General features: G+C 48.6%; 421 protein-coding genes, 1 tRNA gene and 9 pseudogenes (2 of these 431 cut by a window edge). 208 read left to right on the forward strand and 223 right to left on the reverse strand.

Going from position 1 to position 461,373, the window contains the following annotated elements; genetic code table 11:
* Window positions 1-787 carry the 3' portion of a WecB/TagA/CpsF family glycosyltransferase gene (locus AC1S5B_RS12965; protein ID WP_482036086.1) on the forward strand. 5 nt of this gene lie to the left of the window's left edge, so only the last 787 of its 792 coding nucleotides appear in the window; its start codon lies off the left edge, out of view; it ends in the stop codon at window positions 785-787.
* Between the two features lie 21 nt (window positions 788-808).
* Window positions 809-1,738: a cation diffusion facilitator family transporter gene (locus tag AC1S5B_RS12970; protein ID WP_482036087.1), complete on the forward strand. Its 930-nt coding sequence runs from the start codon at window positions 809-811 to the stop codon at window positions 1,736-1,738.
* Between the two features lie 7 nt (window positions 1,739-1,745).
* On the opposite strand, the gene AC1S5B_RS12975 is transcribed toward AC1S5B_RS12970, so the two are convergent.
* The 9 genes from AC1S5B_RS12975 to AC1S5B_RS13015 all read right to left on the reverse strand — a co-directional run bounded on the left by AC1S5B_RS12975 (window position 1,746) and on the right by AC1S5B_RS13015 (window position 9,428).
* Window positions 1,746-2,069: a hypothetical protein gene (locus AC1S5B_RS12975; protein ID WP_482036088.1), complete on the reverse strand. Its 324-nt coding sequence runs from the start codon at window positions 2,067-2,069 to the stop codon at window positions 1,746-1,748.
* A 20-nt stretch (window positions 2,070-2,089) separates the two neighbouring features.
* Window positions 2,090-2,773 carry a glycerol-3-phosphate 1-O-acyltransferase PlsY gene (plsY, locus tag AC1S5B_RS12980; protein WP_482036089.1) on the reverse strand — a complete coding sequence of 228 codons (684 nt, stop codon included), beginning with the start codon at window positions 2,771-2,773 and terminating at the stop codon, window positions 2,090-2,092.
* 145 nt (window positions 2,774-2,918) lie between these two features.
* Window positions 2,919-3,491, reverse strand: coding sequence for a hypothetical protein (locus tag AC1S5B_RS12985; protein ID WP_482036090.1), 573 nt, complete (start codon window positions 3,489-3,491; stop codon window positions 2,919-2,921).
* 84 nt (window positions 3,492-3,575) lie between these two features.
* Entirely contained in the window at window positions 3,576-3,800 is a 225-nt protein-coding gene (locus AC1S5B_RS12990; RefSeq protein ID WP_482036091.1) for a hypothetical protein, read from the reverse strand.
* 141 nt (window positions 3,801-3,941) lie between these two features.
* Window positions 3,942-5,093, reverse strand: coding sequence for a DUF3086 domain-containing protein (locus tag AC1S5B_RS12995; RefSeq protein WP_482036092.1), 1,152 nt, complete (start codon window positions 5,091-5,093; stop codon window positions 3,942-3,944).
* Window positions 5,094-5,141: 48 nt separating this feature from the next.
* A complete protein-coding gene (locus AC1S5B_RS13000) occupies window positions 5,142-5,531 on the reverse strand; it encodes a DUF3119 family protein (RefSeq protein ID WP_482036093.1) in 390 nt (129 codons plus the stop codon).
* A gap of 74 nt (window positions 5,532-5,605) precedes the next feature.
* Window positions 5,606-6,403: an MlaE family lipid ABC transporter permease subunit gene (locus AC1S5B_RS13005; protein WP_482036094.1), complete on the reverse strand. Its 798-nt coding sequence runs from the start codon at window positions 6,401-6,403 to the stop codon at window positions 5,606-5,608.
* Between the two features lie 101 nt (window positions 6,404-6,504).
* Window positions 6,505-7,809: a dicarboxylate/amino acid:cation symporter gene (locus tag AC1S5B_RS13010; protein ID WP_482036095.1), complete on the reverse strand. Its 1,305-nt coding sequence runs from the start codon at window positions 7,807-7,809 to the stop codon at window positions 6,505-6,507.
* Between the two features lie 206 nt (window positions 7,810-8,015).
* Window positions 8,016-9,428, reverse strand: coding sequence for an amidase (locus tag AC1S5B_RS13015; protein ID WP_482036096.1), 1,413 nt, complete (start codon window positions 9,426-9,428; stop codon window positions 8,016-8,018).
* A gap of 327 nt (window positions 9,429-9,755) precedes the next feature.
* Between AC1S5B_RS13015 and AC1S5B_RS13020 the strand changes: the two genes are divergently transcribed.
* Window positions 9,756-10,439 (forward strand): hypothetical protein, encoded by a 684-nt coding sequence (locus AC1S5B_RS13020; protein ID WP_482036097.1) that lies wholly within the window; start codon window positions 9,756-9,758, stop codon window positions 10,437-10,439.
* Between the two features lie 78 nt (window positions 10,440-10,517).
* Here AC1S5B_RS13020 and AC1S5B_RS13025 read toward each other — a convergent pair whose 3' ends face one another.
* From AC1S5B_RS13025 to AC1S5B_RS13045, 5 genes are read right to left on the reverse strand one after another with little or no spacing between them, the layout of a single operon-like run.
* Window positions 10,518-10,910 (reverse strand): S-adenosylmethionine decarboxylase family protein, encoded by a 393-nt coding sequence (locus AC1S5B_RS13025; protein ID WP_482036098.1) that lies wholly within the window; start codon window positions 10,908-10,910, stop codon window positions 10,518-10,520.
* A complete protein-coding gene (locus tag AC1S5B_RS13030) occupies window positions 10,903-11,496 on the reverse strand; it encodes a DUF4178 domain-containing protein (RefSeq protein ID WP_482036099.1) in 594 nt (197 codons plus the stop codon). The genes AC1S5B_RS13025 and AC1S5B_RS13030 overlap by 8 nt, the downstream gene beginning before the upstream one ends.
* A 55-nt stretch (window positions 11,497-11,551) precedes the next feature.
* Complete coding sequence (locus AC1S5B_RS13035; RefSeq protein WP_482036100.1) at window positions 11,552-13,231, reverse strand: spermidine synthase; 1,680 nt, start codon at window positions 13,229-13,231, stop codon at window positions 11,552-11,554.
* Window positions 13,232-13,271: 40 nt separating this feature from the next.
* Entirely contained in the window at window positions 13,272-13,499 is a 228-nt protein-coding gene (locus AC1S5B_RS13040; RefSeq protein ID WP_482036101.1) for a hypothetical protein, read from the reverse strand.
* Between the two features lie 10 nt (window positions 13,500-13,509).
* Window positions 13,510-14,505: a hypothetical protein gene (locus AC1S5B_RS13045; RefSeq protein ID WP_482036102.1), complete on the reverse strand. Its 996-nt coding sequence runs from the start codon at window positions 14,503-14,505 to the stop codon at window positions 13,510-13,512.
* A gap of 211 nt (window positions 14,506-14,716) precedes the next feature.
* Between AC1S5B_RS13045 and AC1S5B_RS13050 the strand changes: the two genes are divergently transcribed.
* Window positions 14,717-14,935, forward strand: coding sequence for a DUF350 domain-containing protein (locus AC1S5B_RS13050; protein ID WP_482036103.1), 219 nt, complete (start codon window positions 14,717-14,719; stop codon window positions 14,933-14,935).
* A 121-nt stretch (window positions 14,936-15,056) separates the two neighbouring features.
* Here the strand turns inward: AC1S5B_RS13050 and hpf are convergent, their stop codons facing one another.
* On the reverse strand, window positions 15,057-15,728 hold the full coding sequence (gene hpf, locus AC1S5B_RS13055) for a ribosome hibernation-promoting factor, HPF/YfiA family (protein WP_482036104.1): 672 nt from the start codon (window positions 15,726-15,728) through the stop codon (window positions 15,057-15,059).
* A 280-nt stretch (window positions 15,729-16,008) separates the two neighbouring features.
* On the opposite strand from hpf, the gene lipB reads away from it, so the two are divergent.
* A complete protein-coding gene (gene lipB, locus AC1S5B_RS13060; RefSeq protein WP_482036105.1) occupies window positions 16,009-16,674 on the forward strand; it encodes a lipoyl(octanoyl) transferase LipB in 666 nt (221 codons plus the stop codon).
* A 188-nt stretch (window positions 16,675-16,862) separates the two neighbouring features.
* Window positions 16,863-17,900 (forward strand): Rieske 2Fe-2S domain-containing protein, encoded by a 1,038-nt coding sequence (locus AC1S5B_RS13065; RefSeq protein WP_482036106.1) that lies wholly within the window; start codon window positions 16,863-16,865, stop codon window positions 17,898-17,900.
* A gap of 88 nt (window positions 17,901-17,988) precedes the next feature.
* Here AC1S5B_RS13065 and msrA read toward each other — a convergent pair whose 3' ends face one another.
* From msrA to AC1S5B_RS13085, 4 genes are all read right to left on the reverse strand, one after another.
* Window positions 17,989-18,711 carry a peptide-methionine (S)-S-oxide reductase MsrA gene (gene msrA / locus AC1S5B_RS13070; RefSeq protein ID WP_482036107.1) on the reverse strand — a complete coding sequence of 241 codons (723 nt, stop codon included), beginning with the start codon at window positions 18,709-18,711 and terminating at the stop codon, window positions 17,989-17,991.
* A 204-nt stretch (window positions 18,712-18,915) separates the two neighbouring features.
* A complete protein-coding gene (locus AC1S5B_RS13075; protein WP_482036108.1) occupies window positions 18,916-19,521 on the reverse strand; it encodes a hypothetical protein in 606 nt (201 codons plus the stop codon).
* A 72-nt stretch (window positions 19,522-19,593) separates the two neighbouring features.
* Complete coding sequence (gene hisA / locus AC1S5B_RS13080; RefSeq protein ID WP_482036109.1) at window positions 19,594-20,367, reverse strand: 1-(5-phosphoribosyl)-5-[(5-phosphoribosylamino)methylideneamino]imidazole-4-carboxamide isomerase; 774 nt, start codon at window positions 20,365-20,367, stop codon at window positions 19,594-19,596.
* 117 nt (window positions 20,368-20,484) lie between these two features.
* Window positions 20,485-22,125: a transglutaminase domain-containing protein gene (locus AC1S5B_RS13085; protein ID WP_482036110.1), complete on the reverse strand. Its 1,641-nt coding sequence runs from the start codon at window positions 22,123-22,125 to the stop codon at window positions 20,485-20,487.
* A gap of 524 nt (window positions 22,126-22,649) precedes the next feature.
* On the opposite strand from AC1S5B_RS13085, the gene AC1S5B_RS13090 reads away from it, so the two are divergent.
* Both AC1S5B_RS13090 and AC1S5B_RS13095 read left to right on the forward strand, forming a co-directional pair.
* A complete protein-coding gene (locus AC1S5B_RS13090) occupies window positions 22,650-23,843 on the forward strand; it encodes an ATP-grasp domain-containing protein (RefSeq protein ID WP_482036111.1) in 1,194 nt (397 codons plus the stop codon).
* Between the two features lie 202 nt (window positions 23,844-24,045).
* Window positions 24,046-24,957 (forward strand): succinate--CoA ligase subunit alpha, encoded by a 912-nt coding sequence (locus AC1S5B_RS13095; RefSeq protein WP_482036112.1) that lies wholly within the window; start codon window positions 24,046-24,048, stop codon window positions 24,955-24,957.
* Between the two features lie 58 nt (window positions 24,958-25,015).
* Here the strand turns inward: AC1S5B_RS13095 and AC1S5B_RS13100 are convergent, their stop codons facing one another.
* From AC1S5B_RS13100 to AC1S5B_RS13150, 11 genes are all read right to left on the reverse strand, one after another.
* Window positions 25,016-26,428 carry a UDP-glucose dehydrogenase family protein gene (locus AC1S5B_RS13100; protein WP_482036113.1) on the reverse strand — a complete coding sequence of 471 codons (1,413 nt, stop codon included), beginning with the start codon at window positions 26,426-26,428 and terminating at the stop codon, window positions 25,016-25,018.
* A gap of 65 nt (window positions 26,429-26,493) precedes the next feature.
* Window positions 26,494-27,462 carry a UDP-glucuronic acid decarboxylase family protein gene (locus AC1S5B_RS13105; protein ID WP_482036114.1) on the reverse strand — a complete coding sequence of 323 codons (969 nt, stop codon included), beginning with the start codon at window positions 27,460-27,462 and terminating at the stop codon, window positions 26,494-26,496.
* A 633-nt stretch (window positions 27,463-28,095) separates the two neighbouring features.
* Window positions 28,096-28,518, reverse strand: coding sequence for a hypothetical protein (locus AC1S5B_RS13110; RefSeq protein ID WP_482036115.1), 423 nt, complete (start codon window positions 28,516-28,518; stop codon window positions 28,096-28,098).
* A 30-nt stretch (window positions 28,519-28,548) separates the two neighbouring features.
* Window positions 28,549-29,532: a protein translocase subunit SecF gene (gene secF, locus AC1S5B_RS13115; protein ID WP_482036116.1), complete on the reverse strand. Its 984-nt coding sequence runs from the start codon at window positions 29,530-29,532 to the stop codon at window positions 28,549-28,551.
* Window positions 29,529-30,953, reverse strand: coding sequence for a protein translocase subunit SecD (gene secD / locus AC1S5B_RS13120; protein WP_482036117.1), 1,425 nt, complete (start codon window positions 30,951-30,953; stop codon window positions 29,529-29,531). The genes secF and secD overlap by 4 nt, the downstream gene beginning before the upstream one ends.
* Before the next feature lie 153 nt (window positions 30,954-31,106).
* Window positions 31,107-32,492 (reverse strand): tetratricopeptide repeat protein, encoded by a 1,386-nt coding sequence (locus AC1S5B_RS13125; protein WP_482036118.1) that lies wholly within the window; start codon window positions 32,490-32,492, stop codon window positions 31,107-31,109.
* Between the two features lie 104 nt (window positions 32,493-32,596).
* Window positions 32,597-33,781 (reverse strand): homocysteine biosynthesis protein, encoded by a 1,185-nt coding sequence (locus AC1S5B_RS13130; RefSeq protein WP_482036119.1) that lies wholly within the window; start codon window positions 33,779-33,781, stop codon window positions 32,597-32,599.
* A 117-nt stretch (window positions 33,782-33,898) separates the two neighbouring features.
* On the reverse strand, window positions 33,899-35,077 hold the full coding sequence (locus tag AC1S5B_RS13135; protein ID WP_482036120.1) for a transaldolase: 1,179 nt from the start codon (window positions 35,075-35,077) through the stop codon (window positions 33,899-33,901).
* A gap of 104 nt (window positions 35,078-35,181) precedes the next feature.
* Window positions 35,182-36,204 (reverse strand): type I glyceraldehyde-3-phosphate dehydrogenase, encoded by a 1,023-nt coding sequence (gene gap, locus AC1S5B_RS13140; protein ID WP_482036121.1) that lies wholly within the window; start codon window positions 36,202-36,204, stop codon window positions 35,182-35,184.
* Between the two features lie 72 nt (window positions 36,205-36,276).
* Complete coding sequence (locus tag AC1S5B_RS13145) at window positions 36,277-37,911, reverse strand: alpha-D-glucose phosphate-specific phosphoglucomutase (protein ID WP_482036122.1); 1,635 nt, start codon at window positions 37,909-37,911, stop codon at window positions 36,277-36,279.
* A complete protein-coding gene (locus AC1S5B_RS13150; RefSeq protein WP_482036123.1) occupies window positions 37,908-38,786 on the reverse strand; it encodes a polyphosphate kinase 2 family protein in 879 nt (292 codons plus the stop codon). Before AC1S5B_RS13150 ends, AC1S5B_RS13145 begins: the two co-directional genes overlap by 4 nt.
* A 274-nt stretch (window positions 38,787-39,060) precedes the next feature.
* Between AC1S5B_RS13150 and AC1S5B_RS13155 the strand changes: the two genes are divergently transcribed.
* Window positions 39,061-39,471, forward strand: coding sequence for a type III secretion system chaperone family protein (locus AC1S5B_RS13155; RefSeq protein WP_482036124.1), 411 nt, complete (start codon window positions 39,061-39,063; stop codon window positions 39,469-39,471).
* A gap of 39 nt (window positions 39,472-39,510) precedes the next feature.
* Here AC1S5B_RS13155 and AC1S5B_RS13160 read toward each other — a convergent pair whose 3' ends face one another.
* The 4 genes from AC1S5B_RS13160 to AC1S5B_RS13175 form a co-directional block, all read right to left on the reverse strand.
* Window positions 39,511-40,491 (reverse strand): glycosyltransferase family 2 protein, encoded by a 981-nt coding sequence (locus AC1S5B_RS13160; RefSeq protein ID WP_482036125.1) that lies wholly within the window; start codon window positions 40,489-40,491, stop codon window positions 39,511-39,513.
* Between the two features lie 146 nt (window positions 40,492-40,637).
* Window positions 40,638-42,284 carry a B12-binding domain-containing radical SAM protein gene (locus AC1S5B_RS13165; protein WP_482036126.1) on the reverse strand — a complete coding sequence of 549 codons (1,647 nt, stop codon included), beginning with the start codon at window positions 42,282-42,284 and terminating at the stop codon, window positions 40,638-40,640.
* Between the two features lie 263 nt (window positions 42,285-42,547).
* Window positions 42,548-43,390, reverse strand: coding sequence for an SWIM zinc finger family protein (locus AC1S5B_RS13170; RefSeq protein WP_482036127.1), 843 nt, complete (start codon window positions 43,388-43,390; stop codon window positions 42,548-42,550).
* Between the two features lie 7 nt (window positions 43,391-43,397).
* Window positions 43,398-46,673, reverse strand: a complete 3,276-nt coding sequence (locus AC1S5B_RS13175; RefSeq protein ID WP_482036128.1) for a DEAD/DEAH box helicase — start codon at window positions 46,671-46,673, stop codon at window positions 43,398-43,400.
* Between the two features lie 278 nt (window positions 46,674-46,951).
* On the opposite strand from AC1S5B_RS13175, the gene AC1S5B_RS13180 reads away from it, so the two are divergent.
* From AC1S5B_RS13180 to AC1S5B_RS13195, 4 genes are all read left to right on the forward strand, one after another.
* The gene (locus AC1S5B_RS13180; RefSeq protein ID WP_458649553.1) at window positions 46,952-47,443 is read left to right on the forward strand and encodes a YajQ family cyclic di-GMP-binding protein; all 492 of its coding nucleotides are present in this window, start codon (window positions 46,952-46,954) and stop codon (window positions 47,441-47,443) included.
* 181 nt (window positions 47,444-47,624) lie between these two features.
* Window positions 47,625-49,274 carry a sensor histidine kinase gene (locus AC1S5B_RS13185; protein ID WP_482036129.1) on the forward strand — a complete coding sequence of 550 codons (1,650 nt, stop codon included), beginning with the start codon at window positions 47,625-47,627 and terminating at the stop codon, window positions 49,272-49,274.
* A gap of 90 nt (window positions 49,275-49,364) precedes the next feature.
* The gene (locus AC1S5B_RS13190) at window positions 49,365-50,024 is read left to right on the forward strand and encodes a sigma-70 family RNA polymerase sigma factor (protein ID WP_482036130.1); all 660 of its coding nucleotides are present in this window, start codon (window positions 49,365-49,367) and stop codon (window positions 50,022-50,024) included.
* A gap of 183 nt (window positions 50,025-50,207) precedes the next feature.
* Window positions 50,208-50,759 (forward strand): anti-sigma factor family protein, encoded by a 552-nt coding sequence (locus AC1S5B_RS13195; RefSeq protein ID WP_482036131.1) that lies wholly within the window; start codon window positions 50,208-50,210, stop codon window positions 50,757-50,759.
* Window positions 50,760-50,796: 37 nt separating this feature from the next.
* Here the strand turns inward: AC1S5B_RS13195 and AC1S5B_RS13200 are convergent, their stop codons facing one another.
* Window positions 50,797-51,222, reverse strand: a complete 426-nt coding sequence (locus tag AC1S5B_RS13200; RefSeq protein ID WP_482036132.1) for a gamma-glutamylcyclotransferase family protein — start codon at window positions 51,220-51,222, stop codon at window positions 50,797-50,799.
* A 97-nt stretch (window positions 51,223-51,319) separates the two neighbouring features.
* Between AC1S5B_RS13200 and AC1S5B_RS13205 the strand changes: the two genes are divergently transcribed.
* From AC1S5B_RS13205 to AC1S5B_RS13230, 6 genes are all read left to right on the forward strand, one after another.
* Entirely contained in the window at window positions 51,320-52,237 is a 918-nt protein-coding gene (locus tag AC1S5B_RS13205) for a M23 family metallopeptidase (RefSeq protein ID WP_482036133.1), read from the forward strand.
* Window positions 52,238-52,354: 117 nt separating this feature from the next.
* Window positions 52,355-52,906, forward strand: a complete 552-nt coding sequence (locus tag AC1S5B_RS13210; protein WP_482036134.1) for a late competence development ComFB family protein — start codon at window positions 52,355-52,357, stop codon at window positions 52,904-52,906.
* Window positions 52,907-53,062: 156 nt separating this feature from the next.
* On the forward strand, window positions 53,063-53,653 hold the full coding sequence (locus tag AC1S5B_RS13215; protein WP_482036135.1) for a DUF4340 domain-containing protein: 591 nt from the start codon (window positions 53,063-53,065) through the stop codon (window positions 53,651-53,653).
* Window positions 53,650-54,528: a formyltetrahydrofolate deformylase gene (gene purU, locus AC1S5B_RS13220; RefSeq protein ID WP_482036136.1), complete on the forward strand. Its 879-nt coding sequence runs from the start codon at window positions 53,650-53,652 to the stop codon at window positions 54,526-54,528. The genes AC1S5B_RS13215 and purU overlap by 4 nt, the downstream gene beginning before the upstream one ends.
* 274 nt (window positions 54,529-54,802) lie before the next feature.
* On the forward strand, window positions 54,803-55,000 hold the full coding sequence (locus AC1S5B_RS13225; RefSeq protein WP_482036137.1) for a hypothetical protein: 198 nt from the start codon (window positions 54,803-54,805) through the stop codon (window positions 54,998-55,000).
* A 165-nt stretch (window positions 55,001-55,165) separates the two neighbouring features.
* On the forward strand, window positions 55,166-56,380 hold the full coding sequence (locus tag AC1S5B_RS13230; protein ID WP_482036138.1) for a class I SAM-dependent methyltransferase: 1,215 nt from the start codon (window positions 55,166-55,168) through the stop codon (window positions 56,378-56,380).
* A 142-nt stretch (window positions 56,381-56,522) separates the two neighbouring features.
* Here the strand turns inward: AC1S5B_RS13230 and AC1S5B_RS13235 are convergent, their stop codons facing one another.
* On the reverse strand, window positions 56,523-57,785 hold the full coding sequence (locus AC1S5B_RS13235; RefSeq protein WP_482036139.1) for a septal ring lytic transglycosylase RlpA family protein: 1,263 nt from the start codon (window positions 57,783-57,785) through the stop codon (window positions 56,523-56,525).
* A 421-nt stretch (window positions 57,786-58,206) separates the two neighbouring features.
* Here AC1S5B_RS13235 and purM point away from each other — a divergent pair, with 421 nt between their 5' ends.
* From purM to AC1S5B_RS13255, 4 genes are read left to right on the forward strand one after another with little or no spacing between them, the layout of a single operon-like run.
* The gene (gene purM / locus AC1S5B_RS13240; protein WP_482036140.1) at window positions 58,207-59,235 is read left to right on the forward strand and encodes a phosphoribosylformylglycinamidine cyclo-ligase; all 1,029 of its coding nucleotides are present in this window, start codon (window positions 58,207-58,209) and stop codon (window positions 59,233-59,235) included.
* 4 nt (window positions 59,236-59,239) lie between these two features.
* Window positions 59,240-60,076 (forward strand): 16S rRNA (adenine(1518)-N(6)/adenine(1519)-N(6))-dimethyltransferase RsmA, encoded by an 837-nt coding sequence (rsmA, locus tag AC1S5B_RS13245; RefSeq protein ID WP_482036141.1) that lies wholly within the window; start codon window positions 59,240-59,242, stop codon window positions 60,074-60,076.
* A 29-nt stretch (window positions 60,077-60,105) separates the two neighbouring features.
* Window positions 60,106-61,047, forward strand: coding sequence for a 4-(cytidine 5'-diphospho)-2-C-methyl-D-erythritol kinase (gene ispE / locus AC1S5B_RS13250; protein ID WP_482036142.1), 942 nt, complete (start codon window positions 60,106-60,108; stop codon window positions 61,045-61,047).
* Window positions 61,048-61,081: 34 nt separating this feature from the next.
* The gene (locus AC1S5B_RS13255) at window positions 61,082-61,441 is read left to right on the forward strand and encodes a DUF3082 domain-containing protein (RefSeq protein WP_482036143.1); all 360 of its coding nucleotides are present in this window, start codon (window positions 61,082-61,084) and stop codon (window positions 61,439-61,441) included.
* A gap of 9 nt (window positions 61,442-61,450) precedes the next feature.
* Here AC1S5B_RS13255 and ppk1 read toward each other — a convergent pair whose 3' ends face one another.
* Window positions 61,451-63,607, reverse strand: a complete 2,157-nt coding sequence (gene ppk1, locus AC1S5B_RS13260) for a polyphosphate kinase 1 (RefSeq protein ID WP_482036144.1) — start codon at window positions 63,605-63,607, stop codon at window positions 61,451-61,453.
* A gap of 446 nt (window positions 63,608-64,053) precedes the next feature.
* Between ppk1 and AC1S5B_RS13265 the strand changes: the two genes are divergently transcribed.
* The 3 genes from AC1S5B_RS13265 to AC1S5B_RS13275 all read left to right on the forward strand — a co-directional run bounded on the left by AC1S5B_RS13265 (window position 64,054) and on the right by AC1S5B_RS13275 (window position 67,032).
* Window positions 64,054-64,638 carry a hypothetical protein gene (locus tag AC1S5B_RS13265; protein ID WP_482036145.1) on the forward strand — a complete coding sequence of 195 codons (585 nt, stop codon included), beginning with the start codon at window positions 64,054-64,056 and terminating at the stop codon, window positions 64,636-64,638.
* Between the two features lie 260 nt (window positions 64,639-64,898).
* On the forward strand, window positions 64,899-65,906 hold the full coding sequence (trpS, locus tag AC1S5B_RS13270) for a tryptophan--tRNA ligase (protein WP_482036146.1): 1,008 nt from the start codon (window positions 64,899-64,901) through the stop codon (window positions 65,904-65,906).
* Between the two features lie 115 nt (window positions 65,907-66,021).
* Window positions 66,022-67,032 carry a patatin-like phospholipase family protein gene (locus AC1S5B_RS13275; RefSeq protein WP_482036147.1) on the forward strand — a complete coding sequence of 337 codons (1,011 nt, stop codon included), beginning with the start codon at window positions 66,022-66,024 and terminating at the stop codon, window positions 67,030-67,032.
* Window positions 67,033-67,085: 53 nt separating this feature from the next.
* On the opposite strand, the gene larB is transcribed toward AC1S5B_RS13275, so the two are convergent.
* Window positions 67,086-67,886, reverse strand: coding sequence for a nickel pincer cofactor biosynthesis protein LarB (larB, locus tag AC1S5B_RS13280; protein ID WP_482036148.1), 801 nt, complete (start codon window positions 67,884-67,886; stop codon window positions 67,086-67,088).
* A gap of 263 nt (window positions 67,887-68,149) precedes the next feature.
* Between larB and AC1S5B_RS13285 the strand changes: the two genes are divergently transcribed.
* The 4 genes from AC1S5B_RS13285 to AC1S5B_RS13300 all read left to right on the forward strand — a co-directional run bounded on the left by AC1S5B_RS13285 (window position 68,150) and on the right by AC1S5B_RS13300 (window position 73,309).
* The gene (locus AC1S5B_RS13285; protein ID WP_482036149.1) at window positions 68,150-69,745 is read left to right on the forward strand and encodes a DEAD/DEAH box helicase; all 1,596 of its coding nucleotides are present in this window, start codon (window positions 68,150-68,152) and stop codon (window positions 69,743-69,745) included.
* Between the two features lie 386 nt (window positions 69,746-70,131).
* Complete coding sequence (locus AC1S5B_RS13290; protein ID WP_482036150.1) at window positions 70,132-70,329, forward strand: hypothetical protein; 198 nt, start codon at window positions 70,132-70,134, stop codon at window positions 70,327-70,329.
* A 483-nt stretch (window positions 70,330-70,812) separates the two neighbouring features.
* On the forward strand, window positions 70,813-71,040 hold the full coding sequence (locus AC1S5B_RS13295) for a hypothetical protein (RefSeq protein ID WP_482036151.1): 228 nt from the start codon (window positions 70,813-70,815) through the stop codon (window positions 71,038-71,040).
* A 130-nt stretch (window positions 71,041-71,170) separates the two neighbouring features.
* Complete coding sequence (locus tag AC1S5B_RS13300; protein ID WP_482036152.1) at window positions 71,171-73,309, forward strand: peptidase domain-containing ABC transporter; 2,139 nt, start codon at window positions 71,171-71,173, stop codon at window positions 73,307-73,309.
* 110 nt (window positions 73,310-73,419) lie between these two features.
* On the opposite strand, the gene AC1S5B_RS13305 is transcribed toward AC1S5B_RS13300, so the two are convergent.
* The 7 genes from AC1S5B_RS13305 to AC1S5B_RS13335 all read right to left on the reverse strand — a co-directional run bounded on the left by AC1S5B_RS13305 (window position 73,420) and on the right by AC1S5B_RS13335 (window position 80,130).
* Window positions 73,420-73,740 carry a hypothetical protein gene (locus AC1S5B_RS13305; protein ID WP_482036153.1) on the reverse strand — a complete coding sequence of 107 codons (321 nt, stop codon included), beginning with the start codon at window positions 73,738-73,740 and terminating at the stop codon, window positions 73,420-73,422.
* 110 nt (window positions 73,741-73,850) lie between these two features.
* Window positions 73,851-74,471 carry a helix-turn-helix domain-containing protein gene (locus AC1S5B_RS13310; protein WP_482036154.1) on the reverse strand — a complete coding sequence of 207 codons (621 nt, stop codon included), beginning with the start codon at window positions 74,469-74,471 and terminating at the stop codon, window positions 73,851-73,853.
* Between the two features lie 677 nt (window positions 74,472-75,148).
* On the reverse strand, window positions 75,149-76,057 hold the full coding sequence (locus tag AC1S5B_RS13315; RefSeq protein WP_482036155.1) for an RluA family pseudouridine synthase: 909 nt from the start codon (window positions 76,055-76,057) through the stop codon (window positions 75,149-75,151).
* An 11-nt stretch (window positions 76,058-76,068) separates the two neighbouring features.
* On the reverse strand, window positions 76,069-77,109 hold the full coding sequence (locus AC1S5B_RS13320; protein ID WP_482036156.1) for a C39 family peptidase: 1,041 nt from the start codon (window positions 77,107-77,109) through the stop codon (window positions 76,069-76,071).
* Between the two features lie 124 nt (window positions 77,110-77,233).
* A complete protein-coding gene (gene kaiC, locus AC1S5B_RS13325) occupies window positions 77,234-78,784 on the reverse strand; it encodes a circadian clock protein KaiC (protein WP_482036157.1) in 1,551 nt (516 codons plus the stop codon).
* A gap of 90 nt (window positions 78,785-78,874) precedes the next feature.
* Window positions 78,875-79,195: a circadian clock protein KaiB gene (gene kaiB, locus AC1S5B_RS13330; RefSeq protein ID WP_482036158.1), complete on the reverse strand. Its 321-nt coding sequence runs from the start codon at window positions 79,193-79,195 to the stop codon at window positions 78,875-78,877.
* Between the two features lie 44 nt (window positions 79,196-79,239).
* Window positions 79,240-80,130 carry a circadian clock protein KaiA gene (locus AC1S5B_RS13335; protein WP_482036159.1) on the reverse strand — a complete coding sequence of 297 codons (891 nt, stop codon included), beginning with the start codon at window positions 80,128-80,130 and terminating at the stop codon, window positions 79,240-79,242.
* 505 nt (window positions 80,131-80,635) lie between these two features.
* Between AC1S5B_RS13335 and AC1S5B_RS13340 the strand changes: the two genes are divergently transcribed.
* Entirely contained in the window at window positions 80,636-84,139 is a 3,504-nt protein-coding gene (locus tag AC1S5B_RS13340; RefSeq protein WP_482036160.1) for an ATP-binding response regulator, read from the forward strand.
* 160 nt (window positions 84,140-84,299) lie between these two features.
* Complete coding sequence (locus AC1S5B_RS13345) at window positions 84,300-84,821, forward strand: DUF4330 domain-containing protein (RefSeq protein WP_482036161.1); 522 nt, start codon at window positions 84,300-84,302, stop codon at window positions 84,819-84,821.
* 14 nt (window positions 84,822-84,835) lie between these two features.
* Here AC1S5B_RS13345 and AC1S5B_RS13350 read toward each other — a convergent pair whose 3' ends face one another.
* The 4 genes from AC1S5B_RS13350 to AC1S5B_RS13365 form a co-directional block, all read right to left on the reverse strand.
* On the reverse strand, window positions 84,836-85,732 hold the full coding sequence (locus tag AC1S5B_RS13350) for an alpha/beta fold hydrolase (protein WP_482036162.1): 897 nt from the start codon (window positions 85,730-85,732) through the stop codon (window positions 84,836-84,838).
* 10 nt (window positions 85,733-85,742) lie between these two features.
* Window positions 85,743-86,066, reverse strand: a complete 324-nt coding sequence (locus tag AC1S5B_RS13355) for a phasin family protein (protein ID WP_171573727.1) — start codon at window positions 86,064-86,066, stop codon at window positions 85,743-85,745.
* 252 nt (window positions 86,067-86,318) lie between these two features.
* Window positions 86,319-86,498: a hypothetical protein gene (locus AC1S5B_RS13360; protein WP_482036163.1), complete on the reverse strand. Its 180-nt coding sequence runs from the start codon at window positions 86,496-86,498 to the stop codon at window positions 86,319-86,321.
* A 7-nt stretch (window positions 86,499-86,505) separates the two neighbouring features.
* Window positions 86,506-86,892 (reverse strand): hypothetical protein, encoded by a 387-nt coding sequence (locus tag AC1S5B_RS13365; protein ID WP_482036164.1) that lies wholly within the window; start codon window positions 86,890-86,892, stop codon window positions 86,506-86,508.
* A gap of 586 nt (window positions 86,893-87,478) precedes the next feature.
* Between AC1S5B_RS13365 and AC1S5B_RS13370 the strand changes: the two genes are divergently transcribed.
* The 3 genes from AC1S5B_RS13370 to AC1S5B_RS13380 all read left to right on the forward strand — a co-directional run bounded on the left by AC1S5B_RS13370 (window position 87,479) and on the right by AC1S5B_RS13380 (window position 90,245).
* Window positions 87,479-87,883: a type IV pilin-like G/H family protein gene (locus AC1S5B_RS13370; protein ID WP_482036165.1), complete on the forward strand. Its 405-nt coding sequence runs from the start codon at window positions 87,479-87,481 to the stop codon at window positions 87,881-87,883.
* Window positions 87,884-88,051: 168 nt separating this feature from the next.
* The gene (locus AC1S5B_RS13375; protein ID WP_482036166.1) at window positions 88,052-88,705 is read left to right on the forward strand and encodes a hypothetical protein; all 654 of its coding nucleotides are present in this window, start codon (window positions 88,052-88,054) and stop codon (window positions 88,703-88,705) included.
* 97 nt (window positions 88,706-88,802) lie between these two features.
* Window positions 88,803-90,245, forward strand: coding sequence for a hemolysin family protein (locus AC1S5B_RS13380; RefSeq protein ID WP_482036167.1), 1,443 nt, complete (start codon window positions 88,803-88,805; stop codon window positions 90,243-90,245).
* A gap of 54 nt (window positions 90,246-90,299) precedes the next feature.
* Here the strand turns inward: AC1S5B_RS13380 and AC1S5B_RS13385 are convergent, their stop codons facing one another.
* A complete protein-coding gene (locus AC1S5B_RS13385) occupies window positions 90,300-90,563 on the reverse strand; it encodes a TIGR02450 family Trp-rich protein (protein ID WP_482036168.1) in 264 nt (87 codons plus the stop codon).
* Between the two features lie 172 nt (window positions 90,564-90,735).
* Between AC1S5B_RS13385 and AC1S5B_RS13390 the strand changes: the two genes are divergently transcribed.
* The gene (locus AC1S5B_RS13390) at window positions 90,736-91,530 is read left to right on the forward strand and encodes a pentapeptide repeat-containing protein (RefSeq protein ID WP_482036169.1); all 795 of its coding nucleotides are present in this window, start codon (window positions 90,736-90,738) and stop codon (window positions 91,528-91,530) included.
* Here AC1S5B_RS13390 and AC1S5B_RS13395 read toward each other — a convergent pair.
* Together AC1S5B_RS13395 and AC1S5B_RS13400 are read right to left on the reverse strand one after the other, a co-directional pair.
* Window positions 91,487-92,587, reverse strand: a complete 1,101-nt coding sequence (locus AC1S5B_RS13395) for a hypothetical protein (protein ID WP_482036170.1) — start codon at window positions 92,585-92,587, stop codon at window positions 91,487-91,489. The two genes, AC1S5B_RS13390 and AC1S5B_RS13395, sit on opposite strands and share 44 nt — an antisense overlap.
* Window positions 92,588-92,698: 111 nt before the next feature.
* Window positions 92,699-93,136, reverse strand: a complete 438-nt coding sequence (locus AC1S5B_RS13400; RefSeq protein ID WP_482036171.1) for a pre-16S rRNA-processing nuclease YqgF — start codon at window positions 93,134-93,136, stop codon at window positions 92,699-92,701.
* Between the two features lie 323 nt (window positions 93,137-93,459).
* Between AC1S5B_RS13400 and AC1S5B_RS13405 the strand changes: the two genes are divergently transcribed.
* The 5 genes from AC1S5B_RS13405 to AC1S5B_RS13425 all read left to right on the forward strand — a co-directional run bounded on the left by AC1S5B_RS13405 (window position 93,460) and on the right by AC1S5B_RS13425 (window position 96,510).
* Window positions 93,460-94,668, forward strand: a complete 1,209-nt coding sequence (locus AC1S5B_RS13405) for a 4-hydroxy-3-methylbut-2-enyl diphosphate reductase (protein WP_482036172.1) — start codon at window positions 93,460-93,462, stop codon at window positions 94,666-94,668.
* A 34-nt stretch (window positions 94,669-94,702) separates the two neighbouring features.
* Window positions 94,703-95,632: a hypothetical protein gene (locus tag AC1S5B_RS13410; RefSeq protein ID WP_482036173.1), complete on the forward strand. Its 930-nt coding sequence runs from the start codon at window positions 94,703-94,705 to the stop codon at window positions 95,630-95,632.
* 112 nt (window positions 95,633-95,744) lie between these two features.
* The gene (locus tag AC1S5B_RS13415; protein WP_482036174.1) at window positions 95,745-95,912 is read left to right on the forward strand and encodes a hypothetical protein; all 168 of its coding nucleotides are present in this window, start codon (window positions 95,745-95,747) and stop codon (window positions 95,910-95,912) included.
* A 33-nt stretch (window positions 95,913-95,945) separates the two neighbouring features.
* A complete protein-coding gene (locus AC1S5B_RS13420) occupies window positions 95,946-96,182 on the forward strand; it encodes a hypothetical protein (protein ID WP_482036175.1) in 237 nt (78 codons plus the stop codon).
* Window positions 96,154-96,510 (forward strand): type II toxin-antitoxin system PemK/MazF family toxin, encoded by a 357-nt coding sequence (locus tag AC1S5B_RS13425; RefSeq protein ID WP_482036176.1) that lies wholly within the window; start codon window positions 96,154-96,156, stop codon window positions 96,508-96,510. The genes AC1S5B_RS13420 and AC1S5B_RS13425 overlap by 29 nt, the downstream gene beginning before the upstream one ends.
* On the opposite strand, the gene AC1S5B_RS13430 is transcribed toward AC1S5B_RS13425, so the two are convergent.
* Window positions 96,496-96,624, reverse strand: a complete 129-nt coding sequence (locus AC1S5B_RS13430) for a hypothetical protein (protein WP_482036177.1) — start codon at window positions 96,622-96,624, stop codon at window positions 96,496-96,498. The genes AC1S5B_RS13425 and AC1S5B_RS13430 overlap by 15 nt on opposite strands.
* 84 nt (window positions 96,625-96,708) lie before the next feature.
* Here AC1S5B_RS13430 and AC1S5B_RS13435 point away from each other — a divergent pair, with 84 nt between their 5' ends.
* Complete coding sequence (locus AC1S5B_RS13435) at window positions 96,709-97,518, forward strand: alpha/beta fold hydrolase (protein WP_482036178.1); 810 nt, start codon at window positions 96,709-96,711, stop codon at window positions 97,516-97,518.
* An 81-nt stretch (window positions 97,519-97,599) separates the two neighbouring features.
* On the opposite strand, the gene AC1S5B_RS13440 is transcribed toward AC1S5B_RS13435, so the two are convergent.
* The 4 genes from AC1S5B_RS13440 to AC1S5B_RS13455 form a co-directional block, all read right to left on the reverse strand.
* On the reverse strand, window positions 97,600-99,087 hold the full coding sequence (locus AC1S5B_RS13440) for an MBOAT family O-acyltransferase (RefSeq protein WP_482036179.1): 1,488 nt from the start codon (window positions 99,085-99,087) through the stop codon (window positions 97,600-97,602).
* Between the two features lie 97 nt (window positions 99,088-99,184).
* A complete protein-coding gene (locus AC1S5B_RS13445; RefSeq protein WP_482036180.1) occupies window positions 99,185-99,820 on the reverse strand; it encodes a TIGR04282 family arsenosugar biosynthesis glycosyltransferase in 636 nt (211 codons plus the stop codon).
* The gene (locus AC1S5B_RS13450; RefSeq protein ID WP_482036181.1) at window positions 99,799-99,975 is read right to left on the reverse strand and encodes a hypothetical protein; all 177 of its coding nucleotides are present in this window, start codon (window positions 99,973-99,975) and stop codon (window positions 99,799-99,801) included. Before AC1S5B_RS13450 ends, AC1S5B_RS13445 begins: the two co-directional genes overlap by 22 nt.
* 169 nt (window positions 99,976-100,144) lie before the next feature.
* Window positions 100,145-100,561, reverse strand: a complete 417-nt coding sequence (locus tag AC1S5B_RS13455; RefSeq protein ID WP_482036182.1) for a DUF6335 family protein — start codon at window positions 100,559-100,561, stop codon at window positions 100,145-100,147.
* 521 nt (window positions 100,562-101,082) lie between these two features.
* On the opposite strand from AC1S5B_RS13455, the gene AC1S5B_RS13460 reads away from it, so the two are divergent.
* The 3 genes from AC1S5B_RS13460 (at window position 101,083) to AC1S5B_RS13470 (ending at window position 103,537) form a co-directional block, all read left to right on the forward strand.
* Window positions 101,083-101,841, forward strand: a complete 759-nt coding sequence (locus AC1S5B_RS13460) for a hypothetical protein (RefSeq protein WP_482036183.1) — start codon at window positions 101,083-101,085, stop codon at window positions 101,839-101,841.
* A 347-nt stretch (window positions 101,842-102,188) separates the two neighbouring features.
* Window positions 102,189-102,737, forward strand: coding sequence for a rhodanese-like domain-containing protein (locus AC1S5B_RS13465; RefSeq protein WP_482036184.1), 549 nt, complete (start codon window positions 102,189-102,191; stop codon window positions 102,735-102,737).
* A gap of 221 nt (window positions 102,738-102,958) precedes the next feature.
* Window positions 102,959-103,537 (forward strand): DUF2267 domain-containing protein, encoded by a 579-nt coding sequence (locus AC1S5B_RS13470; RefSeq protein WP_482036185.1) that lies wholly within the window; start codon window positions 102,959-102,961, stop codon window positions 103,535-103,537.
* Window positions 103,538-103,595: 58 nt separating this feature from the next.
* Here the strand turns inward: AC1S5B_RS13470 and AC1S5B_RS13475 are convergent, their stop codons facing one another.
* Window positions 103,596-104,336, reverse strand: a complete 741-nt coding sequence (locus AC1S5B_RS13475) for an LmeA family phospholipid-binding protein (RefSeq protein WP_482036186.1) — start codon at window positions 104,334-104,336, stop codon at window positions 103,596-103,598.
* Between the two features lie 311 nt (window positions 104,337-104,647).
* Here AC1S5B_RS13475 and AC1S5B_RS13480 point away from each other — a divergent pair, with 311 nt between their 5' ends.
* Window positions 104,648-104,857: a hypothetical protein gene (locus tag AC1S5B_RS13480; protein ID WP_482036187.1), complete on the forward strand. Its 210-nt coding sequence runs from the start codon at window positions 104,648-104,650 to the stop codon at window positions 104,855-104,857.
* A 171-nt stretch (window positions 104,858-105,028) separates the two neighbouring features.
* Window positions 105,029-105,205, forward strand: a pseudogene (locus tag AC1S5B_RS13485) (helix-turn-helix domain-containing protein); the annotation flags it as partial.
* Between the two features lie 36 nt (window positions 105,206-105,241).
* Here AC1S5B_RS13485 and AC1S5B_RS13490 read toward each other — a convergent pair.
* Window positions 105,242-105,448, reverse strand: coding sequence for a hypothetical protein (locus AC1S5B_RS13490; RefSeq protein ID WP_482036188.1), 207 nt, complete (start codon window positions 105,446-105,448; stop codon window positions 105,242-105,244).
* A gap of 394 nt (window positions 105,449-105,842) precedes the next feature.
* Between AC1S5B_RS13490 and truB the strand changes: the two genes are divergently transcribed.
* Entirely contained in the window at window positions 105,843-106,754 is a 912-nt protein-coding gene (gene truB, locus AC1S5B_RS13495; RefSeq protein WP_482036189.1) for a tRNA pseudouridine(55) synthase TruB, read from the forward strand.
* A gap of 64 nt (window positions 106,755-106,818) precedes the next feature.
* Here truB and ebsA read toward each other — a convergent pair whose 3' ends face one another.
* Entirely contained in the window at window positions 106,819-107,196 is a 378-nt protein-coding gene (gene ebsA, locus AC1S5B_RS13500; protein ID WP_482036190.1) for a type IV pilus biogenesis protein EbsA, read from the reverse strand.
* 496 nt (window positions 107,197-107,692) lie between these two features.
* On the opposite strand from ebsA, the gene AC1S5B_RS13505 reads away from it, so the two are divergent.
* Window positions 107,693-108,772 (forward strand): ISAs1 family transposase, encoded by a 1,080-nt coding sequence (locus AC1S5B_RS13505; protein ID WP_482033858.1) that lies wholly within the window; start codon window positions 107,693-107,695, stop codon window positions 108,770-108,772.
* 140 nt (window positions 108,773-108,912) lie between these two features.
* Here AC1S5B_RS13505 and AC1S5B_RS13510 read toward each other — a convergent pair whose 3' ends face one another.
* A complete protein-coding gene (locus tag AC1S5B_RS13510) occupies window positions 108,913-109,623 on the reverse strand; it encodes a queuosine precursor transporter (protein WP_482036191.1) in 711 nt (236 codons plus the stop codon).
* 94 nt (window positions 109,624-109,717) lie between these two features.
* On the opposite strand from AC1S5B_RS13510, the gene AC1S5B_RS13515 reads away from it, so the two are divergent.
* Window positions 109,718-110,509, forward strand: coding sequence for an HAD family hydrolase (locus tag AC1S5B_RS13515; RefSeq protein ID WP_482036192.1), 792 nt, complete (start codon window positions 109,718-109,720; stop codon window positions 110,507-110,509).
* Window positions 110,510-110,576: 67 nt separating this feature from the next.
* Here the strand turns inward: AC1S5B_RS13515 and AC1S5B_RS13520 are convergent, their stop codons facing one another.
* Window positions 110,577-113,510 carry a sensor histidine kinase gene (locus AC1S5B_RS13520; protein WP_482036193.1) on the reverse strand — a complete coding sequence of 978 codons (2,934 nt, stop codon included), beginning with the start codon at window positions 113,508-113,510 and terminating at the stop codon, window positions 110,577-110,579.
* 228 nt (window positions 113,511-113,738) lie between these two features.
* Window positions 113,739-114,947 (reverse strand): M20 family metallopeptidase, encoded by a 1,209-nt coding sequence (locus tag AC1S5B_RS13525; RefSeq protein WP_482036194.1) that lies wholly within the window; start codon window positions 114,945-114,947, stop codon window positions 113,739-113,741.
* Window positions 114,948-115,154: 207 nt separating this feature from the next.
* On the opposite strand from AC1S5B_RS13525, the gene AC1S5B_RS13530 reads away from it, so the two are divergent.
* Entirely contained in the window at window positions 115,155-116,105 is a 951-nt protein-coding gene (locus AC1S5B_RS13530) for a bestrophin family protein (protein ID WP_482036195.1), read from the forward strand.
* 11 nt (window positions 116,106-116,116) lie between these two features.
* Here the strand turns inward: AC1S5B_RS13530 and AC1S5B_RS13535 are convergent, their stop codons facing one another.
* Together AC1S5B_RS13535 and AC1S5B_RS13540 are read right to left on the reverse strand one after the other, a co-directional pair.
* Window positions 116,117-116,773: a (2Fe-2S) ferredoxin domain-containing protein gene (locus AC1S5B_RS13535; protein ID WP_482036196.1), complete on the reverse strand. Its 657-nt coding sequence runs from the start codon at window positions 116,771-116,773 to the stop codon at window positions 116,117-116,119.
* Between the two features lie 48 nt (window positions 116,774-116,821).
* The gene (locus tag AC1S5B_RS13540; RefSeq protein ID WP_482036197.1) at window positions 116,822-117,070 is read right to left on the reverse strand and encodes an Asr1405/Asl0597 family protein; all 249 of its coding nucleotides are present in this window, start codon (window positions 117,068-117,070) and stop codon (window positions 116,822-116,824) included.
* A 386-nt stretch (window positions 117,071-117,456) separates the two neighbouring features.
* Here AC1S5B_RS13540 and AC1S5B_RS13545 point away from each other — a divergent pair, with 386 nt between their 5' ends.
* From AC1S5B_RS13545 to AC1S5B_RS13585, 9 genes are all read left to right on the forward strand, one after another.
* On the forward strand, window positions 117,457-117,873 hold the full coding sequence (locus AC1S5B_RS13545; protein WP_482036198.1) for a DUF1824 family protein: 417 nt from the start codon (window positions 117,457-117,459) through the stop codon (window positions 117,871-117,873).
* Complete coding sequence (locus tag AC1S5B_RS13550) at window positions 117,870-118,607, forward strand: VanW family protein (RefSeq protein ID WP_482036199.1); 738 nt, start codon at window positions 117,870-117,872, stop codon at window positions 118,605-118,607. The genes AC1S5B_RS13545 and AC1S5B_RS13550 overlap by 4 nt, the downstream gene beginning before the upstream one ends.
* 49 nt (window positions 118,608-118,656) lie before the next feature.
* Complete coding sequence (locus AC1S5B_RS13555; RefSeq protein WP_482036200.1) at window positions 118,657-120,891, forward strand: ATP-dependent helicase; 2,235 nt, start codon at window positions 118,657-118,659, stop codon at window positions 120,889-120,891.
* A 538-nt stretch (window positions 120,892-121,429) separates the two neighbouring features.
* The gene (locus tag AC1S5B_RS13560) at window positions 121,430-122,443 is read left to right on the forward strand and encodes an ABC transporter substrate-binding protein (RefSeq protein WP_482036201.1); all 1,014 of its coding nucleotides are present in this window, start codon (window positions 121,430-121,432) and stop codon (window positions 122,441-122,443) included.
* 10 nt (window positions 122,444-122,453) lie between these two features.
* On the forward strand, window positions 122,454-124,007 hold the full coding sequence (locus AC1S5B_RS13565; protein ID WP_482036202.1) for a sugar ABC transporter ATP-binding protein: 1,554 nt from the start codon (window positions 122,454-122,456) through the stop codon (window positions 124,005-124,007).
* Window positions 124,004-125,002 (forward strand): ABC transporter permease subunit, encoded by a 999-nt coding sequence (locus tag AC1S5B_RS13570; protein ID WP_482036203.1) that lies wholly within the window; start codon window positions 124,004-124,006, stop codon window positions 125,000-125,002. Before AC1S5B_RS13565 ends, AC1S5B_RS13570 begins: the two co-directional genes overlap by 4 nt.
* Before the next feature lie 604 nt (window positions 125,003-125,606).
* Complete coding sequence (locus AC1S5B_RS13575) at window positions 125,607-125,843, forward strand: sensor histidine kinase (protein WP_482036204.1); 237 nt, start codon at window positions 125,607-125,609, stop codon at window positions 125,841-125,843.
* Between the two features lie 74 nt (window positions 125,844-125,917).
* Window positions 125,918-126,757, forward strand: coding sequence for a carbohydrate ABC transporter permease (locus AC1S5B_RS13580; RefSeq protein ID WP_482036205.1), 840 nt, complete (start codon window positions 125,918-125,920; stop codon window positions 126,755-126,757).
* Between the two features lie 2 nt (window positions 126,758-126,759).
* Window positions 126,760-127,836 carry an ABC transporter ATP-binding protein gene (locus tag AC1S5B_RS13585; RefSeq protein ID WP_482036206.1) on the forward strand — a complete coding sequence of 359 codons (1,077 nt, stop codon included), beginning with the start codon at window positions 126,760-126,762 and terminating at the stop codon, window positions 127,834-127,836.
* 20 nt (window positions 127,837-127,856) lie between these two features.
* On the opposite strand, the gene AC1S5B_RS13590 is transcribed toward AC1S5B_RS13585, so the two are convergent.
* Window positions 127,857-129,290: a glycoside hydrolase family 13 protein gene (locus AC1S5B_RS13590; protein ID WP_482036207.1), complete on the reverse strand. Its 1,434-nt coding sequence runs from the start codon at window positions 129,288-129,290 to the stop codon at window positions 127,857-127,859.
* 138 nt (window positions 129,291-129,428) lie between these two features.
* Window positions 129,429-129,794 carry a winged helix-turn-helix transcriptional regulator gene (locus AC1S5B_RS13595; RefSeq protein WP_482036208.1) on the reverse strand — a complete coding sequence of 122 codons (366 nt, stop codon included), beginning with the start codon at window positions 129,792-129,794 and terminating at the stop codon, window positions 129,429-129,431.
* A 111-nt stretch (window positions 129,795-129,905) separates the two neighbouring features.
* Between AC1S5B_RS13595 and AC1S5B_RS13600 the strand changes: the two genes are divergently transcribed.
* Window positions 129,906-130,496: a flavodoxin family protein gene (locus tag AC1S5B_RS13600; protein WP_482036209.1), complete on the forward strand. Its 591-nt coding sequence runs from the start codon at window positions 129,906-129,908 to the stop codon at window positions 130,494-130,496.
* 63 nt (window positions 130,497-130,559) lie between these two features.
* Here AC1S5B_RS13600 and AC1S5B_RS13605 read toward each other — a convergent pair whose 3' ends face one another.
* Window positions 130,560-132,041 (reverse strand): alpha-amylase, encoded by a 1,482-nt coding sequence (locus AC1S5B_RS13605; protein ID WP_482036210.1) that lies wholly within the window; start codon window positions 132,039-132,041, stop codon window positions 130,560-130,562.
* A 150-nt stretch (window positions 132,042-132,191) separates the two neighbouring features.
* Entirely contained in the window at window positions 132,192-132,794 is a 603-nt protein-coding gene (locus AC1S5B_RS13610) for a DUF1003 domain-containing protein (RefSeq protein ID WP_482036211.1), read from the reverse strand.
* Here AC1S5B_RS13610 and AC1S5B_RS13615 point away from each other — a divergent pair.
* Together AC1S5B_RS13615 and AC1S5B_RS13620 are read left to right on the forward strand one after the other, a co-directional pair.
* Window positions 132,786-133,904 carry a S66 peptidase family protein gene (locus AC1S5B_RS13615; protein WP_482036212.1) on the forward strand — a complete coding sequence of 373 codons (1,119 nt, stop codon included), beginning with the start codon at window positions 132,786-132,788 and terminating at the stop codon, window positions 133,902-133,904. The two genes, AC1S5B_RS13610 and AC1S5B_RS13615, sit on opposite strands and share 9 nt — an antisense overlap.
* 101 nt (window positions 133,905-134,005) lie before the next feature.
* A complete protein-coding gene (locus AC1S5B_RS13620; protein WP_482036213.1) occupies window positions 134,006-137,293 on the forward strand; it encodes an alpha-mannosidase in 3,288 nt (1,095 codons plus the stop codon).
* Here the strand turns inward: AC1S5B_RS13620 and psbN are convergent.
* Complete coding sequence (psbN, locus tag AC1S5B_RS13625) at window positions 137,290-137,421, reverse strand: photosystem II reaction center protein PsbN (protein WP_171573419.1); 132 nt, start codon at window positions 137,419-137,421, stop codon at window positions 137,290-137,292. The two genes, AC1S5B_RS13620 and psbN, sit on opposite strands and share 4 nt — an antisense overlap.
* An 82-nt stretch (window positions 137,422-137,503) precedes the next feature.
* Between psbN and psbH the strand changes: the two genes are divergently transcribed.
* Window positions 137,504-137,692: a photosystem II reaction center phosphoprotein PsbH gene (gene psbH, locus AC1S5B_RS13630; protein ID WP_482036214.1), complete on the forward strand. Its 189-nt coding sequence runs from the start codon at window positions 137,504-137,506 to the stop codon at window positions 137,690-137,692.
* A 185-nt stretch (window positions 137,693-137,877) separates the two neighbouring features.
* Here the strand turns inward: psbH and pntB are convergent, their stop codons facing one another.
* Together pntB and pntA are read right to left on the reverse strand one after the other, a co-directional pair.
* Window positions 137,878-139,281 carry a Re/Si-specific NAD(P)(+) transhydrogenase subunit beta gene (gene pntB, locus AC1S5B_RS13635; RefSeq protein WP_482036215.1) on the reverse strand — a complete coding sequence of 468 codons (1,404 nt, stop codon included), beginning with the start codon at window positions 139,279-139,281 and terminating at the stop codon, window positions 137,878-137,880.
* Between the two features lie 76 nt (window positions 139,282-139,357).
* On the reverse strand, window positions 139,358-140,974 hold the full coding sequence (gene pntA, locus AC1S5B_RS13640; RefSeq protein WP_482036216.1) for a Re/Si-specific NAD(P)(+) transhydrogenase subunit alpha: 1,617 nt from the start codon (window positions 140,972-140,974) through the stop codon (window positions 139,358-139,360).
* Between the two features lie 330 nt (window positions 140,975-141,304).
* On the opposite strand from pntA, the gene AC1S5B_RS13645 reads away from it, so the two are divergent.
* The 8 genes from AC1S5B_RS13645 to AC1S5B_RS13680 all read left to right on the forward strand — a co-directional run bounded on the left by AC1S5B_RS13645 (window position 141,305) and on the right by AC1S5B_RS13680 (window position 146,861).
* Complete coding sequence (locus AC1S5B_RS13645) at window positions 141,305-141,838, forward strand: DUF2808 domain-containing protein (RefSeq protein WP_482036217.1); 534 nt, start codon at window positions 141,305-141,307, stop codon at window positions 141,836-141,838.
* A 133-nt stretch (window positions 141,839-141,971) separates the two neighbouring features.
* Window positions 141,972-142,112 (forward strand): 50S ribosomal protein L34, encoded by a 141-nt coding sequence (gene rpmH / locus AC1S5B_RS13650; RefSeq protein WP_458648863.1) that lies wholly within the window; start codon window positions 141,972-141,974, stop codon window positions 142,110-142,112.
* A gap of 15 nt (window positions 142,113-142,127) precedes the next feature.
* Window positions 142,128-142,544 (forward strand): ribonuclease P protein component, encoded by a 417-nt coding sequence (gene rnpA, locus AC1S5B_RS13655; protein WP_482036218.1) that lies wholly within the window; start codon window positions 142,128-142,130, stop codon window positions 142,542-142,544.
* A complete protein-coding gene (locus tag AC1S5B_RS13660; RefSeq protein WP_482036219.1) occupies window positions 142,534-142,932 on the forward strand; it encodes a PH domain-containing protein in 399 nt (132 codons plus the stop codon). The genes rnpA and AC1S5B_RS13660 overlap by 11 nt, the downstream gene beginning before the upstream one ends.
* Before the next feature lie 121 nt (window positions 142,933-143,053).
* Complete coding sequence (yidC, locus tag AC1S5B_RS13665) at window positions 143,054-144,208, forward strand: membrane protein insertase YidC (RefSeq protein ID WP_482036220.1); 1,155 nt, start codon at window positions 143,054-143,056, stop codon at window positions 144,206-144,208.
* Between the two features lie 2 nt (window positions 144,209-144,210).
* Window positions 144,211-144,705 (forward strand): Jag family protein, encoded by a 495-nt coding sequence (locus tag AC1S5B_RS13670; RefSeq protein ID WP_482036221.1) that lies wholly within the window; start codon window positions 144,211-144,213, stop codon window positions 144,703-144,705.
* 38 nt (window positions 144,706-144,743) lie between these two features.
* Window positions 144,744-145,265 carry a YceD family protein gene (locus AC1S5B_RS13675; protein WP_482036222.1) on the forward strand — a complete coding sequence of 174 codons (522 nt, stop codon included), beginning with the start codon at window positions 144,744-144,746 and terminating at the stop codon, window positions 145,263-145,265.
* Between the two features lie 69 nt (window positions 145,266-145,334).
* Complete coding sequence (locus tag AC1S5B_RS13680) at window positions 145,335-146,861, forward strand: AAA family ATPase (RefSeq protein WP_482036223.1); 1,527 nt, start codon at window positions 145,335-145,337, stop codon at window positions 146,859-146,861.
* A 32-nt stretch (window positions 146,862-146,893) separates the two neighbouring features.
* Here the strand turns inward: AC1S5B_RS13680 and AC1S5B_RS13685 are convergent, their stop codons facing one another.
* The 5 genes from AC1S5B_RS13685 to kdpA form a co-directional block, all read right to left on the reverse strand.
* Window positions 146,894-148,012 (reverse strand): sensor protein KdpD, encoded by a 1,119-nt coding sequence (locus AC1S5B_RS13685; protein WP_482036224.1) that lies wholly within the window; start codon window positions 148,010-148,012, stop codon window positions 146,894-146,896.
* 45 nt (window positions 148,013-148,057) lie between these two features.
* Window positions 148,058-148,702, reverse strand: a complete 645-nt coding sequence (kdpC, locus tag AC1S5B_RS13690; RefSeq protein ID WP_482036225.1) for a K(+)-transporting ATPase subunit C — start codon at window positions 148,700-148,702, stop codon at window positions 148,058-148,060.
* Window positions 148,702-148,971 carry a K(+)-transporting ATPase subunit F gene (gene kdpF / locus AC1S5B_RS13695; protein ID WP_482036226.1) on the reverse strand — a complete coding sequence of 90 codons (270 nt, stop codon included), beginning with the start codon at window positions 148,969-148,971 and terminating at the stop codon, window positions 148,702-148,704. The genes kdpC and kdpF overlap by 1 nt, the downstream gene beginning before the upstream one ends.
* 82 nt (window positions 148,972-149,053) lie before the next feature.
* Window positions 149,054-151,156 (reverse strand): potassium-transporting ATPase subunit KdpB, encoded by a 2,103-nt coding sequence (kdpB, locus tag AC1S5B_RS13700; protein WP_482036227.1) that lies wholly within the window; start codon window positions 151,154-151,156, stop codon window positions 149,054-149,056.
* 90 nt (window positions 151,157-151,246) lie between these two features.
* Entirely contained in the window at window positions 151,247-152,953 is a 1,707-nt protein-coding gene (gene kdpA / locus AC1S5B_RS13705; protein WP_482036228.1) for a potassium-transporting ATPase subunit KdpA, read from the reverse strand.
* Window positions 152,954-153,132: 179 nt separating this feature from the next.
* Between kdpA and AC1S5B_RS13710 the strand changes: the two genes are divergently transcribed.
* Together AC1S5B_RS13710 and AC1S5B_RS13715 are read left to right on the forward strand one after the other, a co-directional pair.
* Window positions 153,133-154,245 (forward strand): sensor histidine kinase, encoded by a 1,113-nt coding sequence (locus tag AC1S5B_RS13710; protein ID WP_482036229.1) that lies wholly within the window; start codon window positions 153,133-153,135, stop codon window positions 154,243-154,245.
* An 11-nt stretch (window positions 154,246-154,256) separates the two neighbouring features.
* On the forward strand, window positions 154,257-154,928 hold the full coding sequence (locus AC1S5B_RS13715) for a response regulator transcription factor (protein ID WP_482036230.1): 672 nt from the start codon (window positions 154,257-154,259) through the stop codon (window positions 154,926-154,928).
* A gap of 53 nt (window positions 154,929-154,981) precedes the next feature.
* On the opposite strand, the gene AC1S5B_RS13720 is transcribed toward AC1S5B_RS13715, so the two are convergent.
* From AC1S5B_RS13720 to AC1S5B_RS13760, 9 genes are all read right to left on the reverse strand, one after another.
* On the reverse strand, window positions 154,982-155,326 hold the full coding sequence (locus AC1S5B_RS13720) for a hypothetical protein (RefSeq protein ID WP_482036231.1): 345 nt from the start codon (window positions 155,324-155,326) through the stop codon (window positions 154,982-154,984).
* Between the two features lie 215 nt (window positions 155,327-155,541).
* Window positions 155,542-156,900, reverse strand: a complete 1,359-nt coding sequence (locus AC1S5B_RS13725) for a chloride channel protein (RefSeq protein ID WP_482036232.1) — start codon at window positions 156,898-156,900, stop codon at window positions 155,542-155,544.
* A gap of 528 nt (window positions 156,901-157,428) precedes the next feature.
* Window positions 157,429-158,220 (reverse strand): ABC transporter ATP-binding protein, encoded by a 792-nt coding sequence (locus AC1S5B_RS13730; protein WP_482036233.1) that lies wholly within the window; start codon window positions 158,218-158,220, stop codon window positions 157,429-157,431.
* 182 nt (window positions 158,221-158,402) lie between these two features.
* The gene (locus AC1S5B_RS13735; RefSeq protein ID WP_482036234.1) at window positions 158,403-159,398 is read right to left on the reverse strand and encodes a FecCD family ABC transporter permease; all 996 of its coding nucleotides are present in this window, start codon (window positions 159,396-159,398) and stop codon (window positions 158,403-158,405) included.
* Window positions 159,398-160,069, reverse strand: coding sequence for a Fe2+-dependent dioxygenase (locus AC1S5B_RS13740; RefSeq protein WP_482036235.1), 672 nt, complete (start codon window positions 160,067-160,069; stop codon window positions 159,398-159,400). The genes AC1S5B_RS13735 and AC1S5B_RS13740 overlap by 1 nt, the downstream gene beginning before the upstream one ends.
* A 26-nt stretch (window positions 160,070-160,095) precedes the next feature.
* Complete coding sequence (locus AC1S5B_RS13745) at window positions 160,096-160,872, reverse strand: histidine phosphatase family protein (protein WP_482036236.1); 777 nt, start codon at window positions 160,870-160,872, stop codon at window positions 160,096-160,098.
* Window positions 160,873-161,045: 173 nt separating this feature from the next.
* Window positions 161,046-162,263 (reverse strand): energy transducer TonB family protein, encoded by a 1,218-nt coding sequence (locus AC1S5B_RS13750; RefSeq protein ID WP_482036237.1) that lies wholly within the window; start codon window positions 162,261-162,263, stop codon window positions 161,046-161,048.
* A 114-nt stretch (window positions 162,264-162,377) separates the two neighbouring features.
* A complete protein-coding gene (locus AC1S5B_RS13755; protein WP_482036238.1) occupies window positions 162,378-162,800 on the reverse strand; it encodes an ExbD/TolR family protein in 423 nt (140 codons plus the stop codon).
* On the reverse strand, window positions 162,793-163,431 hold the full coding sequence (locus tag AC1S5B_RS13760) for a MotA/TolQ/ExbB proton channel family protein (RefSeq protein WP_482036239.1): 639 nt from the start codon (window positions 163,429-163,431) through the stop codon (window positions 162,793-162,795). Before AC1S5B_RS13760 ends, AC1S5B_RS13755 begins: the two co-directional genes overlap by 8 nt.
* 529 nt (window positions 163,432-163,960) lie before the next feature.
* Here AC1S5B_RS13760 and AC1S5B_RS13765 point away from each other — a divergent pair.
* The 6 genes and pseudogenes from AC1S5B_RS13765 (at window position 163,961) to AC1S5B_RS13790 (ending at window position 173,336) form a co-directional block, all read left to right on the forward strand.
* A complete protein-coding gene (locus tag AC1S5B_RS13765) occupies window positions 163,961-166,102 on the forward strand; it encodes a TonB-dependent receptor plug domain-containing protein (protein WP_482036240.1) in 2,142 nt (713 codons plus the stop codon).
* Window positions 166,103-166,726: 624 nt separating this feature from the next.
* Complete coding sequence (locus AC1S5B_RS13770) at window positions 166,727-167,842, forward strand: PepSY-associated TM helix domain-containing protein (RefSeq protein ID WP_482036241.1); 1,116 nt, start codon at window positions 166,727-166,729, stop codon at window positions 167,840-167,842.
* A 40-nt stretch (window positions 167,843-167,882) separates the two neighbouring features.
* On the forward strand, window positions 167,883-170,408 hold the full coding sequence (locus AC1S5B_RS13775; RefSeq protein ID WP_482036242.1) for a TonB-dependent siderophore receptor: 2,526 nt from the start codon (window positions 167,883-167,885) through the stop codon (window positions 170,406-170,408).
* 132 nt (window positions 170,409-170,540) lie between these two features.
* Window positions 170,541-171,278, forward strand: a complete 738-nt coding sequence (locus AC1S5B_RS13780; protein ID WP_482036243.1) for a hypothetical protein — start codon at window positions 170,541-170,543, stop codon at window positions 171,276-171,278.
* Window positions 171,278-171,982: an O-methyltransferase gene (locus AC1S5B_RS13785; RefSeq protein WP_482036244.1), complete on the forward strand. Its 705-nt coding sequence runs from the start codon at window positions 171,278-171,280 to the stop codon at window positions 171,980-171,982. The genes AC1S5B_RS13780 and AC1S5B_RS13785 overlap by 1 nt, the downstream gene beginning before the upstream one ends.
* Window positions 171,983-172,023: 41 nt before the next feature.
* A pseudogene (locus AC1S5B_RS13790) lies at window positions 172,024-173,336 on the forward strand (IS701 family transposase).
* Here the strand turns inward: AC1S5B_RS13790 and AC1S5B_RS13795 are convergent.
* Window positions 173,260-173,589 (reverse strand): annotated as a pseudogene (locus tag AC1S5B_RS13795) (IS1 family transposase); the annotation flags it as partial. The pseudogenes AC1S5B_RS13790 and AC1S5B_RS13795 overlap by 77 nt on opposite strands.
* 57 nt (window positions 173,590-173,646) lie before the next feature.
* On the opposite strand from AC1S5B_RS13795, the gene AC1S5B_RS13800 reads away from it, so the two are divergent.
* Window positions 173,647-173,883 carry a hypothetical protein gene (locus tag AC1S5B_RS13800; RefSeq protein ID WP_482036245.1) on the forward strand — a complete coding sequence of 79 codons (237 nt, stop codon included), beginning with the start codon at window positions 173,647-173,649 and terminating at the stop codon, window positions 173,881-173,883.
* 234 nt (window positions 173,884-174,117) lie between these two features.
* Here the strand turns inward: AC1S5B_RS13800 and AC1S5B_RS13805 are convergent, their stop codons facing one another.
* From AC1S5B_RS13805 to AC1S5B_RS13815, 3 genes are all read right to left on the reverse strand, one after another.
* The gene (locus tag AC1S5B_RS13805) at window positions 174,118-174,327 is read right to left on the reverse strand and encodes a hypothetical protein (RefSeq protein WP_482036246.1); all 210 of its coding nucleotides are present in this window, start codon (window positions 174,325-174,327) and stop codon (window positions 174,118-174,120) included.
* A gap of 66 nt (window positions 174,328-174,393) precedes the next feature.
* Complete coding sequence (ndhD1, locus tag AC1S5B_RS13810) at window positions 174,394-176,025, reverse strand: photosynthetic/respiratory NAD(P)H-quinone oxidoreductase subunit D1 (protein WP_482036247.1); 1,632 nt, start codon at window positions 176,023-176,025, stop codon at window positions 174,394-174,396.
* A 193-nt stretch (window positions 176,026-176,218) separates the two neighbouring features.
* Entirely contained in the window at window positions 176,219-178,318 is a 2,100-nt protein-coding gene (locus AC1S5B_RS13815) for an NAD(P)H-quinone oxidoreductase subunit 5 (RefSeq protein ID WP_482036248.1), read from the reverse strand.
* 334 nt (window positions 178,319-178,652) lie between these two features.
* On the opposite strand from AC1S5B_RS13815, the pseudogene AC1S5B_RS13820 reads away from it, so the two are divergent.
* Window positions 178,653-179,006, forward strand: a pseudogene (locus tag AC1S5B_RS13820) (IS1 family transposase); the annotation flags it as partial.
* A 40-nt stretch (window positions 179,007-179,046) separates the two neighbouring features.
* On the opposite strand, the gene AC1S5B_RS13825 reads toward AC1S5B_RS13820, so the two are convergent.
* A complete protein-coding gene (locus tag AC1S5B_RS13825) occupies window positions 179,047-179,439 on the reverse strand; it encodes an ArsR/SmtB family transcription factor (RefSeq protein WP_482036249.1) in 393 nt (130 codons plus the stop codon).
* A 144-nt stretch (window positions 179,440-179,583) separates the two neighbouring features.
* Between AC1S5B_RS13825 and AC1S5B_RS13830 the strand changes: the two genes are divergently transcribed.
* The 6 genes from AC1S5B_RS13830 (at window position 179,584) to AC1S5B_RS13855 (ending at window position 187,571) form a co-directional block, all read left to right on the forward strand.
* On the forward strand, window positions 179,584-181,767 hold the full coding sequence (locus AC1S5B_RS13830) for a heavy metal translocating P-type ATPase (protein WP_482036250.1): 2,184 nt from the start codon (window positions 179,584-179,586) through the stop codon (window positions 181,765-181,767).
* A 128-nt stretch (window positions 181,768-181,895) separates the two neighbouring features.
* Entirely contained in the window at window positions 181,896-183,599 is a 1,704-nt protein-coding gene (locus AC1S5B_RS13835; RefSeq protein ID WP_482036251.1) for an ATP-binding protein, read from the forward strand.
* A gap of 42 nt (window positions 183,600-183,641) precedes the next feature.
* Window positions 183,642-184,622, forward strand: a complete 981-nt coding sequence (locus tag AC1S5B_RS13840; protein WP_482036252.1) for an alpha/beta fold hydrolase — start codon at window positions 183,642-183,644, stop codon at window positions 184,620-184,622.
* 70 nt (window positions 184,623-184,692) lie between these two features.
* Window positions 184,693-184,971 (forward strand): hypothetical protein, encoded by a 279-nt coding sequence (locus AC1S5B_RS13845; protein ID WP_482036253.1) that lies wholly within the window; start codon window positions 184,693-184,695, stop codon window positions 184,969-184,971.
* Between the two features lie 82 nt (window positions 184,972-185,053).
* Window positions 185,054-185,458 carry a hypothetical protein gene (locus tag AC1S5B_RS13850; protein WP_482036254.1) on the forward strand — a complete coding sequence of 135 codons (405 nt, stop codon included), beginning with the start codon at window positions 185,054-185,056 and terminating at the stop codon, window positions 185,456-185,458.
* A 442-nt stretch (window positions 185,459-185,900) separates the two neighbouring features.
* A complete protein-coding gene (locus tag AC1S5B_RS13855; protein WP_482036255.1) occupies window positions 185,901-187,571 on the forward strand; it encodes an MHYT domain-containing protein in 1,671 nt (556 codons plus the stop codon).
* A 19-nt stretch (window positions 187,572-187,590) separates the two neighbouring features.
* Here the strand turns inward: AC1S5B_RS13855 and AC1S5B_RS13860 are convergent, their stop codons facing one another.
* Entirely contained in the window at window positions 187,591-188,244 is a 654-nt protein-coding gene (locus AC1S5B_RS13860) for a TetR/AcrR family transcriptional regulator (RefSeq protein ID WP_482036256.1), read from the reverse strand.
* Between the two features lie 122 nt (window positions 188,245-188,366).
* Here AC1S5B_RS13860 and AC1S5B_RS13865 point away from each other — a divergent pair, with 122 nt between their 5' ends.
* Window positions 188,367-189,449: an alkene reductase gene (locus AC1S5B_RS13865; protein ID WP_482036257.1), complete on the forward strand. Its 1,083-nt coding sequence runs from the start codon at window positions 188,367-188,369 to the stop codon at window positions 189,447-189,449.
* Between the two features lie 118 nt (window positions 189,450-189,567).
* On the opposite strand, the gene AC1S5B_RS13870 is transcribed toward AC1S5B_RS13865, so the two are convergent.
* From AC1S5B_RS13870 to AC1S5B_RS13885, 4 genes are all read right to left on the reverse strand, one after another.
* Complete coding sequence (locus tag AC1S5B_RS13870; RefSeq protein WP_482036258.1) at window positions 189,568-191,142, reverse strand: bifunctional aminoglycoside phosphotransferase/ATP-binding protein; 1,575 nt, start codon at window positions 191,140-191,142, stop codon at window positions 189,568-189,570.
* A gap of 179 nt (window positions 191,143-191,321) precedes the next feature.
* Window positions 191,322-191,792 carry a DUF4079 domain-containing protein gene (locus tag AC1S5B_RS13875; RefSeq protein WP_482036259.1) on the reverse strand — a complete coding sequence of 157 codons (471 nt, stop codon included), beginning with the start codon at window positions 191,790-191,792 and terminating at the stop codon, window positions 191,322-191,324.
* Window positions 191,793-191,876: 84 nt separating this feature from the next.
* Window positions 191,877-192,272 (reverse strand): RidA family protein, encoded by a 396-nt coding sequence (locus AC1S5B_RS13880; protein ID WP_482036260.1) that lies wholly within the window; start codon window positions 192,270-192,272, stop codon window positions 191,877-191,879.
* A gap of 65 nt (window positions 192,273-192,337) precedes the next feature.
* The gene (locus tag AC1S5B_RS13885) at window positions 192,338-192,766 is read right to left on the reverse strand and encodes an NUDIX domain-containing protein (protein WP_482036261.1); all 429 of its coding nucleotides are present in this window, start codon (window positions 192,764-192,766) and stop codon (window positions 192,338-192,340) included.
* 291 nt (window positions 192,767-193,057) lie between these two features.
* Between AC1S5B_RS13885 and malQ the strand changes: the two genes are divergently transcribed.
* The 5 genes from malQ (at window position 193,058) to AC1S5B_RS13910 (ending at window position 200,430) form a co-directional block, all read left to right on the forward strand.
* The gene (gene malQ, locus AC1S5B_RS13890; RefSeq protein ID WP_482036262.1) at window positions 193,058-194,596 is read left to right on the forward strand and encodes a 4-alpha-glucanotransferase; all 1,539 of its coding nucleotides are present in this window, start codon (window positions 193,058-193,060) and stop codon (window positions 194,594-194,596) included.
* Window positions 194,597-194,730: 134 nt separating this feature from the next.
* Complete coding sequence (locus AC1S5B_RS13895; protein ID WP_482036263.1) at window positions 194,731-196,437, forward strand: iron uptake porin; 1,707 nt, start codon at window positions 194,731-194,733, stop codon at window positions 196,435-196,437.
* A 151-nt stretch (window positions 196,438-196,588) separates the two neighbouring features.
* Window positions 196,589-199,153, forward strand: a complete 2,565-nt coding sequence (locus AC1S5B_RS13900; protein ID WP_482036264.1) for a heavy metal translocating P-type ATPase — start codon at window positions 196,589-196,591, stop codon at window positions 199,151-199,153.
* Window positions 199,154-199,290: 137 nt separating this feature from the next.
* Window positions 199,291-199,755, forward strand: a complete 465-nt coding sequence (locus AC1S5B_RS13905) for an FHA domain-containing protein (protein WP_482036265.1) — start codon at window positions 199,291-199,293, stop codon at window positions 199,753-199,755.
* A gap of 213 nt (window positions 199,756-199,968) precedes the next feature.
* Window positions 199,969-200,430 carry a hypothetical protein gene (locus AC1S5B_RS13910; protein WP_482036266.1) on the forward strand — a complete coding sequence of 154 codons (462 nt, stop codon included), beginning with the start codon at window positions 199,969-199,971 and terminating at the stop codon, window positions 200,428-200,430.
* On the opposite strand, the gene AC1S5B_RS13915 is transcribed toward AC1S5B_RS13910, so the two are convergent.
* Together AC1S5B_RS13915 and ylqF are read right to left on the reverse strand one after the other, a co-directional pair.
* Window positions 200,350-201,081, reverse strand: a complete 732-nt coding sequence (locus tag AC1S5B_RS13915) for a thermonuclease family protein (protein ID WP_482036267.1) — start codon at window positions 201,079-201,081, stop codon at window positions 200,350-200,352. The genes AC1S5B_RS13910 and AC1S5B_RS13915 overlap by 81 nt on opposite strands.
* Before the next feature lie 25 nt (window positions 201,082-201,106).
* Window positions 201,107-201,976: a ribosome biogenesis GTPase YlqF gene (gene ylqF / locus AC1S5B_RS13920; protein ID WP_482036268.1), complete on the reverse strand. Its 870-nt coding sequence runs from the start codon at window positions 201,974-201,976 to the stop codon at window positions 201,107-201,109.
* 199 nt (window positions 201,977-202,175) lie between these two features.
* Between ylqF and AC1S5B_RS13925 the strand changes: the two genes are divergently transcribed.
* The 8 genes from AC1S5B_RS13925 to AC1S5B_RS13960 all read left to right on the forward strand — a co-directional run bounded on the left by AC1S5B_RS13925 (window position 202,176) and on the right by AC1S5B_RS13960 (window position 208,342).
* On the forward strand, window positions 202,176-202,730 hold the full coding sequence (locus AC1S5B_RS13925; protein ID WP_482036269.1) for a P-loop NTPase family protein: 555 nt from the start codon (window positions 202,176-202,178) through the stop codon (window positions 202,728-202,730).
* 83 nt (window positions 202,731-202,813) lie between these two features.
* Complete coding sequence (gene dcd, locus AC1S5B_RS13930; protein ID WP_482036270.1) at window positions 202,814-203,395, forward strand: dCTP deaminase; 582 nt, start codon at window positions 202,814-202,816, stop codon at window positions 203,393-203,395.
* A gap of 268 nt (window positions 203,396-203,663) precedes the next feature.
* Window positions 203,664-204,842 (forward strand): class I SAM-dependent rRNA methyltransferase, encoded by a 1,179-nt coding sequence (locus AC1S5B_RS13935; RefSeq protein WP_482036271.1) that lies wholly within the window; start codon window positions 203,664-203,666, stop codon window positions 204,840-204,842.
* A gap of 18 nt (window positions 204,843-204,860) precedes the next feature.
* Entirely contained in the window at window positions 204,861-205,436 is a 576-nt protein-coding gene (locus AC1S5B_RS13940) for a TMEM175 family protein (RefSeq protein ID WP_482036272.1), read from the forward strand.
* Between the two features lie 151 nt (window positions 205,437-205,587).
* The gene (locus AC1S5B_RS13945) at window positions 205,588-206,256 is read left to right on the forward strand and encodes an HAD-IA family hydrolase (protein WP_482036273.1); all 669 of its coding nucleotides are present in this window, start codon (window positions 205,588-205,590) and stop codon (window positions 206,254-206,256) included.
* Window positions 206,257-206,295: 39 nt separating this feature from the next.
* On the forward strand, window positions 206,296-207,093 hold the full coding sequence (locus tag AC1S5B_RS13950) for a TauD/TfdA dioxygenase family protein (protein ID WP_482036274.1): 798 nt from the start codon (window positions 206,296-206,298) through the stop codon (window positions 207,091-207,093).
* Window positions 207,094-207,360: 267 nt separating this feature from the next.
* On the forward strand, window positions 207,361-207,483 hold the full coding sequence (locus tag AC1S5B_RS13955; RefSeq protein WP_482036275.1) for a hypothetical protein: 123 nt from the start codon (window positions 207,361-207,363) through the stop codon (window positions 207,481-207,483).
* Between the two features lie 163 nt (window positions 207,484-207,646).
* Window positions 207,647-208,342, forward strand: coding sequence for a hypothetical protein (locus AC1S5B_RS13960; RefSeq protein WP_482036276.1), 696 nt, complete (start codon window positions 207,647-207,649; stop codon window positions 208,340-208,342).
* Between the two features lie 96 nt (window positions 208,343-208,438).
* On the opposite strand, the gene AC1S5B_RS13965 is transcribed toward AC1S5B_RS13960, so the two are convergent.
* Together AC1S5B_RS13965 and AC1S5B_RS13970 are read right to left on the reverse strand one after the other, a co-directional pair.
* Window positions 208,439-210,598 (reverse strand): cellulase family glycosylhydrolase, encoded by a 2,160-nt coding sequence (locus AC1S5B_RS13965; protein ID WP_482036277.1) that lies wholly within the window; start codon window positions 210,596-210,598, stop codon window positions 208,439-208,441.
* A 578-nt stretch (window positions 210,599-211,176) separates the two neighbouring features.
* Window positions 211,177-212,514 carry an ABC transporter ATP-binding protein gene (locus AC1S5B_RS13970; protein WP_482036278.1) on the reverse strand — a complete coding sequence of 446 codons (1,338 nt, stop codon included), beginning with the start codon at window positions 212,512-212,514 and terminating at the stop codon, window positions 211,177-211,179.
* Window positions 212,515-212,695: 181 nt separating this feature from the next.
* Here AC1S5B_RS13970 and AC1S5B_RS13975 point away from each other — a divergent pair, with 181 nt between their 5' ends.
* Complete coding sequence (locus tag AC1S5B_RS13975) at window positions 212,696-213,316, forward strand: DUF3172 domain-containing protein (protein ID WP_482036279.1); 621 nt, start codon at window positions 212,696-212,698, stop codon at window positions 213,314-213,316.
* A 104-nt stretch (window positions 213,317-213,420) separates the two neighbouring features.
* Here AC1S5B_RS13975 and AC1S5B_RS13980 read toward each other — a convergent pair whose 3' ends face one another.
* The 3 genes from AC1S5B_RS13980 to AC1S5B_RS13990 all read right to left on the reverse strand — a co-directional run bounded on the left by AC1S5B_RS13980 (window position 213,421) and on the right by AC1S5B_RS13990 (window position 218,068).
* The gene (locus AC1S5B_RS13980) at window positions 213,421-216,066 is read right to left on the reverse strand and encodes an AMIN domain-containing protein (RefSeq protein ID WP_482036280.1); all 2,646 of its coding nucleotides are present in this window, start codon (window positions 216,064-216,066) and stop codon (window positions 213,421-213,423) included.
* A gap of 243 nt (window positions 216,067-216,309) precedes the next feature.
* A complete protein-coding gene (locus tag AC1S5B_RS13985) occupies window positions 216,310-216,870 on the reverse strand; it encodes a DUF1802 family protein (protein ID WP_482036281.1) in 561 nt (186 codons plus the stop codon).
* A 247-nt stretch (window positions 216,871-217,117) separates the two neighbouring features.
* Window positions 217,118-218,068, reverse strand: coding sequence for an isopenicillin N synthase family dioxygenase (locus AC1S5B_RS13990; protein ID WP_482036282.1), 951 nt, complete (start codon window positions 218,066-218,068; stop codon window positions 217,118-217,120).
* Window positions 218,069-218,163: 95 nt separating this feature from the next.
* Between AC1S5B_RS13990 and AC1S5B_RS13995 the strand changes: the two genes are divergently transcribed.
* The 7 genes from AC1S5B_RS13995 (at window position 218,164) to AC1S5B_RS14025 (ending at window position 226,182) form a co-directional block, all read left to right on the forward strand.
* Window positions 218,164-219,246: a glycerate kinase gene (locus AC1S5B_RS13995; RefSeq protein ID WP_482036283.1), complete on the forward strand. Its 1,083-nt coding sequence runs from the start codon at window positions 218,164-218,166 to the stop codon at window positions 219,244-219,246.
* Between the two features lie 10 nt (window positions 219,247-219,256).
* Window positions 219,257-221,161 (forward strand): mechanosensitive ion channel family protein, encoded by a 1,905-nt coding sequence (locus AC1S5B_RS14000; RefSeq protein ID WP_482036284.1) that lies wholly within the window; start codon window positions 219,257-219,259, stop codon window positions 221,159-221,161.
* A gap of 185 nt (window positions 221,162-221,346) precedes the next feature.
* On the forward strand, window positions 221,347-222,084 hold the full coding sequence (locus AC1S5B_RS14005; protein WP_482036285.1) for a MotA/TolQ/ExbB proton channel family protein: 738 nt from the start codon (window positions 221,347-221,349) through the stop codon (window positions 222,082-222,084).
* Window positions 222,085-222,106: 22 nt separating this feature from the next.
* Window positions 222,107-222,718 (forward strand): ExbD/TolR family protein, encoded by a 612-nt coding sequence (locus AC1S5B_RS14010; protein WP_482036286.1) that lies wholly within the window; start codon window positions 222,107-222,109, stop codon window positions 222,716-222,718.
* A gap of 45 nt (window positions 222,719-222,763) precedes the next feature.
* The gene (locus tag AC1S5B_RS14015; protein WP_482036287.1) at window positions 222,764-224,650 is read left to right on the forward strand and encodes an ABC transporter substrate-binding protein; all 1,887 of its coding nucleotides are present in this window, start codon (window positions 222,764-222,766) and stop codon (window positions 224,648-224,650) included.
* Between the two features lie 203 nt (window positions 224,651-224,853).
* A complete protein-coding gene (locus tag AC1S5B_RS14020) occupies window positions 224,854-225,879 on the forward strand; it encodes a M48 family metalloprotease (protein ID WP_482036288.1) in 1,026 nt (341 codons plus the stop codon).
* 114 nt (window positions 225,880-225,993) lie between these two features.
* On the forward strand, window positions 225,994-226,182 hold the full coding sequence (locus AC1S5B_RS14025) for a hypothetical protein (RefSeq protein ID WP_482036289.1): 189 nt from the start codon (window positions 225,994-225,996) through the stop codon (window positions 226,180-226,182).
* Here the strand turns inward: AC1S5B_RS14025 and AC1S5B_RS14030 are convergent.
* Window positions 226,172-227,002: a DUF4230 domain-containing protein gene (locus AC1S5B_RS14030; RefSeq protein WP_482036290.1), complete on the reverse strand. Its 831-nt coding sequence runs from the start codon at window positions 227,000-227,002 to the stop codon at window positions 226,172-226,174. The two genes, AC1S5B_RS14025 and AC1S5B_RS14030, sit on opposite strands and share 11 nt — an antisense overlap.
* A gap of 272 nt (window positions 227,003-227,274) precedes the next feature.
* On the opposite strand from AC1S5B_RS14030, the gene mtnA reads away from it, so the two are divergent.
* The 3 genes from mtnA (at window position 227,275) to AC1S5B_RS14045 (ending at window position 230,382) form a co-directional block, all read left to right on the forward strand.
* A complete protein-coding gene (mtnA, locus tag AC1S5B_RS14035; RefSeq protein ID WP_482036291.1) occupies window positions 227,275-228,342 on the forward strand; it encodes an S-methyl-5-thioribose-1-phosphate isomerase in 1,068 nt (355 codons plus the stop codon).
* Between the two features lie 32 nt (window positions 228,343-228,374).
* Window positions 228,375-229,589, forward strand: coding sequence for a glutathione S-transferase family protein (locus AC1S5B_RS14040; protein ID WP_482036292.1), 1,215 nt, complete (start codon window positions 228,375-228,377; stop codon window positions 229,587-229,589).
* Between the two features lie 391 nt (window positions 229,590-229,980).
* Window positions 229,981-230,382: a fasciclin domain-containing protein gene (locus AC1S5B_RS14045; protein WP_482036293.1), complete on the forward strand. Its 402-nt coding sequence runs from the start codon at window positions 229,981-229,983 to the stop codon at window positions 230,380-230,382.
* Between the two features lie 323 nt (window positions 230,383-230,705).
* On the opposite strand, the gene AC1S5B_RS14050 is transcribed toward AC1S5B_RS14045, so the two are convergent.
* Window positions 230,706-230,912, reverse strand: coding sequence for an NblA/ycf18 family protein (locus AC1S5B_RS14050; RefSeq protein WP_482036294.1), 207 nt, complete (start codon window positions 230,910-230,912; stop codon window positions 230,706-230,708).
* A gap of 301 nt (window positions 230,913-231,213) precedes the next feature.
* Here AC1S5B_RS14050 and AC1S5B_RS14055 point away from each other — a divergent pair, with 301 nt between their 5' ends.
* Window positions 231,214-231,507, forward strand: a complete 294-nt coding sequence (locus AC1S5B_RS14055) for a hypothetical protein (RefSeq protein ID WP_482036295.1) — start codon at window positions 231,214-231,216, stop codon at window positions 231,505-231,507.
* 139 nt (window positions 231,508-231,646) lie between these two features.
* Here the strand turns inward: AC1S5B_RS14055 and AC1S5B_RS14060 are convergent, their stop codons facing one another.
* From AC1S5B_RS14060 to AC1S5B_RS14090, 7 genes are all read right to left on the reverse strand, one after another.
* Complete coding sequence (locus AC1S5B_RS14060; RefSeq protein WP_482036296.1) at window positions 231,647-232,252, reverse strand: hypothetical protein; 606 nt, start codon at window positions 232,250-232,252, stop codon at window positions 231,647-231,649.
* Window positions 232,253-232,340: 88 nt separating this feature from the next.
* Window positions 232,341-232,880, reverse strand: coding sequence for an acetolactate synthase small subunit (ilvN, locus tag AC1S5B_RS14065; protein WP_482036297.1), 540 nt, complete (start codon window positions 232,878-232,880; stop codon window positions 232,341-232,343).
* 232 nt (window positions 232,881-233,112) lie between these two features.
* Entirely contained in the window at window positions 233,113-233,298 is a 186-nt protein-coding gene (rpsU, locus tag AC1S5B_RS14070; RefSeq protein WP_458649845.1) for a 30S ribosomal protein S21, read from the reverse strand.
* Between the two features lie 194 nt (window positions 233,299-233,492).
* Entirely contained in the window at window positions 233,493-233,792 is a 300-nt protein-coding gene (locus AC1S5B_RS14075; RefSeq protein ID WP_482036298.1) for an RNA recognition motif domain-containing protein, read from the reverse strand.
* A gap of 173 nt (window positions 233,793-233,965) precedes the next feature.
* Window positions 233,966-235,324 carry an FAD-binding oxidoreductase gene (locus AC1S5B_RS14080; RefSeq protein ID WP_482036299.1) on the reverse strand — a complete coding sequence of 453 codons (1,359 nt, stop codon included), beginning with the start codon at window positions 235,322-235,324 and terminating at the stop codon, window positions 233,966-233,968.
* A 414-nt stretch (window positions 235,325-235,738) separates the two neighbouring features.
* Window positions 235,739-238,885 carry a GAF domain-containing protein gene (locus tag AC1S5B_RS14085; RefSeq protein ID WP_482036300.1) on the reverse strand — a complete coding sequence of 1,049 codons (3,147 nt, stop codon included), beginning with the start codon at window positions 238,883-238,885 and terminating at the stop codon, window positions 235,739-235,741.
* Window positions 238,882-240,840: a response regulator gene (locus tag AC1S5B_RS14090; RefSeq protein WP_482036301.1), complete on the reverse strand. Its 1,959-nt coding sequence runs from the start codon at window positions 240,838-240,840 to the stop codon at window positions 238,882-238,884. The genes AC1S5B_RS14085 and AC1S5B_RS14090 overlap by 4 nt, the downstream gene beginning before the upstream one ends.
* A 181-nt stretch (window positions 240,841-241,021) precedes the next feature.
* On the opposite strand from AC1S5B_RS14090, the gene AC1S5B_RS14095 reads away from it, so the two are divergent.
* From AC1S5B_RS14095 to AC1S5B_RS14115, 5 genes are all read left to right on the forward strand, one after another.
* On the forward strand, window positions 241,022-241,495 hold the full coding sequence (locus AC1S5B_RS14095) for a globin family protein (protein ID WP_482036302.1): 474 nt from the start codon (window positions 241,022-241,024) through the stop codon (window positions 241,493-241,495).
* Window positions 241,496-241,566: 71 nt separating this feature from the next.
* Window positions 241,567-242,277, forward strand: a complete 711-nt coding sequence (locus AC1S5B_RS14100; protein ID WP_482036303.1) for a phycobilisome rod-core linker polypeptide — start codon at window positions 241,567-241,569, stop codon at window positions 242,275-242,277.
* Window positions 242,278-242,457: 180 nt separating this feature from the next.
* Window positions 242,458-242,781: a hypothetical protein gene (locus AC1S5B_RS14105; protein ID WP_482036304.1), complete on the forward strand. Its 324-nt coding sequence runs from the start codon at window positions 242,458-242,460 to the stop codon at window positions 242,779-242,781.
* Between the two features lie 21 nt (window positions 242,782-242,802).
* Entirely contained in the window at window positions 242,803-244,080 is a 1,278-nt protein-coding gene (locus tag AC1S5B_RS14110; RefSeq protein WP_482036305.1) for an FGGY-family carbohydrate kinase, read from the forward strand.
* A gap of 203 nt (window positions 244,081-244,283) precedes the next feature.
* On the forward strand, window positions 244,284-245,450 hold the full coding sequence (locus AC1S5B_RS14115) for a hypothetical protein (protein WP_482036306.1): 1,167 nt from the start codon (window positions 244,284-244,286) through the stop codon (window positions 245,448-245,450).
* 214 nt (window positions 245,451-245,664) lie between these two features.
* Here AC1S5B_RS14115 and AC1S5B_RS14120 read toward each other — a convergent pair whose 3' ends face one another.
* Window positions 245,665-246,141, reverse strand: coding sequence for a hypothetical protein (locus AC1S5B_RS14120; protein WP_482036307.1), 477 nt, complete (start codon window positions 246,139-246,141; stop codon window positions 245,665-245,667).
* A gap of 203 nt (window positions 246,142-246,344) precedes the next feature.
* Between AC1S5B_RS14120 and AC1S5B_RS14125 the strand changes: the two genes are divergently transcribed.
* Window positions 246,345-247,103: a hypothetical protein gene (locus tag AC1S5B_RS14125; RefSeq protein ID WP_482036308.1), complete on the forward strand. Its 759-nt coding sequence runs from the start codon at window positions 246,345-246,347 to the stop codon at window positions 247,101-247,103.
* A gap of 128 nt (window positions 247,104-247,231) precedes the next feature.
* Here AC1S5B_RS14125 and AC1S5B_RS14130 read toward each other — a convergent pair whose 3' ends face one another.
* Window positions 247,232-247,558: a DUF5615 family PIN-like protein gene (locus tag AC1S5B_RS14130; RefSeq protein ID WP_482036309.1), complete on the reverse strand. Its 327-nt coding sequence runs from the start codon at window positions 247,556-247,558 to the stop codon at window positions 247,232-247,234.
* A 2-nt stretch (window positions 247,559-247,560) separates the two neighbouring features.
* Window positions 247,561-247,788 carry a DUF433 domain-containing protein gene (locus tag AC1S5B_RS14135; RefSeq protein WP_482036310.1) on the reverse strand — a complete coding sequence of 76 codons (228 nt, stop codon included), beginning with the start codon at window positions 247,786-247,788 and terminating at the stop codon, window positions 247,561-247,563.
* A gap of 22 nt (window positions 247,789-247,810) precedes the next feature.
* Here AC1S5B_RS14135 and AC1S5B_RS14140 point away from each other — a divergent pair, with 22 nt between their 5' ends.
* The 4 genes from AC1S5B_RS14140 (at window position 247,811) to purF (ending at window position 252,547) form a co-directional block, all read left to right on the forward strand.
* Entirely contained in the window at window positions 247,811-248,017 is a 207-nt protein-coding gene (locus AC1S5B_RS14140) for a hypothetical protein (protein WP_482036311.1), read from the forward strand.
* Window positions 248,018-248,021: 4 nt separating this feature from the next.
* Window positions 248,022-248,216 carry a hypothetical protein gene (locus tag AC1S5B_RS14145; protein ID WP_482036312.1) on the forward strand — a complete coding sequence of 65 codons (195 nt, stop codon included), beginning with the start codon at window positions 248,022-248,024 and terminating at the stop codon, window positions 248,214-248,216.
* 287 nt (window positions 248,217-248,503) lie between these two features.
* Entirely contained in the window at window positions 248,504-250,840 is a 2,337-nt protein-coding gene (gene purL, locus AC1S5B_RS14150; RefSeq protein WP_482036313.1) for a phosphoribosylformylglycinamidine synthase subunit PurL, read from the forward strand.
* Between the two features lie 165 nt (window positions 250,841-251,005).
* Window positions 251,006-252,547 (forward strand): amidophosphoribosyltransferase, encoded by a 1,542-nt coding sequence (gene purF / locus AC1S5B_RS14155; protein WP_482036314.1) that lies wholly within the window; start codon window positions 251,006-251,008, stop codon window positions 252,545-252,547.
* A 90-nt stretch (window positions 252,548-252,637) separates the two neighbouring features.
* Here the strand turns inward: purF and AC1S5B_RS14160 are convergent, their stop codons facing one another.
* Window positions 252,638-252,835 carry a hypothetical protein gene (locus AC1S5B_RS14160; protein ID WP_482036315.1) on the reverse strand — a complete coding sequence of 66 codons (198 nt, stop codon included), beginning with the start codon at window positions 252,833-252,835 and terminating at the stop codon, window positions 252,638-252,640.
* 300 nt (window positions 252,836-253,135) lie between these two features.
* On the opposite strand from AC1S5B_RS14160, the gene glyA reads away from it, so the two are divergent.
* The 9 genes from glyA (at window position 253,136) to AC1S5B_RS14205 (ending at window position 261,734) form a co-directional block, all read left to right on the forward strand.
* Window positions 253,136-254,419: a serine hydroxymethyltransferase gene (gene glyA / locus AC1S5B_RS14165; protein ID WP_482036316.1), complete on the forward strand. Its 1,284-nt coding sequence runs from the start codon at window positions 253,136-253,138 to the stop codon at window positions 254,417-254,419.
* Window positions 254,420-254,718: 299 nt separating this feature from the next.
* Window positions 254,719-255,768 carry a glycosyltransferase family 4 protein gene (locus AC1S5B_RS14170; RefSeq protein ID WP_482036317.1) on the forward strand — a complete coding sequence of 350 codons (1,050 nt, stop codon included), beginning with the start codon at window positions 254,719-254,721 and terminating at the stop codon, window positions 255,766-255,768.
* Window positions 255,769-255,852: 84 nt separating this feature from the next.
* Window positions 255,853-257,112, forward strand: a complete 1,260-nt coding sequence (locus tag AC1S5B_RS14175; protein WP_482036318.1) for a competence/damage-inducible protein A — start codon at window positions 255,853-255,855, stop codon at window positions 257,110-257,112.
* Window positions 257,113-257,381: 269 nt separating this feature from the next.
* A complete protein-coding gene (locus tag AC1S5B_RS14180; RefSeq protein ID WP_482036319.1) occupies window positions 257,382-257,510 on the forward strand; it encodes a hypothetical protein in 129 nt (42 codons plus the stop codon).
* A 46-nt stretch (window positions 257,511-257,556) separates the two neighbouring features.
* On the forward strand, window positions 257,557-257,982 hold the full coding sequence (gene aroQ, locus AC1S5B_RS14185; RefSeq protein WP_482036621.1) for a type II 3-dehydroquinate dehydratase: 426 nt from the start codon (window positions 257,557-257,559) through the stop codon (window positions 257,980-257,982).
* 132 nt (window positions 257,983-258,114) lie between these two features.
* Entirely contained in the window at window positions 258,115-258,522 is a 408-nt protein-coding gene (locus AC1S5B_RS14190) for an allophanate hydrolase-related protein (RefSeq protein WP_482036320.1), read from the forward strand.
* Between the two features lie 31 nt (window positions 258,523-258,553).
* The gene (locus tag AC1S5B_RS14195; RefSeq protein ID WP_482036321.1) at window positions 258,554-258,742 is read left to right on the forward strand and encodes a DUF4089 domain-containing protein; all 189 of its coding nucleotides are present in this window, start codon (window positions 258,554-258,556) and stop codon (window positions 258,740-258,742) included.
* Window positions 258,743-258,758: 16 nt separating this feature from the next.
* Window positions 258,759-260,144, forward strand: coding sequence for an AtzE family amidohydrolase (locus tag AC1S5B_RS14200; protein WP_482036322.1), 1,386 nt, complete (start codon window positions 258,759-258,761; stop codon window positions 260,142-260,144).
* 780 nt (window positions 260,145-260,924) lie between these two features.
* Window positions 260,925-261,734, forward strand: coding sequence for a DNA adenine methylase (locus tag AC1S5B_RS14205; protein WP_482036323.1), 810 nt, complete (start codon window positions 260,925-260,927; stop codon window positions 261,732-261,734).
* An 11-nt stretch (window positions 261,735-261,745) separates the two neighbouring features.
* Here the strand turns inward: AC1S5B_RS14205 and AC1S5B_RS14210 are convergent, their stop codons facing one another.
* The 4 genes from AC1S5B_RS14210 to AC1S5B_RS14225 form a co-directional block, all read right to left on the reverse strand.
* On the reverse strand, window positions 261,746-262,216 hold the full coding sequence (locus AC1S5B_RS14210; protein ID WP_482036324.1) for a hypothetical protein: 471 nt from the start codon (window positions 262,214-262,216) through the stop codon (window positions 261,746-261,748).
* A gap of 100 nt (window positions 262,217-262,316) precedes the next feature.
* On the reverse strand, window positions 262,317-262,994 hold the full coding sequence (locus tag AC1S5B_RS14215; RefSeq protein WP_482036325.1) for a TIGR04283 family arsenosugar biosynthesis glycosyltransferase: 678 nt from the start codon (window positions 262,992-262,994) through the stop codon (window positions 262,317-262,319).
* A gap of 64 nt (window positions 262,995-263,058) precedes the next feature.
* Window positions 263,059-263,616, reverse strand: coding sequence for a glutathione S-transferase family protein (locus tag AC1S5B_RS14220; RefSeq protein WP_482036326.1), 558 nt, complete (start codon window positions 263,614-263,616; stop codon window positions 263,059-263,061).
* A 96-nt stretch (window positions 263,617-263,712) separates the two neighbouring features.
* Window positions 263,713-264,177 carry a hypothetical protein gene (locus tag AC1S5B_RS14225; RefSeq protein WP_482036327.1) on the reverse strand — a complete coding sequence of 155 codons (465 nt, stop codon included), beginning with the start codon at window positions 264,175-264,177 and terminating at the stop codon, window positions 263,713-263,715.
* A 387-nt stretch (window positions 264,178-264,564) separates the two neighbouring features.
* Here AC1S5B_RS14225 and AC1S5B_RS14230 point away from each other — a divergent pair, with 387 nt between their 5' ends.
* Window positions 264,565-265,410, forward strand: a complete 846-nt coding sequence (locus tag AC1S5B_RS14230) for a tetratricopeptide repeat protein (RefSeq protein ID WP_482036328.1) — start codon at window positions 264,565-264,567, stop codon at window positions 265,408-265,410.
* 98 nt (window positions 265,411-265,508) lie between these two features.
* On the opposite strand, the gene AC1S5B_RS14235 is transcribed toward AC1S5B_RS14230, so the two are convergent.
* Together AC1S5B_RS14235 and psaM are read right to left on the reverse strand one after the other, a co-directional pair.
* On the reverse strand, window positions 265,509-265,946 hold the full coding sequence (locus AC1S5B_RS14235; protein WP_482036329.1) for a slr1601 family putative cell division protein: 438 nt from the start codon (window positions 265,944-265,946) through the stop codon (window positions 265,509-265,511).
* Window positions 265,947-266,265: 319 nt separating this feature from the next.
* Window positions 266,266-266,361 (reverse strand): photosystem I reaction center subunit XII, encoded by a 96-nt coding sequence (psaM, locus tag AC1S5B_RS14240; protein ID WP_482036330.1) that lies wholly within the window; start codon window positions 266,359-266,361, stop codon window positions 266,266-266,268.
* 283 nt (window positions 266,362-266,644) lie between these two features.
* On the opposite strand from psaM, the gene AC1S5B_RS14245 reads away from it, so the two are divergent.
* Window positions 266,645-267,436: a TerC family protein gene (locus tag AC1S5B_RS14245; RefSeq protein WP_482036331.1), complete on the forward strand. Its 792-nt coding sequence runs from the start codon at window positions 266,645-266,647 to the stop codon at window positions 267,434-267,436.
* Between the two features lie 10 nt (window positions 267,437-267,446).
* Here AC1S5B_RS14245 and ndk read toward each other — a convergent pair whose 3' ends face one another.
* The gene (gene ndk, locus AC1S5B_RS14250; protein WP_482036332.1) at window positions 267,447-267,896 is read right to left on the reverse strand and encodes a nucleoside-diphosphate kinase; all 450 of its coding nucleotides are present in this window, start codon (window positions 267,894-267,896) and stop codon (window positions 267,447-267,449) included.
* A gap of 101 nt (window positions 267,897-267,997) precedes the next feature.
* Between ndk and AC1S5B_RS14255 the strand changes: the two genes are divergently transcribed.
* Window positions 267,998-268,363, forward strand: coding sequence for a hypothetical protein (locus tag AC1S5B_RS14255; protein ID WP_482036333.1), 366 nt, complete (start codon window positions 267,998-268,000; stop codon window positions 268,361-268,363).
* Here the strand turns inward: AC1S5B_RS14255 and AC1S5B_RS14260 are convergent.
* The 3 genes from AC1S5B_RS14260 to AC1S5B_RS14270 all read right to left on the reverse strand — a co-directional run bounded on the left by AC1S5B_RS14260 (window position 268,355) and on the right by AC1S5B_RS14270 (window position 271,821).
* Entirely contained in the window at window positions 268,355-269,830 is a 1,476-nt protein-coding gene (locus AC1S5B_RS14260) for an MptA/MptB family glycosyltransferase (RefSeq protein WP_482036334.1), read from the reverse strand. The genes AC1S5B_RS14255 and AC1S5B_RS14260 overlap by 9 nt on opposite strands.
* A 127-nt stretch (window positions 269,831-269,957) precedes the next feature.
* Entirely contained in the window at window positions 269,958-270,905 is a 948-nt protein-coding gene (gene cofG, locus AC1S5B_RS14265; protein WP_482036335.1) for a 7,8-didemethyl-8-hydroxy-5-deazariboflavin synthase subunit CofG, read from the reverse strand.
* A gap of 85 nt (window positions 270,906-270,990) precedes the next feature.
* Window positions 270,991-271,821: a helix-turn-helix transcriptional regulator gene (locus tag AC1S5B_RS14270; RefSeq protein ID WP_482036336.1), complete on the reverse strand. Its 831-nt coding sequence runs from the start codon at window positions 271,819-271,821 to the stop codon at window positions 270,991-270,993.
* Window positions 271,822-272,316: 495 nt separating this feature from the next.
* Here AC1S5B_RS14270 and AC1S5B_RS14275 point away from each other — a divergent pair, with 495 nt between their 5' ends.
* The 6 genes and pseudogenes from AC1S5B_RS14275 (at window position 272,317) to AC1S5B_RS14300 (ending at window position 276,080) form a co-directional block, all read left to right on the forward strand.
* Window positions 272,317-273,300 carry a hypothetical protein gene (locus tag AC1S5B_RS14275; RefSeq protein ID WP_482036337.1) on the forward strand — a complete coding sequence of 328 codons (984 nt, stop codon included), beginning with the start codon at window positions 272,317-272,319 and terminating at the stop codon, window positions 273,298-273,300.
* Between the two features lie 144 nt (window positions 273,301-273,444).
* Window positions 273,445-274,659 (forward strand): annotated as a pseudogene (locus AC1S5B_RS14280) (ISNCY family transposase); the annotation flags it as partial.
* A 159-nt stretch (window positions 274,660-274,818) separates the two neighbouring features.
* Window positions 274,819-274,998, forward strand: a complete 180-nt coding sequence (locus AC1S5B_RS14285; protein WP_482036338.1) for a hypothetical protein — start codon at window positions 274,819-274,821, stop codon at window positions 274,996-274,998.
* 41 nt (window positions 274,999-275,039) lie between these two features.
* The gene (locus AC1S5B_RS14290) at window positions 275,040-275,282 is read left to right on the forward strand and encodes a hypothetical protein (protein WP_482036339.1); all 243 of its coding nucleotides are present in this window, start codon (window positions 275,040-275,042) and stop codon (window positions 275,280-275,282) included.
* Between the two features lie 148 nt (window positions 275,283-275,430).
* The gene (locus AC1S5B_RS14295; protein WP_482036340.1) at window positions 275,431-275,724 is read left to right on the forward strand and encodes a DUF433 domain-containing protein; all 294 of its coding nucleotides are present in this window, start codon (window positions 275,431-275,433) and stop codon (window positions 275,722-275,724) included.
* The gene (locus AC1S5B_RS14300; RefSeq protein WP_482036341.1) at window positions 275,721-276,080 is read left to right on the forward strand and encodes a DUF5615 family PIN-like protein; all 360 of its coding nucleotides are present in this window, start codon (window positions 275,721-275,723) and stop codon (window positions 276,078-276,080) included. Before AC1S5B_RS14295 ends, AC1S5B_RS14300 begins: the two co-directional genes overlap by 4 nt.
* Window positions 276,081-276,167: 87 nt before the next feature.
* Here AC1S5B_RS14300 and AC1S5B_RS14305 read toward each other — a convergent pair whose 3' ends face one another.
* From AC1S5B_RS14305 to AC1S5B_RS14315, 3 genes are all read right to left on the reverse strand, one after another.
* Complete coding sequence (locus AC1S5B_RS14305; RefSeq protein ID WP_482036342.1) at window positions 276,168-277,586, reverse strand: glycoside hydrolase 100 family protein; 1,419 nt, start codon at window positions 277,584-277,586, stop codon at window positions 276,168-276,170.
* 772 nt (window positions 277,587-278,358) lie between these two features.
* Window positions 278,359-280,626, reverse strand: coding sequence for an FdhF/YdeP family oxidoreductase (locus AC1S5B_RS14310; RefSeq protein ID WP_482036343.1), 2,268 nt, complete (start codon window positions 280,624-280,626; stop codon window positions 278,359-278,361).
* 159 nt (window positions 280,627-280,785) lie between these two features.
* A complete protein-coding gene (locus AC1S5B_RS14315; protein ID WP_482036344.1) occupies window positions 280,786-281,130 on the reverse strand; it encodes a DMT family protein in 345 nt (114 codons plus the stop codon).
* A gap of 117 nt (window positions 281,131-281,247) precedes the next feature.
* On the opposite strand from AC1S5B_RS14315, the gene AC1S5B_RS14320 reads away from it, so the two are divergent.
* Both AC1S5B_RS14320 and AC1S5B_RS14325 read left to right on the forward strand, forming a co-directional pair.
* A complete protein-coding gene (locus AC1S5B_RS14320; RefSeq protein WP_482036345.1) occupies window positions 281,248-281,688 on the forward strand; it encodes a heavy metal-responsive transcriptional regulator in 441 nt (146 codons plus the stop codon).
* A 120-nt stretch (window positions 281,689-281,808) separates the two neighbouring features.
* Window positions 281,809-282,750 (forward strand): cation diffusion facilitator family transporter, encoded by a 942-nt coding sequence (locus AC1S5B_RS14325; RefSeq protein WP_482036346.1) that lies wholly within the window; start codon window positions 281,809-281,811, stop codon window positions 282,748-282,750.
* On the opposite strand, the gene AC1S5B_RS14330 is transcribed toward AC1S5B_RS14325, so the two are convergent.
* The 3 genes from AC1S5B_RS14330 to AC1S5B_RS14340 all read right to left on the reverse strand — a co-directional run bounded on the left by AC1S5B_RS14330 (window position 282,747) and on the right by AC1S5B_RS14340 (window position 284,814).
* Window positions 282,747-283,220, reverse strand: coding sequence for a globin family protein (locus AC1S5B_RS14330; RefSeq protein WP_482036347.1), 474 nt, complete (start codon window positions 283,218-283,220; stop codon window positions 282,747-282,749). The two genes, AC1S5B_RS14325 and AC1S5B_RS14330, sit on opposite strands and share 4 nt — an antisense overlap.
* 74 nt (window positions 283,221-283,294) lie before the next feature.
* Window positions 283,295-283,780: a 2Fe-2S iron-sulfur cluster-binding protein gene (locus tag AC1S5B_RS14335; RefSeq protein ID WP_482036348.1), complete on the reverse strand. Its 486-nt coding sequence runs from the start codon at window positions 283,778-283,780 to the stop codon at window positions 283,295-283,297.
* 146 nt (window positions 283,781-283,926) lie between these two features.
* On the reverse strand, window positions 283,927-284,814 hold the full coding sequence (locus tag AC1S5B_RS14340; protein WP_482036349.1) for a hypothetical protein: 888 nt from the start codon (window positions 284,812-284,814) through the stop codon (window positions 283,927-283,929).
* A gap of 198 nt (window positions 284,815-285,012) precedes the next feature.
* Between AC1S5B_RS14340 and AC1S5B_RS14345 the strand changes: the two genes are divergently transcribed.
* The 6 genes from AC1S5B_RS14345 to AC1S5B_RS14370 all read left to right on the forward strand — a co-directional run bounded on the left by AC1S5B_RS14345 (window position 285,013) and on the right by AC1S5B_RS14370 (window position 296,104).
* Entirely contained in the window at window positions 285,013-286,038 is a 1,026-nt protein-coding gene (locus AC1S5B_RS14345) for a LysR substrate-binding domain-containing protein (protein WP_482036350.1), read from the forward strand.
* Between the two features lie 5 nt (window positions 286,039-286,043).
* Complete coding sequence (locus AC1S5B_RS14350) at window positions 286,044-287,546, forward strand: protein kinase domain-containing protein (RefSeq protein ID WP_482036351.1); 1,503 nt, start codon at window positions 286,044-286,046, stop codon at window positions 287,544-287,546.
* A gap of 175 nt (window positions 287,547-287,721) precedes the next feature.
* Window positions 287,722-292,314 carry a glutamate synthase large subunit gene (gltB, locus tag AC1S5B_RS14355; protein ID WP_482036352.1) on the forward strand — a complete coding sequence of 1,531 codons (4,593 nt, stop codon included), beginning with the start codon at window positions 287,722-287,724 and terminating at the stop codon, window positions 292,312-292,314.
* A 103-nt stretch (window positions 292,315-292,417) separates the two neighbouring features.
* A complete protein-coding gene (locus AC1S5B_RS14360; RefSeq protein WP_482036353.1) occupies window positions 292,418-293,290 on the forward strand; it encodes a GIY-YIG nuclease family protein in 873 nt (290 codons plus the stop codon).
* A gap of 52 nt (window positions 293,291-293,342) precedes the next feature.
* On the forward strand, window positions 293,343-294,824 hold the full coding sequence (locus AC1S5B_RS14365; RefSeq protein WP_482036354.1) for a glutamate synthase subunit beta: 1,482 nt from the start codon (window positions 293,343-293,345) through the stop codon (window positions 294,822-294,824).
* 68 nt (window positions 294,825-294,892) lie between these two features.
* Window positions 294,893-296,104: a family 10 glycosylhydrolase gene (locus tag AC1S5B_RS14370; protein WP_482036355.1), complete on the forward strand. Its 1,212-nt coding sequence runs from the start codon at window positions 294,893-294,895 to the stop codon at window positions 296,102-296,104.
* 30 nt (window positions 296,105-296,134) lie between these two features.
* Here the strand turns inward: AC1S5B_RS14370 and AC1S5B_RS14375 are convergent, their stop codons facing one another.
* Both AC1S5B_RS14375 and psbA read right to left on the reverse strand, forming a co-directional pair.
* The gene (locus AC1S5B_RS14375) at window positions 296,135-296,602 is read right to left on the reverse strand and encodes a hypothetical protein (RefSeq protein WP_482036356.1); all 468 of its coding nucleotides are present in this window, start codon (window positions 296,600-296,602) and stop codon (window positions 296,135-296,137) included.
* Window positions 296,603-296,912: 310 nt separating this feature from the next.
* Window positions 296,913-297,993 (reverse strand): annotated as a pseudogene (gene psbA / locus AC1S5B_RS14380) (photosystem II q(b) protein).
* A 368-nt stretch (window positions 297,994-298,361) separates the two neighbouring features.
* Here psbA and AC1S5B_RS14385 point away from each other — a divergent pair.
* Entirely contained in the window at window positions 298,362-298,871 is a 510-nt protein-coding gene (locus AC1S5B_RS14385; protein ID WP_482036357.1) for a DUF6653 family protein, read from the forward strand.
* Window positions 298,872-299,076: 205 nt separating this feature from the next.
* Here the strand turns inward: AC1S5B_RS14385 and AC1S5B_RS14390 are convergent.
* The 5 genes and pseudogenes from AC1S5B_RS14390 to AC1S5B_RS14410 all read right to left on the reverse strand — a co-directional run.
* Window positions 299,077-300,291: pseudogene (locus AC1S5B_RS14390) on the reverse strand (ISNCY family transposase); the annotation flags it as partial.
* Window positions 300,292-300,374: 83 nt separating this feature from the next.
* Window positions 300,375-301,028 carry a TaqI-like C-terminal specificity domain-containing protein gene (locus tag AC1S5B_RS14395; RefSeq protein WP_482036358.1) on the reverse strand — a complete coding sequence of 218 codons (654 nt, stop codon included), beginning with the start codon at window positions 301,026-301,028 and terminating at the stop codon, window positions 300,375-300,377.
* Window positions 301,029-301,253: 225 nt separating this feature from the next.
* Window positions 301,254-301,916: a transposase gene (locus AC1S5B_RS14400; RefSeq protein WP_482036359.1), complete on the reverse strand. Its 663-nt coding sequence runs from the start codon at window positions 301,914-301,916 to the stop codon at window positions 301,254-301,256.
* Window positions 301,808-302,197, reverse strand: a complete 390-nt coding sequence (locus tag AC1S5B_RS14405) for a helix-turn-helix domain-containing protein (RefSeq protein WP_482036360.1) — start codon at window positions 302,195-302,197, stop codon at window positions 301,808-301,810. Before AC1S5B_RS14405 ends, AC1S5B_RS14400 begins: the two co-directional genes overlap by 109 nt.
* The gene (locus AC1S5B_RS14410) at window positions 302,148-304,205 is read right to left on the reverse strand and encodes an Eco57I restriction-modification methylase domain-containing protein (RefSeq protein ID WP_482036361.1); all 2,058 of its coding nucleotides are present in this window, start codon (window positions 304,203-304,205) and stop codon (window positions 302,148-302,150) included. The genes AC1S5B_RS14405 and AC1S5B_RS14410 overlap by 50 nt, the downstream gene beginning before the upstream one ends.
* Before the next feature lie 147 nt (window positions 304,206-304,352).
* Between AC1S5B_RS14410 and AC1S5B_RS14415 the strand changes: the two genes are divergently transcribed.
* Window positions 304,353-304,553: a type II toxin-antitoxin system HicB family antitoxin gene (locus AC1S5B_RS14415; protein WP_482036362.1), complete on the forward strand. Its 201-nt coding sequence runs from the start codon at window positions 304,353-304,355 to the stop codon at window positions 304,551-304,553.
* On the forward strand, window positions 304,550-304,711 hold the full coding sequence (locus AC1S5B_RS14420) for a type II toxin-antitoxin system HicA family toxin (protein WP_482036363.1): 162 nt from the start codon (window positions 304,550-304,552) through the stop codon (window positions 304,709-304,711). Before AC1S5B_RS14415 ends, AC1S5B_RS14420 begins: the two co-directional genes overlap by 4 nt.
* 181 nt (window positions 304,712-304,892) lie before the next feature.
* Here AC1S5B_RS14420 and AC1S5B_RS14425 read toward each other — a convergent pair whose 3' ends face one another.
* From AC1S5B_RS14425 to AC1S5B_RS14435, 3 genes are all read right to left on the reverse strand, one after another.
* Window positions 304,893-306,341 (reverse strand): adenylate/guanylate cyclase domain-containing protein, encoded by a 1,449-nt coding sequence (locus AC1S5B_RS14425; RefSeq protein ID WP_482036364.1) that lies wholly within the window; start codon window positions 306,339-306,341, stop codon window positions 304,893-304,895.
* Between the two features lie 703 nt (window positions 306,342-307,044).
* Window positions 307,045-308,301: a tryptophan synthase subunit beta gene (gene trpB, locus AC1S5B_RS14430; RefSeq protein ID WP_482036365.1), complete on the reverse strand. Its 1,257-nt coding sequence runs from the start codon at window positions 308,299-308,301 to the stop codon at window positions 307,045-307,047.
* 27 nt (window positions 308,302-308,328) lie between these two features.
* The gene (locus AC1S5B_RS14435; protein ID WP_482036366.1) at window positions 308,329-308,478 is read right to left on the reverse strand and encodes a hypothetical protein; all 150 of its coding nucleotides are present in this window, start codon (window positions 308,476-308,478) and stop codon (window positions 308,329-308,331) included.
* 1 nt (window position 308,479) lies between these two features.
* Between AC1S5B_RS14435 and AC1S5B_RS14440 the strand changes: the two genes are divergently transcribed.
* Entirely contained in the window at window positions 308,480-308,857 is a 378-nt protein-coding gene (locus AC1S5B_RS14440) for a DUF4189 domain-containing protein (protein ID WP_482036367.1), read from the forward strand.
* A gap of 212 nt (window positions 308,858-309,069) precedes the next feature.
* Complete coding sequence (locus tag AC1S5B_RS14445) at window positions 309,070-309,312, forward strand: RNA-binding S4 domain-containing protein (protein WP_482036368.1); 243 nt, start codon at window positions 309,070-309,072, stop codon at window positions 309,310-309,312.
* Window positions 309,313-309,370: 58 nt separating this feature from the next.
* On the opposite strand, the gene purS is transcribed toward AC1S5B_RS14445, so the two are convergent.
* The gene (gene purS, locus AC1S5B_RS14450; protein ID WP_482036369.1) at window positions 309,371-309,652 is read right to left on the reverse strand and encodes a phosphoribosylformylglycinamidine synthase subunit PurS; all 282 of its coding nucleotides are present in this window, start codon (window positions 309,650-309,652) and stop codon (window positions 309,371-309,373) included.
* A gap of 44 nt (window positions 309,653-309,696) precedes the next feature.
* On the opposite strand from purS, the gene AC1S5B_RS14455 reads away from it, so the two are divergent.
* Window positions 309,697-310,092, forward strand: coding sequence for a Fur family transcriptional regulator (locus tag AC1S5B_RS14455; protein WP_482036370.1), 396 nt, complete (start codon window positions 309,697-309,699; stop codon window positions 310,090-310,092).
* A 49-nt stretch (window positions 310,093-310,141) separates the two neighbouring features.
* Here AC1S5B_RS14455 and AC1S5B_RS14460 read toward each other — a convergent pair whose 3' ends face one another.
* The 8 genes and pseudogenes from AC1S5B_RS14460 to rpsD all read right to left on the reverse strand — a co-directional run bounded on the left by AC1S5B_RS14460 (window position 310,142) and on the right by rpsD (window position 318,383).
* Window positions 310,142-310,630: a hypothetical protein gene (locus tag AC1S5B_RS14460; protein WP_482036371.1), complete on the reverse strand. Its 489-nt coding sequence runs from the start codon at window positions 310,628-310,630 to the stop codon at window positions 310,142-310,144.
* Window positions 310,631-310,858: 228 nt separating this feature from the next.
* Window positions 310,859-313,618, reverse strand: a complete 2,760-nt coding sequence (locus tag AC1S5B_RS14465; protein ID WP_482036372.1) for a valine--tRNA ligase — start codon at window positions 313,616-313,618, stop codon at window positions 310,859-310,861.
* A 115-nt stretch (window positions 313,619-313,733) separates the two neighbouring features.
* Window positions 313,734-314,336 carry a Uma2 family endonuclease gene (locus AC1S5B_RS14470; RefSeq protein WP_482036373.1) on the reverse strand — a complete coding sequence of 201 codons (603 nt, stop codon included), beginning with the start codon at window positions 314,334-314,336 and terminating at the stop codon, window positions 313,734-313,736.
* A gap of 240 nt (window positions 314,337-314,576) precedes the next feature.
* Entirely contained in the window at window positions 314,577-314,726 is a 150-nt protein-coding gene (locus tag AC1S5B_RS14475; RefSeq protein ID WP_482036374.1) for a hypothetical protein, read from the reverse strand.
* 113 nt (window positions 314,727-314,839) lie between these two features.
* Window positions 314,840-315,046, reverse strand: a pseudogene (locus tag AC1S5B_RS14480) (BrnT family toxin); the annotation flags it as partial.
* Between the two features lie 149 nt (window positions 315,047-315,195).
* Window positions 315,196-316,986 (reverse strand): ABC transporter substrate-binding protein, encoded by a 1,791-nt coding sequence (locus tag AC1S5B_RS14485; RefSeq protein WP_482036375.1) that lies wholly within the window; start codon window positions 316,984-316,986, stop codon window positions 315,196-315,198.
* Entirely contained in the window at window positions 316,986-317,471 is a 486-nt protein-coding gene (ispF, locus tag AC1S5B_RS14490) for a 2-C-methyl-D-erythritol 2,4-cyclodiphosphate synthase (protein WP_482036376.1), read from the reverse strand. Before ispF ends, AC1S5B_RS14485 begins: the two co-directional genes overlap by 1 nt.
* A 303-nt stretch (window positions 317,472-317,774) precedes the next feature.
* Complete coding sequence (gene rpsD / locus AC1S5B_RS14495; protein ID WP_482036377.1) at window positions 317,775-318,383, reverse strand: 30S ribosomal protein S4; 609 nt, start codon at window positions 318,381-318,383, stop codon at window positions 317,775-317,777.
* Window positions 318,384-318,503: 120 nt separating this feature from the next.
* On the opposite strand from rpsD, the gene yidD reads away from it, so the two are divergent.
* The 3 genes from yidD (at window position 318,504) to psb35 (ending at window position 319,829) form a co-directional block, all read left to right on the forward strand.
* Entirely contained in the window at window positions 318,504-318,761 is a 258-nt protein-coding gene (gene yidD, locus AC1S5B_RS14500) for a membrane protein insertion efficiency factor YidD (protein WP_482036378.1), read from the forward strand.
* Entirely contained in the window at window positions 318,758-319,516 is a 759-nt protein-coding gene (locus AC1S5B_RS14505; protein WP_482036379.1) for a M15 family metallopeptidase, read from the forward strand. Before yidD ends, AC1S5B_RS14505 begins: the two co-directional genes overlap by 4 nt.
* A gap of 109 nt (window positions 319,517-319,625) precedes the next feature.
* Window positions 319,626-319,829 (forward strand): photosystem II assembly protein Psb35, encoded by a 204-nt coding sequence (gene psb35 / locus AC1S5B_RS14510; protein ID WP_482036380.1) that lies wholly within the window; start codon window positions 319,626-319,628, stop codon window positions 319,827-319,829.
* A gap of 51 nt (window positions 319,830-319,880) precedes the next feature.
* Here psb35 and AC1S5B_RS14515 read toward each other — a convergent pair whose 3' ends face one another.
* The 6 genes from AC1S5B_RS14515 to AC1S5B_RS14540 form a co-directional block, all read right to left on the reverse strand.
* A complete protein-coding gene (locus tag AC1S5B_RS14515; protein WP_482036381.1) occupies window positions 319,881-320,330 on the reverse strand; it encodes a tellurite resistance TerB family protein in 450 nt (149 codons plus the stop codon).
* A gap of 68 nt (window positions 320,331-320,398) precedes the next feature.
* Window positions 320,399-321,739 carry a 16S rRNA (cytosine(967)-C(5))-methyltransferase gene (locus tag AC1S5B_RS14520; protein WP_482036382.1) on the reverse strand — a complete coding sequence of 447 codons (1,341 nt, stop codon included), beginning with the start codon at window positions 321,737-321,739 and terminating at the stop codon, window positions 320,399-320,401.
* A complete protein-coding gene (ftsZ, locus tag AC1S5B_RS14525; protein ID WP_482036383.1) occupies window positions 321,739-323,013 on the reverse strand; it encodes a cell division protein FtsZ in 1,275 nt (424 codons plus the stop codon). Before ftsZ ends, AC1S5B_RS14520 begins: the two co-directional genes overlap by 1 nt.
* 210 nt (window positions 323,014-323,223) lie before the next feature.
* Window positions 323,224-324,090, reverse strand: a complete 867-nt coding sequence (locus AC1S5B_RS14530; protein WP_482036384.1) for a cell division protein FtsQ/DivIB — start codon at window positions 324,088-324,090, stop codon at window positions 323,224-323,226.
* Window positions 324,091-324,271: 181 nt separating this feature from the next.
* Window positions 324,272-324,721 (reverse strand): DUF4168 domain-containing protein, encoded by a 450-nt coding sequence (locus AC1S5B_RS14535; RefSeq protein ID WP_482036385.1) that lies wholly within the window; start codon window positions 324,719-324,721, stop codon window positions 324,272-324,274.
* Between the two features lie 68 nt (window positions 324,722-324,789).
* Window positions 324,790-325,470, reverse strand: a complete 681-nt coding sequence (locus tag AC1S5B_RS14540) for a DUF2834 domain-containing protein (protein WP_482036386.1) — start codon at window positions 325,468-325,470, stop codon at window positions 324,790-324,792.
* A 153-nt stretch (window positions 325,471-325,623) separates the two neighbouring features.
* Here AC1S5B_RS14540 and AC1S5B_RS14545 point away from each other — a divergent pair, with 153 nt between their 5' ends.
* Window positions 325,624-325,770 carry a metallothionein gene (locus AC1S5B_RS14545; RefSeq protein WP_482036622.1) on the forward strand — a complete coding sequence of 49 codons (147 nt, stop codon included), beginning with the start codon at window positions 325,624-325,626 and terminating at the stop codon, window positions 325,768-325,770.
* A 57-nt stretch (window positions 325,771-325,827) separates the two neighbouring features.
* Here AC1S5B_RS14545 and hemL read toward each other — a convergent pair whose 3' ends face one another.
* Complete coding sequence (gene hemL, locus AC1S5B_RS14550) at window positions 325,828-327,126, reverse strand: glutamate-1-semialdehyde 2,1-aminomutase (RefSeq protein WP_482036387.1); 1,299 nt, start codon at window positions 327,124-327,126, stop codon at window positions 325,828-325,830.
* A 151-nt stretch (window positions 327,127-327,277) separates the two neighbouring features.
* Here hemL and AC1S5B_RS14555 point away from each other — a divergent pair, with 151 nt between their 5' ends.
* Complete coding sequence (locus AC1S5B_RS14555) at window positions 327,278-327,466, forward strand: ChaB family protein (protein ID WP_482036388.1); 189 nt, start codon at window positions 327,278-327,280, stop codon at window positions 327,464-327,466.
* A gap of 25 nt (window positions 327,467-327,491) precedes the next feature.
* Here AC1S5B_RS14555 and AC1S5B_RS14560 read toward each other — a convergent pair whose 3' ends face one another.
* Window positions 327,492-328,373, reverse strand: a complete 882-nt coding sequence (locus AC1S5B_RS14560) for a DNA adenine methylase (protein WP_482036389.1) — start codon at window positions 328,371-328,373, stop codon at window positions 327,492-327,494.
* A 68-nt stretch (window positions 328,374-328,441) separates the two neighbouring features.
* Here AC1S5B_RS14560 and hisIE point away from each other — a divergent pair, with 68 nt between their 5' ends.
* A complete protein-coding gene (gene hisIE, locus AC1S5B_RS14565) occupies window positions 328,442-329,095 on the forward strand; it encodes a bifunctional phosphoribosyl-AMP cyclohydrolase/phosphoribosyl-ATP diphosphatase HisIE (RefSeq protein ID WP_482036390.1) in 654 nt (217 codons plus the stop codon).
* A gap of 26 nt (window positions 329,096-329,121) precedes the next feature.
* On the opposite strand, the gene AC1S5B_RS14570 is transcribed toward hisIE, so the two are convergent.
* The gene (locus AC1S5B_RS14570; protein ID WP_482036391.1) at window positions 329,122-331,290 is read right to left on the reverse strand and encodes a hypothetical protein; all 2,169 of its coding nucleotides are present in this window, start codon (window positions 331,288-331,290) and stop codon (window positions 329,122-329,124) included.
* Window positions 331,291-331,644: 354 nt separating this feature from the next.
* Between AC1S5B_RS14570 and AC1S5B_RS14575 the strand changes: the two genes are divergently transcribed.
* Complete coding sequence (locus AC1S5B_RS14575; protein ID WP_482036392.1) at window positions 331,645-332,682, forward strand: tetratricopeptide repeat protein; 1,038 nt, start codon at window positions 331,645-331,647, stop codon at window positions 332,680-332,682.
* Window positions 332,683-332,808: 126 nt separating this feature from the next.
* Window positions 332,809-333,936, forward strand: coding sequence for a tetratricopeptide repeat protein (locus tag AC1S5B_RS14580; protein ID WP_482036393.1), 1,128 nt, complete (start codon window positions 332,809-332,811; stop codon window positions 333,934-333,936).
* Between the two features lie 30 nt (window positions 333,937-333,966).
* Here the strand turns inward: AC1S5B_RS14580 and AC1S5B_RS14585 are convergent, their stop codons facing one another.
* The 4 genes from AC1S5B_RS14585 to AC1S5B_RS14600 form a co-directional block, all read right to left on the reverse strand.
* Window positions 333,967-334,560, reverse strand: a complete 594-nt coding sequence (locus AC1S5B_RS14585) for a Uma2 family endonuclease (protein ID WP_482036394.1) — start codon at window positions 334,558-334,560, stop codon at window positions 333,967-333,969.
* A 115-nt stretch (window positions 334,561-334,675) separates the two neighbouring features.
* Complete coding sequence (locus AC1S5B_RS14590) at window positions 334,676-335,530, reverse strand: class I SAM-dependent methyltransferase (RefSeq protein ID WP_482036395.1); 855 nt, start codon at window positions 335,528-335,530, stop codon at window positions 334,676-334,678.
* Window positions 335,531-335,628: 98 nt separating this feature from the next.
* A complete protein-coding gene (locus AC1S5B_RS14595; protein ID WP_482036396.1) occupies window positions 335,629-336,093 on the reverse strand; it encodes an EVE domain-containing protein in 465 nt (154 codons plus the stop codon).
* 33 nt (window positions 336,094-336,126) lie between these two features.
* The gene (locus tag AC1S5B_RS14600) at window positions 336,127-337,191 is read right to left on the reverse strand and encodes a tocopherol cyclase family protein (RefSeq protein WP_482036397.1); all 1,065 of its coding nucleotides are present in this window, start codon (window positions 337,189-337,191) and stop codon (window positions 336,127-336,129) included.
* 83 nt (window positions 337,192-337,274) lie between these two features.
* Between AC1S5B_RS14600 and AC1S5B_RS14605 the strand changes: the two genes are divergently transcribed.
* Entirely contained in the window at window positions 337,275-337,709 is a 435-nt protein-coding gene (locus AC1S5B_RS14605; protein WP_482036398.1) for an RrF2 family transcriptional regulator, read from the forward strand.
* A gap of 72 nt (window positions 337,710-337,781) precedes the next feature.
* Entirely contained in the window at window positions 337,782-338,735 is a 954-nt protein-coding gene (gene cysK, locus AC1S5B_RS14610; protein WP_482036399.1) for a cysteine synthase A, read from the forward strand.
* A 252-nt stretch (window positions 338,736-338,987) separates the two neighbouring features.
* Here the strand turns inward: cysK and AC1S5B_RS14615 are convergent, their stop codons facing one another.
* Window positions 338,988-339,479 carry a thiol-disulfide oxidoreductase DCC family protein gene (locus AC1S5B_RS14615; RefSeq protein ID WP_482036400.1) on the reverse strand — a complete coding sequence of 164 codons (492 nt, stop codon included), beginning with the start codon at window positions 339,477-339,479 and terminating at the stop codon, window positions 338,988-338,990.
* A gap of 301 nt (window positions 339,480-339,780) precedes the next feature.
* On the opposite strand from AC1S5B_RS14615, the gene AC1S5B_RS14620 reads away from it, so the two are divergent.
* On the forward strand, window positions 339,781-341,610 hold the full coding sequence (locus AC1S5B_RS14620) for a tetratricopeptide repeat protein (protein WP_482036401.1): 1,830 nt from the start codon (window positions 339,781-339,783) through the stop codon (window positions 341,608-341,610).
* Window positions 341,611-341,618: 8 nt separating this feature from the next.
* Here AC1S5B_RS14620 and AC1S5B_RS14625 read toward each other — a convergent pair whose 3' ends face one another.
* The 8 genes from AC1S5B_RS14625 to gatA form a co-directional block, all read right to left on the reverse strand.
* Complete coding sequence (locus tag AC1S5B_RS14625) at window positions 341,619-342,995, reverse strand: glycoside hydrolase 100 family protein (protein WP_482036402.1); 1,377 nt, start codon at window positions 342,993-342,995, stop codon at window positions 341,619-341,621.
* Window positions 342,996-343,203: 208 nt separating this feature from the next.
* Window positions 343,204-344,016 carry a metallophosphoesterase family protein gene (locus AC1S5B_RS14630; protein WP_482036403.1) on the reverse strand — a complete coding sequence of 271 codons (813 nt, stop codon included), beginning with the start codon at window positions 344,014-344,016 and terminating at the stop codon, window positions 343,204-343,206.
* Window positions 344,017-344,146: 130 nt separating this feature from the next.
* Window positions 344,147-344,884: a DUF1995 family protein gene (locus tag AC1S5B_RS14635; protein ID WP_482036404.1), complete on the reverse strand. Its 738-nt coding sequence runs from the start codon at window positions 344,882-344,884 to the stop codon at window positions 344,147-344,149.
* Window positions 344,885-344,899: 15 nt separating this feature from the next.
* A complete protein-coding gene (locus AC1S5B_RS14640; RefSeq protein WP_482036405.1) occupies window positions 344,900-346,174 on the reverse strand; it encodes a dihydrolipoamide acetyltransferase family protein in 1,275 nt (424 codons plus the stop codon).
* A 204-nt stretch (window positions 346,175-346,378) separates the two neighbouring features.
* Window positions 346,379-347,710, reverse strand: a complete 1,332-nt coding sequence (codB, locus tag AC1S5B_RS14645; protein WP_482036406.1) for a cytosine permease — start codon at window positions 347,708-347,710, stop codon at window positions 346,379-346,381.
* Window positions 347,711-347,984: 274 nt separating this feature from the next.
* Window positions 347,985-348,839 (reverse strand): NgoPII family restriction endonuclease, encoded by an 855-nt coding sequence (locus tag AC1S5B_RS14650; RefSeq protein WP_482036407.1) that lies wholly within the window; start codon window positions 348,837-348,839, stop codon window positions 347,985-347,987.
* Window positions 348,840-348,869: 30 nt separating this feature from the next.
* On the reverse strand, window positions 348,870-349,931 hold the full coding sequence (locus AC1S5B_RS14655; RefSeq protein ID WP_482036408.1) for a DNA cytosine methyltransferase: 1,062 nt from the start codon (window positions 349,929-349,931) through the stop codon (window positions 348,870-348,872).
* A 32-nt stretch (window positions 349,932-349,963) separates the two neighbouring features.
* On the reverse strand, window positions 349,964-351,412 hold the full coding sequence (gene gatA / locus AC1S5B_RS14660; protein WP_482036409.1) for an Asp-tRNA(Asn)/Glu-tRNA(Gln) amidotransferase subunit GatA: 1,449 nt from the start codon (window positions 351,410-351,412) through the stop codon (window positions 349,964-349,966).
* Between the two features lie 157 nt (window positions 351,413-351,569).
* Here gatA and AC1S5B_RS14665 point away from each other — a divergent pair, with 157 nt between their 5' ends.
* Window positions 351,570-352,394: a DsbA family protein gene (locus AC1S5B_RS14665; RefSeq protein WP_482036410.1), complete on the forward strand. Its 825-nt coding sequence runs from the start codon at window positions 351,570-351,572 to the stop codon at window positions 352,392-352,394.
* A 61-nt stretch (window positions 352,395-352,455) separates the two neighbouring features.
* Window positions 352,456-352,905, forward strand: coding sequence for a PPC domain-containing protein (locus AC1S5B_RS14670; RefSeq protein ID WP_482036411.1), 450 nt, complete (start codon window positions 352,456-352,458; stop codon window positions 352,903-352,905).
* A gap of 68 nt (window positions 352,906-352,973) precedes the next feature.
* Here AC1S5B_RS14670 and AC1S5B_RS14675 read toward each other — a convergent pair whose 3' ends face one another.
* The gene (locus AC1S5B_RS14675) at window positions 352,974-353,924 is read right to left on the reverse strand and encodes an RluA family pseudouridine synthase (protein ID WP_482036412.1); all 951 of its coding nucleotides are present in this window, start codon (window positions 353,922-353,924) and stop codon (window positions 352,974-352,976) included.
* A 246-nt stretch (window positions 353,925-354,170) separates the two neighbouring features.
* Here AC1S5B_RS14675 and AC1S5B_RS14680 point away from each other — a divergent pair, with 246 nt between their 5' ends.
* On the forward strand, window positions 354,171-354,530 hold the full coding sequence (locus tag AC1S5B_RS14680) for a hypothetical protein (protein WP_482036413.1): 360 nt from the start codon (window positions 354,171-354,173) through the stop codon (window positions 354,528-354,530).
* On the opposite strand, the gene cobA is transcribed toward AC1S5B_RS14680, so the two are convergent.
* The 4 genes from cobA to AC1S5B_RS14700 form a co-directional block, all read right to left on the reverse strand.
* Complete coding sequence (gene cobA / locus AC1S5B_RS14685) at window positions 354,527-355,291, reverse strand: uroporphyrinogen-III C-methyltransferase (protein ID WP_482036414.1); 765 nt, start codon at window positions 355,289-355,291, stop codon at window positions 354,527-354,529. The genes AC1S5B_RS14680 and cobA overlap by 4 nt on opposite strands.
* A gap of 80 nt (window positions 355,292-355,371) precedes the next feature.
* Entirely contained in the window at window positions 355,372-356,211 is an 840-nt protein-coding gene (locus AC1S5B_RS14690) for a sirohydrochlorin chelatase (RefSeq protein ID WP_482036415.1), read from the reverse strand.
* 381 nt (window positions 356,212-356,592) lie between these two features.
* A complete protein-coding gene (locus AC1S5B_RS14695; protein ID WP_482036416.1) occupies window positions 356,593-357,735 on the reverse strand; it encodes a sulfate ABC transporter substrate-binding protein in 1,143 nt (380 codons plus the stop codon).
* Between the two features lie 414 nt (window positions 357,736-358,149).
* On the reverse strand, window positions 358,150-361,695 hold the full coding sequence (locus AC1S5B_RS14700; RefSeq protein WP_482036417.1) for a PAS domain S-box protein: 3,546 nt from the start codon (window positions 361,693-361,695) through the stop codon (window positions 358,150-358,152).
* Window positions 361,696-362,403: 708 nt separating this feature from the next.
* On the opposite strand from AC1S5B_RS14700, the gene AC1S5B_RS14705 reads away from it, so the two are divergent.
* Complete coding sequence (locus AC1S5B_RS14705; RefSeq protein ID WP_482036418.1) at window positions 362,404-362,835, forward strand: FKBP-type peptidyl-prolyl cis-trans isomerase; 432 nt, start codon at window positions 362,404-362,406, stop codon at window positions 362,833-362,835.
* A 147-nt stretch (window positions 362,836-362,982) separates the two neighbouring features.
* On the opposite strand, the gene AC1S5B_RS14710 is transcribed toward AC1S5B_RS14705, so the two are convergent.
* Window positions 362,983-363,055: transfer RNA gene (locus tag AC1S5B_RS14710), tRNA-His, on the reverse strand.
* A gap of 228 nt (window positions 363,056-363,283) precedes the next feature.
* Here AC1S5B_RS14710 and AC1S5B_RS14715 point away from each other — a divergent pair.
* Complete coding sequence (locus AC1S5B_RS14715) at window positions 363,284-363,688, forward strand: DUF4359 domain-containing protein (RefSeq protein ID WP_482036419.1); 405 nt, start codon at window positions 363,284-363,286, stop codon at window positions 363,686-363,688.
* A 191-nt stretch (window positions 363,689-363,879) separates the two neighbouring features.
* Window positions 363,880-364,377 (forward strand): DUF4168 domain-containing protein, encoded by a 498-nt coding sequence (locus AC1S5B_RS14720; RefSeq protein WP_482036420.1) that lies wholly within the window; start codon window positions 363,880-363,882, stop codon window positions 364,375-364,377.
* Between the two features lie 78 nt (window positions 364,378-364,455).
* On the opposite strand, the gene AC1S5B_RS14725 is transcribed toward AC1S5B_RS14720, so the two are convergent.
* Entirely contained in the window at window positions 364,456-365,721 is a 1,266-nt protein-coding gene (locus AC1S5B_RS14725) for a metallophosphoesterase family protein (RefSeq protein ID WP_482036421.1), read from the reverse strand.
* Window positions 365,722-365,795: 74 nt separating this feature from the next.
* Entirely contained in the window at window positions 365,796-367,277 is a 1,482-nt protein-coding gene (cysS, locus tag AC1S5B_RS14730) for a cysteine--tRNA ligase (protein WP_482036422.1), read from the reverse strand.
* A 247-nt stretch (window positions 367,278-367,524) separates the two neighbouring features.
* On the opposite strand from cysS, the gene AC1S5B_RS14735 reads away from it, so the two are divergent.
* Window positions 367,525-368,652 (forward strand): CobW family GTP-binding protein, encoded by a 1,128-nt coding sequence (locus AC1S5B_RS14735; protein ID WP_482036423.1) that lies wholly within the window; start codon window positions 367,525-367,527, stop codon window positions 368,650-368,652.
* 15 nt (window positions 368,653-368,667) lie between these two features.
* Window positions 368,668-368,949, forward strand: coding sequence for a (2Fe-2S) ferredoxin domain-containing protein (locus AC1S5B_RS14740; RefSeq protein WP_482036424.1), 282 nt, complete (start codon window positions 368,668-368,670; stop codon window positions 368,947-368,949).
* 88 nt (window positions 368,950-369,037) lie between these two features.
* On the opposite strand, the gene trxB is transcribed toward AC1S5B_RS14740, so the two are convergent.
* Complete coding sequence (gene trxB / locus AC1S5B_RS14745; protein WP_482036425.1) at window positions 369,038-370,423, reverse strand: thioredoxin-disulfide reductase; 1,386 nt, start codon at window positions 370,421-370,423, stop codon at window positions 369,038-369,040.
* A gap of 299 nt (window positions 370,424-370,722) precedes the next feature.
* Here trxB and AC1S5B_RS14750 point away from each other — a divergent pair, with 299 nt between their 5' ends.
* The 7 genes from AC1S5B_RS14750 to AC1S5B_RS14780 all read left to right on the forward strand — a co-directional run bounded on the left by AC1S5B_RS14750 (window position 370,723) and on the right by AC1S5B_RS14780 (window position 383,906).
* Window positions 370,723-373,623, forward strand: a complete 2,901-nt coding sequence (locus AC1S5B_RS14750) for a two-partner secretion domain-containing protein (RefSeq protein WP_482036426.1) — start codon at window positions 370,723-370,725, stop codon at window positions 373,621-373,623.
* An 83-nt stretch (window positions 373,624-373,706) separates the two neighbouring features.
* Entirely contained in the window at window positions 373,707-374,459 is a 753-nt protein-coding gene (locus AC1S5B_RS14755; RefSeq protein ID WP_482036427.1) for a Uma2 family endonuclease, read from the forward strand.
* 10 nt (window positions 374,460-374,469) lie between these two features.
* Window positions 374,470-377,115: a two-partner secretion domain-containing protein gene (locus tag AC1S5B_RS14760; RefSeq protein WP_482036428.1), complete on the forward strand. Its 2,646-nt coding sequence runs from the start codon at window positions 374,470-374,472 to the stop codon at window positions 377,113-377,115.
* The gene (locus AC1S5B_RS14765; RefSeq protein WP_482036429.1) at window positions 377,112-379,664 is read left to right on the forward strand and encodes a CHAT domain-containing protein; all 2,553 of its coding nucleotides are present in this window, start codon (window positions 377,112-377,114) and stop codon (window positions 379,662-379,664) included. The genes AC1S5B_RS14760 and AC1S5B_RS14765 overlap by 4 nt, the downstream gene beginning before the upstream one ends.
* A 260-nt stretch (window positions 379,665-379,924) precedes the next feature.
* Window positions 379,925-381,136, forward strand: a complete 1,212-nt coding sequence (locus AC1S5B_RS14770) for a glycosyltransferase family 2 protein (protein ID WP_482036430.1) — start codon at window positions 379,925-379,927, stop codon at window positions 381,134-381,136.
* Window positions 381,137-381,237: 101 nt separating this feature from the next.
* On the forward strand, window positions 381,238-383,427 hold the full coding sequence (locus AC1S5B_RS14775) for a cation:proton antiporter (RefSeq protein WP_482036431.1): 2,190 nt from the start codon (window positions 381,238-381,240) through the stop codon (window positions 383,425-383,427).
* Window positions 383,424-383,906, forward strand: a complete 483-nt coding sequence (locus AC1S5B_RS14780; protein WP_482036432.1) for a hypothetical protein — start codon at window positions 383,424-383,426, stop codon at window positions 383,904-383,906. Before AC1S5B_RS14775 ends, AC1S5B_RS14780 begins: the two co-directional genes overlap by 4 nt.
* 7 nt (window positions 383,907-383,913) lie before the next feature.
* On the opposite strand, the gene AC1S5B_RS14785 is transcribed toward AC1S5B_RS14780, so the two are convergent.
* From AC1S5B_RS14785 to AC1S5B_RS14820, 8 genes and pseudogenes are all read right to left on the reverse strand, one after another.
* Window positions 383,914-384,666 (reverse strand): DUF554 domain-containing protein, encoded by a 753-nt coding sequence (locus tag AC1S5B_RS14785; protein ID WP_482036433.1) that lies wholly within the window; start codon window positions 384,664-384,666, stop codon window positions 383,914-383,916.
* A gap of 110 nt (window positions 384,667-384,776) precedes the next feature.
* Window positions 384,777-385,661, reverse strand: a complete 885-nt coding sequence (cysW, locus tag AC1S5B_RS14790; protein ID WP_482036434.1) for a sulfate ABC transporter permease subunit CysW — start codon at window positions 385,659-385,661, stop codon at window positions 384,777-384,779.
* The gene (gene cysT / locus AC1S5B_RS14795) at window positions 385,651-386,505 is read right to left on the reverse strand and encodes a sulfate ABC transporter permease subunit CysT (RefSeq protein WP_482036435.1); all 855 of its coding nucleotides are present in this window, start codon (window positions 386,503-386,505) and stop codon (window positions 385,651-385,653) included. Before cysT ends, cysW begins: the two co-directional genes overlap by 11 nt.
* Before the next feature lie 285 nt (window positions 386,506-386,790).
* Window positions 386,791-387,414: a tetratricopeptide repeat protein gene (locus AC1S5B_RS14800; RefSeq protein WP_482036436.1), complete on the reverse strand. Its 624-nt coding sequence runs from the start codon at window positions 387,412-387,414 to the stop codon at window positions 386,791-386,793.
* Between the two features lie 48 nt (window positions 387,415-387,462).
* Complete coding sequence (locus AC1S5B_RS14805) at window positions 387,463-388,029, reverse strand: Uma2 family endonuclease (RefSeq protein WP_482036437.1); 567 nt, start codon at window positions 388,027-388,029, stop codon at window positions 387,463-387,465.
* A gap of 110 nt (window positions 388,030-388,139) precedes the next feature.
* Entirely contained in the window at window positions 388,140-390,140 is a 2,001-nt protein-coding gene (gene uvrB / locus AC1S5B_RS14810) for an excinuclease ABC subunit UvrB (RefSeq protein WP_482036438.1), read from the reverse strand.
* 173 nt (window positions 390,141-390,313) lie between these two features.
* Window positions 390,314-390,796, reverse strand: a complete 483-nt coding sequence (locus AC1S5B_RS14815) for a DUF2283 domain-containing protein (protein ID WP_482036439.1) — start codon at window positions 390,794-390,796, stop codon at window positions 390,314-390,316.
* A 48-nt stretch (window positions 390,797-390,844) separates the two neighbouring features.
* Window positions 390,845-391,435, reverse strand: a pseudogene (locus tag AC1S5B_RS14820) (Uma2 family endonuclease).
* Window positions 391,436-391,582: 147 nt separating this feature from the next.
* Between AC1S5B_RS14820 and AC1S5B_RS14825 the strand changes: the two are divergent.
* Window positions 391,583-391,837, forward strand: coding sequence for a hypothetical protein (locus AC1S5B_RS14825; protein ID WP_482036440.1), 255 nt, complete (start codon window positions 391,583-391,585; stop codon window positions 391,835-391,837).
* Between the two features lie 7 nt (window positions 391,838-391,844).
* Here the strand turns inward: AC1S5B_RS14825 and glgX are convergent, their stop codons facing one another.
* Window positions 391,845-393,929 carry a glycogen debranching protein GlgX gene (gene glgX, locus AC1S5B_RS14830; RefSeq protein ID WP_482036441.1) on the reverse strand — a complete coding sequence of 695 codons (2,085 nt, stop codon included), beginning with the start codon at window positions 393,927-393,929 and terminating at the stop codon, window positions 391,845-391,847.
* 158 nt (window positions 393,930-394,087) lie between these two features.
* Here glgX and AC1S5B_RS14835 point away from each other — a divergent pair, with 158 nt between their 5' ends.
* Window positions 394,088-394,939 (forward strand): glycosyltransferase, encoded by an 852-nt coding sequence (locus AC1S5B_RS14835; RefSeq protein WP_482036442.1) that lies wholly within the window; start codon window positions 394,088-394,090, stop codon window positions 394,937-394,939.
* 64 nt (window positions 394,940-395,003) lie between these two features.
* On the opposite strand, the gene AC1S5B_RS14840 is transcribed toward AC1S5B_RS14835, so the two are convergent.
* From AC1S5B_RS14840 to AC1S5B_RS14850, 3 genes are all read right to left on the reverse strand, one after another.
* Window positions 395,004-396,080 carry a hypothetical protein gene (locus AC1S5B_RS14840; RefSeq protein WP_482036443.1) on the reverse strand — a complete coding sequence of 359 codons (1,077 nt, stop codon included), beginning with the start codon at window positions 396,078-396,080 and terminating at the stop codon, window positions 395,004-395,006.
* Window positions 396,081-396,226: 146 nt separating this feature from the next.
* On the reverse strand, window positions 396,227-397,009 hold the full coding sequence (locus tag AC1S5B_RS14845; RefSeq protein ID WP_482036444.1) for an ABC transporter permease: 783 nt from the start codon (window positions 397,007-397,009) through the stop codon (window positions 396,227-396,229).
* Window positions 397,010-397,080: 71 nt separating this feature from the next.
* Window positions 397,081-397,611, reverse strand: coding sequence for a molybdenum cofactor biosynthesis protein MoaE (locus tag AC1S5B_RS14850; protein WP_482036445.1), 531 nt, complete (start codon window positions 397,609-397,611; stop codon window positions 397,081-397,083).
* A 191-nt stretch (window positions 397,612-397,802) separates the two neighbouring features.
* On the opposite strand from AC1S5B_RS14850, the gene AC1S5B_RS14855 reads away from it, so the two are divergent.
* Together AC1S5B_RS14855 and AC1S5B_RS14860 are read left to right on the forward strand one after the other, a co-directional pair.
* Window positions 397,803-398,480 carry an NnrU family protein gene (locus AC1S5B_RS14855; RefSeq protein ID WP_482036446.1) on the forward strand — a complete coding sequence of 226 codons (678 nt, stop codon included), beginning with the start codon at window positions 397,803-397,805 and terminating at the stop codon, window positions 398,478-398,480.
* Window positions 398,481-398,548: 68 nt separating this feature from the next.
* Window positions 398,549-398,887 (forward strand): thioredoxin family protein, encoded by a 339-nt coding sequence (locus AC1S5B_RS14860; protein ID WP_482036447.1) that lies wholly within the window; start codon window positions 398,549-398,551, stop codon window positions 398,885-398,887.
* Window positions 398,888-399,000: 113 nt separating this feature from the next.
* On the opposite strand, the gene AC1S5B_RS14865 is transcribed toward AC1S5B_RS14860, so the two are convergent.
* The gene (locus tag AC1S5B_RS14865) at window positions 399,001-402,150 is read right to left on the reverse strand and encodes a hypothetical protein (RefSeq protein ID WP_482036448.1); all 3,150 of its coding nucleotides are present in this window, start codon (window positions 402,148-402,150) and stop codon (window positions 399,001-399,003) included.
* Window positions 402,151-402,437: 287 nt separating this feature from the next.
* Between AC1S5B_RS14865 and AC1S5B_RS14870 the strand changes: the two genes are divergently transcribed.
* The 5 genes from AC1S5B_RS14870 (at window position 402,438) to AC1S5B_RS14890 (ending at window position 409,610) form a co-directional block, all read left to right on the forward strand.
* The gene (locus AC1S5B_RS14870) at window positions 402,438-402,683 is read left to right on the forward strand and encodes a hypothetical protein (protein WP_482036449.1); all 246 of its coding nucleotides are present in this window, start codon (window positions 402,438-402,440) and stop codon (window positions 402,681-402,683) included.
* 98 nt (window positions 402,684-402,781) lie between these two features.
* Window positions 402,782-405,871 carry a phosphoenolpyruvate carboxylase gene (gene ppc, locus AC1S5B_RS14875; protein ID WP_482036450.1) on the forward strand — a complete coding sequence of 1,030 codons (3,090 nt, stop codon included), beginning with the start codon at window positions 402,782-402,784 and terminating at the stop codon, window positions 405,869-405,871.
* 187 nt (window positions 405,872-406,058) lie between these two features.
* The gene (locus AC1S5B_RS14880; RefSeq protein WP_482036451.1) at window positions 406,059-407,000 is read left to right on the forward strand and encodes an ion channel; all 942 of its coding nucleotides are present in this window, start codon (window positions 406,059-406,061) and stop codon (window positions 406,998-407,000) included.
* A 345-nt stretch (window positions 407,001-407,345) separates the two neighbouring features.
* Window positions 407,346-409,031, forward strand: a complete 1,686-nt coding sequence (locus AC1S5B_RS14885; protein ID WP_482036452.1) for an NAD(P)H-quinone oxidoreductase subunit 4 — start codon at window positions 407,346-407,348, stop codon at window positions 409,029-409,031.
* Between the two features lie 180 nt (window positions 409,032-409,211).
* Window positions 409,212-409,610 carry a hypothetical protein gene (locus tag AC1S5B_RS14890; protein ID WP_482036453.1) on the forward strand — a complete coding sequence of 133 codons (399 nt, stop codon included), beginning with the start codon at window positions 409,212-409,214 and terminating at the stop codon, window positions 409,608-409,610.
* A gap of 16 nt (window positions 409,611-409,626) precedes the next feature.
* Here the strand turns inward: AC1S5B_RS14890 and urtE are convergent, their stop codons facing one another.
* From urtE to ureG, 6 genes are all read right to left on the reverse strand, one after another.
* A complete protein-coding gene (urtE, locus tag AC1S5B_RS14895) occupies window positions 409,627-410,382 on the reverse strand; it encodes an urea ABC transporter ATP-binding subunit UrtE (protein ID WP_482036454.1) in 756 nt (251 codons plus the stop codon).
* Window positions 410,383-410,398: 16 nt separating this feature from the next.
* Window positions 410,399-411,154 carry an urea ABC transporter ATP-binding protein UrtD gene (urtD, locus tag AC1S5B_RS14900; protein WP_482036455.1) on the reverse strand — a complete coding sequence of 252 codons (756 nt, stop codon included), beginning with the start codon at window positions 411,152-411,154 and terminating at the stop codon, window positions 410,399-410,401.
* Entirely contained in the window at window positions 411,114-412,322 is a 1,209-nt protein-coding gene (gene urtC, locus AC1S5B_RS14905) for an urea ABC transporter permease subunit UrtC (protein ID WP_482036456.1), read from the reverse strand. Before urtC ends, urtD begins: the two co-directional genes overlap by 41 nt.
* Before the next feature lie 9 nt (window positions 412,323-412,331).
* Window positions 412,332-413,483 carry an ABC transporter permease subunit gene (locus AC1S5B_RS14910; RefSeq protein WP_482036457.1) on the reverse strand — a complete coding sequence of 384 codons (1,152 nt, stop codon included), beginning with the start codon at window positions 413,481-413,483 and terminating at the stop codon, window positions 412,332-412,334.
* A 245-nt stretch (window positions 413,484-413,728) separates the two neighbouring features.
* On the reverse strand, window positions 413,729-415,042 hold the full coding sequence (gene urtA, locus AC1S5B_RS14915; RefSeq protein ID WP_482036458.1) for an urea ABC transporter substrate-binding protein: 1,314 nt from the start codon (window positions 415,040-415,042) through the stop codon (window positions 413,729-413,731).
* A gap of 131 nt (window positions 415,043-415,173) precedes the next feature.
* Window positions 415,174-415,788 (reverse strand): urease accessory protein UreG, encoded by a 615-nt coding sequence (ureG, locus tag AC1S5B_RS14920; RefSeq protein ID WP_482036459.1) that lies wholly within the window; start codon window positions 415,786-415,788, stop codon window positions 415,174-415,176.
* A gap of 258 nt (window positions 415,789-416,046) precedes the next feature.
* On the opposite strand from ureG, the gene AC1S5B_RS14925 reads away from it, so the two are divergent.
* Entirely contained in the window at window positions 416,047-417,987 is a 1,941-nt protein-coding gene (locus AC1S5B_RS14925) for a chloride channel protein (protein ID WP_482036460.1), read from the forward strand.
* Window positions 417,988-418,121: 134 nt separating this feature from the next.
* Here the strand turns inward: AC1S5B_RS14925 and AC1S5B_RS14930 are convergent, their stop codons facing one another.
* A complete protein-coding gene (locus AC1S5B_RS14930; protein ID WP_482036461.1) occupies window positions 418,122-418,511 on the reverse strand; it encodes an AbrB family transcriptional regulator in 390 nt (129 codons plus the stop codon).
* Between the two features lie 744 nt (window positions 418,512-419,255).
* On the opposite strand from AC1S5B_RS14930, the gene AC1S5B_RS14935 reads away from it, so the two are divergent.
* Window positions 419,256-421,937, forward strand: coding sequence for a chloride channel protein (locus AC1S5B_RS14935; protein ID WP_482036462.1), 2,682 nt, complete (start codon window positions 419,256-419,258; stop codon window positions 421,935-421,937).
* Here the strand turns inward: AC1S5B_RS14935 and AC1S5B_RS14940 are convergent.
* From AC1S5B_RS14940 to AC1S5B_RS14985, 10 genes are all read right to left on the reverse strand, one after another.
* Window positions 421,918-422,223, reverse strand: a complete 306-nt coding sequence (locus AC1S5B_RS14940) for a hypothetical protein (protein ID WP_482036463.1) — start codon at window positions 422,221-422,223, stop codon at window positions 421,918-421,920. The genes AC1S5B_RS14935 and AC1S5B_RS14940 overlap by 20 nt on opposite strands.
* A gap of 622 nt (window positions 422,224-422,845) precedes the next feature.
* A complete protein-coding gene (locus tag AC1S5B_RS14945; protein WP_482036464.1) occupies window positions 422,846-423,268 on the reverse strand; it encodes a TIGR02588 family protein in 423 nt (140 codons plus the stop codon).
* The gene (locus AC1S5B_RS14950) at window positions 423,265-424,128 is read right to left on the reverse strand and encodes a TIGR02587 family membrane protein (protein ID WP_482036465.1); all 864 of its coding nucleotides are present in this window, start codon (window positions 424,126-424,128) and stop codon (window positions 423,265-423,267) included. The genes AC1S5B_RS14945 and AC1S5B_RS14950 overlap by 4 nt, the downstream gene beginning before the upstream one ends.
* Before the next feature lie 63 nt (window positions 424,129-424,191).
* Window positions 424,192-426,006, reverse strand: a complete 1,815-nt coding sequence (locus AC1S5B_RS14955; protein ID WP_482036466.1) for a M3 family oligoendopeptidase — start codon at window positions 426,004-426,006, stop codon at window positions 424,192-424,194.
* A gap of 191 nt (window positions 426,007-426,197) precedes the next feature.
* A complete protein-coding gene (arsH, locus tag AC1S5B_RS14960) occupies window positions 426,198-426,836 on the reverse strand; it encodes an arsenical resistance protein ArsH (RefSeq protein WP_482036467.1) in 639 nt (212 codons plus the stop codon).
* Entirely contained in the window at window positions 426,829-427,305 is a 477-nt protein-coding gene (locus tag AC1S5B_RS14965; RefSeq protein ID WP_482036468.1) for a phosphatase domain-containing putative toxin, read from the reverse strand. The genes arsH and AC1S5B_RS14965 overlap by 8 nt, the downstream gene beginning before the upstream one ends.
* 2 nt (window positions 427,306-427,307) lie before the next feature.
* The gene (arsC, locus tag AC1S5B_RS14970) at window positions 427,308-427,706 is read right to left on the reverse strand and encodes an arsenate reductase, glutathione/glutaredoxin type (RefSeq protein WP_482036469.1); all 399 of its coding nucleotides are present in this window, start codon (window positions 427,704-427,706) and stop codon (window positions 427,308-427,310) included.
* 26 nt (window positions 427,707-427,732) lie between these two features.
* Complete coding sequence (arsB, locus tag AC1S5B_RS14975; RefSeq protein WP_482036470.1) at window positions 427,733-428,887, reverse strand: ACR3 family arsenite efflux transporter; 1,155 nt, start codon at window positions 428,885-428,887, stop codon at window positions 427,733-427,735.
* Window positions 428,888-428,986: 99 nt separating this feature from the next.
* Window positions 428,987-430,066 (reverse strand): PstS family phosphate ABC transporter substrate-binding protein, encoded by a 1,080-nt coding sequence (locus tag AC1S5B_RS14980; protein ID WP_482036471.1) that lies wholly within the window; start codon window positions 430,064-430,066, stop codon window positions 428,987-428,989.
* A gap of 236 nt (window positions 430,067-430,302) precedes the next feature.
* On the reverse strand, window positions 430,303-430,614 hold the full coding sequence (locus tag AC1S5B_RS14985) for an ArsR/SmtB family transcription factor (RefSeq protein ID WP_482036472.1): 312 nt from the start codon (window positions 430,612-430,614) through the stop codon (window positions 430,303-430,305).
* A gap of 222 nt (window positions 430,615-430,836) precedes the next feature.
* On the opposite strand from AC1S5B_RS14985, the gene AC1S5B_RS14990 reads away from it, so the two are divergent.
* The 4 genes from AC1S5B_RS14990 (at window position 430,837) to AC1S5B_RS15005 (ending at window position 438,249) form a co-directional block, all read left to right on the forward strand.
* Window positions 430,837-433,503: a two-partner secretion domain-containing protein gene (locus AC1S5B_RS14990; RefSeq protein WP_482036473.1), complete on the forward strand. Its 2,667-nt coding sequence runs from the start codon at window positions 430,837-430,839 to the stop codon at window positions 433,501-433,503.
* Between the two features lie 28 nt (window positions 433,504-433,531).
* Entirely contained in the window at window positions 433,532-435,265 is a 1,734-nt protein-coding gene (locus tag AC1S5B_RS14995; RefSeq protein ID WP_482036474.1) for a ShlB/FhaC/HecB family hemolysin secretion/activation protein, read from the forward strand.
* Window positions 435,266-435,351: 86 nt separating this feature from the next.
* Window positions 435,352-435,573: a hypothetical protein gene (locus tag AC1S5B_RS15000; protein WP_482036475.1), complete on the forward strand. Its 222-nt coding sequence runs from the start codon at window positions 435,352-435,354 to the stop codon at window positions 435,571-435,573.
* Between the two features lie 225 nt (window positions 435,574-435,798).
* On the forward strand, window positions 435,799-438,249 hold the full coding sequence (locus tag AC1S5B_RS15005; protein WP_482036476.1) for a CHAT domain-containing protein: 2,451 nt from the start codon (window positions 435,799-435,801) through the stop codon (window positions 438,247-438,249).
* A 101-nt stretch (window positions 438,250-438,350) separates the two neighbouring features.
* Here AC1S5B_RS15005 and AC1S5B_RS15010 read toward each other — a convergent pair whose 3' ends face one another.
* The 4 genes from AC1S5B_RS15010 to AC1S5B_RS15025 form a co-directional block, all read right to left on the reverse strand.
* Complete coding sequence (locus AC1S5B_RS15010; protein WP_482036477.1) at window positions 438,351-438,824, reverse strand: SgcJ/EcaC family oxidoreductase; 474 nt, start codon at window positions 438,822-438,824, stop codon at window positions 438,351-438,353.
* Window positions 438,821-439,018, reverse strand: a complete 198-nt coding sequence (locus AC1S5B_RS15015) for a hypothetical protein (RefSeq protein ID WP_482036478.1) — start codon at window positions 439,016-439,018, stop codon at window positions 438,821-438,823. The genes AC1S5B_RS15010 and AC1S5B_RS15015 overlap by 4 nt, the downstream gene beginning before the upstream one ends.
* A 409-nt stretch (window positions 439,019-439,427) precedes the next feature.
* A complete protein-coding gene (locus AC1S5B_RS15020; protein ID WP_482036479.1) occupies window positions 439,428-441,002 on the reverse strand; it encodes a hypothetical protein in 1,575 nt (524 codons plus the stop codon).
* A gap of 120 nt (window positions 441,003-441,122) precedes the next feature.
* Window positions 441,123-442,070, reverse strand: a complete 948-nt coding sequence (locus tag AC1S5B_RS15025) for an ABC transporter ATP-binding protein (protein ID WP_482036480.1) — start codon at window positions 442,068-442,070, stop codon at window positions 441,123-441,125.
* A gap of 147 nt (window positions 442,071-442,217) precedes the next feature.
* Here AC1S5B_RS15025 and AC1S5B_RS15030 point away from each other — a divergent pair, with 147 nt between their 5' ends.
* Window positions 442,218-444,023 (forward strand): ATP-binding protein, encoded by a 1,806-nt coding sequence (locus AC1S5B_RS15030; RefSeq protein ID WP_482036481.1) that lies wholly within the window; start codon window positions 442,218-442,220, stop codon window positions 444,021-444,023.
* A gap of 214 nt (window positions 444,024-444,237) precedes the next feature.
* On the forward strand, window positions 444,238-446,433 hold the full coding sequence (locus tag AC1S5B_RS15035) for a CHASE2 domain-containing protein (RefSeq protein WP_482036482.1): 2,196 nt from the start codon (window positions 444,238-444,240) through the stop codon (window positions 446,431-446,433).
* 56 nt (window positions 446,434-446,489) lie between these two features.
* Here AC1S5B_RS15035 and argJ read toward each other — a convergent pair whose 3' ends face one another.
* Together argJ and rlmD are read right to left on the reverse strand one after the other, a co-directional pair.
* Window positions 446,490-447,731 (reverse strand): bifunctional ornithine acetyltransferase/N-acetylglutamate synthase, encoded by a 1,242-nt coding sequence (gene argJ, locus AC1S5B_RS15040; RefSeq protein ID WP_482036483.1) that lies wholly within the window; start codon window positions 447,729-447,731, stop codon window positions 446,490-446,492.
* Window positions 447,732-447,838: 107 nt separating this feature from the next.
* On the reverse strand, window positions 447,839-449,245 hold the full coding sequence (rlmD, locus tag AC1S5B_RS15045) for a 23S rRNA (uracil(1939)-C(5))-methyltransferase RlmD (RefSeq protein ID WP_482036484.1): 1,407 nt from the start codon (window positions 449,243-449,245) through the stop codon (window positions 447,839-447,841).
* A gap of 176 nt (window positions 449,246-449,421) precedes the next feature.
* Here rlmD and AC1S5B_RS15050 point away from each other — a divergent pair, with 176 nt between their 5' ends.
* The 4 genes from AC1S5B_RS15050 (at window position 449,422) to AC1S5B_RS15065 (ending at window position 453,463) form a co-directional block, all read left to right on the forward strand.
* Complete coding sequence (locus tag AC1S5B_RS15050) at window positions 449,422-450,384, forward strand: alpha/beta hydrolase (protein WP_482036485.1); 963 nt, start codon at window positions 449,422-449,424, stop codon at window positions 450,382-450,384.
* Window positions 450,385-450,523: 139 nt separating this feature from the next.
* Entirely contained in the window at window positions 450,524-452,245 is a 1,722-nt protein-coding gene (locus AC1S5B_RS15055; protein WP_482036486.1) for a phosphatidylglycerol lysyltransferase domain-containing protein, read from the forward strand.
* 66 nt (window positions 452,246-452,311) lie between these two features.
* On the forward strand, window positions 452,312-452,818 hold the full coding sequence (locus AC1S5B_RS15060) for a DUF2721 domain-containing protein (protein ID WP_482036487.1): 507 nt from the start codon (window positions 452,312-452,314) through the stop codon (window positions 452,816-452,818).
* 159 nt (window positions 452,819-452,977) lie between these two features.
* Window positions 452,978-453,463, forward strand: coding sequence for an allophycocyanin (locus tag AC1S5B_RS15065; protein WP_482036488.1), 486 nt, complete (start codon window positions 452,978-452,980; stop codon window positions 453,461-453,463).
* 134 nt (window positions 453,464-453,597) lie between these two features.
* Here the strand turns inward: AC1S5B_RS15065 and AC1S5B_RS15070 are convergent, their stop codons facing one another.
* Window positions 453,598-454,413, reverse strand: a complete 816-nt coding sequence (locus tag AC1S5B_RS15070; protein WP_482036489.1) for a DUF429 domain-containing protein — start codon at window positions 454,411-454,413, stop codon at window positions 453,598-453,600.
* A 65-nt stretch (window positions 454,414-454,478) separates the two neighbouring features.
* Here AC1S5B_RS15070 and AC1S5B_RS15075 point away from each other — a divergent pair, with 65 nt between their 5' ends.
* The gene (locus AC1S5B_RS15075; RefSeq protein ID WP_482036490.1) at window positions 454,479-454,814 is read left to right on the forward strand and encodes a hypothetical protein; all 336 of its coding nucleotides are present in this window, start codon (window positions 454,479-454,481) and stop codon (window positions 454,812-454,814) included.
* A 103-nt stretch (window positions 454,815-454,917) separates the two neighbouring features.
* Window positions 454,918-455,136 carry an NAD(P)H-quinone oxidoreductase subunit O gene (gene ndhO / locus AC1S5B_RS15080; RefSeq protein ID WP_458650914.1) on the forward strand — a complete coding sequence of 73 codons (219 nt, stop codon included), beginning with the start codon at window positions 454,918-454,920 and terminating at the stop codon, window positions 455,134-455,136.
* A gap of 17 nt (window positions 455,137-455,153) precedes the next feature.
* Here ndhO and cobQ read toward each other — a convergent pair whose 3' ends face one another.
* Entirely contained in the window at window positions 455,154-456,629 is a 1,476-nt protein-coding gene (gene cobQ / locus AC1S5B_RS15085) for a cobyric acid synthase CobQ (RefSeq protein WP_482036491.1), read from the reverse strand.
* A gap of 105 nt (window positions 456,630-456,734) precedes the next feature.
* Entirely contained in the window at window positions 456,735-457,142 is a 408-nt protein-coding gene (locus AC1S5B_RS15090) for an Npun_F0494 family protein (RefSeq protein ID WP_482036492.1), read from the reverse strand.
* A 247-nt stretch (window positions 457,143-457,389) separates the two neighbouring features.
* Between AC1S5B_RS15090 and AC1S5B_RS15095 the strand changes: the two genes are divergently transcribed.
* The 3 genes from AC1S5B_RS15095 to AC1S5B_RS15105 all read left to right on the forward strand — a co-directional run bounded on the left by AC1S5B_RS15095 (window position 457,390) and on the right by AC1S5B_RS15105 (window position 460,574).
* Window positions 457,390-457,659: a hypothetical protein gene (locus AC1S5B_RS15095; RefSeq protein ID WP_482036493.1), complete on the forward strand. Its 270-nt coding sequence runs from the start codon at window positions 457,390-457,392 to the stop codon at window positions 457,657-457,659.
* A gap of 150 nt (window positions 457,660-457,809) precedes the next feature.
* The gene (locus tag AC1S5B_RS15100) at window positions 457,810-459,999 is read left to right on the forward strand and encodes a pentapeptide repeat-containing protein (RefSeq protein ID WP_482036494.1); all 2,190 of its coding nucleotides are present in this window, start codon (window positions 457,810-457,812) and stop codon (window positions 459,997-459,999) included.
* Between the two features lie 92 nt (window positions 460,000-460,091).
* The gene (locus AC1S5B_RS15105; RefSeq protein WP_482036495.1) at window positions 460,092-460,574 is read left to right on the forward strand and encodes a hypothetical protein; all 483 of its coding nucleotides are present in this window, start codon (window positions 460,092-460,094) and stop codon (window positions 460,572-460,574) included.
* Window positions 460,575-460,589: 15 nt separating this feature from the next.
* Here the strand turns inward: AC1S5B_RS15105 and purN are convergent, their stop codons facing one another.
* Window positions 460,590-461,231: a phosphoribosylglycinamide formyltransferase gene (purN, locus tag AC1S5B_RS15110; protein ID WP_482036496.1), complete on the reverse strand. Its 642-nt coding sequence runs from the start codon at window positions 461,229-461,231 to the stop codon at window positions 460,590-460,592.
* Window positions 461,232-461,307: 76 nt separating this feature from the next.
* Window positions 461,308-461,373: the end of a hypothetical protein gene (locus tag AC1S5B_RS15115; protein ID WP_482036497.1), read on the reverse strand. It continues 279 nt past the right edge of the window; only the last 66 of its 345 coding nucleotides appear in the window; the start codon falls outside the window, past its right edge; the stop codon is at window positions 461,308-461,310.

A 461,373-nucleotide genomic window follows, 5' to 3' on the forward strand; every position in this document is an offset into this window, starting at 1 on the left:
TACTACTCAGACCGATCAAGTTCACATTCTAAACGTCTCTTTTGATAATCTTTCCCTCCAGGAGCTTTTAGAGCAGCTACAGCAAGGGGTTGTGTTCACACCCAATGTTGACCACTTAATGAAGTTGCAGCACGACGAAGAATTCTTTGAAACCTATGTAGACGCAGACTACCGAGTGTGCGATAGCCAAGTGTTGATGTACTCTGCCTCACTGTTAGGTACGCCCTTTAAAGAAAAGATTTCTGGCTCCGATTTGTTTCCAGCATTTTGCAAGTTTCATCAGTATCATGATGCGGTCACTATCTTTTTGTTAGGCGGCAAAACCGGAGTTGCCGATCGCGCAAAAACCAATATCAACCAAAAAATTGGTCGAGAAATTGTTATCGGTGCCCATTCTCCTTCCTTTGGGTTTGAAAAAAGCGAACAGGAATGTTTAGACCTGATCGAGATGGTGAATCGCTCGAAAGCAACCGTTTTGGCGGTTGGGGTTGGGGCACCTAAGCAAGAAAAATGGATTCACAAATATCGAGATAAGTTTACCCATGTCAAAATCTTTTTGGCGGTCGGGGCAACCATCGACTTTGAAGCAGGAGTCATTCAACGGGCACCGAAGTGGATGAGCCAACTTGGAATAGAATCCTTATTTCGCATTTACTCTGATCCTAAGCGGCTCTGGAAGCGCTATTTGGTCGAAGACTTGCCTTTTTTCTGGTTGCTGACTAAGCAAAAGCTTGGTCTTTACAAGCCCCCTGCTTTTTCACGCCACGATGTTTCTAGCCCTAGATAAATAGTTATCTGAAGAATGGTTATGAGTGCTTATGCTGCCCGTCGTTACACGCTTCTGTCGATCGCCGCTGCAATTTTAACCATTGGATTGAAAACGGGTGCTTATCTCCTGACGGGTTCCGTGGGGTTGCTGTCGGATGCGATGGAGTCGGGGGTCAACTTGGTGGCAGCGATCGTGGCGTTTTGGGCGCTTTCCTATGCTGCCCAGCCTGCCGATGCCGATCATCCGTTTGGGCATACCAAAGCCGAGTATTTTTCCAGTGGCATTGAAAGCGGGTTGATTGTGATTGCGGCAATTAGCATTGCGATCGCAGCGTGGGGGCGGCTATTTAACCCGCAACCGATTGAACAGCTTGGTCTAGGGTTAGCCTTGTCGTTTGTGGCTACTGCAATCAATGGCGCTGTTGCCTGGATTTTGCTCCGCGCTGGAAAGCGGCTGCGCTCTATTACTCTGCGTGCCGATGCTCATCATTTGCTCACCGATGTTTGGACATCTTTTGGTGTGGCGATCGCCATCTTGCTAGTTAAGCTGACAGGCTGGCTAATCCTTGATCCCATTATTGCTTTATTAGTTGCGGCCAACATTGTTTGGGCAGGATTTCGGCTCTTGCAGGAAACGGGCAATGGATTAATGGATAGCGCCATTGCGATCGCTGACCAAACTCAAATTATGGAAATTTTGGCACCTTACAAGCAGCAAGGCATTTTATTTCACGCGATGAAAACTCGTAATGCTGGCTCCCGTAGTTTCGTCACTTTTCATGTGCTGGTGCCAGGTGAGTGGAGTGTTCACACCGGACACAATCTCTGTGAGGAAATCGAACTGGCAATTATTCGAGCTTTACCTGGAACCTTTGTGATGACCCACTTAGAACCTCAAGAGGATGCCAGTTCTTGGCTAGATCAAGATCTCGATCGCGCGTCCCAAGATATCGATCCCATCGCCCCTTAACATCACCCTACGGGGCCTTGCGGTAAATGGCACAAAGCCGACTGGGTTTGAAGATTTTTGCTTTAAACATAAAATTGGGCGGCACGTTGATGATCAGATGATCGGTGGAAGCGTGAAAAGGTTCAAATTCAGCAGGCATTCCTTTCGGCGTGTTGGCAGTGTAAGGAATCGGCTGGAATAAAAGTTGGGTGAACTCGACTGATGAACAGCCAGCCGTTTGAGCCACTTCTTGCAAAAAAGTCTCCGTCGTCAAAAGTGCAAACAAGGCGGCTTTGGCATTGGGTTCTAGAGAAAAGCTGCTGTCGAAATGCTCAATGATTTTAAGCGCCATAGGAAAACCAGGAGGGTGAATTAAGGCTGAGGTGGAGTAGTCGATTCGGGCAGGGTTTGCCCCAGTCGAGGTTCGGTGCCTGCCATCAATCGCTGAATGTTGGTGCGGTGTCGCCAGATCACATAAACGCCGCCAGCAATGCCAAAGAGTAAGTAGGGCACAGGTTGACCCGTTGCAACCATCAGCCCAGAAACCGCGATCGCGCCCAAAATCGAGCTAATCGACACAATCTGCGTCACGCCCAAAACTGCCAAAAACACCGCCAACGTTCCCAACCCCACCATCCAGTTCAGCGCCAACAATACGCCTAAACTGGTGGCTACCGATTTTCCGCCAGTGAAGTTGAGAAAAAGTGATTTGCTGTGACCCAGCAGCGCCAGCATTCCTGCTAAAGTCACCATCCAGGGTAACCACACCCCTGGATCAACCGTATTTGGAAGCAATGGCTGAATCAATTCGGATGTGTACAACCAGCGAAACAGGGCGATCGCGGCTGATCCCTTGAGAATATCCACTAGCAGCACAATCAGCGCGGGTAGCTTACCAACGGTTCGTAAGACATTCGTCGCCCCGGTGGAGCCAGATCCTTGCTCTCGAATATCAAACCCTTTGATTATGCGACCCGCCCAATAGCCACTGGGCAATGATCCCAGCAGATAGGCAATCAGTAAAAGTGAACCATTGAGCGTCAGCCAAAGAAACATAGAAGATCAGAAATAGGGGCGGTTTTTTCAGAAAAGCTTACCCGATATTATCTCGTTTCTGGTTCTGAGTTCCTAATTCACAATAAGTAGAATAGGCAATTATCCACTGTGCCTATTAACTATGAATAAAACATACGTCAACAAACTATATCAATTTATTCTTAAATAACAAATTTACATATTCGCAAGGATTGTATTTCTCAACATCAACAAACCAGCATTTTCTTGCAAGCACTTTAGGTAATAAGCTTGGCTGACGCTCTCCCCTATTTTTGCATAGGCTATGTTTGACTTGTTGTTTTTGGTAGAGTAGCCATCCTCCAGCCGCGCCAATAGCGGCAGGATCTATGAAGCCCATCATCGCTGCACCGTAGCTCATGACACCTGAAGCAGATAACCTAGTCTTCATAAGATAGCGCTGATTTGAAGGCGTTAGAATCCAAGAGAGATTGTGGTAAACACTTTCCTCTGGTGTAATCGTTAATCTACTGTCGTACCAGTTGAACTCTTTCTTTTTTGCAATTGGAATGTACCAGTCTTGACTCTCAGTGAAGTTTTTCGCAAATTTATTCCAATCTCCTGCAAGAATACTTGTGTAGTCGATTTTGCGAATAAAAATAAATTTATTGCTCTTATCCTCCTTCCAAGCTCCGTAGACTGGTTTGAATGGCTCAAGCTTGATAAAGATAAGCTTTCCATCATGTTCCGTATATGGCACTTTACATCACCTCTGTTAGCTAAAAATCAAAGTCAGTCACTTGAGTGGCTGACTTTGATAACTTGTGAAAGTGAAAATTCAAAGCTAGTTTAAGAAGCCATCAAGAGCAGAATGAACTGCATCTGCTCCTTCCAACTTATGTCCAAGAATACCTTCTACAAGTGGTGTAATCAGAGGGGCTTGGAGTTTTGCTTGCATTGCGGCATCTATGGCTGCACTTGTAAGATCTACAGTTTCAACATCACCATTGTGAATTGCCTCAGTTAAAATCTTTGCATTGAAAAGCGCGCTAAAAAGTTTATCTTCCATAAACCTATCCTTTGGAGTACCTTTAGTTACTTTTCACTATTTTACATGCGACTTTTTGTATAAAAAGTACTAGCTATGAATTTTTGAAGAAGATTCTCTTCTGAAAAGTTAAAGTTTCAGGCAGATGGAAAGGCTTTAAATTTAGTAGTTAGAGTAACTAGGAGCTTGAGGATTGGGGGCAAAGGCTAGCCAGAGCGGATATTGCAGCAAGGTGAGATCAATTTGCTCTTCGGTTTCGTCGATCACCACGAGGGGGAGTAAGCCGTCTTTGACCATGCGATCGGCTTTTTGAGATAGTACAAAGGGGTCTTCAAATAAAGCGGCACCGCGATCAGGTCCAAAGTCGCTGCGAGTAATTCCCAAGCAGTCTTGTAAACCTCTGCGCCATTCACCCAATCGTTCAGGAGAATCGGCTAGGACTAACGTAGTTTGGCGATCGCCGTATAGTTCCTGCAACACTGAAATAATCGCAGAAGTAATCAAAATATTTTGTAGCCGACTGCCCATCGTGCGGATGGCACCCCGTCCACCTTGGGTAAAGAACCAGTTAGAAACCCGTTCTGCATGAATTGGCTCGAAGGTGCGCCGTAGCTGCCAGGGAGGACCATAATAATCTGGGCGATTGCGGTATTGATCGATCAAACTGCGGATTTTTTTGGTTTGACTTTGAAAGCTTTCATCGGCAAATTTAGGCGTGGGCGTTTGAGGAGGCACCACCGCGGCAATGGGGACGGGAGGCTTTTCAGGTTCTTTGAACTTGGTTAGCTCAAGCTGGTCGGCGGCAAGGGCTAAATCTTGGAGACTGCCCACTAAGTATTCTTTGAAGCTTTGAACCCGAATGGCAAGGTCTTGAGAGGTTCCAGCAAAGGTGGTTCGCATTTCAGCCCGAATCCGTTCCTGCCGGCGCTCTAGCTGCTCCACGGTTGTTTGCAGATCTCGTTTCCGCTGTTCTAGTTCTTTTAAGCCTTCCTGAAGCAGAGCCGCGATCGCACCTTGAGTCACGGTCATCTGCCTTTCCAAGTCAGACTTCGTAGCGTGCAACTGGGTAATATTTTGCTCTAATGCTTTTTCCTGCCGCTGTAACTCTGCGATCCGCTGCTCCAAATCTACCGGGGCAACTCCGCCAAACGGCACTTTTGCAATCACAGTGTTTTCAGGCACCGCTTCAGCCGTTTCTTTCATTCCAGGTAAAGCAGTGACTTCTTCATCGATCAGCGATCGCATCGAAGCTTCCTGAATCCCCAGTGATTCGTCGGTTTGTGCAGTGTCAAGGGGGAGTTCATTGGGAGTCATAACCAGTTTGTGCTTGGGGTAAAGGACGAGGAAAAAGGGATAGACGTATTAGGAAATTCGAGGGCAGCGGGCTTCTAGACAGGTTTGCAACATTTTAGGATCAAATAAAACGGGCAGGAAGTGAATGCTATTGACTTCTTTGAAATAGAACAGGATCGGAACGGGAGTCCAAAAAATGCGCCAATTTTGCCACTCTTGATAGGGAAATCGACGAATTAAGGTTTCGCCTCGATAAATATCTAAATCAGATGAGGTAAACCGCAATCTTAAAGTCGCCGCCTGAATAAACAGAAACAGACCAAACAAGGCGATCGCGCCACTAATCCAAACCTGTACTAAAAATAGGGGCAACGCTAAAACCACTAATGCGATCGGCAACCAAAAACTTGGTGATAGTTCAATCGTTGAGTCATAGTTTTGGGAAGGAACAGTCGTCACGGTAATCACAATCCATATTGATTCACTCTTTTATTGTATGAGGTTGCCAAAAGGTCGGCAGCAAGATGACTCCATTACAATCCAGGAATCGTGGAACTACCCAAGCCCTGAAACATAATCCAGGACAAGAGAAAATCGCTAATAAAAATCGCTAGCAAAGAGGTTACCACAGCGGTCGTAGTAGATTGCCCCACGCCTTTTGCTCCACCCGTTGTTGTTAACCCCCAACTACAGCCAATAATCGCAATCATTGATCCAAAAACAAGCGATTTAATTGGGGCACTAAATAAATCCCATAGTTTGAGAAAACTTTGGATAGACTCCAAAAACACGGTTTGCGAAATCCCATATACGTTGATTGCCACCAGATAGCCACTGCCTAAACCAACAAACAATGAAAAAATGGTTAGTAAGGGCAGCATAATGCAACAGGCAAGGACACGTGGAATCACCAAATACTCGATTGGGTCTGTTTTAAGAACATAGAGCGCATCAATTTGTTCGCTAACGCGCATCGTTCCCAGTTCGGCTGCAAATGCTGACCCAACCCGACCAGCTATGACCACTGCGGTGAGAACGGGAGATAATTCGCGGCTGAGCGCGATCGCCAACACCCCGCCCACGGCACTTTCTGCACCCAAACCAATAAATTCTCTAGAAACCTGAATGGTGAAAACCAAACCAATACAGATGGCAGTCATCAACACAATTAACACAGACTCAGGACCCACAATCGCCAGTTGCTCTAGTGTATTGCGGCGATGAATCCGCCCAGTAAATAGGCGAACGACCACCTGCCCACCGAGCAAGATAGCCGCCAAAAGCCGTTGACTCCAAATCCTTAAACTAGAAATAGAACCTGTTTCACTCACCGAAACGACTGAGCCAATAACCTCCTGTCAGAATAGCTGAATTATGGCGCAGTGAGGATAGGTATCGGTTATTTGATACCCCTCACCGAATGCCGGCAAGACTATATCGACTTGCCCTCAGTTGCAAGGGCTTCGTTCAAAAATGGTTCTGCTGCGGTTTTGGGATATTTACCATCCAGCAGGCAACTCACCGCCATATCGCCCATGACGTTGATGGTAGTGCGGCAGCGATCGAGGAACCAATCCACCGTAATTAGAATCGCGATGTATTCAGTGGGTAAGCCAACGGAGGAAAATACCAGCGTCATGGTGACCAAGCCCGCTTCCGGGATTCCGGCTGCGCCAACCGAGGCAAAGATGGAGGTCAGCACGACAATTAACTGCTGCGGCAGAGATAACTGCACCCCAATTAACTGGGAAACGAATAATGCTGCCATTGCTTCATAGAGTGCCGTACCGTCATTGTTAAAGTTGCTGCCGACTAGCGCTCCTAAAGAGGCTGAAGACTCGCGCAAACCGACTTTTTGAACCAAACCCTCAAAGGTCAGGGGCATGGTGACTGTGGAAGACGCGGTGGAAAAGGCAGTAGTGAAGGCATCGGTGCCGCCTCGCAAGAATTGCCGGGGGGTAACCCAAGAGCCAAAGTGGACTCGCGTCACGTAAAAACACGCCTGGAGGAAAAGGGCAAGCAGAACAGCAATCACTAAGCCACCCAAGGCTTTAAAGGGTTCAAACCCTTTGAGGGCGATCGTCCGCGCCACAATCCCAAATACGGCAAAGGGAATTAGTGCAATCACCCAATGCAAAATCCGGATCACGGCTTCCAGCAATATTGTTAGAACATCTTCGATCGCCCGGTATTGCGATCGCCCTTGTTCAATCTGAATCACTTTCAAGCCCCGTAGTGCAATGCCAAACGCCAGCGCCACCACAATCAGTTGAATCACATTATTGTCATTCAGCGGCTTGAGAATCGATTCGGGGATGGTGTCTTTCAGCAAACTCCACGGATCAAGGGTTTTGTTCGTATCCATCGCGCCAGACGGCGGAGCCATTTGCCCCCAAGTGCCCGGTCTCAGAATGTTTGCCACCATTAGCCCAATGACAATTGCCATCAGTGTATTGGTCAGCAGCAGCCACACTAGCTTTCGTCCCGATCGCCCCGGTATCTCAGTCGTCATAAAGGCGTGCAGCACTGCCAGCAAAATCAGCGGGGTTGCCAAAGCGCGTAATGCTTTCAATACCAGTTCACAAGGAATCGCTAGGCGGTTGATTAGCTCCTCATGGGTAGATGCATAAGATCCTAACAGTAGCCCTATAATCACTGCTAGCACGAGTGCAATCAGGATTTGCACATAGAGCGGTGTTCTACCGAATAGCCGAAATCCTGGTTCTGATTCACTCATGGCAGTATTCCTTGGAAAAACTATTTCACCAGTATGCATAACATTCGGCGATCGCTGTACTTTCTAGTTAAACTACAGCCTGGAATTTTATGAATATCCCACTTAATTAGGAGCGATCGCGCCCTTCCCGTAGCACACCATCAGTTAGGATTTTCAAGAAATAAAGCTTGTCATTGTAGGGACGGATTTAGCGATGAAATCTGCGGTTAAACCGCGATCGCTGGACGATGATGGCTCCACGGTTGAGCGGCTTCAATCTGGGCGGCGAGGGCGATTAACGTGGCTTCCTCGGCAGGACGACCGACTAACTGCACACCGACCGGTAAGCCTTCAGGGGTGAATCCTGTAGGGATAGACATTGCGGGTTGTCCGCTGGCATTAAATGGAGCGCAGGGCGCAATCCAGTTGATGATGTTTTCCAAGGTTTTTCCGGGGCGATCCTTTGCCCACTCCCCGACCCGAATCGCGGGATGCAAGTAGGTTGGCAAGACCAACACGTCTATCGTGTCGAAGAACCCCACAATTTGACGGGCGATCGCCTGCAATTTACTCACTGCCCTGAGATATTTCCCAGAGGAGCAAAACCGGGCGCGCCAAGCAAACCAGCGCGGCATCTTGCCCAAAACCAGTTCGGGAATGCCGACTTCACTCAAAACAGCTTGAAAAACAGTGATAAACGGCTCAATCAATTCGCTGACATCCACAAAGTCCTTTGCTTCTACAGAATGTCCTAATTTCTCTAATAGCGTGGCGGTATTTAATACCGCTTGCCGACAGTTTTCATCCGCTTCGCCCACTGGCAAAATTCCCGTGCAGTAAGCAATGCGTAATCGCTTTGGCGGCGTTCGAGTTGTCTCCAAAAAAGATGGCTCTGGATTCGGTAGCCAGTAGGGATCGCCCGGAACATAGCCTGCCATCACATCCAATAACGCTGCCGCATCTGCGACGGTTCGTCCTATGGGTCCATTGGTTGCCATCCCGTTCAACCGTTCGCCCACAGGGGCATAAGTGATGCGACCACGGGAGGGCTTAATTCCCACCAGCCCACAGCAGAATGCCGGACCGCGCACCGAGCCACCGCCATCTGAAGCTTGGGCGATCGCCCCTAAACCTGCTGCTACTGCTGCTGCTGCCCCTCCACTCGATCCGCCTGGTGTATGCTCTAAGCTCCAAGGATTGCGGGCAGGAGTGAACCCCCTTGGCTCGGTATAAGGCAACATACCCATTTCTGAGGTGGCAGTTTTGCCCAAAATAATCAAGCCTGCCTGCTTCAGCTTGGTGACTACGCCATCATCTTCCGTGGTGATCCGATTCTTCAAAATTTTGACCCCATAAGCACAGGGCAGACCTGCCACAGGATTGAGATCTTTAATTGAAATGGGCACCCCGAAGAATGCAGGCAATTCTGCGGCTGGCGTATGTGTTAAGAGTTCGGTTTTGGCTTTGGCATCCGCGATCGCCTGTTCTGCCGCCACCATCACATAACTGCCTAACGTGGGGTTTAACCGTTGAATGCGCTCTAAATAAACCTCAACTAAATCTAGGGGCGAAATCTCCTTGGAGCGAATCAGTCGTGCCTGTTCTATTGCGGTAGTAAAAGCCAGATCTATTGAGTTCATGAATCGATTCTTCTTTAAAGTCATCCAGGCGACACGTTCATATAGTTTATACGATGGGTTTCACAGAACTGTTTGCCTGTTCTGGGTCAAATAAGCGGCTATCCATGGCATTAGTCAATGCGATATCGCATACAAGCCAGATCCGTTGGTGATTAAACAAGGCGATTAATTGCAATACCGGGCATAAGTCCAACCTAATGTGAACTATTCACAAATGAATTCACAAATGAATTCACAAATGATAAACGCTGCAAATTGTAAATTTGGCTCTACTCCAAGAATCTAATGACTATGATTGTGCCTACACAACCACCTAAGGATTGCGTAATGAAACTAAAAACTCTTGCATTTGCAAGTTTATTAACCGTGATTGGCGTTGCCACTTCTGCCTCCGCACAGCCCTCTTTGTCCTCTCAACGCCCTACCGTGGTAGCAGGTTTTTTTGACAATATCATCAAGCCATCAGGTAGCAACAGCGGCAGTGAAACTCCCAGTAGTGGCGCTAGTTCTCCCCAAGCGTTCAAAGGATTTTCTGGGCAGTATAGCGATTATGTGGATACGTTTAATGGCTTCAAGCTGAAGGTTCCGACAGAGTTCACTTTGCATGATAAAGGGCTGACAACCGATTGGACTGGACCGTTGATAGATGGGGGCGCTGCAATGATTTATATTAATGCGGCTCCGCTCAAAGGAGTTCCTTCAGAAACGGTTTACGGCATCAATTTAAAGTCTAAAAAAGAAGATCGAAACTATACAGAAATCGTGCCGATGAAGGTCAAAATTGGCAATAAAACAGCCCTTGCATTTCGCTGTAAAGAATCGAAGAATAAACCGGGTACACCTGACTTAAAAGCGGCGGATGATATCCATCGTTGGCATCTGTTTGTATTTGCGAATCAAACAGTTTATACAATGGGCTTCACGGGACCATTTGCCTCATTTCAATCCAACAAACTGCAATCGATGTATGAAGATGTGATTAAGTCGGTGGAGATAGTTCCTGTATCTTAATTGTTGTTGCGATCGCGTAGTGAATTGATGGGATCATCTAATCAATTTGATGCTCCCTTCTCTAATTTTAAGGGTATCTTAAGCCATCTTTTCTTGGGTTTCAACGAGCGATAAATAATGCCACTGACCGGGTGCTTCGCTAATTTCTAGGGCGAGTAAATGGGCGAGTTTTTCAGCTTTGGGTTTGTTGTTTTCCTGAAAATCGCAGACATGAATATCTACGGTTACTTTGCCTTTTTCAGTCCAAAAATGCAGCGCCACATGGGATTCTTCTAGCAGCACGATCGCCGAGATGCCTTGAGGCTGGAAGGTAAACGCTAGTTCGCCAACCACGGTTAATCCGGCTTGCTGCACAACCTGCTTCAGTTGCGCCAAAAAATCATCGGCTGTCCAGGTGTATACGGGTGCAGCCGCCGTCAAAATAGCAGACCAGTGATGCGATCGCAGGGGTGCGATATTTGGCTCAGTCATACACGCGCCGTCCATCTCCCGGAAGTAGCGTCAGGGAACTGGGGCGAATTTGTCGTCCTACGGACACTTCAATCTCACCGTTCCAATTTTCCACGGAGAGCAGTTGGTCGCGATCGCCCGAATAATCATAGTAGCGGCAATGCTGAGCTTGTTTGTTCTGCGTGGTGCCAATCCGCGTCATGCTGGCGGTTCCCGATTCTCTTAAGTGGTAAATAGCTCCCTCATAGGTGATCTGGGGTGGGGGAGCGCCGCTGATTTCTAAGCCTATAACGGGTTCCATCCAGCACACTTCGACGCGATCGTCTTCTTCCACCGACAGCCAGCGGACTTGATCGCCATCTTGCAGCATATAGTCCATCCAGGTGTAGCCTTGATCGTTGAAAGTCAGTTGCCCTTCGACGACCCAATCAGCTCCTAAATATTGAACAATATCGCCAATTTGCAGACTAAACACGGTGCGATGGAGTGACGGTAAAGCAGGCTGATTTGAAGCTCCCAATAACGGCTTACCTTGGCGTTGCCGCATCACTAAAACAACTCCCACGATCGCGATCGCCCCAATTCCAATCCATAACCACATCAACATTTTGTTTCCCTCTTTTGCCACTCACAATTCACAATTCGCCCCTCGCCATTCGTTTTTAGTCATAGGATGCCCAGCGGGGGTCTGCCTGATATTTGAGGATAATGGGCTGGGATAGTCGATTCACTTCCACATTGCCTAACTGAATATCTTTGGGTAGTTGAAATAGGTTTTGCATGGTTGCCTTATCTAAAAAACGGGTGGCAATAGGCAATTCTAGTGTGTTGGGTTTAATGGCGCTGTAGGATGCCATGACAAAGCCCCACAGCCCAAAACTGGGCACATCCACCACATAGGGATAAACATTCAGCCCCACGGATTTTAAGGTTTCGGCAACGCAGGCAAAGGCTTTGGGGGCAAAAAACGGACTGGAAGCTTGGGTGATGAATACGCCGTTGGGCGCTAGGCGAGACATCAACCGTTGATAGAACCCTTGGGCATAGAGCTTGGCAATCACATCGCGATCGGGGTCAGGAAAATCTGCAATGATCACATCAAAGCGATCGCCCAAGGTCGGCGCAGTCACAAAGGCATCGGCTTGAATCACCTGCACTCGTGGATCGGCGTAGGAATGCTGATTTGCCTCCACCAAAAACGGATGGTGCTTTGCTAAATTTACGACTGCCTTATCTAAATCAATCAGCACTACTTTTCCCACATCCTGCCATTTCAGCACTTCACGCAGAGCAAGTCCATCGCCTGCACCTAGTAGAAGAGCGTGGCGAGGGGAGCGGAGAGAGTTTTGAGTTTTGCTAGCGTCAGCGGCGCTTTGCGCTTTTAAGTTTTGAGTTGGGACTGCTGCGTTTGGGGGTTGGGTTTCGGAATCTTGACTGGCTTGGGCGCGTAGGGCAATGTTGGCGCTGAGGGCAGGATGGACAAGGGCTTCGTGGTAGCGATATTCGTCTAGGCTGGAAAATTGTAGGTCGCCATCCAGAAACAGGCGCAAGTCGGCACCTTGACGGGTTAACACCACGCGCTGATAGGGCGATTGGATGCGGGTGATGACGGGGGCTTTGTATAGGGTGTTTTCGAGGCGATCGCCCAAGGGAATCGTCAGCGGCGCAAAGACCAGCAGTGCTAGCCCTATAAACCACCCCCAGCGTTCCCAGTGTCGCAGGGCAGGAAAGTTACGGGCAAGCAAGACTACCATTCCCGCTGGAATTGCCCCAATCAGCGCAGCCGAGGGAAAAATGCCCAAGAGAGGCAGCAGCACAATCGGCAACAGCAGCGACCCAAACAGCGCCCCGGCATAATCCAATGCCAACACGCCAGAGAGGGTGTCTTTCAGATTTTCATCTTGCTCTAACAGGCGAGTAATCAGGGGCAATTCCATGCCTGCCAAACTCCCCAGCATGATAGTTCCCAAAAACAAGGCAATCCAAAAGGGACCATCAATCACGAATAGGGAAAACAGCAGCAAGGGAATTAGGGCGCTGAGAGGAGCCATCAGCAGTTCTACCCAGACAAAGGTTGTTTGCAGTTGGATTTGCTGAGCGGCGCGATCGCCCTTCACTGCCACAAATCGGCTAAGATAAGCACCCAGTCCCATCGCCGCTAAAAAGCCACCCACCGCCACCCCATAAGCTAAGGCTTGATTTCCGACCAAGTAACTGGCAAGCGTGCCCAATAGTAGTTCTACCGCCAGCCCACAGCTAGAGGAAACCGCAGCCGTTAGCAGCAATAACCATCGTTGACGACGGCTGAGCGGGTGTTCCTTGATCCACGCAATATCATTCATCTAGTTGATTGGCTCGACGCTTTGACTCGTAGTTCATTGCTTATTTCCCTGCGCCAGGACCGCCGCCCCGAAAACCCCCGTAGGTTTGGCGGGTGGGCGAGGCGACCCAAGCACTGCCCCGGTAAGAACCAGAGGTTTGAGTATCATTGCGAACCCAATGATTATCTTGATTTTCTTGTCGCAGCACTAAGGCAGATTGTTGAGTAAAGCCATAAAAAATGGTGGTTCCTGCTAAAAGGATTGCTAGCAAGGCAAAGAATTTAGTCATCGGGTTGATTTTATTGAGTTGATTTTAAAGTGGTAACTTTAACGGGAAACAGCGTTTTGCAATGTTCGCGGACAATGAGCGCGGTGCGATCGACGGTAGCATCAGGCGTAACTTCGACGCTGAATCCATAGGAGCTACGCGGTTCTAAGATGAAAAAAGTGGTTAGGTTTCCTTTGGCAGAGGTGACATTGCCGCCCTCTGATTTCTTAAGTGATAGGTGAACTGGATATCGATGGGAATACAGTTGTTCGCCGTTACCATCGTTGATGACCAGCAGCACATTGAGCGATCGCGGCGAGTGTTCGTCAGATTTAATAGTGACCGTCACCCTGACTAGGTTTTTTGCTCCTCCTAAAATGCCGCGACCACTAATATCGCTGTCGCCAATCACTTTATCAATGATCACCTTGCCTGAAAAAGGCGTGACCAAGAGCGCCAAGAATGCCAGGAAAGCAGCGCCGAGGATGCCCGTCCACAAATAGCGAGTATCCACCGCTCCATTGACAACGCTGATCTCGAAGGGCACAGGCTGATCAATCTCTTTCCCAGAGATGTCCGTATATTCCAACACATCCAATACGATGGTGACGGGTTCGGCTTGGGTGGGGCGCACATCTAACCCGCCTACTAAATCACTTTCCTCCCAAATGCCGCTTTCTCCTTCTTCTGACCAAGTGCCCGATTCTTTCCAAGCTTGTTTGATGCCGCTGGCAATTACTTTACCCTGCTGATCTTTTAGCTGAATTTCATAGGTGACCCAGTGATTATCTGGAATCGCAGCGCTGACATCAATTCGCAGTGCGCCAATGGGTTCTTTTTTAAGCTGAATCGGAGCGAGTTGTTCGGGACTATCGGGGTCTACTTGAATGGTTTTTGAAACTAGCGATCGCATAAAAATAGGGCTGAACACTAAGCAAGCAAAAATCACCCCTGTTGAGAGCAGGGTTAAATAAGTAAATGGGTCAAGAAATTGGGTGGTGCGTTGAGTCTTGGGAGATGAAGGCATCAGTCAATTACAAAATAACGATGACCAAAACAAACTGGAATAGGCTGTTTAGCCAAGCAAAATGCAACTCTATATCTGAAAGATAAGCCATGCTCTGTGGGTTGGTCAGCAAATCGCTACAAATAGCTACAGTTTGTCTCTAATTCATTCCGGTTGTTCCGTCCTTCAACCTCTAATGGCATAATAACCACTCAGCTTGGAAATACCGTGGATGAGTATGATGCCATTTCTACAGAAGCTTGGAGAAACGATCGCCTGGTCTGTGGTCAGCGTGTTGATTTTTTATGGGTGTCTCCGCCTGTTTGATAAGCTCGACCCGATAGATTATCGCGAAGAAATTCACAACGGCAATATTGCGGCTGGACTGATTATGTCGTCGGTGGTTTTGGCCATCGCGGCGATCGTTATTTCAATCCTCCTCAGTCCCTAAAAGTGTGCAAGGCGCTAAAAAACCGTTCAAGTCTCAGCGGTTCGTTGAAGCGATCGCGAAAGAACTTAAACGGTGCAGCTATCAGAGGTATCCCTTGAACCACTCATGTCCTCAGTTGGGTCTAAACCGAGGATAGTTTTGACGGATGGGCAACTTTATCATGGCTACTCTTGCCATTGTGAGTATGTCCATTGCCATTACGGGGTTGAATCACGCCAAAACCTCCGTGGTTGCGTTCATACAACACATTAATTTCATTTGTTTCCTCATTGCGGAATACATAAAAATCATGATCTACTAGGTCTAGCCGCTCCATGGCTTCCTGCACACTCATGGGAGGCATCGCAAAATACTTAGTCCGAATCACTCCAGGAGGAAGAGTTGGAGCGCGATCGTTCAACAGATCATCGACATTGGGCGGATCGATCGCTGACTGCTCGATTAATTCTTCAATTCCCTTCGGCACGATATGCTGTTTGGCACTGCGTTTTTCTTTATATTTCCGCAACTGACGCGCAATCTTATCTGCAACTAAATCAATACTGGCATAAAGACTTTCGCTTGCTTCTTCTGCGCGCACCACCGTCCCTTTCCATCCTTCGCTATTCGCATAAATGGTTACTTCAGCCGTTTGCTTTGAGTTGATGCGGGGATTGTGGGCAATTGACAGATGGACATCTACCTCGGTAATCATCTGCTGAAAATGAACGACTGCCTTCTCAATCTTTTGATTGACATACTCACGAATGGAGTCAGTAATTTCGATGTTTTTGCCTTGAATAACCAGCTTCATGGAGCTTTCTCCCTTTAAAAACAGGCTTAACTGAACCCTAGTCGGTTCTTAACTTCACCCTAGCACTTTGAATTCCTCCCAACAGATAGCTTTAGAATGCTTTGCAAGCCTTGATAATTCTTGATTGCAGTTCTGTCAAATTACGGGGATTTTGCCGAGAATTACGCTTGATTCTCCGGGCGTTTTAGAGGATTGTTAGAGATCGGGGGCTAAATTTCTGTCTGAAATCACTCAAAATTCTGTGAATTGTGCTGCTGTATAGCTTTAGGTTAAGAATCGATTGAGACGGTGCAGAGTCATCAATTTAGGCGTTGAGCCATACCAAACCGCTTGGGATTTGCAGCGATCGCTGGTTGCAGAACGCAAGGCAAACTCACACTCCCCCGACTTAGACGATGTGCTGATTTTGCTGGAACATCCGCCTGTTTATACCTTGGGTCACGGTTCCACCACAAATTTTCTCAAGTTTGATCCCGCCCAAACCAATTATGACCTCGTGCGAATCGAGCGGGGCGGCGAAGTGACCTATCACTGTCCGGGGCAATTGGTGGGCTACCCCATTGTGAATTTGACCTATTACCAAAAAGATTTGCATTGGTATCTGCGCCAACTGGAAGAAGTGCTGATCCAAGTACTGGCAGTATATGGATTAGAAGGAACGCGAATTGATGGAATGACGGGGGTTTGGGTGAGCGATCGCAAAGTGGCGGCGATCGGCATCAAAGTTAGCTGCTGGATTACGATGCACGGGTTCGCGCTCAACGTGTGCCCTGACCTAAGCGGGTTTGAGCAGATTATCCCCTGTGGCATTGCCGATAAAGCCGTGGGCAGCATGGCACAGTTTATTCCAGGAATTCAAGTTGCTGAAGTGAGAAAACAAGTGGCGATCGCCTTTGCCAATGTGTTTCAAGTGCAATTCACCACATCCCCAAACAGCTACTTTTGATAGTGCTTTAAAAAGCTGAATGTGTTCAATTCAAGGGTCAACCAAAGCATTATTGTAGTTGCAGATATTTGGGCTGATATTTGGGCAGACGTTTCGTTCAGTCGCATTATCTGTGCAGGATGACACAAAATAGAAACTCGTCTCGTTGTAGTCTTTATCTTGCTGGTTTATATGCAGGAGTAGCGTTTATGGTGGCGATTCAAGCAGCGTATTTACCGCGCAATTGCACCTTCAGCCCATCTGACTGGCAAGCGCTTGCACCCTTCTGGTATCCCGTTGCGTTCTCCCATGAAATCACGACTGAGAAACCTTATGGCACGCGATTGCTGGATGAGCGATTGGTGATTTATCGGGTTTCTAGCGGCTCCATCATCGTTGCCCAAGATCTCTGTTTGCATCGAGGTGCGCCGCTTAGCTTGGGCTGGATCGAAAACGATCGCCTCGTCTGCCCCTATCACGGGGTGCAATATGATCACAATGCTCAGTGCGTTTGCATTCCGGCTCAACCAAAAGCAGCCATCCCATCCCGGCTCAAACTTAAGACCTATCCCGTAGTAGAGCGTTATGGTTTGGTGTGGACTCGATTGATGGATACCGGATCGGTGGGGTTTCCTGATCTAAACGAGTGGGATGATCCCGATTACCTTCAGGTCTTGCCCGATTCCGTTGAATTGAATGCGGCAGCGGGTCGTCAGGTGGAAGGCTTTTTAGATGTCAGCCATTTCGCTTTTATCCATGCCCAGTCTTTTGGAGAGCAGGACAACCCAGAAGTGCCAGATTACCTGACTGAGCAAACTGAACATGGCTTCCGGGCAGATTATGTTAGTAGCGTTAGCAATTATGCCCATGGGATGAAACACCTCGCACCGCCCGATTTTCTATGGCGACGCTTGTTTGAGTTGTATGTGCCTTTTACAGCTAAGCTAACGGTTTTCTTTCCTCACGGCAAACTGCACGTTCTGAATGCGGCTTCTCCAGTGTCAGCCCGGAAGACGCGGGTTTTCGTGCCAATTTGTCGCAACTTTGATAAAGATGCTCCGCTGCAAGACACGCTCGACTTTAATCATCAGGTGTTTGATGAAGATAAGGCGATCGTTGAGGAGCAATGGCCTGAGGATTTACCGATCAATCTGGCTGATGAAGTGCATATTGCGGGTGATAAAAGTTCCATTCTTTTCCGTAAAAGGCTTGCAGCTCTGGGCTTAGGGCGCTCTTTTACAGCGTGATTCGAGCTTCTGCCTGCCTGAAATTTTCCTGCTGTCAAAACTATTAGCTGATTTGGTGATGTGCGCGATTGCACCTTATGCATACACCTTATTTATATAGGGCTGGAAACTGCTGTTTCAAATGCTCCAGCTTGGGCAAATCATGCACCACGACATAGGGATAGGTGGGATTGCGATCGATAAAGTTCTGATGATACTCTTCAGCCGCATAAAAATTAGCCGCAGGAACTAACTGAGTCACAATTGGAGTTCGGTAAATCTTGTTTTGATCAAGCTGAGCGATGTAAGCCTGAGCCACTCGCTTTTGCTCAGCCGTGTTAACAAAAATCGCTGAGCGATACTGAGTTCCCGCATCAGGACCTTGGCGATTCAGTTGCGTTGGATCATGGGCAACCAAAAAGTAGACTTTGAGAAGCTGCCCATAGGAAATCTGAGTAGGGTCATAGGTGATTTTCACTGCCTCGGCGTGCCCGGTTTGCCCAGAACTTACCGTGTCGTAGTTCGCGGTGGCTGCGTCACCTCCAGAAAAACCAGAAACCACGTCAGAAACCCCTTTTAAATGCTCGAAAACTGCTTCCACTCCCCAAAAACAGCCTCCTGCAAAAATTGCAGTCTGATCCCCTTTGACCGTGGAAGCTGAAATATCGATCGCAGGCTCCAGTGCTTTTCCTGCCGCGATCGCAACGGGGCGATCATTGGCAGCGCTGGAAAACGCCATACGAGAGGCACCATAGGCAAATGCCACCGCAATCAACGAAATCAGGGAGATGTTGCGAAGCAAGCGACGGGATGTGAAAAAACGATTTGGCATAGATTTGATAATTTTCTGGATAAGATCAGCGGACTGAGATCTGGAATTATAATCAGCAGATTATTCCGCTTGTAATGGATATACGCAGCCTACGGACAAACGGATTAACATCCCTATTCCTGACGCTTTGACGGCTTGGCAGATAATTTTCCAGAGCAGCTTGCTTCAATTTCTCTGCAAGCTCTTTTGAGCAGGCAACACGCATTACTCTTGTGGTTGCTGGGGTAATTTGTCTGGGGATTGAGGGCGGGATAAGGCGGCAGCTAGTCCTTCGATGTTGCCTGACAACAAAGCTCTCCAAGACTGACCCTCTTTTTTTAAGGTCATAACAGAGGTCTGAGAGATCTTGATCTCTCCAAGCTGCGTGTTCATTCGGTAAACAATATGGGCAAGATCTGGCTCTTCTCGGACATGCCCGATAATCTTTAGATCGGACGTGTTGAGGGCGGTCACCATTCCGGGAACCTGTTTGCTCAAAGCACCCATAAACCGCTCAAATATCTCAACGTTGGATAGTTTGTCATACTCTTGCTTACTGCGAACCCCAAAAAATAAGGTGCCGACCTTTTGGGGTTCAGTTGCAACCAAGGGGGCAAACATTTTCTGAAAATGGCTGAGGGATTCAGGATGCATTAACTGAGCGACGCTAGCCCAATCACCCGACTGGGTGGCGGCTGTATAGCGTGCTGCAATTGCTTCCGGTGTGATTTCTTGGGTATAAGCGGGTGTTGCGCTGATGACACCCATCAAAAACAATGCCGTTCCACTGATTTGGGCAATAGACCGTCTTAGGCTGAGGAATTGTTGCATTTTTGAACTAACAATCTTTATACGCTCAAAAAATAAAATCAGAATTTGGATGGCAGTTGCCTCCCCTTTATCTTAGGCGAAGGCGGAAGAACCGAAATCAGGGGGAATGTCTTGCCAGCGTCCTTGACCCACAGCGCGGATTGCTTCTTTGAGGGAAACTTCGCCAGTGTAGAGAGCTTTCCCCACGATCGCACCGGTTACGCCCAAGGGTTCCAATGCCAGCAGGCTGAGCAAATCCCGCACCGAACTCACGCCACCCGACGCAATGATCGGAATTTCGATCGCCCCCGCCAATTCCCGCAGCGCCTCCAGATTGGGACCTTGCATCGTGCCATCCCGGTAAATATCGGTGTAAATAATTGCTGCTGCACCCGCGATCGCCATTCGCTGAGCCAATTCTGTCGCTAACACTTCCGAGGTTTTGATCCAGCCCCGCGTTGCCACCTTGCCCGCCCTCGCGTCAATGCCCACCACAATTTGGTCGGGAAACTCTTGGCAAAGCTGAGTCACGAGATCCGGCTGCTCGACGGCGATCGTCCCTAAAATAATCCGCTGCACGCCCAAATTTAGCAGACTGGCAACACTGGCGCGATCGCGCAAACCACCGCCCACTTGAACCGGAATATCAACCGCACGAGCGATCGCCTCAATCGCCGTTAAATTCGCTGGCTGACCCGCCTTCGCCCCATCCAAATCCACCACATGCAAATAGGTCGCGCCTTCCGCCTGCCACTGACGCGCCACCTCTACCGGATTTTCACCATAGGTTTGCACTTGGTCATAATCGCCCTGATACAACCGCACACAGCGCCCCCCCAGCAGGTCAATCGCGGGAATTACATCCATAACCTTAAAACTCCATACAATCAGTTTCTCGCGGCGATTCGTGAAACGATCCCTACGGGAATCGCACTCTTCCAGCCTACCGGGTTTCAACCATTCCGAGAACCCGGCGATCGCGCCCTAACTTGGCGGCGGCAACTCGTCCAGCACCGTGAACCGGACGTGGTTGATTGCCAGTTCTCCGATCGAAACCGTATCCACAGGTTTTCCGTCCGCTGTAAAGGTTTCAAACGGAATGCCCTTGGCGATTTCGGCGTGATACCAGGGTAAGCCCATAAAAAAGCGGGTGGGATAGGGACCGCCCTCGCCCGTATCATCGGGGTTCGATTCCATCGGCAGCCAGCCATAGCCCGGAATATAAAACTCAATCCACACATGGTTATAGTCGGGTTCTAGGGGCACCATGCGATAGTCTGACTGAGGCGGACACTTGTAGCGTCCCACCGTGCGGCAAGCAATGCCATTCAGCCGCGCCAGAGCCAGCAACAGCCCTACATATTCGCCACAAGAACCGACTCCCCGCGCCAGCACCACATCGGGCGTATCGATGCGAGGAGTCAGGGCGTAGGACAGGCGATCGTAGACAAAATTACGAATTTTCAGCATCTTCCGCAGGATGTTGGTTTCAGTGCCGATCGCCTCCCGTGCGGCTGCCAAAATCAACGGCGTATCCATCGATAGTTCATCATCATCCACTAGATACATTGCCTTGAACTCAGGCGACAGCGCCGGCACCTGATCCACATCATCAAAGGTGAACTGATATTTAATTGCCCGTACTTCCAGCAACGCCTTCCAGCCAAATAGATGGCGCTCGTTAGGCTTCAGCGACTCAAACTGAAACACCGCAACCCGTTGCCCATCCTGAATTTCTTCAGTGTAGGGTCGTCCAAGGGGTTCCACCGATCGCACTTTTTGGCGATCGGTTTCCGCAGGCAAGGCAATCCGCCATTCCACCTGATTTAGATGCACCTCTTCTAGGGGCTGCAACTCCTCGGCATAGGACATTTCAATCAGGTAGCCGTTGGACAGGGCACAGTGAGTTTTAGGGTTGTAATGAAACTGCAAAGGATGAACAAAGGTGCGATCGCGAAAAGCCACCTCAAAAGAACTATCCAAATTATTAGGATTGTCGCGGATGAATGCCTCGTCTTTGGCATAGGACACATACAGAATCTCATTGCCCGTGGTTGGATGGTGATGGAACGCAAGCCCCGTAGGAGATTCAAACGGAGTCAATACGGAAAATTTCTGTTCCCCCGTCGCCCGATCCAAGCAATACACCGTTTGCTCCGTGCGATCGCAGATCCACAGTTCTTCTTCTCTCACCACTAGATTGGCAGATCCAACTCCGGGCAGCGGCAACCGGGTAATTTCGCGGCGAGACGCTTGCTCAAAAATATAGATATAGCCAGCTTTCTGTGAAGCAACATAAATCGTCGATTCCCATACCCCAATCCCTGTGACTGGATAAGGCACTGTGAAAAAATGCTGCAACGAAAACGCACCCATCTTACAAAAGAAAACGCTGTTGTCACGCGCCACCCAAAGCGTATCTTGCCAAAGTGCTAGTCCTTCTGCCCCAATAAAATCTTCTACCTGCAACGTGTTTAATATCGTGGTGTCATCGGTCGCAGGATTGATTCTGAGGAGATAGCCACGAATTGAGTCAAGGGCAATGAGATCATCACCCCAAAAGCCAATACCTTGTAAAGCACAGGCAGCCAAAGGACGAATAGTACGGAGCCAGGGATCTTGCACGGCGAACTCGATAGTAAATTTAGAGGGCTGAGGGAGAGTAGTTTCAGGGATGAACTGCGTAAAGTTAGCCTTTAAGGGCAACCTGAAACAGATTCTTCCAAAAGTATCATCAAATCATAGTTGCATGAGTAGGATTAGAACTGTATCCAGAGGATAGTTGACAGGAACTCTTTATCTAGAGACTGGAGAAAATAGATTTATGGAGGCGATCGCGCAGGTAAGTGAGTGAGATTCAGTAGAAAATCTTCCTGCCCAGTGGGTCTTCCTAAGGGATGAATATTTAAAATTTCCCCAAAGGAAAGAGATTCGAGGTGAGGGTGATTTTCGCAAATCACACCAGTGAATTACACAAGAGCTAGATAGCTATCGTTTGATATTCTGTTGTTCCTACCGTAGGATAGACAGATTCTATCAATGAATTTTCCGCAGTTGTACGCAGTTTACCCTGATTCTGCTGGACGTATGCCTGAGTGAGGGAACACCAATGAACAGCCTAGAATTGTGAAGTTGAAGGGTATAAATGAATGGATCTACTGGAATATCAAGCAAAAGAATTATTTCGAGCAATGGGCATTCCAGTGTTGCCTTCTCAGCGGATTGAACGCCCGAAGGATCTAAAGGGATTGATTATTCCCTACCCAGTGGTGCTGAAATCTCAAGTTTACAATGGGGAGCGGGGGCGAGTGGGGGGAGTGAGGTTTGTTGAAAATACGATTGACGCGATCGCTGCTGCTCAAACAATTTTCAACTTATCTATCATGGGAGAATATCCCAAAGTGCTGTTGGCAGAAGCGAAATATGACGCAGATCAAGAATTTTATCTTGCCATTACCCTAAACCGTTCTGTGCGTCGCCCTGTGTTGCTGGGGTCGCAAAAAGGCGGCATTGACGTAGAGACGGCGATCGACCAGATGCAACATGTCATTGTCGAACAAGAATTTTCTGCTTACTATGCCCGCAGACTGGCGCTAAAAATGGGATTAGAAGGCAAGCTCATTGAAGCAGTCAGTTCTGTTGTGGAAAAGATGTATCAGCTTTTTGTGCAAAATGACTTGGACTTGATTGAAATCAATCCTCTGGGCGTAAGTACTACCGGGGAAGTCATGGCACTAGATGGCAAAGTGAGTGTTAATGACGATGCTTGGGCACGTCACCCTCATCTGGAAGCGTTGATTACCAAGCTAGAAGGCAGCAGTCCTCAATCTTCTGATATTTCCATTGTGCCAATGGACTCCGATGGGCAAATTGCGATCGTGTGTAATGGCGCTGGGTTAACCATGGCAACCACTGATTTAGTGTATCAAGCGGGTGGCAAGCCGATTAGCTTTTTGAATATCGGCAGTGAAACCCGCGCTGATTTTTCACCTATGCAGCTAAAAAACTATCTTAAGGAAGGACTAGAGCAGATTGCCCAAAATAAACAAGTGAAAGTGATCTTAATCAATCTGATTAGCAATTTAGTTCCTTGTGATGAAGTTGCGGAAGTTATTGCATCTTCAATTAAGCAGCCTATTCCTAAGACTAGCTCTTTGAAGGGCATTCGACCCGGCACACTGATTTCTCAGGCAACGCGATCGCCGGCGATGGTGGTGCGATTGGTGGGCAGTGAGTGCGATCGCGCTCAATCGACGCTGGCAACCCATCAAATTTTGTTACTCGACAATCTGGATGAGGCAGTGACTCAGGCAGTGGCACTAGCCAAATTAGGTCGTGGCTAAGCTGGGTTAACCAGAATTCCAGCGAGGGCTTCAGCGCGATCGCCCATACACTCACTCAAATTTTTGTCAAAAATATTGCTCGACTGTAATCAACATTGCAGCAAAATCTATAAACCTCCGCAATTCTGGAGGTAGATATATTGGCTAGCTGCCATCTGAGATTTGTTTTCCACCGCGCATCAACGCTATCACTCGAATTGTTATGAACTTCACACCCCACAACAGAGTCCTGATTCAGGGCATTTCAGAACCTTTAGCCACCATCCATGCCTTCCATATGCAGGCGTATGGAACTTGTATTGTGGCAGGAGTTAGCCCAGGCTATGGGGGGACAGCCGTTCACGGAATTCCTGTTTTTGACTTGGTAGAAACGGCACTATCGGCAGTAGGTGAGATTAACACAACCATCATTTTTACTCATCCTTATGCAGCTTTGGACGCAGCCCTAGAATCGATCGCGGCAGGTATTCGGCAAATTGTTCTGATTACCGAAGGCATCCCCCCTTTAGATATGGTCAGACTGCTGCGAAAGGCAGAGATGACCGAAACCTTGGTTGTGGGTCCCAATAGTCCTGGGGTAATTGTGCCAGGGCAATCGCTATTAGGCATTCACCCTACCGAACTTTATACACCGGGTTCTGTTGGCTTGATTAGCCGCAGCGGCACTTTGACCTACGAAATTGCTCGTGAACTAACCCTTGCTGGCTTAGGGCAATCTATGGGGGTTTGCATTGGGGGCGATGCCATTATGGGATCATCTTTTCCCCAATGGCTGGAAATTATGGATGAGGATGAGCATACCGATATTATTGTGTTGGTGGGTGAGATTGGAGGCGATAGTGAAGAAGAAGCAGCCCACTATATTGCAGAGGCGATCGATAAGCCTGTCATCGCTTATGTCGCCGGACAGACTGCCCCCAAGGGCAGGCGCGTGGGTCATGCAGGCGCAATCATTGCGTCCCAGATTTCTATCTTGGGCAGTGAAATTGGCACGGCTGCCAGTAAAATTACCGCATTTGAACGGGCGAAAATTCCAGTAGCCAATCACCCATCCCAAATTCCAACCCTCGTTAAAAAAAACTTGAGACTGCCCGCAAAGCACTCTAGTGTATAACTTATACGCAATAGAGGAGATGGCTTACATAGCATTGCCATAGCAAGCAAGCCTTTCGCTATCGCCCAATCCCCACATAGCGGAACCCAGCCGTTTCTAAGGTTTGCTGGTGTAGAAAGTTTCGTCCATCAATGATCACGGGGCTGTGCATTAAAGATGCTAGGTGAGCATAGTCCAAAGTCTGAAATTCTTGCCAGTCTGTGACTAATACAAGCGCATCGCAGCCATCGGCTAATCGTTCTGGATCGGTTTCCACAATCACATCTGACAATCCACTTCGTAATCCATTCTGGGCGATGATCGGATCGTAAGCTTTTACCTTAGTGCCCAAACGGGTAAGCTGTTCAATAATGTGCAGGGCAGGGGCATCCCGCAGGTCATCTGTATTTGGTTTAAAGGTTAAGCCGAGCAGCCCAACGGTCTTACCCTTAAGGATTTTGAGTACCTGTTGAAGCTTTTCTACTACTACTAAACGCTGACGCTGGTTAACGCTGACTGCCGCCTTCATCAGTTGCGCTTCATACCCGTAATCATCTGCTGTGTGGATGAGGGCAGAGACATCTTTGGGAAAACAGGAACCACCCCAGCCAATTCCTGCCTGCAAAAACTTGTTGCCGATGCGCGAGTCTAAGCCTATGCCCTTAGAGACTTCTACCACGTCTGCCCCAACGCGATCGCAAATATTGGCAACTTCATTAATAAAGCTAATCTTAGTTGCTAAGAAAGCATTAGCAGCATACTTAATCATCTCTGCCGAACTCAAATCTGTCACCACGATAGGCACTGGTGGCAAGGTTTGATCTGCGGCAAAGTGGCGATTCACAATGGGAGCATACAGTTCCTGCATCAGCGCGATCGCCTTAGAACTGCTGCTACCCAGCACAATTCGATCCGGGTTGAAAGTATCGTAAACCGCTGAACCTTCTCTTAGAAACTCAGGATTGCTAACCACATCAAATTCCGGCTCTTTCGCAAAGTTAGCCGCAGTTGCCACCACGTCAATCCCACCTGCACCCACCATCACAGGCGCTTCCGACTCAGCCTTTCGCTTCGCAGAACCATCTAGCACCAGCATTCGCACCCAGTCTCCCGACCCGATCGGCACCGTAGATTTATTTACAATTACTTTGTACTCACCATTCAAATGGGACCCAATCCCATGCGCCACTGCCTCCACATAACGAGTATCACTTTCCCCACTCGGTAACGCCGGAGTCCCAACAGCAATAAACAAAACTTGCCCATGCTCTACCCCTGCCTTCAAATCCGTAGTAAACTCAATCGTCTTATTCTCAATACACGATTGTAGAATTTCCGAAAGTCCCGGCTCAAAGATAGGGGACTGCCCAGATTTCATCAGCTTGACTTTCTCTTCGTTGTTATCTATACAAATAACGCGATGACCTGTACGAGCCAAACAAGCTCCCGTAACCAAACCTACATATCCCGTACCAATCACACATACACGCATGAGGCTTTCCCTAAAAGACGCTACAAAATTAAGCAAGATCAACCATGGTCAAAAAATCGGCACCGTTAATCGACACCGACATAATCAACAGGATGCGGAAAGCCAGAGATACCTAAGCGGGCGCGAAAGTCTTCAATGGTGTACTTTAGCCCGTCAAATAAAGGGACAGCAGGTTGCCAACTCAGCAATATCTGAGCCTTAGCAATGTCAGGTTTACGTCGGCGCGGGTCATCTTGAGGCAATGGCTCAAATCGAATATCGATGTCTGGGTTGACCCTTTTTTGAATCATCTGAGCTAATTCAAGAATGGTATATTCCTCAGGATTACCAAGATTGATCGGTCCTGTATGACTACCATTCATCAACCGAATTAGACCATCAACCAGATCAGAAACATAACAAAAGCTACGAGTCTGCGACCCTGCGCCATAGACCGTTAATGGAGTTCCCTTAAATGCCTGCACTATAAAATTACTCACCACGCGACCATCGTTTTCGAGCATACGAGGACCGTAGGTGTTAAAAATTCGGGCGATCCGCACCTCAACATCATTCTGGCGATGATAATCAAACGCCAACGTCTCAGCAACCCGCTTGCCTTCGTCATAGCAACTCCGAATCCCAATGGTATTGACATTGCCCCAATACTCTTCTGTCTGAGGATGCACCTCTGGATCGCCATAAACTTCAGAGGTAGAGGCTAATAGGAGCCTCGCTTTGACCCGCTTTGCCAGTCCCAGCATATTTAATGTGCCGATCACATTGGTCTTAATCGTTTTAACTGGATTGTACTGATAGTGTAAGGGCGATGCAGGACAAGCCAGATGATAGATCTGATCAACCTCCAAGCGAATGGGTTCTGTAATATCATGGCGAATTAGCTCGAAGTAAGGATGCCCGACCCACCTTAGTACATTATGCTTTCGCCCAGTGTAAAAATTATCTAGACAGATCAATTCGTGCCCCTCTGTCATCAAACGATCAATTAGATGGGAGCCAATAAAACCCGCACCACCTGTTACTAGAATTCTCATAGTTTTATCAATGACCTCATATAAAGTAGGCTCGTAGGCATTACGGGGAGGTGGAGCGAGAAGGAGCAAATTATCTTACCTAATTTAAGGTATTTACATACTTAACTCACCAAAAATGAAAGATTTTGACAGTTTTAGTAAGTTTGAACTGTTAAATCAAGCATTCAAAATTCCCTCTGACATTCAATTAATCGGTTAAGGCTTTGCTGCTGTAAAGACCTCTGAATCTATCAATGTTTTGACTTTATGGTTGATCCATTTTGACTAGAGACAAGCGAAAATTTTCAACGTTTTGATGACTTGGTGGGTGAATTACTGCGATCGCCAAAAGTAGAGGTCAAGAAAGTAGACCCGATTCAATCCTCTAAACGACCCAAGCAAAACCATAAGGGGACTGCCGATTAAGCCCCCCTTATTTCCAGAATTTATCTGGTATGGCTTTAGACCTTTATATTAGGACGTATAGCAGAGAAAAATATTACATAGCCCCAATACTTGTCCCTGATAGTGAAGACCTACGCCAACAAGCGATCGCAGCCAATTGGCACTGGCAAGGCTGTTCTGCCGCACCAGTCTCCATCCCCACAAACTCGCTGAACCCCGCAGGCAAGACTGGCGATCGCATATTTCCTTTCACCTATCGTCCTTTAAACAAACCCACTTCCACAACGGGTGACTGCTGCCCTGTTTACGAATCCGCAGCACTTGTTGTTCTAAGCGAAGGCGTTCCCCTTTGGGCAGATTAAACAGACAATTTCGCAGTTGCCAAACCAAAATGGCTAGGGTGATGCCAATGCATAGAAATAGCCCAAAGGCAGGTAAGCGGTGGAATACTAGCCCATATCGCAGGGAAGCCCAAGTGAAGTTTTCCATTGCCAAGGAAATTGGATAGCGCAATCCCCAAAGGCTCAGGGTTCCGATTGTCATCCATAGAATACTGGCAACTAGCCAACGTCCATAGACGGTTAGTTGATGCAGGCGATCGACTTGCGCCAGAAACAGTGGATCTTGATTGGCTTCTGCGGGAGGAGAAAGCGATTCGTTTGACTGACTCATAACAGCAACGAAAAGTGATATACAAGCCGATTACGAGGATGCTTCATCGGAGGCAGCAACGTCTAGGCTGGGGCTGGATGGGAACGCTTGTCCCGTTTTTTCACGCCACAGGGCTAATAGGGTGCTGGCAATAAAGATACTAGAGTAAGCGCCCATGGTGAAGCCGATGATTAGGGCAAGGGCAAAGTTTTTGAGGGTTTCGCCGCCAAAAAAGAAGATGGAAAAGAGGGTGAGCAATACGGTCAGGGTTGTGTTGATGGAGCGTGATAAGGTTTGGTTCACGGCAGCATCCACAATATCGTTAATGTGGCGATCGGGATTTAGAACAATCGTTTCTCGAATGCGATCGTAAATGACCACGGTATCGTTGACAGAGAACCCCACAATCGTTAGCAGTGCCACAATAAACAACGAATCTGCCTCCGTGCCCGCTACTAATCCCAAGATTGAAAACATACCCGTGGTGATTAAGACATCATGAAACAGCGCCACGATCGCAAAAACGGCATAATCCAACTGAAATCGCAGAGTCATGTAAACCGTAATCCCAGCAAAGGAGACAAGCAGCGCCAGTAAGCCTGATGTAAACAACTGCTGCCCCACTACAGGACCGACGGTATCAATTTGAGTTTTAGCGGGATCAAAGTCTCCAATTTTTTGGCTGAGAGCAGTTTGCAGCTTGGTGCGTTCTTCGCCGCTGAGAGGTGCTGTGCGAATGGTGACCCCAACGGGTTTTCCAGTGCGATCGGTGATTGCCTGAATGCTGCTGTTTGCCTGTCCTTGTGTTGCCAAAATTTCCCGGACAACCGCCACATCCACCGGCTGATCGCAGGCTCCCGGTTTTGTGCAATCGAGTTCAAATTGCAGGCGTGTCCCTCCAACAAAATCGAGGCTAGGGCGTAGAGGCGCACCGAATTGCTGCCAGGAGATCAACATGGCGGCTAATCCTGCCAAAATTAGCGCTGAAGAGAGCGCCCACCAGAGGTTTCGTTGACGAATAACTTGTAGTTTCATGAGCTAGGCTGTGCCTCCGATCGCGTCGTGGCTGGCAAATTGGGACAAAAGTATTCAGGCTTACGCAGGCTAGGAAACCCAAGCACGTATAGCATTAAAGTCCGGCTACAGGTAATGGCGGTAAACATACTAATCATGACTCCTAATGCCAGCGTTAGGGCAAATCCTTTGACTAAGCCCGCCCCTAACCAAAACAACGCGCCGCAAGCAATCAATGTCGTCACGTTGCTGTCTAGAATGCTGGAAAAAGCGCGATAAAACCCAGACTCAACTGAGCGGTAGAGCGTTTTACCCACTTTCAGTTCCTCACGGGTTCGTTCAAAAATCAAGATGTTGGCATCGACCGCCATGCCGATGCTGAGAATAAAGCCAGCAATTCCCGGCAGAGTCAGCGTCACGCCTAGCAGGTTAAATGCTGCCAACGTCAGAATGGTGTAAATGACCAAGGAGGTGTCGGCGATTAGCCCAGGCAGGCGATAGTAAACCACCATAAAAATCAGAACCAACGATAAACCGCCTAGCCCTGCATAGATGCTGCTTTGGATGCTGTCCCGCCCCAAGGTAGCGCCGACCGTGCGATTTTCGACCACTTCTACCGGGAAGGGTAAGGCACCACCTTTTAGCTGAATGGCTAAATCTCGTGCAGTTTCTAGGGGGAAGTTGCCTTCAATCACCGCTGAACCGCCATTAATCCCGGTTTGAGCATACTTGGCATCTACCGAGTAAGCGAAATTGGCGCTAATCGGCGCACCGTCTAGAAAAATGCCGAGGGTTCGTCCGGTTCCAGCAATGCTCTTAGTGAGTTCGGCAAACAGTTCGCCACCACGCTGATCAAACTGAAGTGCCACATCCCAAACATTTTGCGAGTTGGTTGCGCCAGGGTAAGCATCCTTGAGATTTTGACCCGACAGTTCAGTTTTTTCAAACAGTTCTGCGATCGCGGTATTAATTGCTTTCAAATCTGCCTGATTCTGTTCGATTGCGGGCGCATCAGCAGATTTTCTCAACTCGTCCCGTTTCGCCGATTTTTCGCGTAGCTGCTGCCGCTCAATCTGTAGCCGTGCTTCCGTTCCAGGCTTTTGCTTGCGAAAATCGAGTTGGGCAGTTCCACCCAATACCCGCTCTGCCTGAATCGGATCGTTTACGCCCGGAAGCTGCACAATGATTTGATTGTTTCCGGCAGTGAGTACTAAGGGTTCAGATACGCCTAAACCATTGACCCGTCCTTCAATCACACGCCGCACGGCATCTAGATCGGCTGGTTTGATTTCCTTTACTTGCTCCGTGAGTTTCACCTGAATCGTCAGTTGAGAGCCGCCGCGCAAATCTAACCCCAACTGGGTGGGAATTTTCCAAATCACCACCAGAGCGCCAATCACCAGCGCCGCAATAAAAAGCAAAATTAACCGCTGTCTTGCCATAGGTAATCCCCGCTACAGAAGCTATGATAACGCCTTCCCGACTTTCTCCCGCATCTGCTCAAGAATTACCTGCCCAGAGCAGCGAAACTTCATAATGAGCCAGATTATTTGTTTGGAGTGACTCAGTTGAAAATTCCTTAGATTTCCACAGGTCTAAAACACTACCGATTCTTCAATCATTTTGTCCGCGAATACTGGCTCATTAAAATCCTCATCGCTATCTAAATCAGGCGCAAGCACAGAAGGACTGTTAGGATCCAGCGCTAAGGTGCGTCGCCGCAACGCAGATGGAAAATCAGGGCGAATTTCTAAGGCGCGATCGTAGCTAGTGATTGCAGCTTGATAATCTCCAATGTGGCTGAGAGCAACCCCACGACTGTACCAAGCGGGATAAAAAGAGGGGTTGATTTCCAAGGCGCGATCGTAGCTAGAAACAGCGGCTTCATTTCGTCCTAAATGCCCTAAGGTTATGCCCTGCCCATACCAAGATTCATACAAGCTGGGGTTGTGTTGCACCGCTTTGTCATAGCTCATCATGGCTTCGGCATACAGTCCTAACTTGCGGAAAGCCACCCCTCGACTATGCCACGCTCTGGCAAACTTGGCATCTAGAACGATCGCTTTGTCATAGCTGGCGATCGCGGCTTCATATCGTCCTGCTTTATGAAGGGTGCTGCCCCAGTTATACCAGCCCTCTCGCAAATCAGGTTTGAGCGCTAAGGCTTGGCGATAGCTGGCGATCGCGTCATCGTATCGTCCTAGCGAATCTAGCGCATTCCCCCGGTTATACCAGGCTTCATAGAAATTGGGCTTGATTTTTAGGGCGTTGTCATAGCTGATAACCGCTTCCTCGTGCCGTTTTAGCTTGTGGAGAACGTTGCCATGGTTATAGTAGGCGGCATACCAGTCTGATTTAATCATCAGCACGCGATTGTAGCTCTCTAAGGCTTCGGGATAACGCTTGAGCCGATTCAGAATGTTGGCACGACTATACCAGGCATTGGAATAGTGAGGACGAAACTCGATCGCTTTATCGTAACTGGCGATCGAGTCCTCATATTTTTCCTGTTTGTATAGAATAATTGCTCGGTTATACCAAGATCTGGCATACTCCGGTTCCAATTTTAGAGCCTGATCAAAGCTATTGATCGCAGCTTCATGGCAGTTTGATTTATCTAGCGCATTGCCCCGGTTATACCAAGCTTGATGAAACTCGGGGCGGAGCTTAATGGCTTTGTCATAGCTGGCGATCGCGGCTTCATAACTACCCAGGCTAAACAGCGCCATACCATGAGTGTTTAAAGCTTCTGGATAATTTGGCTTTAAATCAAGTGCCTGCTCAAAGCAAGCTGCCGCCTCTGCATAACGCTGCAATTCGTACAGGGCAATGCCTTTGAAATACCAAGTTTCATGCCAACTTGGATAAAGCTGTGAGGCTCGCTCAAAGCTCATCGTTGCCTCTTCATAGGCACCCGCTTGGCTGAGTTGCAACCCCTGCTGAAGAAAAAATTCGGCTTCTGACCTTAAACTACGAGACATGGCGTTGATTAAAGATTCCCACTCGCTTTACCCCAGCGTACTACTCAAAAAGAGGTGAGGGCGATCAAGAATATTGCACATCGCCTTAGAGCCTTAAACATATTTTAATCGATCGCGAGTTGGGAACCGCCCCAAACATCTTGAGGAAGCAGGGTGCGATCGCTCGGCAGAGGGGCGACTGGCTCAGTTAATTGAAAGTCTCCTGATTCTATCCATTGCTTTAACTCTAATGCAACGCGTCGCGATAGATAAACACTGGCAAGCGGAGCGACCCGCACTGGTTTCCCTTCAATGGTAATCCGCCCCGACTTAAGCTGAGCATAGCTGACTAAGCCAAATGTTGGGCGGACTCGTCTAGGAATAGAAAAATCCACAATGGGCGCAACCAACTCGCGATCTTGCACCGCGCAACGGGCAACCACGGCTTCGTTCAACATCGGCAGGGCAATCCCAACGCCCAGCATGAGGGAGGGCCCATAACTCTTAAAATAACAGCCTCGTACCCAGCGAGGATTCATCTGTTTTGCATCTCCAATCAGCGCCAGAGTCGCAGCAGGACCGATCGGGGTGCGATTGGGTAAACGCTTTTGCAATGGGAAATGCTGGGTGCCTTCCCAGGCGATATAGCCAATGCCGCCGCCCAAAAAAATTCGACTGCCAATGCCAACCACTTGCAAATCGGGGTCATTCAGCAAGGGTGAAATCGAACCAGGGCTTGAATAAACTGCATTGCCTAAACGAGGTTGCAAGGGTCCTAAATAGGTAAACAACGGGCGATCGCCCCCATTCACCCCCACGATAAAATTTTGATAAAGATTGCGGGGATTGAACAAATAAAATTGATTAATCGTGTCGCGGGTAATCGTCGTTTCAAAGGAAGCGCGAGGATAACAATCCGTCACCTGACCGATCGCTCTCAAACTTACCCGTTTTCCAGCAATCAAATCTGCGATCACAGAACCGCCGCCCCGCTCTCGCATTTCCTCGCCTTCAACCGACTCACTCACCTGAGTTGCACCTAAGTACAGATCTACTGCCCCAAATCCCGAATAGGCAGGCACTCCATCAATCCAGCACTGCCGAATTTTAATGGGTGGATCGGTGTGTCCCAGGTTGATGATTGCCCCAGAAGACTCCATTGGCTCAAACGTGCCCGTAGTGACGACATCAACCTCTTTTGCCGTCTGCGTCACGCCCACTTCTGCAACCCGTGCTTTCAATTCTTCCGCCGTCCATACCACCACAGATTTATGGTTGATTTTGTCGTTGATTTCGGCGATCGTCCGCATAGCACTAGGTTCTCAACGGGAAAATAGAATGTGGCTCTGCTACCTGACCATAAGCCGCAGAGCCGCAAAAGTACGTGTTGGCACTGTCTACCAAGGCATACCGCGTAATTTGAGAGTCTACGCCTGCGCGAGTTGTAAGACCGCAGTGCCTAGACCTGTACCCATTTCCTCCGGAGAAATTTTGCCGTCGTGGTCTTCATCCAACGCATCAAATACGGCATCGGAACCCAGCCATTCTTCGCGAGTGATGAAGCCATCGCCGTCCAAGTCGTAGGCGTGGAAAATATCGTCTGCGACGTGGTGACCTGCGTTACCAGCTTCGAGTTGAGAGAGGCGAGTTTCCAGCAGTTGCTCCAAAGCTTCTAGTGCTTTGGTAAACCCTTTGATGCCTTCATCGAGTTTGTCGGTTGCCATGCGATCTTCGGCGTGCATTCTATCAAAGGCTGCCTTGTCGATCGTGAGTTTCTCAATATCCAGGGTGGCAGCTTTGGCGGGGTCTAACCGACGGGGTAATTCGGCTTCGGTAGAATCCAGTTCTGCTAACAGTTTTGGGGAAATGGTCAGCAGATCGCAACCTGCTAGTTCCGTAATTTCGCCAACGCTGCGAAAGCTAGCGCCCATGACTTCGGTGTCATAGCCAAACTTTTTGTAGTAGTTATAGATTTGAGTCACAGATTGCACACCGGGATCTTCGGTCGCGGAGTATTCTTTACCGGTTTCTTTGACGTGCCAGTCGAGAATGCGACCCACGAAAGGTGAGATGAGAGTGGCTCCGGCTTCGGCACAGGCGATCGCCTGATGCAGCCCAAACAATAGCGTCAGGTTACAGTGAATCCCTTCTTTCTCCAATACTTCTGCGGCTTTAATCCCTTCCCAAGTGGAGGCGATTTTGATCAAAATGCGATCGCGGGAAACCCCTGCTGCCTCATATTCCGCAATCAGGTAACGACCTTTAGCAACTGTGGCTTCGGTGTCATAGGACAACCGCGCATCTACTTCTGTGGAAACCCGCTGGGGCACGATTTCCAAAATCTTTTTGCCAAATTCCACCGCAAGGCGATCGAACGCCAGCAAAACCACATCTGCATTGCTGGCATTCGCACCAGAATCCTTTCTTGCCTTCAGCAGTGTTTCATCCACAATGCTTTGATACTCAGGCATCTGAGCCGCTGCTGTGATCAGTGAAGGATTGGTGGTTGCGTCGCGCGGCTTGAATTTTTCGATCGCTTGAATATCGCCAGTGTCAGCAACGACCACCGTCATATCTCTCAGTTGTTCTAGTAAAGTCTTCGCCATGTGAATACTCCTTCAAAAGCTAGTGAACAAGAGTTGCCAAAGTCTGTTGATCGTTCGTGCGGAATGACTGGATGCGCTAGGAGAATCTGTCGCCCGTAGAAATCCTATACCAGTCCTTCTTTTTTCGCCATGTCTACCATCAGGTCAACGATTCGGCAGGAATAGCCCCACTCATTGTCATACCAGGCAACCACTTTGAAAAAGTTGGAATTGAGTTCAATACTTGCTTTGGCATCAAAAATGCTTGAGCGGGGATCGCTGCGGAAGTCCATGGAAACGACTTCTTCATCGGTGTAGCCCAAAATCCCCTTCATCTCACCATCGGCAGCGGCTTTCATCGCGGCACAAATGTCTTTAAGGCTGGTAGCTGTAGCAGTTTTGAAGGTTAGATCAACGACCGAGACATCCGGGGTGCCGACCCGGAATGCCATGCCCGTGAGTTTGCCTTTCAGATCGGGCAAGACCAAGGCGACGGCTTTGGCGGCACCTGTGGAAGAGGGAATGATGTTTTGAGAGGCACCGCGTCCACCGCGCCAGTCTTTTTGACTAGGACCATCCACGGTGGGCTGGGTAGCAGTCATGGCGTGAACCGTTGTCATTAAGCCTTCAGTGATGCCAAAGTTTTGATGGAGGACTTTGGCGATCGGGGCGAGGCAGTTGGTGGTGCAACTGGCATTGGAGACTACTACATCAGTTGCGGGATCGTACTCGTCGTCATTCACGCCTAGCACCAAGGTTTTCACGCGATCGGGATCTTTGGTGGGCGCAGAAATAATTACCCGTTTTGCTCCGGCTCTGAGATGGTTTTCGGCTCCGGCAAAATCGGTGAAGTGTCCCGTGGACTCGACCACATAATCGGCACCCAATTTACCCCAGGGCAAATTGCTGGGATCGCGCTCTGCCAGACAGGGAATCAAGCGTCCGTTGATCACGATACCGTCTTCTTGGGCTTCAACAGTGCCTTTGAAAGTGCCGTGAGTAGAGTCATATTTGAATAGATAGGCGAGATTGTCGGCGGGAACGAGATCATTGATCCCCACGATTTCCACTTCAGGATGATCAGTGGCAATCCGGGTCACGAGTCGTCCGATACGACCGAATCCATTGATCCCAACTCTGACAGGCATAAAAATATCTCCGTTAAATGGTGAGAGGTGAGGGGTGAGAGGCAAGAGGAAAACTCAAAACTCAAAACTCTATTAGGTGATAACGGTGGGCTGCTCCATTTGGGTAGTGGTGCGGATTTGGGCGATGTCTTCCGCGATCGCAATTAATTCGCCCAGAGCTTTTTGGGTATCTTGATTTTGCTGATCCGAGTTGGATTCATAGCTCTCAAAGTAGGCGCGCAGGGTAGCTCCTTGGGTGCCCGTGCCAGAAAGTCTCAGCACGATGCGGGAGCCGTCGGTGAAGCCAATGCGAATGCCCTGGTTTTGGCTAACGCTGCCATCGACGGGATCGGTGTAGGCAAAGTCATCGCCATAGTCCACTTCGTAGGAGCCGTATTTTGTGCCTTTGAGGGTGGGTACGAGGGCGCGGAGGCGATCGACCATGGCATGGGCGCGATCGCTATCTACGTTTTCGTAGTCATGGCGGGAGTAGTAGTTGCGTCCATAGGTTTGCCAGTGATCATGCACAATCTCTTCAACGGATTGTTTGCGAGCGGCAACAATGTCTAGCCAGAACAGCACTGCCCACAAGCCATCTTTTTCACGAATATGATTGGAACCGGTGCCAAAGCTTTCTTCGCCGCAGAGGGTGACTTTATCGGCATCCATCAGGTTGCCAAAAAACTTCCAGCCCGTGGGAGTTTCATAACAATCAATGCCGAGCTTGGCGGCAACGCGATCGCAGGCTTGGCTGGTGGGCATGGAACGGGCAACTCCCGCAATGCCGTCTTTGTAACCCGGAACTAGAGTGGCATTGGCGGTCAGAATAGCGAGGCTATCGCTGGGAGTCACGAAGAAGTTGCGCCCCAAAATCATGTTGCGATCGCCATCGCCATCGGAAGCCGCGCCAAAATCGGGACCATCTTCTTTAAACAAAATCTCGACTAAATCGTGGGCATACACCAGGTTGGGATCGGGATGTCCGCCGCCAAAGTCTTCTAAGGGAGTGCCGCCAATCACTGTGCCTGCGCTGGCACCCAACCGCTGCTCAAACATGGCGTGAGCATAGGGACCGGTGACCGCGTGCATGGAATCGATGCAGAGACGAAAGTGGTCGGAGGTGAGCAAATGATGGATGCGATCGAAATCAAACAGCGACTCCATCAACGCTTGATAATCCGCCACGGAATCAATCACTTCCACGGTCATTCCGCCCAGTTTCGACTCACCCACCGTGTCAATATCCACATCGGGTGCATCCAAAATTTTGTAAGTGTCAATTGCCTTACTCCGGGCAAACATCGCCTCAGTAACTTTTTCGGGAGCGGGTCCGCCGTTTGCCGTGTTGAACTTCACGCCAAAATCGCCATCGGGTCCACCAGGGTTGTGGCTAGCAGACAGAATAATGCCGCCGTCAGTCTGATATTTGCGAATCACACAGGAGGTGGCCGGAGTCGATAAGATCCCCCGGTGCCCCACCTTGATACAGGCAAACCCATTTGCCGCTGCCATTTTGAGAATCACTTGAATGGCGTGACGGTTATAAAACCGCCCATCTCCGCCTAGGGCAAGGGTTTTGCCAGTGCAGGTGTCAAAGGCATCAAAAATCGATTGAATGAAATTTTCTAAATAGTGAGCCGTTTGAAAGACGGTTACCGCTTTCCGCAGACCCGATGTGCCAGGTTTCTGGTCGGGAAAGGGCGTAGTAGAAACAATATGAATCGTCATGCTAGTCCATCCTCATTTTCAAGCAGTTCCTTCGCCTTTAAAAGTTCTTGCCGATGAGCCTCACTCACCGTCGGATAGGTCAATTTCAAGTCCTTTAAGGTATTGCAAATAATGTCAGCCACCGCAAGCCGGGTAAACCATTTATTGTCCGCAGGGATAATATACCAGGGTGCCCAACGGGTACTGGTATGGTTAAAAACATCTTCATAGGCATTCATATAGTCGTTCCAAAACCCTCGCTCTCTGACATCGCCCAGATCGAATTTCCAGTTTTTCTCAGGTTGGTTAATCCGGTCTAAAAATCGCCGCTTCTGCTCCTCTTTAGACACATTCAAAAAAAATTTCAGCACGATGATGCCGTTGTTCACCAGATACTTCTCAAAATTATTAATTTCTTCAAACCGTCGCTTCCAGATGCCTTTCCCTTTAGACTCTGGGGGTAATTTTTGATTTGCCAGGATTTCAGGATGCACCCGTGCGACTAGCACTTCTTCGTAGTAGGAGCGGTTAAAGATACCAATCCGCCCTCGCTCTGGCAGGGCTTTTGAGCAGCGCCACAGGTAGTCGTGATCAAGCTCTTCGGCAGAAGGTGCCTTAAAACTATAAACTTGGCAGCCTTGGGGATTGACTCCTGACATGACGTGCTTGATGGTGCTGTCTTTTCCGGCAGCATCGATCGCCTGAAAGATAATCAGCAGCGCGTAACAATCATGGGCATAGAGCGTGTCTTGATACTTGGCTAACCGCTCCTTGCCTTTCTGTAACTTCCCTTGGGCTGCTTCCTCATTTTTGTAGCCCTCTGTATCAGCCGGATCAAAGTCCTTCTTTAGGGATATTTTGGAGCCAGGTGGAACCATCAAGCGATCGCGATTCATACCCAAAATTTGGTAATAGACAAATCGTCAGTAGTAATAGTAATCGCTAATGCGCCAAAACGAGAGCTATCCCCTAGTCCCCTTAATGTTTGAGTAAAGATTGAACGCGAGCAACCTCATCCTCGTTTTGCTGCGAGTCATCAAAATGTCGAACAACACAGCACCAGCCTTAATCATCATGAGCAATTCTCAAAAATACTTTGGTAAGTTACTGATAACGATGGGAATCCTAGGGAAGAAAATTTGATTTATAAACTCATAGGGCGATTAACGTATGCAGAGCATTAACCTAGACAGTGAACCATCTCATGCTTTAGTGAAATATCGTACTCACTTAGAGTTCGGTGGATATAACATCGAAGAAAAGGCGGACTCACTTGTCTGTCGTCATCCACGAAAGCCGACGTTATTTCTCAGACACATAGGTGATCGAGGAGTTTTAGTCAGCACCTATTTTATTCTTGACAAAAGCATCAAAAGAACTCTTCTTCTTGAGTTTGCAAATACTCTCAACACTGATTTTATATTTATGAAAGCCTATCTTGATCAAGAGAATGACCTAGGTTTAGATACTTTCTTTGAGGGGATTTATGATAGAACCAATTTTTCTCTTCTGCTAGAGAATATAGAGTATGATCTAAATATATTCTGGAAGAACTCACTGACCGAACACTACCTTGAATAAAAATTACAATTGCCTATGGGTAAATTCATTGACTATGACTTATGAGTTGGTTTCTGGCTCCAAAATGCGATCGTAGGTTTTGAGTAGGTAATCGGGTTTGAGGCGCGTGATCCAGTAGCCGATATAGATCAGTAGCGCTGCTAGTAGCACAATGGGGATCGCAAAGGGAAAGTAGAGGGCATGTCGCGGATTGTTGTGAAACAGACGACTCAGGCGATCGCGAAAAATCTTCAGCTTTTCTCCAAATCCGGTGGCAGTGGCATCGCGATCGCCCTGATCTTTCTGTCCAACTAACTGCTGTTGCCAGTAATAATCATGCCCAATCAGCAGGAACCGCCAGAAGAAATGAGACACTCCATCGGGCGGGGCATGGGTGGCACGAGCTTGGGGATTCAGCCAAATAATCTGTCCTTCACGGCGCAGATTTTCGCCATGCACCACGCAGTGACCGCGATAGAGCGGCAGTTCCGTTGGAATGGGATGGGCTAACAAAAACGATCGCCGAAACGCCACATTATTCAGAAAATATTGGTGGGTTTGGGTCAGTTCCGTTCTGCCGGAATATTGCGGAAAGATATACACCAGCGCCATTGCCGTACCATAAGGACCTGTGCCGCGAGTGGTGGTTTCTCCTGCCACAATTTGGATTTGCTCGTTTTGGCTGAACGTCGTCAAAATCGTTTCCAGCCAGTGCGGTTCATACACGCAGTCGGAATCCGCATAGACCACCACTTCCCCGGTTGCCAGTTGTGCGCCTAGCATTTTGGCTTTGTAGTAGCCCGTGAAGGGTGGAGCCGGATGGACGGTGATCCATGAGTAGCGATCGCACAACTGCTGCAACAACTCCAGCGGCGTATCCCCGCTATCAATCACCAGTACCTCATTTGCCTCCGTCGGCGACAGGGTTTGATCCACCAACGATGCCAACGAATTTACCAACCCATTCAGGTCAGCATTTGCCAAATTTTCCGTTTCCAAAATGATGGAAAAACTGGGGGAAGACGCGATCGGTTGAAGCATAACAAAGGGATTAAGTTCAGAGGTTTATGATTTCTTCGTTGATTTGTAGATTCCTGTAGGGGCGCGGCATTCGGTAGTTGATCTGCGGTTGAGTCGTCAAGATATTTCCCGAATGCCACGCCCTTACGCAAGATGATGTCCCCTAATTACTGCTTCCTCACCCTTTGAGAGTAGAACGAGGCGGATTCGATCCCTTTTGAGCATTCTTTTGTGAACTCAATCAGGTGGTGGGCTTGCAGGGCAATGCTAATCACCCGTTCCACTTTGCCTTTTTCTAGGGCGGGTTTTGCCATTTTCCAGAAGGTGTCGCGGTAGCTGCTCAACACGCCGACCCGAAAGAATAGATTTGCCATCATCACTAAACCACGGCGCACATTTTCTTTATTGATTCGTGCGGCGCTACGGGGTGGCTTAATCCGGTTGGGGTAGGTATGCTCCGATTGGTAGGCAAACCGTTCATAGAGAAACTCTGGCTCATAGGCGACAGTGATGCAGCGCCGCCACATTTCTAGCACCTCTTCGTAGGGCATGAGAAACTCTACATTGGATTCGCGCCCTTCCTCAAAGTTCAGTCGTCCTGCGGCTTCCAGTCTGCGCCAGAGGGGAGTTTTGGGCAGGGCATACAGCAGATTGATGGTGAGGATGGGAATGTTGGATAAACGAATGAATTCTAAAATGCGATCGCAGGTGTCCGGCGTATCCGTATCCAATCCCAAAATAATCCCCGATACGACTTCAATCCCGTAGGAGTTCATCGTGGCGATCGCGTCCAAAATTGGGATGCTGAGGTTTTGATCTTTCGCCATGGATTTCAGCGCTTCCGGCTCCGGCGTTTCAATCCCACAAAACACCGTGCCAAAATAGGCTTCTCGCATCATCTCCAGCAACTTTGGACTTTGGGCAATATTCAACGTCGCTTCACAGGCAAACTGTACCGGATAGCCATTTACCTTTTGCCAATCAATTAAATGGGGTAGCAGTTGCGTCACGGCACGGCGATTGCCAATAAAGTTATCATCCACAAAATAAACCGCACCAGGATTGCCCGATTCCAGCATGGCATCCAATTCTGCGAGGAGTTGCGGCGGCGTTTTCAGGCGGGGATTATTGCCATAGAGTTCAGGAATATCGCAAAACTCGCAGTGATAGGGACAACCGCTCGAAAACTGCACGTTGGCAATAAAGTATTGGTTGAGATTGGTCAGGTGATAGGCAGGCAGCGGAAACTCATCCAAGGGCAGACGCTCAACGGTTTGAAAGCGAACTTGCTGAGAGGGACGTTCTGTAAAGGTGTCGAAATATTCGATCATCTGATCCGTGGCATCGCCCAATTCACCCAGATGCAAAATGTCAAAATCGGGGTAATATTCGGGGCAACCGGACACCGATGGACCGCCCACTGCCGTTAGTTTGCCGTACTGATGCGCCAGTTGATTAATCTGGTTAATTTGGGGCTTTTGAATATGCATCCCGCTGGTAACTACCACATCCGCCCACTGATAATCTTTTTTCTTGGCAAGCTGAATATTTTCATCCACAAAGCGAACTTCCCAAGTCTCAGGCAGATAGGCAGACACCAGTAGCAACCCTTGGGGTGGCATAAATGCTTTTACGCCTTTCATCAGTGGGTAAGCGTGGTGAAAGGTGCCAAACGATCGCGCGTATTTGGGGAAAACACAGAGAATCCGGCGCTTATTTTTAGGAATGTAGAAGGTTCTGTGACACCGCAGACCCGGTGCGATGGCAGAATCCGGGGGAAGCGACTGTTCAACAGGCGATAAAGTCGCTGTCATGGAAAATCCTCCTCACAACATTAGGCACGAAGCAAGTGAACTGTCAGCCAAAATACTTGTCTATTCAGGCATGAACTGATTAGCCCACTGATTCAATTTAAAGGCATTGTCCCCTTCCTGTCTGCCCAATCAATAGAAAAGCACATTCAATTATCTGAATAAAAGGCGAGAGGCAATGGGCAATAGGCAATACGCGAGAAGAATTTATGAACTTAAAACTCTTCTCGCCACAACTCCGAACCCTGAACTCCGAACCCCGAACCTCAATCCAACACATCCCGATTTTTGGTTTTTACTCGTTCATAGAGTTCTTCCATTGTGGCGATGAAGGACAGGTCTTTATGCCAAAAGGCTGGGGCATCTCCTTGCTTTTTGACCAAAATGGCTGGCACTGTAACTTGGCTGGGGGGTTCCGGTAGGGTGGAAAACCGTTTGGGGCTTTGCCAGAATTCCTTCAGGCTGATTTCTGGTGAAAGGGGAGTTGTTGTGGGCTGGGTATAGTAAGATGCGACCGGGGCTGGATCGGTCGCTTGCGTAGAGAGTTCAGCCGAGAGCGCGATACCGAGGGGAGATTTGGCAAGTTCGGCTTGCAGGGCTGCTTTGGAAAGTCCGCGCAGTTCAAACACCAAAAATGGATCGCGATCGAATTCGGCGGCAAGTAAATAACAAACTCCTGCCACATGTTTACACGGATCGCCATAATCGGGGCAGGAACAGCTTGTTTTGAACTCCGATCGCTTACGCGGTAGCAAATTTAGCCCCAAGGTGAGAAAGGCATCCTCAATCGTGTCGGGCATTTCGTTGAGCAGCAGTTTAGAGATATAGCTGGCTTTAGAAGCAATCAGCGCGATCGCGGCTGCCCACTTTGCAGCACTAATCGGCTGAATCTCTACCACTGTGATATACAGCGGTTCTTTATACACTCCGAAGTAAGGGTTGACACTGCCTCGCACTTTCGCCTTGACAATACCATCCTGAATCTCAAAGCTTTTGACCTTGTTGCCACGGGCATAGGAGCGACCTCGACTAAGGCGACCTGAATCGGTGAATGATTCCAAGGAACCGATAAATTTTTGTCCCCACCAGGTACGGCTAAAAGTGGACATGGTTGGTTTACTCCATTACGGCTTTTTTGTTGAGCGCAATCAGTTGCTTAAACGATTCATTGTCGAGTTCCGTCAGCCAGGATTCATCCGACCCGACGATCGCGCCAGCCAGTTTTTTCTTATCTTCAATCATCTGATCAATTCGTTCTTCTAAGGTGCCGATCGCGACAAATTTATGAACAAACACATTTTTCTTTTGCCCAATCCGGAATGCGCGATCGGTTGCCTGATTCTCTACAGCGGGATTCCACCAGCGATCGAAATGAAACACATGATTGGCTTTCGTCAGCGTGATACCCACGCCACCTGCCTTTAAGGATAAAATGAACACCGAGGGTTCTGTTTCAGGATCTTGAAAGTCGGCAATCATGGTTTCTCGTTTAACCCGGTGGGTGCCGCCGTGCAAGTAGTAGGTTTTATAGTGAAGATGGCGCAAATATTTTTCCAGCGCTTCCCCAATTTCAGTAAATTGAGTGAAGACCAGCATACTTTCCCCAGCTTCCATGGCTTCGGTAACCATCTCAGTCAGACGCTCTAACTTATGCGATCGCTCTGGGGTAAACTCGCTGTCATCTTGCAAAAACTGTCGTGGATGATTACAAATCTGTTTCAGCTTCAGCAGTGTTGCCAAGATCAATCCTTTCCGTTGGATTCCCTCTGCCTCATTCAACTTTTTCTCAATATCTTTAACCGTTGCTTCATAGAGGGAGGCTTGCTCTTTTGTGAGATTGCAAAATAGCTTTTGTTCTACTTTGTCCGGTAAGTCTTGAATGATCGCAGGATCGGTTTTTACTCGCCGTAAAATGAACGGCTCAACCAGTTTTTTTAGAACTGCGGAGCGGGTTTTTTGATTGTTTTTTTGAATCGGAATTTCAAATGACTTGCGGAAGTACGCTTCTTTACCCAAATAGCCTGGATTGAGAAAGTTAAAAATTGACCAGAGATCGAGCAAGCGATTTTCAACGGGAGTTCCAGTGAGGGCGAGTCGATGGGCGGCTGATAGCTTCAAAATTGCTTTCGTTTGAGCCGCTTTGGGATTTTTAATATTCTGAGCTTCATCAATCACAATCCGATGCCAATGAATATCTCCCAGCAGTTTTTCATCCTTGCGTACTAAGGTAAATGAAGTGATTAACACATCGCAATTCTGCACGATCGCATTAAATTCTTTCCCATCTTGAACGCGATCGCTGCCGTGGTGAATCTGCGATCGCAACTGGGGTGCAAACTTTTCAATCTCTTTTTGCCAATTGCCGACCACAGAGGTGGGCGCAATCAACAAGGTTGGCAGTGTCTCCCCGGCTTGACGCTCCTGCACCAGCCGCGCAATCACCTGCGCCGATTTTCCCATGCCCATGTCATCCGCCAAACACCCATTTAGCCCCAAACTTTCGAGATAGTGCAGCCAAGAAACGCCCCGTTTTTGATATTCCCGCAGAGTCCCATTAAACGGCTGTGGCTCTGGCAATACTTCTAAGGCGCTTTTATCATTCAATCGCGACAGCATTTCTGCCAGCGTTTGGTCGTGATCCACCTCAAACTCAAAACCGTCTTCCCCTGTTGCCGTCAGCTTCATAAAGTCCAGCAAGCCCATTTCAGGGTGTTCTTGCTTATGTTTTTTCCAGAATTCCAGCATTTGCTGCATTTTCTCTGGATCTAATTCCATCCATTGCCCCCGAAACTGCACCAGCGAGGATTTTGCATTGACTAACTGCTGCCATTCCCGCTCACTTACAGGTTCCCCGCCAATGGACAGTTCATATTGATAATCCACCAGGGTATCAAAGGAAAAATAACTTTTGCTTTTGTCGTTACCGCCGATTTTGCGTCCGCTGGCTTTGAGGCGAATTTTGGCGCGCTGCCAGCCTTTGGGAGTCCACCAGGCAGGCACAATCACCTTATAACCCGCTTCTTCTAATACCCAGGCGGTTTCTTTGAGGAAAGTTGCTGCATCATCGGCGGTCAAAGTGATGCAAATAGGCTGATCGGTGTCTAGTCCTGCCCACAACGCGGAATAAATCCGAGCAGCATACCCCAGGTTCATCAACAGCACTTGTTCAAAATCTTTGCCAAACTGCTTGTGAAACTGCTTTTGTTGGGGCGATCGCATCCGCCAATAGTCCAGCAAGGCAATTCGTAGGGAGGGATCATGTTTTGCAGCAACCTGAAACTCTAAAATCCAGGGTTCCTCTGGCTTGTCAGGCGACTTTAGCTGAAAGCACAGATGGAAAGGCATTTCGGCTTGACTGCGATGAATGCGATCGCGCCAGGTTTTCCACTGTTGATACCACTCTAAAGTTTCTGCTGCCCGATTTGGTGTGGTGCTGTGCTGGGGCGACAGGCACAGTTCCAAGAGTGAATCCGCAACCTTCTTATCAAACGCTGCTGTGGAAGGGGAATGAGTCACCAGTTCCGTCAGTAAGCATTCTGAGAAATGGCGGAGTAGGGTCGCTTTATCATGCAGAATCGGTGTCTCAGGCGGAGCGGCAAATCCAGCGGTGCACACCAGCGGCATTACTTCTGCATACTGCTCAATCTCGGCTTCATACTGCTCCGATAAAATCTCCCAGCCAGCATAGAGTTCAAAATCAGGCGTTTGGGTTGAAGTGCTGGCGGTTGACTTTTTGGCGCGGGTAGTAGATCTAGCGGTGGAGGCAGTGGATTTGGCAGTGGATTTAGCAGTAGATTTAGCGGCACGGGACGTTTTTTGGGGGGCAAGCGATCGATATTTGAGTGCTGGAATATAGCGATCGCGCAAAATCACCTGCTTAAACGCCTGGGTGTAGTGATACCAAAACAGCAGATCAGCGCCCAATTGCACATCTGCCAGTTGGTGCTGCGTCAGAAAGTGTAATTCATTTAGCACTTTGATCACATTGTTCACTGATGCATGGTGAAAGGAGCCAGTCTTAACCAGTGCCGTTGTTTTGTAACAATCCACTTGCCAGTACTGCCAATCAAAGGTTTCCGGCAACTCTGTTTCTAAATAACGCGCCAGTTCGAGAGACGGCAATGGTTGATCAGCGCTCGTGGGCAGGAGAAAATATTGGGGTGAAATCTCCAGTTCCGATGGTTGTCGTGTTGTAGGGACAGCGGGTTTAATCCCTAGTTCAGTCGTCAAAAACTCTGCCAAACTCGCTTGATTAAGCTGTCGAGGATGGGCGGAGGCGGCTTTGCTGCGTTTACGCCCTAGCTCCGTTGTTTCCACCCACACATAAAATGCGCCAGCTTGAATGAAGTCTGCTTCTGCTGCGGGAATCCAGGTGCCGTGAAGAATCTTCATGATTCAACTGCCTAAAAGGATTGAATTGAATCTATCAAACCTAAATTCTTAACACAACTGCCTCAATTGAAATTCAGCAGCTTCTATCGTAAATTCTCTAGAAATAATGCAAAAATCGCTTTTCTCCTTATACCGTGGCTGTGATGATCTACCCAAGCGATCGCATCGGCTGTATTAATCTATTGCCTTAACCTGGGTCATTTCTTTCCAAGAATGTGGCTGATCACGCTTACTATGGTACACAAATAGGATTAGACCCTCACTTTAAACATTCACCGATGGCTGCAAACTATTCCTTTGATATTGTTAGCGAGTTCGATCGCCAAGAGCTAGTCAATGCCTTAGATCAAGCAACCCGCGAGATTCAGAACCGCTATGATTTAAAAGATACCAAAACAACGGTGGAACTAGGCGAAGAAGCAATCACCATCAATACCGATAGCGACTTCACCTTAGATGCCGTCAACAGCTTAATTCAGACCAAAGCAATCAAGCGCAACCTATCCCTCAAGATTTTTGACTATGGCAAAGTGGAATCTGCTAGTGGAACTCGTGTGCGGCAGGAAGTGAAATTAAAAAAAGGAATTTCTCAAGAACTCGCCAAACAAATTTCTAAACTGATTCGCGATGAATTTAGCAAAATCCAAGCATCAATTCAGGGCGATACAGTGCGGGTTACGGCAAAGTCTAAAGATGACTTGCAAGACGTGATCCAGCGTTTAAAGCAAGAAGATTATCCCACTCCCTTGCAATTTACAAACTACCGATAGCGGCAATCGCGACTACTAAGGTTCGGTTTGGCGACTATCGCTTATCCGAAATTCCGGCTAACTTCATAGGAGTAGGCGATCGCCATCCAACTAATTTCAATCTTCAGAAAAAGTAGTTTGATGGGATTTGCAACTTTAAGCAGCCTACTCGCAATGAAACCGGATACAGAGGGATAAGGGCGTGTCGAAGTGGTTGTTGCCAACTCTAAGTGAAGTGATAGCGCTGAATGATCCAACTTGGACGATTGGCTCAGAGCAAGCAAGCAAGGGCCAGTCTAGCTCATCTCAGCGGTTGGGGAACCGCGTCGCTTTGCAACAAATACGAGCAGAGCGCGAATGGTATGGGGCGATCGCAGCGCTCAACTTACTTTTACAACAACATGTGACTGTCCCAAAGACTCCCGCTTATATCGCTGCCCAAACCGTTTCCCCAACCGTAGATAGCATCGGTAATCAAGCAATTTCTGGCATGATTTTATCGGGTCCTACTCCTGTTTTTAACCATCCTCAAATCGTCAAGCAGTTTGCAACGCGCACTCTAGCAGCCACTTCGCTGCATTCGCCCCACTGGATGCCGCTCCAGTTGCTTCCGGCAGAATCAGAAACGTGCGCTGGTGATCATCCCCTACCCGTACTGCCACTCCTACCAGGCGATCCACTGGCGGCAGAACCGTTTTGCCTAGTGATGACTCCCTGGTTTAGCTTAGTCATGGTTTTAGGTGAAAGCCTGAATCAGGAACCTGCTTTTTTGTTTTCGTTTGTGCCAGAAGTGGTGCAGCAAGCTTGGGAGGCGATTCGCCCTCGCATTTTGCTGATGACTTCTCATCAGGTCGATCGCCTGGATGAATGGGTGCATCAGTTTTCACCCGTTTCACCAGACTATAAAACGGTGATGCAGTTTAGCCGCTTGATGTTGGAAAATTCCAACATCTTGGAAGACGAGCCGCTAGAGCCGATTTCTCAACCGAAAAGCGTCAATGGCTCAAATCAAGTCGAAAAAATAGACAGTGATCACCATGCTGACCCGTCGAGTTCCTACAATCCAAAGAGTCCAGTCCCAGCAGAATTGGATGAAAAGCATTTGGATGTGGAATTGGTGCAGGCGATCGCCCATGAAGTTCGCACGCCATTAACCACCATTCGCACCCTGACGCGATCGCTGCTCAAGCGCCTTGATTTAGCTCCCGATGTGCTGAAACGCCTGAGCATTATCGATCGCGAATGCAGTGAACAGATCGATCGGTTTGGGCTGATCTTTCGCGCAATGGAACTGGAAACGACCGCAACCCATTCGCCCCCAATGTCTTTAATTCGTACCTCTGTGGTCGATGTGTTTCAACAAAGCATTCCCCGCTGGCAGCAACAAGCAAGCCAACGCCAAATGGTCTTAGACATTGTTGTTCCCGAAACGATGCCAGCCGTCGTGAGCGACCCGACGATGCTAGAACAGGTACTCACGAGTTTAATTGAGCGCTTCACCCGCAACTTACCTGCGGGTAGCCACATTCAAGTCGATGTAACGTTGGCAGGAGACCAGCTTAAACTTCAGTTGCAATCCCTCCTAGATGCCGCCAGCCAGAGTCACTGCAAAGGATTGTTTGGCGCGTCGTTGCCCAAGCCTTCGCCTAAGTCAATCGGTCGGATGCTGATGTTTCAACCGGAAACAGGTAGCCTCAGCCTCACCTTAGCGGTCACAAAAAGCTTGTTTCAAGCGATCGGGGGCAAACTCACGGTTAAGCAGCGCCCCAAAGCAGGGGAAATCATGACGGTTTATCTGCCCTTAGAAATGGAGCGATCGCCCTTAGAAAGCAGCAAAATCATCACTGTGTAGCCCTAAACTTAGGCTTATTTTCTTGGGGGAACCTTCTTAAAAACAGCCCGTCATAAAAAATGGAATGTCTACTAGAGTAAAGTTCCGTCCATGAATCACTCACTTCGGCTATCCTGGTCATCGGTGGAATCTATATCTACCCAGGTGCCAGTGCAAGCAGACAAACTCTCTAATTACGACCTAATTTTGCAGTGTCAAGCCGGTCATTCTCCTGACAAGGTTGCCTTTGCAGAACTCATGCGGCGATACCAATCTCATGTTGAACGGGTGCTATATCATTTGGCTCCCGATTGGCAAGATCGGTCAGACTTGGCGCAGGAAGTTTGGATTCGAGTGTATCGCAATGTTAAGCGACTACAGGATCCTGTCAAATTTCGGGGCTGGCTAAGCCGCATTGCCACAAACTTGTTCTACGATGAGTTGCGGAAGCGCAAGCGCCATGCCATGCCGCTATCGTTGGATGCGCCTCGTTCCATGGAAGACGGTGAAATGAGTTGGGATGTGGCATCCGATGCACCTGGACCCGACGAAGATTTAACGTCTCAAGAGTTCTATGATCAGTTGCGAGCCGCGATCGCAGATTTGCCAGAAGCGTTTCGCACCACCATCGTGTTACGCGAAATCCAAGGTCTGGCATACGAAGAAATCGCTGAGATTACGGGTGTCTCCCTCGGTACAGTCAAATCTAGAATTGCTAGGGCGCGTCTTCGGTTGCAAACTCAACTGCAAGGCTATTTAGATGGAGAGTAGCAACTCCCTTTAATCCTTCGGTGAACACCAGCAATCTAAACCCGCCATTCAAAAATCTATCTCACGAAATTTGTTTTTCTCAGACAAATTCTCTATGCTTTAGTTTAAGCATTGGGTGTACTCCTTCACAAACACAGTAATGTTGCAATGACATTTAACTTTGACCCTCACAACTCTAAAAAAATGCCGTCTTCGTCCGCTGATTCTAATTCTTCAGCGCGATCGCTCGATGCAGTCCAGCGCGATCGATTTGAGATGCTAAGCGCCTACATGGATGGCGAAGTGACCGCGGATGAACGCCGCACCGTGGAAGAATGGTTAACAAATGACCCCACAGTGCAGAAGCTTCATGCCCGACTACTCAAGCTAAGACAAACGTTTCAGGCGATGCCTGTGCCAGCAACCAACGAAAAAGCGATGCAACAAACAGTTGATGCAGTGCTAGCTCGTGTAGACCGCCGTCCTCGTTTTTCGGCAATTTGGGGCGGAATGGCTCTTGCAGCCGTTGCGGTCGGGGCTATCTCCACCAGCTTAATGGGCGATCGCTCTCCGTTTTTCCAGATGGCACAATCATCACGAGATCCGTTACAAACTCAACCTGCTGCGAAGCCAGAGCCTTTGTTGATTGCCTTAGACCAGCCGTTGATTGCTATCTCTAAAACGCCTGTTGCAGCACCGACTGACAGTGCCTCTCCATCTTCACTCCCTCGCAACTCAAATGACAACGTTCGATAACTGCAAAGCTTTGATTGAAAACTCATTGATTGAGCTTTTACAGTTTTGATCCTTTCCAGTTTCCACTTGGCACCAAAACACCGCCAATCTGTCGTATCTGGGCAGATGTCATTAGGTACGCCCAGGCACCCCCCAGAGAAGAGCCTCCTGGATTGAATACTGCGATCGCCTGCCGTTGATAATGGTGTTCATCGAGCGGCAGTTCAGGAAAGTAGGACTGAAAAAGATTGGGGTCATGCTGCTCAAACTCGTCTAGCTGCTGCAAAATGGCAGAATTCGCAAAGGATAGCACCACTCCCTGCACAACGCCGTCGCCACCCGCAACCATTGCCGGATAGCCAAAGGGAAGCTGATAAATTTGCCCTAATGCGATCGCCGAACAGGTTTCTATCACCCAGCGATCGCACAGGGAATAGTTCATTTCTCCAGGTTGGAGTGTTCCATATACAAAAATTTTGATCATTCAGTAGAAAATGGTAGCGGTTGAGCGTTACTCTTAACGGAACTGATTTCTACAAGTTACACAACATCGGCTTATGTTTGTGTTCCGTTCAAACTCTATGCTGCAAAGAACCGATGCCATTTTGAACCAAGCACGTATTTCAATATCAAAACTTGCAACATCAAGACGAGTGGCATTTGGGTTGGTTCTGGGGAGCGCGATCGCTTTCATTCCTAATACCGCAGTGAGCGCGATGCAACTCAAGGTCACCCCAACCAATCCTAAATTGGGAGATACACTGAGGGTTATTGCTCAATATGATGATGTCAGCATCAATGCCACTCCGCAGGTTACTGTTGGCAAGCAAACCTATCAAACATTCTTAAACGGCTCTAATCAATTTCGGGCATTGGTGCCCACCACTCCGCTGGACAAACCGGGCACCTTAACGATTCGAGCTACAGGTGGCGGCGAAACCGCTGAAGTCACTGTTAGAATTGCTAACCGTAAATTTCCGACCCAATCGATTCGGATTTCAGGTAGCGGCAGCGATGGAACTGATCGCGAATTCGATCGCGTGGATGCCTTTAAAAAACTAGTGACCCCCGAAAAGTTTTGGCAGGGTGCCTTTCGTCGTCCCAACCAAGGAGCGGTCACCTCTGGCTATGGCATTCGTCGGTACTACAATGGCGTTTTTGCCAAAGATTATTACCATCGTGGCATTGATTATGCAGGAGCCTATGGGTCTCCAGTTGTCGCTCCGGCACCAGGCAGGGTCGCACTTGTGGGGAGGGTTTCTGAAGGATTTAAGCTCCACGGCAACACCGTTGGGATTGACCATGGGCAAGGAGTTACCACTATTTATCTTCACCTCAGTCGCATTAATGTGAAAGAAGGAGATTTTGTGCGATCGGGGCAGGTGATCGGTGCCGTCGGCGCAACAGGTGGCGTGACAGGACCTCATTTACATTGGGGATTGTATGTTAATGGCTTATCTGTCGATCCGTCTCCGTGGCGTGAGGTAGGATTTGAATAATTTGTTCTTTAAGGTTTTGATGAAAGTGGTCTACTAGGCGCAATCTAGGGCACCATTATTCAAGACTACTAAAGCGGATCAGATAATTTAAGCCATGGAAGAGGTGTAGGAAGCTCTATGAGCATCGAAAAGATTGTTGAACAAGCTCTGCAAGACGGGTATCTGACCCCAGCAATGGAGGCGGAGGTGGGACGCATCTGTGATACTGCCTCAGAACTCTCGATTGAAGAGTACATGGCGTTAGATCGCTTAATGGGAGCGCTCTTGACTGGGGAAGTCGTTGCTGTTCCTCGGAAGCAGTTTATTAATGTGATGGAAGAGTTAGTGTTAACAGAGGCGATCGCCCGTGTTGCTGAAATTGAGGCGACCAGCGATCGTACTCTAGATTTAGGAGACATCGCCGCCTACGGGTTGAACCGATTGCCGCCGCTCTATGCGACGACTGAAGAAGGCGCAAATTATCAGCGACAGCGGGCAAAAGAGGAACTGCAAGCTTTAATTGCTCAGCAGGTGGGAGAAGCGATCGCCCGTAGTCTTGACCGTCCCGAATTCTTCCCCGAACGGCAGGTAATTGGGAAGAGTTCAGGGGACGAAATTCTGACCCAAGTGAGCGCTCTCCTCCAAGCCTATGCTCCAGGTTATGAACAACCGATAGAACCTGGGAATTAAGCAATAGAAGATAGGAGAATTCTAAAATAGCCCTTGCCCTACCAAGCCTTCTCCCAAAGGGCTTGGTAAGGATGGTTTATGGACGCTCAGCGTTGGGTTAAAGCGATTATGCGTCTGTCTTGACCGAATTGGGCTTAATTTGTCATCGCTCCCCTTATGAAGCTAAACCGCACCCCGTTGATATTGTTGATTATTGCTGCATTGCTGGGGGGCGTGGTGTATCTGCAAGAGCAAAAGACTCCGCCATCCGTTCAGTCGGCGGCTCAAGCACTGTTTGGTTTTCAGGAAGCGGATGTGCAATCACTGAGCTTGAAAACACCGAAGCAAAATCTATCCTTTGTCAAAAATGCTCCGCCCAATCCGGCAATTTGGCAAATGACTTTGCCTAATCAAGGGGCTGCGAATGATGCATCGGTGGCGTATTTGCTGAACGCGATCGCATCTGCAAAAAGTGTTCCACCGCTGACCGTGCCTTTGGCAAAACAAGTAGAGTTTGGGTTTGATTCGCCATTGGCAACCGTGGATCTCACCTTAAAGGATGGCAAAACTCATCGATTGATTTTAGGCAAACCTGATTTTAATCGCACTGCACTCTATGCTCAAATTGATCCGCAACCCGGTGCAGACTTGCAAATATTCCTGGTATCGTTGGATTTTGAAAACGCAGTCAATCGTCCACTGACTGAATGGCAGCTAAAGCCAGCGTCTAAGCCAAAAGTGCCTACGCCAAAGCCAACGAAATCATGACCATTCCAACCGCAACGCTGTTAATTTCTTGCCCGGATCAAAAAGGATTAGTTGCAAAAATTGCTAATTTTATTTATGCTAATGGCGGCAATATTATTCATGCTGATCAGCATACTGATTTTGCAGCGGGGTTGTTTCTCACCCGATTGGAGTGGCAGCTAGACGGATTTAACCTACCGCGTGAAATTATTGGAACGGCGTTTAATGCGATCGCCCAACCTCTTCAGGCAAATTGGCAGCTTCACTTTTCAGATACAGTGCCTCGGATTGCCATTTGGGTGAGCAAACAAGACCACTGCTTATATGATTTTCTATGGCGACAGCGATCGCGAGAACTCACCGTAGATATTCCATTGATTCTCAGCAATCATCCAAATTTAGGCGCGATCGCTGATCAATTTAACATTGATTATCATCACATCCCCATCGCGCAAGACACGAAAAAAGACCAGGAAAAGAAACAGCTTGAATTGCTAAAACGCTACAAGATTGACTTGCTAAAACGCTACAAGATTGACTTAGTAGTATTGGCAAAATATATGCAGGTTTTGAGCGCAGAATTCATCACCCAATTTCCTGCCATTATTAACATTCACCATTCCTTTTTACCTGCTTTTGCGGGAGCTAATCCCTATCATCGCGCTTATGATCGCGGCGTAAAAATCATTGGGGCAACGGCTCACTATGCTACAGCCGACCTAGATGAAGGTCCAATTATTGAGCAAGATGTGGTGCGGGTAAGCCATCGAGACAGTGTGGAAGATTTGATTCGCAAAGGGAAAGATTTAGAACGAGTCGTGCTAGCGAGAGCCGTGCGCTTACATTTGCAAAATCGCGTGCTGGTCTATGGCAATCGCACGGTTGTTTTTGATTAGATGTATCGCACCCAAAAAAATTGAACTATTCTTCTTGCTGAGGAACTGGTCTAGTAGACCGATAGCACAGTTTTTTGGGAGCGCAAGCCAATATTTGTTGCGAATTGTAAAAAAACTTGCGGTTTCCAGGCTTAACTACTATCTATGGTAGTGTCAACTGACGAATAACACTGCACATAGCGCTTATAGCCTTTGGGCTAGGGTATATTTCGGCTAGCGCTGGTGGTTCATCCGGTTTGACTCAAATCATTACCCAAAAAGAGAGAAGTGAATTATGGACTACCAAGAAAGACTAAATCCCTGGGTCGTTAGCAAACTGCTACCCAACCTCAAAGAACTCGCTGTGATTCGATTTCGCCGCAGAAACGACGCGGAAGCCTACCTTAGAGTTCTGAAGGAAATGCAGCCCCAAGGAAAGTTCGCGATTTCATTTGATGGTGATACACGAGAATATGCCACCCAAGCTCAGTAATTGTCAACCAGTCTGCAAGGGTTCTAGAGTGGGGTGCTGGAAAAAATTAAACAGCGATCGCAAAAGCGCAGAAATTCACAAGCATCTTCAAGCCATTAGTCAACAGTTTTATCAGCCAGAACGCTTGTGTCACAATGAAAACCACAATCGGGTTTGGAAAAAGCTGTGCAATTGGAGACAAATAGTAATCAAAGGACTCTTAATACCGTCATCACTCAACGGATTGTTGAGAGTCCTTGCCATCGAATTTCGTTCGCAGAGTACATGGATTTGGCGCTCTACCATCCGCTATATGGATATTATGCGTCTTCCTCTACTCAAATCGGTGCCAGCGGAGATTTTTTTACCTCATGCCATTTAGGGGCAGATTTTGGCGAATTATTAGCTAAACAGTTTGCCCAAATGTGGGAACTTTTGCAGCATCCAAACCCCTTTACCTTAGTGGAAATGGGAGCCGGACAGGGGTTGCTATCAGGGGATATATTGGCTGCTCTACAACGCAATTCTCCCGATTGTTTTGCGTGTTTAAAGTATGTAATTATCGAGCGATCGCCTGCTCTGATTCAAGCCCAACACCAGCAATTGAGGCAATTTCTGGAAGCCGGAACATTGATTGATTGGTGCGATTTTGCAAACCTGCCCAGTTCAATTACGGGCTGCTGGTTTTCTAATGAATTAATCGATGCGATGCCTGTCCATCAAGTGGTGCTAGAAGCAGGACAGTTAAAGGAAATTTACGTTTCTGTAAATCAGCAGAATTCATCCACTCAGTTTGTCGAAGTTATTGGCGACCTTTCAACCCCAAAGCTGGCAGAATACTTTGACTTTGTTGGAATTAATCTGCAATCACCCGCTTATGCCGATGGATATCGCACCGAAGTCAATTTGGCGGCACTAGATTGGATGACGACTGTTGCCAAGCATCTCCAGCGAGGATATGTCTTGACGATTGACTATGGCTATCCGAGCGATCGCTACTATCATCCCAATCGATCAGGCACACTTCAATGCTACTTCCAGCATCAGCATCACTCTGACCCTTACCGCCATGTCGGGCAGCAAGATATTACGGCTCACGTTGATTTTACTGCTTTGGAAAAACAAGGGGAACTTTGTGGATTGAACCTCGTCGGATATACCAAACAAGCATTGTTTTTGATGGCTTTAGGATTAGGCGATCGCCTAACGGCTCTCAGTCAGTCTCCGGCAACCGACGCGCGATCGATTCAGGAGATTCTTTGTCGTCGCGATGCCTTACACAACCTGATCAATCCAGTGGGTTTAGGTAATTTTGGTGTTTTGATGCAAAGTAAAGGAGTGGATTCAACGGTGCCACTGATTGGGCTAATGGGCGAAATCGCCAATACTCAAACAAATTAAAAGCGTGAATAGCATCAATACTATCCACGCCTAAAAAATGGAGAGAAAAATACTCCCGTGGTTGAAACAGGTTTAGCGTCTTGCTAATTCATTAACGGTGATACTGGTTGTTAACCGATCGCTCGATTGAGTGACAAACTGCTTAATTGCTAATAGCAGCGGCACTTCTTGAATCAATGACTTCTAGCTTGACGGGGGCAACTCCCGATTGCACAACCCCCAGCACACGCGCCGCCGCCGTAGATAGGTCGATGATGCGGTTTCCGTGGAATGGACCGCGATCGTTAATTCTTACCATTACCGATTGTCCATTATTTACGTTGGTCACCAAAACCTGGGTGCCAAACGGCAGGGTTCGGTGGGCAGCGGTCATGGCGTTTTGATTGAAAACTTCACCACTAGCGCTGCGGTTACCATGAAAACCAGGTCCATACCATGATGCAAATCCAGTTAGCTTGAATTGGATAGATCCTAAAGAAATAGTTTGATCTCTCCAAACGATCGGTTTGCCAGTGACCTCGCGCAGCGGTGACGCATCGCCTAAAAGTCGTCTCAAGCGATTGGTCGCTTGGAGTGCATCTTTTTCTAGATTGCGGGTGGAATCAGGCAAAATGGTGTTAGCATCAATCACCGCAATTTTCAGGGTATCGACCTGAATAAAATAGCGATCGCGTTCGCTTGCATTCGCGACTTGACCGCCCCAGGCTACAGTAATCTTGTCTGCGTCTAGCCCATTGCGATGAAGTTGATTTAGTTTTGCTGCGATCTCGGTGGCTCTCCAAACGGGGTCATTCTCAGCAAAACCAGCATCTATAGTGCTGAGATTTAGTTCCTGGGAGTCTAGCTCAGATAAGGATTCGGAGGAACTGAGCAGCGAGGTTAAAGAAGGAGCGGAAAGCGCTTTCGCTCGGTTCAAAGACTGAGCATTGGCAGAAACCGGATTGGAAGACTTTTTCGGTTGAGTCCCAAGTTTCACATCACTTTTGGAAGCGGTGATAGAACCCTTGAACGTTAAAACCGGAATATTACGAACATATAGGATGGCAACTTTCTGCCCAGAGATTTCGTGAGGCTGAACCTTCGCAATGACCTCTTTAGTCCTATCAAACTCAGGCTTAGTAACTTGTTCACCCACTTTCATAACCTCTTCAGACTGAGTGATAGTCTTTAAAGATTTATTGGATGACGGTGCAGTTTCGGCTGCGGTTTCGCTGGGGGTTGCTTTTGGATCGGTCTGCTTAAGGCTTGCACTAGAGACCTGTCTACTGGATTCAACAGGAGCGGCACTACTTGAGGTGGGAACACCCAGGGTGGCAATCAACAGGGATGCAGTTAAACTGCCAAAAAGTTTTTGAGTCATATTCCATTGGATAAAAGACACATCATTGGGGTTCGAGTTCCGCATGATTCGTACGCATTTTTTCAATCGGCACGTTTGAGACGTGTAGTTTGAATGCTGAAAATTAATGAATCTGCATGAAGGCTCGTGGTTTCAACCCGTACTCGGTTCGATTTCGCTCCTAAATAATTGAGAACTGCAACAGACTATCATGAAGTTTTCGTATTGGGGATCAGTGGTAGTGAGTGATCCCAAAAGATTCCGGAAAATTTTCTAACGATTAATGAACCGCAAAAGACCGATAGTTAGGACTTGTCGGATAATTGCTCAATCGGGATTTTAGTTCCCAACTTCATCAAAACTTTATATTTGCGATCGCAAAATTAGCTATCTGTGAACTATCTCCTGAAGCATTCCACGAACAAATTTTTAAGTTCTGGAAGACGAAAGAGTACAATGACATCCGAGACGTTGCTGGCAGATCTGCATGGAATATCGGGATGCAGGAGTAGATGTTGAAAAGGGGCGGGCGTTTGTCGATCGCATCCGCAGTTTGGTTGCTAGCACCACTCGCCCCGGTGTTTTAGGCGCATTCGGTGGGTTTAGTGGCTTATTCGAGCTACCCGCAGGCTACCATCAACCTGTTTTGGTTTCGGGCACAGATGGTGTTGGCACGAAGCTCAAACTGGCACACAGTCTCAATCAGCACGATACCGTTGGGATTGATTTAGTCGCCATGTGCGTCAATGATGTGGTGACCTGTGGCGCAGAACCGCTGTTTTTCTTAGATTATCTGGCAACTGGGCATTTGGAACCCGCCCAGTTAACCCAAGTTGTGGAAGGGATTGCCAAAGGGTGTCGTTTGGCAGGGTGTGCCTTGCTGGGGGGCGAAACCGCCGAGATGCCCGGATTTTATCAATCGGGAGAATACGATTTGGCAGGGTTTTGTGTGGGTGTGGTGGAAAAAAGTCAGCTTTTAGATGGCTCCCAGGTGCAGATTGGCGATGTGGCGATCGGGTTAGCGAGTCAGGGCATTCACAGCAATGGATTCAGCCTGGTACGAAAAATTATCAGCGATCGCGGTTTTGATCTCAGCGATCGCCCCGCCAGTTTTGAGGGGCAATCCTTGGGCGATAGTTTGCTGACTCCTACTCAGATTTATGTTAAGCCCGTTTTGCAGGCGCGTCAGGCTGGCTTAACCCTCCATGGAATGGCACACATTACGGGCGGCGGTTTGCCTGAAAATTTGCCCCGCTGTTTGGGTCAGGGGCAATCCGTGCAGATTGACCTCACCTCTTGGACGGTGCCCCCTCTATTTCAGTGGTTGAAACAAGAGGGCAATGTCAGTCTTTCGGGCATGTTTAATACTTTTAATATGGGCATCGGTTTTGTGGTGTTGGTGCCCCCTGCTCAAGTAGACTTAGCCCTTCAGCATTTTGCCACTGAGAATATCGCTGCGTTTGCGATCGGGGAAGTGATAGCGGGATCGGGTGAAGTCGTTGGAATACCGGAGTAACCCTGTGCCCACACCGCGTAAGCAGTTTGCCCAGCATTGGTTAAAGAGTGAAAAGGCGTTGAACAGCATCGTGACTGCGGCTGAACTTAAAAGAATGAGTTCTGGTAGCAAAGGCGATCGCGTTTTAGAAATTGGTCCCGGCACTGGCATACTCACTCGCCAATTATTGCTTCAAGCAGATTCAGTGGTTGCAGTAGAAATCGATCGTGATTTATGTGAACTGTTGATTAGAAAGTTAGGTAAGGTTGACACTTTCTTGCTGTTGCAAGAAGACTTTTTGACGTTAGATTTGCCCTCAATGCTGGCACCTTTACCAGAGTTTCAAAATCCGAATAAAGTAGTTGCTAATATTCCCTATAACATTACGGGACCGATTATTGAAAAACTCTTGGGCACGATCGCCAGTCCCGCCGAAGATCCATTTGAACTCATCGTATTGCTGGTGCAAAAAGAAGTGGCGCTGCGGCTAAATGCTAAACCTGGCTCAACCAATTTTGGAGCCTTAACCGTGCGGGTACAATATTTAGCCGAGTGCGATTTCATTTGTGATGTGTCAGCCAAAGCATTTCAGCCTGCGCCTAAGGTTGATTCTGCCGTGATTCGCTTGCGACCTCGGACGTTTCAGCCTGCGGCGACTGATCCTCGTTTTTTTGAAACCCTGTTGAGATTAGGATTTGGCAGTAAACGAAAAATGCTGCGAAATAATTTGCAAAGCCTGATTGATCGCGATCGCCTATCTCATCTATTAGAAACCTTGGGTGCTAATCCACAATCACGAGCCGAAGATTTAAGCGTTGAACAATGGGTTTTGCTTAGTAATCAGTTAGTCGTCCATTCGTAGCTTTTAATTATTAGAGAATCTTTCTTTTTATGCGTAGTTATTCTTTAATTGCCCCCGCAAAAATCAATTTATATTTGGAGATTTTGGGCGATCGCCCCGATGGTTATCACGAACTGGTGATGGTGATGCAAAGTGTTGATTTAGCGGATCGAATTGATCTGCGATCAAACGGCACTGAAACGATGCGCGTTCACTGTGACCACCCCCTTGTGCCCAACGATACGAGTAATCTGGCTTATCGGGCTGCTCACCTGATGAGTCAACAATTTCCCAAAGCCTTTGCTCAGTTTGGTGCCGTAGACATCACCATCCACAAACACATTCCGGTGGGGGCGGGGCTAGCAGGAGGTTCCACCAATGCGGCAGCGGTGCTGGTAGGATTGGATCTGCTGTGGGAACTGGGGCTGACTCAGCCAGAAATTCAGGAGTTGGGAGCATTACTTGGGTCAGATGTGCCTTTTTGCGTGGCGGGTGGGACGGCGATCGCAACCGGGCGGGGTGAACAACTTGATGCCCTCCTTGATTTAGAAAAACTGCATGTGGTGTTGGCAAAGTATCGCAGTCTTTCAGTTTCTACGCCCTGGGCATATCAAACCTATCGACAGCAGTTTGAATCGTCTTACCGTGACTCAACGGCTCAAGTAAACCGCCGCCAAGAAGTGCGATCGGGTGCCATGCTGAGCGCGATCGCCCATCGAGATATCGCCCAAATCGGGCAGTTGCTACACAATGATCTCGAAAAAGTGGTGCTGCCTCACTATCCCAAAGTGGCTGATTTGCAAAAGCGGTTGCGTGCCATGCAACCTTTGGGGGCGATGATGTCTGGCTCTGGTCCTACAGTCTTTGCGCTGACGCAGACTCAGGCTGAAGCACAACAGCTATCGGATCATCTGAAAAGCGCGATCGCCGATCCTGACCTAGAGTTATGGGTTTCACAATTTAGCCACTGTGGCATTCACATCGCACAATAGGTTAAAGACCCAATCCCCTTCTCCGGCAATTTTTATGAGTGACCTGCCCCAATCTATAGACTCTGAACCTCAAGCTTCATCGGTTCAAGCGACTGATGGCACAACGCAACCACTCACGCCTCAACGCTGTGCAACTGGCGCTGTAATTGCGGGCATCATGGCATTTGGAATGTATCGGATGAGCCACGCGATCGCCCTCTCCTTCGCCGCCCACAAAATCCAGTCTGATAACTTTATCGTTCAACGAATTTCTGCTGCCGTGCGAACCCTCGTAATCGGCATGACCACCCTAGGGATGGGCGTATCTGGAATTGCAGCGCTAGGATTATTTGCTTTATCCATTCAACTGATCATTCATAAAAACAATCAGCCTACTCCACCCCCCTCAGCCTAAATTCTGGGTCTATTTTGCGGCTTTCAATGCGCGTTCCATAAAGATCTTTTGGGCACTGCGGGCTGCTTCACCTTTGGCTGGTGATCGCTGAATGTATTCGCCATCGCTCTGCAAATCCCAAGCTTGGAGATTGTCGGATAGCAAAATATCTATAATATCCTTCAGTTCATTTTTCAGTTTAGGATCTTCGATAGGCGTAACCGCTTCCACTCGGCGATCGAGGTTGCGAGTCATCCAATCGGCACTGCCAATATAGAGCGCTTCTTTGCCGTCATTTTGAAAGTAGAAAATGCGGGAGTGCTCTAAGTATCGTCCTACAATACTGATGACCCGAATTGTTTCGCTGATGCCCTTTAAGCCGGGACGCAGGCAACACATCCCCCGCACAATCAAATCAATTTTGACTCCCGCTTGAGACGCTTCGTAGAGTTTTTTGATCAGGTCTATATCCGTTAGCGCATTCATTTTCGCAATAATTCGAGCGGGTTTTCCACTGCGGGCATTTTTGATTTCTTGGTGAATTAAATCACCCATGCGATCGCGCAACGTTAACGGTGCCACTAACAATTTGCGATAAGACGATTGACGAGAATAGCCAGTCAAAAAATTTGTCAAATCCGTTAAGTCGGCACCGAGTTCTTCGCAGCAAGTCAGCAATCCTAAATCGGTATAGAGTCCCGCCGTTTTAGGATTGTAGTTTCCGGTGCCAATGTGAGCATATCGTTTCAGTTTTCCGGCTTCCTGGCGAATGACTAGAACAATTTTAGTGTGGGTTTTTAGCCCTGCCACACCATACACAACATTCACTCCTGCTGCTTCTAAACTGCGTGCCCAAGTGATGTTATTAGCTTCGTCAAATCGGGCTTTTAACTCCACTAACACGCCTACCTGCTTGCCATTTTCGGCGGCGGTAATCAGCGATCGCACAATCGGCGAATCTCCTGAAGTTCGATACAACGTCATCTTAATTGATAGCACCTGCGGATCATAAGCCGCTTGACTAATGAACCGCTGCACCGTGGCAGTAAACGACTCATAAGGATGATGCACCAGCAAATCACCTTCTCGAATCACGGAGAAGATATTCACCACAGGCTCCTGGTTTTGAAAAGCTGACTCCGTTTCATAGTCATTGACCGCTTTTAGTCGAGCCGGAATTACCGCTGTCCAAGGCGCATCTTTCAACTCTGGCAAGGGCAGTCCCATGAAGGAAAATAAATCCTTCAAATTCAGCAATCCTTCCACTTCATAAATATCGTTATCTGTCAAATCAAACTCGTCCACCAGCGGTTTTCTCAGCGAATCAGGCATTCCTTCTTGCACCTCTAAGCGCACTGCCGATCCCCCTAAGCGATGCTTGCGTAATTCCTGTTCGATCGCCAACAGCAAATCATCTGCTTCATATTCCTGCACTTCCAAATCAGCATCGCGGGTAATCCGAAAGAAGCCAAACTCTTGGATTGCCATCCCTGGAAACAGCATTTCTAGATTGTGAGCAATCAGTTGTTCTAAGGGAACGCCGATCCACAAACACGATTTTCCTGCTTGTTGACGCAACTCTTCCGGCAAAACAATGAAGCGCGGCAAAATATTGGGCACTTTCACACGAGCAAACAGTTCTTTTGCCGTCTCTGGATCTTTAACGCTCACCGCTAAGTTCAAACTTAGATTGGACATGTGAGGAAACGGATGGCTAGGATCGATCGCCAGCGGGGTCAGAATTGGGAACACGCTTTCTTCAAAATAGCGTTTGAGATGCGATCGTTGCTCTTTATTCAGGTCAATGTAATTAAGGAGGCGTACTCCCTTTTCTGCTAGCAAGGGACGCAATTCATGCTCAAATAATTGATGTTGCCGGGTCACCGATGGGCGTAATTGCTCGGTGATTGCATCTAACTGTTGTTGAGGACTGCGTCCATCGGGCGTAGGTGGGTTGACTTCTGCATTAACCTGACCAATTAGCCCAGAAATCCGCACCATGAAGAACTCATCCAGATTTGAGCTAAAAATGGCTAAAAACTTTAACCGTTCTAATAAGGGTGTGCGAGGATTGAGGGCTTCTTGAAGAACTCGCTCATTAAACTTCAACCAACTTAGTTCTTGACTAAAGTAATAGTGAGAATCGGATAAATCAGTTTTAGGTGCAGTCTGGTTCACGGTAGACATGACTTCTTTTTTTTGATAGGTGCTAAAGATAGTCTCAAAATAAAAGAAAAAGAGAAAGATAAATAGGACACATTATCAGTGTGGTCTAGCCAAGCGCGTGAGCGCGATCGCCCATCAATCAGCTTGTAGCCATACAAACAATCTATAATTTCCTAACTCTTGCATGGAAAAATAAGCACCTAAGAGCGTCCAGAAAAATCGTCAAGCATCTTGGTTTTGAACACTGACGGAAAGCAGTCTCCAAGGATTTAGAAACAGGTCTTTCAACCATCTACTATCAGCGATAAGTGATTTGCTGTCAGTCTGCTGCTTGCAAAAATAGCTTGTTTCTGAATGGCTATTACGCTAATTGATGCAATTTTAATAACAATTAGAAACGCGATCGCAAGAGTTGTGAGAGAAGGGCATACAATGATTGAAACTCACTTAAGACTTAGGCAGCAACAATGGTAGAAGTAACAGAAAAACGATCAAAGGCAGTCGCAGTTAAACAATCATCGATTGGAAGTACAAGCGCTTTTTTAGAGTCATTGCCCGAAAAACCTAAAGAAGACTTATCGTTAAGAGAAGCGATCGATCAGCTACGTGAACCCCTGAGATCCGCGCTTTCTAGAGGGTATACCTATGCAGAGTTGGCAGAAATGCTAACCGAAAAAGGAATTAAGATTAGCGCTTTTACCCTCAAAAATTATGTGCCTTCCGGGAAGCGACGCGCCAACAAAGAAAAGGAAGCTGCTGCTAAAGTTGGAAGTCGCCGAGGACGGAAAACCCAAGCTGTGGAATCAGCAGTGGCAGAACTAGAAGCTCAACCGTCTAAATTAACGAAAACATCCGCTAAGTCATCCACCAGCGCAGCTAAAAAAACTGAGCCGGAAACTAGCGAAAAAGAGACCCAAGCCCAAAAAACATCGGCAGCAAAAACTAAATCTGATGATGAGTCAACCGTAAAACAGCCTGCCGCGACAAAATCTCGGACTGCGGCAACGAAAAAGCCTGCTTCTACTCAATCTCGGAAAAAAACATCCGCTTAAAAAATCAGCGATCGCGACGGTTGCATCGATCATCAGTAGTTTATTGCAACTGAAAATACTGATCTGCCGAAGTGAAGGCGCGATCGCTAAGATAATGACGGGCAGCTTTTTTGCGATCGCCCAAGTCCTTTGACCTGCCCTTGAGTTTAGCGAGTTAAGACATAATTTAATTAAGCGAAGGTGATCGACAACGGTTCACTCTGCTTTGCTTGCCATCCCTCCATCAATTAGGTTCCAAAACACATTTACTGACCCGCATCATGACGAAACAGCGCGTTCTTTCTGGAGTTCAGCCAACGGGCAATCTTCACCTGGGAAATTATTTAGGAGCCATTCGGAACTGGGTTGAAGGGCAGAGCCAGTACGATAATTTTTTCTGTGTGGTCGATCTGCACGCCATCACCGTACCGCACAATCCTAAAACGTTAGCAGCCGACACCTTGAATATTGCGGCGCTTTATCTTGCCTGTGGCATTGATTTGGAACATTCCACCATCTTTGTTCAGTCCCATGTGTCGGCTCACAGCGAACTGGCGTGGTTGCTGAACTGCATCACGCCGCTCAACTGGCTACAAGATATGATTCAGTTCAAAGAAAAAGCGGTGAAGCAGGGGCAAAATGTGGGCGTGGGCTTGTTGGATTACCCAGTGTTAATGGCAGCAGATATTTTGCTGTATAACGCCGATAAAGTGCCTGTGGGTGAAGACCAAAAGCAGCATATTGAGTTGACTCGCGATATTGTCGATCGCTTCAATCATCAGTTTGGTCAGGGGCAAGCGGTGCTTAAATCACCCGATCCGCTGATTTTGGCGGCAGGGGCGCGGGTCATGAGCTTAACCGATGGCACCAAAAAAATGTCTAAGTCCGATCCTTCAGATCTGAGCAGAATCAACCTGCTTGATCCGCCAGACTTGATTCAAACCAAAATCAAAAAGTGTAAAACTGATCCCACTAAAGGGCTGGTTTTTGGCGATTTGGAGCGTCCAGAGTGCAACAATTTGCTGACCCTGTATCAGTTGATGTCTGGCAAAACGAAGGAAGCAGTAGCAACGGAGTGCGCGGAGATGGGCTGGGGACAGTTTAAACCGCTGCTAACGGAAACCGCGATCGCCCATCTCAAACCGATCCAAGATAAGTATCACGAGATTATCAATGATCAAGGGTACTTAGAATCGGTGCTGCGAGATGGCAAAGAAAAAGCTGCCGCGATCGCCAATCAAACCCTGCTTAAAACTAAACAAGCCCTAGGGTTTTCTATATCGCCTTAATCATGGCAAATTTAATCATGGGAAAGTATTCTGATTTTCTACAAAAAGTAGCGGTTCTCAGAATTCCTATGCTTTACTAAAGTGCCCAACTATATTGCGTTTCAGGTGCTAAAACATGATAGACACTGCAAAAAAATTAGACGCACCCAAAAAAATTGATGCCGTGTTTGAAGGCGGCGGAGTTAAAGGGATTGGCTTAGTCGGCGCATTTTCAGTACTTGAAGCAGAAGGTTATACGCTAGAAAATTTGGCAGGCACTTCAGCCGGGGCGATCGTCACCGCGCTGATTGCCGCCGGCTACAACGCCGCAGAACTCAAACAGATTTTAGATGCCCAAGACTTTACCAAATTTATGGATAAAGGCTGGGAAGACGAAATTCCCTTAATTGGCTCAATGCTTAGCTTAATCACCGAGAAAGGCATTTACGAAGGCAATTTTTTTGAAAACTGGCTGCGGGAGTTACTAGCAAAAAAAGGGGTTCGTACTTTTGGCGATCTGGTCATGCCAAAAAACAAAGATAATCCCCGCTATCGCTATAAACTACAGGTGATTGCCAGCGATTTGACCCGTGGCAGAATGCTCGTGCTGCCGAGAGACATCCAACATTACGGCGTGAATCCTGATGATTTAGAAGTGGCAGCCGCCGTGCGGATGAGTATGAGCTTGCCCTTCTTCTTTGAACCCGTGCAGTTGAAAGATAAAGTGGGTGCCACTAACTACATTGTGGATGGCGGTGTGTTGAGCAATTACCCGGTGTGGCTGTTTGATACCGGAGAGGCAGACCCAGCATGGCCCACTTTTGGAGTGCGACTGGTCGATCCCGATCAAGATAAACCCCATGTGATTAAGGGACCCGTTTCGATGTTAAAGGCAATGTTTTCCACAATGATGGAAGCTCACGATGCCCGTTACATCAATACAGAAAGCTTTGTCCGCACAATTCCTATTCCAACCATGGGCATTCAAACCACCCAGTTTCAACTCACATCATCCGAGAAAACAGCGCTTTATGAGGCAGGTCAAGCCTCTGCACAGAAATTTTTGGAAACCTGGGATTTTGAGCAATATAAGCAAGAGTTTCGCGCCCAGATTCCACCCTCTAGAACCGAAGAAGTGTGGACGTAGAAGCGAATAGGTCAAGATATTTTGCCACAGACCATAGATTAGCGCGTGGTAGGCTAACGGGCGATCGCGTTTTTACTAAGCCGTTCTGCGGTTCGCAAAATTTTTCCGGCTAACATCGCGGCTCCAAACCCGTTGTCGATGTTAACGACACCGACCCCCGCCGCGCAGGAGTTGAGCATGGCGAGCAGAGCGGCTAACCCGTTGAAACTGGCTCCATAGCCAATGCTGGTGGGCACGGCAATCACCGGGCAATCGGCTAAGCCTGCAACCACGCTGGGCAAGGCTCCTTCCATGCCTGCCACCACGATCAACACATCGGCATCGACGATCGCGTCTCGCTGGTTCAGCAACCGATGAATTCCGGCAACGCCCACATCCCACAGGCGTTTTACCTGAAAGCCACAGAGTTCTGCGGTAATCGCGGCTTCTTCGGCAACAGGTAAATCCGAGGTGCCCGCCGAGAGAATGCTGATTAAACCCGGATAAGCAGGCGTTGAGTCCTGCGAATTGGGTTCTTGATGCAAAGTGCAGATTCGCGCTGTGGGATAGTAGTGCAGTTCTGGGATGTGCGATCGCAGTTGCTCATAAACATCCGGTTCAATCCGAGTTGCCATGACCACGGGCGTGTTTTGCCGCATCACTTCCATAATCTTGGCGATTTGCTCTGGCGTTTTGCCCAATCCCCAAATCACTTCAGGAAAGCCAGTCCGCAGGGTACGGTGATGATCAATATGGGCAAAGTCACCCACTGGCTCGTAGTTGAAATACTTGAGCTTATCAAGGGCACTATCGGGGGCAATTTCCCCTTGGGCAACAGCGTTGAGTAAATGGCGAATCGCTTCAGGTTGAGTCACAGATAATAGAAATAGAAAACGTCTGTTTCTACTGTATCTAAGCGGAAGTGAAAGAGTGCAGGATATGGGTATGAAGGACTGAGTATTATTATGATCTCTAAGGTAATTGCAAAGAGCTACATATTGACAACTTTTTTATTCAAGTCAGCGTAATTTATTCTACAAAGCGAATCTGGAACAGATAGACTAGCGAAGAGCGATCGCCCATCGTTTCAGTTCAGTCAGGCGATCGCGATTGCTTGCTGTTTAGCATAACGCCGTTGATGTCATCCGTTTCCACTGCCAAAACGCCCAATTTACCTACCCTGCGCCCTTATCAGCTTAAGGTTGTCAAAGAGGTTTATGAAAAGCTGAGCGAAGGATATCGGCGGGTGGCGATCGTCGCAGGCACCGGAGCCGGAAAAACCGTGATTGCCGGACAAATTTGTGCCCACACCCGTGCTAGAGGCTTTCGGCTTCTGTTCTTAGTCCATTTGGATGTGTTGGTTGGGCAAACCTACGATAAAATGCGTGACTTTGGGCTGGAATGTGGCTTTATCAAAGCAGGCTGGAAGGAAGACCCCACCGCGCCGATTCAGATTGCCAGTGTCCAAACCATGTTGAAGCGCACCTGGTGGCAAACCTGGCACGCCGACGTAATTTTGTATGACGAAGGACACACCACGATTTTTAGTCAGGTGGGGCAGCAGTTGCTCTATGAAACTCATCGCAAATCAGTTCATTTAGCGCTGACGGCAACTCCCTATCGATTGGGAAAAGAGCAATTGGGCGATCACATGGAAACCCTGGTAGCTTCTCCCATTCCCTCCGAACTTCAGCGGATGGGCTTTCTGGCACCGATGAAGTATTACGGAATGCCTGACCCGATCAACTTGGCTGGCGTGCGGACGATCGCCGGAGATTTTGATGAGCGAGATCTGAAATATGCCTGCGATCGCCCCGAACTCGTGGAGCGCGTGGTCAAAGAATGGCATCGTCTCACCCCTGATCGCCGCACGATCGCTTTTTGTGTCGATGTGGAACACGCTCAACACGTCGCCGCCGCCTTTCGCGCCGCCCACATTCCCGCCGATACCGTAGACGGCAACACGCCGATCAAACAGCGACACAAACTCTATCAAAGTCTGCGAGATGGCAGCCTGACCGTGTTGACCTCCTGTAACGTCATCAGCATCGGCTTTGATGAACCCAGCGTCGAAGTTGGGCTACTGCTGCGCCCGACTCAATCTCGCGCCTTGCACCAGCAGCAAATCGGTCGCGTCATGCGAATCTCACCCAAAACCGGAAAAACCCACGGCATCATTTTGGATCAGGCAGGGAACCTTCAGCGGTTGGGCTTCCCCGAAGACATCTATGACTATCGCTTGCCCACCAGCACGGAACCCGATGAACCCGGCGTTGCTCCCAAAAAGCAATGTCCTGCCTGTAGCCGCATTGTCTGGGCATCGGTAATGGTTTGTCCAGACTGTGGACATTGCTGGCTAGAACGAGAAGAAACGATCGAAACCAGTGAATTAGTAGAAGTGGTGAATGAATCGCGGGAACTATTGGAGTTGAGCGATCGCGCCGAGTTAATCGCCTTCTTCCATCGCTTACGACAAAAGTGTTTCCGGGAAGGACTAGCTCCCGATTTTGCATTGCGATTGTTTTATGACAAACATGGGATAACACCAGAAGATGCCTGGTGCCTAAACTCCACCTTTGGCAACTATGCCACCGTGGATGAGCAACGGCTTTACCAACGCTATTTGGTCAGCATTGCCAGCCGCAAAGGGAAATCGAGATCGTGGATGCTAAGCGAATTTCAAAAAGAATTTGGCGCTGGCGATTGGCAAAACTTGTTTCCGCGATCGCGCTAAACCTGCGATCTTTGGGCAGAAGATGTAAATGTGAAAATATAAATGTAATGAATCAGAACTTGCTCAAGCAAATACTATCTACCTTGGATAGCAATGCAGATGAATATAACTTAGCCCTTGCTGTCATCGCTGGCATGGAAGCACGTAGTATTAACGGTGAATATACCTTAGAGCGTTTTAAGTTTAATTCTGGCTGGCGACTTAGAAGATTGTTCTTTTTCTGAGAAGGAGCGATCGCGCTTGTTAAAAATGCTGACACATCTATCGCAAAATCCGGATAACAGCCATTTCTTCAGAAGACAAAAATAGACTTCGCAAATTAAACCCTTAATCCGGATAGTTTTAATTGCGTTTTTCTAATCCAATTCACCGATAAGGAGTCTGTTATGAAGACTGTTGTTGAACAAAAACCTCTGTTTGAAACGCTTTCCGCCGAAGAAGCTGCGAATGTGAATGGGGCTTGCTGGTATTACTCCAGCCCTTGCGTCAATCCCTGCTGGTCTTCCGGTAGCTGGAGTGGCGGTCAATCTTCTGGCTCCTCAGTGACTCAAACGACGAACGTTAACATTGTGATTGACGACTAATCAGTATTCCAGTACTACTGGCAGACTAGCTCAGTTACAAGCTGATTCTCTTGACGATTGTAATCAGTGCGATCGCAGTTGATCAAACCAGTTAACGCTGGCGGAAGCACCCACTTGACTGATGGGTGCTTTTTCATGATGCAAAGAATTACTAATCATCGGCATTTCCATGCGGACAACACAGCACTGTTTTCCTTAAGATTTCTTAAGAAGATGACCCTGATATCCGGATACCAACAGCAGTTCCAGAAGGTTTAACTAGTTTCGCAGCATGTCTCCATCGATCAGGACAGATTTTGAAATTGTGCATGATTTCATTTCACCTATCCTACTTTCGAGCTTAATCATGCTGCCCTGACGACCGTTCAGTCAATTCTGTTCCGTTCAGCCTCTTTATAACTTGTTCAATCGTTCGTGCGGCGGTGCGTCAAACCGTTTCCCAACAATGGGTCAATTTATTCAATGACTAAGGAGACAACAAAAATGGCTCAGCAAAATGATCTGTTCACACCCCTTTCCACAGACGCAGCGGCAACGGTGCAAGGGGGCTGGGGCTGCCGTCGTAGTCACAGACCCTTCTATTACTACAGCAGACCCATCTATTCCCGTCCTAGCAATAGCTGGGGGTATGGGTATGGCGGGTGGTCTGGCAATGGTTCTAGCAGTGCTGTGACCCAAACTGTAAATGTGAATGTGCTGTATAACGATTAGTTAAAAGCGAGTACTGATCCAAAAACACCTGCGTTAACTCGTGGGTGTTTTTTGCGGATCAAGGGTTTGAGGCTGGGAAGAGAACTCAATTAAGTTCTTTCTATAGCCCTTTGTTTGTGAAGCGATCGAAATGAAGTACGCGGTTTTTCTCCAACATAATGAGGCAGATTGCGGGGCGGCGTGTTTGGGGGCGATCGCCAAGCATTATGGACAATCCCATAGCCTCAACCGTCTGCGGGAAGCGGTGGGCACGGGACAACAGGGCACGACGCTGTTGGGGTTGCAGCGTGGGGCAGATGCGCTGGGGTTTAATGCGCGATCGGTGAAGGCATCGCCAGAAATCTTGCAGCGGTTAAATGAAGCGCCCCTGCCTGCTGTGATTCATTGGCAGGGTAACCATTGGGTGGTGTTTTATGGCAAATGGCGACAGCAGTATGTGGTGGCTGATCCGGCGATTGGGTTGCGCTATTTGAGTGAGCAAGAGTTTTGCCAGGGTTGGATGGATTGGGTGATGTTGTTGCTGGAACCCGATGTGGCGCGGTTCTCGACGGAAGGGGGTGGCGATCGCCCTAGTACCCTGCATCAACTGGGTAAGCGCTTGTGGAGTTCGCGATCGCTACTTGCCCAAGTGCTGGTGTTAAACCTGATTTTGGGATTGCTATCGATCGCCCTACCATTTTTGATCCAGGTCTTAACAGATGATGTGCTGGTGCGCGGCGATCTGAAGCTATTGAATGTAGTGGCGATCGCGGTTGTTCTTCTGAGCCTGTTTAGCAGCGGCATCGGCTTAGTTCAATCCAACCTAACTGCATACTTTGCCCAGCGACTAGAACTGGGGCTAATTTTAGAATTTGGTCGCGCCATCCTCAACTTGCCGCTCACCTATTATGAAACCCACCGCAGCGGCGAAGTGGTCAGCCGCTTACAGGATATTCAAGCGCTCAACCAATTGGTGGCGCAAGTAGTCATTGGACTGCCCAGTCAGATATTTATCGCGCTGGTGTCCCTTGGTTTTATGACCCTGCTAAATGTCAAACTGGCGATCGCCGCCGTTCTGGTGGCTTTTTTGATGACCCTCTCCACTATCCTGTTTTTGCCGACCTTGCAGCAAAAAACTCGAAACCTGCTGATTTTGGATGCTGAAAATCAGGGCGTGTTAGTTGAAACCTTCAAAGGGTCGCTGACGCTGAAAACCACTGCCGCCACACCCCAATTTTGGGAAGAGTTGCAAACGCGCTTTGGACGGCTGGCAACCTTGAGCTTTCGCACCAACCAAATCGCTATTGCTAATACGCAATTTTCGGGGCTAGTTTCCAGCATTGGCGGCGTGGCATTGCTCTGGTTTGGCAGCACCTTGGTAATTAGCAAAGAGTTAAGTATTGGTCAACTGTTGGCATTTAGCAGCCTCAACAGCAACTTTACAGGGTTGATCAGTACGTCGATTCGGTTTGTGGATGAGTTTGCCCGCGTTCGCACGGCAACGGAGCGCCTAACGGAAGTGATTGACCACACTTCGGAATTGGAGAGTCAGACGAGTAAGCCTACAGTTGAAATTTCCAGCAGCGTGAATATTCACTGCGACCAGATTTCGTTTCACTATCCGGGTCGTGTGGAATTGCTCAATTCATTTTCGGTGCAAATTCCCGGTGGAAAGGCGATCGCCCTCATGGGAAAATCAGGCTGCGGCAAAAGCACGTTGGCAAAATTGCTGGCGGGTCTCTATCCGTTGCAGTCTGGCACGATTCGCATGGGTGCTTATAACTTGGCAGATCTGGCGCTGGAGTGTGTGCGGCGGCAAGTGGTGTTAGTGCCGCAAGAGTCACATTTGTGGAGCCGTTCCATTTTAGAAAACTTTCAGCTTGGCAATCCAGGAGTCTCATTTGAGGCGATCGTCCAAGCGTGCCAACTGACTGGAGCCGATGAGTTTATCAGGCGGTTGCCAGACAGCTATCAAACTGTGCTGGGAGAATTTGGTGCTAATCTTTCAGGCGGGCAGCGGCAGCGGTTGGCGATCGCCCGTGCGATTCTGTTCAATCCGCCCATTTTGATTCTGGATGAATCCACCGCCAGCCTTGATCCCGAAGCAGAAGCTCAAATTCTCGATCGCTTACTCACCCAACGACACGGAAAAACAACGATTCTAATCAGCCATCGTGATAGTGTAGTCAGCCGCTCCGATTGGGTGATTTTGCTGGATCAGGGCAAAGTGATGCGGGAAGGAAGCTCTGAGCAATTACGATCTCAACTGACTCTTTACTTCAATGCTTAAAAACTTTCAGCCCCTCAAAGGCTTTGACATCCCGTTTTCTGGCAATTCCAAATTCTCAACAAATAGGAATCCGGCTTCAAGATCTCGCTACAACTACTTTTTGATGCCTTTTATGCCCACTCGTCGTCTTCAGCAGACAGCGATCGCTGCACGTTGGGAAATCGGTAGAAGGTGTTTCCGTTGCCATCCACATCAGGCAAAACTGAAAGTGCTTTTGCTTGGGTTTCTAAATAAAGTTTGGCGGGTTCTGCATCGACTCTAGCAGTAGCAGCCAGTTGAATCAGCGTAATTGCGCCGCCATGAGTTTCTAGCAAATAGTAAAATGCATCTCGCAGGCGACGTTCCTGCTGAAGAGTACGCGCCAAATTTATTAACGAGAAACCAATCAGCCCAGCGACTCCAACGAGTAGCGACCACTCCAGAGCTACCATACTCAGTGTTTTTAATCTTAAACAACTGTAGAAATCCTACTCCCTAAACCTACCCTGAATCTGGCTTGGGTTAGATGAGAGAGCAGGCGAAGCAATGAAAAGGGCGATCGCTAAGCCTCTTGCGTAAAAGCACCATAATAAATAATCGCCAGAAACCGAATCGGCAATGCAATCAGCGTTTCAGGTCCGTGGGGAATATCACCCCGAAACGTCAGTGAATCTCCTGGCTCTAACAAGTAGATGGATTGCCCGTGCCGATATTCCAACACGCCTTCTAGCATATGGATGAATTCAATGCCCGAATGCTCAAAGGTCGGAAACACTTCAGACGCATCATCCATGCTGATCAAAAACGGTTCAAACAGCTTCATAGGACCTTGATCATAGGCAAGCAAGTGATAGGTGTGCCCCCGTTTGGTGCCGCGCCGCACGACTTCCATCCCTTCACCTTGCTTCACCAGTTGCGCCCCGCCTTGAGGAGAATTGTAATGACGAAACAGGGTTGCCATAGACACGCCTAAAGCAGTAGCGATTTTAACCAACGTTTCCAGACTGGTTGCCGTTTGAGCATTTTCAATTTTGGATAGCATTCCACGGGAAATCCCCGTTTGTTCAGCAACTTCGGCGATCGTCAGGCGATGTTTTTTTCGCAGGTCGCGAATCGTATTGCCTAAATAGCGACTGAGTTGGCTATTGTCGGCGTTAAGAGGGGAGTCTGAAACAGCGGTCATGATTCCTGGGTGCAAGAGGTGCTTTGATTATAGAAACGAAAAAGCCTGAGAACCTGCAAAACTCACCGATTTTAGCTGTGAGATGTCGCAAGAGTTCTCACGAAACTGTTAAGCCTCAGAGTTATCCTTGATGGGCTTAGGAGCCTATCAATACCCGATGTGCAACTAAAGTCAGCCCACCCTGCGGGAAGCAATTTACATCCCCCAGCCCCTTGTATCTTGAGAATAGAGAGATAGACCGTAAACCCTTGGATGCAAGACATCGTGGAGAAGCTAAGCAGAGTTAAAGATTAACCTTTACCCAAAAACTAGGGCAGGGTGTGATGGGAAAAGCAAACAATGGATTGGGATAGATGAATGTAAGCGATGGATGGGCATCTACGAGCGGAAGATAAAAGCTTTCGAGTCAGCAACAATGCAAGTGGAATTGAGCAATTGTTGACTCATAAGTCCTGTTCGTATTAGGCAGAAATTTTCCACATATCATCCCAATTCAGGTGGATAGATAGACGATTTCCGTACATTACCCCAAATTGAGTAAATAGCCAGATTTCCTCCGCATAGTATGCCGTTTCAGTTGGATAGCCGGAATTTTTCCGTATAATTTCCAGATTGCGTCTGAGCGATAATCATCTTCCTGAATTTTAACTTCTTGTTCAAGTTGATTTGAGGGGCTGTCAGCACAGTTCCGCCGGGGGCGCGCACCTGAAGCGAAGCAAAGCTTCTGTTGAAGGATGGATGAAACCAAGTTGATAGGCGTGGAGATGATAGCCACAATCACCCGGCACAGGACAGTGTTCAGCTTCATTGCTGGACTGCAATAAGGGAATACCGCCCACAATATAGAGCGGATCGCCGAGCAGGGGAAAGCCAGCCGCCGCGAGATGAATCCGAATTTGATGCGATCGCCCGGTCAAAATAGTGACTTCTAACAAAGTGCTGCTAGGTTTGCGCTTGAGGACTTGAACCTCGCTGTGGGAAAACAAGCCATCCGGTGAGGCACCGTAGATGTAGCCCAAAACAGGATGGGGAAGCTTACCGATCGCCTGCTTAATACTGAACTGATCCGGCATCTCACCCGCCCCCACCAACGCCCGATAAACCTTGTGGATTTGCCGTTTTCGCATTTGCTGGCTGAGGTGGGCTTTTGCCAAGGGCGATCGCGCCAACAATACCAATCCCGATGTGCCGCGTCCCAGACGATGGATTGGCACGGGCGTATCTTTTGGGTAGCGCTGATGCAACTGACCCAACAGCGTATGGTCTAAAAAGCCACCACCCGGCAACACAGGCAATCCCGCAGGCTTGGCGATGACCAGCAAATCTTCATCTTCATGCAGCACTTCAAACTCTAGCGGCACGTCTGGCTCTTGCCACGGGGGGCGATGATAGGTTAACCATTGCCCCGATTGCAATCGTGTTTCTGGCGCGATCGCTTGATTGTCTAACAGCACTTGCCCCGCTATAATTCGGGCTTGCCATTCATCCCGGCTAGAGTGGCGATAGTTCTCGGTGTAGTAGTCTAACGCCGTCATTCCAGTATTTGTTCGCTTGATCTGCTCTCGATAAATCCAGCCTTGGTTCATAGCAATTTTTTTTAGACTTTAGAGAGGCGATGAATCCAAAGGTAATTTTCGCCTTCTGGAGAGCATTTTGCTTGAATTAAGGCATTAGAGTAATACAGGTTTTGCCCAGACCGATCATTACGATAGCCGGAGGATGTCCATTCACCATAGGGATCGTTGACGAAAAATCCATTCTGGTCGTAACCGCGTACTACAACAATGTGCCCAAAAGTGGTGAAATAGCCATGGATGATGCAAGGACGACCCTCCGCGATCGCTTTGCGAATATCCGACTGGCGACCGCGTATTGTAAAGTCATTCTTTAAGCCATAGTTGCGCGACATCGTGGCTAAATCATCGCCATCCCAGCGGCTCAACCCTGTATTAGTCATGTATTGATATAGCTCATCTTCCAGTTGCCCCACTCCCGTGTTGCCCTTGATTTGAAAGTAAGTCATCACCATGGCAAATGCAGTGACGTTGCAAGCTCCAGTGGGGTTCAAGGCATTATCTAACTGGCTTTTGTAGGGAACATTTAACTGTTTGGTTGGCGGAATGCCTCCTGGTTCGGGTTCCGGTTGAGGAATGGGGACAACTTTTTGCTGCGTGTTAATAAATTCAAAGTCTGGAGTGTAGACATACCAAGTGTTGCGGGGTGGATTGCCTAAAGCATCCCACAGTAAAGAGAGCTTGTAATGATTGTTGGGTGCGGTCGCCCATGACTGAAGATTGAAAATTCTGCTAGGGGCGATCGATACCTTATCCTGTGCCGGTAGCTGTGCAGAACTAGCAGTGGATTGCTTAAACACCGTGTTACGCGTAATTTTGAGGCTGGGAGGTTGAATTAGTTGAATGTGGGGAACGTGGGCATACCAGGTATTGCGAGGCGGTTTACCTAAGAATTCTCCCATCAAGGCAATCTTCAAATAGCTTCTATCTACCGCTTTCCAAGAATGAATATTCAAGACTCTACCCGCAGCAACCGATACTTTATCTTCTGGCGGTAGTTGGATTGCATCCTCAGTAGTTTGCTTAAAAACGGTATCTTGAACAACCTTAAGCTGTATAGCCATACGCTTTATCCTAAATTTTGGTCTCTTGCTTAACCAGTTCGACTGAGGAGAGATCGCGCACGATTACGGACTGAAAAAATGATTTCTGCCCCCGTTTAATTAGATCATGCAATTACACTAAATACTATTCTTCTTCCCGCTGTACGGCGCGAATAATTCGGGATAGCTCGGTTTTTTCATCCACAGAAATTCGGGTCGGTGAGCCGCTGATGATCCGTTCAAAGTTGCGGAATGAGTCTTTAATTTCGGGTCCGCGATCGCTAATGATGTATTCCCGAATGCCTTTGTCATGCCAAGAACCGCGCATTTTAAACACGTTGATGGCGCGAGACATTTCGCCTCGGATTTCTACATATTGCAGCATCAAAATAGTGTCGGTGATGGTAGAAATGTGAGAGTCGGTGATGGAGTTTGACCCCATAAATTGGTCAGTGGTATTGGTAAAAAAGCCAGTGATTTCTTCTTGCTTGGCAAACCCAGTTACGCCAATCACAAACTGACGAAATGCGTTGTTGCTGACTCCACGAGCGATCGCCGATAGAGAATCGATCGCAATTCGAGCAGGCTTAAAATCTGCAATCTCCTGCTTAATTGTTTGCAAATGATCTTCCAACCCTGCCGACTCTGGATAGGCACAGAGAATTTTCAGTAAGCCCTGCTGCTCCAACTCCTCAAAATCAATTCCCCAAGAATAGGCATTCCGCGATAGCTGAGCACGCGACTCCTCATAGGCAAACAAGATCGCCCGCTCCCCTCTCACGCAGCTTTCTTCCAAAAACTTGCTAACCAGCATGGTTTTACCCGTGCCCGTTGCACCCGTCGCCAGAATAATCGAATCTTTGAAATAGCCGCCGCCGCACATTTCATCTAGAGTTTTTACGCCAGACGACACGCGCACATTCGACGATCGCTGGGTCAACCGCATCGCGCCCAAGGGAAAAATATTGATTCCCTGCCGCGTCATCGTAAACGGATATTCACCCTTCATATGGGTCGTGCCGCGCAGCTTCAAAATTTCGATCGTGCGGCGGCGGCGTTCACCCTCCAGCACATTTCGCAAAATCACCACATTATCCGAGACAAATTCTTCTACGCCAAACCGGGCAACCTGCCCATACTCATCCACTCGTTCTGTGGTCATGATCGTGGTCACGCCCACTTGCTTCAGTCGTGCCACAATCCGAAAAATTTCTCGCCGCACCACCGAGGCGGCATCATATTGTTGAAATACTGCGGTAACGGAATCAATCGAGACGCGCTTCGCTTTGTATTTACGAATGGCATATTGAATCCGCTCGATTAATGCCGAAAGGTCAAAATTGCCCACCACATCCTGCCCATCGGGATCGGGGGAGGCATCCAAAATAAACAGCTTGCCTTCATCGACAAATTTCTGGAGATCCCAGCCAAAGCTAGAGGCGTTCTTGATAATATCGGCGGGAGACTCTTCAAAGGTGACAAAGACACCCGGCTCATCAAAATCAACAATGCCGTTCCGCAAAAATTGGACGGCGAGAAGCGTTTTTCCCGTGCCAGAAGTGCCGCTGACGAGAGTAGTTCTGCCAACGGGCAAACCGCCATGGCTAATATCGTCAAACCCCTCAACCATGGTGCGGATTTTGTCAACCCCGGCTGCGGTGATGTCGCTCCTACTGTGTTGATTCAATTCATTCATAGTGATTTTTGAATTGACCTGCTAATTGCGCTTCGTTCGTTACACCGCTTGTATCACAAAAGTTACCCACAAATCTTGTCTGTGTCTTGGTTAGCATTCCTCGTTGTCAGTTTCTTCTTCTCGGAGTTCGTCATAAAGTAAATCTAGCCCGATCAACACTTTTTCGCGATCGGATAGATCTCCAATGATCTTGCGAACAGGCGGCGGCAAAATTTTTGCGAGGGTTGGGGTCGCCAGGATCTTATCTTCTTCAGCTAGCTGCGGATTTTTCAACACGTCAATTACCTTAAGCGCATACACCCCCTTAAACTCTTCGTCCAGAATATTGTTGAGGGTTTTTAGCGCTCGAATCGAGTTGGGCGTGTTGCCTGCAACATATAGTTTGAGAACATAGGTTTTCTTCAGTGGCATAAGCTTGAGTGGGGTGCTGTCAAAAAGGGTGAGAGCGCGATCGCCTAGGGTTCTCGCGGAATTGAGCGGCGATACATCTCGCACAAGTGGGCAATGATATCAATGAGTGTCAGCCGATAATCTAAGAGAATTTCTTCGCTGCGCCCTTCTAATTTTAATTGCTTAGAGATTTCGTCGATTAATTCCATATGAATTTCAACGATTTGGGGCACTGACATATCGGCAAAAAAGGACGTGTTGATAAAGTCGTCAATCTGCTGATTTAGCGTATCATCGTTTGTGAAATAGCACAGGATGATGTCTCGATAGTCGGCTTTGAGCGTTTCTAATAGTTCCTGCTGTTGAGTATGAGATAGGCGACGAAAGAAGTTTTGGGGATTGCGTTTGTAATATACGCCCAAATATCCCAGTCGTTCTTTGAGTTTATCGGTGAGGCGACGCTGCTGGAGCATGAAAAGAGTTTGGGTGGCGGCATCGATCGCGACTCCTGCCTCTGCTGAATGATCGATGCGGCAGTTGGGTGAAAGATGAATAAATCGGGCGATCGCTTGCTCTGCTACATCATCGGTTAGGACAAATTGGGCGGGGGTCGTGTGGAATTCAGCGGTGTGATAGGTAAAGGGCGATCGCCCAGAAGCATCATGCTCATGAGCAAACTCATGATTAGATGGCATTCCATCCAGCCCGGTATGTAAAATCACAGCGGGTAAGACAATCCCCTGACCATGCAACCAGTTGACTAAGTGGGGTAGCGCTAAACCATTTTGGAGAATCAGGCAATCAAGCTGCTGTTTTTCTTGCTCAATGGACTCGCAAAATTGGTCACTGGCAGTGTGAAGGGCAACATGATAGCGATCGCGATTTAACGCATCTAAAAGAGGTTGGGCTGCAAAATCAGGCTCAAGAAATAGACCAATGAAGAGAGGAGAAGACAAAGTTTTCAGAAAATTAACAGTACTTAAGAGTGAGAAAAATTCCGTCTAGTCAGTCATCTATAGGGAGAGCGATGGCTAGATTGCCTGCCAAATGGTTCTTTCAGTCACAACTTTAATTAATTATAATTGTCTGCCTGTTCTACTCAATCCGCCCCCATAATGAGTACTGAAGTTTAAAGAACACATCCGTGTTTGTTATTCTCCATCAAATTTTGCGGATTATGCCCTATCAAACCATTGCGTTGATCCTGCCAGAAGCAAGCTACATCCTAACTCTCACCCAGGGAAAAGGGGATAGGGCTAAGAGCCACTCCTCTTGACTCCGGGTGAGCGGGGTTGGTGGCAGAGACACAAGGATTGAGCATTAAGCATCCGAATACCTAGTTTTAACAACCCATTTTTTTGACAGACTATTTTCACAGATAGCGCACCATTAAAAAGCTTATAAAACCTGGAGAGTGATTGAGTACAGCAAGATTTACCTTTCTTCACAGCAAAATTGATCATGCTTCTGCCTAATATCTGCTTGAGTGAGTTGGTGTATGTCGTTCCGGTTTTTCCAAATACAGTAACGATTCAAGCAGCTCTAACAGCGCTAAGCCGCAGCCAATGCGCTCGCTTGATCATTTTAGATTCGCAGCAGCAGCCTGTTGGAGTGGTCAAACTAGAGTGTTTGCTCCCCCAATTGCTGATGTCGTCTGAAAGTCCTGCGTCCCTTTCTCCCCTTGCCTTGCCACCGATAGTGACTGCACCGATTACCGCGATCGCCCCCTCGGTGATCGAGCCAATAATTCTGGTGCCTGCCGAGTGGCAACTCTCCCAACTAATGATGCGGGTGCAGCTTCCCGATTCAGAAGCGATCGCCCTCATTGACAGCGCCGGGGAAGTTATAGGGCTTTTGGATACCGAACAAGTCCTTCAGCTACTCACTGAAAGTCCGATCGCCCCTGATTCAATCGAATCCACCTCTGACTCCTGTTTACCTGATTCATATTTGCCTGCCTGCTTATCTACAGAAGTGCCCCAAGAAAGCCAAACAAGCGCCTATTCAAGCCAGCAGCAGCGCCAAATCATTCAGCTTACTCAGCAGTTGCTTGCTCAACGTGCCGAGCTAGAACAGCGCATTAAAACTCAGCAAGGTGAAATTAATCAACTGCGGCAGCAAAATCAATCTATAAGCTCAACGCCAGCCCCACTCAGTCCCCAGGTGGTAGCGCCACTCTCTCAAACTGCCTTATTTAACTCGTTGTTGGCACTATTAGAACGCCTACCCCTGCCACTCATGTTGCAAACAAACAGCGGCACGGTGCTAGCCCAAAACTCCATTTGGCGGAGTCAAGTGGGTGATTTGCTAGATCCAGCATGGATTCGCCAAGAAGCGTCTCATTTATTAGGGGAACCGGGTGCAGCACCAACTCCATCTGAACCCAACCTGTGTTACTTGGGAACTTCTCCGGATAGTTGTGTATGCTCCTGTCCCTTGAAAGATGGGCAAGAGCGCATATTGCAGTTTATCAAAATTCCGCTTTGTACCCTGCTGCCAGATTGGAACTTAGACTGGTCAAATCCCTTATCTCAAGCAGTCCCAGCGGTTTTACCCCAAGCAGGTTCGTCTCAGATTGGCTCGTTTCGGTTGGCAAACCTGACGGCTGATGCCAAGTCCGGTAGTCCGGTCGTCGCTGAATTTCAGGATGGCACTCTATCCCAGTTTGCTCCTCAAAATAGTTTGGCAGAGCCATTTCAGACCGCGATCGCAGCAGGAACCGAAACCCTGTGGCTAGTGCAAGCCCAAGATGTCACTGAACAAAAGCAGCTAGCTCACGAGCTTACTGCAAAAAATGCAGATCTGATCCAACTAAATCGGATTAAAGATGAGTTTTTAGCCTGCATTAGCCATGAGCTAAAAACTCCGCTTACTGCTGTTTTGGGCTTGTCAAGCTTGCTTAAAGATCAGACCTTAGGCGACCTGAATCCGCGACAGGTGCGGTACGCCCAACTGATATATCAAAGCAGCCGCCACTTAATGACCGTGGTGAACGACATTCTAGATTTAACGCGAATTGAAACCGGGCAATTACAACTATTATTTGCCCCTGTTCAGATCTCTACGGTGTGTGCCCAAGCGTTTGAGCAAGCAAAGCAACTGCGACTCTTAGAAAACAAATTGGAAGAGCCGCCAACCGACGAGCAGCTAACGGCGCAATTTTCATTGGAGATTACTCCGGGACTGGATATCCTGGTTGCCGATGAACTGCGGCTCCGCCAAATGATGATGCATCTCCTGTCGAACGCGCTCAAGTTTACTGACCCAAACAAGCCCATTGGTTTAAAGGTGAATCGGTGGGGTGGCTGGATTGCGTTTACGGTTTGGGATCAAGGCATTGGCATCCCAGCAGAAAAGCAGCACTTAATCTTTCAAAAGTTTCAGCAGCTTGAAAACCCGTTGACGCGCCAGTTTGAAGGAGCGGGGTTGGGGCTAGTCTTAACGCGACGCTTGGCTCGATTGCATGGCGGTGATGTCACCTTTTTGTCTAAAGAAAACGAAGGTAGCCAATTTACCGTTTTGTTGCCGCCGTTGCCACCCAATAAAGCGCCTTTTGCCTATCAGGATGAGGCAAAAAATAGCAATGCGTTGACGGCCGAATCGGGGGAATGGTTGGGGGGACGATCGCCCATTTATCTGCCACAGGATCGCTTGAGGGCAGAGATGCAGCCGGGAGGAAGTAGTTGTCGCCGCGATCGCTTAGTTCTGATGGTGGAAGCGGTGCCGCAGTCCATCGAAACGTTATCCAACCAGCTAGTAGGGTTAGGCTACCGGGTTGTAATTGCCCGCTCTGGCACAGAAGCGTTAGAAAAAGCGCGGCGCTTGCAGCCCTGCATTATTTTTCTGAACCCATTACTCCCCTTGCTATCGGGCTGGGATGTGCTGACGTTGCTCAAGTCCAACGCAGAAACCCAACATCTTCCAGTGGTGGTCATGGCAACAACGGTTGAAGAAGCAAAAGCCTACCGCTGTCATGCGAACGGGTTTATGAATTTGCCAGTTCAAACAAAGGTGTTAGAACAAACCTTAAAAACCCTATTGATTGAAACAGAAGACCCGATTTTTCGCGATCGCCCCATCGCCAACCTAACGATTTTACGGCTGTATTCAGATGCGCCCAGCGATCGCGGCTTAACTCCTTTAGCAGGGTTGGAGCATTTGCTTCAATCCCATCGCTATCGCATTTTAGAATCGGATGATCTAGAGCAAGCTGAACTGTTAGCGCGGGTATGGAAGCCTCACGTCGTCTTATTAGAGGGTTCTTTGCTGTCGCCAACTTCCTATCTAGAACAACTTAGTCATTGCCCCTCCTTGTCTGCCTTGCCGTTAGTCACCCTTGATGCTGCCGTCACTCAAGCCGCGAGTCAAATTCCTGGCTTGCTCGTGTTCCCATACCTAGCATCCCCTAGCACTACGCTTTCTGAGGAGGTCGTCCCAGCAACACTGCTGCAAGTTCTTCAGATTGCTGCGAGTTCAGTCTGGCAACCGTCAATTTTAGCGGTGAATATTTCCACGGTGCTAGGATCGGCTGATCTTGCCGCTGCGCCTACTCATGAACCCCTAGAAGCCTTTTCCCAGTCTCCAAAACAAGTGGAGTGGCTGCACGCGTTAACTCAGTACCTCCAAACCGCAGGATTACGCAGCGAAATCAAGCAGTCTTGGCAAGAAGTTATCCAGCAAATTCAGGCTCAAAGGATCGATTTATTATTAATTTGCTGGACGAGTGATGCACCTCAATCGGACGCGATCGCGTTGCTCTCATCTCTAGCCTCTTTAGACCAACTGCCCCCCATTCTCATCCTAGATCATCGCTCCCATCAAGCCTCCACCCCTCTCGATCCCCTCCCGAACCAGATCACTCAGCTTGCCACACGAGTCCTTGTGGCACCCACCAACATGACAGATTTATTGAAAGAAATTCATTGGACAATTGACCAAGGGCGATCGCGCAGCATCTCTACATAAAACATGGCGAATGGCGAAAGAAGAGTGCTAAGTCATGCTACCCTGTCACAGGGTTGCTGAGGATCTTGTGACATTAAAATGCTAGGGTAGCTTCTACATTGTCGGTCAGCTAAAAGATCTGTTTCAAAGCGCCCACATCATCAGTTTAAGGAGCCGTTTTATGGCGATCGTAGATTCTAAAGGTCGGCTATTTGGCAAGGTTAGTATTCTGGATTTGGGAGCCGCGCTGGTTATTCTGCTCGTGCTATTCGGCATCTTTGTATTTCCAGGCGCATCTGGTTCTGTGGCTCAGGTGAACGTCCCGACTAAGCCCGTTGAAATTGAAGTGGTGGTTCGCGTTGCCGGACAAAATGCTGAAACGTTATTTAAGCCAGGGGCAAAAACTAGCATCATCATTCGCAATCAACCCTCTGGCGAGATCACAGTAAAACAGGTGAAAGAACTGCCAGATAATATATTTATTCCTCAGCCGGACGGTAAAGTGCAAGTGATCCCTGATCCTAGACCCGAATCAAAACTGAGTCGGAATTTGCTGTTAACCCTTCAAGGCAATGCTCAGGTCACCGAGAAGGGTCTGGTGTTGGGCAACAACAAGATCAAAATTGGTGCCCCGATTGAGTTAGAAGGGATTAACTATAGTTTCACGAATCTGAATGTGCGTGATATTCGGATGCAGGGTTAGAGCGCTGAATAGGTTCACGAGTCTAGCGTTGACAGAAAGCGTCGAATGAGGGCGATCGCGATCGCGGGTAGCTCCAAATGAGGCGTTAAACCACAATCATCGAGCATTTGAAACTGTTTAACGGCTTCTGGGTTCAAAGATGCGAGGCGTTGCCCAACTTCCGCTTCTGTAAACTGAGATTCTTTTCCCCACATAATTGCGGTTGGCACCTGAAGTTGGGGCATATACAGCGCTAAATCGAAGCTGAGATCGCCTCGAACAAATGAAAGGGCAGCGTAGTCTGCATTGGGCTGTTGGGAAGATGCAAGATAGGCTTCCACAATTTCAGGGTAAACTCGCTCTGGGCGGGCAAATTGTCGCTCTTCTAAAAAGTTGCGGATGCCGCTAGAGGTAGCGATGCCGACGTTATAAAGTAGGCGATCAATAATGGGGGTTTTGACGAGTTGGATAAAAAAGTTATTCGTGTAATCTTTGCCAAAATCAGACAATCCGGTAGGAGTGGTCAGAATTAAGGATTTAAATAAATCGGGACGGGCGATCGCGGCTCGAATCGTCAACGCTGCCGTTAGCGACGATGCCACAACCGATACAGGCTCAGGGCATATTTGTTCTAAAAATTCGATAATTGTAGAAATATAGTCTTCCGCTAGATAATTTCGCTCTGGATGCTGCGATCGCCCCCAACCTATTAAATCGGGAGCCAGAATGTGATGATCCAATGCAAACGCTGGGTAGACTTTCGACCATTCATAGGCAGAAGAACCCCCACCAAAGCCATGTAAAAAAACTAAGGTCGGCACCGTTTCTTCTGGGGGAACCGTTCCTGGAAAACTAGCATCAGCCGTGTAATACGCCATTCTGCCAAGCTTGGTTGAAACAGAACGCTGGCAAAAACCGGGTGGAATGATCATGAATGCCTCCTTAACGCCAAAGGCGGTTTTCTAGGTCACGAATTTGGCGCTCAAGTCGATCAATCCGACCGCGTAGTTCATCCATTTCCGACTGACGAGGAACTCCGATATCTTGCAAAACATTCCGAAGTTGCCGCTGCATTTGGGTTTCAAGGTTGCCTTGCTCACTTTTAAGCGTCTGCAACAAATCATCCATCACTTCTTTTGCTTGGTCAGGGTTCAGTTTGCCATCTTTGACAAGATCATCGCTAACTTCGCGGATCTTATCTGCCACTAAAGAGGTTGTGCCTACTCCTAGCATTAGAATCTGGGTGAGCCAATTGTTATTGTCCATGCTGCTTTCCTGCAATCGGATGGATTGGAAAAAGGGCGATCTCTGAGCTTAAATTTCACCACTGGTTTAAGGTGAGCTACTCAATCCGACCGCTTCTATGAATACTCCTTTATTCTGTCAGATTCCTACTCATTCTGAAGGCTGGAGTTTAGACTTATCAGCTAACCGCTCACGGCTTTGAATGATCTGGCGCTGTTTGCTCACACTCCAGTTATTCCTTGCAGTCTGCACTAAGCTTCCCAGAACTTCGCATCAGGGCTTTGAGGATGGCTCTTCTTGGGGTGGCTTTACCTGAGTTGTGGGTGATGAAGATTCTTGGGGCGCTGGGCTGGAAGATTCGGGAGTGGCGCGGGGTGGATTGGCACTGGGGGCACAGGCGATAGCGCTCAGCCCAATGATCCCACAAAAAAATATGAGTAAAACTTGATTCATGACTCAACTACGCTAAGGTTTCTGGACAATAGCCTAAACCGCGAACAAACTGAGTGCGGAACTCTTCAATTTCTTTGCGATCGGGGGTGCCATGAGAAACCACTGCCACTTGATAGCGTTGCATCACTGCGACAGGCGATTGACCCGTTTCTAAACCCCACATTGCCATTTGAATCCGAATGTTGGGTTCATGAGGGATGCCCAATTCATTCATAAACGCTTGGAAATCGCCATGCTGGTGAGGCTCTAAATCTTGGCTCAGCTTAACTCGAATGAGCCAGCCATCAATTTGATGAATCACACTCATAAAGCGCACTGGCAAATAACCCTTGTGCAGAAACTCAACCACTCTTAAGGTCAAGCTAGTGTTGGCTAAAAAGTAAACGTAATCCATAGGGGAAACCAACAGTGCGAATAGCCTTATAGTCGCGCTTGAAGAGATACAGCGGTGAGGGGAAAAGCCCCCGTATTAGAGAGGGTTTCCCCCCAATTTTGTTCGGTAACGTTGAGGCGCGAGACTACCTCAATTACGGCGGATCTCATCCCTGCAAGGGTTTGGCATGAGTTACAGCTTCCATCTGCCTTTTGTTAAGTTTCTTGCTAAGCACTCTCATGGATCTTGCACACCAGCTTCATCAAGTTTTGCGGGAAATACACAAGCCGTTGTGTAGAGTGAGAGATAGAAATCTGAAGAGTAAGTATTTTTAACCCGTTCTTCTCACCATCAAAATTTTCTTGAGCTAGGCAAACTCAAGTCAATGTTAAGTTTGGTTTGGTTTGATGAGTCTTTGATACGTTCGAGTACAAAGACTCATCGCAGGTGCATCGATTTAGATTTAGTGCGTAGTTTTCTTCTCATACCAGCGATGACTTCATATAAAACTCAATTTGCACTACTTGTAGCGATCGCTGCATCATCACTAATAGGATGTTCCACAGAAACATCCCCCAAAAGCTCCAGTTCAGCATTGGACAATTCAATGGTAGAAAGCCAAGCTAAAAATTCAGTTAGCTCGGCTCTTTTCAGGCAACAAACTTACTTTTTAGAAAAAAACGCCTTCGCCAGTTCATTTGGTGCCTTGGATGCAGAAGACACAATCAACACCAAAAACTATAGCTACCGAATTATCTTAAAGCCCAATAAATTCAAAGGGGTTGCGGTTATAGCAACGTCTAAAAATCCTAAACTTCGCAGCTATACCGGGGTTGTCTATGTTGTTAATTTAAGACAGTCAGGAACGGTGACCTTATCTCAGCTTTGTGAAACCCAAGAACCCTCCAAGGTTGCACCCACTGTTCCTGATAATCCTAGCCGTGTTTCCAACACCATTTTCTGTCCGGCAGGATCTCGTTCTGCTTTTGAACTGTTAGCATTAAACGACTAGCTAACGGGTCTATAGGCTGATTTATTTATAGATTTCTTTCAGAAGTTGGCGATCTATGGCATGATTGCGGCAATCTTCTCTCGATGTCAATTTTTTGATAATTTGTGAAATTGCGAGAGCTTTTGATTGAACTATTTAATCGGCTTTTTCGCGATATTCTACATACCCATGAAATGGAATTCAACCCTCGGACTTACCCTACTGTTGCTGATGTCTATGCTCATTGCTGGAGTTTTTAGCGGCATCGCGGGCACCAATCTTGGGCGTGAAGCCCTCAAAGGCATTACCCAACCAGACACCCGACCCAACAATTTGGCAAATCGTAAAGGCGATCTTCCTCGGAAAGATGAGGTGTTGATTTTGCCAGAAGATAAAATTATTGCCAACGTTAAAACCCGTATTGGCGGTGGTAAAACGGCGGCGGTAGCAGCAAAACCTGTCTCTGGAGAGGCGACAAATGCGGCCGTTGCTCAAGCAAAGTTTCCGTTTACTGTAGAGAGTGAAGATGTCACTTTAGAAATTCGTTCTATTCAGCAACAGGGTGATTCTTTCATCATGGCGGTTGCATTGCGGAATGCTAGTAAAGCACCTATCAAATTTTTATACAGTTTCTTGGAAGTCAAAGATAACCAGGGGAGAACCCTAAGCGCCAATACAGAAGGGCTGCCGTCTGAGTTGGCTGCCGATAATCAGGTGTATGCAGGCATCATTCGGTTGCCAGTGGCATCGGTTGATAAGGCAGAAAAGTTGTCATTGTCGCTGTCAGATTATCCTGACCAGAAAGTGCAGCTAGAAGCGACTAATATTCCGGTGATGCGATAAAAGGCTACTATGCTTTCTGCTAAGGGCATCTTAATCTTATTGAACTATGGCAATCACAAGTGCCTCAACGCTGATCATTTGGGGAGGCATTTAAGCAATGGCTGCACCACCGTCTGAAAGTTTGGCATGGTCGGAGATTGCTGTACGCTTGCTGTCTGTTTTTCTGCTGATTGCAATTAATGCTTTCTTCGTCACAGCAGAGTTTTCGATTGTTTCTGTACGGCGATCGCGGATTAATCAACTCGTTAGCGCAGGAGATATTCCCGCAAAAACGGTGCAAAATTTGCAGCGCAGTATCGAGCGCTTGCTTTCTACTACCCAGCTAGGGATTACTTTGGCGAGTTTGGCACTGGGCTGGATTGGGGAAACTGCCATGGTGGGCTTAGTAGAAAATGGGCTAAGGCAACTGCCAATGCCCTTAACCCTACAAGCGCCCATCGCCCACTCTCTGGCGCTGCCGCTGACTTTTCTGAGCATTGCCTATTTGCAAATCGTATTAGGTGAGCTTTGCCCTAAATCAGTGGCACTTCTGTATCCCGAAGAAATATCGCGAGTTTTAGGACCCCCCAGTCTGGCGATCGCCCGTATTTTTAACCCATTTATTTGGATTCTAAATCAGTCTACTCGGCTACTGCTGAAACTAGTAGGAATTCAATATGCCGCAGGGCAAGGCTGGTATAACCAGGTCAGTTCAGAAGAATTACAGTTGATCATCACCTCTAACGAATCCACAGGATTAGAAGCAGAAGAGCGAGAACTGTTGCGTAATGTATTTGAGTTTGGCGAAGTCTCCACCGCAGAAGTGATGGTGCCCCGAACTAGCATCGCCGCAATTTCTCACACTGCCACACTCAAAACCTTTTTAGAAGAAGTGGCAGAATCAGGTTACTCTCGCTATCCAGTCATTGGGGAATCTTTAGACGATATTCGCGGCATTATTAACTTTAAAGAACTGGCAGAACCGCTGTCGCAAAATCCCCATTTTTTGGATCAATCCATTAGCCTGTGGGTTCGTCCAGCGCGGTTTATTCCTGAATATATGCTGTTGAGTGAGCTATTGCCATTAATGCAGCGATCGCGTCAGCCCATGGTAATGGCAGTGGATGAATTTGGCGGCACCGCAGGGTTAGCCACGATCGCCGATGTGATTGGGGCAATCCTGGGAGACACGGTTGAAACCGATAATATTGAAGAAGCCACCATCCAAATTCTGGATGATCAAACTTTTCTAGTGCAAGCGCAGATGAACTTAGAAGAAGTCAACGACTTGCTCAGCTTAGAACTGCCGCTCACCGATGATTACCAAACCCTCGCAGGATTTGTTCTGTATAATCTACAGCGCATTCCAGCATCGGGCGAATCCCTACACTTTGAAGGCTACGAATTTACTGTCGTCACTGCCGAAGGTCCCCGCTTGCACCAAATTCGCATCCATCGGCTAGAAAACCCAGCAATGGAATCTAATAAACTAGACTTGACCTCCATCGATCCAGAGCAATCAGCGCGACCCAACGAAGATTCCCTTCCCCCCAATCTCTAATACCCACCTCCTCAATCTTGTGACTTTATCTCTTGGGTGAGTGAGTCTTAGGGATTAACTTTTTTGTGAGAGTTGAGTTGCAATATCTGACTGTTCTTGAAGCGATCTCCATCCCGCTTGCCAAAGCCTCTCATCCTTCAACAACTTGGCATTCAGCCAAAATCGCACTTTAGGGTCACAGGAAGCCACCATTTCCGCAAATACCCAGATTCCCTGATTTTTTCGATTGGTCACTTGAAAATGTCGCCAGCCATACACTTGGGCATGGGCTGTCCACTTAGAACCGACTAGATAAGGAAATTTTTGTTTGCGTTGCATGATTCAACAAAAGCATTCTGATTAACTTGACCGGATCAACCCACATGATGACGCTTGAAGCGCGATCGTTAAGTGAGTCGTTCAATTATCAATGTAAAGGTTAAGGACAGGGTGTTGCAAAGTTAGTAACTTGAGCTTAAATAGCTTCAAGCATACTAATTGGCGATCGCCCATGAAATCCTCCACCTTGATGACTACGGCGCTAGTGACCGTGCTGGGCATCTCCTTCCCGGCTCAGGCAGAAAACTTAGAACACAGCCGTCAGCTTTTGGCAACCAAGCAGTGCCCTCGGTGTGATCTGAGCCGATCTGGGTTCATCTTTGCCGATTTATCTGGAGCGAATTTAAATCAAGCGAACTTAGTGGGGGCAAATTTGAGTCAGTCCAATCTGCAAGGAGCCGATCTGCGGGGTGCAAATTTGGCTGGAGCCTCGCTCAATGGTGCAAATTTAACCGGGGCAAGATTGGATGGTGCAAATTTGGCTGGGGCAGACCTGCGGAAAGCCTATTTGACTGGAGCATCGGTGACGGGGGCGATTACCGAAGGAGCCTATTTGCAAGGAGCCGTAGGGCTTGCCGCTTCGGTCGGAACGATAGACGATTTCTATCGCTGGGCATTGGAAGATGAGCAGCGGCAAAACTATATCAGTGCCATTCAAAACTATACTCAGGTGATTGCGCGTCAAGCTGAATTTGCCCCGGCTTACTTGGGTCGCAGTGCGGCGCGAATGCGGACGGGCGATCGCAAACGGGCGATCGCAGATGCTCGTGAAGCTGAACGCCTATTTAAAGCTCAGGGTGACTCTACCAACGCTGCGGCTGCGACCAAAATTGCCCTACTGTTTGAAACTCCCATCCCTGAAGACAAAATCGATAAAGGAAAACCTGATTTTGGGCAGGCGCTGTTCGGCATTTTGGGTGTTGCTATGAGGCTATTTTTGTCTGGGTTTTCCCTTCCGTCGCTGTAGCCGCAAACAGCATGGGGCGCAGTTCGGGCTGGCTGTTAAATTTCCAGATGATGCCATCGACGAAGTAATGGTAAATAACGATCATGGTGAAAGGCATGAACAGCCACAGCCACACATCTTGATAAAGCAGTCCTTTTAGCTCAATCCACCCAACAATCAAGCCATAGAGGAGCGCGATCGCAAACCCTTTAAGGGCAATGTGCTTCACTGTAGGAAACTGTTGGGTTTGATAATGCATCATCCAACCGTGATATTGCACATCGTGGTAGGCAGTTTCTAGCGCTTCTGCCACTAAAAACGGAGTGGCAGTCATAAAGAAAATGAAGTAGTGAGTCGATAACACCGCCAGCATCAACAAAAGCTTAGGGAGATTGAGTGGCTCTTTACGACCCCAGCGCACCAGTTGCCGCAGCAGAAACAAGGTAAGAAAACTGAGGAAGATCGCCCAAGTGATCTCGACAAAAATAGAGGGAATATTGGGAAAGTTGCACTGAAAATCTTTATAAATTACAATAGGCGACTCAATGCCAGAGTAATCATTGAAAAAGCAAGCAAACATTCCACTATAAAAAGTGCCAAAATCTAGCCAATCATCTAGGCGGTTTCTATCGTGGTTGAGGTTTTTATAAGCCTTTAAAAACCCGTAATGTTGGCGAATGATGTGATAGCTGCCAAAAAAAGCCGCAAACACAATCAGTTCAGCTTCCAACTTGAAACCCGTGAGCAGAAACCCCACTGCAATTAAGCCTCCAAGCCCCACGGTATGAATTGTTTTATGGCGCTGAAACTCAACGCGATCGCCATGGGTACGCGAAAAAGTTTGAAAAATATGAGGATGATCTAATAAGGCTGAAAATACAAAGTAAGTAATTAGAATAGAGTCGCCTTGTAGGAAGAAATGAAACTGATCAGCAACTTGATAAAGCCCCCAAAAAAGTAGGGTAAAAACACAGCTTCCAATGAAAAAAAACAGATCGTAGCGTTGGCTAACCATCCAGCGATCGCTAACTAGAGGAAGCCATTGTTTGAACGCCTGAGTTTTGGCTAGAGGAACCATTAGAATGATTGAACGAGGTTTTTGGTCGCGATCGCTGACTCAATTTAGCCGATGACAAAACTGCGGGCAACTATTGTCGCTAAGGGGACTATCAATTATGGTCATCTACGACTATCCTACGAGTTGTTCTAAGTATCGCTCGATTAATAGAATCGCCACGATATCATCCACAGGGCGCGGGATGCTGCGTAAAGACTGCGGAACTAGACTCAGAACCCCGCTAGGTGGATACATTTGCCAATAGCGATCGCGAGCTTCTAAGCTACTATTTCGCTCATCGACCATGACGATCCGCAAGGGATCAATCAAATTCTCTGACAGCTTCAACTTCCAATCTTTAGACGAGGTTTGGTTTCCCATCACCAGCAAAGAAACGGGAAACGTTTGGCGCAGCGTTTCAATCTCGGCGATCGCGTCTGCTGCACTTACTACCTGGTGATATTTCACAACTCGATCAACCCCCATTACCGCAATGCCACACTTCAAGCGACCGGGATCAAATCCTAAAATAGTGGGCTGATCCGGCAAGCTATAACGATCAGAGTGCATGAGCGATGGGGAGCCTAACGATGGGTCAAAGTTAATGTAGGGTTACTAGCGATAGCCACCAGAGATTGCCGATGTGGGTCGTTGTTACTTTTCTGAAAAAATCAAAAATACGAACAGGAAAGCGACGCTCCACAATCTTTTGAAGATTAACAAGCTCAGTCTTCAACGCCATTTGCGTGATATTATAGCGAAGTTTTTTTGTAAAAGCTGCCTATGCCCGTTCATCGGTCTACTTCTTAACAGATTAGGCTTATCAGGATCAGACAGGGCTAAGATGAGGGAAAATCAAAGCTAGGAATGAATCACCGTGAGGCTAAGGGTTGATGGATACTAAAGCGTTTAAGCGATCGCTCAACAATTCAGACAATTATCATCGCAAAGGCTTTGGGCATGAAGCCGAAGTGTCTGGGCAGATGCAGAACGAGTATCAAAGCAACTTAATTCAGCAGATTCGGGATAATGGCTATAGCCTCCAGCGAGGCGAAGTGACGATTCATTTGGCAGAAGCCTTTGGATTTTGCTGGGGAGTGGAACGCGCCGTGGCAATGGCGTATGAAACCCGGACTCACTTTCCGACTGAGCGCATTTGGATCACCAACGAAATTATTCATAACCCCTCAGTTAATCAGCGATTGCGCGACATGAACGTGGGTTTTATCGAGGTGGTCAATGGCGAAAAAAGCTTTTCAGTAGTGGACAGCGGCGATGTGGTGATTTTGCCAGCTTTTGGAGCCAGCGTCCAAGAGATGCAGCTTTTGAATGAGAAAGGCTGCAAGATTGTAGACACCACTTGCCCCTGGGTTTCTAAGGTGTGGAACACCGTGGAAAAACACAAGAAAGCTAGCCATACCTCAATCATTCACGGCAAATATAATCACGAAGAAACTGTTGCAACTAGTTCGTTTGCAGGCACTTATCTGATTGTGCTGAACCTGCAAGAAGCGGAATATGTCGCCAATTACATTCTCAACGGCGGCGATTCTGCTGAGTTTCTCGCTAAGTTTAGCCGATCGCATTCGGTTGGGTTTGATCCCGATCGCGACTTAGAGCGTGTGGGCATTGCCAACCAAACCACCATGCTCAAGGGTGAAACCGAGCAAATCGGCAAGTTGTTGGAACATACCATGATGCGAAAGTATGGTCCCGATCAACTCAATAATCACTTTCTCAGCTTTAACACTATTTGCGATGCCACTCAAGAGCGTCAGGATGCCATGTTGGGGCTGGTAGAAGACAAGTTGGATCTGATGGTGGTGATCGGCGGCTACAACTCTTCCAACACCACTCATCTGCAAGAAATCGCCGTCGATCGCGGCATTCCGTCTTATCACATTGATAGCGCTAGCCGCATTGGTGCGGGAAACCGAGTAGAACACAAACCCCTGCATCGCGATTTGGAAGTGGCTGAAAACTGGTTACCCAAGGGCAAGATCGCGATCGGGATTACCTCCGGCGCATCGACTCCTGACAAAGTAGTAGAAGAAGTACTGGAAAAAATCTTTGAGCTAAAAGCAGTGGCGAAAGTGGTGTAAAAGATTTGGGCGATGCACTTTAGAGGGCAAGAAGATGACTTCAGACTCACCGTTTTTAGCAGCAGCACGGCAAGGAAAAAATAGCTGGCAGCGCTATCTATTGGGAACTGTCCTAGTATTTTTAATCCCTATTGTCGCGATTGTCGCGATGTGTATCCCGATTGTAGTTATTTTGCTCATCGCATCAATCTTCTATCCGCCCTTACGACAAACACTAGCCTCGAAAAATGGAGTTGAGCAATTTCTTTACAGCCGATTTTTTGGCTTTCAGTTCAGCTATTTTTTCATCATAGGTTTGTTTGCAATCCTGTTTTTAGTGACGATGGTATTCGTGCTTGAGTATATACATCGGCGACGATGGCAAACCTTGCTAGGTTTAGAGAATCACTCTTTTTCAATCGCAAGAGTCATTCAAGGTTTTGCTGTCAGTTTTGGGTTTTCGTTAGTAAGGACGCTGACTTTCTATTTGACAATGCCATCTCGATACACAGTTTCCTTTAATGCTTCAGAGTGGTTGATTGCCCTACCATTCTCTTTTTTATTGGCGATCTTTATATCTTTAATTCATTGTTTCTTACGTGCATACTGGCTTCAGGGCTTGGGGCTAGTGGTGCAAAAGCCAGCGAGGTTAGCAACACTCTACGGTTTACTTCTCGGTACAACGTTTTTCTTTTCAGGCACCCATAAAACTCCGATCAGTTGGTTTGCCATAGTTTTACAGTTCATGTTTCTCGCCTGGATTGTTCTGAAAGACAACAGGCTAGAACTGCTCATTGGATCAAGTATTGGAGATTCCCTTTACTCCCTTTCTATTTTGGGGGTTGGCAGTGACAAGATTCAGTTCCCAACCATTTTGAAGCGAACAAGCGAAACTATACCAGTGCTGAATCTTCTCATTTTTATTATTTATGCAACGCTGTTCTATTTTATTTTCTTCCGCTCTAAACCTAGACATCCAGTTTGATAATATTGCCTGATCAACCCAAGTTAAGGTTTATCTGACAGACGAGATTTCTGGGAGATGAGGCACTTAAATATTAAGATGAACCTAATCTATTAGCTTAAGGCGATCGCAGGTGAGCCAATTATGTCGAGAGATCGCCGTTGTGCAGAAAAGCGCGATCGCAGGTGAGCCAGTTTTTAGAGAGAGATCGCGGTTGTTAAAGAAAGGGGCGATCGCTGTTGTAAAGAGAAAGCGCGATCGCTTGAAAAATTATGCAGGGGCGATCGCGAAAATGAGATGATAGGTTAGAAGCAGTTGAGCGATCGTCAAGCGTATGAAAGCCATCGAAGTCACAGGCAGCGTTAACGAACAGGGCAATGTCGAGTTAGATCAACCGCTTGCAACTGCGAAATTAACTCGATTTAGAGGAATATTGATTTTTCCTGATGTGAACGAAATTGAAGAATGGTCTTTGTCAGCCATCAAAACCTCGGCGATCGATCTTCTCAACGATCCTGAAGAAGACATCTACACACTAGAAGATGGCAAACCAATTAGTCATGAAGCGTAATGTGGTGTTGGTCGAGTTTCCTTATGACGATTTATCCAATAGCAAAATTCGTCCCGCTTACGCTCTAACCGATTCTATTGGAGAACATTGCCATGTTATTCTGGCACTGACTACTAGCCGCATTCCCGCTCAACCCCTTGCTAGCGATCTCATCTTGGATATCACCGACTCTGACTTTGCAATCAGTGGACTGAAAAAAACTTCCACGATAAGACTGAACCATCTAATCACTCTACGCGACTCAATGATTCAGCGTCAGTTGGGTGAGTTGTCTTTAGAAACTCATAGACAGATTGTAGACAAGTTGTGTTCCTTAATCACTGGCTAACGCGATCGCCCTTATGTCTATCCCTCCTAGGCGATCGCGGTTGTAAATTGGAAACGCGATCGCGTTCGTAAATGGCTTGAGTATAGCCCCTGATGCCTTTGAAAACGCTTGCAATAATACTCAGACTCGATCGCCCAACCTACACCGTAAATTTAACCGTAGGATGGATGAGGCGCAGCCGTAACGCATGAATCAGCAATGGATTTACAAGTTTTAGTTGAAGGGCAAGGCTTTCCCATCCTTTGCCTGCATGGGCATCCCGGCAGGGGCAGCAGCATGTCTGTCTTTACCCAGCACCTATCTCAACGGTACAAAACGATCGCCCCAGATTTGCGGGGCTATGGCAACAGCCAAACTGCTGCTGATTTTGCCATGACCGATCATCTCGCTGATTTAGACACGTTATTGGATCACCTACACATTGAAAAATATCTGGTTTTAGGCTGGTCACTGGGCGGCATTTTGGCAATGGAACTGGCACTGCGATCGCCCGATCGCGTCAGTGGTCTGATTCTGATTGCTTCAGCGGCGCGTCCTTGGGGCGATCACCCTCCGATTACCTGGCAAGATAATCTGTATACCGGGGTTGCGGGCATTGTAAATTGGCTCCATCCCGGTTGGCAATGGAATATCGACACCTTTGGACAGCGATCGCTGTTTCGTTACTTAGTACAAACTCATACGCCTGAGACTTACGAATATCTCGCCCAAGCCGCCGTGCCTGCCTACCTCCGCACCTCACGGCGATCAACCCGCGCCTTGTTTAGTGCGATTCGACAAGGCTACAATCGCGTGCCAGATTTACCGCAGATTCAATGCCCCAGTTTGGTGCTGGCTGGAGAGTACGATCGCCATATCACCGCTGCCGCCAGTCAGGAAACTATGCGACAACTGACAAACGCAGAATGGCGCTGCTATCCCAATACGGCACACCTGTTTCCCTGGGAAATTCCAGATCAAGTGTTGGCAGATATTGACGACTGGTTAGAGCGGCATCCGCAGGAGTGAGGGAGAATGCGAGGTTTCGGGTTTCGGGTTTCAGATGGTGAGAAAACTGTGACCCCTAACCCCTAGAACCTGACCTCTGCTTTAAAAGTCGAAGTAGATGTAGGGGAGTGCGCCTTGGGGAGCAAGCAGCCAGACGGTAAAAAGGCACACTGGCACAAGCATGAGCTTAACGTTCCAGTTGAGTTGTAGCTTGAGGACACGATCGCAGAAGTAGGCGATCGCCATCAACGCGACGATGGCGGCTAACAATAAAGCAATTTGTATAGGTTGGAGTCCGATCGCTTCCACATAAACCTTTTGAGTGAACTGGGCATCGGCAGCATGACCCCACAAACGCTGAATCACGACCCAAGAATCCTTCAGGTTTGGTAGACGGAAGAAGATCCAGCACACCGTAACCATGGATTGAGTGAGCAGCCACGCGACCAGAATTCCGTAGGGCTGCTGCCAAAAATATTTTAGCCAGGGCATCCGATTAGATAGCGCATCTGTGAGTCGATGGATGACCAAGCCGACTCCATGCAGCAAACCCCAGACGACGAACCCCCAAGCGGCACCATGCCAAATTCCGGCGATCGCCATCACAATCATCAAGTTTATGCAGGTGCGAAACAGCCCTTGACGAGAGCCGCCTAGGGGAAAGTAGAGATAGTTTCTGAGCCAGTCGCCGAGGGTCATGTGCCAGCGCCGCCAAAAGTCTGCAATGCTGCTTGTGAGATAGGGAAAGTCGAAGTTTTGCGGCAGGTTGAAGCTGAGTAAGATTGCCGAACCCCGCGCCATATCTACATAGCCGCTAAAGTCAAGGTACAACTGTAAGCCGTAGGCAATCGTTGCCAGCCATAAATCGCCGCTGCCTGCCCGCTGCAAGTTTTGAAAGCTGAGATCGACTAACACGCCGATATTGTCCGCCAGCAACCCTTTTTTGACGGCACCACAGGCAATCAACCATAGCCCTTCGGCACTGCGATCGAGGGTTGGGCGGGTCTGTTGCATCTGCCCGGTCATGATGTGATAGCGGGTGATGGGACCCGACAGCAGCTTGGCAAAGAACAGCTTGTAGGCAGAAAACTTCAGCCATTGCTGAGCGGCAGGCGCACCCCGATACACATCCACCAGGTAGGCGATACATTCAAAGCAAAAAAAGCTGATGCCGATGGGGGCAATTAGGGCACTACTTGCCCACTGAGCAACCTCTTTTGTTGTCGTCCAGCCAAATACTTCTGCGATCGCATTCAGCGTGAAAGGAATGTATTTAAAGCTGAAAAGCAGCAGCACATTGAGTCCAATTCCAAACCACAGAAGTTTGAGCCGCTTGCGATTCCAATCTTGCTGGGTAAATTGCCAATCGTCATTTCGCCAATCGGGGGGAGTGGATAGCGATCGCCCCAAATAAAAGTTAATCCAGGTGGCTGTCAACAGCAGCGGAATGTAATACACCTGAAACGAGGCGTAGAAAATTAAGCTGGCAATCAACAATACCCAGAGTCGAGATCGCGGTTGGTCGAGCAACCAATAGATCACAACCAGGCTCAGCAGAAATAAAACGTAGGGAAAAGAGATAAAAGTCATGGACGATCGCAACAGTTTTAATGACCCGCCAAATCAAAAGCGCGATCGCACGCATTATAGTGAACCTCCAACCATTGAGCGAATTATTTTATAAATTTCATTTTTGTTGCCTTCGATCTGCTGCAATCCGTTCCCAAATTTCCAAGTCGGCGGGATAGTCTACATCTGAAAGGATGGGCAGCAGTGCGGCGGATAGATTAAGTTCCGCCGCGATCGCTAGGGTTTGTTCCAAAACACTTGCCGTACTCCAGGCAATACTGCTAAACAGTTGCGGAATCCAGCGGCGTAACCCGATCAGATAGTAACCACCATCGCTAGCGGGACCCAAAACAAGATCATGCTGCTGAAGTTCACAAAAGGCTTGCTCTAATAGGGACGCATTCAAATCGGGACAATCGGTGCCAATGATGAGCGCACGGTCAACGTTAGCGTTAAATGCAGTCTGAAACGCTCGCGCCATGCGATCGCCCAAATCACCTTCACCCTGCACGGTATACATCAAGTCAGTTCCCAACCATCGTTGCATCAAATCCCGATCGCCGCCGGCAAAGCGCACTTCGATACAGAGTGGATGCTGCAACTGAAGTGCCTGCACTTGCAATAAAGTATGGTCTGCCATTTGGCGATGTAGCGCAGCGGCTCCCTCGGCTCCTAGGGCGGGAATTAGACGGGTTTTCGCTTTGCCAGCTTCAGGATAGCGGGTGAAAATAATCAGGCGGTCACTCGATGCCATACTGCGGTTTCCATCTCTCTTTTTTGGCTTCTCTTTTGGCTGATATCGCTAATATTCTCAGGAAATAGCCTCCGCGATCGTCGATTACGCCCAGCAGCCAGATCGACTCCCTGATACTTATTCACATACACGATATCTGCTCCACTCCCGCCCATAAATGCAGTGGGATTGAGGACTCATTCAGAGATAGCAGGCAACCCCTATCTAACATCCCCTAATCCTAGGGTTGAAACCCAAACCATAGGAAAACTACTTTAGAAACTAGGGAAGTCAGAATTTTAACTGAACTACAAGCTATTTCTCAACAACTCTAGTATTAACTCTCTACTGATTAGAAGAGCGATCGCTGTAATCCTCGGATGCTTCTGGGTCAAGTTCCCAACGGCGATCATCTCGTCCTTCAAGGATCTCAGTGGTTCTTAAAAATGCTCTGTCGTCCATTTCTAAACCGACAGCCGCGCCTAGTTCATCCACAATATCCATATCAGGCGCTGGCGCAGTGCCTCCAACTTCCTCGTCACCAACAGCATCAGCATCGATACTTGTTAGCATTGAATCATCATTAGAATCTTGTAGGCGATCGCGCAATGTATCACTAAATTCGGGCTGATCATGAACTCCTGTACCATAAGATTCGGTCATCTCTTGAGGTAAGTCCTCAGTCTCTTGTTCTTGCAGGGTTTGTTCGGCGGTGGGTTCGTCGGGGTTGTTTAAGAATTGATTATCGGTGCTATTTGTCATTTCTCCATTTACCTCTCAATGTTGCTTAGACGACTTTTTTGTGGTTAGTACATGATTCCCTAACGCGCTTTCTGTCGATAGTGAAATCAAAGCTGTGTTTTGACAGAAGGCTTTATTCTCAATAAGTTTAACTGACCTCCTGAAAAATAAAATCATTAAGCCGATAGATACTATATTTCTGATTTTCTTATTTTTATAAGAGTATATGCATAATTTTTTAGAATATCTAAATACTAGTACGCTTAGTTTTAAGGAACTCTTACGCACTTCTCTAGGACCTCAAATCGATGTATCTCTTTTGATACCTTTTAACCTTTCTAACGATAGACACAGTATTAGTAAACACAATCTACATTTGAAGTATGAACTTTCTCAGGCAAAGAAAAGCTGACCAGCTACTTGCTTAACTCGAAAGTCACACCATATAAATCTACGGCTTTTTCAAACGGTTATTTAGACAAATAAAGATACCTAACCAAACTGATAAAGCCGTCATGATTTTACAAATTTAGGAGATAGGCATGAAAACTAAGCTCAACTCAAAAAACGATCTGCTCAGCTTGACTCGATTTATTAGTGTTGGGGTTCTAGCAGCATGTTCATCATTTGTACTGTTTCAACCAGAAGCCGCTAACTCTCAACAATCACCCGCTAATTCATCACAAACAGGTGGGTCACAGCAACAAAACACTGTCAATCCTATTGACTCTGAGAACCCATCTACATTGAGGCAGAATCCTGCAACTATTAGACGGGATTCTACTCAAAATGACAATCTAACTGCTCCTAACTCAAATTATCCTGGTAGAGGCACTTACACCACACCTCGTAGCAGTAGCCCCACTAATAGCATCTCTCCTAGTGGCACTCAAGATTCTATGAGTCCTTCTACAGGTGGTGGAAACACTGATTTAAACGTGGGCGGCAGCAGACGCACCAGTCCAAATACAGGTGGCAGTGGTATAAATTCTACTACTGAAATGAATGGCACCATGAATAATTCAAGTGGTACTACGACTCCTTCTACAAGTGGCGGCAGTGCTGATTCAAACTTGGGTGGTAGCAGACTGAATAGTCAAAACACAGGTGGTAGCGGCAGTGGTTCTAGCCAAAATACTCAAATGAATGGAGGCACAAACTCCAGCCCAGATGGTGGTGTCAATTCTACTACTGAAATGAATGGTACTACGAATAATTCCAGTGGCAGTCCAAGTGGCACTACAAATAATTCAAGTGGTAGTTCAGGTAGCGGTTCAGGGTCTGTCCCAGGTTTGTGGTAACACAATACTAGTGAATAAATAAGCTAGTCATCTGAGTTTATAAAGACGTGCTAAAACCACGTCTTTGATTTGATCTTTTTAACTAGTAAATCTATCTTTAAGAGGATAGATTTACTAGTTGAATCGTTAAAGGGTTACTCTACTTAGTTCACTAAAAACAATATTCTTACTCCATTTTAAGTTCACTTCTTTTCAGGTAAAACCTTTGACGCTCAAGCTTATCTCTGAAGAGGGAGGCTTCTAGTTTTTATTGTTTGTACACTCTAACTAATGTATTTAGACTGATTAAAGTATTAAAGATTAATCGAGCAAATACAGGCAGCGAATCCCATAAAGGAGTCAACAACATGATAGAAGATGCAGGAAACAACATTCAAGAAACCTTTCAAGCAGCTCATGAGCGCGAAGAAAACACTCTTGAAAAGGCAAAAGAAACATTCAATGAAAAACTTCCATTTTCAACACCTGCTGGTTCCGTTTCTGGAAACGTGGTTAGTGTTCATGAGCTAAAGTCTCGCTTGAATTGGGGGGAGCCTGGTCTGACAATTTTGGATGTACGCGATCGCGATGCATTTGATGACTGCCGCATTCTGGGTGCTATGAATACGCCCTTATCTATCTTGCCAGGTGCAGTGCAGAATACTTTGCAGCAGAAACGTGACATCTATGTCTATGGTAGCAATGAGGAAGAATCTGCTGCTGCTGCTAGTGCTTTACATGCAGCCGGATTCCAAAAAGTTGCCATCTTGAAAGGCGGCTTGGAAGCTTGGTTAAAGGTAGATGGCTCTATAGATGGTGTGGCAACAAACTCAGACCCTGGTTCAGATGCATATAATGTCGTTTCACGGCTTAAAGAATTTGCCCATGAAAGGGCACAAGAAAAAAGCCTGAAGTAGCTTTTTCTCAAGTGGAATTTTGCATTTTAAGAGATGTGTTTTGAGTTTCCTTATTCTAAGCTTTTTTAATTGAAGTCTTAGGATAAGGAATTTCTTTTAAGTTGCAAACTGAGAGCGATCGCGTTATTAATCTTTCTTTTGACTGAAGATTTGTAGTGTGTTTCACCGTTAAATCTAAATACTCAAAGAGCAAATTATTTTGTTTTGCAAGGAGCCATAGAATGTTAGAAGACAATGTAAATCAAAGTGATAAGACTGAAATTCCAAATGATCCAACTGAAGTAGAAGCAGCGAATCTAGCTCAGGCAGTTAAACGCCCTATCGATGCTGAAATTTCAGATGAACATCGTCCTTTTTTAGAAAAAGTGATGGTAAACGGAGGGCTTTCTGACCCTTATGACGCGCGGGATATTACTGAAGTGGTGTTTAGGGTAATGCGCGATTTGATGACTACAGAAGCTGCGGATAGAGTAGCAGATGAATTACATGAAGAAGTTTTGGATACTACTGATAAAACACTTCAGATGGAAATTACAGAGTTGTGGAAAGATACTAATCCACTCGTTGGATTCTTAAGTCGCGTACGTCCACCTTGGCAAGGACCTGGTATTTTCAAAATCACTTCTGATCGATTTTTGTTTCGAGTTGCAAATGAGTCTGGAATGTCTCATATGGTCGATCGCGATAAGGTGATCAAGGTAATTTTCTCTGCCACAAAAGATGAGTTATCGGAAGAACGTATTCAAGAAGTAGCAAGCTGGTTACCTGATATTGTAAGAGAGCTATGGGAACAGGCATAGCCTAAATGACACATAAAAAGGGCACCTATCGCGAGGTGCCCTTTTTGTATGATTAGGTTTAGAAGTTTGGTATTTTCTCAATTTTAGTTTTTGCGTGGATAATCATTTTTCCTGCTTGAATTTCAAATTTTTGTAGCCAAAAATTTATTCCTGGAACATCAAAGTTGCTTAAATCTAACAGAGTTGTAATCTGATTTAAAATAGCTATGCCAAGTTCTGGATTTAATCCCTGTCCTTGCACCGATAAAATTTCTAAATCGATTTTCTGACCATCTGTCTTCATTTTTGGGATGACTGATGCAGCGAAAGATTTAGTTTCGTTAGACTCTTGCAGCAAAAAATCAATATCCACAGATATAATTCCCTCATCAAGTAAACGAATCGTTGCCCGATGTAATTCAAATGTGTGAGACTGCTGATCAAGTTGCAACTTTAAGTCTTTAAGCTTGCGCACGATATAATCTGATGCCAGAGCGCGATTGAGATCTTCTTCTGTTAAAACAATTTGAGCCTCGGCATCAGCAGGCTGATCTAGTTTGATAGTGCCAAGAAAAGCGCTAAAAGGATTGAGCGAAACTTTAGCTGTTTGGACTTCTAGTGATTCCATTCGCAGGTCTTGCTTCATGACCATTCCTTTTCCACTAATAGCTACTGAGTCTACCTCTCCCTGAAGTAATTTGCCTGGATTTGTACGAATATCAATATTCAGATCGTCTACGTTATCTAGCTGGTTTGCTATTCCTATCTCAGCTACCTTACTTAAAGCCTGTTCCCCTATGTCAGGGTTATCTGATGTCATTTTAATAACTCCACGCTGTGTTGATTTAAGCAATTAAGAAACTGAGTTCTAACGATGCTTTACTTATGTGACCAAATGAAAAGAGATTATTAATCTGTCTAAAGTGGGAGAAGCTACTTTCTGTTTTATGTGAATATATTATTAGGTTTAACTTATAGTCTAAAAGCAATGTAAATAATCTGCTTTTTAAGTTACTAGCTTACAAATTGCTTTGTAGATTTATATGTTTCTAGTCATATCTTGATGTTGTTTGGAAATTCAAAAGCAGTTGCGATCGCAATTTTAATAAATTCAAATAGGAGACTTAACTCATGACTAATCTAAATCACACTACTCTTATTGCTCCTCCAGATCCAACGACCTATCCCGATCTTCCCACCCCGGATTATCCTACTCCTGTTCCAACTCCAACGCCGGATTCTCCCAGTCCCTACCCAATGCCAGATCCACAGCCAGAACCTACCCTAATTCCCGTACCTGATATGCCGCCTGAAATTACGCCTGGTGTTCCATCGATTTGAGCATTTCTAGAGTGGCGACTGAGCAAAGATAATCTGACAGTAATTGCGACTATAGCAATCCTAAATCATTCGTAAAAAAGGATAGAGGTAGGATAGTTTTTGATCAGGACTATAGCTGGAATGGTAAATCTGTGTATGGAATAACTCGCTTGGCTTGAGGAAAAGAACTACTGGAACCTGAGTGAACTTCAACAGCATCTTGAAGAGGTGTATGACGTTGTGTTTACATTCAAGAAAATCTATTACGAGTTGTTTTACAAGGCTGGAATTAGTTGGAAAAAGACTCAGAAGCGCAATCCCAAAGCAGACCTTGAATTGGTAGAGCAAAAACAGGAAATCACAGGTTAGCCGGAGCATCATCGGTAATAGATCGTCAGACGTGAGTTAGTGATCTTCTTTGAGGATGTAGTCATCTGTTGTGAGAGAGATCTGTGTGACTATGTCTGGGGCAAAACTAACCAGCGGATTGAAGTACCGATGACGAGCAACACCAGAAGACAAGCTAGAAGAGTCAAAGTGGGCTATTACTTGCCTCGGTTTGCTGCCAAAGAACCAGGCAGAAACCAGTTGAGGATGTTTGGTTGTAGGCAAAGCGGTTTACTCGAGAGTTGTATCACTTGTGTAACTTATTCACATCGGTGAAGGGGTTATTTGAGTTCGTCATCCATCATCAAACCTTTGATTCTCTAAAAGTCTTTGTGTACGACGCGTTTTCATGAATCATCTAGGATCGCCATAGATCCCAATGAACATTGGCACCAGAGTTTCAAAGGCTTTCCGGGTTAAACCGGTCATTGCCCTTATCAGTTGGTTTGGCTTCAACTGGTTTGGCTTCAACGCCTGTTCGATGTTCAGCCTTGTCCTACCCACTCACTGACTTCCTATTTTGCCTGTAATTTGATGGCATCGGTTTTGTGAAGAAAGGTAGAAGGGTGACGAATGCAGATAAAAATGGGTATGAAGCTGATTTTGAGCCGATTTTTACATGGATGGTTTTTTAAATTTAAACAAGCCCGTGGGGTTCACGTCCCATGACTGCGTGGCTAAATTGCGGCGATTGTTGAATACCAGGCGAATTGGGCACGCAGGTACGCTTGATCCTTTAGCAGCAGGTGTGTTGCCGATCGCCATCGGTCGGGCAACTCGACTACTTCAGTTTTTGCGATCAGATAAGGCATACCGAGCCGTGATTCGGTTTGGGGTCACCACCACTACTGATGACTTGGAAGGCGAGATCCTCAATCAGCAGCCCGTTCCACAACTGGATTTAGCCAAAGTGAAAAACGCGCTCCAGCAGTTCGAGGGCACGATTCAGCAAGTACCACCGATTTATAGCGCGATTCAGGTGGATGGCAAACGGCTTTACGACTTGGCGCGATCGGGAAAAATCGTAGAAGTGCCAACTCGCACCGTGGAAGTGACAGAGATCAAAATCGTAAACTGGCAGCCAGGAGAGTTTCCGGAGTTGGAGATTGATATTATTTGTGGTGGCGGCACCTATATCCGGGCGATCGCCCGTGATCTAGGCATGGCTTTACACACCTTCGGGACTCTGGTGAACCTGATTCGCACCCAAAGCAGCGGTTTTGACTTGGAAAATAGCCTCACCCTAGAACAATTAGAAAAACAGCTTCAGCAAAATACCTTTCAAGCTGTTTTGCCGGATGAAGCATTGGGGCATCTAGAGGCGATCGTCCTCTCTTCCATTCTTGCCAGACGCTGGTGCCAAGGGCAACGCATCGCCCCCTACGATCTGCCAGAGGACTTTACCTCCAGCCGCGCCCCGCTTCGGATTTATACCGAAACCGGAACCTTTCTCGGCATAGGACAACTCACAGATCCCCCAACCGGAACAATCCTCACCGCGCGGGTCGTTTTCCTAGATAGTACCGGGTAGAGTCCAAGGGGTAGGGGCAGAAGTGTAGAGCAACATCTTTAACCTGATGCCCAAAACCTCTTCCCTACTCTTCGTATCGCATCAATTTTTTGTAAAAACTTTGAGAAAAATCTGCCAGTCGCATGCGCTTGAAGTTCAAAATTACCTCAATTAGGAAATCAATGAACTCAAAATTCGCCATCATTAGTTCGTAGCTGAGATCAGCTTCACTATCAAACTGAATTCGGCAGCGGGTTAAATCAGCAGGGAGTGCCGAGATATTCCAGGTTGCCACAAACGGAATGCTGTCGCCGCCTTCAATGCGGCGCTCTCCCTCTAAATTGCCTTTCTGATAAAGGCTGATTGCATAGGGCAAGATCGATCGCTTGCCCTGCTGCGGATAGTAAGGCAGGTAAACTCCTACTTGGGGTTGAGGCGCGGGCTGTAGCTTGTCAATAGCCATACCAGAGAGTCCTAAAGAATTTAGTGTATGCACGTGTAACATTAAAGCCCACTTTGAATCAAGCCATCACCAGAGCGTGAAATTTTATTTCATTCTTAGAAAGAATTCTAGAGGGTTCTGTCTCACTCAAGATAACAATTATAGACACTCAATCAACTGACCTAATGTGGCTTAAGAACGTAGCTTTTCAAGCATGAAATTTTGCAAAAAACTGATGTTGTTTGAGAATGGGCAAAAAAATTGAATAAAGTGCGTTTAGGCTTAAAAATCTTTACATTAAGTGGTCTCGCAGTTCGACTGGCACAATTGTTGCCCTCATCCTAGTTTTGCAAGTTTGCCCTCATCCCCTAGCCCCTGCTACGCACGTCCTGCGGTCTACCCACCGTGGAGCAGGCGAATTAGATTTAAAGTCTCTCGCTCGCTCTGGGAGAGCAGGGCTAGTTCATCAGTGGTAGAAAAATGATAATGGGTGATGCTCTTTCACCCCTAGCTAGCCATGAGCCTGATTGATGCTCTCAAACAAGTACGAGACTATCGAACCCAACCCCAGTATCCATTGTGGGTGATTTTGTTGCTGGTACTGATGGCAACGATGAGCGGGTGTGTGGGGTATCGAGCGATCGCGTGCTTTGTGGAGCGCCATCAAACCCAATTGTTAGGGGTACTCGAAGTGCCCTATGAGCGGTTACCCTGCTACTCGACGATTCGCCGCGCTTTGGTGCGAGTGGACTTTGAGGCGTTAACCGAGGTTTTCAATCAATGGGCACAGGAAACGGTTGAGCTGGAAGAGCAAGCCGCTTGTGCCGTTGACGGCAAGAGCATCCGAGTCAGTCTGAGAGATTACGACCAGGCGTATCAAGATTTTGTCAGTGTGGTGTCGGTGGTCAGCACTCGACTGGGACTGGTCGTTGGGGTGCAATCCATGCACAACAAAACGAGTAGTGAAATTGTAACGGTACAAACCTTGTTGGAGCACCTTCAGTTGCAAGGGGTGTGTTTTAGTTTTGATGCCCTGCACGCCAAAAAAAAAACAGTTCAGCAAATTATAGCCAGTCAGAACCACTACTTAATTGCCATCAAAGGGAATCAACCCAAATTATTAGCCCAAATCCAGCAGCAGTTTGAACACTCGTCTCCCCTCAGTTGTCACGTGGACTCAGAGCGGACGCGCAATCGCTCAACCCAACGCCGTGTGTGTGTATTGGAGCCAAGTGCCACCATTGACCCAAGTTGGGTCGCTCTTAAACGAGTGATTCGGGTCGAACGCACCGGACTAAGAGCAGGCATACCCGTTTCACAGACGGTGTTTTATATCAGTTCGCTGGCAACCGATGCCGCCGAGTTTGCCCGTCGTATCCGGCAGCATTGGCACATTGAGAATCGCCTCCACTGGTGTAAAGATGTGGTCTTTCAAGAAGATACGACTCCACTGTGTGAGGGTCACGCTTTGATTAATATGGCAATTGTGCGAACCTTTGCCCTTAATCTCTTCCGGCAGCATGGGTTTGACTCTTTGACTCAGGCGATTCGACAGGTTGCTCATGATATCCCTCGCCTATTTTCCTTCTGCCAATGAATCAGCCCTGCTCTGGGAGAGGGATTTGGGGTGGGGGCTACAAAAGTTGGGAGGCACTCGACCGGCACATAGCCGACAATGGTCACTCAGCAACGATGACCGATGATAAACGCCGAACTGACTTTAGGTTGTCCTAGGCTTCAACTTTCACTTCGGAATGGGTTGAAGTTTGTATTCACATCAAAGTAATCTTCTTGCTCTTGGTGTTTTAACCAGTTAGTGAGCGCATAAGTCACTGGTGTAAAAACGATTTCCACACCACATTTGAATATATAGTTGGATAGGATGAGGGTGATAAGTAACGGAGTTGGAATTACATTGGCAAACGCGATCGCGCTAAAAATTGCAGTATCAATCAACTGTCCAATCAGCGTAGAACCCACCGTGCGGACCCAAAGATATTTACCGCGAGTGAATACTTTTAACTTTGCCAAAATAAACGAGTTTGAAAACTCTCCAGCAAAGTAAGCAATCAAACTAGCCGTCACAATTCGAGGCGTAAATCCTAAGATTTGGTCATAGGCTGATTGATATTGCCACTCTGGTGCGGGTGGCAATACCCCAACCAAAATAAAGGTGAAAGACATGAGTATTGCTGAGATAAACCCCAACCAAATCACCTTGCGCGATCGCCGATAACCATAAACTTCCGTTAGTATGTCGCCAAAAATATAGCTGATGGGAAACAACAAAGTGCCGCCATCAAAAGTGAAAGGTCCAGCGATTAAAATTTTTGTAGAAGTCACATTAGAAATCAGCAGCACTGCCACAAATAGCGCAGTAATCGTATCTAGATGATGAAAGGCTTTTGTCGCATTCCTATGGAGAAGATTGGTTTGAGGTTGATTCATGTCAAGTCATGCAACTGATCTCTGCGTAGAGTAGATTACCTTATATTAGGCTTTTCTTTGCTAAGGTAACGCTGATTAGTCAAGGGCTAGCTCTATGGTTTTCAATTCAAGTAGTGTTGCAATGCCCACTATTCTGGCGCTTGACTTTGATGGAGTCATTTGTGATGGTCGATTGGAATATTTTCAGTCAGGTTGGCGAACCTATTGCCAGGTTTGGAGTGCCCCAGATGCAAAGCCGCCCTCTGGACTCAGCGATCGCTATAGACGGTTGGCTGCGGTGATTGAAACCGATCGCGATCTAGCGCTTTTAGTCAGAGCGTTGATGCTAGAGATTTCCGATGATGAAATATTAGATACCTGGTATACGTTGGCTCCGCAGCTTTTGGCAAAAGATCAGATAACAGAAGCTCAAGTGGTGGAGGGATTCATTCAGGTGCGTGATCAATGGATTACCAGCGATCGCGAAAGTTGGTTAGCCTGTCAGCCGTTCTATCCTGGTATTCGCGATCGGCTCCTCAAGATTTTGGATAGCCCTGTGCAACTGGTTATTGTCACCAATCGATCGCAGCGGTTTGCTCAAGAGTTGTTGCAGGTTCAGGGAATTGTTTTACCGGATGCTCAGGTTTACGGCAAGCAAGCACAACGCCCAAAATTTGAGGTGCTGCGATCGCTGAAAGCATCGGGAAATTCAAGTATTTGGTTTGTGGAAGACCATGTAAAAGCGCTGCATCTAGTGGAGCAACAGCCCGATTTAGAAGATGTCCAAATGTTTCTGACCGATTGGGGATTTAATACGCCAGCGGTACGGGCATCAATTCAGGCAAATCCGCGAATTCGACTGTTATCATTGCCCCAGTTTTTGCAGGATTTCACTGCTTGGATGTGAGCGCAGTTTTGAAAAGGAACAATCGTCGCGTTATTGCTGCTTGATAGTAGTATTTCAGACCGTACGGTTATAAGTGAAGGGCAAAAGTTGTCCAGCCTTGGTTACTTTCAACTTGGATAGAGCCGCCTAATTCATCCACAAGCCGCTGGACTAAAGCCAACCCTAACCCCGTACCGCCTTGCCGCCAGCGATCGCCATTGGGCACCCGATAAAATTTGTCAAAAATTCGAGCTAATTCTGTTGCTGGAATTTCTACCTGATTTTGGACCAAAAATACAATCTGCGCGCCGAGATCGCTGGCTGAGTTCTCCACCTGCCTTACGCTCAAAATCACTTCGCCATTAGGAGGCGTATATTTGCAAGCATTATTGAGCAGTTCAGCTAGCACCCGTTCTAAGGTTGGCTGGTCAGCAATAATCGGCGGCAGGTTGGCTGGAATGCGAACGTGTAAAGTTTGGTTGCGATCGTGGACGCGCGATCGAAAAGGTTCCACCAATCGATCCAGGCACTCTTGCAGATTGATTGGGACTGGATTAAGCAGATAAGAAGAGGCTTCTAGCCGTTGCAGGTCAAGCAGGTCATTAATTAACTCAATTTCTCGAATGCACTCCGATTGCAAAATATCTAAATATTGCTTTTGGCGCTCCGGGCTGGTCATGGTTTTCAACATGTGGATCGCCATTTTCATGTTAGACATGGGAGTCCGCAGTTCATGAGACACGGTGCTAAGAAAATCATCTTTTAGCTGGTTAAGCTCTTCTAAAGCAGTCACCTGCGCCTGAGTTGCTTGATATAGACGAGCCTGACGAATTGCGATCGCGCATTGATTTGCCACCTGTTGCACCAGCCGAATTTCCAAGTCTGTGAAGGCTTCATCGGCTCGCCTAAACAGCCACAGATCAGCCATAACACTTTGGTCATCCACAATGGGACACACAAAGGCGGCGTGTAGACCCGCCAAGGGGCGCATTCCTGTATCGTGAAGCCGGCAAAACTGAAAATATTGGGCTTTTAAAAGCTGATCATACAGATGAGCATAGTCTGCCATCTTTACGGTGGCACCTTTGGCTGCCGGAACATCAGAACGAATATATTCATAGCGAACGGTAGAAGTTCCCTGCTCTAAATCATAAATCCCTGCATCACATCCAGCGGTTCCTAACCCTAGAACTAGCTCTTGAACCGCATTTTGAAGAATTTGATCTTCGTCTAAACTATCGCGCACTGAGTCTGTAATTCGCTTCAGCATTGCTTCATAGGTCAGTGCTTGCTGAAGTTGGATCGTCCGTTCTCGCACTTGCTCTTCTAGGTTGGCGTTGAGTTGACGCACTTGGCGATAAAGCTCGGACTGTTGAATGGCGATCGCCACTTGACTTGCCAGTTGTTCCAATAGCCCAATTTCATAAGTTGCCCAGACCCGCGTCGTACTACACTGATGGGCAACGAGTGTTCCCCATAATTCATCGCCGTGCAAAATTGGCACCGCCAAAAAAGATTGAATCTGCCACTGCGCCATAAACGCTTGCAGTTCAGGAGATTGCTGCTGGTGATCATCTACCACCACATGTTGCCCTTGGCGATAGGTCAGATGGCGGTGCCCAAAGGAGGTGTCGTTTAAGGTAAGACCTAAAAGAGAAAGATAGTTCGGCCGAACCGATTCTGCGGTGACGATGCGATCGCTAGTGGCAAGGCTGCGATAAATCACGACTCGATCTGCCATTAAAAACTGGCGAACCTCTGAAACTGTTGTGTTCAAAATTTCTTTTAGGTTCAAAGATTGACGAATTCGATGGGAAATACTGGCTGACAACTGCGCCAATCCTGCCATTAATCGTTCTCGTTCTGCTTGCTGCAAAAGGGCTGCTTCTGCCAATTTTCGTTCAGTAATATCTCGGGTAAAGCAGTGGTGTCCAATCAGTTGCTCATACCAATCGTAAGCAGCCACCATCATGACTTCTTTATGAAATGTTGAACCGTCTTTACGAATTGCCCGAACTTCTGCCTCACTTTTTCCGTGCAGCAGCATGTGTTGGTAGCTTACCTCTGCGATCGCCCTATCATCTGAATAGACGGTGTCTTGCCAAGCCATGCCAATCATTTCTGCCTGCTCATAGCCTAAGGCTCCAGCATAAGCCCGGTTCAGAGCGATATAGCGCCCTTTGATGTCCAAACGAGCAATGCCTTCCACGGCATTTCCCAACGCTGTACTCATCTCTAACAACTCAGCTTGGGCATGCCGTCGCTCAGTCACGTCTACTAAAAATAGAGACAATCCATCGGCTGTGGGAAAAACACGCACCTCAAACCAGGTTCGCAAGAAGGGATAAAACTCTTCAAAACTGACTGGAATTTTTTGAGCAAGGGCTTTATTACATTCTCGATCTAACGTTGAGCCGATAAAATCGGGGAACGTTTCCCAGAGATTTTGACCCAGCAATTCTTCGCGCGATCGCTGAATCAGTTGTGCCGCTTGATGATTGAGATAGGTAAAGCACCAGTTTTTATCTAGCGAAACGAATGCATCCGTAACGCTTTCGAGAATGTTAGCAATCTGCCGATTTGCTCCCCGCAGGGCTTCTTCCACCCGATTACGTTCAGTAATATCATGACAATTAACCACCACTCCTCGAATGGCAGGATCATCCAGCAAGCTAGTGGCAACGGCTTCAAATGAACGCCAACAGCCATTTCGATGCCGCACTCGATATTCGATCGCGGGTTGCCCAACGCGAGGATTTTGCACTGCGTTTTGCAACACTTCCAGGATGATGGCAATATCGTCTGGATGCACTAATTCAACCGCAGATTTGCCATTAACGTCTTCTAAGCGATAGCCTAAAACACGCTCTGCGGAGGGGCTACAGTAGCGAAAAATACCCGTTTCATCCAAAATCACAATGATGTCAGTGGCATTTTCAATCAACGAACGAAAGCGGCGATCGCTCTCTTCCAAGTTAATGTCCGCTAGTTCGCCTTCCACCCAATCACCTCTACCATCCATTGTTAGCGACTACCCAACTGTCTGCTCAAAAGCCCCAAAATTGAGATCGTCCCCTCAATCACCAATACAACCCAGAATTTCCATAGTGGAATTTCTCGCTCTACGAGATAACCGTATTTCTGCCGAGCGCTCCGAATTTTTTTTGGGAACAATCTACTCTAACCGTAGAAATAACTAAGCTCTGATCATAAGTCACATTCTATAGAACCTGTAGGATTAGGCAAAGAGTTAAGATGCAGTTACATCTTCAGTATCGGTCGGCACCTGCTGCCAATATTGCCATGCGGCATAGGCAAGGGTAACAATCCCTGTCACTATTGACGACTCATCAACGGCAAATTGGGGATGATGCAATGGGTAATTGGGGCGATCGCGAAACCCAACCCCCAGCCGAAACATGCTTCCCGGAGCATGTTGGAGATACATCGAAAAATCTTCTGCACCCAACGACGGCTCCTGAATCATCACAATGCCGCCGTCGCCCCAAGCTTCTCGCGCCGCCGACTCCAGCAATTGGGTCAACGCCAGATCATTTTGCACCGACGGCACTCCCCGCTGATAGTTCACCTCATATCGGGCACCGTAGGGTTGGCATACTCCCGCCACAATCCGCTCAATCCAATCCGGTAGAGCCGCGCTCGTTTCTGGATGGAGCGATCGCACCGTGCCCAATAATTTCACCTGATCCGCAATCACATTTGGTGCCCGCCCGCCGCTAATCTGCCCAATCGTCAGCACCACCGGACGCAGCGGATTCTGGGTGCGGCTAATTGCCTGCTGCAATGTGGTGATCACCTGTGAGGCAATCCAAATGGCATCCACCGCCTCATGGGGACGCGCCCCATGCCCCGACTCACCCAAAATCGTGATTTCCAAATCATCCGCTGCCGCTGTCAATGCCCCATAGCGAATGCCCACCATGCCTGCTTGAATGGACGGAAACACATGCAGCGATAATACGCCTGCCACCTCTTTCATTGCCCCATCATTGATCATCCAGTTTGCACCCTGCGCCACTTCCTCCGCAGGCTGGAACAAAAACCGCACGTTTCCCGGCAGTGTTTTTCCCAGTTGCGCGAGTACCATTGCCGTACCTAATCCCACGGTGGTGTGAACATCATGTCCACAGGCGTGCATCACTCCCAATTGCCGTGAGGCAAACTCTAGCTCGGTGCGTTCATGAATCGGCAGCGCATCCATATCTGTCCGAATTGCCAGCGATCTCGCCTGACAGTTTTTACCACGCAATTCTCCAATGACTCCAACCTTACCAACCCCTTCCTTAACCTGCAACCCACAGGAGGAGAGGACTCCAGCTACATAAGCCGCTGTTTGATGCTCTTGACCACTCAGTTCTGGATGGCTATGTAAATGGCGACGAATTTCAATCAATCGAGGAGCTAAATTTGCAGCAATATCCTTAATCTGAGTCAGCATGAGGCGATGTGTTGTGCTTTACCTTCATGATAGGAGGTGTAGCAAGAAGGGGCGAGGTGCGAATAGGAAAAATGTGGACAGGGAATGAACAGATAGTAGATAGTGAGCAAGAAGAACGACCAAGGCATCCCCCAAACTTAAAAATATATTGGTTCCTTATAGATTTATTTTTCTCTGCCCCCTGCCCCTGACCCCTGACTCTTGCCCATGGCTATTAAAGACAAACACTGGTTCCAGATAGCATTTCAGCTTAAAGGTTCTGTGATTCCATCTATTTTGGGACGCACTATCATTTGCGGTTTGTTTGGGGTCTTGATTTCTGTTTTTGCTTACTTGGAATATCCAGTGGCATTGCCAACCCTAACTAGCTTGATTCCCAATATTGTGCTGGGGCTATTGCTGGTATTTCGGACAAACACAGCATATGAGCGCTTTTGGGAAGGACGAAAATTATGGGGATCAATTGTGAATACAACTCGCAACTTGGCTCGTCATATGTGGATTGCGGTGCCGGCAAAACAGCCAGAAGATCGAGATGATAAAGTTGCGGCATTGAAGTTATTAGTGGTGTTTGCGATCGCCACAAAGCAACACCTCCGGCAGGAACCGCTGGGTGCAGAAGCGGAAAAATTGATCGCACCCGCCAAATTTCGCAAGCTGCAAACGATGAATCACCCACCGCTAGAAGTCGCCTTTTGGATTGGAGACTATTTACAAAACCAATATAGCCATCAACAATTTGATAGCTACCAATTGATGGCAATGCAGAATTTGCTCAATGGCTTAGTGGATTGTTTGGGCGGCTGTGAGCGGATTTTGAAAACACCGATGCCCTTGGCATACTCGATTCACCTAAAACAGTTGCTCTTGCTTTACTGTTTATCGTTACCGTTTCAAACAGTGGGTCAATTGGGCTGGTGGACAGGGCTTGTAGTCGCGCTGATTAGCTTTACGCTGTTTGGCATTGAGGAAATCGGTGTCGAAATTGAAAACCCATTTGGGCACGATGCAAACGATTTGCCGCTTGATACGATTTGCGCCACAATGCTTTGCAACATTGAAGATTTGATGACGCTAACCCCAGGAATGGACAGTGGTTCTAAGGAGAATCTAGGAGACGTGGATAGTCCGTTTGTCCGTTTGAATAATCCTGGTTAAAACAATTCTGTTTAAGAAATTGGCAGGAGCGTTGATTGAGAAGACTCTGGCACAGTTCCCGCCGAGGTTTCACGAATCGTCACGGGAAAATGCTGATCAATTACTTGGGGAATTTCTTTGGCGGTGATGCGGGTATAGCGAGTTTTGTCAGGCATAACCACGTTTGGACCTGCTTTACACTGTTTCATGCAGCCTGTGCCCTTAACTTTCACCTGATCCTGCAAGCCGCGATCGCTTAAGGTGGATTGCAATGCTTGGCAAATCGCTTTTCCGCCCCGCTTCATGCAGTCGGACTTTTGACACATTAGAATCGTCGCTGGACGCTGAGCCTTCTGCTTCTCAGCCATATTAGTTGAAGGAAGCGACATTGCATCAATCCCTGTCAGATTGTCATCGAGTCTGGCTAGCGCTTGGTTAATCGAAAACGCTTTATACCTCACTTCTCCAGTTGTCAGATCAACCGATCGCTCTCCAAATATTCCAATCCAACTGCCTGGAGCCAGCACCCCTTTCACAGAAGCTCTTGCCTCCTTAGAAAGCTTAATGCAAAGTTCGCCTTCCGCAGTTGCCACCCGTAAATGTTTAATCTTGTAACCGTCTTCCAAAATGAAGCTGAGGAAGCGCCCTTCGAGGCTAAAGGTAGATAGCTGCTTGTGTTTTTTACTCATGATGATTTTTAAGTGGCGATGGGCGGAAGGTCAGATATCATAGACAGCCTAGCAATCATAGGCTAGGCATTTTTCTAGCCAGTCGATAAGCTCTGAGCGAGGTGCGGCAATCTGCTGGACGACGCTCCGAAGCTGAAGGATTGCGATGGGATGGGTGATTTCTACCTCAAGATAGCCATCGGAGTGGCACTGACAAGGGATGCTGAGGTCGCGCAACCGCTGGCAGGCGAGCCAGCGATCGCAGCGAGAAATGGTGCCAACTGGAACAGTGAGGGGAATTGAGCTAGATAGATTCATTAGTTTAGCTAATGCAAATGATTCTTAGTGGTTATTAAAGTCCGGGCGATCTCATTTCTACGGCAGAGTACAGCCAACAGGTTCAAAATGGTTGAACCTAGTGCTCGCTTGCCTAAAAGCAGATACACAAAAACTTGGCAGAAAAATTTAAATATTGACTCGACAATCTTTTAACAAAATGCTAATCATACTTGCGAAAGAAGTTCAACAGCCTATGTATTAGCATACACCATACGAAGACACTTGCATATTATTCTCAATAAGATGCTGGTTTTGCAATTGTCCAAAAAAATAGATCAATCAGAAGCCGCCTGAAATAAGAGATAGTGGGGTGGGGATTAGAAAATCTTTGTTCTTTTCTTCCTTCTACCTAACAAGACTCAACGTTGTCTTCTTTACCGATGAATCTGGATGCGGCTCAAACGCTCTTAAGACAGTTTATTTGCATTGAACAGGTGCCCGTAGACCAATTGCTGACTTTAGAGGCAATTCAGTTAGCCATCCGGCAGGTTTGCGATCGCTCTGATTATCAAATTTTTGGCATTTGTGCCGATACCGCCCCTCAAGCGATCGCGACTTTGCATGACTATCTCGCGGCTCTGGGATATTCTGCGCGCCCCCAGCCCGATGCAATCCCAGGCTCGGTCTATGTCAAGTTCAACCCCAACACTAACCGCTGCCACTTGGATAGTTATACCGGAACTCATCGCGGGGTGCTGGTGTCTTGCCAATCGGCGGATGATGAAGACGTGAATGAAACTTACGGACATTTACCCCTCAACTTGTTTTCAGATATGGCATGAAACAACTCATCCCTGCATCTTGGAGATTACGCCTTAAAGTGACTCAGAGAAATTGGGTAGATTGGTCAACAGGGCAATCTCATCACTTTGTTAATTCACAACAATTGTTAGAGATAGAAAAGCAATTCCTTCACCCTCAAATTGATCTGACCCAACCTATTTTTGAAACAGAGTATTCTGATAATAAAAAACATAACTTGGCACTGGCGATCGCCCAGATTCAAGACATTTTAATTCCACCCAATCAAATTTTTTCGTTCTGGCACTTAGTCGGGTGTCCTAGCCCAAAAAGAGGATATTTAGCCGGACGGGTGATTGCCAAGGATCAGCTTACAGCAGAAATTGGCGGTGGTTTATGCCAACTGTCTGGGTTGATTTACTTTCTGATTTTGAAGGCTGGAATCATGCCTTTAGAACGATATCCTCATTCCAAAGATATCTATACAGAAGCCAGTCGTTTTGCACCTTTGGGTTCCGATGCAACCGTCGTATATGGCTATAAAGATTTACGGTTTAGAAATCCTTTTTCCTTTCCGTTTTGTTTTCAGTTTAATTTGCAATCCCAGGCGATCCAAGCGGCAATTTGTGCACCTAAAGCATTTCCTCAATTCCGCATAGAATTTAAGCAGTTAGAATTAGCGGATGGCGTTCAAGTTCAAACAATTCGCTATAGATTAAACGATTCCCAATGTGAATTGATTGATTCTACCTTTTATCCTAAATTGCGCTGCTGATTGCTTGCGATCGCAGATTGAATTTTCGTTGCGTAGGAACTGCTGGTATATGCTTTCTTCTCCCGTGACTACTTTGGATGATCTGCGCGCCATGCTGCGGGTGGGGCAGCGAGAACTAGCGGATTGGCAATCGGGGGCATTGGCGGTGGCGGCGGTGCCGGGATCGGGCAAATCGACAGGGATGGCGGTGGCAGCCGCGATCGCGATTGCACAGAATCAACTCAATGCTCGGCGGCAGTTGATTGTGGTCACGTTTACGCGATCGGCGGCGGCAAACATTAAAGCCAAAATTCGCAGCTACCTAAAGCAGCTATCGTTGCCGCAGCAGGGCTTTTCAGTTTATACGCTGCATGGGTTAGGGTGGGCGATCGCCCGTAGCCACCTTGAGCAAACAGGTTTAAATTCCGACACGTTGCTGGTTACGCCCAACCAAAATCATCGATTGGTGCGTGCCTGCGTGGAATCGTGGATCGCCAATAATCCGCGACTGTTTCAAACCTTATTGGAAGGGCAACAGTTTGACGGGGAGGAAACCGAACGACTACGGCGACAGTCCGTATTGCGAACGGAGGTCTTGCCCAATTTAATAACGACCGTGGTGCATGAGGCGAAAAGTTCTGGTTTACAGCCCGATGATTTGCGCAGCTTTAGTGATAACAGTGTCGATGAATACTCGGTTCTAGCGATCGCGGCAGGTTTGTATGAACTGTACCAAGAGCAACTGCATCGGCGTAACTGGATGGATTATGACGAAATCATCTTGGCAGCCTTGCGCGTGCTGGATGACCCCACCGTGCGGCACTATTGGCAGCAACAAGTCTTTGCCGTGTTTGAAGATGAAGCACAGGATTCTAGCCCATTGCAAACCCGTTTATTAGAAATTATTGCCGCTGATTCTGCCCAACCAGATCGGTTAAATCTGGTGCGCGTTGGCGACCCCAACCAGGCAATTAATTCTACTTTTACGCCTGCCGACCCGATTTTTTTTCGTGAGTTTTGTGATGAGTGCGATCGCCAAGACCGTTTGGCAACCATGACCCAGGCAGGACGCAGCACAGGCAAGATTATCAATGCTGCAAACTTTGTGGTGGAGTGGGTGAATCGCTCCAAACTTGCTGGAACCGAGCAGCCTTTTCGCCTGCAAAAAATTCAGCCAGTGCCCCCCGGTGATCCGCAGCTTAACCCAGAGCCAGAAGGACGCGGACTGGAGCTTTACACGCCAGACGATGTGTTTCAAACGGTGGAATTAATCGGGCAGCGATCGCTTCGGCTATTCCAAAATAATCCTGAGGGTGCCGCAGCGGTATTAGTCCGAACGAATGAGCAAGGGCGATTTGTGGCGCGAGAACTACAGCGCTGGTATGGCGGCACCATTCCGGTGTATGACGTGGGGCAACAGGAGCGCCAATCTTATGTGCCGGTTGAGATGCTGAGGCTGCTGCAATTTTGCGATCGCCCCCACTCGCCCGACAACTTGAAAAATGCTCTGACAACATTAGTGCAACGCAAACTGATTCCCACCCAAGATTTGAACGCGATCGTAAGTTTTCCCGAACAAATGCTGTATCCCGGACCGCTTGATTCAGTTCAATCGGAACCCGTTCACCAAGCCCGTCGCTATTGCACCAGTCTCCTGCGTGCCCGGTTAGAACTGCCGCCCTATCAACTGATTTCCTTTTTTGCGTTTACCCTGGGCTATAACCAAAGCGAACTGGCGACGGCGGATAAATTGGCTGACCGCACCACCCAGCAAACCCAGGGTGACCCCACTCTCCCTGCTATTCTCGCGGCATTGAATGACATTGTGGCTTCAGAACGATTTGAGCCAGTGGACACCGAAAATGCTGACGATCGCTACACCAAAGCCGGACAGTTGACCATTATCACCATGCACAAGGCGAAAGGTCTGGATTGGGACTGGGTATTCATTCCCTTTTTGCATGAGAATATGATCCCTGGCAACCCTTGGATTCCGCCCCAGGCAGCTTTCTTAGGCAATTTCACCCTAGCAGAAGTCGCTCGTGCCCAAATTCGCGCCCAAGTTCACAATCAGCCTAGTTTTGCGGATACACTAGCCGCCTGGAATCGTGCCCAAAATCTTAAAACTGCCGAAGAATTTCGCTTGCTTTATGTGGCGATGACCCGCGCTAAACGATTGCTGTGGATGTCTGCGGCGGCTAAAGCACCCTACACCTGGAATAAACCTGACAACCTCAGCGATCGCAAACCCTGCCCAGTTTTTCCAGCCTTGCAAGAGCGCTTCCCAGACGCGATCGTCAAGTGAAATTCCTGAAAAGGTGTCATTCAATTAGCCGCTGGTGTGAGCGGATTTCCAAGTTCTTACTCCTATGACATCGTCACCACAAACATTGATAAAGATCATCTTTAACTCTTTTTCGACTTTAGTTAGAAACTATTTCTAGAGTTAGTTAATCAGATAATGTTGACAACATAACAGTTTGTTTCTTGAGTAGATTGCAACTTTGTAATATACATTTAGAAACAACCAAGTAACAAAAATTTAAGGTCACTCAGTCGTTGCTCAGTCATTAGGAGGATGGAGACGCAGTAGCTTTTTTGATATGTTCAACTATATTCAGATTATTGATTTGCAAATTTTCATTCCTAATGCCTTTTACAACTCTGTTTAAATAAACACTCAGATAAAATCCATTTAGGAAAATACAATCGTAAAGAATTAAAACTAGAACTGCATACAATTATTGCTGGATCAACGCTTCAATCATTGAATAAAGTTCTAGTTCAATTCAATTTGCAAATCTTGATTCTGTTGACTCTAATTAGCGAGTTAGTAGAGAGAGATGAGCAAAAAAACAACAAAAGTTCATGCAGCGATTCAAAGGATCATTGCGATCGCTTTTTTAAGTCTAATGGGCGGAATTCTGGCTGCTTGTTCACCCAATTCTAGTAATCAGGGTGGAATCGCGCCAAGTAGCTCAGATCCAAATGCCAAGCTGAAATCGGTTGCTGTTACCGTTGGCGATCTCAGCAATCCATTCTTTGTGTTGATGGGGCGTGGCGCAGAGACAGAAGCCAAAAAAATTGGCGGTGGCAATACCCAAGTGACGGTGGTTTCCAGTGGGTATGACCTAAATCAGCAGTTTAACCAGATCGAGAATTTTGTTGCCGCCAAGACAGACATTATTATTCTGAACGCGGCAGACAGCAAGGGCATTGAGCCTGCGGTTGAGAAAGCTAAACAGTCCGGCAGTGTAGTCATTGCAGTGGATACAGCGGCGGGGGGCGGCGTGGATGCCACTATCACCTCCAACAATGTGCAAGCAGGGCAACTCAGTTGTCAGTTCATTGCCGATCGCCTCAAGGGGAAAGGCAACATCGTGATTGTGAATGGACCGCCTGTGATCTCGGTAATTGAGCGGGTGCAGGGCTGTGAACAGGTGTTGACTAAATATCCTGGCATCAAAATTCTTTCAAAAGACCAGAACGCGGAAGGCAGTCGAGATGGTGGACTGCGGGTGATGACCGATTTGCTCACCTCCTTTCCCCAACTGGATGCCGTGTTTGCCATTAATGATCCGTCGGCGGTGGGGGCAGAACTTGCTGCCCGACAAGCCAAACGCAGTGAATTTTTCATTGTGGGCGTGGATGGGGCACCCGAAGCAGCTCAGGCGATCGCTGATCCAAAAAGTCTAGTGGTGGCAACGGCGGCTCAAGATCCGCTGGGGATGACGCGAAAAGCCGTGCAGGTTGGCAACGATATCTTGTATGGCAAGCGACCCGCTAACCCCAACATTCTGATTCCGGTCAAGTTAATCACCCGCGAAAACGTCAGCCAATATCCAGGCTGGAAGTAAGGAGTTACTGATGACAACTGACATTCAACCCTCGCCTATATCTGCACCCAGTTTGGTTCCCGTGCTGGAAATGCGAGGCATTACCAAGCGCTTTCATGGGGTGCCTGCCCTGCGAGATGTGAATCTGACGATTTATCCCGGTGAAGTCCATGCGTTGATGGGGGAAAACGGCGCAGGCAAAAGCACGTTGATGAAAATCCTGGCAGGGGCATACATCGCCGATGAAGGTGAAATCTATGTCAATGAGCAACGGCTCAACATCACTGATCCCGGCATGGCACGGCGATCGGGCATCAATTTAATTTATCAAGAGTTGAATGTCGCCCCGAATTTGACCGTTGCCGAAAACATGTTTATGGGCAGCGAATTGCGGCAGGGGTTACTGCTCGATCGCGAAGGCATGAGACGGGAATCGGCACGAGTGCTGGATAGTTTGGGAGCCACCTTTGCCCCTAATGATCGCGTATCTAGCTTGTCGATCGCCGAGCAGCAACTGGTCGAAATTGCCCGTGCCCTCAAAGACAACAGCCGTATTCTGGTGATGGATGAACCCACCGCCGCCCTCAGCGATCGCGAGACAGAGCGGCTGTTTGAAGTGATCCACAAGCTACGGAGTGACGGTATTGCCATCATCTACATCAGCCATCGGATGGAAGAGGTGTACGCCCTGGCAAATCGGGTCAGCGTCTTGCGAGATGGTCAGTATATTGGCAGCCTCACACGAGATGAGATCTCACCAGAACGATTGGTGCAAATGATGGTGGGTCGCCCAATGGGAGATTTTTACGAGCATCAGCGGCAGACGGAACCCGGTGCCGTGGTGCTGGAAGTTAAAAACATCAGCGACGGTCGCAAGGTTCAGCCTACCAATCTCACCCTCCGGGCTGGAGAGATTGTCGGGTTAGCGGGGTTGGTGGGCGCAGGACGCACTGAGCTTTCGCGGCTGATTTTTGGTGCTGATCCGAAAGCCAGCGGTGAAGTGTGGCTGAATGGCAAAAATCTGGAGATCCACTCGCCCGGAGATGCGATCGCGGCGGGAATTGGCTATGTCCCAGAAGATCGCAAAGACCAGGGCTTGTTTCTAGAAATGACTTCTGGCAAAAACATCATCCTGAATATGTTGAAACAAGACTCTAAAGTCGGCGTGATCAATTGGCGATCGGTGGGCAAGATTGCCAGCGATGCTGTGGAAGACTTTAACATTCGACTTGCCAACCTCGAAATTCGGGCAATGGATTTGTCCGGGGGCAATCAGCAAAAACTCCTACTGGCACGATGGCTGGCAATCAAGCCCAGAGTGCTGTTGTTGGATGAACCCACGCGTGGCGTAGATATTGGTGCCAAAAGCGAAATCTATCGCATTATCAGCGACCTAGCAAAACAGGGCGTTGCCATTCTAATGGTCTCTAGCGAATTGTCAGAAGTGGTGGGACTCAGCGATCGCGTCTTGGTCATGCGGGAAGGTCAATTGGTGGGTGAACTGGGCGGTTCTACAGGCACAACCATTACTCAAGAAAACATTATGGCGTATGCCACTGGCGCATCGGAGGTCGCCGCATTATGAGTCAAACTGAATTGCGTCCCCTAAAGGATAAAGCGGACAGTTCGCTATCACGCAAGCGCAATGTCGCCAACAACTGGCTTCAGGTCGCGGGAATCTTGCCGATTTTGGTGCTGATCTGCATTCTATTTTCAGTGCTAACTCCCAACTTTCCTACTGCCGGAAACGTTGTCAATATTTTGCGACAGGCATCGATCAATATTGTGCTGGCAACGGGTATGACCTTCGTCATTCTGACCGGCGGCATCGATCTATCCGTTGGCTCAATTTTGGGCGTGTCGGCAGTGGTTGGGGTTCTCGTCTCGTTGATGCCTGCCCTAAGCTGGGCGGCGGTGCCTGCGGCTTTGTTAACGGGTTTGCTAATTGGCTTAGGCAATGGTGCTTTAATCGCCTTTCTCGACTTGCCGCCTTTTATTGTCACCTTGGGTGGATTGACTGCCCTGCGCGGCGTTGCCTATCTCGTTGCCAACGGCACTACTGTCTTGAACCGAGAGCTTAACTTTGCTTGGATTGGCAACAATTATCTAGGTCCCTTTCCTTGGCTAGTCGTGATTGCGCTGCTAGTGGTACTCGCCAGTTGGTTTATCCTCAAACGAACGGTTTTAGGCGTACAAATTTATGCTGTCGGTGGCAATCAACGAGCCGCCCGGCTAACAGGCATCAAAGTCGAGCGGATATTGCTGTTTGTCTACGGCTTGAGTGGCTTGCTGGCAGGATTGGCAGGCATCATGAGTTCCAGCCGACTCTATAGTGCCACGGGTTTGTTGGGCAACGGCTATGAACTAGACGCGATCGCGGCGGTGATTTTGGGTGGCACCAGCTTCACTGGCGGCATTGGCACCATTCCCGGAACCTTGCTCGGTGCCTTGATTATCGCCGTCCTCAACAATGGCTTAACTCTGCTGAATATGTCCTTTTTCTGGCAGTTAGTGGTGAAGGGCTTGGTGATTATCGTCGCCGTCACGATCGATCGCTTCCGCCGAGGAAAAGGACGATAGGTGCAGAAGTTTGGAGTAGAGACGCGAGATTTTGCGTTTCTACCATAGGTCACAATGCCCGTAATGATGCCTTCATTGGTGTAGTCAGAACGGTCTTCGCCTTTTAGCGATCGCTAAATAGAATTCTTGCGTGAATCAAGAACAGAGAGCCGGTTCAAAATTGGCAATCACCGGAATGAGGTTGAAGCGCAACCCGAAATGCTGGCATTGATTTCGATAGGGTTACAGCGAGAATCCGAAAACTCTTGAGCTGATGATTCACAGGCTCAGCGACCACTGGTCATTTGGCTGGATTGTGGTTAAGCTGACGCTTGCCTTTGCTCAGTTTGCTCTGATGTGGCTTTTGGGTCGGAGTGCAACTACAAGGGTGTAGATTTGCGCTACCCCGATAGCCTTTGTCCGCTCCTACGAACATTCTCGCGATCGCCCCCCCCCCCGCCTAATTTCAGTCCGACTACGACTGCTGGTAAATGCAACTTCCTGGATGCTAACGGTAAACCCTGCCCTAAAACCGAGGCTAACAAACCAGATGCCCCAAAAACGAGACTAAATAAAGCTTGTTAAGTGATCCTATCTTCTGGTAACTCTTTACATGTAACGCGATGTGCAACTAAGTTCTTGCAAGAAAAGTCCCACTAGACATGGTTCAGGAATTCCTGAAGACATTCAATCCCGATTATTTGATCCGTTTTTTACCATAAAGCCGATCGGTCAAGGAACTGGAATCGGGTTAGCGATTAGCCATCAAATTGCTGTCGAAAAACACAAAGGAACGCTGAAATGCATTTCTCAGCCTGGTCAAGGAACCGAGTTTGTCATTGAAATTCCCCTTTATTCATAGTTCAGTCAAGTAAGGTATTTCTAGTCACTTCCGCTCTCAAGCTTCTTGTTTGACCTGTCTTCTGCTCAAACTCTATGTCTCAACAGAAAAACGTCCCCAATTTCCTCTTTTGGCTAGCTGTCTTTAGTCTTTGCCTTTTTTGCCTTGCTCCCGTGCTATGGCAAGTCTTGACTTCCTTTAAGGTGAATGCCGACATTGCCGCAATTCCCAATATTTATATTCCTACTCGGCTGACGCTGGATCACTATATTGAATTATTCACCCGCAAACCCTTTCTGCGATATTTGCTGAATAGTACTTTCGTGTCACTGGTGTCTACTATTGCGTGCCTAGCAATTGGGACTCCTGCTGCCTACGCGATCGCCCGGTTGCGTCCTTTGGGTGGCAATCTGATCCAGCTTAGTATAATACTCGTCACCTTATTTCCAAGTATTTTGCTGCTGCAAGGTCTGCTCGAAATCGTCCAGTTTTTTCAGCTAGGCAATAATTATTTGGCGCTGATCATTCCTTACACTGCCATGAATTTACCGTTAACCATTCTTGTGATGCGGAGCTTTTTTGCCCAACTGCCCAAAGAACTGGAAGATGCTGCCAAAGTGGATGGTTATGGCACTTGGCAACTACTGGTACAAATTCTCACGCCGCTGACGTTGCCGGCGATCGTCACCACTGGCATTCTTACCTTTATTGCCGCTTGGAATGAGTTTATTTTTGCCCTTACGTTTATTACTGAGGAAACCATGAAAACGGTGCCTGTTGCGTCTGCTCAACTCGGTAGCGCTTCTGTGTTTGAGATCCCCTATGGTCCGATCGCGGCGGCTACGGTTATCGGCACGATTCCGCTGGTGATTCTCGTCCTATTTTTCCAACGGCAAATCGTCCAAGGACTTACAGCAGGAGCGGTTAAGGGGTAGTGATGGCTAAACTTCAACTGATTCACCTGAATAAAACCTTCAGTCCAAAAGTAGTTCCGGTCAAAGATATTAACTTGACGGTAGAGGATGGAGAATTTTTGAGCCTGTTGGGTCCGTCGGGCTGTGGCAAATCGACCATTTTGCGAATGATTGCCGGATTGGAGGAGCCGACACGCGGGCAGATATTGATTGACGATCGCGATGTGACGCAACTGAAACCGGGCGATCGCAATGTTGCCATGGTGTTTCAAAGCTATGCACTGTATCCCCACATGACGGTGTATCAAAACCTGAGCGCGGGGCTGAAACTGAAGAAAGTGCCGAAAGAAGACCGCGATCGCCGGATTCAAACTGTGTCGCATATTCTGGGATTGGAAGACCTGATGCAGCGCAAGCCGGGGCAACTTTCCGGGGGACAACGCCAGCGAGTTGCCGTCGGTCGGGCGTTAGTCCGCAACCCGGATGTGTTTTTGCTGGATGAACCCTTGAGTAACCTAGATGCTTTGCTACGCGAAAATGTTCGGGCTGACTTAAAGCAAATCTTTGCCAGTCAGAGTGTGCCCGTCGTTTATGTCACCCACGACCAGACGGAAGCCATGACGCTTTCGACCAAGGTTGCAATCTTGAATGACGGCTATTTACAGCAACTCGATACGCCCGATCGCATCTACAACCATCCCGCCAATCAGTTTGTTGCTAGTTTTGTCGGCAGCCCGCGCATGAATCTGATTCCGGTTCCCTGCCAAGCGGGAGAGGGATTACTCGGCACCTGCAACATTCCGCTGCCCACGACTGCCAAGGCGCAGGCTCAGATCATGCTTGGCATTCGCCCGGAGCATTTGCGACTGGCACAGCCTACCGATGAATATACTCTCCAAGGTCAGGTGTTTTCGGTGGAAAACTTGGGGATGTATAAACTATGCAGCATTCAGACGATGAGCCATCAAGGGGTGCCCATCGTGCTGCGATCGCTGCTTCCCTCCAATGAAGACTGGTTAAACCAAACTATTAGCCTCGCTGTTTCCCCCGATTCACTTCATTGGTTTGATGTGAAATCCGGGGAAAGTTTTGTTGAATAGCTTCTCATGCAGCCGAATCACTAGCCTAAAATGCATCCACTTCGTTTTGGCAAGGTAATCTGAAACCCCTTGTCCAGTTGTTTCATGGTGCTATCGCCAAAAAGCGGCTGTAGAGCTTGAGGCATGGCAGCTAACGTTGCTGTAGCAGATTCAGTTCCAGCATTGACGGCAACTATCAGGGTTTCAGTGGGCAAACTACGCGCCAAAATATAAACATCTCCCTGGGCATAAAGGGTTTTGTAGTCGCCTACTCGCAGCGCCGGATGAGCATGACGCAGGGCAATTAACTGGCGGTGATAGTCTAAAAGATCTTGATCCCAATCGACTTCAGCCGGGAAGCCGCGCCGCGAATCGGGGTCAATCCCACCCGCCAAACCAACTTCATCGCCATAGTAAATGCTGGGCGCACCCGGAAAGGTGAGCAGTAAAAGAGTCCCTAGTTTAACGCTATCTCGATCCTCGCCAGCAATGCTGAGTAAACGGGCAGTATCGTGACTTGCAAGCAGATTAAGCTGAGTCTGTTGAATCTCCCAATCATAGAGCTTGAGCAGGTTTTGAATTTTGGTGGCATAGCCTCTGGCATCTAAGGCAGGGTAGGGCGTGTAGGAGCGTCCTTCAACATACTCACGAATGACGCGATCGCCGGCTGTAAAAGCAATCGTGGGTGCAGTGAATAAATAGTTCATCACCCCATCAAATTGAGTGCCATCCAGCCATTCACGGGAATCGCCCCAAATTTCACCCACAATGTAGGCTTCAGGATTAATCGCCTTGACGCGATCGCGGAATTCTTGCCAAAATCCAGGCGTTGTAATTTCGTTGGGCACATCCAACCGCCAGCCATCAATCCCCAACTTCAGCCAATATTCAGCAACTTCCATCAGGTATTCCCGCACGCTGGGATTGTCGTGATTAAACACAGGCAGTGCTCGGTTATCCCACCAACTCACATAGTTTGCAGGGCGATCGCCATCATAGGGAGCCAATGGCCAGCCCTTAATCTTGAACCAATCGACCCACGGCGAATGGGGTCCATTTTCCAAAATATCATTAAAGAAAAAGAACCCCCGACTGCAATGATTAAACACCCCATCTAGCACCACCTTGATATTGCGGCGATGGGCTTCATTCAGCAATTCTTCAAACGCAATGTTGCCGCCCAGAATTGGGTCTACCTGAAAGTAATCATGGGTGTGATAGCGATGATTGCTAGCAGATTGAAAAATGGGGGTGAAATAAATTGCCGTAATCCCCAATGTTTGCAAGTAATCCAGTTTTTCGATTACACCCCACAAGTCGCCTCCCTTATATCCCTGTAGCGTTGGTGGCACATGCCAAGGTTCCCACGATGTCTCTTGCAACCAAGACTTACGAGGAGCCGCACGAATAAAGCGATCGGGAAAGATTTGATAAAAAACAGCATGTTTGACCCAATCAGGCGTTTGAATTTGCATACAAAGTTAAGAGGCAGAAAATTAGAAGAACGTCACAGGCATGAAGCCATTGCTACGGTATCGAAATCACTAAGGAAGAGAGTCTGTCAATTGGCAGAAATTTAACAGCAGACATTGTGAATCTTATCTGCTGCAATCTTATCTGCTGCATCCACTGGGTGTCGGTGGTAATTCGGACGAAATGCTATACCAACTTTCTGCCAAAGCATTTAGCTGATCAAGTACGCCACATAACTCCAGCCCCCGCGCTGTCAAACCATAGGTAACTTGGGGCGGCACGGTTGGTTCGTAATGCCGATAAAGAATTTCTTCTTGCTCTAATAAGCGGAGACGTTCTGTTAGCACTTTCGTAGAAATACCTTCCACTAATCGCTTCAATGCTCCAAAACGGGTTGCTCCTTGGGTGGATAATATCCACAGAATATACATCGTCCAGGGACCGGAAAGGACTGCCATTAAACGGCTGACAGGACAAGGGTGAATGTCTTTAGAAGAATGAGCCATGACGAGTTGCTACAAAGAGCTTAGTAGTTACTATAAAGTACCTACTTTACTTTAGTAAGTAGTCCTTTTACTATCGGGGTGTTTACCAATTTCAGGCTCCACGAGGTTTTTATGGCAAGCATCGCAGTCGTCTATTTTTCAGGTTCTGGGCATACCCATCTTATGGCTGAAGCGATCGCGGAGGGTGCGAGTAAGGTGACTGAAAGCGTCCAACTATTTCGCATTGTGGGCGAACAAATCACCCATGGACGCTGGAAAGATGATCAGGTATTGGAGCAGTTGGCTCAGGCAGACGCGATCGTCTTTGGATCACCCACTTATATGGGCGGAGTTGCAGCCCAATTCAAAGCGTTTATCGATGCTGCTAGTTCTGCCTGGTTTGCTCAACAGTGGAAAGATAAGATTGCCGGAGGGTTTACCCATTCCAGTTCTCCTAGTGGCGACAAGCAAGGAACGCTGCTTTACTTGGCGATTAATGCGGCACAGCACAGCATGATCTGGGTCAGTGCAGGCGAGATGTCCAGCGCATACATTGGTAAAGAGGATAATGTGAATCGCTTGGGTTCTTTTTTAGGCGTAATGGGGCAAAGCAACCTGGATATGAGTGGCGCGCCTGCCGTGATTGAACCGGGCGATCGCCTGACGGCGGTACACTATGGTCACCGGATTGCGATCGCAGCCCAGCGCTGGGGCGGGCACTGATTCATCTCAAAACTGATTTATCTCAAACAAGGGGCTTAAGCCCCTTGTTCAGCTTACTGAGTATTAAGAAGCCTGAGGCACCCACACCGACACAGAGCCAGCCGGACAGCGAAACTCAGCCCAGCCTTTTTCATCAGTCGTCACAGTCTCATCAATATGCTCAGTCATATCAATGTAGGTGCGGTTTGGTTGTCCCACTTCCATATGCTTGCTGCCCTCATCGCCATTGCTGACGACAACTGCCATTCCGCCGGGATGATCTTCATCGCCTAATCGTGTCCAGCCGATGGTGTTTGGATGGTCAAAGTAATCGTATTGATCGCCATAAGCATAGGTTTGACGGGCATGGAGCAACTTGTCCAGCAAAAACTGATGTTTATCTAGCCAGACTTCATGCTCATTGCCATCGTTGCCCGTGTCTTTATACTGGGCACCGTAGTAGTCTGCATAGAAAACACAGGGATAACCTTCGCGTCGCAGTAGGATCAAGGCATAGGCGATCGGCTTAAACCAAGGTTCCACCACCGATTCTAACGATTGCAACGGTTGAGAGTCATGGTTTTCTACCAATGTCACCGCTAAAGCAGGCTGATCTTGCACCAGTGTATTATCAAAAATTTGGCGCATATCATAGCTATTACCCGCTTGACTTGCCACATGAAAGTTGTAGTGTAGCGGCGCATCAAACAGCGTCACCTTCCCGTCTGTGGTCTCAATAAAGCTGTGAAGCGCTTCCACATCGTAAGACCAATACTCGCCCACTGCAAAGAGATCCCGCTTGGCATAGTGACTTACATGAGCCATCCAATCTCGGAAAAACTCAGCGGAAACATGTTTTACGGCATCAAAGCGAAACCCATCTACGCCTGTAGTGTCTATATACCACTCCCCCCAATATTTCAACTCGCCTATCACTTCTGGATTATCCATATCCAGATCGCAACCCATGAGATAGTCGAAGTTGCCTTTTTCTAGGTCAACGTTGTCGTCAAATTCTTTGCCTTTAAGCAAATAAACCGCATTTTCACCTGCGTTATAGGCGTTGTAATCGATCGCGTCGAAGTGCCACCAATGCCACTCCATGGTTGAGTATTTGCCAGCACGACCGGGAAACGTAAAATGAGTCCAAGCTTTAATTTTTTGGTATTCGCCAATCGCTTCGTTTCGATTGTCATCACTAAATGGAGTCGCTTCTGCTTCTTCTTCAGCGTCGGCTCCTAACTTGTGATTTAGCACCACATCGGCATAGACTCGAATCCCAACTTTTTGAGCAGCTTTAATCGCTTTAAGGTATTCTTCCTTGGTGCCATATTTGGTTCGCACGGAGCCTTTTTGGTCAAACTCACCTAGATCAAACAGGTCATAGACTCCATAGCCCACATCCATGCCGCCGCCTGTGCCCTTATAAGCGGGGGGTAGCCAAACAGAGGTTACTCCAGCTTTTGCTAACTCATCAGCCGATTCCGATAATTGATTCCATAGGCTGCCATCATCTGGACTATACCAATGAAAATATTGCATCATCACACCGTTGGTTTCCGACACTGACGTAGCCTCCCACGAAGGATAGAAATTGTTGAAATTTATGTATATCTGTAATATTAAATACGATAAAAGGATTAGAACATCTTTCCAGTGACTAAAACAACATCGACCAAATGATAGATGCTTGATAGGGTTGGGTTGCAATAGAAATTAGGGTGTTAGGTTTTCCGTGGGCGATCGCTTCTCTATCTCATCGGTTGCTAGTTCGTGTTGAAGAGTTTCTTGTAGCGCAGTTAAAACGGCAATTGGATCAGCCGCCTCTTGCATCATAATCGCCTCTGGATCATAGCGATCGCGCACATTCGGTAAATCTGCCCGGAGTTCTTCCAAGATTGAAATGATTTTGGCAATTTTTTGTTCAGATAGCAAGTTCAGTTGCAACATTAATTGAGTTCGTTGCTCGGCAAAGTTTTCTTCTCGGTTTTGCTCCACTAAAACGCCTGTAGAAATCAGTAAAGCCGCCGCATCTAAACCCTGTTCTGACCAATGAAATGAAGGAAAATCAAACGGAAGAAAGGGATTAAAAAGACTGCCCATAATCCAAATAATGAACCCGACGACCAAGGCATACAAAAATGCAGGTTGTCCGAAAAAGTTAGCGATCGCTTCGATGATTCGTTGATGAGCCGCCAAGGATTTCACTTCTTGGTTATGCATTGATAGGATTGCTTCAATGTTTTTAGTCACGGAATCAGGTAGAGGCGCTGTGAGAATTTTCTTGGGTCTCGCTTTAGGATTGAGTGGATGATTCATACCGCCATCATGCCTTCAGATTTATTTCGTTATCGTCCATCTCGCCGTCATTTTTTGCAAGCTACTACCGGAGGAATTGCAGCCAGTGCCCTATCTGCGGCGTTGCCTGATGATGCCACGGCTGCATTACCCATGCTGAAACCGCCAATGCTGCGACCGGGAGATACCGTCGGCATGGTTGCGCCTGCCAGCAATGCCTATGAGCCAGAGGAGATTGCGATCGCCCAAGAAACCATGGAGCAATACGGCTTTAAGGTGGTGTTGGGGCGCAATATCACCGCCCAAAATGGCTATCTGGCGGGAACCGATGCCCAACGGGCTGCTGATGTCAACGAGATGTTTCGGCGGACGGATATTCGCGGCATTGTCACCTTTTCCGGTGGCTATGGCTGTAGCCGGATTTTACCGCTGCTGGATTATGAGCAAATTCGGCGATCGCCCAAAGTGATTGTCGGTCACAGCGATATTACCGCGCTGTTGGTGGGCATCAATCGCAAAACTGGATTGATTACTTTTCATGGATCTTCAGGATTGACTGGCGTAGGCGACTATGCCAAGGAGCATTTTCGCCGCACGATCATGTCTAGCAGCGCGATCGGCGGCGTGGCAAAACCGCCCAAGCCCGCCGAGGGCACGATTGAACGCACGAATCGCCTGATTACCATTGTTCCAGGACAGGCAACAGGTCAACTAGTGGGCGGCAATCTCACCCTGATTACTAATTTGATTGGCACGCCGTTTGAACCGGATACCACTGGCAAGATTTTGTTTTTAGAAGAAATCGGTGAGGAACCGTATCGGGTTGATCGCATGTTAACCCAACTGTGGCTAGCCGGAAAACTGCAAGCTGCTGCGGGAATTGCCTTAGGTCGATTTGTGGATTGTTACCCCAAAGAGTATCAAGCCTCCTTTCCCCAAACCATCAGCTTGGAAAATGTGCTGCGCGATCGCTTGGAACCGTTGAAAAAACCAACGTTATATAATCTGATGTTTGGACATGTGCGCGAGAATGCCGTGCTGCCGATTGGCGCGATCGCCACCTTAGATGCCACCGCCAAAACTCTAGTCATCAATGAAAATGCCGTTACTGCCACGGCTGGAAGTCGCTAAGGCAAGGTCAGCGAGTTCATTCAGCCATGCCTGATTAGAATAGGTTGGGCGATCGCTGTCAACATATCGGGTCTAGGATAGAAATCGTTGAGTGGTATGCAATGGTGAGTCAGTTGGCTTCTTCCCCATCCGAGCAAATTTTGGCAGAGATCGCGCGTCTGCGGTGCCTAAGTCAGGTCAGCATCCAACCAGGCTGGCAGTATTGTGATGATGATTTGCCACCCAATGAAGCTACTAATCCTGATAACTGGAAGAGTTGGGCAATTAGCGAAGTCAACGCCAAAGACCACCATCCCTGGAAAATTGGGCAGGCAGTGCGCTGGTTTGGGCGCTGGGTGCAGGTTCCTCAAGATTTGAACGGTTACTCGCTAGACGGGATGTGTTTACGGCTGGCGCTGCTGTGGTGGGCAACGGACGCAAAAGTCTACGTCAATGGTGAGTTAGTTCAGGAAGGGGATTTGTTTGACTGTGCGCCTCGATTGCTATTGAGTCCTAGCGTTCAGGCTGGCGATCAGTTTGCGATCGCCCTGCGTCTCGTCAGCCCCATTCACGAAGATGGCGCACTGATGAAATCTGCCTGCCACTACGAAACATTCAACCCCGATCATTTTCCCGAACCTGCCTTTGTTGCCAACGAGCTTGCCGTATTGCACAGCTTCCTCGAACAATTCCAACCCGAAAAACTGGATATTTTAGAGGATGCGATCGCTCAAATCGATTGGGCTTCCCTCCCCTCATCCCTCTCCCCCCCTCTCCCCCTCCACCCCTTCACCCCTTCACTTCAAATCCTCCGCCAAACCCTTCTTCCCCTCGCCGCCCCGATCAAACAACGCCAGATCACCCTAGTCGGACATGCTCACCTGGATATGGCGTGGCTGTGGACAGTAGCAGAAACTTGGGAAGCCGCAGAGCGCACCTTTCGCTCCGTCCTCAACCTGCAACAAGACTTTCCCGAACTGACTTTTGCTCATACTACGCCTGCTCTGTACGAATGGATAGAACACAACCGCCCCGATCTGTTTGCTCAAATTCAGGAGCAAGTGAAAGCCGGAAAATGGGAAATTGTCGCTGGATTTTGGATTGAGCCAGAGTTAAATCTGATCAGCGGCGAGTCTATTGTGCGACAAGTGCTATACGGGCAGCGCTATATTCAGGAAAAGTTTGGGCAGACCTGCGCGATCGCTTGGGTGCCCGACACCTTCGGCTTTACCTGGCAATTACCCCAACTCTTGAAGCAGGGCGGCGTAGACTACTTCGTCACCCAAAAGCTGCGCTGGAACGACACCACAAAGTTTCCCCACGAAGTTTTTCAGTGGCAAGCCCCCGACGGCACACAGATTTTCAGCTTGATGTCAGCGCCGATTGGTGAAGCGATCGACCCCGTGAAAATGGCAACCTTCGCCTGGGAACTGGAGCAAAAAACCGGCTTGCAAACCACCCTCTGGCTTCCCGGTGTGGGTGATCACGGCGGTGGACCTACCCGCGACATGCTAGAAGTGGCGCGCCGTTGGCAGCGATCGCCCTTTTTCCCCCAGATGGAATTTGGCACCGTATTGAAGTATTTGGAAGGAGTTAGGGAACAGGGACTAGGGAACATTGAACAGGAACCGGGAACCAAAACTCAAAATATCTCCTACGGAGACGCTACGCGAACAAAACTCAAAACTCAAAACTCTTTAAATTCCCTTCCCATCTGGAACTCCGAACTCTACCTGGAATTTCATCGTGGTTGTTACACCACTCATGCCGATCAGAAAGAATCAAACCGTTCATCTGAGAATCTGTTGTATGAAGCAGAGCTTTGGGCATCGTTAGCCACCATTGCAACGGGAGCACCCTATCCCAAAACAGAGCTAGAAACTATCTGGAAGAAAACTCTATTTAACCAGTTTCACGACATTTTGCCGGGTTCTTCGATTACGCAAGTGTTTGAAGAAGCCAATCAGGAGTGGGAAGAAGTGAGGGAGATTGGGTACGGGATTTTGTATGGCTCGTTGAAGGCGATCGCGTCCCAGATTGCCCTACCGTCGTCGCCCTATCCAAATGCCACTCCGTTTATAGTCTTTAATCCGTTAAATTGGCGGCGGACAGAAATAGTTGATCTTGGGTCAATTGGATCTGTAGTTGGAAATCGGGAAGAAGAGTCTCCATGTCGCATTTGTGGGTCAGATGGACAAGAAGTTGAGTTTTACTCCTACGGGCATTATTATCCACGCTCAAATCGAACTCACTGGAGAATTTCGTTCCTTGCAGAAGATATTCCTTCAGTGGGCTATCGTTGCTTTTGGTTTTATTACGAAACCCCCAGTCAAGAATCTCCCGAACCCGAAGTTGATTCATTCACATTAGAAAACGAGTTTCTATGCGTCACAGTCGATCCGGTAACTGGAGATCTCTCTAGCGTGTTTGATAAGGTTAACCAGGTTGAAGTATTGAAACCTTCTGGTAGTCAACTGCAAGCATTTGAAGACAAAGGGCAATATTGGGATGCCTGGAATATCGATCCAAATTACCAAAATTTCCCCTTACCTGCCTGCGATCTGATCAGCATAGATAATTTTTTCTATGGCTCATTAGAGACACGCATTCGGGTTAAGCGAAAAATTGGAGATTCTACATTTACCCAGACCTACGCGCTGCCGAAGGGATCACCCATCCTCAAAGTTGAAAATTCTGTGGATTGGGAAGAGCGACACGTTCTGGTCAAAGCCGCTTTTTCGTTTAACTTAGAAGCCGACTTTGCCACCTACGAAATTCCCTGTGGAGCCATTCAGCGCACGACGAAGCCGCAAACCGAGGCGGAAAAAGCACAGTGGGAAGTTCCGGCGATGCGGTGGGCAGATTTGAGCGATCGCAACTACGGCGTGAGTTTGTTGAACGACTGCAAATATGGTTACGATGCTCAACCGGATCAGCTACGACTAACGTTATTGCGTGGCTCCGAGTGGCCCGACCCAGAAGCCGACAAAGGATGGCACACTTTTACCTATGCCATTTATCCCCATGCAGGCGATTGGAAACAGGCTCAAACCGTGCGGCGAGGCTATGAGTTAAATATGCCACTCCAAAGAGTCGAACTCAACGCGGATCAAATAGCTCAAGCCGGTACGTTGCCGCCTGTGGGATCACTGCTCGATTTGGGTGCGGAAAATCTAGTGCTGATGGCGTTGAAGCAATCGGAAGACGCGCCCGATGAGTGGATTTTGCGCTGCTATGAGTGCCATGGCGAAGAGGCGCAGTTGAATCTGAGCAGCGACTTAAATCTGCGGATTGAGTCGGCGGTGGATTTGTTGGAGCAGCTGATCGCCCAACCCACAACAAAGGGGCAACCGATCGCCGTTCGCCCCTGGGAAATAGTTAGTTTTAAGTTAAAGTGCGATCGCGACTAATCTTCGTGGTCTTCAAATGGATCATCTAGACTCTTTGCTGGAGGACCAAACGCGGTGTAGATGGCATATCCAGTCAAACCCACTAAGGCGGCACAGATAGAAATGTTAAGAGCTATTGCAGGTTCCATTAGGGTTAAAATTATGAGTACATAGCTATCGTATAATGTAACGAACATTTACAACTTCTGTCGAGATTCTCATAAGGTGACCATGGCACAGCGGACTCGGTTAGGCGACATCCTTAAGCCCTTAAATTCTGAATACGGTAAGGTCGTTCCTGGTTGGGGAACAACCCTGCTAATGGGAGTTTTCATGGCTTTATTTCTAGTGTTTTTGCTGATTATTTTGCAAATCTACAACTCCTCGATCATTTTGGATGGTTTTTCTGTGGATTGGTAGGCACGATGATTGAGTGCTTCAAAAACAAACTTTATTTCTACCGCATTGTGCCCCGACTCTTCGGGGCTTTTTTATGAGCAAATTCAGGAGCGCGTTCTCAAGGGAACAAGGAGCTTAAGCCCATTGTTTCTTCCATTTGAATGCATAGTAGTAAGGATAAATTCAAGCCTGACTACCTGAGTGTGTTATTGCAAGTGCGTCAAGATTTTATCCAGGTTTTTCTTGGCATCGCCAAATAGCATTTCAGTGTTGGCTTTGTAGAACAGTGGATTTTCTACGCCTGCATAACCGCTTGCCATACTGCGTTTCATCACGATCGCCCTATGGGATTTCCAGACTTCCATCACGGGCATTCCGGCGATCGGGCTATTGGGGTCTTCCTCTGCGCTGGGATTAACCGTATCATTTGCGCCAATCACCAAGACCGCATCGGTTGCCGGAAAATCTTCGTTAATCTCGTCCATTTCTAGCACGATGTCGTATGGCACACGGGCTTCCGCCAGCAACACGTTCATGTGTCCCGGCATCCGCCCCGCTACGGGGTGAATCCCAAACCGGACGTTAATCCCTAGCCCCTTCAGGGTTTTAGCAATCTCTGAAACCGAGTGCTGCGCCTGCGCCACTGCCATGCCATATCCCGGCACAATCACAACGCTTTTGGCATCGCGCAACATTTTTGCGGTAGCGGCTGCGGTCGTCTCATGGACTTCTCCTTCTAATTTGACAGCGGGAGCCGATCCACTCGCTGCGCCAAACCCTCCCAGAATCACACTGATAAAGGAGCGGTTCATTGCCTTACACATGATGTAACTGAGGATTGCGCCGCTGCTGCCTACCAGTGCCCCCGTGATAATCAGCAGGTCATTGGACAGCATAAATCCTGCCGCTGCTGCTGCCCAGCCGGAGTAGCTGTTAAGCATAGAGATGACTACGGGCATATCGGCACCGCCGATCGCTAGCACCAAATGCACTCCTAGCACCATGGCAATGCCCATCATGATCAGCAGAGGTGTCAATCCGGCGTAGCCCTGAGCGCCCAGAAACCAACTGCCTAGCCATGCGATCGCCGCCAACAGTCCCAAGTTCAAAAAGTGACGCGCAGGCAATAATACGGGTTTGCTCGTAATCAATGCTCTGAGTTTGCCAAATGCAATCACGGAGCCAGAAAACGTGACCGCTCCAATGAAAACCCCGACATAAATTTCGACCTGATGGATGACTGCTTCTGCGCCGCTGAGGGGTTGATCCGGTGAGAGGTAATTGGCAATGCCGACGAGGACTGCGGCTGCGCCCACGAAACTGTGCAAAATGGCGACGAGTTCTGGCATGGAGGTCATAGCAACCCGTGCCGCTAGTGTTGCCCCAATTAGGATTCCAGGAATCATGGCGATCGCTAAGGTGCCGTAATTACTGGCATCAAAGCCACTCATGCCAGCCCCGATCGCCGTTGCCACAATCGCGATCGCCATACCGATCATGCCGTATAGGTTGCCCCGCTGTGCCGATTCCTGATTCGACAATCCCCCTAAGCTGAGGATAAATAAGGCACTGGCTCCAATGTAAGAAACGGTGAGAAGGCTGCTGGTCATAGAAGGAGGGTAAGGGGTGACGAATGACGGATGACGAATGACGAGCTTAAAACTCAAAACTTCGTCTCTCGCCTAGTTATCTTTGAAACATTTTCAACATGCGCTGGGTGACGAGGAAGCCCCCAGCAATGTTAATGGTGCCGATGAGAATGGCGATCGCGCCCAAAATTGCGGTGGGTGAAAAAGCCGACCCGGATAGCTGGAGAATGCCGCCAATGATGATGATGCCGCTAATAGCATTGGTGACACTCATCAAGGGGGTATGCAGTGCCGGACTGACGTTCCAGATTACTTGCCAACCGACAAAAATCGCCAGCACAAATACGGTTAAGTGAGACAAAAAAGAGGGTGGTGCGCCAATGCCAATGCCCAAGAGTGCCAATCCAGTTAGAGCTAGCCAAATGAAATCTTGACTGCTGCTTGAAGATGATTTTTTGCCCTGTGCCTGAGAGATGGTTTCAGCCACAGTGTTTGTGATTGGGGCAGTTGGCAGCGGAGCCGCTTTCACTGGGATAGAGGGTGTCACAGTCTCCACAGGTTTTGGTGGGGGTGCAGGCGACTTGTTGGGCGACCAAGTGATCTCGCCCTCTCTGACCACGGTTGCCCCACGTAACACCTCATTTTCAAAGTCGAGAGTATAGTTGTCATTGCCGCCCAACTCATCTAGCAAGTGACACAGGTTGGTGCCGTAAAGCTGGCTTGCCTGTTGTGCCATCCGGCTGGGCAAATCGGTTAAGCCAATAATAGTCACGCCATGGTAGCGATACACTTCGCCCGGTTTGGTAACTTCGCAGTTGCCGCCCTGTTCAGCAGCGAGATCTACCACCACAGAACCGGGTTTCATGCTGTCCACCATTGCCTGAGTAATCAGCACGGGGGCTTTTATGCCCGGAATTAGAGCAGTAGTGATGATGATATCTACGTCTTTTGCCTGTTCTGCAAACAGCGCCATTTCTGCTTTGATAAACTCCTCACTCATTACCTTGGCGTACCCGCCCTGCCCAGTGCCGTCTTCCTCAAACTCCAGTTCTAGAAACTCGGCTCCTATGCTTTCGACTTGCTCTTTCACCGCAGGGCGCGTATCGAAGGCGCGGACGATCGCCCCCAAATTTTTGGCGGCTCCGATCGCGGCTAATCCTGCAACCCCTGCGCCAATGATCATCACTTTGGTCGGGGGCACTTTGCCCGCAGCGGTAATCTGTCCAGGAAAAAAGCGATCAAATCTACTAGCAGCTTCAATCACGGCTCGATAGCCAGCAATGTTTGCCATGGAACTCAAGGCATCCATTTTCTGAGCGCGACTAATTCGAGGGATCGCATCCATCGCCAGCACGGTTGCTTTCTGAGCAGCTAAAGCCTCTAACAATTCTCGGTTTTGAGCCGGATAGATAAAGCTAATGACCGTGCCACCTTGCCGGATTCCTGCTACTTCAGAGGAGCCACTTGCGTCAGTTTGGAGGGTAGGCGGACGCACTTTTAGCACAATATCTGACTCTGCCCAAATGGTCGAAGCGTCTGGTATGACGGTGCAGTTAGATTGCACATACGCCTCGTCTGGAAAGTTTGCCCCATTGCCCGCATTCGCTTCAACCCACACTTCAAAACCCAGTTTTTGTAAGCGTTTAGCGGTGTCTGGGGTGACGGCAACTCGACATTCACCGGGATAAATTTCTTTAGGAATCCCAATCTTCATAGCGGCTCCAGCGATCGCTCCCGATTAGTAAGCTCCCTTGCTACGAGAGAACCTGAATATCACTACTGTGGTGCGAGTTTGATAAGATTGTTTTTTCAGCAGAATGATTTAAGAATTAAGTTGTTGAATGCAACAATTCTTGGAAAAATTAAATATTTTAATGGGTCTTTGTCGGTTTGCGCCTATCTGCCTTAGCGTATCCAATGTCGTTTTAGGTTGGATACTGATAGAGTATATGGGAATAAATAAGGCTTCACATCACAAATCAATACATTGATCGAGTAAGTTTGATAGCAGCCGGGTTAAATAGCTAGTTGGGTGAAAGAGACTATGGTTTTCAATTTATCGACACGACGCTTTCTTGCTGGGTTCGCGATCGCGGGCTGCTTGGTTGGAGTGGCTCCTCTCATCAGCATGGCTCAAAGTGGTTTGCCCGGTCTTACCCTCTTTGGAGGTGCCAAAGGCGATGACAATCTCAACTATCGGCTAGACTTTGGCGGTCGGGCTGGAGGCTGGGATCGCTATCGTCTTCGCATTCCAGCCAAAAAAATGAAGTTGGCGGTTGCTCAGTTTGCCATCTCTTATCCTGATTATTACCAAGGCACTTTTGACCCAAAGAGCGTCGAACTACAGGTTCAGGGAAAATCTGTGAAGCTAAAGGACGTGGTTTGGAATAAAGAGAATAACCTGATTGAAATCTTTCCCGATGAGCCGGTTCCTGCTAACAGCAAGGTGGAAATTTGGTTGGAAAATGTCAAAAACCCAACGTCAGGCGGCATGTTTTACTTCAACGCCCAAATTATGTCTCCAGGGGATTTACCTTTGATGCGCTATTTGGGTACTTGGGTGATCCAAATTTCTTAAGCGATCGCTGGCGATCGTTTAAATTGCCCGTGTAGAAACTGCGTCACCTTTTACAGCTTGACCTAAAGGGTGATACAGTTATGGACTGTGAATTTTTTCAAACCTAGTTTGGGAAGCTTGGGAGAGAGATAGAATGACTAAACGGACATTGGGCGGCACCAGCCGCAAACGTAAGAGAACTTCTGGATTTCGCGCTCGGATGCGAACCTCCAATGGTCGGCGAGTGATTAAAGCTCGTAGGCAGAAGGGACGGGCTAAGTTATCGGTTTCTTAGGCGATCGCGGTTAGTGTGGGACTTTCCAAACAGAATCGGCTGAAGCATCGAAAGGATTTTAGTGCCGTTTATCAGCGAGGCACTCGCATAAAAACAGAGTACTTTTCCTTACGCATTCTCCGTAGATCTTCGAGAAATACTTTGAATTTGTCTCGGTTGATGCCAGCAACAAACTCCATGCAATTAGCTAGTTTAGAATCGCCAACCCGCATTGGCGTGTCCATTAGCTTGAAAGTAGATAAGCGATCAGTGGTGCGGAATCGGATTCGTCGTCAGATTCAAGCGGCTTTTCGTCAACTACTGCCGCGCATGGCAAGAAATTTGGATGTTTTGGTAGTGGTTCATCCTCCAGCAATTCAGTGCGGTTACTTACACTTTCTGCAAGAATTAGAGCAGGCACTCGCACACGCTGAGGTATTACATGGCGATTAAAGAGGATGTGTACTATGAGGGCGGTCCTCATGTTGGAGATCTGATTTTCAATATTCTGTTGGGGTTTACAGTAATTTGTATTCCTTTATCGGTAGGCGCGATAGCCCGTGCGGTTTGGTTACGCTATCGGGTTACCAATCGCAGAATCTCCGTTACAGGCGGTTGGAGAGGGCGCGATCGCTCGGACATCGTATACTCTCAAATTGCTAAAGTTGTAACGGTGCCTCGTGGTTTGGGCGCATGGGGGGATATGGTCGTTACGCTGAAAGATGGAAGTCGCCTAGAACTCAGAGCCGTACCTAAGTTTCGAGATGTCTATAACTTTATTACCGAGCAGCTTTCACCGGCAGCCAAAGCCGCAAGCGGTGGAATTGGCGCTCAACAGTAATATCTAAATAGTCCCCTTGGCGTAATAACCGCACTTGTTCAGGGATGGGCATCAGTCGGTATGCTGGGGATAGTGAATCACTGTAGATCTAGCGAACTCAAAAAGGGTCAGGATAACGCGAATGGACTTTGGTATCGGGTTTCTTTCCAACAATGTAATGCTGCCGATCCTGGACTTTTTTTACGGGGTTGTGCCGAGCTATGGTTTGGCGATTGTGGCTCTAACATTGGTCATTCGCCTTGCACTTTATCCGCTTAGTGCTGGCTCAATTCGTAACATGCGCCGAATGAAGGTTGTTCAACCGGTCATGCAAAAGCGCCAGCAAGAAATTAAAGAGCGCTATAAAGATGACCCTGCAAAACAACAGGAAGAGATGGCAAAGGTGATGCAAGAGCTAGGCAATCCCTTAGCAGGCTGCCTTCCCTTATTGTTTCAAATGCCTATCCTGTTTGCTTTATTTGCTACGTTACGAGGATCGCCTTTTTCAGACGTTCCCTATACGTTGAACCTTCAGGTTTTGCCGCGTGAACAGATTGAGCAGATTCAACCTCAAGCGTTTTTAACAAAGCCTCAAAATATTTACTTTGCAGATAGTGTTCGTGCGCCCATTGTTGCGATCGCGCCCAGTGGAACTCAACTGGCAGTGGGAGAAAAAACTAAGATTGAGTTTCAAACCGTTGAAGGTAAGCCCCTTAACGATTTGTTAGAGGAATATCCTGATAGTGATCTGACTCCCAGCTTTGAAATCGTTAGTGGTGCAGAACGGATTACCCTCAACCCAGATGGCACTATTGAAGCCTTGCAGCCTGGAGATGTAGCCCTGAAGGCGACCGTCCCCGGATTGGCAACCAACAAAGGATTTTTGTTTATCGATAAACTCGGTCATGTGGGTGCCATCGATCCGGATGGCAAGATCCACTGGGATGTGGTGGGTATGATTGTGTTTTTTGGGATTAGCATTTACGTTAATCAGTTGCTCTCAGGGCAAGGTTCTACCGGAAACGCAAGCCAAGACAGCATCAATAAAATTACGCCTGTCCTGTTCTCTGGTATGTTCTTGTTCTTTCCGTTGCCGGCTGGTGTATTGATGTATATGGTGATCGCCAACATCTTTCAGACCGCACAGACGTTTATTTTGTCGCGTGAAGCGTTGCCTGCCGAGATCCAAAAGATAGTGGATGAGGAAGCAAAGGCAACTGAAAAAGCGGAGAAGAAAGAGGGGGGTGATACCATCCCGTTTGAACCAGGACGGACGAAAAAGAAAGCTCAGGGTTAGCTATGCAAATCAGCCGGGATCAGCGGGGTCAGCAGTGGTTAGAGAAATTGCTTCAATATGCAGCGATTTCAACGTCCGTTCGGTCAGAAAAAAGCCCAGAGTTCTGGGAGGATAGCTGTTGGCTAGTGATTGACGAAACTCCATTAGCGCCGGAACAAATCCAGGCTCTCATGGGAGTTTCGGGCGAGGTTCTAGATTCACTTCAATACTTAGCTAATACGATTCTAAATTTAGGTTGTGAGTCGGAACAGCAGGGTGCGTTTACGGTAGACTTGGCGGGGTATCGGTTACGCCGTTATGCTGAGCTACAGGCGATCGCAGAGCAAGCTGCTAGCGAAGCCCGTGAAACTGGCAATGAAGTGGAGTTAAACGGACTGTCTGCCGCAGAGCGTCGTCAGGTGCATACAATCTTAAAAGAACACACCGATCTCGAAACTCAAAGTCGCGGTCAGGAGCCAGATCGCCGACTGGTGGTGTCTTTAGTCAAATCCCATTAACTGTTTGGGCAAAGCGTTGAGGAGAGTAGAATAGTACTATGGAACCCATTCATATTCCTCGGCTGACTCGATTATCTGAACAAACTGATGTTCAACACCTTGATGAAGTGATGCCAGATTTGGGATCACTGACTCCAGTTAAAGGGCACGTTCGGGTGAAGCATCAAGGCAACTATCTAGAAGTTGAAGGCAAGGCTGAGGCAATTATCACTCTCACCTGCGATCGCTGTTTGCAGCAATACAATTATCGCCTGTCCATCACTCCGGCAGAATTGATTTGGCTGGATGAAACCGCTGAAGAATTCAACCATACGCTGCTTGATCGCGATCTTGCTCCCGAAGATTTAGTGGAAACATTGCCGCCAGATGGATATTTTGATCCGGCAAAATGGCTTTACGAACAGCTTTGTTTAGAAATTCCCCTGCGAAAACTCTGTGATAAGCAATGTAAAGGCATTCCTTTACCAGTAGATGAGTCTACCCCTGCCGCTAATTCTGCGATTGATCGCCGTTGGGCTGGTTTGGCAGCCTTCAAAGATCAGCTATCTAGCCAAAATTAGTTTTTTAAGCCAAAAGCCCAAGGATAATGAACTCATTGGACTTTAAACTGTGCTGTTGAGTTTGGTGCTATGAGTTTTAGTCATGAGTTTGAGCTACTTTTACGAGCACGCTATCCACTAATTTTCATTCCCACGCAAGAAGAAGAACGAGTGGAAGCCGCGATCGCCCACAGTGCCAAAAACCAGGGTAATCGCGCGGTCTATGTCTGGGATTTTGTCGATGGCTATCAGGGTAATCTCAACGATGCCGGGGTGGGTAAACGCAATCCTGTACAGGCATTAGAGCTAATTGAGAAGCTGCCAGCCAGTGCCCCTGCTATTTTTATCTTACGAGATTTTCATCGGTTTTTGGATGATGTGTCGGTGGCGCGCAAACTACGAAATTTGGCGCGGCTACTGAAATCTCAGCCTAAAAATATTGTGCTTTTATCGCCCCAACTGACTATTCCCGAAGATTTAGGCGAAGTGCTAACGGTAATGGACTTTCCGTTGCCAGCCGCTGCCGAAATTCGGTTAGAAGTGGAACGATTAGTCAATGCCACCGGGCAAACCTTGCAACCCCGTACTTTAGATGAATTGGTGCAATCGTGTCAGGGCTTATCCACCGATCGCATTCGACGGGTTTTGTCACGGGCGATCGCAAACCACGGCGAATTACGTGCCGAAGATGTGGAATTGGTCTTAGAAGAAAAACGCCAGATTATTCGCCAGACTCAAATTCTAGATTTTTATCCCACAACGGCTAACATTTCCGACATTGGCGGGTTGGACAACTTAAAAGATTGGCTGCTGAGGCGCGGGGGAGCTTTTAGCGATCGCGCCCGACAATATGGCTTACCCCATCCACGCGGGTTATTGCTGGTCGGCATTCAAGGTACAGGCAAATCCCTCACGGCAAAAGCGATCGCTCACCATTGGCACTTGCCCTTACTCAGGCTTGATGTGGGTCGCTTGTTTGCCGGATTGGTCGGGGAATCAGAATCGCGCACCCGCCAAATGATTCAACTGGCAGAGGCTCTAGCTCCCTGCATTTTGTGGATTGATGAAATTGATAAAGCTTTCTCAGGGCTGGATAGTCGCGGGGATGCAGGCACTACGAGCCGGGTGTTTGGCACCTTTGTCACTTGGATGGCAGAAAAGACCACGCCCGTTTTTGTCGTTGCCACGGCGAACAATATTCAAGCATTACCCCCAGAAATGCTGCGAAAAGGACGGTTTGATGAAATCTTTTTTGTGGGATTACCCAGTCAGGAAGAGCGTCAGGCGATTTTTGCCGTCCATTTAGAGCGGCTGCGTCCTCACACCCTCAAAAGCTATGACTGCGATCGCCTTGCTTATGAAACCCCCGATTTTTCTGGTGCAGAAATTGAGCAAACCTTAGTGGAAGCCATGCATATCGGCTTTAGCCAAAACCGCGACTTCACCACCGATGATATCTTGGAAGCCGCTAGCCAAATGGTTCCCCTTGCCCGCACCGCCCAAGAGCAAATTCAATTTTTGCAAGACTGGGCAGCCTCCGGTAAAGCTCGTCTTGCGTCCAAACATAGCCCCTTAAGCTGCCGCATTCAGCAGCAGATTCGGCAAACAGATGGATAAATTTTTATGGATAAATTTTGAAAGTAACCCGCTTATTTTTCTGTGGCAATGATGTGCAAGTCAATGTGCTGTTTATGAATAAGCTTCATTAGACGTTGAGTAAACGAACCTTTGATCAAACGTTTCCAGCCAGACTGTTGGCTTTCCCCAATCACAATTTGGGTGGCATGACGATCGCTGGCAACTTGAGCGATCGCCTGTGCCACATTAGGGCTATTCACCCGCAAAAATTCACCGCCAAACTCCTGACACAGGCGATCGCAGGTTTCAATATGCAAGCTTTCCTGTTTAGTCAGAAAGCGATCGGGGCTTGCCACAAACACCGCCACAAGCGGTGCATTCATATAGCTAGCAATTCGTCCGCCGCGCCGTAATAGCTGGACAGAGTTGGGATAGGTGGAAATGCACACCATCACTCGTTCGTGGATGTTGCAGACTTGTCCCGCGGTAATCTGGGTGTTGGCTTCTCCCTCTACGGTGTCTGCGACTTCTCGCAGCGCCAGTTCCCGCAGCGCAATTAGGTTACGACGCTGAAAGAAATTTTCTAAAGACTGCTGAATTTTTTCAGGCGCGTAGATTTTGCCTTCTTGCAATCGTTCTTGCAAGGTTTCAGGGGTGACATCAATCACAACAACAGCATCGGCTTCTTCGAGCAAGCGATCGGGAATGCGCTCCCGCACCACTATGCCTGTAATCCTTGCCACGGTGTCATTCAAGCTTTCAATATGCTGAATGTTGACCGTGGAATAGACATCTATCCCGGCTGCCAGGATCACTTCAACATCTTGATAACGCTTTTCACGAGCCGAACCAGGAATGTTAGTATGCGCCAATTCATCGACTAAAACTAACTGGGGCGATCGCGCCAAAATCGCCTCCGTGTCCATTTCTTCTAATGTAATAGTGTCTTGGACAATCTTCTGCCGGGGCACCATTTCTAACCCATGGGCTTTTTCGGCAGTGCCTCGACGACCATGGGTTTCAATAATGCCGATCACCACATCCATGCCATCTTGCTTCAGCAAATGTGCTTCTTCTAGCATCTTGTAGGTTTTACCGACACCGGGAGCCATGCCAATGAAAATTTTGTGCTTGCCACGATAGCTAGCAGAGGCATAAAGCGCATCTGGTGAACGAGCAGAATTGTGCATAGATTAAGTTGGCAGTCAAAGTCTGCTATCGATTAGTTTTACTATTTAGCTGGTAGGCTTCAGTTCATCCAATGCCAGATTCAGCTTGAGAACATTCACACCGGGTTCGCCAAAAATCCCCAAAAACCGACCATCGGTGTTTTGCGTAATCAACATTTCAAGCTGATTAGGATTCAAGCTGCGCGCCGTTGCAACTCGCTGAACTTGAGCCTGTGCCGCTTCTGGAGTGATGTGCGGGTCAAGGCTAGAGCCAGAGGTATAGACTAAATCTGCGGTGGGTTGAATGCCTGCGGTTTTTAGCTTGGGAATCTCTCCCTCGATCGCCTTTTCTGGGTCAGGATCAGATTTACCCTTAATTCGATCCAGTAGGGCAGGATTGCTGGGAGCCAAATTGCTCGCACCAGACACGCCTGTTTTCAGCACTCCCGCTGTGTCATCTTTCGGATCAGCGGTACTGTAGCTGCTGGTGCTGGGGCGACTATTGAAGTAGCGATCGGATGAAAAGGGTTGCCCAATCAACGCAGAACCCACTGCCACACCCTGAGCATTTTTGAGGATGCTACCATTTGCCTGAAACGGAAACACAACTTGACCTACAACCAGCATGGCAAGTGGATACAGAACTGCAGCCAACACCCAAAGCACCAGGGTAGAGCGAACTGCTCTCGAAATTTCGCGGGTAATACTCATTAGAAGCGCTCCGGTTGAAACATGACCACAAACAAATAAATTCCCAAGGCAACGACCCCCAAGCCCAAAATGCCGAGAGCATAGGACTGAGTGCGAGAAAGCTCATTGCCCGTAGCGGCTTGCACCGCTGGAGCCAGCAGCAAATTAAAACACAGCGCCAGAAAAGCATATTTAGGAACCTTGCCCTTGCGCCCCGCTTCCCAAATGTTGGCGAAATCATCTGCCAGATCGGGCGATAAACCATTAGTCAGTAGACGAAGTTGTTTCATATGAAAAAATTAGTGATGTGGGTTGATCTGTAGTTAATTTGTAGAGTGCGTTGAGCGGAGTCGAAACGCACCATTGATAGGCTCACGAAAACGGAATGATCAAGTCGATTAGCTTAATCGCAATAAACGGCGCAATTACACCGCCAACGCCGTAAATCAAGATATTTCGTTGCAGCAGTTGATCGGCAGACAGCGGACGAAACTTCACGCCCTTGAGTGCCAGTGGAATTAGTGCCGGGATGATCAGCGCGTTGTAGATTAGAGCAGAAATAATGGCAGACTCAGGGCTTTTTAGCTGCATGACGTTGAGTGCCCCAATGCCAGCCGCCGCAAAGATGGTGGGGATGATGGCAAAGTATTTCGCGATATCGTTAGCGATCGAAAACGTCGTGAGCGCTCCCCGTGTAATTAACAACTGCTTGCCAATCGTCACCAGGTCAATCAGCTTAGTCGGGTCAGAATCCAAATCCACCATGTTGGCAGCTTCTTTCGCCGCCTGGGTGCCAGAGTTCATTGCCACCCCCACGTTTGCCTGTGCCAAGGCAGGCGCATCATTGGTGCCGTCTCCCGTCATCGCAACCAATTTACCCTGGGCTTGCTCTGCCCGAATCACCGAAATTTTGTCTTCTGGAGTTGCCTCTGCAATGAAGTCATCCACGCCTGCCTCTTGAGCAATCACAGAGGCGGTGATGCGGTTGTCTCCGGTGAGCATAATGGTTTTTACGCCCATGCGCCGTAGTTGATCAAACCGTTCTCTCAGACCGGGCTTAACAATATCTTTGAGGTAAATCACGCCATAGATGTCGTTGTCTTGGCAAACGGCGAGGGGAGTACCGCCCAGTTTGGAAACCCGTTCATAGGCATCATCGAGATCTGTGGGAATTTGTCCACCGCGCGAATCTCCTGCGGAGCCACTTCGTGAACGCACAAACCCCTTAATCGAATCTACCGCGCCTTTCCGAACCTCACCACCATCGGGCAGATTGGTGCCGCTCATGCGAGTTCTGGCAGAAAACTCCACGCCCTCTGCTTTTTGAGCATCAAAATTTACACTTGCGCCTAATCGCTCCGCCAATCCCACAATCGATCGCCCTTCTGGGGTTTCGTCAAACACACTGGCAGCAAGGGACGCGATCGCCACCTCTTCTAAGGAATGACCATTCACGGGAATAAACTCATCTGCCAAGCGATTGCCCAGAGTAATCGTTCCGGTTTTATCGAGAACTAAGGTGTTGATGTCACCGCAGGCTTCCACGGCGCGTCCAGAGGTGGCAATTACATTGAACTGGGCAACTCGATCCATTCCCGCAATGCCGATCGCGCTTAACAATCCGCCAATGGTTGTAGGAATTAGGGCAACCAGTAGCGCCACTAAAATCGCGATCGTCGTGGGAGCCTGCACAAAAAATGCTAGGGGTGGGATCGTGGACACCACAATCAAAAACACCAGCGTCAACACTGCCAGCAGCACCGTCAGCGCGATTTCGTTGGGGGTTTTGCTGCGGGAGGCTCCTTCCACCAAGGCAATCATGCGATCGATAAAGCCCTGCCCCGGATCGGAAGTCACCCGAATCACCAGTTCATCCGACAAAATGCGGGTGCCGCCCGTCACCGAACTGGCGATATCCGTGCCAGGTTGCTTCAGCACCGGAGCCGATTCACCCGTAATCGCAGACTCATCCACCGAAGCGATACCCTGAACGACTTCGCCATCTGCCGGAATCATATCACCTGCCACGATTTTCACTTGGTCGCCCCGCCGCAACTCGGTTGAATTGACCTGTTGAATCGAGCCATCAGGCATAAGCTTACGGGCAGCAGTATCCGATCGCGTCGATCGCAGCGAATCTGCCTGGGCTTTGCCGCGTCCCTCTGCTACTGCTTCTGCAAAGTTGGCAAACACAATCGTAAAAAACAAAATCAGCGTAATCGACCCATTCAGCAGTCGTTGCTCGCCTGCATCCGGCACCGTACCGAATAAATTGGGATCAAGCGTGACCAACGCCGTCACAATCGTGCCAACCCAGACCACAAACATAACCGGATTTTTGATGGCATGACGCGGATCAAGCTTAGTGAAAGCTTCTCGAATCGCCCGTTGATACAATCCTGAGCGATCGACCTTGGGAGTATGTCGGCGTGAATCACGAGGACCAGAAGGCATGGGAATAGAGTTGGAAGTCATAAAAGTGGCGAATGACAAGTTTTGAATTTTGAGTTTTGAATGACCAGAGATCGTAGGGTGCGTTTCGACTACGCTCAACACACCAAAACCTTACCCGCCGCGCGCGAGTTGAAACGCTTCGGCAATGGGACCGAGTGCCAAGATGGGAAAAAACGTCAACGCGCCCATGACCACAATTACGCCTGCGGTGACTCCGGTAAACAGGGCAGTGTCGGTTCGCAAAGTTGCCACGGTTCCCGGCACAGGCTGTTTGCGTGACATGCTATCTGCCAAAAGCAGCAAGGCAATAATGGGGACGTAGCGACCGACGAGTAGACTAAAGGATGCACTTAGGTTCCACCACAAGCCAGTGGAGGCGGGTTGGCTGTCGGCTAAGCCTTCAAAGCCGGAGCCATTGTTGGCGGCAGCGGAGGCATATTCATAAATCACCTGGGACAATCCGTGAAAGCCAGGATTGCTGATACCTGCCAATTGATCGGGAAAGGCAAGGGTAATGGCACCGGGAATTAACACGGCGATCGGGTGAACCAAGAGAAGCAGAAAACTAGATAGCACCACTTCGCGCTTTTCAATTTTGCGTCCCAAAAATTCAGGGGTGCGCCCCACCATCAACCCTGTGGCAAACACCGCCAAAATCAGATAAGTGAATAGATAAGCAGTTCCCGTTCCTTGACCACCCCAAATAATTTGCAGGAATAAATTGGATAAGGTGGCAAATCCACCGGGGGGCATGAAGGAGTCGTGCAGACTGTTGACCGCACCGCACATAGTTCCGGTCGTCGTCACGGCAAATAGAGCAGACTGCGCCCAGCCAAATCGGACTTCTTTTCCTTCCAGATTCGGCTGTTGGCTACCGAGGAGGGCATTGACTTCGGGATTGCCCTGATACTCGCCAATTCCGGCAATGATGATGAACGTCACATAGATCGTAAAGACCAGCCCATAGACCAACCATGCCTGTTTGCGGTTGTTGGCAACTACGCCATAGGTGTAGATAAATGCAGACGGGATAGACACCATTGTGACGATCTGAATCAGGTTGGTGGCGGGATTAGGATTCTCGAAGGGGTGAGCGGAGTTAATGGCAAAAAAGCCGCCGCCGTTTTCGCCCAATTGTTTAAGGCTTTCAAAGTGGGCAACGGGACCGAGGGCGATCGCCTGACTCACCGCCGGATCTTCCAAGGTAGGCACCACAACTGGACCTGAAAGAGTTTCGGGTACGCCCAACGCCAACAGGGCGATCGCGCTCACAAGTCCGATCGGCAGCAAAATCCGGGTAATCGCGCGAGTTAAATCCACATAGAAATTGCCCAACGGTCTACCCGTTAAGCCGCGAATGAAGGCAATTCCCACTGCCAATCCGGTTGCCGCCGAGGTGAAGAACATAAACCCTAGGGCTGCAACTTGGCTGAAATAGCTGTAAGTTGTTTCGCCGGAGTAATGCTGCTGGTTGGTGTTGGTCACGAATGAAATCGCCGTATGCAGGGAAGTATCCCAAGTGGGTGCCCCTAGCTGAGTCGGGTTAAGCGGCAATATGCCTTGTAGCATGAAGATCGTGAAGATCATCACCGCCATTGCCAAGTTGCTATACAGAACGGATCTGATATATTGCCAGCCCGTCATATCTTCTTTTTGGACTGCGCTAAGCTTAAAAATAATCTGCTCAACGGGTGTCATTACTGGGTCGAGCCAGGTTTTTTGATCTAAGAAAACGCGCGCCATGTATCTTCCCAAGAAGGGAGTGATCAAAACCACTAGCGCCACGGTCAATGCAATTTGTATCCAGCCTTGCAACATGATCTAATATCAATCCTCGATGCTTGATGCGCGATCGCTTCTGGCTTGATCCTGCAATGTTGCAATCTGAAGAGCTATTGACCAAATAGTATAAATTGCGTTTAGAGTGCAGAGGCTGGCGTTTAGGTGCGTTTAGATTTCTCATCAACTTGTCTAAACGGGGTAGAAAATCTAGAGTTATGACACCCTCTAAATCGCGTTCAACCTATGGCTTGATTGGCAGCTTATTTGCGATCGCGCTGATTTTGGAATACAGTACGCCACCCGAATATGTGATTGGCTACTTGTATATCGGTGCAATCCTGCTGGCAAATGCCCGGTTGAGGCGATCTGCGACGTTTTGGGTAACCGCGATCGCGGTCATTTTAACCCTGTCTAACGCCTGGATTCCCCATCAACAATTTGTTGGGATTCCAATCTTGGCAAATCGGCTAATTGCGGTGATTGCGCTCATCGTGACAGGATTATTGGGCGATCGCCTCCGCCAGAGTGAAGCCGCAATCGCCCAACAAAAAGCGAAACTGCAAGCCCAAGAGCAATTAGCTCAAGTGCGGGAAGATTTTGCTTCCACACTCACCCACGACCTAAAAACGCCACTGTTGGGTGCGATCGAAACACTCAATGCCTTTCAGCAAGAGCGTTTTGGCACCGTGTTACCTACCCAGCAAAAAGTGTTGGCAACCCTGAAGCGCAGCCAGCAAACTAGCCTGCAACTGGTGGAAACGCTGCTAGATGTCTATCGCAACGATACGGAAGGCTTAATCCTCCAGCTTGAACCTGTGGATGTAGCGACGTTGACCGAAGAGGTAGCCAGTACGCTGACTGATTTAGCGGCTGCCCGGAGAGTCCATTTATCTGTCAACTATGGCGAATCCGATTTTCGCCGATCGCTGTGGGTGAATGGCGATGCGCTTCAGCTGCAGCGCGTGATCTCCAACCTATTAATTAATGCGATTAACCACTCGCGTCGGGGCGATCGTGTGGAAGTCATGCTAGAGTCGCAAGCCTCCTATCAAGTTGTAAAGGTGCTGGATACGGGCGCAGGATTAAAGCCCACAGAGTTTTCGCACCTATTTGAGCGATTTTTTCAAGGACAGAGCGATCGCCCCACCATCAAAGGCTCTGGCTTAGGACTTTACCTATCCCGACAAATTATCGAAGCCCATGGCGGTACAATCTGGGCAGAGAATCGATTTTCCCATAGCAGCGCGATCGGCAAAGACCGACCAGAAATTATTGCTGGTGCGATTTTCGCCTTCAAACTGCCCGTCTATCCTCATCCGCTGGTTTAAGTTGGTTTAATATGTCGCCTGTCCGAATTTTGCTGGTAGAAGATGATGAACTCTTTCGTTTGGGGTTGCGAGTTCGCCTCCAGCAGGAGCCAGACCTAGAAATTGTGGCAGAAGCAGAAGATGGTGAAACAGCAGTGGAACTCGCCAGTCAGCAGCCCCTTGATGTCGTCTTGTTAGATGTCGGCTTACCCGGAATCGGCGGTCTGGAAGCCTGTCGGCAGATCAAACAGCAACAATCAAACTTGCCAATATTAGTACTCACGTCTCATTCCCAAACGGCGCTAATCACCCGCCTGATTGAAGCAGGGGCACAGGGCTATTGCTTGAAAGGCATTGCAGCAGAAACCTTAGTGCTGGCATTGAGATCGATCGCGGCAGGAGCATCCTGGTGGGATCAAACGGCAACCAAAGAAATTCGGTCGGCACTAGAGAAGCCCCTGCCTAAAGTAGAATTTGATCCCCCAGTCACGCTGAGTAATCCCTTGACTCATCGCGAACAGGAGATCTTAGAACTGCTGGCAGCCGGAAAAACGAATCAAGAAATTGCTGATATGCTCTACATTGCATCCGGCACTGTGCGAGTTCATGTTCACGCGATCTTACAGAAACTAGAAGTGCGCGATCGCACTCAGGCAGTGATTTTAGCGCTGCAACAACACCTCATCCCGCAAAATCACGGTTGATACAACAGGTTCTAGGTTACAGGGGTCGGATCGTAACTCCGAACTCTGTACTCCTAGGAACGATTACGACGAAGCCAGCCAAATCGACCTTTAGCAGCACGGGTTTCTTGAGGTTGTCTTGCCAGTTTTACGCCCATGCCATACCGCCTAGGACGGGGTTTAGCCACCGTAATCGCCGCACTTTCTTCAGACTGGATAGGCTCGGTAGATTCGTCAGTGACGTAATCTTCTTTGGCGTTCCACCATGAAGAAATGAAACCGCCACAGACCCCCGCGATCGCCGCCAAGCAAATGCTGAAAAACTGCGAGTATCCCAAGAAATAAAAGCTCAGCAGCGCAATGATAAACAGCCGTGTGCCTGTGGTCGTTCTCGCAGAAGAGTCTGGTTGAGATGCCATAAAAAAGGGGCTAGGGAAATGCCGAGCGCTGAGTAATGTAATGAGAATAATATCAATTTTTTTGAGAACTCTATGGTGGAGTTTGGACTGTAGAGTCCTGACCAACTCGCCATGCTGCTGTGCGCTGCGAAGTCTATCCAAAAACTTGCAGTACTTGCATCTGACGGTAAGATACCCCCATCTATACTGAAGCACAAGTAGGCTCTGAAACAAGATTAGTCCGCTGGCGATCGCGTCCGGCGGATCGTGGCAATCAGGGAAGTGGAGAGTTTATTGACTGTTCGTGCGGTCGCCAATCCACAAAGCGCAGCGACTACAACGGTGGCGAGACAGGTTAGCTTAGCTGTTTCTGGTCCACCAACTCCCAACACCATCGCCACAGCGGTAAACGGCAGCCGATATCCCCCAGCAATGCCGGCTGCCGCCCCAGCAGCGCCCGCCAGATCCGGCGGCACCCCAAAGGCTTCCGCGAATACCCGACCACTGAGGTCGCCGATCGCCAGAAAGGGCACAAACACTCCGCCACAGCCTCCTGCTGCCACAGCAGCCGTAGTAGATGCAGCACGGAGCAGTGCCACTGCCAGGAGGTGATAGGGGGTGGTTTGGACGGTTTCAGCCCAGATGATAGCTGCGCCACCTGGACCGAATGCCGCTGCAGGTGTAGCGATCAGTGCTGTTATTGCCGCAAAGAATAGTATCGCCAAAGCACCGAGCAGAAGACGAATGCGTGGATTGGCTTTCCAGCCTCGTGCCCAATAGATCGCCTCGCCGGAGAGCGACGTGACAGTGCCCGCGATCGCCCCGATAAACAGAGCAGCACCCACCGCATCCCAGAGGTCACTGGGAGGAACCTTGGGCACAACAAGCCGAATCAAATCGAGCCTGAAGGCAAGGTTGATCCCCCATCCAACTAGCCCCCCTGCCAACACCGCAGCCACCCGTTCTAGGCTTAGCGGCACCTTTCGTCGCTGGCTTAGCTCAAGCATAAAGAAACTGCCCACCAGCGGAATCCCCATCAGAGCGGACACACCCGCCGCACCACCGCCGATCGCAGCGGGTCGCACCAATCGGCGCAGTGCTGGACTCGTGCTGCCTAGCCAGGTTCCCGCTGCAACGCCGAGATGAACCGCTGGGGATTCTGTGCCCATCGCCGCACCCAACCCGACGGTAGGCAAGATAGCAAGGGCGCGCAAGGGTGCCAGATTCCAAGGGAAGTTCTCTTCTGCCCCGGATGTTGCCACCACATCGGCAGTGATATCAGCCCGCGCCACGTCGCGCGGAAAACAGTACCACGTCGGTGGAGGAAGCCGCAGGAAGGCGGCTTTGCGAGGAGCCAATGACAGCACGGCCTCGCCCTTTCCTAGTCCGTGTAACACCAGCACAGCTAGCGTGACCCCTAGCAGTGGCAACAGCAGCAGCCAAGCGGTGCCTAATCCAGAGACAGCATCGAGGATTTGCTTGATCAACACGGTCAGCAGCACCGCAGCTAGGGAGCCGACTACCCCTCCAAGCAGACCGCCGATCGCCCATATACCCACACGAGTCAACAGAGGTAGTAGTTTGCTGTTTGCCATTACGGTGAAATTTTGTTTAAATCAGAACTTATATAAGCATCATAAAAACAGAAAAGTATTTGAGTTGCTGAGGCAGGTAACTTGATTTTGAACCTAGTCTTCGATGGTGTCTCACAGCAGGCGAGAAGCCAGTTTTTTCTACTCATAGTATCGATTCACTGCTTCAAGATGCTTAGCTGGTTCGGTAAGATACGGTTGATCAAGCTATTGAACAATATCTGGTAGCTCGATCCACTTCGTGAAACTCGTGGGATCACTTCTTAATGGCTCCCATAATTTTATCCTACTCCTATATAAATTCTGTTGATAAGTTGCTAGGGGCAACGATCTAGAAGAGTATGACTACTCATAAACCTCAGCGTCAGCGTGGCAACCATGGGTTGGAAAGCTCTGAGTGTAAGGACTAGGCAGATTTTCGCCATGTATTACTAGAACCTATTTCTGATGTGAATTTCTGCCTTGGTTTGAGTGTGTGTTTCGTGATGACTCAAACCCTGCCTACCTTTCATTTTTTGGGGTGGTAGACCACTAGAGGAATGGGCAAATTTGTAGACCTACGGGGGTCTGTAACAGGGATGCTTCGATCTCAAATACTTGTCGTAAGTTTGTAGGCGTGATCACTTCCTGAGGAGTGCCGATCGCCCACAGGCACCCCTGATCCAGCATGGCAATGCGATCGCTGTAGCGAATCGCCAAATTGACATCGTGTAGCACCGTGATGATAGACAATTTTTGCGTCTGATTCAGGCGCTTCAAGAGTTCCAATAGTTCCAGTTGATAGCGCACATCTAAATAAGTTGTGGGTTCATCTAGTAACAGGACTCTGGGGTTTTGCGCTAATGCCAAGGCTAAAAATGCCCGCTGCCGTTCACCGCCAGACAGTTGATCAACGGGGCGATCGCGAAACTCCTCTAATTGCACTTCCGCGATCGCCGTAGCGACATGCTGCCAATCCGCTTCAGTCAAATCCCACTGCCACCAGGGTTGATGGGGCGATCGCCCTAAACTAACCAACTGCTGCACCGTTAGCCCTGCCGGAATGGTTTGCTGTTGAGGCAGTAGTGCCATCTGCTGGGCGATCGCTTGGGCAGATTGGGTATGAATCGCCCTGCCATCCAGCAACACCCCTCCTTTTTGCGGTAGTAACACTCGGCTAATCAACTTCAGCAAGGTCGATTTTCCTGAGCCATTCGCCCCCACCAAACTCAGCCACTCACCCCGTTGAAGCGAGAAGTGAATATCTTTCACAACAGGCTGGGCTTGATAGCCTCCGACTACTCCTTGAATTTCTAACAGAGATGCTGAGACGGATGATGTCATAGCGCTTGATAACCAGTGTCTATCTAAATGATGTGAGTTTTGAGTTCGGAGTTCAGAGTTCGGGGCTTTAAGGTTTGGGTTTTGTAAGTCCTTTGGACTGGCTTTGCCAACGTATAGCGTTGATCTAGGAAATATTTTGAGTTTCAGAATTACTCCGCACCCCGCACTCCGTACTTCGCACCTTATTGACGACGGCGGTAAATTAGCAGAATGAATAGGGGAGAACCCAGGATGGCGGTGACGGCTCCAACGGGCAGTTCGATCGCGCCAATCCGTGCCAGCCAATCGGCAAAGGTCAGCACCCAAGCACCGCCTAATGCCGACAGTGGCAAGACCCATCGGTAGTCGTTCCCAACTAACAACCGAATCCCATGGGGAACCACTAAGCCAACAAAGCCGATCAGTCCAGAAATGCTGACAGCACTGGCGGCGAGGAGGCTAGCGATCGCCCCAATCATCAATCGCGATCGCCCTAGGGAAATGCCTAGCCCCATTGCCATTTCATCGCCTAAGTTCATCACGTTGAGAGTCCGAGCCAGTAAACAGCCGCCGAGTAACGCGATCGCGACATAGGGAGCCACCATCAATACTTCATTCCAACCGCGTCCATTCAAACTGCCCAGCAGCCAATTCAACACCGATTGCACCCGACCCTCTTCGGTCATCAGCAACAAGACCGCTTGAAAGGCTCTTAACAGCGAACTCACCGCAATTCCTGCGAGCAGGAGCCGTTCAATGGATAATCCTGTCCGGGTGAATCCCAATAAATAAACGATCGCCGCTGTTAACATTGCCCCAACCCAAGCGGCGATCGGTACCCAACTTTGCAAACCACCCAGGGCAAACAGCAGCGTTGCCACCAACCCTGCTCCAGAGGAAATGCCTAAAACAAATGGGTCTGCTAATCCATTTCGCAGCATTCCCTGCAACAACGCTCCCGATATCCCCAGCGCCGCACCGACCACCAACGCTGCCAAAATGCGGGGCAAGCGTAGCTCCCAAATCACCGCTTGGTAAAGCGGATCGCCTTGATGTAAAAAAGCTTGCCCTAGCTGAGTTAGGCTCATAGGAATGGTGCCCTGAGAGAGCGAAAGGCTAACGGTAAACAGCAGCCCAATCAACAGGCAGAAAGTGGCTGGCACAGGACGCAGCAGCCATTTAGTGAGTGGTTGACCCATTAGATATTTCCCCACCGCCGTAATAAGTTGGTGTAGCTTTTGGAAATCAAATCGAACTCTAAGGTTTTACCCTGTTGAGCAAACAATGACTGACGGGCTGTATCTAAATCAAACAAAATTTCGCGATCGTGAGCATCTCTCACTAGACTCTGCACCCAGCCGACAGCGGCAATTCTGACTCCTTGAGTGACAGGTGCAACGCGATGTAGCGTGGTTGAAGGATAGAGTACCATTGCGCCTGCTTCTAATTTAAATCCCTGCTCTCCTTGCATACTTTCTATAATCAACTCGCCCCCAGTGTAAGTATTGGGGTCACTAAGAAATACAGTCAGTGAGAGATCCGATCGCATTCGGAAATCGTCTCCCATAAAAGCATTGTCTACATGGCTGCCATATTCCATGCCGACTTCATAGCGACTCAATAGCAAAGGACTGATTGCTTTGGACAAGGCGGCAATCTGAAACACAGCATTGCTTTGGATTGCCTGTTGAATCTGGGTGCGAATAGCGGAACTGCCCACGGCATCACTTTTAAGCTGCGTATTACGCTTGACCTGTTTGGCGTGCCATCCTGCGGTACTTTGTCCATCTACAAAATCACTAGGGGCAAGTTTAGAGACAATCGCGTTGACTTGATCACGGGTCAAAACATGGGCAATGCACATCACCATTTATCAGCACCCAGATATAGTTATTACTAGCGCGGCAGTTGCAGCCACTCACCCGCTTCTACATTGGCAACAACCTCTAGCTTGCCGCCCGGTTGAGCTTTGACAATATAGGCAATCCCTTGTGGCTCTGGATAGATCCCCACGACCGCATCAAACAGATCATCGTGTCCCACGATCACGGTATTCATGCCAGCGGCAGGGGGAGCGATCAGCATGGGGGTGAGAGCCGCTTTCATTTGGGCTTTTTGGACATCGGTATACTCCGCCGATTTAGGAAAATTAAGCGCGGCTGTTTTTTGGTAGCGTCCAAACGCTAAATCTGCTGTTTGCCATGCCCGACAATATTCACTGGAGTAGACGGTGCCCACCGGGATTTTTAACGCTTGAAACCCTTGCCCAATCATTTTTGACTGTTTCCAACCTTCTTCGCTGAGCATCCGCTGGGTATCGCATTTGCCCATCACGGCACTCACTTGGTCAGCATAATCCTTCTCGGTTTGGGCATGGCGGAAATAGATCACGTAACCGCCCTGACGCAGCGCACTTACTAACTCAGCACCGCTTAATTTATCTTGAAATACTGGCTTAGCTTCACCCCCTTCACCGCCTTCGCCCCCTTCTCCACCCTGAGCCAAAGTAGGTGTTGATTTTGTCGCCTCGGCTGATATTGTGAGGGCGCTAACATCGGCTTTTGCTACCGCTTCAGAAGCAGCGAGGGGAGGAGTTGCGATCGCCATTGAAGTTGCCTCTGCAAACGCAAACGCACCCACACCGACCCACATTTTAACAACATTGAATTGCATAAATCACTCCATTCATTAAGACAAGAAAAACATCTGAATCAATCATTGCCAACCAGTTTGGAAAGCATCGAAGCAAGCACCTTGTACTTGTTACAGTCTCTATCTAAGTGCTGCTGTTTGAATCGCCCACTTAATCGGATCTGACTGATAAATCACTTTATTTGAGAAACAAACTAGGGTGTCGCAGGCGGTGCTGATTCCACTGGTGCGGGGGGTGCTTCATACACTGGCTCTGGCGGCGGTACATAAGCAGGTTCTGGCGGTGGTATATAAGCGGGTTCTGGCGGCGGCACATAGGCGGGTTCTGGTGGTGGCTCGTAAGCAGCAGGTGCAGGAGCTACGGGAGCAGGTGCAGGAGCCGCAGCGGGTGCAGGTTTAGCGGGAGGGTCGATCGCCGCTGCGGGAGTTGGAGCTTTTCGTTCCGCTTCGCGCCGCTGCCGTTCTTCATTCGCGACTCGTTGCCGATCTGATTCTCGTCGTCGCTGCTCATTTTGGCGCTGAAATGATGATCCTTCTTCTTCAAAAGTGACTTTAACCCGCACATTACTGCGTCCACCTTCGGGCACGGTTTTGGGATCAAACCGCCATTTGCCCATGGTTTCCAGGGTTTCGCGATCGGTGTCCGCATTACCGCTCGATTTTCGTAACCGCACATTGATCACCCTGCCATCGGGGGCAATATCGTAGGTTACTTTTGGATCGCCTTCCGCACCCCGATATTTTGGTTTGGGGCATTCTAAACAGGTCAACTTTGGTTTGCTGACAGGCGCGATCGAGGCTGGAGGCATGGAGCGAGTGGAGGTCGTTTGTGTGCCAGTGCCGCCGGGAGTGCCATTCGGTGTGCCAGTGCCGCCGGGAATTCCTTTAGCATCTCCGTCTGGTTTTCCAAATGGATTGAACCCCGTGGATACCTTAGCAAATCCAAAACCGCTGCCGGTGCCGTCGGGACTGGTGATGGGTCCACCGCCGCCAGTGGCAACCGCAGTATCTCCAGTGGCACTGGTTAAGGGAGAGGTTGGGTCGCTGTTGGGTGAAGGCGGTTGATTGCTAGGGGCATCTTCACCCGGCGCTAGGGGAGCCTGAATATCCGGGGCAAGGGGCGGCGCAACATCGGGCGTAAAGGCGACCTCTTGGGGTTCCGGCGCAATCTCTGGCTCTGGCTCCTTGACTATTTCTTGAGGCTCTTCCACCTTGGGCGGCTCTTCGGCGTTCTCAATGACCACTTCCATTTCATCGTCTTCGGCTTCTGCCTGCCGCCACACGCCAGGAGTGGGAACTGCCATGGCGATCGCGTGCAGCATGACCGACCCTACTAGGCTAAACATCAAGAATTTAACCAGAGATTTTCGTTCTTTTTCGCGCTGTGCAGTGGTGAGTTCTAAGCTGCCCATAATCAAGTTGGTCGATAGTGCATGAAAGAGTTTTTAGGAATTAACAGAAAAACTGAAACTGTGATGGTAAACAGATTTTTACTGAATTTAACGCTGGGAAAAAAGATGTTTACTTCAAACTCGTTTTGTTGAAATTGCCATTTTTACGCGAGGAATTTGACGTAATTGATCCATAATCAACACCACTTCCCCGTGTTCTACTTTATGATCGGCATTAAGCACTACCACTAAGTTTTGATTCGGTTCTACTAATTGCTGAACGCGATCACCAACATCTTCAATACCGATTTTTTGTTTATTCAAAAACACTTCGTTTTTTTCGGTCACCGTGATCGTGGCACGGGAAGGGGTTTTCTGCTCTGCCGCCGATTTTGCCTGGGGCAAGTTAACTGGCAATCCTTCGGTGCGAGTCAGAAACAACGTAGACATGATAAAGAATGTGAGTAGGGCAAACATTACATCCATCAAGGGCAAAACGTTCTTAATTTCAAGTGGCTGATCGAGTAAATCAGGATCAAAGCGACGACGGTTAGACATGGGCGAACTCCCGGTGCGATAGCAATTGCAGCAACTCTAACTGAGTGCAAGACTCATCAATATAAGCAACCTGCTGAACATAAAACGACCGAAAAATATTGGCGGCAATCAGCGCCATGACTGCTACAACTAAGCCAGCAGCCGTAGACACCAATGCTTCACTAATTCCAGCGGTTACACCCAGCGTTTTAGAACCGCCGACTTCGCCCAAAGTGAGCGACCCAAAGGATTGAATCAAGCCAGTCACCGTGCCCAATAATCCCAACAGCGGAGCCAATCCCACAATCGTTTCAAGCACATTGTTGAAGCGCTTGAGGCTAGGAATTTCGGCTTGGGTTCCGGCATCCAGTGCCAGCCGAAATTCAGTGGGTGTGGCATTCGGCATCGAAAGTGCTTCTAAAAAAACACGGGCGATTGGTAAGTCGATATGCTGTTTAAGCAATTCTTCTGCCAATGTCGGATCTTCTTGATACAGTTGCAGCGCTCTACGGGTGACTCGCTTTTGCGCTTTTTTCACCTTCCACCAAAAGAGAGAACGCTCGACCGCCAGCGCTACAACTGCTATGGAGAAGAAAATCAGGGGAATCATGACGACTCCACCTGAGATCAGAATGTCGATGAGTTTTGACATGGCAATGTGTTGAGAACTATGTGTTTAAAGCTATGTGTTGAGAACTGTCGTCATTCTAGTTCCACCAAAACTATACGCCTTAATGAGAATTAAGAGCAAGTATTATTCCATGAGAACTGGCGAAATGTCTCACCAGAATCGACTCATATTTTCCTGGCGACATGTAGATGGGTATGAAAAACCGATATGACCGATGATTGAAGGCGATCGTGAATACCGTTATGGGTGTTGCCCCCTCTTCTTCTCAAATGCACCATACAATTAACGAGAAGTTATATCAAGTAACTGTAACTTTAATAGGGTCAACATGAATTGCAATAGTCTTCAGCGATCGCTCAAACATCGGACAAAATGGATACCCCAAAAGCTGGCGATCCGATGTTATGAGCTTCCTTTCAGTTTGACGACTCGTCTTTTGACGCAATCCCATACTTGCCTAAAAATGAAGGCGCTAAGGTTCGTTCTCGATGGTCGCCGCTGCTGCGCCGAGGTTGAGACAGTTTGGTGTGAGTTTTATCAATGAAAGTGTATGAAATTATTGTTATCGGGTATTGTCTTATCCGGTTTTGGGCTTATGCTAGGCGCTCACGCCCAGCCTGTCGAGACTGAGCTTGAGCGCTTCCCGGAGGGAGTCCCGTGGAAAGCTTCGCGAACGTTTGACGCATCACCTAACCCCATCTCGCTCAGCCAATATCGCCAGAATTTGCTATCGACCCGCGCGCAACTGCTACGAGAACCCCTGGGCTTGGAACATCATTTGGGCTTGGAAGATCATTGGTTGACTCAGGTAGACCCAACAGGTGCAGCAACTCCAGAAGACGATACCGAAGAAGAAGTTGTCGTTGAAGGTCAAAAAAAGCCCGTTAGTTCGTCTCCGATTTACACGATTACAGGGGAGGAAATTGACAAGCAAGGGGCTTTTAGCGTTAATGAAGTTCTAAAAAACTTACCCGGATTTGCTATCAACGACACGGGCTTTGGTGCGGATATTCACACGGGTTTTTACTACCGGGGCACCACGCTCAACCAAAACATCTTTTTGCTGAATGGGCGATCGATTGGCAGCAACATCAACACCTATCATGGGGCAACTGACCTCAATACCCTACTGACCGGGGGCATCGATCGCATTGAATTATCCAGTGGCACCGCCGCCACGCTCTATGGCTCCGAGGCATTTGGGGGCGTGGTCAATATCATCACCAAAGACACCCCTGGCGGATCTCCAAAATTCAATGTGCTGGCTCAGGGCGGTTCCTATGGGCGGCAAAATTATCGGGCTGGCGTGACGGGTGGCATTGGCAATCTGGGTTATACCTTTGCCTACGAGCGCTTTCAGGCAGAAAATGATTATCCAGTTCCCAAAGGGGCAGCAAACCGAGGGGATGATGGACGCTTATTCAACGGCGACACTCGATTCGATAATTACTATGGCAGGCTGTCTTACAAAGTTGATCCCAGAAATACCCTCAGCTTAGATGCATACAAAATCACCAGTCGTAAAGGGTTGATCTATTTTGGCTTTCCGCTCCAGCGCGATCGTTTGGATCATGACGCACTCAACCTCGGTTTATCCTGGAGAGCGTTACTGGGCGCAGGCGATGATTCAATCTTGACGGCAACCATCGGCTTCAATCAAGACTACTTCAATACCTTCGGTCCCACGCAGAATATCTTCTTTCGCCAAGGAACTTTGGATGCGCGGGGATTGACTGCCAGAGTAGAGCATCAGTGGCAAGTCACGCCGATCTACAACTTACGCTATGGGATTGACCTGAAAAGTGAGTTATTTGAAGGCGAGACGGTCAGTAATGTTCCTCGACAAATTCGATTTAACGAGGTGGAGGAGCGCGATCGCACGAATACCGCCCTATTCATCCTCAACACCTTCAAAATTCTTGACAATTTTCAATTTGAGTTAGGGTTCCGCCAAAACTTTAACAGCGACTATGGCACTTCACTCGACCCTAGCGCCGGGATTCGCTGGGAGTTAACCCCCGCGATCTCGGTTCGTAGTAGCGTGGTTTCAGTCCGCCGCATTCCAGGACTCGATCAGCTTTATCTCTATGACACCGTTCACGGTTGGCAACCCAACCCAAACTTAAAACCAGAGCTTGGCGTTGCCTGGACAGTGGGTGCCGATATCAACATCACTCGCACAGTCAGCGCCCAATTCACCTACTTTGGCAATAGCCTCAGCGATCGCCTGGGAGTGGTGGCAGGTCAATGGCAAAACATTGCTCTCGTCAATACCAACGGATTGGAAGCCGCCCTACGCTGGCAAATTACGCCCCAATTTTCTGCTCTGGCAAACTACACCTACACCGATGCCCGAATTGAATCAGGAGCCGAAAAAGGGTTACAACTCAGCACCGTTCCCTTCTCGGTTGGACAGTTGGGCTTTGGTTATGATCACCGTGGTTGGCAAGTAAATCTCTACGCTAGCTATAACAGCGGTTCTCGCCGTGCCCTATTCACCGATTCTGGCGTGAGTACCACAGATTTTTCGCCCTCCTGGCTAAACCTAGACTTAAATGCCCGGATTCCCCTCGTCCAAAATGTGGCGTTGCTTGTCTATCTCGAAAATCTAGCAAACGTTAGCTACGAAAAGGTGAACCGCATCTATCAACCGGGCTTAACCTTTCGGGTTGGTGTATCGGCAAATTTCTGATACTGACAAGGGATCAAATTAATAAGAATTAAAATCAAGTACTTCTATATCCTTCATGCGTATGTGCCAGGAATAGAACGTGGTTTTTTGATCGATTGGCATAGCTTCCTTTGCCACAATTGCGTTTGCAAGCATAAATTTGTCAATAGCAGTTGTATAAGCTTCTTCCAAAATTCTCAACTGCTGCCAAAGAATTATCTCAGACAAAATACTTCACTCTCAGCAAAACATCTTTTCTTACAGGGTTTTGTTGGGTTTTGTCTTGACTGATTTTATAAATCCGCTTGACTTTGATATCCGAATACTTTAGTTTTTAAGATCATTAATGATAGATACTCTCAAATACGCTAAGGTCTTAAATCGTTAAGATCCTCTGCCCTTTTCATGACCTTGAGTCAAAAAGGGCTGAAGTTTTGTGCCATTTATTTTTGCTGTGGGTCAGGTCAGTTGTGAATAATTTTCATCTACTACTACGGATGTCCGCGATCGCGTCTCCGGCATCTATCTGTTTAGGATGCCGTTTTTGCTTGGAAGGAAAAGTGTGACCGCTCAGTCGAGTGGTGTTCTTGAAGAAACCGAATGGGTGCTAGTTCTTCAGCCCCAAAACTATCAGGAGTCGGTGATATGAATGCGAATCGCTTTCGCAAATGGGTTTTGCGGGTCCATGGATCGATCGGTCTGGCGATCGGTTTACTGATTGTTGTCGTCAGCATGACAGGCAGCGGCATTGTGTTTCACGAAGAACTGGATCATGCGCTCAATCGATCGCTCTGGCATGTCACACCCCAAGCTGAACAGGTATCACTGGATGCTATGTTTGCGTCGGCTCAAGCTGTCTATCCGGCGTTGCCTATACGTTCTATTCAGACTGCCAAAACGCCCACCGAAAGCTACGTGTTTAACCACACGACAGCGGGCGATCGACGGCTGCAAACCTTCGTCAATCCTTACACCGGAGAGGTTTTGGGTTCGCGTGTTTGGGAGTTTTCATTTATCGGTTTTGTCTACACCCTGCACCACGATCTCTTTGCAGGCAAAGTGGGTCAAATTACAGTCGGTGTAACCGGTGTTTTGCTGCTGTTGATGTCAATCACCGGAGTGATGCTGTGGACGGGTTGGCGCAAGTTATCAACGGGGTTCAAAATTCGCTGGAATGCGCCATTTTCTCTGATTAGCTATGACTTGCATCAAGTTGGCGGCATTGTCTCCAATCTCTTTTTGACGCTTATCACCGTTACCGGGGTTGTGATTGTCGTGCTTCACTTTTTGCCGATGTTTAACCAAACACCAGAGGTAAAACCCGCCGCTAAAACGCCAACGGTTGCTTTAAGCACATTGCTGCAAAAAGCCGATGCTGCCATGCCAGACGGTAAAACCACGTCGATCGAACTGCCTGATCACGATCCTCAAAAAATGACGGTGCGTAAGAAATTGCCCAATCAAGATACGGGACGGTTTGACCTCAGCGTTGTGGAACTGGATCGCACCAGCGGTGAGGTCATACAAACCACCCAGGTGGAAAAAGCAGAAGGATTATTCCAGTTTATTGTGGCGATCGCCGCCCTCCATTTCGGCACCTTCGGCGGCTTACCCACTCGCCTTCTGTACGTTTTCGTGGGGTTAATGCCCACGGCTTTATTCATTACGGGTCTAGTGAATTGGCGACGCAGACGGGCGATCGGCAGCCGCAGGGAAGCCGCTTTGCAATTCGCCCAAGAAACGCAAGACACCAGGCTTTGACCCAATTATTTTTCCATTGATTTCTGTGTGAGGATTTGTTGTGAAACCATTTCAGTTCGTTCATTCCCTTTGTGTCTTTGGCGCTCTTTCCCTCCTGGGCACTCAAACCGTGCAATCAAACGAAGTCCCCGCGCGGCTGCGTGATCTCAAACGCCCTACAACGACGGTCAAAGCCTGGTTGGCACAGGTGGAAGCCACAACAGTGACCGTCACAGGTGTAAAGCTGGAGCGCACCGAAGCAGGGTTAGACATTACCCTGGAAACCGCTGATGGCAAACCTTTGCAGGTGGATGCCATGAAATTTAGAGTCGAAGGCAACAGCCTGATTGCCGACATTCCCAATGCGGTGTTGACACTGACCGATGCTCAGACGTTTAGCGCAGACAATCCAACTGAAGAAATCGCTAACGTGCGGGTGACACAGGTGGATGCCAGCAGCATTCGGGTCAATGTAACTGGGAAAGGCGCACTGCCCAAACAAGAAGTGACATTGAAAACAGCGGGATTGGCATACAGTCTCAACCCGGAAGCGGAAACCCCGGAAGAAGAGTTGGTGGTGACCGGAGAGGGACGTGCCCCCTACCGCGCTCCTAGTTCAGGCACCGCGACCGGAACCAACACCCCGATTATGGAAACGCCGTTTTCGATTCAGGTCGTGCCCAAGGAAGTATTGCGGGATCAGCAGGTGACTCGGATTGAAGAAGCGGTGCGGAACGTCAGCGGTATCACATCCAGCGGTGATTCCAGCGGACGGCGGGCTGAACTCACCATTCGCGGCTTTCAGTCTGCTCCGATTTTGCGCGATGGCTTCCGGCGCTATGGGTCATTCCAGATTGTTCCAGAGCTGTCCAATTTAGAGCAGATCGAAGTCATTAAAGGACCCGCATCGATTCTCTATGGCGAGATTCAGCCAGGAGGCGTGATCAACTTGGTATCGAAACCGCCGTTGTCGAAACCGTTTTATGAAGCGGAACTGCAACTGGGTAGCCGGGGGTTTGTGCAACCACGCTTTGATCTATCGGGTCCCTTAACCTCCAATGGCACGGTGCTTTACCGCCTGAATGGGCTATATCAACGGGTGGACAATTTTGCGAATTTTGACTCACAAGATCGACGGTTTTCGATCGCCCCAACGGTTGCCTGGAAAATCAGCGATCGCACCGATATCACTGTGTCTCTGGAGTATCTCGATATCAAGCGATCGTCCAACTTTGGGCTACCAGTCAGTGGTCGGCGGGTGGTGGATGTGTCCCGCGCTTTCGTTTCTAGCGATCCGGGTGATGTCATCGGCACCCAATTTCTCAGCACTGGCTACAACTTTGAGCATCGCTTTAGCCAAAACTGGAAGATTCGGAATGCCTTCCGCTATTCGTCCTATGACTACAGCTTTAATATCATCGCGCTCCCGCTTGCCTTCAACGAGAGAACCGGAATCATCAGTCGCTCCTATGCCCTGCAAGAAGGACAAAACGAAAACCTCTCGCTGCAAACCAATGTGCTGGGTGAGTTTAAGACGGGTTCTATTGGTCACTCGCTCTTGTTTGGCGTAGATCTGAACCACACCGATGACAGAGTTCTCTCAATCGGCGACTTTCTCACCAGTCTTCCTCTAAGTATTTCCAACCCCGTTTACGGAGTGCCACCCAAGCTCAGCCGGGGTAGCTACCCAGCCTTTGGTGGCAATGATATCACTACCGATCGCTTGGGCATCTATATCCAAGATCAGATTTCGCTACTCACTAATCTGAAACTGTTGGCAGGAATTCGCTACGACACTGTGACCCAAACCAATGTCAGAATCCCAGGACTATTCACACGCCCCGGTGAAACCAATCAAAGCGATGATGCCTTCACGCCCCGCCTAGGATTGCTCTATCAACCGATCAAAACGGTCTCGCTCTATGGCAGCTACTCGCGATCGTTCAATCCCAGCACCGCTACCACATCCACAGGCAATATCTTGGAACCAGAAAGCGGCAAAGGCTATGAGTTTGGCATCAAAACTGAGTGGCTCAACGGCAAACTGTTTGCGACGCTGGCATATTTTGATATCACCAAACAAAATGTCGCCGTTGGTGACCCAAACTTTCCACTGTTTTCAGTTGCTAGTGGCGAACAACGCAGCCGGGGAGTCGAGATTGATATCACTGGCGAGATCTTACCGGGCTGGAACGTGATTGCCTCCTACGCCAATATCAATGCCGAGGTGACTAAAGATACTGACCCAGACTTCGTTGGTAATCGCTTGTTTGGGGTGCCGACCCACAGTGCCAGCCTGTGGACAACCTATGAAATCCAGCGAGGAACCTTACAGGGATTGGGCTTTGGTGCTGGCTTTAATGTGGTGGGAGAACGAGCAGGCGATCTGGCAAATAGCTATGCAGCAGAGAGTTACTTTGTTGCAAATGCGGCAATTTTTTATCGGCGTGGTAATTGGCGGTTTGCCCTCAATTTCAAGAACCTTGGCGATGCTAAATATATTGAATCCACCACAAATTCTCGGTCGGCTGGTAACTACTTCGGTGAGCCATTCTCTGTGCTTGGTTCAGTCTCTTATCAGTTTTAACGACTAACTTGGCTGGCAAAATTTCCCTATTTTCGTAATGCCAGCCTGTTGCTGAAAACCACAATTTTACCCTTGCCTTAAAGTCGGCGCATTTTTGTTGTTTTGCACACCCATAGTTATCAGGAGATTGTCATGAAAAGAATTCTATTGAGTGGTTTGTTAACGGTCAGTGGCGCGATCGCGGTTGCCTGTCAATCCACGACACCTGTCGCCAATCAAGCGACACTCGATGCTTCGCCCGTTCCCGTTTCCACCATTTCGCAAACCCCCAGCTTTGATGAAGCGCTGTATCTCTTTAGCAATCCTGAAGTAGCAACCCTGATTAAACAGGGCAAATATACCTCCGGCTTAGAACACTACAAAAAAGTTGGACAAACGGCAAAGAAAGCCAATGGAGAAGAATACGAAAGTTTTTTCACAGGCACCAGCGGCAATGACACGGTTCAAGGGTTTGGTAAAGGTAACCATGCCCATTTTATTGGAGTCAAGATTGCGATCGTGCCTAAAAAAGGTGATCCGTTACCGCTCAAACCTGAAAGCTTAGGACAGGGAGAAATGGATGTTTTGGTCGGCACGACTGAAGGGGGGAATGAGTTTCTCGTGGGTAGCTTCATCACCTCCATTAACCCCAAAGCAGAACCGTTTTATGTGGGTAAGGGGGATGCTGATTATGCCCGAATTCAGAATTTTACGAAGAAAAAAGATATCGTGATTTTGGCAGGTGAACCGAAGCAATATACGTTTAAGCCAGTCGAGGGGGACTTGCACATTTCAACGGCAGCGGGAGATCTGGTGGCGATCGTGGAAGGAATCGACAAGCTTGAAGTCGGCGATGTGGTGAAAAAACTCGGCATCTTTGTGATGAAGTAATGAACAACAATTCTTCGTTAAACGTACTGAATGATCCTGCGATCGCGGCAGTGCTAGATCGACTCCACAAAGCCGCCGATCGCCAATTGGGTTCATTGTTATGGCACTATCTACCCAAACTACCCGGATTACTTTTGGGCAGAGGCATTCAATGGGATCAAACAAAAACTGATTTTTACCGCGATAAATATATCCCGATCGAACCCGATCAGGGTGCATTCCTTTATTTGATCGCGCGATCGCTCAATGCCAAAACCATTGTGGAATTTGGCACATCCTTTGGCATTTCCACAGTTTATCTGGCGGCGGTACGAGATAACGGTGGTGGTCTGGTGATTGGCACTGAAATTGTGCCTGAAAAAGCGGTGCAAGCTCGGAAAAACATCGCCGCAGCTGGACTGTCAGCCTATGTCGAAATTCGTCAAGGAGATGCTTTAGAAACCCTGAAACCTCTCAATCAACCGATTGATCTGGTGCTAATGGATGGCTGGGCAAACTTGGCGATCGAGGTGCTGAAACTGGTCGATCCGTTCATTCGACGTGGAGGCATCATCGTATCGGATAACGTCGGCACCTTCAAAGATGATTTGAAACCCCATGTTGAGTTTCTGCAAAACCCTGAGAGCGGTTATCGTTCATCAACCTTGGCGTTAAAGGGAGGCACCGAGTTTTCAGTCAAAGTCATCCCTCATTTGTTACTTTAGCGAGAACAAAAAAAGCTAGAAGTAGCTGTGTTTAGGTTGAGATCATGTTACGCCCACCTACCGCTACAGTCGGCTTCATTGACGAGTACTGTCTGCTCTATCGCTCGATGTTCGAGGATGTGCGGTTGTATGAATGCTTTAAGCGTTTACACCTGGGCATTGTGAGTCCACTTTCACGCAAAACGCTGCCAGAAATTGCCAAACTCAATGGGTTGAAAGATGGACAAAGCTTGCATCACTTTTTGCGCGATGCGGTGTGAAATGTGGCTTAAGTTAGAGCCATTCGATTACCCCTCCTCCGACTAGAAATTGGGAATCGTCCCATCCGTGTGTGCATCGACGAAACGGGAGATGTCAAGAAAGGGGAGACAACCGATTATGTGGCGAAGCGGTACATCGGCAATTTGGGCAAAACGGCAAATGGCATCGTGAGTGTGAATGCTGACGCAGTAGTCGTAAAACATCACTTACCCGTTGTTGTTCAAGATTTACAAGCCCAAGTCTCGACTTAAAACCGATGATGAGTACCAGAGCAAGCCGCAGATAGCAGTTGGGATGATTCAAGAAATAGCGCTTTAGGATTTGTCATTGAGCAGGTGTTAGCTGATAGCTTGTATGGCGAGAGTGAAGCGGTGATCCGATGTCTAGAGAAATTGCAGTTGCCGTACATCGTGGCGATTCGCTCGAATCATGGTGTGCTGATGACAAAGGGGCAACGGGTACGTTACAACCGCTGGCGTGCCTACGACCAACCGTTAGCCGAGCATCCGAGCGAACGTCGTCACATTCGGGAAATCATTTTTGGACATCGCCGCAAAGTGCGTTATTACCAAATCACCAAAGGCAGCACGGACACCCCGGACAAAGCCGACAGTTGGTTCATTATGACCGATCTAGAAGGCGACATTTTGCTGAGTGTCGCGACCCAGTACAGCTTGAGAACTTGGATTGAATACGGCTTCAAGCAGGTCAAGCATCAACTGGGCTGGCACGATTATCGCTTGACTGATTACACCAGCATTGAGCGATGGTGGGAGTGAGTGTTCAGTGCGTATTTACTCGTGAGTATTCATACGGGTCAATTCAAGCATCCACAGCGAAACAACGTAACCACAATCGTTGCCGATGCCACAGCACAGCTACTGCGGTTCACTCAGCACTCGCAGTCGGAACCAGGAACTCACTGGAAGAGTGCGTTGAACAATTTACGACTACTGACCGTATTGGTGTTGGGGATGGTTAGAAGGCTGGTTGCAGGTGTTTTACCGTTCCTGGACTCAAGCGCGGGTTACATCAGTTAATGGACTGGATGAATACGTTCCGAATCGCTCCAATCCCTCTCCCGCAGACGTGACCGTCCTCATCTCAAATTCTCTCCCTAAAGTAACAAATGAGGGATGAAGTAGCAAGCGAATTGAATGCTTCAGCATTTCCACAGATTTAGAATAACAGAGGGTCTTCCGATGCAGATGCGCTAAGTAGTTACGTAATCGGCTGTTTTCTCCTTCCACCCTGGTCATATAGGTCTTGCTGACAATCTGATCACCATCAGGAATAAAGCAGGGATAGACTGACCAGTCGTCGGTGACGCAGAAATAGCACTGCCAGGTAGACCCGAACTGACAAGTTAGCGCAATCTATCGCCCCTAAGGAGCAACAGATTGATGACTCCAGTTGTGCTACAAGCGGGTTGGCTATTACGAATCCAGGGCGATCGCGAGGTGGTAATTGATCTGCTAAACCATCCCAGTAGTGCCCTCGTTTCTACAGGTGATCTAGTGTTGAAATCAGGTAACAAGATCGTTGGAGATGCCCATTACACAGCAGTCGGCAACTTTCGGATTGAAACGTTCACCGCTATGCCTGGAAATCTTTTCAGCAATCTAGGACGATGCTTTTAGCAAGAGGCACCGCTTAAACCTTAAGCTTGCTTGCTAGGCTGTTTACGATAATTACAATTCAAAATGTTTGAGATATGACCGAGCCATCTAAACCAGAAACAAGTAAAGAATTTCAACGCTTTGATGACTTACTGGTGGAATAGCTTATTAAGTTGAAGTGCGATTCATAAAATCAGCCAACAAAAACCCGGTAGATTTCACCGGGTTTCAAGAGAAATTGATTTACGCAGCAGCTTAACTCATTAAACTAATCCGCTTCGTCAGGATCTGCATGACCTCACCTTGGTTAATGGTTGGAAGTGGTCTAGACCACTCATCAGGTCTTGCGTAGCCATGTTGAAACAAGGTCATTACGAAAAAATGCACCGCTTGAGAACTACCGAGCGTCGGCACTCTCAGGGTATCAGGTGAAGGGCGATCGCCCTTGTTGCCCGCACCGCTCATCCAGTTTCCACTAACTCTTGGCTGCGATCGCCTGCCTGTGGCGAGAAAAATTAGATCTTCTTTCTATCAAGAGTGCCCAACCGCGATTCCCGTAAGTGATCCGCCTTGCGGAATTGCGGGTGCCTGTAATGCTTTCACATCAAATAGTTGCGCCATTGAGTTAGAGGAAGCTTGCTCAGCCAATCCAGGTCTTTGGTCGCGCAGTCGTGCCGTTAGCTCAACTGTTTTGGCATCATAAATCTGGGTCAAGATCTTGGGATAAAATCCAATACCAATGATGGGCACTAGCAGGCAGGCAATGATGAAGACTTCTCGCGGCTCTGCGTCTACCAGTTCTTCGTGAGCGGTCAGTTCTTTATTTTCAGGACCAAAGAAAATCTCGCGAAGGTTTGAGAGCAAATAGATCGGCGTGAGAATGACCCCCACCGCTGCCAGCAAGATCACAATTACCCGGAACGTTAAGCTGTAGGCCTCACTGGTGGCAAAGCCGACAAACACCATCAGTTCGGCAACAAAGCCGCTCATGCCGGGTAATGCCAGCGATGCCATGGAGCAAGTTGTGAACATGGCAAAGATCTTTTTCATTTTCTGCCCGACACCCCCCATTTCGTCGAGCATTAAGGTGTGAGTGCGATCGTAGGTTGCCCCAACCAAAAAGAAGAGACTCGCTCCAATTAACCCGTGGGATACCATTTGCAGCATTGCGCCACTCAATCCTAAATCGGTGAAGGACGAGATTCCAATAATCACAAAGCCCATGTGAGAAATGGAAGAGTAAGCGATTTTTCGCTTTAGGTTACGCTGAGCAAACGACGTAAGAGCCGCATATACAATATTGACCGCGCCTAAAACGACCAGCACTGGCGCAAACACGGCATGGGCACCGGGCAACATTTCGACATTCATCCGAATCAGGGCATAGCCGCCCATTTTCAGCAAGATGCCTGCAAGCAACATATGGACAGGCGCAGTGGCTTCACCGTGGGCATCGGGGAGCCAAGTGTGTAGAGGGATAATTGGCAGTTTTACGGCATAGGCAATTAAAAACGCCGCATACATCCACAGTTGGAAGTTGAGCGCCATATCTTTTGCTGCCAGCGATCGCATATCAAAGGTGACCGTATCGCCATAAAACGCCATTGCCAGCCCTGCCACCAAAATAAATAGTGAACTGCCAGCCGTATAAAGAATAAATTTCGTCGCCGCATATTGGCGCTTTTTGCCGCCCCAAATCGACAGCAGCAGGTAAATTGGAATCAACTCCAATTCCCAGGTGAGGAAGAAAAGCAGGATGTCTTGGACTGCGAAGACAGCAATTTGCCCGCCATACATCACCAGCAGCAGGAAGAAAAACAGGCGCGGCTTTAAGGTGACGGGCCACGAGGCTAGAACTGCCAGAGTCGTAATAAAGCCAGTTAAAATCACCAGCGGCATGGATATGCCATCTACCCCAACTGACCAGCGCAGGTCAATTTGAGCAATCCAGGAATAGCTCTCGACCAGTTGCAGTTCTGAACTAGAAAAATCATAGAAACTGCCAAACATATAGACGATGACCGCAAAGTCAATCAATCCCACAATCAAGGCATACCAGCGAATGGTTTTGCCGTCTTTGTCAGGAATCAACGGAATCAGAAGAGATGCGGCGATCGGAAAGAGAATGATGAAGGTCAGCCAAGGGAAATTCTCAGTCAGCATTGTGATGATTAGCCGTTCATTTTTTGTTAGGGAATCAACTAGAGAATCAAGAGTCTGAAATCTGAAAGGTAAAAAAGTGCAGTAGGCGAAACAGTGGGGTCTAAATTTTCAATTTTAGCGATCGCAGTTCAGCGCTCGTAATCACCCCACTGTGTTGCCCTCTCGATTGATTTGCCGAATCAGAGTCGTCAAATTACGAAGTCGCTCCAGAGAAAATGACCAATCCCAGCACGGCTCCAAACACAACCAATGCATAAAACTGGGCACGACCATTTTCCAGGTATTTTAGGGTTTCGCCTGTCAGCAGGGTCACCAAACCCGTCAAATTAACCACGCCATCCACAACTTTAGAGTCCACTTCTAGCACCTGACGGGCTAATCGGCGGCTGCCTAAGACAAACACGTTGTAGTAAATGTCATCGATATACCATTTGTTTTTTGAGAGATTGTAAAGGACTGGAATGCGATCGGCGATCGCGGAGGGGTTAATCTTACGAGAGAAATACATCAACGATGCCAGCGTTAGCCCAATTAAGCCAATGCCAACGGAACTGCCGCCCATAATCAAAAACTCAGTTAACTCTTCTTTGGGTAAGGCGTGAAATCCCGGTTCCAATGTTTCCACTACTTCTCCAGGCGCATGAATAAACGCCTCAAAATAGTTGTTGAACGGAGTTCCTACCAAGCCAATCAGGGCAGAAGGAATCGCCAAAATCGCCAGCGGCAAAGCCATTGTCCAAGGCGACTCATGGGGCAGGCTACCGTGGGCATGATTATCATGGCTATGATCCGCTTGATTATCAGGCGCAGTGTCCATGATTAACTCTTGAGGATTCATTGCACCAGGACCAAAGTTTAGTCCTACCGCTTGCAATTGTTCTGCATTAATTTGGTTCAACACCGCTTTATCTTTGCCGCGAAACTCACCCTCAAACGTGAGGAAGTACATGCGAAACATATAGAAGGCAGTAATTCCGGCGGTCAACCAGCCCACTAGCCAAAGCGCTGGATTGGCGGCAAAGGTTAACCCCAAAATTTCATCCTTTGACCAGAAACCCGCAAACGGAGGAATCCCAGAAATCGCCAAAACACCGACAAAGAAGGTGCTAGCAGTAATCGGCATATACTTTCGTAAGCCACCCATCAAGCGCATATCTTGGGCATAGGCGGCATTGTGACCGACCACCGATTCCATGCCGTGGATGACGGAACCTGATCCCAAAAACATCATGGCTTTAAAGTAGGCATGGGTCATTAGGTGAAACAATCCGGCGCTGTAGCCCCCTACGCCCATCGCCATGACCATGTAGCCCAACTGGGACATGGTGGAGTATGCCAAGCCCTTTTTAATATCCATTTGGGTAATCGCGATCGTGGCTCCTAAAAAGGCAGTAACTCCGCCTGTCCACGCAATCACCGTCATCGCGGTGGGAATGTTTTCAAATACGGGAAACATCCGCGCAATTAAAAACACCCCTGCTGCCACCATCGTTGCGGCATGAATTAGCGCAGAGATGGGGGTTGGACCTTCCATCGCGTCGGGTAGCCACACATGCAAAGGAAACTGCGCCGATTTTGCGACAGGACCCAAAAACACCAAGATGGCAAGCAACGCAGCGACTCCACCGCTGAGTGCCCCCGATTGCACCAAGTCTTGCAGGCGATCGCCAATCACTTCAAAATCAAAGCTGCGAGTTGCCCAATACAGACCGAGAATCCCCAGCAGCAAGCCAAAGTCACCGACGCGGTTGGTCACAAATGCCTTCTGACACGCATCTGCCGCCGCTTTGCGATCGTACCAAAACCCAATCAGCAGGTAGGAACACATGCCTACCAACTCCCAAAATATATAAATCTGAACCAAGTTTGGACTAATCACCAAACCCAACATAGACGAGCTAAATAAACTCAAATAAGCATAGAACCGCACATAGCCTGGATCATGAGCCATGTAGCCATCGGTGTAAATCATCACCAAAAAGGCAACCGTGGTCACAATCACCAACATCAGCGCCGTCAAGTGATCAATGGTGTAACCCATATTCAGATGAAAATCACCCGCTGCTGCCCATTCAATCATCTGAGTGTGAGGAGCATGTCCATTCAACTGGCTCCACAGCAGCCCAAAGGAGAGCGTCATTGCGGCTCCAATCATGAACACGACAAAGCCAGCGGAAACCTGTCGCAGTCTACTCGTTAACTTGCTAAAAGAAATAAGACCTAAACCGATAATCGTAGCGGCTGCCAATGGCAACACGGGAATCAGCCAAGCGTATTGATATATCGTTTCCATTCCTTATGTCCATATAGAGTTCTTCACCAGTTTGGAAAAACCGTTTACATTGTGACACAAGCTCACAGATAAACTGTCAAGAGTAAACACAAGATTTCAGCATCTGCCATTTCCAGAACCAAAATTACTCCACAATTGGGCTAGGTAAAATCATCCAATTGTGATGAATTCTGAATTTTTTCCCAGTTGGCTAGTCGCCGCGATCTACATGTTGGAATGGATACTCACCGCTCAATCAAATGACTGCGGTCGAATTCCCGCCCGATAAACTCGGTAAATATGAGTTTTCCTGTTGCACGAATATGTTTCCCAGCATAGTTAAAGTACAGCAGCCATCTGGCTGTGGACGGCGGTTGACCACTTCAAACCAGGGATTTTAGGTTGGGTGTTAGGCGACCACAGTGCCGAGACTTTTGCCCCGTTATGGACAATTGTGGAGACCTGGCAGTGTTATTTCTACATCACCGACGGTTGGTCGGTCTATCCCTGCTTTATTCCCGATGGCGACCAGATTGTCAGTAAGACTTATATGACACGAGTGGAAGGAGAAAATACCCGATTACGCAATTATTTAGCACGCCTGCATCGGAAGACCCTCTGTTATTCTAAATCCGTACCAATGCTGAAACATTCGATTCGTTTGTTACTGCATTACCTGATATTTGGAGATGTGCCCATCCCTACCTGATTCATCCCTATGTTCAGCAACGCCCAGCCAACTTTAGCGTTTATTCGACTTCAGCCAAGTGATCTGCCACTTCACGATAGAAGTTGATCACATGGGAATCTATCAACCGATAGTAAACATTGCGTCCTTCCCGACGGTAGCTGACCAACCGCGCGGCTCTCAGAAGGCGGAGTTGGTGAGACACTGCCGATTCACCCATCTTCAAGCTTGCGGCTAGATCACAAACACAAAGTTCTTGGCTTGCCAAGGCTGAAAGCAACCGAAGTCGATTTGGATCAGAGAGCAGACCGAAAAATGCTCCCATCTGTTGCGCTTCCTGCATAGAGAGAATTTCCGGTTTTACCTGCCGTACAGTTTCTAAATGCACGAGTGAAGTTTCACAACTGGGCGCATCAGATTGAACTACTGAGGTTGAATCGTTCTGGTCAGACATGAAGGCTAGAGAGATTAGAAAACAGGTTATTAGTCATTTCTAGTATAACCCTAAGAATGATTATCGTTCTACACATGAACATATCTTCAGATATTGAGATGTTTGCCTTAGAATGGGAAAAATCGTAATTCTTTTATACTGACTATGACTCGACTATCTCCGCTCAGAACTCAACGACTGCAAGTCGGTGGTATGGACTGCACCAGTTGTAAATTGAAAATTGAAAGTCGGCTGGAGCGGTTGAAAGGTGTTGCTGAAGCATCCGTTACGGTTGCAACTGGGCGTTTAGTCGTATCTTACGACCCGCAGCAGGTGAGCGAGATAGAGATTCAAGACCAGATAAAATCATTGGGCTATGGAGTCGAAGCAGAGCGATCGCCCATAATCCAAACGGCAACCGAATCTCATAGCCACGATCACGATAGTCATCATGGCACTGATCACAATCATGAGCATCATCATGGATCAGGCGAATTTAACCTGAAAGCAGAACTCCCGACCGTGCTGGTAGCGGTTGCCCTGCTGGTGATAGGAATGGTCTTTGAACCTCAATTACACAACACGCCCTACCACATTGGCGAACTGGCTGTATTCATTCCTGCCTACTTGATCAGTGGTTGGACGGTACTCAAGACTGCCGGACGCAACATTCTCAAAGGTCAGGTGTTTGATGAAAACTTTTTGATGACGATCGCCACCTTAGGAGCCTTTGCGATTCACCAATTCCCTGAAGCCGTTGCCGTGATGCTGTTCTTTCGGATCGGCGAGTTGTTTCAGGAATATTCCGTGGGGCGATCGCGGCGCTCCATCCAATCGTTGCTGGAAGTCCGCCCGGATATTGCAAACTTGAAAATCAATGGCATGGTGAAAGCGGTTTCGCCAGAAACAGTCAGGGTGGGCGATCAGATTCTGGTGAAGCCCGGAGAAAAAATTCCGTTAGACGGTGAAATTTTGGAGGGAAAGTCTCAGGTTGACACTTCAGCGTTGACGGGAGAATCCGTCCCCCGCACGCTAAAAACTGGCGAAACTGTGCTGGCAGGCATGATTAATCAGACGGGAGTTTTGACGATTCAGGTGACTCAGTTATTTGGAGAATCGTCGATCGCCAAAATTCTCGATTTGGTAGAGAATGCCACCAGCAAGAAAGCAGAAACCGAAAAACTGATCACTCGCTTTGCTCGCTACTACACGCCGGCTGTAGTGCTTCTATCTCTGCTCATCGCTTTTTTGCCGCCGCTGATTATTCCCGGCGCAACTCACGCCGAATGGGTCTATCGTGCATTGATCTTGTTGGTGATTTCGTGTCCCTGCGGTTTAGTGATTAGTATTCCATTGGGCTACTTTGGCGGTGTGGGTGGGGCTGCCAAACGGGGAATTTTAGTCAAAGGGTCAACCTATCTTGATACACTGGCGGCGGTCAAAATAGTGGTGTTTGATAAAACCGGAACCTTGACCAAAGGAGTATTCAAAGTCACTCAAATCGTCCCTCAAAATGGGTTTTCCGAATCAGAATTGTTGACGCTAGCAGCAAAAGCCGAAGCCCACTCCAACCATCCAGTGGCGCAGTCCATTCGAGAGGCTTACGGACAAACAATTGATGAAAGTTCCGTCACGGATTATGAGGAAATTGCCGGACATGGGATTCGCGCCAAAGTCAGCGATCGCACGGTTTTGGCGGGGAATGATCGCCTGCTGCATCGAGAAAATATTGCACACGACACCTGTGATATCGCAGGTACAGTGGTGCATCTAGCAGTGGATCAACGCTATGCCGGATATCTTTTGATTGCCGACGAAATCAAAGATGATGCCATGCAAGCGATTCGAGAGTTGAAAAAAATCGGGGTTGAGCAAACCGTCATGCTAACCGGCGACAATCGCACTGTTGCCCAAAATGTGGCGGCTCAACTGGGCTTAGATGACTTTGTGGCAGAACTGCTGCCGGAGGATAAAGTGGCGGCGATCGAAAAACTGCTCGATCGCGCTGGCAAAAAGAAGCTAGTGTTTGTGGGCGATGGCATCAATGACGCTCCAGTGATTGCGAGAGCCGATGTGGGCATGGCAATGGGCGGATTAGGTTCGGATGCGGCGATTGAAACAGCAGATGTAGTGTTGATGACGGATGCCCCCTCCAAAGTGGCAGAGGCGATTCAGATTGGCAAAAAGACCCATCGAATTGTCATGCAAAACATTGTGATGGCACTGGCGATTAAAGCGGTGTTCATTGCGTTAGGGGCGATCGGCATTGCAACGTTGTGGGAAGCGGTATTTGCAGATGTGGGCGTGGCGCTACTGGCAATTTTGAATGCAGGTAGAGTGTTAAAGTAATGAGGTCGCGCTTCAGCATCGCTGGGGTAAAGACGCGATCGCCCTAATATTTCTAGTACAGTCGCTCGTCTCGCCACGATCGGCTATAACCAATAGGAAAGACGCTGCGCTCAGAAGACTCGCGACCTATGCAACTTCCTCGCTCCCTGCTCAGTTCACTTGCCACCGCCATTGTGATTGGCACCGTTAAAGGTCCCGGAGAAAACGGTAACCAGTATGTGTTTATTACGGCAGATAATCGCTACGTTAAAATCGGCGAGTTCGTGTATTACGAAGTAGCGGAAACTGAGACAGGCGGCGAAATGCGGCAGATCTTAGGCAAGCTGTCAGCACGTAGCTTGATTGATCACCTGCCCGATCGCATTTTTGCCGATACGGAAGTTAGTCCCGAAGCCGTAGCAGCGCTGATTGGTTTCACCGACACGAATCCAGAAATCTACGAAGTGACTGTTGATGTGATTGGCTATTTTGACGATCGCCTAGGCTTTATGAACCCGCGTCGCACCCCGAATCCGGGTGCAAAAGTGTATCTGGCAGATGATGCCATGCTGCAACGAGTCTTAAATAAACGACAACCGGGGGCGATCGGCTCTGCGTTTATTGGCGGTTTGCTGCTACGAGAAGTGGGCGCGGTTCCCATTGCCTTGGACGTAAAGGAACTGGTCAGCACCCACATGACGATTCTGGCAGGCACGGGTTCCGGGAAGTCTTACACGGCTGGGGTTTTGATTGAAGAGTTGCTCTTGCCTCACAATCGAGCAGCGGTGCTAATTTTTGATCCTCATGGCGAATACAGCACCTTGTCTGAAATGCAAGGACATCCGCAGTTCCAAGGGGAAGATGGCTATTCGCCCAAGGTAAAGGTGCTGACTCCCGATGATATTCGGATTCGCACCTCGTCGCTGGATTATGCCGATATTCTCACTCTGCTGCCAGAAATGAGCGATCGCCAGCAGTCTATTCTCAACAAAGCCTACGCGATCGTCAAAAAGCATCGTAAGGGCGACTATCGCTGGGATGTGCAGGATTTGATTGCGGCAGTGTACGAAGCCGACACTCAAGTAGACGATGAAGGCAACGAAAAACCTGGCTCCTCGGCTCCCGCACTGGAATGGAAGCTAGAACGATTGGCGCGATCGCCCTACTTTCATCCGTTTCAACACCTCGCCCCCAAGGATTTATTTGAGCCGGGTCAAGCAACCGTGCTGCAAATGAACGAAATTAGTCAGGAGGAACAGCAGGTGATTTGTGCGGCGGTGTTGCGGCAAGCAAACCAAGCACGAATGAATACCCAAAAAGAACTGATCACGCCCGACGACGAAAACTATTTGCCCTATCCGGTTTTTATCATTGTGGAAGAGGCGCATCGCTTCGCCCCCGCTCATGAGCCATCTCGTTGTAAAGCCGTGCTGCGAACTATCCTAAGTGAAGGGCGCAAGTTTGGTTTAGGCATGGGCTTGATCACCCAACGACCGGGCAAAATTGATTCCGATGTGCTGTCGCAATGTATGAGTCAGTTCATCATGCGAATCGTCAACCCGGTGGATCAAGAAAGCCTCAAGTTTGGCGTGGAAGCAGCCGGACGAGATTTGCTCAAAGAGTTGCCATCGTTGACGAAAGGACAGGTGATTATTTCTGGAGCTTGCGTCAACACACCCGTTTTATGCAAAGTCCGGCAGCGACTTACTAAGCATGGTGGCGAAACGTTGGATGCGCCGAGTGAGTGGCAGCGCCATTTTCAAACCCACCGGATTCAAGAGCGCAAAATCCAAGAAGCACCCGTGGCAGGTCGAGAGCGATCGCAAACCATTCGCGGAGTCAGCATTGAATAATTCAGTAATGAATCATCAAGCGCCTAGGGGAAAGGTCATTGAATGGCTGGAAGTTTAGTGAATAGTTTGTTACTGGGAATCACAACGCTCTATCAAGCGATCGCCTGTTGGCGTGAAGATCAGCGATCGCCCCCCGGTCAGCGGATTGATATCGGCGGATACAAGCTGCATCTGTATACCGCAGGTGATTGTGACTCTAACCAGCCTACCATCGTGCTAGATCACAGCTTGGGTGGCATCGAAGGCTATTTTTTATTGCCAGAACTGGCGAAGTTGGGTCGGGTTTGTTGTTACGATCGCGCTGGTTATGGCTGGAGCGATCGCAGTCCCTATTCCCGCACCAGTCAACAGATTGTGATGGAACTGGATCAACTGCTCACCGCTGCCAACATTGCCCCGCCCTATCTGCTGATTGGCAATTCCTTTGGTAGTTATAATCAGCGACTCTATGCCCACCAGTTTCCCGAAAAAGTGGCGGGGTTGGTGTTAACCGATGGCTTGCACGAAAGCGGTATGTTGCAGATGACGCTGTTGCTGCGGGGACTAAAGCTATTTTTCGTCTCTGGCTTTGTCATGTGTATGTTGGGATCGGTCTTAGGCATTATTCGATTGCTAAAAATTTGCGGCGTGTTTGAGCTATTAAAGCCACAGCTAAAGCAGTATTCCAACACTGTTTTGAACCCGGTTAAGCGATCGTTTTGCCGTCCCAAGCACTGGCTGACTATGGCTCAAGAGATGTGGAGCCTAGAAGCAAGCGGACGACTGCTTCAAGCGATTGAGTCCCTCGGCTCTTTACCAATGGTGAGCATCAAAGCCAACAGTTTTTTCAAGCCATCGCTTTGGACGCGATTGATTCCGTTGGGAGCCGCAAATCGACTGCGCGATGAAATGCATCAGGAGCTATTGAAACTTTCGACAAACTGTGTCCAACTTCACGCCGAAACGAGCGGTCATTTTGTCTGGCTTGATCAACCGGAGGTCATCTTACAAGCCGTGAAGATGCTTTTAGAAAAAGTGAGCTAAATGGCTGGCGATCGCCAGCGATAACTGTCGCGATCCATTCCATGCTTTTGGCGACCATGATGCCTTAGAAGTGTTCGCCCTCTCTGTCAAAATTGCCCATCTAGATCGTCCTTATGGCAATTGGTATGATGCGATTACGCTGACCCCTGCCGATCTAATGGGGGTGCCCACCGTTGGACGAATCGATGTAGGACTTCCCGCCGATCTCGTCCTGTTTAAAGCACGGAGTTACAGTGAATTGCTATCGCGATCGCAACATGATCGGGTGGTACTAAGGAACGGCACCGCGATCAATACGACATTGCCAGACTATGCCGAACTAGATGATTTGCAAACCAGTCCCAGTTGACCCCAAGCGAAGTGCGAAGTTAGAAGTCCGGGGTACGGAGTTATCACTAAAATGAGAAAAGTTTTAATTATATTTTTGCCTAATGACTTCTACGAATTCTTCTTTAGAGTCTGAAATTCAACAGTTACGTCAAGTGCGTCATGGATTTTTGCAACTCCATAAAGCCCTACTGACTGCTGAGCGAGAAACCTATGAACAGAATTTTGGCAAGATTCAAACCAATGGTGAGTTTTTTCAATTAGTGATTAGTCATGAATGGTTTGATTGGTTGCGTCCCATGTCTCAATTTATTGTGCAGGTGGATGAATTGCTAGACGATAAGGATGCGATCGCTGCCAGCCAAATTCACGACTTAATGCAGCAAGCGCAGCAATTGCTCAAAGCCTCTGAGGAAGGCACACTTGCTGAACAGCGCTACGATCAGACAATCCAACGTAGCCCCGACATTGCCTTTATGCATGGAGAAATTTTGAACTTGTTAAAGTGAACTCCAGGAGATTTTGTATTGTTGAAATCTTTGTTAAAGTAATTTAAAAAGAAGTTTTATGGATGTCTTTATTGAATTTTTAATGTAAATATTATATTTTTCTTACTCATTTCACATGAAACCTAAACAGTTTTATTGTTAGTTTTTTTGGACTGAAAGCCTTTTTTGAGAATAGCTTTCGCTCCTCTTTAAGCGGCTTGTTAATACTGCAAAGTTCACCCGTTAGCTAAAGCTGCTGAACTATTCAAATAGCTGGATTTTAAGCTCCTTTGAAGTTTTTATTTGAGCGCGTTACTTTCAGTCCTGTTTAGTGCATCTTTGATACATAGATGAGCCTCTAGTTTATTTAACCTATTCAATTCAATAGCTAATGATTATGTCGCTGACTGTTAATCATGCTGGTAGTGGTTTGATGAGTCACCATGATGCCCATCTTGTCATTATGTCTGTTGTTATTGCCATTTTTGCGTCCTACACAGCCCTTGATTTGGCAGGACAAATTACAGCATCTAGAGGCTGGCACCGTTTAGGATGGCTAGGAATTGGGGCTGTGTCGATGGGCACGGGCATTTGGTCGATGCACTTTATTGCAATGTTGGCATTTCATTTGCCGATCGCGGTGGGCTATGACATCCCCATAGTGATTGCTTCAATGGGGGTGGCGATCGCAACATCTTGGTTTGCCCTATTTTTAGCAAGTCGCCCAACCATGACCCGGCTCGAACTGGTAGGCGGCAGCGTAGTGATGGGATTAGGAATTGCGACTATGCATTACACCGGAATGGCGGCAATGCAAGTCGATGCGGTTATTCAATATCATCCTTTCCTGGTGGGATTATCTGGAGTAATCGCGATCGCGGTTTCTGCCGTTGCTCTGTGGCTAGCTTTTCGCTTGAGGGAAGAAACCACGGTGGTAGGAAAAATCCGTCGTGTTGTCAGCGCTATTATCATGGGATCGGCAGTACCGCTGATGCACTACACCGGCATGGCGGCGGCTCAGTTCATCCCCACTAAACGGCTAGCAGCAACACCCTTTACTATTAATACGTCATCTTTAGCAACCACAATTAGCATGGCAACCCTCGTGATTTTAGGGTTAGCTTTGCTCGCGTCGTTGGAAGTGCGGGATGTTGCCCAAACTCGTCTTTATCTTCAAAGTCAAAAGGATACTCAAACGCTGAAAACTCAAACTTATCAGCTAGAACAAGCATTATCTCAGCTTCAACAAGCTCAATCAAAACTGGTTCAAACGGAGAAGATGTCCAGTTTAGGTCAATTAGTCGCTGGGGTTGCTCATGAAATTAATAATCCGATTAATTTTGTACATGGCAATTTAAGCTATGTGTCTACCTATAGCGCTCAACTCCTAGAAATTGTGCAGCTTTATCGGCAATTTTGTCCAAATCTACCTCCCCATATTCAGGCTCAAGTGGATGACGCAGAGCTTGATTTTTTGACGGAAGATTTAGATAAAGTTGTGAGATCAATGAATTTAGGAACTGAACGCATTCGAGAAATTGTGCTGTCGTTAAAGAACTTTTCTCGCTTAGATGAATCAGAAGTGAAGGAGGCGGACATTCATGCAGGGATTGATAGTACGCTCACTATCCTAGAGCATCGTTTTAAGGGAAAGCCCGATTTTCCTGAAATTAAAATTGTTAAAGACTATGGCGTAATTCCTAAAATTGAGTGTTATCCAGGGCAACTGAATCAAGTATTTATGAATATTATTTCAAATGCGATCGACGCGCTGGAGGAAACAGAATTTCAAACCTATTCGGAAATAGTGTCGCCTACCATTACCATTCAAACAACCGTGAATCTTTACTCTGGAAGTCTTAAATTAGAAGCAACTCCTGTTGTGATGATTCGGATTGTAGATAATGCAAAAGGCATGAGTGAAACGGTGCGATCGCGATTATTCGATCCGTTTTTTACTACAAAATCTATTGGTAAAGGCACCGGATTAGGATTATCCATCAGCTATCAGATCATCACCGAAAAGCACGGGGGTACGCTAGAGTGCCACTCAGCAGTTGGGCAGGGAACAGAATTTATGATTCAAATTCCGTTGACATCAAAGCCAGCGATCGCTCAACCTCTTTCAGCTTAAATATTGACTATCAACCACTTTATAGTCTCATTCCAGCCAAAAGGTGATTGACTAACGCAGCGGCAAAATCATCGTCTAGCGGTGCATGTTGCAGCAGCAATCGATACCAAATTGGACCAAAAAGCGTATCGATCGCCAACTCCACATTCAAGTCAGCCCGTAGCTCTTTGCGTTCAATTCCCCGTTCCAAAATGGTTCGAGTGGCGGCACGGCGACAGGCAACAAAATAGGCGCGAAAAGCCTCAGCCACCTCACAATTATTCTGTGCTTCTGCAATTAAGCCTTTAATCACGGAGCCAGAGGGGGTTTGCGTTAGCACGAAACAAAGCTGTGCCAACATTTGATCTAAGTCTGCTTGCACACAGCCCGTATCTGGGGTCGGCAGATCTTTGGTCGGACGGGTTGCATAAGCCTCCATCATCACGGCAGCTTTTGACGACCACCAGCGATAAATGGTTTGCTTGCCAACTCCGGCACGGGCAGCAATTCCTTCAATACAGACTCCGCCATACCCTTTTTCTTCTAATAATTCTGCCGCTGCTTTTAAAATTGCCTGGTGCGATCGCTGATTCCGTCGCCGACAATCTGGCGTTTTACCAGGTTGCTCCTCTGGGAGGAGAGTATTCTCCGCCTGCGATCGCGAACTATCGAATGAAATTTGCGGTTCAGTCATTCTTCTAGGATAAGCGAGACAAGTCGTCTCGTCTAGGTTGACAAGACGAACCGTCTCGTCTAGTTTTATACAGTGAGGATAAATGAGTCAGTAAACGACACACATCAAAAGGATCTTCGACCATGCCTGATTTATTCACTCCGATTCAAGTGGGTGCGTTAAATTTACCCAATCGCATCATCATGGCACCGCTGACCCGTTCCCGTGCGGGTGTGGAACGGATTCCCAACGCGCTGATGAAAGAGTATTATGTGCAGCGCGCCACGGCTGGATTAATCATTTCAGAAGCAACCCAAATTTCAGAGCAGGGCAGTGGGTGGGTGGAAACTCCCGGCATTCACACCGCTGAACAAGTGAAAGGTTGGCGAACTATTACGGAGGCAGTTCATGCGGCGGGTGGGCGGATCTTCTTGCAGCTATGGCACATGGGGCGCGCTTCTCATCCCGACTTTCAGCCCAATGGCGCATTACCCGTATCGGCTTCGGCAATTCGTCCTCAAGGTGACGCTCGCACGCCCTCCGGTCATAAGCCATTTGTGACACCGCGATCGCTAGAGCTAGACGAGATTCCAGGCGTAGTGCAGCAATATGTCGATGCGACTCGGCGCGCCCAGGAAGCGGGCTTTGACGGGGTGGAAATTCATGGTGCCAATGGCTATTTGATTGATCAGTTTTTGCGGGATGGCAGCAATCAGCGCACGGATGCTTACGGCGGTAGCATTGCCAACAGAGCGCGCTTTTTGCTAGAAGTGACGGAAGCCGTGGTCAATGCCTGGAGTGGCGATCGCGTTGGGGTGCGTCTCTCTCCTACCAATCCCTACAATGACATGCGAGACAGCGACCCGATCGCAACTTTCAGCTATGCGTCCAGCGCGTTGAATGCCTTCAATCTGGCATATTTACATCTCTTGGAAGGCTTGCCAGGACACATTATGGCAGTGGAAGGGATTCGGGTTGCCCCTCACATCCGGCAGAAGTTTGACGGAGTACTGATGCTCAACGGTGGCTATGACTTGGAAAAAGGCAACCACGCGATCGCTCAGGGTGAAGCCAACCTGATCGCCTACGGAGTTCCCTTCATCGCCAATCCAGATTTAGTCGAACGCTTTCGGAAACAGGCTCCCCTCAATCCACCCGATCAAGCAACGTTTTATGCTCATGGGGCAGAGGGATATACCGATTATCCTGTTTTGCAAACGGCATGATTATGGGCGGAGTTCAGAGTGCGGGGTGCGGAGTTTTTAGGGGGTTGATGGGTCGATGGGCTGGATTACTTGCCTACCCATTCACCCATCGACTCTTCTCTCATCCACTCTCTACCCATCATGTCAACCTTGACAGACTGCTAGCCAAATCTTGGGTGGTATCAATCTCCTGGACGATCGCTTGCTCCTTGTCGGTAAAGGGTTCCATCTCCTGGGTAGGCAGCAAATCGGCGGTGGCATCGGAAATATCACCCTGACGCTGATGCAGCCAGTTTTGGCGAACCTCTAAGGGGGCAATGCAGTGCAAGATTTGTAAAGAAAGGGGATGGGTAGAATCCTCTGCATTGGCAGCGTCCACTGCTTCAATCACTGCTTGACGGTGAACTTGGCGATCGTACTTGGCATCCAAAATCACCGGATATCCTTGTTTGGCTAAGGTAATGCCCAGATTCAGCAGGCGATCGTAGGTTTGTTGGGTCATGGCTGGCGTGTATAAGTCCGCGTCGCTCTTCCCCGTCAAGGACACGCCTGCTAAATGCTTCCGCACCGCATCGGAACGGATGTATACGGCTCCAATTTGTTGTGCCAACAGTCGAGCGCAGGTACTTTTGCCCGAACCCGATAATCCGGCTGTGAGAAAAATCTGTCCGCGATGGGCTTCACTGGCAGTTCCTAGGGGCGATCGCGTGTAATCCCATGCCAACCGAAAATAGCGTTTAGCGGTTTCGGTCGCCTCTTGCTTCACCCCATCGGGAATGGTGGGATCATCCAGCAAAAAGGAGGTAACTTTGGCGCGCACATAGGATTGACGACTCAGGTACAGCGGCAACACCTGCAAGCCTTCCCAATCGCCCATTTCTTCGATGTAGGCATTCAAAAATATATTGCTTAAATCTGGGCGGTTACGCGCATCCAAATCCATGATGATGTAGGCAATGTCGAACATGATATCGACAAAGCGAAACGGTTCATTAAACTCGATGCAATCGAACAGTAAAATGGTGTCATTCCACAGGGCAATGTTTCGCAAATGCACATCCCCATGGCATTCCCGAATCCAGTTGTGCTGCACCCGGCTGGCAAACTGATCGGCTTGGTCGGCAAACAGGCGATCGGTGTATTGGCGAGTCTCGTCAAACTGCGCTTGAGTTTGCGATCGCCCAATATAGCCAACCGTTTGCTCATAGTTTTCGTCGATCGCCTGCCGAATCTGCGCCACATCGCCAAAACTACGAATGTAATCAGTGATTGCGCCTTTATTGTGAAAGCTGACTAACTCTTTTGCCAAGCGCACCAATAATTCTGCGGTCAGCTTACCTTGATCAAATAAATCCGTGAATAGCGTGCCCTCTGGAAACTGCTCCATCCGCACGGTAAACTCCACGGCTTCAGCGGCTCCCCCTAGGCGAAACTGCCCCGCCGTCTCGGTTATTGGCAGTACTTCTAGATATAAATCTGCGGCACCTCGCTGGTTCAATCGAATCTCTTCATGGCAAAAATGCTCTCGCTTCTCTAAGGTGGAAAAATCTAAAAAGCCATAGTTAACGGGCTTCTTCACCTTGTAGGCATAGTCTCCAGTTAGCAAAATGTAGGAGACATGGGTTTGCACCAGTTGAATCGGCTCGGTGACCGGGTGAGGATAAAATCCCGGTTGCAGCATTTGTTGAATTACAGGAGGAACAGTTTCAGTCATTCCAAAGGAAGCAGGATGGTAAAGTTGGCAATCGCTAACATACCACGCAGCTTACCTAAACTCATGCGTTGAACTGAGAATCTAGCGTTATTTCTTTGCTTTTCAACTCAAAAGCCTGACTGTTGTTCGTAGATTTTTATCGGCGGTCGTGAGAGATTCAGCGATCGCAGCAGGAGGGATTACATCCGACTAATGATATTTTTGACGATGCCAACGCCCGTGATTGCCTGCCAGGTGAACAAACCCATTAGCACTAGGTTCAAAGCAATGTGAGTCGATCGCGCCCAATCGCTGCCCTTTTGCATCAGCGGCGATAAGGAAGCAGAAACGGCTATCATCCCGGTCATGCTCAATCCCACAATCAAATGGGGATTGACGAATAGCTTGCCACTATTGATGTAAGTTGCACCCATTGCGCTAATGGCACCCACCACCATCAATGCCAGCAACAAGGAACCCACCTGATAGTGCTTCAGGTTGAATTTTCCTTTAATCAACTCTTTCTTTTCGTCGCCTTGGGCTGAACGAGTTTTGCGAACTTTCATGCCTAAATAAAGCGCATAAACGGTTAATGCCAGCAACACCCACATCAAAACCGGGTGAATAAACTGGCTCCAAACTTTGATGGATTGAAGAATTTCGGGTGTCATAAGCACGGCAGGGGAGAAGGATCTTAATAAAAAGTAGCACGGGCGATCGCCCTCAGCGCATTCAATGCAAAGATTGCTTCCTAGTTAAGCGTCAACCACGGCAATACAATCAATTTCCACCAGTAAATCTTTTGGCAGTCGAGCCACTTCTACACAGGCGCGAGCAGGCGCATTCGTCTCACTAAAATAGTTGGCATAAACCGTGTTCATGGGGACGAAATCATTCAGATCTTTAAGGAATACCGTCGTTTTAACTACATCCTCTAACGTCGCGCCTGCTGCAACCAAGATCGCTTTGAGATTGGAGATCGCCTGTTCTGTTTGCTGGGTCACATCGCCTGCACCCACAATGTCGCCGGTTTGCGGATTAAGGGAAATTTGCCCAGCCACAAATATCATTCGACCCGAAGCCGCGATCGCTTGGTTATAGGGACCGACTGGAGCCGGAGCCAACTCTGTACGGATTACTTCACGAGACATAAGGAAAGCCTTTGAGTTTTAAGTTCGGGGTTTGGGGTTCTTCGCCATTCACCATCCGCCATTCGTCACAGCCTTGGGCGGATTCCATAGTTTCGGAAGCGTAAATAGTCTTGCAAAATGCGATCGTGATCGAAACAAAGATTACTCGGAATTTTCCAGGGTTCAAATAATTCCAAATGTTTTGCATCATCGCCAGCGGTTGGCTGCCCGATCGCCATTGCCAAAAATACCACACTCAAGGTGTGCTGGCGTGGGTCGCGGTTGGGGTCAGAATATACATAAAACTGCTCCACCAGTTCCACCTGCAATCCCGTTTCTTCGGCTACTTCCCGCCGCGCTGCGGTTTCCACCGACTCGCCATAATCCACAAATCCTCCCGGCAGCGCCCACCCCAACGGCGGATTCAACCGTTCGATTAACACAATCGGGCGATGGGGGCGATCGCGCAGTTCAATGATGATATCAACCGTGGGCGTAGGATTGCGGTAGGGCATGAAAGCAGAAATTAGGTGTTAGTTTTGAGCATGATACAGTCAAGTCATTCAAACTTCCGCTAATCTCTATCTTGAGACTGCTCCCTGATAAATTGCTCTCAATCAGGATAGATGGAGCGACGTAAAGCAGGTGTTAGGTGTTAGGAGCAAAGAGGTTTGTGTGCCCAGGTTTACGTCCTATTACTTATCCTAACTATTCTGGATACTGTCCTATTTTCCTCGACAGCCTTGCGGCAAAACTGTCTCTTTCCGCCATTGAACTATTCTGCCATTTAACTATATAGGTTTCCTATGTCATCACCCAGAGCCAGCGGCGTTCTACTCCATCCCACATCTTTTCCTGGTCGCTATGGCACGGGTGATCTCGGCTTGGAGGCGTATCAGTTCATTGATTTTTTAGCCGCCAGTGGACAGCAATATTGGCAAGTGTTGCCCCTAGGACCCACTGGATACGGCAATTCTCCCTATATGTGCTACTCCGCTTTGGCAGGCAATCCGCTTTTGATTAGTCTGGAGCTACTACAAGACAATGGCTTTCTAGAAGAAGGAGATTTGTGGCATGTGCCAGATTTTTCGGGCGATCGCGTGGAGTTTGAAAAAGTGATCGCTTATAAAATGCCGCTGTTTCATAAGGCTTACAATACCTTCAAAGAGAAAGCCTCAGGAGTGCAGCGCACCAAATTTACTGGATTTTGTGAAGGCAAAGCGTATTGGCTAGATGACTACGCCATGTTCATGGCGCTAAAAGAAGCTCATGGCGGCGCGAGTTGGTATCAGTGGGAGCCAGAATTGGTGACGCGATCGCCCGACGCATTGCAGCAGTGGGGAGAGCGGCTCCACTCCGAAATCACCTTCCACAAATTTTTGCAGTTTGCCTTCTTTTCTCAATGGTCGGAGCTTAAACAACATGCCAGCGATCGCGATATTCAAATTATCGGCGACATCCCGATCTACGTCGCTCACGATAGCGCCGATGTTTGGGCAAACCCAGAAAATTTTTGCCTCAATAAAGAAACCTACGAACTTGACCTCATGGCAGGCGTTCCCCCCGACTACTTTAGTTCCACGGGGCAACTATGGGGCAACCCGGTTTATAACTGGGAACATCTCCAAGAAACCAATTTCAAGTGGTGGATTCAGCGATTTGAAGCCATGCTGGACTATGTAGACGTGATTCGGATCGATCACTTTCGGGGCTTCGAGTCTTTTTGGGTTGTGGAACTTGATCCAGAGGTTAAACCCGAAGACCGCACTGCTGAAAAAGGCGAATGGGTGAAAGCGCCTGGAAAAGAGTTTTTTGAAACCCTGCGAGAAAAACTAGGTAAACTGCCGATCTTGGCGGAAGACTTGGGCGTGATGACTCCAGAAGTGGAAGACTTGCGCGACACGTTTGATTTTCCCGGCATGAGGATTTTGCAATTTGCCTTTGGTTCAGATCCGGGCAACCCTTTTCTACCGTTCAACTATCCGCGCAATTGCATCGTCTATACGGGCACTCACGATAATGACACCACCATTGGCTGGTATGAAAGCCTGGAACAGTGGGAGCGTGAGGCAATTCTTCGCTTTTTGGGGCAGATCAGCCCCGAAGGAATTCATTGGGATATGATTCGGCTTGCCTTTAGCTCCGTCAGTAACCTAGCCATTATTCCCCTCCAAGACTTTTTTGGCTGCGGTAATTCTGCCCGCATGAACTATCCTGGAAAACCTACTGGCAATTGGGAATGGCGCTATTGGGGCGGCTCAATCACGCCGGAACTGGCAGATCGGGTAAAGAGCCTAACGCACACCTTTGGGCGTGCGCCTCAACCAAAAGGCATTCAAGAGTAAATATACAGACCTAATCATTAGGAAAGTTCAATTTTTCTTGTGACAGAAATTAAACTGTTCCTTAGATCAATTCATCTCACCTCAAAAGATGCTTATTCTACTGACGTGAGATGAGTGTTTTTAAGGAAGATTTTATGAGAAAAGGTTTTATTGATAGCTCAATAAGCTGGTTTGTAACCGCTGGAGTGACGGTGACTGGCGGGATCATTGCAGGTGGATTTTTTGCCTCAGGGGCGATCGCCGCAGAGATTCTAACTCCCAATACTCCAACACCGGGTATGGAGCAAGTCAACTCCGTTTCTCAACTAACGGATGTTAAACCCACGGATTGGGCATTTCAAGCACTGCAATCCTTGGTAGAACGATATAGCTGTATTGTGGGCTATCCCGACAAAACCTATCGGGGCGATCGCGGCACCACGAGGTATGAATTTGCCGCCGGATTGAATTCCTGTCTCGATAAAATCCAAACCTTGCTTGCTGCCGCAACTGCGGATTTTGTTAGCAAAGAAGATTTAGAAACCGTCAAAAGATTACAAGAAGAGTTTGCCACTGAACTAAGCGCCCTGCGCGGTCGGGTCGATGCGCTGGACGTGCGAACCGCTACCTTAGAAAAACAACAATTTTCCACGACTACTCGATTGTCTGGAGAAGTCATCTTTTCCCGAAGCGATGCCTTTGGCGGTGAGGATGCTACTGGTTTTGGACGAGTTCCAGTCGATGCTGGCAGAGGCTCTGGAGTTCAGCAAAACCGGGTGCGGCTGAATTTACTCACCAGTTTTACGGGGCAAGATCTGCTCACGACTCGCCTAGAAGCCGGAAACGCCATTCCCACCCTAGCAACAGGCGGCACAACGGGAGGCGCAAATTCTGCCTATTTGCTCTACTCCAACGAGGGACGGCTTGCCTATGACAACTCCAGTGTGGCGATCGCCAACAATTCGGTGAATTTAAGTTTGCTGAGCTATCGCACTCCGATTGGCAATTTTGCCACCGTGACCGCGTTTGCCAGTGGTGGCTCCCATTTTCACTATGCGGAAACCCTGAGTCCTTATTTGGATGACGAGGATGGCGGCAACGGTGCGCTGAGCCGCTTTGGGCAATTTAATCCCATCTATCGGATTGGGGGAAATGGTGCGGGTGCGGGAATTAATTTCAAGCTGGGCAATATTTTTAAGATCGACGCGGGTTACATTGCAAATCGGGCGAATGATCCCAGTCAAGAAGCAGGCTTGTTTAATGGTAACTATTCGGCGTTGGCGCAGGTTTCAATTCAACCGGGCGATCGCTTAGGACTCGGACTAACCTACGTTCATGCCTACAATAACGCGGGTGCATTTCGCTATGGTGGGGCTGGCACGGCAACCGGAACATTTCTAGGCAATCTGTTGCCCGGTTCCCAGGGAGCCTTCCCCTCACCGCCAAACCGCCCCACTGTCACCGATTCTTTTGGCGTTGAAGGCTATTTCAAACTCAGCGATCGCATCGTGCTCAGTGGTTGGGGCACCTATACCCGCGCTACATTCTTAAGCGGTGGTGGCGGCAGAGGCGATATCTGGTCTTATGCCGGAGCGTTACTGTTTCCCGACTTGTTCAAGCGTGGTAGCTTAGCGGGCATTATTGCGGGAGCCGAGCCGACTTTAAAGGGAGTAAAACTTGCTGGACAGCAGCGCACAGTAGTCGATCGCGATGATGCCCTGCATGTGGAAGCGTTTTATCGCTATCGCGTGAACGACAATATCTCGATTACCCCAGGGATCATTTGGCTCCCAGCCCTCAACCAGCGCGCCGATAACGATGATGTCTTCATCCCCGTTATGCGAACTACTTTTTCTTTCTGATGAGTTGTGCGGAGTGCGGAGTGCAAGGTTCGGAGTAACGATTTAAGTGTGGTGCTTAAGTGCAGTGCAAATAATCTGAAACCTGATACGGGTTCCATCCCGCACTTCTGCCAAATTTCATCTACTCTCAAGATAGGGTTTATGGAAGAAGATGAGTGTGTCCCAGTCTGTTTCTGAGTCTTTGAAAGTTCTGCCAGTATCGCTAGAGCGTTCGTCCACTTCTGCCAAAACGATCGCGATCGACGTGACGGGAATGATGTGTGCAGGCTGTGTTCGTTCCGTTGAGCAAACCTTAACCCGCAGTTCGGGGGTAGTTACCGCAACGGTCAATCTAGCAACCGAAGTGGCAACGGTGCAGTACATCCCGGAAACTGTCACGCCCCTCGCCCTAGCAAATACGCTCACAGAAGCCGGGTTTCCCGCTCAGCCGCGCTTACCGAAAGGCGATCGCGATCGCTCTGAGATATCCCCTCCAGAATTTGATCTAAAGCAAAAGCGGCAGCAGGAAACCCGGCAGCAACTTAGACGATTGGCGATCGCCACCCTGCTATTATTTCTGTCGGCACTAGGGCATTTAGAGCAGCTTACAGAGATTACTCTGCCGGGACTCAGCAATATTTGGTTTCACTATGGACTGGCGACTCTGGCGCTGCTGTTTCCGGGACGCGCCATGGTGATCGATGGGTGGCGAGGCTTGCGCCGGAATGCCCCCAACATGAATACCCTTGTGAGCTTAGGAACTCTCACCGCCTATTTCACCAGCCTGATCGCGCTCCTCTTCCCCCAACTCGGCTGGGAATGCTTTTTTGATGAACCCGTGATGCTGGTGGGCTTCATTTTGCTGGGGCGAACCTTGGAACAACAAGCCCGTAACCGTGCTGCCTCTGCGTTTCAATCTCTGTTGGCACTGCAACCCACGGTTGCCCGCTTGATTCCGGCGCAGATAGAAGTACAAAGCGAGAATGTAGGAAAAATTCAGGAGTCCGTTGCACCCCTGGAAATCCCGGCTGAATCCGTGCGCGTGGGTGAATGGCTACAGGTGTTGCCGGGAGATAAGGTTCCAGTAGATGGGGAAATTGTGGCCGGGCAGACCCTGGTGGATGAGTCCATGGTGACGGGTGAATCGGTGCCAGTGATGAAACAGGCGGGCGATCGCGTGATTGCAGGCACACTCAACCAATCGGGGGCGATCGCCATTCAAGCCACTCGCACAGGCAGGGACACCACCCTTGCCCAAATCATCGCATTAGTTGAAACGGCGCAAACTCGCAAAGCCCCGATTCAAAAACTTGCGGACACGGTTGCCGGATATTTTACCTACGGCATTCTAGCGATCGCTGCTCTCACCTTTTTGTTTTGGTATTTCATCGGCGCTCACCTCTGGGCAGCAGAATTGGCTGGCATGGGGCAGTCGAGTCTAGGCAGTGAACATTCAGTGTTAACCCATTTGTTCACCGTCCCAAGCCATATGCTGCATCACTCCGGTCCCCCGTCGCCGCTGCTGATCAGCCTTAAAATTGCGATCGCGGTTCTAGTCGTTGCCTGCCCTTGCGCCCTCGGACTTGCTACGCCCACGGCGATTTTAGTCGGGTCTGGGATTGGTGCCGAGCGCGGATTACTGATTCGCGGCAGCGATGTTCTAGAACGTGCCCACGCCCTCGACACCATTGTTTTCGATAAAACAGGCACCTTCACTAGCGGCAAACCCACCGTCACCGACTGCTTAGTCATTGCCCCTATTCACACTCATCCTCCCAATCAAGACAGCTCTTCCTCTGCGCCCGACACCGGACACCCAACACCCAACACCTTCCTGCTTCAACTCGCCGCCACCGTCGAAAGCGGTACCCGCCATCCCCTCGCGTTGGCAATTCAACAGGCAGCCCAGCAGCAAGCGATCGCCCTGTTACCCGCCGAAGATTTTCTCACGGTGCCAGGATTTGGAGTGGCGGCAACCGTGCAATGTTCTGAAGATTTGGCTGAGCCATCGCAACGGGTATTGCTGGGAACAGCGGACTGGCTGGCGCAAAACGACATTGCGATCGCCGATGCTGTTCACGTTCAAGCAAAAAATCTGGCAACTGCGGGTAAAACCGTGGTTTATGTTGCCTCAGGGGAAACTGTCGTTGGTTTGATTGCCGTCGCGGACGTGCTGCGGTCTGACGCGATCGCAACGGTGTCGAAACTGCAACAAATGGGACTCACTGTAAAAATGCTGACTGGAGATAATGCGGATACTGCGATCGCCGTTGCTCAACTGCTGAATATTGCCCCGGCAGATACCTTGGCAAACGTTCGACCTGACGGTAAGGCAGACGCGATCGCCCAACTTCAGGCGCAGGGTTTCACAGTCGCCATGGTAGGCGATGGGATTAACGATGCTCCAGCCCTAGCCCAAGCAAATGTAGGGATTGCCTTGCACTCTGGCACCGACGTTGCCACGGAAACCGCTGGGATAATTCTGATGCGCGATCGCCTGTTGGATGTGGTGGAAGCCATCCATCTCAGCCGAGCCACGTTCAATAAAATTCGTCAGAATCTTTTTTGGGCATTTGCCTACAATCTCATCGGCGTTCCACTGGCGGCGGGGCTGTTGTTACCGAGCTATGGTATCTTGCTGAGTCCCGCTGCCGCTGGTGCCATGATGGCGTTTAGCTCAGTCAGTGTAGTCGCTAATTCACTCCTGCTCTATTGGACGATTCCTGCCCGAAAATAGCCTCCTCTAGATTTCTAAAGGACAAAACCTTTATATTCTGAGTTGATCAGCATTTTCCGATGGGCGATCGCGAATAAGACAGTGTATGATCATCGACTATATGAGAACTTTCCTTTATCGTTTGGTTGCATCTCCACATGCCTACCGCTGCCTATCAAAGCCACTTATTTATTATTCAAGACGATAAGGGTCGTGCAGAGATTACCCTTGATCGGGAGCTTCATTCGATTGGTCGTGATCCTGACTGCGACATTCGCTTAGTGTCTCAGTTTGTTTCACGTCGCCACGCCACCCTAGTGCAGCTAGGCAATGACGATGGCACCTATTGCTATCGCATTGTGGATGGCATCCCGGCAGGGCGATCAAGCTCCAATGGATTGTTAATCAATGGTCATCGACTGCGCGCCCACACTCTAGAGCATGAAGATGAAATAGTATTTGGTCCCAATGTAACGGCGACCTACCTTTTGTTAAGGCGAGAAGAGGTGATCACAGCGCTACCCGACGAATACGACATTACGCTAATTGGACCCAATATGATGGGACATCCAGAAGCTGGGGGAAGTAGTGGCGACACCCTGCGTCAAATGTACGTTAAATAAAGCTGGTTGAACCAATAGGAGTTAGGTAAACGCCTCAGTTTAAGGTTGAAATCTCTACCCACAGAGGGTTTTAGCTATTCTTAAAATAGGTGTAGTGTTAGCCTATTGATTCGTAATGATCAGCGATCGCAAAAAAGCGACATTTTAGTGTTTCATCTATTAAAGCTAACTATCTCGCACTTTTCCGCAACCCCGCTTCATGCAACAATGCTGATGGCTACGCATATCATGAATAAGTTTTTAAGATTCATTCCAGCGGCGATCGCTCTTGCGATTCCATTTGCGGCTCCAACCCACGCCCAAGTTGCGGATGTGCCTATGGCGAACCAAGTAGGAGACTTTACCACCGCAAGAGTGATGGGAAATCGCGGATACTATCGCAATACTCATTGGCTAGTGGTTGATTCTAGCGGTTCGCTCAACTGCCGCGCCACGCCTAACGGGACGGTGACGACTCGCCTGTCGAGCGGCTGGATTGTGACAGCCGCGTTTCCTAATAACAAAGATGGTGATGCCATTGTCATGGAGAAAAGTAAACCCTGGCTACGAGTAATTGCAACCAATCCACTCGGTGTCGGGAAACAACCAGCTTGTCTAGTCCGTGCCAACCGCCGTTATATTGCCCCGATTAGCATAGACTACATGAACGAAACGATCGCCGAAAAAGTGAAGTGACGCGTTACGAAACTGCCACGGCATCACGGGTAGGGGACTGTTAGGATTCCACACGCCCACGCCTTGCTGCTTAGCGATCGCTTCTGCTTGGCGATATTGCCCTTGAGTGGCGACACAGTTGTGAAAATATTGCGGATAGATGACCGCCATCCCTTCTTGCACCAGTTGCAAGTTAATCGATCGCCCATTCACATACACTTCTGCCACAGTCCGCCCATAGCGATCGCGATCCGCCTCTCGTAGTTGCACGACTCGCCCAATCGGTAAAAGCTGCTTCAACCGCTCGGAGGCAACCTGTCCCCAAGGGGCTTGGGCGCGTTCTGGCGCATCCACACAGGCAAGCCGAACGGTTATCTTGGTCTGCCGATCTTGCACTTTCAAGGTATCGCCATCCCCTACACTTAGCACAACAACCTGACTCTGGCGATCGGGTGGTGTTTGGGTGTGGGGTGGTTGGACGCTGGGAGGAGGCGATGGCTTTGGCTTCGCTCCCCCGCGACGAGGCAGCTTTTCGCAAGCAATCCCATCATTATCGCGATCAAGATAATTGGCTCGCTGGGTTTGCATAAAAGCTTGCGCCTCTTCTTGAAAGGCAAAATCAGCACATTTTGCCCGCTGTGCTTCGGCATTGGGAGTAACCGCAACGCTCATACATATCGTTGTGAAAATGAGTAAATTAGTCCGCATTTTTCGCTTGAATATCGGCTTGGGATGGAACTTCTAGGGCGATCGCCCCTAGCTGACCCACCCGAAAATCATTCAGTAACTGCCGTGCCGTTCGCTCTACGTTGCCTTGATAGCGAAATTTTGCTAACGCATGGAGATAATCTTCGCCCGTCAAGTCTTCTAGAGAAAAATTATAGCGAGTCTGGAGAGCGATTTCAGCTTGGATCGGTCGGAGTAACTCAATCAAAATCGCAGCGACCCGCTGATTGTCGTAAGACGCTTCGCCGATGTCATCACAAATCGCCAGTTTAATCGCAGCAAGTTGATTGGTGAGTTTAGAAGGCAGAACCCCTGGCGCATCCAGTAGCTCAATTTGGTCAGAAATACGAACCCAGCGCAGTTGGCGCGTGACCCCCGCACGGCGAGAACTTGCAACCACCCGCCGATTGAGCAATCGATTGATTAATGCAGACTTGCCCACATTTGGGAAACCCATCACCACCGCCCGCACCGGACGCGGCAACATGCCGCGATCACGCCTGCGCTGATTCATTTTCTCCCCGGCGGTTTGTGCCGCTCTCGTAATCGCCTCAATCCCTTTACCATGCTGGGCATCGGTAAACAGCGGCTCCTCTCCCCGTTCCCGAAACCAGTCTGTCCACTGCTGCCGCGCCAATGCCGGAATCATATCCATCCGATTCAGCACCAACACCCGCTCTTTGGTGCCAATCCACTGCTTCACTTGCGGATGCTCGGTCGATAGCGGAATTCGCGCATCCCGCACTTCCAGCACCACGTCAACCCGCTTAAGCTGCTCTTGCAGGGATTTTTCGGCTTTGGCAATGTGACCGGGATACCATTGAATGGGCGGAGAAGTCATGGATTAAACAGCCAAAATTGAGCAAGAACCTGATGTTCTATGGTACTACTCTAGCCCCTGAAACCTGGCCCCTGAAACCTGGCACTCAAACCCTTGGTCACAAAATGTAGCGTTGTTTAGGTAGGAAACTGGAGAAAGTACGCTATATTTTGCCTATCTTTAAATAGTCTCGTTTCAAAAAGCCCCGTTATTTCTATTCATGACGCAAGCAAAACTCATGGTTTCCCAGGTTGAAACACCGATTCTAGACGCGAGTCGTCACCCTGCCCATTCGATTGAAGGGCTGGTGCAGGTATTCACTTGCACCCATCGCAGTTTTTTCACCAACGTCATGGCGCAAGCGCTTCGCATCGCTGGACAAGGAACCCCGGTTCTGGTCGTCCAGTTTCTGAAAGGGGGCATTGCCCAAGGCTACGATCGCCCGGTGCAACTGGGGCAAAGCCTCGACTGGATTCGCTGCAACTTATCTCGCTGCATCGATACGCCTGTGCTAGATGAAAACGAGCAAAAATCCCTGGAGGAATTATGGCTGTATACTCAAAACGTCGTTTGCCAAGGGAAATATGAATTGGTTGTCCTAGACGAATTGAGTCTTGCTATCACCTTTGGGTTAATTTCGGAAACCGACGTGTTAGCCTTTCTCAAAAAGCGTCCCCGCAACGTCGATGTAATTCTGACGGGCCCCGAAATGCCGCGATCGCTGCTCGATGTTGCCGACCAAATCACCGAACTTCGCCGCAGCCATCAACCGTGAATTAGATTTCAGGTTTCAGGTTTCAGGTTTCAGACCACAGTTAAAAGTCAACTCAAAATTCAAAACTTTTTGCCTCTCCTCCTATGATTCAAAACGACACCTGGATTACCTCAATGGCAGCGAAGGGGATGATTACCCCCTTTGAGCCTCAGCTTGTCCGCCATGTAAACGATTTGCCTGTGATTTCCTATGGGTTAAGTAGCTATGGCTACGACTTGCGATTATCGGCGGCAGAATTTCGCATTTTTCGCCATATTCCCGGTAAAGTAGTTGATCCGAAGCATTTTAACCCTGCCAATTTGGAAGCAACCGAGCTACACACGGACGAAAATGGTAGCTTTTTCATCTTACCTGCCCACTCCTATGGGTTAGGTGTGGCGTTGGAGCGGTTGGCAGTGCCGGAAAATGTGACGGTGATTTGCATTGGCAAAAGCACCTATGCTCGAACAGGGCTGATTGCCAATCTCACGCCTGCTGAGGCGGGTTGGCGTGGTTACTTGACCTTGGAATTTTCCAATTCTTCTAGCGCCGACTGCCGCATTTATGCCAATGAAGGCGTAGTGCAATTAATCTTTTTAGAAGGTGCGCCCTGTGCGGTAAGCTATGAAACCCGTCAAGGAAAGTATCAAGATCAATTGGAGCAGGTGACGCTGGCAAGAGTTTAGTGCAGAGTCGAGATCAGGTTTCAGGTTTCAGATTCCTATCCTCTACCAATTTGAAATTGGAATGTGACCGATGGCTTTCTAAAAACGGCAATGCCTCTGTGTTGTGGAACTCAAAATATCTCCTACCCTGCGGCAAGCAAGAGCTAGGTCAACGCTGAGTGCAATGCACACCCTGCGCGAACGCGAACAAAACTCAAAACGGCATACCTCTGAACTCCTTACCCTGATACCTGACCCCTGAAACCCGCAACCCGACCCCTGAAACCTAATGCCCAATTTTCCCAAAATTATTCTGCAAAATAGTAAAGCCGATGCCGTCCGGCGGTTTCATCCATGGATTTTTTCGGGGGCGATTAAGCAGAAAGATCCAGAGTTGCAGGAGGGGGCGATCGCGGAGGTATTCAGCGCCAGTGGCGATTTTTTGGCGATCGGGCACTATTGCGGCGGCAACATTGCGGTTAGAGTCCTAGCGTTTGAGCCGATTGAAAGCGTTGAGAAATTATTTTTAGATCGGTTTCACCGTGCCTATGCGGTGCGGCAACAGGTGGGGTTAGCAGAGAGCAACGTAACCAACTGCTATCGTTTGGTGAATGCGGAGGGGGACGGGCTGCCGGGCTTAATTGTGGATTGGTATAACGGAACGGCGGTGATGCAAGCCTATACCCTGGGGATGTATGAGCAGCGATCGCAGATTGTGGAGTGCTTACAGGCAGTCTATGGCGATCGCTTGAAAGCGGTGTATGACAAAAGCGCGGCGGTGCTATCCAAAGCTCAATCCACCAATCAATATTTGTTTGGCGAAAAATCCGATGGCGTGGTGCAGGAATACGGACACCGTTTTAGCGTGGATTGGGAAGAAGGACAAAAAACGGGATTCTTTTTGGATCAGCGAGAACATCGACAACTGCTTGCCCAATACGCTAAAGGCAAACGGGTTTTGAATACCTTTTGCTACTCTGGCGGATTTTCGGTGTATGCCGTGGATGCAGGGGCGGAGGTAGTGCATTCCGTGGATAGTTCAGCCAAGGCGATCGCCCTGACTGAAGAAAACATCGCGCTCAACAATCCCCATCCAGTTGAGCATGAATCTGTGGCTGCCGATGTGTTTGACTATCTCAAAGGCTGCGACCCGGTGTATGACATCATCATTCTCGATCCGCCCGCCTTCGCCAAAAACCTGTCAGCCCGTCATCAAGCGGTGATGGCATACAAACGGCTGAATCAAATGGCGTTTGATAGGCTGCGACCGGGCGGCATGGTGTTCACGTTTTCCTGTTCTCAAGTGGTGACTCCCGACTTGTTTAAGGGCGCAGCCATGGCAGGGGCGATCGAGTCTCGAAAAGCCATTCAGGTATTGCATTCTCTGGCTCAACCTGCCGATCATCCCATCAGCATTTATCATCCTGAAGGACTGTATCTCAAGGGTTTAGTGCTAAGCGTGGAGTGAATAGGAGGAAAAATAGCAATGGGGAAAGGGAGATTAGAAGCGTTTAGCGATGGTGTGATTGCCATCATCATCACGATTATGGTGCTGGAATTGAAGGTGCCCCATGAAGCCGATTTTGCAGCATTGCGATCGCTGATTCCAGTATTTCTGAGCTACGTGCTGAGTTTTATCTACATCGGCATTTATTGGAATAATCACCATCATTTGCTTCAGGCAACTCGCCAGGTGAATGGTGCCATTCTTTGGGCAAACCTGCATTTGCTATTCTGGCTCTCCCTATTCCCATTTGGCACTGCCTGGATGGGTGAGAACAACTTTGCCACGTTCCCCGTCGCCTTTTATGGAGTGATTTTGTTGGCAGCAGCGATCGCCTACTTCATTTTGACGCTTACTCTTGTTGCCCACCACGGTAAAGATTCCACTCTCGCGATCGCCATGGGGCGAGATTTCAAAGGCAAACTATCCGTAGTATTATACGCCGTGGCAATTCCGCTTGCCTTTGTGCAGTCTTGGCTTGCCTGTGGACTGTATATTTTGGTTGCCGTGCTCTGGCTGATCCCCGATCGCCGCATTGAAAGAACTCTGATTTCTTGATGGGAGATCGTTGCTCTTAACCTCTTTGATGCTGGGTTGGGCTTCAGTTTGAGGCATATTTAGCTTGGCAAAAGTATTGCTTTTTCGTTACGCTCTTGTCAGAAACATCTGGGCAACAAAGTCCGCACAAGACAGATCCCACAGAAACCATATGTCCGCTATTCTCTTCGGCTCGATCGGTACGATCACAGATACTTCCGAACTACAAAGACAGGCTTTTAATCAAGCTTTTAAGGCTCATGAACTCGATTGGTGTTGGAATCGAGGCGAATATCTGACGATGTTAGAAAAAAGCGGGGGAAAGAATCGAATTGCTGATTACGCAGAGTCCATCGGGCAAACAGTTGATGCTGCCGCAATTCACCAGTCCAAGTCAGAATTGTTTCAAAAAAGCTTAGCTGAATCTCAGGTGCCGCCTCGCCCCGGTGTAGTCGAAACAATACAGGGCGCAAAAAGCAAGGGTTTGAAGCTTGCTTGGGTCACAACAACTCCTCAGAAAAATATTTCGTTGCTGATCGCAGCCTTGCACCCAAGCATCCAGGCTGCCGATTTTGATTTGATCCTAGATGCCTCTAGCGTAGAGTATCCAAAACCCGATAGAGCAGCATACACTTTCGCATTAGAAAAGCTGGGTGAAAAAGCAAATGACTGCATTGCGATTGAAGACAATTTAGACGGAGTAGAAGCCGCGATCGCGGCGGGTCTAGATTGCGTTGCCTTTCCAGGTGAAAACACTGTTCATCACAACTTTGAAAAAGCACCCTATCAGGTCGATCGATTAGATTTTGATGAGTTGCAAAAGTTCCTTCGGAGCCAGTAGATCGCTCAAGATATCAAGCTGCATAGAGTAGCAGGGGTTATGAATAGAAGAACTATTGATTTTCGTAACCTCTCACCTTTTGGGATTGAGGCGAATGGGATTAGAATCACTGAAATGGGCGATAAAGATATCCTTTCTTTGAAGGATGCCCTTGCTAATCGTGGCTTTATTGTCCTTCGGCAACAAGCGGTAAGCGATGCGGATTTTGTTACCTTTCTCAATCGGTTAGGGCAAATGACTTTTACAGTAGGTGAGATCCCAGTCTTAGATCAACCTTCTCTCAATCTCGTCAGCAATGTTGGACGAGTTCATCCACCTAAAAGCGTTTTTCATACTGATACTAGCTATATTGCTCAGCCACCTGCATTTACAGCCTTACGCGCCTTAACCATTCCTTTGTCGGGTGGAGAAACGCTACTTTCGGATCAATATCGTGCCTATGAGACGTTACCTAAAACAGTGAAGGAGCAGCTTGCAAATGCTGAGGTTCTCCATGTCATGTCTGGGCTAACGTTAGATGAAAGTCAGGAAAGACAAAGTTGGCATCCCCTGTTCATGCGGCATCCTCTGTCCGGTCGCTTGGCATTATTTTTATCGACACCAGAACGATGTCAGGCAATCTCAGGCAACAGGCTCGAAGAAGCTCAGCGGATTATTCGGTTACTCTATAAACATTCAATTCGCCACTACCGGCTTTACCGTCATAGATGGCAACTAGGCGACATTGTGATTTGGGATAACCGCTGTACGATGCATCATGCTGATCACTCAAAGGTTGTTGGCGATAGAGTCTTACATCGGGGGATTGTGTTGGGTGAAGCCAGTAGTTTAAGGTAGGCAACCTCAGTCTTGTTTTTTGGCTCCTAGCAGGGCAGAAAATTTAATTACAGAAAATAATGCCTGCCTAAATGGATTTCTCTAGCATAACGGGTAGTGTCCTTGCAGCAGTTGATAGATAAAGCCAACGAAGTCAGCTTCGGGCGATCGCCGATGGCTACGACCTGATCGCTCTCTCTTGGCGGGATGGGCAGCGGCACGATCAAATGATGGACTCTAAAGTCGATATGGTGCAAAAGCTTTGGCGGGCATTCTGATTGAACTCACTTGTCTTGCTATCAAAGGGATGTAGAACCTTGTAGGCGCTGTGATTTCTGCCGAATTCGAGATAAAGCCTTGATCGAAGCAGGACGCGCTGATCTGGCAACGCCTGTAGGAGTTAAGTTCTGATCTTTACCTTCTTCTCCGAAAAACGTAAGATTCTGAAGCACTAAATATTGATGGTTATTAACTTGGGGTTGCAACCCGCGCCAATTGTTTTGGCAAAAAGCTAGATCGATGGTCGTCATCCATGTTGAAAATCCATTTGAGTTTTATTTGGCAGTAGGAATCCATGTTTAAGCAATCTATTTTGGTGGTGTCAGGAGTATCAGCGGTCTTGATGACGACAACCGTTGGAGCGATCGCCCAGACAAAACCGCCTTACAATTGCCTGACTCGCGAAGTCTGGAGTGCGGAGAAAAAAGCCTGGTGCGATCGCTATGGTCCCAAGACAAAGCCAGCCGTATTACCGCCCAAAGCAAGCACCTCTACCCCGTGGCATAACTGCTTAACAAAGGAAGTGTGGACGGCGGATAAACAGGCTTGGTGCAATGCTCTCAAGCAAATGCAAAATGCGACCTATCAAGTTCCTGATGTGGGCACTGTGACACTCACAAATGGCAGGTATAAAAATTCTCAGAAGCAAATCACAGTGACTTTGGGCAATCAACCCGGCATGGTGATATTTGATGACCTGACGGGCGATGGCAAAAAAGATGGGGTGGCGCTACTGGGCGTGAATACAGGCGGCTCTGCCAATTTTATTTATTTGAGTACTGCTTGGAATAATAATGGCACGTTAACACCGCTTGTTCCGGTAATCTTGGGCGATCGCATTAAGGTAAACTCCATGCAAACGCAAAATAAGCGGGTCAAACTGGATATGCTCGTTCACGGTGAGAAAGATGCTGCCTGTTGTCCTACTCAACAGAAGACCCAAAGTTTTACTATGCTGATGCAGCCGACTTTGGTGCCAATCGAGCGGTAATAAAGGGCGTGTCGTGACACGCCCTTTCAAGCTTTAGCAAGGCGCTAAGCTAATCTCTAGCGCACCTGGCGGCAAAGCATTGATGTAGATTTTGAATTAATTCAAAATCTTGCTCAGCAACTGCATTTTTGGTTGGTCAACGGTTTGCCAGTCATCGAGCAGCACCCCGCCTGTATCGCCACTGTTGGGGTTCCAACTCCAATAAGCAAAGTCAAGGTCTTTCTCCTTAATAAAATCAACAAACATTCGTTGCCATTTGCCTTCACTAGACTGATCATCAACATTGCGCCCACCAAACTCGCCGACTAAAACGGGCGCAATATTTTGAGTTTCGATGTAGTTGAACTCAGTTTCCCAACGCGCAGGCAAGTTATTAGGATATGACGGATCGTTGAACCACTCTGCCTTGTAAACGCCGTCTCCATATTCATGGGTTGAGTAAACAACCTTGTTAGACACATTTAGCCTTACAGGATTATCACCCACACCTTGTAGGTCGCCGCCCCACCAAGATCCATTTTCAACTTTGCCTGCTGGTGCTTGCTGCACCCCTTCAACAATGATTAACCAATTTGGATTGACAGCATGAATTGCGTTTCCAGCTCGTTCTGCTGCGAGTCGCCAGTCGGTTGCTAAGTCATTGCTGCCCCAAGTGGCAGCATCATGAGGTTCGTTTTTGAGATCAGCCCCAATCACGTTGGGTTGGTCTTTATAGCGTTCGGCTAACGATGTCCAGCTATTAATCCAGTCGGCTTCGCTATGGTTTTGGTCGTACCACAGTTCAGGGATTGACTGGTCGTCAAGTCGATGGCTATCTAGCAGCACCATAAGTCCTTGATTTTTGGCTTCTGCTACAATCGCATCCATCACTTGCAGAGGTGTTTTGCCTTGCAGATCTTTGTTGTTACCGATTTCAAAATTGATTCCTGAAATTTGGGTTGAGTTAAGCGCATCCACTGAGAATGGTAGGCGAATCATATTGAAGCCTTGCTGCTTAATCTGTGCCACCATCTCTTTATAGTCACGCACCCATAATCCGTGAGGAACATGAGTATCGATCTCTGTCCCAAACCAGTTCACACCCTGTAACTTGATGGGTTGCCCAGTTGCATCAATGATTTGATTGCCACGGGTTGATAGCGGGAACTTCATTAGAGATGTGTCGCTGATGCTGCCGATAGAGGGCGGTGTGAGTATCGGGGCGATCGCTTTTTCAGTAAGCTGTGCATTCGCCCAATCCGCATGGTCATAGCTACCATCACCATCACCATTAGTCACCACTAGCTTCAGGTTTTGCTTGCCCGTAAGATCAACATCGGCTAGTTTAGTTTCACTATTTCCAGTCATCGTTCCACTGTCGTAGAGCTTACTGCCATCTGCCCACACCTGGAAAGCAACCGAGCCTTTATCGCCGACCTCGTCATCTACACCCACATAAGATGTAAAACGAGTGTAAGCACCTCCAAGGGAATAGTTGATTTCCGAGTCAGAGTGGACTCCTAAACCCTTCTGATAAGTTGTGCCATTGAGCGTTAGAGTTTTACCATCCGTTGAGCCTTGCTCTCCATTACTTCTATCTTTTTCAACAGCACCCCAACCGCTAGTAACACTCGTCCAAGCGCGATCGCTCAAGTAGACGACATTACCTGATGGTGCAGGTGCAGGTGCAGGGGGTAGCGTTGATATGTCGAATGGAGTGAAAAGCTGGTTGCTAGAGATAACTTCTTTCGTTTGACTCTTGCTTGACCAAAGCAACTTGCTAACGGCTTTACCACCATTTTCATAGTACTCAAGCTTGATGTCGTAAGCTTTGCCAGCCTCTAGAGTAATTTTGCCAGTGTTCTCGGTCACACCGTGCAGTGTCCAGTTATTGATCAACTGCTGACCATTCACAGAGAGTCTTACGCCATCATCTGATCGGGTGTAGAACGTGTACTCCTCTGAGTGGAGAGGCTTTACTTTGCCTGTCCAGCGGACGGAAAAGGTATCCGGTGCAATTTGGCTATCGGGTGAGCCTTTTTGCCAATCAAAGTTGACGGTGGCATCTGTGCGGGTGAGTTTGAGATTGGTGAAATCGGAATTATCGAAATATTCAGCTTTAAGACCTGGTGCAGGTGGACTAGAACTGTGCCATGAAGTTGCACTATCCGTTGGCAACAGGGAAGAAGAGTTGAGCAGTGAAGCCTGCATGGCTTGATTGCTTGATTCTAGAAGTGGAGCTTGACTTGTGACATCGGTGAGAGATATGGAATTCATCAGTTAAGTTGCCTTATGGGTGCAAGGTTGTTTGGTAGAAGCACCATCAGGGCTTGATTCAGTTGAAGATACAGGAATCCGAATCAAGTCATTCAGCAACAGGGAAGAATGTTGGTTTCCACGGTCAGTATGGAATGTTATGGATTTAATCCAGTGATTGAAGGAGCGCTTATGTGACTGGAACACCTAAAACTATTAACGGTAACCAAAGTAAAATTTCTTCTTTGACAGGTTTTAATCGATCGCTGAGTTAGATTGAAAGGCTTGTCTACCCCTCATTCATCTACTTAGTAAAGTTTCGATAAAGCGTTTTTTGATTATGGTGAAAAAGTAGTGAAGCCGTATGACAGTTTTCGCAACGCCACACAAAATATGAAATCTAAGCGATGAAAACAACACAAGATACACTTAATGAAGTGGCGTAGTTGTCATCGGTTGTAGTAGAAATATCCAGAGTTTCAGCAGCAGTATTGGGTAAGTATTCTGGGCAATCGGCTATGGTGCATGGTAGCCGCCTAATCAAGATCGCGACAATTTCCTACTCGCATAGTGATGGAGTTACCGAACGGGGTTAGTTTCTATGGTTTCTGGGCGATCGCCAAGCCCGTATTGGGATCAAATAGGTGGATTTTTTCCTGGGCGATCGCCAGCCACACATCATCTCCTACCTGGACGGAGTGATCGGGTTCAATCCGAGCTTGCAGCAGCATCGGGCGCGTTGTCGGTGCATCTAACCAGCGCACGGTGAGATAGGTTTCACTCCCCAAGGCTTCCACCAATTCCACCCGCACCTGCAAGTTTTTGGGGGCTGGCATCCCCACGCTGAGATGTTCTGGGCGAATTCCCAGTAGAATTTCTTGCCCGTCGTAAGGCTGAAGTGCCGCTTCCCATGCCGCTGGAAGCGTTAGTCGAAACGGATCTTGACTAATCAACAGCGGCGCTTTTACCTGAATGGGCAGGAAGTTCATCGGCGGTGAACCAATGAATTCCGCTACAAATCGATTGGCTGGATGATTATAAAGTTCTAGCGGGGACGCAATTTGTTGAATTTGTCCTGCGTTCATCACGGCAATGCGATCGCCCATGGTCATTGCTTCAGTTTGGTCATGGGTCACATAAATCGTCGTGGTGCCCAGTTGACGCTGAAGTTTAACAATGTGCGATCGCGTTTCTGCCCGCAATTTTGCATCTAGGTTAGAAAGCGGCTCATCCATCAAAAACACCTGTGGATCTCGTGCCATCGCTCTCCCCAGCGCTACCCGCTGCTTTTGCCCACCCGATAGCTGCTTGGGTAACCGATTTAGCAATCCATCAATTTGTAAAATTTGAGCAATTCGCTGTACCTGTTGATCAATCTCTTTCTCGCGGGGGGGCTGATAGCGCAATCCTTTCGGCAGGTTGCGAGTCGTTTCAATCAGCAAATTTTCTAGCCAGAGAGGGAAGTTCGGGGTTCGGGGTTTAGGTTTCGGATTTCGGGGTTCGGATTTCGAGATTTGTTCATTCCTGTTCGCTATTTCCTGTTCTCTGATCCCTCTTTCCTGACCCTTAACCGCTCTCCGTAGCCCAAACGCGAGGTTGTCATACACCGTCATGTGCGGGTAGAGGGCATAATTTTGAAACACCATGGCAATGTCGCGCTCTTTGGGAGGCAGGTCGTTGACGAGGCGATCGCCGATGTAAATGTTGCCGCCCGTCAGGTCTTCGAGTCCGGCAATCAACCGCAGCAGCGTACTTTTACCACAGCCCGATGGTCCGACTAACACCATAAACTCGCGATCGTTGACCGTTAAATTAATGTTTCGCAGAACCGCCGTTGGCTGGCGGAGTGCAGTCTGTTCGGGAAGTGCAGAACTCCCAGACTGCGGCGTTCCGGGCTGAAAGCTTTTGTAAATAGTTTCTAAAACGACTTGTGCCACGATGCTTGACGCTATAACCTGCTACTGGTCTTCCTCATCTTAGGGCAAGTTCAACCTACGCTTACCTTTTGGGCTGAATCAATCCCCAATCTTTGCCCGATCGCCGGATGAACGTCTGTCATCTTTCGCCCCAACTGCTAAACTCAAACAGAAGCACGCTGCATACTGCATAGACACCCCCATGGCAAAACGTCGTCCTCGTTCTCCTCTAGATAACTACGAACGCGATCGCGAATTTCAGCGGGAGTATGATGATTACTCCACTCCAGAACCCAGCAATCAGCCACCCCGCAAACCTGAAAAATCCATTACTTTGAATGCCACCTCTCTAGCAGTACTGGCAGGAGTCTTGATTTTAGGGATTGGTCTTGGTATGGGCTTTAGCTCTGTGGGGGGCAACAATAGCAGTACTGGCACCAAAATTGTGACTCAAAGCGACTTGGATACAAAAGCGCCAAACCCAGAGATCTGTGTCCAGTTTGGTGCCAGCGCTATCGTTACCGATTTGAGAGTTTTTGTGACGCTGAACCCGCTGAACTTCTATGTTTCTCAGCCCACGTCTCGCCCTGGATGCGTCTTGCGAACCAATAACTGGTCAATTTTGGAGCAGCGAAACTTGATTAACGCTGAACAAGTACGTGACTGTAAGCGACGGATGAACACCTTTGGCTTTACGGGAGCACTAGAAAGTTCCCCGGACATCACCTGTATCTATCAAAACGATGTTGCCAAAAACTTGTTCTTAGATCAAAACGGTCCCGATGGTAAACCGGTTGCTGAACCGGACAACAAGCAGTTTTAGGGGAGCAGGGCTAAGGCACTAACTCAGAGAACAAGAGGCTTAAGCCCCTTGCTTCAGTAGGAAATACCAACTACTCGTAGATTGGACATAGCCTATTCGCTTGATTAGCGCACTTCACGGGTCATGCGGATCTGGATGATTTGCCCTGGTTGGATGGTGGCGGGTTTGGGTGAAGTGAAGAGGTTTGTTGCAGCCCCGGCAGCCCCGCCTAACAAAACGCCTAGCCCTGAGAACTTGCTGACTAAGCCCCCTGCCAAAGCGCCTGCTCCGGAATAGAGCGCTAGGGATGAGCTTGAGATTTCTCGATTGCCGCTGATGGGATCGGATTCGGCAGCAAAAGGAATGGCGCGATCGCCCTGAGTAATTGCCATCGCCATAAACTTACTGCCCTCGCGGCTAGTATCAAACTGCCCAGTCACAAAACTGCCTCGCGGAAACACGATATTCCCTAGAGAATCGCGCACCTCGGTTTGCAAAATTAGTACTTCTTGCCGAGGCGTTCCCGCCGTCAGGCTCAGATCTACCGTGCCGGGATAGCTTAACATCAGCATCGTTCCGGCAGGCAGAACCAACCCTGACACCGAGGATTGATACATCATGGGGATTGCCAGCGGCGATGTTACTGAGGGTGCCATGGTGGCTAATGGGGCGGAATAATTTGGCAAAGTCGTTGGCACAGTATTCAGTGCAGTTGCTCCGCCAATGGGTAAGGATTTGCCAAACTCAATCGGAGACGGTGGAGGAAACCCATCCCCAGAGGGTGCTGTTGGAGACATTGGAATCGGTGTCACGGTTGCAGCCGGGAGGCTCATGGGCTGTAAGGGCGGCACAGACACGGCTGGAGCTTGAGGCAGGGGGGCTGGGGTTTGCAAGGGCGGCACTGAAACTAAGGCTGTTTGGGTGCCTCCTTCCTCTGCAAAGGTGGACTGGGGCAAGCTGGGCAACGGTTGAGCCATGGTTACCGCGATCATAGGCGGATTATACACGGGTGATTGTACCCCAGGCATTTGGATCACACTGGAGATCGGCGGTTGAGATACCGCAGAGGGCAGCGGCATCATGGGAGAACCAGACTGCATCACGCTAGAAATCGGGGGTTGAATGACCCGTGCGGGTTGCAGTTGGGTGGGTTGCAGTTGGGCGGGTTGCAGTTGGATTGGCGCGGCTGACTGCATCACGCTAGAAGTCTGCGGCTGGAGGATGGGTAGCGATGAAGGTTGCAGGGTTGGCAACGGCGATCGCACTTCAGGGAGGGGCTGCTGCATCATGCTGGGAATGGGCGGCGGCACGGTGATGGAGGAAGCCGGGGCAGAAAGAATGGGCAAGTCAAGCGGGGGCATGGCAGTCTGAGGCGGTGCAGCCAATGTGGTCGATGGGGGAACTGCTGCTAGTTGAGTCGGGGTTGGGGCGGTAATCGCTGGAACCGTCACCTGTGCTGAACGATCGCTGGCAATGCGTATCGTGGATGGGATTTCGATCGCGGCTCCCAGTTTGCTTGCCTCCACAGCCGTTGGATAGGTCGGAGGCGCGATCGCCGGAACGGTCAACGGTTGAGCTTGTAAAGGCACGGGCACGTTACGAGGTGCCGGAGAGACTCCTGATTCTGGATAGGTTGAAGAAAGCCCCGTTATCGTTGCCGGAATGGCAAGCGATTCCTGTAGGGATGGTTTCACTAATCGTGGGGTTGATGGCAATGGCAGCGCCATCCTAGAAGCAGCAGGCAGCGAGACAGGCGGCGGAACATCCAGTTTGACGGCTTGGCTCACATCAATCGATAGATCAGACGTTGGCTGCGCGGTGCTGGGAGGCAATGGCGTAGCCTTCTCGGTGGGGGATGCTTGGGCGACTCGTGAAACGTTAGCGAAGCTTTCCACAGGACTCCCTACAGGAACCGCTTGGGGAGATACGGCAGTTAACCCAGAAGGAGTGGATTGAGCAGACCGCGAAGCAACGGGCGGCAATGAAACATCGCCCTCCATCAAGTTATGGTTCATCGGGCTGACATCAGACCCTTCAGCGAGCGCTGTTGGCTGAACACTGGCAGGTTGAATAGCTGCTCCCTGAACAGGGGCTGCTGCTGGAGGAACTGTCCCTACAGCCGTAGAGGGTTTTGGCGACACCGGAGGAAAACTGGATGGTAAATCAAGCTCTGGAGATGGTGGCGGAGGCAAAGCCGAAACGGGGCTTGCTGCATTAGCACCTTCCTGGAGGGGCATCGTCTGGCTTGGAGCCTTCATGGGTGGCATTGCTACCGTTTCAGCCGTTGATGCAGTTTCAGCCGTTGACGCATTGGCGATTAATGGACGCAACACCCAAGTGGATTGATTGGTCTTCTCTAGCTTCACCTGTCCCGGTGCAAAAACTGCGTCTGTAGAAAGCTCCATCACAATTCGCGTGAGACCGGGCTGAAACTGAGAAACTCGCACTTGGCGAATCGATCCCGTGTAGGTTTGCTTAACGTTGACTTCCCCCACCTGAGTATCAGGCAGATCCAAGACAATTCGGGCAGGTTGCGCCATCAAAAAATAGCGTGGTGTCACCCCTTCTTTAACCGTGACTTCCAATTGTTGAGCCGCCGGATCATAACGCCAATGGGTTAAAGCGGCAGATTGAGCAGTTGTTGCCGCGATCGCTAGCGTTCCAGCAGTTAGCAGTCCTACCAGCCCCACCCTCAATAGTTGCGGTATATCTACCAAAAAACCTTCGGTAGACAAAGACTTCGCTCTAATCTCAAATTTTGGGTTTTGCATGGTGTTTCAGGACGAGGCACAAAGTTTCAGAAGAGGAGGCTAGATTTAGCATTGGTCGAGATATGGCAAAACTAGCGATCGCACTTTCATCCAGACCAATCGGCATATCACCAGATATGGAGCTAGATGGATACTATTTACGCTGGTTCTTGCTAAATGCAGCGCAAGCTTTAAAAAAGTTTACAAATTGGATTTCGGTTTCAGGTTTCAGGTTTCGGGTTTCGGCAGTTTTCCCGATTCTCGTTAAAGCTGCTCTCGGATCGCGTCTACCTGTTGCTGATACTCTGCGTCATCTAGTACCGGGTAACGGTCATCCAATGCGATCGCGGTTTGCAAGTCAATCCACGATTTGCAGCCACCATAGGACTCAAGATAAGGAATGGTCTTTGGCTCAGGCAGCCTATACACTCGCAGCAGCAGCCCATGGATCGGCTGACTGTGCTTCCACTTAAGCCGCTCTGTGATGCACTGCAAATTCCAGATGTGAAATGGCAATAGACGAGCGATCTCGCCTTCTTGGGTAATTTGGACAATTTCTGTAATCTTCGCCCACGATCCAATCCTCACCTGCTGAGGATGCCAGCCCGACTCTACAGGCTTCACCTGAGCCGCATAAAGTGGCTTGAGCAACTCCGGCTGCTGATGTTCATAGGTCGGATACAACAACACCGTTTCATGCTGAACGCTGAACTTCCCCCCAGTCTCCCGAATACCGCCTTTCCGCAATAACAAGATGGTTTCTCCCTGTTCTAGGGCATTTACCGCCACTTGCCATTCTTTGAATGCGGATGTGGTTTTTTGCATTTCGCTTCAAGGCTTCAGTTTTTTGCTCATCTTGCGCCAATCTTTAGCTTTTTTCAAGGCTTGGAGTGAAAAGTGTGGTCTTAACTGATTAGCATTAAAGTAGACAAGCCCCGTTGTATTAGAGTTCAACCCCGTCTATGAATACCCACGATCTGTTTATGTTGATTTTGATGTTGTCTCCCGGATTGGTTTTGTCTGCGGCAATTATGGCGACGTTTGCTGCGGGTGGCTGATCTTCTAATCATGTTCAGGGGGCTAATCCGATTTCTCGCAACCGCTGCATTAGGTAGGCTCCAGCAGTGATCGAAGGAAATGGCTGAGTTCCAGTTTTGGCTATGCAGCTTGCTAACGGAGTTAAATCCACCTCTTTGCGAGGATGGACAAAAAAGGGCATGGAAAACCGCCGATCGCGATGATTCCCTGGATTGACCACGCGATGAGTCGTGCTTTTCAGTAAGCCATTGGTCAGTTGTTGCAGCATATCGCCACTGTCTACAATGATTTGCCCCGGCAGCGATCGCACCGGCAGCCAAGAGCCATCTCGCTGGAGCAGTTCCAGCCCGTCATCTGTGGCTTCACACAGTAGCGTGATCAAGTTAATGTCTTCATGGGGAGCCGCTCTGAGGCTGGCTGGGTCAATATCGGTTGGAATCGGTGGATAGTGAACAATCCGAAGAATCGTATTTCCGTCCCGCACCATGTCTGTCATTAGGGTTTCTGACTCTCCCAGATAAAGGGCACAGGCTTGTAGGAGTTTGAGCGCACAGGTTTCTAGCTGGGCGTAAAGCTGAGCCATTACCGGCTGAAATTGGGGAACTTCTGTCACCTGAAAATTAGCTGTATGGTCGGCTGGGAGAGTCTTGGAGGGCGGCAACTCGCGCACAGTATGCCAAAATTCTTTCAAGTCGGGTGCAGCATGGTCTTTAGCGTGTTCCTTGCCAAAAGAGGTAAATCCCCCTTTTCCACTTGGGGCTGGCGGTTCATACTGGCATTTTGTGGCGGTGGGCAATTCAAAAAACTGCTGTGCTACCTGATAAGCCTGGTTGATTAGGTCAGAATCAACGCCGTGATTCACTATTGCAAAAAAGCCAGTGTTTTCCAAAGCATGACCTAATTGGCTGACAAACTTTTGGCGATCGCGATCATCCGCCTGAAACAGGTGCAGGTCTAAAACTGGGATAGTTTGAGTCAGGGACATTTGCTAGAACTCAAGATTGAAACGTGAAACTCTTGCGATCGTAGCGTTAATTCTTAGATGAAAGACGCGATCGCTCTCCAATTAAATGTGCAGTAATGATTGAACCCATTCTTAATAATTTAGTGGTGGGCAACCCTTTGGAGATTGCGAACTGGCGATCGCTAGAGCAAGATGCCTTAGCAGACAAGCGACGAGCCGCCGCATTTGATCTGTCAGCAGTGACAGTGGAACGCGCCATTCAGCAACGAGCGGCACTGCTTCAGCGGGTGTATCCAGAGTTTTGTGAATTTTGTCAGGCAACCCTTGGCAATCCGGCTGATTATCTGATCACGCTGTGGCAGGTGTGGTTACCCCTTGCTCAACAACTTGCCGATCGCCATCAACAGGTTGGGCGACCCTTTGTGCAAGGAATTTTGGGCGGGCAGGGAACCGGAAAAACAACCCTGGGTAAGCTGCTGACCCTGATTTTGCGGCATCTGGGATTAAACGCGCTCACCTGGTCATTGGATGATCTGTACAAAACATTCAGCGATCGCCAAGCTTTGCAAACTCAAGATCCTCGGCTGATCTGGCGCGGTCCGCCGGGAACCCATGATGTGGCGTTGGGCATTGAAACCCTCGATCGCCTTCGTCAAGCTTCTAATTCGGTGATTGCCATCCCACGGTTCGATAAGTCGTTGCACAATGGAGCGGGCGATCGCACTACGCCTGAACAGGTTCAAAACATGGATGTCATCTTGTTTGAAGGCTGGTTTGTTGGTGTGCAGCCCATCGATTCAGCAGCATTCGACCAGGCACCGCCGCCGATTTTGACGGAAGCAGATCGCACCTTTGCCCGTGATATGAATGAGTGTCTACAGGACTATCTCTCGTTATGGCAATGCTTGGACAGTCTGTGGGTGCTGTATTTGCCGGATTATCGGCTGAGTAAACAATGGCGCAAACAGGCAGAACAGCAGATGAGAGCGACGGGCAAACCGGGCATGAGTGACGCGGAAATCGACAGATTTGTGGATTATTTTTGGCGATCGCTGCACCCAGCACTATTCATGCCAACCGCTCTACAAACCGCAGAGTTAGCGATCGAAATCCAGCCGGATCATTCCATGGGCGCACTTTATCGCAGTATAGATGCCGAATTGTCGCCCGTGCGAGATAGTGGATGGATGCAAATTTAAGGAACGAGTCATGAGGGTTCAATTGACCAAGTTGCCGCGATCGCCCCTAGCCAAACGATTGCGGCTACTCCTGTTGTGTAGCGTTACGATTTTGCTAATTGTGATCCCGGTGGGATATCGAGCGATCGCCGCAATCCCGCCAGCAGCCATTCGAGTGGCGCAATTGCCAATGCCCTCTTTTCCGGCAGCCTTGGATACTATCAACAAGCCCCCGCCTGGTGTGCAGCGCTATGGCGCAATTGAGGTTGCCCCGGTTGTTTTAGATGAGCAAGAACTATTTAAAGTCGCTTCGCCTACGGTTCTTGATCGCAAAAATCCAGGTCAACAAATTCCAGTTGAAGTGAGGGCGAACCAAATAGAAGCCAATCTAAAACGAGTGTTTGCTCAAGATCAGCCTCAAGATATTCAGCAAAAACGAGGATATTCCACCCGCTTTGATCCCAAAACGCTGCAAGTGTTTCTTGCCAAAGTACGAGGAGAAACGGTGATTGCTGCCATCGATAACTACCGAACTCAGCGTCTATCGTTGCTCACAGTTACTAACCCAGATGCCGACTATTACGGGCTATCGATTGAGGATTTATCGAAACAATGGCGCACTACATTAAGCACAGAATTGGATATTGAGTTGCAGAATCGCCTTCCAGAAAAATCTGGCAAACGCATAGAAGCCGCCACATCAGCAGGGTTGCTGACCCTTTGCGCTTGTTTGCTGCTGTGGTTAATCCAGCGATCGCTAGGGCGATTGGACAAACAGCTTAGAGGGCAGCAGACAACCCAACAGCAAGATATTCTTGCCAAACTTGAGCAAACAGCAATCACGGCATCTCCTCCCAATGCCGCTACTCAGCCCGAAAAACAATTGGAATTTGGGCGATCGCCCCTCGTTCTATCCCGTCGCCACTGGCTCAATATCTTTCGCTGGCTCTTGGGCTGGGGGCAGGTAGCAGTTTGTCTTTTAGGGTTGGCGGCAATTTTGAGATCCTTTCCCCAAACCAATCGCCTCAGCGCTACTCTGTTAGACGTTCCGGCTTTATTACTACTGATTTGGTTTTTGATGGTGCTGGCAAACTGGATAGGCGAAATTTTGATCGATCGCTTTGCCCTTGCCTGGGAAACCGATCAGTTCAGAGCCTTTCAAATTTTTGAGTTTGATGATCTTCAGCGCAAATCTCTGCGGATTTCAACGGCAATCACCGCATTGCGAGGCTTAAAAACTTTTGTCGTATGGACAATAGGCGGCGCACTGGCACTTCAGGTATTCGGCATTCCCATTGGTTCCGTGCTGGCGGGCGGCGCACTCGTTGCCTTTGGGGTTTCGCTGGCATTCCAAAATTTGATCAAGGATTTAATCAATGGTTGCTTGATTTTATGGGAAGACCAATACGGCTTGGGCGATACTGTTTCCATTAGTGGGACGACGGGCTTGGTGGAAGATATGAATCTACGCATTACCCAAATTCGCGATGTGGAAGGGCGGCTGATCACGATTCCCAATAGTTCGATCATCAAGGTCGAAAATTTAACCCGCACCTGGTCACGGGTGAATTTTGATCTTCAAATTGCCTATGAAACTGATGTGGATCAAGCGATTGCGGTCGTGGATGAAGTAGCCCAAAATCTTTACGCCGAACCTGAATGGCGCGATCGCATTTTAGAAATGCCCAAAGTGCTGGGTGTCGAAAATCTTTCCCATACCGAGATGACCATTCGCACCTGGATTAAAACCAAGCCTTCTGAACAGTGGAATATTGGGCGAGAATTTCGTCGTCGCCTTCGTCGTGCCCTCGCCAAAAATAACATTCGAGGCAGCATTCCTCAGCAGGTGCTAGAAGTGGGGGGGGCGTTGCCAGAAGCTAGGGGGCAGGTGCCAGAAGAGCAAGAACCAGAGATCAGGGGACAGGGGTTAGTATAAAAACTCTGCATCTAAAACCTGAAACCCGAAGCCTAGAACCCGAAACCTAGAACCCGAAACCCGACTCTACCCACCTTGTGCGATCGCAGGAATTTCAACAAACTGTCATGAAAGCGCTACAGAGTCTCTAGAATTAGAATGCTTTGAATTTGATTATTCCAGCGCAGTAATGGAGGAGATGAGCGGTGAATATTGCAGAGCTATTTCAAAAAGGTGGACCCACAATGGTGCCGCTGCTGTTGCTCTCTATCTTGGCGCTCACAGCCATTTTTGAGCGATCGTGGTTTTGGTTTGGCGTGTTGACCAAAGAGCGTGAAACCGTTAATCGTGTCCTCGATCCGATTCGGCGGAATGACTGGGTCACTGCTGCCGAAATTGCCAGACAGTCATACGACCAGCCGATCGGTCGGTTTCTCTTCAGTCCACTGCAACTCAAAAACCCCGATCCAGAACTGGTGCGCCTTGCTTTAGAAGCCTCTGCGGATGATGAACTAGCGGCAATGCGGCGGGGCGACAAAATTCTGGAAGCCGTGATAGCCTTGGCTCCGCTGCTTGGCTTACTAGGAACGGTGATTGGTCTAATCATCTCCCTGCGAAATATTCGGATTGGGGATATCAGCGGTGGGTCTGCGGCTGGAGTTACGACGGGCATTGGGGAAGCGTTGATTAGCACGGCGGTTGGGCTAGTTGTTGCCATTGGTGCCCTTGTGTTTTATCGCACTTTTCAGGCGTTCTTATTCAATCAAACTAAGGTGTTTCGCAAGTCGGGAAATGAGTTGGAGTTGCTCTATCGTCAACGGTGGGCACAAACTGACGGCAAAGTTATGACCGAGCTAGACGGGGAAGAATTTGTTAAAACAGAGGCAACTCAACCCGCTAATCCTCTGCCGCCCAGTGATCCTTCCATCCCGCTCAAATCTTAGTCTCTAGCCCCCTTTTTGACCTATGAAAATCCATACCGATGGGCCCTCTGAAGATGTGCAAATCCAGATCACTCCGCTGATTGATGTGATCTTTTGCATTTTGACATTTTTTATTCTGGCGGCACTCCAGTTCACACGTCAGCAAGGAATTAACACGGGTTTGCCGCAAGCGAATACGGGTGTGCCGCTCTCCAGTAATCGAGAAATGATCACGGTAACGATCGCCCCTACAGGTCAACTCTATGCTGATCAGCAGCCCGTCGATCGCGCTCAACTGGGTCAAGTGTTGGCGCTCTATGTGCAGCAAAACCCATCAGGATTGCTGGTGCTGAATGCATCTCCCAATGCCCTTTACAATGATGTGATCAAAATACTCGATCTGATGCGATCAGTGGGGGGCGATCGCGCGACTTTGGCAACCACTCCACTGCCTGCGACCTCACCGGGTGCCTTGCCCAGCACCACTCTACCCGACACGACTAGCCCTGCTGCTCCATTCAATCCCTTTGAGCCGTTTGGCACCAGTCCCGCTCCTGGCGCAAGTCCGACTGGGTCTGGGCAAGTACCCGGCGCATTGGTCACACCGATCGCCCCTAACGGAATCGTGACTCCATCTCCCATCCCATCGCCTTAAAAAAGCGAAGAATATAGGGTAACCATTGGGTAAGAGGAAAATTTTTTGAAAAGATGGAATTGGGTATGGAAAGTAGGGCTTTGGGTTCGGCGTAACTTAGGCGTGAGCCAGATGTTGCAGTGGTTAAAGGATATTGGGTGGCGATCGCTCTCCCTATTCCTGTGTTTCTTTTTACTCTTGCCGCTCACCAGTTGCCAGTCCACCCTCTACAAAACTCAGACGGCGCAACAGTCTCAACTCATCCTCAGCACCCTCAGCGATCCCAACACCTTCAACTTTGCCAACAAAAACACTTTCCCCAACATTTTCCTGTTTAGCTACGAATGTTTGACAACTGAAAACGGGGTGACGGGAGAAATAGAACCTGCCTTGGCAGAATCTTGGCAAGTGTCAAAAGATAATAAACGGATTGTGTTTAAGCTGCGTCTTGGTTTGAAATGGTCGGATGGGCACCCGCTGACCGCCGACGATGTTGTCTTCACCTATCGGGATATTGTGGCAAATCCCGCCATTCCCACGGATGCCAAAGAAAGTATTCAAATCGGTGAAGCTAAAGCTTTTCCCCAGCCCCGCAAGTTGGATGATTTGACGGTGGAGTTTATTTTGCCAGAACCGTTTGCGCCTTTTCTGCGGGCAACTGCGGGTCCCGATGGCATTGCCATCCAGCCAAAACATATTTTGGCGGAAACCCTGACTACTAAAGGAACCGATGGCAACCTGACATTTTTGTCTACCTGGGGCACCAACACCGATCCCCAAAAAGTTGTGGTGAATGGCCCTTACAAAATGGAGAGCTATGTGGCAGGGCAGCGGCTCGTGTTTCGGCGTAATCCTTACTACTGGCGCAAAGATGCTCAGGGAAATTCCTTGCCCTATGTGGAGCGAATCATTTGGCAGTTTATCGAAAACACCGATACCCAACTGCTGCGGTTTCGGTCGGGTGAACTGGATGTGATGGGCGATGCCCGTCCCCTGCGCCCAGAGTATTATTCTTTGCTGAAGCGAGAGGAAGAACGCGGAAATTTTCGGGTTTACAATGGCGGTCCTTGGTCGGGGGTGCTATATCTCACGTTTAACTTGAACAAGGCGACCAATCAGGACGGCAAGCCATTTGTAGATCCGATAAAACAGCGTTGGTTTAGCAATCTGGCATTTCGGCAGGCGATCGCCCACGCGATCAATCGCAACAAAATCAACACTAATATTTTCCGGGGATTGGGCATTGTATTGAACTCGCCCATCTCCGTCCAAAGTCCTTTTTTCCTTAAACCGGAGCAAGGCTTAAAAACCTATGATTACAATCTAGAAAAAGCGAAACAACTGCTGCTAGGAGCGGGATTTCGGTATAAGCAAACTCAGCTTTTAGATGCAGAAGGAAATCCCGTGCGGTTTACTTTGCTGACCAACTCTGGAAATAAGGTGCGGGAGGCGATCGGCGCTCAAGTGAAAGAAGACCTCAGCAAAATTGGCATCCAAGTCGATTTCACGCCGCTGAATTTCAACGTGCTAGTGGAAAAAACCTCTAGTTCCCGCGAATGGGATGCCCACATGATCGGCTTCACGGGCGGCATCGAGCCTCACTCAGCCGCAAACCTCTGGCTGAGTAGCGGTGCTTCCCATTCCTTCAACCTGAAGCAACAGCCCGGTCAACCGCCGATTCAAGGTTGGCAGCCTTACGAGTTTGAACAGGACATCGATCGCCTGATGATTGCCGGAGCGCGGGAACTTGATGAAGCCAAACGACAGCAAATTTATGCGGACTATCAGCGCGTCGTGCAAGAAAATCTGCCCGTGATTTTTCTGGTCAACGATCGCGCTTTGATGGCAGCCCGCAACACCGTTCAAGGTCTGCAATACTCCGGCTTACCCAGTTGGGGCTTGTGGAATATCCAGGATTTGAAGATGCATGAAAAGGGGAAAGGTCGAGTATAAGGTTTTGCTAACCAATTCTTCAATGCTCCATCGCAATTCAATCTATTTGATTGATGGTTTAGAGGATGTCTGAGAAGTTAAGACCTAGTTTTCACCGACTGAGAATCTAGACTCGCCGCACTGGGCACGGCGACATGCCCTTGAGCCACTCGCTCATTCCACGCAATGGGCATGGATTCTCTCCAAGGTGCCATCTAACCGCCATGCTCGAAAGTAGTGCTACAGCAAGCCACCGCGATCGCCTGACTGAAATGATGGGCGATCGCTCTTCGCTAGTCTATCTGTCCCATAAGCTAAATAGCTGTCGGCATAGGAATCTTTGCGATCATTTGGGCGCTGGTTTACCTACAGTAGGTTTAGCAGTTGTTTTCAAGAAAGGAAAAACCATGAATCAATTTAAAACGGTCGCCCTTTTGGCGTTGTTGACAGGTGTTTTTGTGGCGCTCGGCGGTTTGATTGGCGGCAGAGGTGGCTTGCTGCTGGGTCTGGTAATGGGGGGCGCAATGAATCTTGCCTCTTGGTTTTTTTCAGATAAGATTGCGCTGTCTAGCTTTGGGGCGCAACCGGTGAGCCGGGAGCAAGCGCCTGAACTGTTTGAAATGGTGGAGCGGTTAAGTCAGCGAGCCAATATGCCGATGCCGGGGGTTTATATTGTGCCATCGCAGGCAGCTAATGCGTTTGCAACGGGTCGTAGTCCAGAGCGTGGGGTGGTTGCAGTCACCCAGGGCATTTTGCAAATGATGCCAGCGGATGAACTGGAAGGGGTGATTGCCCATGAGTTGACTCATATTACGAACCGCGACACGTTAACCCAGGCAGTGGCGGCAACGATTGGCGGCGCAATTTCCTATCTGGGACAAATGGCGTTCTTTTTTGGGGGCACGGGTGATCGCGAGAACCGTCCTAACCCCATTGCACTTTTATTGATGACGCTGCTAGCACCGCTTGCTGCCAGTGTGATTCAGATGGCAATTTCACGCACACGAGAGTATGAGGCGGATGCAGGCGCAGCCAAGCTGACGGGCAATCCGCGTGGATTAGCCAATGCCCTTCAGCGGCTAGAAATGGGCGGGCGGCAAATCCCCATGCAGGCAAATCCGGCATTTTCTCCGTTGCTGATCATCAACTCTATTTCTGGACAGGCTTTCTCTAGGCTATTTTCCACCCATCCTTCCACTCAATCTCGGATTGACCGGCTGACGCAAATTGAGCGATCGCTGGGGTCTTAACTCCATTCACGGACTACCTGTTGATCTGTGAGCGAGGGCAATTTCATTCAACCTGCATAATTTGGGATCGTTCAACCGTAAAGAACAATAAGCCCCCAAGCAGGAATTGAACCCATGAACGCCATTGCAAAAGTTACGCTTAACGCTCTGATGATTGTTGCCGTTGTGTCACCTTTAGCCGTTGCTAGTTTTACATCCGCTGCGGAAGCCGCTTACCATCGCGCCAGCGGTAAACCGGGTCGCTTGGAACCCGGTGGACCTCGCGCAGTGCCCCCAAATTTGATCCACGAATTTAAGAATTAGGAAGAACAGGAGCTTGCGGATTGATTGGCTGCGGATTGATTGGTTGCGAATTGATTGGTTGCGAATTGGCTGGCTGCGGTTTGTCGGGCATAACCGGGCTGGAAATATTGGATTCGCCTGATTGAAAACAAGTCTCGGTTTGAACCGGCAGCGCATTAACAGTCACTGCTTTATAGCCTGCGGTATTAAGTAACTGAGTCACCACTAATTTGGCGCGATCGCTGGCTTTTTGCAAGATGCCTTCCTCGCAAGCGGCGCGCACAATTTTTTGAAGGGCTTCTTGTTGTGCTTTGGTTTGCAGATCGGGTGCCACATCAGGTCCCAAACCCAAAAAACCTCGGTTGTAGTCATAAACCTGAGATTTATTAACATCAATGTTGCTGTTTAAGATTTTGGGCGGCGGTAGCTGAATCTGAATGGTGTCGCCGTTTATTTGGACATTTTCCTCAGTGAGTTGGCTAAGATCTATCCCTGCTTGCACTTCGCCGTAGGCAATATAAAGCAACTTGGTCGTGCCGATGGTAAAACCGCTCAAGGTCGCATCTTGCTCTGTGGGCACAACGGCTTGCATGGTGAAGGCTGCCGTGGTTAGTTCGCTAGCTTCCCGCACTTTTTGAACCATGATCGATCGCACATCCACTTGGGGCGCAGGTTGCGGCGGATTGATCAAAACATTGAAGGCAGAAAGCAGGCGATCGCCCCATTGCCACTGGCTAAATCCAATCAGCAGTGCCGCCGTCAACGCGCCACCCGACAGCATCCACAGTATGCCGCTGACCCAACTTCCTCTGGGGCGGTAGTGATGATCGTCTTGTCTCACGGGGCACTTATGGCTAACGACTTTAACCTAAAGCAATTCAGTTGTCTACTGCCTTGCTGTCAATTACATGGAAAAGATCCCATGAAAAAAGCCCTTGGGCGTCTGTCCGTGTTTCGACTCCAAGGGCTTTTTTCTTTCGATCAACTCCTCACCTGTTTATAATCCTACGAATCGTTGGAAATGTCTAGTCCCTTGTGCCAGATCCAAAAGTGGAATGGCTAGATGAGGACAAATTCAGGGATAATTTCTTTAGTTTCTGACATATGTTCCCGATGACTCAAGCAAATCCCGTTTATCCGGTTATCTGGCACAATGACCATGTGCGTCTGATTGATCAAACTCGGTTGCCCAATGAATATGGCAGTGTGGAGATTCACAACCATGAAAAGATGGCAACGGCAATCGAAACCATGATTGTGCGGGGTGCCCCAGCCATCGGGGTCGCCGCAGCCTACGGCGTGTATTTGGGCGCACGGGACATTGAAACGAGCGATCGCGCTGAATTCTTGACTCAGTTGGAAAAAGTCGCGGAACGTCTCCGAGCCACACGCCCCACCGCGGTCAATCTATTTTGGGCGATCGATCACATGATGAAGGTTGCCTATCACACTGAAGGCTCCGTTGATGCGATCCAAACTGTATTGCTAGAAGCCGCACGCGCGATCAACGCAGACGATATTCGCACCTGTCAGCAAATTGGCGACCACAGCTTAAGCATTTTGCCACCGACTCCAGCCAAACTGCGAATTCTCACTCACTGCAACGCTGGCGCTCTAGCAACAGCAGGCTACGGCACGGCGTTAGGGGTGGTGCGATCGGCGTGGACAGCAGGACGATTGGAGCGGGTGTACGCCGACGAAACCCGTCCTCGCTTGCAAGGCGCTAAGCTAACTGCCTGGGAATGCGTGCAGGAAGGCATTCCCGTGACGGTGATTACGGACAATATGGCAGCCCACTGCATGAAGCTGGGCATGATCGACCTGGTAGTCGTGGGAGCCGATCGCATTGCGGCAAATGGCGACGCAGCCAACAAAATCGGCACCTATAGCCTGTCCCTGGTTGCTAAAGCCCACAATATCCCGTTCTATGTTGCGGCTCCTTTATCCACCATTGACTTCGCGATCGCCGATGGTGGACAAATCCCAATCGAAGAACGTGATGCCAGCGAAGTCTACCAAATCGGCGACACGATCCTTTGCCCTACCGGAGCCGAGTTCTATAACCCCGCCTTTGATGTCACTCCAGCCGAATTGATTACCGCAATTATTACCGAGCATGGCGCAATCGCTCCCAGTGAGTTGAGCGATCGGCTAAGCGCAAAATCGGCTGTAGCCCTTTGATAATCCACACCACTTTTCCTTTTTCCACTCCTATGACTTCTAACCCTTTAAGCTGGACAGAGCTAGAAACGCTGGCAGACTACCCAGTCGATCCAGTTAATGGTGCTACCAATGCTCAGGCTGAGTTGCGCTTATTCGGTCATGCTGAATCCGATATCCGAGTGACGCTCTACCGCGATAATCATGCTTGGTGCCCTTACTGCCAAAAAATCTGGCTGTGGCTGGAAGAAAAGCAGATTCCATACCGGATTGAGAAAGTCACTATGTTCTGTTACGGGCAGAAAGAAAGTTGGTACAAGCGCAAAGTGCCATCGGGAATGCTACCCGCCATTGAGTTAGATGGTCGCATCATTACCGAAAGCGATGATATTTTGATTGCATTAGAACAGGAGTTTGGTGCGCTCGGTTTAGGCATGACAGACCCAAAAGTAATGCCACTTAGACAGTTAGAGCGTCTGTTATTTCGAGCTTGGTGCGCTTGGCTGTGCTATCCATCAGGGTCATCCCGCCAAGAGCAAGAGAACCGCGCCCAATTTACGGCGATCGCGGCACGAGTTGAAGCAGCATTGGGTCGCACTCCCGGAGCTTACTTTCTAGACGAGTTTGGCACTGCCGATGTCATCTTCACTCCCTATGTTGAACGGATGAACGCCAGTCTTTACTACTACAAAGGCTATTCTTTGCGGGAAGAAAACCCGCGCTTATCTGCCTGGTTTGATGCCATGGAAAGCCGACCCACCTATCGCGGCACTCAAAGCGATTTTCATACTCATGTGCATGATCTCCCGCCGCAAATGGGCGGCTGCTTTGAGAACGGCGAACCACAGATGCAAATCAACAAGCAACGAGTAGATAACGGACCCTGGTTTGGATTGCCCGATGTTACCTATCCAGAACCCGAAACTTCCCGTGTTGAGGCGCTGCATCGGGTGATTAAGCACCGCCATAATATTATTCGGGTCAACCCTGCGGACGATCGCGTGTTTGATGAAGCACTGCGCTGTGCCCTAACCTTGATGATGACGGGCGAAGTCTGTATGCCTCCAGCCGGATCAGATAGTGCCTTGCGATATTTGCGCGATCGCATCAATGTTCCGCGTGATATGTCGATCTACGCTGCCAAACATCTGAGAGAAGCTCTGGAGAAAACTGCTGCGTTAGTGGGCGATCGCCAAGGCACCCCCCTGCTCATGCACCACCGACGGGATCAAGACCCAGCAAACTTTGCTAGACATGAGGCTGTCTGAAGATCGACGGGTTGTCTGATAAATCAAGCCCCAATGATAAGAGCGATCGCGGTTAGAAAAATATAGTCCAGCAACAAACGATCCAACAGCAGGATTTCGATTTCGACTGAACGTTCGGCTGAACGGTTACTAAAGTCTCAGCACGTAGACCATCGCGGGTCGATCAGAGCTAAAGCATGGTTTCAATTACGATCGCACCCCTTTCTGGATAGAGATTTTAGCCAATTTGAGAATTTTTGAGCCATTGAAACTACTTCTTTCGACGTAAATATTGACTTAAATAGGATCTCAAACATAAAGCCGTTGTAAAGCTGTCATACTAGTAATTGTTAACAATCATTAACAAATAAATGATTTTGTTAACAGACAACCCACACACAAGGTAAGACACATGGCTGATATCGTTGATACTGCTGTTAGCGCAGGTTCTTTCAGCACATTGGTTGCTGCTGTTAAAGCTGCTAGTCTAGTAGACACGCTTAAAGGTGCAGGTCCATTCACGGTCTTCGCACCCACAGACGAGGCATTTGCTAAATTGCCCGCAGGTACAGTAGATGCGCTGCTAAAAGACATTCCTAAACTGACGAAAATTCTGACCTATCATGTCGTTTCTGGCAAGGTCATGGCGGCTGATGTTACCAAACTAAAATCGGCTAAAACTGTTGAAGGTTCTGAAGTCAAGATTGATGCTTCCAATGGCGTTAAGATTAACGACTCCACAGTTACAACTGCTGATGTAGCGGCTGATAATGGCGTTATCCACATTATCGACACGGTGCTAATTCCTGCATAAGTTGATTCCCAGGAATAGCAGTTGCTATTCCTGGGAGCTTTACGATTGATGAAACTCACAAATCAACACAGTGATTTTCTGCTTGTCCTCTACACAAACTGATCGCTATTTCATTTAAAGCTTTAGGAAGCTCAAAAAACTCTGTAAACTCTGTTATCAAAGAACTTCAGGGCACCTCTCAGCTTTGCAAGTTTCCCTCATTCTCTTCTTTCCTGGAGAAAGGGATGAGGGTTCAAACTCCCTCTCTCGCTCTCGGAAAATGGTTGAGGATGAGGGCTAAAGCAAAAATCAATGTTGATATTAATAGCTTTGAAAATTAGAGCTTATTTGTCAGATTGTAGAGAAGCGATATTTGATTGCCATTCGTGCTTCAGGAGATCTTGATACATTTTTTCCTGAGCCATCATGAGTTGATACTGTGCAACCAAGAATTCTTGGGCTTGTTCACGAGACATGCGTTGCACTTGGTCTGAAAAACATCTGAGATTAAACTTCTGCTCTAACGTAAGTTCGATTGCTTGGTTTATCATTTCTTACACTCAATAATAGAGAAATTAAAATCTATAGCTAAACTAGCTGTCTTAAAATCTTGCTTTGGAAGGGCGAGCTAACTGTGACTGGGCGGGCAGAATAATTTTTATGCCATGTTAAATATCATAACAAATTATTTAGATAATTTAATATTTTTAATATTGACAAGCTTCCCATCTTCTCTCGTAAAAACTTTGTCAATCGTCTATTGCCTAACAAGCATTCGGATATTGCGTGGCAGTTTGCTACGAGCAGACGTAGCACGATAACATAGTTCATAGTTACCAGGCTGTTCAGGTCATGAGAGCCAGCATTCAACAACAAATTTTGTTCATTCATCATGAAGATTTGCCGCAGTTCAAGAAGGGCGGTTCGGTGGTGCGAAACAGCTACTTTTGGGCGCTGAAGGCGATCGCGGCTCATACGAAGCGAAATGGCGACTGGGAATATGACCCCGAAGTATGGTTAGCCCTCCAACGATTGCTACTCTCTTTTGCGGAGTCGGGCTATTTGGGGCTACGCGAAACTCAGCTAGAGTTTGCGATCGACCAAGAAATTCCGCCTGTGTTAAAGCTGGTGGCAACCTGGGAATAGTTGGGTTAGCTTAACTGACCACGAAAGCGGTGGATGCTGATGGCGAAGCATTATTAACGATCGCACAAATGCCAGCGCAATGTTCAGCGATCGCGCCAAAACTACGTCCGTTCTTTCATAACTTGCGATCCAATTCGCTTTAACAGGTGCTTTCGTGTTTCATTGCTTTGAGCAACGCTGCCAATGCTTGATCTTCGGATTGATTCACCTGCCGATCCATCATGGCAAGACTCACCGCTTTTGGCAGGGCGATCGCGGCAACATCCGCATCCAATCCATCTACCAAATCATCTAACGATTGGGGTACTTTCAACGCTGATCGCACCCCTAGCATGGTGGGTTCATCAAAGCCAATAGCCTCCAACTGGGGCTGCAACTGATCCCAGGGTGTTGGTTGACTAGGACTGCCCACTTGAATTAAGTAAGCAAGCAATCGTTGGAGAGTACTTTGCTGATGGGTTGTAAATTGAGCAAGGTCTGGGTTTGGACTATGATCTGCTGTGCAGCCATCCAAGTTGCTGACAATTTTTTGCCAATCACAGTTATCGCAGGCTTCAGGTTTATTGACTGTAAGACATAGATGAATCTTGCCATTCGCTGCCTTCAGGTGTTCAACTTGGGCATGAACGCCTAAAAAGCTGAGCCATTGAGCAACGGTTGAAATCAGCACCGAACGAGTTGCACGGCTATTTGCCAGCAGTCGAACTTGGGTTTGAACCATCGGGCGAACAATATGGGACAACATAATGATCTGCGGGCACAACCTAAACATGCCCTTTAGAATATAGGAATTTTTGCGATCGCAGTTGAAATTTAGGAGTTCCGTGACAAATCTAACCCCTCGCGCTTAGTCCTTCAACCTTAGACTCCAGCGACTTCAAAAATTCAGTATTCACGCCTGACTCTCGCGTCAGAGCCACTTTGCCAGTCCGAGCAATTTCTCGCAGCCCAAACTTATTTAGCACCTGAACAATCGCAACCATTTTACCCGGATCGCCCACCACTTCTAGCGTCAGGGAATCCTCAGCAACATCCACCACTCGCGCCCGAAAAATCTGTGCCAGTTCAAGCACCTCAGAGCGGTTTGCGCTGCTAGCGTTCACCTTCATTAGCATTAGTTCGCGCTCAACACAGGGCACTTCAGTAATATCCTGCACTTTAAGCACATTGATCAGCTTGTAGAGTTGTTTGGTCAATTGTTCAATAATTTGGTCGTCTCCCGGAACCACCATGGTAATTCGAGAGATACCCAGTTGCTCGGCGGGTCCAACTGCCAAGCTTTCGATGTTAAACCCACGCCGCGCAAATAAACCTGCGATTCGGGTTAAAACGCCTGCTTCGTCTTCAACTAAAACGGATAATGTGTGTTTCATGCCGATATGCTGCTCATCTCAACAAAAGAGGGTGAGATTTAAAAGTGTAGATAAAAGCTTGTGTGATTGATGCAACCTAAATTCTGAGTTAGGTCGATCCTTACAGCTAGTTTTCTATCTTATCGTGGTGTGTTGGCGATTCATACGCTAGTTTGTGGGTAGCTCATGATTTTCCAAGCACTGTCGTTTCTCAGCTACTTGCTTGAGCGCAACAACATGCTTACCCAAAAACTTAGCTAAAACGGCGAAATCGCTTTCTCCGACGGGCGATCGCTTTACGTTTTTCCTTCTCGATCGGCGTTTCAAAATGGCGATTCTTTCGCATATCTTGAAAGATTCCTGCTTTTGCCACTTGTCGTTTAAATCGACGGAGCGCCGACTCAAGCCCTTCGTTTTCTCCCACAACTACTTGAGTCATGCTACTACCTCTTTAAAGTGAAATGAAACTGGCAAATGAACTGAAATGGACTCTTAACACAAACGAACTGTCCTTATTTCAGTGCCTTTCATCTGCCGAATGGCAGGGCATTTTTCTAGAAACAACGAGCAAAGAAGATCGAATCAAACGCTCTCAAAACTCGATTCTTTAAGCTTCTGATAAGAATCAGTTAGTTAGTATCGGCGATCATTCCCACCAAAGCTATCCCGTCCACCCGCAGGACGACGATCTTCTCGTGGCTTTGCCTTATTCACCTTCAAGGCACGCCCCATCCATTCTGCCCCATCCAACGCTTCAATCACTGCCGTTTCCTCAGCGTCAGAAGAAAGTTCTACAAACGCAAACCCACGCATACGACCCGTTTCCCGATCTTTGGGTAACTGCACACTTACAACCTTTCCATATTCCGAGAAGGTTTCTCTAACATTCTCCTCGGTGGCTTGAAAGGATAAATTGCCAACGTAAACAGACATAACGAGTCTCCGATTTGCGAGAGAAATAATTTGCGAGAAAAATAAAGGGTTAAGTTTAGGAAATTATCCACCCGTAAAAGTTAAGACAAATAGCCCCAAAAATAAATCACCGCTCGGATGAGCATACCATAAGATCCAATCGAGGCACCTTTTTTGAGGCGCAGAAAACCTGACTAGCTGCGCTTTTCTAGCCATGCTTTCATTTTTCCAGGATTGAGCAATCCAAGGGGATCAACCCTTTCCTTAAAGCTTAAATGCTGAATATCAACGGTCTTTCTGCCGCCATCTTCCAAAATGTAAGTATGGGGATTGAAGATGTAGGCATCAACTGACTCGTGATAGTCCATGATTTCCTGGAGGCGATCGCCCGTCGTATAGCGCACCACCTGCAAGCCCACTGGACGAATCGATCCCCCTACTCGAATAAATTCCAGATGCATCATCACTTCATCCCCATAGTGATCATACAAATGCTCAAGCACCTTTAACTCGGGATCATCAGGAAACAACGTTTGCAAATAGGTCAACGTCGGATCAACGCTACGAGCATGAAGCGTAGTGTGGTTCCAGGAATATTCCACCAACGTAATGCCTTTGCTTGCCTCTTGCGCCGATTTTTGATAGCAAACCTGACCGCCAAATTCCTTCACCAACTCTGCAAACGGCTCCAAGCTGCATTCTGCAATGAGTACCATTGCCACATGGCTACCTGTGGGAATAGTGCCTTTTAACGCAGCAAAGTAAGTTGGCAACGGATCAGCACAGACACACACCATTTTTTTAATGATGCCGTCACTATTGCCGAGTGCCTGACCAAATCGGGCGCTGGTCATGAAATCCTCAAAGGCAACGATCGCCTCTGACCAAGCATAAGCAGGCGCTAGAGGAATCTCCAACTCGGTAATAATGCCATTGGTGCCCCAAGCATGTGCCACTTTATAGACATCATCACCGCGCAGTTCCACCACTTGCGGTTCTGCCTCCATCGTCACCACCCGCAGTGCTAACAGGTTGCCGCGATCGCGCAATTGCCCATAGGTCACTGAGCCAATACCGCCACTGCCGCCGCTAATAAAGCCGCCAATCGTCGCTTTACGATAAGTAGAGGGAAACATGCGAATTTCCCAACCGCTTTCCCGCGTGTATTTATCGATCGCTGAAAGCTTTACCCCTGGCTCCACACAGGCAATTCCCGGTTTCACCCATTTCACCTGCTGCATCCCAGACACATCCAAAATTACGCCGCCTTCTAACGGCACACATTGCCCATAGTTGCCGGTGCCTGCCCCCCGCACCGTCAGCGGCACTCCATACTTCACACACGCTTTCGCCACCCGCAGCACTTCCGCCTCACTCTTGACTTTGACAACCACATCTCCCCGCTTATCTGCTAATGCTTCTTGAAGGAGCGGGCTGTAGGTGTAGTAATCCTGAGATAGCTTACTAACTTGAGCCACATCGGTGATGATCTCTAATTCCGCCAACTCAGCAATTAAACTTTCCAGATCAAATGGGGGCACAGTAGACACCATGGCAGGCTCTCACAGAGTCAGTGGATACAAGACATTAGCCTTGCTGAAGCTAGATACAGAATCCTCAAAGGCAAAATTCCTGGGCTGCCCTGCACCAGAGCGAGAGTAGCCATGGGTTGCTAGGTCTGGGAGGAACTCGTGTCTACGCTTTAGCATCGCTAGACATTACAATATCTTAATGTATTTCATAGGGCTAAATACAGGAGACCTAGGTTCTGATTTTCTGTCAGTGGGTAAGTCCTAAATCAGTTTGAAGTCCTTTTGAAGTCTTTTTTAAGTAGGTAGAGCGATCGCGGGTCATTGATACCTTGTCAGAAAAAGTAGTTTAAAGCCAAGATCGTTGCTAGGGTCTGCGCCCATTGAAGATGGGTGTACTATACATAAAACTGATGAGCGGAAAATCATCAAGTTGGATCATTCAGGTTGCAAAGGTAAAGTGAAGAAAAACGTGCTGCCCTGACCCCAAATACTTTCCACCCAGATTTGTCCCCCATGCTGCTGCACAATCGATTTGCAAATTGCCAGCCCCAAACCCGTACCGCCCTTATCACGAGAATCTGAAACATCGACCTGCTGAAAACGACCAAAAATACTCTCTAGCTTATCGGTTGGAATGCCGCGACCGCGATCGCTGACGGAGAAGCGAATGGAGGGAGTCGAGGCAATAGAGTCAGGGGGGTATCGTTCAGCCTGGAGATAAACCGTACTGTTGGGCGAGAATTTGATCGCATTACTGAGCAGGTTCGTAAATGTTTGAATGATGCGATCGGGGGCAACCCAAATCTGCACCGACATAGGCTGCATAACAAGCCGCACATTTGATTCTTGGGCGCTGCTTTCCATAACGGCGATCGCCCTTTGCATCAGGTCTGCGGCATTGCACCATTCCCGCACGAGTGATAGTCTGCCGGTTTCCAACTTCTCTAGATCTAAAATGTCATTCACCAATCGCACCAGCCGCTCTGTGTCAATTGAGGCAATCTCAATCATGCGTTTCATGGCGATCGGTTCATCATCCATCACGCCAGTTGCTAACAAGCCCAGGGATCCACGAATAGAAGTCAAAGGAGTCCGCAACTCATGACTAACGATGGAGATAAATTCGTCCTTAAGTTTCTCAACTGCTTGCCGTTGGGTGACATCTTCGCCAATGCTGGTTACGCCAATAGTTTCGCCCTTCGGATTTCGTAATAGCGTAATGCTCCAGTTGATAATTCTTTGTTCGCCTGATTTAATCAGAATTTTACTTTGGGCAGAGGGATAAAATTCCTGCTTAAGGTTCTCTTGAAAAAGTTGGCGCTGTTGTTGTACTTGATCAGCGGGAATAAAGAAATCGAACCAGTTTTGACCCATCACTTCGCTTTCAAGATGACCAGTCAATTTAAGAAAAAATGGATTGGCGGCGTTAATCATCCCGTTCGTATCTAAGCTAATGACTGCTAGGTTTGTGCTTTCAAACAGCGATCGCCAGCGACGTTCGGCTTCTCGTAACCCTGCTTCGGTTTGCTTGCGTTCTTGAAGTTCAATTTGCAGTTGGCTATAGAGTTCGGATTGGTGAATGGCGATCGCCAGTTGGCTAGCAATCTGCTGGGATAAATCGATCTCCCAAGCGTGCCACTGACGAGGCTCTGCATTTTGATAAATTGCCAACAATCCCCATAATGTTTCTCCAGAAAAAACAGGGGCGATCGTGTAAGCTCTTGCCTGAAATTGTTCTAGCAGGTCAATATGGCAAGGGCGCAATCCAGCCGTGTAGATATCTGAAATCACAAAGGTTTCGTGATTTTGAAAGCGTCCCCCTTGAGTTTCTTGTAAGTAGGTGTCTTCCCACACCTTCTGAATGTCGGGTTCTACGAGTTTGACCCATTCCGCTCCCACGGATTCAGCAATAAAATCGCCATTCCAATCTGCATCAAATCGATAAACCGCTACTCGATCTGCTTGCAATAACTGCCTGACTTCCATCACAGCCGTGTTGAGAACGGCATTGAGATCCAATGATTGACGAATTGCCTGAGTGATCCGCCAAAGCAATTGTTCTTGTCTTGCTTGCTGCTGTAGGGCGGCTTCTGCCCGGTTGCGTTCAGCTTCGCTGCGCTTGCGATCGCTGATGTTGTTGTTGATTTCCAACACTTTAACGGGGTTACTCATCTCATCTTTTTGCAATGCCCAGCGGCTATCTACAGTGATCATTGAGCCATCCTGTCGAGCCTGAACCAGTTCACCTTCCCAATAGCCTCGTTCTATCAACTCGGCTTTAATATCGATTAAAGAATGGGGAAACTGAGTTTGCAGTAGCACATGAGTTTTTTTGCCTAACGCTTCTGCCTTTGTCCACCCATACATAAACTCAGCCCCTTCATTCCAAAACGTGATGATGTCGTTGAGGTCGTGGGTGATGATGGTGTCGTGTGCTAAATCTAATAAATGTGCCTGTTCTTGCAAAATTAATTGAGTTTGTTGTTGAATCAGCAATGTTTCCAGCAGGCGATCGTTCACGTGGGTCAGTTCAGCCGTGCGTTCTAAAACTCGTTGCTCTAACTCTACATTCAACTGTTGCAGCGCGAGTTCTGCCTGTTTGCGAGATGCCAACTCGGTTTGGGCTTGTTCAAATAGAGAAGATTGTTGAATGGCAATGCTTGCCTGAGCCGCTAACTGGCGTAATAAATCAATCTCGGATGACTGCCACGATCGCGTCGTCACACAATGATGAGCAACCAGCAATCCCCATAGTTCGCTTCCCTGCAAAATAGGGACGACTAGATTCGCCTTCACTTCAAACCTAGACAATAGTTCCAGATGGCAGGGGCTAATGTCAGCAGTGGCATAAATATTAGATTTTGCCGTAACCAGCCCCTGCTTAAACGGTTCGATGTAGCTTTCCCCAATGCAGGGATCGTAGATTTGGGTTGCGAGAATGGCTCTTTCCGGGGTTCCAACAGATTCCACTACCACCGTGCCGCTCCAGTCAGAATTAAACTGAAAAATAAGCACGCGATCGGTTTCAAGATACTGCCGCACTTCATCGACGGTTGTTTGGAGAATATCTTGTAAGTTGAGCGATCGCCGGATGCGTTGAGTAATCTCCATCACGAGGCGCTGTTGTTCAACTTGTTGACCGAGCGCTTCTAAGGTGAGATGGGTTTGATTCTGCAAATCTGCCACCTGTCGGAGCAATTTTCCTTGCTGCATGACGCTGTGGAGCGCGATTTGCATAGTCTCCGCCGTTAAGGTTGCCTTGTTGAGGAAGTGCTGTGCTTCCTGCATGGGCTGGGCAGCAGTTGTTTCACTATCCGGCATCAAAACGACTATGGGTATAATAGCGGCTTTGTGCTGCTGTAACGTCTGCACAAACTGCAATCCGCTCATATCGGGTAGGCAATAATCTAGCAAAATTGCATCTGGTGGGGCAGTGCGAACTTGGTCTAATCCAGCGGCTCCTGTTGCGGCTTCAAGCACTGTGTAGAGGACGCGATCGCTGTGCATCAAGTAGCGACGTAACAGGTCGCGATCAACTGAGCAGTGTTGCACAATCAAAATCGTGTAGGCAGGTTGAGTCATGCCATCTCCTTATCATGGGACTGGTTCATATCAAGCGGTTGATCGATAAAAGCAGCGGTAAATTGCTGGCGACGAATTTTCTCTGGTTGTAAACGATTGAGGACACGAGCGATCAACTCTGGTTCTAGAATTGGCTTGCGGATGTAGTCATCGCCTCCGGCTGCAAAGGCTTGGACAATCGTTTTTGTATCTTGATAGGCAGTCAAAAAAAGAATCGGTAGGTTTCCCCATTGTGGGTCGTTCCGCACCACTTGGCACAGTTCAATTCCACTCAATCCTGGCATCTCTATATCTAATATCAATAGATCCGGAGCAATGCTTGTTAGGGTTTCCCAAAATTGTTGGGGTTCAAGCAGGGATGTTATTTGCAATCCCCAGGGCGAAAGCATGAGAGAGACTTGATGGAGAATCACCGGGTCATCATCGACAATCAATACTTTTCCTGCGATCGCAGGTTGGGGTCGCAAGCTCTGGGCACTGACCTGCTGCAAAGTCGTGTGGATTGCCTGAAAGATTTGGGCTGAGGCAATCGGTTTTTGCAGAAATGCCTGGATTCCCAATCGGGCGGCGGCGACTCGATCTGAAAGATGATCGCGTGCGGTAAACACTAATATGGGAAGGCGTGGGTATTGCTGCTTTAGGGTTTCCAGCCAAGTTAAACCATCTTCGTTCCTATCTGCAAACGTAAGATCGAGTAAAACAACATCGGGAATAGTGGACGCGATCATCTGCTGAGCTTGCGTCAAGGTCGCAGCGGCTTCTAACTGGAGCGATCGCGCGGTTGCTTCTGCCTTTAAGCGATCAGTTAATAGCGGATCATCATCGACGACTAGCACGAAAGGAAATGTCACGGGATTGGGTGACGGGGCGATCGCCGTTTGAGCCGGTTGCGTCAAGGCGGGTTCTTTCTGAAGTTCCTGCTTTAGGGTGGTCACCAGTTGGGTCATGTAACTCATTTCTAGCGATTGCGATTGAATCTCAGGTCGTTGTAACAGGTCTTCGATTTGTCGCGCGATGGTAGACCCTTGAGGAAATCCATAGACACCCAATGATCCCACTAGTTTATGAGCAGTTTGTTTGGCGAGTTGCTGCAAATCTTGGGTTAAGCAACCCTTTTCTAAAGCAACAACCGATTGATCTAGAACATCAACTTGTTCATCAAAAGAATCTTTGAATCGTTCCCATAGCTCCAGCATCATTGATCCAACCGCTGCGGTGGCAACTTTGGTTTGATCGACCGCACCCTCTCTTGGGCTTGTGGATGTCGATGTGTTTAGCGAGATGCTGAGCGATCGCAGGCGATACCCAAAACCATAGATTGTTTCAATCAAATCTTGACTGGCTCCGGCTGCCTTTAATTTTTGTCGAATAGCTTTAACGTGACTACTGATGGCGCTTTCAGTCGGTGATTCATCCAACTCCCACAGGCGATCGATTAAGGCGGCGCGGCTAAAAATCCGCTGCGGATGCAATAGCAATAGTTCCAAAATTCCATACTCCTTCGGCGTTAAGCGAAGAATTTGCTGCCCATGGCGAATCTCGTTGATTGTAGAGTCAATTTGCAACTCTCCGTAGGTCACGATCGCCGGAGCCGTTGTTCTGCCCCGTCGCAACAATGCCCGAATCCGCGCTAAGAGTTCTGGGATGTTGAATGGCTTGATCATGTAGTCATCTGCGCCAGCATCTAACCCTAAGACGCGATCGGTTGCCCCATCCTTTGCCGTGAGCAGCAAAATAGGCACCTGACAGCCTCTCGCCCGTAGCTGTTTGCAAACACTGATTCCATCGACTTCAGGAATGCCCACATCCAACAGCATCAAGTCATAGTCAAACTGTTCCACTAAACCCATTGCCGATTGCCCATCTGCGGCGGTTTCAACCCTATGAAAAGCACCCAATGACCGTTCAAGCATGGCGCGAGTGGCTTGATCATCCTCCACTAACAAAATTTTCACAGTGCTGCTGGCAATAGAGAATAAATAGAAATGCATTAAATTCAGGCAACCAATTCTGACACCGATTGGGAGCAAGTGTTAAGAAAGACTGCGTTTTTTTTCAAAATGGATGCATTTCGTTGCCTAAAACTTTTCTAAGGGCACTCTCAAAAGTAAGGTTCTTAATTTTACTCATTGTCCTATGCACGCTCTTAACTACAAACTTGATAAATCCATCCTAGATGCGGATGGTCGTTATTTAGACTCTCAAGAGCTCTACCCGTTAGAGTCCTATATTCAAAGCTATAGTGTTCGTCTGAGTGCCTATCAGCACCTACAGCAACATGGCGATAAATTAGTCATCTATGCACTACGAAAACTTGCCCAACTGTATCCAGAATTAATTCAGCAACATGGACCTCGTTGCAAATACGATATGACGGAAGTTTTGCGCTATATTGCGCTGTCAATTTTGCGAGATGACGAACTTTTGTTTAAAGAACAAATGCTGGGCTGGCTCGATACAATCCTGCTGGCACACAAGCGGAATGACCATTGTCGGCAGGCATATCAAAACTTGCAAGAGGCGATCGCTGCCAATTTTGTAGCGGCAGAAACCGAGCTAATTCGTCCCTACTTGGAATTAACCTTGCATACCCTCGACTCTCACACCTAAGCGCCCTCCACCCTTTTTCATGATGGACTGTGTTTCTTCAGGTTCTCTATTCAACATTTGAGGATGGTTTTATGACTTTCACCCAATCGATTACAGTAAATCGCTATTCTTCTTTAGAGGAGCGTGAGATTGCACTACGTCAAATCTATCAACAGATTTTAGAACGGCAACCCTATGATTGCGAACACACCCTGTTAGCCACGATTGAAAAAGACTTTTTAACAAACAAGATTGGTGTTAGACGGTTTGTGAAAGAGTTTGGGCAGTCAGCGCTGTATCTCAACACTTTTTACACCACCACTTCCAATCTGAAGTTTCTAGAGCTATGCTTTAAGCATTTTCTGGGGCGTGCGCCTCAAGATCATGCGGAGATTAGAGTTCACATTGATAGATTAATCCATAAAGGAGTCAAGCAATTAATTCTAGACCTTGTGGATTCAGAGGAATATCTTAAAGCGTTTGGTTGTTTCACTGTTCCCTATCCGCGTCAACTAAATTTCTATTTATCGCCCAACGCTTATCTAGAATCTAATTTGCTCAATGAAGAACAGCTTGGTCGGCGTGGGCGATCGCTGCCCACGCTCTATTGGCGACAGCTAGGGCTTCACTGTGAATCAGGCGTTTGCCACTATCCTAAACCCCATGAAGGCGTGTCATCTACATTGGCTCAGGAAGATTTATCGCAGATTTTTAAGCTAATGCAGTATGCACCCGCAGAACAGGTTTTTACAACTCTATCTCCACAGCAAAAAGCAGTACTGCGGCAAGCAATAGCAGAGTGATAACTCTTTGCCATCAAGTTTATTTCTTTAAAATAGGGGTTCTTTTGTTGGCATTGCACAATTAGGATATGGACTGAAGTTTATCTTGATGTAATGTCCCGCCTGTGACTCGACTTTTTAGTAAAAAAATAAGTGAAACGCTACCCTAGAAGCAGACCTAAGCACAGAAAGGGTGGGCTTGTGGTAGTGAAAATGTGGAGAAATTTGACGGCGAGTGGATTTTTGATGATGGGCTTAGTGAGTGCTGATACTGCCAATGCTCATCCTCATCGGGTGCCTGTAGCTCAGTTACAACGGATCTCCGCCGATTTGATGCGCTCTGATAGTCAAGACTTTTTTAGGGTAAACCGCATGAAGCTAGAGCAAGACGTTGAAATGATTAATCAACCGCGATCGCAGTTAGAGAAAGACGTTCTAATCATCAATCCAAGTATTCAACTGCAACCAGATTTGTCGCCTCTAGAAACGCCAAACTTCAGATCATCAAAACCGCCCAACCGTTAGAACGCACTATTTTTTGCGGCTATGAGCTTTTATCTAGGGATCGACTTTGGCACCTCTGGCGCACGAGCGGCTGTGATTGATCAAGACATGCGACTGTGTGTTCAAGTGAGCCATCGATTTGCATCGGTTGAACCGCACCAACAGGCGAGCCACTGGCAAGACGTATTGTTTCGCTTAATTCAACAAATTCCTGAAGATATTCGCACCAAAATCCACGCGATCGCCCTTGACGGCACCTCCTCTACGGTGTTGCTTTGCGATGGGTTAGGGGTGCCGCTAGATGCGCCCATCCTCTACAACGATGCTCGTGCAAGCTCTGTGCTGTTTGACCTTCAAGCCTTTTTTGCTCAAGCCAATTTGCAGAGTACGCCTGAGCAGGATGTGGTGCTAAGCGCAACCTCTAGTCTCGTAAAATTGCTGTGGTGGAAGCAGCAATCTGTCTATTCTCAAGCTCAATATTTCTTGCATCAGGCAGATTGGCTGGCATTTTTGCTGCATGGTCAACTGGGGATTAGTGATTATCACAACTGCCTTAAACTGGGCTACGATGTGGCGCGGTTGGAATATCCATCATGGATGGCAGAATTGCAGGTGATGCCACTGTTGCCCCAAGTGCGATCGCCTGGAACGGTGGTAGGCAAGATCATTACAGCGATCGCGGCTCAGCTTGGGCTACCGACCGATTGTCAAATTTGCACGGGTACGACTGATAGTATTGCTGCGTTTCTGGCGAGTGGTGTGACCGCGATCGGGGAAGCCGTGACCTCTCTCGGCTCCACGTTAGTCCTCAAGCTATTAAGCGCCACGCCGATCACGAACAGAGCTTACGGAATTTATAGCCATCGTTTAGGAGATTTTTGGCTAGTAGGCGGTGCTTCTAACACAGGCGGCGCAGTCCTTCAGCAGTTTTTCACCCCCCAAGAATTGGTAGAGTTGAGTACTCAAATTTCAGGGCAGCAAGAAAGTCCACTCCAATACTATCCGCTGATCCAACCGGGCGATCGCTTTCCGGTGAACGATGCGGCGTTACTGCCCTGTGTGGAACCGCGTCCTACTAATCCCGTCGATTTTTTGCATGGATTGCTCGAAAGCATGGCACGAATTGAGGCACGAGGTTACCAACTGCTGCAACAGTTAGGCGCTGCGCCTCTAGTCCGAGTTTATACGGCTGGCGGGGGGGCAGCAAACCCTGCTTGGACTGCCATTCGGGGTCGCCAGTTGCAAGTTCCAGTCTTGATCTCGCCCCAGACGGAAGCGGCTTATGGAACTGCCCGATTGGCAAAAAGCAGTAGAGAATAGCGAATGCTTAAGGCTGGAAGAAAGCAACCTAATTAAGCAAAGATCTTAATTTGGCAAAACTGAAACAGTTTGAGCAGGCTACCAATCTAAAAATTGGAGAAAGTCATGAACTAAATTAGCCGCTTTTACGTCGTGGTTATCCGGAGAGCGGTTCAATACCTATGAAAACAGTGATCTAATCTACCCGGTATTGACTAGTTCTTATGGATATCAATCAGCGGCTATGGATATCTGGAAAACCGATGAAATGGGTCTTCCGCCTGAGTTTTGTGGGAATTGGGTTGGGCTTGGCGATCGCGTTTATGTATTTATCCTATGCAGCGCCACCTCTGCGCCAGGTCAAAATTTCTGAAGTTCTAACCCTGTCCAATGAGGTGACGGCACGAGTTGAGGATCAAAAAGTTGAAAAAGGCAACTCCATCACATCAGGTCAACAGTTGATTACGCCCCAATCTGCCCGTGTGGGGATTCAGGAGGCAACGGGTGCCGCTCGATTAGGAGCCAATTCATCTCTAATTTTACGAAATGATTGTTTTCAGTTGGGAGGAGGGAAAGCAGTGATTGCGGCTTCTCAGGCTTGTGTTGGGGCGATCGCGATTTCGAGTCCTGATGGCATTTATACGGTGGAGCGCTTGGGTTACTTAGCAGAAGTGAAAGTATTGGCGGGTCAAGTCGATTTGTCGATTCCTAGCAATCCGGCGGTGGGTGCCGTTTCGCTTCAGCCTAACCAAAAGGTGACGGTGAACTGGACGGGCGATGAAATTGGTCCGGTGCGGCTGATGTTGCCGCAAGAAGTGACTGCGATCGCAACAGGTGAGTTATTTCAAGGGTTTCAGGTCGCGCTACCCAACCAAACCAAAATCGCAGCTCTTCAGCCGCCTATCGCGCCGATTCCCAAGCTCACCCCTTCAGTTAAATCCGCTCCGGCACCCGTAACGCCCCCACGACCCATTGCAAAACAACTGCCTACCGAGTCTCAATTCACGCCTGCCTCTGCTAGAGCCGATTATTCTGCAAATGACGATGATGTAGAGTCAAATATGTCCTCAGAGGTTCCCCGGTATACGCGCCGCCGAGTGCCTTCCAATGGTTTCAATGGACGCTATGCTTCTCGCCGCCGAGTGCGATCGCCCTATGCTAGTAGTCCCTATCGTCGTCGCACTCCGTCCTACTCTGAGCCTTCCTACAGCGATTCAAGGAATGAAGCACCCGCTGTTCCTAGCGCTCCGCCCGTGGTAGACTCTCATCCTGCATCAGAAGCACCCGTTTCTCCACCAATGGTTGAAGCACCCTTACCCATGGTGATCGAGCAACCTGTTTCCCCGCTTCCCATTGTGCCGGAAGGCTCTATCGTCGTTCCAGCCTATTAAAAATTTTAGGTTACTGGAAAAACATGGGTAGAATAGAGCGATCTTGAGGCGCGAATTGTGCAGCGGCTAGACGGCACCCTAACAAGGCAGAATTGGGCATGTTTGGGGTGATTTTGATTTCTGCCTGCTTGAACGTAAATGCGCGATCGCGGGTGCTGAAAAAACAAACAACGCTGAAATATCCTTGCGATCGCTCCCTAACTACCAGACCGCACTAAACCTTCGACTGCTCATCTTGTGACTCAGAATCGACAACTTTTTCCGTTGGGATCTCTAACCGCAGTATGAGAACTGTTGTTAGGCTGTTGATCGAATAATCACTCTTCTCAAACTTGATCTCAGAGATGTTAATTGTACTTTCACTCAAAACCATCCCCCGAATTTCTGGCTTAGTTGGAACCTTATAACCTGCCGCATCCAACAGTTCCTTGACCTTCCGCCAACCCTCTATCTTTTCACCATCAATCCCAGCCAGCGCCTTGACATAGCGATAAATCGTCGCCGAGAGATCGGTTTCAACCCCTCCAGCCTGCTTATTCAGCTTCTCTGCAATTTCCGTAGGGCTATGTCCACACAGCAAACCGCGCAGATGTAGCTTTTCGGTCGGTGTCAGGTGCTTTCCCTTCGCAGAGGCAAGGTCGTCATACAGCGTTTCCAGATCCCACTCTTCGCCTGCTTCTGCAAATCCCATCACGCTTCCGCCCCCAATTACTGACCAAACTCTACCTCAACTGCTAACTGTCAGCAAGCCACTGATGAAGCCCTACCAAGTTCCTGCCCTCAAACAGCAGACCAACCCCTTAAAAGTTTTTACCTTAGTAGAAATTCCCTGCGTGTGCTTAATCGTACTTGCATTTCTCAGTGTTGATGATTGTTTAGACGAGGCATCTGCGAATGACAGACGACCAAGAAGCAAAGAAAATACCTTTAGATAAGATTCAGATCATCCCTCATAACACTGATCCATCAGCCTTGATCTACCACAGCTTGCAGGCTACTCGTCAAGGTACTGGCACAGTTAGTGAGCTTGCTAAAATTGTCTTAAACAAAACCTTAGAAACTGATTTTGATATCCATGTAGCTATGGTTACGCATAATCAGAAAAAGATTCTTATCACTCTCCAACAGTACAACACTACCATCAGAGTCATTGAGTTTTATCGAGAAAAAGGGCAGATTCACAATGACCTCGCTGATCTGACAATCAAACATTTAATGAGCTCTTATGAAGCAAAGCTGGAATCATCTGAAAAGTTTCCAGGCTGCTTTCTTGTCTTGGGATGCCTTCTCAGCCTTGTTTTTTTGGTGCCTTGGGTGTTGAAAAACGTAACAGATTTAGAAATTCCCGGCTACACAAAAACACCTAATGTTGTTACGCAGACAACTCTACAATTACCCCTTCCAGAGTGTAGTACGGGTAGCAATTTACCCAATCAGCGATGGTATCCTGTGTGGGTCAATGACACAGATTCGGCAACACTTGAGTATGTCAGGAAAAAGTATTGTTCGGGTGCTTTTGTCTACAACGTTAAGCCTTCGAGGAAGGTTATTCAAATAGCAGGATTTTCAGAACAGTCCAAGGCACTACTTTTGATAAAAGTCCTTGAAAGTGATCCAAAGATTAATAGTGCTGAAATTGGTGTGCAGTTTTAACAATATAGAGGGGCAAAAAGACAGATATAAATGTTTATCCTTCAGCCCCTCCACAAAAACTGCGATCGCCTGTTAATAGCTCGACTGAGAAAGAGCGATCGCCGTGGCAATAAGAAAGCGGCGATAAGTTAGTAAAGCTCTAAACAGTCCAAAGTCCTATTGTCCAAGAACTGCTGAACTGTCTCCGCCCCATTTTGCAACATTTCCTCAACCCTGCGTGTTGGGGTATTGCCACAGCGTAACCAAATTACTTTTGGGGGTGAACCGTAAAGACGGCTGCGTTCAGCAAAATCAGCATCTTGCGTCACAATACAAAACCCTCGCAGTTTGGCAAACTCCCAAATCTCGCTATCATCTACCTCGCTCAAACTATGAAACTGCACATGGCTAGAACCTGGAAAACGATCGATCAGTCGAGCCACCAGTTTTCGGCTCAGGTTTTGGTCAAACAGCAATTTCAAACTTCACTCACAGCAATTAGACACCGCTCCCGGTCAGCCGCAAACTCTAAACAGGCTTTGATGTCCGCTTCAGTTAGCTCAGGAAAGTCATCAAGAATCTCTGCATGAGACATTCCCGCCGCTAGCCAACCCAAAACATCATAGACAGTAATCCGCATTCTTCTAATACAGGGCTTACCGCCGCGTTTACCCGGTTCAAGAGTGATGATGTTTCGATAGCTCATAAAGAGGACTGAAAGACTATACTTGCTGACAAGTTTAGCTCAGTCTCAGTCGATTCAGTCTATGGGCTGTGGAGCGATCTCCCTTTCCCAAAAAGCCGCGATCGCAGGGTCAACGCCAGTCAATGAGCAGATGGGCGGCGTTGTGGTTATTGTTGCCTGGTCAAAGGGTTTCGTCATCTTGGGTGAATGGGTTTGGGCGTTAAACTGGTGGATAAATCTGTTGCGGTAGCTTTATGACGCTTAGAGAGCAGCTTATTCAAGAACTGGAGCAACTGCCGGAGGCACAGCTAGAGGAGGTGCTGGCGCTGGTGCGTTCCTTCAAAGCTGAACTAGACACAACATCTGATCACGACAGTCGGGTTTGGCAGGCGTATCTTGCTTCTGTGCAGCAATATGAGGAGGTTTATCGTCGCCTTGCCAACTCCTGAATTTCTGTTGTAGACGGTTAGTAAACGAACCGCATTGGCTGTGATGGATACTTTTTTGCGAATTAACGGCTACAGATTGACGCTGACGAATGAGGACTCCTACACGCTGGTTTTGTAAGCTGTCACTGATCAGATAGATAAGTCAGCGATCGCCACTTTACTTGAGCAATCTGTAACCATTCAGTAGACAGCGATCGCTCAGTCAAATATTCAGAGTTACAGGAAAGACATTGGTAGAATAGAGCGGTCTTGAGGCGCGATCGCCCATTTTTCCCGTTGGAGTGCCTATGTCTGTTTCCTCTGCCCCGTTTACTGCTGACGAAATTGCTGCGGAGGGCATTAAACCGGAGGAGTATGCCGACATTGTGCAACGCCTGGGGCGGCATCCCAACAAAGCGGAGTTGGGCATGTTTGGCGTGATGTGGTCAGAGCATTGTTGTTATAAAAACTCGCGACCGTTGCTGAAGCAGTTTCCCACGACTGGCGATCGCGTCTTGGTGGGTCCTGGCGAAAATGCAGGCGTAGTGGATTTGGGCAATGGCTTACATCTCGCCTTCAAAATTGAATCGCACAATCACCCCTCTGCGGTGGAGCCATTTCAAGGGGCGGCTACTGGAGTAGGCGGTATTTTGCGAGATATTTTCACGATGGGCGCTCGACCGATCGCCATCCTCAATTCCCTCCGCTTTGGTTCTTTGGATGATGCTCGGACGCGGCGGTTATTTAGTGGGGTCGTCGCCGGAATTTCTCACTACGGCAACTGCGTCGGAGTGCCCACCATTGGCGGCGAAGTCTATTTCGATCCGGCATATTCTGGCAATCCCCTGGTCAACGCGATGGCGTTGGGGTTGATGGAAACAGGAGAGATTGTTAAATCGGGGGCAAAAGGAATTGGCAATCCGGTGTTGTATGTCGGGTCCACTACCGGGCGCGATGGCATGGGTGGAGCCAGCTTTGCCAGTGCTGAGTTAAGTGATGCCTCCATGGATGATCGCCCTGCGGTACAAGTGGGCGATCCGTTTTTAGAAAAATCCTTGATCGAAGCCTGTTTAGAAGCCTTCAAAACTGGAGCCGTGGTTGCTGCCCAAGACATGGGTGCAGCGGGGATCACCTGTTCCACCTCGGAAATGGCGGCGAAAGGTGGCGTGGGCATTGAACTGGATCTTGACAAAATCCCGGTGCGCGAAACAGGTATGGTGCCCTACGAATACCTGTTGTCGGAATCCCAAGAACGAATGCTGTTTGTGGCGGAAACCGGACGAGAGCAAGAACTGATTGATATTTTTGAACGGTGGGGACTTCATGCCGTCGTGGCAGGCAGTGTGATTGCGGAACCGATTGTGCGGATCTTGTTTCAAGGGGCGATCTCTGCCGAAATTCCCGCAACCGCTTTGGCAGACAACACGCCCATCTATCATCGAGAACTGCTGAGCGAACCACCCGCCTACGCTCAAACAGCCTGGGCGTGGACTCCAGATAGCTTGCCGGACTGCACCGCCACGGGCATCGAAGCCCAAGGAAAATTCCTTACCTGGAACGAAGTATTGCTCCAACTCCTCGCCACTCCCTCGATCGCCTCAAAACAGTGGGTCTATCGCCAATACGATCACCAAGTTCAAAACAACACCGTGATTATGCCCGGTGGAGCCGATGCCGCCGTCATTCGCATTCGCCCCGTTGATCCTGCGAACTCCCCATCGCACCCTGCCATCGGGGTCGCCGCCACCGTCGATTGCAATGCCCGTCATGTTTACCTGCATCCTTATGAAGGAGCCAAAGCCGCTGTTGCCGAAGCCGCACGAAACCTAAGCTGTGTGGGTGCAGAACCCTTGGCGGTCACTGATAATCTCAACTTTGGCAGTCCTGAAAACGCGATCGGCTATTGGCAGCTATCCGAAGCCTGTCGCGGGTTATCCGAAGCTTGCACTGCCTTCAGCACCCCGGTCACGGGTGGTAACGTCTCGCTGTATAACGAAACTCTGGATGCGGACGGCAAGCCTCAGCCGATCTATCCTACCCCCGTAGTTGGCATGGTGGGGCTGATTCCCGACTTGTCTAAAATTTGTGAGCAAGGATGGCAAGCCGCAGGAGATTTGATCTATCTACTGGGTGTGCCTTTGAATGCAGAGCCATCGTCCAATGTGACGTTGGGAGGATCAGACTATCTGGCGGCGATTCATGGCGCGATCGCGGGACAGCCTCCCATAATTGATTTTGCGTTGGAACGTGCCGTCCAAGCGGTTTGTCGAGAAGGGATTCGTCAAGGTTGGGTTCGGTCTGCTCATGATTCTGCTGAAGGAGGAGTGGCGATCGCGATCGCCGAATCCTGCATTAGCGGTAATCTGGGCGCAACTCTCACTTTCCCCGACTCCTCATGCCGTCTAGATCATCTCCTGTTTGCCGAGGGCGGGGCGCGAATTATCGTGTCCGTGGCGCGATCGCATCAATCTCAGTGGGAAACCTATCTACAAACGCATCTAGACAAGGCTTGGCAAGCGTTAGGGATAGTTAGTAGTCAGGCTGAGGGTTTAAGCATTACCGTCAACCATTCCACGATCACAGTAGAGCTAGCCACCCTCAGCGATCGCTGGCGGGGCGCGATCGAGTCCTATCTCGCCGATTGATTCTGCTTAAATTCCCTTAAAGCTTAGTTGGGGCAACCCCGTGCCTGTTACGATGAGATCAAGAGTTAATCAAAGTTTAAATAACTTTTAAGCTATTTTTTTGCCATTATCATCTAGCTTTGTCGCCTTTTCTTTTGCTAGCCATCCCTGGAGCAACACTGACGCATGTTACCCACTTCCCTTTCTCAAACGGGTGCTTCTGTTGAATTTGACAACTTAGATCACACTGCTTCTTTAGAAGACCATCCCGACAAACCCGAAGAAGCCTGTGGCGTGTTTGGGGTCTATGCTCCGGGTGAAGATGTTGCCAAGCTGACCTATTTTGGGCTGTATGCCCTGCAACATCGCGGGCAAGAGTCTGCGGGGATTGCCACCTTTCCCAACGACCATCCGCCCCATTTGCACAAGGAAATGGGTTTGGTCTCGCAAGTATTTAATGAGACAATTCTCAACACCTTAGTGGGAGACTTAGCCGTTGGGCACAACCGCTACTCCACTACGGGGACAAGCCGTGTGGTCAATGCCCAGCCAGCCCTAGTTCCTACCCGGTTGGGACATTTGGCGCTTGCACACAATGGCAATTTGGTGAATACGGCGATTCTGCGGGAAGAGTTGCTGCGAAACCGTCACAATCTGGTGACCAGCACCGACTCAGAACTGATCGCCTTTGCGATCGCAGAAGCCGTCGATAGTGGCAAAACTTGGCTAGACGCTAGCATTCATGCGTTTAATCGTTGTCAGGGTGCTTTTAGCCTAGTGATTGGCACTCGTGATGGCATGATCGGTGCCCGTGACCCCAATGGGATTCGCCCTTTGGTAATTGGCGCTCTGCCGAAAACTAACCCTAGTGATCCCACTCGCTATGCCCTCGCTTCTGAAACCTGCGGTTTGGATATTATTGGAGCCGAGTATTTGCGAGATGTGGAACCCGGTGAAATTGTTTGGATTACAGACGAAGGCATGGTGTCAGTTCATTGGGTGACTGACCAACAACCGAAACTCTGCATTTTCGAGATGATTTATTTTGCCCGACCCGATAGTGTGATGCAGGATGAAAGTCTTTACACGTATCGGATGCGAATTGGGCGGAGACTAGCCCTAGAATCGCCTGCTGAAGCGGACTTAGTGATTGCAGTGCCGGACTCTGGTATTCCAGCGGCGATCGGGTTTTCTCAAGCTTCGGGCATTCCCTACGCGGAAGGGCTGATCAAAAATCGTTATGTAGGGCGCACCTTCATTCAACCGACCCAGAGTATGCGGGAAGCAGGCATTCGCATGAAGCTGAATCCGCTGCGGGATGTACTCCAAGGAAAACGGATTGTGCTAGTGGACGATTCGATCGTGCGGGGAACCACCAGCCGCAAGATTGTGAAAGCGCTCCGAGATGCCGGAGCGACGGAGGTTCACATGCGAATCTCTTCTCCTCCCGTAACGCATCCTTGTTTTTATGGGATTGATACCGATAGCCAAGATCACCTGATTGCTGCCACAAAATCGGTAGAAGAAATTGGTGCCCAAATTGGGATTGATTCCCTCAGCTATCTCAGTTGGGCGGGAATGTTAGAAGAAACGCGCGATGACCCATCCAATTTTTGCTCAGCCTGTTTCACGGGGCAATATCCGGTGCCAGTCCCCGAACCGTTGAAGAGCGCTAAGCTGATTCTAGAAAAAAATCTTCCCTCTTTGGAAGCGATCGCTTCTGTATAAACTGGAGCAATTTAACCTCGGAGCAAAGGGCTTAAGCCCTTTGTTTCTATGCCTTGCGTAGGTATTAGGTCTTGTTTGAAAATGCACTCTTTACTCAATATTGGCAACTCGAAAACCCATTTCACATTCAAACTGATTAGGATTTTGCTGATTCACTGGGTTTAGCGCCCGTCCACACCGTAGTTTTCCACTTGACCAGCGCGGCTGTCCTTTTGCATCTGCCATTAAACAGGATGGACAGACCTGATTGGGAGAAATTAGCTGAGTATCCATTAGGATGACAAGCACAGTGACCTCCAATGAAGCCGTGGTTCTCTACTTCCATATTAGGTTAAGACTTTGAGGATGATGTGTCATAGATTACAGAGCTTAATGCGTTTATGCTGCTGTATCGGTCAGAAGTTGAAGAGCGATCGCGGTTAAAGATCTTCTTGTAGCCTATTGGCGGTTTGAATGGGCTGGCTAAGCAGAGAAAATGAAGTGTATGATATATCTCTCTGTAAGCTCTTCAAGCAACGTGTTTCTGTGTTGTGCGATCGCTAACAACCGACCCAAATTATCTTTTGAAATTTTTGCTTAGGGGTTTTTGTGACTAACAATAATTTAGAGTTTCTTGCCAAAACCGATCCAGCGATCGCAGCGATTATTGACCGCGAATTGAATCGTCAGCGCGATCATCTAGAAATGATTGCCAGCGAAAACTTTACCTCAGCCGCCGTGATGGCGGCACAAGGGTCAGTTTTGACCAACAAGTATGCTGAAGGATTGCCCGGTAAGCGCTATTACGGCGGCTGCGAATTTATAGATGAAGCGGAACAGATCGCGATCGACCGCGCGAAACAACTGTTCGGTGCCGCTCATGCGAATGTGCAACCCCACTCCGGTGCCCAAGCAAACTTTGCAGTTTTCCTCAGCCTGCTGCAACCCGGCGATACTATCATGGGCATGGATTTATCTCACGGCGGTCATTTGACCCATGGTTCCCCCGTGAATGTCTCTGGCAAATGGTTTAAGGTGCAGCACTACGGAGTCAGCGCGGAAACGGAACAGTTGGACTATGACGAAATTCGTGATCTTGCTTTACAACATCGCCCCAAGCTACTGATTTGTGGCTATTCGGCATACTCACGGGTGATCCACTTTGACAAGTTTCGAGCGATCGCGGACGAAGTAGGAGCCTATCTCCTCGCAGATATTGCCCATATCGCTGGATTGGTTGCCAGTGGGCATCATCCTAGCCCGATTCCTCACTGTGATGTCGTTACCACCACCACCCACAAAACCCTACGGGGTCCACGCGGCGGCTTAATCCTCACCCACGATGCAGACTTGGGCAAAAAGCTAGATAAAGCGGTCTTTCCTGGCTCTCAAGGCGGTCCTTTAGAACATGTGATTGCTGCTAAAGCGGTTGCCTTCGGGGAAGCGCTCAAGCCAGAATTTAAGACCTATTCTGGACAGGTAATTGAAAATGCTCGTGCGTTAGTGAGTCAGCTTCAAGCTCGTGGGCTGAAAATAGTTTCGGGTGGCACCGATAATCATTTGATGCTGGTCGATTTGCGCTCCGTTGGCATGACAGGCAAACTGGCGGATCAGTTAGTTAGCAGCGTGAACATCACTGCCAATAAAAACACGGTTCCGTTTGATCCAGAATCACCCTTTGTCACCAGCGGTCTGCGGCTAGGGTCGCCTGCCATGACCACACGCGGCATGGGCACCCCAGAGTTTTCTGAAATCGGCAACATCATCAGCGATCACTTACTGAACCCAGAGAATGATCAAATAGCACAAGAGTGCCGCGATCGCGTTGCCAGTCTCTGCGATCGTTTTCCTCTTTACCCTCACCTGCAAGTGCCCATTCCTGCCCTGGTTTAAGCGATCGCAGAGTCGATAGAGCAACTCCAGTTAAAGTAAATATTTCCTCTTTTTGACACAGAGTACGATTATGGTTTCTACTCTGTGTCAATTTTTTTGGTTAATGGCTCTCCTCAATAACTCATAAAAAATTTAAACTTGAGCCTTAAGCGGTCAAAAAAGGTTGCCTTAATTAGGACTGCTGGCTTTAACGTCCAAAAAGAAGATGGAAAAAGGTGGATTGATTGACAATTCTTTGCTGACTATTCTCTGAAATGCAGTAGACTCTTCCTGTCAGTTGTCCTCAGCATGCATCTCAGATGACTCATTATTGGTACCACCTCGCTGCCTTTATTGTTTCTGCCTTGGTTGTCCTCTGGAGTACGCCTTGGATCAAGAAATTTGGTCTAAAGCGCGGCTTAGTCGATAAACCCGGTGGGCGAAAAATTCATAGTCGTCCGATGGTACGGCTAGGCGGCGTTGCAATTTTTGCTGGTACCTTAGCAGCCTTGCTGGTTGTTTGGTGGACGGGTGGATTTGGAATTTTGTCCCCTCAAAAAGAATATGAGGTCTGGGGCGTTACTTTAGGCGGCGTTGCCTTCTTTTTGATTGGCTTGGCGGATGACCTCCTAACTTTGCCAGCCATTAGTCGTTTGATCATGCAATTAAGCGTGGCGGCGGTTGTGTGGCAAGCGGGCGTACAAATTGAGTTTCTCACAGTACCTTTTGCGGGCTTAGTGGCGCTGCCAGATTTTATTAGCCTGCCCATTACCGTGATTTGGTTAGTAGGGATGGCAAATGCGGTCAATATGATCGATGGGTTAGATGGCTTAGCCGCAGGGGTTTCTGGAATTGCGGCGATGGTCATGCTGATCGTGACTTTGTTTATGAATCAACCCGCAGCAGCCTTAATCGCGGCGGCTTTAGCAGGGGCTTCTCTCGGCTTCTTACGCTACAACTTTAATCCCGCGCAGATTTTTATGGGAGATGGGGGTGCTTACTTTATGGGCTTCACCCTGGCTGGAGTGGGTATTATTGGGCTGGTTAAGGCTGTGACGACCGTTGCCGTGCTGTTGCCCTATCTAATTTTGGCGGTGCCCATTTTAGATATTTTTACTGTCGTGGTCGATCGCATCCGCCGAGGAAAATCGCCCTTTGCTGCCGATAAACGCCATCTGCACCATCGACTGTTGCAAGCAGGACTGTCGCAACGGCTAGCAGTGCTGTTCATCTACTCATTAACCCTATGGGCTGGAACACTGGCACTCGCTCTTTCTAATATGCCCAGCGGCTGGGGTTATGCTTTAGGGGCAACTGTCCTACTCAGTTTTACGAGTTGGCAAGTGTGGAAAACAGCGAAGCAATCCTAATTTTTTAATCAAGCCACTCGCCGTAACGCTTGCGACCTGTTACCCATAAACTGAACTACTACCCATAAACTGAACTACCTCCCTATGGCTCCTGTTGCTGAAATTATTTGTGTTGGAACGGAACTATTGCTCGGCGATATTCTCAACAGCAATGCTCAGTTTTTAGCAAAAGAATTGGCGCAGCTAGGAATTGCCCATTACTATCAGTCTGTGGTCGGGGACAATCCTGAGCGGATTCAGCAGGTCGTCAAAACAGCCTGCGATCGCGCCAGTTTGCTAATCTTTACCGGCGGTTTAGGACCTACTCCCGATGATTTAACCCATGCGACACTGGCGGATTGCTTTGGAGTACCCATGGTGGAGCATCCAGAAATTTTGGCAGATATTGCTCAAAAGTTTGCTCAGCGTGGACGAACCATGACTCCAAATAATCACAAGCAAGCCTTGCTGCCTGAAGGGGCACAAGTGTTAGTAAACTCTGGGGGCAGCGCTCCGGGTATCATTTGGCAACCACGCCCAAACGTCACCATCCTCACCTTTCCCGGCGTTCCCACGGAAGTGAAATACATGTGGCAGGAGGAGGCGATTCCCTATCTCAGAAGCCAAGGTTGGGTACAAAATACGGTTTACAGTCGGGTGCTAAGATTTTGGGGGATTTCTGAATCTTCATTGGCGGATAAAGTAGGAAATTGGTTTGATTCCACCAATCCCACCGTTGCGCCCTATGCCAACTTAGGGGAAGTGAAACTGCGAATCTCAGCGTTTGCTGACTCAGAAGCAAGTGCCCAACAAATGATTGCTCCAGTAGAAGCAACACTGCGGCAAATTGGCGGGATTGATTGCTATGGAGCGGATGAAGATACATTAGCGATCGCGGTGGGTCGCTTGCTTCAACAAACCGAGTCTACTGTATCCGTGGCAGAATCCTGCACTGGCGGTGGTTTAGGCGGAATGCTCACAGCAGTATCGGGCAGTTCTACTTATTTTTGGGGCGGCATCATTTCCTACGACAATTCTGTAAAAGCTGGGCTTTTGAATGTTGATCCGCAGGTTCTAGTCACTTATGGAGCCGTGAGCCACCAGGTCGCCAAGCAAATGGCGGTAGGAGTGCGAGATCGCCTTAATACAACCTGGGGGCTGAGCATTACAGGCATCGCTGGACCCACAGGCGGCACCGACGAAAAACCAGTGGGTTTGGTGTATATCGGTCTAGCAGGGCGCGATCGCGTGGAAAGTTTTGAGCATCGCTTTGGCGGATTAAGAGGAAGAGACTGGGTTCGCCATTTAAGCTGCTGTACGGCTTTGGACTATTTACGAAGACGATTAATCAAAGCAAAATTGTGACTAAGACAGGATTAGGTGTCAGGTTTCGGGTGTCAAATTTCAGAAAATGTCTTATGCCAATAAGCAAGGTCATAATGCTCCTGATAATCGGGCATCATGATTACTTTGCATAATTACTGCTTAAAATTTGTATATGTACTCAAAACTTGTAGTTCTCGTTAGCTAAATTGGGTACAATCTAAATATGTAATTTTGTAAGCTCAAGCTTTACAGAAACGCGCTTAGCGTATGGAGCAAGAGCCGCACTGTCACAAGGAGCTATCTATTCAATGGACTACCTGGAAAAGGCGTTGGAGAAGCTTAAAGAATGGGCACGCAAGCTGATTGAAGCTTTGTTGGGTCCAGAGCCTCAGCCAGAAGCCGAGCCGATTCCCATTCCTGTTAACGATCGCCGATAGTGCTTTACTGCCTTCGTTACTGGATGGTTGCAAGTTGATTAGCGTTTTGATTCTAAACGGTCCAAACCTAAATCTTTTGGGTAAACGTGAGCCTGGAATTTATGGTTCTATCACTTTGGATGAAATTAATGCACATCTTGCAAACGAAGCGGGCTTGCTTGACTTAAGTGTTTGCTGTCAGCAGTCTAACCATGAAGGGGTTTTGGTCGATGCTATCCACGCTACTGTTGATACCCATCAAGGATTGCTGATTAACGCTGGCGCTTACACCCATACCAGTATTGCTCTGCGAGATGCGATCGCTGCTGTCAAGATTCCAACCGTTGAAGTACATCTCAGCAACATTTATAGCCGCGAGGCGTTTCGCCATTATTCTTACATTGCACCCGTTGCGATCGGGCAAATCAGTGGATTTGGTGTTGAAAGTTATCGGCTAGGACTTCATGCTTTAGCCAAACATCTTCGCCGCTAAATTCTGTCTGAACGCTTGAATAAATTTTAGATATTTGGCAGGCATCACGCTTCAAGGATGTCATTTTTACAGTAAATATGGTTGAATCGGGTGACACTATATTCATAAACCTGATTTAATGGCTAAATATTGATGGAATCCTCTGTGTTTCTTGCCGTAAACGGTACGTTAATGCGTGGGCTAGAACTGAACGGCAACTTGCAAAAAATTGGCGCTGAATTTGTGCGAGAGGCGTTAACTGAGCCGACCTACCGCCTCTGGTCGATTGGCGATCGCCATCCCGCCATGCAGCGAGTTGAAACTAACGGTGCGGCGATCGCCGTAGAAATTTGGGCAGTACCCGCAAGTGGGATCAGCACTTTGCTTCAGCTTGAACCCCCTGGACTTTGTATTGGAAAAGTGCGCCTAGCCGATGGCGAAGAAGTGCTAGGTGTAATAGGAGAATCGATATTATGCATGGGACAACCAGAAATCACCCATTGGGGCGGATGGAGAGCCTACACTGCTACATTGACAAACCCAGTTCAACTGGTGATTTAGCCGCAAGTCAGCCATATAGGATTAAACAACAATGCCTGAATCAGAGCAAGATTTATCGGCTTTTGTAGATCAAGCCGCCCTGCTGATCGATTTGCCCATTCCCGCAGAGTATCGCCAAGGGGTGATCGATAACTTTGAGCGAATTGCAGCGATCGCCCAGCTTGTCACAGAATTTTCCTTGCCCGACGATACTGAAACTGCTCCCGTTTTTGAACCTTAGCTCCTAGCCTATACCTATGTCACAAGCCTTTCCCGATGCGACCGATATTGCTCACAGTGTGCGAAATCGTGATGTTTCTGCGACCTCCGTTACTGCCACTGCGATCGCCCGAATTGAACAACACAATCCCCTGCTCAACTGCTTTACAACTGTTTTGGCAGAGAAGGCAATGCAGGATGCCGCCGCAGTGGATGCGGCGATAGCGGCTGGAAAAGATCCTGGAGTTCTAGCAGGTGTTCCTTTTGGGGTCAAAGACTTATTTGATGTGGCAAGCATTTCCACCCTAGCAGGCTCCAAAATCAATGCCGAGCGTCCGCCCGCAAAACAAGATGCCACTTTAGTCAGCCGTCTTAAGCAAGCAGGTGCCATTTTGGTCGGTGCCCAAACCATGGATGAATATGCCTATGGATTTGTCACGGAAAACAGCCACTATGGAGCTAGCCGCAATCCTCATAACCCCAATCACATGACAGGCGGCTCGTCTGGAGGTTCAGCTTCAGCAGTCGCAGGTGGCTTGGTTCCACTGTCCCTGGGTTCTGATACCAATGGCTCGATTAGGGTGCCGTCGTCATTTTGCGGCATTTTTGGACTCAAACCGACCTATGGGCGGCTTTCCCGCGCCCATACCTATCCCTTCGTGGGCAGTTTGGATCATCTGGGTCCGTTTGCTCGATCGGTGCGTGATCTTGCGTTGGTATTTGATCTGTTGCAAGGGGAAGATCCCGCCGATCCCGTCTGCACTGAGCGATCGCCCCAATTTTGCTTACCAGAACTACCGAAAGCACTGGATGGTCTACGGATTGCCGTAGCCGATGATTATTTTTTGAAAGGCGCTGAACCCGAAGTGCTAACGGCGTTAGAAACCGTGGCAAAGGCGCTGGGAGCAACCCAACAAATCACTATTCCAGAGGCGCATCGGGCACGAGCGGCAGCATTTATCATCACGGCTTGTGAAGGCAGTAATTTGCATCTAGAAGATTTGCGTCACCGTCCTCAAGATTTTGATTTTGCCACCCGCGATCGCTTTTTGGCAGGCGCACTGATCCCCGCCACCTGGTATCTCCAAGCGCAAAAATTTCGCCGTTGGTATCGCGATCGCGTTCGCGAACTATTTTCTCAGGTTGATATTATTCTGGCTCCCACCACGCCTTGTCCTGCACCATTAATTGGGCAGACCACCCTGATGCTCGACGGTCAAGAAGTGCTTCTACGTCCCAATGTGGGGCTATATGCTCAACCACTTTCTTTGATTGGGCTGCCCATTATTTCGGTGCCTGTGCAGCGTCCAGGACAGTTGCCCCTAGGAATTCAGGTAATCGCGGCTCCTTATAATGAAGCACTCGTATTGCGAGTCGCTGCCTATCTAGAAGCGCAAGGTATTGTTTCGGCTCTTGTTCCTTAGTTTCTTATACAACCGGAAAACTTTAAATCTGTTAACGCTAAAGAGTACAAAGGATTCATGAATTTACTACCAAGTTGCAGTCTAAAAAATCAGAAAGCTTTGTGAACAAGTGACGGATCAATCCGGTAATATTTGCCGATACAGATTTTTGAAGTATTGAATCAATTGTAAGGGTGAGTCTTGTGTTGGCTCATAGATTAAGGGCACTCAGAAGAGGTATGCCTGTTAATATTAACTATGTATCTTTGAGTGCTAGCTTAATAAGGCTTGCCGACAATTGAAATGTATACCCGCTTCTTAAATCGGCAATCAAAAACTGTTACTGGATAAAGAGTTTTATTAGGAAATGCTTTTCAATAGAACTCAATTCTACTCTAGATTTTTATTTCCTACTATAGCAGTCCTATTTCTTCAAGGAAGAAGAATCACCATTTCTAGAAGGCTTGCTAAATAAAGCTCTCAGAATCAGGTTTTTTCTCTGTCCTTTATGTAAGGGTACTACCCCTACTATATCTATACCGAAAATCAGTTGAAATACTACAGGTAGCGTTGGCAAATATTACTATCTCTTTGAGATTATCTTTCTAGAAAAGTTGCAGTGATAACTGTCTTGAAAAACAGACTAAGTAGTAGAATTGTATTAAGAAGAGTAGCTTTGAAGATTTCATGAGTACTTTGAGTAGGAGCGCTCATGAATAGGATCTGTCAACTCAGCAGACAAGGCTAAATATATTTGTGCCTTTTTTGCAGTACTGTCTTAAATCAGTGAGATGAAACCAATTGGTTGCTGAATTACAAACTAAGTATGAAGTTTTGAACCCTCCGTTGAAATGGGCTGGAGGAAAACGTTGGCTTGTACCTACTTTAGAGTCAATATGGAAGCAACATTCTTACTGTAGATTAGTAGAACCTTTTGTTGGAGGAATGGCAGTTGCTCTTGGTTTGCGACCCAAAAAAGCACTGCTCAATGATTTCAATTATCACTTAATGAACTTCTATTTTTGGCTTCAGCAAGGACTTCAAATAGATGTTGACTTTGAAAATAATTCAGACTACTACTATTTATGCCGCGATCGCTTTAATCAGCTTATTCTCAACGGAGAGGCAAACAGCAAAGAGGCTGCTAATCTTTTCTATTTTATGAATCGTACAGGATATAACGGACTGTGTAGATTTAATAGTAAAAACCAATTTAATGTCCCTTTTGGTCGGTATAAAACTATTAATTACCCTAAGGAATTTTTTGGGTATGTTCCTATATTGAAAAAATGGCATTTCTCCTCAGTTGATTTTGTGAATTTGCCTTTGCAATCGACTGATTTTATTTATGCTGATCCTCCTTATGATGTTCAATTCACTAGATATAGTGCTAACGATTTTAAGTGGGACGATCAAATACGCTTAGCTGAATGGTTAGCTTCTTACAGCGGTCCTGTCGTTGCTTCTAACCAGGCAACTCAGCGAATTGTGGATCTCTATCAAAGCCTTGGTTTTTCGATAAATTTTTTGGAAGCACCAAGACGAATCTCTTGTAATGGCGATCGCCGACCCGCAACCGAAATTCTTGCAACTAAAGGACTCAACCTTTGACGGCAAGGGTTTTATAGATCACCAAGCAGTAAGATAGCTTTATCGTTTTGAAACAAGACGATTGGCTCTAGTGGAGTGGCTAGAAAAGAGGAAATATTGTCTACTGTAGTTTGGGGTGTAACGTCTTCTCCACCTTGCCCACCACATAAAGGTTTAGGTGTGAAAACATCCGTGGTTTCGGAACCATTTGTTTGACAATAAACTGAATAGTTAGTGACTAAGAAACCCAGCGTAGAAGAGGCAGAAGTATGGTGGGGAAACTGAGTTAAAAATTGTGCTTTTGTAGTCTGCGTTTGCGACTGAAGAGGCGGTGTGCTTGAGATTTGGCTGTTTGCGATCGAGATCGGAACCAAAGCAAATAGACTGGCTGCAGAAATCGAAAAAATCGTTTTCCCAATTATAGAGTGCAGCGTAGTTCTTAAAGAGTGGGAACCTAAGGAGCGCGAACAGAACTGGCTGAACATAAAGAGATTTCTTTTCACAATGGAATATCACTCACCTTAAATTTAGGATACCCGTTAGATTTAGTAACTATCACTTTAGATAGAGTTTTTTAACAGGGAAAAACCAAATCTTCATGCCCTACTTGATTGATCGATACCATCGGGCGAGTGTTATGGAAGGAATGCCAAGAAAGTATCCTAAAATCATCATTTGGTTGATTAAGGTGGTTTTACAGATGCCGAGATTTTTCCAACGGCGATCGGAGGTCGAAACTGTTGCTGCAACGATCGCCACTTTTCCCAGTTCATTCAACTGTTGTACCAATACAAAATCTTCCATAATCGGCAGGTTTGGAAATCCCTTAAACCTGTGAAATGTCTCAGCTTTCAAAAAAAGCCCTTGGTCACCGTAGGGCATGTGAAATAAATGCGATCGCCATTTAACGCCCCACTCCACCAGTCGCAAGCCGATCTGTGATCCTGAGATCGCTAAATCGAACGCACCCGCAACAACTCCAGGTTGTGCTAAGGCTTGGTGAATCAGCCCGTCATAGCCCAGGGGTAGGCAAGTATCGGCATGGAGAAACAGCAGATTGGGAGCCGTTGCGATCGCGGCTCCAGTATTCATCTGAACAGCACGCCCCGGTTGAGAGTGAATCACGACTGCTCCAAATGCCTGAGCAATTTGAACCGTATCATCCCTGCTGCCGCCATCCACCACAATCACCTCAACGTCTGCGGCTGCGTACACCGCTGTTAACGTTTGAGCGAGGTGAACACTCTCATTCAATACCGGAATCACAATTGAGATTGCCACTAAAAAAGCGACTCTGCTGGGCAAAAGCTAACAACATCGGGCGATCGCGGTGCATAGATCACGCTTACTTCATTCCTAGAATTGATTTTTGACATGTAGAACGCTCAGACAACCGCTTCACATAATTAACCACGGCAGAATATGCGCTCAAATCAATCTGAAACAGCATTTGACAATAGGCAAGCAGAGAACCCACCGCCACATCTGCCACACTAAATGATTCACCCAAAATGAACGGCTGATTCTCCAACAAATGATTCAGCATTGTCATATGGCGCGGCAGTTCCTTTTCGCGGCTGGCATCTGAAACCATCGCTGGACCAATAGTGGCATTGGCATAGTTAATCCATTGATTCAGCAGCGATCGCCGCTCCAGAGATAAACCCGGCTCCCCATATTTTTCGGCTAGGTATAGCAAAATTGCGCCCGATTCCCATAGCTTAAAGTCTCCTTCCACAATGGCAGGCACCTTACCAATCGGATTAATTGCCAAAAAATCAGGTTGGCGATGTTCACCTGCTTGCATATCTAGTAAGACAAATTCATAGGGAACTGCCAATTCTTCCAGATACCACTGAACAATGGATGCGCGACTGCGGGCACCTCCATACAGTTTTAACATTGGCTTCTCCAGTAAAAAAAGTGTTGAAAATGTTCGGTTAGTTAATTATCTGGTCGGTCAGTATTAAGAGAACAGCAATGACCGATCTAACCAGATTTACAGCACTTTGTGAGTATATTCATGTTGCTTAACGTTATCTTCAGTGCTGACTGTGCGCTGCATGTTCAGTACTCGTTTCCGCTCAACCGAAAAGTTGAAATCGCTTTTAGCCGTGCCCACAGAAATATAAGTTTGGGCGATAGGGCGAGCTTTATAAGTTCGAGTTGCGGCAACTAAACGGAATGCAAAATCATCGCAAAACTGAGCGTCTGCGGGAAACTCAGCCGGAATATGAACCGTATCATCTGACAAAACGGCACCAAAGGTGGTCGCGATCGCAGTTGCATAGGAAGTCGTAATTCCTTTAAGAATCGCTTCTAATGCTGCCGAAGGAATTGGCTCAATCACTTGAACTTGATAGATTTCGCCCTCTTCTTTGATAAAACAGGTCGCTAAGCCCAACACTACATAATCGTCTGCAACAATATCAGACGTATCTAAATCAGCCATTGCAATGGTCATAAGTCGTTCTAGTGTCTTTCTAAGAATGCATGGGCTGGATCAAGTTTATTTTATCAACATCCGTTGTGACGTGAATCAGTGAGTCGATAAGTTATCAGTTAGCCAACGTTACGATCGCATCCGGATCAAGGATTCCCACCTGTGGAGATCCAGAAAGTCGTGTGTTTCATCCTTTGTTAACGGGCTTTGTTAACGGGTCTTTCAGAAATTTGATCGGTAGCCTGTGTAGTCCCTAACAGAGAGAATTTTATCTAAATGCGTCTCTGGGGTGATCTGTTTCGGTCGCTTACTAGTCTAATCATTAGACACATAGGCAAGTGACACAAAACTTTCGCTTTCTCAGGCGATCGCTCCCTACAGTTAACTTATTACTCACGTGAGAACGGTATGACCTTCCGCATGTATCCAATGCAATCACCCAGTTCTAGACGCTTGCGTCGCGTGACCCTGTCCGCTCCGACCGCAGTTGCAAGTCGAGAACAGTCCATGCTTTCTAAGCAAAATATCTATAGTCATGCCTTAGAGTTTTCTCCACCATCCTCTGCAAACTGGGAAAAGCCCCCTATGGGATTGCCAAACGCGCATCTAAGTCGCACTGAGCAAGAAACTTTATTGCGACAGCAGGCATTAAGCGATGCTCAACGCGGACACTATGCCGAAGCGATCGACTTATTCACCTGGTTAATTAACTATAATCCCGAAAATGTGAGCAGCTTCAACAATCGCGGATTGCTGTATTTTCAAATAGGAAATTTGAGTCAGGCACTAAAAGATTATAACCGGGCACTTCACCTCAACCCCCGAATGGCGAAGGTGTATAACAATCGAGCGAATTGCTATGTTGCTATGGGAAATTTAGAAGCCGCGATCGCAGATTATGAAACCTCCATTGATCTCGATCCGATTGATATTCGGGCACGCCTAAATTTAGGAATTACGTTTCGAGATTTGGCGCACCATGAAGCGGCGATCGAAACCTTTGATCTCGCACTTCAAATTAGTCAGTTTCTAAACACGACCGACCTAGTTGGGGTTTCTACCGCTATGGAAGGACATTTATATGCTGAGCGGGGTCGCACTTACCATAGTTGGGGTGATTGGAACTACGCCATTGCAGATTATGGTCGTGCCCTTTCCCGCTTACCGCTTATAAGCTCTAAAGCCGATACATCTTACAAAAAGCGGTTTCAAATTAACGATTGGCTTAATGAACTTCTCAACCCATTGAGATAATAAAAACCCACAAAATCTAAGAAAAAAGATGCTCAAATTCTTTTAGGCTTGAACATCTTTATTGAATGACCCAAATGTTCTGTTTTTTAATTTTCGGCTTATTCGGCAACACTAGGCGAATTCAAAGGCTTGACCGCAGCAGCAGCAGGCGCTTTCCATACAATTTGGCGACGCTGTGGATCAATGCGTCCAGTTAACTCCTGCATTGATTCTCTAGCTTGGCTGGGATCGAAGTAGTAGCTGAACTTGGATTGCACCTGTTGGACTCGGTTGCCAGTAGATTTGACTGCCACTTGAAGCTCTTGCAGCTTAATTTCTTGGGAAGCGCGATAAGGTAATAGCTGAACTAGCGCACCAATGGCGGCGATTGAAAGCACTGCGTTGACTGTAAGCTTAGCGGCGGCTTCATAAGCGATCGCTCGATAAGGCTGAGTCTTTTTACGAGGCTTTGCTTTTATCCTTGCTTGGGCTTTGGGAACAACCCGCAAAGGTCTAGCGGAGCGTTTTTGGGGTGGTGGTGGCTTCAGTGCGTACATGCTAAATGTTCTAACTCACTTAAGAGTGGGGTTAAATCCCCTACACTGTACTTCATTGTGCCCAGTTGGGGGCAATAATTCAAAATATTTTCAACCGTAGAGACAATCGATATTCAATTCAAACGTCATAAGTGACTAAGCCAAAGTTTCGCGATCGCTCTAGGCAAACTATCACTAGAGTTGAAAAAACGAAGCCTGTCCCGCGTCATTATTCTTGCTTAACAGGACTGAATCCCCAAAATCTTGGATCACACAGTCGCGCTAATTGTAGAACCAAATCTGCACAACAGGCTAAGTATCTCTAAACTAACAAAGGCGTTTACTTGTAAAGCTCTGTGGAAAGGCGAAACGCCAAAATTCCGGGAATCAAAGCAATTACGAGTGCAACAAAAACCTGACTATCTGATAAAGACATCCTTTCAAGACTCCTAACTGGAATATTTGAAATCTATCGTCCTCTAATGTCGGCTACAATGCGCTCTTTCGGAACTATCTTGTTACAAGTTGCAATATTTAAGGCAGCGAAAACAGGAGTCAGAGATCAGAACTAGAATATTTGCCATTCGCTATTTCCGGCTCGTCACTCATAAGCTTCAAGCCTGGGTAGTGTCATAATCGATATCTACTGTTGACTTTAAAGTGACTTTTTAAGAAATTACCTTGGTTTATCAGTATTGCTACTTTGAGAACACTAAATAATGGATCAATTGCTTGATTTTTCACCCAATTTTGGCACAGACACACTGCTTTTGCTGCCTGTTTTAGTCGCGTTAGAAGCCGTGCTTTCAGCCGATAATGCGATCGCCCTTGCTGCAATTGCTCAAGGCTTGCCAAATCCTGCTTTACAACGCCGTGCCCTCAATATCGGCTTGGTATTTGCTTATATTTTGCGGATGAGCTTGATTTTAACCGCAACCTGGGTGGCAAATTATTGGCAGTTTGAACTGGCTGGCGCACTCTACCTGCTGTGGTTAGTGTTTCAGTATTTTACTTCAAGCTCAGACAAGGGAGAAAACGCCCATCATGGACCGCGCTTTGATTCTTTGTGGCAAGCAATTCCGGTGATTGCCGTGACCGATCTGGCATTTTCTTTAGATAGCGTTACCACCGCGATCGCGGTTTCTAAGGAAACTTGGCTGATCTTGGTAGGTGCCACGATTGGAATTGTAGCGCTTCGGTTTATGGCAGGACTATTTATCCGCTGGTTGGACGAGTTCACCCATCTTGAAGATGCAGGCTATGTCACGGTTGCTTTCGTCGGCTTCCGGTTGCTCTTGCGGGTGGTGAATGACAGCCTAGTGCCGCCGGAGTGGTTAATGCTATCCGCGATCGCACTCACGTTTCTATGGGGTTTTTCTCAGCGAAAAGAGGACTCTGATACCCATCCCCTTCCAACAAAATTACCTGAGACAGACAGTATCCCCACTATAAAAATAGCTGCCCCAGACATATCTGAGGCAGCCGAATCACCGGTTGAAACAAAAAACTAAGGGGCGATCCTTATTCATAAATCCAGGAGATCGCCGCAGGTTCCCAACTAACCAGTTCTTCAGGCTTAAACCAAAGTTTGATTTCCTGCTCAGCCGTTTCTGGGGCATCAGAGCCATGAATAATATTGCGACCTACATCCACCCCAAAATCGCCCCGCAGCGTTCCAGGTTCCGAATTAAGCGGGTTTGTTGCCCCAATAATTTTACGAGCAGAAGCAATCACTCCCTTCCCTTCCCAAACCATTGCCACCACTGGCGCAGACGTGATGAAATCTACTAGACCTGGGAAAAAAGGTCTTTCGCGATGCACTCCATAATGAGTTTCTGCAAGTTCGCGGCTAACGCTCATTAGCTTTAAGCCAACCAGAGTAAAGCCTTTCGCTTCAAAACGACGGATAATTTCACCAATCAGTTTCCGCTGCACTCCATCCGGCTTAATCGCCAAAAATGTCCGTTCCAAGGTTAACTCCTCAAAAAAATCCATCCATTACAAAATCAAGACTAGCTTAAATGCGGTACGAGGTGCGAGGTGCAAAGTATGATTATTGAGTCTGCGTGGGGATGCCTGTGAACAAAAATGATTCATTGGATGGGGTGGAGTCTAAGCAATTTCAGCTTTTTTGGTATCTAGTTCCTGTGGTGGGTTTTTTCCCGGCATTGTGGACGCTTTACTATCGACAGGGCGGCAAGCAGCGTCAGGATTTGAGCCAAACGGTGGTGACGCTGACGATCGCGTGGTTGCTGGGCTATGTTTTGTTGGGCATTGGCGCTGAAACGTCAGACTCGCTTTCTTTGCCGCTGCTGGTAACGAATAGCCTGTTAACATCGGGCTATTTTGTGACCAACCTATGGCTAATGGTGAGGCTGTGGCAACGAAAATCGGTACGCTTGCCTATTGTTAGCAAAGTGGGCGATCGCTTACCTTAACTTTTCATGATTCACCTCTGGCTCCAACTCCTGCGGAGACTCTGCGCGCTTGCCCTTCGCCTTTATTCGGATGCCAACAAGTAAGGCTAAGGTTGGTAATCCTAAGGTTACGAAGCTTCGTAATCCGGCATCTCCTTGCAGCCAATACATGGCGCTGCTAGACACCATAAACATCAGGGTGGTCAAACCGAAAACTTGGGCAGAAGGAATGACTGCGGCGATCGCCAATAGCACTGAGACATACCAAGGCATTAACCAAGCTGTGCTGTAGAGCATTAGCACTAGCGTCACCCAGCCGATTGCTTCCATCAGGTTTTGGGTGGAGTACGTAGGCTTCCGAAACATTTGCACCACCGTCCAGGCGTAGAATGTAGCGAAAATCAGCAGACCATAGCGCGCTGTTCGTAAAAGCACCTGTTTTTGATCACCAAGCGGCAGAAATCCAGGGGCAAAAATTTGCAGCGTTTCAAAGCTCGCCCGTAGCAGCGCTGGCAGGGACGATTGATATTGCCCCACAACTCCAGGATTCAGCAAGCTGCGCCAAGATTGCAAATTGGGCAACGCGGTTAGAGAAAGAGCCGTGACAATGAGCAAAGAGAGCAACAGCGCGATCGCCAATTGTTTCCAGCGCCGCTGCCGAATCAAAAATAGCCCCAGTAGCGGCATCCAAATGATGGGAATCGTTTTTGCTAAAAAGCCACCCCATAGTGCCAAGAATGCCGTGGCATATCGTTTTTTTGCCAAATAAGCCGCCAACAGCAGCACACAGGTATTCACAAACACATCCACATGGGCAGATCCAACTTGTTCAACCAGCAGCAGCGGGCAAAGTAAATAGGCTGTGGTGATTTTTCCGCGTTGCAGCGGTGGCAAAATTTTCCAGATTAGATAGCCGTTGAATAGGTGCGCGATCGCGCAGATACTTTTGAAGAAGTAAACCGCCACCATAGGATGAAGCGCGATCGCCGCCGCAGAAATACTAAACAACAGTTGCGAAATGGGCCCATAGGTAGACGTTTGCTTCCAATCCACAAACGGGGTGAGTCCAGAAACAAAGCCACCTGCGGAAGTTGTGAAAGGATCGACATGGCTGAGATTCATCAGCCCAAAGTGTAGATATAAATAAATATCGTTGCCTAAAGGGTAAGCAATCCAAGCAAGTAGTAAAAAGATGGCGACCTGTTTGAGGATATCCCTAAAGCGATCTGGACGGTAGGAATAAGGAGTGCCCAGCAGCCAGATTAAGTGAAGCACCACCAAAACTAGATAGCTCAGACTAATGCTCAAATGGGTCGGAGCATTGGGAAAGGTCGCAAATCTTTTCCCTCCTGCCAAGACATAATGAAATTTATCTAAGCCTAAAAGGGTCAGTGCAATGGATAGATAAACGGATACAGGCAGAGCAACCCCTAGGAGCGCTCCGATGCTAAACAGGTTTTGAGGAGCAGTTTTTACCAGTCTTGGCATTTGCGAATGGGCATACAGAGAACAGATATCAATGCAGTGGACGACTTTCTTCAAGTACCTGCCAAGTTTGCCTCATTTTCACCTCACCGATTGACTAGAAAAAACACGGTCAAACTAGGGGTTAAGTTTATTTGAGATGCGATCGCCAATTTTGTACTAAGGTTGTCAATGGCTCAGCTAACCAGTGATCGTACTGCGGATAAATCGGGAGACGGGGCACTAGTTGCCAATTGTTCGCACCTAAAATGTTGCTCAACTCACCCTCTAAACGGTGCGGATAATTTGGGTTCACTTCATCATGAGGGCTAATGCCACCCAAGTCTCTAGCTCCGGCTTCCAGACAAGCCACTAAACCAGTTGAATGATGCATCAAATTGGGAGGAACTTGGATAGCCACATCTGCGGGTAAAATTTGGCGGGCGATCGCAACCAGGCTGACCAACGCTTCTGAGCTAAACGCCGTTCCCCCCCAAGCTTCTTGTGAGCCGGGGCTGTAGGGCTGCAAAATTACTTCTTGAATATGCTGATACTGGTGATGGATCTGGGCGATCGCCTCCAAGGTTTCCCAGCGATCGCGATCGGTTTCCCCAATGCCTAACAGCAGTCCAGTTGTAAACGGAATTTGCAGTTCACCCGCTTGGATTAGCTGTTGCAAGCGCAAACTGGGCTGCTTACTCGGTGCGTCACGATGAACCGTTTTCAGCAGTTCTGGAGTCACTTGTTCTAGCATTAGCCCCATCGACACATTAACGGTTTTGAGGCGTTGCATTTCTGAAACGCTCAAGGGTCCAGCGTTGGTGTGGGGCAAAAAGCCGAGCGCTAATGCCTGTTTGCAATGATCATAGAGATGCTTAATCCATGCAGCACGACGTGTGCTTTGGGGATGCACCTCTCCACTCAGCACCAAAATCTCAACGACAGGTGAGGCAGAGTGGGAGAGCGATCGCAGCGTTGTTTCCGCCTCTATCAAACTCAACCAAGGACGTTGCCCCGGATCAACCCGAAAATTACAGTAAGTACAGCGGTTAAAACATTCATAGGTTGGAACCAGCGTATAGGCAGGACTGTAAGTCACTGTCTTAGATAGACAAGAGTTAGGCGCAACAAACATCCGGCTTGAACCAAATACCATTCTCTGTAAACCTACACCTTATTTATGCTTATTCGCAGCCCCAAAAAGTTTCCTGATCCTGATAACTGCGTCGTTTTGCGTAGATATTCTTCACATGAGTTTTCACGGTATTCAAACTGATTTGCAACGTTTCGGCAATTTCTTGATAGGAATGTTCTTTTCGCAGCAACAGCCAAATCTCTGCTTCTCGCTTTGTCAAGTCATATTTTTTTTGTTGAACGTGCAAATCCGCTCGCAAAATCTCATCGCAGTTTTCTAAAAAAACCACAATCCGCGATCGCGATTCTCGCGACACTGCTGGCTTTCCGTAGGGAACAGTCATTCCCAAAGGCTGAGTTAAGTCAGCCTCTTGACTATCCCTATCTCGATCAATCAATTTGGTTTTGTCAAAACCCCTGGATTGGCGATCGATTGCATTCTCTAGCCACTGCACCGTCACTCGAATCATTTGCCCATGCGCTGCAAGATAATCTTGCACCAAGCTTCTTTGAGTTGGCGAATCCTCTCGGATCATGCGGTGGCAAGCGTCCAGAACGGATGAGGGTAGATGAGAGCTACACACTGCTGCTGCCCGCGTAGACAAGCACATCTCTTTTGCTTTTTGATTGCAATATAGTAAGTTGAGATTGCGCGACACCACCAAAACACCCTGAGGCATTAACTCTAATAATTGACTACTTAATCTGCCAAACTCTAAGTCTTTATCTATATCCGCAGAGCGATCAAAAGCTTTTTGGGCACGCAAAGTAGTAGAGCGTCCTGTACTCAAATAACTAGCTTGTCGTCGAGGGGCGCGATAGCTCAAAAGTAAACCCAAGCCTGAAGGTTCAATGGACTGGGTGAGTAGGGGGCTGGTCATAGAAGTCACCTCAAGTGAATGCGTTCATTCTCAGGGCTGCTGTGGTGAAGGCACAATGAGAAAACCGCAGATGAGCCAAGCTAGACGCACTTGATCGATCCGCTTAGAAGAGACACGAAGAGACCTGAAGAAGGGTGAAGTTTTTTTAGCATCCCTTCTCTAAATCGAATTATTTATCTGATAATGAAATGCCTTCAACTGGATACTCTAACGTCAGTTCTGAGGAAGGGCAGCTTACATGAAGAGCGTCTATAAAGTGAAACCAGTCGCTTTATATGAGAAAACCAGATTTCTAATCGCTGATCTGGCAGTCTCGCTTTTCTGTGTCCAGTATTACGTTCTTTAATTGTCAGCCTAAGCGATCGCAAAGTATTCACCCATTTAAGGGACTTCTTAAATTTGATGAAGCCTCCTCAGCCTAATTCTGCCCCACTAGATCATTGTGATCCGGAAAATCTTGAACACTTTTTTTCTCAAGCACACCAAAGACGCTATGTGGCGAAGTTGCTTGGTCGAGGAGGCATTACTCGTCGTCGGGCGGAGTATTTCATTCGATTATGGGCTTATTTACTGCTGAAGCAAACTCATGATTTAGACCCTCACACCCTGGAACCGTTGGTTAACCTTCGTCCAACGGATGGATTAGTATCCTGTACCCATCGTGAGGCAGCAGAGTTATTTTATGGGCAACGGGAGCGGGGCAGCGATCGCGCGGCGGGCATGATGATCGATCAATTGGCGGCTCTAGGATTGCTGGAAAAGCGTTTTGATGGACAAACCCTGTGTTTAGGCATTCGCTCTCTGCCAGAACTGACCGCTGAAAAAATAGAACTACCGTCGGTTTTAGTGCCGGATCAGTTTAATCCGCGTACCGATGCCATTCCCGTCGCTAATCTAATTCGGCAGACTTATGCCATGGCAGCCGATGACAGCGCGATCTCGCCCCAGCGAATTGCCAGAATTCTGCGGCAATGGTCGCAAGACTATCCAAAAGGGATTAGAGTCTTGCGCCGTACTGATAATCTGAATCCAGTCGGGGTTGCCATTCTTTATCCCACAACAACTCAATCAGAAGAAGTTTTTTCCCGTCCTCCAGGTAAAAGCTTTTTTCTCACCTCTAATGTCGAGATTGACCCGGTTGAAATGGCTCCGATTGGAGATGAAAACTGTTTGGCTGTTTATTTAAGAGCGTGGGTGATTGACATCAATTATTTACAGCCACAGCACATTTGCAAATTTCAGAAAGATACCCAAAATGCGTTGCGACAAATGCAAGCTGATTTTCCGAACCTCTGCGATTTATACTCTCCGGTGATTCACCCGTTGTATGAAGAATTGCGAATGCTACTTGGGTTTCAACGAACTTGTGAAGAGCATCGCCCTTTCTACTGGATCTACTTGGCACTGGATCGATATTTGGAGTTAAACATCGATCAGGCATTGGCAAACTTAAGTTTGGGTGGTGTTTCCCTCCCTTAAAGGGCTGAGGGCGATCGCTAGACTCTCTATCAACCCAGCAATTCCAAATTCAAAACTTTGACAACTCGCTGAATCAGACTGGAGGATAAGGAAACACCTCGTGGGAGCACGGTGATGGAATCATTGCCTTTAAGTTTTGGGGTGTTGTTAGGCTATCTGCATCAAGCCATCAGTCGGATTGAAGACCCAAGGCAAGCGAGTAACGGCACCCGCTACAGCGTGAGTGACGCAATCTTGGCAGCGTTTAGCGTGTTTTTCATGCAGTGCGAGTCTTTCCTGGAGCACCAACGGCAAATGCAGAGTCGGCAGGGCAAGGATAACGCTCAAACATTGTTTGGGTTAGCTCAAATTCCGAGTACACCGCAAATCCGCAATATTTTGGATCACCTGGCTGCACCTGTCCTAACGGGTGTGTTTGAGCAGGTGTATCGAGGTTTGAGGCAAGGGGGATACTTGCAGGCATACCACTGCTTGGGAGGGCATTTGTTAGTCACCTTAGACGGGACGCAATATTTCAGTTCGCAGAAAATTCAGTGTCAGCAGTGTTCAACTCGAACGCATAAAAATGGGCGTGTGACCTATTTTCATAGCGCGATTCTACCCGTGATTGTCGCTCCTGGTCAGTCGCAGGTGATTGCCTTAGCCCCCGAATTTATCAGTCCGCAAGATGGGTCTGTGAAACAAGACTGCGAAGTGGTGGCGGCTAAACGCTGGATGCAGACCCATGCGGGGCAATTTGCCCAACACCCAATAACGCTGCTTGGGGATGACCTCTATAGTCGTCAACCGATGGTTCAGCAGTGTATAGAGCTTGGCATAAACTTCATTTTTACCGCTCTACCCGACTCTCACCCTGCCCTGTACGAGCGCTTGCACGTGCTTGAGGTTTTGGGGGCGCTCGAGACCCTAGAAATCCGGCAATGCCACCAGCGCACTCCAGCGATTTATCACTACCGCTATGCCAATCTCGTGCCGATTCGGGACACTCAACCCGCCTTGCTGGTCAATTGGTGCGAACTGGTCGTTACCCGGGAACACGACGCTCAGGTGCTCTACCACAATGCCTTCATCACCCACCATCGCTTGGGTCATACCACCGTTGCCTCAGTGGTCGCTGCTGGTAGAAGTCGGTGGAAGACCGAAAACGAAAATCACAATGTCCTCAAAACCAAGGGGTACCATCTCGAACACAACTTTGGGCATGGGCAACAGCATTTAGCCAACTTTTTGCTCACGCTCAATCTCCTGGCTTTCCTGTTCCATACAGTGCTTCATCTAGTGGACACGTCTTATCAGAAAATTCGCCACCAACGGGGCACTCGCAAGGGTTTCTTTCAAGACATCCTCAGCCTGACTAAGTATTTGCTATTCAATAGTTGGCAGCATCTAATTGACTTTATGCTCTCCGATGCAGACCCCTCTCCTATCACTGATTCCTCTTAAATTTTTGAATTTGGAATTGCTGCTATTCGGGTCATTGATTTTAATAACCCGATTGATAAAGCCAACCACAATCGCATGGTGCAGCTTGTTGAGCAAATGTTGGCACTGCATAAACAATTAGCTGAGGCAAACACGCCGCCACAAAAGAGCATGATTCAGAAACAAATTAATGTGAGCGATCGCCAGATTGATCAACTGGTGTATGAGTTGTATGAATTAACGCCGGAAGAGATTGCGATCGTTGAGGGAAAATAACGATCTTTGTTATTCATTATTTTGCATCGTTGGACATAAAAATGGCTAAAACACTCACCATTCAAATTCCAGATGGATTAGAACAACAACTAATCCAACAAGCCCAAATGGTGAATCTTTCTCTAGAGGACTTTATGTTACAGTCCTTAGCTCAAGTGATTCAAACTCCTGATCCTGACGATGAGCCAAAGGACAGTGTGTTAATGGGTTTGCGCCAAGCATGGCAGGAAACACGGGAAAGTAAAACCATTCCACTCGAACACTTGTGGGATGACATCCATTAGTTTGTGAGTTGTATGAATTGACTGACGAAGAGAGTGCGGTAAATATTCAGAGGGAGCAGGTCGGTGAAGTATGGACAGCCGTTGAAGAACACTATTGAATAGAGTTGGCGATCGCTTACTTTAAAGAAATCACGATATGGTAGACATTATGGCTACTGATATTAACTCCCTACTCACCAGTTCACCCGATATTCGCCATGGCAGACCCCGAATTGTGGGCACCGGGATTACCGTTCACCGCATTGCCATCTGGTACACCCTAGGGCACGGTGCCGAAGAAATTTGTCACCAATACGGACATTTAACGCTCGCTGGCGTGTATGCTGCCCTAGCTTACTACCACGCCAACCGAGTGCAAATCGATGCCGAAATTGCAGCGGATGAAGCCGAAGCATTGCGGCTAGAGCAAGAATATTCGCAACAGCAGCAAGTTCTGCAATGAAAATTCGGCTCTACTTGGATGAAGATGCAATGGCTGATGCTTTGGTTACTGCTTTAATTGACCGTGGTATCGATGTTACTACTGCCAATCTGGAGGATATGGTTAATCGCGCTGATCCAGAACATCTTGATTACGCCATTTCACTGGGGCGAGTCCTCTACTCCTACAACATTGGTGATTATTGCCAGCTTCATACCGAATATCTCAGCATAGGCAAAACCCATACGGGAATTATTCTTGCCAGCCAACAGCGCTTCGGCATCGGTGAACAAATGCGTCGTCTTTTGCGAATCATAGCCGTCCTTTCGGCTGAGGAAATGCAAAATACCCTCCAGTTTTTAAGTAACTGGGATTAATGTAAGTTGGGTCGCGATCGCCGTTTATGAAGGCTGGAAAGACGTTAAGAAGTAAGCATTAAGAGCCACAGGGTTGAAGAGTCTCAATTAGCACTTTGGACTCTCGTAGCCTTCACGGGCATAGCACATCCACTCCAGCATTTCTGGATCATCGGTAAAGCTAATTAAGGATAAATGTTCGGGATGCTCTAGAAATTCACGGGCAAGCAGGTAGCCAGCAATGCTCCAGGTTTGAAACTTGCGTGAAGCTTTGCCAACCAATCGACCGTTTCTGCCATCGTAATATTCTGCCCATTCATCTTCGCTGAGACGGCGTTCGGCAATTTCTATGGCGCGCCATGCTAGTTCCGTTCTGCCTGTTTTCACTGCCGCCGCTGCAAACGACCACAGCAGCACAGGCCAATTGCCCCCATTGTGATACGACCAGGGCACATTTTTAGGATCGCAGCCGGTCAAAATTTTCCATTCCAGATCTTCCACAGCAGGAAAGCAAATTTTCATCGGCATATAACCCACCACATCCTGCCAACGCTGCTCGATTAAATCCATGATGGATTGAGATTCGCGATCGCTTGCCAAAGATGAATTAATTGCCATCAAATTGCCCAGCGTAAAAAACCGAAAATCCATTTGCGCGGGACCTAAATTTCCGGCTAGGTAGCCGCCCGTTTCAGGAATCCATTCGGTCAGCCAGTAGGGAATCGATTCGGGATAAATGTTGAACTTATTGATGGCACTCTCGCCAAACTCTTCACCCCGAAAATGATAGATCTCATTCAGCCGCTTCAGATCGATCCAGTAGTATTGGCGAATATGTAAATTCAACACACTTAAGCGCTGGTTGACAATTTGCTTATAAAATTCGCCCCTGCGCCCGGTTAATAGTTCTCGTGCAGAACACAGCGCCCCATAAAACAATGATTGGATTTCGAGGGGATGCCCATAGACCCCCATGCGGCGATCGATCATAAACGCGCCATCTGGCACCAGCATCGTTGGGTACATATCAAAGCGATCGGCAAGACACAGCTTCAGGATCAGCATGATGCTGTGCTGAAACTCAGGCTGATGCGCTAAGGCAATATCTCCCGTCGCTTTCACATACGCTCTGAGCAAAATCAGCCACCACAGGCAAGAATCCACCGGAGTCACCCGACCAATCGCATGTTCGCCAAAATCCGCCGTCAGATATTGCTCCTCATCCCACAGTTCCACCTTAAAGCTGGCAGGCATCAACCCCTGCCCTGCATTGAAACTATCCATTTGCTTATCGCTACTTTGCAGCGCCAGCGTTTCAACCAAAAAATTCCGCACAATCTCGCTTCTGCCATTCGTCAAAAACAGCAGCGCACAGGGCACAAAATCACGCATAAAACATTGGTCGTAGTTCAGCGCTTCTACATATGGGTCACGCGCTGCCACCGTGCCAACCGGTCGCCCCCGAAAATACACCATTGACTTTTCTAAAAGTTCCCATGCCTCTTTAACGAGAAAGGTTGATTGCATTGCCAACTGACGCTCCTGTGTTCCAACTGCGAATATTGAGTGACCTAATATCAAACGGCACAATTTTTTGTGGAGGCTAGCTGACGCGGCACATCTCCACAAGAAATCTGGCAAAATCAAATACAGCAAATTCTTTCATCTAGCAAGTAAAGCGGCTAAACGGTTAGACCTCTTTGCTTACCTTAGACATGCACCCTGTAACCATTGACTCAGACGCTTAACTTAATCTTACTTAGAGTGATGACCGAACGTTCTGTATGGAGATTTTATAGGCCGCGAATAATTCAGAAGAATGACGCTCTAACGTAGTTTTACGAGTTAAGCAGTCTAGCCTCAGGAAAAAATCCTCATCTCTAGGCTAGTGCTTCTATTCATCAATCTCAGTAAATTCTTAGTAAGGGAATCGCTTCACTTACCAGAGAATCATGAAGATTGCAAGATGTATCGCACCCCTCAGTCAATTGATAAGGGATAATTCCACTTTCTCTAACAGAAAAGGCATGAGCATCACTTCGAGTACTCCCTCGGCTCTCCACTGTTTGTAGTGTCCACTGTTCAATCAACAAATAATGATGTAATCTGACACTGTTTGTTTCTACTAAGCTGAGGGCGTGCTTCCACTCCGCTCATCACTCAAACCCTTAGCACTTAAATTCTAAGTGGGTTGAAATTTTAACGAACGCCCAGATAAACCCGTAGTCAAAACTCGCGCTATGAGCGAACATCGAGCCTTTTGCTGCCGTTTACTTATTAAAGCTAAACACGACCTTGGCTAAGCATGAACTAAAACAGGTACACGTTTATAGGCTGGAGTTCCCGATCGCGTCTCGATTTCTGGATGAAAAATCACATTGACTTCAGGATAGAACATCAACGCAGAGCCTTGACGGACTGCCCCATAAATGACTTCAACTTGCTCTAGCTTGCCCACATTGCCTTTCACCGTAACGCGCTGATGCGCCTGCAATCCCGCCTGTTCTGCATCAGATTGATTCATCAAGATGCAGTTGCGATGGGGCATCCCTCGATACTTGTCATCAATTTTATAAACCACCGTATTGTGTTGAGAATAACTGCGCCCTGTCATGAGCGCTACTACAATTCCTTGGGTAGATTCGGGTACTCCAAAATCTTTAAGATCTGGCAGAGATAAGGTCGGCAAAGGCGTTGTGAACATCGTTGCTTTACCAGAAGGCGTGGGGAAATGGGGTTCTGTGATGATCCGTCCGCTAATGGTAAATTCTTCATTGGTTTCATCAATCGCCGCCATTTTTTCAAAGCCGGGAATCGTTTGAGCAATCAGTTGCCGTACATATTTTGTGTCTTGCAATCTGCGCCAATCAACCGGATCATTGCCATGAATGCGATGCGCTAGCTCCGTTAAAAACAGTACTTCAGGAATCAGATCAACCTCTTTAAGATGAGTTTCACCCGGCTCATTAAACCGGACAAAATTATTGCCTGACTCTACCGTTGTTTTGTGAGGATTCTCAAATCGGTTAAGCACCGGAATGATAATCGTATTGACCTTTGCCAATCCGTGAAAATGTCCGATATTCGGCTTCGTTCCTACATAGATAATGGTTTCAATATTGCCGAGTGCCCGTTTTGCTTGAACCGAGTCTGGGTTTGCCCCATACAAGTTGCCGCCTAGACAAATGAGGGTATCTACTTTGCCATTATCAGCCGCCTCAATCAGCGATCGCGTGTTGTAGCCCTTCACGGGACTCAGCGATCGCCCTAGTAAGGCTTCTAACGTTTCCTGAATCTCTTTTTTGAGATCCACCGTCACGCCCATTGACCCAAATCCCTGCACGTTGGAGTGTCCCCGAACAGGCATCACGCCTGCACCTTCCTTGCCCACATTGCCAGACAGGAGAGCCGTATTCGCAATGCTATAGACGTTGTCTACACTATTTTTTTGCTGCGTAATGCCCATTGCCCAGCCAAAGACAACGCCTTTAGAAGAACCAATAATGGTTGCGGCGGCTTCAATTTCTGATTGAGAGACTCCACAGGTGGTAGTAATGGTTTCCCAAGCGGTGGAGCTGGCTTGCTCAACTACGGCTTCCCACCCTTCTGTGTAGGCGCGTAGATAGTTTTCTTGGACTAAGCCTTGCTCAATCAAAGACTTTTGAATACCGACAAACAATGCGGTGTCGCTACCCGGAATCGGCTGTAGATAGAGAGAGGCAATCTCGGAACCCGGCACCAACGATTTTACTGGAAACGCGGGTGAGCCAAATTTGACTAAACCAACTTCCATAATGGGATTGATCACAATCACTTTGCCCCCGCGATCGCGGAGCTTGATCAACTCATTCATCAAGCGCGGCTGATTATAGGATGGATTTGAACCCGCCAGCACTACGCAATCAGCCTTTTTTAGATTCTCCAGGCTAACAATTGAGGTACGAGTGCCAAACATCTTATTTAGCCCTGTAGTGGAGGGCGCATGGCATAGGTCAGAACAATCTGCCAAGTTATTCGACCCCAAAGTCCGCATCATCAGTTGCAACAGAAACGCTGCCTCATTAGAGGATCGTCCTGAACTGTAAGATGCCACGCGTTCGGGCGGTTTGCGAAACGCCGCTTCGGCAATTTGATAGACCTCTTCCCACGAAATTCGTTCATAGTAAGATGTTTTTTCTCGCAAAATCATCGGAAACCCTAACCGCCCCAATTGATCCGCTTCCATGGAGGTCAATCGCTGAAGCTGATCCACACTCCGCTGCTCAAACACCTGCATGGGAACAGGGGGCTTGAGTTCTGCCGAAATCGATTCCACACTTTTCATGCATCGCTGGAGCTTTTCGCCTTCTTCATTCGTAAAGCCGCCTTTTTGCCCACCTGTGCCCCAGGAACAGGATAGACACGCACTTTTATGCAGCAATGTTTTCCAAAGTTTGGGACCTTCGGTTGAAATTGTGTGTTCTGCCCAATATTCAATGACTGGCAAACCACCTCCGATCGCTGGAGTCTTCTCATTGCTCTGATTAAATGGTGGAATCGGCTGAACGTTCTGCTGCGTAGAATCCATTCGCTAACCTCGATGAAAAGCTGAGTGGTAGAGTACTTAGTGCGGATAACGTGAATCTTACAGAGATTCTGTTGAATATGGAGTCATCCTTTAGGACAGTTCCAAGTTTTTGCCAAGCACCGCCTTGTTCGGCATCTACTTTACTGGGCGCTTTTTGCTCTAGCTAACGCGCTTTTCGCTGAAAATTAGGTACGCTGCACCCGCCAGCAACATCGCAGCGAAGACATAATTGCGCGTAATAGGAACCTTCATATAAGCCACACTAAACCCTGCAAAGATAATCATGGTAATGATTTCTTGCAGTACTTTAAGTTGAGGCAGACTAAAATATTGAAACCCTATCCGGTTAGCAGGAACTTGAAAACAATATTCAAAAAAAGCAATAGACCAGCTAACCGAGATCGCAATCCATAGTGGAGCCGTTCTCAAATCTTTCAAATGACCATACCAAGCAAAGGTCATAAACAGATTAGAGATCATTAATAACACGATAGATTTCAGCATGTTTTAAGCTAATAGTCTTAGGAGGAGGATCTGGATGTAGCTTACTTCCCTCAGGTGGGCTGATCTTAGTTGCACATTAGGTATCAATACAGTTGCAATGAGCGAGGAAACTAAAGAATGATAACGCTCACACTCGAAAAAACGTTGCAAATTGGGGAGATTGCCACTCTTAGCGATCTCCCGATTAAAACCATTCGCTATTACGAAGAACAGGGGTTGCTCACACCGACGGTCAGCCGCTCAAAGTCTAATTACCGCTTGTTTGAATTATCTGTTTTGCAGCGATTGACGTTCATTAAGCGATCGCAGTCGTTGGGATTAAGTTTACGCGAGATTCGAGATATTCTGACGGTGCATGATCAAGGGCAACTGCCTTGTGAGGATGTCAAGCAAAATCTTCAGAGAAAAGTTGGGCAAATTACCGAGCAAATCGAAGCGTTGCAACTGCTGCGATCGGAGTTACAAGGTCTACTCTCAGGTTGGCAAGATCACCCCTCCGCCGAGATTGCCGCCCAAACTATTTGTCCCAATTTACAAGTTGGCATCGCATCTCAATAGTTGAGTATTGTGACCGATTTGCGATCGCTGACCGTTTCTAGATCGTCAATCAGGCTTACGCAAGTTAAACAGTCAGAGAGTTCAACAATCAGAGACAGGCACTTTTAGGAGGATTATTATATGCATATTCATCATCTCGATTCGTGGCAACATTCCCATGACTTTTCCGATGATCATGGTGCTGCGGAAAAAAGCACTCAGAAGGTCATTACTCTGACTGCTATCACTATGGTGATTGAGATTGTGGCAGGAATTCTCTTTGGTTCCATGGCGCTGTTGGCGGATGGTTGGCATATGGCAACCCATGTCGCCGCCTTTGGAATGACTATCTTTGCTTATCGATATGCTCGTCGATATGCCAACAGTTCAAAATATACCTTTGGAACGGGCAAGGTAAATGCTTTAGGCGGGTTTGCGAGTGCTGTGGCGCTGATGGTGATTGCCTGTGTGATGGCAATTGAATCGATCGCTCGTTTATTGGAGCCACAAATGATTCAGTTCAACCAAGCGATCGCGATCGCGCTGCTGGGGTTGCTGGTGAATTTAGTGAGTGGTTTTTTGCTAAAAGAACACCATGAACACGAGCATCATGATCACAACCTGCGGGCTGCTTATTTTCATGTTCTAGCGGATGCGCTTACGTCGGTTCTTGCCATCATTGCCCTGCTTGCTGGCAAGTTTCTGGCTTGGAATTGGCTAGATCCGATCATGGGATTGGTGGGTGTGGCGGTGATCACGCGCTGGGCATTTGGGTTAGTGCAAGACAGCAGTTCTGTATTGTTGGATGGGGCAGTTGATCGAGAAACGCAAGCCGCAATTCTATCGGCGATCGAACAAGATTCTGATAATCGTGTGGTTGATTTGCATCTGTGGTTAGTGGGGTCGCATCACTTAGCCGCAACAATTTCGCTGGTGACACACTATCCAAAAGCCCCCGACTATTACAAAGCATTGCTGTCTAGCATTCCATCTCTGGCTCATGTCGTTATAGAAGTGAATCCCTGTCAGGGTCAACCCTGCGCCGATTCACTGCCAGCGATCGCGCTTCCTTTAAGCATCTAAACCGCACCCAAAACCTGTCGATTCATTTCTAGAATGGGGCAAAACAACTCTGCTTGAGATGGGGTTAGATGATCTTTGACTACATCCTGCATCACCGCGTAGGTCACATTACAGCTTCGTTCAGCATTAAACGCCTTCATAATAGTCCGAAACCAAAATAGCACCCGTTCGCGCAACGAATCGGGATCATTCAGCAACATGGCGATCGCGGAATACCGCAACACTCGAATCGTATCCCGCCGCCACTTTGCCGTCAGATCCGCATTGTTGCCGTAGAAAAGTGACGATTCAAGTAACTGCATCTTAGTCAACACCTGCTGCACAATGATCGCTTCCATTGATTGCAACCGCTGATAAGTTTCGATCCTCAAATAATACGAGCGCCCAAACTCGCTCAAAAACTCTAATTCCTCATCCGTGGCATACCGCCCATCCGTTTCATAGCTTAGTTTTTGCAGTTGGCTCAGCATTTAGCACCCTCTTCCATCAGTCCTTTATTTCCCATATCACCTACCATACTGTCTGAAACTGCAAGTTCTAAACGCTAGACATCAGTACTATTCACCAAAAATTGCCCCATATTAAAACTCGTTTTATCCTCAATTTGCTTCATCATCGATCGCGTAATCAACTTACCTGCTTCCACCAAAACCTGACCCGTAATCGGATGAAGCAAATCCTGTTCAGCCCGCCGACCAATCAGCGCTTCAATATCTTTAATCGAATTGATATACATCCCCGGCGGCAGTTCTACGACTACGCCATTGTTTAACACTCGCGCCTGACACGCTAACCGAGAATTGGGCTTGCAGGTAGTAATCACTTCTAGGGTGCGCTGCTCTCGCCGATTCACAGCAGACAGCCCATCCATGCCACTTTTCACATACACATGACAGGTGGCACACAGACCACGCCCACCGCACTCTTTTAACACATCTAGATCTTTGTTAATCAAAATTGATAATAGATTGCCGTTCGTTTCAACGGAGGAGTCTTGAGAAATAGGTTCAAGCCGGACGGTTTTAGCCATAAAAGTAAAGGGGTGGAATGGTAAATGAAGAAGTTTTGAGTTTTGAGTGAGGGAAGAAGGTTTCAGGTTTCGGGTGCTAGGTTTCGGCTTTTTCTTTGACCCTAAAACCTGACCCCTGAAACCTGGCTCCTGCCCCCTATTTCCAGTCATCCCAAAAGTAAGACTTTTTGTTCATTTGTTAAGACTTTTTGATTAATCAGGGATGGAAAGTCGCGGATCACTTGGGAGCATCGCGTGATGAAGGTGGCAACCCATTCTTGAATCCAGAGCAGTTCTTGAGGGCTGACTAAATTTTGTAACGATTGGGAGGTGCTTGAAGGTAGGCTAAATTGCCCCGATCGCTCAATTTGAAACTGTTTTAACCATTCATGGTTGGGACAGGTTGATTTCCAATAGTTGACGACGACATGAACTCCTAAATACTGGGTTGTGACCTGACTGAGAGTATTCAAAGCGGTCAAAAGATCATCGAGGGTAATATCGGAACTAGCCGCAGAGGATTGGACACCCTCAGGGCGATCGCCGTTTGAAGGGATCGACTTTATTTCAGTACTAACACTGGAGAAAAAACGTGGTGCAGAGGGAGATGTTGGGGCTGAAGTACGGTTTTGGGTAGCGGTATTGGCTTGAGGACGTTGGGGATGGCTCAATCCTGGCAGAGTGGCAGAACCAGTTAACAGGCGAAAAGTAGCGATCGCGTCTGCCATATTTTCACGGAGGGCGATCGTTAAGGTTTTAATAGTTTGTTTGTATTCAGAATAGACCAAGCCACTTTTAGTTAGAACTAGTAAAATCATGCCTGCATCAAGCTTATGAATATGAACTTGATAATTAGCAAACTGAAATTTAAACGATTCAAACCCTTCGGGAATGGTGTCCACAACTTGCAAAATACCTTGAGCTAAGGCTTCTTTTTGTTGGTAGTTTAAAGCGTGATCAATTCCACAGAAATAGGGGCGGGATCGCTTATCTATCAAAGCAAGACCCGCAATTCCTGGTAAATTCAGAAAGTCCTGGATAACTTCCTGTTTCATATACTCTTTTTACGTTTTGATACAATCATGTACCGAATTCAAGACTTAGAGGTTCTACAGATTATTTCATAGTTTATCTATGCTACGGTTTTGGTCTTAGAAGCCTCAGAATGATTTGATCCTGATCATCTTCATTGGACGGTATCTCATAGGTAAATTCTTCGACTCCTTTCCATCTTCAGGTTTAGCTTTAGCTTTATGTCTGACCTTCCTTTTACCTTAGATCAACTTCGTATTCTCAAAGCGATCGCTGCTGAGGGGAGCTTCAAACGGGCTGCTGATAGTTTATATGTCTCTCAACCCGCCGTTAGTTTACAAGTCCAAAACCTAGAGCGTCAGTTGGATGTACCCTTGTTTGATCGAGGCGGTAGACGGGCGCAACTAACCGAAGCTGGACATCTGCTGTTGAGCTATGGGGAAAAAATCCTGACCTTATGTCAAGAAACTTGTCGAGCCATTGAAGATTTGCAAAATTTGCAAGGTGGAACCTTAATTGTGGGAGCCAGTCAAACCACCGGAACCTATTTACTGCCGCGCATGATTGGCATGTTTCGGCAAAAATATCCTGATGTTGCAGTTCAGCTTCATGTGCATTCAACTCGGCGCACCTCCTGGAGTGTGGCAAATGGACAAATTGATCTGGCAATTATTGGCGGTGAAATTTCGCCTGAACTGCAAGACTCTTTAGAGATTATTCCCTATGCAGAAGATGAACTCGCACTAATTTTGCCAATTGGTCATTCGTTAGCACGAGAGGAAATTATTCAAAAAGATGATCTATACAAACTCCAGTTCATTGCTTTGGATTCTCAATCCACTATTCGCAAGGTGATTGATCAGGTGCTAACCCGCTGTGGGATTGAAACGCGCCGTTTAAAGATTGAGATGGAGCTTAATTCGATTGAGGCAATTAAAAATGCGGTGCAGTCTGGTTTGGGTGCGGCGTTTGTTTCTATTTCAGCGATCGAGAAAGAACTGCAAATGGGGGTGCTGCATCGGACAAAGATCGAGGACGTGATCGTTAAACGGATGCTATCGGTGATTATTAACCCCAATCGGTATCGTTCTAAGGCAGCAGAGGCGTTTTGTAAAGAAATTTTGCCAAAGTTTGCCTCTTACACAGCAGAACTACAGCGATATACGATCGCCCATACGGAGTCGATTCCCGCGATCGCGCCTAGTTTGGAGCATGTTGCACGGGTAGGATCGGATATTGATGTGTAACGTCTATGGATCTCTATTGCACCCGTCCAGGTTGCCGCAGACCTGAAAATTTTTTTACCGATCTGGATGACCCGGCAACGCTGAAGACGGTTCAGCAGAAATTTTGCACGAATTGCGGAATGCCCCTGATCTTAGTAGGGCGCTATTTACCGCAAAAGCTGTTGGGGCAAGGGGGATTTGGAGCCGCTTTTTTGGCGCGCGATCGCTACACTCCCGGTCTCCGTCGCTGTGTGGTTAAGCAATTTCAACCTGCCAACACCCTTAGCGCCAAGCAACTGCAAATTGCCCAGGATTTATTTGAGCGAGAAGCCGAGGCACTGGAAGATTTAGGCAATGCCCATCCACAAATTCCTGATTTGTTTGCCTTCTTTGAATTAGCAGTGCCCAGTTCTCAAGCCAGCAAAGATGATCGATTTTTCTACTTGGTGCAGGAATATATCGACGGACAGACCATGGAGCAAGAACTGGAGAAAACTGGCGCATTTTCGGAAGACAACCTCGTAAATGTGCTGCAAGAAATTCTCAAAGTACTGCAATTTGTCCATGACAACGGCTCCATCCATCGAGATATCAAACCGTCTAACATCATGCGGCATCGCAACGGGCATATTTACCTACTTGATTTTGGCGCGGTACGGCAAGCAACCAAAGCCGGGGTCAAATCAACTGGAATTTATTCTGAAGGATTTGCGCCACCGGAGCAGATGGCAGGCGGAGAGGTGTATCCATCCAGTGATTTGTATGCTTTGGCAGTCACTTGCCTCATGTTGCTGACCAACAAGCAGCCCAGTGAATTATTAGACACCTATAGCAATACTTGGCAATGGCGATCGCACTGCTCCATCAGCGATCGCCTAGCCGACATTTTGGATCAAATGTTGCGCTCAGCACCCAGTCAGCGCTACCAATCTGCGGCTGAAACGCTGGCTGCGTTGGGAGGCAGTTTGGGGTCGCCTGTTTTGCCCTCGACCCCGCTGAAACAAACGGCTCCACAGCTTACTCCTGTTGCAGTTTCATCGCCGTCGCCTACGGTATTTCCAGCGGCTCCTATCCCAAATCAGCCAACACCGATTCAGCCTGCTCAGCCCCAACCCATTGCATCCGCTGGTTTCCCTCCGGCGATTGCGCCCTTTTCTATTTTGGAGCTACTGGCAAATGCCGGATTTACTGGCTTTGAGGCAGGGCTGTTAGCGATCGCCCTGATCAGCGTGTTGGGCACCACCTTCATTAGCGGCGGTTTTTGGCTGTTGCTGCTGGTGGGTCTGATTCTTGCCCAGTCACGCCGCATTATCGAACGGGCGGATTTGGTCATTATTGCTGGGCTGAGTGTGGGCGGTGTGTTTGGGCTGTCGTGGTTGAAACGGTTGGCGATCTCGCCGTTGGCTGGTAGTCCTTGGCTAACGGCGATCGCCTTGGCGGTGATGGCAGGACTATTGGCGATCGCTCTCACGACCTTATTTCGACTGGTCTACAAACTGCTTTCATTATTGATTGCCAAATTTTTCTGAGAATTCATGCTCAACAAAGAATAGTCATTTATTCAAGCCTTTGCGCTCTAAACTTTGGCAGTTTGGGCAGACCACCAGAATATTTGTGTAGATTAATGCGCTCTGCTACTACTTTCTCAGCCATTTAAGTAGTAGATTAAAATCTTCTGCCGCTACTTGATTGGGTCGTAATTTAATGAATAGCAACGGACTGCCTCCAAAACAGGGCTTATATGATCCACAGTTTGAACACGATGCTTGTGGAGTGGGTTTCATCGTTCACAGAACGGGTCACAAATCCCACGAGATTGTTGAGCAAGCGCTGACAATTTTGTTAAATATTGACCATCGGGGAGCGTGTGGGGCTGAAACCAATACCGGAGATGGGGCGGGACTGTTAATGCAGATTCCCCACAAGTTTTTGCAAAAGGCAACAGCGGCAGAAGGAATTAGCTTGCCTGAGGTGGGAAGCTATGGCGTTGGCATGATTTATGCTGCGCCCGATCGCGCTCAGCGAGAAGCGAGTCGGCGGATTTTTGAAACCATTGTGGCGGAAGAGGGGCAGCAGGTTCTAGGCTGGCGGGACGTTCCAACCGATCATTCGTCATTGGGCAATACGGCAAAGGCGAGTGAGCCGTTTATGCAACAGGTGTTTATTGCGCGATCGCCTGAACTAGCTGACGATTTGGCATTTGAGCGCAAGCTGTATGTGATTCGGAAGCGATCGCACTCGATGATTCGGGCGACTCAGATTGATCCCTACTGGTATCCTTCAAGCCTGTCTTGCCGGACGATTGTGTATAAAGGAATGCTGATGCCCGTGCAGGTGGGACAGTATTACCCTGAGTTGCATGATCCTGATATGGAGAGTGCCCTGGCGCTGGTGCATTCTCGCTTTAGCACCAACACCTTTCCAAGTTGGGAGCGATCTCACCCCTACCGCTACATTGCCCACAACGGCGAAATCAACACCTTGCGCGGCAATATTAACTGGATGCACGCCCGCCAATCGTTGTTTGAATCTGAGCTATTTGGCGATGACCTGAAAAAAGCGCAGCCGGTGATCAATATTGACGGCAGCGATTCGCTGATTTTTGACAATGCGCTGGAACTGTTGGTGCTGGCAGGGCGATCGCTGCCCCACGCCATGATGATGATGGTGCCGGAACCCTGGACGGCTCACGAATCCATGAGCGAGGAGAAGAAGGCATTTTATAAATATCACTCGTGCCTGATGGAACCCTGGGATGGTCCCGCCTCGATCGCGTTTACCGATGGCACGATCATGGGCGCAGTCCTCGATCGCAATGGTTTACGTCCCTCGCGCTATTACGTCACCAAAGATGATTTGGTGATCATGGCATCGGAAGCCGGAGTCTTGCCGATTGAGCCGGAGCGAGTTGCCTTTAAGGGTCGCCTGCAACCGGGGCGGATGTTTTTGGTGGATATGGCTCAGGGGCGCATTATTGCGGATGAAGAGATTAAGCAGCAGGTTGCCACAGAGCATCCTTATGGCGAGTGGCTGACTCAGCATATGGTGTCCTTGGCAGCGCTTAAAGACGCACCCGAACCCGCAGAAATCCCGTTCACCGTTCCGCTGATTCAACGACAAACCGCCTTTGGCTACACGTTTGAGGATTTGCGACTATTGGTTACTCCAATGGCGCGAGATGGCGTGGAAGCGATCGGAGCGATGGGTGCCGATACTCCCCTAGCCGTATTGTCTGACCGTCCAAAGTTGCTCTATGACTATTTCCAGCAGCTATTTGCTCAGGTGACCAATCCGCCGATTGACTCGATTCGGGAAGAAATTATTACCTCAGCGGAAACCACCATCGGGTCAGAGCGCAACCTGTTAAAGCCAGAGCCGGAAAGTTGCCGTTTGATTGAGCTTAAAACGCCCATTCTGAGCAATCAAGAGCTAGGAAAACTTCAGCGGATTGATCAAGCGGGTTTCAAGTCTGTGACGTTGCCGATTCTGTTCAATCCGAAAGCGGGTGTAGCAGGTCTGGAACAGGCAATCCAGGAGATGACCGCAGCGGCAGATCAGGCGATCGCCACGGGGGTTAATATTCTGATTCTCAGCGATCGCGCGATCGACCCAGATCATGCTCCCATTCCCGCATTGCTGGCGGTTGCTGGATTGCATCACCACCTGATTCGAGCAGGCACTCGTACCCGCGTGGGTCTGGTGCTGGAGTCGGGCGAACCCCGCGAGGTGCATCACTATGCCACGCTGATTGGCTATGGCTGTGGGGCGATTAATCCTTACCTCGCCTTTGAAACGATCTCCGACATGATCCAGGAAGGTTTGTTAGTGAATGTAGATTATGCCACTGCCTGCAAAAATTACATCAAAGCGGCGACGAAGGGTGTAGTCAAAGTTGCGTCTAAAATTGGCATTTCCACAATTCAAAGCTATCGCGGTGCCCAGATTTTTGAAGCGATCGGGCTAAATCAATCGGTGATTGATCGCTACTTCACCTGGACAGCATCTCGAATTGAGGGGGCTGATTTGAACGTGATTGCTCAAGAAGCGATCGCCCGTCATCATCATGCTTTCCCCGATCGCGAAGTCAACGGGCATACCCTGGATGTGGGCGGCGAATATCAGTGGCGCAAGGAAGGCGAGGCACATTTGTTCAGCCCCCAGGTGATTCACACGCTGCAACAGGCAGTCCGGGACAACAACTACGAGTTGTACAAACAATACGCCGCTTTGGTCAACGAGCAAAACCAGAAGCACTTTACCTTGCGGGGATTGCTTGCTTTCAAAACTCGCCCATCCGTGCCGATTGAAGAAGTTGAACCGATTGAAGCGATTGTGAAACGCTTTAAAACAGGGGCGATGAGCTACGGTTCGATTTCCCAGGAAGCACATGAAGCTTTGGCGATCGCCATGAACCGAATTGGCGGCAAATCCAATACGGGTGAGGGCGGCGAAGATCCCGATCGCTATACCTGGACAAACGATCAGGGCGACTCCAAAAATAGTGCCATTAAACAAGTTGCCTCTGGTCGGTTTGGCGTGACCAGTCTCTATCTATCGCAAGCGCGAGAACTGCAAATCAAAATGGCACAGGGCGCAAAACCCGGTGAAGGCGGTCAACTTCCCGGCAAAAAAGTCTATCCCTGGATTGCCAAAGTCCGCCATTCTACGCCCGGTGTGGGGCTGATTTCGCCACCGCCCCACCACGATATTTACTCGATCGAAGACTTGGCAGAACTGATCCACGATTTGAAAAATGCCAACCGAGCCGCCCGGATTAGCGTCAAGCTCGTCTCGGAAATTGGGGTAGGTACGATCGCCGCTGGGGTTGCCAAAGCCCATGCCGATGTGGTGCTGATCTCTGGCTACGATGGCGGCACGGGAGCCTCCCCCCAAACCTCGATTAAACACGCCGGATTGCCCTGGGAACTGGGCTTAGCCGAAACCCATCAGACGTTGGTACTCAACAATTTGCGATCGCGCATTGTGGTTGAAACCGACGGACAGATGAAAACCGGGCGCGATGTGGTGATTGCCGCCTTGCTCGGTGCCGAGGAATTTGGCTTTGCCACGGCTCCACTGGTCACCCTCGGCTGTATCATGATGCGGGTGTGCCATCTCAACACTTGCCCCGTGGGAGTTGCCACCCAAGATCCGCAACTGCGCGAGAAGTTTACCGGCGATCCTGCCCATACCGTCAACTTCATGACCTTTATTGCTCAGGAAGTCCGGGAACTGATGGCGCAACTTGGGTTCCGCACCTTAAACGAAATGGTGGGTCGCACGGATGTTTTGGAACCTCAACACGCGATCGCCCATTGGAAAGCGAAAGGATTGGATTTCTCCAAAATCCTCTATCAGCCGCAGGTTTCGTCTGACGTGGGGCTTTACTGCCAGATTCCCCAAGATCACGGGCTGGAAAAATCCATCGATATGACGAAACTATTGGAACTTTGCCAACCAGCGATCGAGCGGGGCGAAAAAGTCACTGCTACTTTGCCGATTACCAACGTCAATCGCGTCGTGGGCACCATCTTGGGCAATGAAATCACCAAACGCCACTGGGAAGGATTGCCAGACGACACCATCCATCTTCACTTCCAGGGCAGCGCTGGACAAAGCTTTGGAGCCTTTGTGCCAGCGGGAATCACCCTAGAACTGGAAGGCGATGCCAACGACTATCTGGGCAAAGGATTGAGCGGCGGCAAAATCATCCTCTATCCACCCAAAGTCTCCACGTTTACGGCAGCAGAGAACATCATTGTGGGCAATGTGGTGCTGTATGGCGCAACCTCCGGCGAAGTGTATATCAATGGCATTGCGGGAGAACGCTTTTGCGTCCGCAACTCCGGGGTTAACACCGTCGTGGAAGGCGTGGGCGATCACGGCTGCGAATATATGACAGGTGGAAAAGTGGTGATTTTGGGTGCAACCGGACGCAATTTTGCCGCTGGCATGAGCGGTGGGGTTGCCTACATTTTGGATGAAGCGGGGGACTTTGCCACTCGCTGCAATCAACAAATGGTGGGCTTAGAAACGCTGTCTGACCCAGAAGAAATCGCCGACCTGCGCCAACTGATTCAGCAACACATTGACTATACGGGTAGCCCCAAAGCTACCCAAGTGCTCGCTAACTGGGATGCCATGGTGCCCCAATTCGTCAAGGTGATGCCCAAGGATTACAAGCGGGTACTACAGGCAATTGCAGACGCGATCGCCTCTGGACTCAGCGGCGACGATGCCCTCACCGCTGCCTTTGAAGCCAACGCCCGCGACGTAGCCCGCATCGGTGGAAGCTGATTGCAATTGCTAGCTACAGTCAAAACTTTGCAGGAAAAGCAATTGGTTAATGAAGGGTAGAACAGTCAGAATGTATCTTGTTGACGGTATTCCTGGTGGAGTAATGACCGTTGAGATTATGAATTGGACAGGCATGGTCACGGTTGCACCCAGAACTCAGTTAGCAGACCTCGCAACTCGTACTGAAATCAGGCGAACAGGCATATATGTTTTGGCTGGCGATAATCCAGAAAGTTCTACCCTTCCTGAAGCTATCTATATTGGTGAAAGCGATAGTGTCTGGGAGAGGCTAATTCAACATAGTAAAGACCAAGCTAAAGATTTTTGGAGACGTACTGTCGTCATTACTAGCAAAGATGACAATCTGACCAAAGCTCATGTTCGTTATTTGGAGAGCCGCTTAATTTCGTTAGCAGTTCAAGCCCAGCGTTCAAAGATTATCAATGGGACTAATCCAGACATACCTCGACTTCCAGAACCTGACGTAGCTGATATGGAATACTTTCTTGAGCAGGTGCAGATGTTGCTTCCTGTCTTAGGTCTTTCATTTTCTATGCCGCTGCTAACCCTGCAAGATCAAGAATCGACTGAAGCTATCAGCCATGAATCGCCGATCTTTTACATGAACTACAAAAAAGCTACAGCGTACGCCCAAGAAGTGAATGATGAGTTCATTATTCTTAAAGCCTCGACCCTTTGCAAAGAAGAGACTTCTAGTTTACCTAGCTCATACAGACAACTTCGCTCTCAACTTCTGGAGGATGGAAGATTAGTAAGTTCTGATAATTCTGACTGCTGGAGACTGACGCAAGATTTACCTTTAACAAGTCCAAGCGCTGCTGCCTGCATAGTAGGTGGTTTATCTCTGAACGGGCGAACAACTTGGCAAGTCAAAGATGCAAATCAATCGTATGCAAATTGGCAAGATTCACAGCTTGAGAGAGCAGAAAAAGGGATAAAAGCTGACTTGCTTTGACCTGCCAGTAAAACATTATTTTTCTCAACACAACTTTAACTGAGACATCATCATGGGAAAACCAACGGGCTTTATTGAATATGTGCGGGAATTGCCGGACGATCGCGCACCGGGCGATCGCATTCACGACTGGAGCGAGATCCATCGGCATCTCCCGGAGGATAAACTTCGTGACCAGGGTGCCCGCTGTATGGATTGCGGCACTCCCTTTTGTCACACGGGCACCATCATCAGCGGCATGGCAAGCGGTTGTCCAATCAACAACCTGATTCCTGAATGGAACGATTTGGTGTATCGCGGATTGTGGCATGAAGCCCTCGATCGCCTGCACAAAACCAACAACTTCCCCGAATTCACGGGTCGAGTCTGTCCCGCTCCCTGTGAAGGCTCCTGCGTTTTGGGCATCACCAATCCGCCCGTTACTATCAAAAATATTGAATGCTCCATCGTCGATAAAGGCTGGGACGAAGGCTGGATTACACCCAATCCACCCAGCAAACGCACCGGCAAAAAAGTTGCCGTAATTGGATCTGGTCCTGCGGGGCTGTCTGCCGCTGACCAACTGAACAAAGCTGGACATTGGGTGACGGTATTTGAACGCGCCGATCGCCCCGGTGGACTGCTGATGTATGGTATCCCCAACATGAAGCTAGAGAAAGAAGCGATCGTCCAGCGTCGCCTCCAGCTATTGGAAGACGAAGGAGTGACTTTCCAGTGCAACACAGAAATCGGCAAAGACCTGCCCGTCGAGCAACTGCTGCGGGATTATGACTCGGTGATGCTGTGTACGGGAGCCACCAAACCTCGTGACTTGCCGATTCCAGGACGAGAACTGAATGGCATTCACTTTGCCATGGATTTTCTCACTGCCAATACTCAGGCATTGCTAGACCAGAATCCCAACACGCCCATTTCTGCCATGGGCAAAGATGTGGTGATCATCGGCGGCGGCGACACGGGCACTGACTGCGTTGGAACCTCCCTGCGCCATGGCTGCAAAAGCCTGATTCAGCTTGAAATTATGGACAAGCCTCCCCTGACTCGCGCTCCCAACAATCCTTGGCCAGAATGGCCCAAAGTTTACCGGATGGATTACGGACAAGAAGAAGCTGCTGCGGTGTTTGGCGATGATCCCCGTGGCTATCTCACCACAGCGACAAAGTTTGAAGGCGATGAAACGGGCAACGTCAAAGCTATTCACACAGTTCAAGTTAAGTGGGAACGAAACGAGAAAGGTCAATTTATTCCTCAACACATTCCTGGAACCGAACAAGTACTGCCTGCCCAATTGGTGCTGCTGGCAATGGGTTTCCTGGGTCCAGAACAGCTATTGCTCGATTCCTTAGGTGTGGAACGTGATCCCCGTAGCAATGTCAAAGCTGATCCAACAAACTATACAACCAGCATTCCGGGCGTGTTTGCCGCAGGAGACTGTCGCCGGGGGCAAAGCCTGGTGGTTTGGGCAATCAACGAAGGACGTAACGCGGCGCGGGAATGCGATCGCTATCTGATGGGTAACACGGATTTACCTTAACAGTGAGTAAGGACGATCGCGCTTGAAATACGTTAAAACAAGAGCGTTCAATCATTCGCAAGCCGCCCATGAGAATTGGCTATCCACTCCGGCACAGCCTCAAGTTACTGACTGCTGCACTCCAGCGGATTCAGCCCATTCTCCTAATTCTGTTCCTGTTAACATTCGGTTTGACGGGATTATTCCATAGTGAGCTTGGGCAAACCCAACCGCATCAGGAAATTCGTGGCGTTTGGATGACAAGCAACGACATGGATATTCTGCGCGATCGCCAAAAAGTGCAGATTGCCACTACCCAACTTCAGCAGCTAAACTTCAACACGATTTATCCCGTAGTCTGGAATGCTGGCTACGTCCTGTATCCTAGCGCCGTCGCTCAACGAGAGAAAATTCAGCCCTTTGTTTATCAAGGAGTAGACGGACACGATATTTTGGCAGACTTAATCGCCCAGGGTCATCAACAAAATCTGCTGGTGATTCCCTGGTTTGAATTTGGTTTTATGGCTCCACCTACCTCAGAACTTGCCATGAACCATCCCGAATGGTTGACCCAAAAGCTTGATGGCAGCCAAACTTCCATAAGTGCCGCAGGAGAAGTCGTTTGGCTTAATCCATTTCGTCCTGATGTACAAAAATTCATCACCGATTTAGTGCTAGAGATTATCACTCAATACGATGGAGACGGCATTCAGTTCGATGATCACACCAGTTTGCCGAGTGAGTTTGGCTACGATCGCTATACCATAGCGCTGTATACAAAGGAAATGAAAAAAGCGCCGCCCGTGAATCCTCAAGATGCCGCTTGGGTCAAGTGGCGAGCCGATAAAATCACCGCCTTTATGGTCAAACTCCGGGCTGCCGTTAAAGCTAAAAAGCCCAACGCGATTTTTTCTATATCGCCCAATTATTACAATTTAGCCTACCGCCGTCATTTGCAGGATTGGCTAACCTGGGTGCGTCGGGGCATTGTGGACGAACTGATTGTGCAAGTATATCGCCCAACCTTGGAGAGTTTTGTCGAACAGATTAATCGTCCAGAAATTCAAGAAACTCAGCAAAAAATCCCGACTGGAATCGGAGTGTTAGCGGGTTTGAGAAATAAACCTGTTGCAATGTCGCAAATTCAGGCACAAGTTCAAGCAGCCCAAGCGCGTCGGTTAGGAGTTGCCTTTTTTTATTATGAAAGCCTTTGGAATGAAACATTAGAACCTGCGATCTCCAGACAAGCAGGATTCCAAGCCCTTTTTCCAACGCCCGCTTCCCGCTTCACCAAGCAGTAAATCTGGATGAACTCTCGCTTTCCAATTGACTCAATTCCGATTTCTAGATTGGGGCTGATTCAGTTCTTTACACTTTGCTACAGCCGCTTCATAGGCTGAGAGATATTCCTTGCCACCTAGCATGACATCCCCATAATATTCGTAGGGTTGAGAACCATAAATTGGCAATGGTTCATCCTCTGGGTAATCTTCCTTCGCTTCTTCAATCGCGGCTTTCAGTTTCTTAATCGTCAATTCCTGAGCAGGAAAATAGTAAAGAGCCGCAGCTTTTCTACCGAGATGAGGCAGGGATGGATCAACAATGCGATCGCTATACTCAATCCAACCATGTTCAAGCGGGTGAAAAGGCTGCCCTTCAAAACTAATAAATCCCTGTACATAGGCAACGTCTTTAAGAATTAAAGCTGCCTTAAACGCATTCTCAAACGGTGATTTAGCTTTACTACCAATCTGTTTTGCTATTGAGTCTGAAAGGGCTTCATCGACTGGTTTATTCAAGAAATTATCCTTGATTTTTTATAGATATTACGCAACGTGCAACTATCCCAACCTCCCTCACCCTAAAGTCCTCTCCCGCTCTAGGAGAGGACTTTGAGAAATCTTGCCCTCCTGCTCCTGCTTTGGGAGTAGAGCACAGAGCATGCGTAGAAGGGACTAGAGGACATAGCTTGCTTCCCGCAGGATGGGCTGACTTTAGTCACACATCAGGTTAGACATTATTATTTTAGATGGAATCCTTCCCATTAAAAAGCCCTCCCCAGAGAGGGGAGGGCTTAGGTTCATTCATTCAACAGAGCGAGTCATAAGACTAACCGTTGATGGCAGGTGCCACCAGTGCAACAGGTGTCGCTTCACCCGCAGCCAAATCCAAGGGGAAGTTGTGCGCATTGCGCTCGTGCATCACTTCCATTCCCAAGTTGGCACGGTTCAATACATCTGCCCATGTGTTCACCACTCGTCCTTGCGAGTCAATGATCGACTGGTTGAAGTTGAATCCGTTCAGGTTGAATGCCATGGTGCTGATGCCCATCGAGGTCAACCAGATGCCGATTACAGGCCATGCCCCCAAGAAGAAGTGCAAGGAACGTGAGTTGTTGAACGACGCGTACTGGAAGATCAACCGTCCGAAGTAGCCGTGCGCTGCAACGATGTTGTAGGTCTCTTCTTCTTGCCCAAATTTGTAGCCGTAGTTCTGGCTTTCGGTTTCGGTCGTTTCACGCACTAACGAGGAGGTCACCAATGAACCGTGCATTGCACTGAACAAGCTGCCGCCGAATACCCCTGCTACGCCCAACATGTGGAACGGGTGCATCAAGATGTTGTGTTCCGCTTGGAAGACAAACATGAAATTGAAGGTGCCGGAGATGCCGAGGGGCATACCATCTGAAAAGGAGCCTTGTCCGATGGGGTAGATCAAGAATACTGCGGTTGCGGCTGCAACGGGGGCGGAGTATGCAACGCAGATCCAAGGACGCATTCCTAAACGGTAGGAGAGTTCCCATTCCCGTCCCATGTAGCAGAAGATGCCGATCAAGAAGTGGAGGACAACGAGTTGGTAAACTCACCGTTATACAACCATTCGTCTAAGGATGCGGCTTCCCAAATCGGGTAGAAGTGCAAGCCAATTGCATTGGAGGAAGGGACGACTGCACCAGAAATGATGTTGTTGCCAAACATCAAGCTGCCTGCAACATGCTCACGGATGCCGTTGATGCCATCGGAGGTGCAGCGATGAAGGCGATGATGAAGCAGATGGTGGCAGAAAGCAGGGTGGGAATCATCAATACGCCGAACCAGCCTACATACAGGCGGTTATTCGTGGAGGTGACCCATTCGCAGAAGCTCTGCCATACGGACTGGCGCTCGACGCGCTGTAATGTCGTAGTCATGGTTCTATGAGTGCTTTATGTAACTTGACAATAATTGAGATGAATTAACCATCTGTCATAAAGATAAGAGATTTATTTCTTTTTGTAAAGCAGTGGAGTTATATTTTTACTGGTACACGGAATGGATCTGCGCGATTGCATTGATTAGCAGTGGTCACAGCCCCTCCAGGCAACCTTAAAATTGTTACAAAAAGTTGTTCGACTGCTGTTTTCGGGGTGATGAGGCGCATTGGAAATCTTTGGAACCCCAGTAAAGATGTAGGGAGGTTCACTCAATTAGATTGATTGAGCAGTTGATTCAGAATCGCAATGAACCGTTTCTCCTAATGGGTTAAGCTGAAAGGCTTCATTTCATGGAGGCTTCTACCATGACATTTGAAAGAAAGATTGCCTTAGCCTTTCGGATGAGTGATGAAGCTTGGTTCCGTCATGCTAATCCCTGGAGTGGATGGACACGATTCATCACAGTCTTACCGCTGCTCAGTTTGGCAGTCTGGAGCCGTGTTTGGTTGGGATGGTGGTCGCTGATTCCGATTACGGTCGCAGTACTTTGGACGTGGTTGAATCCCCATGTGTTTCCTAGACCACGCTCAACGAACAATTGGATTTCAAAAGGGGTATTGGGTGAGCGAGTTTGGTTAAACCGCAATCAAGTTCTAGTTCCTCTACATCATCACCGAGTTCCTAACTTGCTTAATGGGATCGCGGCAGTGGGCGGAATTCTGGTGATTTGGGGTTCGGTAGTATTCAGTGTTTGGGGCGTAGTTTTCGGGTATACCTTAGTGACGCTAGGTAAGTTGTGGTGTCTCGATTGCATGGTTTGGATATACGAGGAGATGAAAGATATCGTTCCAGAGTATCGAAGCTGGCTGTACTGATACGGTCGCAGCCGAACAGCCCCGCTGCACCGGAACGTTTCAATATGGTCGGTTTGTTGCAGAAGTTGTCTGCGTCTGGAGAGCGGGAACGTTAGATAGCAGCAATTCCAAATTCAAAAATTTAAGAGGAATCAGTGATAGGAGAGGGGTCTGCATCGGAGAGCATAAAGTCAATTAGATGCTGCCAACTATTGAATAGCAAATACTTAGTCAGGCTGAGGATGTCTTGAAAGAAACCCTTGCGAGTGCCCCGTTGGTGGCGAATTTTCTGATAAGACGTGTCCACTAGATGAAGCACTGTATGGAACAGGAAAGCCAGGAGATTGAGCGTGAGCAAAAAGTTGGCTAAATGCTGTTGCCCATGCCCAAAGTTGTGTTCGAGATGGTACCCCTTGGTTTTGAGGACATTGTGATTTTCGTTTTCGGTCTTCCATCGACTTCTACCAGCAGCGACCACTGAGGCAACGGTGGTATGACCCAAGCGATGGTGGGTGATGAAGGCATTGTGGTAGAGCACCTGAGCGTCGTGTTCCCGGGTAACGACCAGTTCGCACCAATTGACCAGCAAGGCGGGTTGAGTGTCCCGAATCGGCACGAGATTGGCATAGCGGTAGTGATAAATCGCTGGAGTGCGCTGGTGGCATTGCCGGATTTCTAGGGTCTCGAGCGCCCCCAAAACCTCAAGCACGTGCAAGCGCTCGTACAGGGCAGGGTGAGAGTCGGGTAGAGCGGTAAAAATGAAGTTTATGCCAAGCTCTATACACTGCTGAACCATCGGTTGACGACTATAGAGGTCATCCCCAAGCAGCGTTATTGGGTGTTGGGCAAATTGCCCCGCATGGGTCTGCATCCAGCGTTTAGCCGCCACCACTTCGCAGTCTTGTTTCACAGACCCATCTTGCGGACTGATAAATTCGGGGGCTAAGGCAATCACCTGCGACTGACCAGGAGCGACAATCACGGGTAGAATCGCGCTATGAAAATAGGTCACACGCCCATTTTTATGCGTTCGAGTTGAACACTGCTGACACTGAATTTTCTGCGAACTGAAATATTGCGTCCCGTCTAAGGTGACTAACAAATGCCCTCCCAAGCAGTGGTATGCCTGCAAGTATCCCCCTTGCCTCAAACCTCGATACACCTGCTCAAACACACCCGTTAGGACAGGTGCAGCCAGGTGATCCAAAATATTGCGGATTTGCGGTGTACTCGGAATTTGAGCTAACCCAAACAATGTTTGAGCGTTATCCTTGCCCTGCCGACTCTGCATTTGCCGTTGGTGCTCCAGGAAAGACTCGCACTGCATGAAAAACACGCTAAACGCTGCCAAGATTGCGTCACTCACGCTGTAGCGGGTGCCGTTACTCGCTTGCCTTGGGTCTTCAATCCGACTGATGGCTTGATGCAGATAGCCTAACAACACCCCAAAACTTAAAGGCAATGATTCCATCACCGTGCTCCCACGAGGTGTTTCCTTATCCTCCAGTCTGATTCAGCGAGTTGTCAAAGTTTTGAATTTGGAATTGCTGCCCGAATAGGTACTTTTTCCATATACTGATAAATCAGTCTATATCGAAACTCACCTGCGCGAGTGCCGAAAGGAATGCTGATGCAACTAATAGCAAACCAAAAAAGCTTGCTGTTTAAGATACCTAATAAATATCGATCATCTGTGCCCAGACAGTAAGCTGTATTCGTAATATATGTACCTTGCGAATCAAGATAAAACCGTGGAAACTTTGCAATGTCTGGATACACAATTTTAGGTCTGTCGAGGTAATCATAGTAATCGCAAGCACGCAATTCCCACCAAAACTGACCTTGATCTTGTCTACGTTTAGCTTCATCTCTAAATGTTTCAAGATGTCTTGCAAGGATCGTATAATTTTTATAGAACCAATCCCACGCCTGAGCTTCAGAAGGGTGACTAATTTGCGACTTTTTTGCTGTCCAACCGCTAGGAATCACAATTAAATATCTAAGATTACTTGCAATGCAGTAACGCTTTATATCTTGTCCTCCTAAAAACTTCTTAATCAAGTCTCTACTTTCAGGGCATTGCCTAACCATATGTGAATAAAATAGCTCATCTATTTGAAAAGCTTGATTTAGTCCAGTTTTTAGCCCATAAAACAGCTTATTATTGACATATTCCAACAAATTGATTCCATGCAATTTTATTTTCAAAAAAGCCTGATATTGAGATTCCGTATCAAGTATCCACCCATTTTGATGTAAGCGAGATGTTGGAATTTCATAACTTTCTTCTAAGGCTTGCTGTTTAAAGGACAGAAGATTGACTGACGAGTTTTACAAACTCTGATTGATTCGCTTTGTTCAGCTCTTCTTATAGTTGGAATACAAGTACAGCGGTTTGCAGACTCATGAGGGACAGTAGCAGCAGTGGGCAAACCAGTTTCGCAAATGCTTCGGATTCATTAAATCCATCGCCGTTGCAATCAGCGTATCGACCCGTTTCGAGGTCGTCGGCGAGAACTGCCTTAAGAAGGCTTTTAACTGCGACCACCAGTGTTCTATGGGGTTAAATTCCGGGGAGTAAGGAGACAGGTACAGCACCCTTGCGCCAACCGCTTCAATTAGAGGTGCTATCGCGTCTACTTTGTGGGTCGGCAGATTGTCCATGACCACAACAGCCCCTTGCCAGAGTTGGGGCACAAGACACTGGAAGACATAGACTTCAGAGGCAGCCGCGTCCATCGAAGCATCCATTGTCATTACAGCCAGGACTTTTGAGACCGAGATCGCACCAATGACACTCACCTTACTACCGCGATAAAAGGGTTTGAAGTCGTAAGCTCGTGCTCCAGACCTTGCACGGGCATGCGTTCGCATCAGTCCCAGCAAAACTCCCATCTCATCAAGAAACACTAAGTCCTTGAGGTCTACCCCCTTGACTTGGGTCCAATACTCCCCTCTTAAGCGTTGTACGCGTTCGCTCGTCGCTTGGTGGGCGCGGAGTGTTTTTTTTGGCGTGGTAAATCTAGTCGCTGGAATGTCCGACACATGGTGCTTTGGCTTACCCATAGTCCAGTCGCATCAAACAATAACTCACAGTATTCTGCCAAGGTCGCATCGGTCTGTTGCTCGAAAATCGCCATCAACTGATTCTGATGCTCCATCACCGCACTCACCGACCCACCCTGCTTGCGTGGCACCACATGACCTTCTGTCCGCTTCTGAGTGACCCACCGCTCGACACAGTTTTTGCTGACACAGAAGCGCTGCGCTACTTTTCTGAAAGAGCTATCTCCTTGTTCAATCGCACTGACAACTCGTTCTCGCAAGTCGATGGAATACGGCTTCATTCGTTACCTTCTTTTGCACCACTTTAGTGTCCCCTATCTGAACGCAAACCGCTGTATAAGTATCTTTTGCACTATCAAAAACTGCATACCCCTCGAAATCAATAAATTCTAATATCGAGTAATCGGGCTGAAGATATTTACGCAGTTCTGAAGCATAACTTGCTCTCAAAAAGCTACTAGAAACAATGATGCTAAAGACACCCCTTTTTTGTAACAACCTGAGGCTTTTTTCTATAAAATAGATATATAGATCGGATGTACTGTCAAAGGATGTGTAATGACCTTTGAAGTATGTCTTTGTTTTTGATAATGATTCTTGCCTGACATAAGGTGGATTGCCAATGACGACATCAAAGCCACCGGATTGCATGATTTTTGGGAACCCTTCTTCCCAATCGAAGACGTTAATTCGATAGATTTCGTCTTCACTTAGCAAATTCATTTGTATCTGATCGTAGTAATCAGAGCCGATTAAGGAATTGCCACATTTGATATTTTTCTCTAGGTCGGGTAGTGCCCGTTCTTGAAAGAGGGATAGCTGTTTTTTCAGGGTTTCTTGCGATTCACCTTCCAGGACTTTCAACAATAAAGAAAGTTTGGTAGTTTCGACGGCTTGCAAATCAATATCCACGCCGTGAATGTGGTTCAGCAAAATCTGTTTTTTGGCATCAGAAGTCAGCCGCCAATCGCCGCCGATGCCCTGATACAGTTGTTTTTTGTACTTCGTTGGGTTGGCGCTATATTGCTGCAAATACCAGTTCAGCAAAAATTGATAGGCTCCAATTAAAAATGAACCGGAACCACAGGCAGGGTCGAGGATGCGAATCGCTTCGGCTTGTTTGGGCGTTTTCCCCTCCAGCAATCGCCCAACAGTGTTTTGCACAATGTATTCCACGATACAGGTGGGCGTGTAATAGACTCCGCCTGCTTTTCGCACTTCTGGCTTGTCTTCGACCACTGCCTCATGGGTCGGCGTTAAGCGAATCACCTTGCCCAAAAACTGTTCATACACTTGCCCCAGAATTTCAATTGGAATTACCGAAAACTCATAGGGGCTGTCGGGATAGTAGAAATTTTGGATAATCTGCTGAAGTGGCGCATCGGGAATGGTCAATGTCAGCGTAAATTCATCGGCATCGGGTCTATCTTTCTCTGGTTTGAAGTGGAATAAGCCAGAATTGTAGCGATCGTCTGCTTGCCGAAACAATCGAGTCAATTGCTCATAAACTTGCCCTTGCTGGGTTAGCGATCGCAGTTGTTCATAAGGTTCAATCCCCCGATCTTCACAAATTCGCAAAAAGATCAGCCGATTAATCGTCATCTGCACCGCAAAGTTCAAATCCCGTTGCGATAGGTTGGGATTGTTGGCTGATAGCGCGATCGCCAACCATTCTCGCCACGACTCAATCTCCTTCAAAAACACCGCATCAACCGTAGTGCTGCCCTTTCTCGATTTCGTTTCATCGACAAACTGCTCTAGTGATCCGCCTAACACTGCCTCCTTCGAGAACAGGTCATAAATCTCGTTCCAGCGATCGGCATATTGGCGATAACCCAAATAGAGCGATCGGGCAGTGAATGCTTTGTCCGTCTTGTCTGGAATCACCCGACAGTCATACACCGCAAATTCTTCAAAATCCGTCAGAATGCTCACAGGCAACTTCGCCGACCAGCCATAGCGTCGCACCTGAAACGCCGCACTCACGCTATCTGCTAGATTCACTGACGGCTTCTTTGCCTCCACAAAAAACTTGCGGTTGCCACCAATCCGAAAACAATAATTGGGCGCTTTCGTCGATCCGCCAATTTTAATGGCATCCTCAAAAATCACTTCCTTATAGACTTCTGAGGCATTTTGTTCATTTCGCAGATCCCAGCCCAACTCAGCAAAAAAAGGATCAATAAAGTCCTGGCGAATATGGGCTTCTTTATAATCGGGCGATCGATAAGCCCCTTCATTTTCTTGGAACCGCTCCACCAACTCCAAAACTTTATTGGGAACTGTCATGATCGCGCCTTCAAGCTGAAACCTTGTTTCGATGATAGGCGATCGCTTGATTCATGGGGTTCCATAGAGCGATCGCGCTTCTCCTTCACAGCTTGGAGCGATCGCTCACGTTAAACTGTTGATACGAAGCGATATGAGAAATTTGAGATGAAAATCAAGGCTGTTATTTGGCAGGAGGACGGTATTTGGTGTGCGTCTGTCCCGGCTCTTCCGGGCTGCCATACTTGGGGAGAAAACTACGAACAATTGCTAGAAATGTTAGAAGATGCAATTCAAGGTTGGCTTGAAGTTTCTGGACAGCAAGAAACCCTTGAACCAGAAAAACAGTTGATTGAATTGACTGTATGAACTCGATCTCCGGTAAAGCGTTGTGCAAGATTGTTGAGAAGTATGGTTGGGCGTTAAAACGAATCACTGGTAGTCATCACATCTATGCCAAAGAGGATGAAACTGTGATTCTTTCAATCCCGGTTCATAGCAATCGAGATTTACCTCTGGCACTGTGAGAAGTCTTCTAAGAGATGCTGGATTGACAGAGAAAGATTTAGATTAACTGGAGCGCCGTTTCTTAAAGACCCGGAGCGATCGCGCTTCTCTTTCACAGCTTGGAGCGATCGCTTTGATACACCCCTCACTAAGCTAGTAGTCTGAGGCATCAGTTCACCACCTACTTGCAAAGATTAGAAATCATTGGGTGAGGACAGATTCTAATTTTCTTCCTATTAAGAAATAGGTTTTAATTTGACCTTTGCCTTTTATCTTTATAGTCCCTCTAGGCTGGAAGTTGTATTGATGCTTTAAATGCTCAAAGGTCGCTTCAGCTACTTGAATTTCACCGGAAACCCCGTGGGACTCCATGCGACTGGCGACATTCACGGCATCGCCCCAGAGGTCGTAGATGAATTTCTTTGTGCCGATGACTCCCGCCACAACCGCTCCCGTATTAATGCCAATGCGTAAATTGCAGTTTTGTTGATGGCGAAAATTAAATTGGGCAATTTCTGCTCTCATTGCCAGCGCCATGTCGGCGATCGCTTCAGCGTGGTCAGGGCGGGGGATGGGTAACCCACCCACAACCATGTAAGCATCACCGATTGTTTTAATTTTTTCCAAGCCATATTGCTCAGTAAGGCGATCAAAAGCTGAAAAGATTTCATTCAGTAACGCAACCAATTCCGCAGGCGGAATCCGCTCAGACAGTTGGGTAAATTCCACCAGATCTGCAAACAAGATCGTGACGGAAGAAAACCCATCCGCAATGCTATTGTCGCCTTCCTTCAGCCGTTGGGCGATCGATGAAGGCAAGATATTCAACAGTAACCGTTCTGATTTTTCCTGCTCTTGAGACAACTTCTGGTTTGTTTGTTGAAGTTGGGCAGTGCGCTCAATCACCCGTAGTTCCAAATCTTTGGAGGTTTGCCGTAACCGACCCACTACAATAGCAATTCCCAGCAATCCCAGCAGAGCTAACCCCAACAGCATCGCAAACGTGCCGTTTAAGCCCCGATTGGTTTGAGCCATGAAAACATCCAGCGGTTGAATGATCTCCAAAACCCCCCGCACATCTCCCACTCGCCAATCGCGTTTGGGGCTGTCAGGATGAGTGTTGTGGCAAGCTACACAACTGGGTTTCATGATGTCGGCTTGGGCATACCGTAATGCCATCCGCCCCTGAAACTCTTCCATCCGAACGTAGGGTTGTTCGGGATCTGCCCGGAGGCGCATCACTGCGTTTCGCTCAAACTCATCGCGTGTGCCTCCCTCGGCTTGACGTTGGCGGAAAGGATAGTCACTGTAAAGCCGAACGGCCATGCCTGAATTTTTTTCGGTAATATAATGAGCTAGTTCAATCAGGTAGGTGACGGGGAGGGGAATTGCACCAGTTTTTGAAGTGTACTCATTGGTAACGGTAATGCCAGGAATTGTTTTGGCGCGATCGACCGCTTCTGAACTGTAAAGTGTGCGGGCAGCCTGCATCACCTCAGCGTACTGACTTGCGCTCTGCAACGCTTGGGAGTAAACCCAAGTGCTGGATAGTTGCGATATGTTCCACCATGCGCCTACAACTCCCGCTACAAAAAGCACCGCAAGAACAGCAATTGTCCGTTTGTGCAGCAGTTGAAGCAGTCTAGTCAATAACCTGTTAATAGATGATTTCGCAATTTTCACTTTTTCCTGGTTAATAGCAACGGCATAGAGTAAAAAGTCTCTGTTATCAAAAGCCCTGGATTATTACTCACTTCAAGCAGATGCATTTAGCTTCAGGAGAATAAAACTAATTTAAGAAAAATCTTATTCACAATTCAAATTTAATCCAAACTATTAAGTTTGTATGGCGATCGCAAAAGCTGTTTGATGCTCTAAAGGCTTTCACCCTCAAAAGTTTGTTTTAGACTGATTGTTGCTATTGTTGCTACGGTTTTATTTGAGCAGCCTCGTCAGGCGCACCCTGAAGTAGAAGTGCCGCTGGCAGCACGGATGCACTCCCGGACTTAGGATGAGTTTATTGGTCAAGATGAGATCGTCGGGCAAGGGCAGTTGTGAACACAGGCAATTCAGACAGATCAGCGGTGGTTTGCGATCGCTGCTAAAGCCCCAACCTACAGAAGCTACCTCATTCAAAGTTTAACGGACGCTGAAATGGAAACCATACAGTCTTGCTTTATGCACTATGTTGGTAACCAAACGGTTTTGTGGAAAAGCGCGATCGCCTTCTTCTGGGGGCACATACCTTAATCCATTGGGTATTCACCGTCAGTTTGACCGCTCTTGTAAGGATCATTGGCGCTCCACACAGCAGCGAGAACAACAAATCCAAATAAAACTGTTTAGAAAAGGATTAAATTTTTCCGGTTGCCTCAAACAGCTTCGCCACGGTTTGAACATCTTTATCGCCTCGTCCAGAGCAATTGATCACAATCCGAGGAGAGCCTTGCAGTTGAGGACACAGGACATCCAAATAGGCGATCGCGTGGGCGGTTTCTAAGGCGGGGATAATTCCTTCTAGTTGAGATAACCGTTGGAAAGCATCTAGCGCTTCTTGATCCGTAACGCTGTAATATTCAGCACGACCTAGTTCTTTAAGATAACTATGCTCAGGTCCAACCCCTGGATAATCTAATCCAGCGCTAATGGAATGGGGTTCAATCACTTGCCCATCTTCATCTTGAAGTAAGTAGCTCATTGCGCCATGCAACACTCCAACTCGCCCATGTGTCAACGTTGCGGCGTGTTTTCCAGTGTCTACTCCTTCGCCAGCCGCTTCAACTCCAATCAAGCGCACCGATGGCTCATTGATAAACTCGTGAAATAGCCCCATGGCATTGGAACCGCCGCCCACGCATGCCAATAGAATATCGGGTAAGCCCTGCCATTTTTCCTGGCTTTGGACGCGGGTTTCTTGCCCAATTACTTGGTGAAAGTCGCGCACAATCATCGGGTAGGGATGAGGTCCTGCGACTGATCCAAGGATATAGTGCGTAGTTTCTACATTCGTTACCCAATCTCGAATGGCTTCCGAAGTGGCATCTTTGAGCGTGCCTGTCCCCGCTTCCACCGGAGACACCTCCGCCCCCATGAGCTTCATCCGAAAGACATTTAGCGCCTGCCGCTCCATGTCATGAACGCCCATATAGATAACGCATTTCAACCCAAATCGAGCGCAAACAGTTGCCGTTGCCACGCCATGCTGTCCGGCTCCGGTTTCAGCAATAACGCGCTGTTTACCCATGCGCTTTGCTAGTAGAACCTGCGCCAAGGCATTGTTGATTTTGTGCGCGCCCGTATGGTTGAGGTCTTCTCGCTTGAGATAAATTTGTGCGCCAGTACCGTCGGGCTTGGCGTAGTGAGTTGTTAACCGTTCGGCAAAGTAGAGTGGACTTGGACGACCCACATAATCCTTGAGCAATCCCTGAAGCTCGGTTTGAAAAGCGGGATCATCGCGGTACTGATAAAAAGCAGCTTCTAGCTCAGCCAGTGCTGGCATCAGGGTTTCGGGAACATATTTGCCGCCAAACTTACCAAATCTTCCCAGGGTATCAGGGCGTTGAGCGGATGAAGTGGGCTGAGAACTGGGACGAAATGGAGTAGTAGTCACGGGTTTTAGCAATGCAACAGGCTTTAATTATAATGGCGATCGCCCCTTGGTGATTGAAAACACGCGATCAATCAAGGCACTAAATCCTAGGCATGAAAGCGTGATCTGGGTGGGGAATATGGGAATTATTGGATGAGGGTTAAACCCAATATTCACCTTAGTAACAAGGATAGTCACGATGCGGCTTCTTTCTAAATTGACCCAAGCTTCAGGATTGGCTGTAGTGGCGATCGCCGCGCTCCAAATGCTGTCGGCAACCGCAGCCTCTGCCCAGGATATGTATGGAGCAATCTCAACCGACGAAGATGGGCAATGGGGCTATACCTATAACTATCCAACCCGCGCCCAGGCTGAAGCCAGTTCCTTAAAAGAATGCGGTGAGCCTGGTTGTGTGGTGCGGGTGTGGTTCAAAAATGCCTGTGGTGCGGTGGCTGAGAACGATAAGGTAATCGGCTGGGGATGGAGCGCTAGTGAAGCTGAAGCAAAAGCTGAAGCGATTTCATCTTGTGGCAGCGGCGACTGCAAGATCACAACTTGGGCTTGTACCGATCGATAAAAGCGTGGTTGCTCATCATAAAAGAAAAGTGGGTAAGACTTCGCTGCCCTCAATCGCTGGCGAAGTCTTACCTTACGAAATTGGGCAAAGTCCTTGGGTAGGTAAACAGTCAATGAATTGCTGCTACTTACGTTTACAAACTTAGGGCGTTTACAAACTTAGGCGGTGAAAGTGTAGGGTGGAAGTAGATGTAAGACGAGCAAGAGCTAGCAATGACGAATAGCGAAAGCATTAAAACGGATAGCGAAAGCATTAAGCTGGATCAATTCCTCAAGGTTAAAGGGGTTGTTGATACGGGAGGACAGGCAAAGCTGTTGATTCAAGATGGTGAGGTGAAAGTGAATGGCAAAGTGGAAACGCGACGCGGGCGAAAACTGATCCAGGGCGATCGCGTTTCTACTTTTGGGGAAATCTTTCAGGTGGATCTCGCCAATCTGCTGGATGGATGGGAATAAAATGCAGAATACGAAGTGCGGTTTGTAAAGGTCTACTAACGATCAAGTTTTCCTATACTTATGAATAGCTATTCATGGGTGATGATATTTCCGCTAGCTCAATCCGGTAATTTTCAATTACTGGGTTGGCAAGTAGCTGATCACAAATGCGATCGAGTTGATCCCCGGCTGCTGTTTTATCCTCAGCCGTTAAGATAACTTCAATATACTTGCCGATTCTGACTTGTTCTACTTGATCGTATCCCATGTGTTTTAGTCCCGATTGCACCGCTGTTCCCGCAGGATCTAGAACAGACGGGCGAAGAGTAACATAGATTTGAGCCTGATATTTCTGGGTCACAACCCGATTCCAAACGATAGTCCAGTTCTGATGCTACCGCTTTTATGAACTTTCGCCGCACTCGCAGCCAAGAGCGTATTATTGAACTCCTTAAAACTTTAGAAGGATCAATTTCTGCTCAAGATCTCTATGTTGAACTGCGATCGCGTGACCTATCAATGGGGTTAGCAACCGTGTATCGATCGCTAGAAAGCCTGAAACTAGAAGGTTTGGTGCAGGCTAGAACAGTCCCCAACGGCGAATCGCTTTATAGCTTGGTTCAAGAAGATCGACATCATCTAACCTGTCTGCAATGTGGCAAGTCCGTTCCCATTGGTGAATGCCCTATTCATGACTTGGAAGATCAGCTTCATCAGTCCTATCAATTCAAAATTTATTACCACATGTTGGAATTTTTTGGACTGTGTACCGCTTGCCAGCAAGCGAATGCTTCTAAATGATTGACTCTTGATAGATTTTGATTTTGCTTAAGACAGCTTAGCGTTGGTCTTAATGCGCTTCTAGCTCTGAACACTGATCATGTTCTTGGTTTTGTTCTCGATACTGGGCAGCTAAGGATTCCAGTTGCTTTTTTTCTCGCTTTAAGCTTTCTTCAAGCTGTTCAAGCTGTTCACGACGAGCTTCTAGCTCTAAGGCGCGCCGATCAAGATCTTGGCTTTGAAGTGTGAGGGTTTGCCGCCATTGCTCTGTTCGTTCAAATTCTTCTTGCAAAAACTGCGGAGTGATGCCTGTAACTAACAAAGTGCGAATAATATCCAACAACCAATCTTTTATGTCACTCACTTCTAGCACTTCGCGAGCATCGGAAAGTGTTAGTAAGACCAGTGTTCCCTGAGTATAGTGAGTGGCTTTGACACAGGCTAAAGTGTCTTGCTCATTGACGATCGCCCAAGCATATTCTGATCGCTGATGAGCGAGTATTCTCAGTTCTGCACTGTCGGCAGATTGTTTAGTCTCTACTTGAGCCAGACACAACATGCTTTCGCCTTTCTACTTTTTGGAGTATAAAAACAAACATAGAGCTAATGAGTGGAGGCTACAAGCAAGAGTAGACAACTTCACAGCTTAAACATCTGCATACTCGTGGTCTTAATAATTTCTAACTTTGGCACGAAGAGAGTATACTCCCTCTCTTTAAGAGAGTTTAATAATTATCTCTAATTTTGTGGGTTGAACCAGGTTGTTGCCTCGATTGGCAGGAAACATTTAGATCTCCCGCAGTCGATTTTGCAATATTTCTGCTTGTTTTTGCGCTTCTGCAAGGGTTGCTTGGGCAGTTTGCACTACGTCGGCTGGAGCTTTATTGACAAAACTAGGATTATTCAGGCGACTCGAAAGGGCTTGAATTTCTGCTTCAACTTTTTTCAAGTCTCTTTCTATCTTGACTCGCAGGGCATCCATATCCACTACGCCAGACAGGGGAATAAGAATCTGGACTGTTCCAGTGACTCCAACAACCATTTTTTCAGTGGCAATCGCCGGATCACTTTCAGTGGGGTGCTGAATGGTGAGGGTTTCGACTTTTGCCAAATCTTGAATGGAAGATTGCCCAGCGGTCAGAATTTGACGTTCGCGATCGCTCTCACTTTGCAAAATTGCCCGAATCTTAACCCCAGGTTTAATGTCGGCTTCTGCCCGGAGGTTGCGAATCGTGCGAATCGTGTCGGTAATTAAGGTGAATTGCTGCTCTAAGTCGGTATCAATCAACGTGAGATAGACTTCTGGATAGGGTTGCAGGGCAAGCGTATGGAGCGTGTCAGGTGGGGTGGTTCCTGATCCCGTCAGCGTTTGCCAGAGTTCTTCGGTAATGTGTGGCATGAACGGATGCAACAGTTTTAAGATGCCATCTAGCACAAACGCCAACACTTGTTGGGCACTCTGTTTAGATTCCGCATCATCTCCCAATAGGCGCGATTTGACCAGTTCAATGTATAGATCGCAAAAGTCCCCCCAGAAAAACTCATACAAGCCCTTCGCTGCTTCTCCCAAGGCAAAACTGTCGATCGCAGTGCGAGTTTGTTGCGTGACTTGGTGAAAGCGGGACAAAATCCAGCGATCGGCAAGGGGAAGAGAGCTTTGAGTTATTAAGTCAGAACTCAACATTGAAAACTCATAATCTTCCAAGTTGATCATCACGAAACGGGAGGCGTTCCACAGTTTGTTAGTGAAGTTGCGGGAGGCTTCCACTGATTCGGATTCATCAGTTTTGCGGTTATACAGCAAGCGAATATCTTGCCCTGCACCTGCCACTTCTTTAATCAAGGTATACCGCAGGGCATCGGTGCCGTATTTGTTGATTAGCAGCAGTGGATCAATGCCGTTGTTGGCGGATTTGGACATTTTCTTATTGTTTTCATCCCGCACCAAGCCATGGATGTAAACCGTTTTGAAGGGCATTTGTCCGGTAAAGTGCTTTGCCATCATGGTCATGCGGGCGACCCAGAAAAAGATGATGTCAAACCCAGTGACGAGAGTAGTGGTGGGATAGTAGCGATCGAAATCTGCCGTTTCCTCAGACCAGCCCAGAGTAGAGAAAGGCCATAAACCCGATGAAAACCAGGTATCTAATACGTCAGGATCTTGTTGAAGCTGCACCGCTGCACCAAATTGCGCGATCGCTTTTTCTCTAGCTTCCGCTTCATTACGTGCTACCACAAAAGGCGTATTGTCCAAAATCTCGCCGCCTGTCTCGCTCACGGCATACCAAGCCGGAATTTGGTGCCCCCACCACAACTGCCGCGAAATACACCAATCCCGCAAACTCACCAGCCAATCCCGGTATACTTTCGTCCAGCGATCGGGCACAAAAACAGGCGAGTCTTGCTCATCCAGACTACCCAACGCCTGTTGGGACAGGGAATCAATTTTGACGAACCATTGGGTTGAAAGCAGCGGCTCCACGGGAACTTTGCCGCGATCGCTGTAGGGCACGGTGTGCTTGTAGTCTTCAATTTTGACCAGTGCGCCCAATTCTTCCAGTTTGGCAACCACTCTTTTTCGGGCGACAAAGCGATCTTGTCCTTGAAACTCTCCGCCGTTCTCGTTGACAGTGCCGTCTTTGTTCAGAATATTGATGAATGGCAAATTGTGACGTTTACCCATTTCAAAGTCGTTGGGGTCATGGGCTGGAGTGATTTTGACGCAGCCTGTACCAAAGGAAGCATCCACATACTCGTCAGCAATGATCGGAATTTCACGATTCATGATCGGCAATGTCACGGTTTTGCCAATGATCGACTGGTAGCGATCGTCCGTGGGATTCACCGCCACTGCCGTATCGCCCAGCATGGTTTCGGGACGGGTCGTCGCCACTTCCACATAGCCAGATCCATCGGTGAGCGCATAGCGAAAATGCCAGAGGTGTCCGTTGACTTCTTGATTTTCCACTTCCAAATCAGAAACCGCCGATTGCGTCGCAGGGCACCAGTTGACCAAATACTGTCCGCGATAAATCAGCCCTTGCTCATACAGGGTGATAAAGGCTTCTAACACCGCCGCCGATAAACCTTCATCCATAGTGAAGCGTTCTCGTGACCAGTCTACCGACAAGCCCAAGCGCCGCAGTTGCCCGACGATCGCCCCGCCGGATTCTTCTTTCCATTCCCAGGCTCGTTTCAAATAAGCTTCCCGCCCGACATCCTGACGAGTTTTGCCCTGAGCCTTCAGTTCGCGATCGAGAATGGCGCTCACGGCAATACTGGCGTGGTCAGTTCCGGGCAACCACAGGGTGTTGCGTCCAAGCATCCGGTGATAGCGCACCAACACATCAATTAAGGAGTGTTCAAAGGCGTGACCCATATGCAGGCTGCCCGTGACGTTTGGCGGTGGAATCACGACACAGTAGGGTTCACCAGGATGGGTAGAATCAGCCTTGAACACTTGATTGTCTTCCCAATATTGCTGCCACTTGGCTTCAGTGGTAGAGGGATCATATTGAGTAGATAGGCTGGACGGATTTGCGGTCATGGAAGGAATGCAATAGGGAATCTAAATTGTGCCATGGCAATCGCCCAGCGCGCATCAAAACTCTTGCATTAGCCGCTGAGAATGGTGGTGCCCCACTCTGGGATCGCCGCTTTTCTCAGTGTCCTGGATTCAATATCTGGTCAGCCGCGAGTGTCAAATCGGCAAATATATAAGAAACAATTACCGCATCATTCTGGTAAACCTGTTCCTCATATAGCCCGTCTACCCATTGCAAGATGGTCACTTTTTGGGCGATCGCATCCACAATCCAATACTCTGGAATTTGCCGTGCTGCATACTCGGTGCGCTTATAGCGATAATCGCGGGTTTCCTGCTTGGGGCTAACGACCTCAACCACCAATAAGGGCGGTGGCATATCGTGAGTAATCAGACGTTGATTGACTCCCTTCAAGTCAGTTGCAGTCTCTTCTGTCAAGACCATTAGATCGGGTTGCCGTGCGGTTGCCCGTGTGCCACTGACCACAATTTGAGCTTTCATGCTTAAGCAATAGTAGGGAATGCCAAGTTGCAGAAAGGTCGCAAACAAAAAAGTGGCAATGCGATCGTTGAGATCACTTTCGGTTGGCATGGCAATTAGTTCCCCGTTAACCAGTTCATAGCGGGTATCGGTGCCGTCGTCATAGGTCAGGTATTCCTCGATCGTCATGGGTTTCGTGGTGACAGACATGGCGTTTACCGGGGTAGGCTGAACGGGCATTACTCATTTTTGGATATTTCTATGATACTGGTTGAGTTGTTTAGGTGACGGCGATCGCTGCGGTCAGTAGTAGCGATCGCTGCGTTTCTGCTATTTACTACTCCCGATTTCTAACGACCCACTGTTGCCCAAACGGTGCGCGATTCTCCCAGTGAGAGGCTGCGCCAACGCAAATCTAAAATTCACAATTTTGTAGCGTTTTATACTGATTAAGTAGGAGGTGGGTTGTGTCGAATATAGTCAGACAAAGCGGCATTGATTCAGAGCTTGATAGTCTTGATTACCTACTTGACGTTTGAAATATTCAATGACTAACGTATCAAGCACAATCACTGATTGCTGCTCCCGATCCACTGGAACTCTATCAACTTGAAGAACTGCCTGCGCCATTTGAGCTTCAGTGACTTCAGGAATGTCTGATAAATCAATGTCTTCATCGAACCTTGCATGAATTCGTTCTCAATCAGTGTGAGAGGTTCTGGAAGAAGATGGGTTGTTCACGTTTAGTACCTTTTCACATTGAAATGATACATTTCATCGTCGGTTGCGGTGTGGGAGATCGCCACCAGGACTTGATCCAATAGACCCATTGTAATCAAACGTTGTTCTCCGTAGACAAAGCGATCGTCCTCATAGGTAAACCTTGCACCTGTAAAGACAAGTTCAGCATCGGCAAAATCAAACCCATGTTTCGCCAAGTTTGATTGACGCTTGTTATCATCTCAGATGAATTGCAAGCCTTACTATACATGCAATGTAATATATCGAGATCTTTGCTGGAAGTTAGTTGGATAGTATCCAGATCTCCGCCTGCTTGACCTTGTCCTTTACGTTGATTGGTAATGGTGCGATCGCGAGATTAGCGGTCAGTGATCTTTTGCTCAGCAATATTCCAGTAGGTCAGTCCCAACGCCGTGTATTTCACATTTTCCACTCGATTCCGCACGGCTGCCATTGCCATTTGGTTTGCTAAATAAATAAACGGCAAATTCTCCTGGGTGATTTGCTGCGTTTTGGCATAAATTGCCCTGCGTTTGCCTTCATCTAGCTCCTGCGCGCCTTGGATATAAAGCTGCCCAATTTCTTTTTCCCAATCGGAGACTTGTCGTCCGATCACAGGCGGACTTCCGGGTTTAGAACCCTGGTTGAACGTATGGGAGCCGCCATCGGGGTTCCACACATTAAAGCCATCGTTGGGTTCAATCCCACCGGTTAAACCCAGCATGATACATTCCCAATCGAGGGACGTATCTAGCTTTTCGACAACGGTGCCAAAGGAAATGGGGGAAAAATCGACCTGCATCCCGATCGCCGCGAGATCTTGCTTAATCTGGGCACCGATCGCTACCCGCAGCTTGTTTTCCGCATTGGTAATCATGGTAAACCGCACCCGATTGCCATCGACATCCAATAGCTGTTGCTGACTGTCATACTTAAATCCTGCTTTGAGCAGTAGTTCCTTAGATTTTTGCGGATTGTAATCGTAGGTTTTCAGCCCTTCTGCGGGCGAAAGATAAAAAGGGCTTTGGACTGAAATTGGCGAATTCTGTGGTTTTGCCAATCCGCGAAACACATTGTTGATCAGCTTATCTCGATTGATCGCATAGGCAACCGCCTGCCGAAATTCTTTGGTGTTAAACCAGCGCGATTTAATCGGATCAACTAAGGTTGTTCCGTCTTGGCGGCGACCCGTATTCAAGTTAAACATGGTGTAGAGGGTGCCTGTGCGTAAGCCGCCCTGCTGAATCTGAAAGTTGCCGCGTCTTTCTTCTTGCTTTAGTAAGGAAAAGTCTTCGGGTCGGAGGGAACCTAAGCCTCCTAACTGATCGAGTCCACCTGACCGAAAGCGCAGGAGTTCTGTATCAGTAGACTCGACAATCTGCATGACGATTCGTTCAATATGGGGCAACGGCTGACCCTGACTATCTTTGCGCCAATAGTTAGGATTGCGCCGAAACACATAGCGCTGGCTGGGAGTATAGCTTTCCAGCTTGAAGGGTCCACTGACGACCAGTTCTTTGGGATCGGTATTGGTGCCCCAAGTCGAGAGAAATTTAGGTTTTCCTGCTTCATCGTTGGTAAAAACAGAGTCGCGTAGGGCATGTTCTGGCAAAATACCCATGCCCAAAACTCGCAAAAAGGGCGCAAACGGTTCAGGGGTAGTAAATTCTACGCGTCGCTGATCCACTTTGCGAATGGATGGAAATTTGCCATCTTTGCCAATTCGGAGCAGATCCCGCAGATCGGTGGGGATTTTTTCGTTGAGATAGACATCTCGGTAGGTAAAAATTACATCGTCCACGGTGAGAGGTTGACCATCCGACCATTTCAGCCCGTCCCGCAGGGTGAAGGTGACGCGTTGTTTATCGGGAGAAATTTCCCAAGATTCGGCAAGGGCTGGCTCAATTTTGGAGGTTTCGCCACTTTCACCGATTAAGCCTTCGGAGGTGTAGAGAAAGATGCTGGGAAACTCGCCGTTAAATGCAGGATTGAAGGTTCTAAAGTCGCCTAGGGTGCTGATCACAAGCTGAGAGACTTGTGCGGCTTCGGTTTTGAAGATTGCTTGGCTACAGGCATTGAGGGTGATCGCGCAGACTATCCCTAACCCGATGAGTACCCAGCGATTCAAATTTGGGATGCGTATATTCATTATTTAAGGGCTTCTAATAAAACCACGGCATAGGCAGCAATTCCTTCTTCTCGCCCAGTGGCATCTAGGGTTTCATTGGTGGTGGCTTTGATGCCAACTTGATCGGATTGCAGTTTGAGGACGCTAGCAAGGCGATCGCGCATTTTTTCGATGTGAGGCTTGAGTTTAGGGCGTTCTGCCACAATCACCGAGTCGATGTTGCCAATTTGCCAGCCGCGATCGCGGATCAGTTGATCGACCTGTTCCAGCAACTGCAAGCTATCTGCCCCTTTCCATTTGGGATCAGTCGGCGGGAAGTAATGACCAATATCCCCTAAACTAAGTGCCCCCAACATGGCATCCATAATGGCATGGGTCAAAACATCGGCATCGCTATGTCCCAATAATCCCAAAGAATGTTCCAGCTTGACCCCGCCTAAAATTAAGGCGCGATCGGGCACTAAACGATGAATATCGTAGCCATTGCCAATCCGAATTGCAGCCATCACACCTAGCTCTCAGCAGTTAGTAACCAAATTTGATTATAGGAGACAGCATCAAGAAACAGGTGTTTAGAAAAACGATATAGCAATTCTCGACCCAGTTAAAGGTGCGGGACTTTCCTGCTAACAAGGGGTTTAAGCCTTTTGTCTGTAGCTAACTAGAACCAGAAACGCGATGAGGGAGGGGCAAAAATAATTCAAGCAAAAGCTCAATCAAAAAGCCTCTTAGCTGACGGGGCTAAAAGGCTGATGAAAATATTCAAATGCCGCGGTAGGAAGAGATAATCAGCTTTTAACTGGTTACGCCTACGCCTGACGAGAGTAATACTCAACCACTAACAGTTCATTAATTTGTAGCGCGATCCATTCACGCTCAATAATGCTGTTAACCTTACCTTGCATTTTGGCTTTATCGAATTCCAAATGGCTGGGCAGGTTTGCCAGTCCAGGATAAAGCAAATTTGTTTCAATCATTTTGCGGGAGCGCTCATTGTCTCTCACGCCGATCGCTTCACCGGCACGGCACTGGTAGCTAGCAATATCTACTACGCGCCCATTAACCGTGATATGCCCGTGATTGACTAATTGACGGGCTGCGGGAATGGTCGGAGCCATACCCAACCGGAATACGGTGTTGTCTAAACGCATCTCTAGCAGTTGTAGCAGCGCTTCCCCTGTGGAACCGGATGCACGACGTGCTTTACGAACATAACGAAGCAATTGGCGTTCGCTCAACCCATAGTTAAAACGAAGCTTTTGCTTTTCCTCCAAACGCACTGCATATTCAGAACGCTTTTTACGTGCCTGACCATGTTGACCAGGTGGATATGCCCGTCGGGGTGCTTTGCGCGTTAAGCCTGGTAGGTCTCCTAGGCGGCGCACAATTCGGAGGCGCGGACCTCTATATCGCGACATGTATCTTCCTCTGAAAATCGAAAACTAGACAAGACTTCTTATCATAAGCGATTGAGAAACAGGATGGAAGCCCTTAAGCAATTTTCTTGATTGATTAGAAAATTATTTTAGAATAGAGGCATGAAACAAGTTTTGATTGGGGCTGTTCGCGGATATCAGGTCGGAATTTCGCCACTGCTGCCGGCTACCTGTCGCTTTCAACCGACCTGCTCTGAATATGCGATCGCCGCGATTGCCAATCACGGAGCGCTAAAAGGAAGCTGGTTAACCACTCAGCGGATCTGTCGCTGTCATCCGTTTCACCCCGGTGGCTATGATCCAGTTCCGCCGATTGCCACGCCCTCTCAATCGCCGAGTCAGGTAGATAACGATCCATGAAGCCCCACGCTGTGAAGCCTCATTACGGCATTCCGATTGCAGAGTGTGGTGAACCCTTGGTATCGATTCCCTTGGAGCAATTTGCTTGGGTATCGCCGCATCCTTATATATCGCTAGGTGCGCCCTACGGAGACAAATCGCCGTTTTTTGTGCGCCAAACGGTATTAGAGCGATTACATCAGGCTCAGACTTATTTGCAAAAACAGCGATCTGGTTGGCGGCTGCAAATTTTTGATGCTTATCGACCGTTGAGCGTACAGCAGTTTATGGTGGATTACACGTTTCAAACCGTGATCGCAGAAGCCGGATTAGATGCCGCGACGCTCAGCCTCGCTGACCGCCAAGGAATTTTAGAGCAGGTGTATGAATTTTGGGCACCGCCGCTGGCTGATTCTGCGACTCCGCCACCCCACAGCACGGGAGCCGCGATCGACTTGACGCTGGTTGATGAAACAGGCACTCCGGTGGAGATGGGATCAGTGATTGATGAGTTGTCGCCGCGCTCCTTTCCAAACCACTTTGCGAAGAGTTCTGCAAGCGATGAACAGCGCTATCATGCTCACCGACGGTTGCTCTGTCACGGTATGGAGGCAGCTGGGTTTCTGCGACATCCCAAGGAATGGTGGCACTTTTCCTATGGGGATCAGCTATGGGCTTGGTTGTATCAGCAAATGATTTCTGAGGGTTTTGAGGGTTCTGAGGATTCAGCGATCGCTCAGTATGGACGAGTAGAAGAAATCGCTAGATCTATCTAAAGAACGGGACGAAATCCGTCTTGTAACGGATGAACCAACACATTCAACTCAATACCATGTCAATGTGCTGTAATACAGTCAACAGATTCAACTTGAAGGAGTATATGAAATGAACTTATTTTTAGCAGTTGCGACCAGTGCGGGTGAACGTTTTCCGACGGCGTTTACGGCAGTCTATGTCGTTGGATTTATAGCGGCTGTCACAATTGGCTCGGTTGCCTGGTACAACGCCAAGCGCCCTGTTGGTTGGGAAAGCAAAGAACGCCCTGATGCAGTTCCAGAAGTGAAAGATACTGAAAACCCAGGCGTTTAAATAGTTAGATAGTTGGCTCTTTACCAACTAAACGGGCGGGGATCGGAGTACTTATTCCAGCTTAGAGATCCAGCGCTGATATAGGCTGCGAATCGCTGCGACTACAGTATTGCTTGACTGGTCTCCGCTAGCATTGTGCGGATCAAGAGACTGCAACTCTGTGAGTAACTTGGCTTCTTCAATTTCAACAACGCCATCGCTGTAAATCAAGCCACTGACGGCTTCTATAAGCTGTTGACACTCTTCAGACGTGGGGCGATCGCCCAAATATTGCTTCACCCATTCGTAACATTCGCTAGGTTTTACCGAAGTGAATTCGTGCAGTAAGGGTTGGATTTCAGCGTCATCGGCAACACCTTTTTCGTGAGCAACACGGGTGAGGTATTCTCGTTCTTCGGGCTGGATTTGCCCATCAATCCAAGCAGTCCCAATCAAAATTTTGACTAAGTTTATAACGTTTTTATCGGTCATATTTTTTGTCTCTATAACTGTGTTTACCATACGCTAATAGGGGTGTGACTAGGAGAAGTATCAAGCTATTTGTCACATTTTTGTTCGGAATCAGAATATTACCGACTGAGTTGCGCCATAAAAAAGCCATCCATAGAATGTTGATGAGGCAAAACTTTTATCCATCCTGCTGGAGTCGCAAATTTAGACACGGGGAGATCGGTCGCTGTCCGCAATTTCCAATCTGGATGAGTCGTTAGAAAGTGTTGAATTTGAGTTTCATTTTCTGCTGGGTGTAGGGTGCAGGTGGCATAGACTAAGATGCCGCCAGGTTTGACCCACGTTGCCGCTTGATTCAGTAGCTCAGCTTGTAAAGTTGCTAAATCTTGAACGGTTGCAGGAGTTTGTCGCCAACGAGCATCGGCATGACGGTGGAGAGTGCCTAAGCCCGAACAGGGCGCATCCACTAACACTCGATCTGCTTGCATTAAGGGCTTCAGGGTGCGGCTATCGGCAGTTTCAATTTGAATCGATCGCAGCCCTAAGCGATCGCAGTTTTGCTTGACTTTTTTTAAGCGAGACGCAGTTTTATCATAGGCATACACCACTCCGCGATCGCCCATTAACTCTGCTAGATGAGTCGTTTTTCCGCCGGGAGCCGCACAGGCATCAATCACGGTTTCGCCCGGTTGTGGGTTAACACAATGGCTCACCAATTGCGCGCTCCAATCCTGCACCATCCACCAACCTTCTTCAAAGCCGGGTAGATTGCGAATGGCACCAGCATGATTGACGAGGCGGAGTGCTTGCGGTAAAACGGGCGATCGCTCGACTAACACTCCCGCTGCCTGCATTGCCACTGCCACTTGCTCAACAGAAGCTCTTAAAATATTGACCCGTAAATCAATCCGGGGTGGCTGATTCATCCAATTACAAAGCTTTTCGGTATCTTCTAGCCCAAATTGCGATCGCCATACTTCCACAATCCAGTCGGGATAGCTGTGCAGAATGGCTAAGCGCTGAATGGAATCAGTAGGAAGCTGGAGTGGGTCAGATGCCGAAAACGGATCAGATGCAGAAAGCCGAATATATTGCCGCAATATGCCATTGACCACCCCTGAAAGCCCAGCGAACCCGTTATTTTTTGCAAGTTCTACGGTGGTGTTAACGGCTGCGGACGGTGGAACGTGAGTCAGGTATCGGAGTTGGTAAAGCCCTAGGTGAAGAATTAAGCGTAAGTTAGGGGGTTGGCGATCGCTGTTTTTTGTTCCCAGTTGATCAATTAGCGCATCTAGAGTCCGCTGCCGTCGCACACTTCCATAAACCAGTTCCGTCGTTAACCGTTTATCCAGGTCGCTCAAATCTTGGTGCAAGGTTTTGGCTAGCACATCATCAGCAAAGCCACCATGTGCGATCGCCTGTAGTGCCAAAAATGCTTGCTGGCGTGGATCTTGAGACACTAGCGAGGGGGACGACGACGCTGGAGGAACTCAGGAATATCTAACCCCGGCATCGACGGTTTTGTCCTAGATTCCGGCATGGCAGCAGGTGGAACAGCAGGCGAACTCATCGGGCGTTTCAGTGCAGAAGGTTTAGCAGCCTGGGTCTGTTTCACTGGAGGTTCTCCGGTGAATCCAGTGGCAATCACCGTAATCCGCAGTTCCCCTTGAAGCCGTTCATCAATCACCGCACCAAAAATAATATTTGCATTGGGATCAACCACTTCGTAAATAATTTCAGCCGCTGCGTTGACTTCGTGTAACGTCAAGTCAGTGCCACCCGTGATATTAAAGACCACTCCACGGGCACCGTCAATTGAAGACTCTAGCAACGGTGAGGAAATCGATGCCATTGCCGCTTCTCTTGCCCTAGATTTGCCCGTGCCTACGCCAATCCCCATTAATGCCGATCCCGCATCTGCCATTACGGCTCGCACATCGGCAAAGTCAACGTTAACCAATCCAGGAATCGTGATGATGTCTGAAATTCCTTGAACCCCTTGCCTAAGAATGTCATCTGCGGTGCGAAACGCCTCTTGTACGGGAGTTTGCTCAGAAATAACGGTCAGAAGTTTATCATTTGGAATGATGATTAAGGTATCTACTCGGCTTTGAAGAGCCGCAATTCCTTCCTCTGCTTGACTGGTGCGACGGCGACCTTCAAAGGTGAAGGGGCGGGTGACTACGCCGACGGTTAAGGCTCCTAGTTCTTTGGCAATTTCAGCGACGACGGGGGCGGCTCCGGTTCCTGTGCCGCCGCCCATGCCAGCCGTAATAAACACCAAGTCAGAATTTTCAAGCGCTGCGGCTATTTCATCTCGCGATTCTTCGGCTGCTTTTTGCCCGATCGCTGGGTTCCCACCTGCGCCTAACCCTCGTGTGAGTTTTTGCCCAACTTGCAAACATTTTGCAGCCGATGATTGCACTAATGCTTGAGAATCAGTGTTAATCGTCCAAAACTCAACTCCGACGACCTCACTCGCAATCATCCGGTTGACTGCGTTGCCGCCACCGCCACCTACTCCAATCACTTTAATCTTTGCCACGCTACCCGGCACAATGTCATTACTCCGATGATCGTCTCTGGACAACCCTTTTGCATCATTAGATTGGTTCATATGATTACCGGAGTTGGTGAATGGGCTGGAAGGAGCGATCGCCTGTAAAAAGTTGGGCGGTCCTTCCGGAGTAGGGGTGTTTCCGTGGGCATTTTCTAAGCCGTTGTTGAGTGTCATTGGAATAGAAGGCAATTTAACAAGAAAATTAAATGTTTGAGTGAATTACATTCAAAAAATCTTTCAGGTCTGAATGACTTTGATCAACTATAGAGGAACTTGTTTGAAAAACCAATCTTGTTAAGGAGCTTATGATAGCGTGAAATGTCTACGTTGCTTCAGTTGATTAAATCGCTTGGCAACAAGTTATGCTCATTTTCTTGACTTGAATTAAGGGCTGTCTGGTTTGACAGAACCTTTTGATTCAGAGGTTTGAATAAACGGTGAGTTTGGGTTTCTCAAATCAATATAGGCAACCTGATTCAAACTAACTTGATTAGGAAGTTTACGCATTCGGTCGAGGGCTTTAATTTGCTCAGGAAACTGCGTGCCATAAGGACCTAGATGGATCGTCCCTAGTTCAGTTTGCAGAACTAAATTGGCTGGATTTTGAAAGTCAACTTCGGTAATTTTAATTGGACTTCGACTAATTTCCCGGTATAGGGTAGACCAGTTACGGCGATAGTACTCTGGGTTCCCAATTACTTTGAGGCTGGGTAGCTTAATGGACTGTTGAATGAAAGTATAGTTTTCTAGAGGCAACCGCATTCCATTTTCGTCTAACAATCCAATTTTGGCGGCAGTTTCTTTGCTTTTAATGGAATTTTGCGACAACAGTTGAATATCGCTAGAGTTGGCTAGAACGATCGCGACGGGATAGCGTTCTACAACGCGAACGGTCAAACTGGGTGGAAAGAGTTGCCGATTAACGACTACATCTGAAATGGGGGCTTTTGCTTTTAACTCTTTTGCGATCGCTTCGGGTTTTAACTGCAATATGGATTGAGGATATCGAATAGGAACCAGCGATCGCAAAGACTGGGATGGAATTAATCGATTGCCTTCCACTTTAATTTGCTCAGGCTTGCGAATTAACCAAATGGGCAGCGTTGTCACCCAAACTAGGCTTCCTGCCAATGCTGCAACCGTTAATCCACGCCACATCGTCTGAAACAGGCGAACACGACGCTGCCGACGGAGCCGTTGCCGCCGTTGGATCAAATCTACTTGGGAGGGAGACGTAAAATTTCCAGCCATCCAACTCAATTACCTAGGGCTACTGGTTAGGAACTCGCCTTTCAACATAGCCGAATTTTGCAAACCTATAGAACAAACTTACGATGGTTTTGGGTTCTCTGCTGCTAAAGAGTATCTCAAATGGGTAAACAAAACTAATTAAGAACCGTTACAGGATCGCGATCGCTTCTCAGAATTTCTTTCATCCGGCTAACTCTTGTAACTGATTGGCAACCCGTTCTCCAAATTCAGGATCGGTGTTAGCGAGTCCTAACAGTTGCAAATATTCTTGACGAGTTAAGCCTGCCGTTTCAATGATCGCCAATGCTTCGGCTTCAATCTCCTGCTCTAGACGGTGTGATTCTGCACTGCCTTCTAGACTTTGTAAATCTCCTTCACGGCGCTCTATTAATTTGACGACTTGCAGACAGGCTCGAACAAATTGATTCACTTTTTCAGAGGGAATATTGCCCGGATCAAGATTAGGGCGAGTGATGGGCGGTTGCTCAAAGAAGCGCTCAGGTAGCTGAGGAAGAGCGGCTGCAAATCCATTAGAACTGAAGAATATGCCGCTGGAGATCGCCAGCAGCACCCCATAGAAAAACACTTTCAGCGATCGGCGAACGGCTTGCCACATGAGATTACTTGCCACATGAGAAATTAAATGGGTTGAAAGGTACGGGATTGGGGGACAGAGTTTAGGATAAAGCGAAATTTAGGTTAGGTCAGAACTACGGTTGTTTGCGGTGTGTTTGCCTCCACAAGTTGAGGGCGCAGCACCAAATAAATCACGGCTCCAAATAGTGGAATGAGCGCGATCGCCCAGAAAATGAGGGAATCAGTTAAGCCGCGCCGTGCCATATCGTCTCCTAGCAGGGTGGGAAACAGGAGACACAGCAAACAAAAATCCAGGCTCATGACATGGATAAAGCGGCTAGTGTGCCACTGAGCTACAAAGTCCTGCCAGTCTCCTTGCGTGATGCCGTAGGTGACTAAGCCAATCGCGGCGATCGCCACGCCAATTCCCAACAACCGAGAATCAAGCAACTTAATCAGCCAAGTTTTTTTACCCACAAACAACGGGTTAGGCTGACGCAACGCCAAATAGGGCAACAGAGCAAACGCACCTACCGCGAAAGAAGCCGCTGAAAATGCCCAAGCAGAGAGCCGTTGCCCTCGTCCATCGGCATAGAGAAGGCAGGCATAGATCACAGGCAGCACACCCATAATGTTAAACAGCGCCACAATCAAGGGATTAAGTCCCTCAACCTGTGCGGTAGAGAGACGCTTAATCAAGTCTAAAGTATCGGGTTGATCTGGTGGGGCAAAGCCAAAGGCATAGACCACAAAGCCAAGCCAAAGTAATCCCAAGGCAATTGTTCTAAAGATAGGCTGGTTCATAGAAAAGGGGCTAAGGGAAATCAGCTAGGAGTTACAACAACTTGCTGCCAAGTCGAAAGGTTGATTTAATGCAAAATATATGAATACCTGTTCATGTGTTATGATTAAATCACTAAATTATGAGGCTATTTTAAGATGACAACCGTTACTCAAATGAAATGCGCTTGCGAATCCTGCTTGTGTATTGTGACTCCTGGCTCTAGCACCGTTGAGAAAGATAGTAAGTTTTATTGCAGCCAAGCTTGCGCCGATGGACATAAAGATGGTCCAGGGTGTGGTCATACTGGCTGCGGATGCTAAAAACAGGGAGTTAGGAATAGTTAATATGCTCCTAGCTCCCTATCCCTAACTCTTTTTTTACAAACTTGCCATCACTTCTTGGGCTGCTGCCAGCGTTTGATCAACATCGGCATCCGTATGAGCTAAGGAAGTAAATCCTGCTTCAAATTGAGAGGGAGCAAGGTAAACGCCTTGCTGTAACATGCCTCGATGGAAACGACTGAATTTACTCACGTCAGATTTTTTGGCATCTTCAAAGTTATGGACGGATTCTGGGTTGAAGAAGAAGCCAAACATACCGCTAATTTGTCCACCAGAGGCGGCATGTCCTGTTTTTTTGGCAACTTGCAGCAGTCCTTCAGTGAGGCGCTTAGTAATGCGATCGAGTTGCTCATAAGTACCCGGTTGGCGCAGCAATTCCAAAGTCTTGATCCCTGCCGTCATTGCTAATGGGTTTCCCGAAAGGGTTCCTGCTTGATACATGGGACCTGCGGGTGCCACCATCTCCATGATGTCGCGCCGTCCACCGTAGGCACCAACGGGCAAACCGCCGCCAATGATTTTCCCTAGAGTGGTTAAATCTGGCGTGATGCCAAATTTTTCTTGAGCGCCGCCATAGGCAATCCGAAAGCCCGTCATCACTTCATCGAACACTAGCAGCGCCCCATTTTCGCGGGTTAGCTCACGCAACCCTGCCAAAAAGCCGCCGTCGGGTACGATAAATCCGGCGTTGCCCACCACAGGCTCTAGAATAACGCCAGCGATTTCACCTGGATTTGCATCGAATAGAGCTTTGACGGCTTCTAGATTATTGAAAGGTGCCGTCAGCGTGTTGTTTGTAGTCGATTTAGGCACTCCCGGAGAATCGGGTAAACCGAGAGTGGCAACACCAGATCCCGCTTTAACCAGGAACATGTCGGCGTGTCCGTGGTAGCAGCCTTCAAATTTGATCAGTTTGTCTCGTCCGGTGAAGGCGCGCATCAATCGCAAAACTGACATGCAGGCTTCGGTGCCGGAATTGACAAAGCGTACCATTTCAATGCTGGGAACGGCATCAATCACCATTTCTGCTAGCACGTTTTCTAGGCGGCAGGGTGCCCCAAAGCTGGTGCCTTTTTGAGCCGCTTCACAAATGGCGTTGATCACGTCGGGATGGGCATGTCCGCAAATGGCGGGTCCCCAAGTGCCAATATAGTCAATGTAGCGGTTGCCATCTACATCCCAAGCATAGGCACCTTGGACGCGATCGAACACAATAGGCTGTCCACCCACAGATTTAAATGCTCTCACGGGAGAACTGACTCCACCGGGCATTAGTTTTTGGGCAGCCGCAAAAATTTCGTCTGATTTGGTTGTCTTAAATGAACTTGTAATCAATGGTGACTCCTTGGGGGACTACATCAATGTCCCATTTACTTATTGTGTAACGAGACTTGTTTTGTTGGAAGACTTTTCAATCTAAAGATACAGGTAGACTCAACTCAACTAGATTATTATTTGGCAATCTAGTTAACTGGAGGACTCAAAGATGCCTTATAAAACTAATTACGACTTGCCTTCTCACATTCGTGATCCCTTGTCTGAGGCAGCCCAACGGTTCTATCGCATTGCGTTCAACTCGGCAATTCAATGGTATGGGGAAGAAGAGCAAGCACACCGAATCGCTTCAAGTGCAGTTAGGAGTCAGTCGGCTAGTTTGAATAGCGCGATCGAGTGAGTCCTTTGGAAACGCTCTACAGAAATCATTGTAGGGCGTGGCTATAGCCTGGTTTGATAATTAGCGCTTCTGTGATCGCACTTCGCAGACTTTCATGGGAACCGACATGATAAAAGTGCTGCTGGGTTCGGGTATCTAAGTTTGACCAAGACTGTTGGATATGATCGTTTTGCCGATGACGATTCTCAAGCCACATGGATACGGCGAATCCACAGGGTAATTGTTGGGCGATCGCGGCAAGTTTTTCTGCGTCTTCTAGGTTCCATTGGTTGTGATAGTCGGCATGACGACCAATGTAAGGCGGATCGAGGTATACATAATCATCTGGCTTGGCAGCTTGGAGCGTTTTTTGCCAGTCGGCTACGCAAAATTTCCAGTCTTTGCCCACCATGCATTGGGCAACCCAATCAACTTGGTTAGAAATTTTGGTAATGTAGCTTTGAGAAAATCGCTGGGGTTTGTGGCAAAAAGGCACGTTGAATTTTCCTTTGCGGTTAAACCGCATCAACCCATTGAAACAAGCCCGATTGAGAAACAAGAAGTCTAATGGGGATGGGGTTTGGTTAAAGCGATCGCGCACTTGGTAGTAATAGTCTGCGCCTTGTTGCCGTAATGTTTCGCCTTCTTGAGCTAAAAATGTTTGCACCGATGGGCGATTGATGGTGCCCTGCTGTATCGCTTGATAAAATCCAATGATGTGAGGATTGGTATCTGCAAGTATTGCTCGATAGGGGAGCCGATTGAAGGCGACTACTCCCGATCCTAAAAAGGGTTCAATCCACCTTGCCTCAGGTGTTTCTTGCCAAACAATTTGGCTCAAAATGAAAGGCACTAATTTTGTCTTAATTCCCTGGCATTTGATCGGGGGAACGCCAATGCGGGGAAGTTGGGGCGAGGCAGAAGGCATAGATAAAAGTGAAGAGGTCGATGGGATGATGGGAAGGTAAAAGGGATGAACGAGGATGAGTAGAAAAAATGGGCAATCAAGAGATTCCGGTTGAAGCCATTAAATACGACGATCGCGGTTTAGTTCCGGCAATTGTGCAGGACTATCTCGATGGCACTGTGCTGATGATGGCATGGATGAACCAGGAGTCATTGCAAAAGACGATTGAAACGAGCGAAACCTGGTTTTGGAGTCGATCGCGTCAGGAACTTTGGCACAAGGGCGAAACATCAGGACATTTGCAGCTTGTAAAATCGTTGCGTTATGACTGCGACAGCGATTGCTTGCTAATTACCGTGGAGCAGATTGGAGATAGTGCCTGCCACACGGGTGAACGAAGCTGCTTTCATCGCGTGAATAGCCATGTGGAGGCACCGCTGGCGGATACGCTGTCTCAGGTGTATGCGGTGGTGCGCGATCGCCGCGATCATCCTAATGACACGTCTTATACCTGCAAGCTGTTTGCGGGGGGCGACAACAAAATTCTCAAAAAAATTGGTGAAGAATCCGCTGAGGTAGTGATGGCGTGTAAGGATGATGATCCGGCTGCCAATGATGCCGTGACGCAATCGGCGATCGCGGGTGAAGTTGCCGATTTGTTCTATCACACGCTGGTTGCCTTAGCCCACCACAACGTTGATCTCAAAGCCGTCTATCGTAAGCTGCAAGAGCGTCGAAGTTAGGCTACTCTTTGCACTACAAAGCTAATTTAATACGGGACTGGAATCATTTTTTTCCAGGTTGCAATCTGGGCTTGGGCTTCTGAATAAACAGATGTGTTGGAAGGAATCCGCTGGGCGATCGCGATCGCGGCGGCAGGGTTGCTCATTGCCTGCTGCTGGGCAAGCTGCAAGAGTTGCAGACTCCAATCGTTGACGGCGGCGGTGGCTTCAGAGCGCAGGGCAGCAGGGCGAGCAATTTGATTAGCCAGTTGAATGGCATTGGCGAAGCTGGCAGGAAGCCCAACGCTGGCTATCTGCCGAGCATCTTGCAGGGTTCGTTGCGCTTGGGCGAGATCACTTTGTGCTTGGGCTTGGTCAGCGTCTGCTTGAATCTGTCTACGCCAGGGTGCCGCCGCCGCCTGCGCTTCGCCATAGAGCGATCGCCCAGATCGAATTTGGTCAGCGATTTTAATGGCAGTTTGCAGATTTCCAGCCTCTGCATAGGCACGAGCTTGATCGAGATAAGGCTGATCTTGAATCTGCTGAACTTGGCTCGTCCACTGCTGAATTTTGCTCTGGGCTTCTTTGGAAAGGGCACGTCCCGATGAGATTGGGTTTGCCTGGTTAATCGCGGCTTGCAGGGAAGCCACATCTCCAGGCAGGGCAAGCTGGTCTGCTTGATCGAGAATGGGGCGATCTTGGGAGATTTGAACTTCGGACTGCCAGGATTGAATTTGAGTTTGCGCTTCTCGATAGCGGGGATTGGCAGGAGAAATTAGCGAGGCGGCGGCGATCGCGGCCTCCAAACTTCCCCCCCTCGCTTCCACCAGTAGACGGGCACGCTCAAGCTGAGCCAATCCAGTAATGCTGTACTGCCAGCGAGTAATCCACTGCTGGGCTTTTTTGTAAAGTGGGCGGTTAGGCTGAATGCGCTGTGCTTGGCTGATGGCCGTTTCCAGGTTGACAACGGTATCTTGCCACGCCTGAGACTGGGCATTTGCCAAAATGGTAAAGTCCTTTACTTCTTCTTCTAGCTTGGCGTTTTCAGGAATTTTGTTGGCGATCGCGATCGCTTCCTGCAAATTACGTCGCTCCAGCGTCTCTTCTGCAAGCGCTAACATTTTGCGCCCAAACCCTTTAATTTTTGATTGAGCTAGCGGATAAATATAGCTATCTGGGCGAATTTGCTCTGCTAGCTTGATGGCTTCTAGCAAGTTTGCCAAGCCGCCATCATCTGCCAAGCGTTCTGCTTCATAGAGCTTGTTGCCATCAATTCGAGCCGTATTGATCCGATTGGTCAACTCATCATATTTTGTGGTTTGCCAATAGCGATTATCCAGGTTCAATAGATCGATCGCAAACTGAAAAGCTTGTCGCCACTGTCGCTTTTTCATCGCGGCTTCAGCATTTTGATAGGATTTTTCTGCTTTTGCCCAAATTGTTTCCCAGCGCTTTACTCGTTCCTCAACTAGCTTATGAGCCGTCACACGAGCCGGAATTTTTCGAGCCGCATCAATCGCCTCTTGTAGCTTTCCTTGTTGAAATAAGTCTTCTGCAAGCTTCAGCACTTCTTGCGACCACAATTCCACCAGTCGATTTGCCTCCCCGCGCATAGCATGATCAGCAGGCAAGCCATCCACCAAGACGATCGCTTCTAGCAAATCATTCGCCGTTTGCTTACTCGCCGCAATTCGGGCACATTCAAACCGCATGGAGGCAGAGGCAAGCGGCCAAAACACCGCTGGGCAGTTGGGCAATCCTGGCAGTTGAAAAATATAGGCTAATGCCAATGCCGCCGAGCCACCGCAGACAATAAAGCTGACAGCCAGCAACGTTTTCCAGTTCAACAGTCGCCGTCGCCAGCGATCGCCAAATTGCCGCAATTGGTTTCCTTGAGGTTGCTTATCCTGAGAAACAGGAGTCTCATTGAAAGAAGGGATCTGCCGCAGATCGTCACGGTGTTGCGAGGCTGGCGATCGCGGTCGCACCTGAGTTGCCTTCCCGGTTCTAGCTGGGGGTTTGACCGCCTGTGAAACTGGGCGATCGCGAGTCATCGAAACAGGCTGTGAAACGGGCGGAGGAACCGCTCCTGCACGTTTGGGAGCTAGAGGCGGGATGCCTTGTCCAGCAGCCCGTGGCTCTCCCTGCCAATCCTCTTTGGGGATAGGAGACTGCCGCGCTGGCTTTTGCTCTGGATTTCCTCGTTCTCTAGCCATAAATCATAGGAAGGAGCCATCCTCGGACTCTGCTGCAATTCACACCGTTGACATCCTACTCTCCAACCTGCAAAAAGACAAAGCGATCGTAGTTGGATTGATTCAGAAGCTTAGTGTTGGCAATAGTACTCAATTCGCGAGGAAATGACTACAAATTCGGTGGAGTACTGTTTTTTTTACATTAGAAACGGTCGTGAATCAGCTTTACGAAACTAACTTTTTTCTCTTAAGGTAGGCTGCTTTTCAGGCTTATGATAAAAGTCGAACTTAAAACGAGATCACTTGAAGGCTCAACAGCGAAACGCTAAGGCATAGACAATGCGTTCATTCCTAAATTTTTCCTGGCTACTAAAAATGAGTGGATTAGCTGGCACGGTGATGACTATTGCGATCGCGGTAGTGATCCCAATGGGACTTTTTTCAATCACTGAAATTACCCACGCTCAGCCAGCACTGCCTCCGAAAACTGCCGCTGACCAGCTTTATGAACAAGCGCGACAGCAGTATCAATTGAAGCAATTTACCGCTGCATTGGATTCGGCTCAGGCAGCCTTAGCCCTCTATCGAGAGTTGAACGATCGCCCCAGTATGGCGCAAACGCTGAATTTTCTAGGCAATGTTTTGATTCAGCAGAAAGATTCAGTCAAAGCGATCGCGGCTTATCAGCAAAGTTTGCAAATTGCCAAGGAAATCCGCGATCGCCGTAGCGAAGGCAATACCCTAAATAACTTGGGAGCCATCTACTATCGTCAGGGCAATTATCCTAGGGCGATTGAAGTAATGGAGCAGGATTTGGCGATCGCGCGAGAATTGAAAAACCGTCCGAGTGAGCGAGAAGCACTCACCAATTTGGGCTTGGCATACCGGGCATCGGGCTATCCTGCGAAAGCTGTTGCCTATGAACTGCAAAGTCTAGCACTGGCACGAGCGTTAAACGAACTCTCTTCGGTGGCAGCACCCATGCAGGCAGGGCTAGAGTTTGCAGGTTCCCAAACTCGCAACGTGGGCACCGTTGCTGAAGGCTTTCGCGCCTGGTTTGTGTCTCCCACCCTGCCGCCTGCCCCCAATCTACGGGTGATCATTCGCAATGTCACGGCTGGCATGAACCCAAAATCATTTCCTTACACCAATCGCACCTATGACAAAGGCTGGATCTCGGAAGAACTGACTTTAGATTTTGGCACTCAACACAACGGAGATGTTTTTGTGCTGGCAGACGGCAAAAATGACTTTACCTACGAGATTAAGCAGGGCGATCGCGTGTTGGAATCAGGTTCATTCAATGCCACTATCACCCGCCGCAAACCGCCGGCACTTCCCGAAATTCCTCCCCCCGGACCTCAGCCGTCGCTGGATGGAGATGGACGCGATCGCGCTGGTTCATTCAGATAATAGGCGATCGCCCTCCGTTGTAGGCTTACTCTGAAGCTGCTCAAATAGGGGTTGAACTACAATAATGCTAATTGAGACTAGCAATAAGATTATCAGGTGGTCACTGTTTCGTTTTGCCATTTGCCCATGAATTCAGATAGCGCAACTTTGTTTCAGCGAGGCATTGATTTATTTGAACTGCGAGATTGGGCAGACGCGATCGCCGTTTTAGATCAGGTGATTCAACAGCAGCCTAATCACGATGCCGCCTGGTGTTGCAAAGCCCTATGTCAAGGACATTTGCAGCAATTGGAAACTTCCCTTGCCAGTTTTGATCGGGCGTTAGAAATTAACCCGGACAACTTAAGAGCGTTGGAAAACAAAGGGATTTTGCTGGTGCAGATGGAGCGACCGACAGCGGCGATCGCGGCGCTTGAACGGTGGCTGCAACTCCAGCCGATGGATTACAAAGCCTGGAGTACCAAGGGCGATGCGTTGGTGCAACTGAAGCGATTTCAAGATGCGATCCACGCCTATGACTGTGCCCTAGAATTCAACCCCAACGACTTCAAAGCCTACTCCAATCGCGGCAATGCTTTTGTCGAGTTGGGGCGTTTTCATAGTGCCATCAGCAGCTTTGATAAAGCGCTAGCAATTCACCCCGATGAGCCGCAAATTTGGTTTGATCGGGCTTGTGCGCTGGATGTATCGGGCAAAAGAGACGAAGCGCTGGCAAGTTATGATCGGGCGATCGCCGCTAGTCCAGTGCATGTGTCTAGCTGGATCAATCGGGGCAATTTACTCGCCAAACAAGGGAAAGAAACCGAAGCGATCGCCAGTTACGATGAAGCAATTCAACTCGATCCACAATCCACCCAAGCGTGGAACAACCGGGGATTAGCGCTCCGGCGATCAGGACGGGCGAAAGACGCGATCTCGTCCTACGATCAGGCGATTGCCACCAATCCCACCAACTACGAAGCCTGGGATAATCGCGGCTATGCCCTCGCCCAAATCGGCAAAATTCGCGAGGCACACACTAGCATCGATCAAGCCCTAAAAGTCCAGCCCAACCACGCCAACGGCATTTATAACAAAGGCTACTGCTACGCCCTACAAGGCAAAACCACTTTAGCCGTAGACCACATTTCTAGAGCGATCGCGCTCAATCCCCAAAAATATCTGCCTGCCGCTGCCACTGACCCCGATTTAGAAATTTTACGCAGTAACAAACGATTTCAGGCTTTGATCAAAAATTATCGAAAGCTCCTTTGAGTAGTGTGGGAGAGCTAAACACCGGTGTTCTTAAATCGGCGAGATCGCCGCTTCTGGAAAAATTCGGCTCAGATCTAGTTGGGCATCCTCAAAACCAGGCAACGCGATCGACTGGTGGGGCAGCGAAATTTGTTTGCTGAGATAGCCAGAGTTGTCTTGAACCCTGCGATAGGGTTGGCTGTAACGTTCTAACTGGCGATCGCCCAAGTTCACAATCCAGTACTCCGCAATATCTGCCTCAGCATAAAGTGACAGTTTAGTAGTTTGGTCGTAGGTCAGGGTCGAGTCAGAAATTTCAATCACTAACAGAATGTCTTGCGGATACGGATGATGGGCTAGATAATCTTCATCTCTGCCGCGCGCAACAACGACATCGGGTTCCGGTTCACTCTGATTCGGTAAGGTAATTGGGTCTTGACCCCGGATGGCGGCTCGATCTCCAAGCAGGCGATCGAGTTGGCGACACAGAATCGCGCAGCAGACAGTGTGGGGTGTTCCTTTCGCAGCCATTTGAATCAGTTCTCCCCGAATTAGCTCAACGCGATCGCCTTCCTGCAAAAAACCGAGTTGGATGAGCCGATGATATTCGTCGATTGTGAACCGCTTGGGTGTTGCAACGTTCATAAATCCCTTCCATTGCTTGAGTTACGGTCGATGGTGCTTCGCGATGGTTACTCAATTCTAGAAGCGAAGAGGGTTATCTGCTTTGTTAGGCACTTATCCCATGAGTCCAGACAAATCATCCCTCAAGCGTCAAAGCGAAAATGGAAGTTCCGGCTAGTAACGGGATGATGTCATCGGCGGAAATGCCCAAACGCTTCAGCGATGAGAGTTGATCGAGCATGTCAATAAGGCTGAAAGTTTGCAGATGGAACCCTTGATCGGCAACGAATTGCTGGAAATGGTCTGAATTTTCAAAACTGTTATCCATTGTGGATCTGCCGGTGTTTTGGGCGATCGCCTGTAAAATCCGCTCTGTTGCTGGATTATAGTTTCGTAGCTGAATGCGTCGCTGTTTAGTAGTCAGATCGGGCGTAATCCACACTCCGCCGTATTGCTGCAACATTTGCCGCACATTGGCAAACACCTGCTGTTTTTCGGGCAAAGTTAGGTATTGCAGCAAGCCTTCACAGGCGATCGCGATCGGTTCGCCCGGACGCAAATACTCCGCATTCACTGGAAACTGGCTAGGGGTCGCCGTGACATCAATCGCGGCAAAGTGCAGATTTGGGCGAGGTTCAATCAGGCGATCGACCAGTGCCCGTTTTTGCTCAATCATTAATGGCAAATCACTTTCCACAAATGTAACCTCTGGGTTGCCCGACAGAACCATGCCCCGTGGCAGCAAACCTGATGCCAGTTCCACAATTTGCCGACAGTCAAACTTTGCTAACAACCCATTTGTCGCTTTGTATCGTGCCTCCATTACGGGCGCAAAATATTTCAAGTCTTCTATGCCGTTGGCTGCATACTGTTTAACCACCGACTGAGCATCCACCAATTCTGAAATGTCCAACCCATAGGGAATATCGCTAAATTGACGGGCATAGGTGACGAGTAAGGCAGTGGGACTGATTTTGTCGAAGGAAGTCATAGAGAGTTTTGAGTGCGGAGTTCAGAGTGCGGAGTTTTGAGTTCGGAGTGCGGAGTTTTCCCCTCACCTATTGCCTCTTACCTCTCGCTTCTTACCATTTAACCTTTTCTATTCCTTGCTTCTTTCAAAATCTTTGTTGCTACTTCTTCGGGGACGGGCATGACGGAAAGGCGATTGCCTGGGCGCACGAGCCACAGTTCATCGGGGGTGAAGGTTTGGCGCAGGGTGTCTAGGGTGAGCAGGGTGGGGAAGGTTTCGACAAATTCCACGATCGCGGTGTGCCAGCGGGGATTGTCTGGGGTGGATTTGGGGTCGTAATAGTTGCTTTCAGGGTCGAATTGAGTGGGATCAATCACCGGGGATTGGGTGATTTTCGCTAGACCGACAATGCCAAGCGCAATGGTATTGGAGTGGTAATAAAATGCCAGATCTCCCGGCTGCATGGATTTAAGAAAGTTGCGGGCCTGATAGTTTCGCACCCCATCCCAAATGGTTTCGCGATCGCGCTCCAAATCCGCAATGCCATACACATCCGGTTCAGATTTCAGTAGCCAGTAGTTCATGGGTCGTTTTGAGTTTTGATACGAATTAAAGTATCAGCCGATCCAGGTTTCATGCCAAGGTGCGCCTCCGGTTTCTAAGCCAGCCAGGGAACTGTTAGCTCGAATAATCAGGCGATCGCTTGCCCGATTCCACAGCGACAGAGAGAGTTCGCCGTGAGTAGTGTCTCGACAGGTGAAGACAAATCCTTGCTCAGTGGGAACGCGGACTAAAGTGGGCGATCGCGCCGTTTTTCCCGCCAGTTCCACCCGATATAAGTCATTTTCAGCCCACATCTGCCAATCGCCCCAAGGGGCAACCTGCCATTGCATTTTGGCATTCCAGGGGACAAATTCATAAAATCGCCCCTGATAATGAATCCCCACCATCGCCACTGACTCCATCCAAGTGAGCAATCGTCGCCGTCCGCCGCCTGCCGTCAACGCCAATTCTGGCTCTCCATCAAAGCTGTTGCACTGCATCCAAAACCATTTTTGCGGAAAGGCTCCCCCCCAATTTTTTTCGGCATAGGTAGGCGCATTGCAAAACTCGTAGCGCTGCCCGTTCCACTCCATCCAACCCGTAGCTAACCCGTGCGCCATCAAAATCTGCCAGCCCGGTTCAAAAATCGGCAACGATGCCAACCATCCTGCCGTTGATCGCTGCCGTTCACCCCGATTTCCCCAGCCATCGATTGGCTGCACCCGATAGCACCAGCGCGCCGTCTTCCCCGATGGTTCCTGCAAATAGCCCTGATGCAAAGTCGCCGTCACTTGATAGCCTTCGTGAATCACGCGATCGAACACCTCCGGCTGCAAAAATCCTGTTTCCTGTTCCCTGTTCCCTGTTCCCCAGTGCCCCAACGCTAAACTGTCTCGCTCTGCCCAAAATTCCTGCACCGCCGGAAATGTTCGACACAAATACTCTTCATCGGCACCTAAAATTTGAGCGACTCCGCCGCTGAGGGGGCTTTTGCCCTGGGGATCATCGATGGAATACATGAACGCGAACGTTTGGCGAACCTCTGGCAAAGTCAGCCGGAAGTACCAGCCTTCAAAAAAACGGCGATCGCTGCCATCCCAGTGATAACCGCTGTGGGGAGTTTGCCAAAAAACAGCCATAAACTATCAAAACCCTAGTGATGAACCGTAGTATGATGGAGACAAGAGGCATTTGCTTCTGGATACTATATTGGTTTGAATCTGTGGAACTTTCTTGTAAGAACGAGTACGCGATCCTTGCCCTAGTTGAATTAGCGGCTCACTATACCGCTGGTGAACCGCTGCAAATTCGTCAAATCGCGGCTCAGCAAAATATCCCCGATCGCTATTTAGAACAGCTTTTGGCGGCACTCCGACGGGGGGGCTTAGTGCGATCGCAGCGGGGCGCAAAAGGTGGGTATATCTTAGCGCGGGAACCTTGGAAAATTAACTTACTTGAAGTCATGAACTGCCTAGAAGGAGCGGATGCTCAAATGGCAGAAGACGATGAGCCAAAAACCGTCGAGAATACGGTCATTTGTGAAATTTGGCAGGAAGCCCATGCGGCTTCTGAAACGGTTCTCCAACGCTATACATTACAAGATATTTGTGAAAAGCGCGATGCTCGCCGCCAACTAGATATCATGTATTACATCTAGCCTGAACCGAATCTAGCCTCAACTAAGCCTTTAATTCATCAACTTTGTCCATCGCTACCTTGATCGAAAACTATGCGAATTGTTAACAATATTACCGATCTGATTGGTCACACGCCGCTTGTGCAACTCAACCGCATTCCTCAAGCCGAAGGATGTGTTGCCCAAATTGTTCTCAAGTTAGAAAGTATGAATCCGTCTGCCTCCGTTAAGGATCGGATTGGGATTAGCATGATCCACGCGGCAGAAAAGGAAGGATTGATTGCGCCTGGAAAAACAGTGTTAGTGGAACCCACCTCTGGAAATACCGGGATTGCGTTGGCAATGGCAGCAGCAGCCAAGGGCTATCGCTTAATTTTGACCATGCCTGAAACCATGAGTTCAGAGCGCAGGGCAATGCTGCGCGCCTATGGAGCCGAACTAGAACTGACTCCCGGCATTGAAGGGATGAGTGGCTGCATTGCGAGAGCGCAAAAAATTGTAGACAGTACGCCCAATGCTTATATGCTGCAACAGTTCCGCAACCCGGCAAATCCTCAAGTTCACCGGGAAACCACGGCAGTCGAGATTTGGGACGATACGGATGGACAGGTGGATATGATTGTGGCGGGAATTGGCACGGGTGGCACGATTACCGGAGTAGCCGAGGTGCTGAAACAGCGGAAGCCAGGATTTAAGGCGATCGCTGTAGAACCTGCCAACAGCCCTGTGCTATCCGGCGGTCGCCCTGGACCCCACAAAATCCAAGGGATTGGCGCAGGCTTTGTGCCCCCCGTGCTGAATGTGAATCTGATTGATGAAGTGATTACGGTATCGGATGACCAGGCGATCGCCTACGGTCGGCGGCTTGCCCGTGAAGAAGGCTTGCTTTCTGGCATCTCCAGCGGTGCTGCCCTTTACGCCGCCATCCAGGTTGCCCGTCGCCCTGAAAACGCCGGAAAACTGATTGTAGTCATCCAACCTAGCTTTGGTGAACGCTACCTCAGTACGCCCCTCTTTCAAGACCCAGAACTGATCTCCTCTCACTAAACTACTCTAAGCAAGGGCAATGAATGAATGAGAGAAGCAGAGAATACAATCAGGAGCCAGTCCCATGACCTTCTAGCTCAGTGAGACAGCGCAGCAACTCTTGCAAGATTGCCCCATTAGTCTGTCCACTAAATTTCTTTTCATAAAAACCTGCGACTTCTAACAAGATTCCGATAGGTAGTCTGAAAGAAGCGCCAGATAGCAGTAGGACTGGTTGAAAATGACCATCCCTGTTCTAATGATGTTCCATCCCTACAGCCGGCAGCGACCTTCTAGGTTGCATTCGCGTCGCTGCTGTCGCTTAGCTAAGACCGTTGCCATAGATCGACCTGTCAGGAACAGTCGGCGATCTGCCCAAAAGTCATACAAAGCGTCTGCCAGCCAGCCAATGATGGGCAACTTAGTAATAAAGTAAATCCAGCCCATCCCCAGCACTTCATACACGCGCCGAAACACTTCCACCTTTTGAACTACCGTATCATCCGGCAATACTGCGTGAATCCGCCCCATGGCAGTCTCAAAATCCACGCCGCCGTTCGCTTCTGCGGTGTAATCATCGGCAGCAATATCTACAAATGCCACCAATCCGCGACCCGCATCGCGTTTCTGCAAAAAATTTACTTCACGCATACACAACGGGCATTCACCGTCGTAAAGCAGCTTGATTTTCCAGTTTGACGAGCTATCCGCATCTGCTTGAGTAGCGTTAGTTGCGGAATGAATCGAAGTATTTGATAAAGCCATAGCTCGTTCCCAACCTGTTCTAAATGAAAGGCAAGCAAAAAACATGCCTGTATTTCAATAGTTTAAGAAATATAAACGACTCGCAACATATTTTTCGCAGCTTAATTCTAAAGAAAGCCTGTATATCTCCAAGTAATGCAGTACTCCTTAGTGAAGATTAGGTGCCAGGTTTCAGGTGCTAGTTTTCAGATTTAGACATACGTTACGCAAACGAGGAAGGCTATAGTCCTCTTTTTGCTAGGCTGAAGGGGCTGTCTTCGGCGTAATTTCCTGACCCCTGACCCCTGATTTCTAACCTGCCATGCACGATCACTACTTAGATTTAATTAACCGCATCATTGCCGCCACACTAAAAGGTGAGATTCGCTCGAAGGATCAGGTGTATGAGATGTTGCAGGCGGAGGTTAGCAGCGGCACGGGAGAACTGTTTGAGCGATGTTTGCAGGAACAGGTAGAAACAGTGCAGGCGCAGGTAAAGTCTAGTGACGAGTTGATTCAGGCAAAGGCAACGCGCAAACAACGAGCGTTGAAAACGATTCAAGGGGAGTGGGAGCGCTGGCAAAAGAATAATCAAACCAGTTCCGTGTTAACTAAAGTGGTGCAGGCGATCGCAACTCAACCACCAGAAGCACGGTTAAGTCAGCTTTTGGATGCGATCGACCCTAACCAGGCTCAAGTCCTAACCCGTGAACAAATCGGGCAACTTGCCGAACTGTTGCGACAGGCAGCAAATGCACCCGATGCTGGCAAGGAGATTGCAGACCTTGCCGCTGGACTTGATCAAGGGTTGAAAACTTGGCAAGAACTGGAAGTGAATGTGGTGAGTTGGATTTTTGACCAAAATCAGGGTTCCTTAGGGTTTGGCGGCTCTGAGCAGAGTGGACCTTGGAGCAGTTGGGCAAAGTCAGTGCGATCGCTGGGGTTAAAAGCCTTGTTTAATGATTTGGCGCAGCAACAAGCGGTGACCGCAGCGGGGGTGCCTTCGCCCCTGAGCGTTGCCGAGTGGGTTGAATGGGCGATCGCCTTGCAGCGGTTACAGTTGGGCTTGGTCGGTTGGTTTGATAAACAGCCCTATGATGCTATGGCGGGGAAACGATTGTCGATCGCTACTTTTCTGACCTTCACCGCCGTTTGGAGTCAGTTATCCCAACGGTTTAGCGAACTGAGCCAGCCGATTTTGGCGCAAGGCTGTTTCCAAATGGCGCTGCAATCCCTGTATTACTTCGCGCAGCAGCCCTATTACCCGCTGTATGGAGGCTTATTTGCGGCGTTGTCGGGCGAACCCCTGCAAACCACCCTGGATTACTTGGATCAGCCCTTGCGTCAGGTGCCCAATACTGCCAGCAAAGCCAGAATTTTGACGCTGTTGGGCTATTCGCAACGAGCATTGGGGCAAGTCGAGCAGGCGGTGAAGCTACACCAGCAAGCATTGGAAATTGCGCGAGAAGCGGGCGATCGCCCCTGTGAAATTGCCAACCTCAACCATCTCAGCCGCACTTGGGTAATGCAGAATGAGTACTCTGCGGCGATCGATACCAGCCAGCGGGCGCTGATTTTAGCACGGCAAACGGGCGATCGCTTAGGGGAAGCCAATGCCCTAACGAATTTGGGCAGTACGACCGTGGCGCAAGGGCAGGCAGAGGTGACTCTCGATGCCGATCAGTATGAACAGGTTTTGGAGTATTTACAGCGGGGATTGCGGCTATCTGAACAGGAAGGCGATGTGCCTAGTCAAGCGCTTTGCACGAATAGTTTGGGCATCGCTCAGGTAATGCTAGAGCAATATCCAGAGGCGATCGCGTCCTTGGAAAAGGGGATGCGGATTGCCCAAGCGATCGGCGATTTATCCCTCCAAGGCTTAAACTGCACCTATCTGGCAGAAGCCCATCGCGGGTTAGGCAACGCTGAACTAGCAGTTTATACCGGCTGTTTGGGGATGTATTTGCTGAATCAGATTGGCTCTCGCCAGTGGCGACAACCCGCCGGAATTCTTAGCATTCTAAACGGGCAAATGGGAACCGAGGCGTTTCAGGCAATTCTGACAAAATATCGTCCGCAGTTTTTGCAGATCATCGGCGTGGATGGCTTCGACTATCTGCCTAAATTACTCACTGAATACCGCTCCTCCTAAAAGCCTGTTTAAAGCACTCCCCCGTAGCTAAAGGTGATTAGCTTCAGATGGCTAGGGTCGGCAATTAGCTCTTTTGCCAATAAATATCCGGTCATTGTCCAGGTTTGATACTTCCGCGATTCTTTGCCAATCAATCGAGCATCGGGCGCGTCGTAATATTCAGGCCACTGATCATGAACTAAACGGCGTTCGGCAACCGCGATCGCGTGGTGTGCCAACTCTGCCCGATTCATTTTACGTGCGGCTGCCGTCAGCATCCACAGCAACACGGGCCAACTGCCGCCATTGTGATAAGACCAGGGGCGATTTTTGGGGTCTGCTCCCGTCACAATCCGCCAGTCGTCACCTTCTAGGGCTGGATAGCACAGCTTCATCGGCATATGGCTAACCAAATCGCTCCAGCGCAGTTCAATCACGTTTAAGATCTTGTGCGACTGTTCCTCATCTGCCAAAGAGGAAATAATTGCCATCAGGTTGCCGATCGCAAAAAAGCGGCAGTCTAGCTGAGAGGGACCCAAATTACCTGCTAAATAACCGCCTGCTTCGGGTAGCCATTCTGCTAGTTTGTAAAATGGAATCGAGTCAGAAAAAATATTAAATTGATTCAGCGCTCCTTCGCCATATTCTTCCACCCGATAGCGATAAATCTCATTCAATCGCTCCGTATCGAGCCAATAATTTTCTCGAAGTTGGGTTGTTAGGGGTTCTAATCGCGCGTGGACTGCTTGAATAATCCGCTGGTTAGATTGGTTCGGCAGCAATAGTTCTAAGCTGGCGCGCAGGGATACATAAAACAACGACTGAATATCGAGGGGATGCCCATATAGCCCCATGCGGCGATCGATCATGCTGGCAGCATCGGGCACCAACACCATCGGATACATATCAAATCGGGTCACGAGGCAAAGCTCCAAAATGACGCGAATGCCTTCTTGAAAATCCGATTGATGAACCAGTTCCATGTCTTCGGTGGCGATCGCATAGGCTCTCAGCAAAAAGATCCACCACAGGCAAGCATCCGCTGGCGCAACTCGTCCAATGGCATGATCGCCAAAATCTGCCCGGACATATTCGCGTCCGTTGATCGTCTCTATTTTAAAACTGGCTGGCATCAAGCCCCGGCTGGGTTTAGAGCAATCTAACTGTCCAGTTTTTGGCTGTAGCTTGAGAGTTTCTTCTAAAAAGTTGCGAACAATTTCTGGTTTTCCTTTGATCAGAAACAGCAACCCTGCCGAAATAAAATCTCGAATGAAGCACTGATCATAGTTCAATGCATCCGAATCGGGATCGAGGGCGGCAACGGTGCCAACGGGCTTGCCTTGATAGTAAATAATCGTTTTTTCAAGCGCTTCCCACGCTTGTTCTTCAATCGTTTGAACGCCCAATCCTTAGCCCTCGTGTTTATGACCACTACAGTTTTATCTCACTTAAGCCCCATGGTAGGGCGATCGCGAATCAGCAGCTAGCCATGTTAGATACCAACCAGTCTGAAGCTATCCGCATAGAAGCTTACCTTAGGTATTCCAAGCGAACCGAATAAAATTCGGAGATGTCTCAAATTACCTAATATCTGCACCTAATATCTGCCAGTGCTTAGCTGCGATTTAGTAACGCTTGGCGATGCGCTAAAACCTGGGTGGGTTCAATGCGAGTCATCACTTCATCTAACGGTAGCTTGCGTTTGGCTCCGCTAAAAACATTGACTTGATAAACTTCGCGGTTTGTGGTGTCTAAACCCGTCAGCCAACCGCTTTTGGGATGGTATGCTCCCGTATCAATATCTAACCAACCGCATCCTTGAGCTAATTCTCCTGGTTCTACTTTGGGTAGAGTGAACGTAATGGTGTGCCCTGTAATGATTAACTTATCGGCAAAGTAGGGTTTGGAACTGCTATGAAATTCATCTCGAATCCAACAAAATTCTTGAACGCTTTGGGATGCAATTGGCAGCAAGGGGTGAACCCCGGCATGAACTAGCCAAATATCTCCTAAATCTAGATAAGCCGGCAGGGTTTTAAACCAAGCAAGATGCTCTTGAAACAGTCTTCCGGTGTCGCCGTAGCTGGCGATCGTGGCTCGTCCACCGCTATATAACCAGGCTTGCAGCGCAGGGGCAAAGGGGCGACCGTTAGGATAGGCATCGATCATCAGTTGTTCATGGTTACCCAGTAAGCAAGTGTAGCGCTGCTGCTGCACTAGGCTAACAACGTCGGCGCTGTCGGGTCCTCGATCAATCAGGTCGCCTAAAAAGTAGACTTCATCTAAGGTGCCTGGCGCGATCGCTTCTAGAAGCGTCATCAGTCCTTGATAATGTCCATGAACGTCGCCTATGATTATTCGCCGATGACGAGCTTGGGGCATGCGATCGCCTTTTAACACCGTAACAGTACTACACCCGTTCGGCATCTGCTCTTTAACTTGCAAATACCGACGCTAGTGACATGGATCACTCTATTTTTATTATGCCCCCATTTCCCTTTCGACTCTCATAAAACGCTCAAACATTACAGTCAATCTCATCAACTTTACTGAGCCTTTACTGACGTAGAGCCTTTAAAATGCGTTCTAATCCTGCAAGCATACTTTGGGATCGAGAGGGTTGAACGCCGCTATTTTTCATGAAAATTTCATCCAATCGTTCCAAGCTGGGTTTCAGCGGCTCTTCTGCAATTAAGGTATAGTTTTCGTCTGTGTCACTGGTTGCGCCAGCCCATACTTGCCAAGTTGCAGGATAGCAGCGGAGCAACGCCGCCCCATCTAGTAGCTTGAGGAAGTAGCAAGGCTCAATTGTATTCAAAAAGCGTTCCCGGAGTTTACGGGCTGTATAGCCAATTCCGACAGTGCCCACATCTTCTAATCGAGGATTGAACAGCACAACCGGGCGATCGCCTGCGGCATTACAAAGCTCTTCTACCAGAAACACTTCCACAGAAGACGGTGCCACGAATAAAAAGGCTTCATCTTCGGGAGTCACCAACTCTTCCACGACCGAGGTTTGGCGCGCCCCAGCAATGTCAATACTTTGAATTGGATGGGGAACATCGCCCCAATCGCGACGGGCAAGGGCTGCTGCGCCAGCATCGGTGAAGAAAATCTTTAGCCCAGCGCCATAGTGGGCAAGGGCTGGAAGGAACTGATAGGCAGGCTGCATCGGTTTTAGTTCTGGAATTGCTAATTCCACCTGTAGCCGTGTGTAGCCTGCTGCCATTGCGGCTTGGGTTGCCGACTGCGCTTGGGCGATCGCGTCATCAAGAGTGGTAGGAAAATCAACCATCAATCGTGTTTATCTTTAAAGTGTTAATGACTGCACATCGGTTTCAATCAGCTTTGCCAAATCTTTCAAAAATGCGGCGGCGTTGGCACCATAAATAATCCGATGATCACAGGTCATATTCACCTGCATTTGCCGCTTCACACCCAGCAAACCGTCATCGGTAGCGACGACGGTGGGCAAGGATGCCCCGATCGCTAGAATGGCACCCATCCCCGGCGGCAAAATCGCATCAAACCGATCTACGCCAAACATCCCTAAGTTGGAAATCGCAATGGTGCCAGTGCTGTATTCATCCGGCTGAAGCTGTTTGGTTCTGGCGCGATCGACCAAATCTTTCCAAGTGCGAGAGAGGGAATATAAATCCATCTGATCGGCTTTTTGCAGCACAGGCGTAATCAGTCCACCATCTTCCATTGCCACGGCGATCGCCACATTGATTGCCGCTGGATAATTAATGCTTTGATTGACATAGTTAGCATTCACAACGGGATGTTTTTGCAAAGTAACTGCGACCGCCTTTGCCAATAACGCCGTCATTGTCACCCCTTTAGACTTCACCTGCTTGTAGAGCTTGTCTAAATTGTCGGTAGTGATTTTGTAGCTGACATGGAACGTGGGCACTTCTAGGCTGACCATCATGTTCCGCACCACGGCATTTTGCAGCGTGTTTAGGAGAACTTGCTGCCCTAAAACCACAGGTGCAGGAGCCGCAACCGGTTTTTTAGAAGCGACTGCCGCCACAGGCGCAGCTACAGCCGGAGCAGTCGTTACCACAGTCGGCGTAGCGGCAATTCCTCCGGCTGCTTCCACATCTTCAGCAATGATCCGTCCGTGAGGACCACTGCCTTTTAGGGTGGTTAAGTCAATCTTCAAATCTTTTGCCAATTTGCGGGCGCGAGGAGAAACGGTGAGACGACCATTGCCAGCACTGCCTCCATTGCTGGAAGAGGTTGCGACAGGCGTTGCTATTGCTGGAGCCGCTGATGTTGCTACGGGAACTTCCGGCTTTGCGGTGGCGGGTGCTTGCTGTTGGGCAGTGGCAATTTCGGCTTCGGTTTCAACCACTAGGGCGATCGCTGCACCCACGGGAGCCGTTTCACCTGCTGCCACTACAATCGCTGCTAAATAGCCCTCATAAAAAGACTCCACATCCATATCTGCTTTGTCTGACTCAACCACCACCACGGTTTCGCCTTTTTCCACCTTATCGCCAGGAGACTTGACCCACGCAACGATTTTTCCCTCCGTCATGGTGGAACTGAGAGCAGGCATGAACACTTCATTAATCATGGGGCACTTTCCAAAGCAAACAGTGTAAATAAAATCAACGCGATCGCCAGAAGACATTGTAATGGTTATCAGCTAAGGTTTTTGGTCTAAACCAATCAAGCTGAAAATAGGATTGATGCAACCATTGCAGTCCCATCAATTTTACAAGCATTCAGCAGTATAAAGTTCAGAGCCGCAGGGAAATCGTTTTTACAATCTCCTTTGTTAGCCTACGGTGCTGCGAGTCGGCTGAGGGAGAACTTTAATTAAAATCACGTATAGAAGAACGGCGGCGACAATCCCATTAATCGAGGCAATCCCCAGGCTCGCTTTTCCGGTGAAATAGGCGATCGCAGAAGCGGCAACATAGGCGATCACGCCTGCCCAGTTCAACGCAGGCTGCGGCGCATCCAACGATGGAAATTCACCCCGACGATGCAGCCAAAAATCAGCCATAATTACGCCGCCGATCGGGGGAATAAACGTTCCTAACAAAATGAGATAGTCCACCAGCATTTTGTAGATGCCGCCCCACGCGAGAACGAGGGCGATCGTTGCGCCGCCTAACACAAACAAGGTTCGCTTATTGGTGCGAAACATATGGGCACCCGCCACTGAAAAGGCATAAATGGTATTGTCTTGGGTCGTCCACATGTTTAAAAACAGCAGTAATAGCCCCCAGCCTACTAACCCTTGATACGCCATCACCTGCACAATATCGGAACTGTCGGCAATGCCTGGAACGTTGGCATACACCAGCGAACAAAATGCGCCGCTGAATAGGAGAAAGCCATTGGCAAAGAAAAAGGCAAGCAGGGTGGAAATCGTCGCCACTTTACCCGTTTTTGCAAATCGGCTCCAGTTGGTTGCCTGAGTGCCACCCGACACAAACGTGCCCACAATGATGGTTAACGCCGCCCCAATTGTCATTTCTTTGGTAGGTTGAATTGCCTGTAATCCCTCCCATCCGCCCACTTTGTTAGACGCGATCGCCAAGCACCAAACCATCAAAATCAGCATGGCAGGCACCGCAATCCGGCTGAGCCAGTCCATTGCTTTGTAGCCCAGGTAGGCGGTGGAGCAAAAGAAATAGGTAAAAAACAGAATGGTGAGCCAGTTCCAAGAAGGCGGCACTCCTGCCAACTTGTTCAACAAATCTGCGATTAGTGCCGTTCCCCAGGCATACCAGCCGATTTGCGTAAAACCTAAAATGAAATCAACCCAACGCGAACCGACATTACCAAAGCTAAATCGCGCCATTAATACCGTACTGAGTCCCGTTTTGGCGGCAATATTGCCCAATGCGGCGGCATAGGTTCCTAAAATTAGGTTGCCGACGATAATTAAGCTAATTAGATCAGGAAAAAACTTAAACGCTGGACCCACCAATCCACCCGCAAAGAGCGTCCCCGAATAAAGCGTGAACCCCATCAGCAGCGGTGCCAAGGATGCCATCGATTTACGGGCACTCAACGGCACTGGACTTAACGGATAATCTTCCGAAGCGCCGAGCGATCGCGCGTCCTCATTTATATCTGTATCGGATGTTGTCTTCATCAGCTTCCACGCAACCACAACGATACTTTACCTACTTACTGGTAAACTCTGGTCGCGATCGTATAGCAGACGACATAACGAAGAGAAGACCATTCAAGAAAGCAATCGCTGCATCATTTGACGACACTGGCGTAAGCTTCCCGAACGGTCTTCCTTAAATTCGTCATGGGTTTACTGAACCTAACCGCCCGCTTCAATATTGGAGGCGATCGTCCGGGCTGCCGTGATTAAAAAGTAGTTAGTTATTATGTGCATTGCCGCATCTTGATGCTGTTCAGGCTTGATAGCTGATTAGCTTTGCAGGTATGCGCTTAACAGGATTATCTGGCGACTTAATTTGAACATTACTAATACTCAAATTTGAATCATTAAGGGCTTCAAGATTGGCGCGATCGCTTGCAGGAAAAGAGTGATATTTCTCATCACGCATTAGCGGAAACAATCGAAGCATTGGCTGCTTTTGAAGCTGAAGATCTAAATAATTGAAAACCTTATTTGGATGTTCTATGTGCCACATTCCTCTAATTCGGAGGTGAGTAATTTCTAAAGGATCAACTTTGTTCACGCGCCCTAACTCTTTAGTTTGGCTAAACTCAACATCTGAAATCAAGTTCACTCCACTGATGATAGTGGTTCTGACCCGCTCATAGATTTCTTTAGAGGCAGCATAGCAATCCCCATAAACAAACCACAGCGTAGATAATTGATTGGTGCTTTTGTTGATTGAACCTATGACATAAATAATATCTTTCTCATACCAATTTTCACACTGACGACACGCCTGCGTAATCATTAAACTGTCAGAGAATAGCTTTGCCGATGGGTAAGAACTATTTAAAGCAATTTGCGAATTCTCAGATTCTATCTTTTTGACCTCGATCGCGTCTCCGTTAATTAGCATCAAATCGGGAGGATTATTTTGGTTGCCAAAATATGAGAATATCTTTTCGTATACTTCATCTTTTTTATTCGTATCAATCTCATAAAGAGTATCTGAAAAAATATCTCTTACAAATGCTTCAAGCGCATCTCCAACAGCATTTATCTTATTTCTACTTCGATAAAAACCAGTAATATCTAAAATCTGACATCTAACCACTGTTTGGATAGCCTGGAGAAGATTAGACATACGCCCCCTAAATTTTTCAAGTTTTCTATATTAGGAAATATTGAGACTAAGTTGCAGTGACAATTTACTGTCCAAACTAGTCTCTGGAGTGTCTCGCAAACCAAATAAGTCATGTTTTATCGCTTGGGCTAAAGCGAAACCTAGATTGACTGGTACTGCATTGCCGATCATTTTATAAGCAGAAATCAAGTTGTTGTAATGGAAAATAAACTTATCAGGAAAGGTTTGAATTCTGGCACATTCCCGAACTGAAAGTCTTCTGTAGGGGTAAGGAGAATTCAAATCAAAAGCAAATTGATCTTTCCCAATATGAATCATCTTGTTTGCTTGGGGATGAATAGGAGCGTGGCGACCCCCAGCTTGAATTGTAAAAGATGGCTCATTCCATGAACGTACCCGATTTCGCGACATATAAATGCTAGAAAATCCTCCCTGCATATATTCATGATTTTGGAAATTACAGGCTTCTTCTCTAGTTCTATTATTCTCAGTTGCAGGTATTTCGATGTGCCACAGGTCTGCAATACTATCTCGTAATGTTGGTAGATAAGAACCACCCATTAAGTGATCAAAAGAAAAATCTTGATTCAAATCAACGCGATATCCAATAAAAATAACGCGCTTTCTTTCTTGAGGCACATTGTAGTTTTTGGCATCAAGCAACTTGTAAGAAACTTTATACCCGGCTTCTTGAAAGGCTGCAATGATATTTTTCCTAGCGGCTTCATGTTTCTGGTGAAGCATTCCGGAGACGTTTTCTGCCAAGAAGAAAAGCGGTTTCTTATCTCGCAGAATCTGAATATATTCTAAAAAAAGCTGCCCCCTTTCATCATTCATCCCCTTTTGTGTTCCAGCTTCACTCCAACTTTGGCAAGGCGGTCCACCAATGATGCCGATACAGTCAGGAATTAGTTTTGAAGAAATCTCTCGAATACTTCGCTTGTCAAGAACTGTATTGCTATGATTCGCTTCATAGGTTTCCCAAATGTCTTTATCAAATTCGTTTGCCCAAACAATATCGAACCCCGCTTGGGCAAATCCTAAATCAAGTCCGCCACAGCCTGAAAAAAGTGATACGACTGGCAATTGCATGATGCTAAAAATAGCTTTTATGTCAGGAGCACCTAAAGCTTGGGTGTTTTTTGATGCCAGGTAGTGGATTGCTCGTAGGCGTAGGCGGCTTGAAGCACTTGGTCTTCGCGGAGAACGTTGCCGATTAGCTGGAGACCAATGGGTAAACCGTCGGCATCGAAGCCACAGGGAATGCTGATGCCCGGAAGCCCTGCCAAGTTGACCGGAATCGTCATCAGGTCAATCAGGTACATACTGAGGGGATCAGCGGATTTATCGCCCGCTTTGAATGCGGTGGCAGGGGCGGTCGGGGTCACCAGTATATCGACCTTTTTGAAGGCTTCTTCAAAGTCTTGCTTCATTAAGGTGCGAACTTTTTGGGCTTTGAGGTAGTAGGCATCATAGTAACCAGCGGATAAGGTGTAAGTGCCAATCATGATGCGGCGTTTCACTTCGGCTCCAAAGCCTTCAGCGCGAGTGCGGGTGTACATTTCCATCAAGTTATCGGCGTTTTCGGCGCGGGCACCGTACTTTACCCCGTCATAGCGAGCGAGGTTGGCAGAGGCTTCAGAAGGGGCAATGATGTAGTAGGCGGCGATGCCATAGCGAAAGCGGGGACAGGAAATCTCGATGATTTCAGCGCCTAATTCTTTTAGCTGTTGGATGGCAGCTCGAACCGATTTTTCCACATCAGGACTCAATCCTTCGCCGAATGTTTCTTGAATGATGCCAACTTTTTTTCCTTTCAGATCTGGAATCAGGAACTGGCTGTAGTCAGGAATCTTGACGTTGAGGCTGGTGGAGTCTTTGGGGTCATGTCCGGCGATCGCCCCTAGCAAAATTGCCGCATCTTCCACCGATCGCCCAAAGGGACCGATTTGATCCAACGACGAGGCAAACGCCACCAATCCATAGCGCGACACCAATCCATAGGTGGGTTTCATGCCCACAATGCCGCAAAAGGAAGCAGGTTGACGAATCGAGCCGCCCGTATCGGAACCAATAGACACTACGCATTCCCCCCCCGCCACTGCCGCCGCCGAGCCACCCGAAGAACCACCCGGTACGCGAGAAATATCCCAGGGGTTGGCGGTGCGCTGAAACGCCGAGTTTTCAGTCGAGCCGCCCATGGCAAACTCATCCAGGTTCGTTTTACCCACCATGACGGTGCCTGCATCCAGCAACTTTTGAGTAACGGTAGCTTCGTAGGGCGGCACAAAATTTTCTAAAATGCGAGAGGCGCAGGTGGTGCGAATGCCTTTCGTGCAAATGTTGTCTTTGATGGCAATGGGAATGCCTGCCAACAGTCCAATGTCTTCACCCGCCGCAATTTTGGCATCCACTTGTTGAGCTTGCATCAAAGCATGGTCTACCGTGACTTGCAAAAAGCTATGCAGCTTGGATTCCACTGCCTGTATGCGATCAAGGGCTTCCTGAGTCACTTCTACCGCCGATCGCTCTTTTTGAATCAGTTGTTGGTGCAACTCCCGAATGGATGCCATGCCCTACCTCAATTACGACGAAAATGCTTTCCTAGTGTATCGTCTCTGCGTCAACTGGTAGCGGTCATTCGCAGGGACTGGAATTTACAAACCCCAACTTCAAGATCCCTGTGGCAGAATGGGGGCGATCGCCAGGAGTCACGCGTGAGGAGACGATATGAGTCGCAATCAGTTTTGGAGACAGTTAACAGCCAATTTCAGAAAATTCATTAGGTTTCAGCGCTTGCCAGGACTCCTATTGGCGGTAGTGTGCATTGTCGTGATTAATCGTTGGCTACCCGCAGAAGCAGGCGGGAGCGAAATTAATCCGCAACTCCGCGATCAAGTTTTGCAAATTATTCGGGAGAACCCAGAAGCCATTTTGGAGACGGTGCAGACTTACCAGAAAAAGCAGCAAGAAGCTCGACAAAAAGCCCAACAATCTTTTTTGCAGCAGATAAAAACGAACCCGAAAGCCGTGATTGGAGCATCGCCTACCAAGGGGGCAAAAAATGGCAAAGTTTTGCTGATGGAGTTTTCCGATTTCCAGTGTCCTTACTGTGCCAAAGCCAACGAGACGCTCAAAGAATTTATGGCAAAACATAGCGATACTGTGACGCTCACCTATAAACATTTGCCGCTCACTTCAATTCATGCGGAGGTGCTGCCTGCGGCTAAAGCGGCATGGGCAGCCGGACAGCAAGGCAAATTTTGGGCGTTTCATGATGCTCTATTTACGAACCAAAAGCAATTGGGCGAAGGACTATATCAATCGACGGCAAAATCTTTAGGGCTAGATCTGGCGAAGTTTGAGCGAGATCGCACCAGTAGTGCCGCAGCAACCGCGATTAATCAAGATGTGAAAATAGCGGAAAATTTGGGCGTTGAGGGCACTCCATTTTTTGTGATGAATGGGGAACCCCTCCCAGGTGCAGTACAGCTATCGGATTTAGAAGCAGCACTCGCGCAGACATTGGCACAGACCAATCAATCAACCAAGTGAATTCTCAAGTCACTGAGCCATAATAAGGGAGCCACTCATATTTCGCCGCCGGAAGATTTTCATGTCGCGCTTTTTTGCTGTTTTTTCCTCTGCTTTTGCCCTCCCGATAGCCTGCCTGCTGGTTAGTGCCAATCCATTCACTGCCAGTGCTCAAACCACTGTTTATACGCCGATTCCGCTGACACCGGGTAAAAATGTGGTTGATAAGCTGTCGAACAAAGACATTCCTACTGGGCAAGGGGGCTTTGCTCGTGATTATGTGGTGTCTCTTCAAGCAGGGAGCCAACTGGCAATCGATCTGGCATCCGAAAACTTTGATACCATCGTCTACTTGCTTGCCAGCGACGGCACCACGGTTGCCGAAAATGATGATGGTCCCGATGGCACCACCAATTCACTGCTGTTTACCCGCATTACTAAAACAGGCGTTTACTCTATTCGGGTGCGATCGTTTGGCGAGGTATCTGCGGGCAACTTTACCCTTAAAGTGACGCTGCTAAAGCCGCAATAGACTAGAGGCAAAGAGCGAGGGGCGAGGGGCGAATGAGGAACTCAAACCCTGTACCCCGTACTCTCCTATCACTGGCGCTTTCGCAATACTTCTAGTAGCGTTGTGAAGGAAGCTGGCGGAGGGGCGATCGCTTCTATCCACTCATTCGACACGGGATGCTGCAACCGCAATCTCCAGGCATGGAGCGCCTGACCCGGCAAATTGACCCCCACAGAACGCCCTGATCCATAAGCAGGATCGCCGACAATCGGGTGCCCCATGTGGGCGGTATGCACCCGAATTTGGTGGGTACGCCCGGTTTCTAGCTCAAAATTGATCAGCGTGTAGTTGCCTAGTCGTTCCTTTACTTGCCAATGGGTGATGGCGATGCGTCCACCGTCGGTTTCAGCCACGATCGCCATTTTTTGCCGATCTTTGGCATCTCTTCCGATGGCTGCATTTACCGTGCCACTTTCTGTTTTAGGTGCGCCATAGACGATGCCAAGATAGTCTCGTCGTGCCGTTTTATGCTGGAATTGCTGCTGCAAATGAATATGGGCGCGATCGCTTTTAGCAACGGCGATCGCCCCAGTGGTGTCTTTGTCTAGCCGATGCACGATGCCGGGACGCTGAATGCCGCCAATGCCCGATAGGGTGCTAGCACCCGACTCCGTGCGACAATGCCACAGCAGCGCATTTACCAAGGTGCCGCTGGCGTGTCCGGGGGCAGGATGCACCACCAATCCCGCTGGCTTATTCACAATCAGCAGTTCGGTATCTTCATACAAAATATCCAAGGGAATGTTTTCTGGCTGAAGGTTGAGCGGCTCCGCATCGGGAATCGTGAGATGGATGCGATCGCCGGTTTGCACCAATTCTTTTTTGGAAAGACAAACCTCACCATTGAGAATCACCTGTTCTTGAACAATAAGTTTTTGTACACGCGATCGCGACAAATCGACCAACTGCTCTGCCAGAAACGCATCGAGCCGTTCTCCAGTTTCCTCTTCTTCAACGTGCAATTCAATTTGTGCAGGCAACTTCTTCTCTAACCAGATACACTCATTCAGGGACAATTTTTTTAGATGAAACTTTCAGTAGAAATTAAGTTAGAAAACTTACAGCGCAAGTAGGTAGGATTAATCTTACACTCGGTTTAGAGAGTTTTTAGGATTGGACGTAATTGCCCGATTGCCAGTAAATCTGACTTCTGAAGCTTTACCTACTCGCTCTACTACTCTAAATGACTGTCCTCGGCTCCGAACAAACGCTCATCACTGTGATCCATGACTCGGCAAATCGATCTTATTAACATTTCTAAAACTATCACCTCGTTTGAAGGGGTCACTAATGCAGACATGCTTCCCTTAGGGCGCAGATCAGAAGTTCTGTCCGTATTGTCCAAAACCTGTCCAGATTGGAAGTTTCCAGTGAATCCAACCCATCCTGATCGCGGGGGGGTTGTGAGCGAACAGTACCATTTAGAGTTTTACATTCCAGACGACGAGCCTATTTTGATGTTGGGCTTGGATGTTTATACGGGAGATGATGCAGTCGTTATGGGTGTGATTCGCTCGATCTGTCAAGCGACTGGCTGGCGTGCGTTTGATCCGGCTGAAGAGGAACTGATCGACTTTGCAAATTAGCTAGATTGGGGCGGTCTGCAATCTGCTAGGATTCCGTGGAGATTAACGACTTGCCCAATCACGGCGATCGCAGGAGCCGAAAACCCCATTGCTTCGACCTGCTGCACAATGGTTTCCAAAGTGCCGCTCAGTTCTTCTTGTTCTGGGCGAGTGCCCCAGCGAATTAGGGCAATGGGTGTTGTGGCATTTAAACCTGCTGTGAGCAATTGCCCAATGATATAGGGAAGATTGTGAATGCCCATATAGATCACGATGGTTTCGGAACCATGGGCGATCGCTTGCCAATTGACCGCCGGACGATATTTTCCAGCCCCTTCATGTCCGGTCACAAAGGTGACTGAAGAACTGTAGTTGCGATGCGTGAGGGGAATGCCTGCATAGGCGGGGGCTGCAATCCCAGACGTGATCCCCGGCACTACTTCTACTGGAATTCCGGCTGCCACTAACTCTTCCATCTCCTCGCCCCCTCGCCCAAAGATAAACGGATCACCGCCTTTCAAGCGCACCACACAGCCGCCCTCTTGAGCCTTACTGACTAATAGTTGAGTGGTATCTTCCTGCACCAAAGAATGCATTCCTCTCCGCTTTCCGGCGTTAATTCGCTCTGCTTTTGGATTAATCATCGCTAAAATTTGAGCGCTGACTAGGGCATCGTAGACCACCACATCGGCACACTCTAAAAGAGCTTTCCCTTTAAGGGTCATTAGACCAGGATCGCCAGGTCCAGCACCAACCAGATAAACTTTGCCGAGTTGAGTCATAGCAGGGGTCAGGGGTCAGGGGGCGGGATTTACTTGAATAACGCGTTGGTGAAACCAGTCCAAAGGACCTATGGGAACCATCATTGGTTTGTTAAATCTACGAGTAAATCGACCAGCCCGGTGCTGGCGTTGAGTGGGTCGGTGAAGGTGATTTTGAGGGTGGGATGCTGCTGGGAAAATTGGCTGATGGATTGGGCGATCGCGTCCGTGATGCCGCCGGGAAATAGGAAATAGGACAGCACCCCAACACGCCTATAGCCTGAAGCAACACAGTCTTGCAGGCGCGATTCTAAATTGGGTGAGGTTGACCAGTAGGCAACTTTGATACCGAGATCATCGGCAAGGGCGGCGATCGGGTGATTGGCATCTGGGCGGCGACTACCATGGGCGATTAAGATCCAGGCATCCATTGAGAAAAGCGACAGGCGATCGCTGAGCAATTGCCGCAACCCTGAATGAGAACCCAGATGAGCGGTCACATCCAGCTTCACCCCGTCCCCTAATAATTGCTGAGCTTGGGCGATTTCAGCCGGAATATCTTCTCGCAAATGGACTCCGGACAACAAAAAAACTGGAACTAATCGTAGAGATAGTTTTTTGAGCGGATTTGCGGCTTGAAGCTGTTGAGCAATCTGTTCAATCTGCTGATGCAACGGCAGTGGATGGCATTCTAAATAAGCAGCACACACGAATGGCTGTTCGCGATCGCACTCCTCTATGACTTGAGCACTAGCAACTGCGCCTTGTTCCAGAGACGGCAGACCGTCGGACTGAGCAGAGATCACCGACTTGTTAATGATTGACTTACTAATGTAAGAGACGCGATCGCGGAAACGACTTGTCAAGGCTTCTGAAGCAATCTGCGATCGCGGATCGGAACTGCCATGAAAAATCAGAATATAAACAGATAGACCAGTCACAGGATTCAAGGGTATCAACCAACTAAATCTTATGGCTTTATCTTACAGAGTTTCCATTCAATTGGTTTCCCTAGCGAGTAAGGAATCCCGCTGGACGCGATCGCTCAACGAATTTACTCAACGAATTTAGTTTTTGGGTGGCTCGTCATCTAGAAAATGCCAAGTTCTAGTACCCCCAACGTTAGTTGAAAAGCATCGCCAATCTGCTCAGAAGTTGGTAGCTCGATATCCATCTTTTACCTCAGCTAAGGCTAATCATGTTTTATCGTGAACTTCCAATAAAGGCGCACCATTGGGAAGAGCGAAAGAAAAGAGACGGGTGGTGGGCGCGATCGCACTCCAAAATCAAGTGCGATCGCGAATGGTGGGGCAGATAAAAAATTACGACTTACCAAGCTGGGACTGAATCTGATCAAACACGGCTCCATCCGCAAAGAACTGCTTTTGAACTTTGCTCCAGCCGCCAAACTCGTCCACCGTGGCAAGCTGCTTCACAGGCGGGAACTGAGTTGCCAGCGCTTTTTCATTCGTCTTGGCATAGTCTCCGACCGGACGGAATCCGAGCTTAACAAACTCTGCCTGAGCTTCTGGAGTGAATAAAAATTTAGTAAACGCTTCAGCCACTTCACGCGTGCCGTGCTTGTCCACATTTTGGTCCACCACGGCAGCAGGAGTATCGATGGAAATATTAGTGTCGGGCACCACAAAGTCAATCTTTTCGCCTTTTTGCTGCGCCAGAATCACCTCATTTTCATAGTTAATCAAGGCATCGCCCTGACCCTGCTTCGCAAAGATATCTGTGGCTTCCCGCGCATCTTTTGCCAAAATTGCCACATTTTTAAAGGCTTTGGTGACAAATTCGGTTGCCTTCGCTTCATCTCCCCCATTTTTCAGAGCATAATCCCACAGAACTAGAAAGTTCCAGCGGGCACCTCCAGAGGTTTTTGGGTTTGCCGTCACCCATTTCACGCCATCGCGGGTTAGGTCTGCAAAGGTTTTGATATTTTTGGGGTTGCCCTCACGAGTAATGACGGCGGCAACGGATTTTGCCACGATGCCACTATTCGGCAGTTTTGTATTCCAATCTTCATTCACAATTTTGGCTTCGACCAACTTCTCCACATCGGCTCCTAGCGCCAGATGAACCACATCCGCTTCCAGTCCATCAATAATGGCGCGAGTTTGAGAACCCGACCCGCCATAGCTTTGCTTGAAGATAACCTTTTGACCTTTTTCTTTTTGCCACTTTTCCTGAAACAAAGTAATGATGGCATCGTGAGCGGCTTTGGGCACGGCGTAGGCGACAAGGTTGATTTCAACATCCTTTTTTGAATCAGCAGTAGGGCTGGCACTACCCGTCGTGCTGGTATTGGTGGAGCCTCCCGAACAGGCAGCGATCGCCACGCTTAACCCAATCCCAACTAAAAACAAGGAGATAGCGCGATTAAACGATTTGAATCGCAACTTCGCAAATCGCCCCATCAAATTATCCCCGAAACCCCAAAACCCTTGCTGCTTATTCATTAATGCATACCTTCGCCTACAAATCTATTCACAATCTCTGGTTATCCGACTTAGAAACCGGAGATTGAAACTCGATTTTACAGAGTAGAGAGCTTAAACGCAAGAAAAACACCGATATTTTTATCGGGAAACGAGAGATTGAAGGTGGATTCTCAGGATTATTTGATCAGGCAACTTTAGGGTTAACATTCGGCAAGAGGTTTTTATAGTTTAAGGGTGCTGGTCAAACGAATTTAGGCGTAATTGGGGACAACGATTTAATTGCAATGCCGCATAATCTGCCAACGCGATCGCCTATTCGGTTTGGCACGAGTCACACATTCCCGGTTTCATTTAGAAACTATGAACAGTCTGATGCTGAATCTGGATACGATTAGCTTTTCGGGTGATCAGATTTTTGAACTGTACTAGAACCTATTCCCCTTGTAAGGGTAGCTCGATGGTGAAAGTTGTCCAGCCGTTTTGACTAGAAACCGCGATCGCTCCGTTTAACCGTTCCACTCGTTTTTTAACCAGTGCTAATCCTAGTCCAGTTCCGCCGTGCTTCCAGGGGTCGTTATTGGGAACTCGATAGAATTTATCAAACACATACTGGAGTTCGGTTGCTGGAATTTCTACCCCAGAATTGGCAATTAATAGAACTACACCTGAAGTTGCCGGATCGAAGGTTGCAGACCCGGCGATCGCGTTGCCTGGAGGCGTATATTTGCAGGCGTTGTGTAACAGTTCAGTCAAGATCATCTCTAAGTAGTTGAAATCGGTTGTTAGCGGCGGCAATTCATCATCAATCGTGATAGAAAACTGTTGCTGTTGACTGTGGGTTCGCTCTACAAACGATTCTGTGATGTGGGGTAACCAGTATTGCAAGTGATGGGTCAGCGGCAATAGGGGTTCTGAGCCTGAGTCGAGCCGTGATAAATCTAGCAGATCGTTGATTAAGCTAGTTTCTCGATGACATTCCTCTTTTAGGATTTGTAAATATCGCTCCATGCGATCGCTGGTATTGGTGCAGGCTAGAGTGCCACTGCCATCGGCGTAAACAAGCTGCTGTTCCTCCATGCTAATTTCTAGCATCTGCGTTGCCATTTTGATGTTTGCCATGGGGGTCCGCAGTTCATGCGAAACCGTGCTGAGGAAGTCATCTTTTAAACTATTAAGTCGCTCTAATTCTTGCACTTGTGACTGCGCGGCTTGATATAACCGAGATTGCCGCAGGGCGATCGCACACTGGTTTGCCACTTGCTGCGCCAACCGAATTTCTGACTCATCAAACGTATCTTGCTTCGGTCGATAGAGCCACAGGTCACCCAAAATGCCCTGATCATCCATCACAGGACACGCCAAAATCGTATAGATCTCGCCGTAGGGTTGGGCGTAGGTTGTGACAGTGAAGCAAAACTGGAGGCAAATGTTCTGAATTAGCTGCTCAAAAACTTTGATCTCAGGACAATCTGCAAAGGCTATTTTCTGCCCAAGGGCAAAGGGTTGAGAAATAGAGTATTCATGGGTAATGGTATGGTAAGTGAGCGTTAAATCATAAAGTGCGGCATTGCAACATGTGACTTGTAGCCCTTGCCCTAGCTCATCGACAGCAGTTTGCAAAATTTGGTTTTCATCTAGGCTATCCCGTACTTTATCGGTGATGCGCTTAAGGAGTGCTTCAAAGGCGAGTGCTTGGCGAAGTTGAGCGGTGCGCTGCTGCACTTCTTGTTCTAGATGAATATTTAGCTCCTGTACTCGTTGGTATAGCTGCGATTGATGAATGGCGATCGCCAGTTGATCCGCCACGGCACTCACTAAATCCACATCTTCGTTTTGCCAGAGTGTTTGGGAGTTGGTTCGCAACAGCGTTAAGCAGCCCCAAACCTTTTCCTCTACTTCGAGAGGAATTAATAGCCATGCCCCCGGAAACTGGTGAGCAAGTTCTTGATTAATGCTGTCTGTAAAATAGTCAGCGTTGTTAATGCGAACAATCTGGTTTTGCTTGAGTTGGGCTGCGATCGGGTTATTTTGATCGGGAATACTGGTATTTAAGGCAGATGGGAAACTGGAGTCTCGCAAATACTCTGACAAGTGATGCCATTCACCCAATTCTGGTAAATATTCTGCGATGCTAACTTGATCAACCCGTAGCAACTGACCAATTTCGCGAGTAGCGGTTAAGAAAATGGTTTCTAGATCTAAAGAATGGCGACTTACCTGAGTCATTTGATTCAATGCATATTCCCGCTCGGCTTGTCGCCGCAGTAAATTCTGCGATCGAGATCGCTCTATTTCACTTTGCTTTCGTTCATTTTCAATCCGCTTGCGATCGCTAATATCCCGCACCATCACCAGCACTTCATTTTCACTAATCATCGCAATCCGCACTTCCTCATCGTAAATGCTGCGATCGACTTCTATTTGCTGTTCATAAATTTGTACCTGTCCTGTTTGCACAGCCTGTTGCACATAGTTCATGCGCCGCTCAGCCAGGTCTGTAGGCAAGATGTCGAAAATATTTTTATCATCAAAGCCATCATTGGGTTTCAAGAGTCTGATATTTTGCCCTTCTATCACTTCCAAATAGTTTCCCTGCGCATCCATACAAACCAGCAGATCGGGAATCGCGCTAATCATGGCGCGGTTTTTAGCTTCACTTTGTCGCAGAGCCGCTTCTGCCTGCTTGCGGCTATCAATATCTTCCACAATGGCAACGGTGCCAGTCGGCAAGCCATCCGAGTTTCTAATCAACGAAACGCTGACATTTGCCCACCGAACTTGCCCATCTTTGGCAACATGGCGTTTTTCCATGAAGTAGGAAGACACCGGATTGCTGGCAAGACTTCTGAGACAAGCTTGATCCAACACGAAATCATCAGCATGGGTCAGGTCGCGAAATGATAGAGTCAACAGTTCTGCTTGGTCATAGCGAACAAACTCGCAAAAACGTTGATTGACGCGAAGATAGTTCCCTGACAAATCGGCTTCGGTAATGCCAACGGCAGCTTGCTCAAAAATGGCACGAAATCGTTCCTCGCTCTGGCGTAAGGATTCTTCGGCAAGCTTGCGAATCGCTTCGTCGCGTTTCGCTTCGTTAATATCCTCCACGATTGTCATTAGAAATAAAATATTTTTCTGACCGTCTTGCACACTCGACACATGCACATTCACCCAGCATATCTGCCCATCTTTCCGCACATAGCGCTTTTCCAAGGAATAGGTTTGCAGATCACCTGCTTGCATTTGGGCAGCTAGCGATACTTCTTTTTCCTGATCTTCTGGATGGGTCAAATCTTGATAACTCATTCCCAGCAGTTCAGCTTCGCTGTAACCCACCAAATGGCACAGCGCCGGATTCACCTGAAAATAGTGACCAGAGAGATGCGCGAAATTCATGCCAATCTCAATCTGGTCAAAAACAGAGCGAAATCGTTCTTCACTTTGCCGCAGCGCCTCTTCTGCCTGTTGGCGCTCTTGCTGCACCCGTTTTTGAGTTTCCTGGATGGCAGCTTCAGCCTGTTTGTAGGCAGTGATATCGGTTTCCACACAGGTCGCCACCCAATAATTAGCCGCCTCATTCCAAAGCGGGGTGATTGTATCTGAAATCCAGCAAATGGAGCCATCTCGATGTTGAAAGCGAAATTCAATCGTGGCAACCCGCCCAGCCAAAATGTCTTTAAAGATGGGGATCACAACCTGTTCTTGATCCTCTGGCAAAATTCGCGACATCCATAAGCCGCTATCTGCAATAAACTCCTCGGCTGAGTAGCCCAAAAGCTTTTGGCAATTGGGGGAGAAATAAACACATTTCCAGGTACCATCCAGAAAAACATGGCTTTGAGCAAGGATCGAGGAGGAATCTTTTAGAATTGTGCTGAGTTTAATCTCCAACGCTTCAAGTTCAAGTTCTGCTGGTTTGCGAACAAATTTAGCAGGCTGAAAGGGGCGCAATACTAGCAATAGCCAGCCTAAAAACATCGCTGAGATGGCAGTTATTGCAACTCCGCTAACGCTCAATGAATCCAAGCATGGTTGCAAACAAGCACTACTGATCATAGGAACCTAGATGTCATAAACTTCACCCTTGCCTAAGGTACGAAGGACTTAAAAACCGCCTAAAGGTCAACAGTTTTTCTCCTAGGAGAAAGGAACGATAAGTCTTGATTCCTCGATTTTGAGGGAGGGCTAGAGTAAGGGGGATTTTAGAGTTCGCAGACTGATTCAGCAATAAACACAGCAACAAACAAAATTCTTGATTACACTCAATCTTAAGTTTCCCCTACACAATTAACCACGACATCGTAGATTATTGTTTACTTTACCTGATGTGCCGCTTTTCTGATTCCCCTCACCCTTGTATCTTAAGAGTGTCGTAGACCGTCCCTTCTCCATAAACCGCATGCTTACCTGCCGTAGGGTTAGGGCTTGCGTAGCAGTGGCAGGAGGATGTAGCTTGCTCCCCGCAGGATGGGTTGATTTTAGTTGCACATCGCGTTTACTTTTGTATTTGTACTGCCCTAAATCGCTATCTCACTTGTTTATTGATTGAAATTTGAGCAAAGTATCCGAAAGAATGATTGTGTATTGGCGCTGTTCCTTCGTTAAATGACTGTAGGAGAAATAAGACGAAAGGATAGGGGCGATCGCACCCTACCCAAAAATGCACAAACGCAAAGGAGAGTCCAAATGTCGCAGGCTAAACACGGTGACACGGTAAAAGTTCACTACACCGGAAAATTAGACGATGGCACGATGTTCGATTCATCGATTGAGCGCGAGCCTTTGGAATTTACCATCGGGTCTGGCGGAATTATTCCGGGATTTGAGCAAGCGGTAATTGGCATGACCCCCGGCGACTCAAAGACCGAGCTAATTCCTACAGATAGCGCCTATGGGGCTTATTTAGAAGAAATGGTGTTGGTCGTCGATCGCCAGCAAATGCCCGCAGATGTGGAACCAGAAGTTGGGCAACAGCTTCAGCTTCAGCATCAAACCGGGGAACTTATTACAGTGATCATCACCGATATTTCTCCGTCCACTATCACGCTAGATGCCAACCATCCCCTAGCCGGAGAAGACCTCACCTTTGATATTCAACTGATTGAAATTGCTGCCTAAATTTGAGAACAGCAAATTTCCTGATTTCACTAAAAAACTGCGTAAAAATAGCGAGAGTAGTGTTTAAGTTACTCTCGCCATTTTTATAGGTATGAGATGTCGAACGCTAAACCTAGAAGATATCCTCAGTTTCAGCGCTCTAATCAGGGCGAACGATGGGACTTGAACCCACGAATGGCGATACCACAAACCGCTGCCTTAACCACTTGGCTACGCTCGCCGCATTCGTTCCTCAGTATAGCAGTTTTGCTTGAAATTGGTCTACCTGAGAAAATACTTCGTGTAATTGCTGAGAAATTTTCAAAGAGTAATTCATCTGAAAAAATGCCCCGTATAATTGCTGATAAATGAATTGAAAGAATGAGCCGCTTCCAGAGGCTTATGATTCAATTCTTTTCAAGAGGAGCCGCTAGACAGAATGGGAAGTGTGGTGAATTAGGAGAAAAAAATGGAATCAAGCTGGCAGCAATCCCGATTTTCACTGGGAAAAATGAGTTTTTTGGCAACGTTTGGAGCCGCTTCCTTTGTCGGTCTGGGTGCAGCTATGGCAATCACCAATCCAACTCCTGCGGCTTATAGCCGCTACGCTACACATCAGTTGACTCAGTATGCTCAATCTAATATTTGCGCCGAAGCCCCAACTGCCTTTGGATTGAAAGAAGAATGTCGATCGCTGCTCAAATCCAATCAGCCAGAGATCCAAAATTTCATCATGAGCCATACTGATCGCCGCAACTTTTTCTTTTTTAGCGTGTACACCACTGATCTGGCGATCGCGTCGTTTTTGCCAACCTATCAGTTACAAACCATCGGTTTATTTCAAGGGTTTTATGTAGTTGGCGTAGAGCAATAACCAAAGCCCTTCCCATAAATCTTTTAGCGTGTTCTACTACTAGGAAACCTGTAATTGCAGGTGCAACGTCATGGGCGGTAGTATCTTAAGCCAGATGACTTTGCTAAAGTATTAATCTTGACGATAGTAGAATCAAGAAACTCGTCTATCCCTGAGGATAGTCAAAAATCGCCTTTCATACCTATCATTCGATGAAAAAAACATTTGCTGGAGTATTCGCGGGGGCGTTGTTGGCGTTGCCGATGACCCATGCTCAAAGTCAGGCTCAATCACCAAGCGCACCATCCACCACCCAGGTTATATCGCTACCAAGATCGAGCGAGTCAGCTAGTCCATTAGAGATTCAGCAGTTCGCCCAAGCCATCAAGCAACTGAGAAAAGTTGAGATGGAAACCCAAAAGAATATGGCTGAAGCACTTAAGGCGGAAGGTTTGTCGCCTCAAAGATTTCAGGAAATTGGGCAACGGCAAGAGAATGCTGATTCGCCTTTGACGGCAGATATTTCGCCGAAAGACCAGCAGAAGTTTGACAAAGTGTTGGCAAAAATCAATCAAATTCAACAGGATGCCGTGCCAAAGCAAAATCGAGCCGTCCGGCTCCAAGGGTTAACTTTAGAACGATTTAACCAAATTGGACGGGCGATCGATCAGAACCCGACGTTAAAACGGCAGTTTCGGGAAAACCTTTAGGGCGATCGCGTCTAGATGAATTTATTGGGCTAGAGCGCTTTTCAGAACTGCAACTTAAAAGATAATTTGCTGATTAGGCTACTCAAGCGACTCAGATAAAAGGCTTTCGGCAAAAGTGTAAAGTTCTGATTCCGATCGCCCTTGTAGCTGCAAATCCTTCAGATTAATCAAGCCTTGTGCCAAGGTGGGGGCGCGTTTTTTGTAGACGTTGTTGGCAGTCAGTAGATCGGTAAAAATTTCTTGCTCAATTTGCAGACGGCTGGCTTCATCCGATAATGGCGACGCATATTCAATGGAATCCACCTCGTATTTGAGCAAAAAGATTAGCGCATTGCTGAGTTGTTTGAGGGTTTGCTGAAGTTTGCGGGTGTCGAGTTCTAAGCGATCGAAGCCGACCTGTCCTTCAATTCGCAGTTCCATCATTGGCTGGTCGCTAGGATTGATTTTGCGAGATTGGATGGCTTGCTGCACCGCAGCGATCGCGCTTTCTTCTAGTTCTTCTAGACTTTCCTGTCCGCGTGTGGTCAGCTTCAATCGCAAGGCTGGACGTTGACAATAATCTTGCTTCAGTTCAGCGTGAATTCCAGTGGAATTGATTTCTACCAGGTAAGCACCGCGCTTGTAGGTTGTTTCATCAATGTTGTTTGCTTCTAAAGAACCGGGATTGAAAATCCAGCCTTGTTCTTCGTAGTTTTTGTGGATATGACCGAGGGCTAAATATTCGACTCCAGCTTGCTTCAGGGGCAACAAATCGGCGTAGCGCAACGCTCCTTGATAGCGGGCGATTTGTCCTTCTAAGCCATGGTGAAACAGCATGATAGTGTGGTCGGGAGCGGTCGGCAAATCTTGAATGGCTTCAGCTAGCTGAGCGATCGCTTTGGGAGCCGAAGCCCCGTACCATTGGGAACCAATCACCCGCACGCCACAGTCGAGGTCAACATAGCCGCCGCGCTTTTCATCAGGATTCCAGGGTTCATAAATTGGCTCCCCTAATGCTGTGTCACCCGGTTCCAGCAGCATTAGCCCGTACCAGTCTGCCAAGTAGCGAAGCCAGCTTGTTTTGGTGCCATAGGGTCGGTTATCGTGGTTGCCTTCGATCGCGATTGTGGGAATACCTGCCTCGTGCAATTCTTGAAAGCACACTTTCGCTTGGTTGAGGATATTCGGCTGTAGCGATCGATGTTCAAATAAATCTCCGGCAATCACGACAAAATCGACCTGTGCCGCGATCGCATATTTCCGAATCACGTCCCGCAGTGCCCGAAAAAAATCGAGGGTGCGCTCTTTGCTGTCGTAGCGATCGTAGCCCAAGTGTATATCCGAGATGTGCAGAAAGCGCGGCATGGTGAGAGACTCATGAACTAGCCCAAGTCTAGCGGATGGAGTTGATCGCTCACACCGAATAAATAGCGGTTTCCTTAATTACGATACCAACGGGTCAATCCACCAGGCTGATCAATCAAGGTGATGCCGTTTGCCACAAGCTTGTCGCGGAGGCGATCGCCCTCAGCAAAATTCTTTGCTTTTCGAGCATCCTGCCGCTGCTCAATCAGTGCTTCAATCTCTGTATCTGCAAGAGTTGGAACAGGCAAACCATATTCGACTTCTGCTCCAAATCCCAACCCAGCTTCAATTACGATAGGTGGCAGATCAGCTTTCAAACCCAAGATGTTCAACAACCTTGACAAAGTCCAGCAATACTGAATTATCTGCTTAGGGGGCATAATTGGGTTTCCCCCGTGAAGCAGCAGATTTCGCTCACGGCGCAATTCCTTTGCTAACTCAAATACAACAGAGAGAGCAATTGGCGTGTTGAAGTCATCATCCATTGCTTGGTTAAAACGCTCGACTGATTCCGGATGAAAGGTTCCAGGTTCAACGGTTGACCATTCTGGTAATTGGGAAAATTCATCAAAGGATTTTAATGCTTCCTGAATAGTTTTCCAGCCGTTTTCAGCAGCGGCGATCGCCTCATCGGTGAAATCAATCGGGCTGCGGTAGTGGGCTTGCAGCACAAACAAGCGAATCACCATCGGATCGGTAGTTTCCAGCAGCGATCGAATCGTGGTGAAGTTTTTCAGGGATTTAGACATTTTGTCGCCCCGAATTTTGACAAAACCGTTGTGCATCCAAACGTTTGCCAGTGGTTTCGTCGTTGCGGCTTCCGATTGAGCAATTTCGTTTTCGTGATGGGGAAACACCAGATCCTCCCCGCCGGTGTGAATATCAATGCGATCGCCCAGCAACTTTTTCACCATTGCCGAGCATTCAATATGCCAGCCCGGTCGCCCCATGCCCCAAGGTGATTCCCACTCTGGCTCACCCGGTTTCGCCGCCTTCCACAGGGCAAAGTCAAACGGGTGACGCTTGCGGGTTTCTTCCTCGTCCACTCGTCCGCTTGCGCCTGCTTCCATTTGGTCGAGCTTGCGTCCCGAAAGCTTGCCATAGCTAGGAAAGCGCTCGACGGCATAGTACACATCTCCAGCCGCCGCGTAGGCATACTCTTGCTGAATCAGCGTTTTGATTAAGTCAATAATTTCGGGTATCACCTCCGTTGCTTTGGGATACGCATCCGCAGGCAGCACATTCAGCCGCCCCATATCTTCTTGGTAAGCGCTGATGTACTTCTGCGTGATCTCTTGCCAGGGAATGTTTTCTTCCTGCGATCGCCGAATAATTTTGTCATCAATATCGGTAAAGTTTTGTACATACTCCACGGCATAGCCCGACCATTGCAAATAGCGCCGGACTATATCCCAGACAATGTACGATCGCGCGTGCCCCAAATGGCAGTCGTTATAGACCGTCACGCCACAGACATACATTCGCACTTTGCCCGGTTCTAGAGGTTGAAACAGTTCTTTGCGGCGGGTGAGGGTGTTGTAAATCTGGAGTGGCATAGGAGTTAGGTGTCAGGTATCAGGTGTCAGGTGTCAGGTGTCAGGTGTCAGGTGTCAGGAATGAAGTTTCCAATCCCCTCTCTCAGTGGGTGAGGGCTAGGGTGAGGCAGGGCATGAGATCAAATTGTGAACGGTCAGACCACAAGAAGATCGGCAATAATGAAAGCAGTATTTTGACTGATGAACGAACGTTAGTCTTTGCTACCATTCTCTTTGTTATTTTCTGATGTTTTCGGTCATTGACGCTATGCAATCTGCATCAACTCTCACTTCAGTCATGGATACGCCCAAAGTTGGGCTGCCTGTTACTATCATTACCGGATTTTTGGGCAGTGGCAAAACAACCCTGCTCAATCACATTCTGACCAATCAGCAAGGGGTACGAACTGCTGTTTTGGTGAATGAGTTTGGTGAAATTGGCATTGATAATGAGCTAATCGTGGCGACAGGCGATGACATGGTGGAGTTGAGCAATGGCTGCATCTGCTGCACGATTAACAACGATTTGGTGGAAGCGGTCTACAAGGTGCTAGAACACAAAGAAAATATTGATTATGTGGTGGTGGAAACAACGGGACTCGCTGATCCATTGCCTGTGGCGATGACCTTTTTGGGAACTGAACTGCGGGATATGACGCGGTTGGATTCTATTATCACCGTGGTGGATGCGGAAAATTTTAGTCTGGATTTGTTTAACAGTCAGGCAGCGATGAGCCAAATTACCTACGGCGATATTATTTTGCTGAACAAGGCGGACTTGGTGGGTGAAGAAAAGCTGACCCATCTAGAAGCGCGTCTACGGGAAATGAAAGAGGGTGCAAGAATTTTGCGATCGGTGAAGGGAGAGGTGCCCCTACCTGCCATTCTTAGTGTGGGTCTGTTTGAATCAGATCACTATTTCAAGAGTGAAGAGCCAGAATCTGCTCACGCTCACGAGCATAGCCATGCCGAGCATGATCACGCAGATCATTCTGACTGCGATCACGACCATGATAAGTGCGTTCATGATGAACACAACCACGCTCACGAGCATCATGATCACTCCAACCATTTGGAAGAAGATGGGTTTACCTCGGTGTCATTCCAGAGCGATCGCCCATTTGATATCAAAAAATTCCAGCATTTCTTAGATAATCAGCTACCCGAAAGCGTGTTTCGTGCCAAAGGGATTCTGTGGTTTCAAGAAAGCCCCAAACGCCACATCTTCCACCTAAGCGGCAAGCGCTTTTCCCTAGATGATGACGACTGGAAAGGCGAACCCAAAACTCAGTTGGTGTTGATTGGTCAGGGCTTAGACCACGAGACACTGTTGGCGCAAATTCAGCGCTGTATCGGGTCATCTTCAGAGAATCGGGGTAAAGGATTCGGCAAATGACAGGCGAGATGACTCATGAAACGAGTATATGTTTGTCTATATGTCAACTGCCTCCGGCATGGTTCTGAGGCGGTTTTTCAGGCATTTCAGGCAAGCCCAGTTGCGGATGTGGAAGTGATTGCAAGTGAATGCCAGGGACAGTGCAACATGGGGGCAACCGTGCGGGTGTTGCCCGACAACATTTGGTATTGCCGGGTCAAACCAGAAGATGTGACTGAAATAGTGCAGCAACATTTGAAAGATGGCAAAACAGTCGATCGCTTGCTCCATCCCCGCATTCATCCCAGGAGGGATTAGGTTTCGGGTGTCAGGTTCCGGGTTCTAGATATCAAGAAAATCTATATCTAGTTCTCTATTCTCTGACACCTGACCCCTGAAACCTGCTCTACAGATTTGCCTCAATCACTTCTCGATATTGGCTTTTCTGCTTCACGCCTTTTAACTCAGCCACTTTTTCTTTGTGTTTAAACACCTGAATGGTGGGAGTGCCAACAATGCCAGCAGATTCCGCAATATCAGGGTCTTGCTCAATGTCGATGTTGATGTAGTGAACTTTACCGTCATACTCATCAATCACTTTGCCAAACATCGGTTTTAGCGTATGGCAAGGACCGCATTGAGGCGATGAGTAGAAGACCAAAATGGGGCGATCGCTCTCGTGGTATAACTTGCGCAACGCATATCCGCCAGCATGACGAGTTGCTGTTGGATCGAACTCGCCCGATTGCTCATCTTCAGTTTTCTGAGTAGGCACTTCCGCAGGATGAGTTTCTGCCTCTTTCGTCTGATGGAACTCCTGCACCAAGTCATTCACCGACAAGTAGCGCTCTGCTAGCATTGCAGCCATACAACCCGTTCCCGCAGCGGTGATCGCCTGCCGATATTCATGATCTTGAACATCACCCGCCGCATACACCCCTTCGATATTGGTTTCAACGGAACCGTGTTTAGTAGCAATGTAGCCAACTTCATCCAGATCGAGTTGCCCTTTGAACAGAACAGTATTGGGCGTATGACCGATCGCGTAGAACAAGCCTTTGACGTGCAGTTCACTTTCTGCGCCCGTCCCTCGATCCTTTAGCTTCACGCCCTTCATGTGGTCTGCTTCGCCAAACACATCCAGAATATCGGTATTCCAATGCACCGTAATCTTGTCGTTTTGCAATACTCGATCCTGCATCGCTTTACTGGCGCGCATTTTTTCGCTCCGCACTAGCATATGCACATGGGAGCCGTACTTGGTCAGGTAAACCGCTTCCTCAGCAGCAGAGTCACCTCCACCCACCACCGCAAGCTCTGCCGATCGAAAAATCGGAGTCGCTCCATCACAAATTGCACAGGCAGAAATCCCCCGACTCCAAAACTGGTGTTCTCCTGCTAAGCCCAGACGCTTTGCCGTCGCGCCAGTTGCAATGATGACGCTGTGCGCCTTCAGTTTCCGGCTTTCCGACTTGATCAAAAACGGACGTTGGCTAAAATCCACTTCCGTCACGTCTTCCATTACTAACTCTGCGCCCCAGCGAATTGCCTGCTCCTTCATCCGCGTCATCAACATCGGACCTGTGATGCCTTCCGGGAAGCCAGGGAAGTTTTCCACTTCTGTCGTGGTCATCAGTTGTCCACCGGGCAAGCCACCCGCCTGGAAACCTTCAAACATAAATGGCTTCAAGTTTGCCCGCGCCGCATAAATCGCCGCCGTGTAGCCAGCAGGACCCGAACCAATAATCACGACGTTTTCAATAGCTGAGTTTTCAGTGGTTACCGTAGCCATGCCTAAATAAAACTCATAACGACTACGCTTAGTATACTACACATTTATTGAACGTGAGGCGTGCGGAGTATGGAAATCCATTCACTTTGTAGCTTGCTAATAAAATTACCCCGTGAAGAGAATTGTCAAGAGTTCATAAAACTCTAAAAAAGTAAGGGAATTTACGGGCTTTAATCAGTTAGAACAGTTGGAACATCAGATGGATCTACGCGATCGCACTTAAGCATCGATCGCTCTATCCCTAAAATTTCTCCGCGAACTTCCTGTAAATTCACCTGTTCCGTCACTCATCCTAATTTATGAAACATGTTGTCGCGATCGCGTCTTTTCTGCTGGCTGCTGTTCAGGCTCCTGCTCTGGCGCAAATTACCAGTGCCCCGGACGGCACCAATACGGGAGTAAACCAAGCGGGTAACACCTTTAATATTACGGGCGGCACTCAGGCAGGTTCCAACCTATTTCATAGCTTTCAGCAGTTTGGATTGAACTCTGGGCAGATTGCTAACTTTCTCTCGAATCCCGCGATCGCCAACATTCTTGGACGAGTGACAGGCGGCGATGCCTCGATCATTAACGGACGCATTCAAGTCACAGGCAGCAATGCCAATTTGTATTTGATGAACCCCGCAGGCATTGTGTTTGGTGCCAACGCAAGTTTGAATGTGCCCGGTTCTTTCACAGCAACCACCGCTAATGGCATTGGCATCGGCAACCAGTGGTTTAATGCCGTTGGCAATAACAACTATGCGGCGCTGATTGGTACACCCAACAGTTTCGCTTTTACCGGACTGCAACCCGGCGCGATTATCAACGCAGGCAATCTAGCAGTCGGAGCAGGACAAAGCTTGACTCTACTAGGCGGTACCGTGATCAACACCGGAACCCTCACTGCCCCCGGCGGCACAATTACTATTGCGGCGATCGCGGGAGAAAAACTCGTCCGTGTGACTCAAGACGGCAGCCTGTTGAGTCTAGATTTGCCTGTAGCTACGAAAGCCGATCTGAATCCCTCGACTGCCACACCTCTATCCTTGCCTGCTCTGCTCACAGGCAGCAATTTAAGCAACGCGACCGGAGTCTCGGTTGATGCAAAGGGTGTTGTTCGACTGACGAATTCCAACAAGGTAATTCCATCTGAAGCAGGAACCGCGATCGCGAGTAATCAACTGAACGCTGCGGGTGTAACAGGTGGCAAGGTGGCAGTACTGGGTCAAAAAGTTGGGTTAGTCGGTGCCGCGATCGATGCCTCTGGCACAAACGGCGGCGGAACAGTGCTGGTTGGTGGCGACTATCAAGGCAACGGCACAGTCCCCAACGCTCAACAAACTTACGTCAGCCCGGATTCTGTGATTCGAGTCGATGCAGTGCAAACCGGAAATGGTGGACGGGCGATCGTTTGGGCAGACGATACCACGCAATTCTACGGCAACATCAGCGCTCGTGGCGGCTCCCAATCCGGCAATGGTGGATTTGTCGAAGTGTCGGGCAAGCAAAACCTAACTTTTGATGGTGGGGTAAACGTGCAAGCTCCGGCGGGAGTCGCAGGACAGTTGTTACTTGATCCCACCAGCGTTGTGATTGGAACGAATGGAGCAAATAACAATCAGTTAGACGGCGATCGCCAAATTCTTGCGGGTGATCCGGGCGGCATATTCTTCATCTCAGCCGATCGCATTGTGCAGGCGTTGAGTACGGGCAATGTGGCGATCGCGGCGACAACCAACATTGATATCAATAGTGACATCAACGCCAGCGGTAATTTAACTCCCAGCAGCTTAACGTTCACGGCACCTCAAATCAGCCTCAATGCTTCCGTGACGACTGCGGGTGGAAACATCACCTTTGACGGCGCAGTTCAAGTCGGCAACTCACCGAATACTAGTGTCAGCACAAACGGCGGCACTGGAAATATCACCTTTACTAACGCGATCGATAGCGCAGGATTTACACCCTATCCGCTTACGCTAAACGCAGGTGGCAACATCTCTGTTCAAGGCAATATTGGTTCTGCTTTTAGCCTAGGAGCCATCACCATGACCGCAGGCGGTAATATTATTGCCCAAACTCCTACGGGCATACCAACTGATATTTCAACTCGCGGTTCTTTGATTCTAAACAATCCTGATCCGGCTCCTGTAAAACTAGTTGCAGGTGGAAACATTGTGGTTGGCAACATCAATAATGGTAATGGCGGTTCTGACTTTATCAGTTACGTTCGTTTGGAGTCTGGCGGAAATATTCAAGTCAATACGATTGATACAGGGGCTGGAGGCATCGATATCACCGCAGGTGGCTCTTTCCGAGCGGTTGGTTCTTTCCTCTCTTCTCTTTTTGTTGGTGATGGCGGTATTATCAACAACCCGGCTTTGATCGATTATCTGGTAGCTCAAGGATTTAAACGCACCGAGCTGCTAAACGCTGAACCACGGTATGTCGATTATGACAATCAGTCTTTCCCTGGAGTTCGTATTCCTAGTTCTTCTGAGCTACCTTTAAGTCTAATTTCTAGACCCTCAAACGTTCCCGCAGGGCAGCTTAAGTCCCCGATAGTCATCCGCTATGGCGATCAAAAAGAGACGATTATTGATTACACCTACAAAATTAAAGGGGTAGATAGCCGTTTCACGATTTTAGGCGATAGTCAACAGCCGTTTCGTATGGGTTCTGTGTTTGATGGAAATCTTCAGTTTGTCCCTGCATCACCAGCCGATCAATTAGCAGATTACAATCCAGCCATCAATAATTTCGCTTTTGCATTCAACACGAGTCGGGCGCTAGTTTACGGCACCAGTGAATTTCCTGTCAACGCAAGTGGACTAGCCGCAGGGGTCGCTATAGGACAGGGTACAAATGCCGCTTTTTACGGGGCTTTTCAAAACCGTGCCTTTGATCCAGTACTCAAACCAGTTAATCCGGTAATCAATAATCCTGCAATTACCAACGCCAACAGCGAAACTGCCACTGCCACAGGACTGCAAACAACAGCGTTACAAACCGGGAACGCGGGGCAAGTGATTCAGCGGGGAGGGAAGGATCAAGCTCAGAATGCCTGCAATATATCCACGACGATCGCATCTTCCACCACACCCGAAACGCGATCGCCGGACAACACTCGCAATCCTTGTACAAACACCAAAGATGAAGCTCAAATTTTGCAAATTTTGGGTGATGATGCAGGCGATGGCAAAGGAGTGAAATAGAGAAGTTGAGATCGATTGCGGTTGAGTAAAGTTGCGATCGCAAAATGCTATCGTTAAACCAAAGTTTTGGTGAGGGATGCGGCATGAATTTGATCAGCCAGCCACTCGACTTTGAAATTGAATATCCCGAAGCCGATGGCAAACCCATGTCCGAGAGCGATCAAACCCGTGACTACTTAATTTACGGCGTAAAAGCGCTGCGCCATTACTTTAGAAATCGGTCTGATGTGTATGTATCAGGCAACCTGTTCATCTATTATCGGCAGGGAGTCCGAGATGCAGTAGTCTCGCCGGATGTGTTTGTAATTTTTGGCGTGGAAAACAAACAGCGCCGCAGTTACAAAGCCTGGGAAGAGGGCGGAAAGCTACCTGATTTTGTCCTGGAAATTACTTCCAAAACGACCCAATATCAAGACGAAGAAGAAAAGCGGCACAAGTATCGCACCTTGGGCGTAATGGAATATTTCCAGTATGACCCGACGGGGGATTATCTTCAGCCGCAATTGAAAGGATTGCAGTTGGTGGAGGGCGAGTATCAGGCGATCGCCCCTACTTTTGCCACAAACGATCGCCCAATTTTCTATAGCAACGTGTTAGGACTGGAATTGCATCTGCTAGGGGGCGAACTACGCTTTTTTGATCCGCAAACGGGCGAGAAGCTACTGGATTTTGACGAAACGGAACAAGCTAGACAAGCAGCAGAACAAGCTAGACAAGCGGCGGAGCAGGCTAGACAAGATGCCATTCCTCGGCTATTGGAAATGGGATTGAGTGCGGAACAGGTGGCGCTGGCGTTGGGGTTATCTACAGAAGGGGTGACAGAGAACAGAGAATAAGGAAGGAAAAATGGCTAGGATGAAGCGAAATAAAACTGCGATCGCGCAGTTATTGTTGACGGCGGTATTGCTTGAGTTCGGTCAGGCTCCTGCTCTGGCGCAAATTACCAGTGCCCCGGACGGCACCAATACCGGAGTAAACCAAGCGGGTAACACCTTCAATATTGCAGGCGGCACTCAGGCAGGCTCGAACCTGTTTCATAGCTTTCAGCAGTTTGGATTGAACGCTGGGCAGATTGCTAATTTTCTCTCGAATCCGGCAATACAGAACATTCTTGGACGAGTGACAGGCGGCGATGCCTCCATCATTAACGGACAAATTCAAGTCTCAGGCAGCAGCGCCAATTTGTATTTGATGAATCCCGCAGGCATTGTGTTTGGTGCCAACGCGAGTTTGAATGTGCCGGGTTCCTTCACTGCCACCACCGCTAATGGCATTGGCATTGGCAACAACTGGTTTAACGCCATTGGCAATAACAACTATGCGGCGCTGATTGGCACACCCAATAGTTTCGCCTTTACCGGACTGCAACCCGGAGCCATTATCAACGCGGGTAACTTGGCAGTCGGAACAGGGCAAAGTCTGACGTTACTGGGTGGCACCGTGATCAACACCGGAACCCTGACAGCACCGGGTGGAACGATTACCCTGGCAGCAGTTCCTGGCGATCGCTATGTCCGTGTGGGTCAGTCGGGGAGCATTTTGAGCTATGACTTGCCTTTAGCTGTACGGGATACGGTTAATCCATTGACGGCTCCACCCTTATCTTTGCCCCAATTGCTAACGGGCGGGGCGCTGACGACTGCCACTGGTTTAACGGTTGCAAATGGAAAAGTAACACTGACCGGATCGGGCATTCCGGTTAGCACGGGCGATGTGGTTGTCAAAAATATGACGGCTGGAACGGCAACTCTTTCAGCCGCTAAAAATCTAACTTTAGTAGAAAGCCAACTTCGTACCACGGGCGATCTAAATTTGCTGGCAAAGAATACCGTTACCGTGCGCGATAGTGTTGCCACTCCCGTGACAATTCAATCTGGCAAAAACTTAACCATTCAGGGCAACCAGAGCATTGATATTTTGGCATTGAGGCATCCTACCGCAGCCTTTCAAAGTATTGAAAATTTAAGCCTGATTAGTGACGGCATTATTTCTGGCGATGCCCATTACTCCAGCGGCGGCTTTTCGATTCGGAAATTAGATGGCACCCCCGGCAGGTTTATCAGTCTGTACGATCCGATTATTAGTGCCAACGGAAATGTGACGTTTGGGGATTACACAGGGGTTTCCTTAAAAGTGGAAGCGACGGGCAACATCACGACGGGGAATATCAACATTACGGGAAGGGATCTGGCATTTGCGGCTGCACCAGTGGGAAGCGATCGCAGAATTTTAGGCGACTATGCCGCCGTAATTTTACGGGCAGGCGTACCCGTGCTTACAGAAACAGCCTTTGCCACGAATCCAACCCCAAATTCACCGTTTCTAGTCAATACCAACGGCACCGCTTTTACGGGCAGCGCTCCATCAGCTTCCATTGGTCGAGTCACTGTTGGTAATCCTGTAAATCCAGCGTTACAGAGCATTCAGGCTGAATACATTGATATTTCTGCTCCCAATGGAATTAGGATCAATACACCCATTCGCGGCAACTATGTCAAGCTGACAGCGACTGTAGGGGATGTGGTGGTTCATTCAATCGACTCAAGTGTCCTTTTTGGTACTCTTTCTGGAGACATTGATATTACAGCCGGAGCACTGTTTAAGGCGACGGGAACATTGGATAGCTTAGGGGCTTTTAATTTAGGGTACTCAACCGGGCTAAAGAACTACGTTCTGGTTGACCCCAATTTAGTTCCCTTTCTAGTGGGTAAAACGGGAGATACCACTGCCAATGTGAAGACTGCGATTCAGAACAGCAATCCTGCCAATATCAATCAACAAATGGGTGTGAATACTCCAGTTAGTATTAGATCATACATTGGCACAATTACTATTCGTTATGGCGGTGGCGGCACATCAACTCCTTTATCGACGGGCGTGACGGTGGAAGGCAACAATACGCCATTTGTGATTGGTCCCAATGTGGCGGCGGGTGTGGGGGATGCTTATTTACCAGACAATCCGGCAGATAACTTTGCTACATTTGTCGCCAATCCCTTTCGCTTGGTTAAAAATGAAACCTACTCGCTGGCAACCATTCCAACGGGTGAAAGTGGCACAGTGGGAGCAATTGCTCGAACCACTGTAATCGACGGTAGTTTGACGGTTTCAGTTCAAAATCGAGTCCTTGGTATTCGTCCAATCACGGCAGTTCCTGAGGTGGTAGAAACTCAAAATCAAGCACAAGTAACTGCTCAAGCTGAAGCTCCTAGGACACCAGTGAGTTCAACGGTGCAGCAGACTGTTCAAAGAACATTCATTAGTCAAGATCAAAATTCTGCTTGTAATATTCCAAACGCCACGATCGCATCTTCCACCACATCCGAAGCGCGATCTCCGAGTACACCCAGCAATCCCTGTAAATCAGTGAACGACGACGCTCAGATTTTGAAACTTCTGGGCGAGGATGCCAAGCCGAATCAAAGCCGTTACTTCATCTATCCTTCGGTTGAGTTGGCAGTGCTGCAATTAATTGAGCCGCGATCGCGATGAATTATTTTCAAGTGGGTATAGGGGCAATCGCGACTGTTCTACTGACCATCAGTCCAACAATCATCTACGCTGAGATTCCTCAATCCTCTAATCAGGCGGATAAAGAGATTGCTGCGGATCAGCTTTTGCAAGCAGGCGATCGCCAGTATCAAGCAGGGCAAATAGAGACTGCGATCGCCACTTGGAAGCAAGCTCAGGTTGCCTATCGACAAAACAAAAATCAACGGGGAGAAGCCGCAGCCCTTACCAATTTAGGGATGGCGTATGTCACAGGAGAACGCTATCGGGATGCCATAGAGGTGTTGGAAGCTGTGTTGCCGATCGCGCGATCGCTCAAGGATCAACCCGGTGAGGCAAGGGCACTAGGCAACTTGGGAATTGCTTACAAAATGCTGGGCAATTACGGTCAGGCAATTCAGACTCATCGGCAAGCGGGAAAGCTGATGCGGCAATTGGGCGATCGCCCTGGCTTGGGTCAGGTGTTGCTGAATTTGGGGAACGCCTTTGAAGCGGTGGGTGACTATGACAGCGCCGCGATCGCTCATCAACAAAGCCTCAAGCTGGCAGAGGAATCGCGAGATCGCACTGGAACCGCTATCGCTTTGGGTAACTTGGGGGCAGTTTACGCCAACCAGGGTAAGGACAAAGCGGCGATCGCCACCTTTCAGAAAAGCTTGGAGATTCACCGCGCTATCAAAAATTTCGCAGGAGAAGCCAGCACCCTAATTAACCTGGGTTCCATCTCCCACAGCTTAGGGAAACGAGATGATGCCATTCGCTATTATCAGCAAAGCTTAGCGATCGCCCAGCAACTCAACAATCGTCATTTATCTGGAGAAGCACTCGGCAGTTTGGGACTTGCCTATGATGACTTAAAGGACTTTCCTAAAGCGATCGCCTATCATCGCCAAAGTCTAGAAATTGGGCGATCGCTCAACGATCCAGAAGCCACAGGCATCGCCTTAAATAACCTGGCGCACTCTCTTTTTGGCGCAGGCAACCTAACAGAAGCCGAATCCACCTTACGATCAGCCGTAACTCAACTTGATGCCCTTCGCCCCGAACTCAGCGACCTCTATCGCATTTCCATTTTTGATACTCAAGTGCATACCTATAGCCTCTTGCAGCAAGTCCTAGTTGCCGCAAAAAAATATGAAGCTGCCCTAGAAGTTGCTGAACAAGGACGAGCACGGGCGTTTGTGGAACTGTTGGCGAGGAGACAGGGGGCGGGTAATCAGGGGGCAGGGGTCAGGGGTCAGAGGTCAGAAGAAACTCAAAACTCATCGCTTAAAACTCTCACCCCTCGCCCATTACCTCTTGCCTCTCCTTTCACCATCGCCCAGATCAAAGCCGTTGCTCGTCAGCAAAAAGCGACGCTGGTAGAATACGCGATCGTGCCGGATGACGACTTCAAGTTTCGGGGCAAACAGCGCGCACGAGAATCAGAGTTGTTGGTTTGGGTGGTGCAACCGTCTGGGCAAGTGGCGTTTCGTCGGGTTGATTTGAAACCCCTTTGGCAACAAGACCTCAGCTTGACTAAACTCGTGAGCGCCAGTCGTCAATGTCTTTATCCCGCTGCAAATTGTAGTCAGTTACTAACGGCTACTCAAAAACCGCTTCCGCAAGCTGAGATGGCGGAGGTCAAGGCTCCTCGGCGATCGCGCAATCCAGCCATGCAGCGGCTCCATCAACTACTCATTCAGCCGATTGCCGATCTGCTGCCCAAAGAAACCGATGCCCGAATTGTCTTTATTCCTCAAGAATCTCTGTTTTTGGTGCCCTTTCCCGCACTGCAAACCGCCGATGGCACTTACCTGATTGAGCAACATACCTTACTCACGGCTCCTGCCATTCAGATTCTTGATCTGACCCACAAACAGCGGTTAGCCCAGCAAAAAGGTCAAACTATTTCGCGATCGCTGATTGTGGGCAATCCAGCAATGCCGATGGTGGGCACCGAAGCCCTGTCGCCTCTGCCATCCTCAGGAGAGGAAGCCCAACAAATTGCAGAGTTGCTAAAAACGAAGGCGCTGATTGGTACCCAAGCGACTGAACGTCGGGTTGTGCAGGAACTTCCCCAAGCAAAACGGGTGCATCTGGCGACTCATGGATTACTGGAGTATGGTCAAGATCTAGGAGATGTGGGCATTCCTGGGGCGATCGCCTTAGCGCCTTCCCCAGAAAAACGCGCGATCGCCTCTGACCCCAACAACGATGGTTTGCTGACCTCCAACGAGATTTTGGATTTGCGCCTCAAAGCAGATTTAGTCGTGCTGAGTGCTTGCGATACTGGGCGCGGCAGAATCACGGGTGATGGCGTAGTCGGTCTATCGCGTGCGTTTATTTCTGCTGGCGTTCCGAGTGTGGTAGTGAGTCTGTGGGCAGTTGCCGATGCATCTACAGCAAATTTGATGGTGTCGTTTTACCAGGCTTTGCAGCAACAGCCCGATAAAGCGAAAGCGCTGCGGCAGGCAATGCTAGAAACGATGAAAACTTATCCCCGACCCCTCGATTGGGCAGCGTTTACGTTAATTGGAGAGGCAGATTGACATACTCACCGGGCTAAAGCCACCCAGAACTACCCTGCACATTGGATCTGCACATTTGAAGGGTATTCAACCGTACCCGATGAAACAGTGTTGCTCCAGGAAAAGATTCTGCGGGAGCCTGAGGGCAACCTCGCCCACGGTTTTCTCATGGTTAACCCCTGCCAATTGATTATCGATACTCTTTGATTTTGACTTGCAAGCAATTCACTCAGTCCATTCGCTGCGGTAGGCTGAATGCTGTGCCCCTTCTTGATAACTGAATGATTGCTTCACGATGGATAATTTTATCGCTGGTGTTTGCCTTGCTGCTGGCGCTCGGCATGATACTGCTGTATTTGGGCAAGCTGCGATCGGCCGCCGCTGCCGCTCCTCGGCTTTTAGTCAACCCGTCCAATAGCCTGCCCTATCCGTCTGGCAAGATCTCGGTGATTATCCCCGCCTACAACGAAGCAGACAATATCGCCGCCTGCATCACGGCAGTTCTAGAAAGCTCTGATTGGTCGGCTGATTGGTTAGAGGTGTGGGTCCTGGATGATCAATCGACGGATAATACGCTGGCGATCGCCCAAAATTTACAGGTGACCCTTGCCGATCCTCGCTTCCAGGTGATTGCTGGAAAACCCCGTCCCGTGGGTGAAACCTGGGTGGGTAAAAACTGGGCTTGTGTGCAGGCAGTTCAGCAGGCAAAGGGGGAGTTTTTGCTGTTTTTAGATGCGGATGTGCGGCTGAAACCGGGTGCAATTTCGGCGGCGCTAGAGTTTGTTCAGCGATCGCAGATCGATTTATTCACCTGTTGGCCCACGCTGATTTGTGGTTGTTTAGCGGAATGGTTGGCGCAACCATTGATTGCAGGGATCTTAGCAGCAGGGCTGGACTTTGCTGAAATCAACAACCCTCAGTCCGAAACCGTTTTTGCGGTGGGACCTTTTATGCTGTTCCGGCGGACGGCTTATGAGCAAATCGGTGGGCATCAAGCCGTTGGCAGTCAGGTCGTGGAAGATGTGGAGCTAGCGCGGTTAATTAAACAACACAGTCTGAAATTACACTGCGGTCTGGGTCATGATCTGGGCACGCTGCGGATGTATCCTACCGGTGCGGCGCTGTGGGAAGGCTGGACCAAAAATTGGTATCTCGGCTCCCAGCGAAAGTTGGGGTTGACCTTGCAAACGGCACTCTTGATATTTTGGATTTGTACGTTTCCCTGGCTCGCAGCGATCGGTCTCTTACTCAAGGGGGCGCTAGTCGGATTCACGACACTAGATGGAATCGCGATCGCCCTTGCCTTTGCTGCTATCTTGTTGCAACACCCTATTAGAGTCGCGATCGCCCAGATCTCTGCCATTCCTCCCCGCTATTGGTGGCTCACTGGCATAGGTGGGGCTTTCGTCACAGCCATCATTCTCGGCTCCATCATTAAAACCGAAACAGGCTGGGGCTGGACTTGGCGCGGCAGACCACTCAAAAGCGCATGACGAATGACGAATTACAACCTCATCACTTCTCATTCCATTCGCCACTCGTCATTTCCCTACTAGCCACTCGTCATTCACCACTCCCTTACCTGCTTTCGCCTATGAAACTCGATGCTGTCGTTCTTGTTCTAATTAATATCCTGATTATCATTGGGCTTTCCCGATTGGTTGGCCTGGCTTTTCGCCGGATTAAGCAACCCTTAGTCATTGGCGAGATTGTTGCGGGAATTATGCTGGGTCCATCGCTGTTTGGGCTACTGGCTCCCGATGCGGCAGCATTTCTGTTTCCCCCTGAAGTGATCCCCTATTTAGGAGTCCTTTCTCAAATCGGGCTAATCTTTTTTATGTTTTTGATTGGCTTGGAACTTGATCCGAAATATTTGAAGAGCCAGATTGATGTGGCGGTGCTGATCTCGCATATGAGCATTTTGGTGCCGTTTTCCCTGGGAACCCTGCTGGCGCTACTGCTGTATCCGCTGGTTTCCAATAACAGTGTGTCGTTTACGGCATTTGCGCTGTTTTTAGGGGCAGCCATGTCGATTACGGCGTTTCCAGTGTTAGCCCGAATTATTACTGAAAATAATCTCCAGTCAACCCCTTTGGGGACGCTGGCGCTGACCTGTGCCGCCGTGGATGATGTGACGGCGTGGTGTTTGTTAGCACTGGCGATCGCGGTTACCCGCACCAACAGCATGATAGGAGCGTTACCCACGATTTTGGCTGCCGCACTTTTTATCACGCTGATGCTGACCGTCATGCGCGTATTTTTGCAGCGACTAGCTCGTTACTTCGATCGCACTGGGCACCTGAGCCAGTTCACTCTAGCCGGCATTTATATGGGCGTGATTGCCTCAGCGTTGATTACCGAATTGATTGGCATTCATCTCATTTTTGGAGCCTTTTTGCTGGGTGCCATCATGCCCAAACATCCCGGATTGACCCGTGAACTCGCGCAAAAAACCGAAGATTTTGTTTTAACGCTGCTGCTGCCTATTTTCTTTGCCTATAGCGGCTTGCGAACTCAGATTGGCTTGCTGAATAGCCCCGTACTGTGGGGGTTGTGTGCCTTAGTGATTGCTGTTGCCGTGACTGGAAAATATGTGGGCACCAACGTTGCCGCTCGATTTTGCGGCATTGAGAAGCGAGATGCAGCGGCACTGGGTTGGATGATGAATACCCGTGGGCTAACCGAATTGATCGTCCTTAATATCGGGCTGAGCTTGAATGTGATCTCGCCGTTGTTGTTTACCATGCTGGTGATGATGGCGCTGGTAACCACGTTTATGACCTCGCCGCTGTTGGAGTGGATTTATCCGAAGCAGCAAATTCGGGAAACGATCGCGGAGCCTGTGACCGAAGCGGTTGACCCCAGCTACCGAATTTTGGTGCCTATCGCTAATCCTAGTACGCAACAAGGATTGATTCAACTGGCAGCGGCGATCGCGGCTAGTAATCAACCACCCTCTGCCGATTCACCTCATTCTGTGGCAGTCTATCCCCTTAGCCTGATTCAGCTAGAAGAAGACTATGCCTACCAAAGCACCCCTGCCTCTATTGAGCGCCTGATCAGCGATCGCCACAGTCAAGTGCTTGATTTAATTGAAACTTTAGAACCCCCTTACATTCGCTCGTTGATCTATCCAGTGGTGCGTGCAACCAGAGATATTGGACAGGAAACTGCGGACATTGCCGAGCGCGATCGCATTGATCTCGTGTTGATGGGCTGGCATCGTCCAGCGTTTAGCAAAAACCGTTTGGGCGGCAGAGTGGGGCAAATCCTTAGCAATGCACGGGCAGACGTTGCCGTATTCGTCGATCGCCAGCACGGCAAATTAGAGAAACTGCTGGTGCCCTATGTGCCCAATATTCACAACGATTTAGGATTGGAAATTGCCCTAAGATTAGTGCTAAATAGCCCAGATTGCTCTCTCACCATTTTGCGAGTTGCTCAAGACCATCAAACCAGCGACCTCACCTACGAGCTAAAAACTTTAATGAATCAACTCCCTAATGACCTCCTCCAGCGGATTCACATTCCCCAAGTGGAATCGGAAAACCCGATCGCCGCTGTTGTGCAAGCATCTGGCAATGCTGATCTCACCATTGCCGGAGCCAGTCGCGAATGGGGTCTTGAGCGCCAAACCTTAGGGTTTTATGCCGACCAATTAGCCGTGCAGTGTTATTCTTCACTACTAATTACTCGGCGCTACAGTCGCGTTACCTCTCATCTAGCATCGGTTTTGCCAGATCGCAGTGACATGAGCGCTCAAAAACCGGAGGTCGGCGCATGAAGGGGCATTTCAGTCCAAAATCGCTTGTTTTTTATGGGTGCGCGATCGGCAGCGTCACGCTTTTATTCAGCCTTGCCACTGCCTATGGCGAATCGAATCTTAAGGCTCCTGATCGCATGGATGGTCGGTATCCCCTGTCAACCGCATCATTGCCAGACTGCGTGCAGGCGGAATCTCTCATGCTAACTATTCAGCAATCGGGCGTTTTCTTAACGGGTTCTCTGTTGCCAAACACCGCCTCCGAAGAAAATATCCAAATGGCGCACGATCGCCCGTCCCTGACTGGCAACTGGCGCAACCAACAGCTTACCTTGAGCGGATCCATCAAATATCTCCCCAACTGCCAAGGCACCGTTTCTATTCAAGGAAAAATCGATCAACCGAGGCTTCAGGGCACCCTTCGGCTGAGTTCTGATGCTCGTGAAATCCCGTTTTCTGCGAAGCGAGAAGCTCCCCCTGCCAAGACGCAAGCACATTAACGATAGGCTACTTCGGACTGCCAAACGCGATCGCAAGCTGATACAACACAGGTGCTACTACTAAGGCGGGTAGGAATGCGGCAATCTGAATTTTAGCAATGTCTAACAGGTTGAAGCCAATGCCCAGAATCATCAAGCCGCCTACGCCAGTGGTCAATAAAATTGGCGGTGCAGTGGTTGGATCGGGGATGATTTGGGCAAGAGTGCCTGCTAATAAAGACAAGCTTCCTTGATAAAACAAAATCATCCAAGCAGAGAAGCCAACGCCAATGCCAAAACTGCTGGTGAAGGCGATCGCGGCGAAGCCGTCCATGGTGCTTTTGAGCAGCAAAATCCGATTGTCGCCCGTCAATCCATTACTCAAACTGCCCAAGATTGCCATGGGCCCCACGCAAAACAGGAGACTAGCTGCGACAAAGCCTTCGGTAAAGGTGCTGTTACCGCCGAACTGATGCTTGAGGCGATCGCCCAATGCCGTCAACCGCGCTTCAATCTGCGCCCATTCTCCCAGCAAGCCGCCCACCACCAGCGCAATTAATCCTAAAACAATGCCATCTAATACACCCGCTTGCACTTTGGTTAAATTCCCTGCCATTGTGAAGCCCAAAAAAGCAGTCAGTAACCCTACCCCTTGAGTAATCACGGTGATCATCCTGAATGGCAAGCGACCCCGGAGCAACAAACCTGCTGCCGTTCCCAGGGCGATCGCTAGGACGTTGATCCAAGTGCCGCTCGTTTTTGCCCAAAAATCTAAAGTCACCCCATTCCGTTCCGCTACAATCCCTTCAAGTTATCCGATGCCTTCCAGTTTGGCATTTGTTTCAGGTAGCGTGCCTTTGGGGTCTGGCAACTTAGCGGCAGCCCCATCCATTACACTTCATCCCGCACCTCCTTAATCCTGGTTTTACGCTCCAAGATTTCTTTCAATACCAACGTCACCAGCGCCAACAACGCCAGCAATACAGCGGCAGAAAATGCGGCTTCAGTTTGATATTGCTTATAAGCATCTTCCACGAACAGCGGCAAGGTTTGGGTTTTGCCAATGATGTTGCCCGAAACCACGGATACTGCGCCAAACTCGCCCATTGCTCTGGCATTGGTGAGCAGCACGCCATACAACAAGCCCCAGCGAATATTGGGCAAGGTAATCCGCCAAAAAGTCTGCCAGCCATTTGCTCCCAAAGTTTTTGCAGCTTCTTCTTGCTCTGCACCCGCTTCTTCCAACACCGGAATCACTTCACGGGCAACAAACGGAATCGTGACAAATGCCGTTGCCAAAACCATTCCCGGCAGCGCAAAGATAACTTTTAGGTCATATTGCTCCAAAAATGGACTAAACCAGCCATTGCGACCATAGAGCAAAACAATCATCAGCCCTGCGACCACGGGAGACACTGAAAACGGCACATCTAAAATGCTGATGACAAAGGCGCGTCCTCGAAAATGCTTGCGGGCAATCAGCCATGCAGCACACAGCCCAAACACGGTATTAATGGGAACTACAATCAGCGCAATGATCACAGTGAGATACACGGCGGTTAAAAAATTTGCCTCGATTAGATTGGCAAAGAAAGGTGCCCAGCCTTTAGCGAATGCCTGCACGAACACGTTGATGGTTGGAATAAAGAGGATTAGCGTTAGGTAGGCGATCGCAATCCCAATCAAAACAGCTTTGATCCAAGGGCGATCGCGCGGTGCAGTGCTAGATTTAATCGAGCGATATGAATCAGGAGACGAGTCTAAATTAGATGTCATAGCGACGACCCCAAGCTTGCAATAAATTAATCAAAACCAGCAGAATCAGCGAAAGGGTTAACAACACTGCCCCAATAATGGTTGCTCCGGAGTAATCGTATTGTTCCAACCGTTGGAAGATTAAAACTGGAGCAATCAAATCTTGAAAGGGCGTATTGGAAGCAATGATCACCACCGAACCATATTCTCCAACAGCGCGAGCAAAGCCCAGCGCGACCCCGGTTAAAATGGCAGGCATCAGCGGCGGTAACACGACCCGCCAAAAAGTTTGAAACCGAGAAGCCCCTAGCGACCAAGCCGCTTCTTCAATCTCTTTTTCCAGTTCTGCCAACACAGGCTGAACAGTACGAACCACAAATGGCAGAGAGATCAGCAGCATGGCGATCGCAATGCCCGATCGCGTGAAAGCAATCTTAATTCCCAAGGGTGCGAGCAATGATCCAATCCAGCCGTTGTCGCTATATACCGTTGCCAAAGTCAACCCTGCAACCGATGTGGGCAACGCAAACGGTAAGTCTACAGCCGCATCAATCACCCGCTTCAACGGAAAGGTATATCGGGTTAGCACCCAGGCAATCAAGGTGCCAAAAATACCATTGACGAGCGCCGCCCCAAACGCAGTCACAAACGTAACTTCATAGGCAGATAAGGCAATTGGACTGGTTGCAACTTGCCAAAATTTTACGGGACCTTCACTGGCTGCTTTCAGAAAAAGCGCCGCAGTAGGCAGCGCCAGCATAAAGAACAAATAACTCGATGTGATGATCCAAAGCCAAGGAAGCCGCTTGAAGAAAACCCAAAAGCGCTGTCCCTGAGAAATATCTGACGTAGAAGACGCAGTCATGAATGGTTCAAACCAGAAGATTAAGAATAAACGTTATCTTAATCTACTCAAGTCTGATAGGAAAACCGTATTTAATAGCAATTAGAAGAATTAACCTGACATACGACTTTTCTCAACGCCTTGTGAAGGCTACTTCTCCCTTTGCTTTTTACTACGAGTGTATGAAATAGTAGGAGATGGCTTGCATCAGAAAACCTAAATGCCGATTTTAGCGTGGCGGGGTTACTAGTTGGCGTATTTGGCACTCATCGCTGGATGACAGAACTCCAACAGCGTTGGTCATAATTAGCAGACACACTCTTGAACTAGCTGCTTAAATAGCTCATCCGCTCGAATGGGATCAAAGAACTGGCTAGATAGCAGCCCTTGACTGGCGTTTGATGGATCTAGGCTAATTGCTTTTCGGAGATTTTCAACCGCTAAGTTGGCATTGTTGAGCAGTGCATAGTGAAATGCGTTGTTTTGATAGGCTTGGGGCTTTTCTGGTGCCAGTGCGATCGCCTTACTGATGGATGTCTCAAAGTCTTCATATCTTCCTAGTTGATCCAATGAAAAACCTCGATTGACCCAAGGATCGTAATAGTTGGAATCAAGTTGAATTGATTTTTCAAAACAATCTAGCGCCTCCTGATATAAACCCAGTTTGTTTAGAGTATTTCCTTTGCCGTTCCAAGCATTTACATCATTCGCGTGAATCTCAATCGCTTGGTTATAACTCTCTAAAGCCGCTTCATATTGCTTCAATTGCCTCAGCGCTTTGCCCTTGCCAATCCACGCTTCAAATTTTGATGGTTGAATCTGAATTGCTTTTGTATATAAATCAACTGCCTCGGAATATTCTTCTTCATGCAAAAAACTATCTCCTTGCAATACATAGTCATTTGCGGTTGATTGTTGAGGTTGCACCATCGGGAACGACTCCAGTTGTTTAGTGAATTCTTAAATTTACAGCTACATTTAATCCTGTCCGAGTTTTAGCCAGCTAAAAATTTGAACGGGCGTGATCAATAGAGTCAGATTGTCGAGAGTCGGTAAAGGCTGTTCATCGACATACAGGCGAGGAGTTTGATTGGGGGCAAAGGTCAGGATCGAGCGATCGCTGGCATCGATCAACCAGCCTAACTGAGTGCCATGATTCAGGCAATGCAAGATTTTGTCGATGACTGGGTTGGCGCTTTGGTTAGGCGACAGAATTTCAATCGTCCAATCGGGTGCCACAAAAACATCCTCCGTAATTTCACCCTCTGTATCAAATCCAATCGTCTGCCACTCCAGCACAACCAGATCTGGCACTAGGGAGCGATCGTCAAAAGTACAGCGTAATTCTGGAAAGGCAAATGCTATCTTTTGAGGTTCTGCAACCTGATTGATTGTCGCAGCGAGTTTCGCTTGAATAATGGAATGCTTGCTCTTTTGCATCGGTTTTTGAATGATTTTACCATTCACAAATTCGCTTGCAGGCTCGGTTTCGGGCAGGGCAAGAAACTCGTTGAGCGTCAGAGGTTTGGTGGGGGTTGCAACCATGTTGATGTCCCAAAATATCGTAAGTCTAACCTATCGCGCGAACTGACAAGTCAGCACTTGCGCGATCGCGATTAGTTTTAAGTAGTTGCGAAGTATTGGGATGATCTCCCTTACTTCCGCCCCAGCAACTTATCTCGCAGGTGTTTGATTTTGTCGCGAAATTCAGCGGCTTTTTCAAACTCCAGTTTCTTCGCCGATTCCTTCATCTGTGCCTCCATTTGAACGATGATATCCGGGATATTTTCCATGGGAATCTCGTTCGCGTGAACATAAACCTCTTCCAGTTCATTTGCTTTGAGGCGACGGGAAACATCCAAAAACTTGAGGATGGAATTGTTTTGCCGTTTGATGATCGAGTAAGGCGTGATGCCGTGGTCTTCGTTGTATTTATGCTGAATGGCGCGGCGGCGTTCCGTTTCAGAGATGGCTTTTTCCATGCTCTTGGTCATGTTGTCGCCATACAAAATCGCTTTGCCGTCCACATGGCGCGCCGCTCGTCCGATCGTTTGAATCAGCGATCGCTCTGCCCGCAAATAGCCTTCCTTGTCTGCATCCAGAATTGCCACCAGGGAAACTTCTGGTAAATCCAATCCTTCCCTCAGCAGGTTCACCCCAATCAGTACATCAAAATCCCCTTCCCGCAGCCCTTGCAAGATTTCAATCCGCTCGATCGAGTTGATTTCTGAATGCAAGTAACGGACTCGAATGCCGCGCTCCTGAAAGTATTCCGTCAGGTCTTCCGCCATTCGCTTGGTCAACGTCGTCACTAAAACCCGCTCATCTTTGGGCACCCGCTCCTGAATCTCGCCAAACAGGTCATCCACTTGCCCTTGAGTCGGTCGCACAAAGATTTCTGGGTCAAGTACACCCGTGGGACGAATGATCTGATCCACGACATGATCTTCAGAGATCTCCAGTTCCCACTCGCCCGGTGTAGCAGAGACAAAGACGCATTGGCTCACCTTTTCCCAAAATTCTTCGGCTTTCAGGGGGCGATTGTCGGCAGCGCTAGGTAAGCGAAACCCATGGTCAATCAACACCCCTTTCCGGGATTGGTCGCCATTGTACATGGCGCGCAGTTGGGGAATGGTGACATGGGATTCATCAATCACCAACAGCCAATCTTTGGGGAAATAGTCGAGCAAGCATTCGGGCGACTCCCCGGCTTGCCGTCCGGCAAGATGACGCGAATAGTTTTCTACGCCGTTGCAAAAGCCCACTTCCCGCAGAATTTCCAGGTCGTAGCGGGTGCGTTGTTCGAGCCGCTGTGCTTCTAATAATTTGCCGTGGGTTTCCAAAAACAGCAGGCGATCGCGCAATTCTTTTTCAATGTCATCACAGGCTTCCTTCAGCCGATCTTCTGGCGTAACAAAGTGACGAGCCGGGTAAATATTCACGCCGTCCATGCTTTGTAACGTCGTGCCCGTCACCGGATCGATATAGCGGATGGCTTCAATTTCGTCGCCAAAAAACTCCACCCGAATTATCCGATCTTCGTAAGCCGGACCAATCTCCAACACGTCACCCTTAATCCGAAAGCGACCGCGCCCTAGCTCCAAATCATTGCGGGTGTATTGCACCGAGATCAGATCCCGAATTGCCCCCCGTAGGTTGATTTCTTCTCCCACTCGCAGAGAAATCGCCGCTTTCAAATATTCCGAGGGAATACCCAAGCCATAGATGCAGCTAATCGAGGCAACCACGATCACATCCCGCCGCTCAAACAGCGATCGCGTTGCCGAGTGCCGCAACATATCGATTTCTTCGTTGATCGAGGAGGTTTTGGCAATGTAGGTATCGCTTACGGGAATGTAGGCTTCAGGCTGGTAATAGTCGTAATAGCTGATGAAATATTCGACCGCATTATCGGGGAAGAACTCGCGTAACTCATTGCACAACTGCGCTGCCAGGGTTTTATTGTGTGCCAAAACTAGGGTCGGTCTACCCAGCGTATCGATCACCCGAGCCATGGTATGGGTTTTGCCAGTGCCCGTTGCGCCTAGCAGAGTTGTGTAGCGGTTGCCAGCGTTGATCGAGTCCAAAATTTGGGCGATCGCTTTAGGTTGGTCGCCTGCGGGTTCAAACGGAGCTTGAATATCGAACTTCGCCATCGTTCAAAAAAGTCCAGACTAGCGGTAAAACTGAAAAATGCGATTGCGCTTAGGCTGCCAAATCACTCACTTGACCCTCAACCAAACGCCTTTCCAGTGTAACGATTTCCCCAGTTTGCGATCGCGTTGTTGGGGTATCTCCCACGGGCGATCGCTCAAAATATTCAAGATTCCTACAATGGAATGCCTAGCGTTTTCAGCGCCAGAGGAACCACAGCCTTTACCACTTCACTAATCGTGGTTTCGCCTGCTTTATTTGTCAGCGTTTTACCCCAACCCACCAGTTTCCCCATCACCGTTGGGTCACTTTTTGCCAGGGTTGCCAGATCAGTTGCCACTTGCTCTTGAGCCATTTCGACGGGTATGCCATTGTTCTGCAACTGGGTCAACAACTCCTGAATCTGCGCTGCTGCCTGAGTCAAATCCTGGTTCAGATCAATCCGACTGATCTGGTTCGGCAATTTTGCTCGCAAACCAATCATGGTCAGCCCGACGACTTCTTTTGTAGTTTCGTCATAGCGCAGAACAATGCCATCGCCAATGTCAACCCCGATCGCAGGCTGCGGCTTGCCAATGGAGAGGTATAGCACATCTGCCGTCTCGTCATAATCCCAGGAAGCGGTTTGGGTTGCCTGCAAGATTTTTATCGCGTCCATAAAATTGTTCTATGTATTTTTACCCAAGAAGCCAAGAATCTGGCGAAATCACCAAATCTTTTCTAGCTTTAAGTCAAAACCGGGCAGTACGTCTTCTCCAGATAGAGTAACTGGCTGATTCAGCAGTTCAACGGGTTGTCCTGGACGGTAAATTTCCACGGTTTGCGTATCGCGGTCAATCAGCCAGCCCAGCCGAATGCCGTTGTCTAGATATTCTTGCAGTTTGAAGCGCACGGCTATTAGGTTATCGCTGGGCGACATCAATTCCACGACAAAATCGGGGCAGATGGGCGCAAACCGTTGCTATTGTTCGGGAGTTAGCGCAGTCCATCGTTCTAGCTTGATCCATGCCGCATCGGGGGAACGATCGCCACCATTGGGTAACTTGAAGCCTGTGGAGGAATCAAAGACTAAGCCTTGGTTAGAGAGTTCATTCCAAACCCACAGTTGGGCGATGATTTCAGCATTGCGATTTCCAGTTTCGCTTCCCGCAGGTGACATAATGGTTAATTCTCCGTTGGGCGATCGCTCAAACCGCAGATCTCGATTTGCCTGACACAGGGTGTAGAACTGTGCGTCGGTCAGTTCCACGACAGAATCGAGCGAGAGAGTGAGTGATGTCATGGCAGGCTTCCACATCTGTTGATGGCATCATAGCGAAAGGATGAGCTAATGCCCACCTCGTATTTTCAGCGGAAAGTCGAATTTTCTGCCTATAGAGTGATTGGCTTGATCGCCTAAGTTGAGTCACACTGGTCTAGTGATTCATGCAAATAAGAGATAAATATGTCTGCAAAAACGCCGCTTGAGGGAACTGAATTAGTCGATTGCGCTCGTGCGAATGCTAAGCAAGGAAGCGAAACGGCTGCGGAACTGTGCGGGTATGGCGGTGATTTGAACCGCTTTAAGCAAGCTGTGAAGCAAGCCTGCGAGCAAATGGGCGTACAGTTTAATGAATTGACCGACCTAACAAAAGAGGACTCCAACCTTTTGGAAGTAGAAGGCGAAATTGTGGCTCCCGATTCCGCTGGACAACTTTGATCACGCCTTATCTTCGTCTGCTTTTGATTGGCAAAGACATGAGTACGATGGAAGATCGCGCTTCAGCCGGATAAGTGGCTTTCTGAAAACGGGGTGCTTTCTGCGGGGCTTGAAAATCTTCTGGGGATGGCAGGCTAGTATCCACAATTCGATGCCAGCCGTTGCCCGGTTCCAAGGTTGGCACTTCAAAATTCAAAGGTTTCCAGTCCGCATTGAAAATCACATACAGGTGTTCTTGGGCAGTGGGATGATAAAGGCTAAAAGCAAGGCTATGAGAGTTTTCGCCCCAGTCTGGCTGCCCTAATTTAGTCCCGTGCCAGAGCAGGTAGGGCTTGCGATCATGAGCCGAGAGTTCTAAGAGACGCTCCTGTTGATATACCTCAAGGGATTGAGTCAGCGTGATCAGCCCTTGCACAAACCTAAGCAGATCAGCATTTTTATCGATCAGGCTCCAGTCAAACCAACTGAGTTCATTATTTTGGCAATAGGCGTTATTGTTGCCCATTTGAGTCCGCCGTACTTCGTCTCCCATTAACAGCATGGGCGTTCCTTGGGACAAAAGCAGCGCTGTTAAGAAATTTCTAATTTGGCGATCGCGCAATCGTGCAATCGTGACCTCTCTTGTATCTCCTTCAGTGCCGCAATTCCAACTGTAATTATCATTGGCACCATCGCGGCTTTGTTCGCCATTATCTTTGTTGTGTTTGTCGTTAAAGGAAACCAAATCATTCAGCGTAAAGCCATCATGACAGGTAACAAAGTTGATGCTGCGACTGGGTTCGCGATCGGGTTGCTGAAAAATATCAGGGCTGCCCAACATCCGTAAGGCGAATTCATTGATTGCACCAGAATCACTTTTGATGAAGCGGCGGACATCATCCCGAAACGGTCCATTCCATTCAGCAAAGCGATCGCCAATAAACGATCCCACCTGATACAATCCACCCGCATCCCACGCTTCCGCAATGATTTTAACCCCCGCCAACACTGGATCAGATTCGATCGACCACAGCAGCGGCGGGTCTTCCATGGGATGCCCCAACTTCCCGCGTGATAGACAAGAAGCCAAATCAAACCGAAACCCATCCACATGCATCACGTCTACCCAATAGCGCAAGCAATCAAGGATGAGCCGAGTGACTACCTCGTGATTTGCCCTGACCGTGTTGCCGCAGCCCGTGTAATTGCTGTAATAGGTTGGATCTTTTTCCAGAATGTAATAAGCACGGTTTTCTAACCCTCTAAACGACAGCGTGGGACCTTCCTCATTGCCTTCTGCCGTATGGTTAAACACCACATCCAAAATCACCTCAATTCCCGCCTTATGAAAGGCTTTCACCATGTCCCGAAATTCATTCACCGGACCCAATGGATCTTTGGAGTAACTATAGGCGCGGTGGGGTGCAAAGAATGCCAGGGTGCTATATCCCCAATAGTTTCGTAAACCGGGTCGAGCGTCTTGCTCATCAAACTCATGGATGGGCATTAACTCCACTGCCGTAATGCCCAATTTTTTTAAGTAGGGAATTTTTTCAATCAGCCCCGCATAGGTGCCCCGTTTTGCCGGAGCAACCCCAGAATTGGGATGGCGAGTAAAGCCAGCGACGTGCAATTCATAAATGATCGTGTTGGCATAGGGAGTGTGAAGCGGAACATCTCCTTCCCAGTCGTAGGTCATTGGGTCGAGGACAACGCTTCTCAGGGCTTGAGGGCAATTATCTCCGGGCAAAATCGCCGCTTCTCGACTGTAATGCTCCCACCCTACTACCGCTACTGCATAGGGATCTAACAAAACTTTGTTCCCGTCAAACCGATGCCCTTGATCGGGTGCATAAGGACCATAGACTCGATAGGCATACACCTGACCTGCGGCAAGTTTGGGCACAAACACATGCCAGTAGTAAAACGTTTTATTGTGCTTCGGATCAAGAGTGATCACTTGGCTGGGCTGGGGATCATCCGGTGCGTCAAACAGCAAAAGCTCGACAGCGGTGCTGCTCTTAGAAAAAATGGAAAAGTTTACGCCATTTGGATAAACGGTTGCACCTAATGGAAAACTTCGACCCGGCAAATCCTGACTTATCGCATCCATTGCCTCACACTCTCAGGTAGATCATTTCTGACGGTTATCATAGCTTTTCCCGGCGATCGCATTGTACATAGCCCATACCGGCGATCGCATTGTACATAGCCCATAATAGTTGGGTCAGAAATTAAAGATATTTCCTTCAAACAAAAGCTGCATGATGGGTGATTTATTTAATCACGGTTAACTATTACTCAGCGGGGTTAATCGCCAAGCTGTTGGCATCCGCCCAGGCTGAGGCAAGCGTCGATTATCAGCTGATCATTGTCAACAATTCCGCAGCAGAGGATTGTTCTCATCTAGCCGGCGATCGCGTATTGATTTTGACCGCCAACGAAAACTTGGGCTTTGGGAGCGGCTGCAACGTGGGTTTGAATTGGGTCTATGAGCGCGATCGCGGGGCAACAGTCTGGCTAATTAACCCCGATACCACACTGCCCAACAATGCCCTTAACCATGCCGTGCAGTTTTGTAGAACGCATCCAACGCTATCCATTATTGGCACGACTATTTTTGAACCATCTGGAAAAATTTGGTTTGCAGGCGGTGAGTTTGTCCCAGAAACAGGCAAAATTATTGCCAGCACGACGCGATCTACCCACCCTACCCACGAGAAAAACGATTACGTTGAAACAAGCTGGGTGACGGGCTGTAGCCTGTTGCTCAATTTGCAAAATTTTGACCCATGTCCCCAATTTGATCCAGCCTATTTTCTTTACTATGAAGACTTTGATTTTTGTCGGCGCTATGCTCAACAAGGGCATTCAATTGGAATCGCCGAGCAAATTCATGTGATCCATTATCCATCTTCAATTGCCAGTCGCAATCCTTCATTGACGCTGCAACACAGCACTTTTAGCTATTTGTTAGCGTTGGATCGGCACACTAGCCCAACGGTTTTTTGGTATCGGCTTAGCCGGATTCTGTTTCATGCTGCGCGAGTGGGCGTAGTGCATCCTCAACAGGCGATCGCAATTCTCAAAGGGGTTCTCCATTTTTGGCAGCGATCGCCCTAAGTAGCGATCGCCCTAAATTTGGTGGCGCTACTGGTTAAGTCAGACGATAAAATTTTGTAGGAAGTCACCGCGTTTTGATCGCACCATTGGGCAACGGCGATTCGATCGCGCTAGGGGTCGAACTTAACGGCGGCGGCTCGGTGGCTGGAATCCCAGGTTCAGCTAAAGATGGCTTGGGTTCTGTTGTCTGATTCTTGTCTGATGCAGAAGTTGCCGAAGATTCAGCGCTGAGTTGGGCAGAGGGCAAGGGGGGCGGCTCTCTCAGAGTCGCGGCAGGCTCAACCGGGTTGACTGGCGTGGGTGCAGGGAGGGCGGGTTGCTCGGAGTTGATCCGTTCTGGAGCCGCGATTCCCGCAGGAATTGTTTCACGAATCGCAGCAGGCGCAGTATTCAGAGCGGTGAGTGGAGTTTGGGGCGGACGCTGCAAGTCTGGCAAGTCTTGATAGGCCGGACGCACCAGTGGCTTCATGCCAGCCGGAGCCGGAGCGCCCGTCACAATGCGCTTGGGAGTTGCACTGCGGCTTACCGTTAATGTTTCTGGAGCAGCCGCCAGCATCACACTCGGCAGCATGGGTGCCATGCTTTGGGCAGTTGCTTGGTTCGACGGTTGGCGCGGCACATCATTGGGCACGGCGATCGATGGGAGAACTGCTTGGGGTTGCGATTCCCTTGGGGATTGTGGTACGACTCGCGGAGCTTGCAATTTTTCGGGAGTCGCTGGAGTCGGACGAGGCACCAAAAATGCTGCTCTTTGCCTGGGCTTAAGCGGCAATATTTTTGTACTCAAAGGGGGAGTGGGTTTTAGCCCATCACCAATCAGCAGCCCCGATACCACGGTTGTCGCCACAAACCCTGCACTCAGCCAGACTGTTGGGGAAATTGATTGCCGTTTTTCAGCCGTCTCAACCGCATTAGCAGACTGCACCACTTCATCCCAGTGAAACTGAAAATAGGTAAGAGGACTGTTGGTAGTCCCATCGTAAGGAATGGGTGATTTTTTGGAACTGCCCGAACCAGATCCCGGTTGATCCTTTTGAGGGTTCATCGGTTGCAGTTGTGCGATCGCTGCACTATGACTCTTGGCAGTGGCTAGTTTAGTCACCGGATGCTTTCGTTCTGGATAGTTTAATGAGCGGGTCATGGGGTGAAAACTCCTAGAACGAATGCCGCGAGAAAGGATGAATGCGCTTAAAGCGGCAAGACAACGCGAAAAGGTAAAGTAACTTCTAGTTATTCAAGGGTTTAATGGGCAATCAGGATCTTCATCTCAACTTTGCATTTTTTGGTCTAACTAGACGCGCTCGTGTAAAAGCGTAAAGCGAATCGCCAAAAGGCACTAGAACCCCATAAAAGCAAGGCTCCCAGCACACCCGCCGCAATCATCCAACCCGCATTCCCTCGCCCCAAAAACGCTTCGGCTGGAACGGTCGTCAGAAAGGCAACTGGAACGATGAAGGTGAAAAAGAAGCGGTAGGCTGTGGGGTAGGCAACCATGGGAAATCGCCCTGCTTCTAATAAGCCTCTCAGCACTTCTGTGACGTTATAGATTTTTACAAACCAAATGCTCATGGCTCCCAACATGAACCACAGGCCATAAAGAATGACAAATCCAAATACGAGCGGCACAATTCCTAGTAAATAAGAGTAGAGCGGTAATCCTAAGCGATCGCCGGCATATCCAATCATCAATCCGCCAAACAACAAATCGGGTAATCCCCAAGGGGAGAGCGTATTGGCGGATAGCCAAAACTGAGAACTGATGGGTTTTAGTAAAACAAAATCTAAAGTGCCTTGCTGAATATGGCGCACAATTCGATTTAAGTTTGGGGCTAAAAACGTGGCTGAAAATCCTTGAAGCACGGTGAATACGCCCAGCACAATCAAGCTTTGATTCCAATTCCATCCTGGAAAGGTGTAGTCGTTTTGATAAAACAAAAACAAGCCAAATAGGCTACCCATTAAGCCGCCAAAACTGCTGAATGCGGAGATTAAGAAATTAACCCGATATTCTAATTCTGCGGCTAAAGCCGTTGCCCAAAACAATTTCAGAACTTTTAAATAGCGTTCCATTGTAAAACTTAGAAATGGTGGAGGCGATCGCCTTAATAACTTGCCTTAGTCCTGTGCGTTAGTAACTTGCCTTAGCAATTGGCATCAGGCTGTTCGCAGGCACCAATGCTCACCCAACTGGTGGAACCGTCTGCCCAATGTTCTTTTTTCCAAATGGGGGCGTTGTGTTTGAGAGTATCGATCGCATATTTACAGGCAGCAAACGCCTCAGATCGATGAGGGCAGCCCACCGCCACCAATACACTAATTTCGCCCACATATAACCGCCCTACTCGATGGTGAATCACTACACTTGTGACCTCACTCCACAGGGTTTGGATATCGGCGGTAATTTGCTGAAACACTTGCAGCGCCATGGGTTCATAGGCTTGATATTCCAACGCTACGACTGCCTTACCCTCAGTGTTATTTCTCACAGTGCCGCTCATCACCACAACGGCTCCATTGGCGGGGGCATCTGCCAAACTATAGACCTCTTCTAACGATAAAGGGGCAATGCGGATGGCAAAATAGGCAGGCTGCCGCGCTACAGATGAGTTCGAGAGGCGGTCAGAAAGGGGGGCGATTCCCGTAGGGATCGTTTCACGAATCGTGTCAGCCATAGCTCGTTGGGTGAAATAAGGATCTCTAGGGTCGATCCTACCGTAGTTTTCTAGATGAAATCTCTATCAATATTTCTCATGAGAGATCCCTCGCTAATGGGAATCCGCTGGGCGGGTCTTGTACACTGATCCCTATACTCTAGTTTCGATCTCTAATGACCTTCAGTTGGTTAACGCCTAGTCACTTCATCATGCTGGGTTTGCTAGTGATATTCGCGATCGCCCATAGCGGTTTGGCGGCACTGCGCCCTTGGGCAGAAAAGCAAGTGGGCGCACGGTTATATCGGGTATTTTTTGCCCTCGTCAGTTTGCCACTGGCAGTGGTGCTGATTATTTATTTCATCAATCATCGCTATGACGGACTGCAACTGTGGCAAGTGCAAGGCGTTGCTGGAGTTCAGCCGATTGTTTGGAGTTTGTCGGCAATTTCATTCCTGTTTCTGTATCCCGCCACCTTCAATCTGCTAGAAATTGCGGCAATCCAAAAGCCTGAGGTTCATCTCTATGAAATGGGGATCATTCGCATCACCCGACATCCGCAAATGGTTGGACAGGTGATCTGGTGTGTTGCCCATACGCTTTGGCTGGGAACTACCTTTACGCTGCTGACCTCTATTGGACTGGTACTCCATCACCTATTTGGCGTGTGGCATGGCGATCGCCGTTTACTGGCTCGATATGGTTCAGAATTTGAAGCGGTCAAAGCCCGAACTTCAGTGATCCCTTTTTGGGCGATCGCTCAAGGGAAGCAAACTCTTAAAATAGGCGAATTTTTTCGGCTTTCTTATTTGGGGGTTGCAGTATTTATTCTGCTTCTATGGTCGGCACACTCCAGAATGATTAGTGCAACAGGAAGCATAGACTGGTAGGATGATCCCAAGCATTTTTTAGAATCAGTATTTTGTCCAGTCAATAAATAGCAACAAATAGCAAAAACATGGGCGAACAATCCTTTGAGCAAGAAGTTTTAGCTTCCTCATCTCCGGTTCTGGTTCATTTTGGTGCCCCTTGGTGCGGTCCTTGCCGACTAATTGAACCCCTCCTCTCGCGGCTTCTGTCCGAATGTGGCAGTTCACTAAAATTAGTCGGGATCAATGCCGATGAAAATCTAAAACTAGCCAGCGAGTATCGCATTACCACCCTACCAACCCTGCTTTTGTTTGAAGGCGGAAAACTGCATCATCGGATGGAAGGAATTTATCAGCGAGAAGTTCTCCGGGCAGAACTAGACAAGCTTGTTTCTAAATCCCGTTCAACAAATTCCTTAGTAAGCTAGGCAATCTAGGGGCTAGCTTACTAAGGAATTGTTGAAATCTGCCCTCAGGGTGAGTATTCATACTGAGTTTGTACTGAGTTTAGATCGTCATTTAGCACCGTCAAGCTCAACTGCTACTTGGCAACCTGCCACGGAATCATAATGTCCTGGGCGATGCGTTGCGAGATGGCATAGGCTCCATAGCGGTTGAGGTGGCTTGGATCGGAGAAATAATCGGGTTGAGTGGCAAGGACAGTGCTGAGATCGCGATAAATGAAGCCAAACTTAGGCGCAAGACTAAGCATATGCTGCTGAAAAGCATCTTCATGCCGTTTGCGAGAGGGATCGAGGTACTCCTGAGTTAGAGGCAAATTGACAAATACTAGGGGCAATTTTTGGGATTGAGCATACTGAGCGATCGCGATCATTGCGTCGGTTTGCACTCCTTCCAGGCTAAAAGATTCGTAGTCAGAATCGTAGTCTCCTGAAACCCGCGCATATTTTTGATAGTAAGTCACCGGATTGAAGCGAATGGGTAACGGCAAAAAACCGTCAATATCGATCATGCCTTGCCCATCGGCAGAAAGTGAAGGAGCCGAACTTGCGGAGGCAGCAGGGGAACTGGAGTTGATTAAGCTATCGGAGGATGCTAATACACCGGATGATAGGGCGCTGGGCAACAGGCTGAGTAACTGCTCACGTAGCCGAGTTTTGAGGCGATCGCGCTGGCTATACACTGCCGATAAGCTGCCCAGTTGTTTTGTCAGGGCTTCATTCGCCTGTTGATAGGGGTTGGCGCTAGTAGAACCTACGTCTTCGGAGACCGATGCCGGTGTGCCGTTGGGCTGCTGGGTTGCGGTGGGTGCCTGAGCCGTGGTAATACTGGCGATCGGAGGCTTTCCCGCCGTTAAGGTGCGGTAGCCTTCTGAAGTAATCATGCCGTTATAGGTAATATCCATTCGGGCGCTGTTGAATGCCCGTGCCCCATCTGCAAACAGTAGCAATTTTGGTAATTTGTCTTGGGGCAAGATATGCTGCACCAGCAAATCGACTACTTGAGCCGTTGCGCCATTCACTCCAAAGTTGAAAATTTGAACGTCAGTATAGCCTTGTTTTTCTAACGCCTTTTCCAGTGCTACGGGATCGATGCCTCGTAATGCTCTGGAACTGCCGATAACTAAGACATCGGGCGCTCCAAAAATTTCTAAATAGCTTTGATAAACAGCAAGCTGGCGATCGAATTGGCGACTGTTAAAACTTGGATAATCTAGCGTTGTTGCCAAGGTATCTGCTTTTGCCTGCATCTGTGAAGCGGGTAGCTCCTTCCCATTGGTTGGGGCGATCGCTGGAGGCAACGATAGCGTCGTTTCGCCCGGTTGGGTAAAGCTAGAAGCGTTAAAGACAGTAGGATCACTCTTTTTTTTGCTGAGCGATAAATCTGGGAGGGTGACGGCTTTGGGAGAGGTCGTCAGGGGAGCAGCAGGCACTTGAGCGGTTTGTGCAGGGGACGATCGCTGGAGCCAGTAGCCGAGCAGCCAGTCTGTTTGCAGAACGAGCAACAGCCCCACAATCCCCCAAATTAGTCCAATGCCTAAACGCTGGTGGCGTGACGGATCAGGCGTTTCAGTTGCGGAAATGCTGGAATGCAGCGGTGCAGATTCTAACGGAATAAAGAGTTGAGTTTGAATGAGCGATCGCTGGATTCGAGTTAGCGTTCCTTCAAGGATTTGAGCGATTGCAGAACGGCGATCGTGGGTCGGTTGCGCTGACCACGGCACCATAGCGCCCACAGGGGATAGCAACTCATCCACATGACTTTCCGATGCGGCAAATTCTGGGGTTGCAGTGGGCACTAAGCGATCGCCACTCTTAAAATCAAGCCCATAATGCCAGAGGGGAATCCGCTGTCCAGAGCGTCGCCCGTACACGCGCACCCCGGAGATCGCGGGAATATGCAGTGGTTTCAAAAAGCGAGCGATCGGTGCGGCAATGGCATCCTGTCGAGGGCAGTTTGGCGCATCTGTCATAATATGCAGCAAGTTGCCTTTTTGCCGAATCTGCACCCGAATGCCACCCGTCGCTAATTTGGTATTGAGATCCGGATTTACTAAGCGCGTTAGCAAAAAGGTAATAGCTGCTAAGTTTCCTTGACGAGCCAGGTCGAGCGTAGAGGGGGCTAGTTCTAGATGGTTAGCTGCGGGTAAGTCTACCCAGTGAACCCAAGCAGGCGGAGACGCGATCGCCGCCGAAAGTGTTGTCATTCCATACAGAGCAGCCCCGTGAATTCCTTGAGGCACCAACCCTTTTAGCATCGGTTCAATCGCCGCGATCGCTCTAGTTTGGTTAGGCAATGCTCCCGCGTTTCCGGCACAGGAAAGATGTAAGGTGGCATCTTTCAGCAGTGCCGACAATTCCATTGTTTGACCTGCCAACTGGCGATTGAGCAACTGAGCGATCGCTTGCACATCGCCCCATCGCGCCCAGTCTTTTAGGATAGCTTCCGTGGGGGTGAGGTCTACCCGCAACACCCATTCTGGTCGCGGCTCACCGCTCACCTGCCCAAACACCACCGCATCTCGAATCTGCTGAAGCTCCAGTTCTCGAAGACGCTGAGCAATCACTTCTCTTAGTAAAGAGAAATCGGGGCTGTAAGCCGACTCACACACCAGCAGTAAACGGCTTGGGGCTATTTCGAGAGGGGACGGGTGACTGGGCGATGGCTCACCAACCGCGATCGCTTCAGTTTTAGCACGCACAGCAACCCCCAAACTGCTCAGGGCATTGCTGAGGTAACGGGCGATCGCGTCGGGCTGTCCCTGTTGGGCAAGGGCAAAAGCGGATACCACCGGATCAACGGCAGCCAAGGCAAGCGGATCAGCAGTTCTCAAATTGGTTGCAGCGCGATCGCCTAAAGTTTTGGGTGCATTGCAGTCCAAATCAATCACTTTCGTCCAAAGGGGCTGATTGTCACCGATACGCCGCCCATAGACAATTAGGCGATGAATGTGAGCCGATCGCATCGGCGCAGAACTAAGTGGCAAAGAGCGGTCTGAAGAATCAGGGGCTAATGCGTGCGACAGCAGCGCAACAATGGCATCAGCATCTGGACGCTGGTCACTTTCTACCAAAATGTGAAGGTGGTTTCCCTTCAAGCGAATTTTGATATGAGCTTGGCTATGACCAAAAACCTCCTGTAGCCACTGTTTCAGATGTCTACGGGCGATCGCAGATTCCTCAGTTGTCTTTCCAGAAGAAATTGGGAGTTGTCCATCGGCGTTCAGCATGAGACCATTAGCACTAGAAACTGATTGATTTACTGATGTACAGGAATTAAGAGAAATCTTGCCCCATAGAGATAACATATTCTTATTTGATCTGGCATAGTTTAGGATGAAACTGCAAGTTGCCCTGCCTCTTTCAATGTCGATGCCAACCTCGTACCTGCTATTGAACACCTAAATTTGAAATGCGCTTAGGTAATCTTGCTTTTATTCAGCCTAAGCTACCCTTTTTTCACATTTTGTTACGGCACAGAAAAATCGCTTCATAAAAATTACAGTTAAGCCGCGCCATGCAAACCTCCAATCGTTCTCCTAAAAAAGCTCCTGTTTCTTCGTTGCCATTCCCCGCCTTAGAGCTATTCATTAGTCTGGCAACCGCCCCTCTATTAATTGGTTTGGTGGGGGGAAAAGCCCTAGCAGAAGCCTCCCAAGAGATTGGAAGATTTTCTGAAGAAGTGTTTCGGGGCGATCGCCTGCCCCTGTTAAACCTTTCTAATCCTCCCTCGCGGTCTGCTAATCCGGTCAATCCTGACTAGCCTAGGCATGTTTACTAAAAATATTTAGTCACCTGAACCACTTCACAGGTGGAAAATAGCCCATAGAATACTTTGATGTCTTTCTAGAAACAGCCTCCATGAGTGTGACACGTGCTTCAGATGATGCCTTTAGTTCCAGTACAGTGATTGAATCTAGAACCGTGGCAGAGATGTCTACCACATCCACTTCCGACCTCTTCCTTAAGCTGCGGCTTAAATCCGTTGAAGAAACCTGGGAATCTGTTTTAAGGCAAGAATGTGGGCAGCAACTCGTCGATTTGCTGAATCAGCTTCGCGACTTGTGCTCTCCGGAAGGACAGGCAAACACGTTTATCGAATCTGAAGTCCTCAAAGTTGTTGAAAATCTTGACTTGAATGAGGCAATTCGGGCAGCCCGCGCCTTTGCCCTTTATTTTCAGCTGATTAATATTGTTGAACAACACTACGAACAACGCGATCAACTGCAATATCGGGCGGCAGTGCGCGATGCCAGCAGCCCAGATTCAAGCACTTTTAGCGCTGGCGAAGACACGACCCACGCGAGTCGATTAGAAGCCGATCTGTTAGAAAAAACGCTTCAAGATCCTGCCACGCGCCGCGCATTAGGGACTTTCCATTGGTTATTTCCGAAGCTGCAAGCGCTGAACGTTCCGCCTCAACATATTCAAACTCTGGTAGATCAGCTAGATATTCAGCTTGTTTTCACTGCCCACCCGACCGAAATTGTGCGCCACACGATTCGCGATAAACAGCGCCGGATCGCCACAGTTTTACGGCAGCTTGATCAGGTAGAAGAACGCCAAGCCGTCCAAGGGCTAGATATTGATTCAATTGACGAAAACCAACTGCGGGAACAACTGACCGAAGAAGTGCGGCTCTGGTGGCGAACGGACGAATTGCACCAGTTTAAGCCAACGGTATTGGATGAAGTAGACTATGCACTTCACTATTTTCAAGAAGTGCTGTTTGATGTGATTCCTCAGTTGCATCAGCGGTTTAAGTGGGCAATGAAAGAATCTTTTCCTGGCATTAAGCCGCCCAGTTACGATTTTTGTCGGTTTGGCTCGTGGGTGGGTTCCGATCGCGATGGCAACCCCTCCGTTACGCCGCAGGTGACTTGGCAAACCGCTTGCTATCAGCGAAACATGGTGCTGGATAAATACATTGGTTCCGTAGGCAAGCTTACCGATCTGCTGAGTCTTTCCTTACATTGGAGCGATGTATTGCCCAGTTTGCTGGAGTCCTTGGAACAAGATCAACTGCAAATTCCCGCCGTTTACGACAAGCTGGCAATTCGCTATCGTCAAGAACCCTACCGTCTTAAACTGGCGTATATTCAAAAGCGGCTGGAAAATACGCGCGATCGCAGCCTCAAAATGTATAAAGGCGAGTATGTTCAGCAAACCCACTCTGACCAAGAACGCGCCACATTCTACCGGTCTGGCGCAGAATTTTTGGCAGAACTGCGGCTGATTCAAAGCAACCTTTCCGGCACCGGACTCACCTGCCGCGACCTGGAAAATCTGATCTGTCAAGTTGAAATTTATGGGTTTCACCTTGCCCATTTGGATATTCGCCAAGAAAGTACTCGTCATGCGGATACGCTTGATGAGGTTGTACAATATCTGCAATTGCTGCCGAAACCCTACCGCGAGATGACGGAAGCGGAACGGATTGACTGGCTTTCTCTTGAACTGCAAACCCGTCGCCCATTAATTCCTGGAGCGCTGCCGTTTTCTGATAAAGCGAACGAAGCGATCGAAACGTTTCGGATGATTCGCACTTTGCATGACGAATTTAGTCCAGAAATCTGCCACACCTACATCATCAGCATGTGTCACGATGCCAGCGACATGCTGGAAGTGTTGCTGTTGGCAAAAGAAGCAGGACTCTACGATCCGGGAACGGGGATTAGCATGATCCGCGTGGTGCCGCTGTTTGAAACGGTGGAAGACTTACAAAAAGCGCCTGCTGTTTTAACCCAGCTTTTTGAAATGCCGTTGTATCGCACGATGCTGGCAGGCGGACACGATCCTGATGCAGAAACACATCTACCCGTTGAAAAGCAATCCTGGCGGCTCAAGCCTCATTTGTGTGAAGTGATGCTGGGCTATTCTGATAGCAACAAAGATTCTGGTTTTCTCAGCAGTAATTGGGAGATTCATAAAGCTCAGCAAGCGCTCCACTCTTTAGCTGAACGCCACAACGTCTTGCTTCGTATCTTCCATGGACGGGGCGGCTCAGTGGGTCGGGGAGGCGGTCCCGCTTATGAGGCAATTCTGGCACAACCGGGGCGCAGCGTGGATGGACGCATCAAAATTACGGAACAGGGAGAAGTGCTAGCTTCTAAATATTCCCTGCCAGAGTTGGCGCTGTATAACTTAGAAAAGGTTGCTTCGGCAGTTCTGCAAAGCAGTTTACTACGGACTGGGTTTGATGAAATTGAGCCTTGGCACGAGATTATGGAAGAGTTGGCGGCGCGATCGCGCAGTCACTACCGCGCTTTGATTTACGAGCAACCTGACTTCATCGATTTTTTCCATAGCGTCACCCCAATCGACGAAATTAGCCAGTTACAAATTAGTTCCCGTCCGGCGCGGCGCGGTGGCAAGCGCGACTTAGCCAGCCTAAGAGCGATCCCTTGGGTGTTTAGCTGGACTCAAAGCCGATTGCTGCTGCCTGCTTGGTATGGCGTGGGCACTGCCCTGCGGGACTTTTTGCGGGATCATCCTGAGGAACATCTCAAGCTACTGCGCTACTTCTATTTCAAATGGCCATTTTTCAAAGTGGTGGTTTCTAAAGTGGAAATGACCTTATCGAAGGTTGATCTCCAAATTGCCCGACACTACATGAGTGAACTGGTTCGTCCTGAAGATCGGGAACGATTTGAGCCAGTGTATGAACAAATTGCCAATGAGTTTTACCTGACTCGTGACATGATTCTCACTATTACTGGACACAAGCGCCTGTTGGATGGCGACCCAGATTTGCAGCGATCGGTGCAGTTACGAAACGGTACGATTGTGCCCCTTGGTTTCCTTCAGGTTTCTCTCCTAAAGCGCCTGCGCCAAAGTAAAGACGAAGCCGCATCGGGCATTGTGCGATCGCGCTACAGCAAAGGCGAACTCTTGCGGGGTGCTTTATTAACCATCAACGGGATCGCTGCTGGAATGAGAAACACAGGCTGAGCCAAAGGCTATTGACAAAAAGCCCCCTCAGCAATGCTTTCGGGGGCAATGAGCTTTAGGAGCGTGAAGTGAATAGTACAAAAATACTGTAAAAGTGACTCTTTGTCAATCAGCGTCAATCAGCGTTTAGCGTTACTCTTTCGCCTATGAGCGAGCCTTGATACAGCCGCGATCGCGAGTAGCTTTCATGCCAAAAATCGAACATCCGTCTGATTCTCAGCCCCAATCATTGCTTAACCCAAAAAGTGGACGGCGGCGTTCCTATAAAACGCTATTGAGTCCCAACGGACGCACCACTTTTTTGCAGATCAATGCAAAGTCCGCCTTCTGGCGCGATCTCTACCATTTGCTGCTTACCATGTCGTGGATGCAGTTTTTGAGCTTGGTAGTCGGGCTGTATTTAGCTGGTAATTTGTTGTTTGCGGTTGCCTATGTTTTGGGCGGCGACTCCATTGCAAATGCTAAACCGGGTTCTCTCGTGGATGCCTTTTTCTTTAGCATTCAAACCATGGCAACCATTGGCTATGGCGCACTGTATCCCAAAACTTTTTATGCCAATTTGCTGGTGGCGATCGAAGCGCTGATTGGCTTATTGGGTGTCGCTATGATTACCGGGTTGATGTTTGCCCGGTTTTCTCGTCCATCGGCACGGGTGATTTTTAGCCGCGTGGCGGTTGTGGTTCCCTATGATGGCAAACCCACCTTGATGTTTCGCACGGCAAACAATCGCGGCAACCAAATTTTGGAAGCGCGACTCTGGGCAACGTTGGTGCGATCGGAAATCACTGCCGAAGGCTACACTATGCGGCGAATTTATGATCTTAATCTGGTTCGGAGCCACAGTCCTCTATTTACCCTCTCCTGGACTGCCATGCACCCAATTGATGAAAGCAGCCCCTTGTATGGAGAAACACCGGAATCACTCGCCAACAGCGACGCAGACATCCTCGTGTCACTCACTGGGTTAGATGAAACCGTTGCCCAACCTATCAATGCTCGTGAATCTTATGCTGTGAGCGATTTAATTTGGAATCAGCGGTTTGTGGATGTGATTTTCTCGTTGCCCAATGGACAGCGCGTTGTGGACTACAGCTACTTCCATGATGTGACAGCGATCGCTCCACAGTAGAATCTCAGTAGAAAAAAGAGGCGGAGCTACCTCATTTAACGGTTACCTCTATTCAAGCGCGATCGCCCAATGACCTATTAAACTGACTGCCCAGCTTGTCCACCTAAATTCAGTTGACTCGCTTGCAAAAACCGCAGATATCAAAAAATTAACCTGAACAGTAAAATCTTTCCTAAAAATTGTCTAAAATTGGCTGCTACTCAGTATTTCAGCTGAAACGATTACCCCAAAAACCGAAATATAAGCTTATTCAGAGGGTAAGGTTAGGTAAATACCAATGCATAAAACTTTACAAAGTTTAGTAAGATGCATTTATTAATGAACTAAGCATTTATTCTTATTGCCATGCAAGCGGATCAATTTCCTTGGCTAACCGCGATTATCCTCCTTCCCCTGATCGCCGCAGCGCTCATTCCAATATTGCCTGATAAAGAAGGTAGAAGTGCCCGGTGGTATGCCCTCGGTGTCGGTTTCGCAGACCTTGTACTAATGGGTTATGCCTTTTGGACTCACTACGACCCAAGTGATGCTTCCTTCCAGCTTGCTGAAACCTATGCTTGGGTGCCCCAGCTAGGGCTGAATTGGTCAGTTTCAGTGGATGGCTTGTCAATGCCGCTTGTGTTGCTGGCAGGTTTAGTTACGACGCTCTCAATTTTTGCCGCTTGGCGGGTCGATCGCCGCCCTCGCCTTTTCTACTCTTTGATGCTGGTGCTATATGCCGCCCAGATTGGAGTTTTTGTCGCCCAAGATGTGCTGCTGCTCTTCATCATGTGGGAAGTGGAACTAGTGCCGGTTTATCTACTCATCTGCATTTGGGGTGGACAAAAACGCCGCTACGCTGCCACCAAGTTTCTGATTTACACCGCAGCGGCTTCCATCTTCATCTTGATTGCTGGATTGGCAATGGCATTCTCCGGCGACACCATCACCTTCGATATGGTACAGCTAGGGTTGAAAGATTATCCCCTACCCTTAGAGTTAGCGCTCTACGCGGGTTTATTAATTGCTTTTGGAGTCAAGCTAGCAATCTTCCCGCTGCATACCTGGTTGCCCGATGCTCACGGGGAAGCGTCTACTCCTGTGTCCATGATTTTGGCGGGAGTGCTGTTGAAAATGGGGGGCTATGGACTCATTCGCCTCAACCTGGAGCTTTTGCCGGATGCTCATGTATACTTTGCTCCAGTTTTGGCAGTTTTGGGCGTAGTTAACATCATTTATGGAGCCTTTAGTTCCTTTGCCCAAACCAACATGAAGCGCCGTCTTGCCTACTCGTCTATCTCTCACATGGGGTTTGTATTGCTGGGAATTGCTTCCTTTACCGATCTAGGAATCAGTGGGGCGCTGCTGCAAATGCTCTCCCATGGTTTGATTGCGGCGGTGTTGTTCTTCTTGGCTGGGGTTACCTACGATCGCACTCACACCATGACCATGACCGAAATGGGCGGCTTAGGTCAGGCATTGCCCAAGGTCTTTACCTTGTTTACGATTGCTGCCATGGCATCTTTAGCGCTGCCTGGGATGAGTGGTTTTGCCAGCGAACTAGCAGTATTTGTCGGAATCGCAACTAGTGAGAGCTACAGTTCTGCCTTCCGCACTGTCACTGTCTTACTTGCCGCTGTTGGCTTGATTCTTACTCCAATCTATTTGCTTTCCATGCTGCGGCAGGTGTTTTATAACTCTGGTGAAGCGTCGTTCTGCGGCATGAGCGAAGACGATATGATTGGCACCGCTCAACAGGAAGCCGTTTGTTTTGGTACAAGCTGCGTGTTGCCTGCCGATGCAGAGTTTAACGATGCGGTTCCGCGTGAAGTATTTATCGCCGTTTGCTTTATTGCTTTGATTATTGGCATTGGAGTCTATCCAAAATTGACCACTAGCTTATATGACGCAAAACTGGTTGCAGTGAATGATCGCGTGCAGCAGTCTTACTCTCAACTTGCCCAAGTCAATCCTCATATTTATGCTCAGGATCTTTTGGTGCCCTCCATTGGCAACTCTAAACTCGCTCCGATTGTAGGGGTGGTTAAGTAGCTGCTGCTTGCCTAAACCATCCAATGTGTACAGCAGGATGAATCATTGTTTGTCCTGCTGCATTACGTTAGTAAAGAATTATCCTTCCAAAATACCTCTGCTCACTCTGTCCTCGGACAGACTCTTGCTTAAAGGGAGAGCGATAAGCTAGCAATGCACCTGAATAGAGGCAGAGCACTTATGGACCCCTTACCCCTAACTATTAATCGATCGCAGCTTGATTTAATGTATAACAGCATCAATCAAGCAATTGAAGAGTTACAAAATCGGTATACCGCAGGAGATTTTAGTCCTGATAGCGGGCAGGAAGAACAAAATTTATCAATTTATGGAGCGAGTGAGTTTCCTAAAGCAAAAGGTCGTCTCCAAGAAATTGAAGTGCAATTGCAAACTAAGTTGAACGACTGGAATGGCGATCCTGATTCGGCTCAGTCTGTACCCATTGCGCTCGATTCTTACCAGGCGCAGATCCTGCGATCGCAGCTTGAACATCAACGCAATGGTGGCGATAGTGTCCAGTTAGTGGATGAAATTATTAACCAGCTACCCGAAAACAGCCCTAACGAAAACTCCGATTGAGCTTCTTAAACTACTTTTATACCGCTAGGAAGCGCTGAATGACTTCGTTGCTCAGTTCGCTGGTGGAGCCTTGGGCAACAATGCCGCCTTTTTGCATGGCGTAATACCAATCGGCTTGGCGGACAAAGTGTAGATGTTGTTCTACTAACAATACTGAGGTTCCAGTTTCGCGCACAATCCGTTTGACGGCGGCTTCAATTTCCAAAATAACGGAGGGCTGAATTCCTTCGGTGGGTTCATCTAGCACCAGTAATCGGGGACGACCCATCATGGCACGAGCGATCGCTAGTTGTTGCTGTTGACCACCACTGAGATCTCCGCCCATGCGGTGAAGCATCGTTTTGAGCACTGGAAAGATGTCAAAGATTTCGTCGGGAATGTTTTTAAGTTTGGGCGCACGATTGCCTAATGCCTCCATACCCAAAATCAAATTTTCTTCGATCGTCAACCGCGGAATGATATCTCGACCCTGAGGCACATAGCCGATTCCTAGGCGTGCCCGTTGATCAGGAGACTTTCCTACAATCGGCATTCCTTCAAACAGAATCGTTCCACTGCGAGGAGGGAGCAACCCCATAATGGTTTTAAGCATGGTCGTCTTGCCTACGCCATTGCGCCCAATCAGGCAAACCATTTTCCCTGCCGCCACGCCCATATCCACATTTCGCAAAATATGGCTTTCACCATAGTAAACATTCAGCTTATTAATCTCCAACATCGGTTGGGTGCTTGAGCCAGCGGGTTCCAAGGTTGAGCTATGGGTTTGTGTCATGGTTAGTTCCTGATAACTAGGCGGCGTGAGCTTCTTCGCTGCCTAGGTAGACTTCGATCACTTTTGGGTTATTTTGCACTTCATCCATTGTTCCTTCGCAAAGAACTGACCCTTGATGGAGAACAGTCACTTGGCGGGCAATTTGCCGGACAAATTCCATGTCGTGTTCAATCACCATAATGGAATGGCTTTCAGCAAGGGTTAGCAGCAAGTCTCCCACTTTTTCGGTTTCCTCGTCCGTGAGTCCGGCGACGGGTTCATCGACCAGCAGTAAATCAGGAGATTGAGCAACCAACATACCAATTTCCAGCCGTTGTTTTTCGCCATGGGAAAGCAATTCGGCGGGAATATCGGCTTTGATAGTCAGCCCAATTGTTTCTAATAGTCCAGTTACGGTTCGCCGTTCAGCCGTTGAGGAACCCGCCATGAGAGATGCCCAGACATTTTTTTTACGCGCACCGGAGAGTTCCAAATTTTCGCGGGGAGTCAGCTTTTGGTAGACGCGCGGAGTTTGAAATTTACGCCCAATTCCCATTCGAGAAATTTCATATTCTGCATAAGGGCGCAGGTTTTTCCCTTTGAAGAACACCTCTCCTTCAGTGGGTTTGGTTTTGCCCGTAATCGCATCCATGAAGGTGGTTTTTCCGGCTCCGTTGGGTCCAATTACGACGCGCAACTCACCCGGCTCCAAACTGAAATTGAGGTTGTTAATGGCGGTAAAGCCGCCAAATCTAACCGTCAGATTCTGAATCTCCAAGATTTTTCCGTTCATATTCAACCTCAGGATCTTCTTCAAGACTTGGGTAAGTGATTAATTTTTCGCGACCACGACCAGATAGCGATCGCAGCCAGTTGATGCCATCAGTACGGAGCCAGCCAAGAATCCCCATGGGTAGCACCGTTACTACAATCAGGAACAACGCGCCCTGGAAAAACAGCCAGAATTCGGGAAATTTTTCGCTGAGCAGAGTCCGGGCAAAGTTGACAATCAGAGTGCCTAAAATTGCTCCTATCAAGGTTCCCCGCCCACCCAGGGCAACCCAGATTACCATTTCAATTGAAAAAGCGACATCCATCGCTTTGGGCGTGATGATACCCGACTGCACCGTATAGAGCGCTCCAGCAATTCCGGCTAAAGCGGCTGAAACGGCGAACACAAAGACTTTGTACCCAGTGGGATTGTATCCAGAGAAGCGCACTCTCGGTTCATCGTCACGGATGGCTACCAGAACTCGACCGATGCGCCCACTGGTGAGCCAGCGACAGAGAAAATATCCGCCTAACAGAAACAAAATGCTGAACGCATAGAACGTGGTTTGGATGCGCGGATCACTGACTTGAAGCCCAAAGAAGGTGGAAGTATCCGTTTTTAGACCATTGGTGCCGTTAATCAACTTTTGCTGACCGTTGAAAAAGTTGAAAAATACAATCAGTGCGGCTTGGGTGAGGATGGAAAAATACACCCCACGGATGCGATTGCGAAAAACCAAATAGCCGATCGCAGCAGCGACAATCGCCGGAATAACCACAACCGCAATCAATGTAAAAGGTAGGGAACGAAAGGGCTGCCAAAAACCGGGTAGCTCCGACACGCCATAAAGCGAGAAAAATTCAGGAATTTGCCCATCTTGCAGTTGGAGATGCATTGCTAGGGCATAGCCGCCCAATGCAAAAAAGATGCCATGCCCCAAACTAAGCAATCCTGTAAAGCCCCAAATTAGGTCAATGCCCAGAGCCGCGATCGCCAGTGCCAAAAAGCGCCCTAGTTGATTGACCCGAATACCTTGACCTGAACCGGTCAGCATTGCAGGAATGATAAACATCAGCACCAGTGCAACCCCAAGAGCGATCGCCGCTTCTCGCACCAATGCTTTTTTGCGCTGCCGTGTATTCAGCCCAGGCAAGGCATCCACAACGCTACCGACTGTCTCTACCGTCATGTCAACCTCCTAAGCATCCACTGTTCGACCTTTTGGCGGGAATAAACCAGCAGGTTTGAACTGAAGAAAAATTACGATCAGCGCAAACACAAACACTTTTGCCATACTGGCAGTGGCAAAAAACTCAAATAAGCCCGTTAATGCTGGGCTAAAGCTGACCAGCGGACCCAACGCATTGGAACCCACCATGTAGCTAATCGTGCCGATCGCACTCGCGGCAATGATCGTGCCAGCCAGTTTCCCAACCCCACCGACCACGACCACCATGAACGCATCCACAATGTAGGACTGCCCCGTATTGGAACTAACCGACCCTAGCAAACTCACCGCGACTCCGGCGATTCCCGCTAACCCAGACCCCAAGGCAAATGTCAGGGCATCAACCGTTTTGGTAGGAATTCCCAAACAAGCGCTCATATTGCGGTTTTGGGTAACCGAGCGAATCCGCAGCCCCCAAGGAGTTTTGTTTAGAAACCAGTAAATCGCAAACACACAGGCTGCGGTTAAAACAATGATGAATAAGCGGGTGTAGGGCAACTGATAGGCACCCATGGGAAACCCGCCTCGCAACCATTTTGGAGCCGTAACATCTACGCCCTGCGTCCCAAACCAGGGTTTACTCACTGCCATTTTAAACATGCCGCCTAAAAGACTGGCAAACAGCAGGGCGATCGCTGCCGACAAAGGCAACATCAAAGCAATCACCCAGCCGCGAATCCGCTCAAAGTCAGGGCGACGGGCAGCTACCCAGAGCGCCCCTACAAACAGCGCCGTGAAAACAGTCAGCCCTGCAATAAATTGCCAACTGACGCTCCGCACAAACTGCTGCAAGATTAAACTTACGCCCCAAGTTGCCAGCAAGGTTTCCAAAGGTCTGCCGTAGAGATAGCGAACCACCGTTCGTTCTAAGACAAGACCCAACAATGCCGTCACTGCAAAAGCCGCAATCAAAGCGAAAAAGATATACGCCTCAGATAGCGGGGTTTTCTTGAAGACATTTTGAACCACAAACGTCGTGTATGCGCCAATCATCATGAACTCTCCATGAGCCATGTTGATTACGCCCATGAGACCAAACACGATCGCCAGCCCCAAGGCGGCTAACAACAAGACCGAGCCAATACTCAGCCCACCAAAAATGGATTCAAGAAGTTGGGTCAATTTCTTCTCCCAAAAAGATTGCTAAAAGAGATTGCTAGGAAATTGTCGTTCTGAAGGCAGGGAAGGTCTGTAGCCTACGCTTCAAAAGAATCATCTAGATAAAATCAGGTAATGCTGCGTAGCCAATAAACCTGACGGGGCACCATACCATGAAGGGTAAGTTAGCGCAGTTTATCCATGCCAACTTACCCTTGCAGTGAAACGTTGCAGTGAAATAACGCGATCGCGTCTTTCACAACTTCAAATTAGGTCATCTTAAACTTGCCGCCCTTCGCCGGGTCAGACCAGTCGCAAGAAAAGCCCTTGGTATCTTTGACAAATTGGTTCCAAGGAATTGGCTTGACCGCCGTTTTGGAGTCATAAACAATGTTAAATAGCCCATCGTCGCGGACTTCTCCAATCCGAACGATTTTTGCTAGATGGTGGTTGTTTTCTAAGGTGTACTTGCCGCCCGGTGCCGCGAAGGTTTCCCCTAGTGCCGCCGCTCGAACTTTGTCTAGATCATCGGCTGTCTTGGCTTTTTCAACCGCTTGCTTCCAGAAATACACCATGCTGTAAGCCGCTTCCATGGGGTCGTTGACCACGCGATCGTCGCCATATTTCTTCTTAAAGGCATCTACAAATGCTTTGCTCTCAGGCGTGTCTACGGTTTGGAAGTAGTTCCAGGACGCATAGTGGCCTTTGAGGTACTCTACACCGATCGCCTTCACTTCTTCTTCCGCGATCGACACAGACATGGATGGATATTTGTCCGGTCCCATTCCAGCCCCTTGCATCTGTTTGAAGAATGCGACGTTACTGTCACCATTCAAACTGTTGTAAATCACACCACCGTCTGGCATGGCAGCCTTAATCTTGGAAATGATTGGGGTGACTTCCGTACCGCCGAGAGGAATGTAGTCTTCGCCCACAACCTTGCCACCTTTGGCTTCCAGTTGCGCCTTGATAATGGTGTTGGCTGTTCTTGGGAAAACGTAATCGGAGCCTACCAAAAAGAACGGCTTGCCTTTATATTTCTCCAGAAGCCAAGTCACGGACGGCTCAATTTGTTGGTTTGGAGCTGCACCCGCGTAAAATACATTTTTAGAACACTCTTGTCCCTCATATTGCACGGGATACCAGAGCATATGGTTCTTAGATTCAAACGTTGGCAGAACCGCTTTACGACTCGAAGAAGTCCAGCAACCAAAGACCGTGACAACCTTGTCTTGATCGATCAGCTTCTTTGCTTTTTCGTTAAATGTGGGCCAATCAGAAGCGCCATCTTCCACGATCGCTTCAATCTTCTTGCCCAGCACGCCACCCGCATTGTTAATTTCTTCAATCGCTAGCTGCTCAGCATCCACGACGCTTTTTTCGCTGATTGCCATCGTGCCGCTGAGGGAGTGGAGAATCCCTACTTTAATCGTATCGCCTGACATCGCGGCGGATGCAGCGGGTGAGGCTTCTGGTGAAGCCGATGGGGTAGTCGTGCTACTTGCGCAAGCTTTTAGTAAAACGCTGCCTGCAACCGTAGAACCTAGAATGATAAATTCACGCCGACCAAATTGTCCTGTCATAAAATCTACTGACTCCTCCCAAGCGATATGAAACTGACCTAATGGTCAACTCAGCAATATCCCTGAGATACTAAAGTCTAGACCGCTAAGAATATTGTGCTTTAATATACAAAATGATTTTGTAGTCACTTTTACTGGGCAGGAACGCCGAAATTTGCTTGAAACTGAATGAATTCTACGATCGCAGGTAGTCCAGCCAATGTTTTAAGATTCGTAAAAACAAACGGCTTATCACCCCGCATTTTTTGGGTGTCGCGCTCCATCACATTTAGATCTGCTCCAACATAGGGTGCTAGATCAATTTTGTTAATCACTAACAAATCAGATTTGGTAATGCCGGGTCCCCCTTTTCGCGGAATTTTGTCGCCACCCGCCACGTCAATCACATACAGGGTGAGATCTACTAACTCTGGGCTGAAGGTCGCCGCCAAGTTGTCGCCCCCACTTTCCACAAACACCAGATCTAAATCTACAAAGCGCTTTTCCATATCCTCGATCGCGGCAATGTTCATGGAAGCATCTTCTCGAATTGCCGTATGGGGACAGCCCCCCGTTTCCACCCCTAAAATGCGATCGCGACTCAACGCCTGACTTCGGACTAAATATTGAGCATCTTCTTGGGTGTAGATATCATTCGTCACCACCGCAAGATTGTAGCGATCGCGTAATGCCTTACACAGCGCATCCACTAACGCCGTTTTGCCTGAACCTACTGGACCTGCAATGCCAACCCGGAAAGCACTCATATTGTTTTAAGCCGTGAGATTACAAAAAAACTCTAGCGCTAAAAAGCATATCTGTTCGCAAAAAAGCCTGTTCGCAAAAAAGAAGGCGGTAGTCTTTCTGAAATTCGTTGAGACAACCTTTTCAAAGCAGATCTAGTGAACAAGTGATTGAAAAGGCAGATTCCCTTAAGAACACTCTGGAACCGTGTTGGCTGGGAGCGAAATAGCTCAAAATAAGAGATAGACATAAAAATTAAACTGAGTCTCATTTTCCATTCAATGACACCAAGCCCCCCCGCCCCGCCATCCAGTGACACCCCGCTTTCTCATGCTTCACCCTCACTGCTGCCATTAACCAATCGGTTGCACGCCTCGCCTGAAACAGTCGTGCTACTGCTGGCGTTGGTGATTGGTGGCAGCACTGGAATTGCGGTAGTCTTTTTTCACTATTTAATCAAACAGATTCACTCCTTCATGTTGGAAAACTTTATGGGTGCGGTGTTTGATTGGGGTGCCTGGACGCTGGCACTCGTGCCCATTGTGGGTGGATTAGTAGTTGGGTTGCTGCGGTGGCAATGGCAAGATTTTGGTCCCACCCTGTCTTCCCTGGTTTCATCGCCTCAAAGTGCTACAAATGCGTCTGCTACGAAGGGAACCATTAAGGCGATCGCGGCGGCGGTTTCTTTAGGCACAGGAGCCTCTTTAGGACCGGAAGGACCGAGTGTCGAAATTGGCAGCAATGTTGGTGTGTTCCTTGGCAAAACCTTAAAGGTTTCCCAGGATCGCCAACGGTTACTACTCGGTGCAGGAGCCGCCGCTGGATTTGCTGCTGGGTTTAATGCCCCGATCTCCGGAGTCTTTTTTGCCCTAGAGGTCGTTTTGGGCACCACCTTTGTGACCTCGTCCGTGAGTGTGGTGCTGCTTTCCGCTGTAGTCGCCGCGTTAATTTCGCAGATTGGTTTAGGCGGACAACCTGCTTTTACCCTACCGAGCTACGAAGTTCGCAGCCCCTTAGAACTGCCACTTTATTTAGGATTAGGACTACTTGCTAGTTTGGTTTCAATCGCCTACACCCGATCTATTCAGCTTTCTCAGCGGTTTTTTCAGGGAAAGATTCCAGGGTTCAGCCCTATGGAAAAGATTCCGCTTGGGATGCGCCCGGTGATTGGGGGTGCCTGCATTGGCGCTGTGGCACTGATCTTTCCCCAAGTTTTGGGCATTGGCTATGAAACGATTGAAGCGATGCTGCGGGATGTTCAGTTTTCCTTACCGTTGTTAATGGCATTACTGCTTATAAAGTTGCTGATGACCGCCCTCAGCTTAGGCAGCGGGTTTGTCGGCGGCTTGTTCGCGCCCGCCATGTTTTTAGGGGCTTCCTTGGGAGCCGCTTACGGTAAAACCTTAGGACTGTTTCCTACGATCATCTCAGCCAATATTGCGGCTCCTCCTGCCTATGCAATGGTCGGCATGGCAGCCGTTTTGGCGGCAAGTGTGCGGGCACCTCTAACAGCAATTCTGTTGCTATTTGAATTGACTCGTGACTATCGGATTATTTTGCCGCTGATGGCAGCGGTGGGCTTGAGCGTCTGGTTAGTGGAGTGGCTGAACCCAATTACAAGCCGCCTGCCAACGATTGAACCAGCAGAGCTAGAAAAAGAGTCAGACCAGCGCCTAGAACTAATGCAGCACTTGCAAGTCGGGGAAGCGATGCGGCAAGACTATTTGCGGCTTTCTAAAACGTTATTGACTATAGATGGGGGCTTAGCACTAGTGCAACATCAGGTTCACAGTGCGCTGGTTGTGGATGAGCAGGAGCAGCTAGTTGGAATTGTGACGCTTCAAGATATCAATCGGGCGATCGCGCAGTGGGAAGCCATCGCTGTGAATGACCATAAGCCGGAATCCTTGGCTCAACGGTCTAATACACTTTGGGACATTTGCACAAAAGACGTTTTGTGTACGTATGAAGATGAATCGATCGCCGACGCTCAAGCTCGAATGGCAACAAGGGGCTTACAGCAATTGCCCGTTGTGAAACGAGACGACTCGCGCCAAATCCTTGGTTTGCTGGAACAGGATCAGATTCGCTTGGTTTACAGTATTGAGGTCACTCAAAACGCTCTAAAGCCTTACTTGACACAGGATGCATTAGGGAAAGAAACTCAAACAATTGATTCATCTGAAATCATCGCCTTACCAGTTTTAAAGCAGTCAGCTTAATGGACTCTCTTTAGCGATTTCGACTCGTCCAGATGCCCGTAAACATCATTGACATGCCGCCGATAAAAATTGCGATCGCTAACCCCGCAGGAAGAACTATCGTCCAGTCGATCGATTCCATGTTGATAACGCCTTTAATCTTCTGATTCAATGGGGTCAATTTGCTTTAACTGGATGTGTTTACGCCCTAATGAAATTTCAAACTCATCTCCTGGCTTGAGATCCATTTGTTTTGTGTAAGCAGCACCAATCAACAGGTTTAGATTGGACTGCACTCTAATCCGATAGCTAGCGCTTCTGCCTCCCTGTCCATTTGACCCCATTTTTCCATCTAATTCAATCCCTTCTGCATCAATTAAAGCATTCAGGAATTTCATCATATTGACCCGCTCCACACCATTTTTTGTGACGGTGTAATACCCGCATTCTCTTGCTTTGGCTTCCTTAGGCAAGGCTTCTAGTTCTCTTACCTTTTTGAGCAGGGAGTCACCTGTTAGTGGCTCAACTTTCTTTTTCTTAATCATTAAAATACTGCAAAAGAATCTTAGTTGTTCGGCAAATATGATAGCGATCGCCACTCAAAACGTTTACTTTGAATTTAAGTGCATCAGCTTTAAGCAACTTGCGTCATCATACTATATTGATACCATGTTTTTTGCTGATAGAAACCTTGCTGATCTTTGAAATCTGTCGGTTAGAAAAAAGATTTGTTGGTTGAAATAGATTCCGACTGCCTAAACGAGAATAAGCAAAAAAAAGTTCGGTGCTATTGGAGACTCACACCTATTCAATCCTCCCATCGGGTGAATCTGGCACGATAGCAAAGACTTATAAGCATGGTAGAGCTTTGTTTTAGCGCGATCGCAGCCCTAGTAAAGTATGAACAGATTCAATGGAATATAAGTAGATGAACTTAAATAGCTCCCCTTATTTGTCTTTAAAGAGAGGAGCATAATATTTTAAGGTTCCTTGCTTGGGGGAGAGGAGTTTAGGGTAAGGATAGTTCATGGCATCTTCCATTCAATTAGATTTAGATCTGTCTATTTACTTCACTATTACTAGTTTTATCGGCAAAGCATTCGATTCAACAATGGTTCTCTTTTTCTCTAAAGTTAAGATGCCGGGTGTTCATAGGTCACTAAAGCCGTCAAGCTCCTTTTTTGCTAATCATCTAAATCTTGTTTGCAGAGGGCAAAAGAAGCATCGGATCGAAAGTTTTTCTTTTCTCAATCTTTGTAGAGCGTTTGGTGATGTTTCTTAAATAATTTATGGTGCCCCCTACTCCTTTCAACTCCTTCCGTCAATTGTTGAAACCAAAGCGACTAGCAATTTTTGAAGCGGTTCTAATTGGTTTAGTTGCAGCATCAGCGGCAGTGCTGCTTAAGCAAGGAGTCTACTGGTTTAGCAGTTGGCGAGTGCGGGAATCGTTGTTACTGCCTGCCTGGTTGTTGCTGCCTGCCATTGGGTTGCTGGGGGGGATGTTATCTGGCTTATTGATTGAGCGCTTAGCCCCAGAAGCGTCTGGCAGTGGAATCCCTCAGGTTAAGGCAGCCTTGGCTTATGTGCCGATCGCATTAAATTTGCGGGTGGCGATCGTCAAGCTACTCAGCACCCTGCTGGCTCTAAGCTCTGGCTTGGTGCTGGGTCGGCAGGGTCCAACGGTGCAAATTGGGGCGGCATTGGCGGCTCAGTTAAGCCGCTGGGCACCGCGATCGCCCGATCATCAACGTCAACTCATTGCAGCGGGAGCAGCGGCAGGATTAGCAGCAGGCTTTGATGCCCCAATCGCGGGGGTGCTATTTGTCATTGAAGAACTGCTGCACGATGTATCTAGCTTGACGCTGGGGACGGCGATCTTGGCTTCGTTTACCGGCGGTGTTGTTTCTAGGGTGTTATCGGGACCCAACCTCAGTTTTATTGGTCAGTCTACCCTCAATCAAACCAGTTTTTCCCCTCAAGAGATTCCATTTTTCCTGCTGTTGGGCATATTGACTGGAATTTTTGCAGCAGCCTTTAACCGCAGCATTTTAGAAAGCTTAAAGTTTAGCCGTCGCTATTTGCGGTTCAGTTTGCCCTGGAAAATTGGACTGGCAGGATTGATCTCTGGGTGTGCGATCGCCCTATTACCTCCCGTTTTTCGCGACACTACCACCCTTCAGGGGTTCTTGACCATGGGCACTGCCGATTGGCGGATAACTGCCAGTGCGTTTGTGGTGCAGTTTAGCTTGTCGGTGTTGGCGTGCAGTGCCGAAGCCCCCGGCGGCTTATTTACCCCCAGTCTAGTGCTAGGAGCCGCACTGGGGCAGTTGGTGGGGCTAGTTGCCGGAACTGTGCTAGGCGGTGATCCAATCATTTATGCCTTAACCGGCATGGGAGGTTTTTTTGGAGCCGTCGCAAAGGTGCCAATTACGGCGATCGTGATTGTGTTTGAAACGACTCTTAACTACAACCTGATTTTGCCGTTAATGATTTGCTCGGTTACGGCTTATCTAGTGGCTGAATGGCTATCTCCAGGCTCCCTCTACACCCATTTATTAGAGCTAAAAGGGATAACACTGGCTCCTCCCGAAGCGATGAGTGATGGGCTATGGGCAACTCTGACGGCGGCTGAGGTGATGCAAAAAAAAGTAGAAACGTTGCCTAGCCAAATGAGCCTAGTGGAAGTAGTTGAGGCATTTGCCAAGTCTCACCATCGGGGGTTTCCGGTGGTGAATCAGGGGCGACTGGTAGGCATCGTGACGCAAACCGATCTCGATAAAGTCACTCATTTAAAAGTCTCAAAGCCTGTGGTGCTCAAAGACATCATGACTCCGCAGCCTATTACGGTAAACCCGGAGGATACGCTCAGTCAGGTTCTTCATCTCCTTTCAAGCTACAAGCTTTCTCGGTTGCCCGTCATCTCCCATCGCAAACTGGTGGGCATCATTACCCGGAGTGACATTTTGCGGGTTGAGTCGGAAAAATTACGGGGTGGCTCGGAACGAGTGGGTCCTCAGCCAGAGCCGTCTTATGTGGTCTATCAAACTCAAGCGCCTGCTTTGGGTCAAGGACGGTTGCTAGTGCCGCTGAGCAATCCTCAAACCATGAACGGGCTGATGAAGCTGGCATTGGTCATTGCCCGCGATCGCGACTATGAGATCGAGTGTTTGCAAGTGATTACCGTGCCGCGCCATAGCTCCCCATCTGAAACAGCCGTCAACACAACCCTCAGCCGCCGCATCCTCAAACGTGCTATTCATCAAGGGCAGGCTTGGGGTATTCCCGTGCATACTCAGATTCGAGCCGCCCATAGCACTGCCGAAGCGGTTCTAGAAACCGTTAAGGCACGCCATATCGATCTGTTGCTGATGGGCTGGAAAGGAAGCACCTCTACGCCAGGGCGAATTTTTGGCGACACCGTAGATACTGCAATTCGGCAAGCAGATTGCGATGTGGTGCTGGTCAAAATGGGAGAGGCATTAATTGGCTCTCATTTATACCCAAATGAAGTGTTACATGGCGCTGAATCCACTGAATCAGAGCAATCCCCAGTAAAGATGCTGCTGCGATTAACGCAGCTACAACGCTGGCTAGTTCCGATTGGTGGGGGACCTAATGCAGACTATGCCGTGACCCTGCTCCCCGCCTTAGTTTCGCTCAGCCAAGAGCCAGAAATTCGACTGTGCCATGTTTCTGCTCCCAATGAACAAGCCTACGATATTAGCCCACTTGAAAAAAGCGCGGCATTTCTCCGGCAGCAAGTTCAAGCATCGGTGGTGATTACATCGGTTTGCGCCCGGTCGGTGGCAGAAGCGGTCGTAGACATGGCGCAAAATAACCAGTGCGATGTGATTGTGCTGGGTGCGAGTCGAGAAGGGTTGTTGCAGCAAGCAATTCAGGGAAACATTCCAGAAGAGATCGCCCGAAACTGTGATTGCACCGTGATCTTAGTTAGGAAAGCGACTGCGTAAACTGATGACGGGATGCAAAATCGAGCGATCGCCCAAGCGATTGCCACGCTTCAAACGCTAAAGTTTCTGATTCATAAAACTCTCGCAACACTTGACGTAGCGACTGACACGCAAAAAAATGATCAATCACCTGGATTGCCGCATTCATGGCAATTTGATAGTTTTGATAGACAATTGGAGCCGCCAATTTTTCTCCAAGCGGCGATCGACAACACACCCGTAAGCCACTTTCTGTCGCCGTCACTTCAACCATCCAGCCTCGATGAAATTCTATTGACTCATTCATAATACGAAACCATCTGATTGATTGAATTGACGTGCGGATCGATCGCTAAACCTTCACAAGTTACGATGGACGCTTAATAACACTTGTATTCAACTATAGAAAATAATACTTAATTCCTCATTGCGCCTTGACGCAAACCCATACGCCATTTGTCTGATTTTAGCTGGTAGACGGGAATCCCCGCGCTCTGCCTGTACTCAGTTGTTCCCTTAGGATTACGGGTTAAAGATTGAAAGCCTGCTTTGAATCGGTTTGCGGTCACGCAGTGTTGCGAAGCAGTATCGCCTATGACGTTCACGCAGTGGCTCCTTTGGAGCGTTGCTTTCCGCTGTGATCTTTTATCTTTGACATAATCTATTTGACATACCCAATTAGGAGGGTATTTAATCTACATTCCCTAGTCTCGAATGGAGTCAATATTGCTCCAATTTCCAGATTGGCAGTGAGCGATTAAAACATCCATTTGACGATCTAAGTTAGACTTTTGGTCATGGGAGCTTACCCGACCTTAGGGAAGCGTCAAGCGGCTTTCAGGGCTTACAAACTGGTCGATGTCGCCTAGATAATATAGCTGCTATTTAACACCCTTGACTCCCAGTCCCACTTCTTTTTATCGCGTACCTCAAGGCGTTTTATAGCTAGCGACTCGCACTACCAAATCACCTTGGCGTGGATCTGCTTTAAAGACGAAGGCAGCTTTTTCTGTCTCTCCTTCGGATAAAAAATCAATTTGCAAATCGCCTGATTCTTGAGCACCTGTTCCAACTTTCAACTCAGCCATAACTTGCACTGATTCAGCCGTTTCGCCCCCGGTGTTAGAAATTTCAAACGGAACATAAAATTGTCCGTTCTCTTCTCGTATTGGCTCAGGGCGCTGGATTACTAAGACTGGGGGACTGTCTCGTCCGGCTGCCCAGCTATAAATGACCAACCCGACGATCGCTCCTAAAATCAACGATGAGATGCCAAAAGATAGCCATTCAGCAACGCTGCGAGAAGGACGTTTTGTTTCTGGCTCAATATTTTTGCTTTCAATATCCGTCATATGGCTAACCGTCCTGCTGCGCCGCCGATTGTGGCAGGCAACCCTAAAATAATTGAGTAGCTCAGCCAGAGATGCCAGGGATCGTTCCAGTGCAGCTTATTAAAAAATACTAGCATTAGGCAGGCTGCCACCAATGAAACCAGGTACGAGATTAATGTTTCATTGTAGGGGTTCTGAAAAAGCCCTTCTTGCTGCTGTCGTTTTTGCTGATTAGTGAATCCAGCGGCAAAGACGATCGCGTAGGATACTAGAAGCGAGGCGACCATGACTGCCAACAGCCATAATCCATCGGTTGCCGCTGCAATCATCGGGATCTCATCGGTAGGGGCGATGTTGAATGCGATAATGATCGCGCCGATTAAAGTACCGCCAACATCAGAAAATGTTGCATTAAAAGTGGGTTGATTGGACTCAGGATCATCATTTTTGGGTGTTTCTTCCTTTTGTCCAGATAAAAACTGATTTGCCAAGGCCACTCCCAACGTGAAAGGAGTACTGACATAAATCACCTTGCCCATTGCTTCATTCAGTGAGGTTTGGAGCGTAATCTCCTGAATGAGCATCAGCATTAAGCCCGCACACACTAACCCGATCGCCATTGCCTCCACACTGTCGATCGCCGCATCGATCGCATAAATATCATTCGTTTGGCGAAATCCAGCGGTGCGATTGAGCATGAAGACAATTACAAAGGTCAACACTAGCGCCATAAGTAAGCGAATCATGTGGGCAGATGAGCCAATCCACCAAACTTCCATAGTGTAGAGCAAAGGAACCCCAAATAAAAATCCACCCGATGCCCCCCGAATGAGGTCATAAAGCTCAGTCTTCCACTGATGAGGATGTTTTGTCGTTTTCACTGGCTCATCTACCCTAAAAAGAATCTAGAGCGCTATCGCCGCGCCATTTGCCCGACTCTCATCTTACAGGGTTGCCTGGAGTTGATCGAGCAAGCCTTCCACATACTTTAGGGCGGCACTGATGGTAGCAGGATCTTCTAAATCCACATCGACATATTGCTTCAGGGCAGCCACTTGATCCATGCTGCCGCCTGCGGATAATAGTTCCAGATAGCCCGGAATAAAATCTTTACCGACTTGCAGATATTTCTGATAGCAGGCAAGGCTGACGATGTTAGAAGCGGTGTATTGATAGCAGTAGTAGGGTTTGAAATAAATATGCCCAATCCGTGCCCAGTCATATTGATGGTCTGGCAGTACTTCCACTGCGTCGCCGCAAAGCTCTTGATACAGCGACATCCATTGGTCGTTGACAAAGGTATGGTCAAAGGTGCCTTGAGTGGCGCGATCGTGCATTGCCAATTCTAAGCGGCTGATGGTGCTTTGGCGAAACAGTAGATTCAACTGATCCTCTAGCTGCCGCGTGATTAGAGTTTTCTTCAGGGCGGGATTGTCTCCAGCTTGCTTCAGCAGATAATCTAGCAGCAGCAGTTCGTTAAAGGTTGAGGCAATTTCTGCCAGGATCATCGGTGGGTTGCTGTTGAAGTAGGATTGGCGATCGCTAATCCAGTCAAAATGAAGCCCATGACCCATTTCATGCGCCAAGGTAAACAGAGAATTGTAGTCTTCAGTATAGGAAAGCAGCAGGCAGCTATGTTTGCCGTGAATATACCAGCAGAATGCACCGCCTCGTTTGCCGGGACGAACCTTTGCATCGACCCAATTGTTCAGAAAGAATTCTTCGGCACGACGGGCATAGTTGACATCAAAATCCGCGATCGCTGCCAGCAAGGTTTCCACCCCAGCTTTATAGGGCAATGGTTCCACAGGTTGGCTGTCCCACGGTGCATAGACATCGCAAGTGCGAATGGTTTGTCCCAATGCCTGCCCCTTCAGCGTGTAATAGCGCTGCCACAAATCGAAGCGATCGCGAGTACCCTCCATAATGGCGCGGAAGACTGGCTCCGAGACTTCATCCGCTAGCAATTGCTTATGCAAAGTCGAGTCATAGCCCCGCATTTGATTTTCTAGCTTATGATCTTGGGCAATGCTGTTGAGAATATAGCCATAGAGAGAATTATGCTGCTGCATCACCGATCGCACTGAGCCATAAGCGTTGTAGCGAACATCGGCATCAGGATGAAACAGCAGCGACCCTAACTCCGCTTCAGTGCCGTAAGATTTGCCGTCGGGTGTAGAAACTGCTTCATAGTCCTGTTCACCTAAATGCACCGATCGCAGATTAATAAACGCCTGCCGCCCAGTCAAGCTATCTTGGTTGCGGGTTTGCTCCACTGATTCAGAGAGTTTATAAGGTCTAAATTTAGATAGGTTGTAAAAGTAGTGGCGATAGGATTGAAGCACCGCAGACTGCTCCAGTTCGCTATATCTTGCATCATCCAGATTCTTGAGTTCTAAGTCAAAAAATAAAAGCTGATTTTCAATCCCTGTCAGTGCTTCTAGCACCTTGTCTTGCATTTGCTTGGCTTCGGTGTTGCGCGTATCTGCCGAGAAGATCAGCGCCGGAAAGGCGTAGAGAATACCCGATTGCTGCGCGATCGCTTCTAGTTGTTTCAAGCAATCTGCAATTTGTTCGGCTGTCAGGTCTTCCACGTTATCGCGAAAGGTATCCCGAAATTGGATTGCCGTTTCTTGGAGTTGTTCCAAGTCTTCAGTCAACCGTGGATCGTCAAATCCTTGGTAGAGAGCAGATAAGTCCCATTCCTGAGGGTTTTCCAGTAGGGTGGGATTATTAAGCATTGAAGCAGACTGAACCAAAGTAAACTCCTTTTTCCGACTGACACAAGCATGGCACGTTGACGAGAAACAGCAGGTCAACACTCTCCTATTCTGCGTCGGTCAAGTGACTCGCATGGGCATTTGTTTTTAATTCTAGCCCCTCTAAGATCCTAATAAGCTAGGAGCAAAATCTGCTTCCGTATTCGCTAAAGAGCTACTAAGGTAAATTGTTATCCCTCTCGATTGGCAACTTCAAGGGCTTGTTTAGCGGCTTTTTCTTTTCGTTCGCTGTAGCGATCGGTCAAGTAATCCACTTGTCCACGCAACAACACTGTGAATTTATAAAGCTCTTCCATGACATCGACCAAGCGATCGCGGTAGGGCGACTCTTTCATCGTGCCGTCTTCGTTAAACTCTTGATAGGCTTTTGCAACCGAAGACTGATTGGGAATCGTGAACATCCGCATCCAGCGTCCTAACAATCGCAGTGTGTTGACGGCATTAAAAGACTGAGATCCGCCAGATACTTGCATCACGGCTAACGTTCTGCCTTGGGTTGGGCGAACGGCACCCAAACTCAGCGGAATCCAGTCAATTTGATTTTTCATAATGCCCGAAACTTGACCATGGAGTTCTGGACTCGACCAGACTTGTCCTTCTGACCACAGGCTCAACTCCCGTAGCTCCTGCACTTTCGGGTGGGTATCGGGGACGCTGCCATAAATCGGCAGTTCTCGCGGGTCGAAAAACTTTACTTCAGCCCCAAATTCTTGAATGATCCGGGCGGCTTCCTCGGCTGCTAGACGACTGTAGGAGCGATCGCGCAGAGAACCATACAAAAACAAAATTCTGGGAGGATGATCAAACATTGTTATCTAGTGATTTTCCTGCTAACTGTTGTAGAAACGTAGTTTGAGCGTCTCGCAACTCGGCATTGGGATTGGCAGTTTGAATGATTTGCATTGCCTGATTAAAAGATGAGCCAGACTGGATCAAGTAAGCCGCCAGCATGGTTCCAGTTCGGCGATTGCCGCTGGTGCAGTGAACCGCAACTGCATTGCCAAGCTGATGTTGCTCATCCACAAAACTCTGCAACTCTTGAATCTGCTCTGGAGTCGGCGCTGTGCCGCCTTTGGTGGGTAGCCAGCGATGGGGCAGTCCTGCCTGCTCGTACAAATCCAAGTTCGATGGATCATCCATCACAGAGACGATCGCGCCAATCCCTGCGTCTTTCAACTCAATGATTTCGTCAGCCGTAGGTTTTCGTACCCCTGCTAGCTTACCTGGAATCACCCACCACAGGTTTTCTGCGATCGCTTGAACGGGTTGTGCCTCCATATCTATGGCTCTAAACTCTGAATTAGCTTGGCGACACGCTCTTTTACTTCATCCCGGACTCTGGGGAAAATCTCTGGCTTTTCGGCGGGATCATCTAGCTGCCAATCTTCAAATACGTCGCGCACCACCCATTCACCTGGTAAGTTCGCGCCACAGCCGCAGAGAGAAATTACGACATCAAAATCGTCTGGCTTAAAGTCGCTCAATGGCTTCGAGTATTGATCTGTGATATCAATGCCGATATCGTTCATGGTAGCGATCGCTTCTGGGCGCACTTGGCTTGCCTCCAATCCAGAACTGGTGACTGCGATTTTGCCCTTGCCCAGAGTTTTGGCAAACCCCTCTGCCATTTGCGATCGAGCAGAATTCTTCTTACACACAAACATCACACGTTTCATCATTCAAGTCTGACCTCAACAGTACTTAACTAACGATATGAATTCACACAACGAGGATCGCGCAGTGTTGCTTTTTCGGGTTCCCTAGGAAACCACATCGCGGTTCGTTTACAAAATTCCACCAACATCAACATCAATGGGACTTCGATCAAGACACCTACAACGGTTGCCAAAGCAGCGCCAGAATTCAAACCAAACAACACAACGGCTGTCGCGATCGCCACTTCAAAGTGATTACTGGCTCCAATTAATGCGGCAGGCGCAGCATCTTCATACGCCAGTTTCATTCGTTGGGCAGCCACGTAGGAGATCAGAAAAATGAAATTGGTTTGAATAAACAACGGTACTGCAATCAACAAAATATGGAGGGGATTGTTGACAATCAACTCACCCTTGAAGGCAAACAACAACACCAGGGTTAGTAGTAACGCACTGATCGCGATCGGACCCAGATATTTGAGAAACTTCTGCTCAAACCATTCACGCCCTTTGTGTTTGAAAATCCAGTAGCGCGAATACATCCCCGCAATCAGCGGTAAACCCACATAAATCAGAACTGAAAGGGCGATCGTTTCCCAGGGTACAGTTAAATCGTTGGCAGCCAGCAGCCAGCGACCCAGGGGAGCGTATAGAAACAACATCGCCAGGGAATTGACTGCCACCATAACCAGAGTGTGTCCCTGATTGCCATAGCAAAGGTAGCCCCACATCAACACCATTGCAGTGCAGGGAGCAATCCCAAGCAAAATTGTCCCAGCAATATAGGAGTTTGCTAAAGGAACTTCTACACCCCGAATGATTTCTGTCCCTGTAATCAAAGGACGAAACAGCCAACCTAAAAAGAACTGAGAAAACGCTACCATCGTGAATGGCTTAATCAGCCAGTTGACCACCAGGGTGAGAATCACAGGTTTGGGCGTGCGGATTGCCTCTTTTGCCTGGGTGAAATCAATTTTTACCATGATGGGATACATCATGAAAAATAAACAAATGGCGATCGGAATCGACACCTGATAAACACTCATGGCATCCAGAGCTGTAGCTATCCCTGGAAAGAATCTGCCCAATAAGATCCCAGCGATGATACAGAGAAACACCCAAACGGTCAGATAGCGTTCAAAAAAGCTGAGATTGCTACCCGCTTGCACGGCTGAAGAACGAACATCGGATCTATTTGTACCCATCTAAATTTCTTCCTCTTATCAACTAGATCCACCTTTAAACTTCAACGAAGCGTCGATCGCATCAACTTTTCTTGATGCGATATGAGCAGTGTATCGCAACTAAGGCTTACTGGCTTGATCCTCCTGGAATGTTGTTTGTCTACGCAGAAGCTCCGCTACCGTAATATCTGGCTCTGGCACACCCTGGAATGCAGTTCCAATTTCGCCACGAGTAAACTGAATTTCGGCTAACCGATAAGCATCCTCTGGCAATGGTAGATAGCCCACTGTTTCAACCAGTGTCAGCGCATTCTTTAGGTAAAACTCTACAAACGTTCGTAGTTCTGGCTTATCCTGTGCCGCCTTCGAGTTAATATAAATAAATAATGGACGGGCAAGCGGCTGATAGGTCGCATTTTTAATGTTGGCATCATCGGGTGCGATCGCCCCTTTGCCATTGTCTATCGGGAGTGCTTTCACCGCTCCTTTGCTTTGCTTGTAGTAAGCATGGGGAACGTAGCCTAGGGCTGCGGGAAGTTTGCTAATTCCCTGCACCAAGACGTTGTCATCTTCACTACCCACATAGTCGGATCGAGAATTGCTAGCATCTCCCATAATGACTTCGTTAAAGTAGTCGAAGGTTCCAGAGTCGGCTCCGGCTCCAAACAGGTTCAGGGGTTGATTGGGATAGGATGATCGAATCTGATTCCAGTTGGTGAGTTTGCCCTGAGCGGCTCTTTCCCATACTTTTTTCAACTCAGCAACGGTAATGTCCATTGCCCAAGTATTTTGCGGATTGACCGCAATGGTGAGCGCATCAAAAGCAACTGGGAGTTCAATAAAGCCGACTCCATTTTTGACGCAGGTTGCCATTTCTGCTTTCAAAATGGGACGGGAGGCATTGCTGATATCGGTTTCACCTGCACAAAATCGCCGAAACCCAGCGCTAGTGCCAGCAAATTTCACTTCTACCTCTGCTTTTCCGCCCTCTGGGGTACTGCGAAAGGCTTTGGCAACGGCATCGGTGACGGGGTAGACCGTACTGGAGCCATCCGCCACAATTTTTCCACCAGGTGGGGCAATCAGGGTTGGGGTTTCTGCCTGCTTTGTGGGGGCGCAAGCATTCATGGCAAAAATTGCGATCGCGACCAAGATAGCAATTACAGGAAACCTAAGTTTGTTGTGAGCGGTATAAATCATCGATTACTAAACCCTTTAAGCTGGATTGTTCTATAGAAGTTCATCGAGCTTGCCTACTTATTTGTAGGCATACATTTACTTAGAGTGATGAATTTATTGAGAGTCGTCCTCTTATCATTTCAAATAAAGTTGATTTGTCGTGTTTGGCAAAACACATCTTTAAGAAAATTCACTTAAAAAAGTTGATGGATAGCACACTGCTAAAAGTCACCCCTAGCTCTGGGTCATGCATTGCTTTAGCAGGAGCGAGCCGGAAGCATGGCGCTAAAGCGGCGATAGTCGGCAAGGTACTGCTCAAGCACAACAAGCTGAGGCAAGTTCAGACTGTAATAAATCCAGCGACCCTCTTGCCGCGATCGCACTAATTCAGCTTCTTTCAAGGCTTTGAGATGAAACGATAGCTTCGATTGGCTCACCTCTAAGCGATCGCATAAATCACAGACACAGAGTTCCTGTTGCCTGAGCAGATCCAAAACCTTGAGCCTGAGCGGGTCAGAAAGGGCATGAAAACCTGCTGCGATCGCTGGAGAAATAACTGCTTGTACCATCAACTTTTTTTGAAATATATCTTTAATCTTATGAATAAATGTCATTTCGTCAACAGCGATGAATGGTTCAAGCAACTCCAGTGGTGGCTTAGAGAAGCTAAGGCAGTTCTACAGGTATTTTGGAAAAGTTGTCCATTAGATTGAAAAAAGAAAAATCTTGCTTAAATTGTTGAACCATGAGATTTTTTGATCAGCTTAAATAATTATTGAGCATTAAAAACGATGGTTGCACTCTCCAGTGACATCCAGGGATTACTGCGATCGCCCCTTGCAACAGGAGTCGCGATCGCGGGGAGTTTTTTAGTCAGTCAAAGTAGCATTTTGTTGGAGGGGATCTCTCCTGCCGTTGCCCAAAACATTGTCACCGACGGCACTTTAGGCACCCCAGTAGTCGCGATTCCGATCACGCCCAATGGCACTCTCAACAACCCCGCTCAGCCAAACTTGCCCGCGCTATACCCAAACGCCTACATTATTCAGGAAGCCTTGGGGCGAGCGATCGGCAATAACTTATTTCATAGCTTTAATCGCTTTAACCTGAGCAACGGCGAATCGGCGGTCTTTCAAAGCGGGGGCAATATTCGCAACATTTTGTCGCGAGTCACTGGCGGCAACGCCTCCATCATTGATGGTTTAATTCAAACCCAAAGCACGAACGTCAACTTGTTTCTGATTAATCCCCAAGGAATTATCTTTGGTGCCAATGCCAAGCTGGATATTGGCGGTGCTGGGGGACGAGGCAGTTTTGTCGCTACGACTACCGATGCGTTGGTTTGGGGCAATGATCCCACTCGTCAGTTTAATGCTCGGACTCCCGGCGGAGCCACCAGCTTACTTGCACTAGTCGGCGATCCCAGCGGTTTTTTGGTGGGGCAAACGCGACCGGGCGCGATCGCGGTTAATGGCAGCCAGCTTCAGGTGTTTCCCAATCAACGGTTACTGTTTTTAGGCGGTGATTTCACCCAAACTGGTGGAGTATTGGCTGCTCAAGGAGGGCAGGTTGAAATTGCAGCGATCGCGGGTAGTGGAACGATTGGCTTGAATTTAGACAACCCGGCTGTATTTGGCTTTGCTATTCCCGCAAGTATGCAGCGGGCAGATGGTTTGATCAATGGCGGAATTATCAGTACCAGCGCCAGAGATACCGAAAGTGGAGACATTTCGATTCAAGCAGAAACGATTACCGTCACCAATAACAGCCGCCTGTTTGCCGAAACCGCTGGAGCCGGGAACACAGGCGACATTTATCTGATTGCCTCCGACTCAATTGAGGTCAGCAACCAATCGACTTTGCAAAGCATTGTGCGATCTGGAGGCGTGGGCGATGGCGGCGTGGTCTTTTTGAAAGCACCGAACACGGTTTCTATCCTGAATGGGTCGGGGCTTTTTAGCGTCATCGATCAAGGCGGCAGCGGCAAGTTTGGCACCAACGATTTTGCGGGCAATGTGTTTGATGCGTTGTTGGGTCGGGCAGGCAAGCCCATTGTGGGGTCGGTGTTTATTGATGCAGGGTCGATTTTGCTGGCAAATGGCTCCGTACTCAATGCCAGCACTGCGGGAAATGGCAATGCGGGGACGGTGCTAGCGCTAGCTCAAGATACGATCACCATCACGGATAGCGTGATCGGCAGTATTGTTTTACCCACTGCAAATGGTAGTGCAGGTGGGGCGATTTTAGGCGCAAGTTCTATTTTGATTAATGGTGCAGTGTCGGGACTAACGACTTCAACGGTTGGCAATGGCGATGCGGGATTGATTTTGGCGGTTGCCAGCGATCGCATTACTATTGACGGTCGCACCAACGGCATTTTTAGCACCGTCGAACCTGGAGTTTCTAAAGCGGCCGGGGGCATTGTGATTGGGGCGAAAGTCCTCGAACTGCGAAATGGCGCAGGAATTAGCGTAGATAATGCAGGCAGTGGGTCTGCGGGAGACATTTTTATTACCGGGCTTGGAGTGTATCTCGATCGCGGCGCTCGAATTTCAGCCATTACAAAATCGGGACAAGGGGGCAATATTGAGCTTCAGGTGGGCGTTTTAATTCTGAATAACAATAGCAACATTTCCACGGAAGCGGGTACGGCTGAGGCGGGAGGAAACGGGGGCAATGTTTTGATCACAGGCGGCACGTTTAGCTTTGGCAGCGATCGCGCCTTTATCGTGTCTGGCAAACCCATTGGCAACAGCAACATTCGGGCGAATGCCTTTACAGGCAATGGCGGCAGCATTTCCATCTTGGCGTATAAACTGACTGATATTGCCCGACGAGCCGATGTGTCTGCTACCAACGACATTGATGCAAGTTCCCGATTTGGGTTGAGTGGCACCGTGGATCTCAGCGTTTTAGATATTGACCCAGAACGGGGCACCGTCGCATTGGCGGTTCGCCTAACAGATATTACTAACCTGATTGCGGAGGGCTGTGATTCTAGAGGCAAACTATCCCAGGGACGATTGGTTAGCACCGGGCGCGGCGGATTGCCCAGCAGCCCCGTCGAAACCTTGGCAGATGAATCGGTGGTTGCTAACTGGGTGGCAGTGCCAGAAAAGCATGAGCCAGAAAAGCAAACCCGCGATCGCCCAACCACAGTCTTGCAGCGAAACCTAGGAGAACCCACGCGTGATGCAGCATCACCAGATCTGATTGCAGAAACTCCAACAGCAGACGCGCTCAATTTCAGCGAAGACCGCCCCCAACCGTGGCAATCAACTTTTGCCAGCCCTAAACCTGCTCTCCCCGTAGCCCAAAATCGCAAACCCTCTTTTGAAATTGTTGAAGCCCAGGGTTGGAAATTGGATTCCGATGGTAACGTAGTTCTCGTTGCTCATCCCTCGACTACTGAACCGCACATTCCCTGGCTTTTGCCGCCAACTTGCCCTACGCCTTAGTCCCTTTGTGAGGAGATGATCAGAAGTTTTGAATACCCAGTCATTTAATGCCCCCCTTGGTTTGTTCGGGTTGATCGGGTCGATGTTGGTCTGTCCAACCGCGATCGCTCAACTTCCTGCCCTTGATCCACGGATCAATCAACCGCCTTCTTTAGAACCCCTGCCCATCCCTAGAATTGAGCCAATTCCATCGCCCGATCAGCTTTTGCCCTCTTCGCCAACTACGCCTTCCTCGCCTGAACAACTTCCGATCGATACGCCCCAAAACATTCAGGTGACGAAGTTTGTAGTGGTTGGCAGCACCGTTTTTTCTGACAAAGAGTTGACGGAAGCGATCGCCAAAGACATTGGGGCAATTCCACCTACAGGACGCACCTTTTCATTAACGGAGTTGTTTCAAGCGCGATCGGCAGTAACCAAACTCTATACTGATCGCGGCTATCTGACATCGGGTGCCTATCTTCCGCCTCAAAAACTGCAAAGCGGCGTGATCGAAATTCGGGTTGTGGAAGGCAGTTTAGAAGATATTCGAGTAATAGGCACCAAGAAGTTAAATCCGGGTTATGTTGCCAGCCGGATTGGGATTGCTACCCAAGCACCCTTAAACCGCGATCGCCTGTTAGAAGCGCTGCAACTGCTGCAACTCAATCCGCTGATCGCCAATATCTCGGCAGAACTATCGGCGGGATCGCGCCCCGGCACTAGCCTCCTAGAAGTGACCGTGACCGAGGCAAAATCCGCTTCAGCAACCTTCACCGTTGATAATGCACGGGTGCCCAGCGTCGGCAGTGTTCGGGGGCAAGCCGCCGGGTTAGAACAAAACCTACTGGGGTTTGGAGATGCCCTCAGCATCTCGTTTACTAAAACCAGTGGCAGCACCGCCGTAGACTTTAGCTACGCCGTCCCCGTTAGCCCCCGCAACACAACCCTCAGCTTCAGTGCCGGATTTTCTAATAGTGAAGTGATTGAAGCTCCGTTTGATATTTTAGACATTAAATCTGCTTCAAACTACTTAGAACTGACGGGTCGTCATCCGCTGATTCAAACGCCGACTCAAGAACTGGCGGTTGGGTTAACGCTCGGTCGCCGCAGCACGCGCACTCAATTGTTGGGCGATATCCCGTTTCCGAGTCCAGGTGCCGACACTGAGGGACGGACTACCGCATCAGTTGTGCGCTTTTTCCAGGAATATACCAAACGCAGCAGTCAATCAGTGTTTGCGGTGCGATCGCAGTTTAATGTTGGGGTGAATGCACTGGGTGCCACCGTCAATATTGAGCCACCCGACACCCGCTTTTTTGCCTGGAGAGGGCAGGCGCAATGGGTGCGGTTGCTGGCTCCCGATACGCTGCTGATTGTGCGCGGTGATTTACAGTTGGGCGATCGCCCTTTGCTACCCATTGAGCAATTTGGCGTGGGCGGTCAGCTGAGTGTGCGCGGCTATCGCCAAGATTTACTGCTGACCGATAACGGAGCGTTTGGATCTGCTGAAGTGCGAATTCCTATCCTGCGTCTGCCCAAGCAGCAGGCAACCCTGCAAGCCACGCCCTTCATTGAGTATGGGCAAGGATGGAACAACGGCGAATCTCCCAATCCCAATCCTAGTGCTTTAGTCTCTGCGGGATTTGGGCTACGGCTGCAAGTGAGCAACAGTTTGACCGCCCGTATGGATTTTGGATTTCCATTAGTAAAAGTGGATTCTCAAAAAGAAACCCTCCAAGAAAAAGGAATTTACTTTTCGGTCGTTTACTCGCTCTTTTAAGGCTTCAAATCGAGAATTAAAGTTGAGTCGGCTGTGTTGAGCCATGGGGAAGGCACCATGAATGAATTTAAGAGTTAAACAATACTATGAAAACTTGGAAGAGATCAGGTCGCCGTAATCGGCTAAAGAAATCGCTCAATTCCTACCTCAAAGCACTATTGTTAACCGCATTAGCCGCCGCGATCGCCCTACTTACTATCCTTGCCCCCAAACTATCGCCTGTAATGGCAAAAAATCCAGTGACTCCGGCTTTAAGCACGATTCGTGAGATCCCGTTGGGAATCGCTCAAGCCAAACCCGGACAGTAAGGAAAAGCATTATTTGAAACCGGACAATATCAACAAGCCGCAGATGAACTAGAACAGGCAGCGAAACTCTACCAAGCCCAGGGAAACTCACTGCAACAGGCAGCCGCCTTAGCCAACCTATCCCTCGTTCATCAACAGCTTGGCGCGTGGGATTCCGCCACCTCCGCGATCGCCGCCAGTCTCAGCCTGCTCCAGCCATTGAGTCATAGCCCCCAAGGAATCCCCGTGCTTGCCCAAGCGTTAGAAGTACAGGGACGGCTACAACTCAATATCGGCGAAGTGGATCAGGCATTGGCAACCTGGCAAAAAGCAGAATCACTGTTTCAGAAAGCCAATGATGCCGAAGGAGTGGTTCAATCCCAGATGAATCAAGCTCAGGCTTTGCGATCGCTGGGGTTTTATCGCCGTAGCCTAGATAAACTGAGCGCACTCAACGCCACTCTGCAAGCTCAGCCCAATTCTCGCCAAAAAGCGATCGCCTTGAGAAACTTGGGGGATGCGCTGCAAGTCGGCGGCAGTTTGGAGCAATCGCGCACCGTGCTAGAGCAAAGCTTGCAGGTTTCCGAAGCCGTGAATGTTTCTAATGATATCGCCGCTGCTCTGCTGAGCTTGGGTAATTCCGCCCATGCCCAAAAGGATGCCAAGCTTTATCCAGCCGATGCGATCGCCTACTATGACCGCGCCGCCAGCCTTGCAACTACGCCACTGGTGCGAATTCAGGCACAACTCAATCTACTTAGCCTGCTTGTGAGTCCTCAAGCTGCGAACCAATCGGGCGATTCTCGTAGGGATGGTTTCACGAATCGCATCCAGCAACTCCTCACCCAACTGCCTGCCCAACTGGATCAACTGCCTGCCAGTCGTGCCGCCGTCTATGCCCGCATCAACTTCGCCCAAACCCTACTCAATTTTGCCAATCCAAAACCCCTTGCTGAAAATCAGCTTTTGTCCAATCAGCCTTTGTCTTCTGCGCCCAGTCGCCCTGCATCGATCTTGGCACTCTCTCGCCTATTGGAAAGCACCCTCCAACCAGCCATTCAGCAATCTCGCAGTTTGGGCGACAAACGCGCAGAATCCTACAGCTTAGGCACCTTGGGCACTGCCTATGAGAAAGCAGCGGCTCAACTCGCACCCACGAACGTCACCGCGCAAACTCAGCAATTGGAGTATGCCAGGGAGGTGACTCAAAAGGCGCTGGTTCTGGCACAAGCAACCAATACATGGGATATTGCCTATCGCTGGCAGTGGCAACTGGGGCGGTTGCTTAAACAAACGGGCAACGTGAAAGAGGCGATCGCTGCCTACGATGCGGCAATTGAAAATTTGCGATCGCTGCGGGGTGATCTGGTTTCTGTGAATCCCGACGTGCAATTTAACTTTCGAGACAGCGTGGAGCCAATCTATCGCCAATCCGTAGACTTGCTGCTATCGGAAGCTGAACCTACTGCCGATAATCTGGAAAAAACCCGTCAGCGGATTGAATCACTCCAGCTTGCAGAACTGGATAATTTCTTTCGGGAAGCGTGTCTCGAAGGTCAACGGGTCTTGCTAGATGACATTGTGGATAAACAGAATCCGACGACGACGATTATTTATCCAATCGTGCTGCGAAATCCAGTCACATCCGAAGTCAAGATCCAAGTCATTGCTAAAATTCCAGATAAGCCGCTCAAGCGCTATGCTCCTATCGTTTTGCCGATAAAAGAGTTTGATGCCACGATTGATCAAATTACTAACACGTTAGATGGTGGACTGACTCAGCTTCAACCCTTTCAAACTGCCACTCGCACCGTCTATAACTGGCTGATTCAGCCGATTGAGCAAGATATTCAATCCGCGATCGCCCCAGAAGATCCCAAAACCAAAGCTACTCCCGACACCAATAAAGGGGCGGCAAAAGTGGAGACTCTGGTTTTTGTCCTAGATGATCGCCTGCGTCAAGTGCCCATGGCGGCTTTATGGGATGGTCAGCACTATCTCGTTGAACGCTACGGCATCGCCCTCAGCCCCGGTTTGCAGCTACTCGACCCTAAACCAATCAAGCGAGAACCCCTGAGAGTGCTTGCTGCCGGGTTGAGCGATCCTCCCCAATCCTTTGGATTCGACAAGCTCCCTTATGTAGAAAGTGAAATCGCCTCCATCACTAAACTAGGCTTTTTGACTACGCCCCTTCTAGAGCAAAACTTCACTCGCAAAACCCTAGAAAGCAACATTAATGCGGCACCTTTTAATGTGGTGCATTTGGCAACCCACGGTCAATTTAGCTCGAATGCCAAAGATACCTTCATTGTGGCAGCCGACGGACCCATCAACGTGTCTCAGTTTGATACCTTATTGCGTAGCCGTGATGCGACTCGCCCTGAAGCGATCGAACTGTTGGTATTGAGTGCTTGCCAAACTGCCAAAAATGATAATCGTGCCACGTTAGGATTAGCCGGGTTTGCGGTTCGCTCTGGAGCAAGAAGTACTTTGGCATCATTGACTAATGTGAATGATGAATCAACATCATTGCTAATGGCAGAATTTTATCAACAGTTGAGCAATCCAAAAGAGTCGATTACCAAAGCAGAAGCCCTGCGGCGCGCCCAAGTTGCCTTACTCCAGCACCCGACTGACTATGATTTGCGTGCCCCCAAACTCTGGGCACCTTATATCCTCATAGGCAACTGGCTCTAGGCAACAACTAAAAAGCCTTAGGGCATCCCGCCTGTCTCAAGGTCGCTGGTTTGCCTGCGATGTTGTCGTAGTGATGAATTCTGTCAACATCACCTGCTGAACTATGTCGTTTTTTCGGGCATTCCTGAAGAATGATGATCAACAATCAACCAGCGATCGCCCACCTTATGGTAGACGAAGGTAAATCTTGCCCTTACATTTGAGGTCTGACCATTTTTGACCACGGCAAAGGTGTAAATGCCAGAGTTGACTGCCACGTCACAGTAAAGCTGAATATTTTGCTCCTCAATCCGACCATCGGGTTTGAGGCTGAGAAACCGCTGAAAGTAATCCTCAATTTCAGGATGGGTATGCCGCACTTTATTAGAAACGGTGGGAACTAGAATCGCCTCATCCGCATAGTTTTTAGCAACTTCGCTGGGGTTGCCTGTTTGTAAGGACTGATCCCATTGCTCGAACAGTGCCGCAATCTCAGCTTTGGTCACCGTTGGGCAACTGGCATCTGCGTAGACAGGGTTACAAAACAAAATCAACAGTGCAAACACGCTAACGATAAATAATGTGATTTTTCTCATAAAGTAATGATCTGCTTGGAAGGATTTCTGCTTAGCGCTGTGTATGAATCTGGGAAACAACCCACCGTCACTTCTGCCACTACATCTTTGACGATGCACTGATCCGGTTCTTTGCGCCCTATGCTATCAGGATGGCACCAGGGCGATTCCCCCTCTGCTAGATTCCGTTCCAAGGCATATAGATCGCACATCATCGGGAGCCTCCGAGAAATCCTATCGTTTTATGGCAGAAAGCGAGAGGACTCGGAGGCTAAACGGTATCTCGTTCCGAGACGCTGCGCGAACCATGCCGCGAAACCCTCTAAACTCTCGTGGCATGGTTGTTTACCCACCCGCGACAACGCCGACATAAAAGCCTAGCACCAAAGTTCGTTTGCACTCGCAGACAGCGGCGCAGAAAAGTTGGTAGACCTGGAAAAGCTTGAGGGGCGATGGGAACCATCCCTGCAAGACACAAGTTAATAATCTTTTGGATTGTTTGTCAAAACCGCAGGCTTGCAGGGTGAATCAGTGAAGCAACCATCCAACCAGACCTCTTTGAGAGTAGAGGCGATTGCAATGAAGTAGAAACCCCAAGAAGCGATTCTTAGAATCACCGCTCCTTTAGGACGATAAGGATGTCAATTCTGATTCTCCAGCGCGACGCAGTTGGAGCGTTAGTTGAGCAGTCAGACCAGTTAGAGCCAGCAGTTGCCCAAATAGACCCAACAAAATCGTCATTTTAGAAGCAGATTCAATACTGGCAAAAGCAAAGCCAGACAGCATCCAGGGAAGGCTACCGTAGTCAGGGCGGACTCCCATAGCTAGCATAATAACGGGTGGCAGGGCAATAAGTCCCCCAAGGATGGCAAGGGCAAAGCCCGATCGCTTCTTAGATGGGCTAAACAAAATTAGTTGAGCGATCGCCGCGCAAATCATCATAAAGGTGGCGTTTAGCAGCAGCGATGCGAACCCTTGCAGTTGTTGAGTGGGCTGATTCCAGGTCAAAATCCATGCCGTGAAAAGGGCGGTCGTGAGCAGTAGGTTGAGGGCGATCGCGGCGATCGCGGGGCTGTTCTCGCCAAAAATCCAGTCTCGTAGCGCTGCTTTTGTCAGCTTCACCTTTCTGCCAGAGTTGCGTGTTTGTCGATAGCGTGCCCAATCGAGCAAGGTTTGGCGGTGAGGGGTCAATGCCGCAATCAAGACTAAAAACCAGAATGAATTGAATATAATCAACGCAAACAAATCGTAGAGCGGACGGTAGTACTCCTTCTCGCCCACGGCATAGAAGACAAAGCCCAAGATAAACACCTCGACACAAACGGTCATGGCGTAACTTTGGCGTTTGCTAATCAACGTTAGGTTCGGATTGCCAAATCGACGGTTGATGGTTTGCCAGAACCAGAATGTTGTGACTGCACAAATCCCTAAAGTGAAAGCCACTAATAGCCCCAAGTTGCTTGCGATCGGCAAGTGATACCAGAATGGGAAATTAGCAAAATCTTGTCCTGGGGAATATCGTGATCCTTGCCAAATTTGGTAGAAAATTGTGTAGACTCCACAGACGATCGCCGCACCTAGCAAGCCGTGAGCAGCACCCAAAAAGGCATAGAAGATCGCCCCTGTGTAGAAAACGCAACTGATAGCAGGAACCACTAGATAAAGGCTAATCAGTTGTGCAGTATCAATCCCGCTGTGAACCGCTGCCCACAAATGCAGCGGCACTGCCAGCAACACTCCTAGATAAGCGAGTAGCGGCACACCCAGCAGTTTCCCTAATAAAATTGTTTGGCTAGATTGAGGACTGAGCCGAATAAAGTTCAAGGTGCCGCGCTGTTCCTCTTGTGCCAAATCGCTGATCAGCAAATATACGCCTGCGATGAGCAAAATAAACGGCAAAATCCAGGTGAGAGCTTGAAACACATCTGCCCACCAAACTTGCCAGTTGATTAAAACATTCCCTTGAGCGTCTAGCACACAATCGTTCAAACGGTAGGTTTCTTTGCCCGTGCAGTAGAGGCTGGAGGTCGTCAGTTTTGGAGTGGGGAGGGCTGCCCAATAGCAGAATAGCAGGGAAAATTGAACCAGAAAGGAAGACAAAACTGTCAGGGTCAGGTTGCGATTTTTGAGGCGACCTTTGACTTCTCGAAAAAACTGCGGATTCCAATCTGAGAAAGATAACAGCAGGTTAGGAAGCATAGCGAAGGCTCCAAAAGAGAAGGACGAGTTGCGAATGTCGAACGGTGAATAAAAACTAGCGATCGCGGGGGATGTGTTAAGCGTTGCCGAAACGCACTACTACTTTTATGAAGCTTACTTTTATGAAGCTTGTTGATGTCCTAGCTTAAGGAAAATGGTTTCGAGATCTTCTTGAGTGGGATGAAACTCGGATAGCGGAATTCCGGCAGCAACTAGCGATCGCAATAAAGTGACCCCAGCCTCCGCATCACCCGAAAACTCTACTCGCAGCCGTTGACCTTCCAGCATCTCAATATTTCCTACATCAGAATACTGACAAAGTTCTGACCTAAGCGCATCTGGATCACCCAAAGTCGCCAAGATGATTTGTTGACGGCTGAGGCGGCTGTAGAGATTTTGCAAAGACGTGCTTTCCACTAAATAGCCCAGTTCCATAATGCCAACGGAGGTACAGAGTTCTGCCAAATCGCTGAGGACATGGGAGGAAATCAAAATCGTCATGCCTGCTTCTTGCAAAGTTTTGACGATCTCGCGAAACTGCATCCGGGCGATCGGGTCAAGTCCAGAAACCGGCTCATCCAGCAATAGCAACAGCGGTTCGTGAATGATAGTGCGTGCCAAACTCAGCCGCTGCTTCATGCCGCGAGATAGGGTAGAAATTTGGCTGCTACGTTTATGGCTTAGCTGCACCAAATCCAACACGTCTCGTAAGCGTTGAGTGCGACGTGGCTCTCGCAACTGATAGAGCCGAGCAAAATAGTCGAGATAATCCCAAACGGTCAGGTCATCATAAAGCGGGTAGTCATCGGGCAGATACCCAATATGTCGCTTGAGTTGAGCGTTACTTTGATCCCGCAACAGGCGATCGCCATTGATAAAAATTTCGCCCGTTGTGGGATCTTCAGCGGCGGCAAGTAGACGAATCAAGGTGGTTTTGCCTGCTCCGTTGGGTCCAATTAACCCATACACCTCGCCCACTTCAACGTTTAAATCAAGTTCGTGAATCGCCCGGTAGCGATCGAACTGCTTAGTCAATCCACGGGTGGAAATTGCCAGGTCTTTCACCATATCAAAAGGTTGAAAAGTTAACGATAGCCTAGCCTGTCCCTACAGAATTTGGCATCGCCATTTCGGAAATGGAAACAGAGTATGGGAACTTCTCTAGTTTTAACGGGCACACTACGATTTGACATTGCTTAACAAGGAAAGGACGTGATGCCCACGGTATTCCATCATCTTTTATCAGAGTCTTTTGTGCCCCATGGTCACTGTTACCTCTGGAAACCTGAACTCGTTTGGCTGAATGTGATGTCGGATGGGCTGATTGCGCTGGCATACTATTCGATTCCAATTGTGTTGCTCTATATTGTTCGCAAACGGGGCGACATTCCCTTTGACTGGGTAATTTGCTTATTTGGTGGATTTATTGTTGCCTGTGGCACCGGGCATCTGCTGAGTATTTGGACGATATGGCACCCCACTTATTGGCTTTCCAGCGTGATCAAATCGTTCACGGCTGCAATTTCGATTGGCACGGCACTCGTTTTGGTTTCGCTAGTTCCTACTATTCTAAAGCTGCCCAGTCCGAGGCAAATGGCAGCAGCAAACCACCGTCTAGAAACCGAAATTTTGGAACGGCAGGAAGCAGAAAAAGAACTAGAAAAGATTCACCAACGTTTAAAGTTTCATGTTGAAAACTCCCCGTTAGCAGTGGTGGAGTGGGATCAAGATTTTTGTATTCAGGGATGGTCGAAACGGGCAGAGGAGCTATTTGGCTGGAATGCCACAGAAATAATTGGATTGTCGCCCCATGAACTAAAGTTTATTTATGAGGAAGACGCTGCGATCGTGGGTGAAATGATCGCCCGGTTAGCTGATGGCAGCACACCTCGCAATTTTTGCCAGAATCGTAACTATACAAAGACAGAAAACATTGTCCATTGTACGTGGTATAACTCAGCCCAATTTAATCCAGCAGGGCAGATTGAATCGACGTTATCACTCGTGCTAGATGTGACAGAACAGAAGTTAGCGCAAGAAGCACTACAACAATCTGAGGCAGATCTAAGGCAGCGATCGCAGCAGTTGGAAGAAACTCTACAAGAACTCCAGCAGACTCAAAGCCAACTGATCCAAACAGAAAAAATGTCCAGCTTGGGTCAGCTTGTAGCGGGGGTTGCTCATGAAATTAATAATCCTGTCAATTTTATTTTTGGCAACTTAGATCACATTAATACTTACAATCGTGACTTGATTGGATTGATACAACTCTATCAAATCTATTATCCAAACCCTATTGAAGAGATTTGCGATCGCATTGAGGAAATTGAATTTGATTTTCTCCAAGAAGACTTACCTAAGATTTTGTCTTCTATGAAAATTGGGGCGGATCGAATTCGTCAGATTGTACTATCTTTGCGAAATTTTTCACGCCATGATCAATCCGAAATGAAGTCGGTCAATATTCACGAAGGAATCGATAGTACATTACTAATTTTGCAACATCGCCTCAAAGGAACTGGCGGTTATCCATCAATTAATGTGATTAAAAATTATGGAATATTACCCCTAGTAGAGTGTTATGCAGGACAGCTCAATCAAGTGTTTATGAATGTTTTAAGCAATGCGATCGATGCATTAGGAGAAGAAATCGGAGTTAGAAATTTGGTATCTAAAACAGAGTCTAGCTCTCAAAATTTAATGTCTAGCCCTTGTATTTCGATTGAGACTGAATTGATTGGCAATACCCATGTAACGATTCGGATTACTGATAATGGGGTTGGGATGTCAGAGTCCGTGCGATCGCAGTTATTTGATCCCTTTTTCACCACTAAGCCTGTGGGAAAAGGCACTGGATTGGGGCTATCCATCAGCTATCAGATTATTGTAGAAAAACATGGTGGTAGTTTGGATTGTGTATCTCACCTTGGGCAGGGCACCGAGTTTACAATTCAAATTCCTCTTATCCCTCAAAAAACTAAATTAAATCAAACACCGATATCAAGAAAGCACTTGAACTAGCGCCCAGGCAGTAATTGCTAGGGGCAACACCCACCGCAACAGCGATCGCGCTGTGTGCATCATGATGAGTTCGTAAATCATTCATGCTGATAGGTTACGGTTATCCCCAGATAGGGCATCCTAATAACTGTGACATGTGTAGTCTCATCAATATGGCATCTCCAGGTTTTTTGTAGGCTGAAACTATAGGCTTCTTTGTAGACTGGGACATACCATGGCGTTTGACAAGCATCGAAATCTTTTGCAGCGTCTTTACAAAGTCACCCAAAGACAACATAGAGTTACACTGACCGCCTTGGGCGTGACTGGCTGTGTGCTTGCAGTCCGCTTAACAGGGTTGTTGCAAGGCTGGGAACTCGCAACCTACGACCAAATGATTCGCCTGCGCCCCGCCGAGCCGCAGGACGATCGCATCGTAATGGTTACCATAGACGATTCAGATTTACGTCAAATTGGCAAATATCCGATTCCCGACACTGCGTTGGCTAAACTCCTGAAAATCTTGCGAACCGCAAATGCTCGTGCGATCGGCTTAGATATTTATCGCGATTTGCCTGTTGAACCCGGTCACCAAGCTCTGCTGCAAGCCTATCAACAAACCCCCAATTTAATTGGAATTACTTATATTGCCGATCAAGACCATCCAGAAGTTTCAGCCCCTGCTCTCCTTAAACAGCTAAATCAAGTTGGCTTTAACAATTTGGTGCATGACCAAGATGACAAAGTGCGACGAGGGCTATTGTATTGGAGATCAAAAGATAAACGTCCGGCGCGTCAGAGTTTCGCACTGATGCTATCACTGAAGTATTTACAAACTCAGGGCATCAAGCCGGAATCTGCGGCTGACCAGTCGGGTAATTTGCAACTGGGCAATGCTATCTTTCGGCGATATACGTCTCATGATGGTGCCTATACCTTAGCGGATGATGGGGGCTATCAGATTTTGCTTAATCCCCGTGGCGCTGCTAACAGTTTTCGGCAAGTATCGATTACCGATGTATTCGCTGGAAAGGTGTCGCCAGGGATATTTCGCGATCGCGTTGTATTAGTGGGATATACCGCCGTTAGCGTCAATGATTTTGTGTTCACGTCTTACAGCAGTCAGTTGATTGGGGCACCGCGTGCCATTTCAGGCGTAGAATTTCACGCAAACTTGATCAGCCAAATTGTGAGCGCAGCGAAAGACGAACGGGCGTTGATCAATAGCTGGACAGACCCGGTGGAATGGCTGTGGATTCTTGCCTGGGCTGGGGTTGGGGCAGTCATTAGCTGGCAACTTCGATCTCCACGCCTGTCTGTGGTAGGCATTGCGATCGCGGGAACGGGTTTAGTGCTGATTGCCTATGGTTCCCTGCTGATTGGCTGGTGGATTCCCGTCGTGCCGCCGCTGGTCACCATGACCGCCTCAGCGTTCGTCATCATTGCCCACATCGCTCGTGTGCAAGAAGAACTGCGGCGCTCCAAAGAATTTCTCAACACCATCATCAACACGATTCCCGACCCTATTTTTGTAAAAGATCGAAATTATCAATGGGTTGTGCTGAATGAAGCATTTTCCAGATTTTTGGGCTATCCCCTCGCAGAATTGATTGAGCAATCAGACTACGATGTTTTTCCAAAAGCTGAAGCGGATGTTTTTCGGCAGCAAGACGATACGGTGTTTCGCACGGAACGGGACTGTCACAATGAAGAAGCTTTCACCGATCGCAATGGCTTCACTCATCAGATTGAAACGAAGCGATCGCTGCATAAAGATGCCGCTGGAAACCGCTTTTTAGTCGGCATCATTCGAGATATTACCGAGCGCAAACGCATGGAGGACGACCTGAAGCGCACTACTGCTGAACTGGTGCAATCTAATGCAGAACTTCAGCGATCCGCCACCCAACTCAACCATGCTGCCAACCACGATTCCCTCACCGGCTTACCTAACCGCAAGCTATTTCACGAACGGTTGGAACAGGCGATCGCAGGGGCACAGGAAAAAGATCAACTGGTTGCCTTACTTTTTCTCGATTTGGATGGCTTTAAACAAATCAACGACACCAAAGGACACGACATTGGTGATTGGTTGCTCGAAGCCGTGGCGCGTCGTCTGACGGGCTGTTTACGCGGCAGTGACACCGTGGCGCGGCTGGGCGGCGATGAGTTTACCGTGATCCTACCGGGGATTCCCAGCGCCCAGGATGCTGCTAGAGTCGCCACTAAATTACTCAGTACACTGGCTAAACCATTTGAATTGAAAGGACATCTCATCTCCATCACCAGCAGTGTTGGGATTAGCCTTTACCCTCATCAGGCATCTAACCTAGAAACCTTGCTAAAGGAAGCAGACAATGCCATGTACCGAGCAAAGCAAGCGGGTAAAGGGCGCTATGAGTTTTCCTCAATCCCGATGGGAATGGGCTAACAAAGTTCGGAGCGCACCGTTTCCCCCTTCACGTTTTCATCTCTTCACCCATCCAATCAAGTGGTGTATTCTGCATTAATTTTGACGTAATCATAGCTGAGGTCGCAGCCCCAAGCGGTGCCAACTCCCGATCCGTCTCCCACGCTGAGGGCAATCAAAACCGTATCATCCTGCAAATAGGTTCCGGCAGCGGCTTGTTTGAGATAGGCATTGGCAGCGATGCGATCGAAGGGTTGGGGTTGACCTTGATCCATCATCAAGAAATCGCCCAGTTTAATCTGCAAGTCGTCCTGATCAAAGGGGACATCGGCTCGCCCGGCGGCTCCAGCAATTCTGCCCCAGTTGGGATCACGCCCGAAAATTGCCGCTTTGGTGAGAGATGATCCGGCGATCGTACGAGCGATCTTCCTGGCAGAGGCATCATCGATTGCACCAGAGACTTGCACTTCGATCAGGCAGGTTGCGCCTTCGCCATCGCGGGCGATCGCCTTTGCCAAATAAATGCACACTTCCGTTAGCATTGCTTCCAGCTTGTCGGCCTCAGCCCCCGGCTCGGTAATTGCGGGAGTACGAGATTCGCCATTTGCCAGCGCCAATACCGTGTCATTGGTGCTGGTGTCGCCATCCACGGTGATTTGGTTAAAGCTTTTATCTACAGCGCGGCTTAACATTTGCTGCCAAAGCTGGGGGGAAACTGCCGCATCGCAGGTGATAAAACCTAGCATCGTCGCCATATTGGGGTGGATCATGCCGGAACCTTTGCAAATGCCGCCAATCCGTACGGGTCTGTCGCCAAAGGTGGTTTCTAAGGCGATCGTTTTTGGCACCAAGTCGGTCGTGCAAATTGCCTTAGCAGCGGTATCTGATCCAGTATCAGAGAGGGACTCCACTAGTTTGGGCAAGGCAGATTTCAAAATATCCAGCTTAATTCGCTGCCCAATCACGCCAGTGGATGCCAGCAAAATGGCATCGGATGAAACTCCTAACTGTTGGCTGAGGGATTGAGCAGACTCGATGGCATCCACGATGCCCTGCGCCCCAGTGGCAGCGTTTGCCTGTCCTGCGTTGCAAAGAATGGCACGGGCGTTGGGTCTGGCGCGCAGTTTATCCCGGCAGTAGTCTATGCAAGCGGCTCGAACGACGCTAAGGGTAAAAACTCCCGCTGCGATCGCTTCCACATCCGACACAATCAGCGCCAAATCTGGCAACCCAGACGGTTTTAATCCTGCGGTAATCCCTGCTGCTCGATACCCTTTTGGTGCCGTTACTCCACCCGAAATCACTTGCCATTCTGCCATGTCGCTCTCCCAAAATCACCATACTTGCGGCGATTATATCAGGGTCGGAGTCAGGCGACTGACATCTGAAGTACGGTTTGGTTGAGCCTGTAAACTGGCAACCTGCACTAGGAATCCGTTCTAGTTAGAAAAGCTGCACATTCCACATGGGCAGTTTGAGGAAAGAAGTCAGCAGGCTGAACACGGGTGAGGCTATAGGCTCCATCTTCGCACAGCAATTTTAGGTCACGGGCAAGGGTAGCGGGGTTGCAACTCACGTAGACGATGCGATCGGGCTGAATTTGCAATAGGGCTTTAATCACCGAGCGATCGCAGCCTTTGCGGGGCGGATCAAGAATCACCACATCCGGCTGCACTTTCAAAGTAGGCAACAGCTTCTCAACGGTGCCTACCTGAAACGTGACATTATGCAGTTCATTCAAGGCAGCATTCATCGCCGCTTGTTCAATGGCTTCGGGCTGCACTTCCAGACCGATCGCCTGTTTGGCTTGTTTCGCCAACGGTAGGGTGAGCGTGCCCACGCCGCAGTAAGCATCCAATACCACCTCAGTGCCTTGCAGGTTGAGTTCGGTCAGAATTGACTGCATCAGCGCCTCTGCGTTCTCAGTGTTGACCTGAAAAAAGGTATCCGGCAAAATTTGAAAGGTCATGCCCGCAAAGATTTCGTGGATATGGTGCTGTCCAGCGATCGGGTAGGATTCCTTGCCAAAAATCGCGTTGCTGCGATTGGGGTTAATGTTCAGCCCCACCCCTACTAATTCGGGGTAACGCTCCATCCACTCTGCCGCCTGTTCTTTCATCCCTTCCAGGTGACCCTCTTTGACCACAATGGTCAGCAACATTTCCCCCGTATGGCGACCAATACGGAAACTCAAATGGCGCAGCTTGCCTTGATGTTTAGTTTCGTCATAAATGCTCCAGCCGCGTTTTTGAATATCTTGCTTCACTTCGGCAAGCAAGGGATTGAGCCGCTGATCTTGTATGGGGCACTGGTTGAGGTTAATCAGCAAATGGCTCCCTTTTTGGTAGTAGCCGGCTTGCACCTGACCTGTGGGCGATCGCCGCATGGGATAGGTTGCCTTATTGCGATAGCCCAAGGCACCTGCCACCTGGATCATTGGGTCAATTCGCGGTTGTTTGAATCCGCCAATCCGCTCTAATGCCTGCAATATCTGATTTTGCTTTGCCTCAATTTGATAGGCATAGTCAACGTGCTGCCACAAACAGCCGCCGCATTTATCCGCCACGATGCAGCCCGGACGGATGCGATGGGGTGAGGGTTCTAGCAATTCATGCAGTTTGCCGTTGGCATATTGGGGCTTGACGCGTACTAACCGCACGATCGCGCGATCGCCCGTCACCGTATCGGGCACAAACACCACCCGCTGATTCACCCGCCCCACGCCATCACCGCTGTCGCTTAGATCGGAAATGACGACTTCCACCAGTTCGCCTTGCTGCCAGCGTGGGTCTTCTAACGGGGCGGAATCAACCAGATCGGGAGAGTATGTCATGGCGAAGTGTTCTGTGTAAATGCGCGATCGCGGAAGGAGGGCAGAGGGAATTGGAGGTCTAGTGGCATCGCTTATTAACGATTTGTCACCCTAAAGCCACTTGATCTCAATGGGAAACCAACAAATTTATACTATTCTGCGAACGACCATCCTAACAGGCACCGTGGATTTTCACCATGAAGGGAAGTATTAAAAAAATGTTGGTGATTAGCGCTGCCATTCTTGCCACTTTGGCAGCCGGTGGCTATTGGTATGTCTTCATTGCCGGGGTGCCTCAACTCGATTTAGCGCCGCCTGAGAAAAACACCGGGTTAACGTTTACAGCTAAAACCTTTTCCAGTAAGGCAATGGGCAGCGATCGCAGCTATGGCGTAGTGTTGCCACCCGGTTATGAGCAAAATCCCTCCAAACGCTACCCAGTTATTTTTCTGCTGCATGGCGGACATGGCAGTGAGCGAGATTTTCAAGATAAAGCGGCGTTAACTTCTGTGCTGCATGATTTATACCAGAAAAAGCGATTGCCGCCATCAATTGTGATTACGCCCGATGGCAGCGACAACCGGGGCAGCAGCCCGTTTTGGGACCCTGATTATTTTGATGGGGAAAACGGCAACGTGGGAACATTAATTGGGAAGGAACTACCAACGGTGGTCAAATCTCGCTATCGGACGCTGACTTCTCCACAATTTTGGGCGATCGGGGGCAGTTCCTCTGGGGGTTGGGGTGCCTTTAATATCGGACTTCGTAACTTAAACCAGTTCCATGTTTTGTTTAGCCACACGGGTTACTTTATCGATAGAAGCGGTTCTGCTAATAGCCCTCAGCAGTTTATTCAACAAATCCCTGCGGCTCAGCGCAAACAGATTCGAGCATATTTGGATGCGGGAAACGCAGATGCCAAATATCTTGACGCAACGAGATCGTTTCATCAAACGCTAAATCGATTGGGTATTGCCAATGACTTTCGGATATATCCCGGTGGACATGGCATTTATGGCAAAAATGTCGGCTGGAACTATTGGCGGACACACCTAACAGATTCCCTCAGCTTTGTGGGAAAGCAGTTTGAGGGTGCAGTAAAGACGGCTCCAGCAAAACCATCTCCAAAAGCGCCTGCCGCCCCACTATTTGTGAAGTGATCCCGACAAATATTCTATGTGAGAACACCTTAAAAGTGGCTCTGCCAAATCGCTCCAATCGGCGGAACCACAAAAATACATTCCAAGTCGGAGTCTTGAAACGAGATACATCAGTCAATCAGCCATGAACCCCCAAAATATGCCAAATCTAATCCCACCCAAACAAATTCCTGGCACGCTAGACCGCAAAACCCAAATTGGCTTGTGGACAGCCGCTTTGCTGACTGGTTTCGTGGGCATCATCAACTTGCTATCAGCCGTTACGCCGAGTTTGACAGAGCGACGGGATTGGCTAGAGCTATTTCTTCCCTTCGACGTGCGGGCAAGTGGACGGCTTTTTACGGCGATCGCGGGCTTTTTGCTCGTCGTATTAGCTGCAAACTTGCTCCGGCGAAAACGGGTGGCGTGGCTGCTCACGGTGGGGCTGCTAGTCACCTCCATACTCGGTCATTTGATCAAGGGATTTGACTACGAAGAAAGTCTGCTGGCAGGGGTGCTGTTGATCCAGTTGATTATTATGCGTCCGGTGTTTACGGCGCAGTCCGATCGTCCTTCCATTGCCCAAGGAATCCGGGTTCTGATTGTGGCGGTGCTGTTTACGCTAGCCTACGGCACCGCAGGATTTTACATTCTCGATGGGCGATTTAAGGTGGAGGGTCAACCGACGAATTTTGGGTTGATCCAATCTATTTTGCAAACTCTGGCGATGTTTTTTGCGGAAGATAATGCTGGACTGGAACCAGTCGGGCGATTTGCTAATTTCTTTGCAGATTCCATTTATATTGTGGGCGGGGTCACGCTCAGCTTTGCATTTTTGATGCTGCTGCGTCCGGTGCTGCTGCGGGGCGCAGCGGCAACTCCGGCAGAACGTCAACAAGCACGAGAAATTATCAATTTATACGGGCAGTCTTCTTTAGCGCGGCTTTCCTTACTGAATGATAAATCCTATTATTTCAGCCTGTCGGGTAAAAGTGTCGTAGCGTATGTGGTCAAGGGACGAGCGGCGATCGCCTTGGGTGACCCAATTGGACCGGAAGCTGATCGGCTAGAAGCCATTCGGGGCTTCCAACTATATTGCGATCGCAACGACTGGTTTCCCACCTTTTATGAAGCCGTTCCCGATCAGTTGCCCTTGTATGAGTCTCTAGGTTTTAGCCATGTCCAAATTGGTGAAGATGCCATTATTGACCTAACTACTTTTAACTTAAAAGGCAAGGCAAACCAAAATCTGCGGACTGCCATTAACCGTTTAACCAAAACAGGACATCGCGTTGAGGTGTTTGAGCCACCCATTAGCGATGACTTGATCGCCGAGCTTAAATCGGTGAGCGACGAATGGTTGAGTAGCAAAAATGGCTCGGAGAAGCGATTTTCCATCGGGTGGTTTCATTCAGAGTATTTGCAAGGCTGCCATATTGCTGTCGTATACAACGATCAAAATCTCGCGATTGCTTTTTCCAGCTTGCTTTCCGGCTATAACCGCAAAGAAGTCACCATCGACCTGATGCGCCACCGGACTGAGGTTGAAAAAGGCACCATGGAATTTCTATTTGTCTCCATGATGCAGCACTTTCAAGAGACTGGCTATGAAGGCTTTAACCTCAGCCTATCACCCTTGGCAGGGGTGGGAGCTAGCCCTGATGCTCGACGAGTGGAAAAAGGCTTAAACTACTTTTTTGAACACCTCAATCAGTTTTATAACTTCAAAGGACTGCACCAATTTAAAGAAAAATTTCAACCCCGCTGGGAACCGCGCTATCTTGTTTTTCTCAGCGTTACTCAACTGCCCGATATTGCGGTGGGCTTAGTCCGGGCTGATTCGGGCGATCGCCTGCTAGATTATTTTAAGCCTGGAGCCTAATAAGCGCACCTCGTACTTTCGCCCCCTGCACTCTGCACTCTCTAACCACCCTATTTTCTAACTATCATGCTGGTTGAAATGAATGCCGAATCCGTGGCTCGTACTATTCAACTGATTATTGCGCCAGCGGTGCTGATGTCGGTCTGTACGCTGGTGCAAAATGGCATTCTCACCCGGTATACCTCCGTGGGCGATCGCATGAGAAAGATTGATCAAGAGCGGCTGGAATTGCTTCTTAAAAGCAGCCAAAAAAGCAACACGGATGCCTATTGGAGAGAGCGCTTAAGCCTGCTAGATCAACAAGTTCCGGTTTTTGTTCGTCGTCATGGGCTGCTGCAAAAAGCCGCCCTCAGCATTTATGGGGCACTTTTAACGCTGATGTTGTGCATGTTTGCGATCGCCCTCTCTGTCATTTTGAATTCCAACTGGTTCGCGATCGCAGTGCTGGCGCTCTTCCTGATAGGGGCTGGCATTTTGGTTACGGGTGTCTTTTTCTGCGCCCTCGAAGTTCGCATTTCCCATCTGGCAATTTGTTATGAACTCCGCCGCCTTTCCGTCTGGGAGGAAATTTAGCAGCGGCGCATCTTTACAAAACTTTTTGATTTCTCATATATTTAGCGCGGTACTCTCTTGAGAGTGTGGCGAACCTTGCTGCGAAACAATAATTGTCTTTATTTGCGACCCCAAGACTCGTTAAACTATAAACCAATACCCTAAGACACCACGATAATTATGAGCGTAGTTAGCCAAGTCATTCTTAAAGCCGATGATGAGCTTCGCTACCCAACTTTTGGCGAACTCCAAGCCGTGAAAGAATACTTTCAAACTGGCGAACAGCGCACTCGCATCGTCGAAACGCTGTCTATAAATGAGAAAAAGATTGTTCAAGAAGCCAGCAAGCAGCTTTGGAAAAAGCGCCCTGACTTTATTGCTCCGGGTGGTAACGCCTATGGCGATAAGCAGCGGGCGCTTTGCCTCCGAGACTATGGCTGGTATCTGCGATTAGTCACTTACGGCATTCTTGCAGGCGACAAAGATCCGATCGAATCGATTGGTATTGTTGGTGCACGTGAGATGTATAACGCGTTGGGCGTTCCGGTTCCCGGTATGGCGGAAGCAATTCGTTGCTTAAAATTCGCCTCTGTGGAACTCCTGAGCGATGAGGATGCGGCAGAGGCTTCACCCTACTTCGATTACATTATTCAGGCGATGTCCTAGGCGTTGGCAAAGCCTCTAGGGCGTAGAATTGCGCCTGTTTTAACTCAACTTTCAATTTATTTCCCATAGTGGGCAATACTTCATAGCGTTTATCGCTATCTGTATTGTCTTCCGTGGGAATCTTTTTTGAGCCATCACTCGCCCCTCGCCATTTTTGGCATAGGCACGACGATGTAGCCTTCGGCGCGATTCGTGAAACGTTCGCGAAGCGTCTCCGTAGCTCTTGCTTCCCGCAGGGTAGGAGAGTCCCTATGGGAATCGCCCAGTACCAAATTTCGCTCAGTGCCCCAGTGCCACCAGTGAGCGGCGATATAGGCACAAATGAGGCTGTCTAGCTGGTCTTCTACGGCTTTCAGTTCGACCCCTTTGAACGGAATGGTTGGGATCGCGATCACGCTGAGGCTTACGTCTAAGGGTGGATCGTGCAGTGGTAAAGACTCATGGATGTAGTGGCGCAAGCGGGCAAGTTCGGGGCGACGCTCTGCCAGAGTTCCTTTTTTGTACTTCAAGATGCGCGGTAAGTCGAACAGATGAACGATCGCAGGGTGAGGAAAGGCTTCAATTTGGAAACGTCCTAGTTTTTGGGGTTGAATCGTGGGGGCATGGTGAAATCCTCGTTCTTCTAGGCTTAAGCCAAACGCCAACGTGCGCTGAGCAAAGGTAGAACCCAAGTTTGCCGGATAGCAGCCTGCATGGTACTTGCCAAAATGTTTGTGAGCTAAGCGATCGCAGAGACGCATCCCGGTTTCGTTGGAAATCAGGGTCGGCGCATCCACCGCCACCATTCCCGGCTGATCCAGTGGAAGCCAGCCATCAATCCAGGCGAGAATATCGGCGATCGCTAACACTCGCTGCAAATCCAGCAAGACCAGCTTGCCCGATCGCCACTCTAAACAACACAACCCACTCGCGCCTGAACTCCAGCCCAAATCAACGCCGATAAACTTCATAAGAGGTCGTTTATGCCAAAATATAGCCAGCCTGTCAACTCTATCAAGCTGGCTGGAGAATCACGATGCTGAAGCCACCAAATTGGGGGATTAAGTTGAATATGGGAATGCTGGTCGGCGCGATCGCGATCATTTTGTTAGTGATAGCAATCTTATCTAGAAAAACTGACCCGCAATCCAGCAGTTTCGCCCTCCTCTCTGCCCTATTGATGCTACTTGGCATAGTTGCCAATTTTGCAGTTCCCAAAATTCAGAACTTCCTGCATCGTCGTGGCTACCAACCTAATTCGTTTCATACCGATTGCTCGTCCGCGATCGGGTATACCGACAGCGGCGCAAATATAGATGGTGGTATTAGCTGTAATTTTGGCGATGGCAGCGGCTGCGATGGCGGCAGTTGATGCAAGCGGTTAGAAACATCTATCGTTCTAACTACTAACTTTTGCTTCCTTACGCTCTCCACACCTTAGAATATCGAAAGATCTTGATTGTGGTTGTGACCCTATGCCTATCAAACGCGGTGACTTTGTTCGTGCTATCAAAGACAAGCTAGAAAACAGCCTAGAAGCCCAAGCCAGTGATCCGCGCTTGCCGTCCTACCTGTTTACGAGCAAAGGCGAAGTGGTTGATCTCAGTGGCGACTATGCTTTGGTGAAATTTGGCATTACGCCCACGCCCAACATTTGGCTGCGGCTAGAGCAACTGGAGGAATTTAAGGATTAGCGATCGCCCCACTTGCGCTACTTGTTGGGTAAAAACGGGGTGAGGTTAAGGTGGGGTTCCACGGCATCGGCAAGGCTATCCAACATTGCCTCTCGCTGTTCGCGATAGTTGGCAACCCCAGTGGGCAACGATTTTAAGCCGCGTTGCTGCCGCAGGCGGTTTAACCAAGCTCGTCGCCACGGTCCATTATCAAAAATGCCATGCAGATAGGTGCCCCAAACAGAACGGCTTTCATCCACCATGCCCAAGTTCGCATCATCAAATAGAGCATCCACTCCAGTCGCTTCTTCCATCAGGCGCGATCGCCCTTGGTGAATTTCGTAGCCCGTGATCGGTAACCCCTCCTGAGGATAGCGGGAGGTCACCGTGCGTTGGCGGGCAATTTTTTGTCCGGCGATCACTGTTTTTAACGGCAATAATCCAATTCCCTTATAGCGCCCTTCCTGCCCTTCGATGCCTTCTGGATCTGCCAAAATTTTACCCAGCATTTGATAGCCGCCACAGATGCCCAGAACGGTTCCTCCAGCAGCTACATAGCTCTGGATCTCCTCTGCCATCCCTGTTTTGTGCAGCACAATCAAGTCGGGAATAGTGGTTTTGGAACCCGGAATAATCAGAGCATCAGGATGACCTAAGGACGATTTGGGAGAGATATATTTAATGGAAACGCTGGGTTCCGCTTCAAGAGGATCGAAGTCAGTGAAGTTGGAAATGCGGGGCAAGCGCAGCACGGCGATATTGATTTCGCTTGTCGGGTTGGGCGATCGCGTATCCATTAAACTGAGCGAATCTTCTGCGGGAAAGGCTTGATCGAGCCAAGGAATCACCCCCACAACTGGAATGCCTGTCCGTTCTTGCAGCCAATCGATACCAGACTGCAAAAGAGAACGCTGTCCCCGAAATTTATTAATCACCACGCCGCGAATCAAGGCACGTTCGTCGGCATCTAAGAGTTCTAACGTGCCGACCACATGGGCAAAAGCGCCCCCACGATCGATGTCTACGACCAGCATAGTCGGTGCATTTAACCGCTTTGCCACACGCATATTGGTTAAATCGCGATGCTTCAGGTTGATTTCCGCTGGGCTCCCTGCCCCCTCACACACCAGCATGTCGTAATCTTCGGCTAGCCGAGTGAAAGAATCTTCGATCGCCTGCCAACCCGGTTCAAAAAATTGTTCATAATATTCGCTAGCCCCAACCCGACCTGCTGCCTTGCCTTTGATGATCACCTGAGAGGTCATATCCCCTTGGGGTTTCAGCAAAATCGGATTCATTTCCACGGTTGGCAAAATTCCGGCTGCCCATGCCTGCACCGCTTGAGCATGACCAATTTCACCACCCGTATTCGTCACATAGGCATTGAGCGCCATGTTTTGTCCTTTGAAAGGAGCAACCCGCCACCCTCGACGGCTTAAAATTCGGCAAATTGCAGTGGTGATTAAGGATTTGCCTGCATGGGAGGTCGTTCCCACTACCATCATGGCTTTCATTCATGAACCTCCACGCAGTTTAATAAGGGATTAGGCAGACTGGCAGACCGTAAATATTCTGCATAGTTTGCCAGTTTTGTTCTTAAGGAAGTTGTTTGAATCACGTTAGATAGGCAGCCGAAACCAGCGCAACACTGCATTATATAAGCGATCGCCGACTGTGGGTGAATACCGCTGCGCTCCGGTGTGCTGCTGCCATTTATCGACCAATGATCGCCCCAATGGAGTCACCCTGAAACTATCGGTCAATCCCTGCCCATCCACCTCGCGCCGCAGCAGTCCTACTTGAATCAGCCAGAGTAACTCAGATTCTACTCGTAATTCTGATAAAGAGGTGACGGTATATTTATTCTGAACGCCTGTAGTATGCGCGATCGCGCCCAGTGCGACACTGTGCTGAATCATCGTTGCAAACAGCCTCAGCCGAAATGGAGCGCATCGCATCGCCCGGTCTGCCCTTAGCACTGTTTTGTCAGAATATTGGATGGATGGTCGGGGGTTAGTTGCGGTCATTATGAAGAAAATACTCAAAGCTTGAAAGAAAATTCAATTAAAAAGTTCTTTCTTAATTTCCTTCTTAATATTATGCAATTTTGCTGAAATAGGAATCTAGAACAGATCAAAATTGGGAAGCTAGGCGCTCGATAACTTTCTTCACTTCTCCATTAGATCGGATTCCAAGCTCAATTTCCTCGCCTGATAGAATAAGCAGATTAAGGACAGGGCTACAATCTTAGGTAAGTTGAGCAGAACTTCCGCCATGCTAAATGTCAAACTCAATTTGGAAACAGAGGCTTACCTAGTTGGAATGGCGAGTCGGGAAGCAACTACTCCTGAGGCATTGATCAAGTCCTTGCTCCATCAGCATTGGGGACGTTTGCAAACACCCAAGACAGTTGTTGAACGTTTAGGTAGACATCCCGAACCTTTTCTACAAGATGCATCACCGAACTTGTCAGAACGGAAACAGCGTAAACAAGCGATCGCAGATCTTCTGATCAAACGTCATCCCCAACAATTTCCCCAATGAGGTACCCGGCTGTCACTCTGATCGATAGCGGAATCCTTGTTGCTTATTCCAGTGCCAGAGATGATCACCATCTTCAAGTTTGCAAGTTTTTCGAGCAATATACGGGCAGACTGGTAACAACCCTTTGATCGAGTTTCTCTGCCAACCTAGATGCCTGCCCTTGCCCTTATGAAAGCCAGCGAAGTTTTAAAACGCTACGCCGCCGGAGAACGAGACTTTCGCCGCACCAACTTGCGGGGGCAATCTTTCAAAAGACAGGCTCTCTCTGGTGCAGACTTCAGCGAAGCCGACATCCGGGGGGCAAACTTTAGTAATGCCACTTTGAAAGGTGCAAATTTTGCTAGAGCGATCGCAGGACTGCAAAAACGCTGGATTTTGGGTTTGGCAAGCATTGCTTTAGCATCAGCAACAATAGCAGGCTCCACTTCAGCGGTCGTGAGTACTTTCGCAGCGTTTTGGTCTAACTCCACTAGAACGATTGAGCAAAATACCCTTTTTTGCGGTGTTGCTGTTTTGGCAATATTTATGGTTTTGATGCTCATATTCATTCAAAAAGGGTCGGCAATAGTCCCTCAGATCAAAGCCTGGATCTGGACATTAATGATCACCTTAATTGGCATTTTGACGGGTGCCGGATCTTGGGCTTTAGCTGGCAAGCAACCTGTTGCTTGGGCAGTAACCATAACGTGGGCTGGTGGGCTAGTCGTTTTGATCACATTAGCGCTGACGCTGATATTAGGATTAGCTGTGGGTTTAGAGTGGTCTAAGCGCAAAGTAATCGCTTTAGCTCAGTGCTTGATATGGGCTGTGGTTCTCGCTGAAGTTTTTGCTGTCGCTCGTGCGGGAGTTGCTTTTGCGATCGGATCTGGAAGCGACGTTGGACGCGGAGCCGGAGCAGGTGCTTTAGTAGTAGGTTTATTGGCGGGCTTTATTGCATGGCGAATTCTGAATGGTGGCGAAGATTTTTCGCTATTACGAAAATTTGCAGTTGGTTTTGCTGCGATGGGTGGAACGACATTTCGAGGTGCTGACTTAACAGACGCATGTTTTGCTGGGGCAACTCTCAGAGGAGTCAATTTATGGGAAGCGCAGTTCGCTCATACTGAGTTTTCTGGTGTAGTGGAACTTGATCGCGCTAGGCTTGGCAGTTCCATCTTGTCTAATCCTGCTGTAAGGAATTTGCTCGTTACTCGCGATGGTTGCCAGAAATCCTACATCAATGCCAATCTCCGAAATGTAAATCTTAATGGAACCAGTCCTCGCGATGGGGTCGATCTTAAAGAAGCCGACCTGAAAGGAGCAGACTTGAGCGGAGCTACTTTACACTATGCTGATCTACGAGGGGCAGACTTAACCGAAGCTCTTGTCTTAGGCACTGACTTTAGTGATGCATTTTTTACTGGAGCTTGTTTAGAGGGTTGGAACACTGACCACAACACCAAACTCGATCGCGTCGATTGTCAGTACGTTTATCTGCTGCGAAACCAGCAGGAGCGCCGTCCTAGCAGTGGCGATTTTGCACCGGGAGAATTCACCAAACTGTTTCAGGAAGTCCTCAGCACGGTAGATCTGATTTTTCGCAAAGGAATTGATTGGAAGGCGTTTGCCTATTCCTTTAATCAACTCGTTTTGGAGAATGAAGGCACCGAACTGTCTATCCAGAGCATTGAGAATAAGGGAGATGGCGTGGTTGTGGTGCGAGTGAATGCGCCGCCCGATGCGGATAAGGCAACGTTGCACCGTGAGTTTAATCAAACTTACGAAACGGCGGTGAAAGCGCTGGAAGCTAAATATCACGCAGAACTACAAGCTAAAGACGACCAGATTGTAATCTACCGTCAGCAGAGTGCTGATATGTTGGAAATCACTCGGCTAATGGCAAATCGACCGATTAATGTACAGGCGATCGCGGAGGCAAAAACCATGAACAACAGTAACGACAGCAGCCAAAGTTTCAAAGTAGGCGGCAATTTCAACGTTGAAGCGACTAATTCCGTCGTTAACCTACGCGACATCAGTGGTTCTGTGACCAACACGATCGCTCAACTGCAACAGTCCACTAATCCAGAATCGGCTCAGTTGGCGGAATGGTTGAAGGAGTTGCAAGGGGCGATTGAGGCGGAACCGACCCTCAAGCCTGAAGACAAGGCAGAAGCGCTAGAGCAGGTGGAAACGCTGGCGAAAGCGGGGGAGAAGCCAGAGGATGGAGCGTTGAAGAAGTTATCCAACACGGCTGTAAAGATTTTGAAAGGGACGATCGCAACGCTTCCCGATACTGCCAAACTTGCCGATGCTTGCAGCAAGCTCCTACCACTGATTCGAGGTGTGTTGGGCATCTAATTCCTGAAGCAATCCCTTTGTCACAGAATTGTCACGGCAGCCGATCACAATAAAAATGTTGAACCTCTAGTCAGTGAGTTTGGCAGTCAACCATGTTTCGTTTTGATGTGTTTTCTAATTCGGCAGCAAAAGCGTCTCTTTTAATCAGCGCGATTACTGGCAGTGTTCTTGCAGCTTCGGTTCTGACTGCGCCTTCCTCGTTTGCATCACAAGCCATGCAACTGGATTCCCCTGCGACTAAGTCAGAACCGTCTGACATGAATCCCGGTGCAATCGCGATCGCCGTGGGTGGCAGTGTGGCACTTTGTCTGGGAGTGACTGCGATCGCGGATCGCAAACGTTCGCCCTCTGCCCGTTGTTCCGCTGCCAATCCATCGCTTCAAGCTTCACAAGGTGTCAGTTTCAATCGGGCGAGTCGTTCCCTGCAACGCCAACTATTGCGGTTGCTCCACGAGGATCAAGCGATTGCCGAGCGACTATTCACGCAAGCCAGCCTTAGGTATCCAGGAGAAACTCCCAACTGGTACGCTGAGAAAGTGATTTATGACCTGGAGCGCGATCGCGGAGCGCGGTAAGCCACTAACAGCCTCCTACAACTGAGCGGCGATCGCGATCGCTTTGGGAAAAATGCGATGTTCTTGCACTTGAATCCGGGCTTGCAAGGTTTCCACGGTATCATCGGGCAAAATGGGAACCGCAGCTTGCATCAAAATCTGTCCGCTGTCTACTTCCAAACGCACCAGATGAACCGTGCAGCCTGTAATTTTCACTCCCACTGTAAACGCTTGTTCAATTGCGTGGGCACCTTTGAAACTCGGTAGCAAACTGGGGTGAATATTAATTACGCGATCGGGAAAGGCATCAATCAAAACATCCGTCACAATTCGCATCCAGCCTGCCATAATCACCCACTCTACGTCATGGTCGCGCAGGGTTTGGACGATCGCCCGATCGAGCGCTTCTCGACTCGCAAAATCACGATGATTCAGCAGTGCAGCGGGAATATGCCAACGGGTTGCCCGTACTGCTGCCTTTGCATCAGGATTGTTGTAGATTAGAACGTGAATTTTGGCATTCAGTTGACGATCGGCAATTGCTTGGGCGATCGCCTCAAAATTACTGCCGCTACCCGATGCCATCACACCTAGCTTTAGGGGGGCAACATCGGGGTTGAAAGGCAACTCACCGTCCGGCGAAATTAGGCTGGAGGAATCATTCGGCGCAAAAATCATCAACTGTTCAACGAAGATAATGGATCACGTTGATTATGCCAGCAGTTCTGCATAGTCAACTTTTTTGACTAGCAGATTAGGTATCGCGTCGGCGATCTCGTAATTCCCTTAAGATCCGGCGACTCTCTACCTGCATTCCTCT

The organism is Leptolyngbya sp. CALU 1928, assembly GCF_056784215.1.

Bases quoted from the DNA above. Each gene is read 5' to 3' on its own strand.
- AC1S5B_RS13805 (WP_482036246.1), bottom strand. From the start codon at position 174,327: ATGAGCGGTGCGGGCAACAAGGGCGATCGCCCTTCACCTGATACCCTG.
- AC1S5B_RS13295 (WP_482036151.1), top strand. From the start codon at position 70,813: ATGGCTCAGCAAAATGATCTGTTCACACCCCTTTCCACAGACGCAGCG.
- AC1S5B_RS14010 (WP_482036286.1), top strand. From the start codon at position 222,107: ATGAAAATCCATACCGATGGGCCCTCTGAAGATGTGCAAATCCAGATC.
- AC1S5B_RS14385 (WP_482036357.1), top strand. From the start codon at position 298,362: ATGACATTTGAAAGAAAGATTGCCTTAGCCTTTCGGATGAGTGATGAA.
- AC1S5B_RS14000 (WP_482036284.1), top strand. From the start codon at position 219,257: ATGAGGGTTCAATTGACCAAGTTGCCGCGATCGCCCCTAGCCAAACGA.
- AC1S5B_RS13915 (WP_482036267.1), bottom strand. From the start codon at position 201,081: ATGAGCGTTGCGGTTACTCCCAATGCCGAAGCACAGCGGGCAAAATGT.
- AC1S5B_RS13445 (WP_482036180.1), bottom strand. From the start codon at position 99,820: ATGGCATCGAGTGACCGCCTGATTATTTTCACCCGCTATCCTGAAGCT.
- AC1S5B_RS13385 (WP_482036168.1), bottom strand. From the start codon at position 90,563: ATGCAACGCAAACAAAAATTTCCTTATCTAGTCGGTTCTAAGTGGACA.
- pntA (WP_482036216.1), bottom strand. From the start codon at position 140,974: ATGAAGATTGGGATTCCTAAAGAAATTTATCCCGGTGAATGTCGAGTT.
- AC1S5B_RS13680 (WP_482036223.1), top strand. From the start codon at position 145,335: ATGAGTTTTAGTCATGAGTTTGAGCTACTTTTACGAGCACGCTATCCA.
- AC1S5B_RS14770 (WP_482036430.1), top strand. From the start codon at position 379,925: ATGATTGCTTCACGATGGATAATTTTATCGCTGGTGTTTGCCTTGCTG.
- AC1S5B_RS13875 (WP_482036259.1), bottom strand. From the start codon at position 191,792: ATGACACCCGAAATTCTTCAATCCATCAAAGTTTGGAGCCAGTTTATT.
- AC1S5B_RS14575 (WP_482036392.1), top strand. From the start codon at position 331,645: ATGAGTGGATTAGCTGGCACGGTGATGACTATTGCGATCGCGGTAGTG.
- AC1S5B_RS13310 (WP_482036154.1), bottom strand. From the start codon at position 74,471: ATGACCGCTGTTTCAGACTCCCCTCTTAACGCCGACAATAGCCAACTC.
- AC1S5B_RS13825 (WP_482036249.1), bottom strand. From the start codon at position 179,439: ATGTCTGACCAGAACGATTCAACCTCAGTAGTTCAATCTGATGCGCCC.
- rpmH (WP_458648863.1), top strand. From the start codon at position 141,972: ATGACTAAACGGACATTGGGCGGCACCAGCCGCAAACGTAAGAGAACT.
- ndhD1 (WP_482036247.1), bottom strand. From the start codon at position 176,025: ATGCTGACTGAGAATTTCCCTTGGCTGACCTTCATCATTCTCTTTCCG.
- AC1S5B_RS13925 (WP_482036269.1), top strand. From the start codon at position 202,176: ATGACGCAAGCAAAACTCATGGTTTCCCAGGTTGAAACACCGATTCTA.
- AC1S5B_RS13110 (WP_482036115.1), bottom strand. From the start codon at position 28,518: ATGAGTCAGTCAAACGAATCGCTTTCTCCTCCCGCAGAAGCCAATCAA.
- AC1S5B_RS13720 (WP_482036231.1), bottom strand. From the start codon at position 155,326: ATGGCATCTCAACCAGACTCTTCTGCGAGAACGACCACAGGCACACGG.
- AC1S5B_RS13395 (WP_482036170.1), bottom strand. From the start codon at position 92,587: ATGGTTCCTCTAGCCAAAACTCAGGCGTTCAAACAATGGCTTCCTCTA.
- AC1S5B_RS14600 (WP_482036397.1), bottom strand. From the start codon at position 337,191: ATGGCTGTTTTTTGGCAAACTCCCCACAGCGGTTATCACTGGGATGGC.
- AC1S5B_RS15105 (WP_482036495.1), top strand. From the start codon at position 460,092: ATGTTTCGTTTTGATGTGTTTTCTAATTCGGCAGCAAAAGCGTCTCTT.
- AC1S5B_RS14475 (WP_482036374.1), bottom strand. From the start codon at position 314,726: ATGGCGCAGGCAGTTCTTCAAGTTGATAGAGTTCCAGTGGATCGGGAG.
- AC1S5B_RS13440 (WP_482036179.1), bottom strand. From the start codon at position 99,087: ATGACTTTTATCTCTTTTCCCTACGTTTTATTTCTGCTGAGCCTGGTT.
- AC1S5B_RS13505 (WP_482033858.1), top strand. From the start codon at position 107,693: ATGAGCCTGATTGATGCTCTCAAACAAGTACGAGACTATCGAACCCAA.
- AC1S5B_RS13190 (WP_482036130.1), top strand. From the start codon at position 49,365: ATGAATCACTCACTTCGGCTATCCTGGTCATCGGTGGAATCTATATCT.
- AC1S5B_RS15075 (WP_482036490.1), top strand. From the start codon at position 454,479: ATGCTGAAGCCACCAAATTGGGGGATTAAGTTGAATATGGGAATGCTG.
- AC1S5B_RS13950 (WP_482036274.1), top strand. From the start codon at position 206,296: ATGAATAGAAGAACTATTGATTTTCGTAACCTCTCACCTTTTGGGATT.
- AC1S5B_RS13040 (WP_482036101.1), bottom strand. From the start codon at position 13,499: ATGACTAAATTCTTTGCCTTGCTAGCAATCCTTTTAGCAGGAACCACC.
- pntB (WP_482036215.1), bottom strand. From the start codon at position 139,281: ATGACCAGCAGCCTTCTCACCGTTTCTTACATTGGAGCCAGTGCCTTA.
- AC1S5B_RS13035 (WP_482036100.1), bottom strand. From the start codon at position 13,231: ATGAATGATATTGCGTGGATCAAGGAACACCCGCTCAGCCGTCGTCAA.
- AC1S5B_RS13380 (WP_482036167.1), top strand. From the start codon at position 88,803: ATGGCTGCACCACCGTCTGAAAGTTTGGCATGGTCGGAGATTGCTGTA.
- purF (WP_482036314.1), top strand. From the start codon at position 251,006: ATGTTACCCACTTCCCTTTCTCAAACGGGTGCTTCTGTTGAATTTGAC.
- AC1S5B_RS13885 (WP_482036261.1), bottom strand. From the start codon at position 192,766: ATGCCCTACCGCAATCCTACGCCCACGGTTGATATCATCATTGAACTG.
- hisIE (WP_482036390.1), top strand. From the start codon at position 328,442: ATGGGCAATCAAGAGATTCCGGTTGAAGCCATTAAATACGACGATCGC.
- arsB (WP_482036470.1), bottom strand. From the start codon at position 428,887: ATGGGTACAAATAGATCCGATGTTCGTTCTTCAGCCGTGCAAGCGGGT.
- AC1S5B_RS14365 (WP_482036354.1), top strand. From the start codon at position 293,343: ATGGGAAAACCAACGGGCTTTATTGAATATGTGCGGGAATTGCCGGAC.
- AC1S5B_RS13880 (WP_482036260.1), bottom strand. From the start codon at position 192,272: ATGTCTCGTGAAGTAATCCGTACAGAGTTGGCTCCGGCTCCAGTCGGT.
- AC1S5B_RS14635 (WP_482036404.1), bottom strand. From the start codon at position 344,884: ATGGTTGATTTTCCTACCACTCTTGATGACGCGATCGCCCAAGCGCAG.
- AC1S5B_RS14080 (WP_482036299.1), bottom strand. From the start codon at position 235,324: ATGGTGTCTACTGTGCCCCCATTTGATCTGGAAAGTTTAATTGCTGAG.
- AC1S5B_RS14870 (WP_482036449.1), top strand. From the start codon at position 402,438: ATGCAAACCTCCAATCGTTCTCCTAAAAAAGCTCCTGTTTCTTCGTTG.
- AC1S5B_RS13135 (WP_482036120.1), bottom strand. From the start codon at position 35,077: ATGGCGAAGACTTTACTAGAACAACTGAGAGATATGACGGTGGTCGTT.
- AC1S5B_RS14400 (WP_482036359.1), bottom strand. From the start codon at position 301,916: ATGGGTAAGCCAAAGCACCATGTGTCGGACATTCCAGCGACTAGATTT.
- AC1S5B_RS14700 (WP_482036417.1), bottom strand. From the start codon at position 361,695: ATGTTTTTAGGCTGGCTATTGCTAGTATTGCGCCCCTTTCAGCCTGCT.
- rpsD (WP_482036377.1), bottom strand. From the start codon at position 318,383: ATGTCGCGATATAGAGGTCCGCGCCTCCGAATTGTGCGCCGCCTAGGA.
- AC1S5B_RS13995 (WP_482036283.1), top strand. From the start codon at position 218,164: ATGATTGAACCCATTCTTAATAATTTAGTGGTGGGCAACCCTTTGGAG.
- AC1S5B_RS14595 (WP_482036396.1), bottom strand. From the start codon at position 336,093: ATGAACTACTGGCTACTGAAATCTGAACCGGATGTGTATGGCATTGCG.
- purU (WP_482036136.1), top strand. From the start codon at position 53,650: ATGACCATTCCAACCGCAACGCTGTTAATTTCTTGCCCGGATCAAAAA.
- psb35 (WP_482036380.1), top strand. From the start codon at position 319,626: ATGAACTTATTTTTAGCAGTTGCGACCAGTGCGGGTGAACGTTTTCCG.
- ispF (WP_482036376.1), bottom strand. From the start codon at position 317,471: ATGGCTGCAATTCGGATTGGCAATGGCTACGATATTCATCGTTTAGTG.
- AC1S5B_RS13570 (WP_482036203.1), top strand. From the start codon at position 124,004: ATGAGTCAAACTGAATTGCGTCCCCTAAAGGATAAAGCGGACAGTTCG.
- AC1S5B_RS14545 (WP_482036622.1), top strand. From the start codon at position 325,624: ATGAAATGCGCTTGCGAATCCTGCTTGTGTATTGTGACTCCTGGCTCT.
- AC1S5B_RS14630 (WP_482036403.1), bottom strand. From the start codon at position 344,016: ATGCCGAACGGGTGTAGTACTGTTACGGTGTTAAAAGGCGATCGCATG.
- AC1S5B_RS14815 (WP_482036439.1), bottom strand. From the start codon at position 390,796: ATGGACGCGATAAAAATCTTGCAGGCAACCCAAACCGCTTCCTGGGAT.
- AC1S5B_RS14850 (WP_482036445.1), bottom strand. From the start codon at position 397,611: ATGGCTGACACGATTCGTGAAACGATCCCTACGGGAATCGCCCCCCTT.
- AC1S5B_RS14755 (WP_482036427.1), top strand. From the start codon at position 373,707: ATGAATTTGATCAGCCAGCCACTCGACTTTGAAATTGAATATCCCGAA.
- psbH (WP_482036214.1), top strand. From the start codon at position 137,504: ATGGCACAGCGGACTCGGTTAGGCGACATCCTTAAGCCCTTAAATTCT.
- AC1S5B_RS12975 (WP_482036088.1), bottom strand. From the start codon at position 2,069: ATGGCGCTTAAAATCATTGAGCATTTCGACAGCAGCTTTTCTCTAGAA.
- AC1S5B_RS13900 (WP_482036264.1), top strand. From the start codon at position 196,589: ATGAGTGTGTCCCAGTCTGTTTCTGAGTCTTTGAAAGTTCTGCCAGTA.
- AC1S5B_RS14650 (WP_482036407.1), bottom strand. From the start codon at position 348,839: ATGTCTAATCTTCTCCAGGCTATCCAAACAGTGGTTAGATGTCAGATT.
- cysW (WP_482036434.1), bottom strand. From the start codon at position 385,661: ATGACATCTAATTTAGACTCGTCTCCTGATTCATATCGCTCGATTAAA.
- AC1S5B_RS13215 (WP_482036135.1), top strand. From the start codon at position 53,063: ATGAAGCTAAACCGCACCCCGTTGATATTGTTGATTATTGCTGCATTG.
- ppc (WP_482036450.1), top strand. From the start codon at position 402,782: ATGAGTGTGACACGTGCTTCAGATGATGCCTTTAGTTCCAGTACAGTG.
- AC1S5B_RS13010 (WP_482036095.1), bottom strand. From the start codon at position 7,809: ATGAGTGAATCAGAACCAGGATTTCGGCTATTCGGTAGAACACCGCTC.
- AC1S5B_RS13300 (WP_482036152.1), top strand. From the start codon at position 71,171: ATGAAGTACGCGGTTTTTCTCCAACATAATGAGGCAGATTGCGGGGCG.
- AC1S5B_RS14935 (WP_482036462.1), top strand. From the start codon at position 419,256: ATGGTGCCCCCTACTCCTTTCAACTCCTTCCGTCAATTGTTGAAACCA.
- AC1S5B_RS14880 (WP_482036451.1), top strand. From the start codon at position 406,059: ATGCCAAAAATCGAACATCCGTCTGATTCTCAGCCCCAATCATTGCTT.
- AC1S5B_RS13465 (WP_482036184.1), top strand. From the start codon at position 102,189: ATGATAGAAGATGCAGGAAACAACATTCAAGAAACCTTTCAAGCAGCT.
- AC1S5B_RS14705 (WP_482036418.1), top strand. From the start codon at position 362,404: ATGTCGCAGGCTAAACACGGTGACACGGTAAAAGTTCACTACACCGGA.
- AC1S5B_RS13895 (WP_482036263.1), top strand. From the start codon at position 194,731: ATGAGAAAAGGTTTTATTGATAGCTCAATAAGCTGGTTTGTAACCGCT.
- AC1S5B_RS14945 (WP_482036464.1), bottom strand. From the start codon at position 423,268: ATGACGGATATTGAAAGCAAAAATATTGAGCCAGAAACAAAACGTCCT.
- AC1S5B_RS13400 (WP_482036171.1), bottom strand. From the start codon at position 93,136: ATGCACTCTGATCGTTATAGCTTGCCGGATCAGCCCACTATTTTAGGA.
- AC1S5B_RS13850 (WP_482036254.1), top strand. From the start codon at position 185,054: ATGACTTCTACGAATTCTTCTTTAGAGTCTGAAATTCAACAGTTACGT.
- AC1S5B_RS13615 (WP_482036212.1), top strand. From the start codon at position 132,786: ATGATTCATACCGCCATCATGCCTTCAGATTTATTTCGTTATCGTCCA.
- AC1S5B_RS13745 (WP_482036236.1), bottom strand. From the start codon at position 160,872: ATGCAATTCAATGTTGTTAAAATGTGGGTCGGTGTGGGTGCGTTTGCG.
- AC1S5B_RS13800 (WP_482036245.1), top strand. From the start codon at position 173,647: ATGACTCCAGTTGTGCTACAAGCGGGTTGGCTATTACGAATCCAGGGC.
- ppk1 (WP_482036144.1), bottom strand. From the start codon at position 63,607: ATGTCTACCGTGAACCAGACTGCACCTAAAACTGATTTATCCGATTCT.
- AC1S5B_RS14885 (WP_482036452.1), top strand. From the start codon at position 407,346: ATGCAAGCGGATCAATTTCCTTGGCTAACCGCGATTATCCTCCTTCCC.
- AC1S5B_RS13350 (WP_482036162.1), bottom strand. From the start codon at position 85,732: ATGATCATTCCACCCGGTTTTTGCCAGCGTTCTGTTTCAACCAAGCTT.
- AC1S5B_RS14085 (WP_482036300.1), bottom strand. From the start codon at position 238,885: ATGACTCAACCTGCCTACACGATTTTGATTGTGCAACACTGCTCAGTT.
- AC1S5B_RS14370 (WP_482036355.1), top strand. From the start codon at position 294,893: ATGAGAATTGGCTATCCACTCCGGCACAGCCTCAAGTTACTGACTGCT.
- AC1S5B_RS13100 (WP_482036113.1), bottom strand. From the start codon at position 26,428: ATGCGTGTATGTGTGATTGGTACGGGATATGTAGGTTTGGTTACGGGA.
- AC1S5B_RS14195 (WP_482036321.1), top strand. From the start codon at position 258,554: ATGCCTGAATCAGAGCAAGATTTATCGGCTTTTGTAGATCAAGCCGCC.
- hpf (WP_482036104.1), bottom strand. From the start codon at position 15,728: ATGAAGCTGGTTATTCAAGGCAAAAACATCGAAATTACTGACTCCATT.
- AC1S5B_RS14965 (WP_482036468.1), bottom strand. From the start codon at position 427,305: ATGGAGGCACAACCCGTTCAAGCGATCGCAGAAAACCTGTGGTGGGTG.
- uvrB (WP_482036438.1), bottom strand. From the start codon at position 390,140: ATGGCGAAGTTCGATATTCAAGCTCCGTTTGAACCCGCAGGCGACCAA.
- purM (WP_482036140.1), top strand. From the start codon at position 58,207: ATGGAATATCGGGATGCAGGAGTAGATGTTGAAAAGGGGCGGGCGTTT.
- AC1S5B_RS14310 (WP_482036343.1), bottom strand. From the start codon at position 280,626: ATGGATTCTACGCAGCAGAACGTTCAGCCGATTCCACCATTTAATCAG.
- kdpA (WP_482036228.1), bottom strand. From the start codon at position 152,953: ATGTTGCAAGGCTGGATACAAATTGCATTGACCGTGGCGCTAGTGGTT.
- kdpC (WP_482036225.1), bottom strand. From the start codon at position 148,702: ATGAGTATTACCCGCGAAATTTCGAGAGCAGTTCGCTCTACCCTGGTG.
- ftsZ (WP_482036383.1), bottom strand. From the start codon at position 323,013: ATGACACTCAACAACGGCTTAGAAAATGCCCACGGAAACACCCCTACT.
- AC1S5B_RS13090 (WP_482036111.1), top strand. From the start codon at position 22,650: ATGGATCTACTGGAATATCAAGCAAAAGAATTATTTCGAGCAATGGGC.
- glgX (WP_482036441.1), bottom strand. From the start codon at position 393,929: ATGGATGCGATAAGTCAGGATTTGCCGGGTCGAAGTTTTCCATTAGGT.
- AC1S5B_RS13370 (WP_482036165.1), top strand. From the start codon at position 87,479: ATGGTAGAAAGCCAAGCTAAAAATTCAGTTAGCTCGGCTCTTTTCAGG.
- AC1S5B_RS13275 (WP_482036147.1), top strand. From the start codon at position 66,022: ATGATAGACACTGCAAAAAAATTAGACGCACCCAAAAAAATTGATGCC.
- truB (WP_482036189.1), top strand. From the start codon at position 105,843: ATGGATGGTTTTTTAAATTTAAACAAGCCCGTGGGGTTCACGTCCCAT.
- trxB (WP_482036425.1), bottom strand. From the start codon at position 370,423: ATGGCTACGGTAACCACTGAAAACTCAGCTATTGAAAACGTCGTGATT.
- AC1S5B_RS13975 (WP_482036279.1), top strand. From the start codon at position 212,696: ATGGCAAAACGTCGTCCTCGTTCTCCTCTAGATAACTACGAACGCGAT.
- AC1S5B_RS14800 (WP_482036436.1), bottom strand. From the start codon at position 387,414: ATGGTGCAACCTCAACAATCAACCGCAAATGACTATGTATTGCAAGGA.
- AC1S5B_RS13290 (WP_482036150.1), top strand. From the start codon at position 70,132: ATGAAGACTGTTGTTGAACAAAAACCTCTGTTTGAAACGCTTTCCGCC.
- AC1S5B_RS12995 (WP_482036092.1), bottom strand. From the start codon at position 5,093: ATGACTCCCAATGAACTCCCCCTTGACACTGCACAAACCGACGAATCA.
- AC1S5B_RS15035 (WP_482036482.1), top strand. From the start codon at position 444,238: ATGGCGTTTGACAAGCATCGAAATCTTTTGCAGCGTCTTTACAAAGTC.
- arsC (WP_482036469.1), bottom strand. From the start codon at position 427,706: ATGATGAAACGTGTGATGTTTGTGTGTAAGAAGAATTCTGCTCGATCG.
- AC1S5B_RS14990 (WP_482036473.1), top strand. From the start codon at position 430,837: ATGGTTGCACTCTCCAGTGACATCCAGGGATTACTGCGATCGCCCCTT.
- AC1S5B_RS13540 (WP_482036197.1), bottom strand. From the start codon at position 117,070: ATGAATCTATCTAGCTCAATTCCCCTCACTGTTCCAGTTGGCACCATT.
- ndhO (WP_458650914.1), top strand. From the start codon at position 454,918: ATGCCTATCAAACGCGGTGACTTTGTTCGTGCTATCAAAGACAAGCTA.
- AC1S5B_RS14665 (WP_482036410.1), top strand. From the start codon at position 351,570: ATGAGTCGCAATCAGTTTTGGAGACAGTTAACAGCCAATTTCAGAAAA.
- AC1S5B_RS14720 (WP_482036420.1), top strand. From the start codon at position 363,880: ATGAAAAAAACATTTGCTGGAGTATTCGCGGGGGCGTTGTTGGCGTTG.
- AC1S5B_RS14725 (WP_482036421.1), bottom strand. From the start codon at position 365,721: ATGCCGCGCTTTCTGCACATCTCGGATATACACTTGGGCTACGATCGC.
- cysK (WP_482036399.1), top strand. From the start codon at position 337,782: ATGCGAATTGTTAACAATATTACCGATCTGATTGGTCACACGCCGCTT.
- codB (WP_482036406.1), bottom strand. From the start codon at position 347,710: ATGAAGACAACATCCGATACAGATATAAATGAGGACGCGCGATCGCTC.
- AC1S5B_RS13170 (WP_482036127.1), bottom strand. From the start codon at position 43,390: ATGTCCACTTTTAGCCGTACCTGGTGGGGACAAAAATTTATCGGTTCC.
- cobQ (WP_482036491.1), bottom strand. From the start codon at position 456,629: ATGAAAGCCATGATGGTAGTGGGAACGACCTCCCATGCAGGCAAATCC.
- AC1S5B_RS14245 (WP_482036331.1), top strand. From the start codon at position 266,645: ATGGATCAATTGCTTGATTTTTCACCCAATTTTGGCACAGACACACTG.
- AC1S5B_RS13460 (WP_482036183.1), top strand. From the start codon at position 101,083: ATGAAAACTAAGCTCAACTCAAAAAACGATCTGCTCAGCTTGACTCGA.
- AC1S5B_RS13815 (WP_482036248.1), bottom strand. From the start codon at position 178,318: ATGGAAACGATATATCAATACGCTTGGCTGATTCCCGTGTTGCCATTG.
- gap (WP_482036121.1), bottom strand. From the start codon at position 36,204: ATGCCTGTCAGAGTTGGGATCAATGGATTCGGTCGTATCGGACGACTC.
- AC1S5B_RS14055 (WP_482036295.1), top strand. From the start codon at position 231,214: ATGAGAGCCAGCATTCAACAACAAATTTTGTTCATTCATCATGAAGAT.
- AC1S5B_RS14120 (WP_482036307.1), bottom strand. From the start codon at position 246,141: ATGGGATTTGCAGAAGCAGGCGAAGAGTGGGATCTGGAAACGCTGTAT.
- AC1S5B_RS13210 (WP_482036134.1), top strand. From the start codon at position 52,355: ATGAGCATCGAAAAGATTGTTGAACAAGCTCTGCAAGACGGGTATCTG.
- AC1S5B_RS14750 (WP_482036426.1), top strand. From the start codon at position 370,723: ATGAAACATGTTGTCGCGATCGCGTCTTTTCTGCTGGCTGCTGTTCAG.
- AC1S5B_RS14840 (WP_482036443.1), bottom strand. From the start codon at position 396,080: ATGACCCGCTCATTAAACTATCCAGAACGAAAGCATCCGGTGACTAAA.
- AC1S5B_RS14760 (WP_482036428.1), top strand. From the start codon at position 374,470: ATGGCTAGGATGAAGCGAAATAAAACTGCGATCGCGCAGTTATTGTTG.
- AC1S5B_RS14345 (WP_482036350.1), top strand. From the start codon at position 285,013: ATGTCTGACCTTCCTTTTACCTTAGATCAACTTCGTATTCTCAAAGCG.
- AC1S5B_RS13840 (WP_482036252.1), top strand. From the start codon at position 183,642: ATGGCTGGAAGTTTAGTGAATAGTTTGTTACTGGGAATCACAACGCTC.
- AC1S5B_RS13870 (WP_482036258.1), bottom strand. From the start codon at position 191,142: ATGACTGAAACTGTTCCTCCTGTAATTCAACAAATGCTGCAACCGGGA.
- hisA (WP_482036109.1), bottom strand. From the start codon at position 20,367: ATGGATGTAATTCCCGCGATTGACCTGCTGGGGGGGCGCTGTGTGCGG.
- AC1S5B_RS14100 (WP_482036303.1), top strand. From the start codon at position 241,567: ATGACTTTCACCCAATCGATTACAGTAAATCGCTATTCTTCTTTAGAG.
- AC1S5B_RS15090 (WP_482036492.1), bottom strand. From the start codon at position 457,142: ATGACCGCAACTAACCCCCGACCATCCATCCAATATTCTGACAAAACA.
- ureG (WP_482036459.1), bottom strand. From the start codon at position 415,788: ATGAGTGCTTTCCGGGTTGGCATTGCAGGTCCAGTAGGTTCAGGCAAA.
- AC1S5B_RS13610 (WP_482036211.1), bottom strand. From the start codon at position 132,794: ATGAATCATCCACTCAATCCTAAAGCGAGACCCAAGAAAATTCTCACA.
- AC1S5B_RS13550 (WP_482036199.1), top strand. From the start codon at position 117,870: ATGAAACAACTCATCCCTGCATCTTGGAGATTACGCCTTAAAGTGACT.
- AC1S5B_RS14360 (WP_482036353.1), top strand. From the start codon at position 292,418: ATGACCGTTGAGATTATGAATTGGACAGGCATGGTCACGGTTGCACCC.
- AC1S5B_RS14845 (WP_482036444.1), bottom strand. From the start codon at position 397,009: ATGGAACGCTATTTAAAAGTTCTGAAATTGTTTTGGGCAACGGCTTTA.
- AC1S5B_RS13315 (WP_482036155.1), bottom strand. From the start codon at position 76,057: ATGAACCAAGGCTGGATTTATCGAGAGCAGATCAAGCGAACAAATACT.
- AC1S5B_RS14075 (WP_482036298.1), bottom strand. From the start codon at position 233,792: ATGTCTGTTTACGTTGGCAATTTATCCTTTCAAGCCACCGAGGAGAAT.
- AC1S5B_RS13735 (WP_482036234.1), bottom strand. From the start codon at position 159,398: ATGGGTCAACCACTCACTAAATGGCTGCTGCGTCCTGTGCCAGCCACT.
- AC1S5B_RS14615 (WP_482036400.1), bottom strand. From the start codon at position 339,479: ATGGCTTTATCAAATACTTCGATTCATTCCGCAACTAACGCTACTCAA.
- AC1S5B_RS14180 (WP_482036319.1), top strand. From the start codon at position 257,382: ATGGACTACCTGGAAAAGGCGTTGGAGAAGCTTAAAGAATGGGCACGC.
- AC1S5B_RS13595 (WP_482036208.1), bottom strand. From the start codon at position 129,794: ATGGCTCATTCTTCTAAAGACATTCACCCTTGTCCTGTCAGCCGTTTA.
- AC1S5B_RS13510 (WP_482036191.1), bottom strand. From the start codon at position 109,623: ATGAATCAACCTCAAACCAATCTTCTCCATAGGAATGCGACAAAAGCC.
- AC1S5B_RS14325 (WP_482036346.1), top strand. From the start codon at position 281,809: ATGCATATTCATCATCTCGATTCGTGGCAACATTCCCATGACTTTTCC.
- psbN (WP_171573419.1), bottom strand. From the start codon at position 137,421: ATGGAACCTGCAATAGCTCTTAACATTTCTATCTGTGCCGCCTTAGTG.
- AC1S5B_RS14925 (WP_482036460.1), top strand. From the start codon at position 416,047: ATGACACCAAGCCCCCCCGCCCCGCCATCCAGTGACACCCCGCTTTCT.
- AC1S5B_RS14455 (WP_482036370.1), top strand. From the start codon at position 309,697: ATGAACTTTCGCCGCACTCGCAGCCAAGAGCGTATTATTGAACTCCTT.
- AC1S5B_RS14540 (WP_482036386.1), bottom strand. From the start codon at position 325,470: ATGAACCAGCCTATCTTTAGAACAATTGCCTTGGGATTACTTTGGCTT.
- AC1S5B_RS14715 (WP_482036419.1), top strand. From the start codon at position 363,284: ATGGAATCAAGCTGGCAGCAATCCCGATTTTCACTGGGAAAAATGAGT.
- AC1S5B_RS14260 (WP_482036334.1), bottom strand. From the start codon at position 269,830: ATGCCAAGACTGGTAAAAACTGCTCCTCAAAACCTGTTTAGCATCGGA.
- AC1S5B_RS14555 (WP_482036388.1), top strand. From the start codon at position 327,278: ATGCCTTATAAAACTAATTACGACTTGCCTTCTCACATTCGTGATCCC.
- AC1S5B_RS14285 (WP_482036338.1), top strand. From the start codon at position 274,819: ATGGTGCAGCTTGTTGAGCAAATGTTGGCACTGCATAAACAATTAGCT.
- AC1S5B_RS14775 (WP_482036431.1), top strand. From the start codon at position 381,238: ATGAAACTCGATGCTGTCGTTCTTGTTCTAATTAATATCCTGATTATC.
- AC1S5B_RS13730 (WP_482036233.1), bottom strand. From the start codon at position 158,220: ATGACATCATCCGTCTCAGCATCTCTGTTAGAAATTCAAGGAGTAGTC.
- AC1S5B_RS13590 (WP_482036207.1), bottom strand. From the start codon at position 129,290: ATGCAAATTCAAACGCCTGATTGGGTCAAACATGCTGTTTTTTATCAA.
- AC1S5B_RS13560 (WP_482036201.1), top strand. From the start codon at position 121,430: ATGAGCAAAAAAACAACAAAAGTTCATGCAGCGATTCAAAGGATCATT.
- AC1S5B_RS14465 (WP_482036372.1), bottom strand. From the start codon at position 313,618: ATGACCGCAAATCCGTCCAGCCTATCTACTCAATATGATCCCTCTACC.
- AC1S5B_RS13285 (WP_482036149.1), top strand. From the start codon at position 68,150: ATGTCATCCGTTTCCACTGCCAAAACGCCCAATTTACCTACCCTGCGC.
- AC1S5B_RS15050 (WP_482036485.1), top strand. From the start codon at position 449,422: ATGAAGGGAAGTATTAAAAAAATGTTGGTGATTAGCGCTGCCATTCTT.
- AC1S5B_RS13235 (WP_482036139.1), bottom strand. From the start codon at position 57,785: ATGCGGAACTCGAACCCCAATGATGTGTCTTTTATCCAATGGAATATG.
- msrA (WP_482036107.1), bottom strand. From the start codon at position 18,711: ATGCCAAATCGTTTTTTCACATCCCGTCGCTTGCTTCGCAACATCTCC.
- AC1S5B_RS13685 (WP_482036224.1), bottom strand. From the start codon at position 148,012: ATGCACAATTCTGCTCGTTCACCAGATGCGCTTTATGCCTCTGCTAGC.
- AC1S5B_RS13660 (WP_482036219.1), top strand. From the start codon at position 142,534: ATGGCGATTAAAGAGGATGTGTACTATGAGGGCGGTCCTCATGTTGGA.
- AC1S5B_RS14045 (WP_482036293.1), top strand. From the start codon at position 229,981: ATGGCTGATATCGTTGATACTGCTGTTAGCGCAGGTTCTTTCAGCACA.
- AC1S5B_RS14825 (WP_482036440.1), top strand. From the start codon at position 391,583: ATGTCTGCAAAAACGCCGCTTGAGGGAACTGAATTAGTCGATTGCGCT.
- AC1S5B_RS15015 (WP_482036478.1), bottom strand. From the start codon at position 439,018: ATGATGTGCGATCTATATGCCTTGGAACGGAATCTAGCAGAGGGGGAA.
- AC1S5B_RS14230 (WP_482036328.1), top strand. From the start codon at position 264,565: ATGACCTTCCGCATGTATCCAATGCAATCACCCAGTTCTAGACGCTTG.
- urtD (WP_482036455.1), bottom strand. From the start codon at position 411,154: ATGAACGGAAAAATCTTGGAGATTCAGAATCTGACGGTTAGATTTGGC.
- AC1S5B_RS14560 (WP_482036389.1), bottom strand. From the start codon at position 328,373: ATGCCTTCTGCCTCGCCCCAACTTCCCCGCATTGGCGTTCCCCCGATC.
- kaiC (WP_482036157.1), bottom strand. From the start codon at position 78,784: ATGAATGAATTGAATCAACACAGTAGGAGCGACATCACCGCAGCCGGG.
- AC1S5B_RS14060 (WP_482036296.1), bottom strand. From the start codon at position 232,252: ATGTTGTCCCATATTGTTCGCCCGATGGTTCAAACCCAAGTTCGACTG.
- AC1S5B_RS14125 (WP_482036308.1), top strand. From the start codon at position 246,345: ATGACAGACGACCAAGAAGCAAAGAAAATACCTTTAGATAAGATTCAG.
- AC1S5B_RS13960 (WP_482036276.1), top strand. From the start codon at position 207,647: ATGTTTAAGCAATCTATTTTGGTGGTGTCAGGAGTATCAGCGGTCTTG.
- AC1S5B_RS13965 (WP_482036277.1), bottom strand. From the start codon at position 210,598: ATGAATTCCATATCTCTCACCGATGTCACAAGTCAAGCTCCACTTCTA.
- AC1S5B_RS13095 (WP_482036112.1), top strand. From the start codon at position 24,046: ATGAACTTCACACCCCACAACAGAGTCCTGATTCAGGGCATTTCAGAA.
- AC1S5B_RS14225 (WP_482036327.1), bottom strand. From the start codon at position 264,177: ATGACCATTGCAATGGCTGATTTAGATACGTCTGATATTGTTGCAGAC.
- AC1S5B_RS13585 (WP_482036206.1), top strand. From the start codon at position 126,760: ATGGCTAAACTTCAACTGATTCACCTGAATAAAACCTTCAGTCCAAAA.
- AC1S5B_RS14620 (WP_482036401.1), top strand. From the start codon at position 339,781: ATGCACGATCACTACTTAGATTTAATTAACCGCATCATTGCCGCCACA.
- AC1S5B_RS13770 (WP_482036241.1), top strand. From the start codon at position 166,727: ATGAATGCGAATCGCTTTCGCAAATGGGTTTTGCGGGTCCATGGATCG.
- AC1S5B_RS14530 (WP_482036384.1), bottom strand. From the start codon at position 324,090: ATGGCTGGAAATTTTACGTCTCCCTCCCAAGTAGATTTGATCCAACGG.
- AC1S5B_RS14515 (WP_482036381.1), bottom strand. From the start codon at position 320,330: ATGGTAAACACAGTTATAGAGACAAAAAATATGACCGATAAAAACGTT.
- AC1S5B_RS13725 (WP_482036232.1), bottom strand. From the start codon at position 156,900: ATGGCAAACAGCAAACTACTACCTCTGTTGACTCGTGTGGGTATATGG.
- AC1S5B_RS13320 (WP_482036156.1), bottom strand. From the start codon at position 77,109: ATGGCTATACAGCTTAAGGTTGTTCAAGATACCGTTTTTAAGCAAACT.
- AC1S5B_RS14985 (WP_482036472.1), bottom strand. From the start codon at position 430,614: ATGGTACAAGCAGTTATTTCTCCAGCGATCGCAGCAGGTTTTCATGCC.
- AC1S5B_RS15100 (WP_482036494.1), top strand. From the start codon at position 457,810: ATGCCTGCCCTTGCCCTTATGAAAGCCAGCGAAGTTTTAAAACGCTAC.
- AC1S5B_RS15020 (WP_482036479.1), bottom strand. From the start codon at position 441,002: ATGCTTCCTAACCTGCTGTTATCTTTCTCAGATTGGAATCCGCAGTTT.
- AC1S5B_RS14680 (WP_482036413.1), top strand. From the start codon at position 354,171: ATGACTCGGCAAATCGATCTTATTAACATTTCTAAAACTATCACCTCG.
- AC1S5B_RS13855 (WP_482036255.1), top strand. From the start codon at position 185,901: ATGTCTGTTGTTATTGCCATTTTTGCGTCCTACACAGCCCTTGATTTG.
- AC1S5B_RS14175 (WP_482036318.1), top strand. From the start codon at position 255,853: ATGGCTCCTGTTGCTGAAATTATTTGTGTTGGAACGGAACTATTGCTC.
- dcd (WP_482036270.1), top strand. From the start codon at position 202,814: ATGATTCAAAACGACACCTGGATTACCTCAATGGCAGCGAAGGGGATG.
- AC1S5B_RS14350 (WP_482036351.1), top strand. From the start codon at position 286,044: ATGGATCTCTATTGCACCCGTCCAGGTTGCCGCAGACCTGAAAATTTT.
- secD (WP_482036117.1), bottom strand. From the start codon at position 30,953: ATGGCAAGACAGCGGTTAATTTTGCTTTTTATTGCGGCGCTGGTGATT.
- psaM (WP_482036330.1), bottom strand. From the start codon at position 266,361: ATGTCTTTATCAGATAGTCAGGTTTTTGTTGCACTCGTAATTGCTTTG.
- AC1S5B_RS13265 (WP_482036145.1), top strand. From the start codon at position 64,054: ATGGTAGAAGTAACAGAAAAACGATCAAAGGCAGTCGCAGTTAAACAA.
- AC1S5B_RS13760 (WP_482036239.1), bottom strand. From the start codon at position 163,431: ATGTCAAAACTCATCGACATTCTGATCTCAGGTGGAGTCGTCATGATT.
- AC1S5B_RS13565 (WP_482036202.1), top strand. From the start codon at position 122,454: ATGACAACTGACATTCAACCCTCGCCTATATCTGCACCCAGTTTGGTT.
- cysT (WP_482036435.1), bottom strand. From the start codon at position 386,505: ATGACTGCGTCTTCTACGTCAGATATTTCTCAGGGACAGCGCTTTTGG.
- AC1S5B_RS13360 (WP_482036163.1), bottom strand. From the start codon at position 86,498: ATGAATCAAGTTTTACTCATATTTTTTTGTGGGATCATTGGGCTGAGC.
- AC1S5B_RS15025 (WP_482036480.1), bottom strand. From the start codon at position 442,070: ATGGTGAAAGACCTGGCAATTTCCACCCGTGGATTGACTAAGCAGTTC.
- AC1S5B_RS13180 (WP_458649553.1), top strand. From the start codon at position 46,952: ATGGCTGCAAACTATTCCTTTGATATTGTTAGCGAGTTCGATCGCCAA.
- AC1S5B_RS13205 (WP_482036133.1), top strand. From the start codon at position 51,320: ATGCTGCAAAGAACCGATGCCATTTTGAACCAAGCACGTATTTCAATA.
- AC1S5B_RS14695 (WP_482036416.1), bottom strand. From the start codon at position 357,735: ATGAATAAGCAGCAAGGGTTTTGGGGTTTCGGGGATAATTTGATGGGG.
- AC1S5B_RS14890 (WP_482036453.1), top strand. From the start codon at position 409,212: ATGGACCCCTTACCCCTAACTATTAATCGATCGCAGCTTGATTTAATG.
- AC1S5B_RS13990 (WP_482036282.1), bottom strand. From the start codon at position 218,068: ATGTCCCTGACTCAAACTATCCCAGTTTTAGACCTGCACCTGTTTCAG.
- AC1S5B_RS15010 (WP_482036477.1), bottom strand. From the start codon at position 438,824: ATGAGAAAAATCACATTATTTATCGTTAGCGTGTTTGCACTGTTGATT.
- AC1S5B_RS14780 (WP_482036432.1), top strand. From the start codon at position 383,424: ATGAAGGGGCATTTCAGTCCAAAATCGCTTGTTTTTTATGGGTGCGCG.
- AC1S5B_RS13255 (WP_482036143.1), top strand. From the start codon at position 61,082: ATGAGTGACCTGCCCCAATCTATAGACTCTGAACCTCAAGCTTCATCG.
- AC1S5B_RS15060 (WP_482036487.1), top strand. From the start codon at position 452,312: ATGCTGGTTGAAATGAATGCCGAATCCGTGGCTCGTACTATTCAACTG.
- malQ (WP_482036262.1), top strand. From the start codon at position 193,058: ATGTCATCACCCAGAGCCAGCGGCGTTCTACTCCATCCCACATCTTTT.
- AC1S5B_RS14335 (WP_482036348.1), bottom strand. From the start codon at position 283,780: ATGGCTAAAACCGTCCGGCTTGAACCTATTTCTCAAGACTCCTCCGTT.
- AC1S5B_RS13555 (WP_482036200.1), top strand. From the start codon at position 118,657: ATGCTTTCTTCTCCCGTGACTACTTTGGATGATCTGCGCGCCATGCTG.
- AC1S5B_RS14580 (WP_482036393.1), top strand. From the start codon at position 332,809: ATGAATTCAGATAGCGCAACTTTGTTTCAGCGAGGCATTGATTTATTT.
- AC1S5B_RS14765 (WP_482036429.1), top strand. From the start codon at position 377,112: ATGAATTATTTTCAAGTGGGTATAGGGGCAATCGCGACTGTTCTACTG.
- AC1S5B_RS15065 (WP_482036488.1), top strand. From the start codon at position 452,978: ATGAGCGTAGTTAGCCAAGTCATTCTTAAAGCCGATGATGAGCTTCGC.
- AC1S5B_RS13480 (WP_482036187.1), top strand. From the start codon at position 104,648: ATGACTAATCTAAATCACACTACTCTTATTGCTCCTCCAGATCCAACG.
- AC1S5B_RS13195 (WP_482036131.1), top strand. From the start codon at position 50,208: ATGCCGTCTTCGTCCGCTGATTCTAATTCTTCAGCGCGATCGCTCGAT.
- AC1S5B_RS13225 (WP_482036137.1), top strand. From the start codon at position 54,803: ATGGACTACCAAGAAAGACTAAATCCCTGGGTCGTTAGCAAACTGCTA.
- AC1S5B_RS14300 (WP_482036341.1), top strand. From the start codon at position 275,721: ATGAAAATTCGGCTCTACTTGGATGAAGATGCAATGGCTGATGCTTTG.
- AC1S5B_RS13755 (WP_482036238.1), bottom strand. From the start codon at position 162,800: ATGTCTAACCGTCGTCGCTTTGATCCTGATTTACTCGATCAGCCACTT.
- purN (WP_482036496.1), bottom strand. From the start codon at position 461,231: ATGATTTTTGCGCCGAATGATTCCTCCAGCCTAATTTCGCCGGACGGT.
- AC1S5B_RS15030 (WP_482036481.1), top strand. From the start codon at position 442,218: ATGCCCACGGTATTCCATCATCTTTTATCAGAGTCTTTTGTGCCCCAT.
- AC1S5B_RS14405 (WP_482036360.1), bottom strand. From the start codon at position 302,197: ATGAAGCCGTATTCCATCGACTTGCGAGAACGAGTTGTCAGTGCGATT.
- kdpB (WP_482036227.1), bottom strand. From the start codon at position 151,156: ATGACTTCCAACTCTATTCCCATGCCTTCTGGTCCTCGTGATTCACGC.
- AC1S5B_RS13645 (WP_482036217.1), top strand. From the start codon at position 141,305: ATGGTTTTCAATTTATCGACACGACGCTTTCTTGCTGGGTTCGCGATC.
- AC1S5B_RS14220 (WP_482036326.1), bottom strand. From the start codon at position 263,616: ATGTTAAAACTGTATGGAGGTGCCCGCAGTCGCGCATCCATTGTTCAG.
- AC1S5B_RS14145 (WP_482036312.1), top strand. From the start codon at position 248,022: ATGACGCTTAGAGAGCAGCTTATTCAAGAACTGGAGCAACTGCCGGAG.
- AC1S5B_RS14115 (WP_482036306.1), top strand. From the start codon at position 244,284: ATGGATATCAATCAGCGGCTATGGATATCTGGAAAACCGATGAAATGG.
- AC1S5B_RS14320 (WP_482036345.1), top strand. From the start codon at position 281,248: ATGATAACGCTCACACTCGAAAAAACGTTGCAAATTGGGGAGATTGCC.
- secF (WP_482036116.1), bottom strand. From the start codon at position 29,532: ATGAAACTACAAGTTATTCGTCAACGAAACCTCTGGTGGGCGCTCTCT.
- AC1S5B_RS13030 (WP_482036099.1), bottom strand. From the start codon at position 11,496: ATGTTGATGTGGTTATGGATTGGAATTGGGGCGATCGCGATCGTGGGA.
- AC1S5B_RS13860 (WP_482036256.1), bottom strand. From the start codon at position 188,244: ATGACTGAACCGCAAATTTCATTCGATAGTTCGCGATCGCAGGCGGAG.
- AC1S5B_RS13405 (WP_482036172.1), top strand. From the start codon at position 93,460: ATGGATACTAAAGCGTTTAAGCGATCGCTCAACAATTCAGACAATTAT.
- AC1S5B_RS14865 (WP_482036448.1), bottom strand. From the start codon at position 402,150: ATGCTGAACGCCGATGGACAACTCCCAATTTCTTCTGGAAAGACAACT.
- AC1S5B_RS13785 (WP_482036244.1), top strand. From the start codon at position 171,278: ATGAACAACAATTCTTCGTTAAACGTACTGAATGATCCTGCGATCGCG.
- AC1S5B_RS14190 (WP_482036320.1), top strand. From the start codon at position 258,115: ATGGAATCCTCTGTGTTTCTTGCCGTAAACGGTACGTTAATGCGTGGG.
- ispE (WP_482036142.1), top strand. From the start codon at position 60,106: ATGCGTAGTTATTCTTTAATTGCCCCCGCAAAAATCAATTTATATTTG.
- AC1S5B_RS13980 (WP_482036280.1), bottom strand. From the start codon at position 216,066: ATGCAAAACCCAAAATTTGAGATTAGAGCGAAGTCTTTGTCTACCGAA.
- AC1S5B_RS14040 (WP_482036292.1), top strand. From the start codon at position 228,375: ATGACTTCTAACCCTTTAAGCTGGACAGAGCTAGAAACGCTGGCAGAC.
- AC1S5B_RS14020 (WP_482036288.1), top strand. From the start codon at position 224,854: ATGCTCGAAAGTAGTGCTACAGCAAGCCACCGCGATCGCCTGACTGAA.
- AC1S5B_RS13150 (WP_482036123.1), bottom strand. From the start codon at position 38,786: ATGAATCGCGATCGCTTGATGGTTCCACCTGGCTCCAAAATATCCCTA.
- AC1S5B_RS13425 (WP_482036176.1), top strand. From the start codon at position 96,154: ATGGCAAACCAATTAGTCATGAAGCGTAATGTGGTGTTGGTCGAGTTT.
- AC1S5B_RS13165 (WP_482036126.1), bottom strand. From the start codon at position 42,284: ATGACAGCGACTTTATCGCCTGTTGAACAGTCGCTTCCCCCGGATTCT.
- AC1S5B_RS13525 (WP_482036194.1), bottom strand. From the start codon at position 114,947: ATGCTGACTCAGATTAAGGATATTGCTGCAAATTTAGCTCCTCGATTG.
- AC1S5B_RS13125 (WP_482036118.1), bottom strand. From the start codon at position 32,492: ATGTCTCGTAGTTTAAGGTCAGAAGCCGAATTTTTTCTTCAGCAGGGG.
- AC1S5B_RS13340 (WP_482036160.1), top strand. From the start codon at position 80,636: ATGCTTCTGCCTAATATCTGCTTGAGTGAGTTGGTGTATGTCGTTCCG.
- AC1S5B_RS14330 (WP_482036347.1), bottom strand. From the start codon at position 283,220: ATGCTGAGCCAACTGCAAAAACTAAGCTATGAAACGGATGGGCGGTAT.
- yidD (WP_482036378.1), top strand. From the start codon at position 318,504: ATGAAACAAGTTTTGATTGGGGCTGTTCGCGGATATCAGGTCGGAATT.
- mtnA (WP_482036291.1), top strand. From the start codon at position 227,275: ATGACTCAAGCAAATCCCGTTTATCCGGTTATCTGGCACAATGACCAT.
- AC1S5B_RS14305 (WP_482036342.1), bottom strand. From the start codon at position 277,586: ATGCAATCAACCTTTCTCGTTAAAGAGGCATGGGAACTTTTAGAAAAG.
- AC1S5B_RS14485 (WP_482036375.1), bottom strand. From the start codon at position 316,986: ATGAATATACGCATCCCAAATTTGAATCGCTGGGTACTCATCGGGTTA.
- AC1S5B_RS14735 (WP_482036423.1), top strand. From the start codon at position 367,525: ATGCAATCTGCATCAACTCTCACTTCAGTCATGGATACGCCCAAAGTT.
- AC1S5B_RS14440 (WP_482036367.1), top strand. From the start codon at position 308,480: ATGCGGCTTCTTTCTAAATTGACCCAAGCTTCAGGATTGGCTGTAGTG.
- AC1S5B_RS15000 (WP_482036475.1), top strand. From the start codon at position 435,352: ATGAAAACTTGGAAGAGATCAGGTCGCCGTAATCGGCTAAAGAAATCG.
- AC1S5B_RS14980 (WP_482036471.1), bottom strand. From the start codon at position 430,066: ATGATTTATACCGCTCACAACAAACTTAGGTTTCCTGTAATTGCTATC.
- AC1S5B_RS13390 (WP_482036169.1), top strand. From the start codon at position 90,736: ATGAAATCCTCCACCTTGATGACTACGGCGCTAGTGACCGTGCTGGGC.
- rlmD (WP_482036484.1), bottom strand. From the start codon at position 449,245: ATGACATACTCTCCCGATCTGGTTGATTCCGCCCCGTTAGAAGACCCA.
- AC1S5B_RS13435 (WP_482036178.1), top strand. From the start codon at position 96,709: ATGGATTTACAAGTTTTAGTTGAAGGGCAAGGCTTTCCCATCCTTTGC.
- AC1S5B_RS14025 (WP_482036289.1), top strand. From the start codon at position 225,994: ATGAACGCCATTGCAAAAGTTACGCTTAACGCTCTGATGATTGTTGCC.
- cobA (WP_482036414.1), bottom strand. From the start codon at position 355,291: ATGACTCAACTCGGCAAAGTTTATCTGGTTGGTGCTGGACCTGGCGAT.
- AC1S5B_RS14200 (WP_482036322.1), top strand. From the start codon at position 258,759: ATGTCACAAGCCTTTCCCGATGCGACCGATATTGCTCACAGTGTGCGA.
- AC1S5B_RS13865 (WP_482036257.1), top strand. From the start codon at position 188,367: ATGCCTGATTTATTCACTCCGATTCAAGTGGGTGCGTTAAATTTACCC.
- trpS (WP_482036146.1), top strand. From the start codon at position 64,899: ATGACGAAACAGCGCGTTCTTTCTGGAGTTCAGCCAACGGGCAATCTT.
- AC1S5B_RS14940 (WP_482036463.1), bottom strand. From the start codon at position 422,223: ATGAATGAGTCAATAGAATTTCATCGAGGCTGGATGGTTGAAGTGACG.
- AC1S5B_RS13305 (WP_482036153.1), bottom strand. From the start codon at position 73,740: ATGGTAGCTCTGGAGTGGTCGCTACTCGTTGGAGTCGCTGGGCTGATT.
- AC1S5B_RS14415 (WP_482036362.1), top strand. From the start codon at position 304,353: ATGAAAATCAAGGCTGTTATTTGGCAGGAGGACGGTATTTGGTGTGCG.
- AC1S5B_RS14505 (WP_482036379.1), top strand. From the start codon at position 318,758: ATGAAGCCCCACGCTGTGAAGCCTCATTACGGCATTCCGATTGCAGAG.
- AC1S5B_RS14270 (WP_482036336.1), bottom strand. From the start codon at position 271,821: ATGACCAGCCCCCTACTCACCCAGTCCATTGAACCTTCAGGCTTGGGT.
- AC1S5B_RS14590 (WP_482036395.1), bottom strand. From the start codon at position 335,530: ATGACTTCCTTCGACAAAATCAGTCCCACTGCCTTACTCGTCACCTAT.
- AC1S5B_RS13740 (WP_482036235.1), bottom strand. From the start codon at position 160,069: ATGGTGATGTGCATTGCCCATGTTTTGACCCGTGATCAAGTCAACGCG.
- urtC (WP_482036456.1), bottom strand. From the start codon at position 412,322: ATGACGGTAGAGACAGTCGGTAGCGTTGTGGATGCCTTGCCTGGGCTG.
- AC1S5B_RS13130 (WP_482036119.1), bottom strand. From the start codon at position 33,781: ATGCGGACGATCGCCGAAATCAACGACAAAATCAACCATAAATCTGTG.
- AC1S5B_RS13200 (WP_482036132.1), bottom strand. From the start codon at position 51,222: ATGATCAAAATTTTTGTATATGGAACACTCCAACCTGGAGAAATGAAC.
- AC1S5B_RS13075 (WP_482036108.1), bottom strand. From the start codon at position 19,521: ATGCAACAATTCCTCAGCCTAAGACGGTCTATTGCCCAAATCAGTGGA.
- AC1S5B_RS13670 (WP_482036221.1), top strand. From the start codon at position 144,211: ATGCAAATCAGCCGGGATCAGCGGGGTCAGCAGTGGTTAGAGAAATTG.
- gltB (WP_482036352.1), top strand. From the start codon at position 287,722: ATGAATAGCAACGGACTGCCTCCAAAACAGGGCTTATATGATCCACAG.
- AC1S5B_RS14050 (WP_482036294.1), bottom strand. From the start codon at position 230,912: ATGATAAACCAAGCAATCGAACTTACGTTAGAGCAGAAGTTTAATCTC.
- AC1S5B_RS13750 (WP_482036237.1), bottom strand. From the start codon at position 162,263: ATGGGCAGCTTAGAACTCACCACTGCACAGCGCGAAAAAGAACGAAAA.
- AC1S5B_RS13515 (WP_482036192.1), top strand. From the start codon at position 109,718: ATGGTTTTCAATTCAAGTAGTGTTGCAATGCCCACTATTCTGGCGCTT.
- AC1S5B_RS14930 (WP_482036461.1), bottom strand. From the start codon at position 418,511: ATGATTAAGAAAAAGAAAGTTGAGCCACTAACAGGTGACTCCCTGCTC.
- AC1S5B_RS14655 (WP_482036408.1), bottom strand. From the start codon at position 349,931: ATGCAATTGCCAGTCGTATCACTTTTTTCAGGCTGTGGCGGACTTGAT.
- AC1S5B_RS14410 (WP_482036361.1), bottom strand. From the start codon at position 304,205: ATGACAGTTCCCAATAAAGTTTTGGAGTTGGTGGAGCGGTTCCAAGAA.
- AC1S5B_RS13065 (WP_482036106.1), top strand. From the start codon at position 16,863: ATGGTGGCGATTCAAGCAGCGTATTTACCGCGCAATTGCACCTTCAGC.
- argJ (WP_482036483.1), bottom strand. From the start codon at position 447,731: ATGGCAGAATGGCAAGTGATTTCGGGTGGAGTAACGGCACCAAAAGGG.
- AC1S5B_RS14135 (WP_482036310.1), bottom strand. From the start codon at position 247,788: ATGAGCTATCGAAACATCATCACTCTTGAACCGGGTAAACGCGGCGGT.
- AC1S5B_RS13715 (WP_482036230.1), top strand. From the start codon at position 154,257: ATGTCGCCTGTCCGAATTTTGCTGGTAGAAGATGATGAACTCTTTCGT.
- cysS (WP_482036422.1), bottom strand. From the start codon at position 367,277: ATGCCACTCCAGATTTACAACACCCTCACCCGCCGCAAAGAACTGTTT.
- AC1S5B_RS14420 (WP_482036363.1), top strand. From the start codon at position 304,550: ATGAACTCGATCTCCGGTAAAGCGTTGTGCAAGATTGTTGAGAAGTAT.
- AC1S5B_RS14315 (WP_482036344.1), bottom strand. From the start codon at position 281,130: ATGCTGAAATCTATCGTGTTATTAATGATCTCTAATCTGTTTATGACC.
- AC1S5B_RS15055 (WP_482036486.1), top strand. From the start codon at position 450,524: ATGCCAAATCTAATCCCACCCAAACAAATTCCTGGCACGCTAGACCGC.
- AC1S5B_RS13765 (WP_482036240.1), top strand. From the start codon at position 163,961: ATGAAATTATTGTTATCGGGTATTGTCTTATCCGGTTTTGGGCTTATG.
- AC1S5B_RS13675 (WP_482036222.1), top strand. From the start codon at position 144,744: ATGGAACCCATTCATATTCCTCGGCTGACTCGATTATCTGAACAAACT.
- AC1S5B_RS14340 (WP_482036349.1), bottom strand. From the start codon at position 284,814: ATGAAACAGGAAGTTATCCAGGACTTTCTGAATTTACCAGGAATTGCG.
- rpsU (WP_458649845.1), bottom strand. From the start codon at position 233,298: ATGACTCAAGTAGTTGTGGGAGAAAACGAAGGGCTTGAGTCGGCGCTC.
- AC1S5B_RS13520 (WP_482036193.1), bottom strand. From the start codon at position 113,510: ATGGATGGTAGAGGTGATTGGGTGGAAGGCGAACTAGCGGACATTAAC.
- AC1S5B_RS13945 (WP_482036273.1), top strand. From the start codon at position 205,588: ATGTCCGCTATTCTCTTCGGCTCGATCGGTACGATCACAGATACTTCC.
- AC1S5B_RS14235 (WP_482036329.1), bottom strand. From the start codon at position 265,946: ATGTACGCACTGAAGCCACCACCACCCCAAAAACGCTCCGCTAGACCT.
- purL (WP_482036313.1), top strand. From the start codon at position 248,504: ATGTCTGTTTCCTCTGCCCCGTTTACTGCTGACGAAATTGCTGCGGAG.
- AC1S5B_RS13410 (WP_482036173.1), top strand. From the start codon at position 94,703: ATGACTTCAGACTCACCGTTTTTAGCAGCAGCACGGCAAGGAAAAAAT.
- plsY (WP_482036089.1), bottom strand. From the start codon at position 2,773: ATGTTTCTTTGGCTGACGCTCAATGGTTCACTTTTACTGATTGCCTAT.
- AC1S5B_RS13345 (WP_482036161.1), top strand. From the start codon at position 84,300: ATGGCGATCGTAGATTCTAAAGGTCGGCTATTTGGCAAGGTTAGTATT.
- AC1S5B_RS14805 (WP_482036437.1), bottom strand. From the start codon at position 388,029: ATGGTTGCAACCCCCACCAAACCTCTGACGCTCAACGAGTTTCTTGCC.
- AC1S5B_RS13420 (WP_482036175.1), top strand. From the start codon at position 95,946: ATGAAAGCCATCGAAGTCACAGGCAGCGTTAACGAACAGGGCAATGTC.
- AC1S5B_RS13105 (WP_482036114.1), bottom strand. From the start codon at position 27,462: ATGAGAATTCTAGTAACAGGTGGTGCGGGTTTTATTGGCTCCCATCTA.
- AC1S5B_RS13710 (WP_482036229.1), top strand. From the start codon at position 153,133: ATGACACCCTCTAAATCGCGTTCAACCTATGGCTTGATTGGCAGCTTA.
- AC1S5B_RS13155 (WP_482036124.1), top strand. From the start codon at position 39,061: ATGCAGAGCATTAACCTAGACAGTGAACCATCTCATGCTTTAGTGAAA.
- AC1S5B_RS13780 (WP_482036243.1), top strand. From the start codon at position 170,541: ATGAAAAGAATTCTATTGAGTGGTTTGTTAACGGTCAGTGGCGCGATC.
- AC1S5B_RS14570 (WP_482036391.1), bottom strand. From the start codon at position 331,290: ATGGCTAGAGAACGAGGAAATCCAGAGCAAAAGCCAGCGCGGCAGTCT.
- AC1S5B_RS13600 (WP_482036209.1), top strand. From the start codon at position 129,906: ATGGCAAGCATCGCAGTCGTCTATTTTTCAGGTTCTGGGCATACCCAT.
- AC1S5B_RS13620 (WP_482036213.1), top strand. From the start codon at position 134,006: ATGGTGAGTCAGTTGGCTTCTTCCCCATCCGAGCAAATTTTGGCAGAG.
- AC1S5B_RS14095 (WP_482036302.1), top strand. From the start codon at position 241,022: ATGCACGCTCTTAACTACAAACTTGATAAATCCATCCTAGATGCGGAT.
- AC1S5B_RS13580 (WP_482036205.1), top strand. From the start codon at position 125,918: ATGTCTCAACAGAAAAACGTCCCCAATTTCCTCTTTTGGCTAGCTGTC.
- AC1S5B_RS13160 (WP_482036125.1), bottom strand. From the start codon at position 40,491: ATGCTTCAACCGATCGCGTCTTCCCCCAGTTTTTCCATCATTTTGGAA.
- AC1S5B_RS13985 (WP_482036281.1), bottom strand. From the start codon at position 216,870: ATGCAAAAAACCACATCCGCATTCAAAGAATGGCAAGTGGCGGTAAAT.
- AC1S5B_RS13940 (WP_482036272.1), top strand. From the start codon at position 204,861: ATGGGGAAAGGGAGATTAGAAGCGTTTAGCGATGGTGTGATTGCCATC.
- AC1S5B_RS15070 (WP_482036489.1), bottom strand. From the start codon at position 454,413: ATGAAGTTTATCGGCGTTGATTTGGGCTGGAGTTCAGGCGCGAGTGGG.
- kaiB (WP_482036158.1), bottom strand. From the start codon at position 79,195: ATGCCACTGAAGAAAACCTATGTTCTCAAACTATATGTTGCAGGCAAC.
- gatA (WP_482036409.1), bottom strand. From the start codon at position 351,412: ATGGCATCCATTCGGGAGTTGCACCAACAACTGATTCAAAAAGAGCGA.
- AC1S5B_RS13375 (WP_482036166.1), top strand. From the start codon at position 88,052: ATGAAATGGAATTCAACCCTCGGACTTACCCTACTGTTGCTGATGTCT.
- AC1S5B_RS13535 (WP_482036196.1), bottom strand. From the start codon at position 116,773: ATGAGTAAAAAACACAAGCAGCTATCTACCTTTAGCCTCGAAGGGCGC.
- AC1S5B_RS13905 (WP_482036265.1), top strand. From the start codon at position 199,291: ATGCCTACCGCTGCCTATCAAAGCCACTTATTTATTATTCAAGACGAT.
- AC1S5B_RS13365 (WP_482036164.1), bottom strand. From the start codon at position 86,892: ATGGATTACGTTTACTTTTTAGCCAACACTAGCTTGACCTTAAGAGTG.
- urtA (WP_482036458.1), bottom strand. From the start codon at position 415,042: ATGACAGGACAATTTGGTCGGCGTGAATTTATCATTCTAGGTTCTACG.
- ilvN (WP_482036297.1), bottom strand. From the start codon at position 232,880: ATGAAACACACATTATCCGTTTTAGTTGAAGACGAAGCAGGCGTTTTA.
- AC1S5B_RS13020 (WP_482036097.1), top strand. From the start codon at position 9,756: ATGAAACTAAAAACTCTTGCATTTGCAAGTTTATTAACCGTGATTGGC.
- AC1S5B_RS13475 (WP_482036186.1), bottom strand. From the start codon at position 104,336: ATGACATCAGATAACCCTGACATAGGGGAACAGGCTTTAAGTAAGGTA.
- AC1S5B_RS14670 (WP_482036411.1), top strand. From the start codon at position 352,456: ATGTCGCGCTTTTTTGCTGTTTTTTCCTCTGCTTTTGCCCTCCCGATA.
- AC1S5B_RS12970 (WP_482036087.1), top strand. From the start codon at position 809: ATGAGTGCTTATGCTGCCCGTCGTTACACGCTTCTGTCGATCGCCGCT.
- AC1S5B_RS13145 (WP_482036122.1), bottom strand. From the start codon at position 37,911: ATGACGATTCATATTGTTTCTACTACGCCCTTTCCCGACCAGAAACCT.
- AC1S5B_RS14255 (WP_482036333.1), top strand. From the start codon at position 267,998: ATGCCTGTGAACAAAAATGATTCATTGGATGGGGTGGAGTCTAAGCAA.
- AC1S5B_RS14860 (WP_482036447.1), top strand. From the start codon at position 398,549: ATGGGCGAACAATCCTTTGAGCAAGAAGTTTTAGCTTCCTCATCTCCG.
- AC1S5B_RS14640 (WP_482036405.1), bottom strand. From the start codon at position 346,174: ATGATTAATGAAGTGTTCATGCCTGCTCTCAGTTCCACCATGACGGAG.
- AC1S5B_RS14445 (WP_482036368.1), top strand. From the start codon at position 309,070: ATGACGAATAGCGAAAGCATTAAAACGGATAGCGAAAGCATTAAGCTG.
- AC1S5B_RS14740 (WP_482036424.1), top strand. From the start codon at position 368,668: ATGAAACGAGTATATGTTTGTCTATATGTCAACTGCCTCCGGCATGGT.
- AC1S5B_RS13175 (WP_482036128.1), bottom strand. From the start codon at position 46,673: ATGAAGATTCTTCACGGCACCTGGATTCCCGCAGCAGAAGCAGACTTC.
- urtE (WP_482036454.1), bottom strand. From the start codon at position 410,382: ATGACACAAACCCATAGCTCAACCTTGGAACCCGCTGGCTCAAGCACC.
- AC1S5B_RS13025 (WP_482036098.1), bottom strand. From the start codon at position 10,910: ATGACTGAGCCAAATATCGCACCCCTGCGATCGCATCACTGGTCTGCT.
- AC1S5B_RS13470 (WP_482036185.1), top strand. From the start codon at position 102,959: ATGTTAGAAGACAATGTAAATCAAAGTGATAAGACTGAAATTCCAAAT.
- AC1S5B_RS14855 (WP_482036446.1), top strand. From the start codon at position 397,803: ATGCTGGGTTTGCTAGTGATATTCGCGATCGCCCATAGCGGTTTGGCG.
- AC1S5B_RS14585 (WP_482036394.1), bottom strand. From the start codon at position 334,560: ATGAACGTTGCAACACCCAAGCGGTTCACAATCGACGAATATCATCGG.
- AC1S5B_RS13045 (WP_482036102.1), bottom strand. From the start codon at position 14,505: ATGCCTTCATCTCCCAAGACTCAACGCACCACCCAATTTCTTGACCCA.
- kdpF (WP_482036226.1), bottom strand. From the start codon at position 148,971: ATGAAACAACTTCGTCTACTGACTAATGGTTTATCGCCCGATCTGGCA.
- AC1S5B_RS13015 (WP_482036096.1), bottom strand. From the start codon at position 9,428: ATGAACTCAATAGATCTGGCTTTTACTACCGCAATAGAACAGGCACGA.
- AC1S5B_RS14290 (WP_482036339.1), top strand. From the start codon at position 275,040: ATGGCTAAAACACTCACCATTCAAATTCCAGATGGATTAGAACAACAA.
- AC1S5B_RS13530 (WP_482036195.1), top strand. From the start codon at position 115,155: ATGGCTATTAAAGACAAACACTGGTTCCAGATAGCATTTCAGCTTAAA.
- AC1S5B_RS13450 (WP_482036181.1), bottom strand. From the start codon at position 99,975: ATGGGCGGGAGTGGAGCAGATATCGTGTATGTGAATAAGTATCAGGGA.
- yidC (WP_482036220.1), top strand. From the start codon at position 143,054: ATGGACTTTGGTATCGGGTTTCTTTCCAACAATGTAATGCTGCCGATC.
- AC1S5B_RS13835 (WP_482036251.1), top strand. From the start codon at position 181,896: ATGCAACTTCCTCGCTCCCTGCTCAGTTCACTTGCCACCGCCATTGTG.
- arsH (WP_482036467.1), bottom strand. From the start codon at position 426,836: ATGTTTGATCATCCTCCCAGAATTTTGTTTTTGTATGGTTCTCTGCGC.
- AC1S5B_RS14295 (WP_482036340.1), top strand. From the start codon at position 275,431: ATGGCTACTGATATTAACTCCCTACTCACCAGTTCACCCGATATTCGC.
- AC1S5B_RS14460 (WP_482036371.1), bottom strand. From the start codon at position 310,630: ATGTTGTGTCTGGCTCAAGTAGAGACTAAACAATCTGCCGACAGTGCA.
- ebsA (WP_482036190.1), bottom strand. From the start codon at position 107,196: ATGGCTATTGACAAGCTACAGCCCGCGCCTCAACCCCAAGTAGGAGTT.
- AC1S5B_RS13355 (WP_171573727.1), bottom strand. From the start codon at position 86,066: ATGGACAATAACAATTGGCTCACCCAGATTCTAATGCTAGGAGTAGGC.
- AC1S5B_RS13830 (WP_482036250.1), top strand. From the start codon at position 179,584: ATGACTCGACTATCTCCGCTCAGAACTCAACGACTGCAAGTCGGTGGT.
- AC1S5B_RS15095 (WP_482036493.1), top strand. From the start codon at position 457,390: ATGCTAAATGTCAAACTCAATTTGGAAACAGAGGCTTACCTAGTTGGA.
- ylqF (WP_482036268.1), bottom strand. From the start codon at position 201,976: ATGACTTCTCCGCCCATTCAATGGTATCCCGGTCACATTGCCAAAGCC.
- AC1S5B_RS13050 (WP_482036103.1), top strand. From the start codon at position 14,717: ATGAGTATGATGCCATTTCTACAGAAGCTTGGAGAAACGATCGCCTGG.
- AC1S5B_RS14170 (WP_482036317.1), top strand. From the start codon at position 254,719: ATGACTCATTATTGGTACCACCTCGCTGCCTTTATTGTTTCTGCCTTG.
- AC1S5B_RS13910 (WP_482036266.1), top strand. From the start codon at position 199,969: ATGGCTACGCATATCATGAATAAGTTTTTAAGATTCATTCCAGCGGCG.
- AC1S5B_RS12990 (WP_482036091.1), bottom strand. From the start codon at position 3,800: ATGGAAGATAAACTTTTTAGCGCGCTTTTCAATGCAAAGATTTTAACT.
- AC1S5B_RS13935 (WP_482036271.1), top strand. From the start codon at position 203,664: ATGCCCAATTTTCCCAAAATTATTCTGCAAAATAGTAAAGCCGATGCC.
- AC1S5B_RS14470 (WP_482036373.1), bottom strand. From the start codon at position 314,336: ATGCCCGTTCAGCCTACCCCGGTAAACGCCATGTCTGTCACCACGAAA.
- AC1S5B_RS13455 (WP_482036182.1), bottom strand. From the start codon at position 100,561: ATGACAAATAGCACCGATAATCAATTCTTAAACAACCCCGACGAACCC.
- AC1S5B_RS14110 (WP_482036305.1), top strand. From the start codon at position 242,803: ATGAGCTTTTATCTAGGGATCGACTTTGGCACCTCTGGCGCACGAGCG.